The 458,136-nt window shown below is 62.0% G+C and carries 434 protein-coding genes, 6 tRNA genes, 1 other RNA gene and 5 pseudogenes (1 of these 446 only partly in view); 241 read left to right on the forward strand and 205 right to left on the reverse strand.

Annotated elements, in window-relative coordinates; all coding sequences use genetic code 11:
- Positions 1-505, forward strand: partial view of an enoyl-CoA hydratase-related protein gene (locus SPBM01_RS02080; protein WP_188065508.1) — the 3' portion only. It extends 272 nt beyond the left edge of the window; only the last 505 of its 777 coding nucleotides appear in the window; the start codon falls outside the window, past its left edge; it ends in the stop codon at positions 503-505.
- 229 nt (positions 506-734) lie between these two features.
- The gene (locus SPBM01_RS02085; protein WP_188063792.1) at positions 735-1,958 is read left to right on the forward strand and encodes a dipeptidase; all 1,224 of its coding nucleotides are present in this window, start codon (positions 735-737) and stop codon (positions 1,956-1,958) included.
- A gap of 55 nt (positions 1,959-2,013) precedes the next feature.
- On the opposite strand, the gene mmsB is transcribed toward SPBM01_RS02085, so the two are convergent.
- From mmsB to SPBM01_RS02100, 3 genes are all read right to left on the reverse strand, one after another.
- Positions 2,014-2,898: a 3-hydroxyisobutyrate dehydrogenase gene (mmsB, locus tag SPBM01_RS02090; RefSeq protein WP_188063793.1), complete on the reverse strand. Its 885-nt coding sequence runs from the start codon at positions 2,896-2,898 to the stop codon at positions 2,014-2,016.
- 90 nt (positions 2,899-2,988) lie between these two features.
- Positions 2,989-4,068 carry an enoyl-CoA hydratase/isomerase family protein gene (locus SPBM01_RS02095; RefSeq protein ID WP_188063794.1) on the reverse strand — a complete coding sequence of 360 codons (1,080 nt, stop codon included), beginning with the start codon at positions 4,066-4,068 and terminating at the stop codon, positions 2,989-2,991.
- Positions 4,069-4,175: 107 nt separating this feature from the next.
- Entirely contained in the window at positions 4,176-5,318 is a 1,143-nt protein-coding gene (locus SPBM01_RS02100; RefSeq protein WP_188063795.1) for an acyl-CoA dehydrogenase family protein, read from the reverse strand.
- Positions 5,319-5,446: 128 nt separating this feature from the next.
- Between SPBM01_RS02100 and SPBM01_RS02105 the strand changes: the two genes are divergently transcribed.
- The 4 genes from SPBM01_RS02105 to SPBM01_RS02120 are packed head-to-tail and all read left to right on the forward strand — an operon-like array spanning position 5,447 to position 8,776.
- Positions 5,447-6,349 (forward strand): LysR substrate-binding domain-containing protein, encoded by a 903-nt coding sequence (locus SPBM01_RS02105; RefSeq protein ID WP_188065509.1) that lies wholly within the window; start codon positions 5,447-5,449, stop codon positions 6,347-6,349.
- A gap of 38 nt (positions 6,350-6,387) precedes the next feature.
- The gene (locus tag SPBM01_RS02110) at positions 6,388-7,017 is read left to right on the forward strand and encodes a class I SAM-dependent methyltransferase (RefSeq protein WP_188063796.1); all 630 of its coding nucleotides are present in this window, start codon (positions 6,388-6,390) and stop codon (positions 7,015-7,017) included.
- Positions 7,018-7,076: 59 nt separating this feature from the next.
- Positions 7,077-8,009: an ABC transporter ATP-binding protein gene (locus SPBM01_RS02115; protein ID WP_188063797.1), complete on the forward strand. Its 933-nt coding sequence runs from the start codon at positions 7,077-7,079 to the stop codon at positions 8,007-8,009.
- Positions 8,006-8,776 (forward strand): ABC transporter permease, encoded by a 771-nt coding sequence (locus SPBM01_RS02120; protein WP_188063798.1) that lies wholly within the window; start codon positions 8,006-8,008, stop codon positions 8,774-8,776. Before SPBM01_RS02115 ends, SPBM01_RS02120 begins: the two co-directional genes overlap by 4 nt.
- Positions 8,777-8,812: 36 nt before the next feature.
- Here the strand turns inward: SPBM01_RS02120 and SPBM01_RS02125 are convergent, their stop codons facing one another.
- The 9 genes from SPBM01_RS02125 to rpsF all read right to left on the reverse strand — a co-directional run bounded on the left by SPBM01_RS02125 (position 8,813) and on the right by rpsF (position 15,115).
- Positions 8,813-9,133, reverse strand: a complete 321-nt coding sequence (locus tag SPBM01_RS02125; RefSeq protein WP_188063799.1) for a hypothetical protein — start codon at positions 9,131-9,133, stop codon at positions 8,813-8,815.
- 74 nt (positions 9,134-9,207) lie between these two features.
- The gene (locus tag SPBM01_RS02130; protein ID WP_188063800.1) at positions 9,208-10,596 is read right to left on the reverse strand and encodes an MATE family efflux transporter; all 1,389 of its coding nucleotides are present in this window, start codon (positions 10,594-10,596) and stop codon (positions 9,208-9,210) included.
- Between the two features lie 103 nt (positions 10,597-10,699).
- Positions 10,700-11,629, reverse strand: coding sequence for a DUF808 domain-containing protein (locus tag SPBM01_RS02135; protein WP_188063801.1), 930 nt, complete (start codon positions 11,627-11,629; stop codon positions 10,700-10,702).
- A 165-nt stretch (positions 11,630-11,794) separates the two neighbouring features.
- On the reverse strand, positions 11,795-12,028 hold the full coding sequence (locus SPBM01_RS02140; RefSeq protein WP_188063802.1) for a hypothetical protein: 234 nt from the start codon (positions 12,026-12,028) through the stop codon (positions 11,795-11,797).
- On the reverse strand, positions 12,025-12,372 hold the full coding sequence (locus tag SPBM01_RS02145) for a hypothetical protein (RefSeq protein ID WP_410483020.1): 348 nt from the start codon (positions 12,370-12,372) through the stop codon (positions 12,025-12,027). The genes SPBM01_RS02140 and SPBM01_RS02145 overlap by 4 nt, the downstream gene beginning before the upstream one ends.
- A gap of 25 nt (positions 12,373-12,397) precedes the next feature.
- A complete protein-coding gene (locus SPBM01_RS02150; protein ID WP_188063803.1) occupies positions 12,398-13,456 on the reverse strand; it encodes an alpha/beta hydrolase family esterase in 1,059 nt (352 codons plus the stop codon).
- Between the two features lie 359 nt (positions 13,457-13,815).
- On the reverse strand, positions 13,816-14,412 hold the full coding sequence (rplI, locus tag SPBM01_RS02155) for a 50S ribosomal protein L9 (protein WP_188063804.1): 597 nt from the start codon (positions 14,410-14,412) through the stop codon (positions 13,816-13,818).
- A 14-nt stretch (positions 14,413-14,426) separates the two neighbouring features.
- A complete protein-coding gene (gene rpsR / locus SPBM01_RS02160; protein WP_167303342.1) occupies positions 14,427-14,651 on the reverse strand; it encodes a 30S ribosomal protein S18 in 225 nt (74 codons plus the stop codon).
- 14 nt (positions 14,652-14,665) lie between these two features.
- Positions 14,666-15,115, reverse strand: a complete 450-nt coding sequence (gene rpsF / locus SPBM01_RS02165; protein ID WP_188063805.1) for a 30S ribosomal protein S6 — start codon at positions 15,113-15,115, stop codon at positions 14,666-14,668.
- Between the two features lie 296 nt (positions 15,116-15,411).
- Between rpsF and SPBM01_RS02170 the strand changes: the two genes are divergently transcribed.
- On the forward strand, positions 15,412-16,812 hold the full coding sequence (locus tag SPBM01_RS02170) for a GntP family permease (protein ID WP_188063806.1): 1,401 nt from the start codon (positions 15,412-15,414) through the stop codon (positions 16,810-16,812).
- Between the two features lie 7 nt (positions 16,813-16,819).
- Here the strand turns inward: SPBM01_RS02170 and SPBM01_RS02175 are convergent, their stop codons facing one another.
- The 7 genes from SPBM01_RS02175 to SPBM01_RS02205 all read right to left on the reverse strand — a co-directional run bounded on the left by SPBM01_RS02175 (position 16,820) and on the right by SPBM01_RS02205 (position 23,497).
- Positions 16,820-17,227, reverse strand: a complete 408-nt coding sequence (locus SPBM01_RS02175; protein WP_262504302.1) for a BLUF domain-containing protein — start codon at positions 17,225-17,227, stop codon at positions 16,820-16,822.
- Positions 17,228-17,378: 151 nt separating this feature from the next.
- Positions 17,379-17,765 carry an RcnB family protein gene (locus SPBM01_RS02180; RefSeq protein WP_188063807.1) on the reverse strand — a complete coding sequence of 129 codons (387 nt, stop codon included), beginning with the start codon at positions 17,763-17,765 and terminating at the stop codon, positions 17,379-17,381.
- A gap of 490 nt (positions 17,766-18,255) precedes the next feature.
- Positions 18,256-18,429 carry a hypothetical protein gene (locus SPBM01_RS02185; protein ID WP_188063808.1) on the reverse strand — a complete coding sequence of 58 codons (174 nt, stop codon included), beginning with the start codon at positions 18,427-18,429 and terminating at the stop codon, positions 18,256-18,258.
- Between the two features lie 128 nt (positions 18,430-18,557).
- Complete coding sequence (locus SPBM01_RS02190; protein ID WP_188063809.1) at positions 18,558-19,763, reverse strand: ABC transporter permease; 1,206 nt, start codon at positions 19,761-19,763, stop codon at positions 18,558-18,560.
- Positions 19,764-19,830: 67 nt separating this feature from the next.
- Entirely contained in the window at positions 19,831-20,532 is a 702-nt protein-coding gene (locus SPBM01_RS02195; RefSeq protein WP_188063810.1) for an ABC transporter ATP-binding protein, read from the reverse strand.
- A 5-nt stretch (positions 20,533-20,537) separates the two neighbouring features.
- Entirely contained in the window at positions 20,538-22,043 is a 1,506-nt protein-coding gene (locus SPBM01_RS02200; RefSeq protein WP_188063811.1) for an efflux RND transporter periplasmic adaptor subunit, read from the reverse strand.
- Complete coding sequence (locus tag SPBM01_RS02205; RefSeq protein ID WP_188063812.1) at positions 22,040-23,497, reverse strand: efflux transporter outer membrane subunit; 1,458 nt, start codon at positions 23,495-23,497, stop codon at positions 22,040-22,042. Before SPBM01_RS02205 ends, SPBM01_RS02200 begins: the two co-directional genes overlap by 4 nt.
- Positions 23,498-23,678: 181 nt before the next feature.
- Between SPBM01_RS02205 and fabD the strand changes: the two genes are divergently transcribed.
- Positions 23,679-24,614: an ACP S-malonyltransferase gene (fabD, locus tag SPBM01_RS02210; protein ID WP_188063813.1), complete on the forward strand. Its 936-nt coding sequence runs from the start codon at positions 23,679-23,681 to the stop codon at positions 24,612-24,614.
- Positions 24,615-24,656: 42 nt separating this feature from the next.
- Positions 24,657-25,397 carry a 3-oxoacyl-[acyl-carrier-protein] reductase gene (fabG, locus tag SPBM01_RS02215; RefSeq protein ID WP_188063814.1) on the forward strand — a complete coding sequence of 247 codons (741 nt, stop codon included), beginning with the start codon at positions 24,657-24,659 and terminating at the stop codon, positions 25,395-25,397.
- Between the two features lie 131 nt (positions 25,398-25,528).
- On the opposite strand, the gene SPBM01_RS02220 is transcribed toward fabG, so the two are convergent.
- Positions 25,529-26,758: a glycosyltransferase family 87 protein gene (locus tag SPBM01_RS02220; protein ID WP_188063815.1), complete on the reverse strand. Its 1,230-nt coding sequence runs from the start codon at positions 26,756-26,758 to the stop codon at positions 25,529-25,531.
- A 206-nt stretch (positions 26,759-26,964) separates the two neighbouring features.
- On the opposite strand from SPBM01_RS02220, the gene SPBM01_RS02225 reads away from it, so the two are divergent.
- The 3 genes from SPBM01_RS02225 to mltG all read left to right on the forward strand — a co-directional run bounded on the left by SPBM01_RS02225 (position 26,965) and on the right by mltG (position 29,874).
- Complete coding sequence (locus tag SPBM01_RS02225; protein WP_188063816.1) at positions 26,965-27,198, forward strand: acyl carrier protein; 234 nt, start codon at positions 26,965-26,967, stop codon at positions 27,196-27,198.
- 179 nt (positions 27,199-27,377) lie between these two features.
- The gene (gene fabF, locus SPBM01_RS02230; protein WP_188063817.1) at positions 27,378-28,637 is read left to right on the forward strand and encodes a beta-ketoacyl-ACP synthase II; all 1,260 of its coding nucleotides are present in this window, start codon (positions 27,378-27,380) and stop codon (positions 28,635-28,637) included.
- A 265-nt stretch (positions 28,638-28,902) separates the two neighbouring features.
- Positions 28,903-29,874, forward strand: a complete 972-nt coding sequence (gene mltG, locus SPBM01_RS02235) for an endolytic transglycosylase MltG (RefSeq protein WP_188063818.1) — start codon at positions 28,903-28,905, stop codon at positions 29,872-29,874.
- 4 nt (positions 29,875-29,878) lie between these two features.
- On the opposite strand, the gene SPBM01_RS02240 is transcribed toward mltG, so the two are convergent.
- Entirely contained in the window at positions 29,879-30,298 is a 420-nt protein-coding gene (locus SPBM01_RS02240) for a sugar transporter (protein ID WP_188063819.1), read from the reverse strand.
- Positions 30,299-30,305: 7 nt separating this feature from the next.
- The gene (locus SPBM01_RS02245) at positions 30,306-30,725 is read right to left on the reverse strand and encodes a sugar transporter (RefSeq protein WP_188063820.1); all 420 of its coding nucleotides are present in this window, start codon (positions 30,723-30,725) and stop codon (positions 30,306-30,308) included.
- 108 nt (positions 30,726-30,833) lie between these two features.
- Between SPBM01_RS02245 and SPBM01_RS02250 the strand changes: the two genes are divergently transcribed.
- Both SPBM01_RS02250 and SPBM01_RS02255 read left to right on the forward strand, forming a co-directional pair.
- Entirely contained in the window at positions 30,834-31,373 is a 540-nt protein-coding gene (locus SPBM01_RS02250; protein WP_188065512.1) for a peroxiredoxin, read from the forward strand.
- 49 nt (positions 31,374-31,422) lie between these two features.
- Positions 31,423-31,896, forward strand: a complete 474-nt coding sequence (locus SPBM01_RS02255) for a 2'-5' RNA ligase family protein (RefSeq protein ID WP_262504303.1) — start codon at positions 31,423-31,425, stop codon at positions 31,894-31,896.
- Positions 31,897-32,099: 203 nt separating this feature from the next.
- Here SPBM01_RS02255 and SPBM01_RS02260 read toward each other — a convergent pair whose 3' ends face one another.
- Positions 32,100-33,326 (reverse strand): NAD(P)/FAD-dependent oxidoreductase, encoded by a 1,227-nt coding sequence (locus SPBM01_RS02260; protein WP_188063822.1) that lies wholly within the window; start codon positions 33,324-33,326, stop codon positions 32,100-32,102.
- Positions 33,327-33,645: 319 nt separating this feature from the next.
- Between SPBM01_RS02260 and SPBM01_RS02265 the strand changes: the two genes are divergently transcribed.
- Positions 33,646-34,851, forward strand: a complete 1,206-nt coding sequence (locus SPBM01_RS02265) for a tyrosine-type recombinase/integrase (RefSeq protein WP_188063823.1) — start codon at positions 33,646-33,648, stop codon at positions 34,849-34,851.
- Here SPBM01_RS02265 and SPBM01_RS02270 read toward each other — a convergent pair.
- Both SPBM01_RS02270 and SPBM01_RS02275 read right to left on the reverse strand, forming a co-directional pair.
- The gene (locus tag SPBM01_RS02270) at positions 34,829-35,020 is read right to left on the reverse strand and encodes a helix-turn-helix domain-containing protein (protein WP_188063824.1); all 192 of its coding nucleotides are present in this window, start codon (positions 35,018-35,020) and stop codon (positions 34,829-34,831) included. The two genes, SPBM01_RS02265 and SPBM01_RS02270, sit on opposite strands and share 23 nt — an antisense overlap.
- A complete protein-coding gene (locus SPBM01_RS02275) occupies positions 35,017-35,232 on the reverse strand; it encodes a helix-turn-helix transcriptional regulator (protein WP_188063825.1) in 216 nt (71 codons plus the stop codon). The genes SPBM01_RS02270 and SPBM01_RS02275 overlap by 4 nt, the downstream gene beginning before the upstream one ends.
- A gap of 508 nt (positions 35,233-35,740) precedes the next feature.
- On the opposite strand from SPBM01_RS02275, the gene SPBM01_RS02280 reads away from it, so the two are divergent.
- Positions 35,741-36,076 (forward strand): type II toxin-antitoxin system RelE/ParE family toxin, encoded by a 336-nt coding sequence (locus SPBM01_RS02280; RefSeq protein WP_262504404.1) that lies wholly within the window; start codon positions 35,741-35,743, stop codon positions 36,074-36,076.
- The gene (locus SPBM01_RS02285; RefSeq protein ID WP_009820704.1) at positions 36,066-36,386 is read left to right on the forward strand and encodes a helix-turn-helix domain-containing protein; all 321 of its coding nucleotides are present in this window, start codon (positions 36,066-36,068) and stop codon (positions 36,384-36,386) included. Before SPBM01_RS02280 ends, SPBM01_RS02285 begins: the two co-directional genes overlap by 11 nt.
- A gap of 114 nt (positions 36,387-36,500) precedes the next feature.
- Here the strand turns inward: SPBM01_RS02285 and SPBM01_RS02290 are convergent, their stop codons facing one another.
- A complete protein-coding gene (locus SPBM01_RS02290; protein WP_188063826.1) occupies positions 36,501-36,785 on the reverse strand; it encodes a hypothetical protein in 285 nt (94 codons plus the stop codon).
- Between the two features lie 105 nt (positions 36,786-36,890).
- On the opposite strand from SPBM01_RS02290, the gene SPBM01_RS02295 reads away from it, so the two are divergent.
- Genes SPBM01_RS02295 through SPBM01_RS02305 form a run of 3 tightly spaced genes read left to right on the forward strand, consistent with a single transcriptional unit; the run spans position 36,891 to position 40,557 of the window.
- Entirely contained in the window at positions 36,891-38,267 is a 1,377-nt protein-coding gene (locus SPBM01_RS02295) for a transposase (protein ID WP_188063827.1), read from the forward strand.
- Positions 38,268-38,318: 51 nt separating this feature from the next.
- Positions 38,319-39,857, forward strand: coding sequence for an ATP-binding protein (locus tag SPBM01_RS02300; protein ID WP_188063828.1), 1,539 nt, complete (start codon positions 38,319-38,321; stop codon positions 39,855-39,857).
- A complete protein-coding gene (locus SPBM01_RS02305) occupies positions 39,850-40,557 on the forward strand; it encodes a response regulator transcription factor (RefSeq protein WP_188063829.1) in 708 nt (235 codons plus the stop codon). Before SPBM01_RS02300 ends, SPBM01_RS02305 begins: the two co-directional genes overlap by 8 nt.
- 57 nt (positions 40,558-40,614) lie before the next feature.
- Here SPBM01_RS02305 and SPBM01_RS22140 read toward each other — a convergent pair whose 3' ends face one another.
- Positions 40,615-41,202: a PilZ domain-containing protein gene (locus SPBM01_RS22140; RefSeq protein ID WP_188063830.1), complete on the reverse strand. Its 588-nt coding sequence runs from the start codon at positions 41,200-41,202 to the stop codon at positions 40,615-40,617.
- Between the two features lie 348 nt (positions 41,203-41,550).
- Between SPBM01_RS22140 and SPBM01_RS02315 the strand changes: the two genes are divergently transcribed.
- The 6 genes and pseudogenes from SPBM01_RS02315 (at position 41,551) to SPBM01_RS02345 (ending at position 47,343) form a co-directional block, all read left to right on the forward strand.
- Positions 41,551-43,350, forward strand: coding sequence for a putative bifunctional diguanylate cyclase/phosphodiesterase (locus tag SPBM01_RS02315; RefSeq protein WP_188063831.1), 1,800 nt, complete (start codon positions 41,551-41,553; stop codon positions 43,348-43,350).
- 14 nt (positions 43,351-43,364) lie between these two features.
- Positions 43,365-43,799, forward strand: coding sequence for a BLUF domain-containing protein (locus SPBM01_RS02320; RefSeq protein WP_188063832.1), 435 nt, complete (start codon positions 43,365-43,367; stop codon positions 43,797-43,799).
- A 108-nt stretch (positions 43,800-43,907) separates the two neighbouring features.
- Complete coding sequence (locus SPBM01_RS02325) at positions 43,908-44,303, forward strand: GAF domain-containing protein (RefSeq protein WP_188063833.1); 396 nt, start codon at positions 43,908-43,910, stop codon at positions 44,301-44,303.
- Positions 44,304-44,357: 54 nt separating this feature from the next.
- Positions 44,358-45,844 (forward strand): annotated as a pseudogene (locus SPBM01_RS02335) (IS3 family transposase).
- A gap of 62 nt (positions 45,845-45,906) precedes the next feature.
- Entirely contained in the window at positions 45,907-46,509 is a 603-nt protein-coding gene (locus tag SPBM01_RS02340; RefSeq protein WP_223177760.1) for a GGDEF domain-containing protein, read from the forward strand.
- 309 nt (positions 46,510-46,818) lie between these two features.
- Positions 46,819-47,343: a PilZ domain-containing protein gene (locus SPBM01_RS02345; RefSeq protein WP_188063837.1), complete on the forward strand. Its 525-nt coding sequence runs from the start codon at positions 46,819-46,821 to the stop codon at positions 47,341-47,343.
- A gap of 205 nt (positions 47,344-47,548) precedes the next feature.
- On the opposite strand, the gene SPBM01_RS21830 is transcribed toward SPBM01_RS02345, so the two are convergent.
- The 5 genes and pseudogenes from SPBM01_RS21830 to SPBM01_RS02370 form a co-directional block, all read right to left on the reverse strand.
- Positions 47,549-47,848, reverse strand: coding sequence for a response regulator (locus SPBM01_RS21830; RefSeq protein WP_410483040.1), 300 nt, complete (start codon positions 47,846-47,848; stop codon positions 47,549-47,551).
- Between the two features lie 255 nt (positions 47,849-48,103).
- Positions 48,104-48,484, reverse strand: a pseudogene (locus SPBM01_RS02355) (EAL domain-containing protein); the annotation flags it as partial.
- Positions 48,481-48,672: a hypothetical protein gene (locus SPBM01_RS02360; RefSeq protein ID WP_188063840.1), complete on the reverse strand. Its 192-nt coding sequence runs from the start codon at positions 48,670-48,672 to the stop codon at positions 48,481-48,483. The gene SPBM01_RS02360 and the pseudogene SPBM01_RS02355, both read right to left, overlap by 4 nt.
- 65 nt (positions 48,673-48,737) lie before the next feature.
- Positions 48,738-49,784: a sensor histidine kinase gene (locus tag SPBM01_RS02365; RefSeq protein WP_223177761.1), complete on the reverse strand. Its 1,047-nt coding sequence runs from the start codon at positions 49,782-49,784 to the stop codon at positions 48,738-48,740.
- 355 nt (positions 49,785-50,139) lie between these two features.
- A complete protein-coding gene (locus SPBM01_RS02370) occupies positions 50,140-50,424 on the reverse strand; it encodes a hypothetical protein (RefSeq protein ID WP_188063826.1) in 285 nt (94 codons plus the stop codon).
- A gap of 105 nt (positions 50,425-50,529) precedes the next feature.
- Between SPBM01_RS02370 and SPBM01_RS02375 the strand changes: the two genes are divergently transcribed.
- The gene (locus SPBM01_RS02375) at positions 50,530-51,906 is read left to right on the forward strand and encodes a transposase (RefSeq protein ID WP_188063827.1); all 1,377 of its coding nucleotides are present in this window, start codon (positions 50,530-50,532) and stop codon (positions 51,904-51,906) included.
- Positions 51,907-52,040: 134 nt separating this feature from the next.
- Here SPBM01_RS02375 and SPBM01_RS02380 read toward each other — a convergent pair whose 3' ends face one another.
- The 3 genes from SPBM01_RS02380 to SPBM01_RS02390 form a co-directional block, all read right to left on the reverse strand.
- Positions 52,041-53,687: an IS1634 family transposase gene (locus SPBM01_RS02380; protein ID WP_188063842.1), complete on the reverse strand. Its 1,647-nt coding sequence runs from the start codon at positions 53,685-53,687 to the stop codon at positions 52,041-52,043.
- A gap of 191 nt (positions 53,688-53,878) precedes the next feature.
- Positions 53,879-54,700: an IS5 family transposase gene (locus tag SPBM01_RS02385; RefSeq protein ID WP_188063843.1), complete on the reverse strand. Its 822-nt coding sequence runs from the start codon at positions 54,698-54,700 to the stop codon at positions 53,879-53,881.
- Between the two features lie 124 nt (positions 54,701-54,824).
- A complete protein-coding gene (locus SPBM01_RS02390) occupies positions 54,825-55,109 on the reverse strand; it encodes a hypothetical protein (RefSeq protein ID WP_188062313.1) in 285 nt (94 codons plus the stop codon).
- Between the two features lie 105 nt (positions 55,110-55,214).
- Between SPBM01_RS02390 and SPBM01_RS02395 the strand changes: the two genes are divergently transcribed.
- Complete coding sequence (locus SPBM01_RS02395; RefSeq protein WP_188062259.1) at positions 55,215-56,591, forward strand: transposase; 1,377 nt, start codon at positions 55,215-55,217, stop codon at positions 56,589-56,591.
- A gap of 158 nt (positions 56,592-56,749) precedes the next feature.
- On the opposite strand, the gene SPBM01_RS02400 is transcribed toward SPBM01_RS02395, so the two are convergent.
- The 3 genes from SPBM01_RS02400 to traA form a co-directional block, all read right to left on the reverse strand.
- On the reverse strand, positions 56,750-58,705 hold the full coding sequence (locus tag SPBM01_RS02400) for a hypothetical protein (RefSeq protein ID WP_188063844.1): 1,956 nt from the start codon (positions 58,703-58,705) through the stop codon (positions 56,750-56,752).
- 477 nt (positions 58,706-59,182) lie between these two features.
- Entirely contained in the window at positions 59,183-59,935 is a 753-nt protein-coding gene (locus SPBM01_RS02405; RefSeq protein WP_188063845.1) for a DUF6118 family protein, read from the reverse strand.
- Between the two features lie 18 nt (positions 59,936-59,953).
- Positions 59,954-62,947: a Ti-type conjugative transfer relaxase TraA gene (traA, locus tag SPBM01_RS02410; protein ID WP_188063846.1), complete on the reverse strand. Its 2,994-nt coding sequence runs from the start codon at positions 62,945-62,947 to the stop codon at positions 59,954-59,956.
- Between the two features lie 173 nt (positions 62,948-63,120).
- On the opposite strand from traA, the gene SPBM01_RS02415 reads away from it, so the two are divergent.
- Together SPBM01_RS02415 and SPBM01_RS02420 are read left to right on the forward strand one after the other, a co-directional pair.
- On the forward strand, positions 63,121-63,426 hold the full coding sequence (locus SPBM01_RS02415) for a conjugal transfer protein TraD (RefSeq protein WP_188063847.1): 306 nt from the start codon (positions 63,121-63,123) through the stop codon (positions 63,424-63,426).
- 22 nt (positions 63,427-63,448) lie between these two features.
- Positions 63,449-63,679 (forward strand): conjugal transfer protein TraD, encoded by a 231-nt coding sequence (locus SPBM01_RS02420; protein ID WP_188063848.1) that lies wholly within the window; start codon positions 63,449-63,451, stop codon positions 63,677-63,679.
- On the opposite strand, the gene SPBM01_RS02425 is transcribed toward SPBM01_RS02420, so the two are convergent.
- Both SPBM01_RS02425 and SPBM01_RS02430 read right to left on the reverse strand, forming a co-directional pair.
- Positions 63,676-65,190 carry a HEPN domain-containing protein gene (locus SPBM01_RS02425; protein ID WP_188063849.1) on the reverse strand — a complete coding sequence of 505 codons (1,515 nt, stop codon included), beginning with the start codon at positions 65,188-65,190 and terminating at the stop codon, positions 63,676-63,678. The two genes, SPBM01_RS02420 and SPBM01_RS02425, sit on opposite strands and share 4 nt — an antisense overlap.
- A complete protein-coding gene (locus SPBM01_RS02430; protein WP_188063850.1) occupies positions 65,187-65,831 on the reverse strand; it encodes a hypothetical protein in 645 nt (214 codons plus the stop codon). Before SPBM01_RS02430 ends, SPBM01_RS02425 begins: the two co-directional genes overlap by 4 nt.
- A 180-nt stretch (positions 65,832-66,011) precedes the next feature.
- On the opposite strand from SPBM01_RS02430, the gene SPBM01_RS02435 reads away from it, so the two are divergent.
- From SPBM01_RS02435 to SPBM01_RS02465, 7 genes are all read left to right on the forward strand, one after another.
- A complete protein-coding gene (locus SPBM01_RS02435) occupies positions 66,012-66,158 on the forward strand; it encodes a hypothetical protein (RefSeq protein ID WP_182913834.1) in 147 nt (48 codons plus the stop codon).
- A gap of 613 nt (positions 66,159-66,771) precedes the next feature.
- A complete protein-coding gene (locus tag SPBM01_RS02440) occupies positions 66,772-67,113 on the forward strand; it encodes an ArsR/SmtB family transcription factor (protein ID WP_188063851.1) in 342 nt (113 codons plus the stop codon).
- A gap of 4 nt (positions 67,114-67,117) precedes the next feature.
- Positions 67,118-68,050, forward strand: a complete 933-nt coding sequence (locus SPBM01_RS02445; RefSeq protein ID WP_188063852.1) for an MBL fold metallo-hydrolase — start codon at positions 67,118-67,120, stop codon at positions 68,048-68,050.
- Positions 68,051-68,060: 10 nt separating this feature from the next.
- A complete protein-coding gene (locus tag SPBM01_RS02450; protein WP_188063853.1) occupies positions 68,061-68,489 on the forward strand; it encodes a YeeE/YedE family protein in 429 nt (142 codons plus the stop codon).
- Between the two features lie 2 nt (positions 68,490-68,491).
- Complete coding sequence (locus SPBM01_RS02455) at positions 68,492-68,938, forward strand: YeeE/YedE family protein (protein WP_188063854.1); 447 nt, start codon at positions 68,492-68,494, stop codon at positions 68,936-68,938.
- Between the two features lie 7 nt (positions 68,939-68,945).
- Positions 68,946-69,287 (forward strand): TIGR01244 family sulfur transferase, encoded by a 342-nt coding sequence (locus SPBM01_RS02460; protein WP_188063855.1) that lies wholly within the window; start codon positions 68,946-68,948, stop codon positions 69,285-69,287.
- 6 nt (positions 69,288-69,293) lie between these two features.
- On the forward strand, positions 69,294-71,066 hold the full coding sequence (locus SPBM01_RS02465) for a SulP family inorganic anion transporter (RefSeq protein ID WP_188063856.1): 1,773 nt from the start codon (positions 69,294-69,296) through the stop codon (positions 71,064-71,066).
- A gap of 507 nt (positions 71,067-71,573) precedes the next feature.
- On the opposite strand, the gene SPBM01_RS02470 is transcribed toward SPBM01_RS02465, so the two are convergent.
- Positions 71,574-71,650, reverse strand: a tRNA-Met gene (locus SPBM01_RS02470).
- An 87-nt stretch (positions 71,651-71,737) separates the two neighbouring features.
- Positions 71,738-72,574 (reverse strand): alpha/beta hydrolase, encoded by an 837-nt coding sequence (locus SPBM01_RS02475; RefSeq protein WP_188063857.1) that lies wholly within the window; start codon positions 72,572-72,574, stop codon positions 71,738-71,740.
- Positions 72,575-72,750: 176 nt separating this feature from the next.
- Here SPBM01_RS02475 and SPBM01_RS02480 point away from each other — a divergent pair, with 176 nt between their 5' ends.
- The 5 genes from SPBM01_RS02480 to SPBM01_RS02500 all read left to right on the forward strand — a co-directional run bounded on the left by SPBM01_RS02480 (position 72,751) and on the right by SPBM01_RS02500 (position 78,156).
- Positions 72,751-74,160: a circularly permuted type 2 ATP-grasp protein gene (locus SPBM01_RS02480; protein WP_188063858.1), complete on the forward strand. Its 1,410-nt coding sequence runs from the start codon at positions 72,751-72,753 to the stop codon at positions 74,158-74,160.
- A gap of 139 nt (positions 74,161-74,299) precedes the next feature.
- Positions 74,300-75,232 carry an alpha-E domain-containing protein gene (locus SPBM01_RS02485; protein WP_188063859.1) on the forward strand — a complete coding sequence of 311 codons (933 nt, stop codon included), beginning with the start codon at positions 74,300-74,302 and terminating at the stop codon, positions 75,230-75,232.
- Positions 75,233-75,250: 18 nt separating this feature from the next.
- Entirely contained in the window at positions 75,251-76,123 is an 873-nt protein-coding gene (locus SPBM01_RS02490; RefSeq protein ID WP_188063860.1) for a transglutaminase domain-containing protein, read from the forward strand.
- Positions 76,124-76,151: 28 nt separating this feature from the next.
- Complete coding sequence (locus SPBM01_RS02495; protein WP_188063861.1) at positions 76,152-76,889, forward strand: peptidase; 738 nt, start codon at positions 76,152-76,154, stop codon at positions 76,887-76,889.
- Positions 76,890-77,160: 271 nt separating this feature from the next.
- Positions 77,161-78,156 carry a fatty acid desaturase family protein gene (locus SPBM01_RS02500; protein ID WP_188063862.1) on the forward strand — a complete coding sequence of 332 codons (996 nt, stop codon included), beginning with the start codon at positions 77,161-77,163 and terminating at the stop codon, positions 78,154-78,156.
- Positions 78,157-78,331: 175 nt separating this feature from the next.
- Here SPBM01_RS02500 and SPBM01_RS02505 read toward each other — a convergent pair whose 3' ends face one another.
- Positions 78,332-78,730, reverse strand: a complete 399-nt coding sequence (locus SPBM01_RS02505; protein ID WP_188063863.1) for a VOC family protein — start codon at positions 78,728-78,730, stop codon at positions 78,332-78,334.
- A 438-nt stretch (positions 78,731-79,168) separates the two neighbouring features.
- Here SPBM01_RS02505 and trxB point away from each other — a divergent pair, with 438 nt between their 5' ends.
- The gene (gene trxB, locus SPBM01_RS02510) at positions 79,169-80,131 is read left to right on the forward strand and encodes a thioredoxin-disulfide reductase (protein ID WP_188063864.1); all 963 of its coding nucleotides are present in this window, start codon (positions 79,169-79,171) and stop codon (positions 80,129-80,131) included.
- A gap of 81 nt (positions 80,132-80,212) precedes the next feature.
- Here the strand turns inward: trxB and SPBM01_RS02515 are convergent, their stop codons facing one another.
- Positions 80,213-80,503, reverse strand: a complete 291-nt coding sequence (locus tag SPBM01_RS02515) for an acyl carrier protein (RefSeq protein ID WP_188063865.1) — start codon at positions 80,501-80,503, stop codon at positions 80,213-80,215.
- A gap of 28 nt (positions 80,504-80,531) precedes the next feature.
- Positions 80,532-81,536 (reverse strand): GNAT family N-acetyltransferase, encoded by a 1,005-nt coding sequence (locus SPBM01_RS02520; RefSeq protein WP_188063866.1) that lies wholly within the window; start codon positions 81,534-81,536, stop codon positions 80,532-80,534.
- 50 nt (positions 81,537-81,586) lie between these two features.
- Between SPBM01_RS02520 and SPBM01_RS02525 the strand changes: the two genes are divergently transcribed.
- The 20 genes from SPBM01_RS02525 (at position 81,587) to SPBM01_RS02620 (ending at position 106,773) form a co-directional block, all read left to right on the forward strand.
- Positions 81,587-83,119 (forward strand): acyl-CoA ligase (AMP-forming), exosortase A system-associated, encoded by a 1,533-nt coding sequence (locus tag SPBM01_RS02525; protein ID WP_188063867.1) that lies wholly within the window; start codon positions 81,587-81,589, stop codon positions 83,117-83,119.
- Positions 83,116-84,348 carry a pyridoxal-dependent decarboxylase, exosortase A system-associated gene (locus SPBM01_RS02530; RefSeq protein ID WP_188063868.1) on the forward strand — a complete coding sequence of 411 codons (1,233 nt, stop codon included), beginning with the start codon at positions 83,116-83,118 and terminating at the stop codon, positions 84,346-84,348. Before SPBM01_RS02525 ends, SPBM01_RS02530 begins: the two co-directional genes overlap by 4 nt.
- 133 nt (positions 84,349-84,481) lie before the next feature.
- A complete protein-coding gene (locus tag SPBM01_RS02535) occupies positions 84,482-85,129 on the forward strand; it encodes an XrtA/PEP-CTERM system exopolysaccharide export protein (RefSeq protein ID WP_188063869.1) in 648 nt (215 codons plus the stop codon).
- 1 nt (position 85,130) lies between these two features.
- Positions 85,131-86,648: an XrtA system polysaccharide chain length determinant gene (locus SPBM01_RS02540; protein ID WP_188063870.1), complete on the forward strand. Its 1,518-nt coding sequence runs from the start codon at positions 85,131-85,133 to the stop codon at positions 86,646-86,648.
- Between the two features lie 14 nt (positions 86,649-86,662).
- Entirely contained in the window at positions 86,663-87,595 is a 933-nt protein-coding gene (locus tag SPBM01_RS02545; protein ID WP_188063871.1) for an AAA family ATPase, read from the forward strand.
- Positions 87,596-87,672: 77 nt separating this feature from the next.
- Positions 87,673-89,208, forward strand: coding sequence for a hypothetical protein (locus SPBM01_RS02550; RefSeq protein ID WP_262504405.1), 1,536 nt, complete (start codon positions 87,673-87,675; stop codon positions 89,206-89,208).
- A 24-nt stretch (positions 89,209-89,232) separates the two neighbouring features.
- Positions 89,233-90,678 carry an XrtA/PEP-CTERM system-associated ATPase gene (locus tag SPBM01_RS02555; RefSeq protein WP_188063872.1) on the forward strand — a complete coding sequence of 482 codons (1,446 nt, stop codon included), beginning with the start codon at positions 89,233-89,235 and terminating at the stop codon, positions 90,676-90,678.
- Positions 90,679-90,721: 43 nt separating this feature from the next.
- Positions 90,722-91,570, forward strand: coding sequence for an XrtA system polysaccharide deacetylase (locus SPBM01_RS02560; RefSeq protein WP_188063873.1), 849 nt, complete (start codon positions 90,722-90,724; stop codon positions 91,568-91,570).
- A complete protein-coding gene (locus SPBM01_RS02565; protein ID WP_188063874.1) occupies positions 91,567-92,637 on the forward strand; it encodes a FemAB family XrtA/PEP-CTERM system-associated protein in 1,071 nt (356 codons plus the stop codon). The genes SPBM01_RS02560 and SPBM01_RS02565 overlap by 4 nt, the downstream gene beginning before the upstream one ends.
- Positions 92,638-92,720: 83 nt before the next feature.
- The gene (locus SPBM01_RS02570) at positions 92,721-93,794 is read left to right on the forward strand and encodes a FemAB family XrtA/PEP-CTERM system-associated protein (RefSeq protein WP_188063875.1); all 1,074 of its coding nucleotides are present in this window, start codon (positions 92,721-92,723) and stop codon (positions 93,792-93,794) included.
- Positions 93,791-95,017, forward strand: coding sequence for a TIGR03087 family PEP-CTERM/XrtA system glycosyltransferase (locus SPBM01_RS02575; protein WP_188063876.1), 1,227 nt, complete (start codon positions 93,791-93,793; stop codon positions 95,015-95,017). Before SPBM01_RS02570 ends, SPBM01_RS02575 begins: the two co-directional genes overlap by 4 nt.
- Entirely contained in the window at positions 95,014-96,549 is a 1,536-nt protein-coding gene (gene xrtA / locus SPBM01_RS02580; RefSeq protein WP_188063877.1) for an exosortase A, read from the forward strand. The genes SPBM01_RS02575 and xrtA overlap by 4 nt, the downstream gene beginning before the upstream one ends.
- Before the next feature lie 10 nt (positions 96,550-96,559).
- Positions 96,560-98,455, forward strand: coding sequence for an XrtA/PEP-CTERM system amidotransferase (locus SPBM01_RS02585; RefSeq protein WP_188063878.1), 1,896 nt, complete (start codon positions 96,560-96,562; stop codon positions 98,453-98,455).
- Positions 98,456-98,557: 102 nt separating this feature from the next.
- Positions 98,558-99,889 carry an exopolysaccharide biosynthesis polyprenyl glycosylphosphotransferase gene (locus tag SPBM01_RS02590; RefSeq protein ID WP_188065515.1) on the forward strand — a complete coding sequence of 444 codons (1,332 nt, stop codon included), beginning with the start codon at positions 98,558-98,560 and terminating at the stop codon, positions 99,887-99,889.
- Positions 99,890-99,891: 2 nt separating this feature from the next.
- A complete protein-coding gene (locus SPBM01_RS02595; RefSeq protein ID WP_188063879.1) occupies positions 99,892-101,019 on the forward strand; it encodes a glycosyltransferase in 1,128 nt (375 codons plus the stop codon).
- Positions 101,020-101,083: 64 nt separating this feature from the next.
- The gene (locus tag SPBM01_RS02600) at positions 101,084-101,836 is read left to right on the forward strand and encodes a class I SAM-dependent methyltransferase (protein WP_262504305.1); all 753 of its coding nucleotides are present in this window, start codon (positions 101,084-101,086) and stop codon (positions 101,834-101,836) included.
- Between the two features lie 14 nt (positions 101,837-101,850).
- Positions 101,851-103,131, forward strand: coding sequence for a hypothetical protein (locus SPBM01_RS02605; RefSeq protein WP_188065517.1), 1,281 nt, complete (start codon positions 101,851-101,853; stop codon positions 103,129-103,131).
- Complete coding sequence (locus tag SPBM01_RS02610) at positions 103,128-104,273, forward strand: glycosyltransferase family 4 protein (RefSeq protein ID WP_188063880.1); 1,146 nt, start codon at positions 103,128-103,130, stop codon at positions 104,271-104,273. The genes SPBM01_RS02605 and SPBM01_RS02610 overlap by 4 nt, the downstream gene beginning before the upstream one ends.
- A complete protein-coding gene (locus SPBM01_RS02615) occupies positions 104,270-105,016 on the forward strand; it encodes an FkbM family methyltransferase (protein WP_188063881.1) in 747 nt (248 codons plus the stop codon). The genes SPBM01_RS02610 and SPBM01_RS02615 overlap by 4 nt, the downstream gene beginning before the upstream one ends.
- The gene (locus SPBM01_RS02620) at positions 105,013-106,773 is read left to right on the forward strand and encodes an MFS transporter (protein WP_188063882.1); all 1,761 of its coding nucleotides are present in this window, start codon (positions 105,013-105,015) and stop codon (positions 106,771-106,773) included. The genes SPBM01_RS02615 and SPBM01_RS02620 overlap by 4 nt, the downstream gene beginning before the upstream one ends.
- A 50-nt stretch (positions 106,774-106,823) precedes the next feature.
- Here SPBM01_RS02620 and SPBM01_RS02625 read toward each other — a convergent pair whose 3' ends face one another.
- Positions 106,824-108,521: an amidohydrolase gene (locus tag SPBM01_RS02625; protein WP_188063883.1), complete on the reverse strand. Its 1,698-nt coding sequence runs from the start codon at positions 108,519-108,521 to the stop codon at positions 106,824-106,826.
- On the reverse strand, positions 108,518-109,387 hold the full coding sequence (locus SPBM01_RS02630) for an NAD(P)-dependent oxidoreductase (protein WP_188063884.1): 870 nt from the start codon (positions 109,385-109,387) through the stop codon (positions 108,518-108,520). The genes SPBM01_RS02625 and SPBM01_RS02630 overlap by 4 nt, the downstream gene beginning before the upstream one ends.
- Before the next feature lie 96 nt (positions 109,388-109,483).
- On the opposite strand from SPBM01_RS02630, the gene SPBM01_RS02635 reads away from it, so the two are divergent.
- The 3 genes from SPBM01_RS02635 to SPBM01_RS02645 all read left to right on the forward strand — a co-directional run bounded on the left by SPBM01_RS02635 (position 109,484) and on the right by SPBM01_RS02645 (position 114,332).
- Positions 109,484-110,731, forward strand: a complete 1,248-nt coding sequence (locus tag SPBM01_RS02635; RefSeq protein WP_188063885.1) for a threonine ammonia-lyase — start codon at positions 109,484-109,486, stop codon at positions 110,729-110,731.
- 116 nt (positions 110,732-110,847) lie between these two features.
- Positions 110,848-111,666 carry an arginyltransferase gene (locus SPBM01_RS02640; protein ID WP_188063886.1) on the forward strand — a complete coding sequence of 273 codons (819 nt, stop codon included), beginning with the start codon at positions 110,848-110,850 and terminating at the stop codon, positions 111,664-111,666.
- A gap of 143 nt (positions 111,667-111,809) precedes the next feature.
- On the forward strand, positions 111,810-114,332 hold the full coding sequence (locus tag SPBM01_RS02645; protein WP_188063887.1) for a putative bifunctional diguanylate cyclase/phosphodiesterase: 2,523 nt from the start codon (positions 111,810-111,812) through the stop codon (positions 114,330-114,332).
- 55 nt (positions 114,333-114,387) lie between these two features.
- Here SPBM01_RS02645 and SPBM01_RS02650 read toward each other — a convergent pair whose 3' ends face one another.
- From SPBM01_RS02650 to SPBM01_RS02660, 3 genes are all read right to left on the reverse strand, one after another.
- Complete coding sequence (locus tag SPBM01_RS02650; RefSeq protein WP_188063888.1) at positions 114,388-115,536, reverse strand: RcnB family protein; 1,149 nt, start codon at positions 115,534-115,536, stop codon at positions 114,388-114,390.
- A gap of 164 nt (positions 115,537-115,700) precedes the next feature.
- On the reverse strand, positions 115,701-116,186 hold the full coding sequence (locus SPBM01_RS02655) for a GAF domain-containing protein (protein WP_188063889.1): 486 nt from the start codon (positions 116,184-116,186) through the stop codon (positions 115,701-115,703).
- 8 nt (positions 116,187-116,194) lie between these two features.
- Positions 116,195-117,877, reverse strand: coding sequence for a M28 family peptidase (locus tag SPBM01_RS02660; RefSeq protein ID WP_188063890.1), 1,683 nt, complete (start codon positions 117,875-117,877; stop codon positions 116,195-116,197).
- 149 nt (positions 117,878-118,026) lie between these two features.
- On the opposite strand from SPBM01_RS02660, the gene SPBM01_RS02665 reads away from it, so the two are divergent.
- On the forward strand, positions 118,027-120,021 hold the full coding sequence (locus SPBM01_RS02665; protein WP_262504306.1) for an alpha/beta hydrolase family protein: 1,995 nt from the start codon (positions 118,027-118,029) through the stop codon (positions 120,019-120,021).
- A gap of 133 nt (positions 120,022-120,154) precedes the next feature.
- On the opposite strand, the gene wrbA is transcribed toward SPBM01_RS02665, so the two are convergent.
- Complete coding sequence (gene wrbA, locus SPBM01_RS02670; protein WP_188063891.1) at positions 120,155-120,754, reverse strand: NAD(P)H:quinone oxidoreductase; 600 nt, start codon at positions 120,752-120,754, stop codon at positions 120,155-120,157.
- 116 nt (positions 120,755-120,870) lie between these two features.
- Complete coding sequence (locus SPBM01_RS02675) at positions 120,871-121,590, reverse strand: pirin family protein (RefSeq protein ID WP_188063892.1); 720 nt, start codon at positions 121,588-121,590, stop codon at positions 120,871-120,873.
- A gap of 107 nt (positions 121,591-121,697) precedes the next feature.
- Between SPBM01_RS02675 and SPBM01_RS02680 the strand changes: the two genes are divergently transcribed.
- The 3 genes from SPBM01_RS02680 (at position 121,698) to SPBM01_RS02690 (ending at position 124,315) form a co-directional block, all read left to right on the forward strand.
- A complete protein-coding gene (locus SPBM01_RS02680; protein WP_188063893.1) occupies positions 121,698-122,591 on the forward strand; it encodes a LysR family transcriptional regulator in 894 nt (297 codons plus the stop codon).
- A 208-nt stretch (positions 122,592-122,799) separates the two neighbouring features.
- On the forward strand, positions 122,800-123,507 hold the full coding sequence (ctrA, locus tag SPBM01_RS02685) for a response regulator transcription factor CtrA (protein WP_188063894.1): 708 nt from the start codon (positions 122,800-122,802) through the stop codon (positions 123,505-123,507).
- A gap of 112 nt (positions 123,508-123,619) precedes the next feature.
- The gene (locus tag SPBM01_RS02690) at positions 123,620-124,315 is read left to right on the forward strand and encodes a pentapeptide repeat-containing protein (protein ID WP_188063895.1); all 696 of its coding nucleotides are present in this window, start codon (positions 123,620-123,622) and stop codon (positions 124,313-124,315) included.
- Between the two features lie 113 nt (positions 124,316-124,428).
- Here the strand turns inward: SPBM01_RS02690 and SPBM01_RS02695 are convergent, their stop codons facing one another.
- A complete protein-coding gene (locus tag SPBM01_RS02695; protein ID WP_188063896.1) occupies positions 124,429-125,103 on the reverse strand; it encodes a hypothetical protein in 675 nt (224 codons plus the stop codon).
- Positions 125,104-125,196: 93 nt separating this feature from the next.
- Positions 125,197-126,474, reverse strand: coding sequence for a S8 family serine peptidase (locus tag SPBM01_RS02700; protein ID WP_188065519.1), 1,278 nt, complete (start codon positions 126,472-126,474; stop codon positions 125,197-125,199).
- 97 nt (positions 126,475-126,571) lie between these two features.
- Between SPBM01_RS02700 and SPBM01_RS02705 the strand changes: the two genes are divergently transcribed.
- Both SPBM01_RS02705 and SPBM01_RS02710 read left to right on the forward strand, forming a co-directional pair.
- Positions 126,572-127,060: an RNA polymerase sigma factor gene (locus tag SPBM01_RS02705; protein ID WP_188063897.1), complete on the forward strand. Its 489-nt coding sequence runs from the start codon at positions 126,572-126,574 to the stop codon at positions 127,058-127,060.
- Positions 127,057-127,755: an anti-sigma factor family protein gene (locus SPBM01_RS02710; protein ID WP_188063898.1), complete on the forward strand. Its 699-nt coding sequence runs from the start codon at positions 127,057-127,059 to the stop codon at positions 127,753-127,755. Before SPBM01_RS02705 ends, SPBM01_RS02710 begins: the two co-directional genes overlap by 4 nt.
- Here SPBM01_RS02710 and SPBM01_RS21835 read toward each other — a convergent pair.
- The 5 genes from SPBM01_RS21835 to SPBM01_RS02735 all read right to left on the reverse strand — a co-directional run bounded on the left by SPBM01_RS21835 (position 127,727) and on the right by SPBM01_RS02735 (position 130,433).
- Complete coding sequence (locus tag SPBM01_RS21835; RefSeq protein WP_262504308.1) at positions 127,727-128,152, reverse strand: STN domain-containing protein; 426 nt, start codon at positions 128,150-128,152, stop codon at positions 127,727-127,729. The genes SPBM01_RS02710 and SPBM01_RS21835 overlap by 29 nt on opposite strands.
- A 77-nt stretch (positions 128,153-128,229) precedes the next feature.
- A complete protein-coding gene (gene dcd, locus SPBM01_RS02720; protein WP_188063899.1) occupies positions 128,230-128,784 on the reverse strand; it encodes a dCTP deaminase in 555 nt (184 codons plus the stop codon).
- Positions 128,785-128,791: 7 nt separating this feature from the next.
- A complete protein-coding gene (locus tag SPBM01_RS02725) occupies positions 128,792-129,256 on the reverse strand; it encodes a cytidine deaminase (RefSeq protein ID WP_188063900.1) in 465 nt (154 codons plus the stop codon).
- Positions 129,253-129,882 (reverse strand): GH25 family lysozyme, encoded by a 630-nt coding sequence (locus SPBM01_RS02730; protein WP_410483041.1) that lies wholly within the window; start codon positions 129,880-129,882, stop codon positions 129,253-129,255. The genes SPBM01_RS02725 and SPBM01_RS02730 overlap by 4 nt, the downstream gene beginning before the upstream one ends.
- A gap of 68 nt (positions 129,883-129,950) precedes the next feature.
- Positions 129,951-130,433, reverse strand: coding sequence for a UPF0262 family protein (locus SPBM01_RS02735; RefSeq protein ID WP_188063902.1), 483 nt, complete (start codon positions 130,431-130,433; stop codon positions 129,951-129,953).
- A 115-nt stretch (positions 130,434-130,548) separates the two neighbouring features.
- Between SPBM01_RS02735 and SPBM01_RS02740 the strand changes: the two genes are divergently transcribed.
- Positions 130,549-132,033 (forward strand): replicative DNA helicase, encoded by a 1,485-nt coding sequence (locus tag SPBM01_RS02740; protein ID WP_188063903.1) that lies wholly within the window; start codon positions 130,549-130,551, stop codon positions 132,031-132,033.
- Positions 132,034-132,138: 105 nt separating this feature from the next.
- Here the strand turns inward: SPBM01_RS02740 and SPBM01_RS02745 are convergent, their stop codons facing one another.
- The 10 genes from SPBM01_RS02745 to SPBM01_RS02790 form a co-directional block, all read right to left on the reverse strand.
- Entirely contained in the window at positions 132,139-133,941 is a 1,803-nt protein-coding gene (locus SPBM01_RS02745; RefSeq protein ID WP_188063904.1) for a DUF885 domain-containing protein, read from the reverse strand.
- A 35-nt stretch (positions 133,942-133,976) separates the two neighbouring features.
- On the reverse strand, positions 133,977-134,888 hold the full coding sequence (locus SPBM01_RS02750; protein ID WP_188063905.1) for a beta-1,6-N-acetylglucosaminyltransferase: 912 nt from the start codon (positions 134,886-134,888) through the stop codon (positions 133,977-133,979).
- Between the two features lie 280 nt (positions 134,889-135,168).
- The gene (locus SPBM01_RS02755) at positions 135,169-135,954 is read right to left on the reverse strand and encodes a phosphoadenylyl-sulfate reductase (RefSeq protein ID WP_188063906.1); all 786 of its coding nucleotides are present in this window, start codon (positions 135,952-135,954) and stop codon (positions 135,169-135,171) included.
- Complete coding sequence (locus tag SPBM01_RS02760) at positions 135,947-136,387, reverse strand: DUF934 domain-containing protein (RefSeq protein ID WP_188063907.1); 441 nt, start codon at positions 136,385-136,387, stop codon at positions 135,947-135,949. The genes SPBM01_RS02755 and SPBM01_RS02760 overlap by 8 nt, the downstream gene beginning before the upstream one ends.
- A gap of 143 nt (positions 136,388-136,530) precedes the next feature.
- Positions 136,531-138,162 (reverse strand): nitrite/sulfite reductase, encoded by a 1,632-nt coding sequence (locus SPBM01_RS02765; RefSeq protein ID WP_188063908.1) that lies wholly within the window; start codon positions 138,160-138,162, stop codon positions 136,531-136,533.
- A 3-nt stretch (positions 138,163-138,165) separates the two neighbouring features.
- A complete protein-coding gene (locus SPBM01_RS02770) occupies positions 138,166-138,462 on the reverse strand; it encodes a DUF2849 domain-containing protein (RefSeq protein WP_188063909.1) in 297 nt (98 codons plus the stop codon).
- A complete protein-coding gene (cobA, locus tag SPBM01_RS02775; RefSeq protein ID WP_188063910.1) occupies positions 138,459-139,262 on the reverse strand; it encodes a uroporphyrinogen-III C-methyltransferase in 804 nt (267 codons plus the stop codon). Before cobA ends, SPBM01_RS02770 begins: the two co-directional genes overlap by 4 nt.
- Positions 139,263-139,346: 84 nt before the next feature.
- Positions 139,347-140,780 (reverse strand): succinylglutamate-semialdehyde dehydrogenase, encoded by a 1,434-nt coding sequence (astD, locus tag SPBM01_RS02780; RefSeq protein WP_188063911.1) that lies wholly within the window; start codon positions 140,778-140,780, stop codon positions 139,347-139,349.
- Positions 140,781-140,883: 103 nt separating this feature from the next.
- Complete coding sequence (locus SPBM01_RS02785; protein ID WP_223177762.1) at positions 140,884-141,294, reverse strand: hypothetical protein; 411 nt, start codon at positions 141,292-141,294, stop codon at positions 140,884-140,886.
- A gap of 249 nt (positions 141,295-141,543) precedes the next feature.
- Positions 141,544-142,941 carry a protein adenylyltransferase SelO family protein gene (locus tag SPBM01_RS02790; RefSeq protein WP_188063913.1) on the reverse strand — a complete coding sequence of 466 codons (1,398 nt, stop codon included), beginning with the start codon at positions 142,939-142,941 and terminating at the stop codon, positions 141,544-141,546.
- A 37-nt stretch (positions 142,942-142,978) separates the two neighbouring features.
- Between SPBM01_RS02790 and SPBM01_RS02795 the strand changes: the two genes are divergently transcribed.
- The 6 genes from SPBM01_RS02795 (at position 142,979) to SPBM01_RS02820 (ending at position 147,852) form a co-directional block, all read left to right on the forward strand.
- Entirely contained in the window at positions 142,979-143,851 is an 873-nt protein-coding gene (locus SPBM01_RS02795; protein ID WP_188063914.1) for an alpha/beta fold hydrolase, read from the forward strand.
- Positions 143,844-145,001, forward strand: a complete 1,158-nt coding sequence (locus SPBM01_RS02800; RefSeq protein WP_262504309.1) for a glycosyltransferase family 4 protein — start codon at positions 143,844-143,846, stop codon at positions 144,999-145,001. The genes SPBM01_RS02795 and SPBM01_RS02800 overlap by 8 nt, the downstream gene beginning before the upstream one ends.
- 92 nt (positions 145,002-145,093) lie before the next feature.
- Positions 145,094-146,497 (forward strand): NAD(P)H-dependent flavin oxidoreductase, encoded by a 1,404-nt coding sequence (locus SPBM01_RS02805; protein ID WP_188065520.1) that lies wholly within the window; start codon positions 145,094-145,096, stop codon positions 146,495-146,497.
- Positions 146,497-146,709 (forward strand): DUF2093 domain-containing protein, encoded by a 213-nt coding sequence (locus tag SPBM01_RS02810; RefSeq protein ID WP_188063916.1) that lies wholly within the window; start codon positions 146,497-146,499, stop codon positions 146,707-146,709. The genes SPBM01_RS02805 and SPBM01_RS02810 overlap by 1 nt, the downstream gene beginning before the upstream one ends.
- A gap of 414 nt (positions 146,710-147,123) precedes the next feature.
- Positions 147,124-147,504: a VOC family protein gene (locus tag SPBM01_RS02815; RefSeq protein ID WP_188065521.1), complete on the forward strand. Its 381-nt coding sequence runs from the start codon at positions 147,124-147,126 to the stop codon at positions 147,502-147,504.
- Positions 147,505-147,696: 192 nt separating this feature from the next.
- Entirely contained in the window at positions 147,697-147,852 is a 156-nt protein-coding gene (locus SPBM01_RS02820) for a hypothetical protein (RefSeq protein ID WP_188063917.1), read from the forward strand.
- Positions 147,853-147,868: 16 nt separating this feature from the next.
- On the opposite strand, the gene SPBM01_RS02825 is transcribed toward SPBM01_RS02820, so the two are convergent.
- Positions 147,869-148,885, reverse strand: coding sequence for a 2-oxoadipate dioxygenase/decarboxylase family protein (locus tag SPBM01_RS02825; protein ID WP_188063918.1), 1,017 nt, complete (start codon positions 148,883-148,885; stop codon positions 147,869-147,871).
- Between the two features lie 63 nt (positions 148,886-148,948).
- Positions 148,949-149,977, reverse strand: a complete 1,029-nt coding sequence (locus SPBM01_RS02830) for an SPOR domain-containing protein (protein ID WP_188063919.1) — start codon at positions 149,975-149,977, stop codon at positions 148,949-148,951.
- 198 nt (positions 149,978-150,175) lie between these two features.
- Here SPBM01_RS02830 and SPBM01_RS02835 point away from each other — a divergent pair, with 198 nt between their 5' ends.
- Genes SPBM01_RS02835 through SPBM01_RS02845 form a run of 3 tightly spaced genes read left to right on the forward strand, consistent with a single transcriptional unit; the run spans position 150,176 to position 152,758 of the window.
- Positions 150,176-150,898 carry a ParA family protein gene (locus SPBM01_RS02835; RefSeq protein WP_188063920.1) on the forward strand — a complete coding sequence of 241 codons (723 nt, stop codon included), beginning with the start codon at positions 150,176-150,178 and terminating at the stop codon, positions 150,896-150,898.
- Between the two features lie 13 nt (positions 150,899-150,911).
- A complete protein-coding gene (locus SPBM01_RS02840) occupies positions 150,912-151,445 on the forward strand; it encodes a hypothetical protein (protein ID WP_188063921.1) in 534 nt (177 codons plus the stop codon).
- Between the two features lie 14 nt (positions 151,446-151,459).
- Positions 151,460-152,758, forward strand: coding sequence for a tetratricopeptide repeat protein (locus SPBM01_RS02845; protein WP_188063922.1), 1,299 nt, complete (start codon positions 151,460-151,462; stop codon positions 152,756-152,758).
- Positions 152,759-152,818: 60 nt separating this feature from the next.
- Here the strand turns inward: SPBM01_RS02845 and pyrF are convergent, their stop codons facing one another.
- Genes pyrF through SPBM01_RS02880 form a run of 7 tightly spaced genes read right to left on the reverse strand, consistent with a single transcriptional unit; the run spans position 152,819 to position 158,957 of the window.
- Positions 152,819-153,505, reverse strand: a complete 687-nt coding sequence (gene pyrF / locus SPBM01_RS02850; RefSeq protein WP_188063923.1) for an orotidine-5'-phosphate decarboxylase — start codon at positions 153,503-153,505, stop codon at positions 152,819-152,821.
- Positions 153,502-153,840 carry a lipopolysaccharide assembly protein LapA domain-containing protein gene (locus SPBM01_RS02855; RefSeq protein ID WP_188063924.1) on the reverse strand — a complete coding sequence of 113 codons (339 nt, stop codon included), beginning with the start codon at positions 153,838-153,840 and terminating at the stop codon, positions 153,502-153,504. The genes pyrF and SPBM01_RS02855 overlap by 4 nt, the downstream gene beginning before the upstream one ends.
- 36 nt (positions 153,841-153,876) lie before the next feature.
- Entirely contained in the window at positions 153,877-154,761 is an 885-nt protein-coding gene (locus tag SPBM01_RS02860) for an aldose 1-epimerase (protein WP_262504311.1), read from the reverse strand.
- Positions 154,758-156,170 carry a sugar porter family MFS transporter gene (locus SPBM01_RS02865; protein ID WP_188063925.1) on the reverse strand — a complete coding sequence of 471 codons (1,413 nt, stop codon included), beginning with the start codon at positions 156,168-156,170 and terminating at the stop codon, positions 154,758-154,760. The genes SPBM01_RS02860 and SPBM01_RS02865 overlap by 4 nt, the downstream gene beginning before the upstream one ends.
- Positions 156,171-156,188: 18 nt before the next feature.
- Positions 156,189-157,061, reverse strand: a complete 873-nt coding sequence (locus SPBM01_RS02870) for an SMP-30/gluconolactonase/LRE family protein (protein ID WP_188063926.1) — start codon at positions 157,059-157,061, stop codon at positions 156,189-156,191.
- A 4-nt stretch (positions 157,062-157,065) separates the two neighbouring features.
- Positions 157,066-157,824 (reverse strand): SDR family NAD(P)-dependent oxidoreductase, encoded by a 759-nt coding sequence (locus SPBM01_RS02875; protein ID WP_188063927.1) that lies wholly within the window; start codon positions 157,822-157,824, stop codon positions 157,066-157,068.
- The gene (locus SPBM01_RS02880; RefSeq protein ID WP_188065523.1) at positions 157,821-158,957 is read right to left on the reverse strand and encodes a fumarylacetoacetate hydrolase family protein; all 1,137 of its coding nucleotides are present in this window, start codon (positions 158,955-158,957) and stop codon (positions 157,821-157,823) included. Before SPBM01_RS02880 ends, SPBM01_RS02875 begins: the two co-directional genes overlap by 4 nt.
- Positions 158,958-159,160: 203 nt before the next feature.
- Here SPBM01_RS02880 and SPBM01_RS02885 point away from each other — a divergent pair, with 203 nt between their 5' ends.
- Complete coding sequence (locus SPBM01_RS02885) at positions 159,161-159,352, forward strand: hypothetical protein (RefSeq protein WP_188063928.1); 192 nt, start codon at positions 159,161-159,163, stop codon at positions 159,350-159,352.
- A 162-nt stretch (positions 159,353-159,514) separates the two neighbouring features.
- Here SPBM01_RS02885 and SPBM01_RS02890 read toward each other — a convergent pair whose 3' ends face one another.
- Positions 159,515-159,946 (reverse strand): EF-hand domain-containing protein, encoded by a 432-nt coding sequence (locus SPBM01_RS02890; protein WP_188063929.1) that lies wholly within the window; start codon positions 159,944-159,946, stop codon positions 159,515-159,517.
- Positions 159,947-160,222: 276 nt separating this feature from the next.
- Between SPBM01_RS02890 and purB the strand changes: the two genes are divergently transcribed.
- Positions 160,223-161,539, forward strand: coding sequence for an adenylosuccinate lyase (gene purB, locus SPBM01_RS02895; RefSeq protein WP_188063930.1), 1,317 nt, complete (start codon positions 160,223-160,225; stop codon positions 161,537-161,539).
- Positions 161,540-161,617: 78 nt separating this feature from the next.
- On the opposite strand, the gene SPBM01_RS02900 is transcribed toward purB, so the two are convergent.
- Both SPBM01_RS02900 and SPBM01_RS02905 read right to left on the reverse strand, forming a co-directional pair.
- On the reverse strand, positions 161,618-162,688 hold the full coding sequence (locus SPBM01_RS02900; protein ID WP_188063931.1) for a LacI family DNA-binding transcriptional regulator: 1,071 nt from the start codon (positions 162,686-162,688) through the stop codon (positions 161,618-161,620).
- Positions 162,689-162,764: 76 nt separating this feature from the next.
- Positions 162,765-164,909 (reverse strand): alpha-glucuronidase family glycosyl hydrolase, encoded by a 2,145-nt coding sequence (locus SPBM01_RS02905; protein ID WP_188065524.1) that lies wholly within the window; start codon positions 164,907-164,909, stop codon positions 162,765-162,767.
- A gap of 128 nt (positions 164,910-165,037) precedes the next feature.
- On the opposite strand from SPBM01_RS02905, the gene SPBM01_RS02910 reads away from it, so the two are divergent.
- The 9 genes from SPBM01_RS02910 (at position 165,038) to SPBM01_RS02950 (ending at position 181,370) form a co-directional block, all read left to right on the forward strand.
- Positions 165,038-167,428 (forward strand): glycoside hydrolase family 3 N-terminal domain-containing protein, encoded by a 2,391-nt coding sequence (locus SPBM01_RS02910; RefSeq protein ID WP_410483042.1) that lies wholly within the window; start codon positions 165,038-165,040, stop codon positions 167,426-167,428.
- A complete protein-coding gene (locus SPBM01_RS02915) occupies positions 167,425-169,794 on the forward strand; it encodes a glycoside hydrolase family 3 N-terminal domain-containing protein (RefSeq protein WP_188063933.1) in 2,370 nt (789 codons plus the stop codon). Before SPBM01_RS02910 ends, SPBM01_RS02915 begins: the two co-directional genes overlap by 4 nt.
- A gap of 78 nt (positions 169,795-169,872) precedes the next feature.
- Complete coding sequence (gene manD / locus SPBM01_RS02920; protein WP_188063934.1) at positions 169,873-171,084, forward strand: D-mannonate dehydratase ManD; 1,212 nt, start codon at positions 169,873-169,875, stop codon at positions 171,082-171,084.
- Positions 171,085-171,218: 134 nt separating this feature from the next.
- Entirely contained in the window at positions 171,219-172,502 is a 1,284-nt protein-coding gene (locus SPBM01_RS02925; RefSeq protein WP_188063935.1) for an MFS transporter, read from the forward strand.
- Positions 172,499-173,914 carry a glucuronate isomerase gene (gene uxaC / locus SPBM01_RS02930; protein ID WP_188063936.1) on the forward strand — a complete coding sequence of 472 codons (1,416 nt, stop codon included), beginning with the start codon at positions 172,499-172,501 and terminating at the stop codon, positions 173,912-173,914. The genes SPBM01_RS02925 and uxaC overlap by 4 nt, the downstream gene beginning before the upstream one ends.
- Positions 173,911-175,380 carry a mannitol dehydrogenase family protein gene (locus SPBM01_RS02935; RefSeq protein ID WP_188063937.1) on the forward strand — a complete coding sequence of 490 codons (1,470 nt, stop codon included), beginning with the start codon at positions 173,911-173,913 and terminating at the stop codon, positions 175,378-175,380. Before uxaC ends, SPBM01_RS02935 begins: the two co-directional genes overlap by 4 nt.
- 3 nt (positions 175,381-175,383) lie before the next feature.
- A complete protein-coding gene (locus tag SPBM01_RS02940; protein WP_188063938.1) occupies positions 175,384-177,027 on the forward strand; it encodes a DUF5597 domain-containing protein in 1,644 nt (547 codons plus the stop codon).
- A gap of 116 nt (positions 177,028-177,143) precedes the next feature.
- On the forward strand, positions 177,144-180,041 hold the full coding sequence (locus SPBM01_RS02945; protein ID WP_410483021.1) for a TonB-dependent receptor: 2,898 nt from the start codon (positions 177,144-177,146) through the stop codon (positions 180,039-180,041).
- Between the two features lie 93 nt (positions 180,042-180,134).
- Positions 180,135-181,370, forward strand: a complete 1,236-nt coding sequence (locus tag SPBM01_RS02950) for an SGNH/GDSL hydrolase family protein (protein ID WP_188065526.1) — start codon at positions 180,135-180,137, stop codon at positions 181,368-181,370.
- Between the two features lies 1 nt (position 181,371).
- Here the strand turns inward: SPBM01_RS02950 and SPBM01_RS02955 are convergent, their stop codons facing one another.
- Positions 181,372-181,851, reverse strand: coding sequence for an Lrp/AsnC family transcriptional regulator (locus SPBM01_RS02955; RefSeq protein WP_188063939.1), 480 nt, complete (start codon positions 181,849-181,851; stop codon positions 181,372-181,374).
- A gap of 99 nt (positions 181,852-181,950) precedes the next feature.
- Here SPBM01_RS02955 and putA point away from each other — a divergent pair, with 99 nt between their 5' ends.
- Positions 181,951-185,556, forward strand: a complete 3,606-nt coding sequence (gene putA, locus SPBM01_RS02960) for a trifunctional transcriptional regulator/proline dehydrogenase/L-glutamate gamma-semialdehyde dehydrogenase (RefSeq protein WP_188063940.1) — start codon at positions 181,951-181,953, stop codon at positions 185,554-185,556.
- Between the two features lie 68 nt (positions 185,557-185,624).
- Here putA and SPBM01_RS02965 read toward each other — a convergent pair whose 3' ends face one another.
- The 7 genes from SPBM01_RS02965 to SPBM01_RS02995 all read right to left on the reverse strand — a co-directional run bounded on the left by SPBM01_RS02965 (position 185,625) and on the right by SPBM01_RS02995 (position 193,410).
- Positions 185,625-186,659, reverse strand: coding sequence for a hypothetical protein (locus SPBM01_RS02965; protein WP_188065527.1), 1,035 nt, complete (start codon positions 186,657-186,659; stop codon positions 185,625-185,627).
- A gap of 92 nt (positions 186,660-186,751) precedes the next feature.
- Positions 186,752-187,165, reverse strand: coding sequence for a GFA family protein (locus SPBM01_RS02970; RefSeq protein WP_188063941.1), 414 nt, complete (start codon positions 187,163-187,165; stop codon positions 186,752-186,754).
- 3 nt (positions 187,166-187,168) lie between these two features.
- Positions 187,169-188,014: an AAA family ATPase gene (locus SPBM01_RS02975; RefSeq protein ID WP_188063942.1), complete on the reverse strand. Its 846-nt coding sequence runs from the start codon at positions 188,012-188,014 to the stop codon at positions 187,169-187,171.
- Positions 188,015-188,091: 77 nt separating this feature from the next.
- The gene (locus SPBM01_RS02980) at positions 188,092-188,772 is read right to left on the reverse strand and encodes a DUF6975 family protein (protein WP_188063943.1); all 681 of its coding nucleotides are present in this window, start codon (positions 188,770-188,772) and stop codon (positions 188,092-188,094) included.
- Positions 188,773-188,916: 144 nt separating this feature from the next.
- Positions 188,917-190,977, reverse strand: a complete 2,061-nt coding sequence (gene rpoD / locus SPBM01_RS02985; protein WP_188063944.1) for an RNA polymerase sigma factor RpoD — start codon at positions 190,975-190,977, stop codon at positions 188,917-188,919.
- Positions 190,978-191,024: 47 nt separating this feature from the next.
- The gene (gene dnaG / locus SPBM01_RS02990; RefSeq protein WP_188063945.1) at positions 191,025-192,926 is read right to left on the reverse strand and encodes a DNA primase; all 1,902 of its coding nucleotides are present in this window, start codon (positions 192,924-192,926) and stop codon (positions 191,025-191,027) included.
- 31 nt (positions 192,927-192,957) lie between these two features.
- A complete protein-coding gene (locus tag SPBM01_RS02995; RefSeq protein ID WP_188063946.1) occupies positions 192,958-193,410 on the reverse strand; it encodes a GatB/YqeY domain-containing protein in 453 nt (150 codons plus the stop codon).
- A 155-nt stretch (positions 193,411-193,565) separates the two neighbouring features.
- Between SPBM01_RS02995 and carA the strand changes: the two genes are divergently transcribed.
- The 5 genes from carA (at position 193,566) to SPBM01_RS03020 (ending at position 199,824) form a co-directional block, all read left to right on the forward strand.
- Positions 193,566-194,831 (forward strand): glutamine-hydrolyzing carbamoyl-phosphate synthase small subunit, encoded by a 1,266-nt coding sequence (gene carA, locus SPBM01_RS03000; protein ID WP_188063947.1) that lies wholly within the window; start codon positions 193,566-193,568, stop codon positions 194,829-194,831.
- Complete coding sequence (locus tag SPBM01_RS03005; RefSeq protein ID WP_006963288.1) at positions 194,828-195,196, forward strand: ribonuclease E inhibitor RraB; 369 nt, start codon at positions 194,828-194,830, stop codon at positions 195,194-195,196. The genes carA and SPBM01_RS03005 overlap by 4 nt, the downstream gene beginning before the upstream one ends.
- Positions 195,197-195,254: 58 nt before the next feature.
- Positions 195,255-198,590, forward strand: coding sequence for a carbamoyl-phosphate synthase large subunit (gene carB, locus SPBM01_RS03010; RefSeq protein WP_188063948.1), 3,336 nt, complete (start codon positions 195,255-195,257; stop codon positions 198,588-198,590).
- Positions 198,591-198,670: 80 nt separating this feature from the next.
- The gene (gene greA, locus SPBM01_RS03015) at positions 198,671-199,147 is read left to right on the forward strand and encodes a transcription elongation factor GreA (protein ID WP_188063949.1); all 477 of its coding nucleotides are present in this window, start codon (positions 198,671-198,673) and stop codon (positions 199,145-199,147) included.
- A gap of 23 nt (positions 199,148-199,170) precedes the next feature.
- Positions 199,171-199,824, forward strand: coding sequence for a rhomboid family intramembrane serine protease (locus SPBM01_RS03020; RefSeq protein WP_188063950.1), 654 nt, complete (start codon positions 199,171-199,173; stop codon positions 199,822-199,824).
- A gap of 4 nt (positions 199,825-199,828) precedes the next feature.
- On the opposite strand, the gene SPBM01_RS03025 is transcribed toward SPBM01_RS03020, so the two are convergent.
- From SPBM01_RS03025 to SPBM01_RS03045, 5 genes are all read right to left on the reverse strand, one after another.
- A complete protein-coding gene (locus tag SPBM01_RS03025; RefSeq protein WP_188063951.1) occupies positions 199,829-200,050 on the reverse strand; it encodes a DUF4170 domain-containing protein in 222 nt (73 codons plus the stop codon).
- Between the two features lie 104 nt (positions 200,051-200,154).
- Complete coding sequence (locus SPBM01_RS03030) at positions 200,155-200,730, reverse strand: DUF883 family protein (protein WP_188065528.1); 576 nt, start codon at positions 200,728-200,730, stop codon at positions 200,155-200,157.
- Positions 200,723-201,046: a hypothetical protein gene (locus SPBM01_RS03035; protein WP_188063952.1), complete on the reverse strand. Its 324-nt coding sequence runs from the start codon at positions 201,044-201,046 to the stop codon at positions 200,723-200,725. Before SPBM01_RS03035 ends, SPBM01_RS03030 begins: the two co-directional genes overlap by 8 nt.
- The gene (locus SPBM01_RS03040) at positions 201,043-201,465 is read right to left on the reverse strand and encodes a phage holin family protein (RefSeq protein WP_262504312.1); all 423 of its coding nucleotides are present in this window, start codon (positions 201,463-201,465) and stop codon (positions 201,043-201,045) included. Before SPBM01_RS03040 ends, SPBM01_RS03035 begins: the two co-directional genes overlap by 4 nt.
- Before the next feature lie 54 nt (positions 201,466-201,519).
- The gene (locus tag SPBM01_RS03045; protein ID WP_188063953.1) at positions 201,520-202,140 is read right to left on the reverse strand and encodes a hypothetical protein; all 621 of its coding nucleotides are present in this window, start codon (positions 202,138-202,140) and stop codon (positions 201,520-201,522) included.
- Positions 202,141-202,382: 242 nt separating this feature from the next.
- Between SPBM01_RS03045 and eno the strand changes: the two genes are divergently transcribed.
- The 4 genes from eno (at position 202,383) to SPBM01_RS03065 (ending at position 206,705) form a co-directional block, all read left to right on the forward strand.
- Positions 202,383-203,657 carry a phosphopyruvate hydratase gene (eno, locus tag SPBM01_RS03050; protein WP_188063954.1) on the forward strand — a complete coding sequence of 425 codons (1,275 nt, stop codon included), beginning with the start codon at positions 202,383-202,385 and terminating at the stop codon, positions 203,655-203,657.
- 80 nt (positions 203,658-203,737) lie between these two features.
- Positions 203,738-204,049 (forward strand): FtsB family cell division protein, encoded by a 312-nt coding sequence (locus tag SPBM01_RS03055; protein ID WP_188063955.1) that lies wholly within the window; start codon positions 203,738-203,740, stop codon positions 204,047-204,049.
- 227 nt (positions 204,050-204,276) lie between these two features.
- Positions 204,277-205,350, forward strand: coding sequence for a pyruvate dehydrogenase (acetyl-transferring) E1 component subunit alpha (gene pdhA, locus SPBM01_RS03060; RefSeq protein WP_188063956.1), 1,074 nt, complete (start codon positions 204,277-204,279; stop codon positions 205,348-205,350).
- Positions 205,350-206,705 (forward strand): pyruvate dehydrogenase complex E1 component subunit beta, encoded by a 1,356-nt coding sequence (locus tag SPBM01_RS03065; protein WP_188063957.1) that lies wholly within the window; start codon positions 205,350-205,352, stop codon positions 206,703-206,705. The genes pdhA and SPBM01_RS03065 overlap by 1 nt, the downstream gene beginning before the upstream one ends.
- A gap of 40 nt (positions 206,706-206,745) precedes the next feature.
- On the opposite strand, the gene SPBM01_RS03070 is transcribed toward SPBM01_RS03065, so the two are convergent.
- Genes SPBM01_RS03070 through SPBM01_RS03080 form a run of 3 tightly spaced genes read right to left on the reverse strand, consistent with a single transcriptional unit; the run spans position 206,746 to position 209,992 of the window.
- Positions 206,746-207,414, reverse strand: a complete 669-nt coding sequence (locus SPBM01_RS03070; RefSeq protein WP_262504313.1) for a TadE/TadG family type IV pilus assembly protein — start codon at positions 207,412-207,414, stop codon at positions 206,746-206,748.
- On the reverse strand, positions 207,411-208,007 hold the full coding sequence (locus SPBM01_RS03075; protein ID WP_188063958.1) for a TadE/TadG family type IV pilus assembly protein: 597 nt from the start codon (positions 208,005-208,007) through the stop codon (positions 207,411-207,413). Before SPBM01_RS03075 ends, SPBM01_RS03070 begins: the two co-directional genes overlap by 4 nt.
- The gene (locus SPBM01_RS03080) at positions 208,004-209,992 is read right to left on the reverse strand and encodes a TadE/TadG family type IV pilus assembly protein (protein ID WP_188063959.1); all 1,989 of its coding nucleotides are present in this window, start codon (positions 209,990-209,992) and stop codon (positions 208,004-208,006) included. Before SPBM01_RS03080 ends, SPBM01_RS03075 begins: the two co-directional genes overlap by 4 nt.
- 146 nt (positions 209,993-210,138) lie before the next feature.
- Between SPBM01_RS03080 and SPBM01_RS03085 the strand changes: the two genes are divergently transcribed.
- The gene (locus SPBM01_RS03085; RefSeq protein ID WP_188063960.1) at positions 210,139-210,792 is read left to right on the forward strand and encodes a hypothetical protein; all 654 of its coding nucleotides are present in this window, start codon (positions 210,139-210,141) and stop codon (positions 210,790-210,792) included.
- 24 nt (positions 210,793-210,816) lie between these two features.
- Positions 210,817-211,281, forward strand: a complete 465-nt coding sequence (locus SPBM01_RS03090) for an EF-hand domain-containing protein (RefSeq protein ID WP_188063961.1) — start codon at positions 210,817-210,819, stop codon at positions 211,279-211,281.
- An 82-nt stretch (positions 211,282-211,363) separates the two neighbouring features.
- Here the strand turns inward: SPBM01_RS03090 and trmFO are convergent, their stop codons facing one another.
- From trmFO to SPBM01_RS03110, 4 genes are all read right to left on the reverse strand, one after another.
- Positions 211,364-212,707 (reverse strand): methylenetetrahydrofolate--tRNA-(uracil(54)-C(5))-methyltransferase (FADH(2)-oxidizing) TrmFO, encoded by a 1,344-nt coding sequence (trmFO, locus tag SPBM01_RS03095; RefSeq protein ID WP_188063962.1) that lies wholly within the window; start codon positions 212,705-212,707, stop codon positions 211,364-211,366.
- 758 nt (positions 212,708-213,465) lie between these two features.
- Positions 213,466-214,821 carry an IS66 family transposase gene (gene tnpC, locus SPBM01_RS03100; RefSeq protein ID WP_188062681.1) on the reverse strand — a complete coding sequence of 452 codons (1,356 nt, stop codon included), beginning with the start codon at positions 214,819-214,821 and terminating at the stop codon, positions 213,466-213,468.
- Between the two features lie 12 nt (positions 214,822-214,833).
- Positions 214,834-215,268 carry a zinc ribbon domain-containing protein gene (locus tag SPBM01_RS03105; RefSeq protein WP_223177763.1) on the reverse strand — a complete coding sequence of 145 codons (435 nt, stop codon included), beginning with the start codon at positions 215,266-215,268 and terminating at the stop codon, positions 214,834-214,836.
- Positions 215,269-215,458: 190 nt separating this feature from the next.
- Positions 215,459-216,763: a dicarboxylate/amino acid:cation symporter gene (locus tag SPBM01_RS03110; RefSeq protein ID WP_188063964.1), complete on the reverse strand. Its 1,305-nt coding sequence runs from the start codon at positions 216,761-216,763 to the stop codon at positions 215,459-215,461.
- 239 nt (positions 216,764-217,002) lie between these two features.
- On the opposite strand from SPBM01_RS03110, the gene SPBM01_RS03115 reads away from it, so the two are divergent.
- Positions 217,003-218,328 carry a M20/M25/M40 family metallo-hydrolase gene (locus SPBM01_RS03115; RefSeq protein ID WP_410483043.1) on the forward strand — a complete coding sequence of 442 codons (1,326 nt, stop codon included), beginning with the start codon at positions 217,003-217,005 and terminating at the stop codon, positions 218,326-218,328.
- Between the two features lie 100 nt (positions 218,329-218,428).
- Here SPBM01_RS03115 and leuA read toward each other — a convergent pair whose 3' ends face one another.
- From leuA to miaA, 7 genes are all read right to left on the reverse strand, one after another.
- On the reverse strand, positions 218,429-220,102 hold the full coding sequence (leuA, locus tag SPBM01_RS03120) for a 2-isopropylmalate synthase (protein ID WP_188063966.1): 1,674 nt from the start codon (positions 220,100-220,102) through the stop codon (positions 218,429-218,431).
- 252 nt (positions 220,103-220,354) lie between these two features.
- Positions 220,355-220,972, reverse strand: coding sequence for a YceI family protein (locus SPBM01_RS03125; protein WP_188063967.1), 618 nt, complete (start codon positions 220,970-220,972; stop codon positions 220,355-220,357).
- Positions 220,973-221,218: 246 nt separating this feature from the next.
- The gene (ilvC, locus tag SPBM01_RS03130; protein WP_188063968.1) at positions 221,219-222,238 is read right to left on the reverse strand and encodes a ketol-acid reductoisomerase; all 1,020 of its coding nucleotides are present in this window, start codon (positions 222,236-222,238) and stop codon (positions 221,219-221,221) included.
- Positions 222,239-222,425: 187 nt separating this feature from the next.
- Positions 222,426-222,941, reverse strand: coding sequence for an acetolactate synthase small subunit (gene ilvN / locus SPBM01_RS03135; protein WP_056682062.1), 516 nt, complete (start codon positions 222,939-222,941; stop codon positions 222,426-222,428).
- Positions 222,941-223,300 (reverse strand): hypothetical protein, encoded by a 360-nt coding sequence (locus tag SPBM01_RS03140; protein ID WP_188063969.1) that lies wholly within the window; start codon positions 223,298-223,300, stop codon positions 222,941-222,943. Before SPBM01_RS03140 ends, ilvN begins: the two co-directional genes overlap by 1 nt.
- A 24-nt stretch (positions 223,301-223,324) precedes the next feature.
- A complete protein-coding gene (locus SPBM01_RS03145; RefSeq protein WP_188063970.1) occupies positions 223,325-225,076 on the reverse strand; it encodes an acetolactate synthase 3 large subunit in 1,752 nt (583 codons plus the stop codon).
- Positions 225,077-225,178: 102 nt separating this feature from the next.
- On the reverse strand, positions 225,179-226,123 hold the full coding sequence (gene miaA / locus SPBM01_RS03150) for a tRNA (adenosine(37)-N6)-dimethylallyltransferase MiaA (RefSeq protein ID WP_188063971.1): 945 nt from the start codon (positions 226,121-226,123) through the stop codon (positions 225,179-225,181).
- On the opposite strand from miaA, the gene serB reads away from it, so the two are divergent.
- From serB to SPBM01_RS03165, 3 genes are all read left to right on the forward strand, one after another.
- Positions 226,122-227,000: a phosphoserine phosphatase SerB gene (serB, locus tag SPBM01_RS03155; RefSeq protein ID WP_188063972.1), complete on the forward strand. Its 879-nt coding sequence runs from the start codon at positions 226,122-226,124 to the stop codon at positions 226,998-227,000. The genes miaA and serB overlap by 2 nt on opposite strands.
- Before the next feature lie 163 nt (positions 227,001-227,163).
- A complete protein-coding gene (locus SPBM01_RS03160) occupies positions 227,164-227,415 on the forward strand; it encodes a hypothetical protein (RefSeq protein WP_188063973.1) in 252 nt (83 codons plus the stop codon).
- Between the two features lie 29 nt (positions 227,416-227,444).
- Positions 227,445-228,953, forward strand: coding sequence for a L,D-transpeptidase family protein (locus SPBM01_RS03165; protein ID WP_188063974.1), 1,509 nt, complete (start codon positions 227,445-227,447; stop codon positions 228,951-228,953).
- A gap of 121 nt (positions 228,954-229,074) precedes the next feature.
- On the opposite strand, the gene ruvX is transcribed toward SPBM01_RS03165, so the two are convergent.
- Both ruvX and SPBM01_RS03175 read right to left on the reverse strand, forming a co-directional pair.
- The gene (gene ruvX, locus SPBM01_RS03170; protein ID WP_188065531.1) at positions 229,075-229,545 is read right to left on the reverse strand and encodes a Holliday junction resolvase RuvX; all 471 of its coding nucleotides are present in this window, start codon (positions 229,543-229,545) and stop codon (positions 229,075-229,077) included.
- A gap of 27 nt (positions 229,546-229,572) precedes the next feature.
- Entirely contained in the window at positions 229,573-230,688 is a 1,116-nt protein-coding gene (locus SPBM01_RS03175; RefSeq protein ID WP_188065532.1) for a DUF3089 domain-containing protein, read from the reverse strand.
- Between the two features lie 133 nt (positions 230,689-230,821).
- On the opposite strand from SPBM01_RS03175, the gene gatC reads away from it, so the two are divergent.
- From gatC to gatB, 5 genes are all read left to right on the forward strand, one after another.
- Positions 230,822-231,109 carry an Asp-tRNA(Asn)/Glu-tRNA(Gln) amidotransferase subunit GatC gene (gene gatC, locus SPBM01_RS03180; protein ID WP_188063975.1) on the forward strand — a complete coding sequence of 96 codons (288 nt, stop codon included), beginning with the start codon at positions 230,822-230,824 and terminating at the stop codon, positions 231,107-231,109.
- A gap of 99 nt (positions 231,110-231,208) precedes the next feature.
- The gene (gene gatA / locus SPBM01_RS03185) at positions 231,209-232,690 is read left to right on the forward strand and encodes an Asp-tRNA(Asn)/Glu-tRNA(Gln) amidotransferase subunit GatA (RefSeq protein WP_188063976.1); all 1,482 of its coding nucleotides are present in this window, start codon (positions 231,209-231,211) and stop codon (positions 232,688-232,690) included.
- A 44-nt stretch (positions 232,691-232,734) separates the two neighbouring features.
- The gene (locus SPBM01_RS03190; protein WP_188063977.1) at positions 232,735-233,028 is read left to right on the forward strand and encodes an AbrB/MazE/SpoVT family DNA-binding domain-containing protein; all 294 of its coding nucleotides are present in this window, start codon (positions 232,735-232,737) and stop codon (positions 233,026-233,028) included.
- On the forward strand, positions 233,025-233,441 hold the full coding sequence (locus SPBM01_RS03195) for a type II toxin-antitoxin system VapC family toxin (protein WP_188063978.1): 417 nt from the start codon (positions 233,025-233,027) through the stop codon (positions 233,439-233,441). The genes SPBM01_RS03190 and SPBM01_RS03195 overlap by 4 nt, the downstream gene beginning before the upstream one ends.
- Positions 233,441-234,946, forward strand: a complete 1,506-nt coding sequence (gatB, locus tag SPBM01_RS03200; RefSeq protein WP_188063979.1) for an Asp-tRNA(Asn)/Glu-tRNA(Gln) amidotransferase subunit GatB — start codon at positions 233,441-233,443, stop codon at positions 234,944-234,946. The genes SPBM01_RS03195 and gatB overlap by 1 nt, the downstream gene beginning before the upstream one ends.
- A 333-nt stretch (positions 234,947-235,279) precedes the next feature.
- Here the strand turns inward: gatB and SPBM01_RS03205 are convergent, their stop codons facing one another.
- The 4 genes from SPBM01_RS03205 to SPBM01_RS03220 all read right to left on the reverse strand — a co-directional run bounded on the left by SPBM01_RS03205 (position 235,280) and on the right by SPBM01_RS03220 (position 242,509).
- Positions 235,280-238,483 (reverse strand): autotransporter domain-containing protein, encoded by a 3,204-nt coding sequence (locus SPBM01_RS03205; protein WP_188063980.1) that lies wholly within the window; start codon positions 238,481-238,483, stop codon positions 235,280-235,282.
- Between the two features lie 97 nt (positions 238,484-238,580).
- Positions 238,581-241,028: a TonB-dependent receptor domain-containing protein gene (locus SPBM01_RS03210; protein WP_188063981.1), complete on the reverse strand. Its 2,448-nt coding sequence runs from the start codon at positions 241,026-241,028 to the stop codon at positions 238,581-238,583.
- A complete protein-coding gene (locus SPBM01_RS03215) occupies positions 241,012-241,941 on the reverse strand; it encodes a FecR family protein (RefSeq protein WP_188065533.1) in 930 nt (309 codons plus the stop codon). Before SPBM01_RS03215 ends, SPBM01_RS03210 begins: the two co-directional genes overlap by 17 nt.
- Before the next feature lie 55 nt (positions 241,942-241,996).
- Complete coding sequence (locus SPBM01_RS03220; RefSeq protein WP_188063982.1) at positions 241,997-242,509, reverse strand: RNA polymerase sigma factor; 513 nt, start codon at positions 242,507-242,509, stop codon at positions 241,997-241,999.
- 140 nt (positions 242,510-242,649) lie between these two features.
- Between SPBM01_RS03220 and SPBM01_RS03225 the strand changes: the two genes are divergently transcribed.
- From SPBM01_RS03225 to glgX, 6 genes are all read left to right on the forward strand, one after another.
- Complete coding sequence (locus tag SPBM01_RS03225) at positions 242,650-243,876, forward strand: serine hydrolase domain-containing protein (protein ID WP_188063983.1); 1,227 nt, start codon at positions 242,650-242,652, stop codon at positions 243,874-243,876.
- Positions 243,877-243,977: 101 nt separating this feature from the next.
- On the forward strand, positions 243,978-246,440 hold the full coding sequence (locus tag SPBM01_RS03230; RefSeq protein ID WP_188063984.1) for a glycogen/starch/alpha-glucan phosphorylase: 2,463 nt from the start codon (positions 243,978-243,980) through the stop codon (positions 246,438-246,440).
- A gap of 28 nt (positions 246,441-246,468) precedes the next feature.
- Entirely contained in the window at positions 246,469-248,646 is a 2,178-nt protein-coding gene (gene glgB / locus SPBM01_RS03235; RefSeq protein WP_410483023.1) for a 1,4-alpha-glucan branching protein GlgB, read from the forward strand.
- A gap of 55 nt (positions 248,647-248,701) precedes the next feature.
- A complete protein-coding gene (gene glgC, locus SPBM01_RS03240) occupies positions 248,702-249,961 on the forward strand; it encodes a glucose-1-phosphate adenylyltransferase (RefSeq protein ID WP_188063985.1) in 1,260 nt (419 codons plus the stop codon).
- Between the two features lie 13 nt (positions 249,962-249,974).
- Complete coding sequence (glgA, locus tag SPBM01_RS03245) at positions 249,975-251,423, forward strand: glycogen synthase GlgA (RefSeq protein ID WP_188065535.1); 1,449 nt, start codon at positions 249,975-249,977, stop codon at positions 251,421-251,423.
- Positions 251,420-253,291: a glycogen debranching protein GlgX gene (gene glgX, locus SPBM01_RS03250; RefSeq protein ID WP_188063986.1), complete on the forward strand. Its 1,872-nt coding sequence runs from the start codon at positions 251,420-251,422 to the stop codon at positions 253,289-253,291. The genes glgA and glgX overlap by 4 nt, the downstream gene beginning before the upstream one ends.
- A gap of 5 nt (positions 253,292-253,296) precedes the next feature.
- Here glgX and SPBM01_RS03255 read toward each other — a convergent pair.
- Positions 253,297-253,372 (reverse strand) — tRNA-Lys (locus tag SPBM01_RS03255).
- 78 nt (positions 253,373-253,450) lie between these two features.
- A complete protein-coding gene (gene folK / locus SPBM01_RS03260) occupies positions 253,451-253,948 on the reverse strand; it encodes a 2-amino-4-hydroxy-6-hydroxymethyldihydropteridine diphosphokinase (protein WP_188065536.1) in 498 nt (165 codons plus the stop codon).
- 23 nt (positions 253,949-253,971) lie between these two features.
- Here folK and SPBM01_RS03265 point away from each other — a divergent pair, with 23 nt between their 5' ends.
- On the forward strand, positions 253,972-254,634 hold the full coding sequence (locus SPBM01_RS03265; protein ID WP_188065537.1) for a uracil-DNA glycosylase: 663 nt from the start codon (positions 253,972-253,974) through the stop codon (positions 254,632-254,634).
- A 66-nt stretch (positions 254,635-254,700) separates the two neighbouring features.
- Here SPBM01_RS03265 and rpsD read toward each other — a convergent pair whose 3' ends face one another.
- Positions 254,701-255,315 (reverse strand): 30S ribosomal protein S4, encoded by a 615-nt coding sequence (gene rpsD / locus SPBM01_RS03270; RefSeq protein ID WP_169573330.1) that lies wholly within the window; start codon positions 255,313-255,315, stop codon positions 254,701-254,703.
- 244 nt (positions 255,316-255,559) lie between these two features.
- Between rpsD and SPBM01_RS03275 the strand changes: the two genes are divergently transcribed.
- The gene (locus SPBM01_RS03275) at positions 255,560-255,856 is read left to right on the forward strand and encodes a chorismate mutase (protein ID WP_188063987.1); all 297 of its coding nucleotides are present in this window, start codon (positions 255,560-255,562) and stop codon (positions 255,854-255,856) included.
- Here the strand turns inward: SPBM01_RS03275 and SPBM01_RS03280 are convergent.
- The 4 genes and pseudogenes from SPBM01_RS03280 to rpiB all read right to left on the reverse strand — a co-directional run bounded on the left by SPBM01_RS03280 (position 255,853) and on the right by rpiB (position 259,210).
- Positions 255,853-256,909, reverse strand: a pseudogene (locus tag SPBM01_RS03280) (TrmJ/YjtD family RNA methyltransferase). The gene SPBM01_RS03275 and the pseudogene SPBM01_RS03280 overlap by 4 nt on opposite strands.
- An 82-nt stretch (positions 256,910-256,991) precedes the next feature.
- The gene (nrdR, locus tag SPBM01_RS03290) at positions 256,992-257,450 is read right to left on the reverse strand and encodes a transcriptional regulator NrdR (RefSeq protein ID WP_188063990.1); all 459 of its coding nucleotides are present in this window, start codon (positions 257,448-257,450) and stop codon (positions 256,992-256,994) included.
- Positions 257,451-257,453: 3 nt separating this feature from the next.
- Entirely contained in the window at positions 257,454-258,761 is a 1,308-nt protein-coding gene (gene glyA, locus SPBM01_RS03295) for a serine hydroxymethyltransferase (protein ID WP_188063991.1), read from the reverse strand.
- Positions 258,762-258,772: 11 nt separating this feature from the next.
- Positions 258,773-259,210 (reverse strand): ribose 5-phosphate isomerase B, encoded by a 438-nt coding sequence (gene rpiB / locus SPBM01_RS03300; RefSeq protein ID WP_188063992.1) that lies wholly within the window; start codon positions 259,208-259,210, stop codon positions 258,773-258,775.
- A 102-nt stretch (positions 259,211-259,312) separates the two neighbouring features.
- Here rpiB and SPBM01_RS03305 point away from each other — a divergent pair, with 102 nt between their 5' ends.
- Positions 259,313-259,519 (forward strand): LPXTG cell wall anchor domain-containing protein, encoded by a 207-nt coding sequence (locus SPBM01_RS03305; protein ID WP_188063993.1) that lies wholly within the window; start codon positions 259,313-259,315, stop codon positions 259,517-259,519.
- A 101-nt stretch (positions 259,520-259,620) separates the two neighbouring features.
- Here the strand turns inward: SPBM01_RS03305 and SPBM01_RS03310 are convergent, their stop codons facing one another.
- Positions 259,621-260,277 (reverse strand): alpha/beta hydrolase, encoded by a 657-nt coding sequence (locus SPBM01_RS03310; protein WP_188063994.1) that lies wholly within the window; start codon positions 260,275-260,277, stop codon positions 259,621-259,623.
- Between the two features lie 142 nt (positions 260,278-260,419).
- On the opposite strand from SPBM01_RS03310, the gene SPBM01_RS03315 reads away from it, so the two are divergent.
- The 7 genes from SPBM01_RS03315 (at position 260,420) to SPBM01_RS03345 (ending at position 266,318) form a co-directional block, all read left to right on the forward strand.
- On the forward strand, positions 260,420-261,559 hold the full coding sequence (locus SPBM01_RS03315; protein WP_188065538.1) for a cysteine desulfurase family protein: 1,140 nt from the start codon (positions 260,420-260,422) through the stop codon (positions 261,557-261,559).
- A complete protein-coding gene (locus SPBM01_RS03320; protein WP_188063995.1) occupies positions 261,556-262,644 on the forward strand; it encodes a cysteine desulfurase family protein in 1,089 nt (362 codons plus the stop codon). Before SPBM01_RS03315 ends, SPBM01_RS03320 begins: the two co-directional genes overlap by 4 nt.
- A gap of 18 nt (positions 262,645-262,662) precedes the next feature.
- Positions 262,663-262,998 (forward strand): 2Fe-2S iron-sulfur cluster-binding protein, encoded by a 336-nt coding sequence (locus SPBM01_RS03325; protein ID WP_188063996.1) that lies wholly within the window; start codon positions 262,663-262,665, stop codon positions 262,996-262,998.
- 7 nt (positions 262,999-263,005) lie between these two features.
- Positions 263,006-263,989, forward strand: a complete 984-nt coding sequence (blaSGM, locus tag SPBM01_RS03330; protein ID WP_188063997.1) for an SGM family class A beta-lactamase — start codon at positions 263,006-263,008, stop codon at positions 263,987-263,989.
- Between the two features lie 250 nt (positions 263,990-264,239).
- Positions 264,240-264,337, forward strand: an RNA gene (gene ffs, locus SPBM01_RS03335) — signal recognition particle sRNA small type.
- A 51-nt stretch (positions 264,338-264,388) separates the two neighbouring features.
- Positions 264,389-265,993, forward strand: a complete 1,605-nt coding sequence (locus SPBM01_RS03340; protein ID WP_188063998.1) for a DNA polymerase III subunit gamma/tau — start codon at positions 264,389-264,391, stop codon at positions 265,991-265,993.
- Position 265,994: 1 nt separating this feature from the next.
- Entirely contained in the window at positions 265,995-266,318 is a 324-nt protein-coding gene (locus SPBM01_RS03345; RefSeq protein ID WP_188063999.1) for a YbaB/EbfC family nucleoid-associated protein, read from the forward strand.
- A gap of 87 nt (positions 266,319-266,405) precedes the next feature.
- On the opposite strand, the gene SPBM01_RS03350 is transcribed toward SPBM01_RS03345, so the two are convergent.
- Positions 266,406-266,642, reverse strand: coding sequence for a hypothetical protein (locus SPBM01_RS03350; protein ID WP_188064000.1), 237 nt, complete (start codon positions 266,640-266,642; stop codon positions 266,406-266,408).
- Between the two features lie 105 nt (positions 266,643-266,747).
- Here SPBM01_RS03350 and lon point away from each other — a divergent pair, with 105 nt between their 5' ends.
- The 6 genes from lon (at position 266,748) to SPBM01_RS03380 (ending at position 271,726) form a co-directional block, all read left to right on the forward strand.
- On the forward strand, positions 266,748-269,144 hold the full coding sequence (lon, locus tag SPBM01_RS03355; protein ID WP_188064001.1) for an endopeptidase La: 2,397 nt from the start codon (positions 266,748-266,750) through the stop codon (positions 269,142-269,144).
- Positions 269,145-269,327: 183 nt separating this feature from the next.
- Positions 269,328-269,600 (forward strand): HU family DNA-binding protein, encoded by a 273-nt coding sequence (locus tag SPBM01_RS03360; RefSeq protein ID WP_188064002.1) that lies wholly within the window; start codon positions 269,328-269,330, stop codon positions 269,598-269,600.
- A gap of 425 nt (positions 269,601-270,025) precedes the next feature.
- A complete protein-coding gene (locus SPBM01_RS03365) occupies positions 270,026-270,583 on the forward strand; it encodes a septal ring lytic transglycosylase RlpA family protein (RefSeq protein WP_188064003.1) in 558 nt (185 codons plus the stop codon).
- An 85-nt stretch (positions 270,584-270,668) separates the two neighbouring features.
- A tRNA-His gene (locus tag SPBM01_RS03370) sits at positions 270,669-270,745 on the forward strand.
- 86 nt (positions 270,746-270,831) lie between these two features.
- On the forward strand, positions 270,832-271,209 hold the full coding sequence (hisI, locus tag SPBM01_RS03375) for a phosphoribosyl-AMP cyclohydrolase (RefSeq protein WP_188064004.1): 378 nt from the start codon (positions 270,832-270,834) through the stop codon (positions 271,207-271,209).
- Positions 271,196-271,726, forward strand: coding sequence for a hypothetical protein (locus tag SPBM01_RS03380; protein ID WP_188064005.1), 531 nt, complete (start codon positions 271,196-271,198; stop codon positions 271,724-271,726). The genes hisI and SPBM01_RS03380 overlap by 14 nt, the downstream gene beginning before the upstream one ends.
- Here SPBM01_RS03380 and SPBM01_RS03385 read toward each other — a convergent pair.
- From SPBM01_RS03385 to SPBM01_RS03415, 7 genes are all read right to left on the reverse strand, one after another.
- Positions 271,720-272,367, reverse strand: coding sequence for a YitT family protein (locus SPBM01_RS03385; RefSeq protein ID WP_262504315.1), 648 nt, complete (start codon positions 272,365-272,367; stop codon positions 271,720-271,722). The genes SPBM01_RS03380 and SPBM01_RS03385 overlap by 7 nt on opposite strands.
- A gap of 312 nt (positions 272,368-272,679) precedes the next feature.
- Positions 272,680-273,111, reverse strand: coding sequence for a hypothetical protein (locus SPBM01_RS03390; protein ID WP_188064007.1), 432 nt, complete (start codon positions 273,109-273,111; stop codon positions 272,680-272,682).
- Between the two features lie 251 nt (positions 273,112-273,362).
- Complete coding sequence (locus tag SPBM01_RS03395; RefSeq protein WP_188064008.1) at positions 273,363-274,502, reverse strand: aspartyl/asparaginyl beta-hydroxylase domain-containing protein; 1,140 nt, start codon at positions 274,500-274,502, stop codon at positions 273,363-273,365.
- Between the two features lie 40 nt (positions 274,503-274,542).
- Positions 274,543-275,745, reverse strand: coding sequence for an MFS transporter (locus SPBM01_RS03400; RefSeq protein ID WP_188064009.1), 1,203 nt, complete (start codon positions 275,743-275,745; stop codon positions 274,543-274,545).
- 277 nt (positions 275,746-276,022) lie between these two features.
- Positions 276,023-276,700 carry a L,D-transpeptidase family protein gene (locus SPBM01_RS03405; protein WP_188065539.1) on the reverse strand — a complete coding sequence of 226 codons (678 nt, stop codon included), beginning with the start codon at positions 276,698-276,700 and terminating at the stop codon, positions 276,023-276,025.
- Between the two features lie 45 nt (positions 276,701-276,745).
- Complete coding sequence (locus tag SPBM01_RS03410) at positions 276,746-279,019, reverse strand: NADP-dependent malic enzyme (RefSeq protein WP_188064010.1); 2,274 nt, start codon at positions 279,017-279,019, stop codon at positions 276,746-276,748.
- Between the two features lie 10 nt (positions 279,020-279,029).
- Positions 279,030-279,950: a LysR family transcriptional regulator gene (locus SPBM01_RS03415; protein WP_188064011.1), complete on the reverse strand. Its 921-nt coding sequence runs from the start codon at positions 279,948-279,950 to the stop codon at positions 279,030-279,032.
- 107 nt (positions 279,951-280,057) lie between these two features.
- Here SPBM01_RS03415 and SPBM01_RS03420 point away from each other — a divergent pair, with 107 nt between their 5' ends.
- The 24 genes from SPBM01_RS03420 to SPBM01_RS03535 all read left to right on the forward strand — a co-directional run bounded on the left by SPBM01_RS03420 (position 280,058) and on the right by SPBM01_RS03535 (position 304,304).
- Positions 280,058-282,172 (forward strand): malate synthase G, encoded by a 2,115-nt coding sequence (locus SPBM01_RS03420; protein WP_188064012.1) that lies wholly within the window; start codon positions 280,058-280,060, stop codon positions 282,170-282,172.
- Between the two features lie 68 nt (positions 282,173-282,240).
- Positions 282,241-283,323, forward strand: coding sequence for a L,D-transpeptidase (locus tag SPBM01_RS03425; protein WP_188064013.1), 1,083 nt, complete (start codon positions 282,241-282,243; stop codon positions 283,321-283,323).
- Positions 283,324-283,325: 2 nt separating this feature from the next.
- Complete coding sequence (locus tag SPBM01_RS03430; RefSeq protein WP_188065540.1) at positions 283,326-283,883, forward strand: M23 family metallopeptidase; 558 nt, start codon at positions 283,326-283,328, stop codon at positions 283,881-283,883.
- 102 nt (positions 283,884-283,985) lie between these two features.
- Entirely contained in the window at positions 283,986-284,549 is a 564-nt protein-coding gene (gene efp / locus SPBM01_RS03435) for an elongation factor P (RefSeq protein ID WP_188064014.1), read from the forward strand.
- A gap of 160 nt (positions 284,550-284,709) precedes the next feature.
- A complete protein-coding gene (locus tag SPBM01_RS03440) occupies positions 284,710-285,522 on the forward strand; it encodes an inositol monophosphatase family protein (protein ID WP_188064015.1) in 813 nt (270 codons plus the stop codon).
- Between the two features lie 129 nt (positions 285,523-285,651).
- Positions 285,652-286,026: an NADH-quinone oxidoreductase subunit A gene (locus SPBM01_RS03445; RefSeq protein ID WP_188064016.1), complete on the forward strand. Its 375-nt coding sequence runs from the start codon at positions 285,652-285,654 to the stop codon at positions 286,024-286,026.
- Complete coding sequence (locus SPBM01_RS03450; protein WP_188064017.1) at positions 286,017-286,571, forward strand: NuoB/complex I 20 kDa subunit family protein; 555 nt, start codon at positions 286,017-286,019, stop codon at positions 286,569-286,571. The genes SPBM01_RS03445 and SPBM01_RS03450 overlap by 10 nt, the downstream gene beginning before the upstream one ends.
- 5 nt (positions 286,572-286,576) lie before the next feature.
- The gene (locus tag SPBM01_RS03455) at positions 286,577-287,383 is read left to right on the forward strand and encodes an NADH-quinone oxidoreductase subunit C (RefSeq protein ID WP_188065541.1); all 807 of its coding nucleotides are present in this window, start codon (positions 286,577-286,579) and stop codon (positions 287,381-287,383) included.
- Positions 287,383-288,618, forward strand: a complete 1,236-nt coding sequence (locus SPBM01_RS03460; RefSeq protein WP_188064018.1) for an NADH-quinone oxidoreductase subunit D — start codon at positions 287,383-287,385, stop codon at positions 288,616-288,618. The genes SPBM01_RS03455 and SPBM01_RS03460 overlap by 1 nt, the downstream gene beginning before the upstream one ends.
- 106 nt (positions 288,619-288,724) lie before the next feature.
- Complete coding sequence (locus SPBM01_RS03465) at positions 288,725-289,408, forward strand: complex I 24 kDa subunit family protein (RefSeq protein WP_188064019.1); 684 nt, start codon at positions 288,725-288,727, stop codon at positions 289,406-289,408.
- Complete coding sequence (nuoF, locus tag SPBM01_RS03470) at positions 289,405-290,739, forward strand: NADH-quinone oxidoreductase subunit NuoF (protein ID WP_188064020.1); 1,335 nt, start codon at positions 289,405-289,407, stop codon at positions 290,737-290,739. Before SPBM01_RS03465 ends, nuoF begins: the two co-directional genes overlap by 4 nt.
- A gap of 2 nt (positions 290,740-290,741) precedes the next feature.
- A complete protein-coding gene (gene nuoG / locus SPBM01_RS03475) occupies positions 290,742-292,748 on the forward strand; it encodes an NADH-quinone oxidoreductase subunit NuoG (protein ID WP_188064021.1) in 2,007 nt (668 codons plus the stop codon).
- Positions 292,745-293,788 (forward strand): NADH-quinone oxidoreductase subunit NuoH, encoded by a 1,044-nt coding sequence (gene nuoH / locus SPBM01_RS03480; RefSeq protein ID WP_188064022.1) that lies wholly within the window; start codon positions 292,745-292,747, stop codon positions 293,786-293,788. The genes nuoG and nuoH overlap by 4 nt, the downstream gene beginning before the upstream one ends.
- Positions 293,785-294,279 (forward strand): hypothetical protein, encoded by a 495-nt coding sequence (locus SPBM01_RS03485; RefSeq protein WP_188064023.1) that lies wholly within the window; start codon positions 293,785-293,787, stop codon positions 294,277-294,279. The genes nuoH and SPBM01_RS03485 overlap by 4 nt, the downstream gene beginning before the upstream one ends.
- Entirely contained in the window at positions 294,276-294,761 is a 486-nt protein-coding gene (gene nuoI / locus SPBM01_RS03490; protein ID WP_188064024.1) for an NADH-quinone oxidoreductase subunit NuoI, read from the forward strand. The genes SPBM01_RS03485 and nuoI overlap by 4 nt, the downstream gene beginning before the upstream one ends.
- 141 nt (positions 294,762-294,902) lie before the next feature.
- Positions 294,903-295,514 carry an NADH-quinone oxidoreductase subunit J gene (locus SPBM01_RS03495; protein ID WP_188064025.1) on the forward strand — a complete coding sequence of 204 codons (612 nt, stop codon included), beginning with the start codon at positions 294,903-294,905 and terminating at the stop codon, positions 295,512-295,514.
- A 17-nt stretch (positions 295,515-295,531) separates the two neighbouring features.
- Positions 295,532-295,816, forward strand: coding sequence for an NADH-quinone oxidoreductase subunit NuoK (gene nuoK / locus SPBM01_RS03500; protein WP_019053664.1), 285 nt, complete (start codon positions 295,532-295,534; stop codon positions 295,814-295,816).
- 10 nt (positions 295,817-295,826) lie between these two features.
- Positions 295,827-297,884, forward strand: coding sequence for an NADH-quinone oxidoreductase subunit L (gene nuoL / locus SPBM01_RS03505; RefSeq protein WP_188064026.1), 2,058 nt, complete (start codon positions 295,827-295,829; stop codon positions 297,882-297,884).
- Positions 297,884-299,449, forward strand: coding sequence for an NADH-quinone oxidoreductase subunit M (locus SPBM01_RS03510; protein WP_188064027.1), 1,566 nt, complete (start codon positions 297,884-297,886; stop codon positions 299,447-299,449). The genes nuoL and SPBM01_RS03510 overlap by 1 nt, the downstream gene beginning before the upstream one ends.
- Positions 299,449-300,885, forward strand: coding sequence for an NADH-quinone oxidoreductase subunit NuoN (gene nuoN, locus SPBM01_RS03515; protein WP_188064028.1), 1,437 nt, complete (start codon positions 299,449-299,451; stop codon positions 300,883-300,885). The genes SPBM01_RS03510 and nuoN overlap by 1 nt, the downstream gene beginning before the upstream one ends.
- Before the next feature lie 44 nt (positions 300,886-300,929).
- Positions 300,930-301,589, forward strand: coding sequence for a biotin--[acetyl-CoA-carboxylase] ligase (locus SPBM01_RS03520; RefSeq protein WP_188064029.1), 660 nt, complete (start codon positions 300,930-300,932; stop codon positions 301,587-301,589).
- 19 nt (positions 301,590-301,608) lie between these two features.
- Positions 301,609-302,391 (forward strand): type III pantothenate kinase, encoded by a 783-nt coding sequence (locus SPBM01_RS03525; protein WP_188064030.1) that lies wholly within the window; start codon positions 301,609-301,611, stop codon positions 302,389-302,391.
- On the forward strand, positions 302,388-304,025 hold the full coding sequence (locus SPBM01_RS03530; RefSeq protein WP_188064031.1) for a ribonuclease J: 1,638 nt from the start codon (positions 302,388-302,390) through the stop codon (positions 304,023-304,025). Before SPBM01_RS03525 ends, SPBM01_RS03530 begins: the two co-directional genes overlap by 4 nt.
- Positions 304,026-304,034: 9 nt before the next feature.
- Positions 304,035-304,304: a DUF1467 family protein gene (locus tag SPBM01_RS03535; protein ID WP_188064032.1), complete on the forward strand. Its 270-nt coding sequence runs from the start codon at positions 304,035-304,037 to the stop codon at positions 304,302-304,304.
- A gap of 53 nt (positions 304,305-304,357) precedes the next feature.
- Here SPBM01_RS03535 and SPBM01_RS03540 read toward each other — a convergent pair whose 3' ends face one another.
- From SPBM01_RS03540 to SPBM01_RS03550, 3 genes are all read right to left on the reverse strand, one after another.
- Positions 304,358-306,034, reverse strand: a complete 1,677-nt coding sequence (locus SPBM01_RS03540) for a response regulator (RefSeq protein ID WP_223177766.1) — start codon at positions 306,032-306,034, stop codon at positions 304,358-304,360.
- A complete protein-coding gene (locus SPBM01_RS03545) occupies positions 306,031-307,539 on the reverse strand; it encodes an ATPase domain-containing protein (RefSeq protein ID WP_188064033.1) in 1,509 nt (502 codons plus the stop codon). The genes SPBM01_RS03540 and SPBM01_RS03545 overlap by 4 nt, the downstream gene beginning before the upstream one ends.
- 109 nt (positions 307,540-307,648) lie before the next feature.
- Positions 307,649-308,461 (reverse strand): DUF1206 domain-containing protein, encoded by an 813-nt coding sequence (locus SPBM01_RS03550; RefSeq protein ID WP_188064034.1) that lies wholly within the window; start codon positions 308,459-308,461, stop codon positions 307,649-307,651.
- Between the two features lie 169 nt (positions 308,462-308,630).
- On the opposite strand from SPBM01_RS03550, the gene yaaA reads away from it, so the two are divergent.
- The 6 genes from yaaA (at position 308,631) to SPBM01_RS03575 (ending at position 314,502) form a co-directional block, all read left to right on the forward strand.
- Positions 308,631-309,383 carry a peroxide stress protein YaaA gene (gene yaaA, locus SPBM01_RS03555; RefSeq protein WP_188064035.1) on the forward strand — a complete coding sequence of 251 codons (753 nt, stop codon included), beginning with the start codon at positions 308,631-308,633 and terminating at the stop codon, positions 309,381-309,383.
- Positions 309,384-309,687: 304 nt separating this feature from the next.
- Positions 309,688-310,356 (forward strand): Arm DNA-binding domain-containing protein, encoded by a 669-nt coding sequence (locus tag SPBM01_RS21715; protein WP_223177767.1) that lies wholly within the window; start codon positions 309,688-309,690, stop codon positions 310,354-310,356.
- A 24-nt stretch (positions 310,357-310,380) separates the two neighbouring features.
- Positions 310,381-311,001 carry a tyrosine-type recombinase/integrase gene (locus SPBM01_RS21720; RefSeq protein WP_223177769.1) on the forward strand — a complete coding sequence of 207 codons (621 nt, stop codon included), beginning with the start codon at positions 310,381-310,383 and terminating at the stop codon, positions 310,999-311,001.
- A gap of 483 nt (positions 311,002-311,484) precedes the next feature.
- Entirely contained in the window at positions 311,485-311,712 is a 228-nt protein-coding gene (locus SPBM01_RS03565; RefSeq protein ID WP_188064036.1) for a helix-turn-helix transcriptional regulator, read from the forward strand.
- 230 nt (positions 311,713-311,942) lie between these two features.
- Positions 311,943-313,403 (forward strand): YfjI family protein, encoded by a 1,461-nt coding sequence (locus SPBM01_RS03570; protein WP_188064037.1) that lies wholly within the window; start codon positions 311,943-311,945, stop codon positions 313,401-313,403.
- A 508-nt stretch (positions 313,404-313,911) separates the two neighbouring features.
- Positions 313,912-314,502 (forward strand): hypothetical protein, encoded by a 591-nt coding sequence (locus SPBM01_RS03575; RefSeq protein ID WP_188064038.1) that lies wholly within the window; start codon positions 313,912-313,914, stop codon positions 314,500-314,502.
- Between the two features lie 68 nt (positions 314,503-314,570).
- Here SPBM01_RS03575 and istB (SPBM01_RS03580) read toward each other — a convergent pair whose 3' ends face one another.
- Together istB (SPBM01_RS03580) and istA (SPBM01_RS03585) are read right to left on the reverse strand one after the other, a co-directional pair.
- Positions 314,571-315,299, reverse strand: coding sequence for an IS21-like element helper ATPase IstB (gene istB / locus SPBM01_RS03580; protein ID WP_188061983.1), 729 nt, complete (start codon positions 315,297-315,299; stop codon positions 314,571-314,573).
- The gene (istA, locus tag SPBM01_RS03585) at positions 315,286-316,800 is read right to left on the reverse strand and encodes an IS21 family transposase (protein ID WP_188061984.1); all 1,515 of its coding nucleotides are present in this window, start codon (positions 316,798-316,800) and stop codon (positions 315,286-315,288) included. The genes istB (SPBM01_RS03580) and istA (SPBM01_RS03585) overlap by 14 nt, the downstream gene beginning before the upstream one ends.
- 273 nt (positions 316,801-317,073) lie before the next feature.
- Between istA (SPBM01_RS03585) and SPBM01_RS03590 the strand changes: the two genes are divergently transcribed.
- Both SPBM01_RS03590 and SPBM01_RS03595 read left to right on the forward strand, forming a co-directional pair.
- Entirely contained in the window at positions 317,074-317,490 is a 417-nt protein-coding gene (locus tag SPBM01_RS03590; RefSeq protein WP_188064039.1) for a hypothetical protein, read from the forward strand.
- A 304-nt stretch (positions 317,491-317,794) separates the two neighbouring features.
- Positions 317,795-318,640, forward strand: a complete 846-nt coding sequence (locus tag SPBM01_RS03595; protein WP_188062258.1) for an IS5 family transposase — start codon at positions 317,795-317,797, stop codon at positions 318,638-318,640.
- Positions 318,641-318,668: 28 nt separating this feature from the next.
- Here SPBM01_RS03595 and SPBM01_RS03600 read toward each other — a convergent pair whose 3' ends face one another.
- The gene (locus SPBM01_RS03600) at positions 318,669-320,045 is read right to left on the reverse strand and encodes a transposase (protein WP_188062259.1); all 1,377 of its coding nucleotides are present in this window, start codon (positions 320,043-320,045) and stop codon (positions 318,669-318,671) included.
- Positions 320,046-320,150: 105 nt separating this feature from the next.
- Here SPBM01_RS03600 and SPBM01_RS03605 point away from each other — a divergent pair, with 105 nt between their 5' ends.
- Entirely contained in the window at positions 320,151-320,435 is a 285-nt protein-coding gene (locus SPBM01_RS03605; protein WP_188062313.1) for a hypothetical protein, read from the forward strand.
- Here the strand turns inward: SPBM01_RS03605 and SPBM01_RS03610 are convergent.
- The 7 genes from SPBM01_RS03610 to SPBM01_RS03640 all read right to left on the reverse strand — a co-directional run bounded on the left by SPBM01_RS03610 (position 320,384) and on the right by SPBM01_RS03640 (position 327,590).
- Positions 320,384-321,316, reverse strand: coding sequence for a DNA-methyltransferase (locus tag SPBM01_RS03610; protein WP_188064040.1), 933 nt, complete (start codon positions 321,314-321,316; stop codon positions 320,384-320,386). The two genes, SPBM01_RS03605 and SPBM01_RS03610, sit on opposite strands and share 52 nt — an antisense overlap.
- Positions 321,317-321,674: 358 nt before the next feature.
- Positions 321,675-321,750, reverse strand: a tRNA-Lys gene (locus SPBM01_RS03615).
- A gap of 123 nt (positions 321,751-321,873) precedes the next feature.
- The gene (gene rodA / locus SPBM01_RS03620) at positions 321,874-322,986 is read right to left on the reverse strand and encodes a rod shape-determining protein RodA (protein WP_188064041.1); all 1,113 of its coding nucleotides are present in this window, start codon (positions 322,984-322,986) and stop codon (positions 321,874-321,876) included.
- Complete coding sequence (mrdA, locus tag SPBM01_RS03625) at positions 322,983-325,070, reverse strand: penicillin-binding protein 2 (protein WP_223177770.1); 2,088 nt, start codon at positions 325,068-325,070, stop codon at positions 322,983-322,985. The genes rodA and mrdA overlap by 4 nt, the downstream gene beginning before the upstream one ends.
- On the reverse strand, positions 325,067-325,594 hold the full coding sequence (gene mreD / locus SPBM01_RS03630; RefSeq protein ID WP_188064043.1) for a rod shape-determining protein MreD: 528 nt from the start codon (positions 325,592-325,594) through the stop codon (positions 325,067-325,069). Before mreD ends, mrdA begins: the two co-directional genes overlap by 4 nt.
- Complete coding sequence (gene mreC / locus SPBM01_RS03635; protein ID WP_188064044.1) at positions 325,591-326,526, reverse strand: rod shape-determining protein MreC; 936 nt, start codon at positions 326,524-326,526, stop codon at positions 325,591-325,593. The genes mreD and mreC overlap by 4 nt, the downstream gene beginning before the upstream one ends.
- A 17-nt stretch (positions 326,527-326,543) precedes the next feature.
- The gene (locus tag SPBM01_RS03640) at positions 326,544-327,590 is read right to left on the reverse strand and encodes a rod shape-determining protein (RefSeq protein WP_188064045.1); all 1,047 of its coding nucleotides are present in this window, start codon (positions 327,588-327,590) and stop codon (positions 326,544-326,546) included.
- A gap of 160 nt (positions 327,591-327,750) precedes the next feature.
- Between SPBM01_RS03640 and mutL the strand changes: the two genes are divergently transcribed.
- Together mutL and SPBM01_RS03650 are read left to right on the forward strand one after the other, a co-directional pair.
- Positions 327,751-329,541, forward strand: coding sequence for a DNA mismatch repair endonuclease MutL (gene mutL / locus SPBM01_RS03645; protein ID WP_188064046.1), 1,791 nt, complete (start codon positions 327,751-327,753; stop codon positions 329,539-329,541).
- Between the two features lie 4 nt (positions 329,542-329,545).
- Positions 329,546-330,043: a hypothetical protein gene (locus SPBM01_RS03650; protein ID WP_188064047.1), complete on the forward strand. Its 498-nt coding sequence runs from the start codon at positions 329,546-329,548 to the stop codon at positions 330,041-330,043.
- Positions 330,044-330,137: 94 nt separating this feature from the next.
- On the opposite strand, the gene SPBM01_RS03655 is transcribed toward SPBM01_RS03650, so the two are convergent.
- The 4 genes from SPBM01_RS03655 to ychF all read right to left on the reverse strand — a co-directional run bounded on the left by SPBM01_RS03655 (position 330,138) and on the right by ychF (position 334,004).
- A complete protein-coding gene (locus SPBM01_RS03655; RefSeq protein WP_188064048.1) occupies positions 330,138-330,602 on the reverse strand; it encodes a MaoC family dehydratase in 465 nt (154 codons plus the stop codon).
- A 59-nt stretch (positions 330,603-330,661) separates the two neighbouring features.
- The gene (locus SPBM01_RS03660; RefSeq protein ID WP_188064049.1) at positions 330,662-332,212 is read right to left on the reverse strand and encodes an alkaline phosphatase D family protein; all 1,551 of its coding nucleotides are present in this window, start codon (positions 332,210-332,212) and stop codon (positions 330,662-330,664) included.
- Between the two features lie 89 nt (positions 332,213-332,301).
- A complete protein-coding gene (locus SPBM01_RS03665) occupies positions 332,302-332,820 on the reverse strand; it encodes a DNA-deoxyinosine glycosylase (RefSeq protein WP_262504316.1) in 519 nt (172 codons plus the stop codon).
- Between the two features lie 83 nt (positions 332,821-332,903).
- The gene (gene ychF, locus SPBM01_RS03670) at positions 332,904-334,004 is read right to left on the reverse strand and encodes a redox-regulated ATPase YchF (protein ID WP_188064050.1); all 1,101 of its coding nucleotides are present in this window, start codon (positions 334,002-334,004) and stop codon (positions 332,904-332,906) included.
- Between the two features lie 175 nt (positions 334,005-334,179).
- Here ychF and SPBM01_RS03675 point away from each other — a divergent pair, with 175 nt between their 5' ends.
- The gene (locus SPBM01_RS03675) at positions 334,180-334,641 is read left to right on the forward strand and encodes a DUF983 domain-containing protein (RefSeq protein WP_188064051.1); all 462 of its coding nucleotides are present in this window, start codon (positions 334,180-334,182) and stop codon (positions 334,639-334,641) included.
- On the opposite strand, the gene SPBM01_RS03680 is transcribed toward SPBM01_RS03675, so the two are convergent.
- The 7 genes from SPBM01_RS03680 to SPBM01_RS03710 form a co-directional block, all read right to left on the reverse strand.
- The gene (locus SPBM01_RS03680) at positions 334,601-335,275 is read right to left on the reverse strand and encodes a DUF2490 domain-containing protein (protein ID WP_188064052.1); all 675 of its coding nucleotides are present in this window, start codon (positions 335,273-335,275) and stop codon (positions 334,601-334,603) included. The two genes, SPBM01_RS03675 and SPBM01_RS03680, sit on opposite strands and share 41 nt — an antisense overlap.
- A 77-nt stretch (positions 335,276-335,352) precedes the next feature.
- Positions 335,353-336,984, reverse strand: coding sequence for an alpha-D-glucose phosphate-specific phosphoglucomutase (locus tag SPBM01_RS03685; RefSeq protein ID WP_188064053.1), 1,632 nt, complete (start codon positions 336,982-336,984; stop codon positions 335,353-335,355).
- A 72-nt stretch (positions 336,985-337,056) separates the two neighbouring features.
- Complete coding sequence (locus SPBM01_RS03690) at positions 337,057-338,313, reverse strand: HD-GYP domain-containing protein (RefSeq protein ID WP_188064054.1); 1,257 nt, start codon at positions 338,311-338,313, stop codon at positions 337,057-337,059.
- Between the two features lie 81 nt (positions 338,314-338,394).
- Positions 338,395-338,964, reverse strand: a complete 570-nt coding sequence (pth, locus tag SPBM01_RS03695; protein WP_188064055.1) for an aminoacyl-tRNA hydrolase — start codon at positions 338,962-338,964, stop codon at positions 338,395-338,397.
- Between the two features lie 83 nt (positions 338,965-339,047).
- Entirely contained in the window at positions 339,048-339,656 is a 609-nt protein-coding gene (locus SPBM01_RS03700; protein WP_188064056.1) for a 50S ribosomal protein L25/general stress protein Ctc, read from the reverse strand.
- A gap of 112 nt (positions 339,657-339,768) precedes the next feature.
- Positions 339,769-340,650, reverse strand: a complete 882-nt coding sequence (locus tag SPBM01_RS03705) for a TraB/GumN family protein (protein WP_188064057.1) — start codon at positions 340,648-340,650, stop codon at positions 339,769-339,771.
- Between the two features lie 5 nt (positions 340,651-340,655).
- On the reverse strand, positions 340,656-341,555 hold the full coding sequence (locus SPBM01_RS03710; protein ID WP_188064058.1) for a TraB/GumN family protein: 900 nt from the start codon (positions 341,553-341,555) through the stop codon (positions 340,656-340,658).
- 145 nt (positions 341,556-341,700) lie between these two features.
- On the opposite strand from SPBM01_RS03710, the gene SPBM01_RS03715 reads away from it, so the two are divergent.
- The 3 genes from SPBM01_RS03715 (at position 341,701) to ppdK (ending at position 347,829) form a co-directional block, all read left to right on the forward strand.
- Complete coding sequence (locus SPBM01_RS03715; RefSeq protein ID WP_188064059.1) at positions 341,701-342,600, forward strand: glycine--tRNA ligase subunit alpha; 900 nt, start codon at positions 341,701-341,703, stop codon at positions 342,598-342,600.
- Positions 342,600-344,981 (forward strand): glycine--tRNA ligase subunit beta, encoded by a 2,382-nt coding sequence (gene glyS, locus SPBM01_RS03720; RefSeq protein WP_188064060.1) that lies wholly within the window; start codon positions 342,600-342,602, stop codon positions 344,979-344,981. Before SPBM01_RS03715 ends, glyS begins: the two co-directional genes overlap by 1 nt.
- 145 nt (positions 344,982-345,126) lie before the next feature.
- Positions 345,127-347,829: a pyruvate, phosphate dikinase gene (gene ppdK, locus SPBM01_RS03725; protein WP_188064061.1), complete on the forward strand. Its 2,703-nt coding sequence runs from the start codon at positions 345,127-345,129 to the stop codon at positions 347,827-347,829.
- A gap of 52 nt (positions 347,830-347,881) precedes the next feature.
- Here the strand turns inward: ppdK and SPBM01_RS03730 are convergent, their stop codons facing one another.
- Complete coding sequence (locus SPBM01_RS03730) at positions 347,882-348,355, reverse strand: hypothetical protein (RefSeq protein WP_188064062.1); 474 nt, start codon at positions 348,353-348,355, stop codon at positions 347,882-347,884.
- A 142-nt stretch (positions 348,356-348,497) separates the two neighbouring features.
- Between SPBM01_RS03730 and SPBM01_RS03735 the strand changes: the two genes are divergently transcribed.
- Both SPBM01_RS03735 and SPBM01_RS03740 read left to right on the forward strand, forming a co-directional pair.
- A tRNA-Arg gene (locus SPBM01_RS03735) sits at positions 348,498-348,574 on the forward strand.
- 58 nt (positions 348,575-348,632) lie between these two features.
- Positions 348,633-348,709: transfer RNA gene (locus tag SPBM01_RS03740), tRNA-Arg, on the forward strand.
- Between the two features lie 158 nt (positions 348,710-348,867).
- Here the strand turns inward: SPBM01_RS03740 and SPBM01_RS03745 are convergent.
- The 10 genes from SPBM01_RS03745 to SPBM01_RS03790 all read right to left on the reverse strand — a co-directional run bounded on the left by SPBM01_RS03745 (position 348,868) and on the right by SPBM01_RS03790 (position 358,880).
- The gene (locus SPBM01_RS03745; RefSeq protein WP_188064063.1) at positions 348,868-350,316 is read right to left on the reverse strand and encodes a cobyric acid synthase; all 1,449 of its coding nucleotides are present in this window, start codon (positions 350,314-350,316) and stop codon (positions 348,868-348,870) included.
- A 42-nt stretch (positions 350,317-350,358) separates the two neighbouring features.
- Entirely contained in the window at positions 350,359-351,993 is a 1,635-nt protein-coding gene (locus tag SPBM01_RS03750; protein WP_188064064.1) for a pilus assembly protein TadG-related protein, read from the reverse strand.
- Entirely contained in the window at positions 351,990-352,427 is a 438-nt protein-coding gene (locus SPBM01_RS03755; RefSeq protein ID WP_188064065.1) for a TadE/TadG family type IV pilus assembly protein, read from the reverse strand. Before SPBM01_RS03755 ends, SPBM01_RS03750 begins: the two co-directional genes overlap by 4 nt.
- Before the next feature lie 178 nt (positions 352,428-352,605).
- Positions 352,606-353,502, reverse strand: a complete 897-nt coding sequence (locus tag SPBM01_RS03760; RefSeq protein ID WP_188064066.1) for a PAS domain-containing protein — start codon at positions 353,500-353,502, stop codon at positions 352,606-352,608.
- Between the two features lie 114 nt (positions 353,503-353,616).
- Positions 353,617-353,838, reverse strand: coding sequence for a hypothetical protein (locus SPBM01_RS03765; RefSeq protein ID WP_188064067.1), 222 nt, complete (start codon positions 353,836-353,838; stop codon positions 353,617-353,619).
- Positions 353,839-353,867: 29 nt separating this feature from the next.
- On the reverse strand, positions 353,868-355,127 hold the full coding sequence (locus tag SPBM01_RS03770; RefSeq protein ID WP_188064068.1) for an N-succinylarginine dihydrolase: 1,260 nt from the start codon (positions 355,125-355,127) through the stop codon (positions 353,868-353,870).
- Positions 355,124-356,143 (reverse strand): arginine N-succinyltransferase, encoded by a 1,020-nt coding sequence (locus tag SPBM01_RS03775; protein WP_188064069.1) that lies wholly within the window; start codon positions 356,141-356,143, stop codon positions 355,124-355,126. Before SPBM01_RS03775 ends, SPBM01_RS03770 begins: the two co-directional genes overlap by 4 nt.
- Positions 356,140-357,366 (reverse strand): hydrolase, encoded by a 1,227-nt coding sequence (locus SPBM01_RS03780; RefSeq protein ID WP_188064070.1) that lies wholly within the window; start codon positions 357,364-357,366, stop codon positions 356,140-356,142. Before SPBM01_RS03780 ends, SPBM01_RS03775 begins: the two co-directional genes overlap by 4 nt.
- A gap of 52 nt (positions 357,367-357,418) precedes the next feature.
- The gene (locus tag SPBM01_RS03785; RefSeq protein ID WP_188064071.1) at positions 357,419-358,318 is read right to left on the reverse strand and encodes a YdiY family protein; all 900 of its coding nucleotides are present in this window, start codon (positions 358,316-358,318) and stop codon (positions 357,419-357,421) included.
- 76 nt (positions 358,319-358,394) lie between these two features.
- Positions 358,395-358,880 carry an RNA pyrophosphohydrolase gene (locus SPBM01_RS03790; RefSeq protein WP_188064072.1) on the reverse strand — a complete coding sequence of 162 codons (486 nt, stop codon included), beginning with the start codon at positions 358,878-358,880 and terminating at the stop codon, positions 358,395-358,397.
- A gap of 208 nt (positions 358,881-359,088) precedes the next feature.
- Here SPBM01_RS03790 and SPBM01_RS03795 point away from each other — a divergent pair, with 208 nt between their 5' ends.
- Both SPBM01_RS03795 and SPBM01_RS03800 read left to right on the forward strand, forming a co-directional pair.
- A complete protein-coding gene (locus SPBM01_RS03795) occupies positions 359,089-360,465 on the forward strand; it encodes a cryptochrome/photolyase family protein (protein ID WP_188064073.1) in 1,377 nt (458 codons plus the stop codon).
- A gap of 36 nt (positions 360,466-360,501) precedes the next feature.
- Positions 360,502-361,767, forward strand: a complete 1,266-nt coding sequence (locus tag SPBM01_RS03800) for an SAM-dependent methyltransferase (RefSeq protein ID WP_188064074.1) — start codon at positions 360,502-360,504, stop codon at positions 361,765-361,767.
- 85 nt (positions 361,768-361,852) lie between these two features.
- Here SPBM01_RS03800 and SPBM01_RS03805 read toward each other — a convergent pair whose 3' ends face one another.
- The 3 genes from SPBM01_RS03805 to chrA form a co-directional block, all read right to left on the reverse strand.
- Positions 361,853-362,566 (reverse strand): SDR family NAD(P)-dependent oxidoreductase, encoded by a 714-nt coding sequence (locus tag SPBM01_RS03805; RefSeq protein ID WP_188064075.1) that lies wholly within the window; start codon positions 362,564-362,566, stop codon positions 361,853-361,855.
- Positions 362,567-362,643: 77 nt separating this feature from the next.
- Positions 362,644-364,104, reverse strand: coding sequence for an amidophosphoribosyltransferase (gene purF, locus SPBM01_RS03810; RefSeq protein ID WP_262504317.1), 1,461 nt, complete (start codon positions 364,102-364,104; stop codon positions 362,644-362,646).
- A gap of 169 nt (positions 364,105-364,273) precedes the next feature.
- The gene (chrA, locus tag SPBM01_RS03815; RefSeq protein ID WP_188064077.1) at positions 364,274-365,470 is read right to left on the reverse strand and encodes a chromate efflux transporter; all 1,197 of its coding nucleotides are present in this window, start codon (positions 365,468-365,470) and stop codon (positions 364,274-364,276) included.
- Positions 365,471-365,956: 486 nt separating this feature from the next.
- Between chrA and ccmC the strand changes: the two genes are divergently transcribed.
- From ccmC to SPBM01_RS03850, 8 genes are all read left to right on the forward strand, one after another.
- Complete coding sequence (gene ccmC, locus SPBM01_RS03820; RefSeq protein ID WP_188064078.1) at positions 365,957-366,682, forward strand: heme ABC transporter permease CcmC; 726 nt, start codon at positions 365,957-365,959, stop codon at positions 366,680-366,682.
- Between the two features lie 4 nt (positions 366,683-366,686).
- Positions 366,687-366,818: a hypothetical protein gene (locus tag SPBM01_RS21840; RefSeq protein ID WP_262504318.1), complete on the forward strand. Its 132-nt coding sequence runs from the start codon at positions 366,687-366,689 to the stop codon at positions 366,816-366,818.
- A 10-nt stretch (positions 366,819-366,828) separates the two neighbouring features.
- The gene (gene ccmE, locus SPBM01_RS03825; RefSeq protein ID WP_188064079.1) at positions 366,829-367,275 is read left to right on the forward strand and encodes a cytochrome c maturation protein CcmE; all 447 of its coding nucleotides are present in this window, start codon (positions 366,829-366,831) and stop codon (positions 367,273-367,275) included.
- A gap of 139 nt (positions 367,276-367,414) precedes the next feature.
- Entirely contained in the window at positions 367,415-369,340 is a 1,926-nt protein-coding gene (locus SPBM01_RS03830; RefSeq protein WP_188064080.1) for a heme lyase CcmF/NrfE family subunit, read from the forward strand.
- Positions 369,337-369,864, forward strand: a complete 528-nt coding sequence (locus SPBM01_RS03835; RefSeq protein ID WP_188064081.1) for a redoxin family protein — start codon at positions 369,337-369,339, stop codon at positions 369,862-369,864. Before SPBM01_RS03830 ends, SPBM01_RS03835 begins: the two co-directional genes overlap by 4 nt.
- Positions 369,861-370,271 carry a cytochrome c-type biogenesis protein CcmH gene (locus SPBM01_RS03840; protein ID WP_188064082.1) on the forward strand — a complete coding sequence of 137 codons (411 nt, stop codon included), beginning with the start codon at positions 369,861-369,863 and terminating at the stop codon, positions 370,269-370,271. The genes SPBM01_RS03835 and SPBM01_RS03840 overlap by 4 nt, the downstream gene beginning before the upstream one ends.
- Positions 370,268-370,909, forward strand: coding sequence for a tetratricopeptide repeat protein (locus SPBM01_RS03845; RefSeq protein ID WP_188064083.1), 642 nt, complete (start codon positions 370,268-370,270; stop codon positions 370,907-370,909). The genes SPBM01_RS03840 and SPBM01_RS03845 overlap by 4 nt, the downstream gene beginning before the upstream one ends.
- Positions 370,910-371,036: 127 nt before the next feature.
- Positions 371,037-372,965 (forward strand): potassium transporter Kup, encoded by a 1,929-nt coding sequence (locus SPBM01_RS03850; protein WP_188064084.1) that lies wholly within the window; start codon positions 371,037-371,039, stop codon positions 372,963-372,965.
- A gap of 46 nt (positions 372,966-373,011) precedes the next feature.
- On the opposite strand, the gene SPBM01_RS03855 is transcribed toward SPBM01_RS03850, so the two are convergent.
- The gene (locus SPBM01_RS03855) at positions 373,012-373,485 is read right to left on the reverse strand and encodes an Hsp20 family protein (RefSeq protein ID WP_188064085.1); all 474 of its coding nucleotides are present in this window, start codon (positions 373,483-373,485) and stop codon (positions 373,012-373,014) included.
- A 512-nt stretch (positions 373,486-373,997) separates the two neighbouring features.
- Here SPBM01_RS03855 and SPBM01_RS03860 point away from each other — a divergent pair.
- The 3 genes from SPBM01_RS03860 (at position 373,998) to dnaE (ending at position 379,534) form a co-directional block, all read left to right on the forward strand.
- Positions 373,998-375,248 carry a lipoprotein-releasing ABC transporter permease subunit gene (locus tag SPBM01_RS03860; protein ID WP_188064086.1) on the forward strand — a complete coding sequence of 417 codons (1,251 nt, stop codon included), beginning with the start codon at positions 373,998-374,000 and terminating at the stop codon, positions 375,246-375,248.
- A complete protein-coding gene (locus tag SPBM01_RS03865; RefSeq protein WP_188064087.1) occupies positions 375,241-375,912 on the forward strand; it encodes an ABC transporter ATP-binding protein in 672 nt (223 codons plus the stop codon). The genes SPBM01_RS03860 and SPBM01_RS03865 overlap by 8 nt, the downstream gene beginning before the upstream one ends.
- Positions 375,913-375,991: 79 nt before the next feature.
- Positions 375,992-379,534, forward strand: a complete 3,543-nt coding sequence (gene dnaE, locus SPBM01_RS03870; RefSeq protein WP_188064088.1) for a DNA polymerase III subunit alpha — start codon at positions 375,992-375,994, stop codon at positions 379,532-379,534.
- Between the two features lie 4 nt (positions 379,535-379,538).
- Here the strand turns inward: dnaE and SPBM01_RS03875 are convergent, their stop codons facing one another.
- From SPBM01_RS03875 to SPBM01_RS03890, 4 genes are all read right to left on the reverse strand, one after another.
- Entirely contained in the window at positions 379,539-380,606 is a 1,068-nt protein-coding gene (locus SPBM01_RS03875) for a PA0069 family radical SAM protein (RefSeq protein ID WP_188064089.1), read from the reverse strand.
- A 180-nt stretch (positions 380,607-380,786) separates the two neighbouring features.
- Positions 380,787-381,314, reverse strand: a complete 528-nt coding sequence (gene moaB / locus SPBM01_RS03880; RefSeq protein WP_188064090.1) for a molybdenum cofactor biosynthesis protein B — start codon at positions 381,312-381,314, stop codon at positions 380,787-380,789.
- Positions 381,314-383,107, reverse strand: a complete 1,794-nt coding sequence (locus tag SPBM01_RS03885) for a lytic transglycosylase domain-containing protein (RefSeq protein ID WP_188064091.1) — start codon at positions 383,105-383,107, stop codon at positions 381,314-381,316. Before SPBM01_RS03885 ends, moaB begins: the two co-directional genes overlap by 1 nt.
- Entirely contained in the window at positions 383,104-383,829 is a 726-nt protein-coding gene (locus tag SPBM01_RS03890) for a uracil-DNA glycosylase family protein (RefSeq protein WP_188064092.1), read from the reverse strand. The genes SPBM01_RS03885 and SPBM01_RS03890 overlap by 4 nt, the downstream gene beginning before the upstream one ends.
- Positions 383,830-383,960: 131 nt before the next feature.
- Here SPBM01_RS03890 and SPBM01_RS03895 point away from each other — a divergent pair, with 131 nt between their 5' ends.
- From SPBM01_RS03895 to SPBM01_RS03920, 6 genes are all read left to right on the forward strand, one after another.
- Complete coding sequence (locus SPBM01_RS03895) at positions 383,961-385,613, forward strand: electron transfer flavoprotein-ubiquinone oxidoreductase (protein ID WP_188064093.1); 1,653 nt, start codon at positions 383,961-383,963, stop codon at positions 385,611-385,613.
- Positions 385,614-385,632: 19 nt separating this feature from the next.
- Positions 385,633-387,255, forward strand: a complete 1,623-nt coding sequence (locus SPBM01_RS03900) for a tetratricopeptide repeat protein (RefSeq protein ID WP_188064094.1) — start codon at positions 385,633-385,635, stop codon at positions 387,253-387,255.
- Positions 387,242-388,123: a 4-(cytidine 5'-diphospho)-2-C-methyl-D-erythritol kinase gene (locus SPBM01_RS03905; RefSeq protein WP_188064095.1), complete on the forward strand. Its 882-nt coding sequence runs from the start codon at positions 387,242-387,244 to the stop codon at positions 388,121-388,123. The genes SPBM01_RS03900 and SPBM01_RS03905 overlap by 14 nt, the downstream gene beginning before the upstream one ends.
- A complete protein-coding gene (locus SPBM01_RS03910; protein WP_188064096.1) occupies positions 388,120-388,836 on the forward strand; it encodes an N-formylglutamate amidohydrolase in 717 nt (238 codons plus the stop codon). Before SPBM01_RS03905 ends, SPBM01_RS03910 begins: the two co-directional genes overlap by 4 nt.
- Positions 388,833-389,201 (forward strand): hypothetical protein, encoded by a 369-nt coding sequence (locus SPBM01_RS03915; protein ID WP_188064097.1) that lies wholly within the window; start codon positions 388,833-388,835, stop codon positions 389,199-389,201. Before SPBM01_RS03910 ends, SPBM01_RS03915 begins: the two co-directional genes overlap by 4 nt.
- Positions 389,202-389,280: 79 nt before the next feature.
- Positions 389,281-390,486 carry a class I SAM-dependent RNA methyltransferase gene (locus tag SPBM01_RS03920; RefSeq protein WP_188064098.1) on the forward strand — a complete coding sequence of 402 codons (1,206 nt, stop codon included), beginning with the start codon at positions 389,281-389,283 and terminating at the stop codon, positions 390,484-390,486.
- 71 nt (positions 390,487-390,557) lie between these two features.
- Here SPBM01_RS03920 and SPBM01_RS03925 read toward each other — a convergent pair whose 3' ends face one another.
- The 3 genes from SPBM01_RS03925 to SPBM01_RS03935 form a co-directional block, all read right to left on the reverse strand.
- The gene (locus tag SPBM01_RS03925; RefSeq protein WP_188064099.1) at positions 390,558-391,748 is read right to left on the reverse strand and encodes a type III PLP-dependent enzyme; all 1,191 of its coding nucleotides are present in this window, start codon (positions 391,746-391,748) and stop codon (positions 390,558-390,560) included.
- Between the two features lie 150 nt (positions 391,749-391,898).
- Positions 391,899-393,071, reverse strand: coding sequence for a carboxynorspermidine decarboxylase (locus SPBM01_RS03930; RefSeq protein ID WP_188064100.1), 1,173 nt, complete (start codon positions 393,069-393,071; stop codon positions 391,899-391,901).
- 104 nt (positions 393,072-393,175) lie between these two features.
- Entirely contained in the window at positions 393,176-394,381 is a 1,206-nt protein-coding gene (locus SPBM01_RS03935) for a saccharopine dehydrogenase family protein (protein ID WP_188064101.1), read from the reverse strand.
- Positions 394,382-394,582: 201 nt separating this feature from the next.
- Between SPBM01_RS03935 and SPBM01_RS03940 the strand changes: the two genes are divergently transcribed.
- Positions 394,583-395,146, forward strand: a complete 564-nt coding sequence (locus SPBM01_RS03940) for a fasciclin domain-containing protein (protein WP_262504319.1) — start codon at positions 394,583-394,585, stop codon at positions 395,144-395,146.
- A 73-nt stretch (positions 395,147-395,219) separates the two neighbouring features.
- On the opposite strand, the gene SPBM01_RS03945 is transcribed toward SPBM01_RS03940, so the two are convergent.
- From SPBM01_RS03945 to SPBM01_RS03970, 6 genes are all read right to left on the reverse strand, one after another.
- A complete protein-coding gene (locus tag SPBM01_RS03945) occupies positions 395,220-395,567 on the reverse strand; it encodes a GFA family protein (RefSeq protein WP_188064102.1) in 348 nt (115 codons plus the stop codon).
- Between the two features lie 12 nt (positions 395,568-395,579).
- Positions 395,580-395,867: a hypothetical protein gene (locus SPBM01_RS03950; protein ID WP_188064103.1), complete on the reverse strand. Its 288-nt coding sequence runs from the start codon at positions 395,865-395,867 to the stop codon at positions 395,580-395,582.
- Positions 395,868-396,020: 153 nt separating this feature from the next.
- A protein-coding gene (locus SPBM01_RS03955; protein ID WP_223177772.1) for an IS5 family transposase occupies positions 396,021-396,802 on the reverse strand; the annotation gives its coding sequence in 2 pieces (ribosomal slippage) (positions 396,021-396,478 and positions 396,478-396,802; 783 coding nt in all).
- An 84-nt stretch (positions 396,803-396,886) separates the two neighbouring features.
- A complete protein-coding gene (locus SPBM01_RS03960) occupies positions 396,887-397,057 on the reverse strand; it encodes a hypothetical protein (protein WP_172598856.1) in 171 nt (56 codons plus the stop codon).
- 64 nt (positions 397,058-397,121) lie between these two features.
- Complete coding sequence (locus SPBM01_RS03965) at positions 397,122-398,705, reverse strand: cisplatin damage response ATP-dependent DNA ligase (RefSeq protein WP_188064104.1); 1,584 nt, start codon at positions 398,703-398,705, stop codon at positions 397,122-397,124.
- 94 nt (positions 398,706-398,799) lie between these two features.
- A complete protein-coding gene (locus tag SPBM01_RS03970; protein WP_188064105.1) occupies positions 398,800-399,795 on the reverse strand; it encodes a ligase-associated DNA damage response exonuclease in 996 nt (331 codons plus the stop codon).
- A gap of 134 nt (positions 399,796-399,929) precedes the next feature.
- On the opposite strand from SPBM01_RS03970, the gene SPBM01_RS03975 reads away from it, so the two are divergent.
- Complete coding sequence (locus tag SPBM01_RS03975) at positions 399,930-401,159, forward strand: DUF3419 family protein (RefSeq protein ID WP_188064106.1); 1,230 nt, start codon at positions 399,930-399,932, stop codon at positions 401,157-401,159.
- Complete coding sequence (locus SPBM01_RS03980; RefSeq protein ID WP_188064107.1) at positions 401,159-401,803, forward strand: class I SAM-dependent methyltransferase; 645 nt, start codon at positions 401,159-401,161, stop codon at positions 401,801-401,803. Before SPBM01_RS03975 ends, SPBM01_RS03980 begins: the two co-directional genes overlap by 1 nt.
- 46 nt (positions 401,804-401,849) lie before the next feature.
- Here SPBM01_RS03980 and hemA read toward each other — a convergent pair whose 3' ends face one another.
- On the reverse strand, positions 401,850-403,076 hold the full coding sequence (hemA, locus tag SPBM01_RS03985; protein ID WP_188064108.1) for a 5-aminolevulinate synthase: 1,227 nt from the start codon (positions 403,074-403,076) through the stop codon (positions 401,850-401,852).
- A gap of 141 nt (positions 403,077-403,217) precedes the next feature.
- A complete protein-coding gene (gene murI, locus SPBM01_RS03990) occupies positions 403,218-404,033 on the reverse strand; it encodes a glutamate racemase (protein ID WP_188064109.1) in 816 nt (271 codons plus the stop codon).
- A gap of 100 nt (positions 404,034-404,133) precedes the next feature.
- Here murI and plsY point away from each other — a divergent pair, with 100 nt between their 5' ends.
- From plsY to SPBM01_RS04010, 4 genes and pseudogenes are all read left to right on the forward strand, one after another.
- Positions 404,134-404,733: a glycerol-3-phosphate 1-O-acyltransferase PlsY gene (gene plsY / locus SPBM01_RS03995; RefSeq protein ID WP_188064110.1), complete on the forward strand. Its 600-nt coding sequence runs from the start codon at positions 404,134-404,136 to the stop codon at positions 404,731-404,733.
- A pseudogene (gene dprA / locus SPBM01_RS04000) lies at positions 404,730-405,515 on the forward strand (DNA-processing protein DprA); the annotation flags it as partial. The gene plsY and the pseudogene dprA, both read left to right, overlap by 4 nt.
- Positions 405,516-405,567: 52 nt before the next feature.
- Positions 405,568-407,265, forward strand: a complete 1,698-nt coding sequence (locus SPBM01_RS04005) for a recombinase family protein (protein WP_188064111.1) — start codon at positions 405,568-405,570, stop codon at positions 407,263-407,265.
- A 64-nt stretch (positions 407,266-407,329) separates the two neighbouring features.
- Positions 407,330-407,692 carry a hypothetical protein gene (locus SPBM01_RS04010; protein ID WP_188064112.1) on the forward strand — a complete coding sequence of 121 codons (363 nt, stop codon included), beginning with the start codon at positions 407,330-407,332 and terminating at the stop codon, positions 407,690-407,692.
- Between the two features lie 90 nt (positions 407,693-407,782).
- Here the strand turns inward: SPBM01_RS04010 and SPBM01_RS04015 are convergent, their stop codons facing one another.
- Positions 407,783-408,172: a hypothetical protein gene (locus tag SPBM01_RS04015; RefSeq protein WP_188064113.1), complete on the reverse strand. Its 390-nt coding sequence runs from the start codon at positions 408,170-408,172 to the stop codon at positions 407,783-407,785.
- A gap of 47 nt (positions 408,173-408,219) precedes the next feature.
- Here SPBM01_RS04015 and SPBM01_RS04020 point away from each other — a divergent pair, with 47 nt between their 5' ends.
- The gene (locus tag SPBM01_RS04020; RefSeq protein ID WP_188064114.1) at positions 408,220-408,567 is read left to right on the forward strand and encodes a hypothetical protein; all 348 of its coding nucleotides are present in this window, start codon (positions 408,220-408,222) and stop codon (positions 408,565-408,567) included.
- A gap of 5 nt (positions 408,568-408,572) precedes the next feature.
- Here the strand turns inward: SPBM01_RS04020 and SPBM01_RS04025 are convergent, their stop codons facing one another.
- Positions 408,573-410,048, reverse strand: a complete 1,476-nt coding sequence (locus SPBM01_RS04025; RefSeq protein ID WP_188064115.1) for a P-loop NTPase fold protein — start codon at positions 410,046-410,048, stop codon at positions 408,573-408,575.
- A gap of 197 nt (positions 410,049-410,245) precedes the next feature.
- On the opposite strand from SPBM01_RS04025, the gene SPBM01_RS04030 reads away from it, so the two are divergent.
- Positions 410,246-410,797, forward strand: coding sequence for a hypothetical protein (locus tag SPBM01_RS04030; RefSeq protein WP_188064116.1), 552 nt, complete (start codon positions 410,246-410,248; stop codon positions 410,795-410,797).
- A gap of 542 nt (positions 410,798-411,339) precedes the next feature.
- Positions 411,340-411,882, forward strand: a complete 543-nt coding sequence (locus SPBM01_RS04035; RefSeq protein ID WP_188064117.1) for a recombinase family protein — start codon at positions 411,340-411,342, stop codon at positions 411,880-411,882.
- A 135-nt stretch (positions 411,883-412,017) separates the two neighbouring features.
- Here the strand turns inward: SPBM01_RS04035 and SPBM01_RS04040 are convergent, their stop codons facing one another.
- On the reverse strand, positions 412,018-412,515 hold the full coding sequence (locus SPBM01_RS04040; RefSeq protein WP_188064118.1) for a hypothetical protein: 498 nt from the start codon (positions 412,513-412,515) through the stop codon (positions 412,018-412,020).
- A complete protein-coding gene (locus tag SPBM01_RS04045) occupies positions 412,512-412,841 on the reverse strand; it encodes a hypothetical protein (RefSeq protein ID WP_188064119.1) in 330 nt (109 codons plus the stop codon). Before SPBM01_RS04045 ends, SPBM01_RS04040 begins: the two co-directional genes overlap by 4 nt.
- Positions 412,842-413,036: 195 nt before the next feature.
- Here SPBM01_RS04045 and SPBM01_RS04050 point away from each other — a divergent pair, with 195 nt between their 5' ends.
- Complete coding sequence (locus tag SPBM01_RS04050; RefSeq protein ID WP_188064120.1) at positions 413,037-413,768, forward strand: hypothetical protein; 732 nt, start codon at positions 413,037-413,039, stop codon at positions 413,766-413,768.
- A gap of 26 nt (positions 413,769-413,794) precedes the next feature.
- Here SPBM01_RS04050 and SPBM01_RS04055 read toward each other — a convergent pair whose 3' ends face one another.
- A complete protein-coding gene (locus tag SPBM01_RS04055; protein ID WP_188064121.1) occupies positions 413,795-413,986 on the reverse strand; it encodes a hypothetical protein in 192 nt (63 codons plus the stop codon).
- A 166-nt stretch (positions 413,987-414,152) separates the two neighbouring features.
- On the opposite strand from SPBM01_RS04055, the gene SPBM01_RS04060 reads away from it, so the two are divergent.
- A complete protein-coding gene (locus tag SPBM01_RS04060) occupies positions 414,153-414,413 on the forward strand; it encodes a hypothetical protein (RefSeq protein WP_188064122.1) in 261 nt (86 codons plus the stop codon).
- A 30-nt stretch (positions 414,414-414,443) separates the two neighbouring features.
- On the opposite strand, the gene SPBM01_RS04065 is transcribed toward SPBM01_RS04060, so the two are convergent.
- The 8 genes from SPBM01_RS04065 to SPBM01_RS04100 all read right to left on the reverse strand — a co-directional run bounded on the left by SPBM01_RS04065 (position 414,444) and on the right by SPBM01_RS04100 (position 419,313).
- On the reverse strand, positions 414,444-414,782 hold the full coding sequence (locus SPBM01_RS04065; RefSeq protein WP_188064123.1) for a hypothetical protein: 339 nt from the start codon (positions 414,780-414,782) through the stop codon (positions 414,444-414,446).
- Between the two features lie 320 nt (positions 414,783-415,102).
- Complete coding sequence (locus SPBM01_RS04070; RefSeq protein ID WP_188064124.1) at positions 415,103-415,342, reverse strand: hypothetical protein; 240 nt, start codon at positions 415,340-415,342, stop codon at positions 415,103-415,105.
- Between the two features lie 4 nt (positions 415,343-415,346).
- Entirely contained in the window at positions 415,347-416,906 is a 1,560-nt protein-coding gene (locus SPBM01_RS04075) for a VapE domain-containing protein (protein WP_188064125.1), read from the reverse strand.
- Between the two features lie 544 nt (positions 416,907-417,450).
- A complete protein-coding gene (locus SPBM01_RS04080; protein ID WP_188064126.1) occupies positions 417,451-417,666 on the reverse strand; it encodes a hypothetical protein in 216 nt (71 codons plus the stop codon).
- On the reverse strand, positions 417,663-417,851 hold the full coding sequence (locus tag SPBM01_RS04085) for a hypothetical protein (protein WP_188064127.1): 189 nt from the start codon (positions 417,849-417,851) through the stop codon (positions 417,663-417,665). The genes SPBM01_RS04080 and SPBM01_RS04085 overlap by 4 nt, the downstream gene beginning before the upstream one ends.
- Positions 417,848-418,129 carry a hypothetical protein gene (locus SPBM01_RS21725; RefSeq protein ID WP_223177773.1) on the reverse strand — a complete coding sequence of 94 codons (282 nt, stop codon included), beginning with the start codon at positions 418,127-418,129 and terminating at the stop codon, positions 417,848-417,850. Before SPBM01_RS21725 ends, SPBM01_RS04085 begins: the two co-directional genes overlap by 4 nt.
- Before the next feature lie 556 nt (positions 418,130-418,685).
- Positions 418,686-419,036, reverse strand: a complete 351-nt coding sequence (locus tag SPBM01_RS04095; protein ID WP_188064129.1) for a hypothetical protein — start codon at positions 419,034-419,036, stop codon at positions 418,686-418,688.
- An 85-nt stretch (positions 419,037-419,121) separates the two neighbouring features.
- Entirely contained in the window at positions 419,122-419,313 is a 192-nt protein-coding gene (locus SPBM01_RS04100) for a hypothetical protein (RefSeq protein ID WP_188064130.1), read from the reverse strand.
- A gap of 102 nt (positions 419,314-419,415) precedes the next feature.
- Between SPBM01_RS04100 and SPBM01_RS04105 the strand changes: the two genes are divergently transcribed.
- The 20 genes from SPBM01_RS04105 (at position 419,416) to SPBM01_RS04200 (ending at position 442,136) form a co-directional block, all read left to right on the forward strand.
- Entirely contained in the window at positions 419,416-420,798 is a 1,383-nt protein-coding gene (locus SPBM01_RS04105) for a phage terminase large subunit (RefSeq protein ID WP_188064131.1), read from the forward strand.
- 189 nt (positions 420,799-420,987) lie between these two features.
- On the forward strand, positions 420,988-421,221 hold the full coding sequence (locus SPBM01_RS22145; protein ID WP_188064132.1) for a DUF2958 domain-containing protein: 234 nt from the start codon (positions 420,988-420,990) through the stop codon (positions 421,219-421,221).
- Positions 421,222-421,366: 145 nt separating this feature from the next.
- Positions 421,367-422,785, forward strand: a complete 1,419-nt coding sequence (locus SPBM01_RS04115; protein WP_188064133.1) for a DUF4055 domain-containing protein — start codon at positions 421,367-421,369, stop codon at positions 422,783-422,785.
- The gene (locus SPBM01_RS04120) at positions 422,785-423,855 is read left to right on the forward strand and encodes a minor capsid protein (RefSeq protein WP_188064134.1); all 1,071 of its coding nucleotides are present in this window, start codon (positions 422,785-422,787) and stop codon (positions 423,853-423,855) included. The genes SPBM01_RS04115 and SPBM01_RS04120 overlap by 1 nt, the downstream gene beginning before the upstream one ends.
- An 86-nt stretch (positions 423,856-423,941) precedes the next feature.
- Positions 423,942-424,562 carry a hypothetical protein gene (locus tag SPBM01_RS04125; RefSeq protein ID WP_188064135.1) on the forward strand — a complete coding sequence of 207 codons (621 nt, stop codon included), beginning with the start codon at positions 423,942-423,944 and terminating at the stop codon, positions 424,560-424,562.
- Positions 424,563-424,678: 116 nt separating this feature from the next.
- The gene (locus SPBM01_RS04130; protein WP_188064136.1) at positions 424,679-425,635 is read left to right on the forward strand and encodes a hypothetical protein; all 957 of its coding nucleotides are present in this window, start codon (positions 424,679-424,681) and stop codon (positions 425,633-425,635) included.
- Positions 425,636-425,725: 90 nt separating this feature from the next.
- On the forward strand, positions 425,726-426,097 hold the full coding sequence (locus tag SPBM01_RS04135) for a hypothetical protein (RefSeq protein ID WP_188064137.1): 372 nt from the start codon (positions 425,726-425,728) through the stop codon (positions 426,095-426,097).
- Positions 426,094-426,450 carry a hypothetical protein gene (locus SPBM01_RS04140; protein WP_188064138.1) on the forward strand — a complete coding sequence of 119 codons (357 nt, stop codon included), beginning with the start codon at positions 426,094-426,096 and terminating at the stop codon, positions 426,448-426,450. Before SPBM01_RS04135 ends, SPBM01_RS04140 begins: the two co-directional genes overlap by 4 nt.
- Positions 426,447-426,755: an HK97 gp10 family phage protein gene (locus SPBM01_RS04145; protein WP_188064139.1), complete on the forward strand. Its 309-nt coding sequence runs from the start codon at positions 426,447-426,449 to the stop codon at positions 426,753-426,755. Before SPBM01_RS04140 ends, SPBM01_RS04145 begins: the two co-directional genes overlap by 4 nt.
- A complete protein-coding gene (locus SPBM01_RS04150) occupies positions 426,752-427,171 on the forward strand; it encodes a hypothetical protein (RefSeq protein ID WP_188064140.1) in 420 nt (139 codons plus the stop codon). Before SPBM01_RS04145 ends, SPBM01_RS04150 begins: the two co-directional genes overlap by 4 nt.
- A 91-nt stretch (positions 427,172-427,262) precedes the next feature.
- On the forward strand, positions 427,263-428,174 hold the full coding sequence (locus tag SPBM01_RS04155) for a phage tail tube protein (protein ID WP_188064141.1): 912 nt from the start codon (positions 427,263-427,265) through the stop codon (positions 428,172-428,174).
- 106 nt (positions 428,175-428,280) lie between these two features.
- Entirely contained in the window at positions 428,281-428,727 is a 447-nt protein-coding gene (locus SPBM01_RS04160; RefSeq protein WP_188064142.1) for a hypothetical protein, read from the forward strand.
- A gap of 83 nt (positions 428,728-428,810) precedes the next feature.
- Positions 428,811-429,077 carry a hypothetical protein gene (locus SPBM01_RS04165; protein WP_188064143.1) on the forward strand — a complete coding sequence of 89 codons (267 nt, stop codon included), beginning with the start codon at positions 428,811-428,813 and terminating at the stop codon, positions 429,075-429,077.
- A 136-nt stretch (positions 429,078-429,213) separates the two neighbouring features.
- On the forward strand, positions 429,214-432,912 hold the full coding sequence (locus SPBM01_RS04170; RefSeq protein ID WP_223177774.1) for a hypothetical protein: 3,699 nt from the start codon (positions 429,214-429,216) through the stop codon (positions 432,910-432,912).
- A gap of 26 nt (positions 432,913-432,938) precedes the next feature.
- Positions 432,939-433,295, forward strand: a complete 357-nt coding sequence (locus tag SPBM01_RS04175; RefSeq protein ID WP_188064145.1) for a hypothetical protein — start codon at positions 432,939-432,941, stop codon at positions 433,293-433,295.
- A complete protein-coding gene (locus tag SPBM01_RS04180) occupies positions 433,295-434,044 on the forward strand; it encodes a hypothetical protein (RefSeq protein WP_188064146.1) in 750 nt (249 codons plus the stop codon). Before SPBM01_RS04175 ends, SPBM01_RS04180 begins: the two co-directional genes overlap by 1 nt.
- Before the next feature lie 329 nt (positions 434,045-434,373).
- Positions 434,374-440,649 (forward strand): hypothetical protein, encoded by a 6,276-nt coding sequence (locus tag SPBM01_RS04185; RefSeq protein ID WP_223177776.1) that lies wholly within the window; start codon positions 434,374-434,376, stop codon positions 440,647-440,649.
- Complete coding sequence (locus SPBM01_RS04190; RefSeq protein ID WP_188064148.1) at positions 440,649-440,978, forward strand: hypothetical protein; 330 nt, start codon at positions 440,649-440,651, stop codon at positions 440,976-440,978. The genes SPBM01_RS04185 and SPBM01_RS04190 overlap by 1 nt, the downstream gene beginning before the upstream one ends.
- Positions 440,978-441,655, forward strand: a complete 678-nt coding sequence (locus tag SPBM01_RS04195) for a DUF6453 family protein (protein ID WP_188064149.1) — start codon at positions 440,978-440,980, stop codon at positions 441,653-441,655. The genes SPBM01_RS04190 and SPBM01_RS04195 overlap by 1 nt, the downstream gene beginning before the upstream one ends.
- Positions 441,656-441,674: 19 nt before the next feature.
- Positions 441,675-442,136, forward strand: coding sequence for a hypothetical protein (locus SPBM01_RS04200; protein WP_188064150.1), 462 nt, complete (start codon positions 441,675-441,677; stop codon positions 442,134-442,136).
- A gap of 80 nt (positions 442,137-442,216) precedes the next feature.
- On the opposite strand, the gene SPBM01_RS04205 is transcribed toward SPBM01_RS04200, so the two are convergent.
- Positions 442,217-442,888, reverse strand: coding sequence for a hypothetical protein (locus SPBM01_RS04205; protein ID WP_188064151.1), 672 nt, complete (start codon positions 442,886-442,888; stop codon positions 442,217-442,219).
- A gap of 36 nt (positions 442,889-442,924) precedes the next feature.
- Complete coding sequence (locus SPBM01_RS04210) at positions 442,925-443,203, reverse strand: hypothetical protein (protein ID WP_188064152.1); 279 nt, start codon at positions 443,201-443,203, stop codon at positions 442,925-442,927.
- A gap of 82 nt (positions 443,204-443,285) precedes the next feature.
- Here SPBM01_RS04210 and SPBM01_RS04215 point away from each other — a divergent pair, with 82 nt between their 5' ends.
- The 3 genes from SPBM01_RS04215 to SPBM01_RS04225 all read left to right on the forward strand — a co-directional run bounded on the left by SPBM01_RS04215 (position 443,286) and on the right by SPBM01_RS04225 (position 444,127).
- Positions 443,286-443,585 carry a hypothetical protein gene (locus SPBM01_RS04215; RefSeq protein WP_188064153.1) on the forward strand — a complete coding sequence of 100 codons (300 nt, stop codon included), beginning with the start codon at positions 443,286-443,288 and terminating at the stop codon, positions 443,583-443,585.
- 79 nt (positions 443,586-443,664) lie between these two features.
- A complete protein-coding gene (locus SPBM01_RS04220; protein ID WP_188064154.1) occupies positions 443,665-443,934 on the forward strand; it encodes a hypothetical protein in 270 nt (89 codons plus the stop codon).
- Entirely contained in the window at positions 443,927-444,127 is a 201-nt protein-coding gene (locus SPBM01_RS04225; protein WP_188064155.1) for a hypothetical protein, read from the forward strand. The genes SPBM01_RS04220 and SPBM01_RS04225 overlap by 8 nt, the downstream gene beginning before the upstream one ends.
- A gap of 254 nt (positions 444,128-444,381) precedes the next feature.
- On the opposite strand, the gene SPBM01_RS04230 is transcribed toward SPBM01_RS04225, so the two are convergent.
- Positions 444,382-444,852, reverse strand: coding sequence for a hypothetical protein (locus SPBM01_RS04230; RefSeq protein WP_188064156.1), 471 nt, complete (start codon positions 444,850-444,852; stop codon positions 444,382-444,384).
- Positions 444,853-444,982: 130 nt separating this feature from the next.
- Here SPBM01_RS04230 and SPBM01_RS04235 point away from each other — a divergent pair, with 130 nt between their 5' ends.
- The 9 genes and pseudogenes from SPBM01_RS04235 to SPBM01_RS04275 all read left to right on the forward strand — a co-directional run.
- Complete coding sequence (locus tag SPBM01_RS04235) at positions 444,983-445,729, forward strand: hypothetical protein (protein ID WP_188064157.1); 747 nt, start codon at positions 444,983-444,985, stop codon at positions 445,727-445,729.
- A 64-nt stretch (positions 445,730-445,793) separates the two neighbouring features.
- Positions 445,794-446,114, forward strand: coding sequence for a hypothetical protein (locus tag SPBM01_RS04240; protein WP_188064158.1), 321 nt, complete (start codon positions 445,794-445,796; stop codon positions 446,112-446,114).
- A gap of 204 nt (positions 446,115-446,318) precedes the next feature.
- Complete coding sequence (locus SPBM01_RS21730) at positions 446,319-446,546, forward strand: hypothetical protein (RefSeq protein ID WP_223177777.1); 228 nt, start codon at positions 446,319-446,321, stop codon at positions 446,544-446,546.
- Between the two features lie 204 nt (positions 446,547-446,750).
- Positions 446,751-448,214 (forward strand): IS21 family transposase, encoded by a 1,464-nt coding sequence (gene istA / locus SPBM01_RS04250; protein WP_164522016.1) that lies wholly within the window; start codon positions 446,751-446,753, stop codon positions 448,212-448,214.
- Positions 448,214-449,023: an IS21-like element helper ATPase IstB gene (gene istB / locus SPBM01_RS04255; protein WP_007686496.1), complete on the forward strand. Its 810-nt coding sequence runs from the start codon at positions 448,214-448,216 to the stop codon at positions 449,021-449,023. Before istA (SPBM01_RS04250) ends, istB (SPBM01_RS04255) begins: the two co-directional genes overlap by 1 nt.
- Positions 449,024-449,335: 312 nt before the next feature.
- Positions 449,336-450,343: a hypothetical protein gene (locus SPBM01_RS21845; protein ID WP_262504320.1), complete on the forward strand. Its 1,008-nt coding sequence runs from the start codon at positions 449,336-449,338 to the stop codon at positions 450,341-450,343.
- On the forward strand, positions 450,340-450,501 hold the full coding sequence (locus SPBM01_RS04265; RefSeq protein WP_188064160.1) for a hypothetical protein: 162 nt from the start codon (positions 450,340-450,342) through the stop codon (positions 450,499-450,501). The genes SPBM01_RS21845 and SPBM01_RS04265 overlap by 4 nt, the downstream gene beginning before the upstream one ends.
- Before the next feature lie 55 nt (positions 450,502-450,556).
- On the forward strand, positions 450,557-450,748 hold the full coding sequence (locus tag SPBM01_RS22085; protein ID WP_017182579.1) for a DUF6771 family protein: 192 nt from the start codon (positions 450,557-450,559) through the stop codon (positions 450,746-450,748).
- Between the two features lie 341 nt (positions 450,749-451,089).
- Positions 451,090-451,389, forward strand: a pseudogene (locus tag SPBM01_RS04275) (DNA-protecting protein DprA); the annotation flags it as partial.
- 50 nt (positions 451,390-451,439) lie between these two features.
- On the opposite strand, the gene SPBM01_RS04280 reads toward SPBM01_RS04275, so the two are convergent.
- A complete protein-coding gene (locus SPBM01_RS04280) occupies positions 451,440-451,892 on the reverse strand; it encodes a PA2169 family four-helix-bundle protein (RefSeq protein ID WP_188064161.1) in 453 nt (150 codons plus the stop codon).
- 284 nt (positions 451,893-452,176) lie between these two features.
- On the opposite strand from SPBM01_RS04280, the gene topA reads away from it, so the two are divergent.
- Positions 452,177-454,768: a type I DNA topoisomerase gene (gene topA, locus SPBM01_RS04285; RefSeq protein ID WP_188064162.1), complete on the forward strand. Its 2,592-nt coding sequence runs from the start codon at positions 452,177-452,179 to the stop codon at positions 454,766-454,768.
- Positions 454,769-454,771: 3 nt separating this feature from the next.
- On the opposite strand, the gene SPBM01_RS04290 is transcribed toward topA, so the two are convergent.
- The 4 genes from SPBM01_RS04290 to lepB form a co-directional block, all read right to left on the reverse strand.
- Complete coding sequence (locus SPBM01_RS04290) at positions 454,772-455,488, reverse strand: GGDEF domain-containing protein (protein ID WP_188064163.1); 717 nt, start codon at positions 455,486-455,488, stop codon at positions 454,772-454,774.
- 57 nt (positions 455,489-455,545) lie between these two features.
- Entirely contained in the window at positions 455,546-456,445 is a 900-nt protein-coding gene (gene era, locus SPBM01_RS04295) for a GTPase Era (protein ID WP_188064164.1), read from the reverse strand.
- Between the two features lie 170 nt (positions 456,446-456,615).
- Positions 456,616-457,341 carry a ribonuclease III gene (gene rnc, locus SPBM01_RS04300; RefSeq protein WP_188064165.1) on the reverse strand — a complete coding sequence of 242 codons (726 nt, stop codon included), beginning with the start codon at positions 457,339-457,341 and terminating at the stop codon, positions 456,616-456,618.
- Positions 457,296-458,135, reverse strand: a complete 840-nt coding sequence (lepB, locus tag SPBM01_RS04305) for a signal peptidase I (protein ID WP_188064166.1) — start codon at positions 458,133-458,135, stop codon at positions 457,296-457,298. The genes rnc and lepB overlap by 46 nt, the downstream gene beginning before the upstream one ends.
- Position 458,136: the final 1 nt, after the last annotated feature.

The raw sequence follows: 458,136 nt of genomic DNA on the forward strand, positions 1-458,136 counted from the left end.
TGTCGCCACGCGCAAGCCGTGGATCGCGGCGGTCGCGGGCTTTGCGCTGGGTGGCGGGTGCGAGTTGGCGATGATGGCCGACTTCATCATCGCGGCGGACACCGCGAAATTCGGCCAGCCTGAAATCAAGCTGGGCGTGGCGCCGGGCATGGGCGGATCGCAGCGACTGACCCGCGCGGTGGGCAAGGCCAAGGCCATGGAAATGTGCCTGACCGGGCGGATGATGGGCGCGGAAGAAGCCGAACGCGCCGGGCTGGTCAGCCGGATCGTGCCAGCCGCCGATTTGCTGGACGATGCGCTCAAGACCGCCGCCGCGATCGCCGCGATGCCGCCGATGGCCGCCATGGTGAACAAGGAAATGATCAACATCGCGTTCGAGACGGGTCTGGTCCAGGGGCTGCTGACCGAGCGGCGCATGTTCCAGATTTTGACGGCGACGCAGGACAAGAAGGAAGGCATGACCGCCTTCGTCGAAAAGCGTCCAGGCGTGTGGCAGGGGCGCTGAGCGTCTGACGGCCATGTGTTGCCGCCTGGGCGGGAACACATGGCTTTGCATCTATTCCCACGCGCTGCGCCAAGAAATTCATACCGATCCATGGAGGGGTTTTTCGCCGCTTTCGTTTCACAAGGAAACGGAAGAATGACCGGCGGACGCAGCCCTGTGTTCGCCGGTCCGTCCGTCACGGCACAGGGAGCTTCTGCATGGTCCAATCTTCGATAGTTGGCGAAATCTGATGCGGGTGTGTTTGATGATGGGGGCAGCGCTGGTCGCGCTGCTCCACGGGCCGGTGTCGGCGCAGGCGGTGCCGAAAAAGGTGCAGCAATTGCACCAGAAGATGCTGACGCTCGACAGTCATCTCGATACGCCTGCCTCGCTCGACTTGCCGGGCTGGTCGATCGACGAGGAACATGGGGTGCATAGCGACTATACCCAGGTCGATTTGCCGCGCATGAAGAAGGGCGGTCTGGATGGCGGCTTCTGGGCGATCTATACAGGCCAAGGGCCGCTGACGGTCGAAGGGTTCCGCAAGGCGCGCGATTTCGCGTTGCTGCGCGGCGTGTCGATCCGCGAGATGGTGGCGGCCGACCCGGCGAATTTCGCGCTGGCGACAGAGGCTAAGGATGCGGCACCGATCGCGGCGGCGGGCAAGCGGGTCGTCTATATGTCGATCGAGAATGCCTATCCGCTGGGCGAGGATGTGACGCTGCTCCAGACCTTTTACGACATGGGCGTGCGGGTCGCGGGCTTTGCCCATTTCGCGCATAACCAGTTTGCCGACAGTTCGACCGACCCGTCGAAAAAGCCGCGTTTTGGCGGGCTTAGTCCGCTGGGCAAGCTATTGCTCAAGGACATGAACCGGCTGGGCGTGGTGCCTGATGCGTCGCATAGCAGCGACCAGGTGCTGGACGATTTGCTGGCGCTGTCCACGACGCCGGTGTTGCTGACCCATTCGGGGTGCAAGGCCGTCTATGACCATCCGCGCAACATTAACGACGCGCATTTGCAGGCGCTGGCGGCCAAGGGCGGCGTCATTCAAATGAACGCCTATGGCGCATATCTTAAAGCCAGCAAGCCCAACCCGGAGCGGCAGAAGGCGATGGGCGCGCTGTTCGCGTCGATGCGGGAGGGGGCGAAACTGTCGGCGGAAACGCGGGCGCAATTGCTGGCCAAGCGGCAGGAAATCGACAGGCTCTATCCCGACACCGACCGGCCGACCTTCGACGATTTCATGGCGCATATGCTCCATGCGTTGAAGGTGGTGGGACCGGACCATGTGGGTATCGGCGCGGACTGGGACGGCGGCGGCGGCGTGGTGGGCATGGAGGATGTGCTGGACCTGCCCAAGATCACCGATGCGCTGCTCAAGGCCGGTTACAGCGAGGGTGATGTGCAGAAAATCTGGTCGGGCAATGTCCTGCGCGTGCTGGCGGCGGCGGAGGCGGGCAAGGCGAAGTGATGTAGCGCCTGCAAGGCCATCATCCCGGCGAAGGCCGGGATGATGGGGGCGGGGTTTACTTCCCCTCCAGCATCTCGATCATCAGGGAGAAGTCGCGGCCTGCCTCGCCCTGATTGGCGAGCAGTTGATAGAGCGATTCGGCTGCATTGCCCATCGGCACCGATGCGCCGACCAGGGCGGCGGCTTCGGTCGCGAGTTTCAGATCCTTGAGCATCAGGCCGACGGCAAAGCCGCCCTGATAGCCATTGTCGGATGGCGATTGCGGGCCGACGCCGGGGACGGGGCAATAGCTGGTCATCGACCAGCTCTGGCCCGACGACACGCTGGAGATGTCGTAGAAGGTCTGGGGATCTAGGCCCAGTTTCCTGGCCATGGCGAAACTTTCGCAGGTGGCGACCATGGTGGCGCCGAGCAGCATGTTGTTGCAGATTTTGGCACCCTGACCATTGCCCGCGCCGCCCGCATGAATGACTGCCTTGCCCATGGCGGACAGGATCGGTTTCGCCTTGGCAAAGGCGGCGTCGGTGCCGCCGACCATGAAGGTCAGCGTGCCGCCATTGGCCGCTGCAATGCCGCCGGAGACGGGCGCGTCGACCATGTCGAAGCCGCGATCCGTGGCGGCTTCGATCACCCGGCGCGCGGTGGCGACGTCGATGGTGGAGCAGTCGAGGAACAAGGCGCCGGGGTTCGCCGCGCCATAGACTTCGCCGGCATAGACGCTTTCGACATGCTTGCCCGCCGGCAGCATGGTGACGACCGCATCTGCCCCCGTCGCGGCATCGGCGGCGCTGGTAGCGCGGACGGCACCGTGCGATTCCGCCTTGGCCAGCGCATCGTCCGACAGGTCGAAGGCGCGAACGGCATAGCCGTTTTTCAGCAGATTGGCGGCCATACCGCCGCCCATATTGCCAAGGCCGATGAAGGCGATCGTCTGGGTCATGTCAGGCTCCTGTCTGCGAACATTTCTAACTTCGTCCATATCGGCTATGGAATTTCGATATTATTCAATAAATACAATAACTTATTTACATTATTCCACGCCGGGCAAAGGCTTCCACTGCCGGTCGGCGGGGAGCGGGGCGAAGATCGCGTCGATGATGGCGTCATCCACCTGTTCCAGCGTGGCCGGGGTCCAGCGTGGGGCATTATCCTTGTCGAAGATCACGGCGCGCACGCCCTCGACAAAATCGGGGCGGCGGATGATGGCGCAGGCGAGGCCATATTCCATCGTCATATTGGCGGCGAAATCCGGCTTGGCTGCGCCCTCGACCAGTTGGCGCAGCGCGACCTTGATCGTCTGGGGCGATTTGGTGGCCAGCGTCGCCCGTTGCGTGTCCGCCCATGCGCTGCCGTCGGCGGTGAGCGCGGCGACGATGTCCTCTGCCCGGTCCGACGCGAACAGGCGATCGATGTCGGCGCGGTTGTCGGCCAGTTTCGAGGGCGGGGGCGTTTGCGCTGCGCTGTCGAGGATGGCGGCGATGCTGGCGGGGTCAGCGATGATGCGCGCCTTGACGGCGTCGAGCGTATCCGACGGCATATAATGGGTGGCGATGCCGATGGTAGTGCAATCCGCCCCGTCGATCCGCGCGCCGGTGGTCGCCAACCATGCGCCGACCCGGCCGGGCAGGCGCGACAGGAACCAGCCGCCGCCCACGTCGGGGAACAGGCCGATGCCGGTTTCGGGCATGGCGAAGGTCGTGCGTTCGGTCGCGACGCGATAGCGGGCGGGGAGCGAGAGGCCCACGCCGCCGCCCATGACGATGCCGTCGATGAAGGCGACGATCGGTTTGTCATAGACGAACAGCAGGTGGTTCATCTGATATTCGAGATGGAAGAAGCGTTCCGCCTCCACGCAGTCGGCCTTCGCACTGTTGGCGATCAGCGCGATGTCGCCACCCGCGCAGAAGCCGCGCGAAAGTTTGGGGTCGCCGTCTGCCGCAGGGAGATGGTCGATCATGACCGCGAGGACCGCATCGTCGTTGCGCCATGCCAGCAGCGCCGCGTTGATCGCTTCGCACATGTCGGGGGTCAGGGCATGGATCGCCCTTGGCCGGTTCAGGCGGATGCGGCCGATAGCGTTTTCGATGAAGGTCAGGACTTGGTCGGTCATTCGATTCTCCAAGGGGCGCGTTGCGCGTTCCCCCTCTCCCAGCTGCGACTAGGCAGCGCGCTGCCAAGTCTTCGCAACCCTCTCCCCAAAGGGGCGAGGGGCGTTGTTCAATCCCGCAGCATATCGCGGGCTACGATCATGCGCATGACCTGGTTTGTGCCTTCCAGAATGGAATGGACGCGCAGGTCGCGCCAGAGGCGTTCGATGGGATAGTCCATCAGATAGCCATAGCCGCCATGCAGTTGCAGCGCGCGGTCGGCGATGGACGATCCGGTGTCGGTGGCGAAACGCTTGGCCATGGCGGCAAAGCGCGTCTTGTCGGGCGCGTTGTCGCTCACCTTGACGGCGGCGGCGTAGAGCAGCGTGCGGGCGGCCTCCAATTCGGTCGCCATGTCGGCGAGGGTGAATTGGGTGTTCTGAAATTCGGCGATAGCCTTGCCGAATTGCTGGCGATCCTTGGTGTAGCGCACCGCTTCGTCGAGGCAGCGCTGCGCCCCGCCCAGCGAACAGGCGCCGATGTTGAGGCGTCCCCCGTCGAGGCCAGCCATGGCGATGGCAAAGCCCTGTCCTTCCGCACCGACGCGATTGGCGACCGGCACGCGCACGCCGTCGAAATTGACCTGCGCGGTGGGTTGGCTGTGCCAGCCGAGCTTACGTTCCTGCGCGCCGAAGCTGACGCCCGGCATATCCTTGTCGATGACGAGGCAGGTGATGCCCTTCGGCCCGTCCTCGCCCGTGCGGACCATGACGACGTAAACTTCGTTTTCGCCGCCGCCGGAGATGAATTGTTTGGAGCCGGTGACGACATAATGGTCGCCGTCGCGCACTGCCCTGGTCTTGATTGCCGCCGCGTCCGACCCTGCGCCCGCTTCGGTCAGGCAGTAACTGGCCATGCGGGTCATGGGGATGAGGTCGGGGAGATAGGCGTCCTTGACGCTCTGATCGCCGAAACGGTCGATCATCCATGCGCCCATATTGTGGATGGAAATGAAGGCGCTGGTCGATGGGCAGCCATGCGCCATCGCTTCCATGATGAGCGCGGATTCGAGGCGGCCAAGGCCGATGCCGCCGGATTCTTCCGACACATAGATGCCGCCAAAGCCCAGTTCCGCCGCCGCGCGGATCGTGTCGCGCGGGAAGATATGATGTTCGTCCCATTGCGCCGCGTGCGGGGTGATCGCGTCGGCCGTGAAGCGGCGCGCCAGTTCCTGAATTTCGCGCTGGTCGTCTGTCAGGTCGAACTGGGTCATCGCTCTCCTCTCGCCCCGCTGGCCGGGTGTCGTGGAGCCTATTAGCGGGCTTGCGATATTGCAAGCAATGGGGGAGTAACGCATCACTATGCTGCAATAATGCAGGGGCGATGGGAGTGGTGCAGGGCATGTTCGATTGGGACGACCTGCGGGTATTTCTGGCGGTGGCGCGGGCGCGGCGGGTGGCCCCTGCGGCCCGTGCGCTGGGGATCGACGCGACGACGATTGCGCGGCGGCTGGTGCGGCTGGAAAAGGCGCTGGACGCTGAATTGTTCGAAATGGGGGCGGGGGAACGCAGCCTGACGGCGCGGGGGCAGGAGTTGCTGGTCCATGCCGAAACCGCCGAAAGCGCCGCGCTCGCCGCGCTGGAGGATATGGGCGGGCAGGGGCGTTCGCTGGCCGGGCAGGTGCGGCTGTCGGTGGCTGAAGGGTTCGGCACCTGGGTGCTGGCACCGGGCATGGCCGATTTCAACCGGCGGCATCCGGGCATCAGGCTGGACCTGATTACCGCGTCCGGCTTTCTCAATCCATCCAAGCGCGAAGCGGACATGGCGGTGATGCTGGCGCGGCCGCAGCGCGGGCGGCTGACGGTGCGGCGGCTGGGCGATTATCGGCTGCATCTTTATGCCGCGCCCGATTATCTGGCGCGGGCGGGGCGACCCGATGCGCCAGCGGACCTGCGCGGCCATACGCTGATCGGCTATGTGCCAGAGTTCATCTTTTCGCCCGAACTGGATTATCTGGACGAAGTGGAGACGGGGCTGGAAGCGACGCTGCGGTCGACCAGCATCATCATGCAGCAACGCATGATCGCGGAAGGGGCGGGGATCGGCGTGCTGCCCGATTTCATCGCGCGGCGTGATTCGCGGCTGGTGCCGTTGATGGCCGACCGGATCGAGATCATCCGCAGTTTCTGGCTGGTGATGCATGGCGACCTGCGCAAACTGGCGCGGATCGGGGCTGTAGCCGACTGGTTGCAGGAAAGGATCGACATATTAAAGGCAATCGACGCGGCCCCCGGAGCGCGTTAAGGGAGTAGGAATGGATAGAGAGCGGTCGCATTTCGCCCATGCAGCATAAGCATAAGCGCAGCAGGGCCATCGCTCTGCCGAACGGTGAATTTCGCGCCCGCGCCACCGAATATCTCGACTTTCTGGCCGCATGGGTCAAAAAGCCGCGCCAGACCGCGTCGGTCGTGCCGTCCAGCCGCTATCTGGCGCGATTGATGGTGGCGCAGGTCGATCCCGCCGATGGCCGTGTGCTGGAACTGGGCGGGGGAACGGGCGTGTTTACCCGCGCCATCCTGCAAACCGGGTTGCCGCCCGAAAAGCTGGAAGTGGTGGAAATCAACCCCGCCTTTGCGCGTGGGTTGCGGCGGCATTTCCCCCATGTGTCGGTGCTGGAAACCCCCGCGCAGATCGTGTCGACCGCGACCGCAGGCGAACCGGGCGAATATCAGACGGTGGTGAGCGGATTGCCGTTGCTGGCGATGGACCGGCATATGCACATGGACATATTGTCCGAATCCTTTCGCATGTTGCAACCGGGTGGCAGCTTCGTGCAGTTCACCTATTCGATGCGCCCGCCGGTCAGCCGCGAGGTGATCGACGCGCTGGACCTTGACGTCGTGCGCGCGGGCCAGACGGTGCGCAATTTCCCCCCGGCGACGGTGTTTCGGTTTTCGCGACGCGGGCAATAGGTTGCGTTTGGCAATCGGCCTCCTATCTTCGCAGGAACGATAAGGGGGCAGAGCCAGCCATGGCAGCTATCATCGAAATTACCGGCCTGACCAAACGCTATGCGTCAGGGTTCGAGGCGCTGAAGTGCGTCGACCTGACGATCAACGAGGGCGAGATTTTCGCGCTGCTGGGGCCGAACGGCGCGGGCAAGACGACGATGATTTCGATCATTTGCGGCATCGCGCGGGCGACCGGCGGCAGCGTGCAGGTGGCCGGGCATGACATATTGCGCGACTATCGCGGTGCGCGGTCGGCCATCGGGCTGGTGCCGCAGGAATTGTCCACCGACCAGTTCGAGCGGGTGATCGACACGGTGACGTTCAGCCGTGGCCTGTTCGGCAAACCGCGCAATGACGCGCATATCGAGCGGGTGCTGCGCGACCTGTCGCTGTGGGACAAGCGCAACGCCAAGATATTGGAGCTGTCGGGCGGCATGAAGCGCCGCGTGATGATCGCCAAGGCGTTGAGCCATGAACCGCGCGTGCTGTTTCTGGACGAGCCGACGGCGGGCGTGGACGTGGAGTTGCGCCGCGACATGTGGAAGCTGATCGGGCAATTGCGCGAAACCGGGGTCACCATCATCCTGACCACCCATTATATCGAGGAAGCCGAGGAAATGGCCGACCGTGTGGGGGTGATCAACCGGGGTGAGCTTGTTCTGGTCGAGGACAAGACGGCGTTGATGAAGAAGCTGGGCAAGAAAACGCTGACCATCGTGCTGGCCGACCCGATCGATACGGTGCCAGTGGAACTGGCCGAATGGGGCGTGACGCTGAAAAGCGAGGGCCATGAAATTGAGTATATTTTCGATACGCAGGCCGAACGGACCGGCGTGTCGTCGCTGCTGCGCAAGCTGGGCGACATGGGGATCGGTTACAAGGATCTGAACACGGCGCAGAGCAGCCTGGAGGATATTTTCGTGAGCCTGGTGCATGAGGAGAAGGCGGCATGAGCCTGCAAAATCTGCGCGCCATCGCGGCGATCTATAAGTTCGAACTGCACCGTTTCCGCCGCACCTGGCTGACCGGGTTGCTGGTGCCGGTCATTACCACGTCGCTCTATTTCGTCGTGTTCGGCGGGGCGATCGGGTCGCGGATGACGGAGGTGGACGGCATTGCCTATGCCGCGTTCATCGTGCCGGGCCTGATCATGATGGCGATGTTCACCGAAAGCATCTTCAACGCCAGTTTCGGCATTTATATGCCCAAATTCACTGGCACCATCTATGAACTGCTGTCTGCGCCAGTGTCCGCCACCGAAACGATCATTGCCTATGTCGGCGCGGCGGCGACCAAGTCGCTGATCGTGGGGAGCATCATATTCCTGACCGCGCATCTGTTCGTCGATGTGCCGATCGCCCATCCCTTTGCGATGTTCGGCTTCATGGTGCTGATCGCGATCAGTTTCTGCCTGTTCGGCTTCATCCTGGGGGTGTGGGCGCAAAGTTTCGAGCAGTTGCAGGTCATTCCGCTGCTGCTGATCATGCCGATGACGTTTTTGGGCGGGGCATTTTATTCGGTCAAGATGCTGGCCGAACCATGGCAGACGATCACCTTGTTCAATCCGATCGTCTACCTGATTTCCGGCTTCCGCTGGACCTTCTTTGGCCGGGGCGATGTGGGAATCGAGTTCAGCCTGATCTTCGTCGCGGCGATGATGGCCGTTTGCATCGCCATCATCGGGTGGATGTTCCGGACGGGCTATCGTTTGAAGAAGTGATGCCGGGCGGGGAGCGAGGGTCGCTCCCCCGAAGGATCAGGCAGCCGCGCTTTCGGGCGCGACGGCGAACAGAGTGACGCCCTTATATTTGTCGTCATTCTGGTCATACAGGCCATGCATCGCCTCGAACGGGTCGTCGGTCACGACCAGGTCGGACAGGCCCACCAGCTTGAACGTGCCGAGTTTCAATTCGCGCGGCGGGCGACCGTCGCGGTCCACGGTCACGGCGTCGATGAACATCTCGTCATGGCGCGTGTAGAGGATGTGGGGTGCCAGGGTGACGACCATTTTATTATAGGTCACCTTGAGGCACTTCTGGAGCGCGATCGCTTCAAAAATCTCGGTCGGGGCTTGCATAATGTCTGCTCCATGACCGATTTTGCTGATTCTTTCAATTGCTTTGTGCGCTGCACCATTTCCATTCCACGCAATCAGCGTGGGACGAGGCGCAATCGGTCACGCAGGCACCAGCGCGCGATGAGCAGCACGGCGACGACGCCAAGGCCGCTGGCAAGGCCCAGCCAGATGCCAAGGCCCGCCATGCCGAGCGGGAAGGCAAGCAGGGTGCCGACGCCGATGCCCACCACCCAATAGCCAATCATGGCGAAAATCATGGGGATGGTCGTGTCCTGCAACCCGCGCAGCACGCCTGCGCCGACGGCCTGCGCCGCATCGACCAGCTGGAACAGGGCAGCGATGGCGAGGAAGCTGACCGCCAGCGCGGCAGTGCGGGCGTTGGCAGGATCGTTCAGGTCAAGGAAGGCGGAGACAAGCGTGCGCGGCATCCCGATCAGCACGGCGGCCGCGCAGCAGGCAAAGCCAGTGCCGATGATGAGCGCCAGCCAGCCTGCCCGGCCGATCGCCGCGCGATCATGCCGGCCATAGGCGATGCCCACGCGGATCGTTGCGGCCTGCCCGATGCCCATCGGCACCATGAACACCAGCGCGGCGATCTGGATAGCCACGGCATGGGCGGCGAGGGAATCGCGGTCGATCAGGCCCATCAGCATGGCCGACGCATTGAACACGCTGGTTTCAAAGCCCAGCGTGATGGCGATCGGCAGGCCCAGCGTCCATACCTGACGCTGCCGTTCGCGGTCGCGGCTCCAGAAACGGCCCATCAGCCGATAGCGGCGGAACCCCCGGTCGATCAGGATGACGGCAAGCAGCCCGAAGAAAAGGAAGCAGGAGGAAAGCGTGCTGGCCAGCCCCGCCCCGAACAGGCCGAGCCGGGGGAAGCCGAGATGGCCGAAGATAAGCGCCCAGCCCAAAGCGATGTTGACCGGGATGGCGGCCAGCATCACCAGCAGCCCCCAGAAGGGGCGTTCCAGCGCGGCAATGAAATTGCGCAGGGTGGTGAAGCCAAGGAAGGGGAGGAGCGCCCATTGCAGGCCGCGCATCAACTGCCCGGCTTCGCGCGACAGGTCCGCATCCTGCCCCATGGCGAGCAGGATGGCTTCGCTTTGCCACAATATGGCCCATGCGGGCAGGACGAAGAATAGAGCAGCGCGCAGCGTTTGATGCACGGTGCGGCGAATGTCGCGCACCGAATGGCGGCGACGGCCCCGTTCGCTGGCGATCAGGGGGGATGCGGCAGTGACCAGCCCCATGCCGAACAGCAGCAGCGCGTGGAACAGGTTGATCGCCAGCGCGCCCGCCGCCACCGCTTCCGCACCCAGGCGACCGAGCAGCAGCAGGTCGGTTGCCGCGATGGCGGACCAGGCGATATTGCCCGCGATCATCGGCAGCGCGAGCGCGATGAGGGCGGAGGCTTCGATGCGCCAGGGGGAGGGGTGAGTCACGATCAACGGTCCAGCCATATGTTTCAGACGTCATTGCGAGCGAAGCGAAGCAATCCAGTGGCTCGACCATGGATTGCTTCGCTTCGCTCGCAATGACGAATGTTGAAGATGTCTAGACAGATCAGTGTTTCTTGAACAGATGCAGCGCGGCAACGATGATGCCGCCGATCACCAGCCCGACGATGCCCGCGCCAATCGCGTTGACCACCCAGTCGACCACCGGGGCGATGGCGGGCAGGGCGTGGGCGGCGCTTTCCGCCATGTGGTGAATGGTGCCGGGGATCAGGTCGAAATGAAATTCGTGCAGGCCATGGACGATTAGCCCGCCACCGACCCACAGCATCGCGGCGGTGCCGACGACGCTCAATATCTTCATCAGGATCGGCATGGCCTGCACCAGCCCGCGCCCGATGGCGCGCGTGGCGGAGGAGGCGCGCTTGGCAAGGTTCAGGCCGATGTCATCCATTTTCACGATCAGGCCGACGACGCCATAGACGCCCGCCGTGATGAGGATGGCGACGACCACCAGCACGATGGCCTGTTCCCAGATCGGCTTGTCGGCCACCGTGCCAAGCGAAATGGCCATGATTTCGCCCGACAGGATGAAGTCGGTGCGAATGGCGCTGGATACTTTCTGGTTTTCCAACTCCGCCGAACTATGGGTTTCGAGCGCTTCGGCGGCAACGTCATGGCCGCCCTGCATGGCCTCCAGCAGCTTTTCCGCAGCCTCGAAGCACAGGAACGCGCCGCCCAGCATCAACAGCGGTGGCAGCAGCCAGGGCGCTAGGGCGCTGATGAGCAGCGCGGCAGGCAGCAGGAACAGCAGCTTGTTGCGGATCGACCCCTTGGCGATTTTCCAGATGATCGGCAATTCGCGGTCGGGGGTCAGGCCCATGACATAATTGGGGGTGACGGCCGCATCGTCGATCACGACGCCAGCCGCCTTCGTCCCCGCCTTGCCCGCCGCAGCCGCGACATCGTCCAGCGAAGTTGCGGCCAGTTTGGCAATGCCCGCCACATCGTCCAGCAGCGCGATCAGACCCGAAGGCATAGACTATCATTCCCCAGTTGCGGGCAGCGGTGAACCGCCCTTCGCACCCGCGTCATAGAGGGACGGGGGCAGGGGGGCAATGGAGGCTGTGAAGCTGCGTCGCAGTGCTTATCCTCCCCCCGCAAGGGGAGAATTTGTTGGGCGGTTTTGACTCCAAGGCGCGCGTCAGTAATTTCCGGGCGGGTCGCTGGCGGGGAAGCTTTCGTCCGACTGTTCGTCGACCATGTCCCATTCGTTCGGCGCGATGCCCGGTTGCGGGCCAGCGTCGCGGACGATGCCCGACGATCCCACAGGGCCACGATCGTCGGTTGGCTGGTCGTCGCCCATCCATTCGCGCCAGCCCTTGAACGCGGCAAAGCCAAGGCCGCTGACAACGGCCAATTTTATCAATCCTTTCATCGCTTATCCTCCTGAACGGCGGGAACATGGACCCAGTCGGCATGATCGCTACCAATGGCGGCGGGGGATAGGCGGATTTCGCCTTCCTCGTCCGATCCGGGCGATGGTTCGGCGGCGGCGGACAGTTGAGCCACGGCGTAACGGGCGCGCAGCGCGGCGTCGATCATCGCGGCCCAAGCGTTCGGGTCGCCTGCTTCGCGCATCGCCGCGTCAGGTTCTTTCAGGATCGCCAGGATGCTGGCGGCGTCCTCCACCCGTGCGGGCCAGTCGTCCGGCTGCGCACCGGCAAGGTGGCGGGCGAGGCGTTCGATGACAGTGCGCTGTTCCATGCCGGTCGAACGCATGTCGATGCCGCCCGTTCCGCGCGGGCTATGCTGGCGCGCGCGCCACGGTCTTGCGGCGGCGGGCAAGGAAGAAGCGCAGCATTTCGCGGGAGGCGTCCGGCCCTGCGGGATCGGTGTAGGATCCGGCGCGCGCGCCGCCCGACCAGGCATGGCCGCTGCCGTGGATCGTCCAGTTTTCCAGCATCACCAGCCCCTGCCCATTGCGATGTTCGGTGCGGGTGAAGGCGCGTCCGCCCGCTGATATGCCCTCGCGCGACTGGACGGTGATCGGGCCGGGGGTGGCGCGTTCGAGCAGCGATCGGAACCCTTCCGCATTGGACGGGTGGACGACCTTGTCGCCGTCACCGTGAAAGACGATGGTGGGGCGGGGGCGTGGCGTGCGCCCGGTCGCTGCCGCGCCGCCGGGTCGTCCGCGCATGGCCGCGAGCGCGCCGCCCAGCGTGCGAATATCCCCGAACGCGACGCCTGAATGGATGCCGACCGCGACAAAGATTTCGGGATAGGCCTGCCCCATGATCGCGGCCGTCGCCCCGCCAGCGGAAATGCCCGCAATATAGACGCGCGCAGGATCGGCGCGGCACAGCGCAATGGCATGGCGAGTCAGCGCCGCGATCATCGCCGGTTCGCCGCGCCCGCGCGCCTGATCGCCGGGCCGGTGCCAGTTCCAGCAGCGCCCTATATTGGCCGAGGGGGATTGTTCGGGATAGAGAATGACGACGCCCAGTTCGTCCGCCAACTGGTTCATGCGCGTGCCGGTGGCGAAATCGGTCGCCGATTGCGAACAGCCGTGGAGCATGACGACCAGCGGCAGGCGGCGGCGCGGCGACCCGACCGGGGTGTAGAGGCGATAACGCAGCGTGCCATGCTTGCCCTCGAAACTGCCTTCGACGAAGCTGCCGGGGAGAGGCCGGGTAGGCAGCGTGCGCGGGGCGGCCTTTGCGCGGGGCTTGGCGGCTTTACGCGCGGGCGCCTTTTTCGCGGGCGGAGCGAGCAGCGCCTTCTGCATCACGAGCGCGGCTGACATGGCGCGGCCCTTGCTCATCAGATGGGCGGCCTTCATTGCGGACGCGAACGGGTTTTTCATGGCAGTGCCTTTGGTCGGAGAGGGGCGTGGCCAACCTCTCCGAAAGCCATGACAGGATAATGGATGGCGCGCGATAAGGGTCCGGGGTTTTTTCGGGCGATGCCTTCGTTCCCTTGGCAGGGCGATTGCGCATGAAGCACAACTCATTTTACTCCGTCATGCTGAACTCGTTTCAGCATCCATCGTACCCAACAAGCCGCCGTTTATGGCGAGAAATGGATGCTGAAACGAGTTCAGCATGACGTTGGGGGGATAAAGTAAGGTCATATGCGATTTCCCTGCCCCATGGGAGGATGTTTTGAACACAAAAAAGCCGCCCGTTGCGGGGCGGCTTCTTCGTTTTTCGATGATGAAAAGGCTCAGGCTTCTTCGGCCGGGGCTTCATCCATGAAAGCGGCGATGTCGCCGGGTTCCGCGTTCGGATCATAATCCTCGGTGAAACCGGCCTCGTCCTTTTCGAACATGTCGGCCATGACGTCGACGCCCTGGCTTTGCAGTTCGGCTTCTTCAGGCGAGCGCGCCACGTTCACCTTGATGGTGACGGACACTTCGGGGTGCAGCGCGACCTTGACGTCGAACACGCCGAGCGTCTTGATCGGGCGTTCCAGAACGACCATCGCCTTGGTGACGATGGTGACGCCCTGTGCGTGCAGTGCGTCGAGGATGTCGCGAACCGCGACCGAACCGTAGAGCGCACCAGCGTTGGACGACTGGCGGATCAGGACGATCTGCGTGCCGTTGACGCCATCGGCAGCCGCTTCGGCGTCGGTGCGGCGCGCCGCATTGTCAGCTTCGATGCGGGCGCGGTTGGACTCGAATACCTTTTTATTGGCATTGTTCGAGCGCAGCGCTTTCTTGTTCGGAAGTAGGAAGTTACGGGCGTAACCGTCCTTGACGGTCACGACGTCGCCAATGGCGCCGAGCTTCTCGATCCGTTCGAGCAGGATGATTTCCATGGGTGTCTACTCCCTTACTTTACGATGTAGGGCAGCAGGCCCAGATGGCGGGCGCGCTTGATGGCCTGGGCCAGTTCGCGCTGCTTCTTGGCCGAAACGGCCGTGATGCGGCTGGGGACGATCTTGCCGCGTTCGGACACGAAGCCCTGAAGCAGACGAACGTCCTTGAAATCAATCTTCGGCGCATCCTTGGCGGCGAAGGGGCAGCTCTTGCGGCGGCGGAAAAATGGGCGTGCCATGATCGTGTGTCTCCTTATTCGCCAGCGGTTTCTTCGCGGCGCGGGCCGCGATCGCCACGGTCGCCGCGATCTTCGCGGGGACCACGATCACCACGGTCGCCGCGATCACCACGGGGACCACGATCGCCACGGTCGGGACGATCCTGCTTGCGCATCATGACCGACGGACCAGCTTCCAGCTCATCGACCTTGACGGTCATGTAGCGGATGATGTCTTCGTTGATCTGGGTCTGACGCTCCAGTTCCGCGATCACGCCGCCGGGGGCGTCGATGTTCAGCATCACATAGTGCGCTTTGCGGTTCTTGGCGATCTTGTAGGCCAGGCTACGCAGACCCCAGGTCTCGACCTTGGTCACCTTGCCCTGATTTTCTTCGACGATCTTGGTGGCGGTTTCCGCCAGAGCGTCCACCTGCGCCTGTGCCAGATCCTGGCGCGCAAGGAACACATGCTCGTACAGAGCCATGGTTATGCCTTTTCTGTTGGCCGATCGCTGACGCCCACCCCATGTGGAACGCCCCTCCGGCTGTCTTCTTTCAATGCTTGCGCGCCGGGCCGAGTCACCTCAGTCCGATGCGAAGGCGGGCCTATGGCGCAAAGGCGGGGGAAAGGCAAGGGCGGGTTTTGGCGGAACGCTTTGCTGTCCCGTCCCGTTCGGGCTGAGCTTGTCGAAGTCCTTGCCTGAGCGGAGCGAAGGCGCTTCACTGCGTTCAGCGGAGCGCTTCGACTTCGCTCAGCGTGAACGGATTTGGAGGGTGGACCATGGCGGTCGGAATTGCAGCACTATCGTTGATCCTGCTGATGATCGCGGCCTATCGCGGGATGAGCGTCATCCTGATGGCGCCGTTGCTGGCCATGCTGGCGGTGTTGCTGACCGATTCGGCCGCCGTGCCAGCCGCCTTTTCCGGCCTGTTCATGGAAAAGGTCGCCAGCTTCCTGAAACTCTATTTTCCGCTGTTCCTGCTGGGCGCATTGTTCGGCAAGATGGTGGAGATTTCGGGCTTTTCCCGCGCCATCGTGACCGCCGTGATCGGGGTGGTGGGTGCGGGGCGGGCGATTCCGGCGATCATGGCGGTCACGGCGTTGCTCACCTATGGCGGTGTGTCGGTGTTCGTCGCGGTGTTCGCGGTCTATCCCTTCGCGGCCGAGATGTTTCGCCGGGCCGACATTCCCAAACGGCTGGTGCCAGCGACCATCGGGCTGGGCGCGATCACCTTCACCATGGATGCGCTGCCCGGCACGCCGCAGATCCAGAATATCATTCCCACCAGCTTTTTTGGCACGACCAGCTGGGCCGCGCCGATGCTGGGGCTGATCGGGTCGGTCTGTATCGCGGCGATGGGGCTGGCCTATCTGGGCTGGCGGCGGCGCAGTTTGATGGCGGCGGGCGAAGGCTATGGCGCGCCCGAAACTTTGGTCAACGAACCGGACGTGCAGGAGGAGGACGCGCGCATCCATCCGTTGATCGCGCTGCTGCCGTTGCTGGTGGTGGGCGTGGGCAATTTGTTGCTGACCATGGCGATCCCGCGCTGGTTCATGGGGGAGGATGCGCTGCTGGCGTTGCCCGGCATGGCGGAACCGGTAGCCGTCAAGGTGGCGCAGGTTTCGGCGATCTGGGCAGTCGAAGGGGCGCTGCTGGCAGGCATTGCCACGATCCTGCTGTTCGCATGGGGACCAGTGGCAAAACGCTTTGCCGAAGGGTCGAAGGCAGCGGTCGGCGGCGCGTTGCTGGCGGGGATGAACACGGCAGTCGAATATGGTTTCGGCGGTGTCATTGCCGCGCTGCCGGGCTTTCTGGTGGTCAAGGAGGCGTTGCGGGCCATTCCCAATCCGCTGATAAACGAGGCGATCACGGTCACGTCGCTGGCCGGGATCACCGGGTCGGCATCGGGCGGCCTGTCGATCGCGCTGGCGGCGATGGCGGAACAGTTTATCGCGGCGGGCGACGCAGCGGGCATACCGCGCGAAGTGCTGCACCGGGTCGCGTCGATGGCGAGCGGGGGGATGGACAGCCTGCCGCATAACGGCGCGGTCATCACCTTGCTGGCGGTGACCGGGCTGACTCACCGGCAGGCCTATAAGGACATATTCGCGCTGACGCTGATCAAGACGGTAACGGTGTTCATCGTCATTGCCGTCTATTATCTGACCGGGCTGGTTTAGGGCGCGTTCAGGCGGCGGGACGGTGCATTTCTGCCGATCCCATGAAATGGGCGCGGGTCGATGGCCCGGCACTGTCCAGCAACGCAGCCACCTTGTCCCGCAAATTGGCGGAGGGTGCAGCCGGATCGTCGAAAGCCATGGCCCATTCGCCAAATTCGCGCGCGTCGATTTGCCCCTCGCGCAATTTCACGACGGCGCGGTGGCGTGGGTCGTCATGGATGCGGGCAAAGATGCGATCGACTGCGTCTTTTGGCCCTTCCAGCACCTGAAGGAAGCGGCGGCTGTTGAAGAGAAGCAGGCCGGTCACGTCGTCGCGCCGATTGCTGGTCGCCGAACGCTGCGCGATGGCTGCGCAGTCCTGCGGCGTGACCGTGCCGACCATCGTGCTGATATACATGATCTGATTGAAAGACATGGACATTCCCGTTAGCGCCGCCCCCGGCCCGGCCATCTAGGGCAATATCCCTTAATATCGGGTATTTAACCTCGATCAGAATCGGCCAGACGCACAAATGCCGCAGGGGGAGAGAACCCTGCGGCATCATGCCGGGCCTTTCGGCGGATCGTTACCGGATGGCGCTGCCCACGACCGCGCCGATCAGGCCGCTGGTGATGGCGATCATCACGGCGTCATTGCCCGAACGCACCCACTGATAACCGCGCGGCGGGGCCGACAGGCGATAGTCGCGATAATTGTTCACGACGCGATAGTTGGTGGCATAGCGACGGTCGAAGCGCTGCCCCTTGGCCCAGCGGCGGGCCTGCGGCGTTGCCTTGCGCACGGTGGTCTTCTGCTTGATGACGGTGCGGCCATTGGGCTTTTCCTTGACCACGGTGCGGGTCACTTCCTGACGATGCTGGCCATTATAGTGCTGAGCCTGCGCCTGTGCGCTGACGATCGGGCTGGCGACCAGCGTCGTGGTGGCCAAGGCGATGAGAATTTTCTTGAACATGTCTTTGCTCCTTTGCCTTGATTTCGGGCGCCGTCTCTTTGGCGTCGAAGACTGGAATAGAACGCGCTTGTCGCGGGGATGTGTCATGGCAGGGCAAAGAATGTCGGAAAATGTAACAGATTGAAATTTAATCTGAATATTGGTTCAGGAAGCGGGGTGGGACGGCGCAAATAAAGCCGGTCCTCCCCTGGAAGGGGAGGGCTATCGCATATGAAAATACCCCGCGTTCAGTCGTCATGCTGAACTCGTTTCAGCATCCATTTCTCGTCACGAATAGCGGCTTTTCGGTCACGATGGATCCTGAAATAAATTCAGGATGACATTGTAGGGATGAACAAAAGTCATATGCGATAGCCCTCCCCTGCAAGGGGAGGATCGGCGTTGTTAGACATGGCAGTATAGGATTTGCAGGAAACCCGATCGCTCAAAAGAAAAGCCCCGGAAAGGGCGGTCCTTCCGGGGCTTTGCCATGACCAACATAGCGGGCGGTTCATTCGGGCAGCGGGGTCGCGGTCACGGTCATGCGCGTCAGCAGGATGGGGTTGTGCTGTCCTTCGACGATCTGCGCCTGATCGGGTGCCTGCGCATCGACGGTGGCGAAGGGGGCAAGGCCCAGCGTGAGGACGAACAGGCTGGCGGCCATGCTCAGCAGGAGAGATTTCATGAATTGCCCTTTCTGCGGCACCAAAAGCAGCGCCGTGAAAGGGCAATAGGGGGAGAGTGTCGCAGCCATGTCCCCGTGCCGGGGAAGTTTGTCGGAAAGTGTAACGACGCGCCCTATTCGTGCCGCCCCTATTCGTGCCGCAACGCATCGATCGGATTGAGCGCGGCGGCGCGGCGGGCCGGGAAATAGCCGAACACGACCCCGATCGCGGCGGAAAACAGGAAAGCGATGATGTTGACCTTCAGGTCGAAGATAAACGGCACCTGCATCAGCGGCGCGATGGCCAGCGTCGCGCCCAGCGCCAGCACCAGCCCGATGAGGCCGCCAAGGCAGGACAGCACGATCGCTTCGACCAGAAACTGCAACAATACTTCGCGCGCGACTGCGCCGATGGCCAGGCGGATGCCGATTTCGCGGGTCCGCTCCGTCACCGACACCAGCATGATGTTCATGATGCCGATGCCGCCGACCAGCAGCGATATCGCCGCCACCGCGCCGACGATCTGCGTCAATATGGTGGTGGTGCCGGTCAGTGTGTCGCTGATCTGCTTGGTGTCGAACACGTTGAAATTATCGTCGCCGCCCGCCTTGATCTTGCGCCGTTCACGCATCAGTTCCTCAAGGCTGGCCTGCACGGTGGATGTGTCATAGGCATCGTCCACCGCGACCATGATCTGGCTGATGTCGCGGTCGCCAGTGAAGCGGCGCTGCACGAATTTGATCGGCATGACGACGACATCGTCCTGATCGCCAAAGCCGCCTTGCCCGCGCGTGGATAGCACGCCGATGATCTGGCACGACACGCCCTTGATCCGCATCCGCTTGCCCACCGGCTCATTGCCCTGGAACAGGTTGGTGCGCACGGTATTGCCGATGATGCAGACGGCGCGCCCGGCTTCTTCCTCATCGGGCATGAATAGCCGACCGTCGGCGACGGCCCATTGCTGAACCTGCGAATAGGCCGATGTGGTGCCATAGACGGTGGTGGACCAGTTATTGCCTTCGTAAATGGCGGTACCGGTCGATTGCACCACGGGGGCGACGGCGCGGACGCCGGTCAGCTGATTTTCGATCGCGGTCAGGTCTGCGGGCTTGAAATCGGGCGGACGCGGCCCGCCGCCACCCCGGCCAAATCCCTGTCCGGGGCGCAATTGCAGGACGTTGGCACCCAGCGAGCTGATCTGCTGCCGTACCGCTGCGGTGGCGCCATTGCCCAGCGTCACCATGGTCACGACGGCGGCGACGCCGATGATGATGCCCAGCGTGGTCAGGAAACTGCGCAATTTGTGCCGGTTGATCGCACGGAAGGCGAGGGTGATGGTGGTGCCTAACATGGGACGCCCTCACGATAGTCCACATCGTCATCCTGAAACACGTTCAGGATGACGGCATTGCGCGCACTCACGCCACCACCCCAGTGTCGATCCGCTCGACGAGCCCGTCCTTGAAATGCACGATAGTCCGCGCAAATGCTGCCATGTCCGGTTCGTGCGTCACCATCAGCACGGTGATGCCGCTGTTGCGGTTGAGGTCGGTCAGCAATTGCATGATTTCAACCGATCGTTCCGAATCGAGGTTGCCGGTCGGTTCGTCGGCCAGCAGCACGTCCGGGCTGGTGACGATGGCCCGCGCGATGGCGACGCGCTGTTGCTGCCCGCCCGACAGTTCGGCAGGCGTATGGTCCCACCAGTCCTTCAGCCCCACCTTGTCCAGCGCGGCCATGCCCATGTCGTAGCGGGTTTTCTTGTCCTCCCCGCGATAGATGAGCGGCAATTCGACATTTTCCAGCGCGGTGGTGCGCGACAACAGGTTGAAGCCCTGAAACACGAAGCCAAGATAGCGGCGGCGCAGCAGCGCGCGCTGGTCACGGTCCAGCGTTTCGACATGATGCCCCTTGAACAGGAACTTGCCCCCGGTCGGCACGTCGAGGCAGCCAAGGATGTTCATCGTCGTGGATTTGCCGGAGCCTGACGGTCCCATGACTGCTACGAAATCACCCTGCGCAATGTCCAGGTCAATGCCCTTCAGCGCCTGAAAGGCTGTCGGGCCAGCGCCATAGACTTTGGTGACGCCGCGCAGGGAAATGATGGGGCTTGCGTCCATTGCTCTTATGTCCCGCTCGGACGACCGGTGCCGCGCGTGTCGGCGGGCGCGACCGGCGCGGTTTCGGGTGCCTTGTCGCCGGAATTGCCCAATGCGTCGATGCTGGCGGGCTTGCCGTCCGCCGCCGGATTGCGCTGGCGGTCGCGGGCCTTGTCGCCGCCGTTCGCATTGCCATTCTGGTCCTCGGCCGGGGCTTCCTGCCCGGCGGCCAGTTGCCCGGTGATGACGCGCATCCCGGCTTTCAGGTCGCCGCCGCTGATGACGGTGCGCGCGCCGTCGCTGGCGCCGATCTTGACCTGCACCGCTTTGGGATTGCCATCCTCACCCAATATATAGACGGTCTGGCTGCTGCCTGCGCCGAAATTGACCTGCCGCGCATTGCCGCCGCGCCGCATACGCCCCCGCCCTGGCAGGACGCTGGTGATGCCGCCGCCCTGTTTGGCGGCGCTGGGCTTGAAGCGCAGCGCGCTGTTGGGGACGAGCAGGACGTTGCGCAATTCCTGCGTCACGATGTCCGCCGTTGCGGTCATGCCGGGGCGCAGCGTTTCGTCACGGTTATCGACCGTCAGCACGGCAGTATAGGCGACCACGGTGCCGGCAGTGCTGGTCGTCGTCGTGCTGGACGATGACGTGCTGCTGGCGTTGGAGCCGACATTCACCCGGCTGACCGTGGCGGGGAAGGTGCGGCCGGGGAAGGCATCGACCGCGAAATTCGCGCTCTGGCCGTCCTTCACCTGACCCACATCGGCTTCATCGACCGACACTTCGACTTCCATCTGCGTCAGGTCTTCGGCCAGGGTGAACAGCACCGGCGCGTTGAGCGAGGCGGCGACCGTCTGCCCCGGTTCGATGTCGCGGGACAGGACGACGCCGTTTACCGGCGACACGATTTGCGCGATCGACAGGTTGGTCTGCGCCGACGAAAGTTGCGCGCGCGACACATCGACCTGCGCCTGTGCCGACCGCAGGGTGGCGACCGCGCCCTGATAGGTGGCGCGGGCGGAATCGATTTCGGTCTTGGCCGGCACCTTGCCGCCCGAAAGCTGGAACACGTTGAGTTGCCGGTCGAGCGTCGCCTTGGCCAGCGCGACCTGCGCCTGCGCCTGCGCGACGCTGGCTTGAGATGATGCGACCTGCGCCCGGTTCTGGTTCACGGTGTCGGTCAGGCGGCGGGTGTCCAGTTCGGCCAGCCGCTGCCCCTTGGTCACGCGGTCGTTCACATCGACATAGACGGCGATGATCTTGCCCGATTGCTCGGACCCCACATCCACCTGATTGACGGGTTTGAGGTTGCCGGTGGCGGATACTGAGACGGTCAGGTCGCCGGTGCGCACTTCGCGGGTCGCATAATTGGGCTTGTCGTCCCCGGCAAAGCAGCGCGACACCAGCAGGACGACGACCAGCAACAGGGCAAGCAATCCGCCCCGCACCGCCCATTTGCGCCATGGTTTGGCGGGCTTGGCCCCCAGAAATTCGTCCAGGGTCGGATCGGTGGTCATGTCATTGCTCATGATTTTTGTTCATCCGGGCGGGTATCCATGCTCTGCCAGCCGCCACCCAGCGCATTGTAAAGCTGGGCAATGGCCAGAACCTCGTCGGATTGCGCCGAAGCGAGGCTGTTGCGGGCGTTCAAAAGAGTGGTTTCGCTGTTCGACAGCGTCTGGAAATCGGTCAGCCCCGCCTGATACTGGCTGCGCGCCAGAATCGCGGCATTGTTCGACGCATCAAAAGCGATGGCGAACTGCGCCTTGCGGGTCCGCGCGGCGGCCAGCGCAGCCATCGCATTCTCGACATCCTCCAGCGCGGTCAGCACATTCTTCTTATAGGTGGCGAAGGCAGCGTCGGTGCCAGCCTTTTGCGACCGGACCTGAGAGGCGAGGCGGCCACCGTCGAATATGGTCTGCGCCACATTGGCGAATACGCCGCCAGTAATCAGGCTGAACAGATTCTTGAACGCATTTGACGTGGTGCCGATGTTGCCGCTGATGCCGAGCGAGGGATAAAGCTGCGCCTGCGCCACGCCGATCCGCGCAGTCGCGGCGGCCAGCCCGCGTTCGGCGCTGCGTATGTCGGGCCGCTGGCGCAGCGTGTCGGCGGGGATGCCGGTGGCGATCTGCGGCGCGGCGACGGGGATGGGGGCGGGTGTTTCGAGCGTGCGGGTCGCGTCGCCCGGTGCCTGCCCGGTCAGCACCGCGATGCGGTTCAAACTGCCGCGCAGGCCCGATTCCAGTTGGGGGATCGACGCGCTGGTCTGCGCCAGTTGGGCGCGCGCCTGCTGCTCGTCCAGTGAGGACACAAGGCCCGCCTGCAACCGCCAGCGGGCAATGTCATAATTATCCTGCTGCACGCCCACGCTTTGCCGGGCGATGCGCAACTGTTCCTGCGCCAGCCGCGCCTGCACATAGTTGGTGACGAGTTCGGATATGATCGTCATCCGCACGGTGGCAAGGTCGTAACCCGATGCGGCAAGGTCCGCCCGCGCGGCTTCCGCCCCGCGCGACAATTCGCCGAACAGGTCGACCTGCCAGCTTGCATTCGCATTGGCCGAATAGCTGCTCGACCAGTTGCTGGAGCCGAGCGCGATCACATTGCCGCTGCTGTCGGTGCGGGTGCCTCCAGCCTGGCTGCGGTAATTTTTGCCGCCGCTGCCCGATCCGCTGATCTGGGGCAGGAAGGATGCGTTCGCCTGGGCCAGGGATTCGCGTGCCTGCCGCAACCGGGCCTGCGCCGCCACGATGTCGAGGTTGTTGGCCACCGCCGCATCGACCAGCGCGCTGAGCGCGGGATCGTTGAGCCGCGTCCACCATTGCGCCAGCGCGGCGTCATCCTGCGCCACGCTATCGCCACCACTATAGGTCGCGGGGATGCCCAGAGCGGCGGCCTGTGGCGGGCGATAGTCCGGCCCCGCCGCGCAGGCGGACAGGGTCAGCGCCGTCCCGGCAATCCATGCAATGCGATATCGCACCTTTTCCTAACACTCCGTCATCGTTAAAGGGGCGGCCACGCTGCCCCCAAGGGAAGGGGGGCGGGAGACGTTCGCCCCTGCCTGCTACAGGGGCGTGTATGGCTCAACGCCATTTATGTCTCAAAGTGTAACATGTTTGAAATCGCGCGCTTTTTTCGCGCGGATGGTCAGGGGATGAACGATGCGGGCTTTTCTTTTTCCGGGGCAGGGCAGCCAGTCCGTGGGCATGGGCAAGGCTTTGGCCGACGCCAGCCCCGCCGCGCGCGAACTGTTTCAGGAAGTCGATGACGCGCTGGGCCAGAACCTGTTCCGCATCATGGTGGAAGGGCCGGACAGCGACCTGTTGCTGACCGAAAATGCGCAGCCCGCGATCATGGCCAATGCGCTCGCCACCTTGCGGGTGATGCAGAAGGAAGGCGGCTTTTCGCTCAGCGAGAAGGGCGATTATGTCGCGGGCCATAGCCTTGGCGAATATAGCGCGCTGTGCGCGGTCGAAGCGTTCGACATCGGCACCACCGCGCGTCTGCTCAAGCTGCGCGGGCGCGCGATGCAGGCCGCTGTGCCGGTCGGCGAAGGCGCGATGGCGGCGTTGCTGGGTGCGGACATCGAAAAGGCGCAGGCGCTGGCCGATGCCGCCGCGCAGGGCGAAGTCTGCACCGTCGCCAACGACAATGACCCCAGCCAGGTCGTGATTTCGGGCCATCGTGGCGCGATCGAACGGGCCATCGCTCTGGTCAAGGATCATGGCATCAAGCGCGGCGTTCTGCTGCCGGTATCGGCACCCTTCCATTGCCCGCTGATGCAGCCTGCTGCGGACGCGATGGCGGAGGCGCTGGCGAAAGTGACGATCCAGTCGCCGCTGCTGCCGGTCTATGCCAATGTGCTGGCCGCGCCGATCGCCGACCCGGACGATATTCGCGCGCGGCTGGTCGAACAAGTGACGGGCCGGGTGCGCTGGCGCGAATCCGTCGCCGCCATGTGGGACGCGGGCGTGACCGATTTCGTCGAACTGGGCGGCAAGGTGCTGGGACCGATGGTCAAGCGCATCGCTCCCGACGCGACTGTGCGCAGCATCATGACGATGGACGACATCGAAGCCGCACTAGGGGCGTTCTGAACATTTTGCGCCTCTGCGCGAACCGAACTGATGGAGTAAAATATGTTCGACCTTACAGGCATGACCGCGCTGGTGACTGGCGCTTCGGGGGGGATCGGCTCTGAAATCGCGCGGTCGCTGGCGGCGCAGGGGGCGACGCTGGCGCTGTCGGGCAGCAATGAGGACAAGCTCAAGGCGTTTGCGGCGGAACTGGGCGGGGATCATAAGACGCTCGTGTGCAACCTGTCCGACCCTGCATCAGTCGATGCGCTGGTGCCGCAGGCCGTGGAAGCGCTGGGCGGGCGGATCGACATTCTGGTCAACAATGCTGGCGTGACCCGCGACAACCTGATCCTGCGCATGAAGGATGAGGAATGGATGAGCGTCATCGCCATCAATCTGGAAGCTGCGTTCCGCCTGTGCCGCGCGGCGGCCAAGCCGATGATGAAGCAGCGTTTTGGCCGCATCATTTCCATCACGTCGGTCGTGGGCGTCACTGGTAATCCGGGCCAGTCCAACTATTGCGCGTCTAAGGCAGGCATCATCGGCATGTCCAAATCGCTGGGTCAGGAACTGGCCAGCCGGGGCATCACGGTGAATTGCGTCGCGCCCGGCTTCATCCGTTCGGCCATGACCGATGCGCTGAATGACGTGCAGAAGGGCGCGATCCTTCAGAAAATCCCGGTCGGCGATTTGGGCGATGGCGCGGACATCGGCGCGGCGGTCGTCTATCTGGCGAGCAAGGAAGCGGGTTATGTCAACGGTCAGACGCTGCATGTGAACGGCGGCATGGCCATGATATAAGGATAGGCCGATATTTCACCCAGGCTGGGCTGCAAATACCATCCTTCTGCGCTTCCGGTGCTCACGTGCTTTATGCACGCTGCGCGCCGGTTCTCGAAAGACGGCATTTTCGCCTCAGCCTGAGCGAAATCTCAACCTATCCTCACCTTGGAATATTTCAGTCCAAAACGCCCAAGCGCCGCATCCATCAGCACCGCGCGCCGGGTCGCCAGCGCCAGCACGGCGATGGCGGCGATCAGGTTCACTGGCACATGGGTCATTTCCGACACGGCCCTGCCGAACAGCGGCGCGATCCACGCATAGGCAAGCCAACTGGCTTCCCACCGGAGCGCGCCGCGTTTGGCCATGTCCGCCGCCATGAAGGCGATGGCGACGCCCAGCAGCACGAAGTCGTAATCCAGCACATAGGGGGTGCAGAGCAGCGCCGCGCTCAGTGCCGCCGCGCCACGCACTGCCATCGACCCGTGCCGGGCGACCAGTGCGGCCATCAGGATCGCGCCCGCCGTGACGATGGCCTGCACAGCATAGGCCAGCGGAATCGAACCGCCCCACTGGCGGATCGCGGCGAAGGGACTCTGGATCTTCTCCCACCCCGTCGCGCCCGCTTCGATGATGATATGCTGCGTCAATGGCAGCGAATCGAGGAACGCGCGCCACACTGGCCAGCCCCAGATCGCCAGCGTCAGCAGGCACAGCACGGTCACGGTCAGCCCAGCCGACGCGAACGCGCGCATGTTGCCGCGCGCCAGAAGCAGCACCGGGATCAGCACGGCAAATTGCGGTTTGTAGACCAGCGCGCCCAGCAGCATCCCCGCCACCCATGGCCGCCGGTCGAGCAGCAACATGCCCCCGCCCAGCAGGCTGGCGGTCAGGAACGCATTTTGCCCATGGCCCAGGCACACCAGCACCACCGGCGCGCCCAGCGCGACCAATAGGGCATCGCGATCATCGGGCAATATCCGCCGCACCAGCAACAGCGCCAGCGCCAGCGACAGCCCCTGCCAAAGCAGCAGTGCGACCACATAGGGAAATTGCGCCAGCAGCGTGGCGATGATCAGGAAGGGCGGGGGATAGTGCCAGCCATAGAAGGGAATCGCGCTGTCATGATGGACCTGTTTCTGGACTTCATGCTGCGTTGGCCAGTCCCATGCGGCGGGCGCGCGGCCATGATCGGCCATCCATCCCGCCGTCCACACGTTGGAAAAGTCCGTCCCCAGCGGACGTCCCAGCGAATCCACCGTGCCATGGGCCGTCGCAAACAGATAGACGAGGCCTATGATAGTCGCCGCAAACACCAGCCATGCGGTCAGCCGGACCCGTGCGCGCGTGACGAAACGATCTGGGGAAGCAACCATGGCCATGGCGTCGTCCATCGCACAAGCGGCTGAAATTCTGGTTAATGGGTGGCTGTCATGGCCCGCCCTTGTCGCTTTTGTTGCCTCATCATGGCCAGATATGATTGAAAGGGGCTTGGCTGCCTTGCCTCTTGCCTCTATCGGAGCTTGGCACTAGGGCTGCCTTAACGGTTGTTCAGACCACCAACGATACCAGTCAAGAAGGACCACTCATGAGTGAGACCGCGGATCGCGTAAAGAAAATCGTCGTCGAGCACCTGGGCGTTGAAGCCGAAAAGGTGACCGAGGATGCCAGCTTCATCGACGATCTGGGCGCAGACAGCCTGGACATCGTTGAACTGGTGATGGCGTTCGAAGAAGAATTCGGCGTCGAAATCCCCGACGATGCGGCTGAGAAGATTGCGACCGTCAAGGACGCGATCGACTATATCAACAGCAAGCAGTAAAGCGTTTCGTGGCCCGCGCCATGCGCTGCGGGCCGCTTTTCGCGCAAGGAAATGGCTCCTCCTGTCCGGTCAAGCCGGGATGTGGGGAGCTTTTTCGTATCTGGCGCGCCGTTCACAAACCCGTCGTAACGGGCTAGAGGGGAACGGTGCGGCCCAAATTGAGATTTCGGAGCTAGGATATGCGTCGTGTCGTCGTAACCGGCCTTGGCATGGTCAGCCCGCTGGGCGGGGATGTCGAAACCACCTGGAAGAACATCATCGCGTCGAAATCCGGCGCGGCGACGATCACGCGGTTCGACCCGACCGACTATAAATGTCGTATCGCCTGCGAAGTGAAGCCCAAAGACCATGAATATGGCTATGACGCCTCGCTGGACGTGGATCACAAGATCCAGCGGCAGGTCGACCTGTTCATCGTGTTCGGCATTTCCGCCGCCAGCCAGGCGCTGCGCGACGCGGGCCTCGACAATATGTCGGAGGAAGAACGGCTGCGCGCGGGCTGTTCGATCGGGTCGGGCATTGGTGGCCTGCCGGGCATCGAAAGCGAATCGCTGGTGCTGGCCAACAAGGGACCAAGCCGGGTTTCGCCGCACTTCGTCCATGGCCGCCTGATCAACCTGATTTCCGGTCAGGTCAGCATCAAATATGGCCTGATGGGTCCGAACCATGCCGTCGTCACGGCCTGCTCCACCGGCGCGCACTCGATTGGCGACGCTGCGCGGATGATCGCGATGGATGACGCTGACGTCATGCTGGCGGGCGGCGCGGAAAGCGCGATCTGCCCGATCGGCATTGCCGGTTTCGCGCAGGCGCGGGCGCTTTCCACCGGCTTCAACGACACGCCCGAAAAGGCATCGCGTCCCTATGACGTCAACCGTGACGGCTTCGTCATGGGCGAAGGCGCGGGCGTGGTCGTGCTGGAAGAATATGAACATGCCAAACGGCGTGGCGCGAAAATCTATGCCGAAGTGATCGGTTACGGCCTGTCGGGCGACGCCTATCACGTTACTGCGCCCCATCCCGAAGGGTCTGGCGGCTATCGCGCAATGGCGATGGCGCTCAAGAAATCGGGTCTGGCGCTGTCGGACATCGACTATGTCAACGCGCATGGCACGTCGACTCCGCTGGGCGACGAGCTGGAACTGGGCGCGGTCAAGCGGCTGTTCGGCGATAACCTCGGCACCATGTCGATGTCGTCCACCAAGTCGGCCATCGGCCATCTGCTGGGTGGCGCGGGCGCGGTGGAAAGCATTTTCTGCATCCTCGCCATGCGCGACGGCATCGTGCCACCAACGCTGAACCTGGATGAACCGAGCGACAGCTGCAAGGGCGTGGACCTGGTCCCGCACGTCGCCAAAGAACGCAAGGTCCGCGCGGTGCTGAACAACTCGTTCGGCTTTGGCGGCACCAACGCCTCGCTCATCATGAAGGCGATGTAAGACTGACTTGATCCTCCCCTGCAAGGGGAGGGCTATCGCATATGCGACCACGCCCGCCTTGTTTGTCACCCTGAACGTGTTTCAGGGTCCATTTTGCCGGATCAAGCAGTTGTTTGGGACGAGAAATGGATGCTGAAACAGGTTCAGCATGACTTTGAGGGGCGAAAGAAAGTCATATGCTATAGCCCCGCCTTTGGAGGGGAAGCACGCGCGTAATTTCTTTGGTCGGGCAGTTGTGACGATGGCAAGACGATCCTCCAATCCCATGCGTCGCTTCGGCTGCGTCATATTGCTGATCGGTCTGGCCGTCGCTGCGTTCGTCGGCTTCCGCTTCGTGGCGGGCTGGAAGGAACAAGGCCCAGCGGCGCAGGATGTCAGCATCACCGTGCCGGAAGGGGCGACTCTGTCCGATGCGGCGGTGCTGCTGAAACGCTCTGGCGCAGTTCGCTCCGCCGATGCGTTTCTGACGCGGGCAAAGGTCTTTGGCGGCGGCACGTCGATCAAGGCAGGCGAGTTCGTCATCCCGGCCAAGGCCAGCAACAGCGACATCCTTTCCATCCTGCAAGGCGGCAGGACGCTCACGCGCCTGATCACCATTCCTGAAGGTATGCCGTCCATTCTGGTGCATGAACGGTTGATGGCGAACGACCAGCTGACCGGCAGCATCCCGGTGCCGCAGGAAGGCAGCGTGCTGCCCGACAGCTATGCCTTCGACAAGGGGGAGCCGCGCGCCGCCGTGCTGAAACGGATGCAGGGCGCGATGGACAAGGTTCTGGCCGACCTGTGGGCCGCCCGCGCGCCCGACACTATTGCCAAAACGCCCAAAGAAGCGGTCATATTGGCCAGCATCGTGGAAAAGGAAACCGCCGTTGCCGCCGAACGGCCCACGGTCGCGGGCGTCTACAGCAACCGGCTGCGCACCAACATGATGTTGCAGGCGGACCCGACGATCATCTACCCGATCACGCGGGGCAAGCCGCTGGGTCGGCGCATCCGCAAGTCGGAAATCGCCGCCGTTAACGATTACAACACCTATGCCATGGTCGGCCTGCCCAAGGGACCGATCGCCAATCCGGGGCGGCTTTCCATCCTTGCCGTCCTGCACCCGGCGAAAACCAGGGCGCTCTATTTCGTCGCGGACGGGAAGGGCGGGCATATCTTTGCCGACACCTACCAGCAGCATAATGAAAATGTGCGCAAATGGTTCGAAATCCGCCGCGCGCGCGGGGAGCTTTGATCCGTTAGCGCAGCACGCCCTTGCCCCGCATCGCGCGGGCATAGGCCAGTTGCGTGACGCCAGCCGCGAAGATGAGCGCGGGAACGACCAGCGCGCCACCGCCCTCGACCGCCAGCATGTCGGTGCCGAAAAAATTCTGCGCGAACAGAATGACGATCGCCGCCAGCGACAGAGCATAGACCGGCACCGCCAGCGCCCGCCGCGCGATCAGCAGCAGCGCGCCCAGCGTGCCGGCGCCCACCGCGACCGCAAACACCGCCCACACCCATCGGGGCATCTGCGCATAGACCCGCGCCATGTCCGGCCGGGTCCGGGCAAGTTCGGCCATGTCCATGCGATATTGCATCAGGAAAGACAGGTCGCCGATCAGGTTCCACGCCAGCGCGGCGATGGCTATGGCCAGGAAATAGCGCGGCTTGTGCATGGCCCGTTCAGCGCAAAACGCCGCGCGCCACCAGACTGCGCGCGTAGAGCAGCTGGACGATCGCAACGATGATGATCAGCGCAGGGAAGGCGGCACTGGTCGCGCCCTTGATCGCCAGCAGGTCGGTGCCAAGGAACGTATAGCCAAACTGCACGATAACCGCGATCAGCGAGACTAGGAATAAAGTGGCGGCGACCGCCTTCTTCATCAGCAACAGCATAGCGCCCAGCGTGCCAGCACCGACTGCAACGCCATAGGCACCCCATACCCATCCGGGCATGGCGGCAAAAGCCTGCGCCGTGGTCGGATCGGTCCGGGCCAGCACGGTCAGGTCGGCGGTATATTGCATGACGAAGGCGGCAACGCCCATCAGGTTCCACAGCAGCAGCAGGATGCCGATGGTCACGAAAAATCTTGGGCTTTTCATGCGCCATTCCTCCTCATGTCGGGCGCTGTCCCGTTGCAGCGCCCTGCAAGAGTTTATACACCGCAAACGAGCCGTGCGAAAGCGGCGCAATGATCGAGGGACATGACCATGCTGGGACGATCCGTACCGAATGTGACGCTCAAGACGCGGGTGCGCGACGAAAGCGTCGAAGGGCCAAATCCCTTTCGCTGGCAGGACGTGGAAACAGGCGATCTGTTCGCGGGCAAGCGGGTTGTGGTTTTCTCGCTGCCGGGCGCCTTCACGCCGACCTGCTCGACCGAACAATGCCCCGCCTTCGAACGCTATTATGACGATTTCACTGCGCTGGGCGTCGATGACGTCTATTGCCTTTCGGTCAACGACGCCTTCGTCATGTTCCAGTGGGGCAAGCAACTGGGCGTCAAAAATGTGAAGCTGCTGCCCGACGGATCGGGCGACTTCACGCGCCGCATGGGCATGTTGATCAAGAAGGATCATCTGGGCTTCGGCGACCGCAGCTGGCGCTATGCGATGGTGGTGGACGACGGCCAGGTCGTCGCCTGGTTCGAGGAACCGGGCATCAACGACATCGGCTCGGACGAAGACCCCTATGGCGAAACCCGGCCCGAACCCGTGCTGGACTGGCTCAAGGCGCGCAAGTCTGCCTGACGCCCCGCTTCCTGGCCCCATCCCCGCCCCGATCATCGTCACCGCGCTGATGGGGGCGGCGGATTTCGCATGGGCCGACGGATTGCGCCGCGCCCATTTTCCGCCCGAACGCAATGTCCTGTCGGCCCATATCACCCTGTTCCACCATCTGCCGCCATCGGTGCTGCCCGAACTGGCCGATCGGTTGAAGCTGCTATGCCGTGGCCCCGCGCCCGCAGCGCGGCTGATAGAGGTCATGCTGCTGGGGCAGGGGGTCGCCTATCGCATCGACAGTCCCGCGCTCATGGCCATGCGCGACGATCTGGCCGAGGCGTTCACGGGCCTGCTGACCCCGCAGGATCAGGCCCGCCCGCGCCTGCATGTCACAGTGCAGAACAAGGTGCCGCCCGCGCAGGCCAAGGCGCTGGCGCAGCAATTGCGCGCCGATTTCCGCCCGCGCCCCTTCGCCATCGCAGGGCTGGCGGCATGGCATTATCGCGGCGGCCCATGGGAACCGACGATGAAGGCAATGTTCCGGGGGTAAATGCTCTCCTTGAAGGGCAGGGCTATCGCATATGAAGCACATCTCCTTTTACTTCGTCATGCTGAACGTGTTTCAGCATCCATCGCGCCCCAAAAGCCGCTGCTTGCGGCGAGAAATGGATCCTGAAATAAATTCAGGATGACGTTGTAGGGATCACAAAAGATCATATGCGTTAGCCCTCCCCCAATGGGGGGAGGAATATCTTATGCCAGCCCGACTTCCTTCAACGGCACGCTGGCGTCGGCCAGTTGCGCCGGGTCCAGCGCCGCGCCCGACAGGACATGCGCCCGGCCCTGGACATAATCCTTGACCATGTTGACGCAATCCAGCGCGATCACCTTGCCGCCTTTCAGATAGACGACCGAAAAGCTGCGCGTGGCCGGGTCGCCGCGCGTGATGCTCTGGTCGAAACCTGTCGACAGGCCGACCGTCTGGAGTTTCAGGTCATATTGGTTCGACCAGAACCATGGCACCGCGTCATAGGCGTCTTCCTTGCCCATGATGTGTGCGACCGCGACCTTGGCCTGATCATTGGCGTTCTGCACCGATTCGATCCGCATCTGCGCCCCACCGGCAAAGCGGTTGGCGTGCGACGCGCAATCGCCCACGGCATAGATGTCGGGCAGGCTGGTGCGGCAATATTCGTCCACGTCCACGCCATTGCCACCGACCGCGCCCGCCGCGATCAGCGGGCCGGTTTCGGGGATGATGCCGATGCCCACGATCACCATGTCGGTTTCGATCCGCTCGCCGTCCTGCATCAGCACGGCGGTCGCCATACCATCGCGCACCTCGATGCAGTCCATCCGCGCGCCGGTGCGCAAATCGACGCCATGGGCGCGATGTTCGGCTTCGTAAAAGCGCGACAGATCCTCGCCCGCGACCCGCGCCAGCACCCGGTCGAGCGCTTCGAGCAGCACGACCGTCTTGCCGAATTTGGACAGGACAGCGGCGGCTTCCAGCCCGATATAGCCGCCACCGATGATGGTGACATGGTTGATGCTGTCGATCTTGGCCATCATCGCGTCGACATCGTCGCGGCGGCGCACGCCATGGACATTGGCCGCGTCCGCGCCATTGCATGTCAGCATCCGGGGGCTGCCGCCGGTACACCAGATCAGCTTGCCATAACCGATTTCAGCATCGCCTGCGGTTACGAATTTGCCGACCGGATCGACGCTCTTGACCCGGCGGCCCAGCAGCATGTCGATCTTGCGCTCGCCCCAGAAGGTGGCGGGGCGAATGAGGATGCGGTCGAAACTCTTGTCGCCCGCGAAATATTCCTTCGACAGTGGCGGACGTTCATAGGGCGGGTCGTTTTCCTCGCCGATCATGGCGATCGACCCTTCGAAACCCGACTGACGCAACGAAATGCCGGCCTGCGCCCCCGCATGACCTGCACCCACGATCAGAACGTCATAATAGCTCATCGGCCACTTATCCTCTTTTTCCCGTCGCGCGCTGATTGGCGCGCTTTGACGGGAGAGGCAAGACCGTTATCTGTCGCATAAGGACAAAAATGGTAGCGGAGGAGTCGCTAAAAGTTCCGTGTCAGGCGGGTTCAGAGCGTCCGTAAGCACGTTGTAACGTTGGTAATTTTTCTTGTAGCCTGTTCGCGGTCGGTCGCCCTGATTTGCCTGAACCCGCATCGAAATGTGGGAACAAGAGTGGGATCATTTTTTGCTACGAAATGTGGGACCAGTTTGTGGGAACACGGGCAGAAAATTCCCTAACAGGGAACCAAACCGTATGCCGCTGACAACTTTGAAAGTGAAGAACGCGAAACCCGGTCGCCATACCGATAGTCGAGGTCTCTGTCTGCTCGTGAAGGACAGCGGAGCGCGGACGTGGGTTCTGCGAATGCAGAGACACGGACAACGCCGTGACTATGGGTTGGGATCAGCGTTGGACGTATCGCTAGCCGAGGCGCGCGAAGCAGCCGCTGCGTTACGTCGCCGAGTCCGCGAGGGCTTCGATCCAGTCGCCGAGCGGCGGAAGGCGCGAAAGATCGTGCCCAACTTCGAAGCCGCGACTCGGACTTGCCACGAGACTTTACGCGAAGGCTGGAATGGCGGACACCATGCGAAGTGGCTTGCTAGCTTCGAAAAGCATCTGTTCCCGAAGATCGGCAAGAAGCCGGTAGATCAGGTAGATAGCGCCTGCGTGGTCGAGGCGCTCGCGCCGATCTGGCTCGAAATTCCGGAAACTGCCCGTCGCATTTTGCAGCGCATAAGCGTTGTTTTGGATTTCGCGCATGTCAAAGGCTGGGTGCCGGGGGAAGTGTCGCTGCGTTCCGTTCGCAAAGGGCTTCCACGCCAGAACGACAAGCGCGGTCATATGGAGGCCATGCCCTATATCGATGTTCCGGCACTTATGCAGAAGCTGGCGGCGGCAACTCCGACAACGGGCCGGGACTCTTTGCGCTTTACCATCTACAATGCCGTCCGCTCCAACGAGACGCGCTTTGCCGTCTGGACAGAGTTCGACTTGGACAAGGGCATTTGGACCATTCCAGGCGAACGGATGAAGGCACGGGAAACCCATATCGTGCCATTGTCCGCGCCCGCTGTAGCGTTGCTACGCAAACGGTGGGACGAGCGCACCAGCGACACCGGCCTAGTGTTCTCGCTCAAAGGCGCAAAACCGATCAGCGACGTGACCATGACCAAGCTGTTACGAGATGACGGGATCGCTGGGATAACAGTCCACGGATTCCGCTCTTCGTTCACCGATTGGGTGGCAGAACGGACCCGTTTCCCCAAGGAGGTTGCCGATAAAGCCCTCGCGCACAAATTGCCGAACAAAGTCGAAGCCGCCTATAGGCGCACCGACTTTTTCGAGAAGCGCCGACATCTCATGGCGCGTTGGGCCGATTATCTGGACAAAGAGCCAGCAAAGAGAGACGGGGACGCGGCTGCCGAGTCCCCGCCGCCTACGCGCCGCGCTGCCGCCTGATCAGATCATGCAGGCTGGCGGTGGTGATGCGGGTAGCCTTGCCGAGCTTCACTGTTTCGACCTCACCGGCCGCGATCAGTTCATAGAGCTTGGTGCGGCCGACGCCGATCATGCTCGCCGCTTCGTTGACGCGGACGCAGATCGGTTCGGGTGGCAATCGCGCGTTCATTGGACATGGCTCCCGGCTTGACCCTCGCGATAGCCGACAGGATCGGCGATCCAGCGGTTCACCGAGGACTCGCGCCAGCCAGCGCCATGAACGCTGATCCGGATTTGAGCGGGAAATGTCCCGTCCGCGATCTTGCGATAAAGGGTGGAGCGGGAAAGCCCGGTGCGGGCCAGAACGGTTTTTAATCGAATAATGCGATCAACATTGTTCATGGGGCAATCTCTTCATCTCGTCGTTTGCACGCCCCCGACGATGAGCATTGGATGCCTTGCGGTCCCCGACAAGAGGCAGTCTAGGGCGGCTCGCAATCATCAGTCAGCTACCGGGAGACGCTGGCGGCGGACTGCGGACAGTGGCGAAAGAAGGCGGAAATTGGCGTAGGCGGACCACCGAACGCGATCGGTGAAATTTTGTCTCACCTTGTGCCAAGACTCCGCTCGCCAGCGCTTGCAGCCGCCCGTTCTGAGCGGTGACAATGGGCGTTAGGCCGAGTCGGTCATGAGGACATTCCTTTCTTAGGGGCCGTCCGCAGATGTGATGAAGCAACGAAATGCTCGATCGTATGAGGTTCGTTGTCAAGAAGGCCGTGCAGCATCGGCACATCCGAGCGCACATTGAAATATAATGCTATGTGTTATATAATGCGATTGGAGCAGGAGGTCGGCCATCGCGCGTATATTCAAAAACGGATGGTTCACTCGCTTTGCGCGGAAGGAGCGTATCTCCAACGCGGCGTTGCAGGATGCGGTGGACCGCGCGGAAAGCGGTCTGGTGGACGCCGATCTTGGCGGCGGCGTCATCAAGCAGCGCGTGGCCCGCGCTGGTCAGGGAAAATCGGGTGGGTATCGCACGCTGATCCTATTCCGGCAGGGCGACCGGGCCATATTCGCTTTCGGCTTCGCCAAGAGCTCACAAGCGAACATATCCAAGGCCGACTTGGCCCTGCTGCGCGAAGCGGCTGCTGAGGCGTTGGAATGGAGCGGCAAGGAACTGAACCGGCTGGTGGCGTCGGGAACATTAGTGGAGATCGAAGATGGGAACGACGATGAAGGATAAAGGCTATCGCAGCGAGATCGCGGGCGCGATCCACGAAATGATGAGCGATGCGCATGACGCGGGCGTGGTGTCACGCGCGACGCTACGCACTTTTGATGAAGCGTGCCTTGCCCCGGCCCCCGCGTTGGCAGGCGATGAAATCCGGGCGATCCGCGAGCGCGAACATGTCTCACAGCCGGTGTTTGCCGCCTATCTCAATGTCTCGCGCAATCTTGTGTCGGATTGGGAACGCGGCGTTAAGCGCCCTGGTGGGCCTGCACTACGCCTGCTGTCGATCATCCAACGTAAGGGATTGCAAGCGGTCGCGTAGCCTTGCCCGTCGCTTTTAACCGGCTTGATCTGTAAATTTGGCCGATTGCGGGATGACCGCTTTTGCGCGGCACGAATTACATTGCCGTCTTAGCTGGACTTTGTACGTTTTTTGTCAGGTCCAGGTCCAGAAGATGCTGTTGTTGGCGATGTGGTCCAGGGCCCGATCGAGGGGTAAGACGCATCCGCCCATATCGTCGATATCTTCCCATTGTCGCCGGTGTGACCAGTAACCGAGCCTGACTTCGTCGCGCGTGCCGACAGGCTTCAGGCGGGCGATCGGCGCCTCGGTTTCCAGCAGATAGAGATGGTAGGCGCCTTTGTCCTGGTACCAACCCACGCCGCCGCCGTTAGCGGCGTCGAACGTTTCGATGCGCAGAATAATTTCGTCGTCTTTCATGGTGCATCCATAGCTGCCGTCAGGTCACAGCGTATCCGATTCGTCTCGCCGCATGGCAACAGTCCAAGCGTTGCAACGTGCGGCAGTTAGGATTCGAAGCATGGAATGTTGGACCAGAACAGAGCCGTTGTCGGCGATCCCGTTCCCCAGATCCTGCGCCAATGGCTGCAGACGTGGCGTCCCTGCTTTACTGCACCCAGTTGGGAGCATGTGCTTGTTCTCGTGATGGGCGGCCTGCTGGCCACGGGCAAGCGGACTGTTACCTCTTGCCTGCGTGTGACTGGCAGGGCCCAGGCCGTCAACTTCGCATCCTACCACCAGATCCTCAACCGCGCCCGCTGGAGCTCGCGTGCCGTTGCCAGGCGACTGCTTGGTATCATCGTCGAACGGCTCGTGCCCGATGGCCCTGTTGTCATTGGCATGGACGACACCATCGAGCGGCGATGGGGGCGCCGGATCAACGCCCGTGGTATTTATCGCGACCCTGTCCGCTCCAGTCACGGCCATTTCGTCAAGGCCAGTGGGCTGCGGTGGCTCAGCTTCATGGTGCTCACCCCGGTGTCATGGACCAGCCTGATCAAGGCGCTGCCGATCCTGACGCTGCTTGCTCCTTCGGAACGATCCAACCTTCGACGCGGCTGTCGTCACAAGTTGCTGACGGACTGGGCCCGCCAGGGCGCACTGCAACTGTCTCGTTGGCTGCCAGGTCGTCGGATCATCTTCGTCGGCGATAGTAGCTTTGCCGTTCACCAATTGGCCCATGCCATTACGCCTCGGGCAACGCTCATCAGCCGGCTACGGCTGGATGCCAACCTGTTCGCACAGCCCCCGAAACGGACCTCATACACAGCAGGGCGGCCCGCACAAAAAGGGTCAGCGCTACCAAAACTCAAAACCCTACTCGCCAACCCGGCTACGCGCTGGGCAAGGATCCTCGTCTCCGCCTGGTACGGCCATGTCAACGGCAAGGCGCTCGAGATCACATCCGATACCGCCTTGTGGTACAGGCCCGGCACCCCGGTATTGCCGGTCCGATGGGTACTGGTCCGCGATCCCAACGGAAAGCGCGATCCGCAAGCCTTCTTCAGTACCGACATCACCCTCGAGCCCGCCGACATCATCGCCCTCTACGTCCGCCGATGGCAGATCGAAGTCACATTCGCCGAAACGCGCGCCCACCTGGGTGTCGAAACACAGCGCCAGTGGACCGACAATGCCATAGCCCGAACCACTCCGGCGCTGCTGGGACTCTACAGCCTCATATCGCTTTGGGCCTGCGATCTGCTTACCACTACCAGCATCCCCTACGCCGCCGCCTGGTATCGAAAAACCAATCTGACGTTCAGTGACGCTATCGCTGCCGTCCGGCTTCAACTCTGGGTCGGCGACATTAATTCACGCTCCCCGCCCCACCCAGAACCGCAATATATTCCGACAACCCGCCTCGTACGTATGGCTCAAGCGCTATGCTTCGCTACCTAATCGTACAAAGTCCAGCTAAGGTAGCCAATACGCCTATGAGGGATGCGTCAAATGGATAAGAGGAAGGGAACTCCGACGGAACAGGCCGCGGCTGAATTGCGGGTAGACTCCTTCCGTAAAGCGCTCGGCCCGTTTGTTGTTGCGGCTGAAACAACCCGGATGGCAATGATCTTTACAGATGCGCTAATCGAAGGGCATCCGATTGTATTTGCCAATGACAGCTTTCTTGCGCTTTCTGGATTTTATCGGACCACGCTTTTAGGAAAAGGCGTTGGATATATTCTGCAGCAGCTAGCTGATTATAATGCGCTTTCGTCGATCGAGCACGCGCTTAATTCTGGCACGGACGGAACCTGGGAAGCGAAGTGCCGCTGCGCAGATGGAAGCGAATATCTCGCGACTGTCTTCCTCAGTCCGGTTCGAGGTAACCATGGCGTTGTTCTTCAGCACGTTTGGTTTTTTGTGGAGGTAAGCCGACGCATTGATCGACTTCTTCGGCAGCGTGCTCAGTTCGACAAACTCTATGAGCAAGCGCCTGGGTTCATCGCGACGTCGGAAGGCAACGATCACCGGTTCACCTTTGCCAATGAATCATACAGACGTCTGGTCGGGCGCGATGACCTGGTCGGATGTACCGTCGCCGAGGCACTGCCTGAGGTTGCGGAACAGGGGCTAGTCAAGCTGTTGGACGAGGTGCTCGCGACAGGAGAGCCATTCATCGCCCGCAACAGGCCTATGCGCTTGGGGCGCAATAACATCGCGAAGGTTCATTACCTTAACTTCGTATATCAGCCGATACGCGACGAGGGCGGCGCGATTACCGGGGTATTTTGCGCAGGATATGACGTTACGGCAGAGCGTGAGGCTGCGGAAAAGCTATCGCTGCTGCAGGATGAGGTAGCTCATCTTTCTCGTATCAACGCCATGGGCATGATGGCTGCGACATTAGCGCATGAACTTAACCAACCACTGACCGCGATCTCTAGCTATGCCGCCGGCGGCGTCCGTCTAGTAAACCCGGCTTCCCGAAACTCCGAGGCGCTCATAGGCGCATTGGAAGCAACGCAAGAGGCAGCGCAGCGCGCCGCCGAGATAATTCGCAATGTCCGGGAACTAACCCGCCGAGGCGAAACGACCAAAATGTCGTTCGACTTAGGGGCCGCAATCGCGGAATGCGTGCGCCTGGTCGGTGCGGGCGGTTGCCCCGACGTGCCGATTGATGATCAAACCGCAGCGGGATTATCCCTCTTTGGTGATCGTATTCAAATTCAGCAGGTCATCATCAACCTGCTTCGCAACGGCTGCGAAGCGGCGGGTGCCTCGATCAAGCCCTGCGTCGTCATCAGCGCGTCATCGAAGGACGATCTGGTGGTCGTGAGCGTTACCGATACCGGCGAAGGACTTTCCCTGGAGGCGGCGCAGAACATCTTCACCTGGACTGACTCTTCCAAGGGTTCCGGGATGGGTCTTGGCCTATCGATCTCGCGAACCATCGTCGAAGCGCATAGCGGGCGCATCTGGCTGGAAAAGAGCGGTGCGTCGGGCACGCAGTTCTGCTTTTCGATACCGAATGGAGTATCTCATGGCTGAGGCAGTGATTGAAGACAAATCTGTCGCTGCGGGTACAGCATCAGCTATCCCCGCTCCTGCCACGGTAACACAGGCCCCAGAGGCGGTTCGACGGGTCTATATAGTGGACGACGATAGCATGGTTCGACGTTCATTATCCTTTACCTTGAACACAGCTGGATTTCTAACTCGCGCGTTCATGTCCGGGAGGGACTTCCTCGATGAGACCGACAGCCTTTCGACAGGCTGCGTGCTGCTGGACGTGCGGATGCCGGACATGGATGGCATTGCGGTTCTTGAGGAGCTCGGCCGAAAAAGCCTGTTATTTCCGGTGATAATCATGACAGGACATGGCGACGTAGAAACTGCCGTTAGAGCCATGAAGCAAGGCGCGGATGATTTCATCGAGAAGCCATTCACCGACGCGGCTCTTATGGAGATGCTCGAGGCGTTGTTCGCAAACCTGCCTGCACGGATGGAAGCGCAAGTCGAACGGATGAAGGCGCAAGCCAGTGTGACGAAGCTTACTGCGCGGGAGAGAGAACTCCTACAAGGCCTTGTCGCGGGTCTGTCCAACAAAGAAATAGCAACACGGCTGGACATCAGCGTACGCACGGTTGAGATGCACCGCTCCAACCTGATGAACCGTCTAGGTGTGGATACATTCGCTGAGCTCATCCGCACCGCAATACTGGCGCAAGTGAAGCCGCTTCAGCTATGATCTCCCAAGGCATGTCGGTATATGCCTCCGCCTCTTCTTTTACGGGCCGAGTTTTACTCAGTTTTCATGGCTAGTGAGGTGAATGCCAGCTCTCCCTCCCTTGGACCACCGCATCACACCCCGTCGCTCGAGTCCTTCGCCAAGGACGACCTTAACCGGCAGACCTTCTACAAAACCCGAGGTGTGGACCTGTTCGGCACGAGGAGAGGAACCTCCCATTTCGACCAGATTAATTTTGCCTTCCCTCTGGGCGGCATCCTCTGTCATCACCCCAACGGGCTGTATGCCACCACTGCAGCTTCCTTTGGCCCATTGAGCGAGCAGCCCCCCCTTGTCGATTGGCAAGGAGAGCCGCACACCGCAGGCATCCCTGCTTGTCCAGACTACAGTCCCCTCAACGCCATCAGCGTTGGTAATCTGCACCGTGATCACATCCCCAAAGCAGATTGGAAGGCTGTGGCGCAACATCATTCCTTCGTCAGAGATATTCTGTAGTCGGGCCGAACCCTCATAATGTTCGCATTGGACCTTGACCACGCGCAAAGACGCAGGCGTCCGATCAGACCTTCGCTGTTCTTCCCAGTACCAGGATCGTGGACCGCCGATTACTGCGGCCCATTTCAGAGCTAGTTTGCAATGGTTCATGATGTTTTAGCTCCTCTCGGGAGCAAAAGTGACGCTTGATCTTGCTGAGCGATAGATCGGATGATTACGGGAGCCGCCATTAACGATTCAGTAACGGAGACGCGGAGGTAGCTCCTTTGAAGAGGTTACGGCTTCCTGAACACGCCGCCCGTATTTACCACGGATTGCCATCACCTACGAGAATGACGATACACATATTCATAAGCATTGCAGGGCAAGACCTGCGACACAAGGAGCGAGCCATTTGCACCGGACCGAGGAATATAAGCCTTTTGTGGTGCCGGCTGCGAACTCGCCTGAGGGTAGAATTGGCCGGGTGCGGCCTATTCGCTCCGGGGGAGGAGACAAATGAAGCATGTGTCTTTCATGAATACCCGCGCAGTCCCGCTGTCTGCTCCTCACGGCCTTACAAGTCTTGCGAACTGTCTGCCTCTTTCGGCTCCGAGAGAAGGGGTTGCGGACGCTTTTATCCAACAGACCGCGGACCCTGTACTGCTCCTTAACGCAGAGGGCAGCGTGCTTTGGGCAAACGCAAGCGCACTGGCGCAAGTCGATGCCATGCACGTCGAGGGGATCGGAAGGCGCTGGGAGCAGGTCTGGGCAAATGATTACCGTGCGGACGCAATGGCAGCGTTCGATATGGCTTTGGCCCATGGGCGTGCAAGGTTTTCAGCTGCCAGCCAAGCTAGCGATGAAGTGACGCGGGAATGGGATGTCACTCTCACGCAGATAGGCGACATGACGCTCGGGAGCCTGAATATCATCGCCTTGGCGCGGGAAGTGAAGGGTCAGGATGCCGGCGCAAGCCATCTCCGCCGAGGAGATTTGCACGATGCCCTCACCGGCTTACCCAACAGAATGGGTGTCCAACAGGAACTCCATAGGAGGACTTCGCGACTTGTCGCCGACGGCGGCCGATTTGCACTGGCGATTTTGGATATAGACGGCTTCAAACAATTAAACAGCCGCCTCGGGCAGAAGGCCTGCGACGCCATACTTATTGAATTTGCAAACACCATGGCACAAGCAGCAAATGACCATCTGTTTGTTGCCAGAGTGGAAGGCGATCAGTTCGCCCTCCTTGTAGATGCTGTGCTAGACCCTGATAAGATTGTCACCCAGATTGAGCGTTTGATCCAACAATGCGCTGATCGGGTCCTGAACAGCACAGATATAGCCAGCTTCTCCGTAAGCGCGGGGGTAACGATATTCCCGAACGATGGTGAAACGGACCAGGAGCTACTTCAAAACGCGCGCACGGCGTTGGAACACGCCAGGAGAGCACGCCATGGCAAGACTGTCCTTTTCAACGGCAGCATGCGCCAGCAGCTCCAGCGCCACTCGTCGATGCTGGAAGTAGCCAAGGTGGCGATCGCCAGTGACTGGATAAAACCCTATTACCAGCCCAAGGTGGACTTGCAGTCTGGCCGCGTGATTGGCCTGGAAGCGCTGCTGCGGTGGCAGCGGCCTGGTGCGCCGGTCGAACTACCCGCCAGCATCCTTGCCGCCTTCGACGACCCCGAACTTGCCACATGCATCAGTGAGAGGATGCAGAATAAAGTTCTGACTGACATCGCGGCTTGGAAGCGGGCGGGGTCCGCCCTGCCCGTGGCCATAAACGCGTCGGCGGCTGACTTCCGCAATCCGGACTTCGCGGGCAAGTTTCTGAACCAACTCTATAAGGCCAATATTCCAACTCACCTCCTCGAGCTTGAAGTGACCGAGGGCGTGTTCCTCGGGATTGGCGCGGCGGATGTAGGAGTCGCCCTGCGGGAACTCAACGCGGCGGGCGTGCGTATATCTCTCGATGACTTTGGAACAGGCTATGCGTCGCTTTCCCATCTCAAAGAGCATCCGGTCGATATCCTCAAGATCGATCGAAGCTTTGTCAACAATTTGCCGGACAGTCCCGATGACCGCGCGATCGTGAGCGCGATGATAGGCCTTGGGCGCAACCTTGCGATTGAAGTGGTAGCCGAGGGTATAGAAACTATGGAACAGGCTACTCTATTGCGCGATATGGGCTGCCACACCGGCCAGGGCTTTTTATTCAGCCGGGCAATTCCCGGCGCGCTAGTGCCTCACCTTACTCGTCAACATCTGATGGCAGGCAGCGAGCCACAGACCCTGCCGCGACGCGCGTCATAGAAGGCGAAATGCACATGTTCAGCTTATTATATGCGAGCCGGAGCACCCTGCAGCCTAGCGAAGCCGATGCCGCGGTTAAAGCCCTTGTGAGCGCTGGTCGATCGCGTAACGAAAAGGCCGATGTAACTGGCTGCCTGGTTTTCGGCGCTGGAAGATTTGCTCAGATACTGGAAGGGGAGCAATCCGCTGTGGAGGACATCATGCGCAGCATCCTGCGCGACCCTCGCCATACTGAGGTCGCCATCCTTCAACAGGGCGAGGCGGCTACCCGCCGGTTCGCCGATTGGACGCTTGGCTATGCCGGGCCCTCCTTGTTCGTTCAGCGCACGATCGCCCGGCCCGTGTCGGAGGCTCTTCGCGGGTCAAAGCGAGGTATGGCAGACCTCATTCATGTCATGACTGAATTCCACGCGAAGCAGACGATTGCCTCGTCACTACCAAGTGCCTGATGAGTCAAACTATTATTGCTGGCGGAACTCCCGCGGGAATGAACTTTTCTTAAGGGACTTGTAGATATGCTCGGGACGGGGTCAACTACTGGAGCAGGAGCGAGGGCCTTGAATGATCGTCAACTCACCGACGAAGAAGGTAGACTTTCAGCCCTTGAGCGATATCAGATTCTCGACACCGCGCGCGAAGCGTCGTTCGACAAGATCACAGGCCTGGTCCGGGATATTCTCGATGTGCCGATCTGCGCCGTATCCCTGGTCGACCAGGAGCGCCAGTGGTTCAAGTCCATCCAGGGCCTGGACTCTGCCGAGACGCCCCGAAACGTCGCGTTCTGCGCTCACACCATATTGAAGCGCACGCCCATGGTCGTACCCGACGCAGTGCTCGACCCGCGGTTCGCCTCAAACCCCCTTGTGACAGGCGATCCAGGAATCAGAAGTGATGCCGGAATGCCGCTGCGAACACCAGACGGTTACAACCTTGGCCCTCCGTGCCAACGATGATGAGACAACGCGCCGCCGGTAATTTACCCTTGAGGGCGCGGATGAGATATCACCATGGTTATGCCGCGTATTCCAAACGACGAGATCCCCGCCGCCGCTGGCGCTGCCACCGAGGAAGGCCGCAGGCCAACGCTGGTGGCAGCGCCAGCGGCGGCATCGCCTGAGCTATCCGGCCGGCCGCATCGCCGGAACTTTACCGCCCAATATAAGCTGCGGATCTTGGATGAGATCGATCATGCAGCCGGCACTGTGGGGGCGATCGGTGCCATCTTGCGGCGCGAGGGGATTTATTCCTCCTCGATCACCGAGTGGCGGCGGCTTCGCGCTGCTGGGGCATTTGAGGCACTGAGCTCTGTGAAGCGTGGACCCAAGCCGGCAGCATCCAATTCGCTGTCGGCGGAGTTTGCTCAACTGCAGCGTGACAATAAGCGTCTTCAGCAACGGCTGGAGCGGGCTGAAGCTGTGATCGACATTCAACAAAAAGTCGCGCTTTTGATAGGCTTACCGATCGAGAGCGACGAGAAGCTGTGATGGACGCGCTGGCTACACTGGGCCCCAGCTCCGGCATTCTTGCAGCGGCGTGTGACGCACTGGGCGTGTCGCGTGCGACCTTCCATCGTCGCCGGGCTGCTTTGGCGCGACCTGTGGCTGCTCGTCGTCTGCGGCCAGCGCCGGCCCGTACGATCCTGGGGCCCGAGCGCCAGCACATTATCGATCTGCTGCGAGAGCCGCACTTTGCGGATCTCGCGCCCGCCGAGATCTACGCCACGCTGCTCGACCAAGGCATCTACCATTGTTCGATCCGCACAATGTACCGGATCCTCCACGAGCATCAGGAAGTTCGCGAGCGCCGCCAGCAACTTCGTCACCCCGTCTATCAGAAACCCGAGCTGCTGGCCCAAGGTCCCAATCAGGTCTGGTCCTGGGACATCACCAAGCTCATGGGGCCGAGTAAATGGACATACTTCTACCTCTATGTAATCATTGATATATTTAGTCGGCGCGTCGTTGGATGGCACATCGCCGACACTGAAAGCGCCGCTCTGTTCAAGCCGTTGTTCGAAGACTGCGTCGCCAAACATGGCGTCGCCCCTGGCCAGCTCACCCTCCACGCCGATCGTGGTCCATCGATGAAAGCCAAGGCCACCGCCCTCATGCTCGCCGATCTCGGCGTCACCAAATCGCACAGCCGGCCGTATACCTCGAACGACAATCCCTTCTCGGAAAGCCACTTCAAGACCATGAAGTATCAGCCCCAGTTCCCAAAACGCTTCGGCTGCAACCAAGACGCCAAGACCTTTTGCCGACACTTCTTCACTTGGTATAACCGAGACCACCATCATCTCGGGATCGGCCTGATGACGCCCGACCAGGTACATTACGGACAGGCAGATGCAGTCCATGCCGCCCGCCAGACGATCCTCGAAAAAGCCTTCCGCGCCAACCCCGAGCGCTTCGTCAACCAAGTTCCTCGACCGCCGCAAAAACCCACTGCCGTGTGGATCAATCCACCAGCAAGGGAGCCAGCTCCGGTCGCTTAAACTCTCGATCCGGCTGTCTCACAATCGTTGACACGTTCCGTGGCTCGCTTTGCGTTATCGATGTGCAGCCTCGGAACTTCAGCGAAGGACAGATCAGCATTCTTAATAAGTTTGCAGGGCTGATCATCGATGAACTAGAGCTTCGCACACTTGCTCATCGTGACTCTCTCACAGGCGCAGCCACTCGGCGTTCTTTTATCGAGGATGGTGAAAAAGCCATATCCCGGCTCGATCGCTATGGCCGACCGTGCGCCCTCATCCTCTTTGATCTAGATCACTTCAAGCAAATCAACGATGGTTTTGGCCACCCGGCGGGGGATGAGGTCCTCAAAGCTATCGCGGATTGCTGTCGAGCAACGCTCAGGCCCGCCGATATCCTCGGTCGGCTTGGAGGTGAAGAGTTTGGGGTCTTGCTCAATGAAACTAGCTTAAAGGACGCCATCGCCTTTGCCGAGCGCCTCCGCACCCAATTTCCACGTTTGGCGTTCGACTGGGCTCCTCATCTGAGAATTACCGCCAGCTTTGGCGTATCAGAGATCGGAGCGGGTCATTCGCTTGATCATTGCATCAGCGTAACGGATGCTGCTTTGTTCAAAGCCAAGCGCGGCGGACGCAACAGAACCATCAGCAGCAACAAGCTCGAGAGCTGCGCGGTCGCCGCTTGATGCGGCTGTGATGACAGCAATCGAGGAGCCGATGACGCTGACTGCGGGAAATACGGTACGGGGCGCTTACCGCGTTTTAAAACCATCAACGTAAACAGGCTCTGGCAAGTCGGCGTAACGTCCCCACCCGCCGAGTGCACTTCGATCAACCCGGCGCTCACCCCCGTGGGCGTCGGGAAATTCGGCAGGAACGCTGAAGATAGCGAACTTGCTGGTTGCGCGCGGAATCTCGCCGCGTCGGTATGATCGTGGAATGATCTTCTGATCCCCCGATCTACTACCCGTCTATCGTTTGAGGGGAGCAATTCAATGCTTAAGTCCCTACAGATCGGATACAAGCCGCGTGAGACGCGCTATCCTGTACTGATTCCAGCCCGAATGCGCGCGGCACCCTCATGGACAGACGTGGTGATCCATAACCTTTCGGCCCATGGCGCGCTTATCGCATGCGACAATCCGCCAGACCGCGGTGCCTATGTTGACATCCGGCGGGGCCAGCAAACAATCGTGGGACGAGTAGTTTGGAAAAAGGATAGGTTCTTCGGCATCCGGGCACAGGGAACGATCGACATAGCTGCGATTATGAACGAACCCCGCATGGCGCGCCGTCTGGAGATGGTGAAGAGCCCAGCCAGCATGTTCGACCGCCGCGCACAGAATCGAATAAAGCAAGATGCTGATATAGCGCGACAGTTGGAAAAAAGCCGTCTCTGGTCGTCGGCATTCCAGTCGAGCATTCTTATAGCCGCAGGGCTCTTTGCTGCCGGATGCGCTGCCGCCGAGGTATATGAAGCTCTGGCAACGCCTTTTCCCGCACTGGAAAATCATCTATAGCCACCTGCGTCCGACGGAAATGCGGCCGGATTACGCAGTTTCGGCGCTGCTCCGGCAGGTTCGACGTTATCGGACCTGACGCGAAGTTGTCGGAACGCATTTGGCACCGCGACGCATAATATAGTCTAAAAATTTCACCGAACAAATTGCTGCAGCTTCCAAACTTTAGGCCATCAAGTGTCGATCATCTCGCCGATCTTGTTTGCTAGTTCGCTAGTTCTGTCATCACGAAGGGCTTAGTGATGACCTCCATCCCCGGTTCGAGATGGCCGTTGCCCACTGCTGCATTTTCGGCAAATCCTTTGACAAAGAGTATCTTCAGATCGGGCCGTTGAACTCTCGAGGCATCGGCGACCTGACGGCCATTCATGCCGCCCGGCAGCCCAACGTCCGTTATCAAGAGGTCGATGCGCACGCCCCTTTGAAGGATTTTCAGGCCTGACGAACCGTCCTCTGCTTCCAGAGCCTTATACCCCGCTTCTTCCAGCACGTCGACGATGAGCATGCGCACAGTGGGCTCATCATCAATGACAAGGACGGTCACTCCGGAACCCACCTCCTCGATCGCAACGTCACCGTGGACTGGTTCATGGTCCAGAGACCCCGAATAGCGCGGCAAGTAGACGCACGTCTCATCACGCCACGAGACGCCTGTGTTGTCGGCAAGCAGGAACGGAATCTCGTTCGCTTCCACCGCGCAGCCGAAGTAGAAGCCTTGGCCAAGTACGCAGCCCTCCTTGAGCAGCAACCGTCGCTGGAGCTCAGTCTCAACGCCTTCTGCGACAACGTCGATTTTCAGGCTGCGCGCGAGCCCCAAGACAGCAGGCACAATGGCGCGAACCTACTGGTCAATGGTCATTTTTTCGACGAACGAACGGTCGATCTTGACGACGTCTACCGGATAATCCCGAAGGTGGGACAGCGAGTAATGCCCGGTGCCGAAATCATCCAGCGCGATCCGAACGCCTGTCTCGTGCAGTAACTTGAGAGCACGCCCGACGAAATCAGCCCCCCGGTCCAGGAATACGTGCTCGGTAATTTCAACCTCTATCAGCGAAGGCGGTAAGGAATAGTCGGTGATCCGCTGGATGAGCCGCTCGGCGAAGTCATCTCGAATGAACTCGGCCGGAGCAGCGTTCATCGCGACAAATTCGACTTGGAGGCCGCGGGACAAAATGCGGAGAAGCGCGAGGGGCAATCGGACAGGGCGGCGTCGATGCCATTTTGCACCGCCGCTTGGCCCGCCTTAGGCCACAAAGAGATCAATTTCTTGCCTTGAACGTCGGCCAGGGTCTCAATCTCCATAGCTCGCACGCCGGGGTCGTTCATAAACAGGAGCGTACCGTCCGCTTTCCGTGCGCCAATAATTCCCAATCGGACACGGCCCAGATATGCTATCCGGCGGCAAGCGGTAGCGTAAAGCGGAGCGAGGCGCCGTGCTGGGGAAGGTTCACGGCGTTGATGCGACCCCCATGGGCTTCGACGATGGTCCGGCAAATGGAAAGCCCGACACCTAACCCGTGAGCCTTTGTTGTGACGAAGGTGTCAAATACGCTCGGAAGCAACTCAATCGGAATGCCGGGCCCGGCGTCAGAAACGCATATCTCGAGATGTGTCTCCGTTTGCGATGTCGATATTTCGATCTGGCATGGCTTCTCAACTGCTGCCTCAACGGCGTTTTGCAGAAGGTTGATCAAGAGATGCTGGATCTGGATTCGATCCGCCTTGATGAGCGCCTCAGGCGCCAGACGGTAGGTTACCGTAGTTCCAGGGCGATCCGCGAGGACCAAGTCTGAAGCATCTTTCACTACCTGCTCCAGTTCGAACTCCGTTTTTTGGGGACGGCCGTGGGCGCTCATTTCGCGCACGCGGCGAATGATTGCCCCAGCCCTACCGGAAGCCTCCTGCGCGCCTTCGATGCATTGCGCCAGGTCCGGCGGCACCATCGTCTTTGTCGCGATACGGCGTGCCGCCGCCATATAATTTGAGATTGCTGTCAGAGGCTGATTCACTTCATGCGCAAGCGTGGAACTCATCGCGCTCATCGCGCTGACGCGGGAAACGTGGATCAGTTCAGTCTGGAGCGACTGCACTTTCTCGCGCGCAGCCCTTTCCGCCGAAATATCCTGTTTCGTCCCGAAAATGTGAACAGATTTTCCGTCCTCCTGTTCCACATCGACGGTGAGCCGTATCCATCGACTGTTGCCGAGCGTCGTGTGGATTAAAATATCGAGGACGAACCCGATCCCAGTCTCGATGGCTCGGCTGCGTAGCTGCTCCATTTCACGGCGAGACGTCGCCTCATAACATGCCAAAGTTTGCTCACGACTAACAGGCGTCCCCCTCGGGATGTCAAACAGGTCGTAAACGCCGTCAGTCCAAGTCAGTTCGCTGGTGGCAAGATCGCACTCCCACACGCCGATTTTCGCCAGCGCCGACACCCGCTCGTACATCTTGCGGAAGTGAGCAGCAGATGCGGCGTGCGCGCATGCCCCATCATTAAGGGTTGGGAAATCGTTGCTAATTGTTCTTTTACCCTACCTTGTCGAGCCGGCGCTAGCGCCGAGCTCCACCCCACGTCCGCTGCGCGATCTATACGCGCAAGTCGACCTGAACTTGCAACGGTTTCGTGCGGTCACCTGAGCTTTTCGGCTGGCAGCGCAGACCGACGATATGATCAAGAATACCGCCAAAAAATTCAAGTTGGCGGATTGCCCTAACAAAGCCAGCAGAGCCACTCACCCCGATTCCTGATTGATACCGATGTCTCCTTAGCTGGACTTTGTACGTTTTTTGTCAGGTCCAGGTCCAGAAGATGCTGTTGTTGGCGATGTGGTCCAGGGCCCGATCGAGGGGTAAGACGCATCCGCCCATATCGTCGATATCTTCCCATTGTCGCCGGTGTGACCAGTAACCGAGCCTGACTTCGTCGCGCGTGCCGACAGGCTTCAGGCGGGCGATCGGCGCCTCGGTTTCCAGCAGATAGAGATGGTAGGCGCCTTTGTCCTGGTACCAACCCACGCCGCCGCCGTTAGCGGCGTCGAACGTTTCGATGCGCAGAATAATTTCGTCGTCTTTCATGGTGCATCCATAGCTGCCGTCAGGTCACAGCGTATCCGATTCGTCTCGCCGCATGGCAACAGTCCAAGCGTTGCAACGTGCGGCAGTTAGGATTCGAAGCATGGAATGTTGGACCAGAACAGAGCCGTTGTCGGCGATCCCGTTCCCCAGATCCTGCGCCAATGGCTGCAGACGTGGCGTCCCTGCTTTACTGCACCCAGTTGGGAGCATGTGCTTGTTCTCGTGATGGGCGGCCTGCTGGCCACGGGCAAGCGGACTGTTACCTCTTGCCTGCGTGTGACTGGCAGGGCCCAGGCCGTCAACTTCGCATCCTACCACCAGATCCTCAACCGCGCCCGCTGGAGCTCGCGTGCCGTTGCCAGGCGACTGCTTGGTATCATCGTCGAACGGCTCGTGCCCGATGGCCCTGTTGTCATTGGCATGGACGACACCATCGAGCGGCGATGGGGGCGCCGGATCAACGCCCGTGGTATTTATCGCGACCCTGTCCGCTCCAGTCACGGCCATTTCGTCAAGGCCAGTGGGCTGCGGTGGCTCAGCTTCATGGTGCTCACCCCGGTGTCATGGACCAGCCTGATCAAGGCGCTGCCGATCCTGACGCTGCTTGCTCCTTCGGAACGATCCAACCTTCGACGCGGCTGTCGTCACAAGTTGCTGACGGACTGGGCCCGCCAGGGCGCACTGCAACTGTCTCGTTGGCTGCCAGGTCGTCGGATCATCTTCGTCGGCGATAGTAGCTTTGCCGTTCACCAATTGGCCCATGCCATTACGCCTCGGGCAACGCTCATCAGCCGGCTACGGCTGGATGCCAACCTGTTCGCACAGCCCCCGAAACGGACCTCATACACAGCAGGGCGGCCCGCACAAAAAGGGTCAGCGCTACCAAAACTCAAAACCCTACTCGCCAACCCGGCTACGCGCTGGGCAAGGATCCTCGTCTCCGCCTGGTACGGCCATGTCAACGGCAAGGCGCTCGAGATCACATCCGATACCGCCTTGTGGTACAGGCCCGGCACCCCGGTATTGCCGGTCCGATGGGTACTGGTCCGCGATCCCAACGGAAAGCGCGATCCGCAAGCCTTCTTCAGTACCGACATCACCCTCGAGCCCGCCGACATCATCGCCCTCTACGTCCGCCGATGGCAGATCGAAGTCACATTCGCCGAAACGCGCGCCCACCTGGGTGTCGAAACACAGCGCCAGTGGACCGACAATGCCATAGCCCGAACCACTCCGGCGCTGCTGGGACTCTACAGCCTCATATCGCTTTGGGCCTGCGATCTGCTTACCACTACCAGCATCCCCTACGCCGCCGCCTGGTATCGAAAAACCAATCTGACGTTCAGTGACGCTATCGCTGCCGTCCGGCTTCAACTCTGGGTCGGCGACATTAATTCACGCTCCCCGCCCCACCCAGAACCGCAATATATTCCGACAACCCGCCTCGTACGTATGGCTCAAGCGCTATGCTTCGCTACCTAATCGTACAAAGTCCAGCTTAGTGTCTGACCCAACTTGAACAGTGCTTTTGGAAAAGGCATTTTTGTTCAATGACATGCACGCACCGGCGCGAGTGTTACCACTACATTTTTGGGTTTGGTTGAGCTTGCAGAGGCTCAGGTTCGCGGCGGCAGTTCGCTGATATTGGCCGGCAGCGCGATGCCGGTTGCCTTGAAGACATTCCCCACCTGGCCCGAAACGTGGGTGCGGGTGGTAATGACCTTGCCGTCCTTTTCGATGGTGGCTTCCTGAAGGCGATCGAGATCGTTGAGGAGCGGCTGCCATTCGGGCTGCAAGCCCTTTTCCTGACACAAGCGGGTCAGTTCCTTGGCCAGCGTCAGGGCCAGGAACGAGACAAACACATGGCCGCGGATAGCGGCATCGGACTGATGGAAGATGGGACGGGTATCGAAGCTCGCCTTGGCAACCCGGAACAGGGCCTCGACCTGAAGCAGGTCACGGTAGCGGATGACGGCCTGCAGCGGGGTGATCCGGGCATTGGTGCGCAGCACGCTGATGCCGTCGTAGCGCGCCTCGTCGGCAAGCTTTCCCATGTCGATCTCGAAGGTCTTGCCGCTGGCCTTGAGATAGCGGCGATAGGCTGAGTTACCGACCAGGGCCTTGTCGCCCTTCTTCAGCTGGGTTTGGAGGCCATCGATGATCGCTTGCCGGTCGGCCTTGTCCTTCCTTGCCTCAGCTTCGTTGAGCGTGACGACGTAGCGCTGGGCATCTGCGCCTTTGCCAACGCGCACTTCCTTGACCCACAGCTGGGTGTCTCCTGCCTGTCGCTCGAGGACCAGGGGCACCATCGGAGCAGTGTCGGCAAGCACGACATCGCGGATGACGTTGCTGGTGCGCTCTCGCGCACCCAGGATGTATTCCATCCCCAGCTCTTCAAGGGCGGCGATCGTACCGGCACTGATCATGCCGCGGTCGGCCACGACGCACGAGCGGGTTATCCCAAAGCGGGTACGCAGGCGCGTGACGATGGGCATGAGCACCTTCACGTCGGCCGTGTTGCCCGGGACCATCTCGGTGCAGATCGGACGCCCCTCGGCGTCGATCACCACGGCCAGGATCATCTGGGCAAGCTCGGGCCGGTGGTCCTTGGAATGACCACGCCGACCCAGCGTGTCGCCGCCTGCACCGTAGAACGAGAGCGACGTCGTATCCATGAACACCAGGCTGAGATCAGTGAACAGGTCCCGCCGGCGATCGAACAGCTTCTCCTCGATCACGTCCTTCACACAGCGAGGTGCCAATGCGCCTTCTGTCTTCTCCTCGATCTCCTCGCCGAGCCAGGCCATGGCGCGATAGAAGTGATGAAGGGCAAGATCCTCGCTGCCGTCGATGGCGTAGCTCTCCATCCAGTCCAGGCAGGCTCGGTCCGAGCCGGAGACAAACAGGCGGTGCAGTGTGGCGACAAACACGGCGCGCTCCACGGCAAAGCCGAACTGGCGGCCTTCCAGCACCTCTTCCATTACAGCATCGATGCCAAGCCGCTGCCACAGGCGCCCGAACAGCAGCGGACCGCCTATCCGGCGGGCTGCGATCCGGCCTGCATCAATGTCAGACAGAATGACACTGCGTCCCGCGTGACGTGCGATCGAGGCGGCCAGCCTGTCGAGTTCGCCACTGGCGGCCAGCACATCCTTACGGCCCAGAGCCTTGATCGTGCGCTGGCGGACGGCTTTGCCCTCGCGCACGCTCTCGACCAGGTACAGATAGCGGTGCCCGCGCGCGACTCGTTCGACGACATACATAGGCAGGTTGTTACTGCCTGCTCCCGTAAAAATAAACCAAGCCGCCAGTCACAGGCAAAATGTTGTTAGCACACCCGGTTTTGCCACCAAATCCACGCCCAGCAATATCAGATACTTACTAGCTCACGTTCTCTGCGTGTTCCGCTGGCACTGTTCAACTTGGGTCTGATTCATAATTATTCGGTGTGATTTCATGACCTTGCGATGCGGCGGGTGAAAAGTTGAATGGATGCAATAAAGAGCCAGGCCGTTGCCGATGCGATGGTTTGCTCGAAGTCTTTGGCGAGGCGTCGGTTTCGATTGAGCCATGCCAGCGTGCGTTCAACAACCCATCGGCGTGGTAGCACCTCGAAGCCTGTGGCTGTATCTGACCGCTTGATGATTTCGACGGTCCATTTCCCCATTCGCCGCAGAGCCTCCCTGAGTTTGTCACCAGCATAGCCGCCATCGGCGAAGACGTGCCGCAGCCAGGGAAAGCGCCGGATGATTTCGCGCAGCACCATTGGCGCACCGTCGCGGTCCTGAATGTCAGCCGTATGGATCACGGCGTGCACCAGATTTCCTGCGGTGTCGGTCAAGATATGGCGCTTGCGGCCCTTGACCTTCTTGCCAGCGTCATAGCCACAAGGGCCGCCGCTTTCCGTGGTTTTGACGCTCTGGCTGTCGATCACGCCCGCCGATGGCGAGGCCTCGCGGCCAGTCATCTCGCGCGATGCCATAAGCAGAACGTGGTTCATCGTCAGCCACAAGCCGTTGTCACGCCAGAGGTAAAACCAGCGCCGCACCGTCGAGACCGGCGGAAAGCATGGGGGCAGCATCCGCCATGGCAAGCCACCACGCAGCAGGTACAGCATCGCTTCGACAATCCGGCGCATCGGCCATTTGCGGGGTCGCCCCACATGCGAGGCGGGCGGTAACAATGGCTCCAGCACCGACCACTCGGCATCCGTTAAATCACTTGGCAAAATCAGCCCGCGTCGCGCATGAAGCGCGCGAGTGGTATCGGTCCACATCGTTGATCCTTGGTAGTTTCGCAAACCCATGAATCAGCGACAGGCATAGCCGTCAAGATAACCTGCTGATACCACTCACCTTAATTTCGGATCAGACACTTAGCTCGGCTTTGTACGTTTTTGGTCAGGTCCAGGTCCAGAAGATGCTGTTTTCAGCGATGTGGTCGAGGGCTTGATCGAGGGGCAAGACGCATCCGCCCATATCGTCGATATCTTCCCATTTTCGCCGGTGTGACCAGTAGCCGAGCCTGATTTCGTCGCGCGTGCCGACAGGCTTGAGGCGGGCGATCGGTGCCTCGGTTTCCAGCAGATAGAGATGGTAAGCGCCCTTGTCCTCATACCATCCGACGCCGCCGCCGTTGGCCGCGTCGAACGTCTCGATGCGCAGAATGATTTCCTCGTCTTTCATGGTGCATCCATAGCTGCCGTCGGGTCACAGCATATTCGAGTCACCTCGCCGCATGGCAACAGCCTAAGCGTTGCAACGTGCTTCAGTCAGGATTCGAAGCATGGAATGCTGGACCAGAACAAGGCCGTTATCGGCGATCCCGTCCCCCAGATTCTGCGCCAATGGCTGCAGGCATGGCGTCCCTGCTTTACGGCTCCCAGTTGGGAGCATGTACTTGTTCTTGTGATGGGCGGCCTGCTGGCCACGGGCAAACGGACCGTTACGTCTTGCCTGCGTGTGACCGGCCGAGCCGATGCTGCCAACTTTGCAACCTATCACCAGATCCTCAACCGCGCCCGCTGGAGTTCGCGTGCCGTTGCCAGGCGTTTACTGGGCATTGTGGTCGAACGGCTCGTGCCCGATGGTCCTGTGGTCATCGGTATGGACGACACCATTGAACGGCGATGGGGGCGCCGGATCACCGCACGGGGTATCTACCGCGACCCGGTCCGCTCCAGTCACGGCCATTTCGTCAAAGCCAGCGGACTGCGCTGGCTCAGCTTCATGGTGCTCACCCCGGTGTCATGGACCCGCCTGATCAAGGCACTGCCAGTCTTGACGTTGCTCGCTCCTTCGGAACGATCGAACCGTCAACGCGGCTGTCGTCATAAATTGCTGACGGACTGGGCCCGGCAGGGCGCGCTGCAGCTGTCTCGCTGGCTGCCGGGTCGGCGGATCATCTTCATTGGCGACAGCAGCTTTGCTGTCCACGAACTGGCACATGCGATCGTCCGCCGGGCCACACTCATCAGCCGACTGCGGCTCGACGCCAACTTGTTTGCGCAGCCTGCGGGGCGAACGGCACGCACGATGGGGCGACCGGCGCAGAAAGGGCGAGCATTACCAAAACTCAAGACCCTGCTCGCCAACCCGGCGACACGCTGGACCAGCATTCTCGTCTCTGCCTGGTATGGCCATCTCAACGGCAAGATGCTCGAGATCACATCTGACATCGCCTTATGGTACAGGCCCGGCACTCCGGTCTTGCCGGTCCGATGGGTCCTGGTTCGCGATCCTGAAGGAAAGCGCGGCCCGCAGGCCTTCTTCAGTACCGACATCACCCTCGAGCCCGCCGAGATAATCGCCCTCTACGTCCGCCGATGGCAGATCGAGGTCACCTTTGCCGAAACCCGCGCGCACTTGGGTGTCGAGACACAGCGCCAGTGGACCGACAAAGCCATAGCGCGAACCACGCCGGCGCTGCTGGGTCTCTACAGCCTTATATCGCTATGGGCCTGCGATCTGTTGACCACTAAAAGCACCCCTTATTCCGCCGCGTGGTATCGAAAAACCAGCCTGACATTCAGTGACGCCATCGGAGCCGTCCGCCTCCAACTCTGGGTCGGAGACATTAATCAACACTCCCCGCCGCACCCAGAACCGCACTATATTCCCACAACCCGCCTAAAACGCATGGCTCAGGCACTATGCTTCGCTACCTGATCGTACAAAGTCGAGCTTAGCCCCAAGGGATGAGATGCCATACCTGATTGTATGCCGTTTCCAGGTTTTCCTCAGTTTCAGCGCTCTGAACCATTCACGGCATGCCAAAGTCTCTATTGAGAAATGTCGTCAGAGATATTGCGCGTGAGCAAATTGCATCATGGAGGAGTGAACTCAGTTTCTAAGTGCTCAAAAGCCTGTCGGATTAAAAGCATATCAGCATCCGAGACAGATTTTGAGTGCGCATCCGCTCTCGCCTTGTTTACCGTATCAAGCTTTCGAGTAATTTCGCTTCTTGTATCGCCGAGGTAAGGAAGGACGTGCTTATCTTTAATAAACATAAGTAGGTCAGAAAAATAAAGTGGACTCTCGTTTCTTGAAAATAGAACTGCCGGCTCGCTGCTGGACAAATCTGAGAGTCTTTTGACAGTCAGGCAATCTGAAAGGACTGCGTTCCAATCATCGCTGGAAATCGCCCTGGACCAAAAATACAATGCAGATCTAATATTCGGTTCCAGCGCATTTCGTCGCCGCGAGATTTCAGCCCAGCGATCCTCAAGAGACAGGGACTTAGATACCTTCTTCAAAGCAGGTTTTACTGCATCGAAACGAACGTCAAAATCGTCGCCGGACTGGGCTATCAAGCCATAGCCAATGAGGTGGTCAATCAGATCGGGCGCCGAAAGCCCATACTCAGTTGCCTCAGCTTTGTCGCCATTTACCACCGCTTCAAGTACCCGAAATTCGTCTGGATATGCCTCCTGAAGATTGCCGACGATATCCCGTAAATAGCTCTCCAACTGACCAGAAAATTGTACGTTGGCGCGATGCAATGCTGCCACAGAAACTTTGTGGGGCCTTTGTGTGGGGGCTTGCTGATGGATCGTACTACATACCTGCCTTGTAAAGAAAGGGTGCCCGCCGAATTCCTTTTGCAACTCGGCAATTGTCATAGGGTCAAATTCTAGACCCATAAAATATCCTAACCGAGTAACCATCTCTCTCGTTTCGTCGAACGTCAGGCTCGGGATGTATGTTTTGGGGGCATAAAGATAGATAGGGTTATCTATCCCGTTTATTTTCGAAGTTTCAAGAATGTGCGGGCTAGTGCCGACCAAGCAGATAGACATCTTTCCCCTGCTCTCAGCCTGGAGATACGATCGTAAAATCTGCCAAAAATAAACGGTGTCTTCTCCAGATCGCCAGTGCGGAGATGCAGCTGTTCCTGGAGAAATATTCTCTATTTCATCAAATATTATAAGTATAGTGCCTTTTACCTGCGAAAGAACATTGTTCATCGCGGCATAAAACTGGTCAGATGCCAACGCTATATCAGTGCTTATCTCTGATTGAATTCGCTTTATACCAACGGACTTTCTTACTTCAAAAACAATATATGCGAGCAAATCGTTGAATCTTCTGCCGTGAACGGATGTATTTTGGCAGTCAATCAGTGTAACGTTCGCGCCAAGACCTTTAGCTCTTCGCTGAATTGCATAAATTGCTGACGTTTTTCCGCTTTTACGCAAGCCGAACAAACTCGAGTTTTGTCCGGACTTTGCCATATCCAGGACGGCGTTGACGATAGAATGCCGACCAAAGAAAAAAGTTTCTTCGCGCAACGGATTTTGATATCCGAATAGATCTCTTAGAAGATAATTTCTCCTAACGGCATCTAATAACGGATTCAACTCGCGGCTTACGAGAAGATCAAAAGTTATTGGCACAATTATAGGATATTCTGGGTGTTGATCAAGGTAGTGCTTTATTGAGCTTTCGATATTATTATCGTTACTTACAAGAAAGCGAACACTACGATCAACACGCTGAGACTCGAGCAAATCGTAAAATTCTTCAAATGCTTCTAAGGTTCTAATTTCAAATGTTTCATATTGAGATAAGAGTATAACAACCTCTCTATCCGTATTTATGTAGATGGAAAATTCATCAGTCGGCCTAACAAGAATCGCCCAATAAACGCTATTACCTAATGTGATTGGTTTGAAAGCTCGCGTTACATAAAATCGGGTTGCAATCTTACGGATTGCGGGATGAAGCGCCTTTGGGTACTCACCCAGGGCAAAGTCCAAATGAAAACCGGGGTTTGTAGGCACGTTCTGTTATTCCTCGTCTTACCTTGAACAAAGCACGTGTGTTTTTGCACGCAACCTTCACACCTGCGTCCACGGTGCCTTATCTATTCAGATGGCGGTAGATCAGTTCCGGAGCAAGCCGTTTTTTTACACCGATTCGGAGATGGAAACCTTGTATGATCGAGTGCTCCGGAGGTTCGTGCGTAAAGCCTGAAAGATTTCAGATGGCTGAAATTCCAATATCGCGGCGGAATGTCCGATGTTGGGAAAGACAGCTGCATCTCACAGCGACTGGCCTTGGCGCATTCCGTCAGACGCAGGGCCCGTCAATTTCGCACGTTGCCCACGCTTTTTCCCGTAATCCCGTCGCGCGGCGCTCTGCGCGGTGGCCTTGTCCACCGACTGACGACAATCACTGTCGGAATCTAAAAGTACCCGACAACTGAAATCGAAAGGTTTTTCGTCACCGCCAGGTTCCGGCCGTCGCACCCAAGAGCCTCAACGCTTTCTGATGCTGATGGTGCAACGCACCGGCTTGCCTGCTTTGGCGGCCGCCTTCTCGCACGCGGCAATGGTATCGCGGTTCTCACGAGCCAGGTCGGTGGCGTCCACAATCGCCCGCCAGCCTTCGGGGTTACCGGCACGCATGAGACGGATACCGGCATCCCATAGAGACGCCTCGCCCAGCGTGCGACGCGCCACACGTTCCGGCCAGAGCCAGCTTTGCGGGCCAATGCTGGCCGCCCAGCCGGGATAGATCAGCCACAGAAGCGACATGGTCAGCGCCGCGCCGCCGCCGCAATAGGCCATGTGCCAGCGCTGTTCCTGTTTGGTCCGAATGGTCCCGACCGCGCGCATTTGATCCGCATGGACTTGATGATGCAATTCCTGTGACTGCTTGATGGTTGCCCTATCGGTCGCGCGGGCGGCCTGCGCGGCCTCGCCGATCCGCTCCGCCATGTTCTCCGGCGTCAACTGCATGGCGGGCGCATCCATGATTGTCTTCGTCTGCCCCGCCACCGTCGCGAGATAGCCGTTCATCTTCGCAAGCGTCGGCGCGTAGTCGGGGAACTCGAGGCTCTGCTTCTCGATGGCGATATGCTCAAGCGCGCGGGCCATCACCGCCATGCGCCCTTCAAGCCGTTCCTCCATAACAGCCACGCGCTCCGAGAGGTGCGCAAACGCCTCGGCGGCGGCATTGGGCCGGGGTTCCGGCTCGGGTTCATTCAAAAGGCTCTGTTCGTCGTCCATGTCATGGTCTCCTCAGGGTTAGCGGCTCATGCCGCGACTGATGTCGCGTCCGTGATCGAAGGGAATGGAGGATGCGAGGTCATGGGAGAGGCTGCGGCCCGCCTGCTGGCCGATCTCAAGCCCAAGCTCGCGGCTGCGCAGGCCCAGCACCGATTCAAGCTGGGCGTCGCGTTCGAGGCTTTTCGCCATGCCTGTCATCTGCTGCGCGGCGCTCTTCGCGCTCCGGAAATTGCCGTCGCGCACCAACTCGGCATGATGGCGCTGCAATTGCTGCCAGCCTTCCACGAACCGGTCGGCGCGCTGGAACGGGTCCATGCGGATTTCGGTTTCCAACTGCATCGCCCGCACGGCGGCCTGCCCGCGCCGCTCGGCGGCCTCGCGAACAAGCTCCGGGCTGCTGCGGAACGCGCTGTTCAGGTCCGACGAACCTTCGGGCCGGATCGCGTCCAGTGCATCCCGCGCCCTGTCGAACGCCTCGCGCTGGTGGGGCATGGCGTCGAGACCTTGCGCGCGAGTCTGCTGGATCGCGTCCAGCGCTTTGGCATAGCGCTCCACCGCACCGCGCACGCCGCCAGCGCGCATCGGCTGCGTATCATGTTCGGGCTGGTGCCGAACGGCCCGCTCCTGCGCGGGCGGCTCGGCCTTGGGCTGGAAGGCCGCGAAAATGTCGCGCTCCTGCTGCGGCGGCATGTTCGGCCGGAAATTGTCGAAGATCCCGCGCGCTTTCTCGACCATGGGCCTGACGATTTCCGCGACCCGCTCGCCGAAGCTAATGCCACGCAGCTCGGCATATTCCCTTGCCGGGTCGGCTTGTCTGTAATCGGTCGCCATATCCTTGCCGCGCTCGCGCGAAAGCGTGCGGACAAGCCGGGACTGATCGCGAAAATCGTCGCGGCCATAATGAAGCGCCATGCCGTCACGATGGCGGGACATGGCGACATAAGCCCCGTGGCGATCCATCCCCGGCGTCGCCAGCACATGCGCTCTGTATACGGTCATGCCCTGCGCCTTGTGGATGGTGGCAGCATAGCCGTGGTCCAGGTCGCGATAGTCCTTGGTGTCAAAAGCCACGACACGCCCGTCATCGGTGCGGACGGACATATGGCCTTCGTCCACCTTCTCGATCGTGCCCAGCGTCCCGTTCTTCACTTCCAGGCTGCGTTCGTTGCGCAGGAACATGATGCGGTCGCCAGACGCGAACAGGCGGTCGCCGCGCTCGGTCTTCACCTGGCGCTCATCGCCCAATTCGCCTGCATTGCGCATCGCTGCGCGCGCGGCATCGTTGAGGTCGCGCACCTCGGCATTGGTGTGGGTCAGGATGATGCGGCTCGCATCGGGGTTTGCTTGCCGTTCGCGATCCCAGCGCTCGACAAGATCGCGGCGAGCGTCCTCGCGCGTCTCGGCCTGATGCACCATGCCCTTGTCGGCATAGGCGGCAATCGCCTCGCCGGTTCTGCCGGTGGCAAGATGCCGGGTAGCATCCTGCTGCCATCCTTCATGCTGGCGGCGAACCTGCGTGATCTCGACGCCGCCATGGCGCTCATGAATCGCGCGGAACGCCGCGCCCGCCTCGATCGACTGCAACTGCTGCGGATCACCGATAAGGACGACCTTCGCGCCAACATCGGCGGCATGGGACAGCACGCGCTCCATCTGGCGTGTGCCCACCATGCCCGCCTCGTCAATCACCAGCACATCACGGGAGGTCAAAAGGTCGCGACCTTGCGCCCAGCCATGTTCCATGCTGGCAATGGTGCGCGATGCAATGCCGGAGCCGTTCTCCAGTCCCTCGGCGGCGATGCCAGCGAGCGCCGCGCCGCGAACATTCAGCCCCGCGCTTTCCCACACGTCGCGCGCTACGCCCAACATAGCGCTTTTGCCGGTCCCGGCATAACCCAGCACCAGTGACAATCCGCGCCCGCCCGTTATATGGCGCAACGCGGCTTCCTGCTCTGCTCCCAGGGCAAGGCCACCACTCTCGGCGGCGCGGCTGACGTAGGTCGTGGCCGCCGAGAGACCATCGCTCCGGTCCATCACAAGCCTGTCCGCCGCACGGCTCATCCGCTGCTCGGTCTCGATCATCTCGCGCGACGTGAACCGCTCGTCGCCGCGCCCGTCCTTGCCCAGGGCGATCAGTTCCGGCGAATTACGCACCGCGCGCATGGCGGCGTTGAACTGCTCCTGTCCATCACTATGCCGGTGAATGAACATCGCCATGTCGCGGTTGGTGAATGTGGCCTGTTGGTGGGTGATGGCGTTAAGGGCGATGCCGGGATCAGCGATGATGCGTTCGCCATTCTCCCGCGCAATCTCGCGGTGCAGTTCGGCGCGATCGGCTTCCAGCCCTTGCGCGTCCATCCGGTGTGCAGGTCCGCCGATCTTGCTTTGCGGTTCAAGGTCGATGCCCTGCTCGGCAAGGCTGCGGTGATCGATGCGCGCGTCAATGTCGAGTTCGGCAAGGCGCGTGTTGACATGGGTCTCCCAGCGTTCGCGCCAGCGTTCGACATTGCCATGCTCATTCCATTCGCGGACCTTTGCCCCGAAGCCAGCGGTGCCGTCCTCGCGCTGCACAACCTCCCGCATGGTGAGCATGACATGGGCGTGCGGCTTGGGCTGGCCGTCCGCGCCAATGTCCCAATGCACATTGAGGTCGGCGATCATGCCGCGATCCACGAACTGCGCTGACACGAAATCGCGGGCCAGTTCGATGCCCTGCGCCTTGGTCATTTCGCGCGGAATGGCGAACTCGACCTCGCGGGCAAGCTGGGCGTCCTTGCGCTTCTCGAAGGCCTCGACATCGTTCCAGAGGCGTTCGCGGTCGCGCCATTGTTCCGGCGCGCCTTCCGGCAACAGGATTTCGCTATGCTCGACACCGGAGCGGGCACGGAAATCATGGTCGCGATCAAGGCGCTCGTCGTGCAGACGCTCGCCCGCACGATAGGCGGCAGCGGAGACGGCGGAGCGGCCCGTCGCGCGAGAGATGACCTGAACGGAGAAATGGAAGATCGCCATGACGATCGTCCATCTACTACGCTCAAGCGCACGTCGGAACGACGTATAAGCGCGCCCTTCTCGAAAATTTCTCGGACGGGACTAGGCGATGTCAGGCTGTCCCGGCGACTCTACTGCGCGGCGGGCGGCATCATCTTATCATAGCGCCATCGTCACTCAATGGAGACTTTACGATGCGTAAACCGCGCGATTTTGATTCGGAACTCAAAGCCCTGGCCGACAAGGCCAAGGCACTCAGGGAACGGCGCGTGCGCCAGCTTGGCGAACTGGTGACGGCGACCGGGGCCGATACGCTCGACGCCGATGTGCTCGCCGGGGCGCTGCTCCATGCCGCCACGGTGAAAGACGCCACGACAAAGGAGGGCTGGCGGAAGGCGGGCGCAGGCTTCTTTCTCGGCAAAGGCGGCAAGCCTGCGGGCGGACCTTCTGGCCAGCAAAGCGGCACTCTCCCGTTCGACGGCGGCGGGACATCGGCTTGAGGCACGAAAGGCGCGAACCGACATGCGGGACTGGGCCATCGCACGCCGCGAACGCACGCGGCATCTGATCGAATTGGGCGGCCTCGTCATCAAAGCGGGGCTAGTCGATCTGACCGACGATGATCGCCCCACTCTTTACGGCGCGTTCCTCACCGTCGCGGAACGACTGCGCGGTGAGGAACGGGGCAACGCACTTGCCCTTTGGAAGCGCAAGGGCAAGCGAGCGTTCGAGGCGGAACGGGACGGCGGTTAGCGCGGAACCGACAAGCGCACACTGCCGTCCGGTTCTGTATGATACTCGACCATCGCTGCCATTGGTGGGCTGTTCTTGTCGCAATAGCGCACGGTTATGACGCTCTCCCGGATCGCGGGACACAGGCCGGAGCCATAGAGAATGTCCGCCAGCGCGTCGAAGGTCGTCGCCTTGGCGCGATAGGCTCCGGTCCACCGCACCGCCCAAATGTCATCGTTCGCGTTGACCCGGTAGCCCGCCCTTTGCGCAACGTCCATGACCGCGCCCAGCACCGTGTCGGCGCGCACGTCGAAGTCCAGCACGGCGGACAGGTCGGCGGGTTTGGAACGCACGGCTTGCGCGGACTTCACCCTCCATAGCATTGCCTCTGCGCCAGCCATGAAAAGGCATAGGCCGACTATCGCCAAGGGCAGATGGTCAACCCAGCCCATGAACCTGTCCGAGCGCCAATACTGGCGAACTGGCGTAAGGGGATTCCATGGGCCCTGTGACGAGTTGGCACGTCGCACGACCCGCCATGTCCGTTGCAGCATGTTTGCGGGGCGAACAGGCTGGGAAAGGGCTATCGCTGTCGTTGGCTCTGTGGGCGGCGGAAGCATGGGTGCTGGCAGACATGCTGCAAGCGAGGCTTGATGATCCGCGACCGCGCACGCCGCACGTTCCGCCAGTATCTCCACCCGCGCGAAGGCCCATGCCAGTTCCTCGCCCGAAATGCGGTAGGATCGCCCATAGCGCGCTTCGACATAGGCACGGCGGATGCAGCCGAACGCGCGGCGCTTGAACCGGCTGTCGCGCGGCCATGCAGAACACAGACTCGGGTTCAGCGCTTCCGCCGCCTCGCGCAGTTCATCGAGCGCATGGGTGCGCGGGGCGTGCAGGCTGATCGACCGCAGGACGCACAGATAGAAATGCTCGCACGCCTGATGCAGCATCAGCGCCGCCATCGGCGCATCGCCCCGGTCCCGATAGAAAGTCGCGCCAGCCAGAAATCCGGTTCCGCGATTATGCCACCGGATGAACTCCGCCACACCCCGGATAGCCCGTTCCCGCACTGCCAGGTGGCGCGACTCTGGCAGTCGCAAGCGCTCCATCTGGTAGAGCGCGATTCCCTGCTCGGCGATGGTAACGAAATAGGGATTGCCCTCGACAAGCGCGCCGTTGAGCCGCTCAAGGCTTTCCACGCTCAGCCGCACCGGGCGGGTAATTTCGCCATGCTCCCAAGCGCGGCGGAGCCGATCACGCACCAGTCGCCAGTCGCGTTCGCTGCGGACAAGGCGGGGATAGTTGACGATTGCCAGCAGGCGGAAGGCTTCCCCCGGCGCGATCTCTTCCCAGTCCTTCTCGGCGTGAGGCCCATGCAGGATCAGGGTGAGGATGCGGCCCGCCCGGAAATGTTCGGAACATCGGCCCTTGGTCGTTTCCTCGAACGCCTCGAACAGGATTGTCGTGACGCGGAGAAGCTCGTCCCGGATCGGCGCGGGCAGATGATCGGCATCGGTGCGCAGCATCATGACCGAGCTACCTGCGTACGACGCTGGCAACCCTTCGGGCGCGGGTGGCCGGTCACGTCATGCACGCGATCCACCAAGGCACGCACAATGGGCGTGATCGTAGCAGGAGTGAACCCGCCCGTGCGGGGTCGTTCTTCCTCCCAATCATCATAGTGATAGCCCCACTTCCAATAGGGTGAGAGAACCGCTGCCAGCCGCGCCATGTCGGGGCAGTCATGACCAAAGCCACAGGTATTGGCGTAGGCCAGCGCTTTGGCGATGTCCTGCTTGATGTGGCGGGCGTTCCACGCATCGGAAAAACCCATGTCGAGCAGATAGGCGCACAGGGCCTGCTGGGTCACGAAACCGGCCTGATGCAGAGTCTCCTTTGTATGTCGCGGGTCGGCGAGAAAATCCGAGCTCAGCGTGGTCATCCAGCGTTCCGCATTGTGATAGCGGAAGCGGCTCATACTTCGTCCCTCTCTCGTCCGCACAAGTCTTGCTGGTTCATCATCGTAGCGTTGGTGAAGCGCCGCCATTGCTCCATCCCAGGGGGAGGCAATTGCCGACGCGGCAACCGGCGCGATGGTCAATGCGCGCAGCAGGGCGCGGCGGGATGTGCTGATCTTCGAATCGCTCCAGAGAGAATCGGATAAAATCATGAGCCTGCCTTCCTCAGTTCACCGTTACGGGCGCATCAAGATGCGTTCGGAGCATTAAGCGGCACCGCTTATAGCACAAAAGGAAGGTAATGTTCAATAACCGGCACCGGTTATTCCGGTTCTGATTGAACGGGTGAAACGCGCGGTTACGACACAAGCATGGGAAGGCCACCGCTCAACGTGAAATCGACGAACATCCGATTGCCCGAAGGCCTCGGCGAGCGGATTGACAAGCTGGTGGGGCGGCAGCGCCGCGCAGCCTTCATTCGGGAAGTGCTGGAGCGCGAGGTCGAACGGCGCGAAAACGAGCAAGGTAAGGCTGGCTAACTGGGTCATTCGACCATGACCAAAACCCGAAACGGTCATTGCCGGACACCCAGCGATGGCGAAGCCCCGTCACAGAGATTGATTGGACCACCGCGAACGTGTGGGATTTATCGCCGAAATCTCTGACAGGCGACAATGCGCCAATCCAAGCCGCTCAATTGGAAAAGACTCGCGCCTACGAGCGGTCAGTCCGGTTATCGCCAAGGCTGGGACTTTGCTGCCGTTCCCAGAGGGCTATTCAAATGGCAGGTCAGGTCAGGAGCCGCCGTCGAGGATCTCCCTGACCGGCAAGGCGGAGACGACCAACATGGTCCGACAGCTGAAAGTCAGCTCTGAAACCTGATCTCGCCTTCCGGACGGTGCGCCTCAGCGGAACAGCTAACACCGTAACTGACATGATCGAGAGATGAGCCTACTCAGCATCACTCGCTGTCGCCCAGTGTTTGTCGCTTTCAAGACCCCACATGCCGCCCCCTCATTAGCTGGTTACCCTCGGTCATTAGCTAAGCCGTCGATTTCGCGAGAGCGAAACACTCCATGATCAAAGCTCAGCCCCGAGCCCTTGACTTTCTATTAGATATTGCTAAATTAGTGTTATCTAACGGAGAGCGCGGTGGCAGATCCAATCGGGCAGTTCGAGGAGCAGGCGGCGGAGGCAGTCAGCTTGCTCAAGGCATTGGCAAACGAGCCTCGTCTGCTGGTGCTGTGTCATCTAGCTGAAGGCAACGAGCTGTCGGTTGGCGATCTCGCGCATCGCGTCAGCCTGAGCCAATCGGCGCTATCTCAGCATCTGGCCAAGCTGCGTGAGCAGAAGCTGGTGACCACCCGCAAGGACGCGCAGAGCGTGTTCTACAGAGTGGGCGATCCAAAGGCGCTGCAACTGCTGTCTCTCCTTCATGACCTGTTTTGCCCTGATCTGGGCCATGCAGGTGCGACTGAACCGACCAGGAGCTGATCTGATGGAAACCAACACTCATCTCCAAGCTGCCATTGCCGGGGTCAAGGCCGTCGTCTCCGGCGCAAAGCCCGGGCCAATCGTCAAGGCGTTCTTCGACGAGGAGACCTTCACCGCGACTTACGTGGTCAGCGATCCGACTACCCGCAAGGCGGCGATCGTCGACAGCGTGCTCGACTTCGACCAAGCCTCGGGCTGCACCGGCTATGCCTCGGCAGACGCGGTGATCTCATACGTTCAGTCGGAAGGTCTGGCGGTCGAGTGGCTGCTGGAAACGCACGCTCACGCCGACCACCTGTCGGCGGCACCGTACCTGCAAGAGAAGCTCGGCGGCAAGCTCGCCATCGGGGCTGAGATCGTCACAGTACAGAAGGTGTTCGGCAAGATCTTCAACGAAGGCACCCGCTTCGAGCGCGACGGATCGCAGTTCGACGTCCTGTTGAACGACGGCAACACCTTGCAGATCGGTGAGCTCGAACTGATCGCACTGCACGTGCCCGGCCATACCCCAGCCGACATGGCATACGTAATCGGGGATGCGCTGTTTACCGGCGACACCATGTTCATGCCGGACTACGGCTCAGCACGAGCAGACTTCCCAGGGGGAGATGCGCGCGCGCTGTATCGTTCGGTGCGGCGACTGATGCAGCTGCCGGACGCCACCCGGGTGTTCCTGTGCCACGACTACAAGGCGCCCAATCGCGACCACTTCGTGTGGGAAACCACCATGCTGGCGGAGCGGACCAGCAACGTGCACCTGCACAAGGATGTCAGCGAGGACGAGTTCGTGGCCATGCGCACGCAGCGCGATGTCACGCTGGGCATGCCCAAGCTGATCCTGCCCGCGATCCAGGTCAACATGCGCGGAGGCCAATTGCCCGAGCCTGAGGACAACGGCGAAGTGTACCTCAAGCTGCCGCTCAACGTGCTGCGCTAGGAGCCTTGCCATGGAACCTCTCTCCCCCCTCGTGGCGATTGCCGGCGGTTTGCTGATTGGCGGGGCGGCGGCGCTGCTGCTGCTGCTGAACGGTCGTGTCGCTGGTGTGTCCGGAATGCTCGCCACCGCAACGCGGATCGGCGCAGGCGGGCCCCCGTGGCGCCAGGCGGCGGCGTTCGTGATCGGGCTGCCGCTCGGCGCGGCGTTGGTAGCAGCGTTCGTGCGGCGGCCGGAGCTCGTGATCGCCGCATCGCCCGCCGCGCTGATCGTTGCCGGACTGCTGGTCGGGTTCGGAACCCGGCTCGGTAACGGCTGCACCAGCGGACATGGCGTGTGCGGCATGGCGCGCCTGTCGCCGCGATCGATTGTGGCCACCCTGACCTTCATGGCCACCGCCGCGCTGACGGTCTTCGTCATGCGCCACGTGATGGGGATCTGACGATGCGCAGTGTCCTTACCGCCTTGCTTGTCGGCGCGGTGTTTGGCGCTGGACTGGTCCTGTCCGACATGGTCAATCCGGCGCGCGTTCAGGCGTTTCTTGATGTGACGGGGCAATGGGACCCGACGCTGATGTTCGTGATGGGCGCCGCGCTGCTCCCTTCCGCCCTCGCTTACCTGGTCCGGCGCAAGCTGACACGGCCGGTACTGGCAGACCGCTTCGTGGTGCCGGAAAACGCTGCGCCCGACCGGCGCCTGCTGACCGGCGCGGCGCTGTTCGGCATCGGCTGGGGCATCGCCGGATTCTGCCCGGGCCCCGCGCTGGCCGGGCTGGTGCTGGGCGCGTGGCAGGCTTGGCTGTTCGTGGCCGCTATGCTGGTGGGCATGATCGCGCATCGCTTGTTGCCCGCGCTCAGCGAAAGCCAGCCTGACCCCCGATCTGCCAACTAGGAGACCCATGATGACCGAGTACAAGCAGCTCTCCCCCAAACTAAGCGTGCGCCCGCAGGTCGAACCGGCCGAAGTCGGCGAGTTGGCCGCGCGCGGCATCAAGGGCATCGTCAATGCGCGTCCCGACGGCGAGGAGCCGGGCCAGCCTACGTCCGCTGAACTGGCCGCCGAAGCGTCGCGGCACGGCATCGTCTACACCCATATTCCCGTCGCACCGGGACAGGCCACCGCAGACGACGGCGAGCGCTTCGCCAAAGCCCTGCGCGAGTGCGACGGCAAGGTCGTTGGCTTCTGCCGCACCGGCGCGCGCGCCACGGGCCTGTGGGAACTCGCCGGGAAGCCTGAGTAAGCTGAGGTGTCGAAGCTCGCTCGCTATCTGCCCATCCTGGCATGGGGCCGCTTCTACGACCGGCAGACGCTGGTCAGCGACGGCGTAGCGGCGGGCATCGTCACGATCATGCTCATCCCGCAGAGCCTGGCCTACGCCATGCTGGCGGGTCTTCCGCCCGAAGTGGGCCTCTACGCCTCGATCCTCCCGATCCTCGCCTACGCCATCTTCGGCACCAGCCGCACGCTCGCGGTGGGGCCGGTAGCGGTCATCTCGCTTATGACACTGGCCGCCGCAGGCACTGTGGCGCCGCCGGGGACTCCTGAGTTCATCGCGGCGGCGTTGGTTCTGGCATTGCTGTCCGGCCTTATCCTGGTGCTGATGGGCGTGCTCAAACTGGGATTTTTGGCAAACCTGCTGTCGCATCCGGTGGTCTCGGGGTTCATCACCGCATCCGGCATCATCATCGCGACGGGGCAGGCGAAGTCGATCCTTGGCATCCAGGCGTCGGGCGAAGCCATGCCCGAGCTGCTGGCGACGCTGACCCGCAACATCGGTGCCACCAATCTGCCGACGCTGATCATCGGGCTCGCCTCGCTCGCGTTCCTGTTCTGGGTCCGCAAGGGTCTCAAGCCCACCTTGATGCGGCTCGGCATGGCGGCCCGCCCGGCGGACCTGACCGCCAAGGCCGGGCCGATTGCGGCGGTGGTGCTGTCGACCATGGCGGTGGCCGCCTTCGATCTCGAAGCCAAAGGTGTGAAAGTCGTCGGCGAAATCCCGCAGAGCCTGCCGCCCCTCACGGTTCCGCTGTTTGACCTAAGCCTGTGGCAGCAGTTGATTGTCCCAGCGCTGCTGCTGTCGGTGATCGGCTTCGTAGAGTCCGTCTCAGTCGCGCAGACCCTGGCGGCCAAGCGGCGCCAACGGATCGACCCGGACCAAGAACTGATCGGGCTGGGTGCGGCCAACATCGCCGCGTCGTTTTCCGGCGGCTATCCCGTCACGGGCGGGTTCGCGCGCAGCGTGGTGAATTTCGATGCGGGAGCGGAGACGCCTGCGGCGGGCGCCATCACTGCGGTTGGAATCGCCATCGCCGCATTATTCCTCACTCCGCTGCTGGCCTCGCTGCCGATAGCGACGTTGGCCGCTACAATTATCGTCGCCGTGCTCAGCCTGGTGGACTTCAAGACCGTGCGCACGGTCTGGCGCTATTCGCGCGCGGACTTCGCGGCAATGGCTGCGACGATACTTATCACGCTCGGTTTTGGGGTGGAGCCTGGCGTGATGGCGGGGGTCGCGCTGAGTCTGGCGCTGCTGTTGTGGCGAACCTCGCGGCCCCATGCAGCCATTGTGGGGCGCGTGCCGGGAACCGAGCATTTTCGTAATGTCGCTCGCCACCCTGTTGTCACCGATCCCGCGATCATCACGATCCGCGTCGACGAGAGCCTCACCTACCTCAACGCTCGCTGGCTAGAGGAGTATGTGCTCGAGGAAATCGCCGAGCAGCCACAGGTGCGCCATGTCATCTTGATGGGCTCGGCCATCAACGCGATTGACGCGTCCGCACTCGAGAGCCTTGAGGCGATCAATCACCGCCTCGCCGATGCCGGCATCAGGTTGCACCTGTCTGAAGTGAAAGGCCCCGTGATGGACCGGCTGGCCCGTTCACACTTGCTCGCCGATCTGACCGGCCAGGTGTTCCTGTCGCAGGACGACGCCTTTTCGACATTGCTGTCAGCGCCTGACGATGCAGGCGCCATGACCCCGCGCGAAGACTTGTGGCTTGCGCGCGGACTGATCTGAGTCGCATGGATTGGCTTGTCGACGTAAGAACCGCTGCAGGCGGCTATTAGCCGTTCCGCTGTCGCCGATCGATTGCCGCAACATGGTCAATCAAGGTAGCTCACGTCTCTTTTAGTTTTGGAAAGCACCAAAGCGAATGACCGGCATGGTCGCGCTGCTGCCGGACAGCTTTCCGCCGCTCCAGCGGCAGGTTTAAGCGCAAGCTGCCGTTCAACACGCCGCCCGCGAACGACTGAACCTGGTCGGCAGCCGCCCCGCGCGAGAGGCGGCTATCCCCGCTACCCGGCTCCGATCCGGACAGTCCGCAACCGGCCATGCACGGCAAAAAGATTATTTCCATTTACCGCAGTTTACACTTGAGAACTGCCAACTAGAAAGGCCCGGCTGCGTCCCTTTATGTTTCGAATCATGCCATAGTGGCTCAATCTAAACGTGGGAACAAAAGTGGTTTTTTCTTGAGGGGGTCCGGGGTTTATCGTGTAAAAACAACACGATAAACCCCTTGACTGGTAGCGGAGGAGGGACTTGAACCCCCGACATCAGGATTATGATTCCCGCGCTCTAACCAGCTGAGCTACTCCGCCCCAAGGGCTTCGCAAGGCCGTTCGACCCTGCGGTGAGGGCGCGCTATACGCAGCGATGGCGGGCGGGTCAACGGGGGTATGTGCAACTTATTTGCGCCGGACGCTCCATCCCTGCGGCAGCGCTGTGGGCCAGCTTGCCATCGTGCCGGAATCCACCGCCTCCACGGCTGCGCTGACCAGCGGGCCTAGCTGCGCCATGTCGGGATTATGCCCGGCGCCGGGCGCAGTCACCAGCGCGGCGGGACTGTGCGCGGCGGCAAACAGCGCGTCGCCCTGCGCCGCGTCCACCCGGTCGTCGGCGGTGCCGAGAATCATGGCGAGCGGCGCATGGATCTTCGTGGCTGCATCCAGATTGTTCCACTTGTCGGGCAACAGCGCGCCGACCCCGCCCGGCGCGGATTGTGCCAGCGTGTCGAACGTGGACAGGGTGACAACCCCCGTCACCGGCACGGTCGCGGCAACATGCAGCGCCACGGCACCGCCCAGCGAATGGCCGACCAGAAAGACATGCGCGTCCGCCCCGGCGATGGCGCGGGCGCGCGCGACGAAGGCGCGGCCATCGATCATCAATCCCGCCTGCGTCGGCGACCCCGGATTGCCGCCGAACCCGCGATAGGACACCACAATGACATGATCGCCCCGCCCGGTCAGATGTTCGGCATAACGCGCCGCCACCCCCTGATTCGATCCGCGCCCGTGGAAAAACAGAATGACGTCGCGGTCGCCGGGGTCGCCGGGCCAGTAATAGCCGGTCAGCGCCAGCCCGTCGGCGGTCTGCACCGGCAGGGTTTGTGGCGCGGTCCGCGTCCATTGCGCGATGCTGACCGGGGTCGGGTCCGCCTTATACACTTGTTCGCGTACTGCCGATGCGCAGCCGCTCAGCATCAGGGTGGCGGCGATCACGCCCGTCATTTTGCCGTTCATGCGCGCCATCTTGCCCTTCCGATTGCCGTTCCGGGCCTGATTAGCGCAACGAGCGGCTTTCCGTGTGATTTTTATGTTGCAATCCATTTTGCGCCGCGCCCTAATGTTGCAACGCACCACACGCCATCCGGCCACGGGCGCCAACCGGCCATGATGGCTGAGGGAGGAACGACAACTTGCCCTTCCACGAAATGTTTGAGCCTGATGGTTCGATACGCCCCTGCTATGACGAAGTGCAGAAGTGGGTGGAACGAACGGGTATATCCGGGCTTAATCGTCGCATGGATGAGGCGGAGGCGATCTTTCGCCGGATCGGCATCACCTTTGCGGTCTATGGCGAAGGGGGCGACCCGGAACGGCTGATCCCGTTCGACCTGCTGCCCCGCATCTTCACCGCGCAGGAATGGCGCGTGCTGGACAAGGGTATTCGCCAGCGGGCGCGGGCGCTCAACGCTTTCCTGCACGATGTCTATCATCGCGGTGAAATCGTGAAGGCCGGCATCATGCCCGCCGACATCATTTACAAGAATAGCGCCTATCTGGCCGAAATGGCCGATTTTTCCCCGCCGGGCAAAGTCTATAGCCATATCGTGGGCATCGACATCGTGCGCACCGGGCCGGGCAGTTTCGAAGTGCTGGAGGATAATTGCCGCACGCCCTCTGGTGTCTCCTACATGCTGGAGAACCGCGAAATCATGACGCGCATGTTCCCCGAACTGTTCGCGCAAGGGGTGGTCGCGCCGGTGGACGATTATCCCGCCGAATTGCTCAAAAGCCTGAAAGAAGTCGCGCCGCCTGCGTGCAAGGGCGATCCGGTCGTGGTCGTGCTGACGCCCGGTTCGCTCAATAGCGCTTATTATGAACATAGTTTCCTCGCCGACCTGATGGGCGTGGAACTGGTAGAGCCGGCCGACCTGTTCGTGGACGAAGGGCGGGTGTGGATGAAGACCACGCTCGGACCAAAGGCGGTCGACGTCATCTATCGCCGGATCGACGACGAATATCTCGACCCGCTGGTGTTCCGCGCCGACAGCCTGCTGGGCGTGCCGGGCATCTTCAACGTCTATCGCAATGGCGGCGTGACGCTGGCGTCCGCACCCGGATCGGGCATCGCGGACGACAAGGCCGTCTATATCTATGTGCCGGAAATGATCCGTTTCTATCTGGGTGAAACGCCGATCCTCGACAATATCCAGACATGGCAGTGCGGCAAGCCCGACGAACTGGCCTATGTGCTGGAACATCTGCACGAACTGGTGGCCAAGGAAGTCCATGGGTCGGGCGGATATGGCATGTTGATCGGTCCCAAATCGACCGCTGCCGAAGTGGAGGCCTATGCCGCGCGCATCCGCGCCAATCCCAGCGAATTTATCGCCCAGCCAACGCTCGACCTGTCCACCGTGCCGACGCTCGGCCCGGCGGCAGTGGTCGGCCGCCACGCCGATTTCCGCCCCTATTGCCTGGTCGGCAAGCAGATCCGGCTGGTGCCGGGTGGCCTGACCCGCGTCGCGCTGACCGAAGGATCGCTGGTGGTCAACTCCAGCCAGGGCGGCGGGGTGAAGGACACATGGGTCTTGCAGGATTGATGATGGGCAGCGAAACGCACCCACACCCGTTCGGGCTGAGCTTGTCGAAGCCTTCGCCTGAGCGTCAGCGAAGGCACCTCGCTTCGCTCGGTGCGGTCCTTCGACTTCGCTCAGGACGAACGGAATATGGGATAGTCACATGCTGAGCCGGACCGCTGAAAATCTCTTCTGGATGGCCCGCTATATGGAGCGGGCCGAAGCCACCGCACGACTGCTGACCATGGGCCAGCGTATGGCGATATTGCCGGGCGCGCATCACCGCGACGAATGGCGCTCCGTCGTCCGCGCCACCGGCTCTGGCCATCAATTTCCCGAAGGCGTGCAAGTCACCGAAAGCGACGTCGTATCCTTCCTGATGCTCGACCTCGACAATCCCAGTTCGATCCGCTCCTGCCTGCTCAAGGCCCGCGCCAACGCCAAATCCGCGCGCACCATGTTGACGCAGGATATGTGGGAAGCATTGAACGATGGCTGGCGCAAGCTGGACAGCTATGATGTCGGCGAAGCGCGGCAGCAGCTTCCCGCCCTGATCGACTGGGTCAAGACCCGCGTCATGACCTTTCGCGGCGCGACCCATTCGGGCCAGTTGCGTAATGAAGGGCATGACTTCTTGCGCTGCGGTTCCGCGCTGGAACGGGCGCAGATGACGTTGCGGCTGCTGGACGTCAAATATTATGTCTTGCTGCCCGAAACCGAAGTCATCGGCGGCAATCGCGACCATTATCAATGGACGTCCGTGTTGCACGCCTTGTCGGGCAGCCGCGCCTATCACCATGTCTATGGCGGCACCTACACCCCCTGGCAGATCACCGATTTCCTGATGCTCAACCGCATGTTCCCGCGCAGCGTCGCCTATTGCTACGACCAGCTTGCCTACCGGCTGCACCGTCTGGCGGGCTGGCACGACGCGCGCGATCCCTGCCATGACACGGTGCAGGAAATGGTGTCCGCGCTGGAGAAGCTGGACAGCGGCGAAATCTTCCGCTTCGGCCTGCACGAAACGGTGCAGCACGGCCTGTCGATGACCAACAAGCTGGGGGTGGAGATCGCCGAAGCCTATCATTTCGGCTGAGCCAGAAAGGGGGGCGTCATGAAATTGCTGGTCCGTCATCAGACCATCTACCGTTACGACGCATCGGCTGGCCGGGTGGCGATGCGCCTGAAACTCATGCCGGTCGATACGCCCGCGCAAACCGTGCTGGACTGGCAGGTCAGCGTCAACGACGTGCCGCTCACTGCCTTTCACGCCAACAGCTATGGCGAGAGGGAAGCGATCTGGGTGCGGCAGGACGGGCTGGACCATGCCACCATCGTCGCGCAGGGGCTGGTCGAAACGCGCGAGACGCATGGCGTGGTCGGCGGCCCCGCCAGCCGCGTCCACGCGCTCCATTATCTGCGCGACACCCCGCTGACGCAGGCGTCCGACGGCATCGCCGCCATGGCCCGCGCGCTGCCCGACCATGATGGCCCGCTCGCCCGGCTCCACGCGCTGTCCGCCGCCGTCACCACCGCGGTCAGCTATCGCGCGGGCGTCACCACGTCGGCCACCACAGCGGCGCAGGCGTTCGCGCTGGGCGCGGGCGTGTGCCAGGATCATGCGCAAATCTTCATCGCGGGCGCCCGCGCCATCGGCATCCCCGCCCGCTATGTGACGGGCTATCTGCTCAGCGGCGACGGCAGCGCCCTGCACGAAACCCATGGCTGGGCCGAAGCTTTGGTGCCTGAACTCGGCTGGATCGGCTTCGACCCGTCCAACGCGGTGTGCGTGACCGAACGCTATCTGCGCGTCGCCAGCGGGCTGGACGCCGATGACGCCGCGCCGATCCGTGGCACCATCACCGTGGCGGGCGCAATCAGCATCGACGCGGACGTTCAGATCGCGCAGGCGCAGGACGGGGTGGAGGAAAGGCAGTTGCAGCGGCAACAGCAGCAGGCTACCCCGCCAACAACCCCACGGGGCTGAACCAGATTTTTGCGGGAGCCTGCGGGCAATGACCTATTGTGTGGCAGTGCGCGTGGACCAGGGGCTGGTCATGCTGTCGGACACGCGCACCAATGCGGGCATGGACAATATCGCCCGCTTCCGAAAAAGCTTCACCTACGTCGTGCCGGGCGAACGGGCGATCACGTTGCTCTGTTCGGGCAACCTGTCGATCACGCAGGGGGTGAAGGCGCGGCTGAGCAAGGCGATCAAGGACGAAAAGTCCGACCCGCAAGTCGAAACCATCCTCAACTGCGACACGATGCACCGCGCCGCGCAGATCGTGGGCGACGCCATGCGCGCGATGCAGACCAAATATCGCGAAAGCATCGAAATGGGCGGATCGGGCGCCAGCGCGTCGATCATGATTGCGGGCCAGCGCAAGGGCGGCAAACCGCGCCTCTACCTCGTCTACAGCGCAGGCAATTTCATCGAAGCGACCGAGGACACGCCCTTCTTCCAGATTGGCGAGCATAAATATGGCAAGCCCATCCTTGACCGTATCATCAAGCGCGAAACCACGCTGGAGGATGCGACCAAGGCCGTGCTGGTGTCGATGGATTCGACGCTCCGCTCCAACCTTTCGGTCGGTATGCCGCTCGACCTCACCGTCATCCCCACCAACGCCTTCGACTTCCGCGTCCGCACCCGCATCGAAGCGGACAATGAGGAGTTTGCGATGATCTCCCAAAGCTGGAGCGCCGCCCTGCGCAAGGGCTTCGAGGACTTGCCCAACGTCTTGGATTGAAGGGGCAGGGGGCATTGCCTACCTTCGTCATCCTGAATTTATTTCAGGATCCATTCGGCCGGATCAAGCAGGTGTGGTGACGAGAAATGGATGCTGAACCAAGTTCAGCATGACGTTGACGCATAACGCAAAGTCCCATGCGATCACGCTGTTCTGAGTGACGGCGCAATCAGCACGCCACACCCTCTCGCACCCCCCCAAACTTGACGCTGCCCCACGCCACCCATAACGTCCCCCAACGGCCCGCGCGGCACAGGGAGGCAGCATTTCCATGGAAGAAATCACCAGGGAGCGCCCGCCCGGCTATCGCTACGCCCGCCGTGGCACGCTCCCGCTGATCCGGCAGTTGTCGGTCATCGACAATCGCCGCAACGCGCTGCTGCTGGCGTTCCAATGGGCGGTCATCGTCACCGCTATGATCGTCGCCATCCGCATCGACAGCATCCCGGTCTATCTGGTCGCAGGCGTCATCATCGGCACGCGCATCCAGTGCCTTGCCGTCATCATGCACGATGCCTGCCACAATGTCTTTTTCAGCAACCGCCGCGCCAACGACCTGATCGGCGACATTTTCGTCGCCTATCCGCTGATGCTCAGTCTCGACCTCTATCGCGCCAACCATATGCAGCATCACCGCTACACCAACACCGTCCACGATTATGACTATCGCATCCAGCGGCGCGACCCCGACCAGCATTTTCCCAAGTCGCCGCGCGGCATGGCCCGGCTGTTGCTGCGCAGCGTCACGGGTCTCAACTATTACCGCATCGCGCGGGCCGGGCGCATCTGGGCGCCCATCGCCAACTTCCACAATCCCAAACGCTTCGGCTTCGACTACCGCCTGTCCTTGCGGCTGCGCTATGTCGTCTGGGCGGTGCTGGTCTATGGCGCGATCCTGTGGTCGCCCTTCCGCTGGCAGATACTGGGCCTCATCCTCATCCCGCAATTTTTCTGGGTCAACGTCTTCAACCGCATCCGCGCCATGGCCGAACATAATGGTCTGCCCGACAGCCAGGAACTCAACGGCACCCGCACCGTCATCCCGACCCTGGTCGACCGCGTCCTCATCGGCCCGATGAACGTCAGCTATCATCTGGAACATCATCTGTTCCCCTCCGTCCCCTGGCACAATCTGCGCCGCCTGCACCGCCATCTGATGACCGACCCGGCCTATGCCGCCAACGCGCATGTGACGCCCGGCTATTGGGGGATGATCAAGGAATTGATGGTGAAGGGTGAGGGGAAGGGGAGCGCCACGCATCGTTGAAGAAGTCACGCCAATGCACGCCCCGCTTCCAAAACGGTCGTTTCGCATAAATCAGATAAGGCCAGCACTGGATTCTTCGACCGGCTCGTCGCTGCCTTGCTCTTTATCAGAATTGCATTTGCCCGCCCAAAGCAGGGGCGGGCAACTGGCGCAGTCTAGACGATGAAACGCATGGCTATTCAGGGAAATGGATGCCGCATAGCTTGTTTCCATCTGGATCGCGGAAATAAGCGAGTTCAATCTTGCCCATCGAGGCAGTCTCGCGAGGACCAGGCGCTGCCTCGATCGACGTCCCACCATTGGCGACCGCGACATCGTGAAACTGTTTCACCTGCTCTGGTGAATTGCATGAAAAAGCAACGGTGCTGCCGTTCGAGACGGTTGCCGGTTCGTCGTTGATCGGCTGGGTAACTATGAAATTGGCCCCGTTCCCACTATTGTAGATCAGGCGCTTGTGGCCACTGTCGGCCACGTTGACGGTCGCGTCCCCGACCCCAATTGTGCCTAATATCGTGTCGTAAAAGCGCTTTGCCCGTTCGATGTCGTTAGATCCGACCATCGTGTGAAAAAGCATGTGAATTCTCCTATCAGGGTAACGTCATGATTGAACACCGCCCCTGCTGCGGCAATAGCATAATCGGACGGTAGGTCACGCTCGGACCATCGTGGCGCACATCCCCCTTACCTTGCCATCCCATAGCCTGTCCTATCAACCTATCCTCTGATCCACCCTACCGAATGAACCCCGCGCACCCCTCCCGCCCAACCCCAACCCCAACCCCGCGCCGCACCCCGCCCGCCACGCTGTTACTTTACCGTAACTTCCCCGTTACTCACCCGTATCTTCCCCGTAGCAATTCCCCCCAAATCGCCCCACGACAGTGTGAACTTCGCCCCCACGGCGGGCCGTCCCACAGCCCAGCTTCACGCCCCCCAAGCAAAAGCATCCCTTGCTTGGTGGGCGTCACGGCCTATCTCTCCCACCAGTCCGAATCGCAGTTGAAGGCACGCCATGACCGCTACCCATTCCACCCGTATGCTCATTCTGGGGTCCGGCCCGGCCGGTTTGTCCGCCGCCATCTATGGCGCGCGCGCAGGTCTGGCGCCGATCGTGGTGCAGGGGATGCAGCCGGGCGGGCAGTTGACCATCACCACCGACGTGGAAAATTATCCGGGGTTCAAGGATGTGGTCCAGGGTCCATGGCTGATGGAGCAGATGCAGGCGCAGGCCGAGCATGTCGGTGCGCAGATGATGTATGACCAGATCGTCGATGTGGACTTGTCGCAGCGGCCCTTCCGCCTGCGCGGCGACGGCGGCGTGGTCTATGTCTGCGACACGTTGGTCATCTGCACCGGCGCGCAGGCCAAATGGCTGGGCGTCGAGGGGGAGGAGGCTCTGGCGGGCAAGGGCGTGTCGGCCTGCGCCACCTGCGACGGCTTCTTCTATCGCGGCAAGAAGGTGGTGGTGATCGGCGGCGGCAATACGGCGGTCGAAGAAGCGTTGTATCTGACCAACCACAGCCATGACGTGACTCTGATCCACCGCCGCGACACGCTGCGCGCCGAAAAGATATTGCAGGAAAGGCTCCACGCCCACCCGAACATCAAGGTGCTGTGGAACAAAGAAGTCGCCCGCTTCGTCGGCGGCGGCACCCCGGTCGGGCTGGTCGGCGTCGACCTCATTGACACAGTAACCGGCGAAGCCTCGCACGAACCCACCGATGGCGGTTTCGTCGCCATCGGCCATCATCCCGCGACCGAACTGTTCACTGGCAAACTGCCGATGGACGAAGGCTATCTGCTGGTGGAAAAGGGGACGAGCCGCACGTCGATCCCCGGCGTGTTCGCGGCGGGCGACGTCACCGACAAAATCTATCGGCAGGCCGTGACGGCGGCGGGCATGGGCTGCATGGCCGCGCTCGACGTGGAGAAGTTTCTCGCCGAAGCGGATTTCGAGGCGATGGCGGCGGAGTGAACCGGAACGGCGGGTGTCCTAAGCGATTTCTAATCAGTCGGAACCGACTGATGACTCGGAAATCGCGCCCAACTAAAAACGTCAGCCCGCCACCTTGGCTCGCGCAAAGGCGACCAGCGTGCCGAACGTCTCGAACGTGTCGCCATCCATATCGTCATCCTCAATCAGGATGTCGAAACGGTCCTCCATTTCGGTCAGCAATCCCGCGACCGCCATGGAATCCAGCTCCGGCAGCGCGCCGAACAGGGGCGTGTCGCCATCGAACCCGTCCACCTGGGTCTGCGTCAGGCCCAGCACGTCGCGCAGCAGCGACCGTGTCAGGGTTTCGATGTCGTCGGCCTGTCCGACCGGCTGAGGATTTTGCGCCCGCATAATGGGCGTCTTCCTAGTCATTCCCGCCTTATCCGACAAGCGCGGAAATGGCGGTGCGGGCGGCGGGCAGCCAGCTGGACGCAAAGCGCGGATTGAAAGCGTCGATGCGGTGGAGCGGCACCTTTTCCTCCATCCAGTCGGTTTTGTAAGGATTGTCGCCGGTGCCATAGTCGATCATGTCCACCCGGTCAGCGTCGAGCGCATGGGCAAACATGGCATGGCTCAACAACGTGCCGGGCGATCCGGCGTCATGAGCGCGATCATGGGATAATTTGTGGATCAGCGCGACGCCCCGTTCCACCGTCCAGAATTGGGTAGCAACCGCATGTCCATCCATCCGGGCAAAACCCAGCCGCAACCGTCCCGCATCGCTCTCCTGTTGCGCGAGCGCGCGCAGAAAAAGCAGGCCGGGTTCGGGCTGTTTCCAGCTGCGCCCATGCACGTCGCAATAATCTTGCCAGAGGTCGTCGGTCAGGGTGTCGGTGATCGACAAGATATAGGGACTATTGCGGGACTTGCGCCGCACCAGCGTGCGCAACGGGCCGGGACGCGCCGCCCAATATTCGGCAAAATCGCGTTCCCCCCGGCGCAACAGATAGCGCCCGCCCATCGGCCGCGACACAGCGAACCACCCGCTCCGCCGCAGGCTGGCGATCAGATCGGCGCACTGTTCCATCGGATAGAGATCGACCTGACGGGTAGAGCCAAGCAGATGCCGCGTCGCCGCGTCGAGCAGACGGTCGCGCTGCACCCTGTCATGCGCGCCCACGAACACAGGCGCCCAGTCGAAACTATACCAATTGGCCAATGCCGACACCCGCCGCGCGGCGGGCGACGTCAGGAACAGCCAGACCTGCGCCCCATTCTCCTGCGCCATCACTATGCGGACGGGCTGGTCGGGCAGGCAATGGCGGTGCAGCAAATCGAACCATGCGAAGCGTCCGAAAAGAGACGACGCAGCCCCGCCATCGACACCGCCATGCAGCGCATGTCCTATATCGGTCAGGCTGTGATATTCCCTTGTCGTCGGCAACCGACTATCTCCACGTCCACAACAGGGACGCTTAGGGGAAAAGTCTGGAAATGGAGTTAAGCGTGTCTCAAGTTCCGCCGCCGCCCGAAAGCCTGCCGATCGACCATCTGCTGTTGCGGGGCGACCCGGCGCGCGCGGCGCTGGACGGGCGGTCGGGCAGCTACAGTTTCGCCGAACTGGAAGAAACGCTGGGGCGGCTGGCTGGCTGGCTGGCCGGGTTCGGGCTGCAACCGGGCGCGCGCGTGGCAAGCTGGATCGCGAAGGGACCAGTCGCCGCGCTGATGCCGCTGGCCGCACCGCGTGCGGGGCTGGTGCATGTGCCTGTCAATCCGCTGCTCAAACATGCCCAGGTCGCCCATATATTGGCCGATAGCGGCGCGGAGTTGCTGATCGGCACGGCGGCGCGGCTGGCGACGCTGAAACCGGGCGATGTGCCGACCGGGTGCCAACAGCACCGTGAGGATGACGCCGCCTGCGCCATGAGCGGCGGCAATGGCATCGGCCCTTCCAACGCCGCGCCGGACGATCTGGCCGCGATCCTCTACACCAGCGGATCGACCGGGCGGCCCAAGGGGGTGATGCTCAGCCACGCCAATCTGTGGCTGGGCGCGGTCGCGGTCGCCGATTATCTGGGCATGACGCCGCAGGACCGCACCGCCTGCGTCCTGCCGTTCAGTTTCGACTATGGGCAGAACCAACTGCTCAGCACTTGGGTTTCGGGCGGCTGCGTCTATCCGCTCGACTATCTGACCCCGCGTGACGTCATGAAGCTCATTGATCGGCGCGACATCACCACGCTCGCCGGAGTGCCGCCGCTCTGGGTGCAACTGACCGAACTGGACTGGCCGCCGCAAGTCGCCGCGAAACTCAAGCGCCTGACCAACAGCGGCGGCGCGCTGACCCGGCCCTTGGTTGCGAAACTGCGCGCGCTGTTCCCGCAGGCTGATCTCTATCCCATGTATGGCCTGACCGAAGCCTTCCGCTCCACCTATCTGCCGCCCGCACTGGTGGACAGCCGCCCCGATTCGATGGGCCGCGCCATTCCCTTTGCAGAGATTTTGGTGGTGCGCCCCGATGGCAACATTACCGATGACGATGAAGCGGGGGAGTTGGTCCATTGCGGGCCGCTGGTGGCGCAGGGCTATTGGCGCGATACCGCCCGCACGGCCGAGCGGTTCAAGCCCGCACCTGCTGCCTCGCTCTATGGCGGCATGGCGGTATGGTCCGGCGACACGGTGCGGCGAGATGCGGCCGGATTGCTCTATTTCGTCGGACGCGACGACGCGATGATCAAGTCGGCGGGCAACCGCATCAGCCCGACCGAGATAGAGGAAGTCGCCGTCGCGGTGCCGGGCGTGGCCGAAGCCGTCGCGCTGGGGATAAAGGACGAAAGGCTGGGTCAGGCCGTCCGCCTGCTGGTCCGCGCCGCCGACCCGGACGTGGCGCAGGCAGTCGCCGCGCATCTCAAAAGCGAACTGCCCAATTTCATGCAGCCGCGCGACATCCTTGTGCTTCGCGCATTTCCCGGCAATCCCAACGGCAAGACCGACCGAGTCGCACTAGCCGGGGAATATGCGTCATGAAACCGATGGGACCGATCCCGCCCTGGTTTGCGGGGGAGGAAGGGATGCTGATCGTCGGCGGATGCGGCGCGGCCAGTCTGGTCGATGAAGCGGGCGACACGCCGCTATTTGCCTATGACATGGCAATTGTGGAGGCGCAGGTGCGCCGTTTCCGCGACGCGATGCCCGATGCGCTGCACCTCCATTATGCGATTAAGGCCAATCCCTATGCGCCGCTGCTGGCGCGGATGGTGGGGCAGGTCGATGGCTTCGACATTGCGTCGGGCGGCGAGTTGGAGATGGCGCTGGCGGCGGGGATGGACCCCGCCCGGATCAGTTTTGCCGGGCCGGGCAAGCGCAACGACGAACTGGAAGCGGCGATATTCGCCGGGGTGACGATCAACCTGGAGTCCGAAGGGGAGGGGCGGCGCGCGCTTCAAGCGGCGGACCGGGTGGGCAAGGTTCCGCGCCTGGCGGTGCGGGTGAACCCGGATTTCGACCTCAAAGGATCGGGGATGCGCATGGGCGGCGGGGCCAAGCCGTTCGGCGTCGATGCCGATCGGGCCGCCGCGCTGACGCGCGCGATGATCGACGGCGGGGCGGACTGGCGCGGCTGGCACATCTTTGCCGGGTCGCAAAATCTGGACCCGATGGCGATCATCGAAACGCAGGGCGCGACCATCGCACTGGCGGCACGCCTGTCCGACGCGGTGGGGGCCGTGCCGCCGCTGGTGAACCTTGGCGGCGGCTTTGGCTTGCCCTATTTCCCCGGTGACACGTCGCTGGATATTCGCCCGATCGGCGTCGCGCTCGACAGCGCACTGGCGACGCTGCCCGACATTTTGAAAAGCAGCGCCTTCGCCATCGAACTGGGACGCTGGCTGGTGGGCGAAGCGGGCATCTACCTGACCCGCGTGGTGGATGTGAAGGTCAGTCAGGGTGAGACGTTCGTGGTGGTCGATGGCGGATTGCACCATCAACTGGCGGCCAGCGGCAATTTCGGCACGGTCGTGCGCCGCAATTATCCGATTGCGGTCGCCAACCGTTTCGGCGCGACCCCGGCGGCCGATCCGGTAACGGTCGTGGGCTGTCTTTGCACGCCGATCGACCGTTTGGGCGACAAGGTGGCGTTGCCGCCGGTGCGCGAAGGCGACCTGATCGCCATATTCCTTGCCGGCGCCTATGGCGCGTCGGCCAGTCCTGCCGCTTTTCTTGGTCATCCAAGTCCTCGCGAACTTTTACTTGGATGAGTTGGGCGGGACTTAACTCCTAACGGTATTTTTACCCTTTGACGGCATGAAGAGGTCCGAAGCCATGTGCTGACGGGCCTGCCTTGCCTCTTTGGCGGCCGGTCGCGCGCGGCCGCACAAAGAGGGTGAGATTATGCGTTTCCTGTCGGTATCAAGGCTCCTGATCGGCGCGTCGCTGCCAGCTGTAGCCCTGTCTGGCTGCGCTTCGGGCGGTGGCGGCGGACCACAATTGCCCCCCGCATCCTTCGTATCGACACGCGAAGGGCCGGGTGAGGAATATATCATCGGCCCGCTGGACGACCTGACCATCTTCGTGTGGCGCAACCCGGAACTGGGGGCAAAGGTGCAGGTGCGCCCCGACGGGCGCATCACCACGCCGCTGATCACCGACATGCCGGCCGTGGGCAAAACGCCCAAGATGCTGGCCGATGACATCAAGCTGGCGCTGACCCAATATATCGAAAACCCGCTGGTGTCGGTCATCGTCAATAATTTCAGCGGCACGTTCAGCCAGCAGGTGCGGATCGTGGGGGCGACCGAAAAGCCCGCCTCCATCCCCTATCGCGCCAACATGACGCTGCTCGACGCGATGATCTCCGTCGGCGGCCTGTCCGAATTTGCGGCGGGCAACCGGGCGCGGCTGGTCCGGTTCAACAAGAATACGGGCAAGCAGACCGAATATCAGGTCCGCCTGAACGATCTTTTGAAGAAGGGCGACACCAAGGCGAACGTCATGCTCGCCCCTGGCGACGTCATCATCATCCCGGAAAGCATGTTCTGATATGGCCGGTCTTTACGACGAATTGCTGGTCCTGCTCCATGGCATATGGAGCCGCCGCTGGATCGCGCTGGGCGTTGCCTGGGGCGTGGCCATGCTCGGCTGGCTGGGCGTAGCGCTGATCCCCAACAGCTATCAGTCCAAGGCGCGGGTCTATGTCAGCACCCAGTCGCTGCTGGAGGACAAGATCGGCATTACGCAGGTCCAGTCGCAGCAGAATCTGGACCGGGTGCGCAGCACGCTGGCCAGCGCGGAAAATCTGGAAAAGGTGGTGCGCGACACCGACCTGTCGCAGACCGTGTCCGGCCCGCGCGACATCGCGGCAAAGATCACCAAGCTGCGCGAGAATATCACCGTGCTGGCGCAGGCCGACCCCAGCATGATCGACATCAGCGCGATTTCCGCCGATTCCAGCCTGTCGGACGGGGCCAATGCCCGCATTGCCCAGCAGGTGACGCAAAAGCTGATCGACATATTCCAGGAAGAGAATCTGTCGGGCGACCGCAATGAAACGCGCCAGAGCCTGGCGTTTCTGGACCAGCAGGTTGCCGCCCGCGCCAAGCAGATGGAGGCCGCCGACCAGCGCCGCGTCGAATTTGCGCAGCGCTATGTCGGGATGCTGCCCGGTGCCGGTTCCATCAGCCAGCGGATGGACGCCGCGCGGCTGGAAATCAACACGATCGATTCGCAACTGGTGCAGGCGCAAAGCGCGCTCAGCGCCATGAACGGACAGTTGGCTGGCACGCCACAGAGCCTGCCGGGCATGAGTGCGGGCGGTGGCGCATCGCCTCTGGGGCAGGCGCAGGCCAATTTGGCGTCGATGCGCGCGCGCGGTTGGACCGCCGCCCATCCCGACGTGATCGCCGCGCAACGTGAAGTCGATTCGCTGCGCCGTTCTGGCGGCGGCGGGGGCGGTAGCGGCAGCACGCCCAATCCCGCTTATCTGTCGATCAAGTCGATGCAGGCCGAACGTGCCGCCACAGTGCAGGCGCTCGGCACCCGCAAGGCGCAGTTGCAGGCGGACCTGAATGGCATGATGGCCAAGCAGGTCGATGAACCGGGCATCGCGTCGGAGCAGGAAAAGCTCGACCGCGATTATGAGGTTCTGAAAACCCAATATGACAAGCTGCTCGCCGACCGCGAGGAAATCCGCCTGCGCGGCGAGGTGAAGACCGAAACCGGATCCGTCCAGTTCCGCGTCATCAACCCGCCCAGCACGCCGACGGCACCTGCTGCGCCCAACCGGCCGCTGCTGTTGCTGGCGGTGCTGGTGCTGGCGATCGGCGCGGGCGTCGGCGTGGCATTCGCCATGGGGCAGCTGAAAGGCACGTTTCCCACCGCCGCACGGCTGGAAAAAGCCATTGGCCTGCCCGTCATGGGCGCAATCAGCCAGACGCTGAATGCGGGCCAGGCGGCAGTCGAAAAGCAACGGATGAAATGGTTTGCGGGCGCAACCGGCGGTCTTGCCGCTGTCTGCCTGCTGCTGATCGTCGTCGAATTCGTTCAGCGCGGTATGGCGTGAAGGATAGCAAATCCATGAACCAGCATAGTAGCATCAAGGGCGGATCGCTGATCGAGCGGGCGACGGAAATCTATGATTTCTCCGCCGCTTTGCGGGGGCGAGCAGCCCCTGCCGTCGATCTGTCGGACGACCTGCCACCTGCGCCGCCGCCGGTGGTTGCGCCTTTTGCTGCGCCAGCCCCTGCGCTGGTGGAAGCGCCAGCGTTTCGGGCGCTGCCCTGGACCGGGCCAGTGCAGCCGATCGACCGGATCAAGCTGGCCGAGGCCGGTTTCCTGCGCCCCGATGGCGCGGTGACGGCGATGAGCGAAGAATTTCGGATGCTCAAGCGTGATCTGCTGGCGCAGCTTGCGGGCAATGATCGCGGCAATCGCATCCTGCTCTGTTCGCCCCATAGCGGCGATGGCAAGACATTCTGCGCGATCAATCTGGCGCTGAGCCTGGCGGCGGAAAAGGATCGCGAAATCCTGCTGGTGGACGCCGATTTCGGCAAGCCGGGCATCCCGCAGGCGCTGGGGCTGGAATCCGGTCCCGGCCTGATGGATGCGCTGGCCGATCCGACGATCGCGATCGAGGAATGTATCATCCGCACCGATCTGCCTTCGCTGTCGGTTCTGCCTGCGGGGCAGCGCAGCAATGCCGACACCGAATATCTGTCGTCCGCGCGGACCGAACAATTGCTGCGCCGCCTGACCGACGGTCGCCCCGAACGCATCATCATCTTCGATTCGCCGCCCTTGCTGGCGGCATCGCCCGCCGCCGTGCTGGCCAGCCATGTCGCCATTGCGTTGCTGGTCGTGCGTGCTGACGACACGGCCGAAAGCGCGCTGCGCGAAGCGGCCGGGATGCTGAAAGGCGGGGCGCAGGTCCAGCTTCTGCTCAATGCCGTCCGGTTCAACGGCGGCGGCCGCCGGTTCGGCAGCTATTATGCCAAGGGAAACAGCCAGTGAAGACCCTCATCCTCAACGGTCGCCTTTGGGCCGCAGGCGCATCCATCGCCGCGATCATCGCCGCATCCGCGCCCGCCATGGCGCAGTCCTCGGGTAACCGCAAAGTCGATGTCACGCCCTATCTGGGCGTGGATCAGGTGGTGATGGTGCCGCTCAAAGGGGAAGGCGACGTCCTGACCTATACCAATGTCACCGCAGGCGTGACGGCGCAGGTCCAGACCCGCCGGGTCGAGGCAGTCGTGGACTTGCAATATAATCACAGCTTCGGCTGGGGCAGCCAAGCTGTCGATCAGGACGTGATCAGCGGCGTTGCAAGCGCGCAGTTCAAGGTCGCGCGTGGCCTGTCGCTTAACGCAGGCGGCGTGGCGACGCGGGTGCGGACCGATGGCCTGTCGGGCGCATCGACGCTGAACGACAGCTTCACCAGCAATGTCTATGCTGGCTATGTCGGCCCGTCCTACACGACGCAGATCGGCGACATCAACGTCACCGGCTCCTATCGCCTTGGTTATGCGCGGGTCGAGGATGATGTCGATTCCGACTTCCCTGGCGCATTGCCCAACATGGGTGCCTTCGCCGATAGCTGGTCGCATAATCTGTTCGCCTCGGTCGGCTTTGCACCCGGCACGTTGTTGCCCATCGGCCTGACCGCCAGCGCGGGCTATGATCGCGAAGACGCCAGCCAACTCGACCAGCGGTTCGAGGATAAATGGGGCCGGGTCGATGCGTCATTGCCGGTGTCGCGCACGGTCGCGCTGATTGGTGGGCTGGGCTATGAGCAGATCGAGATCAGCCAGCGTTCGCCGTTGCTCGACACAGCGGGCGCGCCCGTCATCCGCAACGGTCGCTATGTCACCGACGGCAATTCGCCGCGCGCGCTGGTCTATGAATTTGACGACATCATCTGGGACGCGGGCGTGTTGTGGCGGCCCAGCCGCCGCACATCGCTGGAAGCGCGGGTCGGCCAGCGCTATGGCGGGATGACCTACCAGGGCAGCTTCACCTGGCAGGGCCGCGACAGCAGCTTCGCGCTCGCCGTGTTTGATGGCATCGACAGTTTTGGTCGCCTCATCACCGCCAATGCCGCTGCGGTTTCGGGCAGCAGCCTGAACGTCGCGCGCAATCCGTTTACCGGCGACATTACCGGCTGCGCTTTCTCCACCACCGGCGGCGGGCAGTGTTTCAATGATGCGTTGTCGGGCATCACCGACGCCAATTTCCGCTATCGCGGCGTCAGCGCGCAATATGCGCTGCAACGCGGACCGTGGGGTTGGGGCGTGGGCGCAGGCTATTCGCAGCGCAAGTTCATCACGCCACGCGGCCAGAGCGTCCTGATCCGGGGATCGAAGGACCAGAACTGGTATGGCAACGGGTCGATGACCTACACCATCAGCGACAGCGACAGCATCGACACGGTGGTCTACGCCAATTATTTCGACGCCAGCGGCGGTCGGCCGGATGTCACCAACTATGGTGGTTTCACCAGCTATTACAAGAATTTGACCCGGAAGCTGTCGGCATCGGCATCCATCGGCGTCGATGGCGTGAAGTCCGACGATATCGACACGATCATCAGCGCCATGGGCCAGGTGGGCCTGCGCTACAGCTTCTGATCGAAGCGGCTTGGAGACGAGAATATGTACGATCAATTCTACGGATTGCAGGGTCGCCCGTTCCAGCTGACGCCGGACCCGCATTATTATTTCGAAAGCGCGACACACCGCAAGGCGCTGTCCTATCTGGGCTATGGCCTGGCGCAGGGCGAAGGCTTCATCGTTATCACCGGCGACATCGGTGCGGGCAAGACGACGCTGGTCGGCCATCTGATGCAGACGATCGACCCGGTGCGCCTGACGGCTGTAAAGATCGTATCGACGCAGGTAGAGGGCGACGACATGCTGCGCCTTGCCGCGCAGAGTTTCGGCCTGGTGACCGACGGTTTTACCAAGGCCGCGACGCTCAAGCAGATCGAAGGCTTCCTTCATGCGCAGGCGCGCGCCGGGCGGCGCACCCTGCTGATCGTGGACGAAGCGCAAAACCTTCCCGTTTCCGCGATTGAGGAATTGCGGATGCTGTCCAATTTTCAGTTGGGCGGGCAATCGCTCCTCCAGATATTCCTGCTGGGCCAGCCGGAGTTTCGCGATCTCGTCAAATCGCCGCAGTTGGAACAGTTGCGCCAGCGCGTGATTGCGACCCATCATCTGGAACCGATGATGGCGCATGAGGTCGAACCCTATATCATTCATCGCCTGACCGTGGCGGGCTGGGTCGGTAACCCGACCTTCACCGCTGCGGCCCATGCCGCGCTTTATGCCGCGACCGGGGGCGTGCCGCGTCGGCTTAACGCGCTGGTCAGTCGCGTGCTGCTGATGGGAGCGATCGACCAGCTGCGTGAGATCGACGCCGACGTCGTGCAGGCGGTGGTCGCCGATATGGGGCTGGACACCGACGTCGCGCCCGAACCTGTCGCGCCATCGATGCTGGACGCAGTTGAGGAGTCGGCAGAGGAGGCTCCCGCCGTGTCGATCGATGCCATCGAACCTGTCGAACCCGTCGAGCAGGATGATGCGGACTGGCTTGCGTTCAATGCGGCGTTGGGCGCACGCGATTTGCCTGCGTCTTTGATGGCGGAGGACGATGAAACGGACGCAGTCGACAACATTGCGCCTGAAATCGCCGAACCTGCCGAAACCGTCGCTGCGCCGGTCACCGCTTTCGACCCGCCAGCCGCCGCGACAGCGGATGAAGCCGTGCCGCCTGCTGCCGACGCGATGGCCGAACCTGCCGATGCTGTGGAAGTGTCAGCCCTGCGTGCCGACATGCTATCGGAAATTGAGGCGTTGCGCGCCGAAATCGCGTCGTTGCGCGCGGTCCAGGCCCATGTGCCGTTCACGCCTGCGCCAACGATCGACCCTCAGGCGCTCAAGGATTGCTTCACGCTGATCGAAGAACGGCTGGCATCGTTGGAGTTTCGCGCCGAGGAGCAGGAAACGGCGCTGCGCCGCGTGCTGACATTGCTGGTCGACTGGGTCGAGCGGGAAGAACGGATGGTCCTGCCACGGGACGAAGCCGCTGCGGCCTGACGGGCGTCTTGCCCGGCAGGGACAGTGAAGCCAAGGTGACGCCATGATGAAAAATGCCCTGTCGGTCGATGTCGAGGACTGGTTTCAGGTCGGCGCATTCGAGCGCACGATCCGCCGTGCCGACTGGGACAGCCTGGCGCATCGTGTGGAGGGCAACACCGACGCGGTGCTGGACCTGTTCGCGCAAGCGGGCGTCACTGGCACCTTCTTCACGCTGGGCTGGGTGGCGGAACGCTATCCCGCGCTGATGCGGCGCATTGCCGATGCGGGGCATGAAGTGGCAAGCCATGGCTATGACCATGCGCGAGTGTTCACTTTTACGCCGGAACAATGGCGTGCCGACCTGCGCAAGGCGCGCGCGATATTGGAGGATGCGAGCGGGCAGGCCGTCACCGGCTATCGCGCGCCCAGCTTCTCCATCGACCCCCGCACGCCATGGGCGCACCCGATATTGGCGGAGGAAGGCTATCGCTATTCCAGCAGCGTCGCGCCGATCCGGCACGACCATTATGGCTGGCCCGATTCGCCGCGTTTCGCGTGGAAACCCGTGCCGGGGTCCGATCTGGTGGAATTGCCGGTGACGACGGCAAAGCTGGGTAAACGGACACTGGCGGCCGGCGGCGGGGGCTTTTTCCGACTGCTGCCCTATCAATTTTCGCGCTGGGCAATCCGACAGGTCAACGCACAGGCGGGTCGGCCCGCGATCATTTATTTCCACCCATGGGAAATCGACCCGGATCAACCGCGCCGGACCGACGCGCCGCTGCGCTCGCGCCTGCGCCACTATAGCAACCTGTCGGTGATGGCGCCCAAGCTGCGTCGCCTGACCAGCGATTTTGCGTGGACGCGGGTGGATGCGATCGCCGATGCGGAGGCTGCGCGCGCGTCATGATGCTGGGCAACGCCGCTGGTATGGCCGTGACCATGATGGACCTGTCGGTTGCGGAACAGGCACGGGCGATCGACGATTTCGTGATGGACCATCGCGACGGCACGCCCTTTCACCGGCCCGCCTGGATGCAGGCGGTGGCGCGGGCGACGGGCAATCGGGCGCTGATGCTGGTGGCGGTCGGGCCGTCCGGGCGAATCGCGGGGCTGTTACCGTTGCACCATGTCAAAAGCCGGTTGTTCGGGCAGGCGATGGTATCGACGGCTTTTGCAGTGGATGGCGGCTTGCTGGTCGATGACGCCCGCGCCGCATCGGTGCTGGCCGCGGTGGCGCAGGGGCTGGCGCGCGATCGGGGCGGATTGCCGGTCGAATTGCGCGGTGGGCCTGCGCCGGGCGAAGGCTGGCAACGGCGCGAAGGCGAGCATGTCGGCTTTGTCCGCCCGATCGCTGTCGACGACGCGGCCGAACTGGCGGCGGTGCCACGCAAGCATCGTGCCGAATTGCGCAAGGCGCTGGCCAATCCGGCGCTGACATGGGACGTCGGCCGCAGCGCGCAGCATCTGCGCGACCATTATCATGTCTATGCGCAAAGCGTTCGCAACCTTGGCACGCCGGTATTCCCACGCGGCCTGTTCCGCGGCGTGCTGGATCACTTCGGCGCGGACGCTGACATCGGCATCGTGCGTGAAGGGGGCAGGGCGGTATCGGCGGTGCTGACCCTGTATCATAATGGTCGCGTGATGCCCTTTTGGGGTGGCGGCATCGCCGATGCGCGTCGCCTGCGGTCCAACGAACTCATGTATTACCGGCTGATGGGCCATGGCCGCGACCGGGCCATGACCCTGTTCGACTTTGGCCGGTCCAAGGTCGGCAGCGGGCAGGCGGCGTGGAAAAAAAGTTTCGGATTCGAACCACGATCGCTCGTCTATCATGGCTGGTCACCCGATGGCGCGGTGCGCGACATCGACCCGCACAGTGCTCGCTATCAACGCCGCATAGCCTTGTGGAAAAAACTGCCCCTGCCCATCGCCAACCTCATCGGGCCGATGATTGCTCGCGGCCTTGGATGACGAATTTCGGGATGAAACGGATACGAAATGTTCAGCCCTTGATGGTTAGTGCAGGACAGGGTTTGCAAGGGGATAAGGCGTCCATGAACATGATCAGCACGATGGCGATCCTCGTCGAGGAAGCGCGGCTGGCCGATCCGGCCTGCGTGGCCGAACTGGACGCATGGGTGCGGGCGCATCCGCAATCGACGCCCTTTCACCGCCCCGCATGGATCATGGGGGTGGAACGTGGCACGGGGCAGAAAGCGCGGATGCTGGTCGCGCGCGCGCCGGGCGAAGGCATCGTCGGTGTTCTGCCGCTGACCTATATTCGGTCAGCCTTGTTCGGGCGTGCGCTGGTCGGCAGCGGTTTTGCCGTCGATGGCGGAATATTGACCACGCATCGCAAGGCAGGCGCAGCGCTGGCCGATGCGGCATGGACGCTGGCGGAGCAACTGGGCTGCGCGACGCTGGAATTGCGCGGCGGCGAAGCTCCCGGCGACCTGGCGTGGCAGGAAAAGGCCGACGCCTATCTGGGCTTTTCGCGTCCCCTGGCGGTCGATGACGAAGCGGAGTTGAAGGCCGTGCCGAAACGGCATCGCGCCGAAATCCGTAAAGGTCTGGGCAACGACCTGATATTTGAATGTGGCCGGGACAAGCGCCTGCGCGACATCCATTATCGCCTTTACGCGCACAGCGTCCATAATCTTGGCACGCCTGTATTCCCCCGCGCGCTGTTCGACGCGGTGCTGGACGGCTTTGGTGCGGACGCCGACATCGCCATGGTGTCGAAAGATGGCAAGCCCCTGTCGGCTGTCATCAGCCTCTATCATTGCGGCGCATGTATGCCCTATTGGCATGGCGCGGCCGATGGCGCGCGGGCGATGCGCTCCAATGAAGTCCTCTATTTCCTGCTGATGCGCCAGTCGCGCGAACGTGGCCTTGCCACGTTCGACTTTGGCCGGTCGAAAGTTGGCACAGGGCCAGCGGCGTGGAAAAAAACCTGGGGCTTCGAAGGCGATCCGCTCGGCTATCATCTGCGTACCGCGCCGGGTAAAGAGACGCGCGACGTCAATCCGCTTTCGCCGCAATATCGGCGCAAGGTGGAACTGTGGAAGAAACTGCCCGAATCGATCGCCACCCTGATCGGCCCGCATATCGCCAAGGGGCTGGGATGACCGGCGACATTCTGTTCCTGTGCCACCGCATTCCCTTTCCGCCGGACCGGGGTGACAAGATCCGTTCTTTCCATCTGCTTGCACGTTTGATGGAAGTTGCGCCGGTCCATGTCGGCTGCTTTGCCGATGACGACCGCGACATGGGCTTTGCCACCGACATGGCGCAGGTGTCGGCCAGCCAGTGCGTGTTGCGGCGTGACCGCTCGAAAATCGTCGCCGGACTGAGCGGACTGGCCAGGCGGCAGTCGATGCTCGTGTCGCTTTTCGATCATCGCGGGCTGCACCAATGGGTCGCGGCGACACTGGCCCGGCACCCGATCCGTGCGGTGGTCGCCTATTCCGCGCAAATGGCGCATTTCGTACCCGTGCTGCCCGCCGACATACGCTTCCTGATGGATTTCGTAGATTTCGATTCGGCCAAATATGCAACTTATGGCGCGCAGGAGCGGGGACCGATGGGCTGGATCAACCGGCGCGAAGGGCGCGTCCTGCTGGATTTCGAGCGGCGAGTCGCCGCGCGCGCCGACGTCTGTTCCTTCGTCAGCGAAGCCGAAGCATCGCTGTTCCGTGATGCCTGCGACCTTGGCCCCGATCGGATCGTTCCACTCGAAAATGGCGTGGCGCTCGACTATTTTGATCCTGCTGCCGATTTTCCGGCAGTCGATCATGGGGCTGGTCCGCTGCTCGTGTTCACCGGCCAAATGGATTATCGCCCCAATATCGAAGCGGTCGAGAGTTTCGCGCGCCAGACATTGCCTGCTATTCAGACCGTCCATCCCGATGCGCGCTTTGCCATTGTCGGGCGCAATCCGGTAAAGGCCGTAACCGCGCTGGCCGACCTGCCCGGCATGATCGTGACCGGCGGTGTTCCCGATGTGCGCGGCTGGCTGGCGGCGGCCGATGTCGTCGTCGCGCCGCTGCGCATCGCGCGTGGCATCCAGAACAAGGTGCTGGAAGCAATGGCGATGGCCCAGCCGGTCGTTGCATCGCCGCAAGCGGCCGAAGGTATCGACGCGGCGGACGACCGCGAATTTCTGATCGCCGCGAATCCGGCTGAGGAAGCCGCCAAGATCATTGCCCTGCTGGCCGATCCGGCGCGCGGCGTTGCGATCGGCACGGCGGCGCGCGCGCGCATGGAGGCGCGCTATCGCTGGTCAGCGACACTGGCCGGATTGCCCGACCTGCTGCTGGGCGTGCCTGCTTCCGCCACACAGGCGGCATGATCGATCGCGCGGTCCCGCTGGCCCGGATGCCATTGGTCGATATGACTGGATGGCGCGGGCATTTGACCGCGCTGGGCGTCGTTACGCTCGCGATTCTGGCGCTGTTCCATGACGATGTATGGAGCATGGTGTCGATCTGGTGGACAGCGTCGACCTTTGGCCATTGCCTGTTCATTCCACCGATCATCGCCTGGCTGGTGCAACAACGCCTGGTCGGTCTGCGACAGTTGGAGCCGGTCGCCTGGACGCCGGGGCTGGTCTGGCTGGGGCTGGGGGCATTGGCCTGGCTGGTCGGGGCCGCCGCCGGTGTGGCGATGGTCCGCCATGGCGCACTCGTCATGATGCTACAGGGCGCGACGATCGCACTGCTCGGCCCGGCGGTGGCCCGTGCGCTGCTCTTTCCCCTATTCTACGCCTTCTTCATGGTGCCGTTTGGCGAGGAAATCGTGCCGCCGCTGCAATTGCTGACGGCGCGGCTGGCGATGTTCTTCCTAGATCTGTCGGGCGTGCCTGCGCATATGGAGGGTATCTTCATCACCACCCCGACCGGCTATTTCGAAGTGGCCGAAGCCTGTTCGGGCGCGAAATTCCTGATCGCCATGACCGCCTATGGCGTGCTGGTCTGCAATGTCTGTTTTCGCAGCTGGTCGCGCCGCGCGCTGTTTCTGGGCGGTGCGCTGACCCTGTCGATCCTCGCCAATGGAGTGCGCGCTTTTGCCACCATATTGGTCGCGCACCTGACCAGTGTGGATGCTGCCGTGGGCTTTGACCATGTCGTCTATGGCTGGGTGTTCTTTGCGATCATCATGGCAGTCGTGATGGCCGTGGCGTGGCCCTTTTTCGATCGCGGGCCGGGTGACCCATGGTTCGACCCCCGCCTGTTGCAGGGTGCCGTCCGGGGGCGGTTGGGCGCAGGAAGGATCGCGCTTGGCGCGTTGGCACTCATCGCCGCTGCGCCGCTCTGGCTCGCTGCAACCGCAGCCGCTGCCGATCCCCTGCCGCCAACGCTCGACCTGCCTGCCCTGCGCGGTTGGAACCGGGTTGCTGCGCCGATGGCTTATCCATGGAAAGCCCGGTTCGATGGCGCGGATCATTATGTTGCGGCCCGTTATCGCAACGCTGCCGGGCAGACCGTGGACCTGACGATCGCCACCTATGCGCGGCAGGATGAGGGCCGCAAGCTGGTCGGCTTCGGGCAGGGCGCCGCCGATCCCGACTCGCAATGGGTCTGGTCCTCGCCCGCTCCCGCGCCAGCCAACGGACGCGGCGAACAGATTACCGCGCCCGGCCCGGTCGTGCGCCATGCGGTCAGTTTCTATGTCGTGGGGCAGGGCGCACCGACCGGCAGCAAGCCCCGCGTCAAGATCGAAACGATGCAGGCGCGCCTGCTGGGCCGCGACCAGCGCGCCGTGGCGATCATCGTGTCGGCGGAGGAGGGGGATCGCCAGCCCGTCGATGCAGCAATCACTGCCTTCCTGACCGATCTGGGCGACATAAAGGTTTTGGCAGACCGAAGCGCGGGCATCCGCTAGGGATACGGGCATGTGCGGTATAGCAGGCATCTTCCACCTCGAAACGGCAAAGCCGGTCGACCCGGCGCGTGTGCGCGCGATGCTGGACGCGATGCCGCATCGCGGCCCGGACGGCAGCGGTATCTGGGCCGCGCCGGGTGTCGGCCTTGGCCATCTGCGCCTGTCGATCATCGACCTGGAGGCGGGCGCACAGCCGATGCTGACCGATGATGAGGCGCTGGCGGTCGTGTTCAACGGCGAAATCTATAATTTCGCCGAAGTCCGCGCGGAACTGGAGGCCAAAGGCCATGTGTTCCGCACCCATAGCGACACCGAAGTCATTCTCCACGGCTATCGCCAATGGGGCGAGGATTGCGTGCAGCGCTTCAACGGCATGTTCGTCTTCGCCCTGTTCGACGCACGGGCGCAATCGCTCTGGCTGGTGCGTGACCGGCTGGGCGTAAAGCCGCTTCACTACGCCCTGCTCTCGGACGGCAGCCTGATCTTCGGGTCGGAACTGAAAAGCCTGCTCGCCCATCCATTATTGCGCCGCGCGCCCGACCTTTCGGCGGTCGAGGATTATATGGCCTATGGCTATGTCCCCGACGACGCCTGCATGGTGGCAGGCGTGCGCAAACTGGGCGCGGGTGAAACGCTGCGGCTGGTGCGCGGGCGGCCCTTGCCGCAGCCGCAGCGCTATTGGGATGTCAGCTTCGCGGATCGGACGAAGGCGAAGCCACAAGAACTGGAAGAAGAACTGGTCGCGTTGATGCGGCAGGCGGTGCGATCGCGCATGGTCGCCGACGTACCGCTGGGCGCGTTCCTGTCCGGCGGCGTGGACAGCAGCAGCGTGGTCGCGCTGATGGCCGAAGCCTCGTCTCAGGCGGTCAAGACCTGCACCATCGGCTTCGACGTGGCGGCACTTGATGAAACGGCCTTTGCCGACCGCATCGCCCGCCGCTTCGCCACCGACCATCGCAGCCGGATCGTATCACCCGATGATTATGGATTGATCGACCGCCTGGCCTTTCATTTCGACGAGCCCTTTGCCGATGCGTCCGCGCTGCCCACTTTCCGGGTATGCGAACTGGCGCGGGAACAGGTAACGGTGGCGCTGTCGGGCGATGGCGCGGACGAAGCCTTTGCCGGTTATCGCCGCCACCGCTTCCAGATGCAGGGGGAGCGGGTGCGCGGCATGATCCCGTCGTCCATCCGCCAGTCTGTGTTCGGCACGCTGGGCCGTTACTATCCCAAGGCCGACTGGGCGCCGCGCGCGTTGCGGGCAAAATCGACTTTCCTTGAACTGGCGGGCGATGGCGGCGAAGCCTATGCCGCGTCGGTCGGCGTGACACCCCGCGCCCTGCGCCAGCGCCTGTTCACGCAGGACATACGCAGTCGTCTGGGCGGATACCGGGCCGAAGATCGCTATATCAGGGCGATGGCCGACGCCCCCGCGCGCGATCCGCTCGACCGGGCGCAATATGCCGACATCAAATATTGGCTGCCCGGCGACATATTGACCAAGACCGACCGGATGAGCATGGCCGTCAGCCTGGAAGCGCGCGAGCCTTTGCTCGACCACCGGCTGGTCGAATTTGCCACACGCCTGCCCGTTCACCAGCGGATCAGGGGCAATAGCGGCAAATATCTGATGAAGAAGGCGATGGAGCCGTTCCTGCCGCAGGACATTCTCTATCGCCAGAAAATGGGTTTCGTCACACCGATCAGCGTCTGGTTTCGCGGCGCGCTGGCAGGCGAGGCGACAGCGATCGCGGGTGGCTCCGCTCTTGCACGCACCGGCTGGTTCGACACCGCCATGCTGGCCAAGGTCGCGGCCGATCATAAATCGGGCATAGCCGATCATGGCCGGTTGCTATGGCAACTGCTGATGCTGGACAAGTCGCTAACGCGGCTTTTCGGGGTGTGACGCGATCGTTGGGCATAAGTCTCCCCCTTGCAACCCGCGCCCGCCGGTGCCAACGGGACGCATGGCGATAGGCAGGGCGCAGCGGTGACAGTCTCCAAGGAAATGGTCCGGCTGCGGCTCTACGCCCTGTGCCTTGCCGGTGACATGGCCGGGCTGTTCGGCGCTTTCCTTGCGGCCAATTATTTCGTGCTGGGCGCGCTGTGGGGGGAACCGGGCAAGCCGCACGGCCTCATCATGTTCGCGATGGTCGCGCCGCTCTATGCGCTGCTGGCGGTGCAGGGTGGCGCTTATGGCATCAACACCCTAGGCCGGCTGCGGCGGGGCATATTTCGCGCGCTGCTGGCCCTGGCACAGGCCGCCATGCTGATGCTGCTGATCGTTTATCTCGGCAAAATGGCGGAGCAATTGTCGCGGCTTACCTTTGTCGCGGGTCTGGTCGCTGGTGGCGTCATGCTGGCGCTGGTTCGGGTCGCCGTCGCGCGACTGGGCGACAGGTTGCTGGGCGACGTACCGCTGCTGACCGCCGTCATCATGGATGGCGTCACCATCGACACCGGGCCGCATATGGCGGTGCTGCACGCCGATGCCGCCGGTCTGCACCCGCATCGGCATGATGCCGACATGGCGGCGCGGCTGGCCGCAGCCGTCGGCATGGCGGAACGGGTGATCGTCGCCTGTCCGCTTGAACGTATGAGCGACTGGTCGGCGGCGCTGAAATCGCTGTCGGCGCGTGGTGAGATCGTCGTGCCTGAACTGCTGCGCTTTGCGCCCGCGCGGATTGACGAGTTTGACGGCCAGCCCACTATCATCGTGGCAGGCGGCCCGCTTCAGTTTCGCGACCGGCTGGTCAAACGCCTGTTCGACCTGATCGTCGCAGGGGTCGCGACCATTCTGCTGCTGCCCTTGCTGATGGCCGCTGCCCTTGCCGTGAAACTGACCAGCCCCGGCCCGATCATCTTTCGCCAGCCCCGCATCGGCAAGGATGCGCGCCCCTTCTCCATCTACAAATTCCGTTCCATGCGCAGCGAAGCGAGCGACAGCAAAGCCGCAAAGCTGACCACGCGCGATGATGACCGGGTGACGCGGGTCGGCGCTTTCCTGCGTCAGACCAGCATCGATGAACTGCCACAGATCTTCAACGTGCTGAAAGGCGACATGAGCATCGTCGGCCCACGCCCCCATGCCGCCGCTGCCAGAGCGGGTGACAGCCTCTATTGGGAAGTCGATGCGCGCTATTGGGAACGCCACTGCATCAAGCCGGGCATGACGGGCCTGGCGCAGGTGCGCGGCCATCGGGGGTCGACCGACGATCATCAGGATCTGATCGACCGGCTCCAGTCGGACCTGGAATATGTCAGCGACTGGTCGGTGTGGCGCGACCTGCGTATCATTTTTGCGACGCTGGGCGTGCTTGTCCATCACAAGGCCTATTGAGCATGACCGACCTGCTGCTTGGCGCATTGCTGCTCGTTTCGCTGGTGGCGGTGTTATGGCCGTTCCTGTTCTATCCCTTGATCCTGCGCGCATTGCCGACCCGGCCCGAAACGCCCGTTCCCGGCCCGCCGCCCAGCGCTTCCCTTCTGTTCTGCGCCTACAATGAAGCCGATGCGATGCCCGAAAAGCTCGCCAATCTCGCGATGCTCAAACGCCGCTATCCCACGCTCGAACTACTCGCCTTCGATGATGGATCGTCCGACGGTACTGGCGATCTGATCGCGGCACAGGATGGCCTCGTCACCCTCATCCGGGGTCCGGGGCGCAGCGGCAAGGCGCACGGCATGAAGCAACTGGCCGCCCGCGCGCGCGGTGACATACTGATCTTCACCGACGCCAATGTTCTGCTGGACGCCGACGCCATCGACCATCTGCTTGCCCGCTATGCCGACCCGGACGTGGGCGGCGTGCTGGGGTCGCTCCATTATATCGGCGCAGACGAAAGCGCGACTGCCTCGGTCGGTTCGCTCTATTGGCGGATCGAGGAGCGGTTGAAGGACGAAGAATCGCGCACCGGCAATGTGCTGGGCGCAGATGGATCGATCTTTTCGATCCGCCGGAGCCTCTATCCCGATTTCCCCGATAGCGTGCTGGACGACCTCACCGTCTCGATGGCGGTGATATTTGCAGGCAAGCGGCTGGTGAAGGCGAAGGACGTGATCGCACGCGAACGTTTGGTCACGGCCCGAAAAGACGAATATCGGCGCAAGGTGCGGATCGCCGCTCGTGCTTGGCATACGCATGGCCATCTGCTTCCGCAATTGCGGCAGATGGCAGCGGTGGACCGCTTCAAATATGCCTCGCGCAAGATCGTCCGCTGGTTCGGCGGTCTGTTCATCCTGACTGGCGCGGTGGCGGCGGGCGCGCTGGCTATGCGGTTCTCGCCCACGCTCTATATGGTGGGCGGACTGTCCGTCGCGCTTGTGATCTGGCTGGGTATTCGCATGAAAAGCGGGCCGTTCGCTGCGCTGGTCGACGTGCTGATCGCCTATGCCGCGACCCTGCAAGGGGTACTGCGCGCAATGAGCGGCCGCACCGTCACGACCTGGAATCCGGCCAAGTCACGCTGAGAGCCTCTCGCCAACGCGCTACGATATTGTATAGGCCAGTGCCTGTCCCCATGCGGAGAATGCCGTGATTACTGTCCAGCGGGTGGCCAAGGCTGTCGGCAAATATCTGACCAGAGCGTCGCTCAAGGCGCGCATGGCGCTGGGCGCGCAGCGGAACCGGTCCTGCCCGGCCTGCGGTGCCAGCGTGGTGGGCTTCTTCCGCTATGGCGACAATGCGGAATGGGGATGCCCGCAATGCGGGGCGTCGCCGCGCGAACGGCTGATGAACTGGCTGATCGCCCATGGTCGCCTGACGGTGCCGGTCGATGGCGCGATTTTGCATCTTGCCCCCAATGAAGCCAGCCTCGTCCGCCGCTTTTCGGTGGCAAAGGATTATATCCCGGCCGATCTCGACCCGGCGCGTTACAGCGTGCCGAACATCACGCGCATCGACCTGATGGAACTGGCCGATGCCGACCGTTACGACCTGTTCTACGCCAGTCATGTGATGGAACATGTGCCGGACGATATGGCCGTGCTGCGCAACATCCATCGCGCGCTCAAGCCCGGCGGCGAAGCCTGGCTGATCGTGCCATTATGGGACAAGCCGACCGAGGATGGCAGCTACGCCATGCCGCCGCGCGAACGCGAACGCCGCTTTGGCCAGTGGGACCATGTCCGTCAATATGGCCCTGATTTCGCCGACCGCATCCGTGCGGCGGGCTTTGACCTGGAGGAAATCGACGCGGCCGATCTGGACGCGGACCTGCGCCATTTCCATGCGCTCGACGACCGCTTGTTCCGCGCCCGCAAGGTGGATGGAGCCGCACCACGGTGAGCAGTCTTGCGCGGATGGAAGGGTCCGCCCGCATCCTCGCGCTGGTCAAGCTCGCCAATGTCGGGCTGGTCCTGATCTGGGGCTTTGCCGTCACTTTCGTGTTCGTGCGCGTCCTGCCACTGGCGGAGTTTCAGGCATTTCTGCTGCTCGTCGCGTTCGGCAACTTCACGGTATCGGCGGAATTTGGCCTCACCAGCATCATCTACGCCCGGCTGCGGCGGCACTGGCTGGGCAGCGGCGTGGGGGACGATGGCGCGTTCCGGCTGGAGGAAATGGGGGTGTTGTTCCTGTTCCTTGGCCTGCTTATACTGGGTGCCACGCTGATCCTGCTGTTCGCGCTGGCGGCGGGCGCGCTGTCGACCCGAACGCCGCTGCTGTTCCTGCTATTCTTCCTGTCGGCCTGCCTCAATTTGCCCGGATTGCTTGCCAAGCGGGCGCTGGCGGCGGTCGATGGCAATTTCCTGTGGGAAATGCTCGATTGCGGGCGGCGGGTGGTGACGATCGGCCTGTTGCTGGCGATTCTGTCCGGGCTTGACCCGCGCCTTTCGGTCGCGCTGCAACTGGCGGTCAGCATCGCCGTCATCGGCTGGGCCATCGCCCATGTCCATCGTCGGCTGGGCATGAGCGCGCGTCACTGGATGGCGTTTCGCGTCGGCGGCGGTCATGTCCGCACCCATTATCTGGGCGACATCGGTGCGTCCGCATTGTTCACGGTGTCGGACATCATTGCCTATAACGCGCCCTATTTCACTATCGCCATGGTGACGGGGGAAGCGCGGCCGATGCTGATCTTCGACTTTTTCTTCAAAATGTCGCGCGCCCTGTCGATGCTGGTCCGCGCCGTGGTGGAAGCGGCGTTGCCGCGCATCACTCGCGCCTATCATGCAGGCGAAAGCGTGCGGCTGCGTCAGTTGCTTGGCCGTGCGATGTTGGCGGCCTTTTTGTTCGCGGCTATATTGTCGGCGCTGTTGCTGGTCGTGGGCGACTGGTTGTTCATGATGCTGTTCAACGGGCAGGCCAGCATCGACCAGGCGGACATCATCCTGATCGTCGTCGCGCTCGCGGCGCTGACGCTGATCTGCGTGTCGGTCTATGTGCAATCGGCTCTGGGACGGTTCACCCATCTGCTCGCCCGTTCGCTGCCTTTTCTTGTCGGGTCTTTGCTCAGCGTGCCGCTGGCACTGGCGCTATGGCCGCAACGCTTCGATCTGGCATTTCTGGCGCTCTATGCGCTGACCATGATCGGCGTGGCGGCGCTGCACCTCTTTTCGCTCAATCGGTTGGCACGGGCATGAAAGTCGCAATGCTCGACCCGTCGCTTTTTACCGGGCGCTATGATGACAGCCTGTGCGCGGCGCTGGCCGGGCAGGGGGCAGATGTCACGCTGCTCGGTCGTCCGATGCGCGCGACCGACGCCATCGTGCCGCACGGTTACGCCTACACTCCGCATTTTTTCCGCCGCAGCGAAGCACTACGCGACGCTCTGGGCGAAGGCCGCGCCTTTCGCCTGGCCAAGGCGGCGGAATATGGCCTGTCCTGCGCGCTGGGCGACCTGAAGACCATGCGCGACGCTGATCTCGTCCATGTCCAGTGGCTGCCGCTCGCCCCCGCCGACGCCATGATGTTGCGCCGCCTGAAGGGCCGCACCGCGCTCGTCCACACCGTCCACAACGCGGACGCCTATCATGCCGATGCCGGGGTGCAGGGGCGCGGCTATCGCGCGCTGCTCGATCAGTTCGACGCGCTGGTCGTGCATGGCGACACGACCCGCGCCGCGCTGATCGGGCAGGGGGTGGACGCCGCCCGCATCCATATGACGCCGCACCCGCCGATGCGCCTCGCCCCCGCCAGCGCAGCGGACCTCACCGCAGTCCCCGATGCCACGCGGCCCCGCCTGCTCTTTTTCGGCACGATCCGTCCTTATAAGGGCGTGGATCTGCTCATCCATGCCTGCCTTTCGCTCTGGCAGGCGGGCCGTGATTTCGAACTGGTGCTGGCGGGCAAGCCCTTCATGGATGTCGCCCCCCTGTTGGCGCAGGTCGCGCAGGCAGGCTTTTCCGACCGGCTGCTGACCGACTTTGGCTTCCTTACCGAAGGCCGCCTCGACGCCCATATGGCAAAGGCCGACATGATCGCCTTCCCTTACCGCCATATCGATTCGAGCGGTGCCTTCCTGTCCGCGCTGCACCATGGCAAGGCTATGGTCACGTCGGATGCGGGCATGTTCGGCCAGTTGCCCGACGGCGTGGCGACTCGCGCTTCCGCAGGAAATGCGCCCGCATTGGCCGCCGCCCTCTTGCCGCTGGTGCAAAGCGCGGCCATCAGGCAGGAACAGGGTGCGCGGGCGCGGGCCTATGGCGATGCAATGGGGAACTGGAACGACATGGGCGTGGCGACGATCGGCATTTATCACACCGTCCTGGCCGCGCGCGCATGAACCGATACCTGCGCGAACTGTCCGACCGTAAGCTGGCGGTGCGTCTGGCGCTGGCCGGTCGTGTTCACCAATATCCCGAAATTCAGGCGCTGCGCCGTTTCCTGTCGGCCTTCGCCGTCGATTGCCTGTTCGACGTCGGCGCCAATCGCGGCCAATATGCCACCATGGCCCGCCGCGACGCAGGCTATAAAGGCATGATCCTGTCGTTCGAACCGAACCCTGCCGTTTTTGCCGAACTGCAAAAACGCGCCGCGCCCGACCGCCACTGGCATGTGTTCAACATGGCGCTGTCTGATTTCGACGGTCCCGCCAGTTTCAACATCATGGCCGCCGACCAGTTTTCGTCACTCAAGACCCCGTCAGGCGCGCAGGACGCGATCTTCGCCGACCGCAACAAAGTGATGCAGACGGTCGACATGCAATGTCGCCGTCTCGACACGCTGTTGCCCGAACTGGTGGCGCAACATGGTTTCAAGCGCCCTTTCCTCAAGATGGACACGCAGGGCCACGACATGGCCGTGTGCGAAGGCGCAGGGGATATTCTGGCGCAAATGTTGGGCGTGCAGACCGAACTGGGCGTGCGCCCCATCTATGAAGGCGGCACTGTCTATCGCGATATGATCGACTGGCTGGAGGCACGCGCTTTCCTGCCGTCCGCCTTCTTCGCCAATAATAAGGGGCATTTCCCCCTGCTGGTCGAAATGGACGGCATCTTCGTCAACCGGACGCTGGTCACGGCGTGAGCGTCGCCAGCGTCACCAGCACCGTCGCCAGCCATGTCAGCGCGCGCCGCCTGCTGCTGGCGGGTGCGATCGGCCTGACGCTGTGGCTGGGCGCTGCCTTTGTGTGGCATGTTACCTATCGGCAGGGGATCAGCCTGGCGGTCATCCTGTTCCTGTCGCAGGATTTTCCCGCCCTGTTCGGTTCGCTGCTGCTGCTTGCGCTCGCTGCGCCATGGGCGGAAGGGCGGGGGATCACCCTGCCGCCTCCCACCGCACGGATCGTCGTGCCGCTCATCGTCCTACTGGGGCTGGCGGCATGGGCGGGCCATTACGCCCTGTTTCAGGATTATGCGATTTCCCGCGATGAGGAAGTCGCCCGCTTCGCCGCCGCCTATATGCGCGAAGGCATGTTCGCCCGCCCGATCCCGATAGAATGGGAACCCTATCGCCGGGCGATCATGCCTGAATTCTTCTCCCCCTTTGGCGCGGCGGATTATTGGACGGCGGCCTATCTGCCGGTGAACAGCGCGATCCAGGCACTGTTCTGGCAATTGGGCGATCCCAATCTGGCCGGGCCGGTGTTGCTGATGGCCGGGCTGTTCGCGCTTTGGCGCGTCGCGTTGCATTTGATGCCGGACCGCCCCGATGCGGTGTGGGTCACGGTGCTGCTGGGTTTCTCCTCCAGCCAGCTGTGGATCACGGCGATGACGCCCTATGCCATGACCGGGCATTTCGCGCTCAACATGGTGTGGCTGGCGTTGGTGCTGCGCGGCGGGGTGGTTGGTCATGGCAGCGCGGGGCTGGTCGCGCTGGTCGCGGCGGGGCTGCACCAATGGCATTTCCCGCCCATTTTCATTGCGCCATTCATTCTGTGGATGCTGCTGGCGCGGCGCTGGACCGTCGCGGCTTTCCACGCGCTCACTCTGGTTGCAATCGTCATCCTCTGGGCAAAGCTATGGCCCGCTTTTCTGCTCGATGCACTGGGCGCACCCGCCGACGTGCGCCCGTCCGCTGGCGTCGCAGACAAGGTAGGCAGCCTGTTCGAACGGCTCGGCGACCGCTGGCAACCGCTGGTCAATCTCAGCCGCTTCGTCGCATGGAACAACATATTGATGGTCCCGCTCGCTGCGCTGGGCATCGCCGCGATGCGCTGGCGGTCAATGATCGTCGGGCGGGAAATCGCGCTGCCGCTCGCGCTTGGTTGTCTGGCAGGATGCGTGCTGGCGCTGGCGCAGGGCTATGGCTGGGGCTTCCGCTACGCCCATGGCTTTATCGGTCCCTTCTGCCTGCTGGCGGGGCTTGGCTGGGCGCGGTTTCGACCGGCAGGGGCGCTGCGCCCGCTGGTCATCGGCTTGGTCATCACAGGCCTTGCCAGCATCTTCTTCGTCTGGCGCATCCACGCCTTCGTCGCACCCTATGCGGCCAGTCACCGGCTGATCGATTCCAGCCAGGCCGATGTCGTTCTGGTCGATCCGCGCGGCGGGCTTTACGTCACCGATCTGGTGCGCGGGCGCGATGGTGTGCCGGGCAAGCCGATGGTCATGAACCTTGGCATGTTGACGCTCGATCAGGTCGATCAGCTGTGCGAAAATTATGTCTTGGAATTGTTCGACCGCGCCGAATTTCGCCCGCTCGGCGTGCCGCTGGCACGCTGGAATCTGGGCCGCATGGACGCCCTGCGCGCGCACATGAAGGAACAGGGCTGCGACCGCCCGGTACTGCCGCCGTTGCCCGACACATTCGAAGATGCCCTGAACGCCGCCGACAACGCAATGTAATTTCCCGTCATTGCTTCGCTACGCTCGCAATGACGAAGCTGTGAAGCCTCTTACTGCCCCTGCACGAACACCCGCTTGCCGCCGATCCATGTTTCCAGCACCTGCGTATCGCGAATATCTGCTGCCCGCGCCGTCGAGATATCCCGGTCGATCAGTACGAAATCCGCCCGCTGCCCCGGCACCAGACTGCCAAAGCGCTTTTCCGCAAAGCCTGCATAGGCCGCCTGCCGCGTAAAGCCGTCCAGCGCGCTTTCGAAACTCACGCGCTGCTGCGGCATCCACCCGCCTACCGGCTCGCCCTTTGCGTCCTCCCGGCTCATCGCCACGGCGATGCCGGGGAAGGGGTTGGGGCTTTCCACCGGCACGTCCGACCCAAAGGCCAAAGGCACGCGATTGTCCAGCATCGCCTTCCACGCATAAGCGCCGCCAAGGCGACCCTCGCCCATGCGCGCCGTCGCCATGCGCCAATCGGACGCTTCATGCACGGGCTGCATCGACGCGACGATGCCGAACTGGGCAAAGCGCGGCAGGTCGGCCGGGCTGACGATCTGCGCATGTTCGATGCGCCAGCGCCGGTCGCCCTTATAGGTTTCCGACAACTCCTGAATAGCGTCCATCACTTCGCTGTTGGCCGCGTCGCCGATCGCATGGGTGGCGATCTGGAAATTATCCATCGCCGCCCGGCTCATGATGTTGCGCAACTGCGTGGCCGGAATCATCGGCAATCCGCGCTGCCCCGGCGCATCGGCATAATCGGCCTTCAGCCATGCTCCGCGCGACCCCAGCGCCCCGTCCAGCACCAGCTTTACGCCCCCCAGCCGCAGCCGGTCGTCATACAGCCATGGCGTGGGTTCCGGCCCGGCGATCAGCGTCATGTTGGTCAGCCCCGCCGCATAGGCCATGATCCGCACGCGCAATGCGCCGCGATCGGCCGATCGGCGAAACGCCTGCCAATCCTCTATGCTCGTCCCCATGTCGGCTATGCCGGTAATGCCCGTGGCCAGCAAAGCCCGCTGCGCCTTTTCCAGCGCGATGTCATGATCCTTGGGCGCAGGCGGCGGCACGACCTTTTCGATCAGGTCCATCGCCTGGTCCACGAATACGCCCGCAGGCTTGCCCGCCACCATCTCTATCCTGCCGCCCGCAGGCGCCTTGGTCGCCCCCGTCACGCCTGCCGCGCGGATCGCGGCGCTGTTGGCCCAGCCCGCATGGCCATCGACTCGCATCAGCCATACCGGAATATCGCTAACTGCCGCATCCAGTTCCGCAGCGGTGGGAAAGCGACCCAGCCCCCATTTTTCCTGGTTCCAACCCGCCCCGATGATCCATTTGCGGCCATCGCTGGCCTGCGCATAGGCACGGATCTTCGCCTGCGCCTGCGCCAGCGACGTAGTATCCGAAAGGTCGATCGTGACCAGCGTCAGGCCCAGGCTCATGACATGGCCATGCGCGTCGATCAGGCCGGGGATCATCGTCTTGCCGCCCGCGTCCATCCTGAACGACAACCCCTTGGGTCGCTCCGGCCAGGGCTGGCCCTTTTTGGGCTTTTTCGGCTTATATTCGGGTTCCTGATAGCGACCGGGGATCAGCTTTTCGACCTTCCCCTCATCATCGATCAGCAGCGCGCCGAACCGCACGATCCGGCCATTGGGATCGACCGCAATACCGTTCACATTGTCGATCACGCCGGAAGCCAGAGCGGGCAGGGGTAAAGCGAGCGCCAGTCCCGCGATCAGCGCGCCCCTCACGCCCGCGTAATCCGCCGCACCAGCGCACTTGTATCCTGCCGATGCCCACCCAACGCCTGCACATCGGCATAATATTGATCGACCATCGCCGTCACCGGCAACGTCGCGCCATTGGCCCGCGCCTCATCCAGCGCCAGCCCCAGATCCTTGCGCATCCAATCGACTGCGAAACCGAAATCGAAACTGTCCTGCGCCATCGTTTTCCAGCGATTATCCATCTGCCAGCTTTGCGCCGCGCCGCCCGAAATCGCTTCGAACACGCTGTCCAGGTCCAGTTCGGACGCCTGCGCAAAGCGTAATGCTTCGGACAGTCCCTGCAACACGCCTGCGATGCAGATCTGGTTGACCATCTTGGTCGTCTGGCCCGCGCCTGCGCCGCCGACATGGACGATGCGCGCGGCATAGGCCTGCATCACGATCCTGGCGGCGGCGACCGCCGGTTCGCTGCCCCCGCACATGATCGACAGCTTGCCATTTTCCGCGCCCGCCTGACCGCCCGACACGGGCGCATCGACGCTGTGGATGCCCCGGCTTTCGCCTTCCACGAATAATTGCCGCGCGATCCGCGCCGAAACCGTCGTGTGGTCGATGAACAGGCTCCCCTGCTTCATTGTGCGAAATGCGCCTTCGCGGCCCAATGTCACCTGGCTCAGATCATCGTCGGTGCCGACGCAACTGATGACGATATCGGCTTCCTCGGCGGCTTTCGCCGGGCTGGTCGCGACGGTGCCGCCATAGGCTTCCGCCCAGCTTTTCGCCTTGCCGATGGAACGGTTATAGACGGTGACGTCATGCCCCGCCTTTGCCAGATGGCCAGCGATCGGGCCGCCCATGACGCCCAGGCCGATAAACGCGATGTTAGCCATATGCCTCGTAATATGTTGCCTGTGGTCCAGCCATAGGGCCAGTTTTGGCACAGTGCCAGTTTCTTCCACCGCATTTTTGCGTTACGGGGCGACCCCATGAACACGCTTGCCAAGATCGAGAGCGCCCTGCCGCTGCCCATCACCGTCGATGACGTCCTTGCCGCGCGCACCCGTATTGCAGGTGCCATCGTCAAGACGCCGACGTTGATCAGCCAGACGCTGTCGGACATGCTGGGGTGCAAAGTGTGGCTGAAATTCGAAAATCTGCAATTTACCGCCGCCTATAAAGAACGCGGCGCACTCAATCGCCTGCTGCAACTGGATGAAGCGTCCAAGGCCAAGGGCGTGATCGCCGCGTCAGCGGGCAATCATGCGCAGGGGCTGGCCTATCATGGCAAGCGGCTGGGCGTGCCGGTCACTATCGTCATGCCAATGACCACGCCGACCGTGAAGGTCACGCAGACCAAGGGTCATGGCGCGACCGTCGTGCAATATGGCGAGAAATTCGACGACGCCTATGCCCATGCCCGACTGCTGGAAGTCGAACAGGGGCTGACCTTCATTCATCCCTTTGACGATCCGCAGATCATGGCCGGGCAGGGGACGGTTGCGCTCGAAATGCTGGAAGATGCGCCGGAAATCGACACGCTGATCATCCCGATCGGTGGTGGCGGCCTGTTTTCCGGCATGGCCACGGCGGCCCGCGCGATGAAGCCCGACATCCGCCTGATCGGCGTGCAGGCGGAACTCTATCCGTCCATGTACGACTATATCAAGGGCGCGGACCTGCCGTGCGACGGCGATACGCTGGCGGAAGGGATCGCGGTCAAGCAACCGGGCGACAATACCCGTCTGGTGGTGGAACGGCTGGCCGACGACATGCTGCTGGTCACCGAACGGCGGCTGGAAGAAGCGCTCAGCCTGCTGCTCCAGATCGAAAAAACCGTGGTCGAAGGGGCGGGTGCCGCTGGCCTTGCCGCGCTGCTGACCTATCGCGAACAATTTGCCGGGCGCAATGTCGGGCTGATCCTGACCGGCGGCAATATCGACACCCGCCTGCTCGCCAACGTCCTGCTGCGCGACCTTGCCCGGTCGGGTCGCCTCGCGCGGCTGCGCATCATCTTGCAGGACCGGCCCGGCGCGCTGTTCCATGTCGCCAAAATCTTCGATCAGGAAGCAGTCAACATCCTGGAACTGGCGCATCAGCGTATCTTCACCAACCTGCCCGCCAAGGGGCTGAGCCTGGACGTGGAGTGCGAAACCCGCGATCGTGCGCACCTTCAGCGGCTTATCGCCGCGCTGGGCGAAGCGGGCTATGAAGTCGCGCCGATCGAAGTTGCCTGACGGCTGACAGGTTTCTGTTAACTTTTCGTGGTAAATGCTCTTTTCATACGCGCATGGGGTCGGCATAGTCGGCAAATGATCGACCCGCGCCGCCGACACGAAGGGGATATTGGAGCGTGACTGCACCCTTTCGTTTTCCTCGCTTCTTCGTGACGAACCCATCGCCTTGCCCCTATCTGCCGGGGCGGAGCGAGCGGAAGGTGTTCACCGAACTCAATGGCGACAATGCGGCCGAGCTTAACGATGCGCTGGGCCGCATCGGTTTTCGCCGCAGCCAGAATGTCGCCTATCGCCCCAGTTGTGCCGATTGTTCCGCCTGCGTTTCGGTGCGCGTCGTCGCCGGTGAATTTCGTCCCAACGCGACCCAGCGTAAACTGATCCGCCGCAACAGCGACCTGGTCGTGACGGCGTGCAAGCCCTGGTCGACCGAGGAGCAATATGCGCTGCTCCAGCGCTATCTGTCGGCGCGCCATCCCGGTGGCGGCATGACAGAAATGGACGAAATGGATTTCGCCGACATGGTCGAACAGACCCCGGTGGACAGTCATGTCGTGGAATATCGCGAACCCGGCGTTGACGGGCGCGTGGGTCGGCTGGTCGGTGCGTGCCTGACCGACCGGCAGGGCGACGGGCTGTCGATGATCTACAGCTTCTTCGATACCACGCTGGACCATCGTCAGGGGCTGGGCAACTTCATCATCATGGACCATATCCTGCGCGCGTCGCGGGCAGGGCTGGCCTATGTGTATCTGGGCTATTGGGTCGATGGGTCGCAGCGGATGGAATATAAGGTCCGCTATCGCCCACTTGAAAAGCTGAGCCGTACTGGCTGGGTCCGGTTCGACCCGGACGAACAGGAACAGGCCATTCGCGATGTAGCCCAACGGGACGAGCCACCCTTGCCGGTGGAACTGGCGAGCATGTTCCGCAAATAGCGGAACGTGCGGATATTCCATGCTTTTCTGTCCGCTACTGTAAATGCGACGGAAATGGTGTGATGATGGCCAAGTTGTTTAACTTTTTGCTCTAGTCATCATCTTCATGAACGGGATGAGGATGACAGGATCGGGGGCAGGCGATGGATCGCTTTGCTGATCGCCGATTTGACGACTTCCGGCTGGCGCTGGGACATAGCGTTCCTGCCGATAGTTTGTTTCGTTATCGCAACGAATTACTGTCGTCGCCTTTCTTCGACTCTATGTCTCCGTCGCTGTCGCGTTTGGTCGCTGACGGTCGGGGAAAATTGCTTGCGATGGAAGCGCAGGGCAGCGGCAAGCCCTTGCGTTTCGCGATCGATCCCATGGCGAACGGCTGGCGTGCAATGCTCGACCGGGCGGGGCGTCGTGCCGTGCTGGAAGCCGCGCGGCAGGATGCGCCCGATCCGCTGACCTTGCGCCTGACCTTTGCTGATGGCGAACGGCGTTGGTGTCTCATTCGCCTGTTGCGAGTGCAGGCGCCCGGCATCGCTACTCGTTATTATGGCACGGTGGAGGATGTTCACGACCGCCATGATGGGCAGGCCCGCGCGCTCGAAAAGGCGCTGGCCGAAAGCCGCGACCATTATCGCTGGTCGGTCGATCTCAGCCCGCAGGTTCCATGGACCGCATCGCCCGATGGCGGGATAGAGGAAGTGGGACCGCTCTGGCTGAACCTCACCGGCCTGACTCCGCAGCAGACGCTGGGTGCAGGATGGCTGACGGCGCTCCATGCCGATGACCTGGAACGGGTGATCGCGGTGTGGGCGCTGCATCTGGTCAGCGGCGCGCCGGTCGATGTCGATTATCGCATCCACTTGGCCCAGGGCGGCTATCGCTGGATGCGCGCCCGTGCCGCCGCGCGGCGCGACGCGCAAGGCGCGATCGTGCGCTGGTATGGCACGCTGGAGGATGTCCACGCGCAGAAGCTGGCGCAGCGCGCGCTGACCGACAGTGAGGAGCGCTTTCGCCTTGCGGTGCAATCGGCGCGGTTGGGCATATGGGATTTCGACGCCGTCACAGGCGCGCGCACATGGTCGCCCGAATTTCGCGCGATGCTGGGCATCGGTGCGGATCAGCCCGCGACGAACGGCCTGTCGCTGTCGCTGGTCCATGCCGACGACCGGGAAAAATTGCGGGTCATGCTGGACGCGGTGGCGACCGGCGCGGTGCCGCCCCATTTCGAAGCGACATTGCGCATCCACCGTGCCGATGACGGGGCATTGCGCTGGATCCGCAGCACGGGTTGGACCACCCGATCGGAATCGGGGCGGCCGCAGCGGATCATCGTCACTTTTCTGGACGTGACTGAGCAACGCGATGCGGAAGATCGCATCCGCTGGGCCGCGACTCATGACCCTATGACTCGGCTGCCCAACCGGGCGCTGTGGCAGGCGTCGCTGGAAGAACTGGCGACGCGATCCGGGCTGGCGGGCGAACGGTTCGGCTTGCTGCTGCTCGATATAGATGATCTCAAACGCACCAATGACTCGCTGGGCCATGATGCGGGTGACGCGCTGTTGTGCGCCTTTGCCCGGCGGCTGGCGGCGGCCGCACCGCCCGATGCCGTGCTGGGGCGTCTGGGCGGCGACGAATTCGGCCTGATCGCGCCATCGCTGACCGATCCGGCTGCGCTGGAAGCGTGCAGCGCCGCTCTTATCGAAAGCGTCCGTCTTCCCCATATCTATCAGGGCCGTTCGCTCGATTGCGGTGTCAGCATCGGCGGTGCCTTGTTCGGCACCCATGGCGAGCGGGCCGAGGATGTCCTCAAGGCCGCCGACCTTGCCCTTTATGCGTCAAAGGCCGCCGGGCGCGGTCGATTGACGCTGTTCCATTCCGATCTGCGGGCAGCGGCGCAGCAACGCAGTTCCATGCTGCACATGGCCCGGCAGGTCGTGGCCGATCATCTGGTGATGCCCTATTATCAGCCCAAGGTGGATCTGCGCACGGGCCGCGTGCTGGGGTATGAAGCGCTGCTGCGGTGGCAGCATCCCCGCCTTGGCGTGCAATTGCCCGGCACGATTGCCGCAGGCTTCGACCATGGCGAAATTGCGGTCGGCCTGACCCGGTGCATGGTGGACGCGGTGCTGGCCGATCTGCGCCGCTGGCTGCGCGCCGGGGTCGATCCGGGCCGAGTGGCGATCAACGCGAGCGCTGCCGATTTTGCCGATGGCGACTTTGCCGATCGCCTGCTGGCGCAATTGGCGCGCAGCGATATTCCGCCCGCGCATCTTGAAATCGAAGTGACAGAATCCGTGTTCCTCAGCCGTGGCGCTGGCCAGGTCGGCCGGGCGCTAGGCCATTTCGCGCAGGCCGGTGTCCGTGTCGCGCTCGACGATTTCGGCACCGGCTTTGCTTCGCTCACGCACCTCAAACAATATCCGGTGGATATATTGAAGATCGACCGCAGTTTCGTCAGCAATCTCGAACAGGATGCAGGCGACGCGGCGATCGTCGATGCCATCGTCAAGTTGGGCAGCAGCTTTGGCATGGACGTGGTGGCCGAAGGCGTGGAGACGGCGGCGCAGGCGGCGCTGCTGCTGGGGCATGGCTGCATTATCGGACAAGGTTTCCTGCTGGGCCGCCCGCAGCCCTTTGCCATGATCCGTCCACCCAAAGCCCTGTGATAGGAAAAGGGCCGCGCCGGTCGCCCGGCACGGCCCTTCCGTCATTCCATCAGTTTCATTTGCAGCGGCAGGCCTTGCGTGCCCGGCGCACCGGCTTGCGCGCGACCACCCGTTCGGTGACGTAGCTTGTCGTCGTCGTGGTCGTCATTGCAGGCTGCACCGTTATGGTGGTGACGATCGGCGCGGGGTAATAATAGCCCCCCGACACATATCCGCCGCCCTGCGTCACGACATGCGACGGCGCGCCATAACCCTGACCATAACCCTGACCATAGCCATGCCCCTGCGACCAGTGCGGCGCACCGGCATAGGGCGGCGCATCATAATCGACACCGCGTCCGCGCACTGCGCCGTTGAAACTGCCTTCGTAACTGCCGCTGGTCTGTCGGCCATCCGCCGTGGTCCAGGTGCCTTCCCAACGGCCCTCATAATCATTCTGCGTGGTGACGCCGTCATCGCCGACGCCATAGCCATAATCATAGCCTGCACCTGCGCGACGCGGCGGCGCAGCGCCCCGGCGCGGGGCATCCTCCGCCTTGTCGATCGCCATGCCAGCGATGGCACCTACCCCTGCGCCAATCAGCGTGCCGGCAGTTCGATTGCCGCGCCCGGCGATCCGGTTGCCGGCAACCCCGCCGACGACTGCGCCGATGGCTGCGCCGCCAAGGCCATTGTCGCGACGCGGCGCATCATAGCCGCCATCGGGTCCATAGCCGCCCTCATACCGGTCCCACGCCACATCGCTGCGGCTGTCATAGACCCGGCCATAACGGTCGGTCATGACCGCATCGTCATAATAGCGCGACCAGCCATAGCCGGAAGCCGGGACGGGCAGGCCATAGGTACCATAATTGCCGATATAATAGCTGGGGCTGACCCAGTAACGCGGCAGGACATAGCCATAGACCGGGCGCTGATAACCGTTCCAGCCGCCCGGCGCACGCCAGCCTGCATACCAGCGGCCATTCTGGCGCGGACCCCAGCGATTGCCGCCATTCCAACCCATGCCGGGACGGTTCGCGCCGTGGTGGGGCATTTGCATCCCCGGACGCACGCCGCCCATCCCCGGCTTCGGCCCGGACCAACCCTTGCCCATCGCGGGCATCGCCGCGCCGGTCCCGGCCAGCGCCGGGGCAGTCACTCCCGCCAACGCGATGCTGGCGCCCAGAAGGAGAAAGCCCGAAGTCCGCCCCAATATCCGCATGGTTAATGCTCCCTGTTTTCCGGCGCGCAAACAGGCGGGCGCGGATCAAAATGCTAACGCGCTGTTTAGCATGGCGATCCGCGCCTATCCACGCTTGCGGCAGTGGAATCCTGTCCCGAAACGGGTCGGAATATCGGGTAGGGCAGGGAAAGAGGGTTAACGCCTCAGCCGATCCGTGCGGCTATCGCTGCTACCAGCGCCTCCAGTCCGCGCGCATCGACCGAGTCGAAACGGGCAGGACGCGGGCTGTCGAGGTCCAGCACCGCGATCAGGCGGCCCTCGACCAGCACCGGCACCACGATTTCCGATGCGCTGGCCGCGTCGCAGGCGATGTGGCCGGGGAAAGCATGGACATCCTCCACCAGTTGCGTTTCCCGGCTTGCCGCCGCTGCACCGCATACGCCCCGGCCCATCGGGATGCGGATGCAGGCAGGCTTGCCCTGAAACGGACCCAGCACCAGCTCGTCGCCGACCAGCCTGTAAAATCCTGCCCAGTTAAGGTCGGGCAGATATTGCCAGATCAACGCCGAAAGGTTCGCCATATTGGCAACCGCATCGGGTTCGTCACGGGTCAGCGCCTCTGCGGCGGACAGCAGGTCGGCGTAGAGCGTCGCCTTGTCGGCGGCATCGGTGGGGGCAAAATCATACATGCTGTTACCTATTGCCCCGCCCGATCCCTGTCGCGGATGCCCCGAAACTCATCGCCCTCGACCCAGTTGGGCCAATCGGCGCTGGTCGCCAGATCGCGCCCGACCGCATAATAAAGTTTCAGGTCGGCCAGCACCCCGGTCCAGTCCCAATTGGGATCATATTCATCCTTGGGACCATGATAGCGGTTCTTGGTATAATCCTCCGCAGCCGCCATGCCTGCCGCCGTGCCGCCCTGCACCAGATCCTCGCCGCCCTCGAAATAGAGCATCGGCAGGCCGTGCTTGGCAAAGCTGAAATGGTCGGAGCGATAATAATAGCCCTTTTCCGGTGTCGGCTCCAGCGTGGCGACCCGGCCCTGCGCAGTCAGCGCCCGGCCCAGATAGGCGTCCAACTGCGACTTGCCCTTGCCGATCACCACGACATTCTTCGCCAGCCCCGCGACCGACAGCGCATCCATATTCACGCCGCCCACTGTTTTGGCGAACGGGAACACCGGATTATTGCCATAATAGGCCGATCCCAGCAGCCCCGATTCCTCCGCCGTCACGGCCAGAAACACCTGGCTGCGATCGGTCGGCCCGGCCTTCACATTGGCCTGCGCCAGCGCGATCAGCGCTGCCGTACCAGTGGCATTGTCGACCGCGCCGTTGCATATGTCGTCGCCATCGGGCGCAGCCTGACAGCGGCCCAGATGGTCCCAATGCGCGCTGTAGAGGACATATTCGTCAGGCCGCGTCTTGCCGGGCAGCAGCGCAACGACATTCTTCGACATATGTTTGCGCAGGTCGTTATCGAACGACACAGACGCCTTTACCCCGCTCAACGGCACTGCCTTGAAGCCCGCCTTCTTCGCCGCTGCCATCTGCGCGGTCAGGTCCAGACCCGCGCTGGCGAACAGAGCCGCCGCCTTGTCCTTCTGGATCCACCCGATTGCCTGGCTCTGCCCGGCATTGCCGTCCGCGCTGTCGGCGACATGCTGCGCCCCGGTCCAGCTCGACTGCACGACATTCCACCCATAGGCTGCAGGCACCGTGTCATGCACGATGATCGCAGCGGCAGCACCTTGCCGCGCCGCTTCCTCGAACTTATAGGTCCAGCGGCCATAATAGGTCATCGCGCGGCCATTGAACGGCCCGGTCAGCCCCTGCGTCTCATAATCGGGATCGTTGACCAGAATGACAACGGTCTTGCCCTTGACGTCGACGCCAGCATAATCATTCCACCCCTTCTCGGGCGCGTTGATGCCATAGCCCACGAACACTACCGGACTGTCTTTGATCGCGATTTTGGGCTGAGTGGTCCGATAGGTGCCGACCACCATTTCAGGACCATAGGCCGCCGCAACTGCGCCCTTGCCGCCGCTAAACGACAACGCCGACACATTCTTGGCGTTAATCTCTACCAGCGGCACGTCTTGGAACCAGCTGCCCTTGTTCCCCGGTTTCAGGCCCAGCTTGCCAAATTCGGCCGCCAGCAGCGCCATCGTCTTTTCCTCGCCGGGTGAACCGGGTGCGCGGCCTTCATAGGCGTCGGACGACAGCGTCTGCACCAACCGCTTCATCGTGTCGATGGACGGCTCGACCGCTGCGGGCGTCGATGCCGAAGCGGTGGCTGGCGGCGTATCCGCGCCGTCACTCGCACAGGCAGAAAGGGCAAGAGTGGCGGCGATCGCCAGAAGTGAACTGCGCATCAGGGCAACTCCCTCAAAATCATTGTTATACAATTGTGATGCTCCGTGATGCCACTGTGCGAGCGCAAGGGCAAGCAAGGGGATTGCGTGGCGCATTTGCTTGCCTTAGCTCGTTGAACCAACAGGCATATCAGGGGGAATGGCGCGGCATGATCCGTATCAAGAGGGCAATGATTTGCGCGGCTTTGGCGACCGGAACGGCACAGGGCGCTCTGGCGCAGCAGGCGGGAAGCTCATCTCAGCCCGATGCTCTCGCCAAAGCGTTCGGCGCGCGCGAGACGGTGATTTCCGCCAGTATATCGCCTGACGGATCGAAGATCGCGCTGATCGCAGCGGGCGCGGGACGCACGACTCGCGTCTATGTGCTGGATGCAAAAGAAGGGGCAGAACCGCTCAGCGTAGCGCTTACCAGCGGAAAGCCGGAATATCTCTATTCCTGCCACTGGGCAGCGACCGATCGCCTGGCCTGTCAGATCGGTGGCGAAGCGCGTTATGGAGATGAGGTCTACGGCTTCAGTTCGCTGCTCGCTGTCGATGCTGCGGGCGGCAATGTAAAGCAACTCAGTCAGCGGCGTGGCGAAAACGCGCTGGGCTTCGATTTTCGTGGTGGTGAAATCATCGACCTGTTGCCGGGAGAGGAGGGAGCGGTGTTGATGACGCGCTCCTACGTTCCTGAAGCCAAGATCGGCAGCCTCGTCGAAAAGCGGCTTAACGGACTGGGCGTCGACCGCATCGACACGCGCAGCGGCGCGCCCAAGCGGATCGAAACGCCCCGTCCCAACGCTTTTCACTATGTGTCCGATGGGCGCGGCAGCATCCGCGTTATGGGTAATTTCGAACGCGACCTGTCGGGCTATCAAAAAAGCCGCCTGATATTTTTGTATCGCCCGCTGGGCAAAGAAGGCTGGAGTCCTCTGTCCACCTATGACTCGGTGACTCAGGCAGGCTTCTATCCACTGGCGGTCGACCCGGAAAAGAATGTCGCTTACGGCTATGAGGAAATCGCCGGCCGCGATGCGCTCGTCTCTGTCGCGCTCGATCCGGGACTGGAGAAAAAGACACTATTTGCTCATCCGCGCGTCGATATCGGCGGACTGATCATGGTCGGCCGCAACCGGCGCGTCGTCGGTGTCAGCTATGTCGATGAACATCGCGAAGCTTATTATTTCGATCCCGCCGCCGCCGCCATGGTCACTTCTCTGGGCAAGGCTCTGGGCGGCAAGATAGTGCATATCGGCGACATGAGCGCCGATGGACTGAAGGCGCTGGTCTGGGCAGGTAGCGATACCGATCCGGGCCAATATTATCTGTTTGACAGGACCGCCAGGAAATTGTCGCCGGTCATGCCCGATCGCCCCGAACTGACCGGTCGCACGCTTGCGCCGATGAAACCAGTTCAGTATCGCGCGGGAGACGGGACGATGATTCCGGCCTACCTGACCCTGCCGGTGGACAAGGCAGACGCCAAGGGACTGCCCGCGATCGTCCTGCCCCATGGCGGCCCGGAATCGCGTGACGAATGGGGCTTCGACTGGATGGTGCAATATTATGCCGCGCGCGGATTCGCCGTCATCCAGCCGCAATTTCGCGGCTCCTATGGCTTTGGCGAATCCTGGGTTCTCAATAATGGCTTCAAATCCTGGCGCGTGGCGGTGGGCGACGTCGCTGATGCAGGCCGCTGGCTGGTGGCGCAGGGGATCGCCGATCCTGCCAGACTGACCATCGCGGGCTGGTCCTATGGTGGCTATGCCGCACTTCAGGCGCAGGCGCTCGACCCGGCGCTGTTCAAGGCGGTGGTCGCGATCGCCCCGGTCACCGATTTGGGCGACATGACCCGGCGGCAGCGGGTCTGGGCGAATTATTTCCTGCAACAGGATTATCTTGGCACTGGCAAAACGGCGGAGGATGCTTCCCCCTCCAGCCACGCCGCACAATTCCGCGCGCCTGTGTTGATGTTTCATGGCACCAACGACGGCAATGTCGATATCAGTCAGGCGCGCATCATGCAGGGAAAATTGCAAGGGGCGGGCAAGCGCAGTCGGCTGGTCGTCTATGACGGCCTTGCGCACAGCCTGAATGATAGCGATGCACGCGCCGATATGCTTCAGCAAAGCGCCGATTTCCTGCTTGCCGCGGGGAAATAGCGTCTGGCAAAAGGGGCCGACGCACAGTCCCGGTGCGTCGGCCCCTACAGCGTGCCATCATCTTTAGTGCGACCCGAAGGCTCGGCCAACTGCACCTTTCAGACGGCGCGGCCAGCGCGTAACCGTCAGGATTTTATCCGTGCAGCTTGATTGCAGTTTCGGCGATGCGGCGACCTTGGTAGCGCGCGCCATCCAGCTCCTCTTCCGACGGCTGGCGGCTGCCATCGCCATCGGCCAGCGTCGTCGCGCCATAGGGCGACCCGCCACGCACCTTGTCCACGCCCATCTGACCCTGGAAACCATAGTCCAGGCCCACGATCGTCATGCCGAAATGCAGCAGGTTAGTGATGATCGAAAATAGCGTGGTTTCCTGGCCGCCATGCTGGCTGGCGGTGGAAGTGAAAGCACCACCGACCTTGCCATTCAGCGCGCCGCGCGCCCACAGGCCACCGGCCTGATCCAGAAACGCTGCCATCTGGCTGGACATGCGGCCAAAGCGCGTGCCGGTGCCGACGATGATCGCGTCATAGTCGGCCAGTTCAGCGACGGTGGCGACCGGCGCATCCTGATCCAGCTTGAAATGGGCGTTCTTGGCGACCTCCAGCGGCGCGGTTTCCGGCACGCGCCTGATGTCCACCTGTGCGCCAGCGGCGTCAGCCCCTTCGGCGACGGCCTTAGCCATCGTTTCGATGTGGCCGTAGGATGAATAATAGAGAACCAGAACCTTAGCCATGATGTATCTCCTTACATTGAAAAGGGAAAAAATGTGCCGCCCGCGCGTGGGGAGGGGGGAGATGCGCGGGCGGCGGACCGATCCGTCCGGGGAGGGGGTGGACGGATCGGCTATAGTTATTCGCTGTCTACCAGGACGATTTCAGCGTCCTCGATCGCCGTGATGATGATCGGCTGGCCACCGATGATGGCCGCGCCATCGCGGGCTTCGAACGTCTGCCCGTCAATCTCGATCCGGCCCGTCGCCGGGACCAGATAGAGGTGCCGACCCTCGCCACTCTCATAGGTCACGCTCTCGCCCGCCCGGATCGTCCCGCCCAGCAGGCGAGCATCGGCGCGGATCCGCAGCGCTTCCTTGTCATCGTCATAGCCGCTGGCCAGCACGACCAGCTTGCCCGAACGATCGCCGCTGGGGAAAGGCTTGGCACCCCAGCTTGGCGAACCGCCCCGTGCGCGGGGAATGACCCAGATCTGGAACAGGGTGGTCGTTACGTCTTCCAGATTATATTCGGCGTGGCGGATGCCGGTGCCGGCCGACATGACCTGCACATCGCCTGCTTCCGTCCGGCCCTTGTTGCCCAGGCTGTCCTGATGCGTGATCGCGCCGGTGCGGACATAGGTGATGATTTCCATGTCGGCATGGGGGTGGGGCGGAAAGCCCGAACGCGGACCGATTTCGTCATCGTTCCACACCCGGATCGCACCCCAGTGCATCCGGTCATCGTCATGATAATCGGCGAAGGAAAAATGGTGGCGCGCGTTCAGCCAGCCATGGTTGGCATGGCCCAGCGATGCGAAGGGGCGGCGCTCGATGCGGCTCGCGGTTGTCATGTTCATCTGCTTTGCCTTTCGACTAATCGCCGGTGGTTTCCGGCTTGCTTTCCGCTAATCTAGTCATCAGGATCGTTTCCGAAACACGCAGCATTGAAACGGATTGTTTCCCTATGCGACTACCGGATTTTGAGGCCTGGGCGATGTTCGCCGCCGTGGTCGAACATCGCAGCTTCACAGATGCCGCCAAGGCGCTGAGCGTATCGAAAGCCACCGTGTCAAAGGCCGTAACCCGGCTGGAGGAGCATCTCGACACCAGCCTGTTCAACCGCACCAGCCGCCGTCTGGCCCTGACCGAAAGCGGCAAGCGACTGGCCGATCATGCCCATCGCATATTGGCAGAAGGGCAGGCGGCGGAGGAAGCGGCGCGCGATGAAACAGCCGACCTGTCGGGCGTCGTCCGGCTCGGCGCGCCGATGACCTTCGGCCTGCTGCGTGTCGCGCCGCTGGTCGCGGAATTTACCAAACTCAACCCGCTGGTCGATGTCGACCTGCATCTGTCGGACGCGCATATCGACATAGTCGACATGGGGCTGGACGCGACTATCCGCATTGCCGACATGCCCGACAGTTCGCTGCGCGCCCGACGGCTGGCGGATGTCACGATCCACACCGTCGCCTCGCCTGCCTATCTGGCGCAGCGCGGCAGGCCGCAGCACCCCTCCGACCTCGGCACGCATGATTGCATGTGCTATTCCAACGTCACTACGCCCGACATCTGGCGCTTTGCCGGACCGGGTCAGCAAAATGTCGTGGTGCAGGTCCGTTCCCGCCTGACCGTCAACAGCGGGGAAGCGATGCTCCCCGCGCTGCGGCAGGGCGTGGGAATTGCCCGTTTGCCCGATTTCATCGTGGGAGACGCGATCGCGGCGGGTGATCTGGAAGAAATATTGCTCGACTGGCGTCCGCCGCCGATGGGTCTGCATCTGGTCACCCCGCCATCGCGCCTGCGACCCGCGCGGGTCGAGGCTTTACTGGATTTTCTGACCCGCCACCACGGCTGCTAAGGCTTGTTTCGCAGGTGAATCTATCTTGACTCGCTAAGAATCGTTTCGGCCTCAACTCTTTGTAAATAGATTCGTTTTTCGACGACTCGTGGATTTCTGCGGGTTAGCGAAAAATTAACCTTTGTCCTTCAGAAGTTTTTTAGTTAATGAATTGGAGCAGTAGCCGTTCTGGTGGGGTGAACGGACCTGCGACGCAAAGGGGCTTCACATGCGCGTGCTGCTGATTGAGGATGAACCGACCACCGCCAAGGCGATTGAGCTTATGCTCACCACCGAAGGCTTCAACGTTTACACGACGGACCTTGGCGAAGAAGGCCTCGATCTGGGCAAGCTGTATGATTACGACATCATCTGCCTGGACCTGAACCTGCCCGACATGCACGGCTATGACGTGCTGAAGAAGCTGCGGGCGGCCAAGGTGCAGACCCCGGTGCTGATCCTGTCCGGCATTGCTGAAATGGATAGCAAGGTCCGCTCGTTCGGCTTTGGCGCCGACGATTATGTGACCAAGCCCTTCCATCGCGAAGAATTGATCGCGCGCATCCACGCCGTGGTCCGCCGGTCGAAAGGCCATTCGCAATCGGTCATCCGCACCGGCAAGCTGGCAGTCAACCTGGACGCCAAGACCGTGGAAGTGGATGGCAACCGCGTCCACCTGACCGGCAAGGAATATGCCATGCTGGAGCTGCTTTCGCTCCGCAAGGGTACGACGTTGACCAAGGAAATGTTCCTCAACCATCTTTATGGCGGGATGGACGAACCGGAACTCAAGATCATCGACGTGTTCATCTGCAAACTGCGCAAGAAACTGGCGCTGGCCTGCGGCGGGGACAATTATATCGAAACCGTCTGGGGCCGTGGCTATGTGCTGCGCGACCCGGAAGAAGCGCTGGAAGAACAGGCCAAAGTCGCCTGACGCTTTGCCTTACAGACGCTTGCCATTGGAAAAGGCCGATGATCCCCACGGATCGTCGGCCTTTTCCGTTACTGCCATGGAAAGCCACTCCAAACCCGGCTAGGCCCACGCCATGGACGATCTCTTTTCCGACCGCGCCATATTGCGGGACCGCACGCTTGCCCGTGCCGATGTCGAACGGTTGGCGGGGGCGGACAGCTTCGCGCATGTGATCGACTGCGACTTCAAGGATGCAGACCTGTCGGGCCTCGACATGTCACGCTGGATGTTTGATCGTTGTCAGATGCGCAGCGCCGACTTTACCGGGGCAAAGCTGGAGGCCACGCAGTGGCGCAGTTGTCGCGGTGGCTTCGCCAATTTCACCGCTGCCGACCTGTCCGAAGCGCAGATCGTTTCCTGCGATTTCAACAACAGCGCATGGCGTCGCGCGCGGCTGTCGGCGGCCCAGTTCGACCGTTGCAAGCTGACCGGCGCTGACCTGACGGATGCGGCCGCGATGGATCTGTGCTTTACCGAAACGCTGCTCATCAACGCGCGTCTGCCCGGCTTTTCCTTCCATAAGCAGATGTTGAGCGCGATTGATTTTGGGCAGGCGGACCTGCGCAAATGCGACTTTCGCGGCACGACTTTCGACGGGTGCAGCCTGCGCGATGCCAATGTCGCGGGGTGCCGCTTCGACGGGGCGGACCTGCGCGGGGCCGACCTTGGCGGCATTCGGCTGGTGGACGCAGGCCTGTTTCGCGGCGCAACCATCTCGCGCCAGCAGGCAGGGCAATTGCTGGGCGAACTGGGTTTGAACGTGCGCTGATGCCGGATATGAAAAGGCCGACGATCCTTGGTGGGGATCGCCAGCCTTTCCGTCAGGTGGCGGGACGCGCAATGGCGGGATGGAACTTGCCCGCCACGCATCGCCCCAACGGGTCAATCGTCCACCCGACCGGGGGCAGCGGACTCGCTCGAACCTTGGGCTGATCCACTCCCCGAAATCTGGCCGCTGGCGTCGATAGACGCTGCCCCGCGTGCCGTATCGCTGACCCGGCCTGCGGCATTGCCTGCTGCCGACCGAGCCTGATCTGCCGCCATCGCTGCCCGATCACGGGTGGAGGCGACGGCGCCTGCCGCCCGGTCGCGCGCTGCGCCTGCGGTCGCTGTGGCCCGATCCCGCGCTGCGCCTGCGGTGCTGCTGGCCGTGTCCCGTGCGCCGCCAACGGCGTTGCGAGCGTCGCTGGTGCCGATCGTATCGACGTTCAGCCCGCCGCCTGCCGATCCGCTGGCCGAACCCGATGCGTTGCCGCTGCGGGTGCGTCCGTTGCGCGTGGTGGAACCGCTGGCCGATCCATCGGCGCGACCATTGCCCGAACCGCTGGCACCAACCCGGCCATTGTCGAGATCGACGCTGCGATCGAGGCCAAGGCCACCGCTGCCCGATCCGCCCAGTGCGTTGTCAAGGCTTGCGCCGCCAAGGCTACCCCCGCCGCCGCCCAACGTGCCGCCCAACATCCCGCCACCACTGCCACCGCCCAGCAATTGGGCCGAAGCGGGAATGCTCACCATGGCGGTCATGCAGGCCGCTGCGATCATGAAACTGGTCTTCATCGCTCATCTCCTTGTCGATGCTATGCAGGGACAACGGGAGCGGCGCGGGCTTTAATCCCGGCAAACCCGGAAAAATTCCTAAATAATTGAAAATCAATCCATATTTCTGCACGTCGCACAGATGACTCCGCCGCCAAAGCCGCGTCCCTTGCCTGCCGCCGCCTCTGTCCGCAGCCCGTCGACTGACCCGCGCAGCAACAGTCGCCCAGCCACCAGCGGCGCTGCAAAGCTGGTCCCGCGCACTGCGCCCTTGCCGCCATTGCCCTGCGCTGCGTTCATGTCCGCACCCGGCGCGGCAAAATCGACATGCGCCGCGCGCCCCGCTTCCGGCAGCAACCGCCCACGCCCGTCGATCCCGGTCACGGCGACCACCCCGGTATAGGAGGCAGGGTAGGCGGGCGGCGCGGCCGGGCCGTCATTGCCGACCGCCGCCACCACCATCACGCCCTTGTCGCGGGCAAGCCGGATAGCCCCCGCCAGCAACGGATTGTCCGGCCCGACCAGGCTGACCGTCACCACCCGAACCCCGCGCGCCGCCATCCACCCCAGCGCGCGCACAATGGCAAATGCCCCGCCGCCCGCCGGATCGTCGCCATAGACATCGGCCACCAGCAACGGCGCGCCCGGTGCCGCGCCCCTCACATTCCCGTTTCCACTGATGAGGGAGGCGACCGCCGTGCCATGGGCGCTGGCCCGTGGCGCACCGCGCGCAAAGCCACGCTGTTCTATCGGGCCGGACAGCGCCGGATGCCGCGCCACGCCGCCGTCGATCAGTCCCGCTATCCGTCCGCTGACCGCGCCGCCGCCCGCCAACGCGCTTCCCGCCATCGCCGGAGCTGCGCCACCGGGGAAATAGAGATTGTCCGCACTTGCCTGCGCACCCGGCGCGATCCGCCGCACATCCCTCAACGCGCGCGGCAGGCTGCGCCCCTGCGGCACGCGCAATCGCGCGACCGACAGCTCCAGCCCTTCCACTGCCTCGCTCTCCACGCCAAACCCGGCCGCACGCAACGCATCCAGCGCCCCGGCATCCGCTCCGGTCAACAGGATGACGCCCCGCCGCGCAGGCTCCCGCCGCTCATCCAGTTCGATGGTATCGCGATTGCCGCGCAGCAACGCTACGATCCGCTCGGTTCGCGCCGCCGCCAGTCGCTGCCCTAGCCGCGCGGGCGACAGCCGGTCCAGCCCGACACCGTCCACCCTACCGTCCACCCGGTCCAACAGGCCTGGCACCACCTGACCGATCGGCCCGCCGCCGCCGATCAGTTGCGCCGATGCGTGCGGCGTGACCAGCAGCAGCCCTGCCGTCATCCATGCTGCTGTCCATTTCATCTCGATTGCTCCGCTTCCTGTCGCATCATAAGGGGCCATGACGGAAAAAATATCCTCCTGCATGGATGAAACGACGATGCCCCGGCGTTTCATTCCCATAGCGAGAAATTGGGGAACCGGGATTTTTGGAGGCGCAATGTCGTTCGAGCATGACTTGCTGGCGATTCTGCCACGGCTGCGGCGCTTCGCCGCCAGCCTGTCGCGGAATCGCGTCGATGGCGACGACCTGTGCCAGGCGGCGCTCGAACGTGCGCTCAAATCGCGCGACCAGTGGCAGCCCGGCACCCGCCTCGACAGCTGGATATATCGGATCATGCGCAATCTTTGGATAGATCAGGCCCGCGCCCGCCAACGCGCCGCGCGCACCTTCGCGTCGGAGGAAGCGGGTATGAATATCGGCCATGCGGGCGACCGCGACGTGGAAAGTCATGTCATGCTGTCGGACGTGGAGCGCGCGATGCAGGCACTTCCCCCCGAACAGCGCGAAGCTATCGCCCTCGTCGCGGTGGAGGGGCTTTCCTACAAGGATGCCGCCGCCGTGCTGGGGGTGCCGATCGGCACGCTGACATCGCGGCTGGTGCGCGGGCGCGGGGCGCTGATCGAATTGATGGGGGAAGCGGCATGACCGATATCGACGAAGCGATGCTGATCGCGCTGGTCGACGGCGAACTGGATGAAGTGACGCGCCGCCGAGTGGAACGCGCCGTGGCGGATGATCCCGCGCTGGCCGCGCGCCTCACCGCCCATCGGCAATTGCGCGAACGCTTGTCTGGCCATTACGCCCCGATCGCACAGGAACCCGTGCCGTCCGCCATGCGCATGTTGCTGGATGAAGGCGCGGTGGTCACGCCCATCGCTCGCCCGGCGGCGCGCTGGCGCGGTTGGGCGATGGGCGGGGCGATTGCCGCCAGCCTCGCTCTGGGCCTCAGCCTTGGCCGCCTGACAGGCGAGCAAACCGGCCCTATCGCCCTCAACGATGGCGTCATGGTGGCGCAGGGCGCGTTGGCGCAAGCCCTCGAAACCCAACTCGCTTCTGCGCCCGGCGATGCCGCCGTGCGCATCGGCCTGACCTTCCGGCGCAAAGGTGGCGGTTGGTGTCGCAGCTTCGACGGCGCGGTGGCAGGCGTCGCCTGCCGCGAACGGCAGGGCTGGCAGGTGCAGCAGGCGCTGCCCGGCGCAGGGCAGGGGCAGGGCGGGGCGACGTACCGTCAGGCATCCTCGTCCGACGCGCGCGTCATGGCGACCATAGACGCGCTGGCCGACGGCGCGCCCGTGGACGCGGCGGGCGAAATTAGGGCAAGGCAATCGGACTGGCGTTGACCCCGCCGGGCAGGTCCACTCGCGCAATGTCCCGCGACGGCATGTCCTGCTGCGATACGCCCCGGCTCGCAGAACTGGCGAGCGCGATCACGCCGACGCCTGCCTGCGTGATTTTCAGGTTCGTTCCCGCCAGCAACCGCTGCAAGGCATCCTGCGTCGATAACCAGCCGAGAATCCGTCGGCTGCGGATCGGCGCGACTTCATCGAAGGGGAACAGGATACGCACCCCCGATTGCGCCGACAATTTACGCAACGCGCTGCTGAGCGACTGGACGTGAATGTCGAACTTGTGCCGTTGGGTCAGGGCGATGTCCTGCCGCTCCGCCGCCATCGCGGGCAGGGCAGGCATCAGGCAGGCTGCCAGGCAAAGGGCGATCAGGGTCGGGACCGCACGCATGAAACATTCCTTCGGATGGCGGCATTATGTACCGCTTCACCCACCGAAACGAAGCAGGAACGCTAATCCGCCAGTCGTTACAGGCGGGGCAACGTGACCCCTTGTTGCCCCATATATTTGCCCGCCCGGTCGGCATAGCTGACCTCGCACGGTTCATTGCCTTGCAGGAACAGGAACTGGCACGCGCCCTCATTGGCGTAGATTTTGGCGGGCAGCGGCGTGGTGTTGGAAAATTCCAGCGTCACATGCCCTTCCCAACCCGGCTCCAGCGGCGTGACGTTCACGATGATGCCGCACCGCGCATAAGTGGATTTGCCAAGGCAGATGACCAGCACGTCGCGCGGCACCCGGAAATATTCCACCGTGCGGGCGAGTGCGAAGCTGTTGGGCGGGATGATGCAGCAGTCGGTCTTGCGGTCGACGAAGCTGTTGGTGTCGAAATTCTTGGGATCGACGATGGTGCTGTCGATATTGGTGAAAATCTTGAACTCGTCCGCCACCCGTGCGTCATAGCCATAGGAGGACAGGCCATAACTGATGCACCCGTCGCGCCGTTGGCTCTCCACGAACGGCTCGATCATGCCGTTGGTCAGCGCCTGTTCGCGAATCCATTTGTCCGATTGTATCGCCATGGCTGGTTCAGCTATTCCTGATGGGGGTGATGCCCAGGTCTGCGGGACCGAAGGCATGGGGCAAAAGATCGGCGACCCGATATTGTGTGATGCGGCTGCCCGAAGGTGTCGCGCAATAGATGGCCAGCACGCGCCCCGCCATCTGCTCGGCCTCGTTCATGACCTGACGGCACCGCCCGCATGGCGTCACCAGCGCTTCATCGCTTGCGTCCATCGCGCCGCCCACGACAGCGACAGAGACAATGTCGGCAAAGCGTCCCTGCGCGTTGACGGTCGCCAGCGCCACCGTTTCCGCGCATAGCGACAGGCCGTAACTGGCATTTTCGAAATTGCACCCGGTCACGATGCTGCCGTCGGTCAGGCGCACCGCCGCCCCTACGGCAAAGCGGCTATAGGGCGCATGGGCGTTGGCCATCGCCCCGCGCGCGGATGCGATCAATATGTCCACGTCGCTGTCGCGTTCGTTCGTCATGGCGCCACCACATCCCATCTCACCGGCCCGTCGACCCCGTCGATATGCCGCATGTCGCTGGCTGTCCACATCACCCACGGCCTGGTCGCATAATCGGGGGGAAAGAAATTGCCGTCCAGCCACAATGTCCGGTTGATCCCCGATCCGACATCATATTGTGCGTCGAAATCGGGCGTGACGTTCAGCAGCACCGTCTTGCCCGCATGGCTTTCGATCAGGTTGATCAGCGTGTTGAGTTCCGACAGCATCTGGTCGCGCCCCGGTCGCACGACGCATGTCCCATCGAACGCCAGCCGGATGACCGGGGGCAGCGCAGCATTGTCGCGCGGCACCGTGGTCATGAACCGGGTCGCCTGTTCGGTCGCGCGGCGGCACGGGTTGAACTCCAGCATCGCGCCATAACGCATCCCTGCGGCCCGCACCCCGCGCCAGTTGGCGGCAAAGGCACGGTCACGCAATTCCGCGCCCCGCGCCGCGCGAATATAGGCAAAGTCGGCCCCCTGCGCCGCCAGCGTTCCCCAATCGATCGCGCCATCGTCCGCGCTGATCGTCACCCCCTGCACCGGATATTGGTCGCGCGCAGGCGCCCAGTTGCGCGCATAGACCAACGCCGCCACGCCCAGCATCGCCAGCACGGCCACCACCAGCCCGGCGCGGACGATCAGTCCGCCAAAGGTCAGCCGCGACATTATTCCTACCCCTTGATATGCAAAACGCAGATCAGCGTGAACAGCCGGCGCGCCGTGTCGAAATCGACGGCGATCTTGCCCTCCAGCCGCTCGATCAGCATGTCGGCGGCATCATTGTGGATACCGCGCCGCGCCATGTCGACCGTTTCGATCTGCGCCGGGGATGCATTGCTGATCGCCTGATAATAGCTGTCGCAAATGGCGAAATATTCGCGGATCGGTCGCCGGAAACGGCCCAGACCCAGGATGATCGCTTCCAGTGGCGCATCATCTTCCCGGTTGATGGCAATGACCAGCCGCCCGTCCTCGACCCGCAGCACGACCTTGTAGGGACCGGCATAGCCATCGGCATGGACCCGCTGCGGCGCGAAGTGATTATCTTCCAGCAGGTCGAATATGGCGATGCGCCGTTCCTGCTCCACATCGGCGTTGCGCCACAGGATCGTGCGCTGGTCCAACTGGATATCTATGATGCGCGGATCGGCCATGGTGCAAGCCAACAGTCAGTGCGGCGGCGCGCGCATAAATGCAAGCGGGACTTATCCACAGATGCTTTGCGCGTCCGCCCTTGCGCTGTGCGCGCGGCAGGTGGAATAGGGGGCCATGGTCGAACTGCTGAAAATCAATACCGCCGAAACGGGCGGCACCGAATTGCCGCGCAATGTGGAGGCGGAGGCTGCGCTGCTGGGCGCACTGATGATCGACAACCGCATTGCCGAAGACGTGCAGTTGCGGATCAAGTCGGAACATTTTTTCGAGCCGCTCCATGGCCGCATCTACGACGCGATCATGCGCCTGCTGGACAAGGACATGGTCGCCAATCCGGTGACGCTCAAACCCATGCTGGAGCAGGATCCGGCGCTGAAAGAACTGGGCGGCCCGGCCTATCTGGCGCAACTGACCGGCAATGGCGCGGCGCTGATCGGCGCGCGGGACTTCGCGATCCAGATTTACGACCTCGCGCTGCTGCGCCAGCTTGTCAGTGTCGGGCGCGAACTGGTTGAAAACGCAATGGACACCAGCGAGGAAGTCAATCCGCGCGAACAGATAGAGGCGGCCGAAGTCGCCCTCTACAAAGTGTCCGAAGGGGAGGGCGAAAGTGGTTCGGTCAAGAGCTTCCTGACCGCCTCCACGCTGGCGGTGCAGGTCGCCGAACGCGCGCTGAACAGCGGCGGCCATGTGTCGGGCATTACCACGGGCATCAACAGCCTGAACGCGAAGATCGGTGGTCTGCACAATTCGGACTTGATGATTTTGGCGGGTCGTCCGGGTATGGGCAAGACGTCGCTGGCCACCAACATCGCCTATAATGCTGCGTCACGATGGCTGCGCGACAATGCAGACGGCATCCCGCCGGAAAAGAATATGGGGGCCAAAACCGCCTTCTTTTCGCTCGAAATGTCCGCCGATCAGCTTGCGACCCGCGTGCTGGCGGAACAGTCCGGCATCAGCGGCGAAGCGCTGCGCATGGGCAAGATCAGCCGTGCCGATTTTCAGAACCTGTCGCGTGCCGCCCGCGAATTGCAGGAACTGCCGCTCTATATCGACGATACGCCCGGCCTGACGATCGCTGCGCTACGCACCCGTGCCCGCCGGTTGAAACGGCGCCATGATGTCGGTTTCATCGTGGTCGATTATCTCCAGTTGCTGCAAGGCACCGGGCGCGGCAACGAAAATCGCGTGAACGAAATCTCGGAAATTTCGCGCGGGTTGAAGACGCTGGCCAAGGAACTGCACGTCCCCGTGCTGGCCCTGTCGCAGCTGAGCCGTGCGGTCGAACAGCGTGAGGACAAGCGGCCCCAGCTATCCGATCTGCGTGAATCCGGATCGATCGAGCAGGACGCGGACATGGTCTGGTTCGTGTTTCGTGAGGATTATTACGAAGCGGCCAAGGAACCCAAGCCCGACGACGAATCCGCCTATGCGATCTGGAAAGAGAATATGGAGCGAATCTATGGCCTGGCCGAAGTCATCATCGCCAAGCAGCGGCACGGTTCGACTGGCCGCATCCGTATGAAGTTCGACGCGAAAATCACGCGCTTCTCGGACGTTGCCGACGATAGCTATCAGGACATGGATATCGAGTGAGTAAATCCTCCCCTGACAGGGGAGGGGCGTCACCCTCTCAATAAGGCGACACCCCTCCGTCAGCACGTCGTGCTGCCACCTCCCCTGTCAGCGGAGGATTTGAAACTAAGCCATCTTGGCCCGCGCGGCGACGCGCTTCTCCAGCATCGACAACGGCATCGCGCCTTCTTCAAGAATGGCGTGGAACTGCTTGAGATCGAAGCGATTCCCCATCGCGGCCTGCGCGTCGTTTCGCGCCTTGGTCCAGACGCCATGGCCGACCTTGTAACTGGTCGCCTGACCCGGCTGGGTGCAATAACGCTCAACCTCACGCTGGCAGCGGGCAGGGGTGAAGCCCGTCTTTTCGACCATATAGGCCGTGGCCTTCTCCCGGCTCCACTGCTTGGCGTGGATGCCGGTGTCGACCACGAGCCGCGCCGCGCGGAACAGGAAGGATTGCAGATAGCCCGCCCGATCCAGCGGCGTCGCATAGCCTTTCAACTCGTCCGACAATTGTTCGGCATAGAGCGCCCAGCCTTCGCTATAGGCGCTCATGAAGGCGGTCTTGCGCAGCATCGGCACGTCGCCCGCCGTCTGCGCAGTCGAAATCTGCAAGTGATGCCCCGGCACCCCTTCATGATAGTTGAGCGCAGGCAGCGTATATTTGGGCCAGTCGCCAATTTCCTTCAGGTTGATGAAGAAAATCGCCGGGCGCGTGCCGTCCAATGCGGCGCGGTTATAATAGCCGTTCGATGCACCATCCTGAATCTCCACCGGCACCGCCCGAATTTCCAGCGGCGTGTCGGGAATGGTCGCGAACGCCAGCGGCAGTTTCGCCTGCATCAGCTTGGCTTCGGCATTGAGCGCCGCGATCAGGTCCGTGCGGCCCTGCGCCGTATCGGGATAGACCTGCGACGGGTCGGCGTTCAGCGCCGCCAGCCGCTCGCCGATCGTCCCCTTGGTATAGCCTGCTGCTTGCAGGATGGTGTTGAGCTGCGCGCTGATGTCGGCGACCTGTTCCACACCCATGGCATGAATCGCCCCGGCCGACAGGTCGGTCGTGGTCGCGCTCTTGAGCGCCGCAGCATAAATTTCGTCTCCGCGCGGGGTGCGCCACACGCCATCGCCTGCCGCTGTCTTGGGAGCCAGTGCTTCGATCATCGCAATCTGCGCGTCGAGCGCAGGATAAATGCTCTTGTCCACGATGGCGCTCGCCTGACCCTGCCAATCGCCCGCTATCCCTTTCGCGGCCGCGCGCTTGACCAGTGACTGGACCAGACTGCTGGTCGCAGCAGGCTGCCCACGCAATTTCTTCATCTGCACCAATGTCAGGTCCAGCGACCAGCCGGGCGCGAGATAGCCGCGCGCCGCCTCATCGCGTTGCAGCGCCGTTTCGGTGCGCAGGTTGCGGGCAAATGCCTCCATCCGCGCCAGATAGGCGTCGCCATCGGCCGCTGCGTTGATCGTATGCGCGGTGTTCAGGAAATCGGGCGTGGAAAAATAGCTGCCCCCTTGCTGGAAGATGCGATAGGGGCGCACTGCGCTGTTCAGCCCGAATTTGGCCGGAGCGATCGTCTGCTGGTCCAGCGCATAGATGATCACTTCCAGGTTCAGCCGCTGCGCGTCGGACAGGCTGGCCGATTTGAAGCCCTCCAGTTCCTTGATCGCTGCCTGCGTATTGGCCAACCGCTTCATCATCGCTGACTTGCTATTGTCGTCCAGCTGGCTCTTGGCCCCGGCCCGCGCGCCCTTGTCCAGTCCCAGGCTGGTGACGAAGGTCGGCGACAGGTCCAGTTGCCGCTCGAAAATGGTCGCGAACGCCGCCGACAGCCGCGCATCGTCCGCCCCGGCACCTTGGGCAAAGGCACGCGGAGCAGCGGTAGCGACGGCAATCGCGCCGGTGGAAAGCAGGAAATGACGACGGTCCATGGAATGTTTCCCTTATATTTGCATAAGTGAAACTTCTAAACCGTCGATGCGATCCGTCCAGTGCTTTGTAACATTGTTGCGTGGCTGTCCGCATCGCTTGAACGGGCCATGGCGGCTGGCGTGCGCAGATGCGCCTCCAGCAGGTCCAGAATCACGCTGTCCTCCTCCGCATCGAATTTGCGCGCGAACAGGTCCGGGCTGAGCGTCAGGCGCAGCGCGTCGGCGGTCAGGAAGGTGCGCGGGCGCAGTTTGATGTCGCCATCTGGCACCCAGTCGATCGTGCGTAAATCGTCATTGGCCAATTTTGGCGCGGGAAAGCCATTCATCATCACCGTCTGGAAAAATCCTTCGTCGGCAATCAATGTCCGGCGATAGAAACGCTTGAACGGATTGGCGCGCGGATCGCGCGTCACGAATGCGCAGAAATCGCGCGTGACCGCTTTCCACTGGGTGCCGATATAGGGGGTGATACCACGCATAGCGCGGCGCGGGATGCCGGTGCGGACGATGCGGTTGAACGCTTCCAGGAAATAATGGCTCAATCGGTTCATCGTGTCGGGGCGCACCGCCTGTTGCGGCACGGCGCGAATGAATTGGGCGCCGTCCTGCTGGCCCAGATAATCGGCGATATAGGCCTGCGATTTCAGCGGGAAATCCTGCCCGCTCAGGTTGATATAATATTTCCAGTCCGCGCCCATCTGCAACAGTTTTTCCATACCGCGCAATTCGGCATCGACCAGGCTGTACCCGCCCCACAACATCTTGCGCGACGGCAGCATGGCAGTGTTGGCATAGGGTTTGAGGAAAGCGGCAATGTCGGCCGTCATCGCCGGCCCGGATCGCTGATCGACATGGATCAGATAATGATTGCCCGATGCGTGGATCGCCCGGAACATGCGTTTGAACTGTTCGGGGAAACGGTGAACCAGAATGAGATAAGCGATCATGCAAGGCGTACTCCATCGGACGCACACCGGCCCAACGGTCGATGCGGTGCAGGTGTTTCCAGCCTTTTGGAAAGGGATCGAGCCAAGGGGACCGACCGGCATAAGGGGTTCAGGGCGAAGCGAGGCCGCTTCGGGACATATGCCGAAACCTCCATATAGGGACGACATGCGGGGATTCTTAGAGGGCGACGAAAATCAGCGCCCCAGATGCAAAAGCCAGATGCAAAAGAGCGCCGCCTTTGCCCGGCGGCGCTCCCTGCATGTTCCCACTAACGGTCGATCAGAATACCGGCATATTGGCCGGATCGTCCGCATCCACTGCCGGGATCGGCGTCACCGGCGAATGGATGCCGCACTCCACCTTGTCCCACCCGCGCCAGCGGCCTGCGCGCGGGTCTTCGCCCGGCATCACCTTGGACGTGCAGGGTTCGCAACCGATCGACAGATAGCCTTGCGCTTCCAGCGGATGGCGCGGCAGATCATGTTCGGCGAACCAGGCTTGCAGATCATCCTTGGTCCAGTCGCCCAGCGGGTTGATCTTGAGCAGCCCGTCCTCGACCTCGAACCGGGGCAGGTTCTGCCGCGTCACGGACTGGAACGCCTTGCGCCCGGAAATCCAGGCGTCCAGCCCATCCTTGGCGCGCTTCATCGGCTCGACCTTGCGAATTTCGCAGCAGCCATCGGGATCATAGGACCAGCGCAGCCCCGTTTCATCCTTCGCCGCCAGCACGTCCAGCTTGGGCGTCACCGTCCGGCTGTCGGTAAAGCCGAACGCAGCCACCAGTGTGTCGCGATAGGCCAGGGTTTCGGCAAACATCTTCATCGTATCGACGAAGATGACCGGCACCGTCGGGTCCGCCTTCGCCACCAGATCGAGCAACACTGCGCTTTCCGTGCCAAAGGAGGAGACGACGGCCACATTGCCCGCCAATCCTTCGGCAAACACGCTTTTGAGCATGTCCAGCGTCCCCACGCCCGCAAAGCGCGCATTGAGCGCGTCGGCGTCGGCCTGAGTAAAGGCTGGGCGTGTGTCGATAATGTCGATCTGGCGGGCGGCATCAGCCATTTTGTGTCTCCGGGTGCCGCTTGGCCCACACAGGGACGCGGCCGTCGATCGTCTTCTGATAGACGTCATCATAGCGATTGAGGGCGCGCTCCACGGCGGCATCGTCCAGCGCCTTGGCCGGATGGAAGCTGTCGAAGCCGCAGCGGCGCATCGCCACGATCTGGTCGACCAGAACATCGCCGACCGCGCGCAATTCGCCCTGATAGCCTGCCTCGCGCAATATCCGCGCCGCCGAATAGCCGCGCCCGTCGCCGAAGCCGGGGAAATTCACTTCGATCAGCGAGATGCGATCAAGGTGCGGCAGCAGCTCGCGCGCATCCTCGCCCGGTTCGATGCGGACGGCCGTGGCGTTGGACTGTCCCGTGAAGGATTCGACCGTCACGGCCGGTTCCTGAGCTGCTTCGCCATCACGGAAGGACAGAAATTCAACCATGGATATCATTCCCATCCGTTCCACACACATTGTCATTCCCGCGAAAGCGGGAATCCATCTCCCGCGCTATCGGCAGGCGCCAGTTTGGAAGATGGGTTTCCGCCCGCGCGGAAACGACATAGATTTTGTTGCGACGCGACAACTCAACCATAGATCGCCTCCTTGAACGGCTTCATGCCGATGCGGCGATAGGTATCGAGGAAGCGTTCCCCGCTTTCCCGCTCCGCCAGATAGATGTCGGTGACCTTCTCGATCGCATCGACAACGCCATCTTCGGAAAAGCCCGGCCCGGTAATCTGGCCGAGCGAGGCATCTTCCGCGCCCGATCCGCCCAGCAGCAGCTGGAAATTCTCCACGCCCCTGCGGTCCACGCCCAATATGCCGATATGCCCGGCATGATGATGGCCGCAGGCATTGATGCAGCCGGAAATCTTCAGCTTCAATTCGCCGATGTCCGCCTGCCGCTCCGCATCGGCAAAACGCGCCGCGATCTTCTGCGCCAGGGGAATCGAGCGTGCATTGGCCAGCGCGCAATAGTCCAGGCCGGGGCAGGCGATGATGTCGGTGATCAGGTCCAGATTGGCTTCGGCCAAACCGGCGCCGACCAGCTTCTGCCAGATCGCGTAAAGATCGCTCTTCTTCACATGCGGCAGGACCAGATTCTGCGCATGGGTGACGCGCAGTTCGTCCAGCGAATAGGTTTCGGCCAGATCTGCCGCCAGGGCGATCTGCTCCGCCGACGCATCGCCGGGAATACCGTCGATCGGTTTCAGGCTGATATTGACGATCGCATAGCCGGGTGCCTTGTGCGCCGCGACCTGCCGGTCGATCCACAAGGCAAAGGCCGGGTTGCTACGGTCGATCTCATCGCTCAGACCAGCTTCATAGGCAGGCGCGGCGAAGAAAGCGCGGATGCGCTCCAGTTCTGCGACCGGCGGGTTCAGGCCCAGCGCACGCATCTGCGCATATTCTTCCGCGACCTGCGCCTTATAGGCTTCCACGCCGATTTCATGGACCAGTATCTTGATCCGCGCCTTATATTTGTTGTCGCGCCGACCGTAGCGATTATAGACGCGCAGACAGGCTTCCAGATAAGAAATAATCTCATCTTCCGGCACGAAGTCATTGATAAGCGGGGCAACCATCGGCGTGCGTCCCATGCCGCCACCGGCATAGACTTCCGCACCGATCACACCGTCGCGCTCGACCAGTTTCAGCCCGATGTCATGCAGTCGCATTGCGGCGCGATCGTCATCGGTGGCGATCACGCAAATCTTGAACTTGCGCGGCAGATAAGTGAACTCAGGATGGAAACTCGACCATTGGCGCAGCAATTCGGCCCAGGGGCGGGGGTCCGCCACCTCGTCCGCGCTGACGCCTGCATATTGGTCGGACGAGATATTGCGGATGCAATTGCCCGACGTCTGGATGGCGTGCATTTCGACCGTGGCCAATTCGGCCAAAATGTCGGGCGCGTCGGCCAGCTTGATCCAGTTATATTGCAGGTTCTGGCGCGTGGTGAAGTGGCCATAGCCCTTGTCATATTTCGCTGCGATCTCGCCCAGCTTGCGCATCTGCTTGCCCGACAGCGTGCCATAGGGAATGGCGACGCGCAGCATATAGGCGTGGAGTTGCAGATAGAGGCCGTTCATCAGCCGCAAAGGCTTGAACTGGTCCTCGGTCAGCGCGCCGGTCAGGCGACGCTCGGTCTGGTCGCGAAACTCCTCGACGCGGGCGTCGACGATGGCTTGGTCGTAACTGTCATAACGATACATGGCTTAAATCACCCACTTGCCGATGTCGGCTTCGGCGGTTTGAGGGATAAGGTCGGGGCGCACGGTCGGTCCCAATGCGCGGATGCGGTCCTTGATATGGGCGGGGCGAACGCCGTCGTCGGTGATGGTCGCGTCGATCACATAGGCACCGACCACGCGCAGCGCCGCTTCCTCCGTCCGGGCCAGATCATCGCCCTTGTCGCCCACATCGGCCGCTTCGCGCACCTGCCGCGACCAGCCATCGCCCGCCCACCAGATCACGTCACCGGACGACAGATCATTACCCGTCAAAATCTTCACGAACGCATCTCCGCCCCATTATCCTGTCTTTGCGCCCACCCGGCCAGCACATCGCGCGCCAGCGCATAGGTCGCCACTTCGCCTACAACGATCAACGCCGGGCTGACCACCGCTTCGCGCGCCACCATATCGCCCAGATCGGCCAGCAGGGTGCGCAGCGTGCGCATATCCGCGCGCGTGCCATTTTCCAGCACGGCGACCGGAATCGCGGGCGATACACCATCGGCAATCAGCTTGTCGGCAATATCGCTGGCAGTCGCCACGCCCATATAGATGACGAGCGTGCGGTCCTTGCCCGCCAGCCCCGACCAGTCCTGATCCGTCAGCCCCTTGCACTGGCCCGCCACGAAGGTCACGGCGCTGGCCGCATCCCGGTGCGTCAGCGGCAGTTGCGCCATCGCCGCGCTGCCCATCGCGGCGCTTACGCCCGGCACGATCTCCACTGGCACGCCTGCTGCGCGACACGCTTCCATTTCTTCGCCGCCGCGCCCGAAAATGAACGGATCGCCGCCCTTCAGCCGCACGACGCTTTCCCCCGCCAGCGCGAACCGCACCAGCAGCGCGTTGATCGCCTCCTGCGGCAGGGAATGGCGACTGCGCTGCTTGGCGACCGAGATAAGCTCCGCGTCCGGCGACGCCAGCGCCAATATGTCGTCGGACACCAACCCGTCATGCACGATCACGCGCGCATCGCGGATCAGGCGCACCGCCTTGATCGTCAGCAATTCCGGGTCGCCCGGACCCGCGCCGACCAGATGGACGGTGGCGGGGTTGGCGGTAGCAGATGCAGTGTCAGCCATGATCGCCATGTGGCGAAAAGGGCGGCCCAATTCAATTCAGAATGGGTATGCGGGGGATTAGGAAATGTTTTCCCCGTCTTTCCCTCAATCGCCCATCGCGCTGATGTCGATGTCCTTCAATCCCACGCCGATTGTCGCGCGCGGCGTCTCGATCTCCGCCGACGCTACCGGATAGGCGCAATAATCCGCTGCATAATAGGCGCTTGGCCGGTGATTGCCCGAAATCCCTACCCCGCCGAACGGCGCTGCGGACGATGCCCCATTGGTCGGCCGGTTCCAGTTGATGATGCCCGCCCGCACATTGGCCCAGAACTGATTATACTGGTCGGGCGACCCGCCGATCAGCGCGGCCGACAGGCCATAGCGGCTGTTGTTCGCCTCCGCGATCGCCTGCTCGAATGTTTCCACGCGGATCACCTGGAGCAGCGGGCCGAACAGCTCGACATCGGGGCGTTCCGTTATGGCGGTCACGTCGATGATGGACGGGCTGATGAAGGGCAGGCCTTTTTTGGGCCGGACCATATGCTTGATCGGCCGTCCGCCATTGCTCATCAGCCACAGGAAACTTTCGGTGAGGCCATCGGCGGTCGGATTGTCGATCACTGGACCCATATAGGGGGTCGGATCGGCATGGGGATGATCGACGATCAGCCGGTCGGCCAGCTTCTTGATTTCGGCAATCAACGTATCGGCCAGGCTTTCCTTGACGATCAACCGGCTCGCCGCCGTGCAACGCTGCCCGGCGGACAGGAAAGCGGACTGCACCACCAGCACGGCGGCGGCGTTGATTTCGGGCGTGTCCCACACCACGACCGGATTATTGCCACCCATCTCCAGCGCCAGTATCTTGCCCGGCTGCGCGGCGAACTGGCGATTGATCGCAAGGCCGGTCTGCGCCGATCCGGTAAATAATATGCCGCCCACCTGCGGATGCGCGGCCAGCGCCTTGCCATGGTCTGCCCCGCCCAGCAGCAGCCGCACAGCATCCATCGGCACCCCTGCCTCATGGTAGAGCTTCACCAGCATCTCGCCCACCGCCGGGGTCTTTTCCGACGGCTTGAACACTATGGCATTCCCCGCCAGTAGAGCCGGGACGATATGCCCGTTGGGCAGGTGCGCGGGGAAATTATACGGACCCAGCACTGCCATTACGCCATGGGGCTTGTGCCGCACCGACTGGCGCGCACCCATCGCCGCGTCCAGCCTTTTTTGCCCGGTGCGCTCGGAATAGGCGGCGATGGACACGTCCACCTTGCCCATCACGGCGGCCACTTCGCCGCGCGCATCCCATAATGGCTTACCGGTTTCGCGCGCGATCAGGTCGACCAGCGCATCCTCATGTTTTCGCACGACGTTGACGAAGCGGCGCAGCGTTTCGATACGATAAGCAATCGGCTGCGCGGCCCAGCGTGGCCACGCTGCCTGCGCCCGCTCAACCTCCGCATCGACGTCGCCCGCCTCACCCTGCCACAACAGGGTGCCGGTGGCGGGTTCATGCGATGTCAGGGGTGCAACCATAATCTAGCGATATGGCGGAAAAAATGAGCGGAAGGAAGGGGGCAGCAAAACAGGCTGCAAGGGCGCAGGAACGACATATGGCAACGCGGCATCCACTCGCCCGTCAGTCCAGCTTGTCGATATGAATATGGGGATAGGCGCGCTGAAACCGCTCTGCCCAGCGATCATAGGGCCAGGGGACCAGTTCCTCGTCGAAATAGGCCAGCCGCTCGCCATCCTTGCCATAGAGGCTCAAGCTATCATTCTCGCCGCGCAGGTCGACCCGGATGCTCGCGATCCGGGAAGGGTGCATACGCCCCGTGTCGCCCCGGCTACGCGCGGTGCGGTTCTTCCACCAGACAAGGTCGCCGCTGGTTGCCTCGACTGTATATCCACGGCTGGGATTGGCCAGCAGCAGGCCCAGCGCCATCGCGGTCGCGCCCCATCCGATAATTCCGGCCACTGGAACCAGCCATGGCGCACAATCGCCGGATTCGTCGCAATTTTTGAGCGGATCGACGGTGTAGGCTGCCATGACGAATATCATGCCGACCAACAGCATGGCCCAGGCCGTCAAACCCCTGCGGGCGGAACGTTCGAAGGTCGGCAATAGGTCTGCGGTGGCTCTCATCGATGCTCGATCCGATCCGTGCGGAACGCCCCGGCTGGATGCCAGGCGCGGTCTGCAAAGCAAGGCACTATCCGGCGGCGTATGCGCCGTAATATACCTGCCGATCGTTAAAAATCTCTGTGCGCCCGTCGGTGGCGGGCAGGAAGGCGGCTTTCACACCACCCCCGGTCCCGCCCCCAACGCATCCCCCATCCGCCGGATCGCCGCAACCTTGGCATGGAGCGGACGCCAATCATCGTCCGCGTCGATCGCGCGCCAGATCGCCTCGACTTCCTCGATATGCATGGAACAGGGCGCATCATCGGCCCAATGGTCATGCGCCCGTGCGCCCGGCATGGCGTCGAACTCGCGCAACAAATCCGCAAACGCGCGCCATTCCGCGCCGCCATAGTCCGCGCCATCCCGCACCACCCCGCCGCGCCAGTCATGGAAGAAGCGGTCGATTTCGGTGCCAGTGGTTACCATGCCCCGCACGGCCGCTTCGATCATCGCGTTCGCGCCATCGCCCGGCACCACGCCCAACCGCCAGCAGAACCGCCGCGCCATCGCATCCCCATAAAGCGCCGGAAACCGTTCCAGTTGCGCGATCAGCGGCGGCGCATCGGTCAGCGGGCGCAATGACACCGCCAGTTGCGCCACGTCCCAATGGATCGCTTCGGCCTGCCGCCCGAACGCATAAAGCCCCTGATGATCGAAATAGGCGGCCGTGAACCCCGCGTCCCACAGCGGCGTAAAGCGCCACGGCCCATAGTCGAAACTCTCGCCCGTCACGTTGATATTGTCGCTGTTCAGCACCCCATGCACGAAGCCCGCAACCATATAGCTGGCCGCAAGGTCCGCCGTTCGCTCGACCACGCGGCCCAGCAGTTGCGCTGCCGGATTATCGCCCGGCACTTCGTCATAAAGCTGCGTCAGCACATAATCGGTCAGCCGTGCCAGCAGCGGTGCGTCATCATGAAAGGCCGCGCGCTGGAACGTGCCGATGCGCATATGCGAATGGGACAGGCGCACCATCGCCGCGCCGCGCGTCGGCGATGGCTCGTCATTGCGCTCCAGCGCTTCGCCCGTCTCGATGATAGAGAAGGTGCGCGATGTATTGACGCCCAGCGCCTCCAGCATCTCGGTCGCCAGTATTTCGCGCACGCCGCCCTTCAGCGTCAGCCGACCGTCGCCCGCCCGGCTATAGGGCGTCGGCCCGGTCCCCTTGGTGCCAAGGTCCAGCAAGCGCCCGGCACCATCACGTAATTGCGCGAACAGGAACCCGCGCCCGTCGCCAATGTCGGGATTATAATGGCGAAACTGATGGCCATGGTAGCGCAACGCCAATGGCTGCGCCAGCGTGTCGGGCAGGGGGGTAAATCGCCCGAAATGCGCGATCCACTGGTCATCGCTCAACCCGTCCAGCCCCACGCTGGCGGCGGCCCGATCGTTGCGGAACCGCAACAGGGTTTGCGGAAAGTCCGCTGCCACGACGGGCGTGGCTATGTCGGGCATCAGCGCGTCGATTTGAATCGCGGGGCTGTAAATGGCGGCTTGCGGCGTCTTGCTCATACGGCGATATGGGGTCGGGAGGGCGGAAGGATCAAGCGTGAGCGGCTATAGCGACGGATATTGGTGGTCCCCCGATGGCCTGCGGCTCCATTATCGGGACTATGGCGGCGGTGCCGACGGTCGCCCGCCGCTGCTGTGCCTGCCCGGCCTGACTCGCAACGCGCGCGATTTCGAGCCGTTGGCGGCGCGGCTGGCGGGCGACTGGCGACTGATCTGCCCGGACATGCGCGGTCGCGCCGAAAGCGCGCAGGCCAAAGACCCGATGACCTATGTCCCGCTCACTTATTTGCAGGATATCAGCCGCTTGCTGGCGGACCTTGCCATCACCCGCTTCGTTGCCGTCGGCACGTCGCTGGGCGGCATCATCACCATGCTGATCGCCGCGACCCACCGTGAATGGCTGGCAGGTGCGCTGCTCAACGATGTTGGCCCGACGCTGGACGAGGCAGGCTTGGCCCGCATCCGTTCCTATGTCGGGGTCAGCCAGTCGCACGCCAGTTGGGTCCATGCCGCCCGCGCGCTGGCGGAGGGGAATGGCGACGTCTATCCCGCCTATGATCTGGAACAATGGCTGGTCATGGCCAAACGGCTTTACCGCCTCAACAGCGCCGGGCGCATCGTGCTGGATTACGATATGCGCGTTGCCGAACCGATCCGCGCGATGGGCGCTGCCGAAGCGGGCGTGGACATGTGGCCGGTCATGGCGGCCTTTCGCGACATACCCACGCTGATATTGCGTGGCGAACGGTCCGACCTGCTGAACGACGCTACGGCGCGGCGCATGGCGGCGGATATTGGCGAAAGCGCGGAACTGGCGACGATCGGCGGCGTCGGCCATGCCCCTGCGCTGGACGAAACGGACGCGATCGTGGCCATCGACCGGCTGCTGGAGCGGGTTCTTCGTGGTTGAAGTGGTGTGGCCTGAATCGTCAGGCGCGCCGCCCCATATCCTGCACGTCCATGGCAGCTTCACGCTGGGCGGCAAGGAAGCTCGCGCGATCCGCCTGATGAACCTGTGGGGGGATAAGGCACGGCACAGCATCGTCAGCGCCGCACCCGACGCAATGGGCGCGCGCACGGCGATTGACCCGGCGGTGCATGTCGATTTCCCCGCGTCACCGCCCTTTGCCGGAAAGCCGGGGGTGGGGCGCTTTCGAGATATAGCTAAGTTCTTGAAAAAATTCGATTTAATACTGACTTACAATTGGGGTGCCATGGATGCTGTCATGGCGCACAGACTGTCCATCTCGGTGTCGCAATTGCCGCCGCTTATCCATCATGAAGACGGCTTCAACGCGGATGAAACGGCGGGCCTGAAACCCCAGCGCAACCTCTATCGCCGCCTCGCTCTGGCCCGTGCCGACGCGCTGGTCGTCCCCTCGGTCCGGCTCGAATCCATCGCCCGAACCGTCTGGAAACAGCCTGAATCCAGAGTGCATCTGATTCGCAACGGGATCGACGTTGCCCGCTATGCCGATGCGCCATTGCCGGACGCTATCCCCGGCCTGCGCCGCACGCCGGGCAAGCTGCTGGTCGGCACGCTGGCGGGTCTGCGCGCGGTCAAGAATATTCCCCGCCTCGTCCGCGCTGTCGCGGCCAATCGCGACCTGCTGCAACTGGTGGTGGTGGGGGAGGGGCCGGAACGCGACGCCATCCTGGCCGAAGCCGCTGCCTATGGCCTTGACGATTTGTGCATGGCCGGGTTCATGGACCGGCCCTGGCGCTTTGTCGGCCTGTTCGACATCTTCGCCTTGTCGTCCGACAGCGAACAATTCCCGATCTCTCTGGTGGAGGCAATGGCGGCAGGCTTGCCCGTCGCGTCGATGGATGTGGGCGACGTTGCCAACATGGTGTCGCTTCGCAACCGCCCCTTCGTCGTGGGCGATGAAGCGGGCCTTGCTGGCGCGCTGCGCGCCCTTGCCGCCGACCCGGACCTGCGCGCTGCGCTGGGCGCGGCGAACCGGGACCGGGCCGTGCGCGACTATGCCGAAACCACCATGGTCGACGCCTATGCTGCCTTATATGGGCAAGCACTGGCCAGCCCCCTGATTTTACGCTAGGGGCCGCGAAATTCGTTAAGCCTTGCAAATGCTGCTATAGAGCCGCCTTTGTCCGGCGAGGGTCCGGTGTCGCTGTTTTGCGGGAGATGTCGTTGTTCAAGGGGTTGAAACCTATCGTCTATGGCGGCCGTGAGGTCTGGCCGTTGGTCGAAGGTGGCAAGGGCGTTGCTGTGTCCAACCATGCCAGTTCGGGCGCCTGGGCGGCGGCCGGTGGCATTGGCACCGTGTCGGCGGTCAACGCTGACAGCTATGACAGTTTCGGCAATGTCATCCCGCAAATCTACCATGGCCGCACCCGCCGCGACCGGCATGAAGAATTGGTCGCCTACGCCATCGACGGTGCCGTCGAACAGGTGAAGCGCGCCTATGAGATTGCCGGGGGCAAGGGCGCGATCAACATCAACGTGCTGTGGGAAATGGGCGGCGCACAGCGTATTCTGCACGGCGTGCTGGAAAAGACGAAGGGTATGGTTGCAGGCGTCACCTGCGGCGCGGGTATGCCCTACAAGCTGTCGGAAATCGCCGCCTCCTACAATGTCAGCTACCTGCCGATCGTTTCTTCCGGTCGCGCCTTCCGTGCGCTGTGGAAGCGCGCCTATTCCAAGGCTTCGGAATGGCTGGCGGCGGTGGTCTATGAAGATCCCTGGCTGGCCGGTGGCCATAACGGCCTGTCCAATGCTGAAGACCCGCGCGCCCCGCAGGATCCCTATCCCCGCGTGCGCGACCTGCGCGCAACCATGCGCGAAGGGGGCATTTCCGACGATGTGCCGATCATCATGGCTGGCGGCGTCTGGGCGCTCAAGGACTGGAACGACTGGATCGACAATCCTGAACTGGGCAGCATCGCCTTCCAGTTCGGCACGCGCCCGCTGCTGACGCAGGAAAGCCCGATCCCGCAGGAATGGAAGGACCGGCTGACGCAGATCAATCCCGGCGACATTCTGCTCCATAAATTCTCGCCCACCGGCTTCTACAGCTCGGCCGTCCGCAACCCTTTCCTGCGCCAGCTTGAAGCACGCTCCGAACGGCAGATCCCTTTCAGCACCGAACAGGCAGGCGACCATACGCACCAACTGGACGTGGGCGTGAAGGGCAAGAATTTCTGGGTCACGCTGGGCGATCTGACCCGCGCGCGCGAATGGTTCGGACAGGGCTTCACCTCGGCGCTCAAGACGCCGGACAATACGCTGGTATTCGTCGGCGAAACTGAAAAGGGCGTCATCCGCAAGGATCAGACCGACTGCATGGGCTGCCTGAGCCAATGTTCCTTTTCCAGCTGGATGGACAGCGAAACCAACTCCACCGGCCGCCTCGCCGATCCGCGCAGCTTCTGCATCCAAAAGGCGTTGCAGGAAGCGGTCCATGGCGGCAATTTAGACGAAAACCTGCTGTTCGCGGGCCATGGCGCCTATAAGTTCAAACAGGATCCCTTTTACTCCAACGGGTTCGTGCCGACCGTCAAGCAGTTGGTCGACCGCATCCTGACCGGCGACTGATGGCGGAGATTCAAGGGCTGGCGGTGCTGCATTATGACACGCCGCATTTCGATGTCGTGGAACCGGGCCAGTTCGTTCTGTGCGCGGTTTCCGGCGCGCGGATCGACCTGGAAGACCTGAAATATTGGAGCGCCGAATTTCAGGAGGCCTATCGCGGACCCGAAGAAGCGACTCGTTCCTTCCTGACGCATCGCGGCCCGTCATTTCGCTAATTGGGCGCATTAGTCCGTCTTTCCTAGGCCTATGACGGCAATAATCGCTTTCAAGAGGCAGTGAACGTCGGTTCATCGCTCGCATAAAGCGATTCGCCGCAATTTTGCTGTTTTGTTGCGGTTAAAAATGATCTAATCTTTCCTCAGAGGCGACAAAGATCGCCCATGAATGGAAGGATGTTTTTTGATGTCTCGTATCGACGTCTTTGGTGATCGTATCTGCATTGTTTCCAGCCTCCTGATCGTTGGCTGGTTCCTGTACAGCACGATTTTCTGAGAGCGCTTGTTGCGCGTCTCTGTCGCAGGATCTGCTAACCAGATCCCTGCGCTTGTCACTTGCGTGATCCTTTGTGAAATTGCGCGCGCCGGAACAGCGCTTTGCCGATGCTGGTGTAACGACGGGAAGATATGTCGATGTTCAGTCATGTGATGGTCGGTGCCAATGACATGGCCACATCCAAGGCATTTTACGATGCGCTGTTTCACGCCATCGGCGCAAAGCCCGGCATGGTGGACGAGCGTGGCCGTGCAATCTATATGCATAATGGCGCATTGTTCATGGTGACACAGCCGATCGATGGCCAGCCTGCCTGTCACGCCAATGGCGGGACGATAGGCTTCACCATGGCGTCCCCCGATCAGGCTGACGCCTGGCACGCGGCGGGTATTGCGGCAGGCGGCAACAGTTGCGAAGATCCGCCCGGCTGGCGCGAAAGCCCGTTCGGCAAACTATATCTGGGTTATATCCGCGATCCGGCAGGCAATAAACTCTGTGCCTTGCATCGCCCGACCTGACGATAGCCCGCATCGCATTGCACCCAAGTAAAGCTATTTCGACATTCCCAACCAGATCGCTAGATAAAATCGCAAGCATCATGCTTCGCGGCTTTTGAAGGATCAGCTTGCTCCGCGTCACCAACGGCTAAAGCGCACGGTGCCGAAGCGACCACGCCAGGTTTCGTGTTCCCTTGATGTAAGGAGAAGACGATGACCCCAAAGTCCGTTCACGCCCGCCGTCCGCGTCGCCAGGGCGCATCGCCACGCGAGACGATCCTCCATTCCTCCTGGTCGCGGATCGAACCGTTGCGCAGCGGCAGCGCCGTCATCGCGCCCGACGATTTCTGGGCGCGCCTCGGTCTTTGACCGCGGACCGATCCTGTCAGGCCGACGCGCTGGTCATGGCAAAGATGCCGGTCGCATTGCCGGTATCGAACGCCAGGTCCAGCGTGCCGGTGGCAGGGTCGACGTCGCGGCTGATGAACTCATAGAAAGAACCCGGCACCGTCCGCACTTCGCCATCGGCAAACAGCCGTTCGGCGCTGTCGGCGCGCAGTGCTGTCTGGCGGACGCGGCCGGTGGCCGATATTTCCAGCCTGTCCTTGATCGGGCTGCCCTGCGCCTTCAACCGCTCGGCCAGCGCAGCGACATCGGCGACCCGGTCGGTCGCATGATTGAAAGCATTGCCCTCCGTCGCGATCCACGCCGCTTCGCTCGATCGCGACAACAGCAGTTGATAATCGGCAAAGTCAGGCATTGCATGATGCCGGTCGAACGCTGCGACGATAGCAGGTAGCGCCGCTATCGCTGCGTCGATCGCCACGGCCTCTCCCGCGCCATAGCGTTTCAGCACATCATTGGCCGCGTCGGTCAATGGGTCGCGCGACGTGCCGAATATCCGCGCCGCTGCTGCGCCAAACTCTGCGTCGAACCGGTCGACATGCAGTTCCGACAGGAAAAATTGCGGGATGGTTTCGGGCCAATCGCTATGCACATAGGCGCGGCCCGTCATCCGTAGCCGGTCGAGCGGATATACCGCCGCCATCCGATAGCCCAGCGGCACCAATATGCGGGTGAAAGCATCTTCGCCACCGGGCAGCGCGCCGGTCGGTCCATCTGGAAAGCAGATCGTCCGCAGCGCGCCATGGTCGAACGTCACGCGCTCGCCCCGGTCCAGCCGGTCGTTGACATAGGCTGCGCCACTGGGGACGCGCGCCAACAGATCGTGAAACAGCGCGACGTTGAGCGCCATGGCGAACGCGCCGCGCGACACGGTGTCGCCGCGCTCCGCCAGCAGCGCCGGGTCTATCGCCAGCGTCGCCAATATGCTGCGCCCCGCATCGGCCCCCAATGTCGCGATCGTCAGGGCGGACAGGATATTTTCACTCTCGTTCGACATGCGCGGCTCCTGAATGATGGAGCCATTATCCCAGCATCTAGGCGATAGTGCAAATCGACTGGCCTACATTTTCTTGGGAATACAATCCGATCCGGCTGCCTTGATCTTGGCGCACAGCCGATTGGCTGCGTCGCTGCTGGCGACTGGCCCGGCCTGTAAGCGGGTGACGGCCCCGGCCTTGACGAGATAGGGTTGATAGGCGGACAGGCCGCCGACCCTGGCGGTCAGGCTGCTCCACAGGCCGCGTGCGCGGCCATCTTCGCCAAATGCGCCCAGCTGTACGCGCCATCCGCCAGATGCGGGGGCGGGCAGGGCGGCGGCAGGACGCGGCGCGGGTTTTGCCACGGCGACCTGAGGCGCGGGCTTGGCAGGCACAGGCTTGGCCACGGTCTTGGGCAAAGGCGCGACAGGGACGGGCGCAGGCTGGCCGATGGTCGATGGTGGCAACTCCGCCGAACGCACCGGCCCCGACACGGCGCGAGAGGGTGCGACAGGCGCGGAACCGGCCGCCGCCAGCGTCACGCTTTTCTCCGACTGCTCAAGGCTCGCCGCCATGGCCAGCCCCTGCTTGCGCTGCGCTTCGGGGATATATTTGTCCATCTGCTCCAGGCTGGTGGATGCCTGCGCCAGCCCGGACGACGACGCGCGGGTCATCAACGCATAGGCGCGCACCCAATCCTTGCCGATCATGTCGCCGTTGAACAGCGCAGTGCCGACGATATATTGCGCGCGCGGTTCGCCGCGCTGGGACGCGCGCTGAAGAAAGGGCATCGCCCCCGCCCGGTCGCCCTGCTGGAACAACAGCAGGCCCAGATTATCTTCCGCGCGGAAATGCCCCTGCGCCGCGGCCTTGCGATACCAATCGGTCGCGGTAGTCGCGTCGGGCTGCACGCCACGGCCCAGCTTATAGGCTTGGCCCATGTTGAATTGCGCATCCGGGTCACCATTTTGCGCCAGCGGACGCCATTCGCCGATCGCCCTGGCATAGTCGCCCTGTTGCCAGGCATCGACGCCGGCCTTCACATCGGCCTGCACCGGCGCGGCCATGCCCAGCATCGCGCCGATCACCACCGGCCCCCAGATATGCTTCATAATGTCATGCTCCTGCACGAATGATTTGCGGTTGCTATGATGAAACAAGGTTAATGCCTGCTTAGCATAAGCAACAGATGCTTGATCCGTTCTTAACCGCGTTGACGATTCGTCAAGGAAACTTCCGGGCAAGTTAACCAATTTTTAGGCGTACCTGTGTCATTCCCGGTCGGAACTGGATTTCCTGGGGGGATTTGCGTGCGGATTTTGGCTTTGGCGTCGCAAAAGGGCGGATCGGGCAAGACAACCTTGTCGGGCCATCTCGCCGTGCAGGCGCAGATCGCTGGCGCTGGTCCCGTCGTGCTGATCGACATCGATCCGCAGGGGTCGCTGTCCGATTGGTGGAATGAGCGGGAGGCGGAATTTCCCGCCTTTGCCCAGACCACCGTGGCGCGGCTCGCCGCCGACCTTGAAATCCTGCGGCAGCAGGGGTTCAAGCTTGCGGTCATCGACACGCCGCCCGCCATCACCATGGCGATCCAGAGCGTCATTTCCGTGGCCGAACTGATCATCGTGCCTACCCGGCCCAGCCCGCATGACCTGCGCGCTGTGGGGGCGACCGTCGATCTGTGCGAACGGGCGGGCAAGCCGCTGATCTTCGTCGTCAACGCGGCTACGCCCAAGGCGCGGATCACGTCCGAAGCCGCCGTAGCCCTGTCGCAACATGGCACGGTCGCACCAGTGACGTTGCACCACCGCACCGATTTCGCCGCGTCGATGATAGATGGCCGCACCGTGATGGAGGTCGACCCCAAAGGGCGATCGGCAGGGGAAGTCGAACAACTGTGGACTTATGTGTCCGACCGGCTCGAAAAGAATTTCCGCCGCACGGTCTTTTCCGTGCCGCATGGCAGCGTCGGCACGGCTGGCGCGGCGCGTCCGGCAGGCGGGGGCTTTGGCCGCCGCGTGATCAGCCAGTAAGGGAGCGCAGACGATGGCCGAACCCAAACCGCTCGCATCGCTTACTTCCGGCTTGCTTGCCCGCAAGGGCGCGGCCCAGCCCGCAATGCGCCGCCCGATGCCAGGCTTTGGCTTTGGCGCGACCGCTGCCGTGCAACAGGATGACCTTGGCTGGAACGACATGGGTTTCGATGTGGAGCCTGTGCCTTTGCCGATGGACGAAGCCCCGGTTGCCACCGGCCTGACCCCGATGCCCATTTCGGCATCGGTGGCCCAGCCAGAAACCGCGGCTGTTTCTTCGCTTGTGCCACCTGTGGTCATCGAACGGCAGGAACTGGCCGAACGGATCGCGGCACCGCGCAAGGTGGCACCCGCCACGCCGCGCAAGGCCGCGTTCACACTGCGTCTGGACGCGGACCGTCATCTCAAACTGCGCCTTGCCTGCGCCATCACTGGCCGCTCCGCGCAGCAGACGGTGACGCAGGCACTCGACATATTTCTCAACGGCCTGCCGGAATTGGACCGGCTGACACAACAATTGCCGCGTCGCGCGGCGACCAGTGAATGAAGGGTGGTAATCGCATGAAACGCACGACATTCGGAAAGGCGGCGGTTGCATCGCTGCTCGTCGCCACGACGATGGTTGGCTGCACCGGCGCGGCCTTTCGGCCAGCCGCTTCGGCTGTCCCGCAAAAGGGCGACCCGGCCAAGCTGGGCATCGCGGCTGAAAAGGCATTGGCCGACCGGGATGGCGCACGCGCCATTCAGGCGGCGGAAGCAGCCGTTCAACTGGCACCCGACAATGGTGCCTATCGCCAGATACTGGGCCGGGCCTATGTGATGGCGGGGCGCTTCGCTTCGGCTGAAAGCGCGCTGTCGGATGCCGTGGCGTTGGGCAATAATGACGCGCGCACCATCGTCACGCTGGCGCTGGTGCAGGCGGGGCAGGGACGTGCCGATGCGGCGCGCAGCCTGCTGCTCGCCCATGCCGACACGGTGCCTGCCGGTGACTATGGCCTGGCCATGGCGATGGCGGGGGATCCGTCCGAAGGCGTGCGCATCCTGTCGCAGGCGATCCATGATCCGTCGGCTACCGTCCGCACCCGCCAGAATCTGGCCTATGCCTATGCGCTGGCCGGGCGCTGGAAGGATGCGCGGATGATCGTGGGCATGGACATGGATGCATTGGCCGCCAACAAGCGGATTTCCGACTGGGCGCAGATTGCCGAACCTTCGCTCGCGCCGCAGCGGGTCGCAGCGTTGATGGGCGTGACCATCGACGCAGGGGATGCAGGATTGCCGGTCGCGCTGGCGCTCGCGCCCGTTGCTGCGCCGGTGGAAATGGCGCAGGTCGAAAGCGCACCTGCCTCGGTTGCCGAAACCGCACCCGCAGCGATCATGCCGCCAACGCCTGTGCAGGTCGCCATTGCTGCGCCCGCATCGCCCCCGCCCCCGGTTGCAAAGGCCGAGCCTGTCCGCGTTGCGACCCAGGTTCGTGCCAAGGTCCAGCCCGTTGCTGCGCCGGTCGCCCGGATGCAGCAGGTTGCCTTTATCAAGCCGGTTGGCACGGGGGCCAGCAACTGGGTGGTTCAGCTTGGTGCCTATGACACGGCGGCGATCGCCAAGGAAAAATGGATGAACATGGCGGGGCGCAGCAGCACGCTGGCCGCGTTCCCGGTCCTCACCAGTCAGGCGACCGTCCGGGGCAAGCCCTATCATCGCCTGGCCATCAGCGGCTTTGCCAGCCGGGCCGATGCGCTGGTGGCGTGCCGGACGATCCAGTCGCAGCATGGCCAATGTTTCGTGCGGGAAACTGCGCCAGGTGCCACGCCGCAACGCTGGGCGATTGCGTCCAGGGGACGTCAGTTCGCGTCGCGCTAAAAAAGTCTCTCCCCGCCTGACGGGCGCGTGCGATCCTTTGGGCCGCACGCGCCCTTTTTGTCAGAGGGTTGCTTCGATTTCCCGCGCAGCAAAATCAGGGTTTTCCGCCTGGCTGATCGGTCGCCCGACGACCAGAATCGACGCGCCCCGATCCAGCGCCTGACGTGGCGTGACCGCGCGCTTCTGATCGCCCAGTGCGCCGCCCGCAGGCCGCACGCCCGGCACGACGAAGAAGCCGTCATGCCAGTCTTTCTTCACGATACCCACTTCCTCGCCGGAACAGACGATGCCGTCCAGTCCCGCGCTTTGCGCCAGGTCGGCTAGCCTGCGAACCTGATCTTCCGCCCGAGAAGCGCTGGGGCCGCCCACGCCGATGTCGAGCAGGTCGGCATCGTCCAGACTGGTCAGCACGGTTACGGCCACCACCCTGGTATTCACGCCTGCCGCCGCCTTGGCATCCTCCAGCATGGCGCGCCCGCCCGCGGCATGGACGGTCAGGATCGCCGGTTCCAGCAGGTGCAGCGCCTGCACCGCCTTGGCCACCGTATTGGGGATGTCGTGGAGTTTGAGGTCGAGGAAGATCGGCAGGTTAAACTTCATCATTTCATGCACGCCATGATGGCCATGGGCGCAGAAAAATTCGAGGCCCAGTTTCAGACCGCCGACATGGTGCCGCACCTGTCCCGCCAGATTTTGCGCCTTTACAAGGTCCGGCGTGTCGATGGCGACGTAGATGGGGCTGCTCATGCTGGTCCTGCGGGGGAAAGAGGGAAGGGGGTTTCGATGACCGGTTCGGGCGTCATGACGGGTGCGGTCGCCGGGACAGGGGCAGGCGCGCTGACGGCGGCCAGTGCGCGTTCGGTGCTGTCCAGCCGACGCTTCAATCGCCAGCGGGTGGCCCGCGCCATGATCCAGAAGGGCAGCGCGCCCAGCAGGAACGCCCCGATCAGCAACACCGGCAATTTGGTTTCCATCACCATGTCGCCCCACAGGCGCACGGTCACGGGGACGTAGTTCGCCATGCAGAAAAAGGCGAGGGCGAGCGCGATGACGACCCAGAAGGCGGTGCGCAAAAATTGCATCGGCTAAAACCTTCATAGCTGCTGTTGCGATGCAGCTTAGGCGATCCCGGCGGATTTCGGAAGTGTCCTGTCGATTTCGATCGCCATCGACAGTTGCATCGTTTCGCCCGGCGCCAATATGGCCATGCCGCCCGGCCGGTTGATCGCGTCGGGCATATGGCTGACCGGCTCCAGGCAGAAGTCCGTGCCGTCGGGTGGACGAAAGACATGGAGCCAGTCCGCGCCGGTAGCGCATAGCGTCAGGCGCAGGCCATCGCCGCGCAGGACGGTCGCGCTGCCGCCCCAGCCGCCATAGACATTGTCGATCAGGCCGTCGCCCAGCACCGGGGCAGGGTGCGACCAGTCGCCGAGACTGTCGGCGGAAACTTCGCGGTCGGGCAGCATGTCGGGGGTGGAGAGCCAGAGGCTTTTGGCGTCGAACTGGAGGTGGGTTGCGGCATCGGCGAGGAGGTAGGGATGGAAGCCCAGACCCGCTGGCATAGGGGTGTCGCCGACATTGGTTAGCGACAGCGACATGGACATATGTGACGATTTTAGCGTGACGCATTGCTCGGCCCGGAAGGGCCACAGCCAATCGTCATTAACATCATGAATTTGAACGAGTTTTACGGAATCTGCGTATGTCTCTTTCGCTGTCCATTTCGTCTGCCAGCCGACGCCGTGGATGCTGTGCGGATGGTCGCCGAAATTGCGCCGAAGCTGACAGTTTTTGCCGTCAAACGGGAAGCGCCCGTGCGCGATCCGGTTGGCATAGGGGACCAGCGGGAAGCTGGCCATCGCCAGCGGATCGGCGCTGCCGTCGGGCGCACGGCGTAGCAGATCGACGCCGTCATAGGACAGCCAGCGCAGCGATCCGCCCGCAGCGGGCGAGAGCGCCGCTTCCAGCGCGCCCGCCCGCAGGATGATCGGCTGGTCGTTCAACCAACCATATCCTCAAGCTCGCGCCCCTTTGTTTCATGGACCATCTTGCGCACGAAGAAGAAGGAGATTGCTGCGAACAGCGCATATCCGGTGTAGGTCACAACCAGCCCCGGCGAGACAGCGAGTGCGGGGAAGCTGACCGAAATCGCCGCATTGGCGATCCATTGGGCAAAGCCCGCGACGGCAAGGCCCGATCCGCGAATCTGGTTCGGGAACATTTCACCCAGCATCACCCACATGATCGGACCCCAGCTGAGGTTGAAGAAGATCACATAGAGGTTCGCGGCGATCAGCGCCATCAGGCCATTATGGCCCGGCAGCGACACGCCACCATCCGCGCCGGTGACGGCGGTTGAGAAGGCATAGGCGACGACAGCCAGCGTGACGGCCATGCCCGCCGACCCGATCAGCAGCAATGGCTTGCGCCCGATCCGGTCCACCAGCAATATCGTGCCAAGGCACGCGCCGATCGACAGCACGCCGGACAAAATATTGATCTGCAACGCATTATCTTCGGAAAAGCCGACTGCTTCCCACAGGGTTGCGCCATAGTAAAAGACGACATTGATGCCGACCAGTTGCTGGAACACCGCAAGGCCAATGCCGGTCCACACGATCGGGCGGATCTTGCCACTGGCCTTGTCGATCAGGTCCGACATTTTGGGGCGGTGATTGTCGGTGGCGAGGCTGGCGCGGATTTCGGCGACCTTGCGCGCCGCTTCCTGCGGGCCGAACAGCCGGGTCAATACGGCCAGTGCATCGGCATCGCGACCACGCGCGACGAGGTAGCGGGGGCTTTCGGGAATGAACAGCAGGGCGACCAGATAGATGGCCGCCGGGATCGCCTGCAACCAGAACATCCAGCGCCAGGCGGGATAATCCAGCCACAGCGGCGCGGTGGAACCACCGGCGTAGCGGGCCAGAATGAAATTGGCGACGAACGCGCCAGTGAGGCCCGAAATGATCATCACCTGCTGAATGCTGGACAGTCGTCCGCGCACCGCAGCGGGCGTGACTTCGGAAATATAGACTGGCGATATGACGCTGGCCGCGCCGACGCCCAGCCCGCCGATGATGCGGGCGATGATGAACAGGACGGAGGAACTGGCCGCGCCTGCCACCAGCGCGCTGACCAGAAACAGCACCGCCGCCAGCATCATGACGCCGCGCCGCCCGATCAGGTCGGCCATGCGCCCGGCCAGAAACGCGCCGATGGAGGAGCCGACGAGAATCGCGCCGACATTGATGCCGATGCCCAGCTTGCCCAGGTCGAAGGCGGCTTCCAGCCCCTTTTGCGTGCCGTTGATGACGCCCGAATCATAGCCGAACATGAAACCGCCGATGGTCGCCACCGCGACGATCGCTGCAATGAAGGCCATATTGACCTTCTCCGCGCTCCCCTCATTCATCCGTCATTCTCCCATGTCTTATGTTGTAGCGATATGGCCCGGCAGCCCGGCGACGCCGGGGTCGAAGGCGAACAGATCACCTGCTAGCGGTTGCTGTGTCAACGCTGTCAGGTCCAGCCCTTTTCGTGCAGTCGTGGCGTAGGCGACCGTCAGGTCATTGCCGCCGAACGCGATCTTGGTGATGTTGGCGACCGGAAAGCGGATTTCGCGCATCAGCCTGCCCGCCGGATCGTAACGGCGCACGGCCCAACCGCCGAACAGCCCGGTCCAAAGGCAACCTTCGGCATCGATCGTCGGCCCGTCGGGATAGCCTGCATCGTCCTCGATCCTGGTGAACAGGCGAGTGTTCGCCACGCTGCCATCGCCTGTCACGTCGGTGCGCCAGATGCGCTTGCCCAACGTGTCGGTGTGATACAGGATCGTGCCGTCGGGGGAGAGGGCCGGGCCGTTGGTGATCGACACCGGGGGCAGGCCCGTTTCGGTGCAGATGCCGCGATGCAGGCGGTGGAAATGGCCGCTGCTCGCTTCCTCCGCATCGTCCATCGACCCGAACCAGATGGCACCGTCGGGGGCGACGGTGGCGTCGTTCAGCCGGTTGCCGGGCAAATGGGCTTCGGGCGCGTGCAGCAAGGTGAAGGAGGCATCGGCCGGGTCGAAGCGATGCACCCCCGATTGCAGGCCGACTGCGAACACGCCGTCATCGCTCGGCAATATCCAGCCGACCTGCCCCGGCGCGGTCCAGCTTTGCGCGATGTTCAGCGCCGGATCGAAGCGGTGGATGCGTGGACCCTTTATGTCCACGAACCACAAAGCCGCGTCGCGCGCGACCCAGACTGGCCCTTCGCCCAGCGTCGCGCCGACGCTCAGCACGCTATGGGGTCCGCCGCTCATGTGGTCAGCGCCAGCCGGCATCGATGAAATAATCATGCCCGGTGCAATAGCGCGCATCGTCCGACGCCAGGAACAGCGCCAGCGCCGCGACATCGACCGGCATGATCCGCCCGTCCAGACATTGCGCCGCGACAATTTCCGCTTCGCCTTCGGGGGTGTACCATTTTTCCTGGCGCGGGGTTTTGACATTGCCCGGAATGATGGTGTTGACGCGGATATTGTCGCGCCCCAGATCGCGCGCCAGGCTGCGTGTCAGCCCTTCGATCGCGGCCTTGGCTGTTTGATACAGCACCAGTTCGGGCAAGGCGAGATGCCAGCTGATCGACCCGAAATTCAGGATCACGCCGCCGCCCGCGCGCTTCATTGCCGGAACCGCCGCCTGCGCCGCGAAGAAGAGATGGCGCAGGTTCACGGCCATCCGCTCATCCCAGTAAGCCGGTGTCACATCGTCAATGCCATGGCGGTCGTCATTGGCGGCATTGTTGATCAATATGTCGATCCCGCCAAGGTCGGCATCGACCGTTGCGATCATCGCCAGCACCCTATCAATGTCGCGCAGGTCGCAGGGGTAGAAGGTGGGCGGGACGGCGGCATCGCCAAGCTGATCGACCAGCGCCCGGCTTTCGGCTTCGGCAATGTCGCAAAAGGCGACATGCGCGCCCTGCGCCACGAAACCTTCGACCAGTCCCGCGCCGATACCGCTGCCGCCGCCGGAAATGAATACCCGCTTGCCCGACAGGCTGGGGTAGGTCGCGCTGGTCATGCGGGGACTTTCTGTTGCAACAGGCCGCGCTGGGCCAGATTGGTCATCAGGGCAATGACGCCAAAGGTCCAGGGGGCGGCATCCTTCGACGTGACGACCCGGTTGGTCAGCTTGCCAAGACGCGGGGTGGAAATGGTGACGATGTCGCCGACTTTATGGGTGAAGCCACGGCCCGGATCGTCCCGGTCCTGCACTGGCGCGAACAAGGTGCCAAGGAACAGGGCAAAGCCGTCGGGATATTGATGTTCGCTCAACGTCTGGCGCACCAGTTCGAGCGGATCGCGGCTGATCTGGTCCATGGAACTGACGCCTTCGAGGCGGTAGCCTTCGGGTCCATCAATGGTCAGGGCGACTTCGGCGGCGCGCACATCGTCTATCGTGAAATTACCGTCGAACAGGCGGATGAGCGGGCCGAGCGCACAGGACGCATTATTATCCTTTGCCTTGCCCAGCAGCAGGGCGGAGCGCCCCTCAAAATCGCGCAGGTTGACGTCATTGCCCAGCGTAGCGCCGATAGCGCTCCCAGCGGCATCGGCGATCAGCACGATTTCAGGTTCGGGATTGTTCCAGGTGGAATCGGAACGGATGCCGATTTCTGCGCCAGCGCCGATGGTCGACAGGATCGGCGCCTTGGTGAACACTTCGGCATCCGGGCCAATCGCGACTTCCAGATATTGCGACCAGAGGCCATCCTCGATCAGGGCCGCTTTCAGTGCGGCCGCTTCGGGCGATCCGGGGACGACGGCGCGGATGGAACCGCCGACGCGCTCCTCCAGCCGACCGCGAATATCGGCCGCGGCGCTGGCGTCGCCCCGCGCGCGTTCCTCGATCACGCGCTCGATCGCCGACAGGGCGAAGGTGACGCCGCACGCCTTGACGCATTGCAGGTCCACCGGGCTGAGCAGCGGCAGGGCCAGCATGTCGAGGGGGCCGAGCGCTGCGCCGTCGCTGGCGGACAAGGGCAATAGTTCGACCAGTTGCGCGACGGTCGGCGCAACGCGGCTCATGTCATAGGCCATGCCGTTTTCGACCAGGATCGGGCTGGGGCCGGCGGCGGTCAGCACGCGGCCAAGAAAACGACCTTCGCGCCAGTCGGCGGGCAGGGCGTCGGCTAAGGAGAAGTCCCCCGGCATCATCAACTCCTAATGGAATGGTTGTTTATTGATAGCGCTACCAACATGGAACATGGCCGGAAGTCAAGAGGGGTGTTGCGGATTGGGGGAAGGATGCCTGTCCTTCTGGTGGCGCGCTAAACCGGGGTCTACCGATCGGCTGATCCGATTTTGCGTCTTTCGTCTTTTCCATACGGTCGCTTTGCGGCATAGCTGGCAGGACCATGAGCAAGAATGAGAAAAGCGCGCCGGTCACCGGCGCAGAAGCCGCCGCTCCCGCCTCCACGCAGGACAAGACTGATCTGGCCACTGCCGCCCGCAAATCAGCGGGGAAATCGGTGTGGACCGGGGCAGCGGTGGGTATCGGATCAGCCGCCATCGTCGCGGCGCTGCTCTATACCCGCAAACGATCCTGATCTGAGTCTCTAGTCAGCGAAGCGCACGAAAAAGGGCGACATGGCCTTCGCACCATGCCGCCCATTCGTGCGACCCGTTGTAGTTTCTTTTATTCCGTCCTACGTGACACTGTCTTTCATGACCCAATCCTTCGTGACAGGGTCAAGGGGTGATCGCGTGGTTCAGGCCGCCCCGCCGCTCAGATAAGTGACCAGTTCAGGCTTGCTGATGCTGGTGCTTTTGTCGGCATCGGCCGTCGTAAAGGCGCCATTGGCCCAAGCGGTAACCTGCTCTGCGGGCAGGCTCTTGCCCGTCGCCTTCATTTCCTGATCCTTCAGCGCGACCATCCATTTGGAAAATTCGGACTGGTCGAGGCTGCCGTCGCTATTTGCGTCATAGGCCGGAAATTCGGTATCCACGATCGATGCGACCGCGTTGGTGGGGTTCGCAGGCGTTGCGGCTTGCGGCGTGGCCGCCTGCGGTTCGGCGGGGGTTGCCGGAGTCGCTGCCTGCGGGGTAGCGGGCGTTGCAGCCTGATCAGGCATCGCGGCCTGTTGTGCCATGGCGGGGGCGGCGATGGCCATTGCGGTGGTGAACAAAATCGTGCGGATCATGAGATTTCTCCTGATTTGCGACCAATGTTTGAAAACGAAAATATGTTCGTCTTCGTGAATAGTGTGGAAAGAATAGTCTAACCGGGGCAAATGTTCCTGAACGTCCATTCATGTTCATCGGTTCGTCTTGGGAATTGCATCAACTCGACTGTTTAGGTCGGTGCAATTGCGACGAACCGATTCATTTTTCCGCGGGGGAAGCGCCGATTTGCCCCGCGCGGATGACGCTGCTACGCGGCGCGGCATCATCTTTGTGTCAAAAGTCAGGATTCGCCCATGGTCCCCCGCTATTCCCGCCCCGCCATGACTGCCCTTTGGGAGCCGGAAGCGCGTTTCCGCATCTGGTTCGAGATCGAGGCGCACGCCACCGAAAAGCTGGGCGAACTGGGCGTGGTGCCGCCATCGGCCGCCAAGGCGTTGTGGGACTGGTGGGCGACCAGCCCGGTGATCGACGTTGCCGCGATCGACGCGATCGAGGCCGTCACCAAGCATGACGTCATTGCGTTCCTGACATGGGTGGCCGAACAGGTGGGCGACGAAGCCCGCTTCATGCATCAGGGGATGACGTCGAGCGACGTGCTGGACACCTGCCTGGCGGTGCAGATGGCGCGTGCTTCGGACATTTTGATCGAGGATATCGACCAGCTGCTGGCGGTCATCAAACGCCGTGCGTTCGAGCATAAGCTGACGCCAACCATTGGCCGCAGCCATGGCATCCATGCCGAGCCAGTGACGTTCGGCCTGAAAATGGCGGAAGCCTATGCCGAGTTCAGCCGGTGCAAGGCGCGCCTGATCGCGGCGCGTGCGGAAGTCGCGACCTGCGCGATTTCGGGCGCAGTCGGCACCTTTGCCAATATCGACCCGCAGGTCGAGGAGCATGTCGCGGACAAGCTGGGCCTGGCCATCGAGCCGGTATCGACGCAGGTCATTCCGCGTGATCGCCATGCGATGTTCTTTGCCACGCTGGGCGTCATTGCGTCGTCGATCGAGCGTCTGGCCGTCGAAGTGCGCCATTTGCAGCGCACCGAAGTGCTGGAGGCGGAGGAATATTTCTCGCCCGGCCAAAAGGGGTCGTCGGCGATGCCGCACAAGCGCAACCCGGTGCTGACCGAGAATCTGACCGGCCTTGCCCGCGTCGTGCGCGCCGCCGTGGTCCCGGCGCTGGAGAATGTCGCGCTGTGGCATGAGCGCGACATCAGCCATTCGTCGGTCGAGCGTTTCTTCGGTCCAGATGCGACGATCACGCTGGACTTCGCACTGGCGCGCCTGACCGGGGTGATCGACAAGCTGCTGGTCTATCCTGAGCGGATGATGAAGAATCTCGACAAGATGGGCGGGCTTGTTCATTCGCAGCGCGTGCTGCTGGCGCTGACGCAGGCAGGGGTGAGCCGCGAGGACAGCTATCGTTATGTTCAGCGCAACGCGATGAAGGTGTGGGAATCGGACGGGCAATTGTCGCTGCTGGAGTTGCTCAAGGCCGATGCGGACGTGATCGCCGCGCTGCCCGCGCAGGACATCGAGGACAAGTTCAACCTGGATTATCATTTCAAGCAGGTCGACACGATCTTCCGCCGGGTGTTTGGCGAAGCCTGACCTCGTTACGATTGCAGGCTGCGTGTTCCCGCGAAGGCGGGAACACGCAGCCTGTTTCAGTGCGGATCTATGGTGCGGTTAGCGCCCGCCCAATTTCGGTCGCATCCGGGGCGCTGAATCCGATTGGCGGCGGATCAGCTTGTGGTCCAGCACCAGATGCTCGGCCTTGGCTGCCTCGCCCCGGCGGCCCTTGAGCAGGCGCACAAGCACCTCCACCGCCGCGCGGGCCATGTCGCTGATCGGCTGGCGAATCGTGGTCAGTTCGGGCCAGATCGTGGTGGCAAGCGACGTATCGTCGAAGCCGCAGACGGTCAGGTCGCCCGGCACGTCCAGCCCGTTGCGATGGGCGATGGCGACCGTCGCCGCCGCCATATCGTCATTGCTGGCGAAGATCGCGGTCGGCGGGTCGAGCAGCGCCAATATCTGTTCGGCGGCGTCCAGCCCGGATCGATAGGTGAAATAGCCCTGTGCGATCAGTTCGTCCTGCACCTTTAACCCGGCCTCTACCAGCGCAGTGACATAGCCTTCGAACCGGCGCGTGCTGGTGGTCTGGTTGGGATTGCCCTTGATGAAGCCGATGCGGTCATGGCCCAGCGCGATCAGGTGGCGCGTCATTTCATAGGCGGCCTGCCGGTCGTTGATGCTGACGGCGGCGAGATCGCCGGGGTGACGGCCGGTCGCTACAGCAACGGCGGGCAAATCGGCGGCGGCCAGTGCCTGCACCATTTCTTCCAGATCGCAGAGCGGCGGCGGCAGGATGACCCCGTCGATCCGCCCGCGCAGAAGATGGTCGACCACGGATTTGACCGAAGTCTCCTCGTCCCATTTTTCGACCACCAGATGCACGCCGCTGCGGCTGGCCTGATCCAGGCTGCCGACCAGAAATTTGCTGAGATAGGAATCGGACGGGTTGCTGTAGAGCAGGCCGATGCGGATTTCATCGCCACCGGCCAGGCTGCGCGCGGCGGCACTAGGGGCGTAGTTCAATTCTGCGATCGCCGCGTCGACTTTTGCCTTGGTGGCTGCGCGCACCACCTTTTCCCCGTTGATGACGCGCGACACCGTCATCGGTGACACCCCGGCATGGCGCGCGACATCGTTGATGGTCGGCGCGCCACGCTGGCGTCGGGAAGATCGGCTGTCGGTCAAGGGCGGGACTTTCCGGGGCAGGTGATGTCGTTACCGAAATGGTAGCGGCATCACCCTGTCATGATATAGTAAAAAATCACGGATTGCCCGGCGCATAGGGAAAAGACTGCGCCTTATACCAGTCGAGCGGGTGAGCGGGTGCAGCCGCCCCGGCGGGCAGGGGGCGCTTTGTGATCGATTGGAAATAGGCGATGCTGGCGTCCCGCCACCAGACGGCCTCACGCTGCTGGATCGTGAGGAACGTCTGCGTCTGGGCAAAGCGTTCCGGGTCGATCAGCGGGCGCAGGCTGTCCCATGTCGCGCGCATCGTGCCGACGGTGGCGACGCCCCGGTCATAGCGATGGACGAGGCCATCCCACACCGTCTCCCCCGACGCCAGCCGATCATCCCAGCCAATATGGTGGAACCACAGCAAGTCGCGTTCCGGCGTGGTGCCGGGCTTGGCCAGTCTTTTCGCGATCGGCGGGGCATATTGGGCGATGGCGTTGCTACCGCTTTTCGTCCGGTCAAAGCCGATGCCGCTGGCGTCCGCTTTATGATAATAGACCGGGTTCCATTCGGGGCGTCCCAGTTCGGACACCCATGGCGCGGGGCCATAATGATGGCCGGTCCCCATGACATGGGCCAGGCCGAGCGGGGTCATATAATCCACCGCCGCCTCGCGCGATCCCATCATCATCGTGACGACCGGATCGACCACTGCCTTGTCGGGGGAGAAGGTCAGCGCCGCCCACTCGCGCGCCACTGCGTCGGCCGTCAGATCCGGGTTCCAGGCCATGCGCCCGAACGCATACCAGTCGGCCTGATTGAAGATCGACCCGCTCCAGTCGCGATCCGCGCCGATATTGGCGACGCCCGCAATGCCGGTCAGCCTATGGCCGTCGAGCGATCCGTCGATGACCCTGGCCACCGTCGATCCCTTGCCGTGCGCGAAGGTGTCGCTCTGCAACGTTTCTTCGAATAGCGGGCCAAGATAGGTCAGGTGCGTCGATTGGCCCAGATATTCCTTGGTGATCTGAAACTCCATCATCAGCGGCGTTTTGGGCATTGCCCCGAACAAGGGATGGAAGGGCTCGCGCGGCTGGAAGTCGATCGCGCCATTCTTGACCTGCACGATGACATTGTCGGCGAACTGGCCGTCCAGCGGTTTGAAATCCGTATAGGCCTGCTTCGCGCGATCGTCGGGATTGTCATGGGCGTAGACGAAGGCGCGCCACATCACGATGCCGCCATGGGGTTTCAGCGCGGCGGCCAGCATGTTCGCGCCATCGGCATGGGTGCGCTTATAATCCTGCGGTCCCGGCTGGCCCTCGCTGTTCGCCTTGACCAGAAAGCCGCCGAAATCAGGGATCGCCCGGTAAATTTCGTCGGCCTTTGCCTTCCACCATGCGGCGACCGCCGGGTCGAGCGGGTCTGCGCTTTTCAGGCCATCCAGTTCCATCGGCGCGGTCCATTTGACCGACAGATAGACTTTGATGCCATAGGGACGGAATATGTCGGCCAGCGCGGCGGCCTTGACGATATAGGGCGCGGTCAGGCTGGTCGCCTTGGCGTTCACATTGTTGAGGACGGTGCCGTTGATGCCGATCGACGCATTGGCTCTGGCATAGTCTGCATAGCGCGACCCCTTATAATCGGGCAGCCGCCACCAGTCCCAGATGGATTGCCCGGCATAGCCGCGTTCCACCATGCCATCCAGATTGTCCCAATGGTTGAGCAGGCGCAGGCCGATGCGCGGCGTGCTGCGGATGTCGAGCCGGTCCAACGCCGCGCCCGATTGCGCCAGCCGCAGCCAGTGAAACACGCCATGCAGCACGCCGGTATCGCTGTTGCCCGCGATCAACGTGACGGCTTTGCCATCAAGCATGAGAGTGCGAATCGCATAGCCTTCGCGGCCCAGCCCCTCCAGCTTGACGGGCAGGGCAGGGGAAGCGGCGGGCGTCGCCAGCCATAGCGCATCTTGCTGGATCATGTCCGACAGGGCAGGCGTCGTGCCGGTCATGCCGCCAATGCCACGCTGTAATTCGGCGGTTGCGATCTGGATGGTCGCGCTATTGCCGGGGGCCGTAATGGTGCGCGCATGGGCGGAAATCTGCTGCGCGGCCGTCGGTTGGGCCGGGGCATAGCGCAGCCACAGATCATAGCCATCCTCGGCCATGGCAGGGGGCATCGCCACTATGCCGATCATGGCAATCATCCGGCAAAAAAGGCGGGCTAACATCATATCCTCTCCCTTGCGATCCTGTTGTCCAATGCCGCCTATGGGGCATTGACAAGCCGCTCTTGTCTGAGCAATGGTAACGCTATCAGTTAGGGCGCGGCAAGCAAAATGCGCGCCGCGTGATAAAAATGGAGAGGGGTAAGGTGGTTCGTTCCTGCAAAATCCTGTGCGCTGCATCGGCGATCGCGCTGAGCATTGCCCTGCCGCTGGCCCCTGTCCAGTCCGCGCCATCGACTGCCGCGTCGAAGGCGATTTACAAGGATGCCAGCGCCCCGATCGAAGCGCGCGTGGACGACCTGCTGTCCCGCATGACACTGGATGAAAAGATCGCCCAGATTACGACGGTTTGGGACGGCAAGGTTGCCATCTATGATGAGCGGCTCCAACTGGACATGGCCAAGCTGCGCGGCAAATTTCCCAATGGTCTTGGCCATTTCGCGCGCCCATCCGACGCGAAGGGGGCCGTCAGCCCGCGCGTGGCAAAAGGTCGCGACCCGCGCCAGACCGTCGCGCTGGTCAATGCGCTGCAAAAATGGGCGATTACGGAAACGCGGTTAGGCATCCCGATCCTGTTCCATGAGGAAGGACTGCATGGCTATGCCGCGATCGGCGCGACGAGCTTTCCCCAGTCGATCGCCATGGCATCCTCCTTCGACACGGATATGCTGCGCGAGGTGAACGCGGTCATCGCGCGGGAAATCCGTTCGCGTGGCGTCAGCCTAGTCCTCTCGCCCGTGGTCGATATCGCCCGTGACCCGCGCTGGGGACGGATCGAGGAGACGTTCGGCGAGGATCCCTATCTTGTCGGCGAAATGGGGGTCGCGGCGGTCGAGGGGCTGCAAGGCGCTGGGCGCGCGCGCATCCTGCCGCCCGGCAAAGTGTTCGCTACGCTCAAGCATCTGACGGGCCATGGCCAGCCCGAAAGCGGCACCAATGTCGGCCCCGCGCCCTATTCCGAACGGGAATTGCGGGAGAATTTCTTCCCGCCCTTCGAACAGGTCGTGACTCGCACCGGCATCGAAGCGGTAATGGCGTCCTACAATGAAATCGACGGAGTGCCGTCCCACGCCAACCGCTGGCTGCTGGACGACGTGCTGCGCCGCGAATGGGGGTTTCAGGGGGCGGTCGTCTCCGACTATTCGGCGGTCGACCAGTTGATGAGCATCCACCATATCGCCGGGTCGCTGGAGGAAGCGGCGATCCGTGCGCTCGACGCGGGCGTGGACGCGGACCTGCCCGACGGCATTTCCTACGTCCTGCTGGGTAAGCTGGTGCGGGAAGGCAAAGTCAGTCAGGCCAAGGTCGATCTGGCGACGCGCAGGATGCTGGAGCTGAAATTCCGCGCCGGTCTGTTTGAAAATCCCTATGCCGATGCGGCGGCGTCTGAAAAGATTACCAATAATGCGCAGGCGCGTGCGCTGGCGCTGACGGCGGCGCAGCGGTCGATCACCTTGCTCAAGAATGACGGCATGTTGCCGTTGAAGCCCGAAGGCACGATTGCCGTTATCGGGCCGAGCGCGGCGGTCGCGCGGTTGGGCGGCTATTATGGCCAGCCGCCGCATACCGTTTCCATCCTCGACGGGATCAAGGCCAAAGTCGGCACGCGTGCCAATATCGTCTTTGCCCAAGGCGTGAAGATTACCGAAGATGACGATTGGTGGGCCGACAGCGTCACCAAATCCGACCCAACCGAAAACCGCAAGCTGATCGCGCAGGCAGTGGAAGCCGCGCGCAATGTCGATCGCATCGTCCTGACGCTGGGCGACACCGAACAGTCGAGCCGCGAAGGCTGGGCCAACAACCATCTGGGCGATCGCCCTAGCCTGGACCTGGTCGGGGAACAGCAGGAACTGTTCGATGCGCTGAAAGCATTGGGCAAGCCGATTACGGTCGTTCTCATCAACGGGCGGCCTGCTTCGACGGTCAAGGTGTCCGAACAGGCCAACGCCATAATCGAAGGCTGGTATCTGGGCGAGCAGGGCGGCAATGCCGTGGCGGATGTGTTGTTCGGGGATGTGAACCCCGGCGGCAAGCTGCCCGTCACGGTGCCGCGTTCGGTCGGGCAATTGCCGATGTTCTACAATGCCAAGCCCAGCGCGCGGCGCGGCTATCTGTTCGATACCACTGACCCGCTTTATCCGTTCGGCTTTGGTTTGAGCTACACGACATTCGCCCTGTCGCCGCCGCGCCTTTCGGCGGCCAGCATCGGCACGGGTGGGACGACGACTGTCTCGGTCGATGTCCGCAACAGCGGTGCACGGGCAGGGGACGAAGTGGTTCAGCTTTATATCCGCGACAAGGTGAGTTCGGTCACGCGCCCGATCAAGGAATTGAAGGGCTTTGAGCGGGTGACGCTGAAACCGGGCGAAGTCCGCACCGTGACCTTCACGATCCGCCCGGAATCGCTGTGGATGTGGAACGACAAGATGGAGCGCGTGGTCGAGCCGGGCGATTTCGAGGTGATGACCGGCAACAGTTCGGTTGCGCTGCAATCCGCGACGCTGACGGTGACGCCATGACGGTCGCACGCCGCCAGGCGCTGGGCCTGCTCGCTTCCACCTCGCTTCTCGCGGCGGCACCAGCGATGGCCGCGAAGAAGGGCGGCCCGCTTTACAAGGATGCGTCCGCGCCCATCGACCTGCGCGTCCGCGACCTGCTGGGCCGTATGACGCTGGAGGAAAAGGTCGGCCAGATCATCGCGCTCTGGGCGACCAAAGCGGACATCATGGAAGATCTGATATTTTCCCCGGCCAAAGCCAGCAAAGCCTATCCCGACAGTTTCGGCCAGATCACCCGCCCTTCGGACCGGCGTGGCGCGGCGCAGGACAGCAATCAGGCGGGTGGCGTCGGTGCGCGCTGGCGCACGCCGGCGGACACCGTGGCGTTCATTACCGCCGTCCAGAAATGGGCGCTCAATGAAACCCGACTGGGTATCCCGGTCCTGTTTCATGAAGAATCGCTGCACGGCTATATGGCGACCGACGCCACCATGTTTCCGATGGCAATCGGCATGGCGGGCAGTTTCGATCGGGAATTGATGAGGGAAGTCCAGTCCGTCATCGCCCGCGAAGTCCGGGCGCGCGGCGTCCATCTGGCGCTCTCGCCGGTGGTGGACATTGCCCGCGATCCCCGCTGGGGCCGGATCGAGGAGACGTTCGGCGAAGATCCTTATCTGTGCGGCGAAATGGGCGTCGCGGCGGTGCTGGGCCTGCAAGGCGAAAGCCGCCAGATCGGCCCGGACAAGGTCATGGCGACGCTCAAACATATGACCGGCCATGGCCAGCCGGAAAGCGGCGAAAATATCGCGCCTGCGCCGATCAGCGAACGCGAATTGCGCGAGAATTTCTTCCCGCCCTTCCGCGAAGTGGTCAAGCGCACCGGCATCGCGGCCGTCATGCCGTCCTATAATGAAATAGACGGGGTGCCGTCGCATCAGAATAAGTGGCTGCTGGGCGACATATTGCGCGGCGAATGGCATTTCGACGGCGCGGTGGTCAGCGATTATGGCGCGGTCCACGAACTTGATACTATCCACCATGTCCAGCCCGACCCGGAGGCGTCGGCCCGTGCCGCCCTGCGCGCCGGGGTGGATTGCGAGTTGCCCGACGGGATGACCTATCGGACGCTCGTGGAACAGGTCCGCAGCGGAAAGGTGCCGCTTGAAGCGATCGACATCGCCTGCACGCGCATGTTGACGCTCAAATTCCGCGCGGGCCTGTTCGAAAATCCCTGGCCGCGTAAGGATTATGACGCGCTGACCGGCAATGCAGAGGCGCGTGCGCTGGCCTTGAAGGCCGCGCATAAATCCGTCGCGCTGCTCAAGAATGATGGCACGCTGCCGCTGACGCCGGGCGCGCACAAGCGAGTTGCGGTGATCGGTCCCAACGCAGCCATTGCGCGGCTGGGCGGTTATAGCAGCATCCCGCGTCAGGATATTTCGTTGCTGGACGGCGTGAAGGCGAAACTGAAGGGCAAGGCGGACGTGGTCCATGCGCAGGGCGTGTTCATCACGCAAAGCGAGGACCGATCGGTGGACGAGGTGCTGCTGGCCGACCCGGCGAAGAATCGCGACCTGATCGCACAGGCGGTGGAGGTGGCGAAAACTGCCGACATCATCCTGCTGGCGATTGGCGATACCGAACAGACCAGCCGCGAAGGCTTTGCGAAAAACCATCTGGGCGACCGCACCAGTCTGGACCTGATCGGCGAGCAGAACGCCCTGTTCGCCGCGATGCAGGCAACAGGCAAGCCTGTCGTGGTCCTGGCCATCAATGGGCGTCCACCCAGCTATCCGGCTGTGGTCGATGGCTGCAACGCGCTTTTGGAATGCTGGTATCCGGGGCAGGAGGGTGGCACGGCCATGGCCGATGCGCTGTTTGGGGACATCAATCCCGGCGCGAAGCTGCCTGTCACTGTTGCGCGCGATGCGGGACAGATCCCGATCTTCTACAACCGCAAGCCATCGTCCCGGCGGGGCTATGTGTTCGAGGATATTTCACCGCTGTTCCCCTTCGGTTTCGGCCTTAGCTACACGACGTTTTCTTTCGGGAAGCCACGGCTTTCCGCGTCGCGCATCGGCACCGGCGGAACGGTCATGGTGGAAGTCGATGTGCGCAATACAGGCGACAGGGCGGGGGACGAAGTCGTCCAGCTTTACGTCCATGACCAGACCGCCAGCGTCACCCGACCCATCAAGGAACTCAAGGGCTTCGAGCGCATCACCCTGTCCCCCGGCGAGAGCAGGACCGTGCGCCTGACGCTGGGACCGGACGCATTTGCGCTCTGGAACATCGACATGGACGAAGTGGTCGAACCGGGCCTGTTCGACATCATGGTCGGCCCGGACAGCGAAAATTTGCAATCGGTCAGGCTGGAAATCATCTGATCGCGATAATTGGTCAGGCCACTATTGACGTTAAGCCTGATTACGGAAATATTGGTTTTACCAATTCACGGAGATCCTATGCCCATCATCACAGGCGCCAAGGTGATCGTCACATCGCCCGGCCGTAATTTCGTGACGCTGAAAATCGAAACCGACGAAGGCGTCTATGGTCTGGGCGACGCGACGCTCAATGGCCGGGAACTGTCAGTAGCCAGCTATTTGCAGGACCATGTCGTTCCCTGCCTGATCGGGCGCGACGCCCACCGGATCGAGGATATATGGCAGTATCTGTATAAGGGTGCCTATTGGCGGCGCGGCCCGGTCACCATGTCGGCGATCGCAGCGGTCGATACTGCGCTGTGGGACATCAAGGGCAAGGTTGCTGGCCTGCCGGTCTACCAATTGCTGGGCGGCGCGAGCCGTGAGAGCGTGATGGTCTATGGCCATGCCAATGGCACCACCATCGAAGATACGATCAAGGTCGCGCTCGATTATCAGCGGCAGGGTTATAAGGCGATCCGCATCCAGTGCGGTGTGCCGGGCATGGCGTCGACCTATGGCGTGTCGAAGGACAAATATTTCTACGAACCCGCCGATGCCGACCTGCCGACCGAAAATGTCTGGAACACCAGCAAATATATGCGGGTCGTCCCCGAACTGTTCAAAGCGGCGCGTGAAGCGTTGGGCTGGGACGTGCATTTGTTGCACGATATCCATCACCGCCTAACCCCGATTGAGGCCGGTCGCCTGGGCAAGGATCTGGAGGAATATCGCCCCTTCTGGCTGGAGGATGCGACGCCGGCGGAAAATCAGGAAGCGTTCAGACTGATCCGCCAGCACACCACCACGCCGCTGGCGGTGGGCGAGATTTTCAATTCGATCCATGATTGCCGCGAACTGATCGAAAATCAGCTGATCGACTATATCCGCGCCACTGTGGTCCATGCCGGTGGCATCAGCCATTTGCGCAAGATCGCCAATCTGGCCGACCTCTATCAGGTTCGCACCGGCTGCCACGGCGCGACAGACCTGTCGCCGGTCTGCATGGCCGCCGCGCTGCATTTCGACCTGTCGGTCCCCAATTTCGGGGTGCAGGAATATATGCGCCACACGCCCGAAACCGATGCAGTATTCCCCCATGCCTATACGTTCGCGGACGGGGCGATGCATCCTAGCGATGCGCCGGGACTGGGCGTGGACATCGACGAGGAACTGGCCGCAAAATATGAATATAATCGCGCCTTCCTGCCGGTGAACCGGCTGGAGGATGGCACCATGTTCAATTGGTGATCTTGTGAGCCGCCTCATCCTGTCATCGTCATTCCCGCGAAGGCGGGAATCCATCTTCGGACTTCGCGTCCGGGGATGGCTTGGGAGATGGATCCCCGCCTTCGCGGGAATGACGGATAAAAATAGGACAGGTCATGCGTGAAGACATCCCCAAACCCTCCGGCAAAATCCGCTGGATCGTCTGCGCGCTGCTGTTCGGCGCGGTCGTGCTGTCCTATGTGGATCGCCTCGTCCTGCCCACGCTCAAGCCCGATCTTCAGGTCCGCTATGGCTGGAGCGAGAGTGGCTATGCGGATTTGGCCATCTGGTTTCAGGCGGGTTATGGCATTTCCTATGTCTTTTTCGGTCGGCTGATCGACCGGATCGGCGCGCGGGCGGGCTATACATTGGCGGTCACGCTGTGGACGATCGGCCATATCGCGCATATCTTCTTCACCTCGACCGCCGGGATGTTGATCGCCCGTATTCCGCTCGCCATCGGGGAGGCGGGGACGTTCCCCGCCGCCATTGCCGCGACCAATGAATGGTTCCCTAAGAAGGAACGCGCGCTCGCCATTGGTATCTTCAATGCCGGGTCCAATGTCGGCGCGATCCTGACGCCGCTGGTCGTGCCGATCATTGCAGTGACGCTGGGCTGGCGCTGGGCCTTCATTCTCACCGGGCTGCTGACCGTGGTGTGGCTGGCGGCGTGGCTGGGCTTTTATCGCCGCCCACGCGATAAAAAGAGCCTGACGCGCGAGGAACTGGCGTGGATCGAAACCGATCCTGTGGAGGAAAAGCGCCCGGTTACATGGGCCACATTGTTCCGCCTGCGCCAGACCTGGGCCTATATGCTGGGCCGTTTCCTGATCGACCCGGTGTGGTGGACATTTCTGTTCTGGCTGCCCGATTTCTTCAACAAGCAATATGGCGTCAAGATGCTGGATTTTGGTCCGCCGCTGATTGCCGTCTATCTGCTGGCCGATGTCGGGTCGGTGGCGGGAGGCTGGGCCTCCTCGCGCTTCATGGGCCGGGGCTGGAGCGTCAATCGCGCGCGCAAGACGGCGATGCTGCTCGCGGCGTTGTGCGCCGTGCCGATCGCCTTTGCTGCCCACGCGCCCAACATGTGGGTCGCGGTCGGCCTTATCGGCCTCGCCTGCGCCGGGCATCAGGGCTTTTCCGCCAATCTCTATGCGTTGCCGGGCGATGTGTTTCCGCGCTGGATGGCGGGGTCGGTCGTGGGGCTTGGCGGGCTGGCGGGCGCGATCGGCGGCATGATGATGGCAAAGTTTGCCGGGACCATATTGGAAACCGTCGGCAGCTACGGCCCGATCTTTGCCGTCGCATCCTGCGCCTATCTAGTCGCACTTTGCACTATTCACCTCATCATACCGCGCTATCAGGTCGTTGACACCGGTATCAGTGGAGTCTCGTCATGACCAAGCCCCTTCGCCTGCACCCCGACCGCCTTTTCCCGTCCGAACCGCGCACCCGCGACATTGCCCGCGCATTATATGCCAGCGTCAAGGATCTGCCGATCGTATCGCCCCACGGCCATACCGACCCGCGCTGGTTCGCCTATGACGAAGCCTTTGCCAATCCCGCCGAACTGCTGATCGTGCCGGACCATTATGTGTTCCGCATGTTGTTCAGCCAGGGCATCCGTCTGGAGGAACTGGGCGTGCCAACCGTGGATGGCAGCCCGACCGCCAGCAACCCGCGCGCCATCTGGCATATTTTCGCCGCCAACTATCATCTGTTTCGTGGCACGCCGTCGCGCATGTGGCTCGACTGGGTCTTTGCCGAAGCGTTCGGCATCGACGTGCGGCTGGAGGCGGAGACGGCCGACCATTATTACGACATCATCGACGCGGCGCTGAAAACCCCGGCATTCCGCCCGCGCGCTTTGTTCGAGCGTTATAATATCGAAGTCATCGCCACCACCGAAGGCCCGCTCGACCCGCTCGACCATCACCGCGCAATCCGTGGCAGCGGCTGGAATGGCAAGGTCGTCACCGCCTACCGCCCCGACCCGGTGCTGGACCCGGACGATCCCCGTTTCATCGACAATGTGCAGCGTTTCTGCGCCATGGCGGGCGAGGATGCAGGCAGCTTTGCCGGATATCTGCGCGCCCATGAAAAGCGCCGCGCCGACTTTCGCGAAGCAGGCGCAACCTCGACCGACCATGGCCACCCGTCCGCCTTCACCGCCAACCTGCCGCGCGGTGAGATCGAGGCGCTTTATGCCAAGGTCACCAGCGGCCCGGTCAGCGCGCAGGAGGCCGAACTGTTTCGCGGTCATATGCTCGTCGAAATGGCGCGCATGTCGATTGCCGATGGCATGGTGATGCAGCTGCATCCGGGCGTCCACCGCAACCATAATGCCGCCGTGCTGGCGCGTTTCGGTAAGGACAAGGGGGCCGACATTCCCACCACCGGGGAATTTGTGAAAGCGCTCAAGCCCTTGCTCGACCTTTATGGCACCGACCCGCGCCTGACGCTGATCCTTTTCACGCTGGACGAGGATGTCTATTCGCGCGAACTGGCACCACTGGCGGGCCATTATCCCGCGCTCAAGCTGGGTCCGCCCTGGTGGTTCCATGACAGCCCGGAAGGGATGCGCCGTTTCCGCGAGCGCGCCACCGAAACCGGCGGCTTTTACAACACGGTTGGCTTCAACGACGACACCCGCGCTTTCCTGTCGATCCCCGCGCGCCACGACGTCGCCCGGCGGATGGACTGCGGCTGGCTCGCCCAACTGGTCGTGGAACATCGGATGGAGGAGGATGAAGCGTTCGAAGTGGCCCGCGCGCTCGCCTATGACCTCGTCAAGCAGGCTTACAAGCTGTGAGCCGTCTGTCTACACAGTCGCTTGCCGATCTGCCCGCCGATGTCGTGCGCCCCGGTTACGACCGGGCGCAGGTCAAGGCCGGGGTCGTCCATCTGGGCATCGGTGCGTTCCACCGCGCGCATCAGGCGGTGGTGTTCGACGATGCGTTGAACGCTGGCGACCTGCGCTGGGGCATCGTCGCCGCGTCGCTGCGATCGCCATCGGTGCGCGACCAGATGGTGCCGCAGGACGGCCTCTACACCATGCTGGTGCGGGATGGCAGCGCCGAGCAGGCGCGCATCATCGGCGCGGTGCAGGACGTCATCGTCGCACCCCAGGATCCGCAGGCGCTGATCGCCGCGCTGGCCGCACCCGACACCCATATCGTCACGCTGACCATCACGGAAAAGGGCTATAAGCTGGACCCGGCGACCGGCGCGCTTATCGAGGATGATCCGCAACTGGCCGCCGACCTTGTGTCGCTGGACAGTCCGCAGACTGCGCCGGGCTATCTGGTCGCGGCGCTGGCGCGGCGCATGGCGACGGGACTAGCGCCCTTTACTGCTATCAGTTGCGACAATCTGCCGCATAACGGCACTCGCCTGCGCAATGCGGTGCTGGCACTGGCGCGGCGGCATGACGTCAATCTGGCCGACTGGATCGCGGCGGAGGGGGCTTTCCCCGAAACCATGGTCGACCGCATCGTCCCGGCCACGACGCCCGATGACATCGCCACTCTGACGGCGCGCCTGGGTGTCGAGGATCAGGCGATGGTCAAGACCGAACCCTTCATCCAGTGGGTGATCGAGGACAGGTTCTGCGGCCCGCGCCCTGATTTCGGCGCAGGTGTGCAACTGACCGCCGCCGTCGCCCCATGGGAAGAAGCCAAGCTGCGGCTGCTCAATGGCGCACATAGTGGCATTGCCTATCTTGGCGGGCTGGCCGCGATCGACCATGTCCATGAAGTCCTCGCTCTGCCCGAAGCGCGGTTCTTCGTCGAAGCGTTGTGGGACGAGGCGGAAACGACCCTGTCGCCGCCGCCCGAACTGGACGTTGCGGCCTATCGCACGCAATTGATGGCACGGTTCGACAATCCCACGCTGCGCCACCGCACGCGCCAGATCGCGATGGACGGATCGCAGAAACTGCCCCAGCGCCTGCTCGCCACTATCGCCGCGCGGATCGACGCGGGGCAGGGGATAGACGCGCTCACGCTGGCGGTTGCGGCCTGGGTGCGCTGGCAGGCGGGGCAGGATGATCTGGGCGAGGCCCATGTCGTGGATGATCCGCTTGCGGCTCCGATCGCTGCTGCGCTCGACGCGGCAACGACCACGGCAGAACGGGTCGCCGCCATTCTTGCCTTCGACGCTGTCGTCCCGCCTGCGCTGGGCGCGAACGCACAGTTTCGCGACACGCTCACCCGCTGGCTCGCCATTCTCGAAACACAGGGCGCGCGCGTCGCGCTCGTCACTTTCCACGGAGATTGATCCATGCGCCTTTCGGCAACTCTTGGCGGCACGATCGCTTCCTCTCTTGCGCTGATAGCGGGCGTGGCGCAGGCCGCGCCGCCGCAGCTGGTCAGGCAAGGGACGGCGACGCAACTGCATGTCCAGGGCAAGCCGATGCTGCTGATCGCGGGCGAACTGGGCAACAGCAGCGCGTCGAGCGCCACCTATATGGCCCCGCACTGGAAGCGGTTGAAGGACATGCACCTCAACACCGTGCTGGCCCCGGTGGCGTGGGAACTGATCGAGCCGGTCGAGGGAAAATATGACTTCTCCTCGGTCGATGCGCTGATCCGCGATGCGCGCGCCCATGATCTGAAACTGGTCATCCTGTGGTTCGGCGCGTGGAAGAACAGCATGTCCACCTATGTCCCGGCATGGGTGAAGCGCGATCAGGCCCGCTTTCCCCGTGCGGCCTTGCCCAACGGGCAGGGAGTGGAAATATTGTCCGCCATGGCCCCCGCCACGCTGGAGGCCGACCAGAAAGCCTATGCCGCGTTGATGGCGCATATCAAGGCGGTGGACGATAAGCAGAACACTGTCGTCATGATGCAGGTGGAAAATGAGATCGGAATGTTGCCGGTCGTGCGCGACTATGGCCCGTTGGCAGATGCGGCGTTTCGCGGGTCGGTTCCGCCTGAACTCATGGCCTATCTGACGCAGCATCACGACACCCTCGTCCCGCAGATGAAGCAGCTTTGGGAAGAACAGGGTGCCAAGACCAGCGGCACATGGGCCGACGTCTTCGGCCCCGGCCACGCGGGCGAAGAAGTCTTTACCGCCTGGCATTATGCCCGCTTTGCCGACGGCCTGACCCGCGCGGGCAAGGCTGCCTATGATATGCCGATGTATGTCAATGTGGCGCTTAACCGCCCCGGTCGCCTGCCCGGCGAATATCCCAGCGGCGGGCCGCTGCCCCATCTGATCGACGTTTGGAAAGCAGGCGCACCCGCGATCGACTTCATCGCGCCCGACATTTATTTCCCCAATTTCGTGGACATCGTGAACGGCTATAAACGGCCCGACAATCCGCTGTTCATTCCCGAAGCGAACAATGCCGATCATCCGCAGGTGCCGGGCAATGCCTTTTACGCCATCGGCAAGCTGGACGCGATCGGCTTTGGTCCCTTCTCGATCGAGTCGGTCGATGAAAAGCCGGGCCAACTGGGCGAGGCTTATGCGATCCTCGATCAGCTCCAGCCGCATATTCTGGCCGCGCAGGGACTGGGCCGTATGTCGGCCTTTCGGCCAAAGGCGCTTTATGACGAAACCATCGTCTATGAGCCGGTTACGGAAAAGATCGGCAATTACCGCTTCACTGTTTCCTACGCTGATATTCAGCGCCCGGTGCTGACACCCGAAACGGGCAATGCAGGCGGCATCATCATCCAGACCGGGCCGGAGGAATATCTGATCGCGGGGCAGGGGATTACCGTCACTTTCGCGCCGGTCGGGCCGGGGCCATCGCTCGCCGGGATCGACAGCGCCTATGAAGGGCATTTCGATGCGCAGGGGCGTTGGGTGGCGGGGCGGCTGCTGAATGGCGATCAGACCCATCAGGGCCGCCATATCCGCCTGTTTCCGGGCCAGTGGGGCATCCAGAAAGTTCGCCTTTACCGTTACCAATAAGCCACAGCGACATGTCTTGACAAACAAGACATGTCGCTGCATTACTATTTGTGATAGCGCTACCACTTTACGCCCACCGGAAAGTCCGGGGGCTGCGCTCAGGAGAGGGGATTATCATGTCTTCACACACCAGAATGTTTCGCTCTGCGCTGTTCGCAGCATCGGCCCTCGGCTCAATCGGCCTGTCGCAGGCTGCCTTTGCGCAGGACGCCGCACCCCAGACCGTCGCGACGCCCCAGGATGGCGATGTCGCCGACATCGTCGTAACCGGCATCCGTGCCTCGCTGGCGAGCGCTACCAATGCCAAGAAGGATGCCGTTGCTTTCGGTGACTCCATCTTTGCCGAAGACATTGGCAAGCTGCCCGCCACGAACCTCGCCGAAACGCTGAACCGGATGCCGGGTGTGCGCCTGAACCGCGACATTAACGGCGAAGGCACCCAGGTCGCGATCCGTGGCCTTGGCCCCAGCTTCACGCGCGTCCTGCTCAACGGTTCGCAGCTTCAGGTCGCGTCCGACGGCGGCACGAACGGGGGCAGCGCCAACCGCGAAGTCGATCTGGACTTCTTCCCGTCCGAACTGTTTACCCGGCTTGATCTGGCCAAAAGCCCTACGCCTTCCACGCTGGAAGGCGGCATCGCCGGCACCGTCAACCTGCGCAATGCACGTCCCTTCGACAAGCCCGGCACGCATGTCACTCTCGTCGCGCAGGGCCAATATACCGACAGCAACGACAAGTTCAGCCCGCGCGGCGCGCTCGTCGCCAGCCACACGACCGACACGTTCGGCATCTTGCTGGGCGTTGCCGGCGTCAAGACAAAGACTCGCGTCGATGGCTTTGAGTCGCTGGGCTGGACCGACGGTAATCTGGGCGCTGGCGATCCGGGCGGCAATAATTTCTCCTACGCTTCGGTCGTCCCGCGCAACGCAGGGCATGGGCTGGTTGCGGGGCAGCCCGTCGATGTCGTCGCCACGTCGGGCCTGACCCGTTCGCAACTCAGCACTGCGTTGATCCCGCGTCTGGGCCGTCAGGCGCTGACCGAAGGCGATCGTTCGCGCATTTCCGCGCTGGCCGCGATCGAATGGCGTCCCAGCGACGAACTGCATTTCGCGCTCGACGGCCTGTGGGCCAGGTCGAAGCGCAACTATGATCGCCTGATCATGAACTGGCAGGTGCGCAATTCCGGCCCCGGCACCAGTGCGCAATCGACTGGCGGCATGATCCCCATCGGTCTGACCGTCGATGACAATGGCGTCGTCACCAGCGGCACCTTCGCCAATTCCTCGCTGTTTCTGGAAGCCAGCCAGTTCAAACAGACGACGAAGTTCTGGAACGTCAACCCCAGCGTCATGTGGAAACCGGCAGAAGACCTGACCGTCAACCTGTCGGCCAACTGGTCCAAGAGCAGCTTCTTCCGCGAACAGCCGACCTGGGCTTTTCAGACCCGTCCGCAATCGGGCGTGGACGTCTATTTCGACAATACAGGGCAGGGCGATTATCCCGCCATCACCACCAATGTCGATCTGAACAATCCCAACAACGGTCTGTGGGAATGGTATCGTCAAAATGTCGCGCTGGTCCGCCGCACGACCGAGACGAAGGGCGCGCATTTCGACGTCACCTATGGCGATGAGATGTTCAATGTGAAGGTCGGGGCCGCCTATGACCGCGCACAGCGCACCATCCGCGCCTATGACAACAGCCCGGCCTATCAGTTGTCGGTCTGCGGCGCAGGTTGCACCGGCGCGACCGGCACCATCCCGACCAGCGCGGTTCCGCAATATCTGATGCCGTCAAGCACCAGCAATTTCGGCCACCTGGCGAGCGGAAACATCGGTTTCACTTCTTATATCCGCCCGGATTTCGAGGCGATCAAGCAGGCGACCAACTATGCCAGCTTCCGAGACGGCGCGCCTGAAACGCGCGGTGCAGTCACTGGCGGCGCGACTGGAGACATGGACGAAACCGTCATGGGCGCCTATTTCGAGCTGAACGGCCTCACTACGCTGGCAGGTCGCGACCTGCGCATCAATGCCGGTATGCGCTATGCCCATACCAAGCAGGAAGTCGTCGGACCCAGCCAGGTCGGCACCGCCATCATCGACATTACGTCGCGGTCGAAATATGAAAATTTCCTGCCGTCGATCAACTTGACCTATGACATTGCCGACAATGTAAAGCTGCGCGCGTCGGCCTCGCGCACGATGACCCGCCCGGATGCGGGGCAGATCCTTCCCGGCATCACTTTCTCCGACCCGTCGGCTCTGCTGGCCAGTGCGGGCAATCCTGAACTGAAACCCTATACGTCCGACAATTACGATATCGGCGGTGAAATCTACACCGGCGGCATCGGCTATATCGGTGTGTCGCTGTTCATGAAGAATATTCAGGGCTTCACCGTTACGCAATCGCAGCAGGTAAGCTTCGGGTCGCTGAACATTCCGTTCGACAGCCTCATTTCGACCCAGCAAAATGCGCTGCGCGACCGTTCGCTTCAGACCGGCATCGCCATCGATGCGCTGCCGATCACGGTGAACCGGCCGATCAACCTGTCCGACCTGAAGATCAAGGGTCTGGAAGCGACCTGGGTCCAGCCGCTCGATTTCCTGTTCAAAGGATTGGGCTTCTCTGCCAACGGCACCTATCTCGACCAGTCTTCCTCGTCCGGGCTGGTGGCGACCGGCGTATCTAAATATTCCTACAATCTTCAGGGCTTCTATGAGAATGACGGCCTGTCGGTCAGCCTGAACTATGTGTGGAATGACGACGCGATTGCGCTGAACGGTCCGCAAAACGGCATCAGCAACGCCAATCTGCGTTCGGAAGCGCGCGGCCAGTTCGATATGTCGGCAGGCTATCAACTGCCCTTCTTCAACAAGGCGCTGCGCCTGACGGTCGATGTCCTCAACATCACCAACGAACCGATCCGCACCAACTTCGAATATGATAATGCGCCCTATTCGGTCTATTATCCCGGTCGCACGGTGCTGGCCGGTATCCGGGCCAACTTCTGATCCTCCCCCAGGGAAAACTTACAGGGTCGGCGGCAACGCCGGCCCTTTTTCTTGGGTTGCGCCCAAATAATATGTCAGGATTTGGTGATCATGATGATGCGTTCTTTCCTCGCGCCTGTTCTTGCGGTTGCCGCCCTTACCGCTGGTCCGGCGCAGGCGCGCACCTGCACCCCGACATGGGTAGCGGGCTGGGCGTCCGCGCAATTCCTGCCGACCGGCGACGCCGCGCTGCCTGCCGGAACGCTGGCCGACAGCACGCTGCGCCAGAATATACGCGCGTCGATCGGCGGGGATCGGGTGCGGGTGCGCCTCTCCAATCTTGAAGGGACCAAGGCGCTTGCCCTGTCGGGCGTCAGCATCGCCCGCGCCATCAGCCCTGCGTCTGCGGCTATCGACCCGGCCACACGCCAGATGCTGCGTTTCGATGGCAAGGCGGACGTGACCGTTCCGGCAGGTGCGGACTATCTGTCCGATCCGGTCACGCTGCCGGTCAAGGCGCTCGACACGCTGGCTATATCGATCCGTTATGCGGGCGAACCGTCGGCGCAGACGGCGCACCCCGGCGCGCGTGCGACATCCTATATCCTGCCCGGCGATCATCTGGCTGATGCGCAGATGACCGGGGCCGCAACCTTCGACCATTGGTTCAACCTTACGGCGATAGAAATCGAGCGGTGCCAGCCGGTAAAGCTGATCGTGGCGCTGGGGGATTCCATCACCGACGGGCGCGGCTCCACGACCAACGGTAACGACCGCTGGACCGACCGTCTGGTCGAGCGGCTACAGGCCGACCCGAAGCGTCGCCATGTCGCGCTGGTCAATCAGGGGATTGGCGGCAACCGCCTGCTGGACGACGGGCTTGGTCCCAACGCATTGGCGCGGCTTGACCGTGACGTGCTGGCCCAGCCGGGCGTGACGCAAATCATCCTGCTGGAAGGGATCAACGACCTTGGCACGCTGACCCGCGACGCGCCGGTTAGTCCGGCGGCGCATCAGGCCCATGTCGCCCGCATCATCGGTGCCTATCGGCAGGTCATCGCCCGCGCCCATGCCAGGGGGATCAAGGTCATTGGCGCGACTATCCTGCCCTTTGTCGGCAATGCATATTATCACCCGGATGCCCGCAATGAAGCAGACCGGCAGGCGGTGAACGATTGGATCAGGACGCCGGGACATTTCGATGGCCTGATCGATTTCGACCGCGCAACCCGCGACCCCGCGCACCCCGACCGGCTGCTTCCCGCCTATGATGTCGGCGACGCGCTGCATCCTTCGCCAGCGGGATACAGGGCGATGGGCGACGCGATCCCGCTGACCCTGTTCGACTAAGCTATTTCCGCCGCCCGCCTGCGTCCAGCACCGTTTCCATCGCTACGAAGGTCGATGTGCTGGCGACATGGGGCAGGGCGGAAATTTTTTCGCCCAGCACAGTGCGATAGCGGCGAATATCCGCCGTCCGCACTTTGAGCAGATAGTCGAAGCTGCTGGCGATCATGTGGCATTCCTCGACTTCGGCGATCCGCCGCACGGCCGCGTTGAATTCGCCCAGAGCGGCCTCGCGCGTGTCGGACAGTTTGACTTCGGCGAAAGCGACATGGTCCAGCCCCAGCTTCGCCGGATCGACGATCGCGCGAAACCCCTTGATCACGCCTGCCTCGACCAATCGTTTCAGTCGGACCTGTGCGGGTGTCTTGGACAATCCGACCTGCACGGCCAGATCGGTGACGGTCATGCGGCCATCCTCCACCAGCGCAGCGACGATTTTGCGGTCGAATTCGTCCAGTTCGACTGTTTGGAGTGTCTTATCCATGGAAATTGCCTAGCATAAGCCATTTAATAAGTCATATCCTCCACGAAAGCCCGCTTCAAAAGACGGAAGTGCGTGTCAGAATCCGATAAACTGCGCGGCATGACCTTATCGCCTCCATTCGCCGCCTTCGCCCCTGCCATCCGCGCACCTTCGCCGCTGCGCCGGGCGATCACTGCCGCCTGCCGTCGCGAGGAGGCCGATGCCCTCGCGCCGCTGATCGATGCGGCCACGCTGCCCGCCGCCACCCGCGCCGCGATTGCAGAGACTGCCCGCGCCCTCGTCACGACGCTGCGCGCCAATCACAAGGGGACCGGCGTCGAAGGGCTGGTGCAGGAATATGCCCTGTCCAGTCAGGAAGGGGTGGCGCTGATGTGCCTAGCCGAGGCGCTGCTGCGCATCCCCGACGCGGCGACCTGCGACGCGCTGATCCGTGACAAGATCGCCGATGGCGACTGGGGTTCGCATCTGGGCGGTGACAAGTCGCTGTTCGTCAATGCCGCGACCTGGGGGCTGGTCGTCACCGGCAAGCTGGTCGGCAGCGTCGATGATCGCGGCCTTGGCGCGGCGCTTGCCCGCCTTGTTGCCCGCGCGGGGGAGCCAGTGATCCGGCGCGGCGTCGACCTGGCCATGCGCATGATGGGCGAACAGTTCGTCACTGGCGAAACTATCGGCCAAGCGCTCAAGCGCGCCAAGGTGATGGAAGCCAGGGGCTTCGGTTACAGCTATGACATGCTGGGCGAAGCGGCCACCACCGCCGCGGACGCCAGGCGCTATTATGCCGATTATGAGGCAGCGATCCACGCCATCGGCAAAGCCTCCGCCGGACGCGGCATCTATGCTGGTCCCGGCATATCGATCAAATTGTCCGCCCTTCACCCGCGTTACACCCGCGCGCAGGCCGGCCGTGTCATGGCGGAATTGCTCCCGCGTGTGCAGCAACTCGCCGCGCTGGCCAAAAGCTATGACATCGGGTTCAACATCGACGCGGAGGAAGCCGATCGGCTCGAACTCTCGCTCGACCTGCTCGAAAGCCTTGCCTTCCATAGCTCGCTTGGCGGCTGGAATGGCCTTGGCTTCGTGGTGCAGGGCTATGGCAAGCGCTGTCCGTTCGTCATCGACTGGATAGTGGATATGGCCCGCCGCGCCGATCGCCGCATCATGGTCCGGCTGGTCAAGGGCGCCTATTGGGACGCGGAAATCAAGCGGGCGCAAGTGGATGGCATTGTCCACTTCCCTGTCTACACGCGCAAGCTCCACACCGACATCGCCTATATCGCCTGCGCCCGAAAGCTGCTGGCCGCGCCCGACGCGGTGTTCCCGCAATTCGCCACCCATAATGCCCAGACGCTGGCGACCATCTACCAGATGGCCGGTCCCGATTTCTCCCATGGCAGCTACGAATTTCAGTGCCTGCACGGCATGGGCGAGCCGCTGTACGAACAGGTGGTGGGCGCGGGTAAGCTGGACCGGCCCTGCCGTATCTATGCGCCGGTCGGGACACATGAAACCTTGCTGGCCTATCTAGTCCGCCGCCTGCTGGAAAATGGCGCGAACAGCAGTTTCGTCAACCGCATCGCCGACCCCGCCGTGTCGGTCGAGGCGATGATCGCCGATCCGGTCGATACGCTTCGCCAGATGCCGCACCCCGGCGCCAGACATGACCAGATCGCGCTGCCCGCCGACCTCTATCCCGACCGCCGCAATTCCGACGGCATCGACCTGAGCAGCGAAAGCGCACTGGCCAGCCTGAGCGAGGCGCTACGCCACAGCGCGACGATCGACTGGACCGCCGCAGCCGAAGGGGGGGAGGGCGCGCGTCGCCCGGTGCATAACCCCGCCGATCATCGCGACATTGTCGGCATCGTCACGGAAGCGTCGCCGGACCAAGCCCGCGCTGCTGCCATCCGCGCCGCAGCTTCGCGCTGGGGCGACATTCCTGTGGCCGCCCGCGCGGCCACATTGGATCGCGCCGCCGACGCCATGCAGGCGCATATGCCCGTGCTGATCGGCCTGATCGTGCGCGAAGCAGGCAAGTCCGTCCCCAACGCGATCGGCGAAGTGCGTGAGGCGATCGACTTTTTGCGCTATTATGCGCAACAGGCCCGCGCCAGCTTCGGCCCGGCGCAGGCTCCGCTGGGCGTCGTCACCTGCATCAGCCCGTGGAACTTCCCGCTGGCGATCTTCACCGGGCAAATTGCCGCCGCGCTGGTGGCGGGCAATGCGGTGCTGGCCAAGCCAGCCGAAGAAACACCGCTGATCGCGGCTGAGGCCGTTCGCCTGCTCCACGAAGCGGGCGTTCCGACCGACGCTCTCCAACTCCTGCCCGGCGATGGCGCGATCGGTGCGGCTCTCGTCGCCGCGCCGCAGACCGCTGCGGTGATGTTCACCGGCTCGACGCAAGTTGCGCGTCTGATCCAGCGTCAATTGGCGACTCGCCCGTCGCCAGCGGGAAAACCCATCCCTTTGATCGCCGAAACAGGCGGCCAGAACGCGATGATCGTGGACAGCAGCGCGCTGGCCGAACAGGTGGTTGCCGACGTCATTGCCTCTGCCTTCGACAGTGCGGGTCAGCGCTGTTCGGCGTTGCGTGTCCTGTGCCTGCAAGAGGATATTGCCGATCGCACGCTCACCATGTTGAAGGGTGCGCTGGCCGAATTGCGGATCGGTCGCACCGATGCGCTGAACATCGACATCGGCCCTGTCATCACGGCTGAGGCGCGCGATGGCATCAGCGCCCATGTCGATGCGATGCGCGCACGCGGATGCAGGGTCGAGCAACTGCCGCTGCCGCCGCAAGCTGCCCATGGCACGTTCGTCGCGCCGACGATCATCGAAATCGACAGCATTGCCGACATCGGACGCGAGGTGTTCGGCCCGGTCCTCTATGTCCTGCGCTTTCGTCGCGATCGGCTCGACGCGCTGGTCGATGCGATCAACGCGACGGGCTATGGCCTGACATTCGGCCTGCACACCCGGCTGGACGAGACAGTCGCGCGCGTCACGTCGCGGGTGAAGGTCGGCAATATCTATGTGAACCGCAACGTCATCGGCGCCATCGTGGGGGTTCAGCCCTTTGGTGGCTGTGGCCTGTCCGGCACCGGACCCAAGGCGGGCGGGCCACTCTATCTGGGGCGGCTGGTGACCACGCCGCCTGCGGTTCTGGCTGCGCGTGTCGGTTCGCTGCAATCGCCGCTCCATGCCTTTGCCGACTGGCTCGACGGGCAGGGGGAAGCGGACGCTGCGTTTCAGGCGCGCCGTGTCGGTGATGCGTCTGCGCTGGGCATCGAACTGACATTGCCCGGCCCGGTCGGGGAAGCGAACATCTACGCCCTTCACCCGCGTGGCATGATCGCGCTATATCCCGCGACCCGTGTGGGGTTGTTCGGGCAAATGGCAGCGGTTCTGGCGACCGGCAATCGCGGTCAGGTGCAGGGGATGGCGCTACCTGCTGACTTGCCTGATAGCCTCGCGGCGCATTTCATCAGCGATACGCAAGCGCCGATCGCCGCCGCTCTGGTGGAGGGGGACGCTGACCGGGTTTCGACCATCGTTCAGACGGTTGCGGCCATGCCGGGGCGTATCGTTTCGGTTCATGCCGAACTGCCAGGCGGCGGCTATTGCCTCAGCTGGCTGCTGGAGGAAGTCTCCACTTCCATCAACACGACGGCAGCGGGCGGTAATGCCAGCCTGATGATGATTGGCTGACACGAAAAAGGGCAGCGACCCCAGTGATCGCCGCCCTTTTGCAAGCCTTTGACGAGATAGTCGCCGCGTTAGCGAGTGATACCCGCCCGCACCATCGTCACTTCGCCACTGGCCGCATAGGCGGCAGTGGCGTGCGCCTGCGCAGTCTGAGGGTCTTTGCCATCGACGATCGCGGCGATCTGCTGCGCGCTGGGTACCCGATCATACACCCCATACAGGTCGGTCTGGCCGACCATATGGATCGACAGCTTGTAGCCCGCGCCCTGCTTTGTCGGGTCGAACGACAGCACAGTGCCGCTGTCATCGACCGGCACGATGATCGCGCCGTCGCTACGCCCGGTCTGCTGGAGCATGTCGTAGCTGCCGTCGGCGGTCGCAACGGTTCCCCGGATGCACAAAGTATCGCGCCCTTCGCGTGGGATGCGGACATCCTGCGGCGCAGCAGCGTCGGTGGAGCGAACCGCGCTCAGGCGCGCCTGTCCCTGTTCGGCGGTCGGGCAAGCCCCAAAGCTGGCAGGCGTCGTGGCGTGCAGGCTGGCGGCATCATCCACGTTCAGATTGGCTAGCATCCCGTCCAGGCCCGCCAGCACTTCGGCGCGCCGTTCGGTCGGGCCAGTAACGCGGATCTTGACGATCCAGCGCCCGGCATGGACGAACCCGGCCGCCGTGGTCAGCGCGCCATCGGCGGCATCGTCATAGACAGCGCGGATCGCGGTACCTGGTTGGCCTGCGACGGCCGTGCTGGCATAGGCGCTGCGGTGCGTCCGGGTGCCGAACCGGGACATGATCGCCTTGTCGGTCATGTAAGCCGCCAGCGATGCGTCGGCATAGGTCGGCAGATAGACGTAGAGCGTCGCCTGCACCGCGCCATCTTCCGACAGATATTGCGCATAATTGTCCACCGCGCGTCCGCCATTGGACGCCTCACCGCTTTTGGCGAGCGATAGCGTGGCTACGCTCTGCGGCAGGCTGATGCCCGCCGCATTGGCGCGGATGGCTGTCTGTGTCGGTGTCCATGCTTCGGCATCGTCCGCCGCCCGCGCAATCGACGGCGCGGTCAGGCAGAGGGCCAAAGATAAGAGAAACCGGGCGCGCTTGGGCATTGGCATCCTTCTCCTGATCCAAACCGTCTTGGCGCGGCCTTGAATAGTTACAGGAAGGCTACAGACTATGCGCGCCCGCGCAAGTCCCTTCTTCAGGATGCAGGGGGGATTTGCGCCGGATATTGGGGCAGGGCGGGGTCATGATGCGCCCAGCCGGGGGCCGCGTCGGTCCAGATTTCGGCCTGCGGTCCGATCAGCCCCGTATCGTCCAGTGCGCCGGCGCGAATGATCGTCTGGTGCGGGCGCGATTCGGCCAGGCTGAATATCGGCGTGCCGCATTGCGGGCAAAAGCCGCGCCGCATCGCATTACCGCTGTCGGCGATGCCGGCGTGCCAGTGGACTTCCCCGGTGGTCGTAACCTTGTCCGTCGGAAAGACGATGTTCACCGTGCCTGATCCGCCGCCCAAATATTGGCACAGCCGGCACCAGCATTGCCGCGCCGCGATCGGCTCTGCGTCGATGCTGATGCGCACTGCGCCGCACAGGCATCCGGCTTGATGAGCCATGACTTATCGCCCCTGCCGCCGGGCCATGAAAGCCAGACGCTCGAACATCATGACATCCTGCTCATTTTTGAGCAGCGCGCCGTGCAACGGCGGGATCGCCTTGGTCGGATCGCTGTTTTGCAGCACGTCGAGCGGCATATCCTCGTTCAGCAGCAGTTTGAGCCAGTCGATCAGCTCGCTGGTGCTGGGCTTTTTCTTCAGGCCCGGCACGTCGCGGATTTCATAGAAAATATCCATCGCCCGGCTCACCAATATCTTCTGGATGTCGGGGAAATGCACGTCGACAATCGCCTGCATCGTGTCCCGATCGGGGAATTTGATATAGTGGAAGAAGCAGCGACGCAGAAAAGCGTCGGGCAATTCCTTTTCGTTATTCGACGTGATGATGACCACGGGACGTTCCTTGGCCGCGATCGTTTCGCCCGTTTCATAGACGTGGAACGCCATGCGATCGAGTTCCTGCAACAGGTCGTTGGGAAATTCGATGTCGGCCTTGTCGATTTCGTCGATCAGCAGCACGGGCAAAGTGGGGCTGGTAAAGGCTTCCCACATCTTGCCCTTGCGAATGTAATTGCCAATGTCGTGAACGCGCGGGTCGCCCAATTGCCCATCGCGCAGGCGCGCGACGGCATCATATTCGTACAAGCCCTGATGCGCCTTGGTCGTCGATTTGACGTTCCATTCGATCAGCGGCGCGCCGAGCGCCGTCGCGATCTCCTGCGCCAGCACAGTCTTGCCGGTGCCTGGCTCACCCTTCACCAGCAACGGTCGCCGCAGCAGGATGGCGGCATTGACCGCGACTTTCAGATCGTCGGTAGCGACATAATCGGGCGTGCCTTCAAAGCGCATGTCTGTCCGTCCATTTGCCTGTCAATATAGCGGGACTAGGCAAAGGGCCGCGCGGAAGCAAGCCGCGCGGGCGCTATTCAGATCTGGCGCGCGCGCACGTCGGCGCGGGCGGCCAGCAAATCCCACAGGCCACGATGCTGGTTCAGCAACTGGCGCGCGCCGAACTGGATCGCCCGGTCGGTCGCATCGTCCCCGCCGATCGCACGGGCAATATCCAGCGTGACGGCGCGTTCGGGGAGAGTGCAGCGCTGTGGCTCCAGCCCCGCGCGGATCGCCGCCATGTCCAGAACATGGCGCACCGCGCGCCAATCCAGCACCAGCGCAATCGCCGCGCCCATGGCACAACCGCGCCGGTCGGACTGGGCCAGCATGTCGAGTGCATGGCGCTGCTGCCCAACGGTAGTTTCGCAATCGGCCTGACCCGCCGTGCTGGGGACCGGGCCAGCCGCAACTGTTACCTGGGTCAGATAAGCGCGCTCCACCGAAAAGGCGTCCGCCGTTTCGATCAGCCAGGCGCGAGCGGCATTGTCGGCCGAACGGTTGGCTGCATGATCGATGACGCCGGGATGGCGTCCATGCAGCAGGCAGAGATAATAGGCGGCGTCGGCAAGATCGCCCAGCGAGAGCAGTGCATCGCGCGACACGCTGCTGCTGGCGCGATTGGCATAGGGGTGTGCCGCCGTGCCATCGGCCGCCACCAGCGCCTCCAATATCCGCGATATGTCGCCAAACTGATAGCGTGGTGCCGCTTCGCTCATAATATGAAAATCCCTGTAAACCCCGGACCGCCAGCGGGGATTTGACGGGCAAGCTAGGCAATCGGGGTAAAGGAGCAGTTTACGGCCCAACAAAAAAGGGCGGCCCGTGCAGGCCGCCCTTCGAAAATATGCGGAAACCGCTATTTACTGGTCGAGGAAACTGCGCATCTTGCGGCTGCGCGACGGGTGCTTGAGCTTGCGCAGCGCCTTCGCCTCGATCTGACGGATGCGTTCGCGAGTCACGCTGAACTGCTGGCCCACTTCCTCCAGCGTATGATCGGTGTTCATGCCGATGCCAAAGCGCATCCGCAGCACGCGCTCCTCACGCGGCGTCAGCGACGCCAGAACGCGGGTGACCGTTTCCTTCAGGTTCGCCTGAATCGCGGCATCCACGGGGATGATCGCATTCTTGTCCTCGATGAAATCGCCCAGATGCGAATCCTCCTCATCGCCGATCGGCGTTTCGAGGGAGATCGGCTCCTTGGCGATCTTCATCACCTTGCGGACCTTTTCCAGCGGCATGGACAGACGCTCTGCCATTTCCTCCGGGGTCGGTTCGCGGCCCTGTTCGTGCAGGAACTGGCGGCTGGTGCGGACCAGCTTGTTGATCGTTTCGATCATATGGACCGGAATACGGATGGTCCGCGCCTGATCCGCGATCGAACGGGTGATCGCCTGACGGATCCACCAGGTCGCATAAGTGCTAAACTTGTAGCCGCGCCGATATTCGAACTTATCGACCGCTTTCATCAGGCCAATGTTACCTTCTTGAATAAGATCAAGGAATTGCAGGCCACGGTTCGTATATTTTTTAGCGATGGAGATGACGAGACGCAGGTTCGCTTCGACCATTTCCTTCTTGGCGATGCGTGCCTCACGCTCGCCCTTCTGCACCATGTTGACGATGCGGCGAAACTCGCTGAGCGACATGCCGGTCGCCTGCGCGATTTCGCCAACCTCGTTGCGGATGCGATCGACCGCGCGCCCTTCGGCAGCGACGAAGGCGGACCATTTCTTGTCCAGGCCCGAAACCTTGTCCAGCCAGCCATCGTCCAGCTCATGGTTCACATAGCGATCGAGGAAATCCTTGCGCGGCACCTTGTGCCGTTCGGCCAGACGTAGCATCTGCCCGCCCAGCGCGGTCAGGCGCCGGTTATAAGCGTAAAGCTGATCGACCAGATATTCGATCTTCTGCTGGTGGAACTGGACGCTTTCGACCTGCGCGGTCAGGCTTTCGCGCAATTCCTGATATTCGTCTTCCGACTTCTGGCTCAGCGCGTCGCCATTGGCCAGCGCGACCATGCGCTTGGCCTGCACATTGGAGAATGCACGGAAGATTTCGGTGATGGTCGCAAACTTCTCCAGCGCCATCGGCTTGAGCGTTTCTTCCATCTGCGCGAGCGAAAGAGTATTGTCTTCCTCTTCTTCTTCCTCGGCTGCCCGGCGCGTGCGCCGTTCGGTCAGGCCATCCTCATCCTCATCGGCGTCGGCGGATTCTTCTTCGGGTTCTTCTTCTTCCTTGAAGCTGGGACCAGCGGTCTTTTCGCTGATCTCGCCATCATCGTCTTCGGCACCCTCTTCCAGATTCTCCGGTGCAGGATCCTTGGAAAGCATCGCATCGAGATCGAGAATCTCGCGCAGCTGCATTTCGCCATTGTTGAGCGCCGTCGACCATTCGATGATTGCATTGAAAGTCGTCGGGCTTTCGCACAGGCCCAGAATCATGGTGTCGCGACCGGCCTCGATCCGCTTGGCGATGGCGATTTCGCCCTCACGGCTCAGCAATTCCACCGCGCCCATTTCGCGCAGATACATGCGCACCGGGTCGTCGGTCCGGTCGACTGTTTCCTTCTTCTTTTCGGTGATCAGCTTGGGACCGCCGTCGTCATCGGCGCTGTCGTCGTTCGAATCATCGTCGCTGTCGTCGCGCTGCGGCTCCTCGCCGTCCTCGCTCGCTTCTTCATTTTCGACGATGTTGACGCCCATGTCGTTGAGCGCGGACATGACGTCCTCGATCTGCTCGGACGACATCTGGTCCTGCGGCAGCGCTTCGTTCAGCTCGTCATAGGTGATGTAGCCGCGCTTTTTGGCGCGGGAAATCAGCTTTTTGACCGATGCCTCGTTAAGGTCGAGCAGGGGGGCGTCGCCACCTTCATCCCCGCCTTCGCCTGCACCTGTACTTTTGCTGTTCGCCTTGGTCGCCATCTATTCGCCTTAACTCCGCCGCCCCTTTTGACGGGACGGTCCTGAAATCAATCAATGTCTTGCGGCTGGGCGAGTTCCGCCAGCCGCTGGTCATGTTCCGCCTTCAGCGCGCGGATGCGCTGCTGCTGTGCGAAATTGGCTTCGCTGAAATCACTTTCAAACCGCCGTGTCGATTCTGCCAGTGCTGCTTCCAGCTCCGGTCCTTGCGCCATCACCCCGATGGCCTCCTCCAGATCACGCGAAAGGCGGCTGGCGTCGGGGATCATCCTGTTGGGGGTGAATGTGAACGTGTCGGCCCGAAGCATCCCCTTCGCCATATTATACACTTCACCTTGCCCCAATATGGTAAGGAGGGTGTCGGTTACAACTGTTTCTTTGCGCATCGACGCAGCAATCATTGCGGCGAGCAATTCGGCAAGGACCGGATCGGCCACATGCAGGCTCGACAATGTCTCGCGGTGACGCGGAATCTGCTCCGGGTGCCGTAGCAGGCTGGCCAGCACAGCGCGCAGCAGACGCTGCTCCATGCCCGTTGCGCCGATCGCCCGTGCCTCTGCGCCCGCAGGGGCCAAGGGGGCTTTCCAATTGCCCTTCCGGTCGCGCTGCCACCGACCCGCCGCGCCCCCGCCTTGCCCACGCGGGGCGGCATTGAACGCCGGGCGCGCAAAGAACAGCGCATCATAGCGTTCACGAAAGGCATGGGCATAATGGGCGCGCACGTCGGAATGCTGGATCGCCTCGGTAATCGCGCCCAGCCGCTGTTTGAGCGCGGCCTTCTGCTCCGGCGTATCGAGCGGGGCTACGCTTTGTTCGTGATTCCACAGCCGGTCGACCAGCGGCTGTGCGTTGGTCAGAACGGCGTTCATTGCCGCTGGCCCTTCGGCCCGGATCAGATCGTCGGGATCCTTCCCCACGGGCAGCGTCGCAAAGGCCAGGCTGTGGCCCGGACGCAACAGGGGGAGGGCGCGCATTGCCGCACGAATCGCTGCTTTTTGTCCGGCGCTATCGCCATCGAAGCAAAGGATCGGCACTTCGACCATCTTCCACAATCGCTCGATCTGATGCTCGGTCAGTGCGGTTCCCAGCGGCGCGACAGCATCGCCAAAGCCCGCCTGCGCCAGCGCGATTACGTCCATATAGCCTTCGACCACGATGACCCGGCCCGTATTACGGCTGGCAGGCGAAGCGCGATCGATATTGTAAAGCGTGCGCCCCTTGTCGAACAAAGGCGTGTCGGGGGAATTGAGATATTTGGGTTCGCCCGCGCCCAATATCCGCCCGCCAAAGGCAATCACGCGCCCGCGAATGTCGCGGATCGGCAGCATCAGGCGACCCCGGAAGCGGTCATAGCTGTCGCGCTTGGTCGCCCGCTTCGCGTCAGCCTCCAGCGCATCGGGGTCGATCAGCAGGCCCGCTTCGACCAGCATCGGGTCGCCAAATTCCTTGAGCGCGCTTTTCAACCGCCCGCGCGAATCCGGCGAATAGCCAAAGCCGAACGCCCGCCGCGTCGCATCGCTGATGCCACGCTTGGCCAGATAGGCGCGCGCCTCCGCCCCGTCGATCCCGCCCAATTGTTCTTCGAAGAAACTCTGCGCTGCGGCCATTGCGTCATGCAGCCCCTTGGCCGCCTCCGCCCGCTTGGCTGCGCGCGGATCGGGCGCAGGCACGTCCATGCTGGCCGCCTGCGCCAGTTCCTTGACCGCCTCCATGAAGGGCAGGCCGCGTTGGTCGGTCATCCACCGGATCGCGTCGCCATGCGCCCCGCACCCGAAGCAGTGGTAGAAGCCCTTTTCATCGTTGATCGTGAAGCTGGGCGTCTTTTCGTTATGGAACGGGCAGCACGCCTTATATTCACGCCCGGCCTTCGTCACCTTGATCGTGCGACCGATCAGGGTGGACAGCGACGTGCGCATCCGCAGTTCGTCAAGGAAGGCAGGGGTCAGGGACATAGGTTAAACTATATCGCCCCCAACAGGATTTTTACGCAAGAGCCGCCTTCACCAGCCCACTCGCCTTGCTCATGTCGATGACGCTGCCGTGGCGCTCCTTCAGCACCGCCATCACCTTGCCCATATCCTTCACGCTGGCCGCGCCGACTTCCGCCTTGATGCCTTCGATCGCGGCCTTGGTATCGGCTTCGCTCATCTGCGCGGGCAGGAAGCTTTCGATCACGTCCAGTTCGGCCTGTTCCTTGGCCGCCAGCTCATCGCGTCCGCCGGTGGTGAACATCTCGATCGATTCGCGGCGCTGCTTCACCATCTTCTGAAGCACGTCGACAACCACCACATCATCGTCCGGCACGCTCGACGCGGTGCGCAGTTCGATGTCGCGGTCCTTCAATTTGGCCAGGATCAGGCGCACGGCGGCCAGCTTTTCCTTGTCGCCAGCCTTCATGGCGGTGATCTGGGCGCTCTTGATGGTATCGCGAATCATCGACGAATGAATCCTGTTTCTTGCGGAAAGGAGCAGATATAACGGCAAAAGAGATTTTTAACAGACGTTGACCGAGAGGCTCAGCGGGCATAGGTGACCGGCCGTTTAACCCGCATCAGACGGGTTCCCGCAAAAGCATGAAGGACGCTTAGACCATGGCTGACGCCAAGACCCTCATTGTGCCCAAAGGAGCGACAGGGGTCGTGGTATTTGCCGATGGCAGCGCGGTATTCGGGCGCGGCTTTGGCGCAATTGGCGAAGCGGTCGGCGAACTCTGCTTCAACACGTCGATCACCGGCTATCAGGAGATCATGACCGATCCTTCCTACGCCGGGCAGATCATCAATTTCACTTTCCCCCATATCGGCAATGTCGGCACCAATCTGGACGATGTAGAGGCGGACAGCCCCTATGCGCTGGGCTGCATCGTGCGGCAGGATGTGACCGCGCCCAGCAATTTCCGCAACGTCGAACCCTTCGACCAGTGGATGGCGCAAAAGGGCCGCATTGGCCTTGCCGGGGTCGATACCCGCGCGCTCACTCGCCTGATCCGCGTCAAGGGCGCGCCCAATGTCGTCATCGCCCACGATCCCGAAGGCGCGTTCGACATCGCGGCACTCGCGGCCAAGGCGGCTTCCTGGCCGGGCCTTGAAGGCATGGACCTGGCCATCGCAGTCACGGGGCAGGAAACGCGGCTATGGAAAGATGGCGGCTGGACGCTTGCCACCGGCTATGATGTCGACGCCACCGACCGGATCGAAACCGTTGCGGCAGGCTATCCCGCCGTCGGCGAAGATGGTGAGGCTTTGCTGTTCACCGAAGATCAGGCACCCACCGCCACGCCGCGCCCGCATGTCGTCGCGCTCGATTATGGCGCGAAGAATAATATCTTCCGCAATCTGGTGCAGGCCGGCGCGCGCGTCACCGTGCTGCCCGCCACCGCGACGTTCGAACAGATTATGGACCTGTCGCCCGACGGCGTGTTCCTGTCCAACGGTCCGGGTGATCCCGCCGCGACCGGCACCTATGCCGTCCCGGTCATCGCCGCGCTGCTGACCGAAAATGTGCCGATCTTCGGTATCTGCCTTGGCCATCAGTTGCTGGGGCTGGCCGTGGGCGCAAAGACGATCAAGATGCATCAGGGCCATCGCGGCGCGAACCATCCGGTCAAGCGACTGGACGACGGCCTCGTCGAAATCACCAGCATGAACCATGGTTTCGCGGTGGACGCCGCCACGCTGCCCGCCAACGCGCGCACGACTCATATCTCGCTATTCGACGGCAGCAATTGCGGCATCGAACTGACCGACCGCAACGCCTTCTCGGTCCAGTATCACCCCGAAGCCTCACCCGGCCCGCAGGACAGTTTCTACCTGTTCAAACGCTTCGTGGATGGCCTGAAAAAGCCGGTGGCGGCATGAGCATCAAGCTGCCCCCCGTCGATGAAGCGCGCCTGGCCGCCGAGTGGGAAGCGGACCGCGAAGTCCTCGCCAACCTCGCCGCCAATGGCGACAAGGCAATGATCCCGCGCGCCGTGGACGTCAGCTTCAAGGGCAATGACAAGGATTTCGACCGCGTCCTGGAAATCGCCAGCCAGTTCGGCATGGTCGAACTGGATCGCGAAGAAGATGAGGATGGCGACCTGTTCCTGTTCCTCGAATGTGAGCAAGCCGTGGACGAAGCCTCCATCCGCGCCCTGACCAAGAAATGCCTCCAGATCGAAATCCTCTGCGGCGTCGAATATGACGGCTGGGGGTGCGAGGCACGGACGGGGGCGGTGCATTGAGCGCCACGACACATATTCTGCGCAACAGCGCCTATACTCATAAATCAGAGGCCAAATAATGCCCAAACGCAACGACATCTCCTCCATCCTCATCATCGGCGCTGGCCCGATCATCATCGGTCAGGCGTGCGAGTTCGATTATTCGGGCACGCAGGCGGTGAAGGCGCTCAAGGAAGAGGGCTATCGCATCATCCTGGTCAATTCCAACCCGGCCACGATCATGACCGACCCGGAATTTGCCGATGCGACCTATATCGAGCCGATCACGCCCGAAATCGTGGCGAAGATCATCGAGAAGGAGCGGCCCGACGCGGTGTTGCCGACGATGGGCGGGCAGACCGCGCTCAACACCGCGCTGGCCCTGTTCAACGACGGCACGCTGGAGAAATATGGCGTCCAGATGATCGGCGCGGACGCCGAAGCGATCGACAAGGCGGAGGACCGGATCAAGTTCCGCGACGCGATGGACAAGATCGGGCTGGAATCCGCCCGTTCGCGCGTCGCGCACACGATGGACGAAGCGTTGGCCGCGCTGGAATTTACCGGTCTGCCATCCATCATCCGCCCCAGCTTCACCATGGGCGGCACCGGCGGCGGCATCGCCTATAATCGCGACGAGTTCATGAACATCGTGCGCGGCGGGCTTGACGCATCGCCCACCACCGAAGTCCTGATCGAGGAATCGCTGCTCGGCTGGAAAGAATATGAGATGGAAGTCGTGCGGGACCGCAACGACAATTGCATCATCATCTGCTCGATCGAAAATGTCGATCCGATGGGCGTCCATACCGGCGATTCCATCACCGTCGCCCCGGCGCTGACGCTGACCGACAAGGAATATCAGATCATGCGCAACGCATCCATTGCGGTGCTGCGCGAAATCGGTGTCGAAACAGGCGGTTCCAACGTGCAGTTCGCGGTCAATCCGAAGGATGGCCGCCTGATCGTGATCGAAATGAACCCGCGCGTGTCGCGCTCGTCCGCGCTCGCGTCCAAAGCCACCGGCTTCCCGATCGCCAAGGTCGCGGCCAAGCTGGCTGTGGGATACACGCTGGACGAAATCACCAACGACATCACCGGCGCGACGCCTGCGTCGTTTGAGCCGACGATCGACTATGTCGTGACCAAAATCCCGCGTTTCGCTTTTGAGAAGTTCAAGGGTGCGGAGCCTTTGCTTGGCACCGCGATGAAGTCGGTCGGCGAAGTCATGGCGATTGGCCGCAACATCCATGAATCGATGCAGAAGGCGCTGCGCGGTCTGGAAACCGGGCTGTCGGGCTTTAATCAGGTCGATCATCTGGTCGGCGCGCCCAAGGACGACATCATCGCCGCACTCGCCACCCCCACGCCCGACCGGTTGCTGGTCGCGGCGCAGGCATTGCGCGAAGGGCTGAGCGTCGCGGAAATCCACGCTATCGCCAAATTCGACCCCTGGTTCCTCGACCGGATCAAGGAAATCGTCGATGCCGAGGGCGAGGTGCTGGAAAATGGCTTGCCGCAGGATGCCGACGCCATGCGCCGCCTTAAATCCATGGGCTTTTCCGACAAGCGCCTCGCCTGGCTGGCGCTCAAGTCCGCCAATCTGCGCGGCATGGAACGTGGCATCGCGCGCGGTTCGGGCCTGATCCACGAAGCGGTCAAGGCCATGACCGGCGGCGTGACCGAGGAAGAAGTGCGCACGCTGCGCCACAAGCTGGGCGTGCGCCCGGTGTTCAAGCGCATCGACACCTGCGCCGCCGAGTTCGAGGCGAAAACGCCTTATATGTATTCGACCTACGAAGCGCCGATTTTTGGCGAGGCGGAGAATGAATCCGCGCCGACCGACCGTGAAAAGATCGTCATTCTGGGCGGCGGGCCGAACCGGATCGGGCAGGGAATCGAGTTCGACTATTGCTGCGTCCATGCCTGTTTCGCGCTGAGCGAAGCGGGGTATGAAACCATCATGGTCAACTGCAACCCAGAAACCGTGTCGACCGATTATGACACGTCCGACCGCCTCTATTTCGAGCCGCTGACGGCAGAGGATGTGCTGGAAATCCTCGACATCGAAAAGTCGAACGGCACATTGAAGGGCGTGATCGTCCAGTTTGGCGGCCAGACCCCGCTCAAGCTGGCGCAGGCGCTGGAGGATGCGGGCATCCCCATCCTTGGCACCTCGCCCGACGCCATCGATCTGGCCGAGGATCGCGAGCGGTTCGCCGCGCTGATCGACAAGCTCAAGCTGCTCCAGCCCGCCAACGGCATCGCCCGTTCGCGTGAGGAAGCCATCGCCGTCGCCAACCGTATCGGCTACCCGGTCCTCATGCGTCCGTCCTATGTCCTTGGTGGCCGCGCGATGGAGATTGTCGACGGTCAGGCGCAACTGGAAGAATATATCACGACGGCCGTGAAAGTGTCGGGCGACTCGCCGGTGCTGATCGACCAATATCTGCGCGACGCGATCGAAGTGGACGTCGATGCGCTGTGCGATGGCGTCGATGTGGTCGTCGCAGGCGTGCTCCAGCATATCGAGGAAGCGGGCGTCCATTCCGGCGACAGCGCCTGCTCGCTGCCGCCCTACAGCCTGAGCGACGAAATCATCGCGGAAATCGAGCGCCAGACCAAGGTGCTGGCCCACGCCCTGTCGGTCCACGGCCTGATGAACATCCAGTTCGCGGTTAAGGACGGCACGGTCTATTTGATCGAGGTGAACCCGCGCGCCAGCCGCACCGTTCCCTTTGTCGCCAAGGCAATCGGCACCCCCATCGCCAAGATCGCTTCGCGCGTGATGGCGGGCGAAATGTTGAAAGATTTGCCGACGATCGACCGTAACGCGATCAATCATGTCGCGGTCAAGGAAGCGGTATTCCCGTTCGGTCGCTTCCCCGGTGTCGATCCCGTCCTCTCGCCGGAAATGAAAAGCACCGGCGAAGTCATGGGAATCGATAGCGATTTTGCCACCGCCTTTGCCAAGGCGCAGATCGGGGCAGGCACCATCTTGCCCACTGGCGGCACCGTATTCATTTCGCTCAAGGACAGTGACAAGCCCGTCATCCTGCCCGCTGCGCGCAAGCTGGTGGACATGGGTTTCCGCATCATCGCGACGACCGGCACCGCCGCCTTCCTTGCCGAAAGCGGTATCGCGGTGGAAATCGTGAACAAGGTGGCACAGGGTCGTCCGCACATTGTGGACCGGATCACAGACGGCGATGTGGCGCTGATCTTCAACACGACCGAAGGCTGGCAATCGCTCAAGGACAGCAAGGCGATCCGCATCGGCGCCCTGCGCGCCCGCATCGCCAGCTTCACTACGGCCGCTGCCAGCGTCGCTGCGGCGGACGCGATCGAGGCTTTACGGGGTCATGCCCTTGAAGTGCGGTCGCTCCAGTCCTATTATCCCCTGTCGCAAGCCTGATCCCCTGCACCAGGAACCACGCTGCGGGCGGCTCGATGTTCGGGCCGCCAAAGGGAAGTTTTGACGAAGGATTTGCAAGAATGGCGACCGTCGAGAAGATGCCGATGCTGCAAATGGGCTATGACAAGCTCATAGCGCATCTGCGTGAACTGAAGGCCGAACGCCCGTTGATCGTGGACGCCATCGAGGAAGCGCGCGCCCATGGCGACCTGTCCGAAAATGCCGAATATCATGCGGCCAAGGAACGGCAGGGCCAGGTCGAAGCGACGATTTCCGACCTGGAAGACAAATTGTCGCGCGCGCAGATTATCGATCCCAAGAGCCTGTCGGGTAACAAGATCGTGTTCGGTGCGACCGTCAAGCTGCTGGACGAAGACGACAAGCCTGTCACTTACCAGATCGTTGGCCAGGCCGAAGCGGATGCCAAGCAGGGCATGATTTCGTACAACAGCCCGCTGGGTCGCGCGCTGATCGGCCGTCAGGTCGGGGAAGATGTCGAAGTGTCCGTTCCGGCGGGCGACAAATCCTATCTGGTCGAAAAAATCGAATTTATCTGATCGTGAAATTGCCCGCAGGCAGGATGACAAATGGCATCGCGGCGATCACCTTCGTCGCGTTCGTCATTCTGTATCTGTCGGGCAGGATTGACGATGCCGCCATCATTGGCGGCTTCATTCCGGCACGGATCGGCGATCCGGCCTTGCTGGATGGCATGGCCGCGATTCCCGTCTGGCTGACGCCGCTCACCTGCGCCTTCATCCATGCCGGGTGGATGCATGTTGCCTTCAACCTGCTGATGCTGGTCTTTTGCGGGCGGCAGGTGGAACATGTGTTGGACAAGGGGGCAACGCTCCTGCTGTACGTCGCGGGTGCCTATGGCGCGTGCGCGGTGCAGTGGGCGATCGACCCGGCCTCGCTCAATCCCATGGTCGGTGCCAGCGGCGCTATTTCCGCGATCATCGCCACCTACGCGCTTCTCTACAGCCAGCAGAAAGTGCGCGCGGTTGGCCCGCTTTCCGCCAATATCGTGCGTCTGCTCTGGCTGGCGGGTGCCTGGATCGCAATCCAGTTGATGATCGGCGTCGCTACGACAGCCGGGCAGGGCGGGGGCGGATTGAGCGATCTGGGCCGGATCGCGGTTGCCGCGCATATCGGCGGCTTCCTTGTGGGGCTGGCGCTGACGCGACCGTTGCTGCGGTGGCGCTTTCGAAAGCGGCCCCAGCCCCTCAACTAAGGCTTTATGCTGCGGGCAATTCCGGCTCCAGCAAACGATGCAGATGCACGATCACATAGCGCATTTCGGCATCGTCGACCGTGCGCTGTGCCGCGCTGCGCCATGCCTTTTCGGCGGACGCATAGTCGGGAAATACCCCGACCAGATCGACCTTGCTCAGATCCTGAAATTCCAATGTCTGTGGATCGGTGACGCGACCGCCCATCACCAGGTGCATTTTGCTCATGGCGTTATATTATCTCCCTTGGATGAACCGCCACACTAGCAGTGCAGCACGACCCATCCAAGGGGGACGAAAGGCGCAACGGCGTGCTTTTGACGCCGATGCGATTAGTTTTTCGGCAATCGTGCCTTGATGGCTTCGCCCAGCGCGTCGATCCGTTGCGTCACCAGCGCTGCGACATCGTCCGCCAGCTTGGAAGCCTTGGCCGGAATCTCGGCGCTGCTCACGCTTTCGCGTGCATTGGCGGCTACATCGCCGGCACTATGCAAGGCATGGGCCGCGCCCTGCTTGACGCTTTCCGCACCTTCCGCCGCAGCCGCTCGCGCGGCCACAGCGGCTTCGACGATACGCGATCCGGCGGTCATGGCGAAGCCGGGCAAGGCTTTCATCGCCGCGCGGCTCTTGGGGAACATCCATGCGACGACGGCACCGACCACGACTGCGCCAGCCACCGCCGCAACGGGATGTTCCTGCACGATCTCATTGGCACGGGTAGCGGCCCGTTGTGTCCGGTCGCGCGCGTCGCCATAAACGGTGCTGGCCTTGTCACGGCCGGTCTGGATCAGTTCGCCCGCACCTTCGCGGGCTTTTTCCGTGCCGTCCTTGATCCGGTCGGTAGCATGGGTGGCGGCATCGTTCGCCGCTTCGCGAACGCGAGCCAGTTGAGCGCGGACATCAGCCATCATCAGTCTCCGAATTTTCAGTTTTGGGGTTCCCAAGACGAACGTATAGCCGTCCGAAAAGTGCCGTCACGGGGCGGCGGAACAGGAACAGGCCAAAAGCGCCAAGGGCAGCGCCAACCGCTACCGGGCGCTGCTGCGCCTTGGCCGCGCCGACGGCAATGCCTTCCAGCACGGTGCCGGTGACCTTGTCGACCACATCCTGTTTCAGCCGGGCAGGGGAAATGCGCGCTTTTGCGTCACTTGCGCTGGTCAGCAACTGCACCCGCGCATCGTCCGCGCGGGCAGCGGCCGCGCGATAGGCCCGTTCGCGGCTCATGGCGCAATTGCCTTCTTCATGCGAGTGATGGACGATTTTGCGAGCAGCAGCAGCAGCAGCGCCACGACCATGCTGGCACCCAGGACCGCAAAGGTCGCCCAAAGCGGGCCAAGCCGTGGCGCCAGCGCGATGATCAACCCGATCAGGAAAGCGACGATGCTGGCAAACACCAGCATCAACGCCACGGTGACGAAAATCGCCGCGTTGCGCACCGCGCCGCCGACGATCCCGATGCGCAGCTTCTGCTTTTCCGCTTCCGCCGACGCATAGGCGCGACCGTCCGTATAAAGCCGGGCCATGACTTCGCGTACCGTTTCGTCGGGTGCGCGATCGTCAGGACCATGGGCTTCGTCAGGGCGAGAGACACCCTGTCCTTCGGTCGGCGGCATGACCGCCGCGTCCGCTGGCTGCTCTGTCAAACTATCCTCCGTCCTGTTTGCCGGAACCTGCGTTCCGGCGTCAGGCAGGCCAAATTACGCCTTGTCGTCCGAACCCTTGGCCAGGCGCATCAGAACGAAACCGACCACCGCCGCAGCGCCAATTGCCACGGCCGGGCTTTTGCGGACGAAATCCTTGGCTTCGGCCAGCAACTGGTCGACATCCTTGCCGTCCAGCGTGTCCGCTGCGCCTGCCACGGATTCGGCGGCCTGCCGGGCATAATCGCCATATTGCGGACCCAGCTTCGCGTCGACCGTTCCTGCGGTTTCGGTGATCAATTTGGCCAGGCTTTGCATCGCCGATCCGGTCTTGACCTTGGCCGTACCAGCCGCCGATTTGGCGGTCTTGCCAGCCTGTTCCTTGATCGGGTCGATATGCGCTTTCCAATCTACGGCGCTCAGCGTTTCGGTGGCGCTCTTCACGGCCTTTTCCGCCTTCGCCTTGACCGGCGCGATCTGGGCGCTCCATCCGCTCGCCACTGCGCCATTGCCCGTCTTTTTGGCTGCGGGCTTGCGCGTCACTGCCTTCTTGACCGGAACGGTTTTCACGGCCGTCGTCTTGGGGCTGGGCGCGCTTAGCGGTTTCGCCTTGGCGGGTTTGGCGACAGGCGTTTTGCGCGCGCGCTTGACCGGCGGGGTTTCCGGGGTGTCGGCCATGGTCCTCATTCTCCCTCAACGTCGAAATATAGGCACCCTGCATTGCGGGGGCGTCACTCTGTCCAAATGCTTTGCAGTCGAACACAGTTCCGTTGCCGTTACATTTTCGACCATCGGCATTTTTTCGGTCCATGCAAGCCCCGCGATGCCCAATGCGGATTGCCAAGCCACAGGGGGCTGGTTAAGCGGAGCGCGAAACAGGCCTTTGCCTGCCGTTACGACGCTAAGTGCAGGGAGCGATCATGACTGCCATTCTCGACATTCACGCCCGTCAGATTCTCGACAGCCGGGGCAACCCCACGGTCGAAGTCGACGTCATGCTGGAAGACGGCAGCTTCGGCCGCGCCGCCGTGCCATCGGGTGCGTCCACCGGCGCCTACGAAGCTGTGGAAAAGCGCGACGGCGACAAGAGCAAATATCTGGGCAAGGGCGTGCTTCAGGCCGTTGCCGCCGTCAACGATGCGATCGCGGGCGAACTGATCGGCCTGGAGGCCGAGGATCAGGGTGAAGTCGACGCTGCGATGATCGCGCTGGACGGCACCGACAATAAGTCGAACCTGGGCGCCAACGCCATTCTGGGCGTCAGCCTGGCGGTGGCGAAGGCTGCGGCCGATGCGCGTGGCCTGCCGCTCTATCGCTATGTCGGCGGCGTGTCCGCGCATGTGTTGCCGGTGCCGATGATGAACATCATCAACGGCGGCGAACATGCCGACAATCCGATCGATTTTCAGGAATTCATGATCATGCCGGTCGGTGCGGAAAGCATTGCCGACGCTGTGCGGATCGGTTCGGAAATTTTCCACACCCTCAAAAAGGGTCTGCATGACAAGGGGCTGGCCACCTCGGTCGGCGACGAAGGCGGTTTTGCCCCCAACATCGCCTCGACCCGCGACGCGCTCGACTTCATCATGCTGTCGATCGAAAAGGCCGGATACAAGCCGGGCGACGATGTCGTCCTCGCGCTCGATTGTGCCGCGACCGAATTTTTCAAAAACGGCAAATATGAGATTTCGGGCGAAGGCCTGTCCCTCAGCCCGGTCGAAATGGCCGATTATCTTGCCGCACTGGCCGCCGATTATCCGATCAAGTCGATCGAGGACGGCATGAGCGAGGATGATTTCGAAGGCTGGAAGGCGTTGACCGACAAGATCGGCAATAGTGTCCAGCTGGTCGGCGACGATCTGTTCGTGACCAATCCCAAGCGTCTGGCGATGGGCATCGACATGGGGCTGGCCAATTCGCTGCTGGTCAAGGTGAACCAGATCGGCACGCTCAGCGAAACGCTGGCAGCGGTCAATATGGCGCATCGCGCGCGCTACACCGCTGTCATGTCGCACCGTTCGGGTGAGACGGAAGATTATACGATCGCCGACCTCGCCGTCGCGACCAACTGCGGCCAGATCAAGACCGGATCGCTGGCGCGGTCCGACCGGCTTGCCAAATATAACCAGCTCATCCGTATCGAGGAAGAACTGGGCGATATCGCAGTCTATGCCGGGCGCTCGATTTTCCGCTAAAACAGCTTCAAGGATTCGGTTGGCCGCAAGTTAACTATTTTTCGCTTGCGGCCGACCCCTTCCTGTGATTCTTCTGACGCATGGCGCATATCGCTAAACTTCGTCTCCTGCTTCTGTCGGCCCTTGGCCCTGCGATTGCGCTGCTTCTGCTGCTGTTCTTCGCGGGCTATGTCGTGTTGGGGTCGAACGGCGTGCTGGCATGGGGCGATTATTCGCGCCAACTGCGCACGGCGCAGGCTGAACTGGCCCGCACCCAGGCGATTGGCGCGGAATTGCGCAATCGCGTCGATCTGCTCAACCCGCGCCGCGTCGACCCTGACCTGTCGGACGAACTGATCCGTCGCCAGCTTGGCGTCATCCATCATGATGAAGTGATCGTTCCGCTCAACTGAGCTTCGTGCGCAAAAAGGGGGCGGTTTTCCACCTGGAACGATGCGACACTCTAAACTTTGATCATCGGATTTGCGTCAGATTTAACGCAGCGCGCGCCGAGCCATCAGTTTTATGCTGATGCTATTGCTTATGCCCGGATTCCGTGGGGTCCGCCGTTGCATTGCGGGTGGTTCTGGCTCTATATCGGGCTTCCTTCCATCCGACCCCACGCAAAAGGATAAGAGCCTTGGCGAAACCAACGACGCCGCGTCCTACACGCGCAAAGGCAGAGGCAAAAAGCCCCGCCGGCGCGGATCACAACCGGCCTCGCCCCGAAACACCCACCGATTACAAGGCCAGCAAGGAAGAACTGCTGGAATTCTACCGGCAGATGGTTCTCATTCGTCGCTTCGAGGAGAAAGCGGGCCAGCTTTACGGCCTGGGCCTCATCGGCGGCTTCTGTCACCTCTATATCGGCCAGGAAGCCGTAGCGGTCGGCATCCAGTCGGCGCTCGTCCCCGGCAAGGACAGCGTGATCACCGGCTATCGCGACCATGGTCACATGCTCGCTTATGGCATTGATCCCAACCTGATCATGGCCGAACTGACGGGCCGTGAAGCCGGCATTTCGCGCGGCAAGGGCGGTTCGATGCACATGTTCAGCGTCGAACATAAATTCTTCGGCGGTCATGGCATCGTCGGCGCGCAGGTGTCGCTGGGCGCGGGCCTTGGCTTTGCCCATAAATATAATGGCGACGGTGGCGTGTGCGTGGCCTATTTTGGCGACGGCGCGGCCAACCAGGGCCAGGTATATGAATCCTTTAACATGGCCGAACTTTGGAAACTTCCGATCATCTTCGTGATCGAAAACAACCAATATGCCATGGGAACCAGCGTCAATCGCGCTTCGGCCGAAGACCAACTCTACCGTCGCGGTGAAAGTTTCCGTATCCCCGGCCTTCAGGTCGACGGCATGGACGTGCTGGCCGTGCGCGGCGCGACCGAAGAAGCGCTCAAATGGGTGCAGGGCGGCAACGGTCCGATTCTGCTTGAAATGAAGACCTACCGCTATCGCGGCCATTCCATGTCCGACCCGGCCAAATATCGCTCGCGTGAAGAAGTGCAGGCGATGCGCGACAAGTCCGACCCGATCGAGGGCGTAAAGGCCTATCTGACCGCGCAGGGCGTGGGTGAGGACGAACTCAAGAAGATCGACCAGGACATTCGCAAGATCGTGAGCGAAGCGGCTGATTTTGCCGAAAGCTCGCCTGAGCCGGACATGGCCGAACTCTATACAGACGTGCTGGTGGAGCAATATTGATGGGTATCGAAATCAAGATGCCGGCGCTCTCGCCGACGATGGAAGAAGGCACGCTGGCCAAGTGGCTGGTCAAGGAAGGCGATGACGTCCGTTCGGGCGACATTCTGGCCGAGATCGAAACCGACAAGGCGACAATGGAATTTGAGGCCGTGGACGAAGGCAAGATTGGCCAGATCCTGATCGCCGAAGGTTCCGAAGGCGTCAAAGTCGGCACTGTCATCGCCACGATGGCGGGCGAAAATGGCGAAGAAGCGGCTCCCGCGCCCAAGGCGGCAGCACCGATCAAGGCTGAAGCTGCACCTGCCGAAGCGCCCAAGAAGCCGGTCGCCGCCAAAGCGAGCGTTGCCGATCCCAGCCTGCCCGAAGGCACCGAGTTTGTAAAAACCACGGTCCGCGAAGCGCTGCGTGATGCGATGGCCGAAGAAATGCGCGCCGACGAGCGCGTATTCGTCATCGGTGAGGAAGTCGCTGAATATCAGGGTGCCTATAAGGTCACTCAAGGCCTGCTCGACGAATTTGGGGCAAAGCGCGTCATCGACACGCCGATCACCGAATATGGCTTCGCTGGCATCGGCACCGGCGCGGCCATGGGCGGCCTGCGTCCGGTGGTTGAATTCATGACGTTCAATTTCGCCATGCAGGCGATCGACCACATCATCAATTCGGCGGCCAAGACCAATTACATGTCGGGCGGCCAGATGCGCTGCCCCATCGTGTTCCGTGGTCCCAATGGCGCGGCCAGCCGCGTCGGCGCGCAGCATAGCCAGAATTACGGTCCCTGGTATGCGGCGGTCCCTGGCCTCATCGTCATCGCGCCTTATGACGCGGCCGATGCCAAGGGTCTGCTGAAAGCGGCGATCCGCAGCCAGGACCCGGTCGTGTTCCTCGAAAACGAACTGCTCTACGGTCGCAGCTTCGACGTGCCGAAGGTGGACGACTATGTCCTGCCGATCGGCAAGGCGCGGATCATGCGGGCGGGCAGCGACGTGACGCTGGTCAGCTATTCGATCGGCGTGGGGCTTGCGCTCGAAGCCGCCGAAGCGCTGGCGGCCGAAGGTATCGACGCCGAAGTCATCGACCTGCGCACCCTGCGTCCGCTCGATACGGCCACTGTGCTGGAAAGCCTGAAAAAGACCAACCGCCTGGTGGTGGTGGAAGAAGGCTGGCCGACCTGCTCGATCGCGTCGGAAATCGCGGCCGTGGTCATGGAACAGGGCTTCGACGACCTCGACGCCCCGGTGCTGCGCGTAACAAACGAGGACGTGCCGTTGCCCTATGCCGCAAATCTGGAAAAGGCAGCGTTGATCGACGTCCCGCGCATCGTCGCGGCAGCCAAGAAGGTCTGCTACAAATAAAGGGGAAGGGGCGACCTGTCCGGGTCGCCCCTTTTTCATGTCAGGTGCAGGATGCCGTGGCCGATGCGCCCAGATTGCCTGCATTTTTGATTGCCTGATCGGTGCGCTCACGCACTGTAAAGGCGCTGGTATATCGAATGATCTTCGCCCCGAAGAGGGTGTTGGATACCAGTGGCTGATAATTATACGCCACTTCCACGAACATCACTGCGCTGCTGCTGGCTGCCTGGATCTTGGTCGCGGCCGTCGTCCCTGGTCCCATGCCATTTGCCATGGTGGCGTTGGTCTTGCCATTATTCTCCACGCCATAGCTCGACGTGAAACTGCCCTGACCCCAGCATCGCTGCCAGCGTATATATTGTCCGGTATTGGGGGAACTTAACCCGTTGGGTTCCAGATCGGACAGGAAGATGCGGCCATTCGCCTTGAGTTTGAGCGATGCCGATGACAGGTCTGCGCCGGTCATGATTTCGTTGATGTCCGCTTCGTCTATGGATGTGCGGATGCGGGCGGCATTGTCCGCCACCATCATCGCAACCTGGCTGACCCGCATATGGGCCAGCGCCAGATTGGCCGTTTCCAGCCCCGCCATGGACAGCACGACCAGTACCGGCAGCGAAAAAGCGAATTCGACCAGCGCGACACCGCGCTCATTGCGGCGGATGGATGTCATGCGCGCGCGCAGGCGCTGATAGGTCCGGCCGTTCATGAGCATCGCACCGTTGGCGTTCCCTGGTTCGCCCAAGGCTGGTTTCGCACCATGGTCATGGCGCTGGCGGACTGCGTTTCGCTCCACCCCAGCATTTTGGCGAGCGGGAACATGCGCGGCATCGACACCGTGACTTCATAATAGACGATATCGTCCGCGCCGCCCAGACCGCTGGCACCAGCCGCGGCGTCATAGGTGCTGTTCCCATTGGCGTCCTCGTAACAATCGCCGCTATTATAGCTGCCCAACGGCGCAGTATCGGTTGTGATCTTTTCGGGTTTTCCCACGCGCGAGAAATTATAATAGCTTTTCTTGACGACTGACGTGGTTCCGTTCTTGGCATTGATGGTCGACATCTGATTTTCGATATAGGCGTCGATCTGCGTCGCGTTGAGCGTGCCGACCGACGAAGACCGTGCCGCCCGTTCCAGCACGCCGCGCGTCACCGAACGCAGGTAGGATTGATAGGCCAGGTCGCCAATGCCCATGATCGTGAGGAACAGGGGCGCTGCGATCAGCCCGAATTCGACCAGCGTGACACCACGCGCATCGTCGCGCAGCCGGTTCAGCAATCGTGCGGTCGCCCCGATCATTGCGACAGCCTCAGGCCGCCGATATTCTTGGCGATGTCCTTGAACTTTTCGGTAAGAGAGGCGGCGGTGTAAGCCATCATCCAGTGATTGCTGCTCGACGCGCAGCCCTGCAACTGGGACGTTATGTCGCCTTCCGACTGATTGCGGAAGCCGATGACCCATACGGTAATGCCCTTGCCCTTGACTGCGTTGCACAGCATTTCCAGGCGCCGGTTGTGGACAGCGGTCAGCCCTGTGTCATCAGTGCTGGTTGCTGCCACGCGCCCATCCTGTTTTTGATACCCATAGGCACCATAGACTCTGTCGTAGGCGCTCATGTCGCCATCCGTCATGAACACGATGTGGCGCGATATGTTGAAGCCATTGGGCGCGTTTCCATTGTCGGCTGAAAAGATACCTGTTGGCGACAGGAAGCGCGCGCCCCAGATCATGCCGATGTCATGATAGGTGCCACCGACTGCGATCAGCCCATTGACATAGGTGTTGAAGCTGCTGCTCTGTCCGGTCGGCGTGCTGGTGCGGTCGGCATAGCTGGTCAGCTTGCGCGACTGACTTGGGCAGGCGTTCCAGCCGCCGCTGGATGCACGATACCAGTCACCGCCATTATCCTCTCTGTTGTCATGTAGCCACCGACCAGAGGAATTGAACATGACTTGTGGCCAATGCGGTCGCCACTTCGTGTCCGCGTTGGTCGGCAAAGTGTCGATTTGCAGGTCGTAGGCAGTATCCGGGATCGATGCGGTGGACGTCGATGCCGTTATCGTGCTGTCGGTCGACCGTTCCTCGATACAGCCGAGCCAAGTCGACGTCGAAGCTACAGCTGTGTTGTTCGCATCATTGGGCGAGCTGGCGTTATAAGTCGGATTGGAGACCGAATTACCCGAAATAAAGCCTGAAACATCGACTGCGAACTGGCCATATTCCCAATAATAAAATGTCGTGCCTAGCCCTGCCGTATATGTCGTAGCATAGGTTGTTGCAACTATATCTTCTCGTCTTACACACTTGCGGTCGTTCCAACCGGATGGGGTGTTGGTTGAACCATTGAAACTGTGATAGCTATAGGTTGTAGTAGTAGTATTAGAAGGTGCATTGCCATTTTTTGAAGGGTTTGTTCCTGAATTATTGCCATAGGCTGTGCATTGTGAAGCGGACAATGTTGATGAGGTTGAGGCATTATTCGCCGCAGTGGCTGTCGAATAGCAATTGTTCAATCCATAGCGTCGATAGCAGGTCGAAGGTGTCGAAGAAGTTTCATAATAATATAGCGCGCGCCGCGTCCGATAGGGCGCGGTTTCGCCTGCCGTACCGCCCAGCATGGCGCTCGACGGCAATTGATAGCCGACATTGACGGTCGAACTATAGGGCATGAAGCCATAGCGGATACGCCCGGTGTTGTTTGATCCCGCGCCCAGCGTGTCGTAAAAATCCTTCACCGCCTGCTGCAATGCGGCCATGCGCGTCGTGGTGCCGCCGGCGCCGTCGCTGATCGACTGGGCCATCGACCCGGTGGTATCCAGCACCAGCATCACGTCGGTATTGCCGATGTCGAAGCGGGATTCGCAGGTCACTTCCAGCGGCATTTCGGTATATTTGAAAATCCGCATCACGGTGGTCGGCATTTTGGTGACGGCTGAAACCTGTACCGTGGTCGTTTCGCTGGGCTTGCTCTGGATCGTCGGGACGAAGCTTTCGGTCTGGAACGTGTTTTGCGGGAAGTTGAAGTCGAAAAACTTCTTGGCTTCGGCTTTGTTGGCGTCCGTCATGGAGGATGTCGTCATGGCGCGTCGTCCCGCCAGCGCGGCGGCGTCGCACGCTTGCTGCAAACGGGCGCGGACCATATAGGCGCGGCTCATGTCCAGACCGCCGCCGATCAGCGCGGCCAGCGGAATGATCGCCGCTGCCACGATCGCCATGACATTGCCCGACTGGCTGCGTAATAGCCGGTTCAGAAATCCCTGAGGATGCTTGATCTGCTTGCCCATTTGTCCGCCATCACCCATGTCGTTGCCCTGTCGCCCCCCACATCAGGGCAAGGCAGCCTTTTCGCCTATGCAGGCCCAGTGGTTAGAATGTGTATGAGGAACATGGTTAAAGGACCGCTAACCACCACAGGCCGCAAGGTGCGCCGATGAGCGATGGGGAACTGCCTCCGCTCGTCATGCTGCTCAGCGCCCATGCCGGGGCGCAGGCGGACCGGCACCGGGCGATATGGGCGTTTGACGGTCGGCTGGCCACCATCGCCCGCACCACCAGCGAAGCGATGATCGGGCAGATGCGGCTGGCCTGGTGGAATGACGTCATCGACGATCCCCATGGCGTCAAGGGGCAGGGCGAGCCGGTGATCGAACAGATGCGGGCGGCCGGGGTGATGGCGGCACCGGGCCTGACCGCGATGATCGACGGTTGGGAAGTGTTGGTGGTGGAGCCGGAGATCGACGGTCAGGGGCTGCGCGATTATGCGGCCGGGCGCGGCGGGGGCTTGTTCCGGGCGCTGGCCGATGCGCCCGACGCCCCGGACTGGCTGGATGAGGCCGGGCAGGTGTGGGCGTTGTGGGATTTGTCGGGGCATGTCGGTGACGATGCGCTGGCCGACGCGGCATTGGGGCAGGCGCGCGCGGTGTTGGAGACGATGCCGCTCATCCGCTGGCCCGGTGCATGGAAGCCATTGCGCCTTGCCTATGGGTTGGCGCGGCAGGACGTGCTGGCGGGGCGTCGTGCGCCGGTCGGGGTATCGCGGGGCATGGCTTTGCGGCTGTTGCGGCTGGCCCTGTTCGGGCGTTAGACTGGTCCGGCAAAGGGAGATTCCATGGGACGATTGCTGGCAGGCGGGATGGCGGCGTTGCTGCTGGTGGCGGGCGGTCTGTTCTGGTGGCAGGGGCGCGCCAGCAACCAGCCGGTGCCGCAACTCGCGCTTGCCCCGCCACCGCCGCCCGAAATCGAGGGCTTGCCGGAGGGCGATGCCGATGCGGTGGGGGAAGCACCGCCCATGCCTTCCCAAGCCAGTCCGCAGAACCGGGAGCAGAAGCGTTTCGCCCGTTATGACCGCAACCGTGATGGCATCATCACCCGCATCGAAATGCTGGGCAGCCGGACCAAAGCGTTCAAGGCGCTGGACAAGGATGGCGACAATCTCCTGTCTTTCGAGGAATGGGCCGCCGCCACGTCCGACCGCTTTGGCGCGGCGGATGCGGACAAGGACGGCAAGCTGACCCCGACCGAGTTCGCCGCGACTGCACCCAAGCGCGCAGCGAAGGCGAAGTGCCGCTGTTGACGGGATGCGTGTTCCCGCGAAGGCGGGAACCCAGTCCTGCCGTCAGAACTGGACTCCCGCTTTCGCGGGAGAACGTCGGTCTTCACGCTGCTGTCATTTCCCCCAGCCATTCCCCCAGCGACGCCCGCGCCCGCGCGGTATAGGCTTCCTTGCGTTGCTTCTTCTTCACATCGTCCAGTGTAGGAAAGAGGCCGAAATTGACGTTCATCGGCTGATAGTCCGCCGTCGCGACATTGCCCGTCACATGGCCGAGCAGCGCGCCGAGTGCCGTGTCGGCGGGCGGCGCGCTCATGGTGCGGCCCGTCAGTTCCGCCACGGCAAAGCGCCCGGCGAGCAGGCCGATCGCGGCGCTTTCCACATAGCCTTCACACCCGGTCATCTGCCCGGCGAAGCGGATATGCGGGGCGCTCCGCAACCGCAGCGTCCCGTCCAGCAATTTGGGCGACTGGATGAAAGTGTTGCGGTGCAGCCCGCCCAGCCGCGCAAATTCCGCGTTCTGGAGGCCGGGGATGGTGCGGAACAGTTCCATCTGCGCGCCATGTTTCAGCTTGGTCTGGAAACCGACCATGTTCCACAATGTGCCGCTGGCATTGTCCTGCCGCAACTGCACCACCGCATAGGGCCAGCGCCCGGTGCGCGGATTGTCGAGGCCCATCGGCTTCATCGGCCCGTGCCGCAATGTTTCCGGCCCGCGCGACGCCATCACCTCGATCGGCATACAGCCCTCGAAATAAGGAGTGTTCGTCTCCCATTCCTTGAAAACGGTCTTTTCGCCGTCGATCAACCCCTGAACAAAGGCCTGATACTGGTCCTTGTCCATCGGGCAGTTGATATAATCCTTGCCCTCGCCACCGCCGGGGCCAATTTTGTCCCAGCGATTGGCCATCCAGCACTGGTCCATGTCGATACTGTCATGATGCACGACCGGCGCGATCGCGTCGAAGAAAGCGAGATGCTCCATCCCCGCCGCCTGACCGATGCTGGCAGCCAGCGCAGGCGCGGTCAGCGGGCCAGTGGCCACGATGGTCATGCCCTGCGTCGGCAGCGTATCGATCCGTTCGCGCACGACCTCCACATTGGGATGTTCGGTCAGCGCGCGGGTGACGGCGCCCGAAAAGACGTGGCGATCCACCGCCAGCGCGGAGCCGGCCGGCACCTTGGCCGGTTCGGCGCTCGCCATGATGAGCGAGTCCAGCCGCCGCATTTCCTGATGCAGCAGCCCCACGGCATTCTTGTCCGCATCATCGGAACGGAAGCTGTTGGAGCAGACCAGTTCGGCGAGGCCGTCGGTCTGATGCGCAGGCGACATATCGCCCGCTCCGCGCATTTCCGACAGGCGCACCTTGAAACCCGCCTGCGCCAGTTGCCACGCCGCTTCCGATCCGGCGAGGCCGCCGCCAATGATATGCACCTGATAGTCTGACATGGCCTGATATTCTGACATTTTTCGTGTGACTTTACATCTGTTCCGCCGGTTCGGCGCTATCGGGTCGCCAGTGGGACATATCGCCGATCTAGGCAAGACACATAGCCGGGTTGGGGCCAGTAGGACAGGGTGGGGTTGTGGAGACTGTGAAGTTCACACCGTTGCAGAGTGCGCATTTGTGCCGGAAAGGGGGCGTGCGGATGACTTTGCAATAGGAGGGTTTTTGCGAAGTAAAGGATCTGTTCCGACTTTTACTCATTAATCTCATTAATAAAGCGTAATGTAGATGTTGAATATAGATCTGATTTTCTATCGTTGCGAAATCATAACGCGCATTTACATTACGCCTTGACTGCATTTGTGATTGAACATCGAGAAGTTGCAACCTGGCTGTGTATAAAGCCCATGTTGACTTCTCTTACTCGCCGCGATCCGCCGGCTGGAACAAGCTCATATACAATCCGGCTATTATTATCCATGTCAGTCCCAGAAGAGCCTTGGTGATTGCATTCCAGCGTAAAGTCCTTAATCGCAAATGGGGCAGAATTCTTGACAGTAAATCGCACTAGTTGGATGCTTCCGAATCCACCTTTCTCCCAAGTGAACTTGGTGAGTTCGAGAGCTTCTTCTGGATGTTCCTCAAGGCGAGCCAATTTTGTAAGCATGGCCTGATATTGATCGCGTTTGAAGCTAAACTCGTTATTCGCCGGCGCTAGGCGAAGTGTAATTGCTCACGGGGTCGGCAATTGGTGGGCTGATCAGGCGACCACGAATCTGCCGTCGACGAGTTCGCGGATGGCTACGAGGGCCGATTTTCCGCTGAGACGAGCGGTTCCGGTGACGGATCGATATCCAGCGTGGATCTGGGCGCCCCAGTCGGAGCGGAAGCCGTTGGTGACCTTGCGGAACACGACCGAGGGGCGGATCTCGCGCTCTGATATATTGTTGGTCGCAGGGACGTCGCGGTTGGTGAGGAAGACGAAGAACTTGCCCCGCCAGGCCTTGATTTGTTTGAGCAGAACGCGTCCCGCCGGGTGCGCGACAGGCATCTGTACCAGGCGGGTCAGCAGATTGTCGGCCTTCGCGGCGTAGGCGGCCAGCGTCGTGTCCTTCAGGCTGCTTCGTCGCTTGCCGATCCGGATCGCCCAGCGCAGGTGGTCGCGGACTTTGGGAGCGAAGGCGGTATCCCCGCAGTCGATGGCATACTGAACATCGCGCAGGACATGCGCGAGGCAGACCTGATGCTCCTTGCCCAGTTCCTGCTGTCCAGCGTAGCGATCGGAGACCCACACATCAGGTTGGTGGCCGCCCAACACCTCCTCAGCAACACTGCGCGCCCGGCGCGGGGCGATCTTGTGCAGAACCGCGTCTTTCGAGAGGAAGACCCATTGCCAATGGGCAATGCCGTTGGTGCGCGTGGACGTCTCATCGGACGCGATAATCTTTGCCGTGAGCAACTTGTCGGTGATCGCCTTCGTGGCTGCTGTCATTCCGGCCTCCATACGCCTGAACGCGTTGGCGATCGCCCCTTGGGAGATCGTGAGGCCAAACAGCTCCGCAGCAATGCGCGAAAGTCGCTCGAAGCTGACATGGTGGCTGTGATGCAGATAGGCCAGCAGCGAGCGGATGCCGGGGCCAAACGGCGTGCCCGGCTCCATGCCCGCCGGTGCTGCGGCACGGTAGCGACGGCCACATCCCCCGCAGCGCGCACCAAACAATTCGATGCGGGTCACAATCGGACGGATCGGCGGCAGGTCGATATGATCGTAGCGGTGGCGGCAATGCTGGGCCTGCGAGGATATATCGGTCCCGCAATGGCAGCAGCTTGCCGCCATGATGCGTTCGGTTTTGTCCGGCGTCTCGGTCAATGGGCGGTGCTTGCCTTCGCGCGGCGGGCGCTTGCCAGCCTTGGGCTTACCGCCTTTGCCACCGCGCTTGCCAAAGTCGTCCTTCGATGGCGGAATATGCGAATTCCTGGATGTCTTGCGCGGCGTGCCGACCAGGGATTCCAACTCAGAAATCCGCGCTACCAGTCGCTCGATCATCTCGTGCTGCGCGAGCAGCAACTCGTTCTTCTCGGCTTCGGTCAGCACATGAAGCGGCGGCGGTGACATCCGTAGGGTGAATCAGCCAATCGACCTCCGCGCAATACTTTTCTGCCAACCACGTGAGCAATTACGGCGAAGTAACTCTTCGTATGCACGGGCATTTCCTTCAATATCAGAAGCAGGTAAATTCTTAGCCGCTTTCAGTTTAATCGCAATCTCATTTTTGTTGCGCTCTTCAATCGCTTTTGCCTCGGTTGGAGACATAGCTACGGCAGTTGCAACATTACCTTCTGTAGTCTGTTCATCATTCTTTGAGGAGCACATTCCTATAAGGAGGAGAACTCCAAAAATGCCAGCGCATCCTAGAGCGCCGTTTTTTTTGTTTTGAGCATCTACAGCTTTATCAGCGGCGATCTGTGCCTCAGAATACTCAAAACTGCAATGCTTGCAGACGTACGCGTCCTTTTTGATAATTTCTGCACATCGCGGGCATTTCTTCTCATTAGATTTCATATTTCCCCCGAAGCCGAAATTTCGCATCTCACCGCCTTGATTGCTGCGAACATATACAATTTCAAGGCCTAACAGGATTGGATAATTTTATTCTCCAAGTTTTGGCGGAGAGAATTAGGTCACGGCATAATAACGACGAGCCGAAGATATAAAGAGCAATATCCAAGTGTAAAAGTGCTGGTATCGCCCTTCAAACCGCCACCAACGCCCCATCCCCATAATAAGCGCTCTCGTCCAAAATCCCCTCGCGCTTGGCGACGATCACGCCGACCAGCACCTGGCCCGCGACGTTTACTGCCGTGCGGCCCATGTCCAATATCGGGTCGATCGCCAGCAGCAGGCCGACGCCTTCCAGCGGCAGGCCCAGCGTCGATAGCGTCAGCGTCAGCATCACGATCGCGCCAGTCAGTCCGGCGGTCGCGGCGGAGCCGATGACGGAGACGAAGGCGATCAGGGCATAGTCCATGGCGTGCAGCGGGACGTTGTAGAAGCCTGCGACGAAGATCGCCGCCAGCGCGGGGTAGATCGATGCGCAGCCGTCCATCTTGGTGGTCGATGCCAGCGGAATGGCGAAGGCGGCATAGCCCTTGTCCACGCCCAGCCGCTGCGTCACGGCTTCGGTCACGGGCAGGGTGCCGACCGAGGATCGCGAGACGAAGCCCAGCTGGATCGCGGGCCATGCCTTGGCGAAGAAGGGCAGGGGTTTCAAACCATTGGCCGCCAGCAGAGTCGGATAGACGACCAGCAGAACGATACCGAGGCCAAGATAGATCGCGCCGGTGAAAACGCCCAGTTGCGCCAGCGCACTCCAGCCATAGGTGGCGACGGCGGTGCCGATCAGCGCCGCCGACCCGATCGGCGTCAGGCGGATGACCCAGCCCAAAATCGCGCGCACGACCGCCAGCAGCGAGCGGATGAAGGCGAGAAAGGGTTCGGCCTTGTCCCCGACCTTCAAAGTCGCCAGACCGACTGCAATCGAAATAACCAGCAATTGCAGGATGTTGAAGGAGATGCCGGTGGTCGCCGCGCCATCTTCGCCGATTTGGGTGCTGCCCGACAGCGCAAGGCTGTTGCCCGGCACCAGCCCTTTGAGAAAATCGAGCCAGCCGCCCACGGACTCCGGCTGCTTGGTCGCCAGCGCGCCCGCGCCGATGCCTACACCCGGCTGAATGATGAGGCCCAGCGTGATGCCGATGACCACGGCGATCAAGGCCGTGATCGCAAACCACAGCAAGGTCTGCCCCGCGAGCCGCGCTGCATTGTCCAGCGCGCGCAGATTGGCGATCGACGCGACGATGGCGGCGAATACCAGAGGCGGCACGATGGCTTTGAGCAGCGAGACGAAGATCGATCCCACCGTCTTGAGCGCGGTCGCCAGCCAGTTGAGGTCGCCATCCGGCCCCGCGCCGATAGTGCGCGCGACAAGGCCCAGCGCCAGTCCCACGACCATGCCGACCAGCACCTGAAATCCGAAACTGCGATAATGTAGGGCCATGCGCGAACATCCTTTGGGCGACCAACGCACAATATGGGGCGGGGCCGCCCGAATGCGCGCAAGCAATTCTTTATGGGGGTACAACGCGGATAAGGTGGCCCTCTTTCCCGCTGCTGCTGGTTCAAACGCATTGGCCGACACGATCCGCTATGTCAGGATGTACGCCAAGGTCCATCAAGGAGTATCACTATATGAGTTGGCAGCGCTTTGGTGTGATGATGACGGGCGCGATGCTGGCCATGCCCCACGGCGCGCTGGCGGCGGCGGATGAAGGCGTGGCCAAGGCGATATTGATGCGGTCGGTCGCGTTCCGCACTGTCGAGGGAGCGGGGGAAGTCCCTAAACTGGCGGCCTATTATGCGGGCGTGCTGAAAGCGGCGGGCTTTGCCGAGGGCGATATCGTCATCACCCCGATCGGTGAAACGGCGACATTCGCCGCGACCATCAAGGGCAGCAATGCGGCGCTCAGACCCCTGTTGTTGCTGGGCCATATGGATGTGGTGGCGGCGGACCGGGCGGACTGGACCCGCGATCCCTTCGTGCCGGTGGAGGAGGGCGGCTATATTTTTGGCCGGGGGGCGGAGGATAATAAATATGACGTGGCGATGATGGTCGCGACGATGGCGCAATTGCGCAAGGAAGGGTGGAAACCGCGCCGCACCGTGACCCTGCTTTTGTCGGGGGATGAAGAAACAGCGATGCTGACCACCAAGGCACTGGCCGCGCAATATAAGGACGCCGAACTGGTGTTGAACGGCGATGGCGGGGGCGGGTTGCTGAACGAGGATGGCAAACCGGTGCTGTATCAGTTGCAGGCGGGCGAAAAGACCTATGCCGATTTCGAGATCGGCTTTACCGACCCCGGCGGCCATTCAAGTGCGCCGACGCCGGGCAACCCCCTCTATCGGCTGGCCAGGGCGATAGACGCGATCGCGGCCTATCGCTTTGCGCCGATGCGCAATGAACTGACCAAGGCGTCGCTGGCGCTGTCGGCCGACCGGATCGGCGGCGAAGTTGGTGCGGCGATGAAGCTTTATGCGGCAACGGGGGATGCGGCGGCGGCGGAAATGCTGTCGGCGCGCCCGGAATTTATCGGGCAGGTGCGCACCACCTGCGTCGCGACCATGGCGCAGGCGGGCCATGCGCTCAACGCGCTGCCGCAAAGCGCGAAGGTGCAGGTCAATTGTCGCATCTTCCCCGGCGTAGCGATCGACGCGGTGAAGGCGGAACTGGTCAAGGTGGTGGCGGATGGCAGCGCGACCGTCACGACGCTGGGCGATCCGCTGGCCAGCGATGCGTCGCCGTTGCGTGGCGATGTGATGCAGGCGGTGAAGCACGCGGTGCTGGCCCGCGCGCCGGGCATCGCCATCATGCCGGGCATGTCGGCAGGCGCGACCGATAGCCTGTATTTCCGGGCGCAGGGCGTGCCGAGCTATGGCGCGTCCAGCCTGTTCATGAAGGCGCAGGACGGCTTTGCCCATGGATTGAACGAGCGGGTGCCGGTGGCGGGCATCCGCGAATCGCTGGGGCAGTGGGACGCGGTGGTGCGGGCGTTGGCGAAGTAGGGGAAACTGTGCTCCTGCGCAGGCAGGAGCCTAGTTCCGACCTTGGACATCATCGCAACCGCTGGACTGGGTTCCCGCCTTCGCGGGAACACGCAATCTCTTACCCCCGCGCGACCATGCCGTTCGCCGCCGACAGCACGGCCTTGACCGATGCGGTCGCCACGTCGCTGTCGGTGCCGATGCCGAAAACCGTCCGCCCGTCGGGCGTGCGGCATTCGACATAGGCTGCGGCGTTCACGTCCGTCCCCGCGCCGATCGCATGTTCGCTATAGTCGGCAATGTCCAGATCGACGCCCAGTTCATCGCGCAGCGCGGCCAGCACGGACGACAACAGGCCGTTGCCGCGCCCGGAAATGGAACGCTCGCCGCCCTGATAGGCGATCTTGCCGGTAAAGATGCGGTCGCCCGCAACGCCGCTCTCATGATAGTCGATCAGGCTGTAGGCCTGTTCACCGCCGATGCGGTAATGGTCCTGAAATGCGGTCCAGATGTCGGCTGCGCCCAGTTCGCGGCTGCTGCTGTCGGCCAGTGCCTGCACCACGCGGCTGAAATCGGCCTGCATCCGCTTGGGCAGTTTCAGCCCCTTGTCCTGCTGCAACACCCATGCGACGCCGCCCTTGCCCGATTGCGAATTGACGCGGATCACCGCTTCATAATCGCGGCCCAGATCCTTGGGGTCGATCGGCAGATAGGGGACGTCCCAGATCAGGTCGTTGCGCGCTTCCTGTGCGGCAAAGCCTTTCTTGATCGCGTCCTGATGGCTGCCGGAGAAAGCCGTGAACACCAGTTCGCCGGCATAGGGGTGGCGCGGGTGGACCGGCAACTGGTTGCAATATTCGACCGTCTGGATGACATCGTCAATGTCGCTGAAGTCCAGCGCCGGGTTGATCCCCTGCGTGTACATGTTCAGCGCCACGGTGACGATGTCGCAATTGCCGGTGCGTTCGCCATTGCCGAACAGGCAGCCTTCGACTCGGTCCGCGCCCGCCATCAGGCCCAGTTCGGCGGCGGCGACGCCGGTGCCGCGATCATTATGCGGATGCAGCGATATGACCACGCTGTCGCGCTTGCTGATGTGGCGGCACATCCATTCGATCTGGTCGGCATAGATGTTGGGCGTGGCACACTCGACCGTCGCGGGCAGGTTCAGGATCAGCGGCTTGTCCGGCGTGGGCATCAAAATGTCCATCACCGCCTCGCAGCACTCCAGACTGAAATCCAGTTCGGCGGTGGAGAAGGTTTCAGGCGAATATTCGAAATGCCAGTCGGTGTCGGGCTGGGCGGCCGCATTGTCGCGCAGCAGCTTGGCGGCGTGGACCGCGATTTCCTTGATCTGGGGCCGTTCCATGCCGAACACGATCCGCCGCCATGCGGGCGAGACGGCGTTATAGACATGGACGATAGCCTTCTTCGCGCCGCGCAGGCTTTCGAAGGTGGTGGCGATCAGGTCTTCGCGCGCCTGCGTCAGCACCTGCACCATCACATCGTCGGGGATGCGCCCGTCCTTCACCAGCCCGCTGATGAAATCGAACTCGGTCGCGCCTGCCGACGGAAAACCGACCTCGATTTCCTTGACGCCGACTTTGAGCAACAGGTCGAAGAAGCGGCTCTTCTTTTCCGCATTCATCGGGTCGATCAGCGCCTGATTGCCGTCGCGCAGATCGGTCGACAGCCAGCGCGGCGGCGCGGTGATGACCTGGCTTGGCCATTGGCGGTTGGGCAGGTCGATCTGCGGAAAGGCGCGATATTTCTGGGACGGATCGGTCAGCATCATGGGTCAGCTACTTCTTTTGCAGAACGGGCGCGCCAAAAACGGCCCGGTTAACGACTATCAGCGAAAAGGAAGCCCTTAGGCGTATCGACGCTGCCCATAATCGAAAGGCAGCGGAAAAACCACGCCTAAGGGCGTGTAAGTCGTAGCAGGGTAAGAAGGGCGACGCGCTGCATGATGGAAAGCGCTGTAACGCGAAACGGGGCCGACATGCAAGTCGGCCCCGTTCATTGTGTTCGATTATGTCGAAGCGGCTTATTTCTGGAACGCGGCGATGATCTTCAATTCCACCGTGTCGCCCACGACAGGCACGGCCATGCTCATGCCAAAATCGCTGCGCTTGATGGTGCCGGTGGCGACGAAGCCGATATTTTCCTTCTTGTTCATCGGGTTCGCGCCCGCGCCGTAAAATTCGGCGTCCAGCGTGACGGGCTTGGTGATGCCCTTGATCGTCAGATTGCCGGTGATGTCCGCGCCGGTCGCGCCGTCAGGCTTTACCGACGTGGACACGAAAGTCGCGGTCGCAAATTTGGCGGAATCGAAAAATTCCGGCTTCATCAAATGGGTGTCGAGCGCGGGAATGCCAGTCTTGAGGTTGGCGACCGGAATGTCGATCGACACTTTCGAGGCTGCCGGGTTGGCCTTGTCCAGCGTCAGCGTGCCGGTGGGCTGTGCGATCACGCCCATATTGTTGGTAAAGCCCATATGGTCATAGGCAAAGACGATCTGGGTATGGGTCGGTTCGACCGCATAGGTGCCGCCGGTGACTTTCGCCACATCCTTGGTGCCGGGGGTCGCAGCACCCTGCGCAATGACGACGGTGCCGCCGGCAATGGCGATCAGGGCGGCGGCAGGGATAAGATAGTGACGCATGGGACAGACTCTCCAGAAGCAATCAAGGGACGCAACCACAATAGGTCGCGTCCCTCCATTGTTCCAGAGCCGTAACCGGAAACGGATCGTTCCCGCCTTTAAGCCGCTCTCTCGCAAGGAGGGCAGTCGCATAAGGCTTTTCGGTATCCCTGCAACGTCATGCTGAATCAAGTTCAGGATGACGAGAAAGGAGGCGTCAGTGCCATATGCGATAGCCCCGCCTTGCGAGGGAGGGGGGAAGAAGGCTTAGTTCTTTTCCTTGTTCACCAGCGCGTTGGCACCGATCCAGGGCATCATGGCGCGCAGCTTGGCGCCGGTTTCCTCGATCGGGTGGCGCTGGGCGGCGATGCGGCTGGCCTTGAGTTCGGGCTGGCCGGCGCGGTTGTCGAGGACGAAGTCCTTGACGAAGCGGCCCGACTGGATGTCGGCCAATACGCGCTTCATTTCCTTCTTGGTTTCTTCGGTGATGATGCGCGGGCCGGTCTTGATGTCGCCATATTCGGCGGTGTTCGAGATGGAGTAGCGCATGTTGGCGATGCCGCCTTCATACATCAGGTCGACGATCAGCTTGAGTTCGTGCAGACATTCGAAATAGGCCATTTCCGGTGCGTAACCGGCTTCGACCAGCGTTTCGAAACCGGCCTGGACCAGCGCGGTCGCGCCGCCGCAGAGAACAGCCTGCTCGCCGAACAGGTCGGTTTCGCATTCCTCGCGGAAGTTGGTTTCGATGATGCCGCTGCGACCGCCGCCGACGCCGCTGGCGTAGGAGAGGGCAATGTCATGGGCGTTGCCGGTCGCGTCCTGATGGACCGCGATCAGGCAGGGGACGCCGCCGCCGCGCTGATATTCGGAGCGGACGGTGTGGCCCGGACCCTTGGGCGCGATCATGATTACGTCCACGTCAGTGCGCGGTTCGATCAGGCCGAAATGGACGTTCAGGCCATGGGCAAAGGCCAGCGCTGCGCCGGGGCGCAGGTTGGCGTGAATGTCGTCGGCATAAATGGCGGCCTGATGCTCGTCGGGGGCCAGGATCATCAGCACGTCGGCCCATGCGGCGGCCTCGGCGTTCGGCATGACCTTGAAGCCTGCGCCTTCGGCCTTCTTCGCGCTGCCCGAACCGGCGCGCAGGGCAATGGCGACTTCGGCCACGCCGCTGTCGCGCAGATTCTGCGCATGGGCATGACCCTGCGAACCATAGCCCAAAATGGCGACCTTCTTGCCCTTGATCAGGCCGATGTCCGCGTCGTGATCGTAATAAACCTTCATGGATGTTTCCCTCGAACAGATTTCCTCGCCCCGCCGGGGAGAGGATATGAAATCTTGGCTCGGCGAAGCCGGACCTAGATGAAGTTGGAGAGGGGGCATCGCCGTGCCAGCCCCCTCTCCAGCTGCGACTAGGCAGCAAGCTGCCAAGTCTCGCTTCCTCTCCCCCAAAGGGGCGAGGATATTTCCGTTAATTCGCTTCCTTGCCCCGGATCAGGCCGACGACGCCGGTGCGGCCGACCTCTACAAGGCCGATCTGGCGCATCAGGCCGACGAAATTGTCGATCTTGTCGGTGGTGCCGGTGATTTCGAAGATGAAGCTTTCGATCGTGGTGTCGACCACCTTGGCCCGGAACACGTCGGCCAGGCGCAGCGCCTCTATCCGGTCCTCACCCACGCCCGCGACCTTCACCAGCGCCAGCTCGCGCTCCACGAAGGGACCGGCTTCGGTCAGGTCGGTGACCTTATGCACCGGCACCAGCCGGTCGAGCTGGGCAATGATCTGGTCGATCACCTTGGGCGGGCCGTTGGTGACGATGGTGATGCGGCTGACCCCATGATCCTGCGTGATGTCCGCCACGGTCAGGCTGTCGATATTATAGCCGCGCGCGGTGAACAGGCCCGCGATGCGCGCCAATATCCCCGCCTCGTTGGAAACGGTCAGCGACAGGACGTGCCGCTGGCTGAGTTCTTCCTGGATATGCATCACTTGGCTGTCCCGTTATCCGTGTCGTGGCCCGCGTCCGTGTGGACGTGCCGCTCTGAAATCATGGCTGCCAGCGCATAGTGCCAGCCGCCGTCCTGCCGGTGGGCGAGGCGGACGGGGAACCCCGCCACCGCGTCGAACATCCGGCCGATATGTTCCCCCACATAGCGGGGGCTGGCCAACAGGGTGCCGATGTGCCGATCGTGCAGGTCGAACCCTTCGTCCAGATGCACTTCCCATTCCGCATTGTCCCGGTCGGCATGGTCAATGGTCCAGCCGGTCAGTTCCGCCCGGCCCACCATCCGTTCGAAATCCCACGGTTCGCTGACATGGATGCGCAGGTGCAAATGCGTGGTCACACCATTATCCTCATAGCGGCGACCTCACACCAGCGCCTTTGCCTCGTCCGTCATGCTGCCCTTCACCTGGCTGGGGTCGAGCAGCATTTCGGTATGCGCCGCGCCCGACGGGATCATCGGGAAGCAGTTGGACAATTTGGCCACGCGGCAATCGACGATCACCGGGCCGGGCGTGTCGATCATGCGGGCGATTCCGGCTTCCAATTCGTCGCGGCTATCGATGCGGATGCCGGTCCAGCCATAGGCTTCGGCCAGCTTCACAAAGTCCGGCAGGCTGTCGGAATAGCTGTTGGAATAGCGGCTTTGATAGGTCAGTTCCTGCCACTGGCGGACCATGCCCATATATTCATTGTTCAGGATGAAGATCTTGACCGGCAGGCGATACTGGCTGGCGGTCCCCATTTCCTGAATGTTCATCTGGATCGACGCATCGCCCGCGACGCAGATGACCAGACTGTCGGGATTGCCCATTTGCGCGCCGATGGCGGCGGGAAAGCCATAGCCCATCGTGCCAAGGCCACCCGACGTCAGCCATTTGTTGGGCGCGTCGAAACCGAAATGCTGCGCCGCCCACATCTGATGCTGGCCGACTTCGGTGGTGATGATGACGTCCTTGCCGGTCGCTTTCGTCGCGGTGTACAGGTCCGCGATCGCGCGCTGGGGCATGATTTCGGTGCCGCTTTCGGCATAGTCGAGCGACTTTTTCGCGCGCCAGCCTTCGATCTTGTTCCACCAGCCCGACAGATCGGCTTTCTCATGCCCGCGCGCGGTCCACAGCGCCAGCATGTCGGCCAGCGCACTGGCGACATCGGCGACGATGGCGACATCGACATCGACGATCTTGTTGATGCTGCTGCGGTCGATGTCGATATGGACCTTGCGGCTATTGGGCGCAAAAGCGTCCAGACGGCCGGTGACCCGATCATCGAAGCGCGCGCCGATGCAGACGATCAGGTCCGCTTCGTTCATCGCGAAATTGGCTTCGTAAGTACCGTGCATCCCCAACATGCCCAGCCATTGCGGGCCGGACGCAGGGTAGGCACCCAGGCCCATCAGCGTGGAGGTGACCGGCGCGCCGGTCAGCGCGGCGAGTTCACGCAGCAGCGTGGAGGCTTGCGGACCACTGTTGATGACGCCGCCGCCGGTGTAGAAAACCGGCCGCTCCGCCGCCGCCAGCATATCGACCGCTGCGGCTATGCCTGCTGCGTCGGCCTTGACCTGCGGATGGTAGCTGGCGTGGTTGACGGGTTCGGGCCGCTTGTAGGGCGCGGTCGCGATCTGGACATTTTTTGGAATGTCTACGACGACCGGGCCGGGGCGTCCGGTGGTGGCGATATGGAACGCCTCATGAATGACGCCCGCCAGCTTTGCGGGGTCTTTCACCAGATAATTATGCTTGGTGCAGTGGCGCGTGATGCCGATCGTGTCGGCTTCCTGAAAGGCGTCGGTGCCGATCAGTTGCGTGGGAACCTGCCCCGTGATGACGACCATGGGGATCGAATCCATCAGCGCGTCGGTGATGCCAGTGACGGCATTGGTCGCGCCGGGACCGGAGGTGACCAGGACGACGCCGGGCTTGCCGGTCGAGCGGGCATAGCCTTCCGCCATATGAGTCGCGCCCTGTTCGTGGCGGACCAGCACATGCTTGATCGTGGGATGGTTATAGAGCGCATCATAGATGGGCAGCACGGCCCCGCCCGGATAGCCGAACACGACTTCGACGCCCAGATCCAGCAGGCATTCGACCAAAATGTCGGCGCCGCTCTTTTCGGCCACGATGCAATCCCTTCGCTTCATTTCACGTTCCGCCCTTTGCGTCAGGGGACGCGCCTTGGCAAGGTGGACGCCACTAATGGACATAAAATGACGGGTCAAGAGTTATTGTTGTAATTTAATTGCTAATTCAGCGATTAATTTGTCATCAATTTCTCCCTCCTCGCGCAGCCAGTGGGCGGGGGGCTGGTTGGTGAACCAGGTATATTGCCGTTTGGCATATTGGCGCGTGGCCAGCGTGCCGCGTGCGATGGCATTGTCCATGTCGCTGTCGCCAATGATGGCATCGCGTATCTCCGGCACGCCGATGGCGCGCATCACGGGCAGGTCGGGGTTCAGGGCGCGGGCGAGCAGCGCCTCCACCTCCGCCACCGCGCCATCGGCGATCATCCGGGCAAAGCGCCGGTCGCACCGTTCCATCAGCCAGTCGCGCGGCGGGCGCAGGATCATGGGGGCAAGCGTTATGGTATCGCCGATCCCGCCGCTCTTATGCTGCTGCCACGCCTTGAGCGGTTTGCCGGTCGATCGCACGACTTCGAGCGCGCGGGCGACGCGCGTGGTGTCGGCGGGGGCCAGTCGGGCGGCGGCTTCGGGGTCTTCGCGGGTCAGCGCGGCATGGCCGTCCGCCACCGGCAAAGCGCGCACGGTGGCGCGGATTTCCTGGTCGATCTCCGGCACCGGGGCGATCCCGTCCAGCAGCGTGCGGATATAAAGTCCGGTGCCACCGACCAGCACCGGCAGCTTGCCCGCTTCGTGCGCGGCGGCAATTTCCGCCTTAGCCTCAGCGGCCCAGCGTGGCGCGGTGCAGGCCAGCGCCCCGTCGATATGGCCGAACAGGCGATGCGGCACGTCGCCCATTTCCTGCGCCGACGGGCGGGCGGACAGGATGGCCAGATCGGCATAGACCTGGCTGGCGTCGGCATTGATGACGATGCCATCGGTCGCTTGTGCCAGCGCAATGGCGAGCGCGCTCTTGCCGCTGGCGGTGGGTCCGGCAATAAGCGCGACCCGTGGGCGGGATTCGCCGGGATGTGGTTTGGAGTTTGGCATGTTCGTCGCGACCTTAGTGGCAAGTGGCTCAATGGGGCAGGGGGATATTGCAGCGGCGACCGATCGGCTGCGTGAGGCGGGATGCCAACCGAGCGATAGTGCGTGGCTGGACGCGGACAAGGCCGCCGACATCTTCTTTGCCGCAGACCCGGTCGCTGCCCGCGCCGCCCTGATGGATATAGGGCAGGGGATCGATATCATCGTGCAGCCGGTCGCGACCCGCGAAAAGACGCTGATCATCGCCGACATGGATTCGACCATGATCACGGTCGAGTGCATCGACGAACTGGCCGACTATGCCGGGATCAAGCCGCAGATCGCCGAGATCACCGAACGGGCGATGCGCGGCGAACTGGATTTCGAAGGCGCGCTGGACGAACGGGTCGCGCTGCTCAAGGGGCTGGACGACAGCGCCATCGACCGTTGCCGCGCCGAACGAGTGGTCATCATGCCCGGTGCCAAGGCATTGGTCCGCACGATGAAGGCACGCGGCGGGCGCGCTTTGCTGGTGTCGGGCGGCTTCACTCGCTTCACTGGTCCGGTCGCGGAGGAGATTGGTTTCGACGCGGCAGTCGCCAATGTGCTGGATATTGCCGATGGGGCGCTGCTCGGCACGGTCGCCCGCCCGATCGTGGACGCGGCGCGCAAACGCGCCGAACTGGAAGCGGCGATCGCCGGTGGCATCGACCGCGCGCTGACGCTGGCCGTGGGTGACGGCGCGAACGACATTCCGATGATCGAGGGGGCGGGGCTGGGCGTCGCCTATCATGCCAAGCCTAAAACCCGCGCGGCGGCCGCCGCCGAAATCGTCCATGGCGACCTGTCGGCGCTGCTCTATGCGCAGGGCATAGCGTCGGCCGATTGGGTGGCGGAATGATCGGCCACACGGACTATCGTGGTTAAGGCTCTTTTCGTCGTCATTCCGGCAAAGTAATGGAATGGAATGCGCGGCTGGGTCGTTAGCGTCGTGCCGCGCAATTTAGTGGCATGAAGGCGAAACGGCGTGCGGCACTATCGCCAACGCGCCTGAGGGAGATGACATGAAGATCAACCATATGGCTCTGGCCGCTGCGGGCCTGTTCGCGCTGAGCGCCTGCGCGAAGAACGAAGCCCCCGTCACCTATGCGCCGCCCGTCGGCCCCGGTGCGATTGCCGGAACGGTCGCGGCCGACCGCGATGGCGACGGTTATGTCGATGGCTATTATACCGCCGATGGCGTCTATCATGCCGTGCAGGGTCCGCCCTGCCCGATGCCGCCCCCGCCGCCGCCCCGTCGCGGAGAACGCGGCTGATCACTCGGCCAAACGGGGCGCGCGTCCTTATGCGCGCCCTGCCTTTCCTGTGCGGCCTGATGCTGGCCGCCCCCGTGCAGGCCGCGCAATCTGACGCGGTGAGCGCCCCTGTTGCGTCCGGCATAGCGACGGAAATCCGCGCCAATGTCAGCGGCAAGCTGCGCGACTTTTACAGTGCGCGCGGTTTCTGGCCGCTCTGGGTCGACAAGGACCGGATCGGGCCACAGGCCGACGCGCTGCTCGCGCTCATCGCCCAAAGCGGCATGGATGGCCTGCGCCCGCGCGACTATGATGCGCGCGGCCTGACACAGGCGATCGAGGAAGCCGACACGACGGGCGACGCGAAGGCGATCGCCCGCGCCGACCTGGCCCTGTCGCGCGCATTGGCGGGTATCATTGCCGACATGCGCCGTCCTGCACGCGGGCTGGCGATGCGCTACCTCGACCCCGAAGTCACCCCGCGCGATGCCGATCCGTCCGACATATTGCGCGCCGCCGCATTGGTGCCGTCGCTGGCCGATTATATCCAGACCGCAGGCTGGATGAGTCCCTTCTATATGCAGTTGCGCAGCGCCCGCGCCGATTATGCCGAACGTTGGGCCGACTTGCCGGCCATTGCCGTGCCGCAGGGCGTGCGCTTTCGTCCCGGCATCCTGACGCCTGAAACCGCGCTGCTGCGCCATCGGCTTGGGCTGTCGGACGGCACGGCCTATGACAAGGCGCTGGCCGCCAGAGTGCGCGCCTTTCAGGCCGACCATGGGCTGAAGGCCGATGGCGTTGCAGGCGCGCAGACTATTGCGGCGCTCAATCGCGGGCCGGGCGACAATTTGCGGCTGCTGGCACTCAATCTGGAACGGGCGCGGTTGCTGCCCGGTCCCTGGACTCGCCATGTCGTGGTGGACGCAGCATCGGCGCGGCTATGGTATTATGACAAGGGCGCGCTGGACGGCATGATGAAGGTCGTGGCCGGAACGGCGGAGACGCAAACGCCCATGATGGCGGGCATGATCCGCTACGCGACGCTCAACCCCTATTGGAACATTCCGCCCGATCTGGTGCAAAGCCGGGTCGCGCCGAAGATATTGAGCGGCGCGTCGCTGAACGGGCTGGGCTATGAAGCGCTGGCCGACTGGAGCGCCACCCCCGCGCCATTGGCGCAGAGCGCGATCGACTGGCGCGCGGTCGCTGCCGGGCGGGACGAAGTGCGCGTGCGCCAGTTGCCGGGTGGCAGCAATGCGATGGGCCGGGTCAAATTCATGTTCCCCAACGACCTTGGCATCTACCTGCACGACACGCCGCAGCGCGACCTTTTCAGCAAGACCGACCGCCATTTCAGCAATGGCTGCGTCCGGCTGGAGGATGCGCAGCGCCTGTCGCGCTGGTTCTTCGGCACGGCCCCGGCGGCGGAGGGCAGTGCGCCCGAACAGCACAGGCCGCTGCCCCAGCCGGTGCCGGTTTATCTCACCTATTTCACCGCCATCCCGACCGCGCAGGGAGTGCAGTTCCTGCCCGACGTCTATGGCCGGGACGGGGATTAAGGGGCGGCAATTTTGGATTGATACAGCTTCTTCATTGCGAGCGCAGCGAAGCAACCCAATCGCGCGAGATGGATTGCTTCGCTGCGCTCGCAATGAAGATTTAACCCTGGATCATCCCGTTCTAAATCCCGGCGACCAGCCCGTCGATCGCGCCTTGCAGGATGTAGCTTGCCGCCAGTTTATCGACCAGCACGTCGCGGCGCGCGCGGCTGGCGTCTGCTTCCAGCAGGGTGCGGGTGACGGCCTGCGTCGACCAGCGTTCGTCCCATAGCAGGATGGGATAGCCAAGGTCCGCCAGATTTTGCGCAAAGGCGCGCGACGACTGGCTGCGCGGGCTGCCGGTGCCGTCCAGATTGAGCGGCAGGCCAACGACGATGCCCTTCACCTGCTGCTGCGTGATGAAGGTCGCCAGTGCGATCTTGTCCTTGGTGAACTTGCCGCGCGTGATGGTGTGGGCGGGGCTGGCGATCGACCATTGCGCGTCGCACAGCGCCAGCCCGATCGTCTTGGTGCCAACGTCCATGCCGATCAGCCGCCCGCCCTGTGGCAAGACGTCCCGAAAAGCGACGCGATCTGTGGTGACGAGTTTGATGGGGTCCATGGCGTCAGGCCCATGGCATCATTTGACGAACGCGGCCAGCCTTTGCCGTGCATCCTCGCGCACATTGCCCCAGAACAGGCTGTAGTCGTAGACGTGATAATTATTGCCGGGCAGAGTGAACGGACCCATATCCACCGGCTCGCCGATCATCAGCACGCCGCTGGTGTCGCATCGCGCCGGGACCACTCCGGCCAGCAGGCGTGGCGGCTTGCTCTCTTCGCGCGCGTCCAGCGTTCCCTTGTTGGCGCTGGCCGGGGCCGCGCCGTTGAACGCGCCGGTAATGGGATTGGTGCAGAGCATGTGCGTGCCTTTGCGCGGCTTGCCGGTATAGCCGGTCTTGCGCTCGAAACTTTCGACCACGGCGGACGGATCGGCCGGTTCGGCATAGCTTTGCCAGCTGACGATACAGTGCGCCTGATCGCGCCGGGCGCAGGCGGGCAGGCCCAGCGCGGGCAAATCCGCCTCCACCGACACTGGCCAGCCCACGGCATAGACGGCTGCGACACGATCCGCCACGGGCTTGCCGGCCACCTGTTCGCGCACCAGTTGCAACAAATGGCGCGAACCCTGGCTATGCCCCGCCAATATCAGCGGGCCGGTAGGATTGGCTTTGAGGAATGCGGCGAATGCCTGCGTCACGTCGCGATAGGCGGCAGCGAGCGCCTTGTCCCCTTCGGCTCCCTGCGTCAGAAATGCGCCATAATTGGCCTGACGATAGCGCGGCGCCCAGATATTGCCCGCTGCGTTGAAGGCGCTGGCTTGTCCCGCGACGAAGCGGCGTGCGGTCGCATCGGCTTCCTTGTCGCCGATACGCGCGTTCCAGTGCGCATTGCCGAATGTCGTGATGTAACTGGTGGGATGGATGAAGAACACCGCCGCTTTTTGCGGGGACGGGGTGTCGGTAAAGCCTGCGGGCGTCCACAGCGCCGGATTGTCCTGCACCTTGTCGGGCCGCGCCAGCCACATATCGGCCTTGTCATAGGCATTGGCTGGCAGCGGCTGGAGGTCGGTAAAGGCCTCTCGCGGGACCATGACCGCGCGGATCATCTGCATCCCCCAGATGCGATAGGCAAGCAGCGCTGCGATCACCAGCACGACCAGCGCCGCGATGACATACAGGAATTTGCGGGCCACCTGAAACTCTCCGATATGCAGAGGCGGTTCCGCCCCCCTTTTGCGCGCACCTGTCTGGCGCAACGGACAGGAGCGCGCAAGAGGCGCGAAACCGGCTTGAAGCGCAGCGGCGCGGGTGGTAGCGGCTTGGCCCATGTCGATAGACCTTCAGACCGTAAAAAAGATCGCCAGCCTCTCACGCATTTCGGTAACGGATGCGGAAGCAGAGGCCATGGTGCCGGAATTCAACAACATCCTTGGCTGGGTGGAGCAATTGGGTGAGGTGGACGTGACCGGCATAGAGCCGATGACGGCCGTGATCCCCAATCATCTGCGCCTGCGCGAGGATGCCGTCACCGACGGCAATGTCCGTGACAAGGTGCTGGCCAATGCGCCGCAAGCCGAACATGGCTTCTTCGCGGTGCCTAAGGTGATTGAGTAACCATTTTCCCGCCGTTCGGGCTGAGCTTGTCGAAGCCCGGTCCTTTCTTGAAAAAAAGTACAGCCCTTCGACAGGCTCAGGGCGAACGGAAGTTTTTGCATGACTGATCTCACCGATCTTACCGTTGCTGAAATTCGCGACGGTTTCCGCGCAGGCGATTTTTCCGCGCGCGAAGTGGCGACCGGCTTCAACGCCAATGTCGCGGCCGCCCGTGCGCTCAACGCCTTCATCGTCGAAACGCCTGAAAAAGCGCTGGAAGCCGCCGACGCTGCCGATGCTGCCCGCGCGTCCGGCGACCTCAAGCCCCTGTCGGGCGTGCCGATCGGCATGAAGGATCTGTTCTGCACGCAGGGCGTCCAGACTACCGCCGCCAGCCACATGCTGGAAGGCTTTACGCCGACCTATGAATCGACCGTGTCCGCCAAATTGTGGGACGCGGGCGCAGGGATGCTGGGCAAGCTGAACCTGGATCAGTTCGCCATGGGATCGTCCAACGAAACCAGCTATTTCGGCAATGTCATTTCGCCCTGGCGGCGGAACGATGGCGATAAGGCGGCTTTGGCCCCCGGTGGATCGTCGGGTGGTTCATCCGCCGCTATTGCTGCGCGGCTCTGCCCGGCGGCGACCGGCACCGATACGGGCGGCTCCATTCGCCAGCCTGCGGCCTTTACCGGCATCAGCGGGATCAAGCCGACCTATGGCCGCTGCTCGCGCTGGGGCGTGGTCGCTTTTGCGTCCTCGCTTGACCAGCCGGGTCCGATGGCGCGCACCGTGCGCGACAACGCCATCCTGCTGGACGTGATGGCCGGTTTCGATCCCAGGGACGCAACTTCGCTGAATGTTGCCGTGCCGCAGTGGGAAGCAGGCCTGTCCAGCGATCTGCGCGGCAAGACGGTCGGCATTCCGAAGGAATATCGCCCCGATGGTCTGAACGCGGAAATCGCGGCTTTGTGGGATCGCGGCATCGCCTGGTTGCAGGATGCGGGTGCCAATGTGGTCGAAGTGTCGCTGCCGCACACCAAATATGCGCTGCCCACTTATTATATCATTGCGCCTGCCGAGGCATCGTCCAACCTCGCGCGCTATGATGGCGTGCGTTATGGCCTGCGCGACCTGCCCGATGGCGCAGGTTTGCAGGACATGTATGCCGCCACCCGCGCCGCAGGGTTCGGGCCGGAGGTCAAGCGCCGCATCATGATCGGCACTTATGTACTGAGCGCCGGTTTCTACGACGCTTATTATACGCAGGCGCAGAAGGTCCGGGCGCTGATCGCCCGTGATTTCGAACGGGCGTTCGAGATATGCGACCTGCTGCTGACCCCCACCGCACCCAGCGCTGCCTTTGCACTAGGGGAAAAGCAGGCCGATCCGCTGGCCATGTATCTCAACGACGTGTTCACCGTGCCTGCCTCGCTCGCGGGCCTGCCCGCCATGGCGGTGCCGGGTGGTCTGGACGCGCAGGGTCTGCCGCTGGGGTTGCAGATCATCGGCAAGGCGCTGGACGAACAGACCGTGCTGAACGCTGGGTTGGCGATCGAGGAACGCGCAGGCTTCACGGCGCGCGCGGACAAGTGGTGGTAATGGTTTGACCTAAGTGTTACTTTGGTAACACTGGAGATTGGGCAATGAACGCGCAGAGCAAGATCGACACCGGAACCATGACGAGCAAGGGTCAGATACTGATCCCCAAAGCCATGCGCGACGCCGCCGGTCTGGTGCCGGGACAGCCTTATAAGGTCATGGTCAATGAAGCGGGACAGGTGGTTGTTGCCCCGTTGGGATTTGGACCGGAAGATGCTGCCGAGAGGGGGCGTCGCATTCGTGCGGGGCTGTTGGCGATTGCCGGTAAATATCCCAACCCGGACGGGATGAGTACGGACGAATATATGCGGGAGTTGCGGGGCGATTACGAACCGTGATCCTGATCGATTCGAACGTCATCATCGACATTGTCGATCGCGATCCAGTCTGGTTCGACTGGTCATTTGAGAATATTGATCGGGCGGGACAAAGCACGGTGATTGCGATCAATCCTGTGGTCGTAGGCGAGGTGGCAGCGCGTTTCACGACGCTGGATCAGTTCAGGGCGATCATGAGTGGGTTGCTGATCCAGATCCATGACCTGGGCGCCGAGGCGGCATTTATCGCGGGCTTGGCCTTTCAGGCGCATCGTCAGCGTCGCAAAACTGGTGACGTGAAATCCATCCTCGCCGACTTCCTGATCGGCGGTCATGCGCAGGCTGCTGGCGCGACTATCCTGACGCGCGACCCGCGTTTTTATCGAAGCTATTTTCCCGGCGTGCCGTTGATCACGCCTTCAAAGGACGACTGATGACTGAATCAACCTATCGCATCCAGGGCGCAACCGGCGAGTGGGAGGTCGTGATCGGCCTGGAGGTCCATGCGCAGGTCACGTCCAACGCCAAGCTGTTTTCCGGCGCGGCGACCGCTTTCGGGGCGGAGCCGAATACGCAGGTGTCGCTGGTCGATGCGGCGATGCCCGGCATGTTGCCTGTCCCCAACCGTGAGTGCATCCGTCAGGCCGTGCGCACCGGCATGGCGATCGACGCGCAGATCAACCGTTGGTCGCGGTTCGACCGCAAAAATTACTTCTATGCCGATTTGCCGCAGGGCTATCAGATCAGCCAGCTTTATCACCCGATCGTGGGTGAAGGGCAGATCGAGATCGTACTGGACGAAAAGAACCCCGACACCAGCACCAAGATCATCGGTGTCGAGCGCATCCATGTGGAGCAGGATGCGGGCAAGCTGATGCATGATCAGCATCCCACCAGCTCCTATGTCGACCTGAACCGTTCCGGCGTGGCGCTGATGGAAATCGTGTCGCGGCCCGACATGCGTTCTCCCGCAGAAGCAGGGGCTTATCTGGCGAAGCTGCGGACGATCCTGCGCTATGTCGGGTCGTGCGACGGCAATATGGATCAGGGTTCGATGCGCGCCGACGTCAATGTTTCGGTGCGCAAGCCGGGCGGCGAATTGGGCACCCGCACCGAAACGAAGAATGTCAATTCGGTCCGCTTCGTCATGGCGGTGGTCGAACATGAAGCCAGCCGTCAGGTCGATGTGCTGGAAGCGGGCGGCAAGATCGTGCAGGAAACGCGCCTGTACGACGCCGACCGCAACGAAACCCGGTCGATGCGGTCGAAGGAAGATGCGCATGACTATCGCTACTTCCCCGATCCCGACCTGCTGCCGGTGGAACTGGACGATGCGTTTCTGGCGGAATGTCGTGCCTCGCTCCCCGAACTGCCGGACGCCAAGCGCAAGCGGTATGAGCAGGCGCTGGGCCTGTCGGCCTATAATGCCGCGACCCTGACCGCTGACGCGGACACGGCGCGCTGGTTCGAAACGCTGGTAGAGCAGAGCGCCGCCGCGCAGGGCAAGAGCGAGAGCGATGTTGCCAAGGCGGCGGCCAATTGGCTGTTGTCGGACCTGTATGGTGCGCTCAACCGGCTTGGCAAAAGCCTGGAGGAAAGCCCGGTAAGCCCGTCGAAAGCCGCTGAATTGCTGGCGCTGGTGGCCGATGGCACGCTGTCGGGTTCGCTGGCCAAGCAGGTGTTCGAAATCATGCTGGAAACCGGCGACGGCGCGGGCCAGATCGTGGAGGATCGCGGCATGAAGCAGACGTCCGATACGGGCGCAATCGAAGCGGTGGTCGCCACCGTGCTGGCCAATAATGCCGACAAGGTCGAACAGTATCGCGGCGGCAAGGAAGCGCTGTTCGGCTTCTTCGTGGGACAGACGATGAAGGCGATGCAGGGCAAGGCCAACCCGCAGGTCGTCAACGAACTGGTGAAGAAAGCGCTGGCGGGGTAGCTGCGAAATCGTTCCCGCCGGGGGGCTATCGTATATGGAAATGCGCTCTGCTTTATCGTCACCCTGAACTTGATTCAGGGTCCATTTTGCCAGATCAGGCAGTTGTTTGTGACGAGAAATGGATGCTGAAATAAATTCAGCATGACGTCGGGGGATTCCAGACTGCCACTCTCGGAAATCCATTCCCCACAACGCATAAGGGGCGCCGCCGGGGGAAACCAGCGACGCCCCTCTTTCATGCCCGGCGCCCTTTGGGGAGGGACGATATGCCGGGGCGAAATGGACGGACCGGGAGGGTCTGTGGGGTTGGCCCGTCCATTCACAGTTAGGACGTCACAGGACGAAGTTAACCGTCGCCCTAAATGATATGGCGACGTGATTTTGTTGTTCCTCCGCGCCAAATTCGCCGCCGATCCGAAACGTGTCGGTCCCGCCATAGAGGCGCGCGCGGCCGGTCCAGCCATTGGTGCGTTCATCCGCGACCAGGGTGAACTGTTCGCCATCCTTGAAGTTGGCGACGGTATTGCCCAGCGAACCGCCGATAATCTGGCGACGCCCGCCTTCCAGCTCGACCCGGACCCAGCCATCTTCGCGTTTCAGCGCGCCGAAATCATAGCCCGCCGTCAGCGTGCCATTGGCCGTCGTTTCGTCGCTGCTGCGGTCCAGCACGGTCAGGTTGAACGCATCGCCGCCGCCCGTTTCGCTATAGCCGTCCTCCTTCAGGCGATAATAGTCGATGCCGATGGCGGGGCGCAGGCTGAACCGGCCCACCTGCATTTGGTAGGACGCGCCCGCCGTCGCGGAATAGAGCGTGCCGTCCCAATCGCCATTGGCGGTGCGGGTTACGTCGCCATTTTCGAAATGGCGGCTGCCAGTGAAGCCGATCGTCGCGGCGGACAGGCGGGCGAACGCCTGTAACGGACCCCATTGCCCACGCCAGTGGGCGGCCAACTCATATTGGTCGGAATCCACCGCGTTGTTGGACCCGCCGCTCGAATCGCTGCCGTGAATATAGGCGATCGACCCGCCGAACGCGCCATAATCGCTCAGATATTCGAGGCCACCGCCCGCGCCCCAGCCAGTGATGTCATAGGATGCGGTATTGCCCACGCTTTTGGACCCGCCAAAACCGACCTGCTGCAACCAGAAGCCAAGGCGGCCGTCCTTCGTGCGATAAATGCCATTGGGGTCCGACAGGATGCGCGCGGTCGCGCGCGACCCCGCCGTCACGGCTTCGAACGTCCCGCCCGCATGGTCGGGCAGCATCTGGCGCAGATTGGCGTTGAGCGCCGTGCCGTCGCCGATGGCCAGATAGGCCGCCGCGACCGACGCATCATTGTCCAGCGCGTTGAAGATCGCCGAATAGGCCCGCGCGACCGATCCGGTCAGGCCCAGGTCCGCCACGCTTTTGGCCGCGACCGACAGGGTGACTGTGCCTGCCGCGCTGTCGCTGCTGACCGATCCCTTGAACATATAGGGCAATTGGGTAGCGGTGGTCAGGGTCGGCGTGCCGCTCAGCGCACCGGCCCGCACGATGACATAGTCGCCTTCGGATCCGCTCACCTGCGCCAGATTGACCTTCATCTGCGAACCGCTGGCAAAGCTGGCGGCACCGGCCACGTCATAGACGGTGCTGCTATCATTGGCCGCGTCGATGGTGACGCCGATGGTCGATGTGCCATTGGCCGACAGCGATGCCAGCGCGATGCTGCCGCTGTTGGTCGCGTTGAGCGTGCCGCCGTTCAGCACCACGGCCATGCCGCCGCTATTGCCGATCGCGCCGGTCAGGCTGGACGTGCCGCCCAGTGTCAGCGTGCCGCTGCCCCCGCCGAAATCGACCGCGCCGGTCAGGGCAGCGGTATCGGCCAGCGTCAGGCTGGCGGTGCCGCTGCCGAACGACAGGTCGCCGGTCAGGCTGGACGAACCCGACAGCGCCATGCTGTCATTGCCCGCGCCCAGACTGACATTGCCGGTAATCTTGCCCGCCGAAACGGTCAGCACGTCGTTGCCCGAACCCAGCCGGACATCGCCGGTTATTGACGGTGCGCTGGCGGTGGAGGAAGCCAGCGCCTGCGTCAGCGTGATGCCGCTGCTGTTGGCGGACAGGTCTATCGCCATGTTGGTCAGGCCGCCTGAAGCGCTGATGATGCCCGTGTTGGACAGGCTGGAAACGCTGCCCGAAGAATCCAGGATGGCAATGGCGGTTCCATCGGTCGTGTCGAGCGCCGACGCGGCGACTGTGCCACTGACGGTGATGGCGTTCACCGTTGCCCCCGCATCGATGACGATGCCACGCGCTGCCGCGCCGGTCTTGGACGATCCGGTCGCAGCGACCGTGCCGCTGACGTCGATGGTTCCGGTGCTGGCACCCGATCCCAGCCGCAATGCCGTGGCGCTGCTGTCATAGGATACAGCGACGATACTGCCGCCAATGCCCACGCCCTTGGTAATAGTCACGTTGCCGCCGAGGCCGCCAATGGTGACGCCATTGGCGTCGATCCCGTCATAGACGCCATAGCCCGCCACCACGCCCTTGATGATCAGGCCATAGCCTGAACTTTCCGCTGCCACGGCACCGATGCTGGTGTCGGTGGTGGCTGATCCGATCTTCACGGCGGCGGCCGATCCATAGGTGACGACCGAAGCCGTACCCTCACTGGCGTCGAGCAGCCCGTCCTTGTCCACATCGGTATCAGTGGTGCTGGTCGTCGGCTGCACGTCCAATATCACCCCGCCGGCTACATTGCCCGCGATCACCAGCGCCGATCCGCCCTGCAACAGGTCGTCGGCGTCCAATATCGTGGTGGTGGCCGGGCGCGTGGTAGAGCGATAGCCGGTCGATACGATGCTGCCCTGAATTTTTAGCGCGCCGCTGATGTCGCCCAGCAAGGCCGCGCCGATGCTGTTGCCGCCAACGACGGATGTCGCGCCGCGCACCGTCACATTGCCGGTGACGGCGTTGGCGACGATGCCATGGCTGTTGTCGCCGATGACGGAAATCGAGCCGCTGGTCGACAGATTGCCCGTCAGAGCGGCGTCCAGCCGGATGCCCGCCGAAACATTCCCCTCGATCGAAATGGTGCCGCTCTGGTCGATCGCGCCGACATGCGCCGCGCCCGACTGGAGCCAGATGCCGTTGCGATTTGTCCCCTTGGCAAATGCGCCGTCTGTGTCTCCGTCGCTGTCGCTGTCCGTCGCGGTATAATCTTCGGTCAGGGTGATCGTGCCGCTGCTGGTGATGTCGCCGCTGGTGCCGGGGGCGATCGCGATGCCAGTGGCATTGTCCGCATCGTTGATGGTGATGGCGCCGACATGTGTGAGCTTGTTGTTGCTGTCCATCGTTACGGCGGTGCCGCTGGTCAGGGTGATCGACCCGGCGGACGCGATGTTGATGTCATCGGCCGATCCGGCAGCGACGGTGGAGGATCGGACGGCGGTGGTGGTGGACGTGCTGATCGTCGTTTCCGCCGCAGCGTCGGCCAGGGTCAGGGCCGCCAGCACCGGGGCGATGGCCGAACAGGCCAGTAGATGTCGCATAATATCTCCCTTTGCGATCCACGCTTCTTTGCGCGCGCATTGGGGGAGGGACGGTGCGGGAACGGCTTTTCCGTGGGCCGTTGCGATGAACGGTGGTTCAGAAAGCGAAGTCGATGCCGACCCTGACCGTGCGGGGGCGCAGCGGCGTGTAATAATCGGTGCGCAGGTCGAACGGCGTGCCGAGCGAGAAGCGATTGCCGTCACTGTCGAGCAGGTTGGTCAGGGACAGGGAATATTGCACCGGACCCTGCGTCACGCTGGCGGACAGGGCGGTATCGACATAATTGCCCTGCGTTCCGCCCAGGATCGGCCCGACGCCCAGCCGCGATTTGCCGATATAGCGGGCCGACCCGGACAGGTGCAACTGCATCGCATCTCCCAGCGGCGCGCGATAATCGAACGCGACGCGCCCGCCCAGATTGGCGACATTGGGCAGCGTTAGTGATCGCCCGTCATAGGACAGTGCTTTTACGAACAGCGCAGGCTGGGTCAGGCGGCTGTCATTATAGATGATGCTGCCATCCAGCGTCAGCCGCTGCGTCGGCCGCGCGACGATGCGCCCCTCCACCGTATAGATACGTCCGTCGCCGATATTGGCGGTGGTGGGTAGGCCGATGCGGTCGGTCACGTCCGCCTGAATATCGCGCCAGTCGGTATAGGCGATATTGGCGCTGACGGCGATCGCGTCCCGCCCCGGCACGCCTTTGCGAAAGCCAGCCTCGACGGTGGAAACGCGGTCATTCTGGAAACGGCGCACGCGCTGGTCATCGACCGCCAGCCCGCCGGGACGAAAGCCCTGCTGGAACCGGGCATAAAGCGTGACGCCGGGAATAGCGTCGGTCAGCAGCGAAGCGGACGGCAGGAAAATCGTCTCGCTCCGGTCCGCCTGCGCCTCCGCCCGTGCCAGCTCTGCGGTGGAAAGCGCCGCCACGGGATTGAGCGCTTCGCCTGACAGTCGGCTGTTGGTCAATCGCCCCCCGATCGTCGCGATCAGGCCTTTGACCGGCTCGAACGATGCTTCGCCAAACAGCGTGGCTTCCTTCACGCTGTTGCGCACGCCCGTCGCGGTGGCGGGCATTCCACGGCCATAGCTTGGCACTCCGGGGATGATTTCCGGCTGGATCGGCGCGGTGCCATAGGATGTCAGCGACCGGCGGATATTCGACGTGCTTTGCAGGTAGGACGCGCCCAAAATCCAGCCCAGCCCATTGTCCAGGTCGCGCACCAGCCGGTTTTCGGTGGAGAAAATATCCACCTTGTTGATCTGGCGGAACAGCGATGGCGGGCCATTTTGCTGAGTCGCGTCATAGCTTTCGGCCAGGTCGTGGCGGACATAGCCGGTGGACGAGACGAAGCGCAGATTGTCCCACTGCCGCTCGATCCGCACATTGCCCAGCAGATAGTCGGAACGGAAAGGTTGGGCGACGCTGGAGGCACGCTGGAGGCTGCCCAGCGATCCGGTCGCATATTGCGCGTCGCGCCCGTTGATGTGCTGGATCACGCCATTGAGGTCGATGGTCCAGTTTTCGTCCGGCGCGATGCGCAACGCCGCGCGCCCGCCCCAAATGCGGGTGCGGTTCACATCGTCCAGCCCGCGATTGACGTCGTCGATATAGCCGCCATCCTGCACGCCATAGCCTACCACGCGCAACGCGACCTTTTCCGCCACGATGGGGATGTTGAGCGTGGCGGACAGGTCGCCGCCGGGGTCGCCATGCTGGGTGGCGGACGCGCCGACCGACATTTGACCGCCAAATTCGGCCAGATTGGGGGCATTGGGCATGATGCGGATGATGCCGCCCAGCGACCCCGCGCCATAGAGCGTCCCCTGTGGTCCCTCCAGCACTTCGACCCGCCCGACATCATAGAGTTTCAGGTCAGGGTCAGGCGCAGCATAGTTCAGCCGCATGTCACCCAGATATTGTCCCGTGGTCGCCTGCGTCGGCCCGGCGACCCCGGAGTCGGCAATGGCCCGGATGAACAGCTTGTTGCGGCCTGCGCCTGCATGAGTGGAACTCAGGCTGGCGATGCGGGCGATCAGCGTGGCGGTGCCGCCCGATGCTTCGCCGCTGGAAAAGGCGCGATTGTCCAGCGCCTCGACCATCCCGGCATAGCGCAGCAGCGGCGTGTCGCGCTTGGATGCTGTAACGACGATTTCCGTCGGGGGCAGGTCGGGCAAGGGCGCAGCGACAATGGGCGCGGGTGCGGATGTTGCCGGCGCGCGGGCCGGGCGCGCGCGCACGATGCGCCATGTCGTGGCGTCGATCCGCCGCGCGGTTGCGCCGCTACCCTTCAGCAAGCGTTTGAGCGCTACTTCCACCGACAGGCGACCCGTCACGGCAGGCGTGGCGATCCCGGCCAGCGACTGGTCCGACATGCCGATGCTGACGCCGGTTTGACGGCCAAGCGCCACCACGGCATCGCCCAGCCGTGCGGGGGCGATGCTGATGGACTGCCTGTCGGCCCCTCGCTGCACTGCCATCGCGGGCGTTGCGATGGCCAAAGTCAGGGCGGCGACGAAAAGAAGGTCAGCTTTGCGGGCCATTCCCTTCCTTCAGCAGCCAGTCCTTGCCCTGGCGCACGGCAGTCAGTCCCATCAGCGGCGCGGCCCCGGCAAAGAAGCGTGCGGCATCCTTGTCCAGCCGGATCGTGCCGGTAAAGCGGGTCGTGGCGGCCTGTGGCGTGAAATGCACGGTGATGCCCAGCGACCGGGCGATATCCTCGCTCACCTGTGTCACCGGGGCGTTGGCATAGACCAGCCGCCCGGTCCGCCAGCTGGCGACCGCGACGGGCGCTACGTCCATCACGCGCAGACCCTGCGCATCGTCGGCCAGGCCGCGTCCGGCGGGCAGGCTAATTGCTTCGGCCTGCGGGTTGTAGATGACCTTGCCCTCCGACACGCCGATGCGCGTTGCGCCGGTGCCATGGACGATGTTGAACACTGTCCCGGCATCCTCGAACACAGCATCGCCCACGGTCACGCGGAACGGGTTGGCGGCGTCATGGCGCACCGTAAACGCCGCTTCGCCTGCATCCAGCGCGGCAAAGCGCGTGTCGTTGCGGTCGAGCCGGATCGTCGTGCCGCCATTGACGTCGATCTGCGTGCCATCGTCCAGCGCGATGCTGCGCGTTTCGCCGGGGCGGGTGGTGACGGTGTAGATGTCGGCCCGGTTCAGCATCCCGACGGACACTGCCGCGACCAGCGCAGCGGCAATCGCGCCGCCACCGATCCAGCGCCAAGCGGCGCGCCGGGGTTCGCCCGCATCATTGGCGGCGATGGGCATGGCAACAGGTTCAGCCGGGATGATGGCGTCCATATCCGCGTCCGCCGCCATCAGCATGTCATAGGCGGCTGCGTTTGCGGCATCGCGTTCCAGCCAGGCGGTAAAGCCTTCCCAATCGGCAAAGGCCGGGTCGCGCGTGTGGATGACCCACGCCAGCGCCTCCTCGTTCATCATGTCTCCAGCCCCGTTCATTTTTTGCCCCTTATGGAGGCTGACGCCGCCGACCTGCTCATTCCGTATCCATTTTCTGCTTGAGCGTCAGCATGGCGCGATAGGCCTTTTGCAGGTCTTTCTCCACCGTGGTCAGGCTGACCCCCAGTTCGTCGGCGATCACCCGTTGCCCGACCCCTTCGATACGGAAGCGGCGGAACACCATTTCCACGCGCGGGCCAAGCGCGCGCAGCACGCCGCGCGCCTCGTCCAGTTTCTGGTTCAGGATCATCCGTTCGTCGACCGGCAGGTCGTCGGTCGGGTCGGCCATCACGCCGCCTGCGCCTTCGGCCCAATCCTGCTCGCGCCGCCCGCGCCGGGTGGCGGAACGGTATCGGTCCAGCATCAGATTGTTGGCCATGCGGTAAAGATAGGGAACAGGATCGGCGACCGGGCCAAGATCCTTGGCCTCCAGCTTCATCCAAATGTCCTGCAACAGATCCTCGGCATCCTCCCCCGCGCCACGCGCGCGCAGGAAGCGCAGCAATGCCGCGCGGTTGGCCATGAAGATTGCGGATAGCCCGGTGGCCATGCCTGTATATCGTCCAGTTCGGGGCAAGTCTTGGCGCGTTGCCATAGAGGGGTGGGCGGGGTCTTGGCAATCGGCAAGCTGTTTACGCGACGCTTTGCCTGCTTTAGCGCTTTGCACGCGACATGGGAATCGGAGCGATAATGGACGATAGCGGCGTGACGGACAGGGCAGCGGCGCAGGCGGCGGGGATGAACCCGGACCGGCTGGACGCGCTGGTCGCCGCGATCGACAGCAGCTATGTCGCCACCGGCAAATTGCCCCATATGCAGTTGCTGGTGGCGCGCGATGCAGTGCCGCTGTTGTCGGTCGTGCGTGGCACGGCGCGCGACAGTGGAGAGGCGTTGGCACAGGATGCGCTCTACCGCATCGCGTCGATGACCAAACCAGTGACCTCGGTCGCCTTCATGATGCTGGTGGAGGCGGGGAAGGTTGCGCTCGATACGCCGGTCTTGGACGTAATTCCCGAATTTGCCGACCTGCGCGTAGGCGGCGTTGGCGGCCCGCCGGTCAACCGCCCGATGCTGATGATCGACCTGCTGCGCCATACGTCGGGCCTGACCTACGGGTTGCAGCGCCAGACGGCGATCGACGCCCGTTACCGGGAATTGGGGCTGGACGAGTTTCAGCAGAAGCGCACGTCGGACGAGTTTATCGCTGATCTGGCGACTTTGCCGCTGGAATTTTCGCCGGGCGAACGCTGGAATTATTCGGTGTCCACCGATGTGCTGGGCGTGGTGGTTGAGCGCCTGTCGGGCATGGACCTGGAAAGCTTTTTTCGCACCCGCATTTTCGACCCGCTGGGGATGGTCGATAGCGGATTTGTCGTGCGTGACGACCAGGTCGACCGGCTGACCGACGCCTGGCGGCTGGACGAGGGTAGCCGCGTGATCGCCGATCATGGTGCGCGCAGCGGCTGGCGGCGAACCGAACGCTTCCTGTCGGGCGGGGGCGGGCTGGTGTCCAGCGTGGCGGACTATCACCGCTTTGCGTCCATGCTGTTGCGGGGCGGCGAACTGGACGGCGCGCGGCTGTTGCGCGCCGACACCGTGGCGCAGATGCACGCCAACCATCTGCCGGGCGGCGGCGACCTGGCCAGCCTGTCCAGTGCGATGTTCAGTGAAGCGGATTATCAGGGCATCGGCTTTGGCCTGGGCTTCGCGATGGAATTGAAGAATGGGAACCTGGAACAGGGCGAATATTATTGGGGCGGGGTGTTTTCGACCTATTTCTGGATCGATCCGGTCGAACGGCTGATCGGCATCTTCATGACGCAGCTATTGCCGTCGAGCGCCTATCCGGTGCGCGCGGCGTTGCGGGCGGGCGTGGCCGACGCCATCGTCCGGCGATATGAGCAAGCGCAGCCCTGAAATCGCCCGAAAAAATTGTTGCTGCACTGCAAAAATAGCGATGGCGCGGGGCGGGGGTGCTGTGCCATCATCCCTGTGATTGAACAGGGGGACCGCTCATCATGAACCTCAAGGGCCAGACCATACTTCCCAAACCCGCGCCGCGCCGGTTTGACCCCGAAGTCCTGGCGCATGAGATTGTCGAGCGGCTGACCTATCGCATCGGCAAGAATGCCGCTGCTGCCAAACCGCATGACTGGTTGCACGCGGTCATTCTTTCCATCCGCGATCGCGTGATCGACGCCTGGATCACTTCCACCCAGAAAACCTATGAGGAAGAAGGGCGGCGCGTCTATTATCTGAGCCTTGAGTTTCTGATCGGTCGCCTGATGCGCGACGCTGCGTCGAACATGGAAATGCTCGACGATATGCAGGTGGCGCTGGCGTCGCTGGGCGTGGATATCGACATCATCGCCGCGCTGGAACCGGACGCGGCGCTGGGCAATGGCGGGCTGGGGCGGCTGGCTGCCTGCTTCATGGAAAGCATGGCGACGGTGGACGTGCCGGCCTATGGCTATGGCATCCGTTATGTGAACGGCATGTTCCGGCAGGAAATTTCCGACGGCTGGCAGGTGGAATTGCCCGAAACCTGGCTGACCCATGGCAATCCGTGGGAGTTCGAGCGGCGCGAGGCCAGCTATGAAGTGGGCTTTGGCGGCCTGGTCGATCCCGCCGATGGTGCGGACGCAGGCCCGCACCAGATGCACTGGAAACCGTTCGAGCGCGTCATCGCCACCCCCTATGACACGCCGATCGCAGGCTGGCGCGGCAAGCGGATCAACACGCTGCGCCTATGGGAAGCGCAGCCGATCGACCCGATCCTGCTCGACAAGTTCAACGCGGGCGATCATGTCGGCGCGCTGTCCGAAAGCAACCGCGCGGAATCGCTGACCCGCGTTCTCTATCCCGCCGATTCCTCGCCAGCGGGGCAGGAATTGCGGCTGCGGCAGGAATATTTCTTCTCCTCCGCATCGTTGCAGGACATCGTCCGCCGCCACATCCAATATTTCGGCAATGTCCGCACCCTGCCGGAAAAGGCCGCGATCCAGCTGAACGATACCCATCCGGCGGTCGCGGTCGCGGAATTGATGCGCATATTGCTGGACGATCATGGCGTCGATTTCGACGAAGCATGGGACATCACCCGCCGCACTTTCAGCTACACCAACCACACCCTTCTGCCCGAAGCGCTGGAAAGCTGGCCGGTGCCGTTGTTCGAGCGGCTGCTGCCCCGGCACATGCAGATCGTCTATGCCGTCAACAGCCGCCTGCTGGCCGAGGCGCGCCGGTCTGGTCAGTTCGAGGACGGGGCGATCGGCGCGATTTCGCTGATCGACGAAGGCGGCGAACGGCGCGTGCGCATGGGCAATCTGGCCTTCACCGGATCGCACAGCGTCAATGGCGTGTCGGCGCTGCACACCGACCTGATGAAGGTCACGGTCTTTGCCGACCTGCACAAACTCTATCCCACGCGCATCAACAACAAGACCAACGGGGTTACCTATCGCCGATGGTTGATGCAGTGCAATCCGGGGCTGACCGGCCTGATCCGCGAAGCCATCGGCGACGGGTTCATGGACGATGCGGACAAGCTCCGCGATCTTGATCCCTTTGCCGACGATGCCGCATTTCAGGAGAAATTCCTGGCCATAAAGCACGCGAACAAAGTCGCCCTGTCCGACATATTGCGCCAGCGGATCAACGCCCGCATCGACCCGGCGGCGATGTTCGACATCCAGATCAAGCGCATCCACGAATATAAGCGGCAATTGCTCAATATCGTGGAGGCTGTGTCGCTGTACGACCAGATCCGTTCCCATCCTGAAAAACATTGGGTGCCGCGCGTCAAGCTGTTCGGGGGTAAGGCTGCGCCCAGCTATCATAATGCCAAGCTGATCATCAAACTGGCCGGCGATGTCGCCCGTGCGGTCAATCACGACCCGGCGGTGCAGGGGCTGCTCAAGATCCAGTTCGTTCCCAATTATAATGTGTCGATGGCCGAAGTGATGATCCCCGCCGCTGACCTGTCCGAACAGATTTCGACCGCGGGCATGGAAGCGTCCGGAACCGGCAACATGAAGTTCGCGGTCAACGGCGCGCTGACCATCGGCACGCTGGACGGCGCGAATGTCGAAATGCGCGACCATCTGGGCGACGAGAATATCTTCATTTTCGGCCTGACCGCGCAGGAAGTGAACGAACGGCGCGCCAATGGCTACACCCCCGGCGACGTCATCGGCCAGAGCCGCGAATTGTCGCAGGCATTGAACGCCATCGCCAGCGGCGTATTCTCGCCCGACGATCCCGATCGTTACAAGGGGTTGATCCAGGGTATTTACGACCATGACTGGTTCATGCTGGCCGCCGATTTCGACAGCTATTCCGCCGCGCAGCGCCGCGTCGATACGCTGTGGAGCGATCAGGCCTTGTGGGCGAAGAAAGCTATCCATAATGTGGCGCGCATGGGGTGGTTTTCATCGGACCGCACCATCCGCGAATATGCGGCCGACATCTGGAAAATCTGAAAGCCTATGACCAGAGGACAGGGGTAGAGTGGGGCCAACGCCGGAGCAGATCGACCGGCTGATGCAGGGTCGTGAGGACGACCCCTTCGCTACGCTTGGCGTGCATCCCGCTGGCACTTCTTCGGGGCAGGGGGGCTTTACGGCCTGTGCTTTCTTGCCCGATGCGGTGAGCGTTACGGCGCACACGCTGGATGGCAAGCTGGTCGGCGAACTGGCGCAGATCCATCAAGGCGGCCTATTCCTTGGCAAGGTGACGATCCGCAAGCGTCAGCCGCTGCGCTACCGCGCCCGCTATGCCGATGGCAGCGAACATGATGCGATCGACCCCTATGGCTTTGGTCCCGTGCTGGGTCCGATGGACGACCATTATCTGGCCGAAGGGTCGCATGGCCGCCTGTTCGACAAGCTGGGCGCGCATATCATGCGCCATGAAGGCACGGACGGCACCCATTTCGCGGTGTGGGCGCCCAATGCGCTGCGTGTGTCGGTGGTGGGCGACTTCAACCAATGGGATGGCCGCCGCGCGCCCATGCGTCACCGGGCCGATGCGGGCGTGTGGGAAATTTTCCTGCCCGGCGTCGTAGCGGGGGCGGCCTATAAATATGAGATTATGGGCGCGGACGGCGTGGTGCTTGCGCTCAAGGCTGATCCCTTCGCCTTTCAATCGCAACTGCGCCCGTCGACGGCATCCATCGTCGCGCCGCCGCTCGACCACAAATGGGGCGACGCCCGGCACAAGGCGCATTGGGAAAAGGCGGATGCCCGGCGCGAACCTGTGTCCATCTACGAAGTCCATGCCGGGTCGTGGCAGCGCGACGACAGGGATGATTTCCTGTCATGGGACGAACTGGCCAACCGGCTGATCCCCTATGTCGTGGGCATGGGCTTTACCCATATCGAATTTCTGCCGATCAGCGAATATCCCTATGACCCAAGCTGGGGCTATCAGACGCTGGGGCTTTACGCGCCGACCGCGCGCTTTGGCGATCCGGCCGGGTTTGCGCGCTTCGTCGATGGCGCGCATCGTGCCGGCATTGGCGTCATCCTCGACTGGGTGCCGGCCCATTTCCCGACCGATGCCCATGGGCTGGCCTATTTCGATGGCACGGCGCTGTATGAACATGCCGATCCGCGCAAGGGATTCCATCCCGACTGGAACACCGCCATCTATAATTTCGGGCGGCGCGAAGTGGCGCAATTCCTGGTCAACAATGCGCTGTTCTGGGCCGAACGCTACCATGTCGACGGGTTGCGGGTCGATGCGGTCGCATCGATGCTCTACCTCGATTATTCACGCAATCCGGGGGAATGGATACCCAACGACCATGGCGGGCGCGAAAATGTGGAAGCGGTCGGCTTCCTTCAGCAACTCAACACATTGCTATACGGCACCCATGCAGGGGTGATGACCATCGCGGAGGAATCGACCAGCTGGCCCGGCGTGTCGAAACCGGTGGACGCTGGTGGCCTGGGCTTCGGGTTCAAATGGAATATGGGCTTCATGCACGATACGCTGCGCTATCTGGCGCGCGATCCGGTGCATCGCGTCCACCATCATGACGACATCACCTTCGGCCTGATGTATGCCTTCACCGAAAATTTCGTGCTGGCGTTGAGCCATGACGAAGTGGTGCATGGCAAGGCGTCGCTGCTGCACAAGATGCCGGGCGACGACTGGCAGAAATTCGCGACGCTGCGGGCCTATTATGGCCTGATGTGGGGCTATCCGGGCAAGAAACTGCTGTTCATGGGGCAGGAATTTGCCCAGCGCGGCGAATGGAGCGAGGAACGGGCGCTCGACTGGCACCTGCTCGATCATGCGCCCCATAGCGGCGTGCAGCAACTGGTCGGCGACCTCAACCGCCTCTATGCCGCGCGCCCGGCGCTCCACGCCCGCGATTGCGAGCCGGAGGGGTTCGAATGGGTGCTGGTCGATGCCGCCGCCGATTCCCTTTTCGCCTGGCAACGGCGCGCGCCCGGTGCGCGGCCGATCGTCGTCATCAGCCATTTCACGCCGATCCTGCGCCATGGCTACCGGATGCGATTGCCATCGGGCGGGCGCTGGCGCGAGATATTGAACAGCGATGCGGCCGATTATGGCGGCAGCGGCGCGGGCAATATGGGCTTTGTGGAGGCAGATGAAGAAGGATGGGCCAATATAACTATCCCGCCCTTTGCAACGTTAATGCTGGAACTGGATTATTGAATAGCCGATGGGCGCGTGCAGGCGATCACGGGCGGACATTGAGGAGAGGCCCAGAATGCAACCAAGGAATCAGCCGATCGCACGCGACGCCATGGCCTATGTGCTGGCCGGAGGGCGTGGCAGCCGGCTTGCCGAACTGACCGACAAGCGCGCCAAGCCTGCCGTCCATTTCGGCGGCAAGGCGCGGATCATCGACTTTGCCCTGTCCAATGCGCTCAACAGCGGCATCCGGCGGATCGGCGTGGCGACGCAATATAAGGCGCACTCGCTGATCCGGCATCTGCAACGCGGCTGGAATTTCCTGCGCCCCGAACGCAACGAAAGTTTCGACATCCTGCCCGCCAGCCAGCGGGTGTCGGAAAGCCAGTGGTATGAAGGGACGGCGGACGCCGTGTTCCAGAATATCGACATCATCGAAAGCTATGCGCCGGAATATATGGTGCTGCTGGCGGGCGATCATGTCTATAAAATGGACTATGAACTCATGCTCCAGCAGCATGTCGATAGCGGCGCGGACGTCACGGTCGGCTGTCTGGAAGTGCCGCGCAAGGAAGCGTCGGGTTTCGGCGTGATGCATGTCGATGAAAAGGACATCATCACCGCGTTCATCGAAAAGCCCAAAAACCCGCCTGCCATCCCCGGACAGCCCGACATGGCGCTGGCGTCGATGGGCATTTATGTGTTCCGCACCAAATTCCTGATCGAACAGTTGCAGCGCGATGCCGCCGACCCCGCCAGCAAGCGCGATTTCGGCGGCGATATCATCCCCTATATCGTCAAACATGGCAAAGCGGTCGCGCATCGCTTTTCCAGCAGCTGCGTGCGCGCCGAAAGCGAACTGGAGCCTTATTGGCGCGACGTTGGCACGATCGACGCCTATTGGCAGGCGAGCATCGACCTGACCGATGTCGTCCCCTCGCTCGACCTTTACGACCGCAGCTGGCCACTCTGGACCTATTCCGAAGTCACGCCGCCTGCCAAATTCGTGCATAATGAAGAGGGGCGGCGTGGTTCGGCGACATCGTCGCTGGTCGCGGGCGGCTGCATCGTGTCGGGTTCCTCGCTCCATCGCAGCCTGCTTTTTTCCGGGGTCAAGACGCACAGCTTCTCGTCCGTCACCGACAGCGTCATCATGCCCGATTGCGAAATCGGGCGGGGCGCGCGCCTGCATAAATGCGTGCTGGATTCAGGGATCATCATCCCCCCCGGCCTGATCATCGGCGAAAACCCCGAACAGGACGCCCGCCGGTTCCGCCGCACCGACAGCGGCATATGCCTGGTGACGCAGCCCATGATCGAACGATTGGCGATTTGACGCATCCATGGCCATCCCGATGAAACTTCTGTCGGTCGCATCCGAACTTTATCCGCTGGTTAAGACCGGCGGATTGGCCGACGTCACGGGCGCGCTACCCGGCGCTCTGGCGGCACATGGTGTCGCGACGCGCACATTTGTGCCGGGCTATCCCGCCGTCCTGTCCCAACTGGGCAAGGCGAAGGTGGTGCGCCGTTACGACACGCTGTTCGGCGCAGCGGCTACTTTACTGTCGGCCAAGGTCGGCGACCTGGATCTGCTGGTGCTGGATGCGCCGGATTTCTTCGCGCGGGAAGGCGGTCCTTATGGCGATGCGGCGGGCCGGGAATGGATCGACAACTGGCGGCGCTTCGCGGCGCTGTCGCAGGTAGGGGCGGACATTGCGGCCGACGGAGTGAAGGGCTGGCGGCCGGACATCGTCCATGTCCATGACTGGCAGGCGGCGCTGACTGCGGCCTATATGCGCTTTGGTCCCGCTCATGCCGTGCCTAGAGTCGTGACCATCCACAATCTCGCGTTTCAGGGGCGCTATGGGGCGGAAATATTCGGAGCGCTGGGCCTGCCGCCCGAAGCCTGGGGCGTCGATGGCGTCGAATATTATCAGGGCGTCGGCTATCTCAAGGCAGGACTTGTATCGGCGCAGGCGATCACGACCGTCAGCCCCAGCTATGCGCAGGAAATCCGCTCGCCGGTCCACGGCATGGGTCTGGACGGCCTGATCAACGGGCGGATCGACCGGCTGCATGGCATATTGAATGGCGTCGATACCGATGTGTGGAACCCCGCCGACGACCCGCTGATCGCCCGGCGTTACAGCGGGCGGGCGCTGGCCGGACGCGGTGCCAACCGGCGCGCGCTGGAAAGCCGCTTTGGACTGGACCATGACGGCGCGCCTTTGTTCATCATCGTCAGCCGCCTGACCTGGCAAAAGGGTATGGACCTGATGATCGACACGATCGAGCATCTGGTCGGGCTGGGCGGCAAGCTGGCGGTGCTGGGATCGGGCGACCATCCACTGGAAGGCGCGTTTCTGGGCGCGGCGGACCGCCATCGCGGGCGGATCGGCGTGCAGATCGGCTATGACGAACCGCTATCTCACCTGATGCAGGCGGGTGGCGACGCGATCCTGATCCCGTCGCGCTTCGAACCATGCGGCCTGACCCAACTTTATGCGCTGCGCTATGGCTGCGTGCCGGTCGTGGCGCGGGTCGGCGGGCTGGCCGATACAGTGATCGACGCCAATGAAGCGGCGCTGGGCGCAGGCGCGGCGACGGGCATCATCTTTGCCCCGTCCGACACGCTGGCGCTGCACGGAGCGATCGGGCGGGCGGTGCAATTGCATGGCGACAAGGCGCAATGGCAGGCGATCCAGCGTGCCGGGATGCGCGCCGACGTATCATGGGACCACAGCGCCGCCCGCTATGCCGCGCTCTACCGCACGCTGCTGGCGGAGGCGGCGTGAGCCGCGGCGGTGCCGCGCCGGTCCTGACGCAGGCGGGTGCGCATTTTTCCATATGGTCGCCCGATGCCGATCAATTGTGGCTGTGCCTGTTCGATGTGGCGGACCGTGAAACGCGCCTGCCGATGTTGCGCGATACGACGGGCAACTGGCATGTCGAAGCGACCGGCGTTGGCGCAGGCGCGCGTTATGGCGTGCGGGCCGATGGGCCTTATGATCCGGCGGCGGGCCTGTGGTTCGATCCCGACAAGCTGCTGCTCGATCCCTATGCGCAGGCGATCGACCGGGCGTTCGTCTACGACCCGGCTCTTGCCGCGCCGCGTGGGGCAGGGGGCGACACCGCGCGGCTGATGCCCAAGGGAGTGGTGACGGCGCCGCTCGCGACGCCATCCCCGACAGCGCCCTGTTTCACCCCCGGCGGCCTGATATACGAACTCCATGTGCGCGGCTTTACCATGGCGCATCCCGACGTGCCGCCGCAGCAGCGCGGCACCATCGCCGCGCTGGCCCATCCCGCCGTGATCGCGCACCTCAAGCGGTTGCATGTGTCCGCCATCGAACTGATGCCAATCAACGCCTGGATCGACGAGCGGCATCTGGGACCGTTGGGGCTGACCAACTATTGGGGCTATAATCCAGTCAACTGGTTCGCGCTGGACCCGCGCCTTGCCCCCGGCGGCATGGCGGAATTGCGCGATACGGTGGCGGCGCTGCATGATGCGGGGATCGGCGTCATGCTCGACATGGTCTATAATCATGATGGCGAAAGCGACGTGCTTGGCCCCACGCTGTCGCTGCGCGGTCTGGATGCGCGGGGTTATTTTCGCCATGCGCCCGACGGGCGACTGATCAACGATACTGGCACGGGCAACAGCATCGCCTGCAATGCGCCGGTGGTGCGCCGCATGATCCTGCAATCGCTGCGCCACTTCGTGGAGGTCGCGGGGATAGACGGGTTTCGTTTCGACCTTGGCCCGGCGCTGGGGCGGATGGACGATGGCTATGATCCGAACGCGCCATTGTTGCAGGAGATGCGAGCCGACCCCGTGCTGGCCGATCGGGTGATGATCGCCGAGCCGTGGGACATCGGGCCGGGGGGCTATCAACTGGGGCGCTTCCCCGGCTGGCTGGAATGGAACGACCGCTATCGCGACGACATGCGGCGCTTCTGGCGGGGGGATGCCGGGATGCTGGGGGCGTTTGCGACGCGGCTGACCGGATCGGCGGACCTGTTCGACGGCATCGCGACCCGCAGCATCAATTTCCTGGCGGCGCATGACGGTTTCACGCTGGCGGACCTGACCGCCTACGAACAGCGGCACAATATCGCCAATGGGGAACAGGGGCGCGATGGCCATGGCGAAAATCTGAGCTGGAATAACGGTACCGAGGGGCCGACCGACGACCCGGCCATCGGCGCAGCGCGCCGCCATGACGTCAAGGCATTGCTGTCGACATTATTCTGCTCACGCGACACGATCATGCTGTGCGCGGGCGACGAATTTGGCCGCAGCCAGCAGGGTAACAACAATGCCTATGCGCAGGATAATGCGATCAGCTGGGTCGATTGGGATGGGCGCGACGGGGAAGTGGAGGCCCATGCCTTTGCTTTGGCGCAACTGCGCGCGCGCCATGCCTGTCTGCGCGATACGCGGTTCCTGACGGACATGGATGTCGCGTGGCTGGATGAAGCCGGCGCGCCGCTGACGGTCGGGCAATGGGAAGACCCGTCCCGCCGCCGTCTGGCGCTGCATTTCCCCGGCAGCGGGTTGACGCTGTGCCTGAACGGCGCGGACGAGGCGTGCGACTTTCACTTGCCCGACGGCAGCATGGTCGCGGTCGCGGCACGATCATTATTGCCTGTGGGATAAGGAAGTGGTGGGCTCGCCGGGATTCGAACCCGGGACCTACAGATTAAAAGTCCGTTGCTCTACCGACTGAGCTACGAGCCCCTACCCATTCCATCTATCGCGATCTAGGTCATGCCCCGATCTGCGGTCGGCACCCACTAGAGGCGGCAGGCGCGCCGGTCAACCTTTTGAAGCAGCTTTTCCAAGACGAAAGGCAAGGTGGCGGATGGCAAGGCCGGTGCGCGGGTCGCGCCAGCCCGGCGCAATGGCCCGCAACGGCGTCAGCACGAAGGCACGCCTGCGAAATTCGACATGGGGGATGGTCAGCGTCCGGCTGGAAAAGCAGCCGCCCGACCATAGGATGATGTCGATATCGACGCTGCGCGCGCCCCAGCGCCGGAAGCGTTTGCGCCCAAGATCGCGTTCGATCGCCTGAAGCGCGGTCAGCATGGCGCGCGGCGCCAGCGCGCTTTCGACCAGCAGCGCGCCATTGGCGAAGCGGCGCCGCGACGGGCCGATCGGCGCAGTTTCGATGGTCGGGGAGACACGCATTATCGTTGCGACTTTCCCGATGCGGACGACGGCTTCGTCCAGCAAGCGTGCCGGGGAGCGTTGCGCCGACAGGGGGCGGTTCGACCCAAGGGCAAGCGCATAGATATGGGTTCTTGTGTCGGGCATCATCGCTCGCCTATCTGCTGCGCGTGATCCTGCAAAGCCCCATCCCACAAACAGAGCCGCCGCATGACTGCCCGCTCTGTCCCCGCCTCGTTTCGTTGCGACAGGAATGTCGCGCCGAACATCCCGACTGGTGGAATGCGCCGGTCCCGGCCTTTGGCGATCCACAGGCGCGCATCGCCATCATCGGGCTGGCACCGGGCAAGGCAGGCGCGAACCGCACCGGGCGGCCCTTTACCGGGGACCAGTCGGGGGCGTTGCTATTTGCAACGCTGGCCAGATTCGGGCTGGTCGAGGGGGATTATACCGGCAGCGTCGATGATGGCGTGATGTTGAAGGATGTCGTCATCCTGAACGCGGTGCGGTGCCTGCCGCCGCAGAACAAGCCTGTTCCGGCGGAAGTCCATGCGTGTCGCCCATTCCTGGCGCAGGGCGCGGCGGCATTGCCCCGTGCGCGCACCTTCATTGCACTGGGCGAAGTCGCGCATCAGTCGGCGGTCAAGATATTGGGCGGCAGGCTGCCCAAGGCGCGCTTTGCCCATCTGGCCGAACATCGGGTGCCGGACGGGCGGATGCTGGTCGATAGCTATCACCCGTCGCGCTATAACCAGAATGTCGGGCGGCTGACGGACGAGATGTTCGACGCGGTGTTCGCGCGCGCGCTGGAACTGCGCGACCGGGTGGAGTGATTCCCATATGAAAAAGGGCGGCTCCTTGCGGGGCCGCCCTTTTTCGAAACTTTCGGTGGAAAGCAATTAGCGCGAATAGAATTCGACGACCAGATTGGGTTCCATCTTCACCGGGTAAGGCACTTCGTCCAGCGTGGGAACGCGGACATAGGTAACCTTGGTCGCGCCATCGGGTGCGACATAATCGGGGATGTCACGCTCGGCCAAAGCCTGTGCTTCCATCACCAGCGCCATTTCCTGCGCCTTCTTGCCCAAGGTGATTTCGTCGCCCGGCTTTACCAGACGCGAGGCAATGTTGCACTTCACGCCGTTCACATAGATGTGGCCGTGCGAAACGATCTGGCGCGACGAGAAGATGGTCGGCGCGAACTTGGCGCGATAGACGACGGCGTCCAGGCGGCGTTCGAGCAGGCCGATCAGGTTCTGGCCGGTATCGCCCTTCATGCGGCTGGCTTCGAAATAGTTCTTCTTGAACTGCTTTTCGGTGATGTCGCCGTAATAGCCCTTCAGCTTCTGCTTGGCGCGCAGCTGGATGCCGTAATCTGAAACCTTGCCCTTGCGGCGCTGGCCGTGTTGCCCCGGACCATATTCGCGCTTGTTGACAGGCGATTTGGGACGGCCCCAGATATTCTCGCCCATACGACGGTCGAGCTTATACTTGGCGCTGGTGCGCTTCGTCATGGTATTTCCTTACAATAGCTAACAACGTTTGTTCACCCCCCTGATCCGAAAACCGGTTCCCACTTTTCGGGGAGGGTGAATGTTATTCCCGGTATCGCCTACGTCCATATTGCGCCTTGGCACTCAGGGGCAGGGCCACCGCTTCACCGGGATGCGGGACCAATTGCGAAGGCGCGCCTATGAACAGAAGGGGGCGGCGAGTCAAGTCTCGACAGGCGCGCTGCGGCGGCTTAGTCCACAGCGCATGAATCCCGAAAGCTATTCCACCATGACGCAGGTGCGCGCCGGTGTCGATAATCTCGACCGGCAGATCGTTGCCCTGCTGGCCCAGCGCTTTGCCCATATGCGCGCCGCCGCCCGGATTAAGCCGGACCGCAGCGCCGTGCGTGACGAAGCCCGCAAGGCGCAAGTCATCGCCAATGCCTGCGCGGAAGCCGAAGCGCTGGGCGTGCCGTGCGATCTGATCGCGGGTATGTGGGAAGAGCTGGTCGAAGCGTCGATCGCTTATGAAATGGCGGAGTTCGACCGGACGCGGGATTAGCGTTCGCGCGGGCGGTTGATGTGCGATAGCACGCCGCGCAGGGTGCGCACTTCCAGATGGTTCCAGCCCGGCTTGGTCAGCAGGTTGCGCAGCGTCAGCCGGGTCGCGACCGCACGGTCGGGCGGGAAGAAATAGCCGACCTTTTCCAGCAGGTCGGAAAACTGGACGATCATCCCCTCCAACTCCTCCTGCGGCGCGGGTTCGCCAAGGTCGGTCAGGGTCGGTTGCGACAGGTTTGCTTGCTTGGACCATTCATAGGCGCACAGGATGACCGCCTGCGCCAGATTGAGCGAGCCGAATTCCGGGTTGATCGGCACGGTCAAAATCTTGCGCGCGACCGAGACATCTTCGGTTTCCAGCCCCGCCCGTTCCGGCCCGAACACATAGGCGCAGCGCCCTTGGGCAGCATGGATTTCGCGCGCCGCTTCCTCCGGCGTTACCACCGGCTTGGTCACGCCACGTTTGCGGACGGTGGTGGCGTAGACATGGGCGCAGTCGGCTACGGCTTCGGCCAGGGTTTCGTAGACCTGCGCCTGATCCAGAATGAAGTCCGCGCCAGCTGCGGATGGGCCTGCGTCGGGATTGGGCCAGCCGTCGCGCGGGGAGACGAGCCGCATTTCGGTCAGCCCGAAATTGAGCATGGCGCGCGCGGCCTTGCCGATATTCTCGCCCAGTTGGGGGCGGACGAGGACGATGACGGGGGGAGGGGTGGGGGTGTTCATTTTATCACTTTTTTGAAAGGCATCTTCTTCCGTTCGCCCTGAGCGAAGGCGAAGTGTGGGAAATGGCAGCATCTTTAAGCTTTTGCCAGTTCCCGGCAATCAGCGCTTCCTTCTTCTTGCGCGACCAGCCCTTGATCTGAAATTCGCTTTCCATTGCCTCGGCGCGCGTTCCGAACTCCGCCGACCACATCAGCTCTAAAGGTCGGCGCTCAGAGGTGTAACCCTTGATTATGCCCGACTGATGTGCCGCAAAGCGGGCTTCGAGGTCATCTGTATGGCCTGTGTAGTAAGAGCCGTCTGCGCATCTGAGGATATAGCTGTAGAAGGCCATCTTGCGTCATTACCTCGCTACGCTCGGTCCGGGCCTTCGACTTCGCTCAGGCTGAACGGATGGGGGCTTATATATTCAGAACTTACCCGCCCACTTCCTTCACAGTACTCGCGAATTCCTCGAAATCCTTTGCGTCCGTGAAGTCCTTATAGACGCTGGCGAAGCGGATATAGGCGACGCTGTCGAGGCGTTTGAGGCCTTCCATCACCAGTTCGCCGATGGCGCGGGCGGGGACTTCGGTGTCGCCGCTGGTTTCCAGCTGGCGCTGGATGCCCGAAATCAGCTTTTCGATGCGGCTGGGATCGATCGGCCGCTTGCTGCACGCGATGCCGATGGAGCGGGCCAGCTTGTCGCGTTCGAACGCTTCCTTGCGCCCCTCGCTCTTGACCACCCAGATGTCGCGTAGCTGGATGCGTTCGAAGGTCGTGAAGCGCGCGGCGCACGCTTCGCACTGGCGGCGACGGCGGATGGCGGCACCATCCTCCGTCGGCCGACTGTCTTTTACCTGACTGTCCTCATGGGCGCAGAAGGGACAGCGCAACTTTTATCCCTCGTAGATCGGGAAGCGGGCGGTCAGGGCCAGCACCTTGTCGCGCACATGCGCTTCGACCTGGCCGTCGCCGTCGGGACCGTTGCGCTTGAGGCCTTCGACCACTTGCGCGATCAGCGTGCCGATTTCGCGGAACTCCGCTTCACCGAAACCGCGCGTGGTGCCTGCGGGCGTGCCGAGGCGGATGCCGGACGTGACGAAGGGGCTGGCCGTGTCAAACGGCACATTATTCTTGTTGCAGGTGATATAGGCACGATCGAGCGCCTTTTCGGCGGCCTTGCCCGTCGTGTCCTTGGCGCGCAGGTCGACCAGCATCAGATGATTGTCGGTGCCACCCGACACGATCGACAGCCCAGCATCGGCCAGCGTGGCGCTCAAGGCGCGGGCGTTGGCGACGATCTGATGCGCGTAGGCCTTGAATTCCGGGGTCAGCGCTTCCTTGAACGCCACTGCCTTGGCCGCGATGATGTGCATCAGCGGGCCACCCTGAAGGCCGGGGAAGATCGCGCTGTTCAGCTTCTTGGCCAGCGCTTCGTCGTTGGTCAGGATGATGCCCGAACGCGGGCCACGCAGCGACTTGTGAGTCGTGGTGGTGGTGACATGGGCGTAAGGGACGGGCGAGGGATGCGCGCCGCCCGCGACCAGACCGGAGAAATGCGACATGTCGGCGAGCAGGTAAGCGCCCACTTCGTCGGCGATTTCACGGAAGCGGGGGAAATCCCACACGCGCGAATAGGCGGTGCCGCCGCAGATGATGAGCTTTGGCTTACATTCACGCGCGATGCGGGCGACTTCGTCCATGTCGATCAGATGATCGTCGGCGCGCACGCCGTAAGGGACCGGGTTGAACCACTTGCCCGACATGTTGACCGGCGAGCCGTGGGTCAGGTGGCCGCCCGACGAGAGGTCGAGGCCCATGAAGGTGTCGCCGGGTGCAAGCAGCGCCAGGAACACGGCCTGATTCATCTGGCTGCCGCTGTTGGGCTGAACATTGGCGAAGGCTGCGCCGAACAATGCCTTGGCCCGTTCGATGGCCAGGGTTTCGACGACGTCGGCATATTCGCAGCCGCCATAATAGCGCTTGCCCGGATAGCCTTCGGCATATTTGTTGGTGAAGATCGAGCCGGCCGCTTCCAGCACCGCTTTCGACACGATATTTTCGGACGCGATCAGTTCGATCTTGTCCTGCTGGCGCTTGAGTTCGTTACCGATCGCGCCGAAGATTTCCGGGTCCGCGCGGCTGAGGTTTTCGCTGAAGAAGCCGTCCTGACGGATGGCGGGGGACAGGGTGTCGATGCTCATCTGTTGTCCTTTCAGAGCGCGGGCTGGGAGAGTTTTTCGACGCGGCCGGTGTGGCGGCCGCCGCCGAAATCGGTGGTGAGGAAGGCCGTGACGCAGGCCTTGGCCATGTCGATGCCGGTCAGGCGCGCGCCCATGGCAAGGACGTTGGCGTCATTATGTTCGCGCGACAGGGCGGCGGACAGCGGTTCGCCGACCAAAGCGGCGCGGCAGGCCGGGTTGCGGTTCACCGCGATGGAGATGCCGATGCCGGAGCCGCACAGCGCGATGCCGCGTTCCGCCGCGCCGGATGCCACCGCTGTCGCCAGCTTGTAACCATAATCGGGATAATCGACCCGGTCGGCGGTGTCGGGACCAAGGTCTGTCACCTCATGCCCTTCGTCGCGCAGCCATTGGGCCAGTTCGGCCTTCAGGTCGATGGCGGCATGATCGGATGCGATGGCGATTTTCATTTGGCTGCGTCCCTTCACCGGCAGGGGTGATTCGTTCCCGCGCCTCATAGGGGCAGAAGCGGTGGATTGCCACTATCGACCGCCGCCCTTATGGGAAGGGCCATGACAGGGACGGTGCAATCCATATTGATGCTGGCGGGGCTGCTGCTGACGGGCGGGGGCTTTTATGTGCTGGTGAAGCTGCGCGACAGGAAGCGCGGCGCGCTGATGCTGGTCGCCGGGCTGGTGATGTTTGGGAATGTCGCGATCATGGCGGTGCCGGTGGCGGATTTGCCGGTGCCTGACATGGCTGCGTCGAAGCAGCGCTGAGCGATCTAGCGCGGCTTCGACTTCGCTCAGCCAAGCCCTTCGACAGGCTCAGGGCGAACGGGGAGGGGTGAGGCCGCCTGAACAGGCAGCCCCGATTTTCCTTAGCGGATGGGCGAATCCGGGGACAGGCGCATGTCGAGATAATTGTCGATCGACTTCATCAGTTGATCGAGTTCATGTTCGAAGAAATGGTTCGCGCCACGGATTTCGTCGTGGTGGATGGTGATGCCCTTTTGCGTGCGCAGCTTGTCGACCAGTTTCTGCACCGCGCTGGCGGTGACGACTTCATCGCCGGTTCCCTGCACGATGATGCCCGACGAGGGGCAGGGCGCGAGGAAGGAGAAGTCGTACATGTTGGCGGGCGGCGCGACCGAGATGAAGCCACGGATTTCCGGGCGGCGCATCAGAAGCTGCATCCCGATCCACGCGCCGAAGGAGAAGCCCGCGATCCAGGTGGTCTGCGCTTCGGGATGGAAGCTCTGCACCCAGTCGAGCGCCGCTGCGGCGTCGGACAATTCGCCAATGCCATTGTCGAACGTCCCCTGGCTGCGGCCGACGCCCCGGAAGTTGAAGCGCAGCACGGCAAAGCCACGTCGCACGAACGTCTTGTAGAGCGCCTGGGTGATGCGGTCGTTCATCGTACCGCCGCCCTGTGGGTGCGGGTGCAGGATCATGGCGACCGGCGCACGCGGGCGGGGCGGGGGGCTGAAGCGGCCTTCGAGGCGACCTTCGGGTCCGGGGAAAATGACGTCGGGCATGGCACCTGTTATCGTTCTGGGCCGCCCGGCCGGAAACGGCGGGAGGCGAATGGATGGCGCGCCATGGGATGTGCTGGCGCCGCGCGGCAGACCGCCTATATAGAAGCCGCCGCCATTTCCGCAATCAATGAGTAACATCCCCTTGGCCGCTGAACGCCTTTATCTCGATCATGCTGCGACGACGCCGATGCTGCCGCAGGCGCAGGCGGCGATGGTGGGTGCCATGGCCAGTTGGGCCAACCCGTCCAGCCCCCACGCCGACGGGCGCGGGGCGCGCGCCGCGCTGGAGCAGGCGCGGGCGCGGATCGGCGCGGCGCTGGGGTGGGACGGGCCTGCCATCTTCACGTCAGGGGCGAGCGAGGCGATTGCCATCGGCCTCACGCGCGCCAAGGCGGGGCGGGTCGTCACGTCGGCGGTGGAGCATGATGCTGTGCTGCGGGTCGTGGGGGATGCGGAACAGTTGGGTGTGGATGGGGATGGCATGATCCTCTCCCTCCGTCATCCCAGCGCAGGCTGGGATCCCGCTTCTTCTGTTGCGCTGGACGAAAAGGGAGAACCCAGCCTGCGCTGGGATGACGGGACAAAGGGCTGGGATGACGGAGATAGGGGCGGGGCGACCATCTTCGCCATCCAGCATGTGAATAACGAAACCGGGGTGATCCAGTCGCTCGATACGCTCGACCGGCGGGGGGCATTGCTGTTTGCCGATTGTGCGCAGAGTGCGGGGAAGCTGGCGTTGCCGGATGCGGACATGATTGCGATCAGCGCGCACAAGTTCGGTGGGCCGCCGGGGATCGGGGTGTTGCTGGTGCGCGATCTGGCATTGATCCATGCCAGTGGCGGGCAGGAGCAGGGCTATCGCGCGGGGACCGAGAATCTGCCCGCGATACTGGCGATGGCGGCGGCTTTGGAGGCGCGGGCAGACTGGTTGCCGGAGGCGGCCGATCTGCGCGCGCGGCTGGACGCGGGGATCGAGGCGGCGGGCGGGGTGATCGTGGCGCGGGATGCGGCGCGCATCGCGGCCATCGCCAGTTACCAGATGCCGGGCCTGTCGGCGCGGGCGCAGTTGATCCAGTTCGATCTGGCCGGGATTTCGGTGTCGGCGGGCAGCGCCTGTTCGTCCGGGTCGCTCAAGACCAGCCATGTGCTGCACGCGATGGGATGGGACGAGGCAGCGGCGAGCGAAGTGGTGCGGGTGAGTTTCGGGCCGCAGACGGGGGAAGGCGATATCGATCGCTTTCTGGCCGCCTGGACAGCGATGGCGCAGCGGGCGCGGCGATGATCTATCTGGATTATCAGGCGACGACGCCGCTGGCCCCGGAGGTTTTCGAGGCGATGGTGCCGTTGTTGCGCGACCAGTTCGCCAACCCGCACAGCGCGCATCGGATGGGGCGAATGGCGGCGGCGCAGGTCGAGGTGGCGCGGGACGAGATCGGCAAGCTGCTGCCCGCTGGGGGGCGGACAGTCTTTACGTCCGGGGCGACCGAGGCGCTGAACATCGCGATTCAGGGGGTGCCGCCGGGGGACATCGTGACGATCGCGACCGAACATGCCGCCGTGCTGGATACGGTCGAGGCATTGCGGCGGGCAGGGCGGGGCGTGACGGTCCTGCCGGTCGGGGCGGATGGCATCGTGAATATGGCGGCGGCGGCGCGGGCGATCCGGCCCGGCGTCGCTCTGGTTGCGGCGATGCTGGTGAATAATGAGATTGGCGTGATCCAGCCTGTCGCGGCGCTGGCCGATATGGCGCGGCGGGCCGGGGCGCTGATGCTGTGCGACGCGGTGCAGGGTTATGGCCGGGTGGCGATCCCCAATGGCTGTGACATGGTGGCGATCAGCGCGCACAAGATCCATGGTCCCAAGGGCGTGGGCGCTTTGTGGGTGCGGAACGGGGTTAAGCCAGCGCCGCTGATCCATGGCGGGGGGCAGGAAGGCGGGCTGCGGTCGGGGACGCTCTCGCCCGCTTTGTGCGCCGGGTTCGGCGTGGCGGCGCGGCTGATGCGGGAGCGGGCGGAGGCTGATGCGGCGCATGTTGCAATGCTGGCGCGGCTGGCGCTGGCGCTGTTGCCGGAGTGGGGGCTGAACGGCAGCGCAGAGGCGCGTTATCCCGGCAATCTCAACCTGCGGCGCGAGGGATTGGATGGGGCGCGGTTGTTGTCATATTGCCGCAATATTGCTTTTTCGCTCGGTAGCGCTTGCGCAAGCGGGTCCGGGCGGCCTAGCCATGTGCTGCGCGCGATTGGCCTGACCGAGGGTCAGGCGCGCGGATCGGTTCGGATCGGCTTTGGCCGATATACGACACCGGCTGAACTGGAGAGTGCTGCACAGGCTTTGAACGAGGCGGCAGCCGCACAAGCGGCGCCGTAAAAGGGAGCGTCGCATATCATGACCAGGGTCACCTTCATCAGCGCCGACGGGCAGCGACGGCAGGAAGTTGACGCCCCGGCGGGATCGGTGCTGCTGGAGATTGCGCAGGCCGCTGGGCAGCCGCTGGAAGGGACGTGCGAGGGGCAGATGGCCTGTTCGACATGCCATGTCATCATAGAATCCGCCGATTTCCCGCAGTTGAAGCGGGCGAGCGAGGATGAGGAGGATATGCTGGATCTGGCCGCTTCGGCGACGCGGACCAGCCGCCTGTCATGCCAGATATTGCTGGACGGGACGATGGAACGGCTGACCGTTCGCATCCCGGCCGAAGCTTATAATATGCAGGGGATGTGAGGGGCGCATGATCCGGTCGCTATCCTTTGCCGCGCTGGCCGTGATGCTGGTGCCAATGCTGATATCGGCTGGGCCTGCCACTGGGGCTGCCGACAAGAAGAAGGCCAAGGAGCCGGTGCCGACCGGGCGGCTCGATTCGCTTTTGCCGCCAGCGCCCCGCTATCTGGTGCCGCAATCGGCGCTGACAGATGTGCGCAATCCCCGGACCATCGAGGAAGAGACGGGCGGGCGGCTGGGCATTGCGCTGGTCGACAGCAAGGGGGCGCTGCTGCTGGGGTTCAACCGGGACGAGCGGTTTGCGCTGTGTTCGACGTTCAAGGCGCCACTGGCCGCTGCCGTGCTGATGGGCGCGGATGCAGGCAAGTTCGGGCTGGACGGGCAGATATCGTTCGGGAAGGACGACATCCTCGATCACGCCCCGGTGGTGAAGCAGAACCGCAAGCGGGGGCGCATGACCATGAGTGAGTTGGCGCAGGCGGCGGTCGAGGTGAGCGACAATAGCGCGGCCAACCTGTTGCTGCCGATGCTGGGCGGGCCGGAGGGGCTGACGGCCTTTGCCCGCGCCCATGGCGACACCGTGACGCGGCTGGACCGGAACGAGCCGACGCTCAATGAAAATGCGGAGGGCGATCCGCGCGACACGACCAGTCCGGCGGCGATCGCGGGGCTGATGGGGCGGTTGATATTCCGCGACATGCAGGCGCAGAGCGCGGACATGCTGCGCGGCTGGATGAACGCCAGTCCGACCGGCGACAAGCGGATAAAGGCGGGCCTACCCGAAGGATGGACGTCGGGCAGCAAGACCGGGACGTGCGGCACCGCCTATAATGACGTGGCGCTGGTCAAGTCGCCGGGCGGGGATGAATATATATTGGCGGTCTATCTGGACCGGCCCACGGTCGACGCGAAGAAGGCGGAGGCCGCGATTGCCGATGCGGCGCGGGCGGCGCTGGATTTTGTGGGGCGGGCGCAGAAAAGCGGGCTGGATTGACGCCATTAAGTAGACAGCGAGATGGACATAGAGTGCGCGAAAATGCGATTGTAACAGGTGTTACAGTTTTCATAATTTTCGTGTAAATATGTTTATATTTCAAATGGTTATGAAATAAACCTGCCGCGAGTTTCGTGGACGGCGATGACGCGGATTTTGCCGCTTTTGCGCGTGGATGCGCCATCGCCGCCATTGCCAGCAGGCGCGAAACCGCCCCTTGCCATCCCCCGCCTTCTTCGCCATATGCCGCGCCGGGAGTCGGGCGGACGCAGTCGTCGCCAACCTGGTCAGGTCCTGACGGAAGCAGCCACAGTGATTTTGCTGCGGGTCGTTCCGGCTCCTACTTTTCCGCTATTATCCCGCTTCGACAATGGCTGCCCAAGCGGCTAGGACACAGATATGTCCGATTCCCCCCAGCCCTATCGCGTCCTGGCGCGCAAATATCGACCGCGCAGTTTCAAGGAACTGATCGGGCAGGATGCGATGGTGCAGACGCTGGGCAATGCGATCCGCCGGGGGCGGCTGGCCCATGCCTTTTTGATGACCGGGGTGCGCGGGGTCGGCAAGACGTCGACCGCGCGGCTGATCGCCAAGGCGCTGAACTGCGTCGGGCCGGACGGGCAGGGCGGACCGACGATCGACCCGTGCGGGATATGCGAACCGTGCGTCGCGATTGCCGAGGGGCGGCATATCGACGTGGTGGAAATGGATGCGGCCAGCCATACCGGCGTGGACGATGTGCGCGAGATCATCGAGGCGGTGCGCTATGCCGCCGTGTCGGCGCGCTATAAAATCTACATCATCGACGAAGTGCATATGCTGTCCAAAAACGCTTTCAACGCGCTGTTGAAAACGCTGGAGGAGCCGCCTGCCCATGTGAAATTCCTGTTTGCCACGACCGAAGTGAACAAGGTGCCGGTGACGGTATTGTCGCGGTGCCAGCGGTTCGATTTGCGACGGATTTCGGCGGAATTGCTGGCGGCGCATTTCGCCCATGTGGTGGAAGCCGAGAGCGTTGCGGCGGAGCCGGATGCGCTGACTTTGATCGCGCAGGCAGCCGAAGGGTCGGCGCGCGATGGGCTGTCGATACTGGATCAGGCGATTGCGCACGCAGAGATGGGCGAGGGCGCGCCGACCGTTACGGCGGATCAGGTGCGCGACATGCTGGGCCTGTCCGATCGCGGATCGGTGCGGCGGTTGCTGGGGCTGTTGCTGGCGGGGGATAGCGGCGCGCTGCTGGGCGCGGTGCGCGACCAATATGCGCTGGGCGTCGAGCCGCTGGCGCTGATGCGCGGGCTGATGGAACTGGTCCATGCAGTGACGCTGGTGAAGGCCGGGCGCGACATTGCCAGCCCCGGCCAGTCGGCCGAGGAGCGCGAGGCGCTGGCGGAATGGGCTTCGCAGCTTGGCTTTGCGCCGTTGCATCGGCTGTGGCAGCTGGTGTTGAAGGGGCATGACGAGGTGGCGGGCGCGGTGCTGCCGATCGAAAGTTGCGAAATGGCGCTGTTGCGGGTGATGCACGCCGCGACCATGCCCGATCCGGGCGAGATTGCGCGGATGTTGCGGGATGGTGTTGCGGCAGGTGGTCAGGCAGGTGCGGGGGCAGCGCCGGGCGGATCGTCCGGCCCGGCTTCGAACCTGCCCGCAACCATCGAAGCGGTGATCGAATTGCTGTGGGAGCGCAAGAAGGGGCAGATGGCCGACCATCTGCATGATTGCGTGGGACTGGTCAGCTTTGCCCCGCCCATTGTCGAGTTGCGGTTGACGCGGCCATGGGCGATGGGTGATTTTTGTCGGCAGCTGGCCGATGAATTGAAGGCAGCGACCGGCGCAAGCTGGCGCATCAGCCAGAGCGACGGGCCGGCGCAGCCGACGATATTGGAACAGGATCAACAGCGGCAGGCCAGCGAGCGGGCCGCTATATTGGAAACCCCCGTGGTGAAGGCGGCCATGACCGCCTTTCCAGACGCCGACCTGGATCGCGTCGAACAATGGAGTGCATGAGATGAAAGACCTGAATGAAATCCTGGGCATGGCGACCCGTGTTCAGGAAGAGTTGCAACGTGCGCAGGACAATCTGGACAAGCTGGAAGTCGAAGGCGCGGCGGGCGGCGGGCTGGTGCGAGTCAAGGCTTCGGCCAAGGGACGCATCATTGGCGTGTCGATCGACGAGACGCTGCTGGCGCCGTCGGAAAAGCAGATTTTGGAAGATCTGGTGACGGCCGCGTTCAACGATGCGCGCAAGAAGGCGGACGAGGTCAGCAATGCCGAAATGGGCAAGATGACCGCCGGCATGTCACTGCCCCCCGGTTTCAAGCTGCCTTTTTGAGGGTGATTTTGGCGATTGCAGACCTGTAACTAAATCCTCTCATTCAAGGCAGGGGAATCGCATATGACTTTTCGCCATCCCACAGCGTCATCCTGAATTTATTTCAGGATCCATCGTGCCCAAAAGCCACCGTTGGTTACGAAAAATGGATGCTGAAACGAGTTCAGCATGACGATCGAGGGAGACGGCATTGTCATATGCGATAGCCCCGCCTGCACGAGGAGAATGGGTGTTGCTCGCCGGGTCTGCAAAATAGACGATCGCCGCTTTGGTGGGGTGGAGGGCCGTTCTTAGCCCACCAAAAACCAATAAGCCCTTGTTCATCGTTGCGGCATTATGACACCGACCGATTGATTGATGCGACGGGTATCCCCATAATGGCGGTGAACCGTATGGCAGGGCCGCTCACTACATGGCCCCGGAGACTGAATGACTGTGCAATACCCCCTGCTGCCGCTGCGTGACATTGTCGTTTTTCCGCAGATGATCGTCCCCCTCTTTGTGGGTCGCGACAAGAGCGTCGCCGCGCTGGAAGCGGCGATGGAAAATGACAAGGAAATCTTCCTGGTGTCGCAACTCGACCCGGCGGAGGATGATCCGGGTCGCGACGCGCTGTATGACACGGGCGTCGTGGCAGTGGTGCTGCAATTGCTCAAGCTGCCCGACGGCACGGTGCGCGTGCTGGTGGAAGGCAAGCATCGTGCGCAGTTGCAGACGATGTCGGAGAATGACACCTATCTGGTCGCCGATGTCGAGCCGGTCGAGGATATTGCCGCCGAAGGGCCGGAAGCGTCCGCGCTGATGCGCTCAGTGGCCGAGCAGTTTGAAAATTACGCCAAGCTCAACAAGAAGCTGCCCGCCGAAACGCCGGTGCAGTTGCGCGAGATCGAGGATGCCGGGCGGCTGGCCGATGCGGTGTCGGCCAATATCAACGTCAAGGTTTCCGACAAGCAATCGCTGCTGGTCGAGGCCGATCCGGTCAAGCGGCTGGAAATGGTGTTCGCCTTCATGGAAGGCGAACTGGGTGTGTTGCAGGTCGAGAAGAAGATCCGTGGTCGCGTGAAGCGGCAGATGGAAAAAACCCAGCGCGAATATTATCTCAACGAGCAGTTGAAGGCGATCCAGCGCGAGCTGGGCAATGGCGAGGGCGAGGAAGGCGACGAGCTGGCCGAGCTGGCCGAGAAGATCGCCAAGACCAAGCTGAGCAAGGAAGCCCGCGCGAAGGCGACGGCGGAGTTGAAGAAGCTGAAAGCCATGCAGCCGATGTCGGCCGAGGCGACGGTGGTGCGCAACTATCTGGACGTGCTGCTGGGATTGCCATGGGGCAAGAAGGGCAAGGTCAAGACCGACCTGAAAAAAGCGCAGGACATTCTGGACGAGGATCATTTCGCGCTGGAGAAGGTCAAGGACCGGATCATCGAATATCTGGCGGTGCAGGCGCGCACCAACAAGTTGAAGGGGCCGATCCTGTGCCTCGTCGGCCCGCCGGGCGTGGGCAAGACGTCGCTGGGTCGTTCCATCGCCAAGGCGACGGGGCGCGAATTCGTGCGCCAGTCGCTGGGCGGGGTGCGGGACGAGGCGGAAATTCGCGGACATCGGCGCACTTATATCGGGTCGCTGCCGGGCAAGGTCGTGTCGAATTTGAAGAAGGCGGGGACGATGAACCCGCTGTTCCTGCTGGACGAGATCGACAAGCTGGGCCAGGATTTCCGGGGTGATCCCGCGTCCGCGCTGCTCGAAGTGCTGGACCCCGAACAGAATAGCAAGTTTCAGGACCATTATCTGGAAATCGACGTCGACCTTTCAGACGTGATGTTTGTGACGACGGCTAACTCGTTGAATTTGCCGCAACCTTTGCTCGACCGGATGGAGATTATCCGGCTGGAAGGCTATACCGAGGATGAGAAGGTCGAGATTGCGCAGCGGCATCTGGTCGCCAAGCAGGTCGACGCGCATGGCCTGAAAGAAGGCGAGTTTGTGGTGACGGAAGAGGCCGTGCGCGACCTCATTCGTTATTACACGCGCGAAGCCGGTGTCCGCACGCTGGAGCGTGAGATTGCGCGGCTGGCGCGCAAGGCGCTGCGCAAGATATTGGAAGGCGTCTATGCCACGGTCGTCATCACGCCTGACAATCTGGCCGATTATGCGGGCGTGCGGAAATTCCGCCATGGCGTGGGCGAGGACGAGCATCAGATCGGCGCGGTGACGGGGCTGGCATGGACCGAAGTGGGCGGCGAATTGCTGACCATCGAGGCGGTGACGGTGCCGGGCAAGGGCATGATCAAGACGACCGGCAAGCTGGGCGACGTGATGACCGAGTCGATTCAGGCGGCTTTCTCTTATGTGAAGGCGCGCTCGCCCGGCTATGGCATCAAGCCGAGCATCTTCAACCGCAAGGACATCCATATCCATTTGCCCGAAGGGGCGGTGCCGAAAGATGGCCCGTCGGCGGGCATCGGCATGGTGACGTGCATCGTGTCCACGCTGACCGGGATTCCGGTGCATAAGGATGTGGCGATGACCGGCGAAGTCACGCTGCGCGGGCGGGTGCTGCCGATCGGCGGCCTTAAGGAAAAGCTGCTCGCGGCGTTGCGCGGCGGCATCAAGACGGTGTTGATCCCGCAGGAAAACGAGAAAGACCTAGCGGAAATTCCGGCCAATATTCGCGAGGGGCTGGAAATCATTCCGGTCGCCCATGTCGACGAAGTGCTGGCGCGGGCTTTGGTGTCCTTGCCCGAAGCGATTGCGTGGACCGAGGAAGACGATCTGGCCGCGCAGCCGGGCCAGGGTGCGGGCCGGGACGGGGATGCTGCGCTGCGGCATTGATGCAGGTTGAAAAGCGACGGAGAATCGCGGGTTTTGCGGGATTTTGGCCCTTGGGGCGCAAATTCTTGATGGGACCGGGGTCTTCGTCGCTTTCCCTTTGACAGGCGCGAAAAGCTGCGCCTTATTGCGCCGCCTACGCCGCGATTCCTAAACAACCAAACAGCATCAGGGGGTTCCCAAGGCATGAACAAGCAGGATCTAATCAGCACTGTCGCGGACAGCAGCGGCCTTACCAAAAGCGACGCGACCAAGGCAGTCGAAAGCGTGTTCGACGCGATCACCGGCGCGCTCAAGAAGGGCGACGAAGTGCGCCTGGTCGGTTTTGGCACTTTTTCCGTTTCGCAGCGCAAGGCTTCGACTGGCCGCAACCCGCGCACGGGCGAAACCATGACGATCAAGGCATCGTCGCAGCCCAAGTTCAAGGCCGGCAAGGGTCTGAAGGATTCGGTCAACTGACGCTCTGGGCGCTGGCCCGATGGCTGGCGCCCGCGTCGGACGACCTTTGGCTTCGCGGCCGGAAAGTTTCAGGAGAGTGGTGCGCCATAGGGGATGACCCCAGGCGCACATGTATGTCGGGGCAAAGGGGTGAAGGCGATTGCGCTTTCGCCCCTTTTCTTTGTTTGGGCACGGGGACGGATTAGCGATCCTTCACCGCAAGGAGGGCTATCGCGTATGAAACGCGCCTCATTTTACTTCGTCATGCTGAACTCGTTTCAGCATCCATCATACCCCAAAAGCGGCTGCTCGTGACGAGAAATGGATCCTGAAACAAGTTCAGGATGACGATGATGAGGACGATGGTTTCGTGTGTAATAGCCCTGCCGTTGGAAAAGGCGATTGTGAACTCGACGGCACTTCGGCATGGCGTTAGGACCGGTGGCATGAGGATGCGATCCCTTGCTGGCGCGCTGTGCTGCGCGCTGTTGTCGGCCTGTGCCGGGGGCGATTATCGGGCGGTGCGCGATGTGCCGGTGAAGATCGGGCCGCCTTATATGGTGCGCGGGACGACCTATGTGCCGGCGGCCGATCCGGGTTACGACATGCTGGGCTATGCCAGTTGGTATGGGTCGGAATCGGGCAATCGCACCGCCAATGGCGAACGGTTTCGGGTGAAGGGGATCAGCGGCGCGCATGTCAGCCTGCCGCTGCCCAGCTATGTCGAGGTGACGGCGCTGGACACGGGACGGACGATCTTCGTGCGGGTCAATGATCGCGGGCCGTTTTCGGGCAGGGGCCGGGTGATCGACCTGTCGCGCGGGGCCGCCGAGCAGTTGGGGATGCGTAGCCAAGGCCATGTCGCGGTGCGGGTGCGGCTGGTCGATCCGCCGGAAAAGGACAAGGCGAAACTGCGCAAGGGCAAGGCCGCGCCGGAGCGGGCGCGGGTGCCGGAACGCACGCTGGCCAAACTGCGGGGCCAGATGCGGGCGGCGGGACTGTAAAGATGGCTTGCGCGCAATTGCCCGCTTGACGCCCGGTTATCCGCCGCATATGTGCGCACTTCTCGCGGGGCCAAGCGCCCCCGTGGCGGTCGTAGCTCAGTTGGTTAGAGCGCCGGTTTGTGGTACCGGAGGTCGCGGGTTCGGATCCCGTCGATCGCCCCATTTTTTCTGGTTGATGCCGGAAAATCCCCTTCTTTCCCACGCGGAAGGGACTTCGCAGCACGGTGATTGCGCTCTATAGCGCGGCCATGACCGATGCACGCGACCGGGGGCTGACCCTCAATCCCAAATATGACGACCATGGCCTGATTACGGCGGTGGTGACCGATGTGGCGAGCGGCGACGTGTTGATGGTGGCGCATATGAACCGCGAGGCGCTGGACCTGACGGTGCAGACGGGGCTGGCGCATTTCTGGTCGCGCAGCCGCAAGGCGTTGTGGAAGAAGGGCGAGACGTCCGGCCATATGCTGGAAGTGCGCGACATCCGCATCGATTGCGATCAGGACGCGGTGTGGGTGAAGGCGGTGCCAGCGGGGCCGACTTGCCATACCGGGGCGCGATCCTGCTTTTTTCGCCGGGTGGGCGCGGACGGGCTGAGCGCCGTTGAGCCGGATGCGGCAGCTTAGGCTGCTCCCCCTGTTGATGCTGGCGGGATGCCAGCAGGGTCCGGCGGCGAGCGGGGCGGGCAGCGATGCGTCGGGTGCGCCGCTGTCGGGACTTGAGCGGGCGGCGATCGAGAGCGGGGTGATTGCGGATGCGACCAAGCTGTCGCCGGTCGGCCTGTTCCAGCGCAGCCATGAGGCCGGGCGTGACGCGCTGTGCGTCATGCCGGGCAAGGCGGGGGCGTTCCGCTTTGGGCTGGAGGCCAATTTCGGCGAGGAACTGCGCTGCCGGGGCAAGGGCAGCGCGAAGCGGGCCGGGGACAAGCTGATCCTGAATTTCGGCGGCGGCGACCGCTGCATCGTGGTGGCGCAATATGATGGCGATCAGGTGGCGTTGCCCGGCGTGGTCGACATGGCGTGCGCGGACCTGTGCGACGGGCGGGCGACGCTGGAGGGGGTGAGCTTTCCCCGGATCGCGGGCGATGCGGCTAGTGCGCTGCGCGTGCGCGACAGTGGCGGTGATCCGCTGTGTAATCAGTAGCCTATGTAACGGCCGGGCCGGTGGTTGACGATCAGCACGGCGTTGATCGCGGCTGCGGACAGGATCGACATGCCGAAACGGTCGAGGCTGAGCAGAGGGAAGGAGGCGAGCAGGATGAGCGCGTCGCCCGCCATCTGGGTCCGGCCCGCATTCCAGCCGCGCTGCTTTTGCAGGATGAGGGCGATGACGCCCAGCCCGCCGACCCCCGCGCCATGGCGGGCGATGGCGAGGATGCCGAAACCGATGATGGAGCCGCCGAACAGGGCGGCGAATAACGGGCTGATGCGGGCCAGTTGCAGCGCGGCGGGCATCATCAGGCCCATGCCCATGATCACGACATTGGCGAACAGCGTCTTGAGGCCGAACGCCAGCCCCATGGCGCGTCCGGCAAACAGGAAGAAGGGAATGTTGATGAGCAGGAACAGCGTCGCGGGCGACCAAGGGACGAGATAGGAAAGCAGCAGCGCAATGCCCGCCATGCCGCCCGTCACCAGATTGGCCGCCTTCAGCAGCAACAGCCCCATGGCGATGAACGCGCAGCCGATGGCGATCGCATAGCCATCCTCCGCCAGATTATGCGGGCTGGGGGCGGCGAGGGGGGCGGCGGGGTGTGGGGGGACCGGCGTCGGGGCAGAAGGCATGGGCATGTCCGGGTGAGGGTTATGCCTGCGGGTCATCCTCTGCCTGTTTTGGGTGCTGATAGCTGTTTGGCGGGGCGATACAAGGGGGGCGGGGGGTGAGGGTGGATTGCGAAATGTTGGTTTACGAGATGCGTCTCTCGTAAAGGGAACCCTGAAAATTGCTCGTCATGCCAGCGAAGGCTGGCATCCCTCTTCCGTCTTATATTGAACAGAAAAGAGGGATCCCAGCCTTCGCTGGGATGACGGAGAGGGGTGGGGAGCGGACAGTCAGATATTACACTATTAGCTACAATAGCTGTCATAGAGAATAAATTAAGCTGGACCGAATATCGGCATACCGTTTCGACAATGATTTTTCACGTCGTCGAGAGCATCAATCACATCTTTAGTATGTGAAGTGTCGTGGATCACCAATGATACCGACGCATTTGTCGAGCGCGTGATCTCAATGATACCTGCCTCGACGTTCCTAACCGCACTATCCTTCGACAAGTCGAGCGCCACTCCTTTGAGAGTTCCAGATTCGAGACTTGTCTCAAAAAAAACCAGACAATCCGCTACCATTACGTCTTGTACACGGACATCCCTTTGTCGGTGAACGCCCTTTGCTAACGAAATATTCCCTGCTCTTGCTTCAGTTTCGAGAGTCTCGACGGATGATGCTGACACATAGTTTTCATTCACATTTTGCGATGCGGGTTGGAGCATGAATACCGCGAACACCAACCCAGACAACATGTTCACGACGCCACCTCGTTGATATATCTCACGCCGCTATAGCAGCCCCAATAGTAGCAGTTCCAACGGCTGCGTTTGAAGGCAGCACAACCATAAAAGCATGACAATTTTTGGTCGTCGCTCGCTATCCCCCCTTTCGTCATGCCGGGCTTGACCCGGCATCCCGCTTGCTTGTCCCCCTTCGCAAGAGAAGCGTCACCCCGGATCAAGTCCGGGGTGAGGAAGTTGGAGCAGGATTGATGGCTTGCCCCTGCCCCCTATCCCCCCGTATCCACCCCGCCGGGACCGAACAGGTCGATGGCCTGGAACAGGCGGGTGAGGGCTTCGCGTTCGTGGGGGTCTATTTCGGGGCGCCAGACTTCAAAGAGGAGGACGACTCGGGTTTCGGTGCCTTTGTTCCAGGCTTCATGTTCGATGCTGTCGTCGAAGATCAGCATTTCGCCACGCTGCCACGGCCGCGTTTGCGCGCCGACGCGCAGGGCGCAGCCTTCCGGTGCGAGTAGTGGGAGGTGGCAGATGAGGCGCGTGTTGAGCAGGCCGTGATGCGGCTGGATATGGGTGCCGGGGCGCAGCAGCGACCAGAGCGCCATGGGCGAGCGACCAGCGATGACGGGCATCGGCGCGTGGGCGAGGGCGGCCATGACCGCCGGACAGCGGGCGGCATGATCGGCCACCGGGGCGCCGCCCTGCCAGAAATAATAGGCGCCCCAACTTGGGTCGTCGCGCAGGGGATTGTTGGGGGCCGGGCGGTCCTGCGACGTCTGGACATAGGGGGCGAAGTCGGGATCGTCGGCGCGGACGGTGGCCAGTTCGGTGACGATCGCTTCGGTCATCGCTTCGATGGGGGCGACCCAGTCGAAATCGGTCCGTTCGTAGAAAGCGCGCTGGGGCAGGCCGGGGAAGTAGAACATGCTGGGTTGCTGGAGGAACAGCGCGCTCTTGCCGAGCAGCAGGTCCGTGGCCTGGGTAATGCGGGGGAGGGCGGGCAGGTCGCGGATGGCGGCGGCCATATGATCTTCGAACCGGGCGCTGGCCTGTGCGACGATGGATTGGGCCTGTTGCAGCATCGGCGCAAGCGGGGGCGGAGCGCCGGTGAGGGTTGCCTGTGCGAGCGCGGTGCGGCACCAGGTGGAGGCGGCGCGCTCGTCACCCCGGCGCAGGGCGTTCTGGCCCATGGCGAGCAGGGCGGGCAGATCGCGCGGGGCTTCGTTGAGGATGCGGCGCAGGGCGGCGGCTTCACCGTCAAGGTCGCCGGTGCGGTTGCACGCCTGCGCCAGCAACATCGCGGGCGGATCGGCCATTTCGTTGAGGGTGGCGCGGGCGACCGCTGCGTCGCCGCGCCGCAGGGCGGCGATGGCAGCGTCGCGCAATATTACTTCTCTTGGCCCATCGGTCATGATCCAGCCTTAGCGAGGGGTCGTCCCCCGCGAAAGGCGCTTATTCGCAGGGGACGGCGAGCGGGACGCGCCGGGCGATCCGTCGGTCCAGCGCGATCGAGCAGAGGAAGATGGCGAGGCCGCCCAGCGCCAAAGCTGCGCCGATCCAGCCAGTGGAGGTGAGGCCATAGCCCGCCGCGATCGCCAGCCCGCCCAGCCATGGGCCAATGGCGTTGGCGACGTTGAAGGCGCTGTGGTGGAGCGCGGCGGCGAGGGTTTGCGCTTCGCCCGCGACGTCCATCAGCCGGGCCTGCAAGGGCGTGCCGAGGCCGCCGCCTATGCCGACGAGGAAGATGTTGAGGCCAAGCGTCCAGATATTGCCGGCCATCAGGGGGAAGAGGGCGAGCGCCGCCGCGCTCCACAGCAGCACGCCGATGACGGTGCGGTTAAGCGCGCGGTCGGCGGCCCATGCGGCGGCGAGATTGCCCAGCGTCATGCCGACGCCGAAGATGGCGAGGATGAGCGGCACCCAGCTTTCGGAGACATGGGTGACTTCGATCATGGTCGAAGCGACGAAGGTATAGACCGCGAACAGGCCGCCAAAGCCGATCGCGCCGGTCAGCAGGGTGAGCCAGACCTGCGGTTTGCCAAGGGCGGTCAGTTCGCGCATCGGGCTGGCGTGCGGGTCGCCCGCGTCGCGCGGAGCATAGAGGGCGACGAGCGTGACGGTGGCGATGGCGAGCGCGGCGACGACGAAGAAGCCGGAGCGCCAGCCGAGCGTCTGACCCATCCAGTTGGCGACCGGCACGCCAATGACGGTGGCGATGGTCAGGCCCGACATGACGCGGGCAATGGCCTGGGTGCGCTTTTCGATCGGCACCAGGCTGGCCGCGACAAGGGCGGCGACGCCGAAATAAGCGCCGTGGGGCAGGCCGCTGAGGAACCGGAACAGCAGCATCCAGCCATAGCTGGGCGAGAAAGCAGACAGGATGTTGCCGATGGCGAACATCGCCATCAGGCCGATCAGCAGCGTGCGGCGGGGCAGGCGCGCGCCGAAGGCGGCGATGACCGGCGCGCCCGCGACGACGCCGAGCGCATAGGCGCTGATCGCGTGACTGGCGGTGGGGGTATCGACACCCAGGTCGCGGGCGAAGAAGGGCAGCAGGCTCATGGCCGCAAATTCGGTGGTGCCGATCGCGAACGCGCCGACCGAAAGGGCGAGCAGGACGAGGGCAGGATGCGTGTTGTGCGGACGAGCGGCCATCGCCAGTCTCCCATGCTGCGGTGCGGAATGAGTGGAAGTCCGCGAAATGGGGCTTGTGACAGCGCAGGTCAAGGGTGGGGGTGGATGCTATTGTTGCAAGTGCGGTGGCGTAGCGTGCAAGTTGGGGTGGGATGGGAAAGGGCGTGCATTCCTCCCCTTTAAGGGGAGGTGTCAGCGCGCAGCGATGACGGAGGGGTGTTGCCCTGTCGAGAGGACGACACCCCTCCGTCTGGCCTTTGGCCAGCCACCTCCCCTGCAAGGGGAGGATGTTCTCGGATCATGCGCTCACTTGCGCCTTGCTGACGTCGAGGCGCTTGCCGTTGGTGATGACGACGACGTCGCCGAGTTTCGTGACGCCGAAGAGTTTTTGCGCGAAGGGGACTGGCACGCCGATGCAGCCATGGGTGGCGTTGCCCCATTTGACGTCGCTGCCATGGATGGCCACGCCGTCGCTGGTCAGGCGCAGCATATAGGGCATGGGCGCGTCATAGAGGTTGGAGACGTGATCAGCGTCCTTCTGGGTGATCGGGAAGGCACCTAAGGGGCTGGGCTTGTCGGTCGCGCCGTAGAGGATGACGGCGGCGCCGATTTCGTAGCCGGCGCGGAACACCGACAGCGTTTGGGCGCGCAGATCGACGGTGATGATGATCGGGCCGGTGGCGGGTGCGCCATCCTCGTTCCAGACGTAATCGCCGTGGCGGAACGGGCCGTCGATCTGGAGTACGCGCTTGACGGTGAGGGCGCGGGGGTCGAGCGCCATCGGCTGATCACTGCGGCGTTCGGTGATTTTGGCGGCGGGTTTAGGGGCGGGTTTTGCTACTGGCGCGGGCGCAGCGTCGCGGGCGGCGGGGCGGTCGATCCAGCCGCTCGCCAGCGCACCGACACCCGCCAGCCCGACGCCGATCGCCAGCTTGGGTCCGGCGCTTTTCAGCAACCCCTTGAGCAGTCCCGCCATGTCCGTCCTCATATCCGTAATCGGTCGGAACATAGCGGCAAAAGGTTAAGCGCTGCCTTCGCGCGAGACTTCCGCTGCGGCGATGGCGGTGAGGTTGAGGATGCCGCGTGAGGTGACGCCGGGCGTCAGCACATGGATGGGTTGCGACAGGCCCATCAGCATCGGGCCGACCGTGGGCGAGCTGGACGAGGCGGAGAGCGCGGTCAGCGTGATGTTGGCGGCGTCCAGGTTCGGCATGACGAGCAGGTTGGCTGGCCCTTCGAAACGCGAATCGGGGATCAGCCGTTCGCGCAGCGCCTGGCTGAGTGCCGCGTCGGCGTGCATTTCGCCGTCGACGGCGAGGTCCGGCGCACATTCGCGCACCAGCTTGACCGCCCGGCGCATCTTGCGCGCGCTGTCGCTGTGCGATGCGCCGAAATTGGAGTGGGAGAGCAGGGCGACGCGCGGCGAGAGGCCGAAATGGCGCAGTTCGGTCGCAGCCAGAAGCGCCATTTCGGCAATCTGTTCGGGCGTGGGGTCCGGCACCATATGGGTGTCGGTGATGAACAGTGCGCCGGCGTCGAGGATGAGGCCCGACAGCGCATAGACGCGGCTTTGCCCCGGCACCCGGTCGATGATGCGCAGGACATGTTCGACCTGCCCCCAATATTCCGAATTGCCGCCGACCAGCGCGGCATCGACCCGGCCCGTACGCAGCAGCATGGCCGCCGTGATGGTGGGACGGCGATAGACATGGCGCAGGATTTCGGCGGCTGGCACGCCCCGGCGGGACGCGACGGTGCGGTATGCCTCCACCAGATCGGCCATCAGTTCATGGTCGGTTTCGGGGTCCACGATTTCGACATCGCGGTCCAGTTCGAAACGCAGGCCGAGGTCGGGCAGTTTCTGGTTCAGGATGCGGCGGCGCGCGACGATGACGGGGCGGACGATCCCTTCGTCAAGCGCGTCCTGAATGGCGCGCAGCACGCGCTCATCCTCACCCTCGCCATAGACGATGCGGCGTTGGGTGCCGCGTGCGGCTTCGAACACGGGCATCATCAGCTGGCCCGAACGGGCGTTCTGGCGGGTAAGGGTGCGGCGATAATCGTCCAGGTCGAGCGGGCGGCGGGCGACGCCGCTGTCCATCGCGGCGCGGGCGACGGCGACGGCGATTTCGGCGATCAGGCGCGGGTCGAACGGCGTGGGGATGATATAGTCCGGCCCGAACACCAGTTTACGCCCGCCATAAGCCTGCGCCACGCTGTCATGTGCGGGCAGGCGGGCGAGGCCGGCAATGGCTTCGGCGGCGGCGGCCTTCATCGCTTCGTTGATCTGGGTCGCGCCGCAATCGAGCGCGCCACGGAAGATATAGGGGAAGCACAGGACGTTGTTGACCTGATTGGGATAGTCGGAGCGGCCCGTCGCGATGATCGCGTCCGGGCGGACTTCGCGGGCGGCCTCCGGGCGGATTTCGGGTTCGGGGTTGGCGAGCGCGAAGATGAGCGGATTGGGGGCCATCAGCGGCAACCATTCCGGCTTCAATACGCCGGGTGCGGAGAGGCCGAGGAACAGGTTTGCGCCGGGCAGCACGTCGGGCAGGGTGCGCGCGTTGGTGGTGCGGGCGTAGCGGGCCATGTTGGGCAACATGCCTTCGCGGCCGGAATGGATGACGCCATCCTTGTCGGTCATGGTGACGTTGTCGACCGGCAGGCCCATCGATACGAGCAGGTCGACGCAGGCGAGCGCGGCGGCCCCCGCGCCCGATGTCACCAGCTTTGCATCGGCCAGCGTCTTGCCCTGAATCACCAGCGCGTTGCGCACGGCGGCGGCGACGACGATGGCGGTGCCATGCTGGTCGTCGTGAAAGACCGGAATGTTCATCCGTTCCTTCAGCCGTGCCTCGATCGCGAAACATTCCGGTGCCTTGATATCCTCAAGGTTGATGCCGCCGAACGTCGGCTCCATCAGGGCGACGGCTTCGACGAATTTGTCCGGGTCGGTGGTGTCGAGTTCGATGTCGAACACGTCGATGTCGGCGAATTTCTTGAAGAGGACGGCCTTGCCCTCCATCACCGGCTTGGACGCCAGAGCGCCGATCGCGCCGAGGCCAAGGACGGCAGTGCCGTTGGAGATGACGGCGACCAGATTGCCGCGCGCGGTATAATCGAGCGCCTTGTCCGGGTCTGCCGCGATTTCCATGCAGGGCGCAGCGACGCCGGGGGAATAGGCCAGCGCAAGGTCGCGCTGGTTCACCATACGCTTGGTCGGCTCGATACGGAGCTTACCCGGCGTAGGATAGCGGTGATAGTCCAGGGCGGCGCGGCGTGTATTATCGTCCATGCGATGCGCCTTAGTAGGTGCGTTCCGCAAGGGCAATGGTTGAACGCTCCCATGGCGGGACGGGGGCGAATAGTCCGACAAGAAATTCGATGAAGGCGGTGATCGCGGCGGGCGGGTTTGGCTGGGCCAGATGGACGGCGAACAGGCCGACTTGCGCGGAGCCTTCATAGGCGGGGAGGATTTGCCGGACATGGCCGTTGGCCAGCGCGTCGCTGATATCCCAGAGCGAGCGCAGGGCGATGCCCGCGCCCGCCAGCGCCAGTTCGCGCACGACTTCGCTGCTGTTGGTGCGGACATGGCTGCGCCCTTCGACGCTGACTGGTCCTTTGGGACCGACCAGCCGCCAGGGCATTTGCCGTTCGGCGGCGAGCAATTGATGCTGTTTGAGGGCGGCGAGCGTGGCGGGGGTGCCGAAGCGGTCGAGATAGGCGGGGGCCGCGCACAGGATGCGGCGGTTGGTGGCCAGGCGATGGGCGATCAGGCCCGGACCCGGATCGGCCGTGATGCGGATGGCCAGGTCCGCGCGGGTGGCGATGAGGTCGGCAAATTCGTCGGTCAGGTCGATGGACAGATCGACGCGGGGATGAGAGTCCAGAAACTGGCGCAGATAGGGAGCGACGTGCATTCGCCCGAAGGATGTGGGCGCGGTGATGCGTAATGGCCCCGCGACGGTGGCGGAGACGCCGGACACGCGCTGTTCCGCCTCCTCCAGCGCGGCCAATATGGTGCGCAGGTCGGTGTGGAGCCGCTCACCCGCAGGCGTCAGTGCCAGCCGCCGGGTGGTGCGGTGAATGAGCCGCGCGCCCAGCCGTTCCTCCAGCCGGGCGAGGCGCTTTGTCACCATCGCGGGGGATATGTGCAGGCGACGACCGGCGGCCGCCATGCCGCCTTCATCGACGATTGCCACGAACAGGGCGTGATCGGGGTCCATAATTATTTCACCAGAAGAAAGACTGTTTTTGGATAATAGTGCCTACACGGCATAATGGGAATAGGGTATCTGTCGCTTCAATTGATGTGATTTTGGGAGTTGATGCCATGACGATACGCATGATCGACAAGGCCGGGCTGACGGTCGCGGCGGAGCTGGCGGAATTTATCGAGCGCGAGGCGTTGCCGGGGACGGGGATTGCGCCGGACGCTTTCTGGGCGGGGACGGCGGATATTTTCGCGCGGTTCGCGCCGGATAATGTCGCCCTGTTGCGCAAGCGGGACACGATGCAGGCGCAGATCGACAGTTGGCATGAGCAGCGCAAAGGGCAGCCGCATGACGGCGCGGCCTATCAGGCGTTTTTGCGCGAGATTGGTTATCTGGTCCCTGAGCCTGCGCCGTTTGCGATTGGCAGCGAGAATGTCGACGATGAGGTTGCGCGGCTGGCGGGGCCGCAACTGGTCGTGCCGATCCTGAACGCGCGCTTCCTGCTGAACGCGGCCAATGCGCGCTGGGGCAGCCTGTATGATGCGCTATATGGCACGGATGCGATTCCCGGCGCGGCAGTTGGCAAAGGCTATGATGCGGCGCGCGGGGCGCAGGTCATTGCATGGGCCAAGGCGTTTCTGGACGATGCGGTTCCGCTGGCGTCGGGGCGCTGGGACGAACTGACGAGCGGCGACATCGCGCTGTCCGACCCGGCGCAATATCTGGGCAAGAGCGCCAAGGGGATGCTGTTCCGGCATAATGGGTTGCATATCGAAGTTGTTTTCGATGCCACCCATCCGATCGGCGCGAGCGATCCGGCGGGGATTTCCGACGTCATATTGGAATCGGCGCTGACGGCGATCTGCGATCTGGAGGATTCCATCGCGGCGGTCGATGCGCAGGACAAGGTTGCCGCCTATGCCAACTGGCTGGGGCTGATGAAGGGCGACCTGACCGAGACGTTCGAGAAGGGCGGCGCGATGATGACGCGGGCGCTGAACGCGGACCGGGCCTATAGCGCGCCTGATGGCAGCGGCTTCACTCTGCCGGGGCGCAGCCTGTTGTTCGTGCGCAATGTCGGGCATCTGATGACGACGCCTGCGATCTTGCTGGCCGATGGCAGCGAAGCGCCCGAAGGCATATTGGACGGGATCGTCACCAGCCTGATCGCTATGCACGATCTGCAACGCGAAGGCGGCAACAGCCGGGCGGGCAGCGTCTATATCGTCAAGCCCAAGATGCACGGGCCGGACGAGGCGGCGTTCACCAACCGCCTGTTCGACGGAATCGAGGACATGCTGGGGTTGACGCGGCACACGATCAAGGTCGGCGTCATGGACGAGGAACGGCGCACGTCGGCTAATCTGGCCGCGTGCATCCATGCGGTGCGCGATCGGATCGTCTTTATCAACACCGGCTTTCTGGATCGCACCGGGGACGAAATGCACACGGCGATGCAGGCTGGGCCGATGATCCGCAAGGGCGAGATGAAGGCGAGCGACTGGATCGCGGCCTATGAGGATCGCAATGTCCAGATCGGGCTGGCGTGCGGATTGTCGGGCCGGGCGCAGATCGGCAAGGGGATGTGGGCCGCGCCGGACCGGATGGCCGACATGCTGGAGCAGAAGGTCGGGCATCCGATGAGCGGGGCGAATACGGCATGGGTGCCTTCGCCAACGGCCGCGACGTTGCACGCGACCCATTATCACCGGATCGACGTGTTCGCGCGGCAGGCGGAACGGCGGGCGGAAGGGATCGCTTCGCTCGACCGGCTGCTGGCGTTGCCGGTTGCGGTCGGACGCAACTGGTCGGAGGAAGAGATTGCCCAGGAACTGGACAATAATGCGCAGGGGATTTTGGGCTATGTCGTCCGCTGGATCGACCAGGGGGTCGGTTGTTCCAAGGTTCCCGATATTCACGACATCGGGTTGATGGAGGATCGGGCGACGTTGCGGATTTCTTCGCAGCATATGGCCAACTGGCTGTTGCACGGGGTTTGCACGGCGGAACAGGTCGATGCGGCACTGGCGCGGATGGCGGCGAAGGTCGATGGGCAAAATGCGGGCGATCCGCTCTATCAGCCGATGAGCGGGCGGGAGGCGGAGAGCCTCGCGTTTCAGGCGGCGCGGGCTTTGGTGTTCGAGGGAGTCGGGCAGCCCAATGGCTATACCGAGCCATTGCTGCACGCCTGGCGGGCGCGGGCCAAGGCGCAAGCGGCGCTCGAACTCGCGTAAACCGTTACGGGCGCGCAGCCTTTCGGGGAGTCGGGGCGTTACGCTTTTCATATTATGGAGAGCGTGCCTTGAAACAATCCGTGCTGCTGATCGCCCTATTCTGTTCCGCCTGCAACGTGTCGGTGACCGACGCGAATGAAAGCCAGCCTGTGGGGCAGGGGCAGAATGTCGCTGCGCCGCAGGTGGCGGCCGACCCTTATGGCTTTGCGATTCAGCCTGAGCCGGCAGGTGCGCCCGCGCGGGTCGATTCGCTGTTGCAGGCGCAGGTGGCGCTGGACCGGGCGGGCTTTTCGCCCGGCGTGCTGGACGGGAAGGAAGGCATGTCCTTCACCGCCGCGATAAAGGGGTTTCAGCAGGCACGCGGGTTGGGCGAGAGCGGCGTTTATGATGAAGCGACGGCCAAGGCTTTGCTGGGCGATGCGCCGCCGCCCGCGACATGGCTGGTGAAGATACCCGATGATTTTGCGCGCGGGCCGTTTTTCGATCTGCCCAAGGGGCTGAACGCGCAGGCCAGCCTGCCTGCGCTGACATACCGCAATCTGCTGGAAAAACTGGCCGAGCGGTTTCATACCACGCCGCAGGTTCTGGTGGCGCTGAACCCGCCGGGGACGAAGGCGGGGGCGGGCGCGGTGATCCGGGTGCCGGCGATTGCCAACCAGCCGCTTGCCAAAATCGAGGGCGACGAACGGGGATGGGCGGCGACGCTGGCCAGCCTGGCGGTGGCGAAGGAGCAGCCGCAGGCCGACCATATCGTGGTCGACAAGTCCGAAGGGCTGCTCAAAGCCTATGACAAGGATAATCGCCTGATCGCGCAATTCCCCGCCACCATGGGATCGCAATATGATCCGTTGCCGCTGGGCGAATGGACGATCAAGGGGGTGAGCCGCAATCCCGATTTCCATTATAACCCGGACCTGTTCTGGGATGCTTCGGCCAAGGATGAGAAGGCGGTGTTGAAACCCGGTCCCAACGGGCCGGTCGGCGTCGTGTGGATCGACCTGTCCAAGGATCATTATGGCATCCATGGCACGCCGGAACCGCAGACGATTGGCCGGACGGAAAGCCATGGCTGCATCCGCCTGACCAATTGGGATGCCGCGCGACTGGCGCAGATGGTCAAGAGCGGGGTGAAGGCCAAGTTTCAGGCATGAGGATGGGCGCGCGCGGCTGGGGCGGGGTGGCGATCGCTGCGCTGTTGTGCGTCGCGTTTGCGCATTTTTGCGTGCGGATCGTGCCGGGGGAGGAAGCTGTTTCGCCGCCGGTGCCGGTCGATGATGGCGCGTTGCTGATCCCGGTGGAGGGGGTGCCGGTGTCCGCATTGGTCGATACGTTCGCGCAGGGGCGGGCAGCAGGCGCGAGGCGGCATGACGCGATCGACATCATGGCGGCGCGGGGCCGGGCGGTGCTGGCCGTAGCGGATGGGCGGATCAACAAGATTTTCTGGAGCCATGACGGCGGGCGGACGCTCTATCTGCGGTCGCGGGACGGGCGGACGGTCTATTATTACGCGCATCTGGATCGCTATGCGGATGGTTTGCGCGAGGGGCAGGGGGTGCGGCGCGGGCAGCGGCTGGCGAGCGTGGGCAGCACCGGCAATGCCGATCCTGCCGCGCCGCACCTGCATTTTGCCGTCCATGCGATGCAGCCGGGCGAGTCATGGCATGGCGGGCGGGCGGTCAATCCCTATCCCTTGTTGCGCGCGGCCAACTGAGCGGCCCCTTGCCCTTCCTGCCTTCCCGCTGTAAGGGGCGCGCCAGCCTTTTGCATAAAAGGCGCGGCTCTTTTCACCACAGACATACAGGCAGGCCTTCCCATGAAGATCAGCGGCGTGGACATTCGTCCCGGCAACAATATCGAATATGAAGGTGGCCTGTGGCGCGCCGTCAAGATTCAGCACACCCAGCCCGGCAAGGGCGGCGCCTATATGCAGGTGGAGCTGAAGAACCTGATCGACGGTCGCAAGAACAACGTCCGTTTCCGCTCCGCCGAAAGCGTCGAGCGTATCCGTTTGGACACCAAGGATTTTCAATATCTCTATGCCGAAGGCGACATGCTCGTTTTCATGGACAATGAGACTTACGAGCAGATCAACCTGGCGACCGAGTTGCTGGGCGAAGCGGCCGATTTCTTGCAGGACGGCATGGCCGTGACGCTGGAAATGTATGACGAACGGCCGATTTCGGTGCAGTTGCCCGACACAATCGAAGCGACCGTGGTGGAAGCCGACGCCGTGGTGAAGGGGCAGACCGCCTCTGCCAGCTACAAGCCCGCGATTCTGGACAATGGCGTGCGCGTCATGGTGCCGCCGCACATCGTCAGCGGCACGCGCATCGTCGTCGATGTCTATGCCCGCGAATATGTGAAGCGCGCGGATTAAAGCCGACCCACTATAAGCCCCTCCCTTTTTCAGGGAGGAGGAAGGGGTGGGTGCGAGCGAAGCGAGCCGGCACCCCATCCCGATGCGTTGCAGGCGATTGCTGCGCAATCGCACCCACCCCCGGCCCCTCCCTGAAAAAGGGAGGGGGGAGATTTTGAACATGGCATCCCATTCTGGCCTTCTTACCGTCATGGAACGCGCCGCGCGCAAGGCGGGTGGCAAATTGCGGCGGGACTTTGGCGAAGTCGAACATTTGCAGGTTTCGCGCAAGGGACCGGCGGATTTCGTGTCCAAGGCCGATCATCAGGCAGAAAAGACGCTGGTCGAGGAATTGCAGAAGGCGCGGCCCGACTGGGGCTTTCTGCTGGAAGAAGGCGGCGTGATCGAGGGCGATCCGTCCAAGCCGCGCTGGATCATCGATCCGCTCGACGGCACCACCAACTTCCTGCACGGCATTCCGCATTTCGCCATCTCGATCGCGGTGGAAGAACCGCTGTTCGGCGGCAAGCGCGAAGTGACGACGGGCCTGATTTATCAGCCGTTCACCGACGAAAGCTATTGGGCGGAAAAGAATCGCGGTGCGTGGCGGCATGACCAGCGGTTGCGCGTGTCGGCGCGGCGCGACCTGGCCGATTGCGTGATTGCGACCGGCATTCCGTTCATGGGCCATGGCGATTTTGCGCAATGGACGCGCATCTTCGGCGCGGTGGCACCGTCGATCGCGGGAATTCGCCGCTTTGGGGCCGCCTCGCTCGACCTCGCCCATGTGGCGTCGGGGCGTTATGACGGCTTCTGGGAAAGCGGTTTGCAGCCCTGGGACGTGGCGGCGGGCCTGTTGATGGTGCGCGAAGCGGGCGGTTTCGTCAGCGATTTCCGGGGCGGCGACCTGATGATCGACCGCAAGGAAGTGATTGCCGGGAATGACGCAATCCACAGCAAATTGCACAAACTCGTCGCGGGCGCCCTGCGCTAAGGTGCATCTTGGCCAAGCGCTTCAAGCGCTTGGCCTTTTTGCGATTCATTCTCAGCGGCTTGGCCCCTTGCTTCGCATATGCAGCAGGCCTAAAGCGCCCCCAACAACCTTTTCGCCCAGGGGATACCATTGGTCGATCTTGCCCAATATTTGCCGATCCTGATCTTTTTGGGGATCGCCTTGCTGCTGTCGGCAACCTTTGTGTTCCTGCCGATGCTGGTCGGCCGCCTGACCGGCGCGCACAAGCCCGACCCGGCCAAGCTGTCCGAATATGAGTGCGGTTTCCCCGCATTCGAGGAACCGCGCAGCCAGTTCGACGTGCGATTCTATCTGGTCGCGATCCTGTTCATCATTTTCGATCTGGAAGCGGCGTTCCTGTTTCCCTGGGCCGTGAGCCTGGACCAGATCGGTTGGGCCGGTTGGGCGACGATGATGATTTTCATAGCGGAGCTGGTACTCGGCCTCGTCTATGCGTGGAAGAAGGGAGCGCTCGATTGGGAGTAGAACTTACCAGCCCGGCGCCCGGCACCTTGCCGCCCGTTGGCACCCAGCCCGACCAGGATTTCTTCAACGCGCTGAACAGCGAAGTCAGCGACAAGGGCTTCCTTGTCACCTCGACCGAGGATCTGTTCACATGGGCGCGGACGGGTTCGTTGTGGTGGATGACGTTCGGCCTGGCGTGCTGCGCGGTCGAGATGATCCACGTCAACATGCCGCGTTACGACATGGAGCGTTTCGGCGCTGCGCCGCGCGCGTCCCCGCGCCAGAGCGACGTGATGATCGTGGCCGGCACGCTGTGCAACAAGATGGCCCCGGCACTGCGCAAGGTTTACGACCAGATGTCGGAACCCAAATATGTGATTTCCATGGGGTCGTGCGCGAATGGCGGGGGCTATTATCATTATAGCTATTCCGTGGTGCGCGGTTGTGACCGGATCGTGCCGGTCGATATTTATGTTCCGGGTTGCCCGCCGACTGCCGAAGCGCTGCTTTATGGCGTGATGCAGTTGCAGCGGAAAATCCGCCGGATCGGGACGATTGAACGGTGAGCGTCGTGGTCAACTCTGCGCCCAAGATCGTGACGCCGGATTCGGTTGCGGATAGGCTGACGGCATTGCTGGGCGATAGCCTGATCGCGCTGACTTTCGCGAACGAGGAAGTGGCGCTGCATGTCCGCCGCGACGCGCTGGCCCAGGTTATGGAGCAGCTGCGCGGGCAGGAGTATCAGCAGTTGATGGAAATCGCGGGGGTCGATTATCCTGATCGCCCCGAACGGTTCGAAGTCGTCTATTGCCTGTTGTCCGTCACGAAGAACCATCGCCTGCGCGTGCATGTGTCCACCGACGAGGATATGCCGGTGCCAAGCGTCACGCACATCTGGCCCGTCGCGGGCTGGCTGGAGCGCGAAGTGTTCGACATGTATGGCGTGGTGTTCGAGGGTAATAGCGACCTGCGCCGCATCTTGACCGATTATGGCTTCAAGGGGCATCCGCAGCGCAAGGACTTCCCGCTGACCGGCTATGTCGAGTTGCGCTATTCCGAAGATGACAAGCGCGTGGTGTATGAGCCGGTGAAGCTGGCTCAGGATTTCCGCAGCTTCGATTTCATGTCGCCATGGGAAGGCGCGGAATATATCTTGCCGGGTGACGAGAAGGCCAAGGGCGAAGCGCCCGGTGCGCCGACGCCCGCGCCCGCTGCCCCGGCAGCGTCCACGCCCAAGACGACCGAGAAGAAGGCCGACACGGGCGCTGGCGAAGCGGCGAACAAGGCGGCGGAGGTCAAGTCCGCCGATGCGCCGGCCAAGCCTGCGTCGGCGACCGACGAGGGTGAGGGCGTAGCCAAGCCGGAGGACAAGGCGTAATGGCCGATTATCTCGCAGAACTGGACCACCGCACCGACGCCGCCGATCCGACCTATGGCGACACGGAAATCCAGAATTACACGATCAACTTCGGCCCGCAGCATCCTGCCGCGCATGGCGTATTGCGTCTGGTCATGGAACTGGACGGCGAAATCGTCGAACGGTGCGACCCGCATGTGGGGCTGCTGCATCGCGGCACCGAAAAGCTGATTGAATATAAGACCTATTTGCAGGCATTGCCCTATTTCGACCGGCTCGATTATTGCTCGCCGCTGGGCATGGAGCATAGCTATGTGCTGGGCATCGAGAAACTGCTGAACCTGGAAGTGCCGCTGCGCGCGCAATATCTGCGCGTGTTCTTCGCGGAACTGACGCGCATCTGCAACCATATGCTCAACCTGGGCTCGCACGTCATGGACGTGGGCGCGATGACGCCCAACCTGTGGCTGTTCGAGATTCGCGAGGATTGCCTCAACTTTTTCGAGCGCGCGTCGGGCGCGCGGATGCACAGCGCTTACTTCCGTCCCGGTGGCGTGCATCAGGACGTGCCGCTCAAGCTGCTGACCGACATTGCCGACTGGCTGGACGGGCGTTTGCCGCGCCTGTTCGAGGACGCGATTTCGCTGGTTGCGGACAACCGCATCTTCAAGCAGCGCAATGTCGATATTGCGATCGTGAGCAAAGAGGATGCGCTGAAATGGGGCTTTTCCGGCCCGATGCTGCGCGGCTCCGGCATTGCGTGGGACATTCGCAAGGCGCAGCCTTATGATGTCTATGACCGGATGGACTTCGACGTTCCGGTCGGCACGCAATATGACTGCTATGATCGCTTCATGGTGCGCGTGGAGGAGGTCCGCCAGTCGGTGCGGATCATGAAACAGTGCCTGAACGAGATGCCCGAAGGGGCGATCGCCAGCTTCGACCGCAAAGTGTCGCCGCCCAAGCGTGGCGAGATGAAGCGGTCGATGGAAGCGCTGATCCATCACTTCAAACTCTATACCGAGGGCTTCCACGTTCCGGCGGGCGAAGTCTATGTCGCGACCGAAAGCCCCAAGGGCGAGTTCGGCGTCTATCTGGTCGCGGACGGGACGAACAAGCCCTATCGCTGCAAGATTCGGCCCACGGCATTCTCGCACCTTCAGGCGATGGACTTCATGATGAAGGGTCATATGCTGGCCGACGTCACGGCGGTGCTTGGCTCGATGGACATCGTGTTCGGGGAGTGTGACCGTTGAGCCATTCTACTCTTGTCATCCCAGCGCAGGCTGGGATCCCTGTTTTCTTTGATGCTGCTCCACAAGGCAGCGAGATCCCAGCTTTTGCTGGGATGACGGTGAATTAATGGCTGACGCAGTGCATATCCCCGATGAAGCCGAAACCCGCGCGCGCTGGGGCGCTTTTACGTGGACGGCGGACAATGCCGAACAGGTGAAGACCATCATCGCCCGCTACCCCGCCGGTCGCCAGCAGTCGGCGGTCATGCCGCTGCTCGACCTGGCCCAGCGGCAGGTGGGGGCGGAGACGCAGACGCAAGGCTGGCTGCCCGTGCCGGTGATGGAATATATCGGCGACCAGCTCGATATGCCGTACATGCGGGTGTATGAGGTCGCGACCTTCTACACCATGTATAACCTCGCGCCGGTCGGCCGTTACCATGTGCAGGTGTGCGGCACGACGCCGTGCATGTTGCGCGGGTCGGACGATGTGTTCGCGGCGTGCAAGAACAAGGGTCTGGTGAAGGGCGCGACGACGCCCGACGGCCTGTTCACGCTGACCGAAGTCGAATGTCTGGGCGCGTGCGCCAATGCGCCGATGGTGCAGATCAACGACGATAATTTCGAAGACCTGACCTATGACAGCATGAGCGCCGTCCTTGAGACGCTCGCTGCCGGTGGCCAGCCCAAGATCGGACCGCAGATCGAGCGCCAGACGAGCGCACCGGAAGGTGGGCCGACGACGCTGAAAGAGATGGTCAGCGAAAATCACGATTACCGGGGCCAATGGAATGAAGGAGCGCGGGCATGACCGACGCACCCGTAACTGCACCGGCCCCGTTCGTCGGGCCGTTGTCCGACAAGGACCGCATCTTCACCAACGTCCATGGCTTTCAGGACTGGGGCATCGACGCGGCGATGAAGCGCGGCGACTGGGACAATACCAAGGCGCTGCTGGCGCTGGGCCAGGACGCGATCATCGACATCATCAAGGCGTCGAACCTGCGCGGCCGTGGCGGCGCGGGCTTCCCGACTGGCTTGAAGTGGAGCTTCATGCCCAAGGAAAGCAAGGATGGTCGTCCCAGCTTCCTGGTCATCAACGCCGACGAATCCGAACCGGGCAGTTGCAAGGATCGTGAGATCGTGCGGCATGATCCGCACAAGCTGATCGAAGGCGCGCTGGTCGCGGGCTTTGCGATGCGGGCGCGCGCCGCGTACATCTATATTCGCGGCGAGTTCATATTCGAAGCCAAGATATTGTCGGCGGCGGTCGAGCAGGCCTATGCCAAGGGCTTTATCGGCAAGAATGCCTGCGGGTCGGGCTATGATTTCGATGTGTTCGTGCATCGCGGCGCGGGCGCCTATATCTGCGGCGAGGAAACCGCGCAGATCGAAAGCATCGAGGGCAAGAAGGGCCAGCCCCGGTTGAAGCCGCCTTTCCCGGCAGGCGCGGGCCTTTATGGTTGCCCGACCACGGTGAACAATGTGGAATCGATCGCGGTCAGCCCGACGATCCTGCGGCGCGGCGCAGCCTGGTTCAACAGCTTCGGGCGCGAAGGCAATCGCGGCACCAAGCTGTTCCAGATCAGCGGCCATGTGAACAAGCCGTGCGTGGTCGAGGAGTCGATGTCGATCCCGTTCCGCGAACTGATCGACCGCCATTGCGGCGGCATTCGTGGTGGGTGGGACAATCTGCTGGCGGTGATCCCCGGCGGCTCGTCGGTGCCTTTGGTTCCCGCGCGCGAAATCATGGACGCGCCGATGGATTTCGACGGGTTGAAGGCGCTGGGTTCGGGCCTTGGCACTGCTGCTGTCATCGTGATGGACAAGTCCACCGACATCGTCCGCGCCATTTCGCGGCTGTCCTATTTCTACAAGCATGAAAGCTGCGGCCAATGCACGCCGTGCCGCGAAGGCACTGGTTGGATGTGGCGGGTGATGGAACGGTTGCGCACCGGCGAGGCCGAAATCGGCGAAATCGACATGCTGCATCAGGTGACCAAGCAGGTCGAAGGCCACACCATCTGCGCGCTGGGCGACGCGGCGGCATGGCCGATCCAGGGGCTGATCAAGCATTTCCGCCCGGAAATCGAACGCCGCATCAACGAGCGCGGCGCGCCTGTGATGGAGGCGGCGGAGTAATCATGCCTAAAGTCAAAGTAGATGGCGTAGAACTGGAAGTCCCTGCGGGCGCGACGGTTCTGCAAGCGTGCGAGATGGCGGGGAAGGAAATTCCGCGTTTCTGCTATCACGAACGGCTGTCCATTGCGGGCAATTGCCGCATGTGCTTGGTCGAAGTGAAGCCTGGACCGCCCAAGCCGCAGGCGTCGTGCGCGCTGCCCGCTGCCGAGGGGCAGGACATTCGCACCGACAGCGAAATGGTCAAGAAGGCGCGCGAAGGGGTGATGGAGTTCCTCCTCATCAACCATCCGCTCGATTGCCCGATTTGCGACCAGGGTGGCGAATGCGATTTGCAGGACCAGTCGGTCGCCTATGGCCGGGGATCGTCGCGCTATGACGAGAATAAGCGCGCGGTCACCGAGAAGAATATGGGTCCGATCGTCAAGACGGTCATGACCCGCTGCATTCAATGCACCCGTTGCGTGCGCTTTGCCGAGGAAGTGGCGGGCGTGCCGGAAATCGGGGCGATCGGTCGCGGCGAAAATATGCAGATCACCACCTATCTCGAACATGCCGCCAAGAGCGAATTGTCGGGCAATGTGGTGGACCTTTGCCCGGTCGGCGCGCTGACGGCCAAGCCCTATGCTTTCGAGGCGCGTCCGTGGGAGTTGAAAAAGACCCATGCGATCGACGTGATGGATGCGCTTGGCACCAACATCCGGCTCGACAGCCGGGGGCGTCAGGTGCTGCGCGCGGTGCCGCGCATCAATGATGATGTGAACGAGGAATGGGCGTCGGACAAGACCCGGCACAATGTCGATGGTCTGGTGCGCAAGCGGCTCGACAAGCCCTATGTCCGCAAGGACGGCAAGCTGGTTCCTGCGACTTGGGCGGAGGCTTTTGCGGCGATCGCGGCGGTGCCGCATGGCGGCAGCGTGGCGGCGATTGCCGGTGACCTGCTCGATTGCGAGACGATGTTTGCGGGTAAGGCACTGGTCGAGGCGCTGGGCGGCACGATGCTCGAAGGGCGTCAGACGGGCCTTGCCTATGACGTGTCGAGCCTGTCCTCGGTCGTGTTCAACACGCCGCTGGCGGAAATCGAAAACGCGGACGTCATCCTGCTGGTCGGGACCAATTTGCGCTGGGAAGCGCCGCTGGTAAACACGCGGATCCGCAAGGCGATCAAGAAGGGCGCGAAGGTCTTTGGCATCGGGCCTGAGTTCGACCTGACCTACAAGGTCGAGTGGCTGGGCAATGATGCGGCGCTGCTGGCCAAGCTGCCGCAAGCGGTGGTCGAGGCATTCGGCAAGGCTGCGCGGCCCGCGATGATCGTGGGTGGCGGCGTGCTGGCCAAGGATGGCGCGCATGGCGATACGCTGGCGCTGGTCGAGACGCTGGGCCTGATCAAGGACCAGTGGAACGGCTATAATGTGCTGCATTTCGCGGCGGCGCGGATGGGCGGGCTGATGCTCGGCTATGCGACGGCGGGCGGGATCAAGGCGATTGCGGCGGCCAAGCCCAAGCTGCTGTTCGCGCTGGGCGCGGACGAGGTGGATTATGCCTCGTTCGCCGACAGCTTCAAAGTCTATGTCGGCCATCATGGCGACAAGGGTGCGCACAGCGCCGACGTGATCCTGCCGGGCGCAAGCTATGCCGAAAAGGCTGGCACTTACGTCAATCTGGAAGGCCGGGTGCAGTTTGGTGAAAAGGCTGTGTTCGCGCCGGGCGATGCCCGCGAGGACTGGTCGATCCTGCGTGCCTTGTCCGAAGTGATGGGCGCGAAGTTGGCGTTCGACAGTTTTGATGCGCTGCGTGCCGCGATGGTGGCGACGGTGCCGGCGCTGGGCGTCGAGGGGATTGCCGATTATGGCTGGTCCGTCCCGTCCCTGCCCACCGGCGCGAGCGGCGAACTGGGGTCGCCGATCAAGGATTTCTACCTGACCAACGCCATTTGCCGCGCCAGCCCGACGATGCAGCAATGTTCGGCGGAACTGGTCCACGGGGTTGAATTTGCGGAGGCCGCAGAGTGACCGCTTTCTTCCAGAATTTCGGAATGCCGTTCGAAGGCGCGTGGCTGTTGTCCACAGTCATCGGCATATTGCTGATCGCGCTGCCGGTGATGCTGGCCGTCGCGATGATCATCTATGCCGATCGCAAGATATGGGCGGCGATGGCGCTGCGCCGTGGTCCCAACGTGGTCGGCCCGTTCGGCCTGCTTCAGTCCTTTGCGGACGGCCTCAAGGTGTTCCTTCAGGAAACCATCGTCCCGTCGGCGTCGAACAAGGCGCTGTTCCTGATCGCGCCGATCATCACCTTCACGGTCGCTTTGATGGCATGGGCGGTGATCCCGTTCCAGATCGGCGTGGTGCTGGCGGACATCAATGTCGGCTTGCTCTACATTCTCGCAATTTCTTCGCTGGGTGTGTATGGCATCGTGCTGGCGGGCTGGGCCTCCAACTCCAAATATCCTTTCTATTCCGCGATCCGCGCCAGCGCGCAGATGATCAGTTATGAAGTCTCGATCGGCTTCATTTTGATCTGCGTGGTTTTGTGGGCGGGCAGTTTCAACCTGACCGCGATCGTGGAAAGCCAGAAGGGCTATTATGGCTTCCTGAACGGCAATGGCTTCAACCCGTTGCTGTTCCCGATGGCGATCATGTTCCTGATTTCCGCCATGGCCGAAACCGCGCGTGCGCCGTTCGACCTGACTGAAGCGGAAAGCGAGCTGGTCGCGGGTTATCAGACCGAATATTCGTCGATGGCCTTCGCGCTCTACTGGCTCGGCGAATATGCCAACGTCATCCTGATGTGCGCATTGAACGCGATCCTGTTCTGGGGTGGCTATCTGCCCCCGGTCGACTGGGCGCCGCTTTATTATGTGCCGGGCATATTGTGGCTGTTCGCCAAGATCCTGTTCTTCTTCTTCGTCTTTTCCTGGGTAAAGGCGACGGTGCCTCGTTACCGTTATGACCAGTTGATGCGGCTGGGCTGGAAAATCTTCCTGCCGACCTCGCTCTTCTTCGTCTTTCTGGTGTCGGGCTTCCTCATGCTGACGAGGTATGGGGGATGATGGCGACTGCTCTACTTCTTCAGGCTGCCGTTCCTGTGGCTGCGCCTGCACCGCCGCTTTCGGCCAAACAACTGACGATGCCGATCGTGGAAGCGACCTGCAAGATCGCCGATCCAGATGGGCGCGCTCATGACCTTAGGATCCGCCAGACTGGCGGGCGCGGTTATGATGTTCCTCGAAATGGATCAACTCACCGGGCGCGTACGGATGTAAAGCATACCATATTGCGTGATACGGCTGGCGTTTTCGATGGCTTCGAGTTTCAGATCGGTCCCCGTGAAACTTGGCCTGGCGACGTGAAGGCGTTCAAGCGGCCCGGCCAGACGGTGCAAATGCAGACATTCGGCACTGGCCGCGATGATAAATATGCGATCTTGTTACGCCGGAAATGGTCGAACCCGGATGTCGATCTTCTCGGTTTTTGCGATGTGAAGAAAACGCCCCAGACCCCGCTCGATGCGGCGGAGACGGAAGAGGCTACAAGACAATGAGTGTCGGTTACTATATCAAGTCGTTCACCCTCTGGGAGTTTGTGAAGGCGCACTGGTTGACCTTGAAATATTTTTTCAAGCCTAAGGCGACGATCAATTACCCCTATGAGAAGAACCCGATCTCGCCCCGTTTCCGCGGCGAACATGCGCTGCGTCGCTACCCCAATGGGGAAGAACGCTGCATCGCGTGCAAGCTGTGCGAGGCGGTGTGCCCGGCGCAGGCGATCACCATCGAGGCGCAGCCGCGCGAGGATGGCAGCCGCCGCACCACGCGCTACGACATCGACATGACCAAGTGCATCTATTGCGGTTTCTGTCAGGAAGCCTGCCCGGTGGACGCCGTTGTGGAAGGGCCGAATTTCGAGTTCGCGACCGAAACCCGTGAGGAGCTGATCTATGACAAGGCCAAGCTCCTTGAAAATGGCGACAAGTGGGAACGCGCGATTGCCGCGAACCTTGCCGCCGATGCGCCTTATCGGTAATGCGCGCGCATTCGACATCAAACCCGGCTTCGTTCGTTTCGAGCGCAGTCGAGAAACCGGAACCATGCGCAGCGTTTCTCGACTGCGCTCGAAACGAACGGGACAGGTTCGTGAGACACGCACAGAGGTTGGTTTTCTGAGATGATCCACGTCTTAGCCTTTTACCTGTTCGCCATATTGGTGGTGTGTAGCGGCGCGCTCACCATCTTGTCGCGCAATCCCGTTCATTCTGTGCTGTGGCTGATCCTCGCCTTCTTCAACGCGGCGGGCCTGATGGTCCTGCTTGGGGCAGAGTTTATCGCGATGCTGCTCGTCATCGTTTATGTGGGGGCAGTCGCGGTGCTGTTCCTGTTCGTGGTCATGATGCTGGACATCGACTTTGCCGAATTGCGCGCCGGTTTCGTCAGCTATCTGCCGTTCGGGCTGCTGATCGCGCTGGTGCTGCTGGCCGAAATCGTGCTGGGCATCGGTTTGTGGAGTGCAGGGCCGATCGAACTGGCGCAGCGCGCGGCACCGAACGCGCCCGATGTTTCCAACATCAAGGCGATCGGGACTTTGCTCTACACCCGCTACATATTCCTGTTCGAAGCGGCGGGCATTGTCCTGCTGGTTGCGATGATCGGGGCGATCGTCCTGACCCACCGCACCCGTGGCGGCACCAAGGGACAGAATGTGGCGAAGCAGAATCGCCGCCGTCCGCAGGATGCCGTGCGCAATATCAATCAGCCCACAGGGCAGGGGGTGGAGCTGTGATCGGCCTTCAACATTATATGGTGGTCAGCGCCATCCTGTTCGTGATGGGGGTGCTGGGCATCTTCATCAATCGCAAGAATGTGATCATCATCCTGATGGCGATCGAACTGATCCTGCTCAGTGTGAACATCAACCTTGTCGCCTTCAGCGCCTTTCTGGGCGATCTGGTGGGCCAGGTATTTTCGATGTTCGTGCTGACCGTCGCGGCGGGTGAGGCGGCCATCGGGCTTGCCATCCTCGTCATTTACTTCCGTGGTCGCGGCACCATCGCCGTCGACGATGTCAACCGGATGAAGGGCTGAGCCTGAACTCATGATCCAGCTTATCGTTCTTCTTCCGCTGCTTACAGCCGCCATAGCTGGCCTTGGCAACAAGGCGCTGGGCAAGCTGCCGGCAAAGATCATCACCACTGGCGCGCTGTTCATTTCCTGCGCGCTGAGCTGGCCGATCTTCATCAGCTTTCTGACGGGCAGCGCGGAAGCGCATGTCACGCCGCTGTTCACCTGGATCCAGTCGGGCAGTTTCGACGCGCAATGGGCGCTGCGGGTGGACACGATGACGGCGGTCATGCTGGTGGTCATCACCAGCGTGTCGAGCCTGGTTCACCTCTATAGCTGGGGCTATATGGACGAGGAGCCGGATCAGCCGCGCTTCTTTGCCTATCTGTCGCTGTTTACTTTCGCGATGCTGATGCTCGTGACCGCGAACAATCTGCTCCAGATGTTCTTCGGTTGGGAAGGGGTGGGGCTGGCCTCTTACCTGCTCATCGGTTTCTGGTTCCGCAAACCCTCTGCCAATGCCGCTGCGATCAAGGCGTTCGTCATCAATCGCGTGGGCGACCTTGGCTTCATGATGGGGATTTTCGGCACCTATCTGGTGTTCAACACCATCTCCATTCCCGAAATTCTTGAGGCCGCGCCGTCAATGGCCGGTTCCACCATCGGGTTCCTGGGCCATCGGTTCGACACGATGACGGTGCTGTGCCTGCTGCTGTTTGTCGGCGCGATGGGCAAGTCGGCGCAGTTGGGCCTGCACACATGGTTGCCGGACGCGATGGAAGGACCGACGCCTGTGTCGGCGCTGATCCACGCGGCGACCATGGTGACGGCGGGCGTATTCATGGTGTGCCGTCTGTCGCCGATGTTTGAAACGTCGCAAACGGCGCTGACAGTCGTGACCTATGTCGGCGCGGCGACCTGTCTGTTCGCGGCGACCGTTGGCACGGTGCAGACCGACATCAAGCGGGTTATTGCCTATTCGACCTGTTCGCAGCTGGGCTATATGTTCTTTGCAGCGGGCGTCGGCGCCTATGGCGCGGCGATGTTCCACCTGTTCACCCACGCTTTCTTCAAGGCGCTGCTGTTCCTGGGGGCCGGTTCGGTCATCCATGCGATGCACCATGAACAGGATATGCGTTACTATGGCGGGTTGCGTAAGAGCATCCCCATCACCTTCTGGACGATGACGCTTGGCACGCTGGCGATTACGGGCGTTGGCCTGCCGCTGGCGGGGATCGGTTTTGCCGGTTTCTATTCCAAGGACGGTATCCTGGAGGCGGCCTATGCCGCTGGCGGGGCCGGGACCGGGGCGTTCATCGTCGGCGTGTTCGCGGCGTTGCTGACCAGCTTCTATAGCTGGCGTCTGGTGTTCCTGACCTTCTTCGGCAAGCCGCGCTGGACCCAGTCGGAGCATATTCAGCACGCGATCCATGATGCCCATGGGCATGACGATCACGCGGCCCCTGCGCACGCTCATGACGCGCATGGCCATGACGATCATCACGCGCACGACAGCGCCGACGGCACGGGTGGCTATCATCCGCATGAAAGCCCATGGGTAATGCTGGTGCCGCTGGTGGTGCTGAGCCTGGGCGCGGTGTTTGCCGGCTTCCTGTTCCATGACCAGTTCATTGGGCCAGAGGGCGGGATCGCGTTCTGGAAGGGTGCCTTGTCGTTTGACAGCCATCTGATGCACGCCGCGCATGAAGTGCCGACATGGGTCAAGTTCGCGCCGTTCACGGTGATGCTGACCGGGCTGCTGATCGCTTATCTGAGCTACATCAAGAACACCGACTGGCCGCAACGTTTCGTTGCTACATTCGGCGCGCTCTACACCTTCCTGCTCAACAAATGGTTTTTCGACGAATTGTACAATGTGCTGTTCGTCAAGCCAGCCTTCGCGATCGGCCGCTTCTTCTGGAAGTTCGGGGACGTGGGGCTGATCGACCGGTTCGGACCCAATGGTCTGGCTGCGCTGGTCGTGCAGGGCAATAAAGTGACCCGTCGGCTCCAGTCCGGCTACCTCTACACCTACGCGCTGGTGATGCTGATTGGCCTCGCCGCTGCCGCAACCTGGGCGATGACACGATAATGGACGGCTTCCCCATCCTTTCCCTGATGATGGCAGTGCCGATGGCGGGTGCCATCGCCTGTCTGTTTGCGGGCGCCAACAATGCGCGCTGGATCGCGCTGATCGCCACGCTGGTCGATTTTGTCCTGGGCATCGCCTTGTGGATGAATTTCGACCAGTCGGGCAGCGGCGCGCAGTGGCAGTTTCAGGAATATGCGCCAGTGTTCGGGCGCTTCGCCTGGGCGCTGGGCATCGATGGCATCGCGCTGATGCTGATCGCGCTGACCGTGTTCCTGATGCCGATCTGCATCGGCGCAAGCTGGAACGCGATCGAAAAGCGGGTCGGCGAATATATGGCGGCCTTCCTGTTCATGGAAGTGCTGATGATCGGCGTCTTTACCGCGCAGGATCTCTATCTTTTCTACATCATGTTCGAAGCCGGCCTGATTCCGATGTATCTGATCATCGGCATCTGGGGCGGCGCGGACCGGATCTACGCCAGCTATAAATTCTTCCTCTACACATTGTTCGGATCGGTGTTGATGCTGATCGCGATGATGTGGATGGTGCATGAAGCCGGCACGACCGATATTCCCACGCTGATGGCCTATAATTTTCCGGTCCATGCGCAAACCTGGCTGTTCCTGGCCTTCTTCGCCAGCTTTGCGGTGAAGATGCCGATGTGGCCGGTCCACACCTGGTTGCCCGACGCGCATGTTCAGGCACCGACGGCGGGTTCGGTCATCCTTGCGGGCGTGCTGCTGAAAATGGGTGGCTATGGCTTCATCCGTTTCTCGCTGCCGATGTTCCCCGAAGCCTCAGCGCAGCTTGCGCCGCTGGTCTGGGGGCTGTCGATGGTCGCGGTGGTCTATACCTCGCTGGTCGCGCTGGTGCAGTCGGACATGAAGAAGCTGATCGCTTATTCGTCGGTCGCGCATATGGCGATCGTGACGATCGGCCTGTTCGCCTTCAACCAGGCGGGCATCGAAGGCGCGATGATGGTCATGCTGGGCCACGGCCTGGTCGCAGGCGCTTTGTTCCTGTGCGTGGGCGTGGTGTATGACCGGCTGCACACGCGCGAAATTGCGCGCTATGGTGGCCTGTCCATCAACATGCCCAAATATGCGGTGCTGTTCCTGTTCTTCACCATGGCGGCGGTCGGCTTGCCCGGCACGTCCAACTTCGTGGGTGAATTTCTGGCGCTGATGGGCGTGTATCAGGCGTCTAGCTGGGTCGCTTTGGTCTGCACCACCGGGATCATCCTGGGCGCGGCCTATATGCTCTACCTCTATCGCCGCATTTGCTACGGCCCGCAGGTCCATGCCGATGCCGCCGCGATGCCGGACCTGTCGTTGCGCGAATTCTGGCTGATGGCGCCGATTGCTGCTGTCGTGCTGTGGATGGGCGTTTATCCCGAAAGTTTCCTGGCACCGATGCGGTCCGACATTCGTGCGCTTGAAGCGCGCCTCGCGCCTGCCGCTCCGGCGGGGGATTCCAAGATCAAGATGGGTGCGCCCAAGCCTGCGGGTGAAGCGCATGAAGAAGCCCATCACGAAGAAGTTGCCGCGCACGGGGAGGCGCACTGATGATCGACTCCGCTTCCCTTCTGGCAGTATTGCCCGAACTCATCCTGACGGCAGGCGGCCTTGCGCTGATGCTGGTCGCGGCCTTTGGCGGCGATGGCTCGGCGCGCGTCGTCAACTGGCTGTCGGTGCTGACGCTGGCGGTGGCGGGCATTGCCCTGTCCTGCTCGCTGGCCCATGGTCCCGATGCGTTTGACGGGCTGGTCCGCGCCGATGCTTTCTCGGTCTTTGCCAAGGCGCTGATCTATACGGCGGCGGCGGCGGCGATTTTGCTGGCCCCGCGCTTCTTTTCGACCGATGGCGCGCCGCGTCCCGAATATCCGGTTCTGATCTTGTTCGCGGCAATCGGCATGGGCATGATGGTTTCGGCGGGCGACATGCTGACGCTCTATATCGGGCTGGAAATGAACAGCCTGGCCTCCTACGTCCTGGCCAGCTTCATGCGGCAGGATGAGCGCTCGTCCGAAGCGGGCCTGAAATATTTCGTGCTGGGTTCGCTGGCCAGCGGCATCCTGCTCTACGGCATTTCGCTGCTCTATGGCTTTACCGGCAGCACGGCGTTCGATGGCATTGCCGTTGCGCTGGGCGATGGCGTGGGCAAGGGCGAATTGTTCGGTCTGGTGTTCGTGCTGGCAGGGCTGGCGTTCAAGATCAGCGCCGTGCCGTTCCATATGTGGACGCCCGACGTATATGAAGGCGCGCCGACGCCCGTCACGACCTTCTTCGCCAGCGCGCCCAAGGTGGCGGCCATCGGCCTGACCGTGCGCGTTGCCATCGAGGCGCTGGGTCCGGCGGGTCTGGACTGGCAGCAGATCGTGATCTTCGTCGCGCTCGCGTCCATCCTGTTCGGTGCGGTCGCGGCGATCGGCCAGACCAACATCAAGCGGCTGATGGCCTATTCGTCGATCAACAATGTCGGCTTTGCGCTGATCGGCCTTGCCGCTGGGACGCCTGCCGGGGCGGCAGCGACGATGAGCTATATGGCGATCTATGTCGTCATGACCATCGGCGCGTTCGCCTGCATCCTCCAGATGCGCGACGTGGACGGCAAGCCGATCGAAACGATCGCCAGCCTGGCGGGCCTGTCGCAGTCGCGTAAGGGACTGGCGGCGGCACTGGCCATCTTCATGTTCTCGATGGCTGGTATTCCGCCGCTGTTCGGTTTCTGGGCGAAGTTCCTGGTGTTCGATGCGGCGGTGGCTTCGGGGCTGACCGCGCTGGCAGCGTTCGGCATCGCGGCTTCGGTGATCGGCGCTTTCTATTATCTCAAGGTCATCAAGACGATCTATTTCGACGAGCCGGTCGTCGCCTATGAAGCGAAGGGTGGCGCGGTCGAGAATGTCGTGCTGACGGCCTGCGCCGTCGTCATCGTGCTGGGCTATCTGCTCAACCCTGTGCTGGATCAGGCGAGCGCTGCGGCTGCGGCGTCGCTGTTCTGACCGAGATACGCTTCGTTGCGGAAACCGGATCGACCAATGCCGACATGCTGGCACTGGTCGATCAGGGGGTAGCGGAAGGCGCATGGTTGCGGGCAGGGCGGCAGACCGGGGGCAGGGGCCGGATGGGCCGTGCCTGGGAAAGCCCGGAAGGCAATCTCTATTGCTCCACACTGGTGCGATTGCGGCCTGCCGATCCGCTGGCGCATACGCTGGCGCTGGTCGCGGCCAATGCCGTCTATGCACTGGTCGCGCCGCTATGTAGCGGGCAGGCACGGATCAAATGGCCCAACGACATATTGGTCGATGGCGCGAAAATCGCGGGCATATTGCTCGAACGGGCGGGCGACGCGATCGTCATCGGTATCGGCATCAATGTGACGGGGCATCCGGTGGGGCTAGATCGTCCCGTGACGAGCCTAATAGCGCAGGGTGCGGCGGGCGCGGACGCACAGGCACTGCTTGAGCGACTGGCGACGTTGTTCGCGCATTGGTTTGCGATCTGGCGGGCGCAGGGGCTGGACCCGGTGCGCACGCACTGGCTGCTCAACGCCCATCCCACCGGCACGCCGATGCGCGTCGTCCAGCCTGACGGTAGCACGGTAGAAGGCGCATTCGATACGATCGACCGACAGGGCATGTTGATCCTGCGCTTGGCGAATGGGGATAGTCGTGCCATTCACGCGGGCGACATCCTGCTTATCTAACCTTTCGAGGGATCGGCCAATGCTTCTCGCGATCGACGCGGGCAATACCAATGTGGTTTTCGCGCTGCTCGACGGCCGGGACATCCGTGCGCGCTGGCGCATCGCGACCGATCCGCGCCGCACGGCGGACGAATATGCCGTCTGGCTGAACCAGTTGCTGATGCTGGAAGGCTTTAAGCTCGCCGATGTCGACGCAGTCATCATCGCGACGGTGGTGCCGCGCGCGCTGCATAATTTGCAGGTGCTGGCGGAAAAATATTTCAAGACGAGCGCGCTGGTCGCCGGGCAGGCGCCAGTCGAATGGGGCATCGAACTGGACGTGGCGGAGCCGGGGTCGGTCGGGGCCGACCGGGTTGTAAATGTCATCGCTGCGCACCATCTTTATGCAGGCGACCTGATCGTCATCGATTTTGGCACCGCGACGACATTTGACGTGGTCGATTATAGCGGCGCTTATAAGGGCGGCATAATCGCGCCGGGGATCAACCTTTCGCTCGATGCGCTGGTCGCGGCGGCGGCAAAGCTGCCCAAGATCGCCATCGCCCCGCCAGAAAATCGGTCCGTTATTGGCCGCACCACCGAAGCACAGATGCACATCGGCGTCTTTTGGGGCTATGTAGCGATGATGGAAGGGCTGGTCGCCCGTATGCGCGCGCAGATCGGTCGACCGACCAGAGTGATTTCAACGGGGGGCTTAGCCGTCATCTTCAACGACAACAGCGATATTTTCGATGCGATCGCGCCGGACCTGACGGTTCAGGGCCTCGCGCTGATGCACGAACGGAGTTTTAGAACAGAATGACACCCAAAGATGAGCTGCTCTTTCTGGCCCTTGGCGGGTCGGGCGAGATTGGCATGAATGTGAACCTGTACGGTTGCCAGGGTAAATGGGTCATGGTCGATCTCGGCATGACCTTTGGCGATCCCAGCTATCCGGGCATCGAACTGGTGCTGCCGGACCTGAGCTTTATCGAGGAACGGCGTGACGACCTGCTCGGCATCGTGCTGACGCATGGGCATGAAGATCATATCGGCGCGATTCCCTATCTGGCCGCCGACCTTGGCGTGCCGCTTTATGCCACGCCGTTCACGGCGGGCCTGATCCGGTTGAAGCTGGAGGAAGAAGGCCTGTCGAAGGACGTGAAATTGCACGTCATTCCCAATGAAGGCAGCTTCAACCTCGGCCCGTTCGGTTTCCGCTATGTGCCGCTGGCCCATTCGATCCCCGAAGGCAATGCGGTGCTGATCGACACGCCCTATGGCCGGATTTTCCACACCGGCGACTGGAAGCTGGACGACAAGCCGCTGCTGGGCCAGCCATCGACCCCGGCGGAACTGACTGCGATCGGCGATGAGGGCATTTTGGCGCTGGTGTGCGACAGCACCAATGTGTTCAACGACAAGGCCAGCGGTTCCGAAGGCGATGTGCGCGAAGGGTTGATGCAGACCGTGGCGAGCGCCAAGGGCCGGGTGCTGGTCACCACCTTTGCTTCCAACGCGGCGCGGGTGCAGACGCTGGGCGAAGTGGCCGCTGCTTGTGGGCGCAAGGTATGCGTGGCCGGGCGTTCGCTCGACCGGATCATTTCGACCGCCAAGGCGGCAGGCTATCTCAAGGATTTCCCGCCCACGGTCGATTGGGACGATGTCATGTCGCTGCCCCGTGACGAAGTGATGATCATCGCCACCGGCGGGCAGGGCGAAGCGCGCGCGGCGCTGGCCCGCATCGCGTTCGACAGCCATCCGATCAAGCTGAGCGAAGGCGACATGGTCGTATTTTCGTCCAAGCAGATTCCGGGCAATGAAATGGCGATCGGCCGTATTCAAAATGCGCTGGCGATGAAGAATATCCTGATGGTCACGGATCGTCAGGCCGAAGTCCATGTGTCGGGCCACCCCGGTCGCCCCGAATTGGAAGCCATGTATGGCTGGATCCGCCCGCAAATCCTGCTGCCCGTCCATGGCGAGCGGCGGCATATGGCGGAACAGGCGCGGTTGGGCATTGCCAGCGGCGTGCCGCACGCCGTGGTCCAGTCCAATGGCGACCTGTTGCGACTGGCGCCGGGCGCACCCCGGATGCTGGGCAAGCAGGATGTCGGCCGTCTGGTGCTGGACGGCGACGTCATCCTGCCCGCTGATGGTGCGACCATCAACGAACGGCGCAAGCTGGGCCTGCATGGCCAGATCAGCATTGCCGTGGCGATCGACCGCAAGGGCAAGCTGGTCGGCAGCCCCGTGTTGCGCACGCAGGGGGTGCCGGTCGAGGAGGACAAGGAGGCATTCCTGACCGAAGCGGCGCAGGAAGCGGCAGCCGTGGTTCCCAAGGGCAATCAGGAGGAGGACGCCGTGCGCGAACGCATCCGCCTGGCCGTGCGGCGCACCGCGACACGCTGGACCGGCAAGAAGCCGGTAGTGGACGTGTTGCTCATTCGGGCGTAGTCCGGGGTCATGAACACCTACGCCATATTTGCCATCTACCTGCTGTTCTGGGTGATCAGCGCCTTCATCATGCTGCCCTTGGGCATCCGCACGCCGGATGAAACGGGGGAAATCATGGTGAAGGGGCAGGCGGACAGCGCGCCGAGCAATTTCCGGCCGGGTGTCGTCGCGTTGCGCGCGACGATTCTCGCGACACTGTTGTTCGGCCTCTATTATGCCAATTATGTGCAGGGTTGGGTCACGGTGGATATGCTGCCGGGCTATGGCGGATCGCGCTGAATTTTTCGGCTTTGCGTCGCCTGCCGCATCATGGGTGATGGGGCAGGCGACGTTCAGGCCGCATCCGCCGTGATCTGGCCAAGGGTGGCGATAAGGTCGTCCATCTTGAACGGCTTGCGCAGGATATGGCGGACCAGGCTGGTGTCGGCCGATACTCCTTCCTCCGCATATCCCGTCACCATGACGATGGGCAGTTGCGGTGCCATTGCCTGTGCGGCTTCTGCGACTTCGATACCGCTCATGCCGGGCATGGCGAAATCCACGATCATCATGTCGGGGATATGCGCGTCGATTTGCGCCATGGCATCCTTGCCGGACGCTGCCTGCATCACCTGATATCCGAACATTTCCAGACCTTCGACCACGAAGCGGCGCACGCCTTCGTCATCATCGACCACCAGAACGCATAATTTCTTGTCGCTATAGCTGGAGCGCGACACGGGATCGGCATGGGTAGCATCGACGGCAGGCGCATGAGTAAGCGGCAGCCAGATGCTGACCGTCGTTCCATTGCCCTCCACGCTTTCGATCTGGGCGACACCGCCCGATTGCCGCGCGATGCCGAATACCTGGCTAAGGCCAAGTCCGGTGCCTTTGCCCAGCGCTTTGGTCGTATAGAAGGGATCGAACACTTTGGTCAGGAGATGGCGGGGGATGCCGGTGCCATTGTCGCGCACCCGCACGACGCCATAATCGCCCGCTGCAAGGCCGTCGGGGGTGTGATGCCCCACGTCCGTCTCGATCGTCAATATGCCGCCGTCGGGCATGGCGTCGCGGGCGTTGATGGCGAGGTTCAGCACCGCCAGTTCAAGCTGATGGGCGTCCGCCATGACCCAGGGCTGGGTCGATGCCAGCGACCGTCGCTGGTCGATGCGTGGCCCGATGGTCCGTGCCAGAAGATCGGCCATGCCATCGACCAGCGCGTTCATGCTGAGCGGGGCGAGCGCCAGTTGCTGCGTTCGGGAAAAGGCGAGCAATTGATGCGTCAGTTTCGCGGCCCGGTCCGTCGCTTGCGATGCGAAGCGGGCGTGCCGCAATATCCGGTCGTCGTCGGACCGGCGCTCGATCATTTCCAGATTGCCGGACACCACCGTCAGCAGATTGTTGAAGTCATGCGCGATGCCGCCGGTCAACTGGCCGACCGCTTCCATCTTTTGCGACTGGACCAGTGCCGTTTGCGCCCGTTCGCGTTCGGCCACTTCCTCCATCAGCATGTTGTTGGTGCGTGACAATTCGCTCGTCCGGTCAGCAATCCGCGCTTCCAGATTGCCGTTGAGCTGGGTCAGCCGTTCCTCGGCGGACTGAAGCGCGGCCAGCCGCTCACGCGCTTCATATTGGCGGCGGCGCACGCGCATGGCGGAGCGGACGGCGCTGCCCAGGGTTTCGCTGTGGATCGGCCGTTCCAGCACGATGACATTGCCCAGCCGTTCCAGCACCAGCATGGCTTCGCGCGAACGATGCCCCGCGCGCCGGGTGGCAAGCAGGATGAACGGAAAGTCCGACCATGGCGGTTGCTGCTGCACCCAGATGTCCAGATCCCCACGATCCGCGCCCGCCAGCGATTCCTCGGTAATGATGGCAGTTGCCGCCCCGATGATCAGTTCGCTGCTGAGGGCATCCGCGCTGGCGCAAATCGTGCTGGCATAATGCTGCTTCGACAGCAGCGCTTCTATGACGGGAGCGTCGCGCCCCCGCAGGGCAAGCAACAGGATACGGTTTTCCACGATCATGTATCGCTGGCCGCCGGTTCCGCCGCCAGCAGCGGGGTGCCGCCGTTGTAGGTAGGCAATCCCGTCAGCACGCCTTCGAAATCGCGCAACGGTTCGCCGATCGTGATGCCGGTGCGTCCCAGCCGATATTCACGGATGCTCGCTTCGTGCGGGGTCGTGCGGCTTTTGGCCACGGACACGGCTTTCAACATTTCGCCGCGCGCCTCGAAATAGCGGAACAGGACGATGGTGTCGGACAGGTAGCTGAGGTCCACGTCAGACCGGACATCGCCGATGATGCCATGCTGGCCCAGTATCAGGACGGTGATGACCCCCTGCTGGTTCAGGTAGCTGAGCATTTCGTGCATTTGCAGGACCAGGAATTTTTCACCCGGCATCGCCTGCAAAAAGGCGTTCAGGCTGTCGATCACGACGAACCGGACGCCATCTTCTTCCACCGCCTTGCGCACCCAGCTGGCAAATTCGCCGGGCGACAGTTCCGCCGGGTCGATTTGCGTGACGGTCAACGCGCCACTATCCAGATGGGGTTGCAAATTCATGCCCATCGCCCGCGCGCGGGTCAGCATGGTGGCGCGCCCTTCATCGAACAGGAAATAGGCCGCCTTTTCACCGCGTGCGATTGCGCTGAGGCCGCATTGCACCGCCGTGCTGGTCTTGCCGACGCCCGAAGGCCCGTTGAACAGCAGGTTGGTGCCGACCGAAATGCCGCCGCCCAGCATCTGGTCGAGCCGATCCAGACCCGTCGACACCAGTTGTTCGACATAGTCGGTATGATGTTCGGACGCGACCAGGCGCGGGAACACCGCGACGCCGCCGGTTTCGATCACGAAGTCATGATAGCCGCCGCGATATTTGACGCCGCGCATCTTGACCACGCGCAGGCGCCGCCGTTCCGTGCCATATTCCTGCGCAGCCTGTTCCAGCGTGATGACGCCATGGGCGATGCTGTGCAGTTGCAGGTCGTTGGGGTCCGAACTGCGGTCGTCCAGCATCAGCACGGTGCATTTGCGCAGCGAGAAATATTGCTTCAACGCCAGGATCTGACGGCGATAGCGCAGCGAATTTTGTGCGAGCAGGCGCATTTCGGACAGGCTGTCGAACACGACGCGCACGGGCATGATGCGATCGACACATTCCATGACACCCTGAATCGTCTCGCCCAACTCGACTTCTGAAGGCTCCAGAATCGATTGCTCGGCCTCGGGGTCAAGGCCATCACCGCTGACCAGTTCGAACAATTCGATGTCGTCCAGGCTCCAGTTATGGCTGCGGGCCACTTCGCGCAGTTCGGCCGATGTTTCGGACAGGGTGATATACAGGCCACGTTCGCCGATCCGCGCGCCTTCCAGCAGGAATTGCAGCGCGATGGTCGTCTTGCCGCTGCCGGGGGTTCCTTCCAGCAGATAGGCGCGATTGGCGGTCAGGCCGCCGCCCAAGATATTGTCCAGATCGGCAATTCCGACCGAAACGGTGGACTTGCCTTCACTTGCGACGAATTCACTCATGTCGTCCTCAAACTGTTGCGCTCGAAAGAGCGGGTTGTTTCAGAAACGATTTGAATGGCAATTCGGTCCATGAACCGATGTTCATGCGCAACAGCGCCGTGAATATGGGTCATTGCAGGAAGTCGGGTTTCTTCACCCTGATCCGGCGATAACGCGCCTCTATCAGGCTGAATATGCCAAACAGGCAGAGGCCAAGGGCGACCGCGCTTAAAATCGCCGGTCCTTCCGATTGCGCGCGCAATTGCTTGAGCGCTTCGCCCAGTCCCCCGGCCCGGTCGGCGTCCTGATTGAGCGCGGCGGAAATGATGAACCAGCCGATGATCGCGAAGATCAGTGCGCGAGCGGCATAGCCCAGCCGCCCGATCCAGCGGACATAATGGGGGGCGGGGACATCGCCATCCAGTTCGGTAAAGCGCGCCTTATAAGCCTTGACCGCTTGCGCCCCGGCGACTGCGAACAGTGCGATGCCAGCGAGTACGAGCAGCACGACGCCACCGGGCTGTGTCAGCAGCCAGGCCGACCAGCTTTCCGCGCTGGCATCGCCTGGGCTGCCATGCTGCGCCCTTGTCTGTTTGAGCGCGAGGCGCGCGGCGGCGGTGGCCAGCCCGACATGGGTCAGCCCGCTAAAAGCATAGCCTGCCCGTTCGAACTTGCCCTTGATAGTGCGGCTGCGGTTTTCCGGGTCGGTGATCGCTTCGGTCAGGCGCCATATCGCGTAACCGGCAAAGCCGATTGCGCAAATGGCCAGCAAGGCATGACCCAGCGGCGCATTGGCCAAGGTGCCGAGCGCACCCTGATTATCGGTCGTTTCCCCGCCATTTGCCGCAACATCCAGCGCCAGCCAGCCGACCATGATGTAGACGAGGCCGCGCGCAGCAAAACCGATCCGCGCCATCAGCGTCATTTTCTCGTTATAGGTCATGGCACCCTCCTGTCGGGTGGCCAATGCGCGGCGATGCTGCACGTTCCCTGACTATATTTACACTGGGCAGGGAACGAAATGTCGTGACGTGCCATAGGCGGATCGGCCTGCATCAAAGGGCATGGGCAAGGGTTTTGACGCGCGTGTCCGACACCGCTACGGAACCGGGATGATTGCCCTGCTTTCCCCCGCCAAGACGCTCGATTTCGATTGTGCGCTGCCGCCGCTGTCCCCCACGACCCCGCATTTCGCGCAGGAAGCGCTGGGTCTGGCCAAGTCGGCTGCCAATCTTTCGCAAAAGCGGCTTGCGGAATTGATGCATATCTCGCCGCGCCTTGCCAAGCTCAATGCGGACCGGTTCGCCGATTTTGCCGAACTGCCGGAACGCGCGGCGCTGTTCGCCTTTGCCGGCGACGTCTATACCGGGTTCGAGGCCCATTCGCTGGACGAAGCGGGGATCGCTTTCGCGCAGGATCATGTGCGGATGCTGTCGGGCCTATATGGCTTGCTCCGGCCGCTGGACGCAATCCGGCCTTACCGACTGGAAATGGGAACGAAATGGGCGCCACGCCACAAGCGGCTGACCGACTGGTGGGGTGACCGCATCGCAGCCCTGCTGATGACGCAGGTTGCGCAGGAAGGGTCCGGCACTGTGCTTAACTTGGCCAGCCAGGAATATTATACAGCCGTGGCGGACAAGCTGCCCGGCGTTCGGGTGATCGAGGTGGAGTTTCGCGAACCCGGACCGAACGGCCCGCGCTTCGTCAGCTTCAACGCCAAACGCGCGCGCGGCATGATGGCGCGCTGGCTGTGCGAACATCATGTCACTGATGTGGACGCCATGCGCGGTTTCGACAGCGATGGCTATCGCTGGGACGCGGAGGAAAGCGACGCTGATCGCTGGCGCTTCATGCGGGAGTGAAGGCTGACCGGGAGAGTGGCCACGCTCCGGGCAAGCGTCTGATTGCAGGTCCGCAATCATGCAATGCCGTCAGGTGAGGGAGGCAGAGCGTTAGTATCTGTCTGAAAAATGGTGGACGCACTTGGGCTCGAACCAAGGACCCGCTGATTAAGAGTTTGGCCCCAACGGCGTTAGCACAAATTAGCGCAGGTCGGCATAAGTGCATAAACCATTGGAAATTAGCCGTTTGTTGATGTTGGGCTGTTAGTGTAAGCTAGTGTAAGTTTGCTGCGCACTCTTACAAAGGTCTTACACGAGGAATTCCATGCCTAAGCTCAAGCTCACCAAGACCAGCATTGACCGGGTGCGTAAGCCCGGCACCGGCACGGTCATCTACTTCGACACGGAGACCAAGGGATTCGGCCTGCGCGTCACCGCGTCCGGCGCTGCGAGCTTCATCGTGCAGGGCACGGTATCGGGGCAGAGCAAGGAAGCCCGCCTTACCATTGGCAGCTACGGGGCGTGGACGGTCGATGACGCTCGCCGCCGTGCGGAGGAATACAAGCACCAGTTCGAGGACGGGATTGACCCTCGCGACGTGAAAAAGGCGGACGAAGCTGCGAAGGTCACGCTTATGGACGTTTGCACCACCTACACCTCGCGGCCCGGTAAACTGAAAGCCAGCACAGCGGCGGAATACAAGCGACACGTCGAGAAGGTCTTTGCCAAGTGGAAGGATAAGCCCATTGCCAGCATCACGCGCGAGATGGTGCAGGAGCGCCACCGCGAAATTGTTGATAATGGGCTGGAAGGCAAAAGGGCAGCGCCAGCCAGCGCCAACGCGGCGTTCGTGACGCTGCGCATCCTCATCAACTTTGCGATGGACGAATACCGCCGCGCTGACGGTGAGCCGCTAATCGCCCGCAACCCCGTTGCTGCGCTCAAGCATCACTGGGCACCGACCGGGGATCGCACCGAACGCTATATCGAGTAGGCGAAGGTGGGCGAGGTTTGGAACATGCTAACCGAGGCGCGCGCGGACCCGCGCAGCCGGGACGCGCTTGCCGGTATCGACCTGACAATCTTCCTTCTGTTGACCGGCGCTCGTCGTGATGAAGCCGCTGCCCTGACATGGGATCGCGTGCATATTGATGACCACAACCCGTCCGACTGCCGCTGGCATCTGACCGAGCGCAAGCGTGGCACGCCCATCTGGCTGCCCTTGTCGTCGCAGGCCGTGGCGCTGCTCAAGCTGCGACTGCCGAAGCCCAAGGTGAACGAGGACGACCCGGAGCCAAGCCCGTTTGTGTTTCCGTCGTGGAGCAAGGCTGGTCGGATTATGGACGCCCGCGCCGCTATGGAAGCGGTGAGCAAGGTCGCTGGCAAGCACCTGTCGCTGCACGACCTGCGCCGCACGTTCAGCAACATCGCCATGCGTGAATGCCGCGTAGGCAAATTCGAGACCGACATGCTGACCGGCCACAAGCCCAGCAAGGAGGACGTGACCGCAACCAACTATCTCGACCTGACGACACTGACCTGGCTCCACAAGGAAGCGCAGCAGATCGGCGATTGGATCGAGCAGCAGGGGTTGGTCGCCGCCGCTGGCAACGTGGTCGCGCTGCCCCAGCGAGCGTGATGCACGGCGGTCCCCACACAGCCGAGCGCACAGGGGCGGCACCGGCGCGCCGCAGGGTTAGGGGCGGCAGTGCGGCGATCGCGCCCCACGCCGCCTTACAGCGAAGGTCGGCCCAGCCAGCCCAAATTGCGCATTTCAGGCAAAATCGGTCGAAGCCGGCCCCGCCAAATCACCCCCTGATCGGTTTACGAAACAAAAATCTGCCGACCTGATCTTTGCCGATTACCCGCTCCCGGTTCGGGACAGCGGACGCAGCATTTTATCCAACATTTGCCAGTTACCTTATGCTAACAGTGTTGTTGCAGTGCCGGGGACGGGGCACTCAAATCTACTGTCCCCGCAACGCAGCCGGTATGCGGGAGGCTTGCCCTCTTAGTCCCCGGACATTCTGCCAGAGGGTGTTCCTTTGGTGCTGATGACCACAGCGAATTAGCCTGCCTGACGCTCTAGGAGCGCGCGCATGGCTTCGCCGGAGTCAGTTGAATGTCCTTCAAAGTTCTCAACAACAATGAAGCCGCTGCGCTGATTGGCGTCACGCCCGGAACGCTCAAGTTCTGGCGCTGTAAGGGCAAAGGCCCTCGTTATATCAAGCTGGGCAATTCCCCGCGAGCTGGTGTCGCTTATGACCCGGCAGACGTCGATGCGTGGAAGGCCGCGCGCAAGTTCGACAGCACCAGCGCTGCAACCGTGAGCCACCCCGGCGATGCGTAAGGCAGCGGTCGCGAAAAGCGGCCGGATGCCCAGCAACACCCGACCGCCCCATCCGAAAGTCCCCAATCCTCGTCGAAAGACCAGCGACATGCGTAATTTACAGGGCCGCGCCGTAGGTCCGCAACCCCCGAGCGCTTTCGCACAATTTCCAACGCCGCGTAAAAATTCGCCCGATGCAGATGGCGTTGGGCAGAAATCCCCCTCTAGCCCGACCCGGCAGGAGGTGCGTCATGGCTGACATGTCCGATGCCGCGCACGCGGAAGCCATGCGCAATGCGGGCTGGGACCCGAAGCCGCTCCGTCAGGATAGCCATTCTCAGGATTACCCTGTTGAGCGGCTGCCCAGTATCATCAAGCAGGCCGTGCAGGAGGTTGCTGACCACAGCCAGGCGCCGGTGGCACTGGTCGCTGCCTCTGCTCTGTCAGCCGTGTCCGCAGTCGTCCAAACCCAATTCAGCGTCAGCCGCAATGGGCGCTTGCACGGCCCTGCGTCACTGTTCTTCCTAACGGTGGCGGAAAGTGGTGAACGAAAAACGGCGGTCGATAGCGAGTTTATGAGGCCCATTCGTGATTGGGAAGCTCGGCAACGGCAAGAGAAGAAGCGACTGGACGCCGAATATCAGCAGGAATGGGAAGCATGGGATAGGCAAGAGGGCGAACGGGGTGACCCGCCGCAGAAGCCGGGGGCGACACCGAGAATGCTTCGCGGGGACGATACGTCCGAAGCGTTGCTAAAGCACCTAAGCGATTATCCCATCGCTGCTGTCATCAGTTCTGAAGCCGGTGTTGTCTTCGGTTCTCATGCCATGAAGCCCGAGCAGGTGACGCGCAGCATGGCGCAGACGAATAGCTTGTGGGACGGTGGACCCATCGTGGAAGGACGCATTGGGCGTGGCGAAATCAACCTTGAAAGTGTCCGCGTTACAATGGGTTTGATGCTCCAGCCCAACCTGATGCAGAAATTCATCAGCCAGAATGACGGGCTGGCGCGCGGCATCGGGTTTCTCGCGCGCTTTTTGTTCAGCCACCCCGAAACGACAATGGGGACGCGCTTCTATAAGGAGCCAGGACCGATGCTGGGTCTGGCTGATTTTCATCAGCGCGCAATGCTGCTCTTGCAAGCTCCTGCCGCGACGGATGAGTTGGGCAGACTGATTACCAATCACATCAGGTTTGACGAGAATGCTCAATCCGTTTGGATCAACTTCCTCAATCAGGTTGAGGAATATCTGGGCGGGGATGGCATTTATTCGGGCATTCGGGATGTAGCGAGCAAAGCGGCTGAGAATGCTGCGCGCATCGCGTGCTGTCTGCACGTCTTCGCTAAGCCTAACCACAACCTCATCGACCGGAAGACAATGGCGGACGCTTGTGCGCTGATGCGTTGGTATCTGAACGAGGCGGTGCGCTTTGGACGGCAGGCGGAGGCTACCCAGGAGGTGCGCAACGCTGAATTGTTGGAGGGCTGGCTCATCCAGAAATACAAGGAGGCGGGCTGGGAGAAGCGGGCATGGGAAATGACGGTGAACACTGCCCGCCGCATGGGGCCGGGCGCGCTAAGGGGAGGCAAGCGGATTGATGATGCCTTTGAGCTTCTTCACGATCTTGGGCGCGTCCGCCTCATGCAATATCCGGGAACCAAGAAACGGTATGTCGTCATCGCTCCGCAAGTGATTGCGCAATATAGCTGACCACATGCAGGGCCGGAATCGTAGCAGATCGTAGCAGCGGAATTTCGGGGGTTTGCTACAATCGTAGCAGCCCCAAACCCGCGAAATGCTGGGGTTTGCCGGAATCGTAGCAATCGTAGCCGTAGCAGGGGGGGGGTGCGGGGCCGGGGTAGCAATCGTAGCGTAGCGACAAAGGAGTAATTTCAGTATTATTCTTTATCTTACTGAACCGGAACTACCCTTTTCCCCGCAAACGCGCTGCGGGCTGCTACTTTGCTACGATTCCCCGGCCTAGCCCCGTAACCCCGCACAAATGCGCGCTTTTTGTGGTCAGCAATCGTAGCAAAGCGGCTGCTACGGCACTGCTACGGTTGCTACGTTCCCGCGGCCATCTAACCAGCAATAAGACGGTCGATGGTGCATGTAAAAGCGGAACTATTTGTTTTTATTGCGACCATATTGCGGAACTACTGCACGAATAGCTACCGTGTAAGGGCAGTGTATCTTTCATCCGAAAGTGAAGGTCCAAATGTCCGATAATATTGATACTCGCGTCACCCCGTCTTTTCATCCTGATACTGTGCAGGCGATTGACGCATACGACGATGATACCGCCAGCGTTCTTGCCGGGACCGAAGCCGCGTTCAACGAAGCCTATATTGCGGTCGGGCGGGTCCACGATGCGCGCGAGGCGGGCAAAACGAACCCGGCATGGACGGAAGCCGCCGCCCTCATTGAGACGCAGAACTTCGCGGACAAGCTGAGCGGCAACCTCGCCAAGCGGTTCGACAGCGCCACCAGCAACCTGACGCGCGTGGTCGAGGGGCTTGAGCGCGACCTGTCCCAGCCGCTTGAGGGCAGGGGCGTTGGCGCAATGGCTGGCGAAATTCGGTCGTATGTCCATTCGCTGCCGGAAGGTCAGCGGATGGGGTTCATCCAGAAGGCGATTGAGGCAGGCGACGAACGGACTGCCGGGGCCGTTCTCGGCGGGGTTCCCTACCTGTCCGGCTGTCAATCGGCGTCCAAACGGGACCCACTATCGGCGTGCAAAAGGGAACCACCTTGCGGCGTTGCGCTGGGGTTGATGCCGGGCGCGGATTTCGCGCTGGCGCTGGCGTAGGGAGGGCGTAGCCCGACCGGAGGCAGCGCCAGCGCGAAGCAATTTTTATGGGGGCTTTTGAGGCTGGGTCAGTTGCGGTGTTTGAAGCGCCAGCTGTCGTTGCCGGTCTCGATGATATCGCAATGGTGGGTGGTGCGATCGAGCAACGCGGTGGTCATTTTGGGATCGCCGAACACCGTGGGCCATTCGCCGAATGCCAGGTTGGTGGTGATGATCACTGAGGTCTTTTCGTAGAGTTTGCTCATCAGGTGGAACAGCAACTGGCCGCCGGAGCGAGCAAACGGCAGATAACCCAGTTCATCAAGCACGACGAGTTCGATGCGGCTGAGTTGGGCAGCGAGTGCGCCGGCCTTGCCGATGCGCGCCTCATCCTCGAGCCGGGTGACCAGATCAACGGTGTTAAAGTAGCGGCCACGGGCGCCTGCGCGCACGACGCTGGCGGCAATGGCGATTGCCAAGTGAGTCTTGCCGGTTCCGGTGCCGCCAACCAGTACGATATTGCGCCTGCCGGGCAGGAATGATCCGGCGTGCAGCGCGCGGACCAGTTCCTCGTTGATAGGCGTACCGTCGAACACGAACGCATCAAGATCCTTGATCACCGGCAGTTTGGCCGCACTCATGCGGTAGCGGATCGAGGCGGCGTGACGGTGGGCGGCTTCGGCGCGCAGCAGATCGGTCAGGATCTCGGGCGTGGTGCGCTGGCGTTGCACGCCAGTGGTTACCGCCTCATCGAACGCGCTGGCCATTCCCTTGAGGCCCAGCGCGCGCATGGCGTCGATCATCTCATGCCGCTGCATTGTGGCCTCGCACCGTATCATAGATCGCGCAATCGGCGCGGGGCGGATGCTTGAGCTTGAGGTCGACCACCACGCTCATTGGCTGATCTGCTGGCGGTTCGCGGCGGCGCGCCAGAATATTGAGGATCACCTCGTCGCTGGCAGCGCCGGTATCGAACGCTTCGCCGATGGCGGCCTCGACAGCCTCCAGCCCATCGGTGGATATGGCAGCAAGCACGCGGACAAAACGGCGATCGGCTTCGTCCCCACTGCCCAGCTTGCGCCGCAACCGGGCCAGCGCTGGTGGCAGCGCCCAGTCAAGGAATGGTGCGCCGTTGCGCAGGGCGCCGGGTTTGTGCACCAGCACCGGCAGATAGTGCCATGGATCGTAAATCGTGCGGTCGCGCCCAAAGCAGCGCGGGTGTTCGGCGACGATCTCGTCCCCCAAGCGGACTATGATCCGGTCGGCATAGGCGCGCACCTGAACCGCACGGCGCACCGTCCGCGCCGCCACAGAATAGCGGTTGCGGTCAAAGCTGATCAGGCATGTGCCGGTGACCGCGTGGCTCGTCTCGTGAAAGCCGTCGAACGGCGACAGCATCGGTTGCAGTACGGGCCGTTCGGCCTCCAGCGCCTGCGCGACAGTCATGTCCTTTTGCTCGGGATGCGCGTGCATCGCGGCCCAGCGCAGACATTCTGCCTCAAGCCACCCGTTCAGTTCCTCGATGCTGGCGAACTTCAGCCGAGGCTGGAAAAAGCGGCCGCGGATCGTCTGGACCTGGTTCTCGACCTGCCCCTTCTCCCAGCCTGCCGCTGGCGAACAGGCGGTCGGCTCGACCATATAATGATCGGCCATGACCAAAAACCGGCGGTTGAACACGCGCTCCTTGCCAACAAAGACCGTCGTCACCGCGGTCTTCATGTTGTCGTAGATGCCGCGCAACGGCACCCCGCCGAAGAACGCAAAGCCGCGGGCATGGGCGTCGAACACCATCTCTTGCGTCTCACGCGGATAGGCTCGCACATACACGGCCCGCGACGCGCATAGCCGCATGTGCGCTACCTTCACGCGCATCGGCTTGCCTGCGATCTCTACATCCTCGTGGCTCCAGTCGAACTGGTATGCCTCGCCCGGCTTGAACAGCAGCGGAATGAACGCGGGCACGTCGCCGCCGGGATCCTTGCGTCGGCCATCCGCCCAGCGCCGGGCGTAGCGCCGCACTGCATCATACGAACCCTCGAACCCTTCTCGCAGCAGCAGATCGTAGATCCGCGTCATCCGCAGCCGGTCACGCCGATGCCGCGCTTCGTTCTCGCTCAGCAGCGTATCGAGCTGCTCCTGAAAGGGTCCGATCCGAGGCAGCGGCTGAACCGTGCGATGATAGTCAAACGCACCTTCCAGAGCATTGATCGCCTTGCGCACCACCTTGCGTGACAGCCGCAGATCCCGCGCGATCTCCCTGATCGCCTTGCCACCTGCGTGCTCGCGCCTGATCCGTACAACTGTCTCCACCACCAACATCCCGATCTCGCCACCTGAAAAACCAGGCTGCTGTCTAAACCATCGGAATGGTGGTTCCCTTTTGGACGCCGATCACCCCGCTAACCGGGTCCTTTTTGCACGCCGATCCACAAGCAAGCCATCACTGCGTACCTTCGCAGACCTCTTCCCGCCAACGTAGCGATCTACGACGGTATCGCGCGACCCTATGCGCCCGACAAGGGAAAGTGGCTTCTTTTGGGATGGGTCCTCCGCGATGCGCCAGAACAGCGCCTTCGTCCAATGGTCTCTTCCATGACCGGGAACACCGTAATCGCAAAGCGTGCGGCAATTTTGAACGTGGTCAGAGCGTATGTTGGCGAGATATTTCCGCAGCCGGCGAAATGGGATTGGAACGCAATATCTGAAGTCGTAATCGATCGGCTCGAAGGTAGTCGGCGGGCTATTAAGGGCACGCTCTTTGAAGCCATTGTCCGGCGAAGTCTGAACAGCATTTTTGCCGCTGCTGGCGCGAAGCTAACTGTTAGTGAAGTAGAAATTCGGCTCGAAGGTGAGACGTTCGACGTGAGCGTCGTTGGCACTTCCGGACAAATACTAATCCCGGTGAAAACCCGTGAAACAATGGGTGGAGGCCATGCGCTCCTTTTCACCCGCGACATACACAAGTCGATCGCTGCTGCTCAGTCAGCGGGTTTTGATTGTTACCAATAATAATCGCCGAAAGCTGGACCGGAGACCTGACTGGACTGGCCTGTGCTGACAACATTTACATCAACAAAAACCCAAATCAGATTTTGGAGGTGGAGCCGCTGCTTGTCGCGGAACTTCAACAAAGGCTGCCGATATTCGCTGCGCTCACGTAATCAAGCGGCGTTGTGCCATCTCGCAATATTCGGCATTAACTTCAACACCGATGAACCTGCGCCCGCGATTGAGAGGCTGACCGAAAAAGAAGTTGGGTGATATCAGCGAGATGTGATTCAGTCGGAGTTGCGAAACGACGACGGAGTGACACATGTGGACCGACACCACCCGGCGGCAGTATGCCAGAGCCGAACTGCTTTTGCCAAGTGATCTGACTGACGCGGAATGGGCGATTTTGGAACCGCTGCTCCCACCGCGTTCGAAGCTCGGTCGTCCGCCAGTTTGGGATTACCGGCAGATTGTCGAGGCGATCCTTTATCTGCTTCGGGGCGGCCTGCCGTGGCGGATGCTGCCGCCAGGGCTATTTCCGCCCATGACCACTGTACAGCATTATTTCTACCGATGGAGCGCAATGGGTGTGTGGAAATCGATCAACCACGCCCTGCTGCTAATGGCACGTGAAGCGATGGGTCGGGAAGCTTCTCCCAGCGCGGGTGTCATCGATAGCCAAAGTGTGAAAACGACAGAAAGTGGCGGCCCACGGGGCTTTGACGCGGGCAAGAAGATCAAGGGTCGCAAACGGCACATCGTCACAGACACGCAGGGCCTGCTGGTCGGTGCCATCGTTCACACCGCCGATATCCAGGATCGCGACGGTGCGCCTGACGTCCTTGCCAGCATCCGCCAAACCTTCCCGTGGTTGCGTCACGTCTTCGCCGATGGGGGATATGCCGGGGACAAACTGCGCACCGCGCTCACCAAAATCGGCACATGGACCTTGGACATAATTAAGCGCTCCGACGCCGCCAAGGGCTTCAAGCTTCTGCCACGCCGCTGGGTAGTCGAGCGGACAATCGCATGGCTGAACCGCAACCGCCGCCTCGCCAAGGACTTCGAGCGAACCATCGAAAGCGCCACCACCTGGCTTTTCATCGCATCCGTCAACCAAATCACCCGCAGAATCGCACGCGACTGTAATCAAAACGCTTCTTTATGAGTCAGCCTCTGAGCTCGACTTTGTACGATCAGGTAGCGAAGCATAGTGCCTGAGCCATGCGTTTTAGGCGGGTTGTGGGAATATAGTGCGGTTCTGGGTGCGGCGGGGAGTGTTGATTAATGTCTCCGACCCAGAGTTGGAGGCGGACGGCTCCGATGGCGTCACTGAATGTCAGGCTGGTTTTTCGATACCACGCGGCGGAATAAGGGGTGCTTTTAGTGGTCAACAGATCGCAGGCCCATAGCGATATAAGGCTGTAGAGACCCAGCAGCGCCGGCGTGGTTCGCGCTATGGCTTTGTCGGTCCACTGGCGCTGTGTCTCGACACCCAAGTGCGCGCGGGTTTCGGCAAAGGTGACCTCGATCTGCCATCGGCGGACGTAGAGGGCGATTATCTCGGCGGGCTCGAGGGTGATGTCGGTACTGAAGAAGGCCTGCGGGCCGCGCTTTCCTTCAGGATCGCGAACCAGGACCCATCGGACCGGCAAGACCGGAGTGCCGGGCCTGTACCATAAGGCGATGTCAGATGTGATCTCGAGCATCTTGCCGTTGAGATGGCCATACCAGGCAGAGACGAGAATGCTGGTCCAGCGTGTCGCCGGGTTGGCGAGCAGGGTCTTGAGTTTTGGTAATGCTCGCCCTTTCTGCGCCGGTCGCCCCATCGTGCGTGCCGTTCGCCCCGCAGGCTGCGCAAACAAGTTGGCGTCGAGCCGCAGTCGGCTGATGAGTGTGGCCCGGCGGACGATCGCATGTGCCAGTTCGTGGACAGCAAAGCTGCTGTCGCCAATGAAGATGATCCGCCGACCCGGCAGCCAGCGAGACAGCTGCAGCGCGCCCTGCCGGGCCCAGTCCGTCAGCAATTTATGACGACAGCCGCGTTGACGGTTCGATCGTTCCGAAGGAGCGAGCAACGTCAAGACTGGCAGTGCCTTGATCAGGCGGGTCCATGACACCGGGGTGAGCACCATGAAGCTGAGCCAGCGCAGTCCGCTGGCTTTGACGAAATGGCCGTGACTGGAGCGGACCGGGTCGCGGTAGATACCCCGTGCGGTGATCCGGCGCCCCCATCGCCGTTCAATGGTGTCGTCCATACCGATGACCACAGGACCATCGGGCACGAGCCGTTCGACCACAATGCCCAGTAAACGCCTGGCAACGGCACGCGAACTCCAGCGGGCGCGGTTGAGGATCTGGTGATAGGTTGCAAAGTTGGCAGCATCGGCTCGGCCGGTCACACGCAGGCAAGACGTAACGGTCCGTTTGCCCGTGGCCAGCAGGCCGCCCATCACAAGAACAAGTACATGCTCCCAACTGGGAGCCGTAAAGCAGGGACGCCATGCCTGCAGCCATTGGCGCAGAATCTGGGGGACGGGATCGCCGATAACGGCCTTGTTCTGGTCCAGCATTCCATGCTTCGAATCCTGACTGAAGCACGTTGCAACGCTTAGGCTGTTGCCATGCGGCGAGGTGACTCGAATATGCTGTGACCCGACGGCAGCTATGGATGCACCATGAAAGACGAGGAAATCATTCTGCGCATCGAGACGTTCGACGCGGCCAACGGCGGCGGCGTCGGATGGTATGAGGACAAGGGCGCTTACCATCTCTATCTGCTGGAAACCGAGGCACCGATCGCCCGCCTCAAGCCTGTCGGCACGCGCGACGAAATCAGGCTCGGCTACTGGTCACACCGGCGAAAATGGGAAGATATCGACGATATGGGCGGATGCGTCTTGCCCCTCGATCAAGCCCTCGACCACATCGCTGAAAACAGCATCTTCTGGACCTGGACCTGACCAAAAACGTACAAAGCCGAGCTGAGAGCGACCATGCCGGTGGTCCCCGAGCCGAAAAACGGGTCGATGACAATGTCGCTGGCGGCACTACCAGCGAGAAGGCATGGCTCAACTAGAGTTGGTGGAAACACCGCAAAGTGAGCCTCACGAAACTTTCCGAGCGGGATTGACCACACAGTTCTCTTGTTTCTGCCCAAAGGGTGAAATGCTTGATCCCACCGACCGTCATGAAGATTTACGTTGCCGTTATTTTTCCCCTCCTCGGGCGTGCCACCTCTTTTTCCGAAATGCCCTCTACCGCCCTTCATTTTGCTATCTTCGCTAAACGTCTTGTGCGGCTCACGGATCGCGTCTGCATCGTAATGATAAGTCGCGGCTTTGCTGAACATGAACAGGTATTCGTGATCGTGCGTCGGCCGCGTCTTAACCGAGTGCGGCATGGCGTTTGGTTTGTGCCAAATCACGTCAGAGCGAAGTATCCAGCCGTCTGCTATCATCGCGAGCGCCACACGCCACGGCATTCCTAGAAGCGCACCCTCACGATATTTGTCACCGAGATTAAGCCAGAGCGTTCCATCAGCACGAAGGACCCGCTTGAGATCGCTCATCACCGCAACGAGGTCTTCGATATATTCCTCGGGAGTGTTCTCCGAGCCAATTTGCCGATCTGATGAGTAGTCGCGCTGGCCAAAATATGGCGGACTGGTGACCGCCACTTGCGCGATTTCCGAGGGCATGGCCCGCAGCACGGTTCGAGCGTCGCCGTTGACAATGAAATTTGCCACGTCCCAAGGCGCTTTGTGAAGGTCGGCCTCAGCGAAAATAGGCGTCGCATTCTGTCCACCGAACAGTCCATTTTGATCGGTTAACGCTGTTGCCATAACGCCTGAAACTCCTGGGCCAATTTTTGCATTGTCGGAACCATAGGATGACCACTGCCCTATGTCAGCCGCTAACCCCGGAGCCATCGCACTTTTGGCGAAGCCGGCTCCGTAAAGAGCTGATAGTCATCGGGTGAACCAATTTTGAATTTGTACGTGCTCGCAAATTTTTGAGCGGCCATCGGGGCCGACGGTCGCGAAATCCCTACATACCCCCACCGGCACGCCCTTAGTCAGTGCATAGGGCGGGGGTAGGACGCTTGAAGCGCACTCTTACACTGCTCTTACGCGACCCTCACGGACAGCGTGTAAGACCCGTCGCCGGGTGTGGTAAGTTGCTGTATTTTATATGGAAAAATGGTGGACGCACTTGGGCTCGAACCAAGGACCCGCTGATTAAGAGTCAGCTGCTCTACCAACTGAGCTATGCGTCCACACCGGCATCGGGCAGTCTGAACTGGTCAGTACCCGTTGGCGTGGGCGGGCAATTAGCAGCGTCGGGCGGATTCGCAAACCCTAAATTGCGTTGCGGCGCAAAAAACTTTGCTTCCCGTCGTTTAGCCCCAGTTTCCCGCCCTTGTGCCACGCTTGTTGGAGCGGTCGATGGCCATGATGATGCCTACGCACAGCATCACTGTCAGCATCGACGACCCGCCATAGGACATGAAGGGCAGGGGGATGCCCACCACGGGCGCCAGGCCCATCACCATCATCAGGTTGATCGCGACGTAGAAGAAGATCGTCGTCGTCAGCCCGGCCGCGACCAGCCGCGCATATTTGTCGGTCGTGCGCATCGCCACGCGAATACCCCAGCGGAACAGCAGCATGAACGCCCCGATCAGCAGCACGCCGCCCGCCAGCCCCCATTCTTCCGCCATGGTGGCGAACACGAAGTCGGTATGGCCTTCGGGCAGATAGTCCAGATGGCTCTGCGTTCCTTGCAGGAAGCCCTTGCCCCAGATGCCGCCCGATCCGATCGCGATCTTCGACTGGCTGATATGATAGCCCGCGCCCAGCGGATCGCTTTCGGGATCGAGGAAGATGAGGACGCGGTTCTTCTGATAATCATGCAGGAAGCTGAAGGCGATCGGCACGGCCGCCGCCACCGTCAGGCCCGACCCGATGAATAGGCGTAGCGGCAGGCCGGCCAGAAACATTACCGTGATGCCGCCCGCCGCGATCATCGTGGCGGTGCCAAGGTCAGGCTGTACCAGCACCAGCGCCCATGGCACGCCGATCAGCCCCAGTGCGGGCCATATGGCGTTCCAGCGGCGGATTTCGCTCACTGGCAATATGGCGTAGAAGCGCGCGACCGCCAGAACGATGATCGGCTTCATGAATTCGGAGGGTTGCAACTGCATGAAGCCCAGATTGATCCAGCGCTGGCTGCCGCCCGCGACGCCGCCGATCAATTCGACCAGAATGAGCGCAGCCAGCACCGCGCCATAGGCCGGAAGCGCAAAGCGGGAGAATATCTCCATCGGGATGCGGCTTAGCACCAGTGCCATGACCGAAAAGACGCAGAAACGCACCGCCTGATTGACGGCCCAGGGAAAGATGCTGCCATTGGCGGAGCTATAAAGAACCAATGTTCCAAAACCTGCAATGGCCAGAAGCAGGGCCATGATACGCCAGGGGAATTGGGTGAGCGGATGAGGGACTATGCTCATGGCGTGCCTGCCGGATCGCTGCCGGGCGGCGGCGGTGCGTCATCGACTTCATTGGATGGGGCAGGCGTCGGTGCAGGTTGCGCCGCCGCTTCATTCATTGCGTTGGCAGCGTTCGCGGCATCATTATCCGCCTGTGGCGGCGGCACTTCGCCCTTTTCGATTGCCTTGGCCAGCCGGAATGCGCCCATCTGCCGGGCCTGCCGCTCGGTCGGAGTGCCGCCCCAGCCCTTTTCCAGCGTCTCCAGCTTCTCCATCGCCTTCTTGGGATCGAACAGATAGGACAACGTATCGCTGGCGATCATCGGCGCGTCCTCGTTGCGGATCATATGGCCGCCATGTTCTATGATGCAGGCGACGGCGTAGCGCGGATTGTCAAACGGGGCGAATCCCTGGAACAGGGCATGGTCGCGCAGCTTGAAGGCAAGCGAGCTGTTGCCGCGCACGCCGCCCGCGCGTTCGGCCATGGTGATGCGCCGCACTTGCGCCGTGCCGGTCTTGCCAGCGATCAGCACGTCGGGGATCGACATGCGTGCCGCGCCGCCGGTGCCGCCGCCATTGACGACGGCGCTCATCGCGTCGCGAATTATGGTCAGATGCTCGTTCGTAGCCCCCACGGATGCAGGCGCTGGTCGCTGCGCACCATGGATGAAATTGGGCATCAACTGCTTGCCGGTCGCCAGCCGCGCGGCCATCACCGCCATCTGGAGCGGGTTGATGAGCATATAGCCCTGACCGATGGTGGCGTTGACGGTGTCGTACACCTGCCATTTCTGGTCGTATTTCTTCATCTTCCACGCCGGGTCCGGCACGGTGCCATAACTTTGGCTGGGGAAGGGCAGGTCGAATTTCTGGCCCATGCCCACGCGCCGGGCCATGGACGCGATCCGATCGATGCCGACGCGCTGCGCCATCTGGTAGAAATAGATGTCGCAGCTCTGGGCAATGGCCGTACGCATGTTCACGGCGCCATGGCCGCGCCTTTTGTGGCAATGGAACAGCGTATTGCCGACCCGGATCGCGCCGGAACATCCTACTGTTTCCTGCGGCCCGATGCCCGCTTCGAGCAGAGCGAGCGCCACCATCGGCTTGACCGTCGATCCGGGGGGATACAGCCCCTGCAACGTCTTGTTGCGCAGCGGGACATGGTCGTCCTTCGACAACATCTCCCATTCCAGCTGGCTGATGCCGTCGGAAAAGCTGTTCGGATCGAAACTGGGCATAGACGCCATCGCCAGCACGTCGCCATTGGCGCAATCCAGCACGACGACCGAGCCGCTCTGTGTCGCCAGCCGCCGCCCGGCATATTCCTGCAACCCCGCGTCGATCGTCAGCTTGATCGCGCGGCCCGGCGTGTCGGGCCGGGTGGTGAGTTCCCGCACGATCTTGCCGCGTGCGGTGACTTCCACGCGCTTGGCGCCGGGTTTTCCGGTCAAATGGCGGTCGAACGCCTTTTCCAGCCCGTCCTTGCCGACCTTGAACCCCGGCGTGATGAGCAGCGGGTCGCGCCGTTCCTTATAATCTTCCGCCGTCGCTGCGCCGACATAGCCAAGCAGATGGCCAACCGTCGATCCGGCAGGATAATAGCGCGAAAAGCCCTGGCTGGGCGTGACGCCGGGCAGGTCGGGCAGGCGCACGCTGACGGCGGCATATTGGTCGTAGGTCAGCTTGTCGGCGACCTGCACCGGGCGGAAACCGGCGGACTTTTCCAGTTCCATGCGGATGCGATCGACTTCGTCGGACGGGAGGCTCAGCAATTGCGCCAAGTGGCGGACGGTCGCATCGGCATCGACCACGCGCTGCGGGATCAAATCGACGCGGAAGTCCGTGCGGTTATTGGCCAGCGGTCGCCCGTTGCGATCGACGATCCAGCCCCGGCGCGGCGGTATGAGCGTCAGATTGACCCGGTTGCTTTCGGACAAGAGGCTATATTTCTGATTTTCCGCGACGCTGATCCACGCCATCCGCCCGGCCAGCACTGCGCCGATCGTCCCCTGTATCCCGCCCAAAACCATGGCCCTGCGCGTGAAGGTGAAGGTCTGGGCCGCTTCGGTGATGATCTTGCGCTTGGACGTCAGGAATTTCATGCCATCACGCGCCAGCGGTCGATCCGGGCGCATTGCCGGACGACGAAGGGAAACAGCAATATCGTCCAGAGCATTTGTGGCGCGACCAACAGCAAGCTCACATCGCCTCCGCCCGTAATCTGGGCCAGCAACAGGCCACCTGTAATACAGAAGATAATCGCGACGGCGGCAATTAGCCAGTCCTGCCGATAGCTGCGCCAGATCATGCGCTGTTCGATCGTATCGACACCGATGAGCATGACGGTCCACAGGAACATGCCCGACCCGATCGGTTGTCCGCTCATCATATCATCGAACAGGCCCAGCGGCAGGCCGATCCATGCACGCCACAATTCCGGTCGCAAGAGCCGCCACGACAGCAGCAGCAGCAGGCCGAACGGGGGCATGACCGGCGTCTGCGCGATCAGTGGCAACGCAGTCACCATCGACCCTATCAGCACCGTGACAACAGGGATGCCCGCCAGCCGGAAGCGGGAAGGGTGGCGGCCAAGGCGCGGCACATGATTGAGGTGCCGGTCGATCATGGCGCGGTTGCGTTTGCCGCCGGTGCCATGGGTTGCGCCGTTTCCGGTCCGCCCGATGGGGTTGCCATCGCCGGGTCGGGCCGGGTCACCATCTCCTCGAACGGTTTTTCCACCACGACGGCATCAACACGCGAAGGGTTGGCAAGCGGTACGCCCCAGGCGATTTCGCCCTGAACCCGCACCACGACCGCGACCGGGATGTTGGGCTGATAAATGCCGCCAATGCCCGACGTGACCAGCAGGTCGCCCAGCTTGAATGGATTGCGTTCGGCCGACAATGCGCGGATTTCCAGCGACCCGTCGCCTGCGCCCGTCGAAATGGCAGGCACGCTGTCATTGGCGCGGCGCACCGGCACGATATTGCCGGTATCGGTCAGCAACAGCACTTCGGCGGTGTTGGGCGTGGTCGTATGCACGCGCCCGATCAGCCCTTCGGCCGCGCGCACCGGCATCCCCGGCCGCACGCCCTGCCACCGGCCCGCGCTCAGCCGCGCCAGACGGCGCACGCTGGAGGAGGAGGAGGCGATCAGCCGCGCGCTCAACAGTGCATTGCCATCCTCATCCACCAGCCGCAGCAAGCGTTTGAGGCGCGCATTTTCCTGTGCGATCGCCTTTGCTTCGATGATGCGGTTGCGGTCGGATTCCACCTGTCGGCGCAGGGCGACATTCTGCGTGCCGGCCCGCCAATAAGCAGACAGGACTTCATCGACGGATCCGACGCCGCTCACCATATTCTTGAGGCCCATGGACAATGGCCGGGTCGCTTCCGCCGTGACCGTGCGTATGCCCGCAAAGCCAGTGGGATCGAAGATCGCAACGACGACCAGCAGCAAGCCGATGGCAGCACCCGTGACCGCCACGACATAGCTGGCGAACAGGCTATATTGCGCCTTCCGGTTCAGTCCGGGGCGTCGGCTGGGTGGCCGCGCCATCTACGCTTCCCTTTCGATCAGGCGGTCTGCAACACGCCCCGGAACATCGGGTCTTCCATGGCGCGTCCGGTGCCGATCGCCACGCAGGTCAGCGGGTCTTCGGCAATGGTCACGGGCAGGCCGGTTTCGTCGCGCAGTTCGTCGTCCAAACCTTTCAGCAGAGCGCCGCCGCCGGTCAGGACGATGCCCTGGTCCACGATGTCCGCCGCCAGTTCAGGCGCGGTGTTTTCCAGCGCGATGCGCACACCTTCGACGATCGTGCTGATCGGTTCGGCCAGCGCGTCTGCAATCTGCCCCTGATTGATGCTGATTTCCTTGGGAACGCCGTTCACAAGGTCGCGACCCTTGATATGGATCGTTTCGCCAACGCCGTCTTCGGGCGGCTGCGCCACGCCATATTGCTTCTTGATCCGTTCCGCCGTCGCTTCGCCGATCAGCAGATTGTGGTGACGCCGCACGAACGACACGATGGCTTCGTCCATCTTGTCGCCGCCGACCCGAACCGACGTGGTGTAGGCCAGACCACGCAGCGACAATACGGCAACTTCGGTCGTGCCGCCGCCAATGTCGACCACCATCGAACCGATCGGTTCGGTCACGGGCATGTCGGCGCCGATTGCCGCGGCCATCGGTTCCTCGATCAGGAACACCTGGCGCGCGCCGGCATTGCTGGCCGCGTCGCGGATGGCGCGGCGCTCCACGCTGGTGGAACCCGACGGTACGCAGATCACGATTTCGGGCGCGCGCCAGGGGCTGTGCTTGCCGCCATGCACCTTGGTGATGAAATGCTTGATCATCTGTTCGGCGACGTCGATGTCGGCGATCACGCCGTCGCGCAAGGGACGGATGGCCTCGATCGAATCCGGGGTCTTGCCCATCATCAGCTTGGCGTCGACGCCGACGGCCTTCACCCGCTTCACGCCGTTCAGCGTCTCGACCGCCACCACCGACGGTTCGTTCAGCACGATGCCGCGACCGCGCACATAGACCACCGTGTTGGCGGTGCCCAGGTCGATGGCCATATCTTGCGAGGAGAATTTGAAGAGACGCGAAAAGATCGACATGCCTTATCCTGTATCGTCCGTCGTCCCCGCGACGCGATATGGGGACTGGCCGGAAGCTGTTCTGCTTGTACCGCAACCCGCTTGTTCCTTGCGCCTTGCAGTGCAAAAAAATCAGGATCGCGGCTCGCGGAAAGCGCTCGATTGGGCTAGTCCCTAATCAATGTCAATACGCCGTCTGCCCGAACATCTGGTCAATCGTATCGCTGCCGGTGAAGTGGTCGAAAGACCCGCCAGCGCGCTCAAGGAAATCGTCGAAAACGCTTTGGACGCTGGGGCGACTCGGCTTGCCATTCGCCTGTCCAACGGCGGATTGGACCGGATCGAAGTGAGCGACGATGGTTGTGGCATGGATTCGGCGGACATGGCGCTGGCGCTGGAACGCCATGCCACGTCCAAGCTGCCCGATGATGCCATTGAAAATGTGGCGACTTTGGGCTTTCGCGGCGAAGCGCTCCCCTCCATCGCCAGCGTCGCCCGCCTCTCCATCGACAGCCGCGTTACGGGCAGCGACGGGTGGAACCGCACCGTCGATAATGGCCAATTCGTGGCGGAGGGACCAGCCGCACTCCCGCCCGGCACCCGCGTCACCGTAGAGCAGCTTTTCGCCAAAGTGCCTGCCCGCCGCAAATTCCTGCGCTCGGCCAAGGCGGAATATGCCGCCTGCCTCGACATCGTCCGCCGTCTCGCCATGGCACATCCCGCCGTCGCTTTTTCGCTCGAACATGATGGTCGCCGGGTGCTGGGCGTGCAGGCAGGCGACGCACGGGAAGAAAGGGTGGCCGCGCTGACCGACCGGGCGCTGGCCGACAATCATGTCATCGTCAGCCTGGAACGCGAAGGCGTGCGCCTGTCGGGCGTCGCGTCGATCCCGACCTACAATCGGGGCGTGGGCGATCATCAATATCTGTTCGTCAACGGGCGTCCGGTCAAGGACCGGCTGCTGATCGGCGCGTTGCGCGGTGCCTATGCCGACATGTTGGCGCGGGACCGGCATCCCGTGGTCGCCCTGTTCCTCGACGTGCCGCCGCTCGACGTCGATGTGAACGTCCATCCCGCCAAGACCGAAGTGCGCTTTCGCGATCCCACGATGATCCGGGGGATGATCGTGTCCGGCCTGCGCCGCGCATTGGATGCCGAAGGCTTTCGTGCGGTGCAACATGCAGACGCCGCTGCGCTGTCGGCATGGCGGGCCGAACCCGTATCGCCCACGCCCATCGGTGCGATGCCGATCTTCGACGCGGCGGCCGTGGCCTATAACCCGCTGGCATCCAGCTTCGGGGATCGCCGCTCCACTTTCCTCACCCCGCCGCCCCAAGCCCGCGCCGAACCCGCCGCCGCGCCCGCGCCGGAGGGGCAGAGCTTCCCGCTGGGCGTCGCGCGCGGGCAAGTCGCGCGCACCTATATCGTCGCCGAAGCCGAGGACGGCCTCGTCATCGTGGACCAGCACGCGGCGCATGAAAGGTTGACGCTGGAACGGATGCGCCGCGCGATGGAGGGCCAGGAAAATGGCAATCGCGTGGCGTCGCAGGCACTGCTGCTCCCCGAAGTGGTCGAACTGGAAGAAACGGCCTGCGACCGGCTGGAAGCGCGCGCCGCCGAACTGCATGATTTCGGGCTGGACCTCGAACGCTTCGGCCCGTCCGCCATGCTGGTCCGCGCGGTCCCGGCGATGCTGGGGCAATCGGACGTGCAGGGACTGGTGACGGATCTGGCCGATGATCTTGCCGCCTATGACAGCGCCTTGTCGCTCAAGGAACGGCTCGATCTGGTCGCTGCGACGATGGCCTGCCACGGATCGGTCCGCGCGGGCCGGGTGCTGAGTGTCGCGGAAATGAACGCGCTGCTGCGTGAAATGGAAGTGACCCCGCGTTCGGGCCAGTGCAACCACGGCCGCCCGACCTGGGTAAAGCTGGGCCATGGCGACATAGAAAAATTATTCGGAAGGAAATGACCTGATGTCGATGATTTTGGCCCTGCTGCTCGCCGCCGCGCCCGCTGCCGATCCGCTGTGCGCCACCCCTGCGCCGCTGGCCGAACCCTGGACCAGTTGGACCCAGAGCGGGCAGGGCAAGGCGGGAACGCAGGCGCAGGGCGCGCCCGCGCTGATCCTGGGCAAGCCGGTCGTCGCCACGCTGACGCCCGCCGTCCATGTGCAATTCGCCGTGCCGCCGGGCAAGGGTGCGACGGAGGGCTTTGGCGGCCTGCTTGCGCTTTCGCTCAAGCAATCGGCGCGGATCGGCATTGGCCTGTCCGGCCCGGCCTGGGTCGATGTCGTCAGCGGCACCACGCCCGTCGCATCGGTCGACCATGGCCATGGCCCGGACTGTTCGGGCCTGCGCAAAATCGTCTGGTTCGACCTGCCCGCCGGACGCCATCTGGTGCAGATCGCCGGATCGAAAACGCCGGACATACGAGTGATGGCGGCGGACGCGAAGGCGAACCAGCCGCGTTAACTAACACTGCGTATTCCCGCGCAGGCGGGAATCCAGTCCCTACGCCCGGACTGGGTTCCCGCCTGCGCGGGAACACGCCGCTACTGCAACAAACTCACACCGGCCGCGTGCGCCACATGGCGATCGGTATCATGGTCAGCACCGGCTGGTCGTCCTGATTGAAGATCGTCACCTTGCTGCGCACGATCCCCATTTCGGGGCGGCTCTGGGACGCCTTCTTGTCGATCAGTTCGCTTGTCCCGCGCAGCGTGTCGCCGGGCCGCACCGGACGTAGCCAGCGCAATTCGTCCACCCCCATTGCGCCCAGACTGGCGGCCTGCCGCCCCGGATTGCGCTGCATTTCCGCGACGAACATCTTCATGAACAGCGCCGTCGTATGCCATCCACTGGCCGACAACGTACCAAAATGGGTGGTCGCCGCCGCTTCGTCCGACAAGTGAAAGGGCTGCGCATCGAATTCGGCGGCGAACGCGATCGTCTCATCACGGCTGATGGTCAGCGGCCCGAAATCGAAACTGTCGCCGACGTTCAGATCCTCGAAATAGATGATGTCGTCCATTGCGCGTCGCTCCTGCCGGTGAAACCCTCGTGTAGGACTGGCTTACGTTTACGTCAATGTCAGCTGATCTGAAGCGAGGGCTGGCCGCGCGGCACAGTCATCGTCGCGCGCGTGCTGATCGCGCCGCCCGGCGTCGAAACCTGATCCATCACGCGCGCCCTGGTCGTCCAGGCGTCGGGCGTGACTTCGCAGACCAGATAGCCGCGCTGGTCGTTGATGAATTTCAACTCGCTATTATTCTTCAGCATCACGTCGCTGCCGGTGCGCCGGTCCGACCCGTCGCCACCCGAAGAGATCGACGTTGACACAAATTCTACTGCCACCGTCTTGTCGCCATTATCGAGCAGCCCGGCAAAATTCTGATGCTCGTCCCCGGTCAGCACGACGACATTGTCCAGCCCGCGCATCTTGCCCAGCAGGCGATTGCGCTGCGCGGTATAGGCGGCCCAACTGTCGATATTATAGATTTTCGCCTTCTCGTCCGCGTAACGCCGCCGGTCGAGCGACATCATCATCACCTGCTGCGCCACGCAATTCCATTTGGCCTGCCCGCGCTTCATATTGCCGACCAGCCAATTTTCTTCCTGCGCGGAAATGACCTGCGCCTTGCTGTCGTCGATGCCGGGGCAATAGGGTTTGAACCCGTCATCGCAGGGCTGTTGCGTGCGGAAGGACCGGGTGTCGAGAAAGTCCATCGACAGCAGGTCGCCAAAGCGCGCTTCCCGATACATGTCCGTGATGATGCCGTTGCGCGGCAGCAAAGCGGCGCGCACCGGCATATATTCGTACCACACCTGCAGACCGGCCTGACGGCGCAGGCGGAATATATCCTGCGGCACATCCTTCCAATTATGATCGCCGACCCAGTTATTCTCCACCTCATGATCGTCGAAGGTCGAAAACCATGTGTGTTTGGCGCGCGCCGCCTGCAAATCATAATCGCTCAGATATTGGGCGTAACGCAGGCGATAGTCGGCCACGTCGAAACAATCCTGGCCGACATGCTGGCGCACCTGCGCCTCAGGCAGTCCGTCCTTGTCATATTCCGGTCCGCGCTGCTTATATTCGTAGATGAAGTCGCCATAATGATAGACGAAGGCCAGGTCATCTTCCCGCGCCAGATGGCGGAATGCAGTGAAATAGCCGTCCTCGTAATTCTGGCATCCCGCCACGCCGAATTTCATCGCGGCCGGGCTGGCCGAAGCCAGCGGCAAGGTGCGCGCACGGCCCCGCGACGACTGGTCGCTGCCCAGCGCAAAACGATACCAATAGGGCCGGTCGGGTTGCAGGCCCGTCACTTCGACATGGACGCTATGGCCCAGTTCCGGTCGCGCTGTCGCTTCGCCGGTCGCAACGATGGTCTTGAACCGATCGTCGCTCGATACCTCCCACTTCACCGGCAACGGCACCATCGGCATCCCGCCATGCGGTTCGAACGGCTTGGGAGCCAGCTTGGTCCAGATGACGAAGCCGTCCGCCGCCGGATCGCCCGATGTCACGCCCAGCGCGAACGGATAGCCCGCAAACCAGCTTTGCGCCCGCAAAATGGCAGGCGCGCCAATGGCAGGCGCGATAGTGGCGGCGGTCAGGAGTTGGCGGCGCGTGAACATGGGGGCGGGCGACCTTGAACTGTTATACAATTGCTTCATTAGCCGCCTGCCATGGCGACGCAATATGACATTGGCGTGTATCGGCTGCGTCAGGCGACCCAGTCGCGCAAGCCGCCCCATATTTCCGTCTTCTGTGCGCGGGCCATGCTGGCATAGGCACCACTGGAGGAGGGCAGGTCGATCAGCGCCAGATCGGGTCGATGTCCCAGTCGCCGCCGCCCGTGCAGCGCCGCCATCTTGCCGTTGAACGCCACGGCACGCAGCGCAGGCAGGTGGCCTGCGAACTGGCCAAGGTCGCGCAGCGCAGCGTCGCGAATGGCCCCGTCCAGGCTGCCCTGCCGCTGCGCGCTTTCCATCACGTCCCACAGGCCGACCCCGCGTGCGCGCAGGCGCTGCAACCGCATGGCATAGGGTATCGCGCGCAGATCCTCACCCGTCGCCTCGCCGATCAGCGACCAGAATCCATTGCCGGGATGCGCATAATATTCGCCCTGCCGGATCGACGCATCGCCCGGCAGGCTGCCCAGCACCAGCAGCCGCGTGTCCGTATCAACGCTGGGCGGAAAGGCGAATTTGAGCGTCATGCCACCCCCGACCGTCGCCCCCATGCGCGTCACCCCAGCGCAGGCTGGGGTCTCAGGCGTCAGTGTGCTGCCTCACAAGACCCCAGCCTGCGCTGGGGTGACGGGAATTAAACGTTAAACCGGAACAGCATGATGTCGCCATCCTGCGTGACATATTCCTTGCCTTCGGACCGCCATTTGCCAGCATCCTTGGCACCGGCTTCGCCATTATACTGGACGAAATCGGCGTAAGCCATGGTTTCGGCGCGGATGAAGCCTTTTTCGAAATCGGTATGGATTGCGCCAGCGGCCTGCGGTGCCTTGCTGCCCTTGAACACGGTCCATGCCCGCGCTTCCTTTGGTCCCACGGTGAAAAAGGTGATGAGGCCCAGCAATTCATAGCCCGCCCGGATGATCCGCGCGAGACCCGCTTCGGCAAGGCCCAGCGCGTCGAGATATTCGGCGCGTTCCTCGACCGGCATGGTCACCAGTTCCGCCTCGATCGCGGCGGACACGATAACGGCCTTCGCATTTTCGGCGGCGGCCTTTTCGAACACGCGGGCCGAATGGGCGTTGCCGCTGGACGCGCTGTCCTCCTCGACATTGCAGACATAGAGGACCGGCTTGGCTGTCAGCAACTGCGCCTGCGCAAACAACCGTTCTTCTTCCTCGTCGCGCGGCTTGGTCAACCGCGCAGGCTTACCGTCGCGCAACAGGTCCAGCGCCTGGCCCAGCACGGCCGCCGCTGCCTTGGATTCCTTGTCGCCCTGCGCCGCTTTCTTGGCCAGCGCAGGCACCCGCTTTTCCAGACTCTCCAGATCGGCCAGCATCAATTCGGTTTCCACCGTTTCCGCGTCGGCAATCGGATCGACCTTGTTTTCGACATGGGTGATGTCGTCATCCTCGAAACAGCGCAGGACGTGGACGATCGCGTCGGTTTCGCGGATGTTGGCGAGGAACTGGTTGCCCAGCCCTTCGCCCTTCGACGCGCCGCGCACCAGTCCTGCAATGTCCACGAACGCCAGCTGCGTTTCGATGATCTTGGCCGACCCGCCAATCTTCGCGATCGTTTCCAGCCGATCGTCCGGCACGGCCACGCGGCCCTCATTGGGTTCGATCGTGCAGAAGGGGTAATTGGCCGCCTGCGCCGCCTGCGTTTCGGTCAGCGCGTTGAACAGGGTGGACTTGCCCACATTGGGAAGGCCGACGATACCGCAACGAAAACCCATTTGACTGCCTTTGAAGATCGGAACAATTGTCGCGCCGATAGCGGTTTGCACGGGTGATGGCCAGTCCTGTGATAACCAGTCCTGTGATGGAACTCCTGTGGCGGCAGGGGGTGGGACAAAAGGCGCAATTGCCCTTGCCCCTTGCCCGGCGTCATAAGCGCGCATGGAACAGGAAATGCCCCAAGCCGCCCTTTGGACCGATGAGTCGGGCCGCCAATGGCCCCGTCGCCCCGCCCATGAAACCGGCGTCATGGGCCGATGCCCGCGCTGCGGCGAAGGGCATATTTTCGACGGCTTCCTGACCGTGCGCGACCATTGCGAGGTGTGCGCCCTCGACTATAGCTTTGCCGATCCGGCCGATGGCCCGGCGGTGTTCGTGCAACTTTTCGCCTGCGTGCCGGGCGTCATCTTCATCGTCATGCTGGAAATATTGGCCCGGCCCGGCCTGTGGGTCCATCTGGCCGTCGGCGTCCCGGTGCTGATCCTGACCACCGTGCTGCCGATCCGCCCAATCAAGGGCTGGCTGATCGCCGCGCAATTCACAAACCGGGCGCAGGAAGCCGGCACGGCGCAGCTTTGGGCGAAGCTGAATGACGCTAGTGCCGGAAAAACAGTGTCACTGACGCTACATGATTGATGCGGCTATCGCCGCCCCGCTGGTTGATCGCCTGATTGAGATAGCCCAGTTCCAGCGTCGATGCGCCGGGCAACCCCACTTCGACCCCCGCGAAACTGCGTAACTGGTCAAACCCGCTCCTGGCGCCCCAATCCGTGCTGTTGAGCGCCAGGAACCCCTCGGCATAAACCAGTGCATTCACTGCATCGCTTCCCTCGCGCAGCGGCTTTTCAAACCGCAGCATTTCGCGCAGCCGCCATCCCATGTCGTTCCCGTCCGACCGCCAGCGTTGCTCAAGTCGCGTGCGCGATGACAGGTCGCCGCCCCACGGGCGTCCCAGCGACCAGTTGAGTTGCTGGAAACTGCGCTCCTCATTCACATCGCGTCCGCCCGCGATGGGAACGGCGACATGGGCATAGCCCTGATAGAGCGTAACCCGGTCCGACAGCTTCACGCCCACCGCGCCACGCAGCAGCGCCTGGTCCAGACGCGACACCCCGTCGCCGACGCGCGGCTGGATTTCAGCGAAATAGACGATGTCGCCGCTGACCGGACCCATCGCGGTCAGGTTGACCCATAGCTGTTCATCCTGACTGGTCCGTGCGGCGGCAGGGGTGCAGAGCAAAGCTGTCAGGAACAGGGCGAAGCGACGCATGGCGTTTCCGGTATTGGGGACTGATGGGATCAGCCCCTAATGGCCGGACGTTGCTCCTCTGTTTCCCCTGCGTTAGCTTAGGTAATGACGCTGGGCGCTTCCATGCCGGTGAAGCCCGCAATATCGGCCACTTCCTGCGCGGCGGCGATCAGCGGGGCGAGCGCGTCGCCGGTTTCCATCCCCAGATCGCCCCCGACCGGGACATAGCGTTCGATATAGACCCGCAACGTTGCTCCTTCGGTGCCGGTGCCGGAAAGGCGGAACACGACGCGCGATCCGTCCGTGAACAATATGCGCACGCCCTGATTGCGGCTGACCGATCCATCGGTGGGGTCGGTATAGGCAAAATCGTCCGCCGCTGCGATCGTGCCGCCGCTGTTGGTCGTGCCGGGCAGGCTGTCCAGCTTGCTGCGCAGCGCGGCCATCAGCGCATCGGCCTTGTCCTTGGCAATCGATTCATAATCATGTCGGGCATAATAGTTGCGGCCATAGGTCGCCCAATGATCGGCCATGATCGCCGCGACGCTTTGCTTGCGGACCGCCAATATGTTGAGCCACAGCAGCACCGCCCAGATGCCGTCCTTCTCACGCACATGGTCGGAACCCGTGCCTGCGCTTTCCTCGCCGCAGATGGTCGCCATGCCCGCGTCCAGCAGATTGCCGAAGAATTTCCACCCCGTCGGCGTTTCATAGAGCGGCACGCCCAGCTTTTGCGCCACCCGGTCCGCCGCGCCGCTGGTCGGCATCGAACGTGCAATGCCCTTCAGGCCCGCCACATAGCCGGGCGCGAGATGCGCGTTGGCCGCCAGCACCGCCAGCGAATCCGAAGGCGTCACATAGCTATGCCGCCCGATGATGAGGTTGCGGTCGCCATCGCCATCCGACGCCGCGCCGAAATCGGGCGCATCATCGGCCATCAGCCGATTGTACAGCTCTTTGGCATGGACCAGATTGGGGTCGGGATGGTGATGGCCGAAATCGGGCAGGGGGGTGCCGTTCATCACCGTGCCTGCCGGTGCGCCCAGCCGTCGCTCGATAATTTCGATCGCATAGGGACCAGTCACGGCGCTCATCGAATCGAAAGCGAGCGTGAAGCCGCCCGCGATCATCGCCCGGATCGCCGCGAAATCGAACAGGCTTTCCATGAGGTCAGCATAGAGCGCGACCGGGTCGACCACTTCGACAGCCATGTCGCCCATCTTCGCGGTGCCGACGCTGTCTATGTCCACGTCGCTGTCGTCCGATATGCGATACTGGTCGATGGTCAGCGTGCGCGCGTGAATAGCGTCGGTCACTTTCTCCGGCGCGGGGCCGCCATTGCCGACATTATATTTGATCCCGAAATCCTCGTCCGGCCCGCCCGGATTATGGCTGGCCGACAGCACCAGCCCGCCAAAGGCACCCGATGCGCGGATCAAATGCGAGGCGGCGGGCGTCGACAATATGCCGCCCTGACCCACGATGACCCGGCCAAAGCCGTTGGCCGCCGCCATTTTCAGGACGATCTGGATGACATCGCGATTGAGATAGCGCCCGTCGCCGCCGACCACCAATGTCTGTCCGGCAAAGCCTTCCAGACTGTCGAACACCGATTGAACGAAATTTTCCGCATAACCGGGCTGCTGGAAAACCCGCACCTTCTTGCGCAGGCCCGACGTGCCTGGTTTCTGGTCATCATAGGGCGTGGTGGCGATGGTCTGGACTGGCACGCATATCTCCGAAAACGACGATGCACCTATTATGCGTGGTGCATCGCGCTTGTGCAATCATGTCGCGGGGGGCTATCCGGCCCGGCGCTTCGCCGCGTCCTGCATCTTATATTGTCCTGCCATCAACTCTGCGTGCATGTGCGCCCAGTTGGGGAATGGCCAGTGCGACGGTTCTTCCCGGCTGACCACATGGTCGCCATTCAGCCCGCCTGCGATCATAACATCCTCGACAGGGAGTGCTTCCTTGGCGCGGGCGTCGAAAAAGGTCCGTGCCATTGCGCGGGAGCCGCGCATCCCGTTGGGCAGGATGACGGCCAGCCGGTTCGACCGCAGCCGCACCAGCAGGCCGGGCGGGAAAATCGCGACACTCTGCGCGAAGGTGAACAACAGGTCCGGGTCCAGATGCCCCGTCCACGATGTCATCTTGGTAATCGCTTCCGATGGCGTCCACGCCGCCTTGTAACAACGGTTGGATGTCAGCGCGTCATAGATGTCGCAAATTGCGCCCATGCGCGCGGCCAGGCTGATCTGTGTCCCTTCCAGGCCAAAGGGATAGCCCGAACCGTCGACCTTTTCATGATGATGCAATGCCACGTCCAGCGCGACGGCGGGAATGTTGCCGCTGCCCAGCAACAATTCATTGCCCGAAACCGGGTGCCGCTTGATCTGCTCGAACTCATCATGGGTCAGGCGGCCGGATTTGTTCAGAATTTCCGCAGGCATCGCCATCTTGCCGACATCGTGCAGCAATCCTGCGACGCCCATTTCGTGGACCTGCGCTTCGGGCATTTGCAATTGCCGCGCAAAGTTGATCATCAGCGCACACACCGCAACGGAATGAAGATAGGTATATTCGTCCTTGGTCTTGAGCCGCGCCATGTTGATCAGCGTCGCCTGATTGCGTTCGACAGACAGGGCAATGTCATTCACCAGAGCCGCGACATCGCCGGTCACGTTCAACCTGCCCATGCGGGCATCTTCGAACAGGCCCGTGACGAGCTTCTTGCCATGGCGCAAAACGGATCGCGCACGCTCAATCTCAGGGTCGCCGATGGCCGTGCGCTGTGTCGGCCTGGGCAATGCGATGATCTGTGCGTCCTCGCCAGGAGAGCAAGGCGCATCGCTATCACTGGCAACGATGGGAAGGCTCACTCCCTTTTCATCGTCGATGATGACGGCGTCCACGGTGCTGGAACGGATTTTCTCCAGCGTCACGTCATCCTGAATCAGAAACCGTGCGCGCCAGAAAGGATGATGCAGCCATGCGCCCTTAAAGCCGCATATATACATGCCGATCGTTGCTTGTGATGGAACGATATAGTGCTGCACGCCGTCTCCTGTGCAGTCAGGAGTAATCATTATGTAGTTTACAAACTATTTCTAACGAACCGAAGAAAGAAATAATTAGCTTTAACTGGCCAGCCGCAACGCTACTTCATTCATGAACCGCGCGTCGTCGCTCTTGGCCAGCCATTCCGCCTCCGCGCCGATCGCGCCCAGCATGTCGGCCAGCGCGTCACCTTCGCTCTTGTGATAATTGCCCAGCACATAGCCATGCACCCGGTCCTTATGCCCCGGATGACCAATGCCTATCCGCACCCGGCGGAAATCATTGCCGATATGCGCGTCGGTTGAACGCAGGCCGTTATGCCCGGCATTGCCGCCGCCGCGCTTCACCTTCACTCGCATCGGCACCAGGTCGAGTTCGTCGTGAAAGACCGTCACGTCCTGCGGCGTCAATTTGTAGAAACGCATCGCATCCCCCACCGACCGGCCGCTTTCGTTCATGAAGGTCGCGGGCTTGATCAGGATGATCTTCTCCGTGCCGATCCGCCCTTCCTGCACCCATCCCTGAAACTGCTTCTTCGCCGGAGAAAAGCGATACATATCCGCGATCAGGTCGACCACCATGAAGCCGACATTATGCCGGTGCAGCGCATATTGCGCACCCGGATTGCCCAGCCCCACCCAGATTTGCATTGCACATCATTCCCTAAAAAGAAAATCCCGCCCGCCGGGTAGGCGGACGGGATCCAAATTTCCAGCCGGTAAGGCGTAAAGGCTTATTCGCCTTCGCCCTCAGCCTCGCCTTCGGCGCTCTTGAGAGCCGAGGGTGCAACGATCGTCGCGATGGTGAAGTCGCGATCGTCGATCGCGGCCTTCGCGCCCTTGGGCAGCTTCACCGCGCTGATGTGGATCGAATCGCCGACTTCGAAGCCGGTCAGGTCGACCACGACATCGTCGGGGATTTCAGCCGCATCGACGACCAGTTCCACGTCATGACGCACCACGTTCAGCACGCCGCCCTTTTTCAGGCCCGGCGAAGCGTCTTCGTTTTCGAAGCGCACGGGGACCGCGACGGTCACGGTGGCATGTTCCGAAACGCGCAGGAAATCAGCGTGCAGCGGACGGTCGGTGACGGGGTGGAAAGCCACGTCCTTGGCGAGCGTGCGGACGGACTTGCCGCCGACTTCGACCATGATGACCGAATTGAAGAAGTGGCCGGTGCCGAGCTGCTTGTTGAGCAACTTTTCCTCAACGTGGATCGACAGGGGTTCTTCGTTCATTCCATAGATGACGGCGGGTACGCGGCCCTCACGGCGGAGGGCGCGGGAGGCTCCCTTGCCTGCCCGATCGCGTGCCTCGGCCGACAGCGTAAGCTGCTCGCTCATTGCGTGTCTCCAAAAGCTCTGTTGATACAATTTCCCACCACGCCTCCAGGGATGACCATAGCGGGAGGCGGCCCTTTAGCAGGAATCGGCTATAAATCAAGCTACCCTGCGTCTATTGCACCCGCGTGACGGTAAATCCCCGCGCCTTGAGCAGTTCGATCAGATTGTCGCGGCCCGTCAGATGCCCCGCGCCCACCGCAATGAAGGGCGCGCCCTTCATCGGTTCGATCGCCTTCGCCCAATCGCGGTTGCGTGCGGTCAGTATCGCTTCCTCGACCACCGGGTCGGGCTGTTCGCCATGCTCATCCTCTTTGGCGATGGCATCCATATCGCCTTTCAGCCAGGCGGTCAGAATACGATCATACAGCGCTTTCATATCCTTCGTCTCATGCGCGGTCTGGACCAGCAGCCGCGCTTGCGCCGCTTGCGGCAGCGTATCGAACGCGCCGAATTGCCGCTCCACCGTTTCCAGCCCGCCGATCGGTTTGCGCGCGTCCTTGAACGTGGCGATCAGTGCGGGTTCCACGCCATCGTCCTGACTGACCTTCAACGCCTGCTGACTGGCCGCCGACAGCAGCATCGCGGCGGCCCAGCTTTCGTAAGCGGACAGCAATTGCGTGCTGGTGCCGCCATCGCTGACCGCTTTTTCCAGCGCAGCCTTTTCCGCCGCTGGCACCCGCTGTTCCAGTGGCGGCAGGTCGGGGCTGCGGCCCATGGATTCAAACAGGGCCAGCGTTTTCTGCTCGTCCTGCAAATCCGCCGCTTCCAGCACGAGCCGGTCGGCAGCGGCCATCGCGTCCCTTATCGGCTGGGTTTCCCACGCCACCCCCTTGGGCAGAACATGGATCGTGCCGAACAGCCAGCCTTTCATCGCCCCACGCTGCACCGTCCACAATGCCGGGCCACCCTGAACCGGCGGTGGCGGCGCATCGCGACCACAGGCTGCGACCAGCACCAGCGCGCACAGCGCGATCCATTGCAGGAAATGCCGCATGAAGCTCACTTCTTCACCCGGCGGGATTGGATGCCCAGCGCCTTCAACTGATCCTGCACGCTGCCCTTGCCCGCCAGATGGCCCGCACCTACCGCGACAAAGACCGTGCCGGGCTGGCCCATTCGCGCCTTGATCCACTGCGCCCAGTTCGCGTTGCGCCCGATCAGCAGCACCTGCGCCAGCTCCGGCGTCGCTTCCAGCGATTCGTTCATGGATTTGGCCAGCCTGTCCGGCTCACCCGCCTGCCAATGATGCAGCAGTCCGGCAAACTCACTCTCCATTTCCGGCAGGCCATCGACGGTCGCATTCAGAAACTGCACTTGCTGCTCCATCGGCAGGGTCGCGAAAAAGTCGATCTGCTGCTCCACCGTTTCCAGCGCATCGACTCGCTTGCCCGCTTTCTCCGCCGCCGTCCGCAACGCCTTTTCCGCGCCAAGGTCCGCGCGATAGCCCAGTTTCGCCAGCGGCGCGACGGACAGGGCCATGCCCGCCATCCACGGATTGGTCCGGTCGAAATTGCGCCACGGCAGGCCGTTTTCCTCCATCGCCGCATGATATTTGCCGCGCGCGTCCGGGGCCAGCCGGTCGGACAGGGCCGTCCCGTCGGTCGCCATCGCCCTGGTCATCATGATCGCACCCATCACATTGGGATCGTCCGGCTCTATGATTTCCAGCACCAGTTCGTCCGATCGGTCGAACGCGGCCTTCATGCCGCCGCGAAACCAGTCGATGCCGGGTTTCAGCACATGGACCGTCCCGAACAGATAGATGGTCGTGTCGGCGTCCTTCACCTGCCACATCGCCGGATTGGCAATGGTGGTGGCGGGCGCGCGCGCCTGCACGGGCGCTGCGGTAATGATCAGGGCGATTGCCGCCCATGCGGCGGAAAGGCGTGTCAGTCTCATATCCCCAACCATGCGGGGCCGCGCGGGTCAGGGCAAGCGGGTTAACCTTGCCACGCGATCCGACGCCTTTTTCTTGACCGTTCCGGCACCATGCGCCAATGCGCGAGCCAGAAAATCAGCATATCGCTTAATATGAGGACTGTCGGTGGCAGAAGGCAAAATGCTTTCCTTTCAGGACCTGATCCTGACCCTCCATGCCTATTGGGGGAAACAGGGCTGCGTCATTCTCCAGCCCTATGACATGGAAGTGGGGGCAGGCACGTTCCACCCCGCAACCACGCTGCGCGCGCTCGGCCCACAGCCGTGGAACGCCGCCTATGTCCAGCCAAGCCGCCGCCCGACCGACGGCCGCTATGGCGAAAACCCCAACCGGCTCCAGCATTATTACCAGTATCAGGTGATCATGAAGCCATCGCCCGCCAACCTTCAGGAACTTTATCTGGGTTCGCTCAGGGAAATCGGCATCGACCCGCTGGTCCACGACATCCGCTTTGTCGAGGATGACTGGGAAAGCCCGACGCTGGGTGCCTGGGGTCTGGGCTGGGAAGTGTGGTGCGACGGCATGGAAGTCACGCAATTCACTTATTTCCAGCAAATGGGCGGTTACGACTGCAAGCCGGTCGCGGGCGAACTGACCTACGGCCTCGAACGGCTCGCCATGTATATTCAGGGCGTCGACAGCGTATACGACCTGAAATTCAACGACGCCGGGGTCACCTATGGCGACGTGTTCCTGGCCAATGAACAGCAAATGTCGAAATGGAATTTCGAGGTCGCCGACACCGAAAAGCTGTTCCGTTGGTTCAAGGATTGCCAGTCGGAATATGCCCAATGCATCGAAGCGAACGTGCCGCTGGCTGCCTATGATCAGGCGATCAAGGCGTCCCACGTTTTCAACCTGCTCCAGGCACGTGGCGTCATTTCCGTGCAGGAACGCGCCAGCTATATGGGCCAGGTGCGTGACATGGCCAAAGGCAGTTGCGAGGCGTGGATCGCCAGCAACACCGACGCATGGACCGCACAATATCCGGGGTGGACCGCGTGATGACTGACTTCCTCCTCGAACTGCGCTGCGAAGAAATTCCCGCGCGTATGCAGGTCAAGGCCAGCGACGATCTCGCCCGCCTGTTCAGCGAAGAACTGGCCAAGGCGGGCCTGAAGCCCGGCGCGATCGACAGCTTCGTCACGCCCCGCCGCCTCGCCCTCATCGCGCGCGACCTGCCGCTGGAAACCGCTGCCATCAGCGAGGAATCCAAAGGCCCGCGCACGTCCGCACCGCCCCAGGCGCTCGAAGGCTTCCTGCGCAAGACCGGCCTTCGCCAGGACCAGTTGCAGGACCGCGACGGCGTGTGGTTCGCTGTCGTCGACAAGCCCGGCCGCGCCACCGCTGCGGTTCTGGCCGAAGCGATCCCCGCCGTCATCCGCGCCTTCCCCTGGCCCAAATCCATGCGCTGGGGCGTCGCCAGCCAGACGACGGAAAGCCTGCGCTGGGTCCGCCCGTTGCAGGGCATCGTCGCGATCCTGGGCGAAGATCTGGTCGATATCGAAGTCGATGGCATCCGGTCAGGCTACGCCACGCTCGGCCATCGCTTCCATCATCCCGACGCCATCACCATCGGCGGCGCGAACGACTATGTCGAAAAACTGCGCGCCTGCCATGTCATCGCCAGCCACACAGAACGGCAAGCGATCATCGCGGCAAAGGCAGCCGAAGCCGCCGCCGCTCATGGCTACAGCGTGATCGAGGACAAGGGACTGGTCGCGGAAAATGCGGGCCTGACCGAATGGCCGGTGCCGCTGCTGGGCGATTTCGACCCCGCTTTCCTGGAAGTGCCACCCGAAGTCATCCAGCTGACCCTGCGCATCAACCAGAAATATTTCGTTCTGCGCGATGGCGACGGCAAACTCGCCCCCGCCTTCATCTGCACCGCCAATATCGAGGCAAAGGACGGCGGCGAAGCCATCATCGCGGGCAACCGCAAGGTGCTGGCCGCCCGCCTGAGCGATGCGCGTTTCTTCTGGGAACAGGACCGCAAGACGACGCTGGCGGACCACGCGAAAAAGCTGGAACGCATCACCTTCCACGAAAAGCTGGGGACAGTCGCCGACAAGGTCGAGCGGGTAGCGAAACTCGCCCGCTGGCTGGTGGAGGAAGGTATCGTCACTTCTTCTCCCCTCCCCTTCAGGGGAGGGGCCGGGGGTGGGGGTGCGCCAGATGGCGCAGCGCCTGCGGCCATCCCCCACCCCAACCCCTCCCCTGAAGGGGAAGGGCTAGGCAAGGCGCACTTGGCCGACATGGCCGAACAGGCCGCCCGCCTGTGCAAGGCCGACCTCGTCACCGAAATGGTCGGCGAATTTCCCGAACTGCAAGGCATCATGGGCGGCTACTATGCCCGCGCCGAAGGGCTGCCCGACGCCGTAGCCGACGCCATCCGCGACCATTACAAGCCGGTCGGGCAGGGGGATGATGTCCCCACCGCGCCGGTCACGGTGGTGGTGAGTTTGGCGGACAAGCTGGATACGCTGGTGTCCTTTTTTGCTATCGACGAAAAGCCCACGGGATCTAAAGATCCGTTTGCCTTACGGCGATATGGGCTGGCAATTCTGTCGCTGTGTGTAAGTAGCAAACTAAGACTGCCCCTCTCTGCATCGATTATGTTCTCTGCTCGCATGGTGGGTTTCCAACAAGGGATGGCGGAAGCAACCGCTGATGCGCTCGCGCTCTTTGAAGCTTTTTCTTCGATTTATGAGGGAGACCCTAGAATGGGCGGCCAAGCGACAGCAGACGCATTGGAAGCGCGACTTGCTGCCGAAAATAGCAAGCACGATACGAAGACGGCATTGGGAGATATAATTCCGTTTCTAGCCGACCGCCTCAAAGTCCAGCAACGCGAAGCCGGTGTCCGCCACGACCTGATCGACGCCGTGTTCGCGCTGGGCGGCGAGGATGATCTCGTCCGCCTGCTCGCCCGCGTCCATGCGCTCCAGTCCTTCGTGGCGACCGACGACGGGGTGAACCTGCTGGCAGGCTACAAGCGCGCGGCCAATATCCTCAAGAAGGAAGCACCCACCCCCGTCACCCCAGCGAAGGCTGGGGTCTCCCTTTCTTCTGGCGCGGAAGAAGGAACAGAGATGCCAGCCTCCGCTGGCATGACGGTGGGGGAATATGAGAAAGAACCCGCCGAAGCATCCCTCCTCGCCGCGCTCGACGCCGCCGAACCGCGCGCGGCACAGGCCATCGCCGACGAACGGTTCGAGGATGCCATGGCCGCGCTCGCCACCCTGCGCGCGCCGATCGACGCTTTCTTCGAAACCGTCACCGTCAACGATGCCGACCCCGCCAAGCGCACTGCCCGCCTTGCGCTGCTCGACCGGGTGCGTGCAGCCGTTCATGGCGTGGCAGACTTTTCCAAAATTGCAGGCTAGGCAAAAACCCCGACATATCCGGCAATAAAAATGACGATATGGCGACAAAATCATCATTAAGGCGGGTGCAATTTCCGTCGGGCTTTTGTAAAGACTATTGCAGCGCACAATTTATCGGCAATCAGTGCAGGGAGAGCCGGATCACATGCTTACGACACAAGAGGCCATCATGAACAGCACCGCGACGCGCTATGTCTATCGTTTCGGCGGCGGTGTCGATGATGGCGGGCAGGGCGACCGCAATCTTCTGGGCGGCAAGGGCGCGAACCTGGACGGCATGGCCGCGATCGGCCTGCCGGTGCCGCCGGGCTTCACCATCACGACGGCCATGTGTACCCGCTATTATGACGATGGCGGCGTCTATCCTGACAGTGTGAAGGGCGAAGTCGCCACTGGCCTCACCCATATTGAGGGGATCACCGGCAAAAAGTTCGGCGACGCGGCCGATCCGCTGCTCGTGTCGGTCCGTTCGGGCGCGCGCGCGTCGATGCCGGGCATGATGGACACAGTCCTCAACCTTGGCCTCAACGACGAAACCGTCATTGGCCTGGCCAACACGTCGGGCGACGAACGCTTCGCCTGGGACAGCTATCGCCGCTTCATCCAGATGTATTCGGACGTTGTGCTGGAACTGGACCATGGCGCATTCGAAGAAGCACTGGAAATCGCCAAGGAAGATCAAGGCTACAGCCTCGACACCGAAATGACGGCGGACGACTGGAAGGCGCTGGTCGCCGAATATAAGGCACTGGTGCAAAAATTGTGGGACAAGCCGTTCCCGCAGGATGTGCATGACCAGTTGTGGGGCGCGATCAGCGCCGTGTTCGGATCATGGCAGTCGGAACGGGCCAAGGTTTATCGCCGCCTCAACAACATCCCCGGCGAATGGGGAACCGCCGTCAATGTGCAGGCGATGGTGTTCGGCAATATGGGCGAAACGTCCGCGACGGGCGTGGCCTTCACGCGCGATCCGTCGACCGGCGAAAATGTCTATTATGGCGAATTCCTGATCAACGCGCAGGGCGAAGATGTCGTTGCGGGCATCCGCACGCCGCAATATCTGACGCTGGCGGCACGCGAACGGGCAGGGGCCAAGCCGCTGTCGATGGAAGAAGCGATGCCCGAAACCTATGCCGAACTGGCGGGCGTTTTCGCGATCCTCGAAACCCATTATCGCGACATGCAGGACATCGAATTCACCGTCCAGCAGGGCAAGCTGTGGATGCTGCAAACCCGGTCGGGCAAGCGCACTGCCAAGGCTGCGCTGAAAATGGCCGTGGACATGGCGCATGAAGGCCTCATCACCGAAGAAGAAGCCGTCGCCCGTGTCGATCCCGCTGCGCTCGACCAACTGCTCCACCCCACGCTCGATCCCAACGCGCCGCGCGAAGTGCTGACCAAGGGACTGCCCGCATCGCCGGGCGCAGCTTCGGGCGCGATCGTGTTCGACGCCGACACTGCCGAACGCCGTAACGAAATGGGCGATGCCGTCATTTTGGTGCGCGTTGAAACCAGCCCGGAAGATATTCACGGGATGCACGCGGCCAAGGGCATCCTGACCGCCCGTGGCGGCATGACCAGCCACGCCGCCGTCGTGGCGCGCGGCATGGGCCGCCCCTGCGTATCCGGCGCGGGCAGCCTGTCGATCGACAATGCCGCCAAAACGCTGCGCATCGGCGACCGCATCCTGAAAGAAGGCGACATCCTGACCATCGACGGTTCGACCGGCGAAGTGATGGTCGGCGAAGTGCCGACGGTGCAACCCGAACTGGCCGGTGACTTCGGCGTGCTGATGGTATGGGCCGACAAGGTCCGCCGCCTGAAAATCCGCGCCAACGCCGAAACGCCGCAGGACTGCAAGGTCGCACGCGAATTTGGTGCCGAGGGCGTCGGCCTGTGCCGCACCGAACATATGTTTTTCGACGCCGCGCGCATTACCGCCGTGCGCGAAATGATCCTGGCCGACAGCGAAAAGGGCCGCCGCGTCGCGCTCGAAAAGCTGTTGCCCGAACAGCGCGACGATTTCGCGCAGATATTCATGGTGATGGCGGGCCTGCCCGTCACCATCCGCCTGCTCGATCCGCCGCTGCACGAATTCCTGCCCCATGGTGAAGCGGAGTTCGAGGAAGTGGCGAACGCTGCGGGTGTCAGCGTCGATACGCTCAAGCGTCGCGCGAACGAACTGCATGAATTCAACCCGATGCTCGGCCATCGCGGTTGCCGCCTGGGCGTCACCTACCCGGAAATCTACGAAATGCAGGCCCGCGCGATCTTCGAAGCGGCGCTGATCGTCAAGGCGCGCGGCGGCGAAGCGCCGATCCCCGAAGTCATGATCCCGCTGGTTGCGACCCGCAAGGAGCTGGAACTGATGAAGGCGATCGTCGATCGAGTCGCCGCCGAAGTGTTCAAGGAACAGGGAACAAGCGTCGAATATCTGGTCGGCACCATGATCGAATTGCCGCGCGCCGCTTTGAAGGCAGGCGAAATCGCCGAAGTCGGCGAATTCTTCTCCTTCGGCACCAACGACCTGACCCAGACCACGATCGGCATCAGCCGCGACGATGCTGGCCGCTTCCTGACGCAATATGTGGACAAGGGCATCTTCGCCCGCGATCCCTTCGTCAGCATCGACGTGGAGGGCGTAGGCGAACTGATCCAGCTTGCCGCCGAACGCGGTCGCAAGACGCGCCCCGGCATTAAGCTGGGCATTTGCGGCGAACATGGCGGCGATCCGGCCTCGATCGCCTTCTGTGAACAAACCGGCCTCGATTATGTCTCGGCATCGCCATACCGCGTGCCGATCGCCCGCCTTGCCGCGGCGCAGGCCGCGCTGGCAAACCGGGGCTAAGCAAAAAGGGCGGGGCGCAAACCCCGCCCTTTTATTTTCAGCCGCTGCCTGCTCAGACCGGCGTAGCGGTGCGACCTGCACCGCCTCGATAGCCTTCCTTGTCCAGCATCGCGGCCTGCTCGCGCCACCGTTCCTGCGTGATGGTGCCTGCTTTCAGGCCCAGTTGCTGTTCCAGCTTCGCTTCGTCCCCGGCGCCCATCGCGGCGATCTGGCCATAGCTGTGATAGCCTGCCGCGCGCAGCTGCGTCTCCTGCGCCTGACTGATCCCGCCGATGCGGCTCAGGTCGTCCGGGCCGCCAGCCGCAATTGCGTTGTTTGCCACAGGCTGCTGCCGCTCCAGTTCGGTCACGCGGGCGTCGGCCGCGACGATCCGCGCATCTCTGTCTTTGATCGTCTGGCGGTGGGCCGCCTTCTCGTCCTGCCACAGGCGACGATATTTGCCGCGCCCGCTCATCATCATGCCCAGCACCAGACCGGCCAGCAACACGACCATCAGCAACGCGATGTCATTCAGGGTGAAACTCATATCGGCATCCTTTCGATGTCTGACGAACGGATATGCCGGGGCAAAAGTTGCGCCTGCGTGCAATGGCGCGACACCCTGTCACGAAAAGTGCAAAAAAGGGGCTTGCCCAATCGGCCAAGCGCTTCTATTTGCGCGTCTCCACGCACCCATAGCTCAGCTGGATAGAGCATCAGACTACGAATCTGAGGGTCGGGCGTTCGAATCGCTCTGGGTGCACCATTTTTTCTGAAGGGCTTTTCGGGCCTGGCTTTCAGCCATGGTTCCCGGTCCTTCCCATGCACCCATAGCTCAGCTGGATAGAGCATCAGACTACGAATCTGAGGGTCGGGCGTTCGAATCGCTCTGGGTGCACCATTTTTTCTAGCTTCAGGCGCCGGCGCGGGCCTCCGCCCGCTTGGCTATCCTCGCATAAGCTCGGGCGGCCGTTCGGCCTTGCGAACCCTGACGGGTTCGGAATGGTTCTTTCCGGCGGCATATATAGAGGCGGCATCGGGCCGCCTTTTTTGCGTCCGTTATGCCATCGCCAAAGCGACCATCGCGTCGATATCCGCATGGCTTTCCAGCAACATGGCAATCTCGTCCAGCGCATCCTCGACCGATTGCCCATGGTCCTGCCCTGCCGACGCGCCACCCAGCCGCCGCAACAGCGCATCGCGCAAGGACGTGCTGGCCAGCATCCCATGGACGTAGCTGCCCATTACAAGCCCGTCCCGGCGCACCGCGCCATCGGGCCGGTCGCCCAGCATGGCGAAGGGGCGGGCGCAATCCGGCCCGCTCGTGCGCCCCATATGCATCTCATAACCCGCAAAATCGGCCCCCAGCGCCCGTCCGCCCACTGCCGCCAGCGTCTTGACCCCACCCAGCACCGTTTCCACGTCCAGCAGCCCCAGGCCCGCTACCACGCCCGGCGGTCCCTCCACCCCATCCGGGTCGGCAATCGTCCGCCCCAGCATCTGGTATCCGCCACAAATGCCCAGCACCGCGCCCCCGCGCCGGTGATGGGCGCGAATGTCGATGTCCCACCCCTGCGCCACCATCGCCCGCATATCCGCCACGGTCGCCTTCGACCCCGGCAGGATGACCAGCGCCGCCCCGGCCGGAATGGGCTTCCCCGGCCCGATCATGCGCAACTCGACGCTCGGTTCCAGCTTCAACGGGTCCGGATCGTCGAAATTGGAAATGCGCGGCAATACCGGGCAGGCGATCAGCAACGGCGCGTCGCCCGGTTGCACCACCCGTTCCAGCGCCACGCCATCCTCGCTCGGCAACCGCGCCACCGCGTCCAGCCACGGCACCACGCCCATGCCGCGCCAGCCCGATAATTGGGCGATCGACGCATAGCCATCCTCGAACAAAGCCGGATCGCCGCGAAACTTGTTGATCAGGAAGCCCCGGATCATCGCCGCATCGTCCGGGTCGATGACCGCGCGTGTTCCCACTACGGCGGCAATCACGCCGCCCCGGTCGATATCGCCCACCAATATCACCGGCACGCCCGCCGCCCGTGCAAAGCCCATATTGGCAATGTCCCCGGCACGCAGGTTGATTTCGGCGGGCGACCCGGCACCCTCCACCACCACAATGTCGCACTGCGCACGCAGCCGGTCATAACTTTCCAGCACCGCGCCCAGCAATTCCCCGCGCGCGGCCCGGAAATTGCCCGACCCCAAAGTCCCGCGCACCTGACCATGGACGATCAGTTGCGACGTGCGGTCGGCCTGCGGCTTCAACAATACCGGGTTCATATCGGTATGGGGCGGCACCCCGCACGCAATCGCCTGCAACGCCTGCGCCCGGCCAATTTCGCCGCCATCGCTGGTGACGGCGGCATTGTTGGACATATTCTGCGGCTTGAACGGCCGCACTCTATATCCGCGTCGCACCAGCGCGCGGCACAAGCCCGCGACCAGCACCGATTTGCCGACGTCAGATCCGGTTCCCTGAAGCATGATCGCACCCATGGCCGACGGTCCTGACTGGCCCGGCCGCGATGCGCAAGCCCCTCACGCGACTATCGCCGCCATCCCGCATCGCAGGTCATGCACCCGTACATCCGCCGTGCCTAACCGCACCCCCAATGTCGCAGTCACGCCGTTCAATATCCCGTCCAGCAACGGCGCAGTGGCGGTCAGCACTGCGCCGATCGCCGAAGTCAAAGGACTGCTGCCCAGCGTGATGCCCAACACAGACACCTGTATCTGCGTCTGCCCGGCGATACTGGCGGCCAGTCCCTGCGTCAGATCCTGCGTACTGACATGTTTGGCCTGACCATTTGTGATGTCGGCAGGGGTGAAATGCACCGCCTGCGGCTGCACCCCGCCCAGTGCGACATTGGCATAGCCAGTGACTCGCGTTCCCAGCACCTGCGCCAGCACCGCCGGGCGTGGATTGGCAGGTGCGTTGAACTGAGTTAGCGCGTGCATGTCCACATCGGCCAGCGCCACCGTGCCGATCGATGGCGTGACCGACAGGCGCACCCCTTCCTGCGCCGATCCGTGCGTGCAATTAATGTCGGACAGTCGCGCCTCTGCGGCGGCCAACTCGACGTAGAGCGGGATCCGCACCGACGCGATGCCGGGCAGGATCGTGGCAATGCTGCTTTCCAGGTAGATGCGCGTTTGCGCCGTGCGCAACACCACGTCCGTCTTGCTCGTCATCGTCAACAGCGGCGATCGCGTCTGCCCTTCGCCGGTGACGATCATCAATCGGGTGCTGGTCAATCCCGGCACGGTGACGCGCAGGTCCATCGGCACCGCAGTCCCCGATGGCGGGCTGAGGATCATGCGCAGCATCGAAAAGGCGTCGAGCAGGATATGGGGCTGTCCATCCCCGCTGGCCGCGCCGCGCATCGGGCCAAGGTCGACGATGTCGCTCAGCCGCACCGACTTGCCCGGTATCAGCCCAGCCAGCCGCAGCAATGTCGACGCACTCTGGCTCCCGCCAGCGCTGTCCGCCATCGCGCCGATAATGTCCGACACCGGCAATTCCCGGTCGAATAGCGCGCCATAGGCTTCGCCATCGCGCCCGGTCCGCACCCGCAACGCATCGGCGACATGCAACAGGTCCAGGTTCAGGCTGGCCAGCCCCTGACTGTCCATCACCGACAGGTTCAATTCCGTCCCGGCCAGGCTGGACAGCAGCATGTTGGGAACCCCGCCACTGATCGAAGCCAGCCCCGTGCCGAGCGAAAAGGCCGCAACGTCCTTCCGCGCCGCCACTGCCCGCGCGCGCAGGTCGATGCCGTCACGCCCCACCAGCAGCCGCCCGAAAAACAGCGGCGTGCGCCGCGCCACTTCCACTCGCGTCGCTGCGCCTGCGGCATCGCCCGCCACGAAACGCTGCGCCACCGGAACGGCGGGGTCGGCGGCATAGCTGCCATGTTCGAACAGGTGGATCGACACGCCGCCCACGCCGCTCTGGTTCAGCAATTCCTCCGCCGCCGGGCGACCGCCCCCGGCTGCTGCCAGCGCGGCGGCATCGGCAATTCCCTGCAACTGACGCTTGGCAAGGTAGATGGAACCCAGATCCACCGCCACCGTCGCGGCCCCCGCCAGCATGAACAGCGACCCGGCCAGGATCACGCTGATCCCGCCCCGCTGATCGCGCTGCCAAAAGCGCCAGGGGCGGGGCCGGGTCATTGCGTGCCGATCCGCACCACGGCGCTGCGCCGCAGGGTGGACGCGGGCATCGGTATCGGCGTTGCGGCAAAGACCGGCGCATTGGCTAGGTCGTAACTCAGCGTTACTGTGTAATATCCGCCGCTCTCGTCCGTGCCGATCGCGATGGTTTGCGCAGCGGGCGCGGGGAAGGCGGCCCGGCTGGCGGCAATGCTTTGGTCCACCAGCGCGCGCCGCTCCGCCGCATCCAGACCCGCGACGGACGCCCGCGCCGCATCATTGGCCGCCTGTTGCAGGCTGTGCGCAGTCATGAACCAACTGCCATAGATGACGATGCCGATCAGCAGCAGGATCAGCACCGGCAGGGCAAAGGCAGCCTCCATCAACGCGCTGCCACGCTCATGGCGCGGCAGGGCAGCGATCGGGCGGAAGCGGGTATGGGAATGATGGCGCATAAGGGGATGGTAGGGCGGCGCGATCAAGAAGCCGTTCGTGGCAGGCAAGGCCATGCTTGCATGATTTACGCATTTTTTCGCACCGATCCGGTCGGGATAGGAAGGGGTGGGGAAGGGTGTTTGCGCGCTGATGGCGATTTCCCTCCATTCCGGCACATGTTTCTGCGTAAAATCCGTCCTAGCCAGCCCCCGCCTGTTCCCGGTTGCCCGTCATCACGATGACTGCGCCCTCCGTGCCATAGGTGCCGTGCAACTGCGCGATGGCGGCCTCCACCGGCAACAGCGCGCCTTCATTGGTCAGCAGCCGCGTCGCCACCCGCTTGTCCCCTTCGCCGCGCAGCACCCGCTCCAACTGTTCGCGAAATTGCGGACGCGCCGACAATTCGACCAGATCGGGCAGGCACACGCTCGACAGCCTGTCTTCGGGCAGGCCGACCATCATGCAGAATGTATCGTCCGCAATCTCGATAAAGCCGCGCGTCGACACCCGGACATAGCCGACCCCGCCATGCACGCTCATGGCCTTCAATATCGCCGATTTGACGTCGGCCAGCCTGTGCCGCCGCATGTCGGCGGTAATGTCGCGCAGCAACAGGGCAATGCCCTCGCCGAACGGGAATGTCTCGAAATGCAGCCAGCTGTCGCTGCGGAAGGGGGATGGGATGTCGGCGGTGCTGGCCTCACCCGATGTCAGGCTGTGGCGGATATGGGCTTCGGTCAGCGTTCCGGCAAATTCGGGCAGCGCTTCCCATAGCGATTTTCCTTCCAGATGCCGGTCCCATCGCTTGGTCATGGCCAGCGCCACGCTGTTTACATAATCGACCGTCAGGTCGCTGTTGCACAGGATCAGCCCCTGATGAATCCGGTTCGCCAGTTCGCGCATCCGGTCCGGCGCGGGCGGGGCGGCTTCGTTCGCCGCCATGGTGCGAAAATCATCCACTCCCATGAAGATATGGGTTTCGAGGCCATGATGGGTAATCATCACTGGTTCACGGGATCCTACCTCCCGCCAATGGGCGAAATTGCGCACCAGTTCGGCGGCGGCTACGCTGCGCCCGCGACGATCGTCCAGCATGATGTCATGGCTCCGTTTCGTGATGGAGTCATGGTAAACGATGGGTTGATAAGGTCAGTGTCGAGTTGGGTCCGTTATGGATCAACGCGCTTGGGTTTTACGCAAATATCCGGCTCAGCCACCGTAACTACGCTGATATTCCAGCGCGTCCAGCATCTTGCCCCCGGCCATGAATACAGCGCCGGTGCAACACAGCGCCAGCAATTGTCCGCCGAACCCCGGATATTGCTGCATATAGACAATGCCCCGTTCCGACGCACCCAGCGCCAGCGCGTAAACGACCAGAAACACCTCGAACTTGGTCTTTATGGTAAATAGGCGTTTGATCCGTTCCATTTCGACCCCATCCGGCAATCCCTCCGCCGCTAGGGCATTAAGTCGCCCGAAAGCTGCAAATGGTCAACAAGGGTTAACCATGATTGTTCGATCCGGGCGATCAACCGTGTGTCGGACAGGTCATCGGGCGCAATCTCCTCCGGCCAGTAATCGCCCACGATTCCAGCGATGGCGTCCAGCTTGGCGTCGTCCACCAGAAATCGCGGGTCGATCGTCGCCGGGTCGGCCACCACGCGCAACCTCAGGCACGCCGGGCCGCCACCATTGGCCATGGACTGGCGCACATCGACGGGGACCAGCCGCCGGATCGGGCCATTGCCCGCCACCATCTGCTCCAGCCATTGCCACACCGCCGGAATGGCCCGCGCCTCGGTCGGCAATATCAGCGCCATCGCGCCATCGGGCAACGTCACCAATTGCGCATTGAACAGATAGGATGCGATCGCGTCGGACAGGCTGATCGCGCTGGCCGGCACCTCGACAATCTCGACTTCTGGCATGGCGGCGCGCAACTGTGCGTAAAATACATGGCTGTCGGCAAAGGCCTGCTCATGCGCGAACAGCACGCGCTCGTTCGCCACCGCCACTACGTCGTTATGAAACGCCCCCGCCGCAATCGCTTCTTCGGATTGGGCGACGAACAGGGTTCGGGCCGGGTCCAGCCCATGCCGCCGCGCGACCGCCTTGCTTGCCTCGACATGCTGGCGCGCGGGGAAGGGGCCACCGCTCCTGCCATAGACGAATATCTCCACCCCCGGCGCATCATGTCGCGCCGCCAGCCGCATATGGTTGGCCGCGCCTTCATCGCCGAATGGGGCGGGGACGGGCGCATGGATCGCAAAGGCGCGCGGATCGGAAAAAACCGTGCGCAACTGCGTCAACGTCTGCGGCCATTCATGGCTGCGATGGGGCATCGTCACCAGATTAGCGACGGTCATATGCGTCCGCCCGTCCGCCGTATCGGTGGCGGGCGACACGGTGGCCGCATTGGCCGCCCACATCGACGAAGCCGACAGCGCCGCCGCGCGGATCGCCGGTTCAGCGTCGCTGATGTCCGTCCCCAAACTGGCCAGCCACGCGCCATCGGGCCGCCATTGCGGCAGGAAAATCCCTTGTATCAGGCCCAGCGCGATGTTGCCGCGCATCTTCTCGATCCCCTGCAACGCCGCCGCGCGCGGGTGCGATACGGCACCCGCATTGCGCGCCGACGCCAGATTGCCCAGGCTCAACCCCGCATAATTATGGCTCGGCCCGATCAGCCCGTCGAAATTAATCTCTATGACGCTCATGCCCGCCCCGCCATGGTGATGGTCTGCCCCGGCGCGATGCCCAGCCGCGCCGCGCTGCCTGCGTCGATCGACACGGCCCCGTCCGCGCTTTCCTGCACAAAGCCATAGGTGCATCGATAATCGGCCAGCCTGCCCGTCGCCAACAGCATCTTGTCGCCACCCTTATCATGCACGCCTGCCACCATGACGTCACGCGCCTGCGCGATGGTTTTCAACTGGTCGATCTGGCCCACCATCGTCGGCCCGCCGTCGAAAATGTCGACATAGCCTGCATTGTCGAACCCTTCGGTTTCCAGCATCCGCATCGCCGCCCGGCCATTGGGGTGGGGCAGGCCAATGACGGCGCGCGCGCTGTCGGTCAGCATCGCGGTATAGATGGGCGTCTTGGGCATCAGGTCGGCGATGAACTGATTGCCGTTGACCGCATTAAACTCGTCCGCCTCCTGAAAATTCATCCCGAAAAAGCGCCCGGCCAGTCCGTCCCAGAATGGCGACCCGCCTGCCTCGTCAATGACACCGCGCAACTCGGCAATCACCTTGTCGCCAAAGCGCGCCCTATGCGCCCGGATATACAAGTAACGGCTGCGCGCCAGCAGCAGACCCAGCCCCTCGGCCCGTTCGCGCGGATGCAGGAACAGCCCGCCAACCTCGACCGATCCTTCCAGATCGGTGGTCAGCGACAGCATCTGCGCCCGGAACGTCCGCCCCAACTCGCGGCTATGCTGGGTCAGCATCCCCAGCCGATAGGAATAAAAGGGCCAGCTTTGCCCGACCGTGCTGAAAATCTGGCATGTGCCGCGCACCTGACCCGTCTCGACATTCTCCAGCACCATGACGATCAACTCGTCGGTCACGCCGTCCTCCGCCCGGCCCAGCGCCGCTTCCGTCCGCTCCAGCTTCGCGCCCAGCGCCGTGCGATCGGGCGGCAGGTTGGTGAAGCCCCCGCCGGTCAGCTTGGCCATCTCATACAGCGTCTGCAAATCGTCCGCGCGCGCGGTGCGCATGATGAAGCTCAAGCGGTCATCCCCTCTCTTTTATATTGCCCCTGCGCGATCCGCAGCAGCGCCAGCGCGGACAGTTGCGCCCGCTCGGCCAGGCTGTCAGTCAGCAGAAATTCCGCATCGCTATGGATGTTGCCGCCGCGCACGCCCATCGTATCGACCACCGGCACGCCGCACGCCGCGATATTATTGCCGTCGCACACTCCGCCGGTATCGCGCCAGCCGATGTCCAGTCCCAACGCTGCGCCGCAGTCGCGCACCAGCCCGAATAGCCGTTCCGCCTTGGCATCCATGGGCTTTGGCGGTCGCCCGAACCCGCCATGCACATGCACGCCGACGTCATGCTCGCGCGCCACCGCCGCCACCGTCGCGTCGATCAGCGCGCGCACCGCTGCCTCGTCCACCGGGCTGCGCGGGCGGAAATTCACTCGCAACACCGCATGATCCGGCACCACATTATTCGGCCCGCCACCGTCGATCTTCGCCGGATTGCATGAAAATCCACCTCCGCTCGCTGCCTTCAACCGCAGGCCCAGATCCGCCGCCGCCAGCAAAGCATTGCGCCCGTCATCGGGGTTGCGCCCCGCATGGGCGCTGCGCCCGGTAAAGATGAACGAGAAATTGCCGCTCCCTGCCCGCGCGCCTGCCAGCGTCCCGTCGGGCAGGGCAGGTTCATATGTAAACGCCGCCAGCTTCCCCGCCGCCATCTCCCGCAACAACGCAGCGGAAGAGGGACTACCCACTTCCTCATCGCTGTTGATGATGACGTCATAGCCCAACGTCACTATCGCGTCCGACCGCTCGATCGCGTCCAGCGCCGCCAGCATCACCGCGATCCCGCCCTTCATGTCGGCAACCCCCGGCCCGTTCAGCACCCCCGGCTCGACCCAGCGCTGCCCCTGAAACCCATGATCGGCGGCAAACACCGTATCCATATGCCCCGTCAGCAGCAGTCGGATCGGCGCATGTGGCCGCACCGACAGGTGCAGATGCCGGCCATGCGCGATAGTCCGGATGCGCCCGTCCGCTGCCACCGTCTCGACCGGCACAGCCTCGACCAGCCGCAATTCGCCCGGCAAGATCGCAAAGCCATCCGCCAGCCGCCCGGCCATCACCGCCAGCCCGTCCAGATTGCGCGACCCGCTGTTGATCGCGGCCCAATCCTGCACCCGCGCCAGCATGGGCGCACTTGCCGCGCGCTCCATGATGCGCAGATCAGCCGGGGATAAAGCGTTCATCCACAGGGTCTATCAGAGCGCAGCCCGCGCCTCCACCCCCGGCGCACCCCCCTTAAAAATCGTAGGACAGCGTCAACCGGCTAAGCGTGTTGAAATCGCGCGTCGACAGCAATGTCTCCGATTCATACTGCACCAGGTAGGATAAGGCCGCCGACCATCGCGTCGCCACTTTCGTTTCCACCCCGGTCAGTGCGTTGAGCGTATAGACTCCGCTTTCGGCATAGCCCGATGCGCTCTGCTTGACCGTCAGAGTCGGCGTCGCGCGCCATACGGCGGCCATCGACCCGCGAACCCCCGCCTTGGTTTCGCTGATCCCGATCAGATATTTGGCGTGACGCACCGAAGGACCGATATCGACGGACAGGTCCACCGGCTTGCTGACGATCAGCTTGTAACCCACGCCCACCGACGCGGTATAACGCTGGTCGTAACCGATCGACGTGTCCCGCTCGAACTGGGCCAGTCCATAAGCGAATCCGCGCGGATCAAATTCATATTTCGGCTCATAGCCTGCAAAATAGCGTTCCCGCGACGTGACCCCGTTGGCGCGGCGATAATCCGCGCTGGCGGTCAGCTTGTGCGACCATTGCAGCCCGGCGCGGGTCGCGGTGGCATTCACGCTGATGCCCAGCTCGCTGGTGGACCCGGTCGACCGGAATCCGCCAGCCTCGACCCGGCCCGTCCATAATTCGTTGAAGCGCGCCTCGCGAATCACGGTGTCACGGGTCGCCTTGGTCCGTTCTTTCCAGCTCTGAACCAATCGCTGGATTTCGTCGGCGGACGCCGGGTTGGTCTGCTTGGCAATTTTGGCGACGGTGGCAATTTCCGTTTCGCTGCCATTGGCGATCGCCGCTTCCATCATTTCGCGCACGGACGGCGGCAACAACGCCGGGTCGGCGGCCATGGCCGGGGCGGACAGGAACAGGCAAATCGGGATCAGAGAAGCACGCATGGCCCCGTCATACCCATCCGACCGGGGAATTTAAGCCCCATGCGGCGAATGGTTCGCAAAAAATCTCTTCGCCGGTTCAGATAAGCGCGCGAAATTCTTGCAATATGTCGCGATATAATTTGCGTTTGAACGGCACGATCATCTCCGGCAACGTGTCCGGCACGGCCCATTTCCATTCCCGAAATTCAGGATGCTTGGTCGCGATGTCGATATCCTCGTCCTGCCCCAGAAAGCGGGCCAGAAACCAATATTGCCGCTGGCCGCGATATTTGCCGCCCCACAGCTTGCCGATCAGTTCGGGCGGCAGGTCGTAAAAATGCTCGTCCCGCGCCGTGGCGATGATGTTGACATGCGCCGGGTCGATCCCGGTTTCCTCATTGAGTTCGCGCAGCGCCGCATCCCTGGCGTCCTCGCCCTCGTCGATCCCGCCCTGCGGCATCTGCCATGCCTCGACCTTGTTATCCAGACGCTGGCCCACGAACACCTTGCCGTCCACATTGACCAGCATGATGCCGACGCACGGCCGGTATCCCAGTTCCTGTCCATTCGGCATCGACGCCATAAATCCCCTGATTCGTTCTTTGGCGATGGGACTGCCCCGCTATCCCCTTCGCACATCGCTGCTGCGACTATCGGTCATCAGAATAGGCAAAGCCGACCCGCGCGTCCATTGATCGAATCACGCTTTGTCCGATTTGCGATGGGTCGTGTCTGGCAATATGGCCCAAGGGTCGCTTGGAACCTGTCGCACCGGCGCGCATTGCACGGGAATGTCCAATCCCGTCCTGCTCTGGTTTCGCCAGGATCTTCGCCTGTCCGATCAGGCTGCGCTCATCGCCGCCGCGCAGGAAGGGGCCGTCATCCCGGTCTATATCCTCGATGATGAAGCGCCGCGCCAATGGGCGATGGGCGGCGCGTCGCGCTGGTGGCTGCACCACGGCCTGACCCGGCTGGACGCGGCGCTGCGCGAAAAAGGATCGCGCCTTATCCTGCGACGCGGCAAATCGGCGCAGATTTTGGCGGAACTGGCGCAGGAAACGGGCGCACATCGTGTCCACGCGCTCCACCATTATGAACCCTGGTGGCGCAATGTGGAAAAGGGCGTGGCCAAGGCACTGGACCTTGTCCTGCATGACGGCGCGCTGTTGCTGCCGCCCGGCGCGGTGCGGACCGGGGCAGGGGGTGCCTATCGCATCTACACGCCCTTTTCCCGCGCCGTGCTGGAACATATGCCGCCCCCGGCACCCCGATCCGCGCCCGCGCATATCGCCGCGCCCGCCAACTGGCCTGCCAGCGATGTGCTGGACCAATGGAAATTGTTGCCTACCAAACCGGACTGGGCGACGGGCTTCGCCACCGACTGGACGCCCGGCGAAGCAGGCGCGCACGCCAATCTCGATGCGTTCGTGGACGAAACCGGCGACTATCCCGTCGCCCGCAACTTGCCCTCGGTCGAGGGAACCTCGCGCCTCTCGCCCCATCTCCACTTTGGCGAAATATCGCCCGCGACCGTCTGGCATAGTGTCGCTGCTTCAGGACATGATGCAACGATCTTTCTTAAAGAATTGATCTGGCGCGATTATGCCCATCTCCAGATTTGCCAGATGCCCACCTATGGCTCCGCCAACGCCCGCGACCAATTCGACGCGCTGCCCTGGCGCGACCTGCGCGAAGCGGGAAGCGATTTTGCCGCATGGAAGGCGGGCCGCACCGGCTACCCCATCGTCGACGCAGGAATGCGGCAGCTTTGGACGACCGGCTGGATGCATAACCGTGTGCGCATGATTGCGGCCAGCTTCCTCATCAAGCATCTGCTGGTCGACTGGCGGCATGGTGCGACATGGTTCTGGGACACGCTGGTCGATGCCAGCTACGCCAATAACAGCGTCAACTGGCAATGGGTCGCGGGCAGCGGCGTGGACGCGAACATGTTCGTGCGGATCATGGCCCCGCTCAGCCAGTCGGAAAAATTCGATGCCGCTGCCTATATCCGCACATGGGTGCCGGAACTGGCCAGACTGCCCGATCATGCGATTCACGATCCCGAAACCCATGGCCTGCGCCCGCGCGATTATCCCGCCAGGATCATCGGCCATCGCGAAGGGCGCGAACGCGCGCTGGAAGCGTATAAACGCATCAAGCAATGATTGCAGCGCGCGGCGCGCTCGTGCAGGATTGACGTCATGAACGCGATTGATCCCCGGCGCGGCCGTCGCGCCCTGTCCGTCCGCCGCCCGCCGACATCGGGCGCTGCCAGCCGGGCGAGTCGCTATGCCGCACCGATTTTCCATCACATGCTCGACCGCATCGACCGGGGACTGGAACAGGGGTCGCTCGACGCCATCCTGCCCGACGGCACCCGTCGCTTGCTGGGCGGTCGCCATCCCGGCCCGCATTGCGAAGTCCATCTCCACCGCTGGCGCGCGCTCGTGCGCCTTGCCACGGGCGGGTCGGCGGGCTGGTTCCGCGCCTGGGCGGCGGGCGAATGGTCCAGTCCCGATCCGGTGCCGCTCTTTGCCCTGTTCATGGCCAATGCCGTGGCGCTGGGCCGGATCGCGCGACCCAATGGTCCTGGCCGCTGGCTGGGCCGCCTGACCCATTTCGCGCGCCGCAACAGCCGCACCGGATCACGCCATAACATTGCCTATCATTATGATCTGGGCAATGATTTCTACCAGCTTTGGCTGGACGAAAATATGCATTATTCCAGTGGCTTGTTCGCCGATCCTGACAGCGCAACCGAAAGCCATGAACGCGCCCAACGGCGCAAGGTCGATGCCATACTCGACCGGCTGGACCTGACCGATGGCGCGTCGCTGCTGGAAATCGGTTGTGGCTGGGGCGGCCTTGCCGAACAGGCGATGGAACGCTGCACCCTGTCCTATACCGGCCTGACGCTCTCGACCGAGCAGGCCGATTATGCCCGCGACCGGCTGGGTTCGGGCGCGCAGGTCTTGCTGACCGATTATCGCGACGCACAGGGCCAATATGACGCCATCGCCAGCGTCGAAATGGTGGAGGCGGTGGGCCAGCGCTACTGGCCCGCCTATCTCGCTGCCGTCTACCGCCTGCTCAAGCCCGGTGGCCGCGCCGCGATCCAATATATATTGATCGACGACGCGATCTTCGAATCCTACGCACGCGGCGCGGACTTCATCCAGACCTATATCTTCCCCGGCGGGATGCTGATGTCGGAAAGCCGCTTTCGCGCGCTGGCGGAAAGGCAGGGGCTGGAATGGCACAGCGTCCACCGCTTCGGCCTGCACTATGCGCAAACGCTGCGCCGCTGGCGCGAAAATTTCGACCGCGCGATTGACGAAGGCCGACTGCCCGCCAGTTTCGACCAGCATTTCGTGGCCTTATGGCGCTATTATCTGATGTATTGCGAAGGCGGCTTTCGCGGCGGCGGCATCGACGTGGCGCAAGTGACGCTGGTCAAACCCCGATAAGGCACCCCATGTTCCCGCGCAGGCGGTAACTCAGTCCAGCCGTCGATCTGGGTTCCCGCCTGCGCGGGAACTCGCAACTGCCAACTCAGCCCTCGACCCGCGCCTTATGCCCGGTCGGCGTATCCGCCGTGACCAGCCCTACGATGGCATCCGCCACCACTTCCGGCCCTTTCAGCGTCGCGGGATCTTCGCCCGGAAAGGCGCGTGCGCGCATTGCCGTGCGGGTCGCGCCCGGATCGACGATATGCGTGCGAATGGCGGAAATATTCTTCATCTCCTCGCCATAGGCGCCCACCAAAGTCTCCAGCGCCGCCTTCGACGCGCCATAGGCACCCCAGTAAGCGCGCGGGGTCGCGACCGATGACGTCACCGCCACCACGCGCGCGTCGCCGCTCTTGCGCAACATGCCGTCGAACGCGGCGATCAGCGCCTGTGGCGCCGCAATGTTCAATGTCAGCAACCGCCCGAATTCCTTGGCGTCGATTGCCGGCACAGCCGCCAGCGCGCCCAGCGTCGCCGCGTTCAGCACAAGAATGTCGAGCGCGTCCCACCGCCCGCCGATCGCCTGCGCCAGCCGCCCGATGCTTTCCCCGTCGATCAGGTCCAGCGGCGCGATGGTCGCGCTGCCGCCGCTTGCATGGATGCGTTCCTCGACCTCTTCCAGCCCGCCGGTGGTGCGGCCGGTCAGCACGACATGCGCGCCCGCCGCTGCCAGCGCTTCCGCCGTCGCCGCGCCAATGCCCCGGCTCGCGCCAGTGACCAGCGCCAATTTGCCGGATAAAGGAAGCGTATCAGTCATATATCCCCGTCATTCCAGCGCAGGCTGGAATCCTTCTTACTTGCGGCAATGGATGTCGGCGTCACGCAGCAGGCGGTTCAGGCCACCCGCTCGGCCAGCAATTCCAGCTGGTTGGTCACCACCACATCATCCTGATCGGTCAATATGGTGGGATAGTCGCCAGTGAAGCAGGCGTCGCAATATTGCGGCCGCGTGTCGGACCGCTTGGCTTCGCCCAGCGCTTTATAAAGCCCGTCGATCGAAATGAAGGACAGGCTGTCGGCATGGATGAAATCCTGCATCCCGCCCACGTCCAGCTTGTGCGCCAGCAATTTGGTGCGTTCGGGCGTATCCACGCCATAAAAGCAGCTATGCCGGGTCGGCGGCGACGCGATCCGCATATGCACTTCCGCCGCGCCCGCGTCGCGCATCATCTGCACGATTTTCAGGGACGTGGTGCCACGCACGATCGAATCGTCGATCAGCACGATCCGCTTGCCCTGGATCAGCGCGCGGTTGGCATTATGCTTCAACTTCACGCCCAGATGGCGCACCTTGTCGCCCGGCTGGATGAAAGTGCGGCCAATATAGTGCGACCGGATGATGCCCAGTTCGAACGGGATGCCCGATTGCTGCGCATAGCCGATCGCGCCCGGCACGCCGCTGTCGGGAACGGGGATGACATAGTCCGCCTCGACCGGATTTTCGATCGCCAGTTGCGCGCCGATCGCCTTGCGCACCGAATAGACGCTCGACCCGTCCACGATCGAATCGGGACGGCTGAAATAGACATGCTCGAAAATGCAGGGGCGCGGATGGGTGTCGCCAAAGGGGCGGTGCGACCGGATTTCCCCTTCATTGGTGACGATCACCAGTTCGCCCGGCTCGATCGTGCGGACATAATCGGCCCCGACCACGTCCAGCGCCACGGTTTCCGACGCGAATATGGTCGAATCGCCCAGCTTGCCCATCACCAGCGGCCGGATGCCCAGCGGGTCGCGGCACGCAATCATGCCTTCGGGCGTCATCACGATCAGCGAATAGGCACCCTCGACCTGCTTCAACGCATCGATGAACTTGTCGAGCAGCGTGCGATAGCTGGACGTGGCGACCAGATGGATGATGACTTCGGTGTCCGACGTCGACTGGAATATCGACCCGCGCCGGATCAGCTCGCGCCGCACCTTCATCGCGTTGGAAATATTGCCATTATGGGCAATGGCAAAGCCGCCGCTGTTCAGCTCGGCATAGAGCGGCTGGACGTTGCGCAGCGATGTCTCGCCCGTCGTGGAATAACGCACATGGCCGCAGGCAGTGTCGCCGGGTAAAGCGCGAATCACTTCGTCGCGGTCGAAATTCCCGGCCACATGTCCCATTGCCCGGTGGGTATGGAAATCATGCCCGTCCCAACTGGTGATACCGGCGGCTTCCTGCCCCCGATGCTGGAGCGCGTGCAGCCCCAGCGCCACCATGGCAGAAGCGGTGTCGGCACCAGAAACGCCGAAAATGCCGCATTCCTCGCGCAACTTGTCGTCGTCGAAGGGATTGGTAGTCATCATGGGTGCGATCGGTTCCATAGCCGGTCAGTGACGACCCCGTGGAGCGACCCAGGGGGGCGTTGATGTGCGCGCATATAGTCACTTGCGCGCCCTTTGTCGCCCTCCTGTAACAAAAAAGCGTGCCAGGGCGTTTCGCCCATGGCCTCAACCGACCCAAAACCCCCGAAAATCAGGGCGAAACCAGCCATCCGATGATCGCCCCGCCGCCCAATATGGCAGGCGTAACCCACGCGCCCTTCACCCGCCACGCCACCGTCAGCGCAACGACGAACAGCGCGCCCGCCACCACCGGATTCGTCACGCGCCCGCCCGTCGCCAGCGCCAGTTGCGCGAAGGTCGCCCCGATGATGCCCACCACCGCCGCCGCCACGCCGGTCAGCATCCGGTGCAGCGCGGGATTTTCCACTACCGCCTCCAGCCGCTCGAAAAAGATCAGCGAAAAGGCAAAAGCGGGCAGGAACATCCCCGCCGTCACCGCCAGCGCGCCCAGCGGCCCGCCCGCGACATAGCCCACGAACGTAGCAAAGATCACCAGCGGCGCAGGCAGCACCCCCGCCAGCGCGATCCCGTCCAGAAACGCCGAATCGCTGATCCACCCGCGGCCAACCGTATCCGCCCGGACATAGGGTATCGCGGTATAGGCGCCGCCAAATGTCAGCAGCCCGCCTTTCAGCCCCGCCACGAACAGCATCATCAGCGTCGCAGGCGCATGAGTGACGATCGCCCCGACTCCGCCCGTCGCCCCGGCAAAATGGCCGATCACCACCGCACCGATCACCGGCACCAGCAGCACCAGTGCCGCCACCACCGGCCGCTGCGCCACGGCATAGGCCGCGCCGCCCGCGATCAGCATGATCCAGAACGGCACGCCCACCAGCGTCGCGCCCAGCCCCACCAGCGCGATTGCCCCCAGCAACCGATCCTCGATAATATGCTGGCCGATCCGCACCACCGCCCGCGCAATCACCGCCAGCACCACGATCTGCACGCCCAGCAGCACACCGGCCAGGCCGACATGCCCCGCGATCCACCCGACATAGAGCCAGCCTGCAACCATCATCAGCGCCAGCCCCGGCAACATGAAGCCAAGGCCCGCCAGCAACCCGCCGATCCGCCCGCGCGCCATCATGCCCAGATGCACGCACAGTTCATGCGCTTCGGGTCCGGGCAACACCTGCAATACCGCCAGCAGCCGGTTGAATCGCGCGGGCGCGATCCAGCGCTCCTGCTCGACCAAAGCCTGCCGCACCATGGCGATCTGCGCCACCGGCCCGCCAAAGGCGAGCGCCCCGAACGCCAGGAATTTCAGGAAAAGGGCAGTCAGCCCCAATGCGGGCGGTCGTATCGCGTCAATCGGATCAGTCATGCAAACGCTCCTATACGCCGCAGGCGCGACGGATGGAGCGGACTTGGACGGACCCCGTCTGATCGGGCGTCCGCTGCTGGCCCGATGCACACGCTATCGGCGACACAGCTACGCGCTGTCAATATCGGCGGACATTCCTCCCTCGCCGGGGGATCGTTACAATATTCACTATCCACAGATTTTTACGTCATCCCCGCGCAGGCGGGGATCCATCTCCTGACCTACGATCAAGGCGATAAGGTGGGAGATGGGTTCCCGCCTGCGCGGGAATGACGAAGATTCGTTAGGCCATCTGAATTTCGCAACGATCCCACGGGGGGGGGGGGTGCGCAGCAAATGATGGAGGGGTGTCATACTATCGGTGATACGCACCCCCTTCAATCTGGCACATGGCCATCCATCGCCACCCCCAAACCCCAATCCCCGTCCATCGGCCAAATGCCCTACTGGCGTTGCTCTCCATGCCCGGCTAAAGACGCAGCCCTGATGCATCGTTTCGCCAATCCCGCCCGCTTCCTCCAGATCGCCCGTCCGTTGACGGGCTGGCTGTTCTGGCCGGGCCTTCTCCTGTTGCTTGCGGGCGCGGGATGCGGCCTGTTCCTGACGCCTGCCGATTATCTTCAGGGGCAGACGGTGCGCATCCTCTATATCCACGTTCCCGCCGCATGGCTGGGCATGGGCGGCTGGACCGGCATCGCCATCGCCGCGCTGATGCAACTGGTGTGGCGGCACCCGCTGGCCGCCGTCGCGGGCCGCGCCATCGCCGCGCCCGGCGCGCTGTTCACGGCCATCTGCCTTGCCACCGGCTCCATCTGGGGCCGCCCGACCTGGGGAACATGGTGGGAATGGGACGGGCGGATGACCTCCATGCTCGTCCTGCTGTTCCTCTATCTTGGCTATATCGCGCTGGCCAACGCCAGCGCGCGCGAAGGGCAGCAGGGCGGCGTCAGCAATGTCACGGCCATTTTCGGCCTGGTCGGCGCGATCAACATTCCCATCATCAACCGTTCGGTCGTGTGGTGGAACAGCCTGCATCAGGGACCGTCGATCACCATGCGCGGGTCCAGCATCGACATGGCGCTGCTCTGGCCGCTTGGCCTCACTTTGCTTGGCTTCACGCTCTGGTTCGGCGCGATCGTGCTGATGCGGATGCGGGCCATATTGGCGCAGAACAAGGTGGAGGCGCGGCTCCAGCGTCTCGCCAGAGGATAGAGCCATGAACCAGTGGACCTTCGTTATCGCGGCCTATGGCGTGACCCTGATCGGCACGGCACTGGTCAGCTGGCTGAGCTGGCGGGCGATGCGCAACGCCGAAACACAGGCCGAAAAGCTGACCAACCGCCCATGAAAGCCCTGTCATGAAGGCCAAGCATCAACGCCTCATCCTCGTCCTCGCCGCGCTGGTCGCGGTGATCGGCGCGGGCCTGCTCGCGGCGTCCGCGCTGAAAGATGAAGCGGCCTATTTCTACGCGCCCGGCGATGTAAAGACCAAGGGGGTAGAACCCGGCAAGGCCATTCGCCTGGGCGGCATGGTGGTCAGGAACAGCCTCAAACGCGCGCCCGACGGCGTGACCATCCGCTTCGACGTCACCGATGGCAAGGCGACTGTTCCCGCCACCTTCAGCGGCATCGCGCCGGACCTGTTCAAGGAGGGCAGCGGCGTCGTGGCCGAAGGATCGTTCGACACGCACGGCACCTTCATCGCCACCAACCTGCTCGCCAAGCATGACGAACGCTACATGCCCCGCGAACTGGAAGGCATGACCTACAACGAAACCACCCGGCAAATGCAGGTGGAGCCGTGAGCGTCAACATCTGCCCCCACCATTCCCATCACTACCGTCATCCCAGCGAAGGCTGGGATCTCCCTTTCTTTCTGCGACGCCAGAAAAGAGAGATGCCAGCCTGCGCTGGCATGACGGTAATGCCAAAGGGCCAGCCCGCATGATCGCTGAAACCGGCCTCGCCGCGCTCTGGCTCGCCGCCGCGCTTGCGCTGCTGCAACTCGTCCTCGCCTTTGCGGGCCTCAAAGGCGACAAGCCCGACCTGCTCGCTGCCGTCCGTCCCGCCGCCGTGGCGCAGGGGGTGCTGACCGCCGTCGCCTTCATCGCGCTCATCACCCTGTTCATGCGCTCGGACATGTCGGTGCTGCTGGTCGCCTCAAACAGCCATTCGGCCAAGCCCTGGCTCTACAAATTCGCCGGAACCTGGGGCAATCATGAAGGCTCCATGCTGCTGTGGGTTACGGTCATGGGCGTGGCCGGGGCCGCCGTCGCCCTGTTCGAGCGCGCCTTGCGCCGCGACACCCATATGGCGACGCTGGGCGGACAGGCGGCCATATCGCTGGGCTTCTACGCCTTCCTGCTTTTCTCCTCCAATCCCTTCGCCCGCATCACGCCTGCGCCAGCGGACGGGCAGGGGCTGAACCCCCTGCTGCAAGACCCCGGCCTCGCCTTCCATCCGCCCACGCTTTATCTCGGCTATGTCGGGCTGTCGGTGGCCTTCTCCTTCGCCATCGGCGCGCTGCTGACGCGGCAGGTGGACGCTGCCTTCGCCCGCGCCATGCGGCCATGGGTGCTGGGCGCATGGGTGCTGCTGACTTTGGGCATCACGGCGGGCAGCTATTGGGCCTATTATGAACTGGGCTGGGGCGGCTGGTGGTTCTGGGATCCGGTGGAGAACGCCTCGCTCATGCCATGGCTCGCCGCGACGGCCTTGCTCCACAGCGTCACTGTGCTGGCCACCCGCGACGCGCTGCGCGCCTGGACGGTGATGCTGGCCGTGGTCGCTTTCTCCATGTCGATGGTCGGCACTTTCCTCGTCCGTTCCGGCATCCTGACCAGCGTTCACGCCTTCGCCGTCGATCCGACACGGGGCAGCTTCATTCTCGGTCTGCTCGCTCTCTATATCGGCGGCGCGCTCGCCTTGTTCGGCTGGCGCATCGGCGCAGTCCGCGAAGGCGCGCCGTTCGAACTGGTCAGCCGCGAAACCATGTTGGTCATCAACAACCTGCTGCTCACCGTCATATTGGGCCTCGTCCTCATCGGCACGCTTTATCCGCTGATGACCGAAGCGTTCGGGCATAAGGTGTCGGTCGGCGCGCCCTATTTCGACCGGATCGCCGGGCCGATCGCGCTGGCGCTGATGATCGCCATGGCCGTCGGCCCGCTCGTCCGCTGGCGCAGGGACAGGCCGATACAAGTTACCAAACGTTTGTTCGGTTTTTTCGCCATATTGATCACTATGTCCATCTTGCTGTCTATTTTGGCATGGGACCGCATCGGCATCCTGCCCTTCCTTGGCCTCGTCATCGCAGTGGCGGTGGGGGTCGCCAGCCTCGCGCCGCTGTGGAAACGCAACCTGCGCCGCACCCCCTTGTTCACCTATGGCATGGTCATCGCCCATCTGGGCTGCGCCGTCAGCTTAGGCGGCATGGCCAGCGACTCCGCCTTCACCGTGGAAAAGCTGGTCGCCGCTCGCCCCGGCGACACGATCCAGACCGCCGACTGGACCCTGCGCTTCGTCCAGATCGCGCCGATCGCGGGCGACAACTGGACCGCGCTGCAAGCCGATATGGAAGTCCGCCGGGGCGGCGCGCCAGTGATGATCCACCCGCAGTCGCGCTTCTTCACTTCACCCCCCACCACGACCAGCGAAGCGGCCCTGCTCACCCGCTGGAACGGCCAGCTTTACGTCGTGCTGGGCGAAGAGGTCGAAGGCGGCCGGTGGCAGGTCCGCATCTGGTGGAAGCCGTTCGTCACCTTCATCTGGCTGGGCGGTGTCATGATCGCGCTGGGTGGCGCACTGGCGCTGCTGGGCCGCGAACGGCGCGGCTGGCTGATGAAATTCCGGGCGAGGCAGGCGGCATGAGGACGCTGCTGATCTGGCTGCCGCTGGCGCTTTTCCTGGCCTTCATCGCCCTGTTCGCCAGCGGGCTTTTCCAGCCCGACGACCGGGTCATCCACTCGCGCCTGGTGGGTCAGCCACTTCCCGCCTTCACGCTCCCCGCCGCCGCCAGCGATCGCCCGTCGCTCGCCAGCGCGCAACTCGCCACTGGCCAGCCGCGCCTGCTCAACATCTTCGCCAGCTGGTGCGTCCCCTGCGCCGCCGAAGCGCCCCAGCTCGAAGCCCTCAAGGCCGCAGGCGCCCGGATCGACGCCATCGCCATCCGCGACGCCCGGCCCGATGTCGACGCTTTCCTCAGGCGCAACGGCAATCCCTACGCCCGTATCGGCCTCGACGCGCGCAGTGCGGTCCAGATCGCGCTCGGCTCGTCCGGCGTCCCCGAAACCTTCGTCATCGATGGGCAGGGCCGCATCGCCTACCAGCATATCGGCGACATCCGCGCCGACGATGTGCCGATGCTGCTGGACCGTCTAAGGGCCGCGCAATGAAGCTGATCTTCGCGCTCCTCCTCGCGCTGCTGGCCACCCCGCTCGCCGCCCAGACAGCTTTGCCGCCCGCCCCCTGGGCCGATCGCCAGATCGCCGATCCGGCGCTGGAACGTAAAGCCAAGACGCTGATGGAAACCATCCGCTGCCTCACCTGCCAGAGCCAGTCGATCGCCGACAGCAATGCCAGCATGGCCGGCGACATGCGCTCGCAAATTCGTGAACGGATCATGGCGGGCGAACAACCCGAAGCGATCCGCGCCTGGTTGATCGCCCGCTATGGTGATTGGGTCAGCTACGAACCGACCACCGCGCCGATCCTCTGGCCGCTTTGGGCCGCCCCGCTGATCCTGCTGGGCCTTGGCCTGATGCTGCTGCGCGGCCGGATCAAACGAAAGGCACGCCCATGACCGGCTGGTTGATCGCCCTTGGCCTTGTCGCACTGACCTTCCTCGCGCTGCTGCTCATTGGCCGCATCCCCCGCGCGGCCCGCGAAATCACCGCCGCTGCCCTGCTGCTCGGCCTCGCCGGTTACGCTTGGCAGGGCAATCCCGGCCTCGCAGGCGCACCGCGATCGGTCACGCACACAGAAGGCCAGTTCGACGAACAACTGGCCCAGCAAAGACGCGGCCTGGCCGAACGCTATGGTCCCGCCGCCCAATGGCTGGTCATGTCCGACGGCCTTGGGCGTCAGGGTAAGACGAAGGACGCTGCCAATATCCTGCTGTCGGGCCTTCGCCAGACGCCCGGCGACGCCAATCTGTGGCTGGGCCTTGGCAATGCGCTGGTCGCCCATGCCGATGGCGTCGTGTCCCCCGGCGCGGACTTCGCCTATCGCCGCGCCCTGGCACTCGACCCGGACGGGCCAGCGCCCCGCTATTTCTACGGCCTCGCCCTTGCCCGCAACGGCCAGTTACAGGCCGCCCGCGACCTGTGGGCGCCGCTCGCCGCCAGCGCGCCGCAGGGCAGTCAGGTAAAGGCGGAACTGGACGCCAACATAGCCCGCATCGACGCCATGCTGGCTGGCCGCGCCCCTGCTGCCCCCTGACCCCAAAGGCCCGCATTGCGCGCCCCCGGTGGGCATGTTAGGGCGCGGCGGTTTGCGGGGTGCCGGGATTGTCCCGCATCGTCTCTCATCGGATGTCGATACAGCATGACCATTCGGCTTTTCCTGCATGGCTGACCTATTGCCCAATACCGCGCCAGCCTCCGGTGACGACGATCATGGCGACCATGGCCACGCCCGGCAAAAGGCGACGCTCAAACTCGTCGTCGGTGCCATCGGCATCGTTTTCGGCGACATCGGCACCAGCCCGCTCTACGCTTTCCGCGAAACCTTCGCGGGCCATCATGTCCTGACGCTCGACCCCGACCATATATTGGGTGTCATCAGCCTGATGTTCTGGTCGATGATGCTGGTGGTGACGCTGAAATATGTCAGCATCATCATGCGCGCCGATAACAAGGGCGAGGGCGGCAGCCTCGCCCTGCTGGCCCTCATCAACGGCCAGACAAAGACGCAGCGCTGGTCGCGCGGCATCGTGCTGCTGGGCGTGTTCGCCACGGCGCTATTCTACGGCGACTCGATGATCACGCCTGCCGTGTCGGTGCTGTCGGCGGTGGAGGGACTTGCGGTCTACAACCCCGCGCTTGCCCCCGCGATCATCCCGGTGGTCATCGTCATTCTGCTGGGCCTGTTCTGGATTCAGGGTTTGGGGACCAACAAGGTCGCGACTCTCTTCGGTCCGATCATGCTGCTCTATTTTCTGGTCATCGCCACGCTCGGCGTGCTGTCGATCGTCAAGACGCCGGGCATCCTGTTCGCCTTCAACCCCTATTGGGCGGTGATGTTCTTCGCGACTGATCCCTTGCCCGCCTTTCTGGCGCTGGGTTCGGTCGTGCTGGCGGTGACAGGCGCCGAAGCGCTCTATGCCGACATGGGCCATTTCGGCCGCAACCCGATCCGCGTGTCCTGGCTGTTCTTCGTGCTGCCCGCGCTGATCCTCAATTATATGGGGCAGGGCGCTTTGCTGTTCCGCGAAGGGGCAGAGGCACTGTCCAGCCCCTTCTACAATCTGGCTCCGCAATGGGCGCAATTGCCGCTGATCCTGCTGGCCACCATGGCCGCGATCATCGCGTCGCAAGCCGTCATATCCGGCGCTTTCTCGGTCACGCAGCAGGCGATCCAGCTCGGCTTCATGCCCCGCCTGCGCATCGCCCACACCAGCGCATCGACCGCTGGTCAGATCTACATTCCCCTCATCAACTGGGGTCTGATGGTCATGGTGATCCTGCTGGTGCTGACCTTCCGCACATCGTCCAACCTGACCGCCGCTTACGGGATCGCCGTGACCGGCGCGATGTTCATCGACAATGTGCTGCTGACGGTGGTGATCTACCGGCTGTGGAACTGGAAATGGTATTATGCCGCCCCGGTGCTGGCGGTCTTCTACATCGTCGATGGCGCCTATCTGGCGGCCAACCTGACCAAGGTGCCGGATGGCGGCTGGTTCCCGTTGCTGATCGGTTTCGTCATCTTCACGCTGCTGACCACCTGGTCGCGTGGCCGTCGTCTGGTGCAGGATCGTCTGCGCGAAGCGGCAATGCCTATCCCGGTATTCGTCGCGTCCGCCGCCAACAGTGCGGTGCGCGTCCCCGGCACGGCAGTCTTCATGACATCCACGCCCGATGGCGTTCCCCACGCGCTGCTCCACAACCTCAAGCACAACAAGGTGCTGCATGAGCGCGTCATCCTGCTGACCGTTAAGATCAGGGACGTGCCAGTGGTCGAAGATGATGGTCGCTGCAAGCTGGAGGATCTGGGGCGCGGTTTCTTCCGCATGGTGCTGCAATATGGCTTCATGCAGGAACCCGACGTTCCCGCCGCCCTCAAGAATGTGTCAGGCTGCGGTCAGGCGTTCAAGATGATGGACACCAGCTTCTTCCTGGCACGCCAGACGCTGCTGCCCTCCGCCAAACCCGGTATGCCGTTGTGGCGCGAAAAAATCTTCGCCTGGATGCTGCGCAACGCGGAAAGCGCGATGGAATTTTTCCGCCTGCCCACCAACCGCGTCGTCGAACTGGGCAGCCAGGTCGAGATATAGAAAAGGGCGCGACCCTGGATGGATCGCGCCCGATTCAACGCGCCGGTCAGGCGGCGTCGCGGTCCTTGGCGGTGATTTCCACAAGCTGACCGCCGTTGATGGCGATCTTCTTGGGCTTCATCGCTTCGGGCACTTCGCGCAGCAGGTCGATGACAAGCAGACCATCGGCCAGATCGGCCTTTTCCACCCGCACGAAATCGGCCAGTTCGAACCGCCGCTCGAAACTGCGGTTGGCAATGCCGACATGCAGATATTTGGCGCGGTCGGCCGGCAATCCTTCATCCTTGCGCCCGATCACCTGGAGCAAATTCTGCTGCGCGGTGATGTCGATCTCATCGGGCCGAAAGCCGGCAACGGCCAGCGTCACGCGATAGCGATCCTCCGACAGGCGCTCGATATTGAAGGGCGGGTAATTGTCCCCCTGGCTCAGCCGCGCATTATTTTCGATCAGGTCGAACAGGCGATCAAAGCCAACGGTCGAACGGCGATAGGGTGTCAGGTCAAAAGCACGCATTGTCATAATCTCCCAAAGAGCAAAATGAACAAACCGGACCCGAAATCGGCATCCGGCGATACAGCGTCCGACCCCATGTGGCGGCCGGACGATTTTGATATGGTTTGGACTTTGGGGGTTTCAAGGGGCGCGAAAGGATGCGCTTTCGGGAAGCGGGGGTGGACCATTTGTCCCATCGCCAGGCGGATCGAAACCGGGTAACAAAAAAGCACCCGGATCGTGTTTTCACGATCCGGGTGCTTCATGGACGATTGCTCGTCTCCCCCTTGGTCTGCCTCAACCGCTTCTCAGCCCCCTAAGCTCGAAGCGGGATGCAGTATCCCTGAACCACGGCCTTTTACCTGTGCTTCGAGTGTCTTGCTATGACCGTGGCGGGGCTGAGTCACGGGCAAAATCGGGGGCTAGTGATTTTGCGCCGATGCCTGTGGCCGTGATGCAACAATCTGGCAATGCTTGCCGTTATCCCACGCTATGCCTAGACGATCAGCCTATCCCTTCACAAAGGCCATCCGCGCCACATGATTCTATCCCGCTACGAACGCATGATCGCCAAGCGTTACCTGCTGCCTGGTAAGGGGGAGGGGTTCATCTTCCTCGTCGCCGGCATCAGCCTGGCCGCCGTCATGCTGGGTGTCGCCGCGCTCATCATCGTCATGAGCGTGATGAACGGCTTCCGCGCCGAACTGTTCGACAAGATCGTCGGGCTGAACGGTCATGCCGTGGTGCAGGGCTATGGCGGTCGCCTGCCCGACTGGAAAGCGGTGCTGGCGGAGGCAAAGGCGACGCCGGGCGTCACCAGCGCGACCCCGATGATCGAACAACCGCTGCTGGCGACGTTCAACGGCCGGGTGGAAGCCGTGCTGGTGCGCGGTATGACTTTGCCCGACATCCGCAGCAACAAGACGTTGAAGGGCAAGGTGCTGGCAGGCACGCTCGATAATCTGACGGCAAATGGCGGCAGGATCGGCGTCGGGTCGCGGCTGGCGGAAAATCTGGGTATTCAACTGGGCGATAGCCTGACGATCATCAACCCGGCAGGCCGCTCCACGCCGTTCGGCACGGTCCCGCGTCAAGTCGCCTATCAGGTCGCCGCGATATTCGAGGTCGGCATTTATGATTATGACAAGGCCATGGTGGTCATGCCGATGGAGGACGCGCAAACCTTGCTGCTGCTGGGCGATGTCGTCGGCATGATCGAAGTCGAGACGGTCGATGCCGACAAGGTCGGCCAGATACTCGAACCACTGGCAGGTAAAGTCGCGGGCCGCGCAGTCGTCACTGACTGGCGACAGATGAACGCTTCCCTGTTCGAGGCACTGGCTGTCGAGCGGGTGGCGATGTTCGTCGTGCTGTCGATCATCGTGCTGGTCGCGGTGTTCAATATCCTCTCCTCGCTCATCATGCTGGTCCGCGCCAAGACGCGCGACATTGCGATTTTGCGGACGATGGGCGCCAGCCGTTCGGGGCTGGTCAAGATTTTCATGACCGTGGGCGTCACGATAGGCACGCTGGGCATGGTGGCGGGCATGGTGCTGGGCTTCACTTTCCTGTTCTTCCGGCAGGGTATCGTGAACGTCATCCAGTTCCTGACAGGCCAGAATTTGTGGGATCCGTCCATCCGCTTCCTGACCGAATTGCCTTCACAGCCCGATCCGGTCGAGATTGCGACCATCTGTATCATGGCACTGGTGTTCAGCTTCCTCGCCACGCTCTATCCCGCTTTCAAGGCGGCCAATACCGACCCGGTTCAGGTGCTGCGCTATGAATGATATTTTGACCGTCAAAGGCCTGACCCGCAGTTTCACTCAGGGCGGTGAAACGATCGAGGTGCTGCGCGGCATCGACCTGTCGGTGGGGCAGGGGGAAATCGTCGCGCTGCTCGGCCAGTCGGGTTCGGGCAAATCCACGCTGCTTCAGGCCGTCGGCTTGCTCGAGGGCGGGTTCGACGGGTCGATCCGCATTTCCGGCGAGGAAGCGGCCAAACTCGACAATGACGGCCGCACCCGGCTGCGCCGTGATGCGCTGGGTTTCGTCTATCAATTCCACCATCTGCTGCCCGATTTCAACGCGACCGAAAATGTCATTCTGCCGCAAGTGATCCGCGACGTGGAAATGGACGCCGCCCGCATCCGCGCGCAGTCGCTGCTGACCTCGCTTGGCCTTGGCCACCGGCTCGATCACCGGCCCAGCCAGTTGTCGGGTGGCGAGCAACAGCGCGTCGCGGTCGCCCGCGCCCTGGCCAATTGCCCCGCGCTGGTGCTGGCGGACGAACCGACTGGCAATCTGGACGAACGCACCGCCGACATCGTGCTGGGCGAATTTCTGCGGCTGGTGCGGGAAGAAGGATCGGCTGCCTTGATCGCAACCCATAATGAGCGGCTGGCGCAAAAAATGGACCGCGTCGTCCGGCTGCATGAAGGGCGGCTGGAATAAACGCCCGTCCGGCGCGTTACCCACAGCTTTTCCCCGGCAGGGACTAGCCCCGAATCGCTTGCGGTGAGTAGAGTAGCGGATGCCTCATGCTCCCTTCGTCCCGCTTCGTGTCTTTTCGTCCTACACCATGCTGGAAGGGGCGATCGACCCCAAGAAAATCGCCAAACAATCGCGCACGCTGGGCTTTCCGGCGGCGGCCATCACTGACCGTAACGGCCTGTACGGGTCGATGGCCTTTTCCGACGCCTGCAAGAGCGAGGGCGTGCAGCCGATCATCGGTGCGATGCTGGGCGTGCTGCGCCCCGGTCGCCCGGCCAATGCCGCGCCGGTGCATGACTGGATCGCGCTCTATGCGCAGGATGCGGCGGGTTATGACAATCTGTGCGCGCTCGTGTCGATGGCGCATCTCGACCGTCCGTTGGAGGATGTGCCGCATGTGTCGCTCGGCGCGCTGGAAGGGCGGACCGATGGCCTGATCGCGCTGACGGCGGGCGGCGAAGGCGCGCTGGCCCGGCTGTTTGGCGAAGATCAGCCCGACGCGGCGCTGGCCTATGTACAGCAACTGGAGGCATTGTTTCCCGACCGGCTCTATATCGAAATCTGCCGCCGCCTCGACCCGGTGGAAGGCAAGGCGGAGCCATATCTGATCGACCTGGCGCATGATCGCAATCTGCCGCTGGTCGCGACCAACCCGACCTGTTTTGCCGAACCGCATTTCCACGAAGCGCATGACGTGATGCTGTGCATTGCCGACAGCGCCTATGTCGATATGCCCGACCGCCGCACCAGTTCCCCCGACGCCTGGATGAAACCGGCGGGCGAAATGAAGCGCCTGTTCGAGGATTTGCCCGAAGCGCTGGCCAACACGCTGCTCGTCGCCCAGCGCTGCGCCGTGGCCGCGCCCAAGCGCAAGCCGATCCTGCCGAGCCTGGCCGGTGACATCGAGGGCGAAGCGCGGATGCTGCGCGATCTGGCCAGCGCTGGCCTCGACGTGCGGTTGGCCAAGCTTGGCATCATCGACGACGTAGCGCGCCAGCCTTATCTCGACCGGCTCAAGTTCGAGACGGACATCATCATCCAGATGGGCTTTCCGGGCTATTTCCTGATCGTCGCGGACTTCATCAAATGGGCCAAGGACCATGATATTCCGGTGGGACCGGGCCGTGGCTCCGGCGCGGGGTCGGTCGTTGCCTGGGCGCTGCTCATCACCGATCTCGACCCGTTGCAACTGGGGCTGCTGTTCGAACGCTTCCTGAACCCGGAACGTGTGTCGATGCCCGACTTCGACATCGATTTTTGCGAAACGCGGCGCGGTGAAGTCATCCGTTACGTCCAGCAGAAATATGGCGTCGATCATGTCGCGCAGATCATCACCTTCGGTAAGCTGAAAGCCCGCGCGGTATTGAAAGATACCGGGCGTGTTCTCCAGATGAGCTATGGTCAGGTCGATCGCCTCGCCAAGCTGGTGCCGAACCATCCGACCGATCCTTGGACGTTGGAACGCTCGCTCAATGGCGTGGCGGAATTTCGCGCCGAATATGACAATGACAATCAGGTCCGCCGCCTGATCGACTACGCCATGAAGCTGGAGGGTTTCCCGCGCCACAGTTCCACCCATGCGGCGGGCGTGGTGATCGGCGACCGGCCGTTGCAACAACTGGTGCCGCTGTATCGCGATCCGCGATCGGACATGCCGGTGACGCAGTTCGACATGAAATATGTCGAGGGCGCCGGGTTGGTGAAGTTCGACTTTCTCGGCCTCAAGACGCTGTCGGTGTTGCAAAAGACCGTCCAGTTGCTGGCGGCGCGCGGTGTCACGGTCGATCTGGAAACGCTCGTCTGGGACGATGAGGCAGTTTATGAACTGCTCCAGCGGGGCGATACCGTCGGCGTGTTCCAGCTGGAATCCGAAGGGATGCGCAAGACGCTGGCGGCGGTGCGCCCGACCAATTTCGGCGATATCATTGCGCTCGTGTCGCTCTATCGACCGGGGCCGATGGACAATATCCCGATGTTCGGGCGGCGTAAGAACGGGCAGGAGGATATTGAATATCCGCACATTCTGCTCAAACCGATCCTCGAAGAAACCTATGGCATCTTCGTCTATCAGGAACAGGTGATGCAGGCCGCGCAGATATTGGCGGGCTACAGCCTGGGCGATGCCGACCTGTTGCGCCGGGCGATGGGCAAGAAGGTCAAGGCGGAGATGGATGCGCAGCGCTCGCGCTTTGTCGAAGGGTGCGCCGCCAGCGACATCAAGCCTGCCAAGGCGAATGAGCTGTTCGATTTGATCGACAAGTTCGCAGGCTATGGCTTCAACAAGAGCCACGCTGCGGCCTACGCTTTGCTTGCCTATCAGACGGCGTGGTTGAAGGCGCATTATCCGGCGGAATTCTATGCCGGTTCGATGGCGTTCGATATTCACCTGACCGACAAGCTGACCATATTCGTCGACGATATGCGGCGCATGGGGCTGACCTGCCTGGCACCGGACATCAACCGTAGCGAGGCGGATTTCTCGGTCGAGCCAGTGGCTTGCGAGGGTGACGATCCCCGCCTTGGCTTTGCCGTGCGCTATGCGTTGGGCGGGCTGAAAGGCGTGGGCGAGAAGGCGATGGAACAGCTTGTCGCGGAGCGGGATGCGGGCGGGGCTTTCAAGAATCTGGACGATTTTGCCGACCGGATCGAGCCGCGTTTGCTGAACCGGCGACAGCTGGAGAGCCTGGCGGCTGCGGGCGCGTTCGACGGCATCCATGCCGACCGGGCAGGGGTTCATGCAGCGGCAGAGACGATCCTGGCGGTGGGGGCCAGCGCGGCGCAGGCGCGTGAAAGCGGGCAGGGCGGGCTGTTCGGCGATGTCGAAACACCCCATGCCGATGTCCGCATTCCTCCGCATCAGGCCTGGTCTGTGTCCGACCGGATGCAGCAGGAAAAGGAAGCGTTCGGCTTCTATTTCTCGGCCCATCCCGTCGATCGCTATCGCCATCTGGCCGATGCGCGGGGCGCGCGCAGCTATGCCACCATTTGTCAGGCACCTGTCGGCACGGCCAACGCCGAAGGGCGCGTGATGGCGACGATGGCAGCGATGGTCGAGGATGTCCGCTGGCGCGATACCAAGCGTGGGGCGCGCTATGCCAATGCGACCTTTTCCGACAATAGCGGGCAATTTCAGGCTAGTTGCTTCGAGGATGACGCCTGCAAGGCCATCGAGGAACTGGCGCGGGACGGGGATTGTGCGTTGCTCCATGTCGAACTGGATCGGTTGCCGGGGGAGGAGACGCCGCGCGTGACGGTCCGCCGGGTCGAGCCGTTCCGGCAACTGGCCAATGCGTCGCGGATGGAACTGGTCGTCGACGTTACCGATCCGGCGGCGGCGATTGCGCTGGGCAAATTGATGGAAGGCAGCCGGGGCGGGCGCAGCGAATTATTCCTGCGTGCGCCAGTGGGCAAGGGGCAGGCGGCCCGGATTTTCCTGGGCGATGATTTCGTCATGGGGGCCGATGAAGTCGACGCCATTGCGCTGATCCCCAACCTGTCGATCCACCATTTCGAGCGGATGGAGCCGACACAGGACGGATACCGCGCGCGGACGCGCCGGTCGGGGATGCGGCTGGTCGGCTGATCCTTCATAGCAGCCGGATCTGTGCGCCTTGTGGCGGACAGAACAGGTCGGTGCGCAGGGTCAGCCGGTCGTCGCCGAACCCGGCCTGGCGTCGGGCGCGGCGGAAGCGGGTGCGGATGAGGTCGGCCCACACGCCCTGCCCGCGCATCCGGCTGCCGAACGCTGGATCATTGTCGCGGCCGCCGCGCATGTCGTTGATGATTGCCATCACCTTGGCCGCGCGGTCGGGATGATGGGCGTCCAGCCAGGCGCGGAACAGCGGCGCGACTTCATGCGGCAGGCGGACGAGGATATAGTTGCAGTCCCGCGCCCCCGCCATCGCGACACGGGCGACGATGCGTTCTATTTCATGATCGTTGATCGCCGGGATGATCGGCGACATGTTGGCGGTAACCGGGATACCCGCTTCGGCCAGTTGGGCAATCGCCTCCAGCCGTTTTTGCGGGTGCGGCGCGCGTGGTTCGAGCGTGCGGGCGACCTGCGGATCGAGCGAGGTGACGGAGATCATTACCGCGACCAGATTGTCCCGCGCCAGATCGCTGAGCAGGTCGATGTCGCGCAGGATGCGGTCGGACTTGGTGGTGATGAAGGTCGGGTGGCGAGTTTCTACCAGCACCTCCAATATCTGCCGGGTGATCCCCCAGTCCTTTTCGATGGGCTGGTAGGGATCGGTATTGGTCCCCATCGCGATCGGCGCGACGGTGTAATTGCGCTTGCCCAGTTCCGTGCGCAGGAGGGCGGCGGCGTCTGGCTTGGCAAACAGCCTGGTTTCGAAGTCCAGCCCCGGCGACAGGTCGTGATAGGCGTGGGAGGGGCGGGCGAAGCAGTAGATGCAGCCATGTTCGCAGCCGCGATAGGCGTTGATCGAACGGTCGAAGCCGATGTCGGGGGAGGCGTTGCGGGTGATGATGGTGCGGGGATGTTCGATCGTGACTTCGGTGCGGCGGCGGGGAAGGGGACCGTCGATGCTTTCCAGAGCGTCGAGCCAGTCGCCGTCGGCTTCATGGGCGGGCAGGTTGAAGCGGGCGCTTTCGTGGTTGTGCGTTGCGCCCCGTCCTTTTTCCAAACCCATGATCGGGATTAGAACATAAGAAGAACGAAAGGTCAATATGGCGCGGAAAACGGCGGGTTTTGGTTTGAACTTTTCTAACTTCGTCCAGACGGGGCATGACAAGTCTGGTCGCGCCGCTAAACGAACGCAATATGTAATTGATATTAAAGGATTTTATTGAAATTCGCGGACCATTTGCGATCAGCGTTCCATCAGACGTGGCATGAGTTCCACGAAATTGCACGGGCGAAAGCGGCTGTCCAGCTGGCTGAGGAGGATGCCGTCCCATGCGTCTTTTACCGCGCCGGTGGAGCCGGGCAGCGCGAAGATATAGGTGCCGCGCGCGACGCAGGCGGTGGCGCGGGACTGGATGGTGGAGGTGCCGATCGTCTGGAAACTGAGCCAGCGGAAAAGTTCGCCAAAGCCCGGAATTTCCTTGTCCTGTACCTGGGCCAGAGCTTCGGGCGTAACGTCGCGCCCGGTAACGCCGGTGCCGCCGGTGGTGAGGATCACGTCGATCTGGCCGTCGTCGATCCAGGCGTGAAGGCGCGCGACGATGGCGAGTTTGTCGTCCCTTTCTATGCTGCGCGCGGCAAGAATATGTCCCGCCTTTTCAAGCCGTTCTATCAATGTGTCGCCGGATCGATCTTCCGCCAGCCCGCGCGTGTCGGATATGGTGAGGACGGCGATACGGACGGGAATGAAGGCGCGGCTTTCGTCGATCGGCATCAGTGCGAACCGCCACCCATCGACGCGGCGGGCGTGGCGCGGCCATCGGCCTGACTGAGGCGAACGAGTTTTACGCCCTTGGCATTAGGGAAGGTCGGCCACATGCCCTGCGCCATGCCGGTCAGGCAATCGGCCTCGCCCTTCGCCTGAATCTGATACATCCAGTAATTGCGCATGACGATGTTCACATAGGCGCGGGTTTCATAATAAGGTAGCGATTCCATGAACAAAAGCGGATCGCCCTTGTCCTTGACCTGGGCATTCCACCGTTCGACCGGCACCGGCCCGGCATTATAGGCAGCCATCACCTTGGGCAGCAGGCCGCCCGTGGCGCTCATGTCGCGCAATGCTTCGAGATAGCGCTGGCCATATTCCATGTTGGTCGATGGCACGAACAGTTGTGCGGCGGATGTTAGTCCCATGTCGCCGCCAGTGCCGGGGCGCACCTGCATCAGGCCGCGCGCGCCCGCGCTGCTTACCACGTCGGAGCGGAAGCCGGATTCCTGCAAGGTGTGGGCGTAGATCAGCGAAGGATCGACCCGCCAGCCGCCATCGGGGCGCCAGTCGGGCGCGGGGAAGCGGGCGAAACTGTCGGGCTGCTTGCCAGCCGGCCCGTTATGGGCGAGCCATAATTGCGTCGCGGGCAGGCTGAGCGCGCTGGCGAGGCGCAGCAGGGCGTCATATTGCGCGGTGCCGCCGATCTTTGCCTGATAACGCAATATTTCGTCGGCGCGGGCATTGTCGCCAATGGCCGAAAGGGCGATGGCGGCGCGGGCATTGGGGCTGTCCTTCAGCGCATTCCATTCGATCGCGCCGAAACGGCTGCCGACCGGCGCGGTGCCAAGCGGGATGCCCAGCGATTCGCGGGCGAGCAGGCCGTAGAAGGTTTCGTCCGACTTGGCGGCGATTTTCAGGAAGGCGGCAACCTTGCCCGCTTCGCCGCAGACCATGTGGGCGCGCGACGCCCAATAGGCTCCGGCGGCGCGCATGTCGGCATTGGCGGCCAGCGCCGCGACATTGGCGAAAGCGGGGGCGGCGGCGCGGCAGTCATTCTGACGCCATGCGGCCAGGCCAGCGGTCCAGTGCGCCTGCACCGTCCAGTCGCCGCCAGCACGCGCTTCGAGCGCACGGGCGGCCATGCGGCGGGCATTGGCGTCGTCATTTTCGATATAATAGGCCCATGCGACTCGCTGCCGCACTTCGGTCAGCCCTTCGGGCGTCAGATTGGCTTCGCCAGTGGTCAGCAGCGCTTCGGCACCGACCGGATCGTCATTCTTGACGAAAGTCTGGATCTGCGCGCCCAGCGCTTGCGCCGCCATGTCGGTCTTTGTCCCGCCGACATATTCGCGGCGGGGGGCAGCACCCAGCCACACCATTTTCTGCACCTGTGGCAGGGTGGGCAATATCGTCGCGCCGCGCTTTTGCGCGAGGCGGGAAATCTGGTCGGCCTTGGGCAACCAAGCGGCCTTGTTCACCAGATCGAGCAGGTCGAACAGTTCGACCTTTGGCGATCCTTTGGCCAGATAGAGTTCGGACAGGGCGAGCGGGCGCATGGCGTCCTGCGCGTCGAGCATGGCGATAAGGGATCTCGCCTGATCCCATTGCTGGGTGCCAAGGGCGGTAAAGATCGCGCGGTAGCTGGCCTTTGCGCCGTCGGTCAGTTGCAGGGGAGAGGCAGGCGTTGCCGGCAGAGCGGGCAGCAGTGGCGCGGTGTCGGCACGGGCGGGCAGCGTTGCGGCAAGGCCGATGGATAACAGGGCGATAGTCGACAGGCTTTTCGCGGCTCGAATCACGGACGGGCTTCCTCGATCAGGCTTTGCAGGGCGCGCCAACATTCCGCTTTCGCCGCAGGCTGAGTCAGCAGCAGGCGCGGATGGAATGTGGCGACGGCAGGCACAATGCCGCCATCATGGTTAAAGTCGCGTAAACCTTCGGGCGGCGCTGCGCCATCCGTCGGAAGCAGCGCACGGATCGTCCGATCGCCCAGTAGCAGCAGGCGGCGCGGGCGGGCGAGCGCGACATGGGTGCGCATCCGGTCGGCAACGGTGGCAAGGTCGGCAGCGTCGACCATGCCGCCGGGCGGGCGGGCAGTGAACAGCGAGGCAAGGTGAATGACGCTGCGGTCCAGACCGATGGCGCGCAGCATGGCGTCGAACAAGGCGCCCGCACGGTCGGCAAGCAATTGGCCCGCCTCCATATCCGCCGCGTCGGGCAGGTCCGTGACGACCATCAGGGTCGCCTGCTCGCCGCCCACCGGCAGGATCGGCGCGCCGGGCCAGCGCCGTTCGGGCTGGGCGGGATCGCTGGCGAGGAAGGTGAGGAACGATTCGAGGGTTCGGGGTTTATCCGCAATGACCGGCGCGGTGGCAGGCGGTGCGCCCGATACTGGTTTCGTCGGCGCAGGCCGCAGCCAGTCGGTCGGCGATTCGCCGATGGCGCAATCCACGCCAGCGAGCGTCCACCACGCCATATAGGCGTCGGCCAGCGCCGCTTCATCCTGCAATAGTCCCCGCATCACGATCATCTAGGGCCAGAGGTTGACGAGGGGGTCAAGATTCTTCATCGCCTTAGATGGTAAAGTGTTGGAGGAATAAGGCGACCGGATGCACGGGGTGCAGCCCGCCGGCGGCTTAAACGGAGGGATGAATGAGCGAACGGGAATCGATGCCTTATGACATCGTCATCGTGGGCGGTGGCCCGGCGGGACTGTCTGCGGCGATCAGGGCCAAGCAACTGGCCAATGATGCGGGCCAGGAACTGGCCGTATGCGTGCTGGAAAAAGGCTCCGAGATCGGGGCGCATATCCTTTCGGGCGCAGTGATCGACCCCAGGGCGCTGGACGAATTGCTGCCGGAATGGCGCGACATGGGCTGTTCGCTGGCCGATGTGCCGGTGACCGACAATCAGCACTGGTTCCTGACCAAGAGCGGCAAAATGGCGATGCCGCACATCATGACGCCGGGATGGATGCACAATAAAGGCACCTATACCGGGTCGCTGGGCAATTTGTGCCGTTGGCTGGCGGAGCAGGCTGAAGGGCTGGGCGTCGAGATTTTCCCCGGATTCGCAGCAGCGGAAATCCTCTATCATGAGGATGGCAGCGTGAAGGGCGTGGCCACCGGCGACATGGGCGTCGACCGGGAAGGGGCGCACAAGGGCGATTATCAGCCCGGCCTGGAGCTGCACGCGAAATATACTTTCTTTGCCGAAGGCGCGCGCGGTCACCTGACCAAGATATTGAAGCGCCAGTTCGCGCTGGACGCAGAATGCGAGCCGCAGGTCTATGGCCTCGGCATGAAGGAATTGTGGGACATCGACCCGGAATTGCATCAGCCGGGGCTGGTAATCCATTCGCAGGGTTGGCCGCTGACCGATGCCTATGGTGGCGGGTTCCTTTATCATCAGGCCAATGGGCAGGTGGCGTTGGGCTTCGTCGTCGGGCTAGGGTATCGCAACCCGCATCTCTACCCGTTCGAGGAATTTCAGCGGTGGAAGCAGCACCCGGAAATCCGCAAGTTTCTGGAAGGCGGGCGCCGCGTATCCTATGGCGCGCGGGCGATCAACGAAGGCGGCTGGCAGTCTGTGCCGAAACTGGTGTTCCCCGGCGGCGCGCTGATCGGCTGTTCGGCCGGGTTCGTGAACGTGCCGCGCATCAAAGGCACGCATACGGCGATGAAGTCGGGGATGCTGGCGGCGGAGGCTGCTTTCGCGGCGGTGCAGGCGCAGCGCGGCAGCGACGTTCTGGGCGAATATGACGATGCCGTGCGGTCCAGCTGGATCGCCGACGAACTCAAGCTGGTGAAGAATGCCGAGCCGTTGCTGTCCAAGTTTGGCGGGACGATCGGCACGGCGCTGGCGGGCATCGACATGTGGATGCGCACGCTGAAAATCGGCCTGCCCTTCACGATGAAGCACAAGGCGGACAACGAAAAAATCTGGCCCAAGGATGCTTGCGCGAAGATCGATTATCCCAAGCCCGACGGCAAGTTCAGCTTCGACCGGCTGTCGTCGGTGTTCATGAGCAACACCAATCATGAGGAGGACCAGCCGGTCCATTTGCAGCTTAAGGATCCCGCGATCCCGATCAGCTACAACCTGCCCCTTTATGACGAACCGGCGCAACGCTATTGTCCCGCAGGCGTCTATGAAGTGGTGGGACAGGAAGAGGGCAATCCCCGCTTCCAGATCAACGCGCAAAATTGCGTCCATTGCAAGACATGCGACATCAAGGATCCCACGCAGAATATCAACTGGGTGGTGCCTGAAGGCGGTGGAGGACCGAATTATCCCAATATGTAAGCGCCTGACCCTTGTCCTGATGCTGATGACCCCGGTGGCGGCCGGGGCGTCGGTGGACCCCGACAGCGCGCTGCACGCCTATGCGCGGGCGCGGCTGGCGGATGGTGATGGCGCGCTTGCGACGGCGGTGGACAGCTATCGCGCGGCGTTGACGATGGATCCGGCGCGAATCGAGATTGCCCGGCGTTCTTATGCGCAGGCGCTGGAAGGCGGCGACCGGGCGCTGGCGCTGCGGTCCGCCGCGTTGCTGGACGAAGCGGGGGCTTTGCCACGCGACGGCACACTGTTGCGCATCGGCGACGGATTGGCGCGCAAGGATTGGGCCGGGGCGCGGACATTGACGGCGCGGATGGTGGAGGAGGGAAATTTCGCTTTCCTCGCGCCGATCATTACGAGCTGGATTGCGCTGGGCGAGGGCCAATATGCGCCGCCGGTGGTGGATGTGAAGGACCGTTTCGCCGCGCTGGCGCTGCGTTATGTCGATGAGCATGTGGCGTTGCAGGCGCTGGGGCGGGGTGACCTGACGGTGGCGGTTCCGGCGTTGCGCCGGGCGATCGCTGCGCGGCCTGCCGATGGGGCGATGCTGCGGCTCGCCTTTGCCGCGCAACTGGCGCGGCAGGGCGCGAAGGCGGAGGCGCTGATGCTGTTGCCGGTGGGCGACGCGACATTCGGCCGGGCGCGCGCGGGAATCGAGCGGGGCAAGGGCGTAAAAGCGCTGGGCGCGGCGGTGACGCCGGCGCAGGGCTTTGCGCGGCTGCTGTCGCGGCTGGCGGTGGATATTGCCGCCGACCGCGAAGGGCGCGCCATGGGCGTGCGGCTGGCAAGGATTGCTGGCTTTACCGACCCGGCAAGCGCAGACGGGCAGATTGTCGCTGCACGTTTGTTGACGCTGACCGGCAATGGCCCGGCGGCGGCGAATGTCGTGCGGGCGGTGCCGGTGGAAGGCTGGTATGGCGCGCTGGCGCAGGCGGAAATGGTCGATGCGCTGGCGGCGGCGGGGCAGGATGAGGCGGCACTGGCGCTGGCCCGCGCACTGGCGGCGGAACCGGGTGCGGATGCGGAGCGGCAGGTGCGGCTGGGCCGGTTGCTGGCGGAGCGGCGCGATTATGATGGCGCAGCGGCGGCTTTCCGGGCGGCGCAGGCGGGCTTTGCCGAGGGGCAGGTGCCATGGGCGCTGCTGTTGTTTGAGGGCAGCGCGCTGGAACAGGGCAAACGGTGGGACGAGGCGCGGGCCGTGCTGGAACGGGCGCTGAAGATTGCGCCCAACGAGCCGGTGATCCTCAACTATCTGGGCTATGCGCAGGTCGAGCGGCGGCAGAATATTCCCGCCGCGCTGGACCTGATCAAGCGGGCAAGCGCGTTGAAGCCGCAGGATGCGTCGATCGCCGATTCGCTGGGCTGGGCGCAATATGTGACCGGCGATGTGGCCGCAGCGGTGCCGGTGCTGGAACGCGCGGCGGCAGGTGCGCCCGACGATGCGACGATCAACGAACATCTGGGCGACGCGCTGTGGAGCGCGGGGCGGCGGTATGAAGCGCGCTATGCGTGGGAAGCGGCGTCCATCAACGCGCAGGGCGCGGTCGCGGCGCGGCTGGACGCCAAGACCAAAGAGGGATTGAAGCCAGAATATGCCGCACCCTGACGCGGGAACGCAGAGCGAAACGGTGGTCGAGACGGCCCATGCCAAGGTCAATGTCGCGCTGCATGTGCGGGGACGGCGGGACGATGGCTATCATGCGCTGGAAAGCCTGTTCGTCTTTGCCGAGCATGGCGACCGATTGACCGGGGTGGCGACCGATGACGGCGCGATCGACCTGATGATCGACGGGCCGTTCGGTGCAGCGCTGGACGCGGGGCCGGGTAATCTGGTCGTCAAGGCGGCGCGGGCGTTGCAGGCCTATCTGGGGCAGCAGCGCGGCGCGGCGATCCGACTGACCAAGATATTGCCGGTGGCGTCGGGGATTGGCGGCGGGTCGGCGGATGCGGCCGCTACGTTGCGCCTGCTGGTGCGATTATGGGATGTGCGGATTGACGAAGCGGAACTGGCGGCCATCGCGCTGGACCTGGGTTCCGACGTGCCGGCCTGTATCTCCAGCGTGACGCAGATGGTGGGCGGGCGTGGCGAGCGGCTGGCGCGGCATCATGTCGACGGGCTGGAGGGAATGGCGATGCTGCTGGTCAATCCTGGGGTTGGCGTGTCCACGGCGCGCGTCTTTGCCGGATGGGACGGGCAGGATCGCGGGGCGCTGGACGCGACGCGGATTGATGCGCTGGTGGCGCGGGGGCATAATGATCTGGAAGCGGCGGCAATGGCGATTGCGCCGGTGATCGGTGACGTGCTGGCGGTGTTGCGGGCGCAGAATGGGGTCGTGCTGGCGCGCATGTCGGGGTCAGGCGCGACCTGCTTTGCCTTGTTCGACGATGACGCGGCGATGGCGGATGCGGCGATGGCGATGCGAGCGGCGCATCGGGACTGGTGGATGATGGAAACGCGGATCAGGATAGCATGAGCGAGGCTTTTACCCGGATCGACCAGGGCGATCTCGATATTCTGATCATTGCCGATCATGCCTCGGCGCATGTACCGGACGACATCGACCTGGGCATCGAACCGGATTTGCTGGGCAATCATATTGCCATCGACATTGGCGTGGCGGCGGTCAGCGCTTTGCTGGCGAAGCAACTGGGCTGCACCGCGATATTGGGCGGAGTGTCGCGGCTGGTCATCGACCTCAACCGGGAAGCGGACGCGCCGGGATTGTTGCCGGTGATGAGCGATGGCCATGCGATTCCCGGCAATCGGGACGCGGATCTGAATGACCGGATGATGCGCTTTTACCATCCCTATCATCATGAAGTGGCGCGATTGCTGGACGCCATGACCGCGCCGTTCATTCTGTCGGTGCATAGTTTTACCCCGCGTCTGGCAAGCGATCCGGGGCAGCAGCGGCCATGGGACATCGGCATATTATATGGGGAAGATGATCGCGCCGCGCGGATCGCCATTCCCATGCTGCGTGACGCCGGGCTGCATGTGGGCGACCAGTTGCCCTATTCAGGCAAGCTGTTGAATGCGACGATGAACCGTCATGCCGAAGCCAGTGGCATCCCCTATCTGGGTATAGAGATGCGACAGGATCTGGTCGGCGATGCGGCGGGGCAGCGGCGCTTTGCCGATATATTGGGTCCGGTGGTGCTGGCGTGCCGGGGCGCATTGGCATGAGGGCGGCCCTGGCCGGATTGCTCTTGCTGGCGGCGTGTGGCGGCGAACCGGGCAAGCCGGGCAATGAGGCCGTCTCGGTTCAGGCGCAAGCGCCGGTCGATGACGGCATGGCCGATTGCGCGATCGGCGCGGATGCGGCGTGGGGCCGGGATTGCTCGGTGGAGCGGTCGGGCGGGATGCTGGTGCTGCGCCATGGTGACGGCGGGTTTCGCCGGTTCAGGGTCCTGGCCGACGGGCGCGGGCTGGAGGCAGCGGATGGTGCCGAAGCGGCGCAGTTGCAGATCGTCGAAGGCGACCGGATCGAAATACGGATCGGCGGGGATCGCTATCGCCTGCCGGTCAAGGTCGCCGGGCAGCAGCCATGAGCGACGGCGCGGCAGGTGGGCGCGGGATTGATTGCGGACGATTTGCCTGATGCGTTGCCAGCGGCTATCGCGCGCGATTGTGACAGACACCGATAACGACATCATCATCCGCGTCGCCGCCAAGGGCGATGGCATCACCGCCGATGGCCGCCATGCGCCACTGACCGCACCGGGGGACCGGCTGTTGCCGGACGGCACCGTGGCGCGGGGACCGCATCATGTCGCGCCGCCTTGCGTCCACTTCCCCGCATGTGGCGGGTGCGAATTGCAGCATCTGGATGAGGCAAGCCTGGCCGATTTCGTGACCGGGCGCGTGGTTGGCGCGCTGGCGGGGCAAGGGGTGGTGGCGCAAAGCGTGCTGCCGCCGCACCTGTCGCCGCCGATGACGCGGCGGCGCGCGTCGTTGCGGGCCGCGCGGTCGGGACGGAAAATCACTATCGGTTTTGCCGAGGCGGGCAGTCATACGCTGATCGACCTGTCGATGTGCGCGGTGCTGGACCCGCGCCTGTTTGCCTTGCTGGAGCCGTTGCGCGCATTGCTGCTGCTGATCCTGCCGGACAAGCGGGCGGCGCATGTGCGGATGTCGCTGGTGGACCAAGGGGTCGACCTGTTGCTGGAGGGTGTGAAGGTCGAGGGTCTGGCAGCGGATGAGGGGCTGGGCGATTTCGCGCGGGCGCATGGCCTGGCGCGGCTGACGATCGACGAGGGCGACGGGCCGCGGACGCGGTGGGCGCCCGACGCGGCGACCATGACGTTCGGCGGCGTCGCGGTCGGATTTCCGTCCTATAGTTTCCTTCAGGCGACGCCCGATGGCGAAGCGGTGCTGGTGCGCGCGGTGCGCGACGCGATGCCGGAGACGGGAGCGATTGCCGACCTGTTTTGCGGACTTGGCACATTCGCGCTGGCGCTGGGGGTGGGGCGGCCGGTCTATGCGGCGGAGGGCGCGCGGGATGTCGTCCTGTCGCTCAAAGCCGCAGGGCAAATCGCGCAGCGGCGGATGATGGCGGATCACCGCGACCTGTTCCGTCGCCCGCTGGTGCCGGAGGAACTGAACCGCTTTGCCGCCGTGGTTATCGACCCGCCGCGCGCCGGTGCGCGCGAACAGGTGATGCAACTGGCCGCGTCGAGCGTGCCGGTGATTGCCTATGTATCGTGCAACCCGGCGAGCTTCGCGCGTGACGCAGTGCATCTGGTGGCTGGCGGTTACAGGCTGGAAAGCGTGCGCCCGGTGGGGCAGTTCCGCTGGTCCACTCATGTCGAGATGGTCGGGATTTTCCGCCGATAAAAAAGTCCCTCGCCGCAGGGGGGCGCGGCGAGGGACTGGCATCCTCTCCAACGGGGAAACCGTCGGACTATCTAGCCCAGCTTGATGACATTCGCGCGACGGCGGGCCGGGGCGGCTTCGGCGTAGAGGCTGGCCATCGGCGCATCCTCCACTTCGATCGTCGCTTCCGACGTGAAGCCGTTGAAGCCGGTGCGCATGGCCGCGCCATAGGCACCCAGCATCCCGATTTCGATATAGTCGCCCACACCCACATCGGCAGGCAGCATGAACGGGCCGACCATATGGTCCATGTCGTCGCAGGTCGGACCGTAGAAGGAGAAGCCGGTCAGGTCCGCCTCGCTCTCATCTTCGCGCAGCAGGGCGACGGGGAAGCGCCAGCCGATATGCGCCGCATCGAACAACGCGCCATAGGCACCGTCGTTGATGTAGAGTTCGGTGCCGCGACGGCGCTCCACACGGACGATGATGGAGCTATATTCAGCGGACAAGGCCCGGCCGGGTTCACACCACAATTCCGACGAGTAGCTGACGGGCAGGCTTTCGAAACCACGGTGGATCGCGTCGAAATAATTTTCGAGCGCAACTGGCTCCATGCCCGGATAGATGGACGGGAAGCCGCCGCCGACATCGATGATGTCGACCGTTACGGCCGCATCGACGATGGCGGCGCGGACACGTTCGATCGCGTCGCTATAGGCCTGGGGGCTCATTGCCTGGCTGCCGACATGGAAGCAGATGCCCAGCGCATCGGCGGCCTGGCGAGTGGCCATCAGCAATTCGCGGGTTTCGCCCAGTTCCGCGCCGAATTTCGACGCGAGGGACAGTTCGCTATGTTCCGACGACACGCGCAAACGGACACACAGTTCCAGATCGGTCGCGTCATTGGTGGCGCGCATGATCTTTTCCAGCTCATCGATCGTGTCGAGCGAGAAGGTGCGCACGCCATGGACGGCATAGGCTTCGGCAATGGCTTCTTCAGCCTTGACCGGGTGCATGAAGCACAGCTTGGCGTCCGGCAGGGTTTCCGCGACGAGGCGCACTTCCGCGATGGAAGCGACGTCATAGTGCGAGATACCGCTGTCCCACAACGTCCGAAGCAGATCGGGCGAGGGGTTGGCCTTTACGGCATAGAGCGAGCGCCCCGGAAACTTCTCAACGAAGAATCGGGCGGCACGCGCCGCAGCCTGCGGGCGAATCAGCGTTACCGGTGCTGCCGGTGTGAGGGTGGTCGCTACCCCCAGCGCGCTAGGATGCTTGTGCAATTCAAGGGACCTCCAGTGTCGTTCATGGGCATAAGAAGCTGCCTTGCGGTGGAAGTCCCATGGGGCAGCGGAGGGTCGCTATATGCGGCGTGACCCCCCCTGTAAAGCGCATGTGTAAATTTTGTTGCGTGGGGGGCCGCGAGCCGTGCCTCAGGAGAGGCGAGCCTTGAAATCGCTGTAGGAAAAGGCCCGGATTTCGCGCAGTTCGTCCGTATCCGAGTGCCAGAGCCAGATGGCGGGCAGGGGAACGCCGTTGAATGTGTTCGTCTTGACCATCGAATAATGGGCCTGATCGAGGAAGGCGATGCGCGCGCCCGGTTCCGCGCCGCCGGGGATATGATAGTCGCCGATGATGTCACCGGCCAGGCAGGATGGGCCGCCCAAGCGGGTGACGGGGCCATCGTGCGGTTCATGCAGCATGGCGGGGCGATAGGGGGCTTCGATCACGTCGGGCATGTGGCAGGTGGCAGAAATATCGGTGATGGCCACAGCCATGCCATTGTCGATCACGTCGAGGATTTCGCCGATGAGAATGCCCGCGTCCAGCGCCATCGCTTCGCCCGGTTCGAGATAGAGGGTCAGGCCAGTCTGCGCCTTGATCCGTTGCAGAAAGGCGATGAGGTCGTCGCGCTGATAATCGGCGCGGGTGATGTGGTGGCCGCCGCCAAAGTTCAGCCATTTGAGGCTATCGACGTGCGGCATGATGTGCGGTTCGACCGCTGCCCAGGTGCGTTCGAGCGGGGCCAGATCCTGTTCGCACAGATTATGGAAATGGATGCCGTCCACGCCGATCAGATGATCGGGCGTCAACTGGCTTACCGGGAAGCCGAGGCGGCTGTGCGGTTGGGAGGGGTCATATTTGGCGACCTCCCCCTCCGGGTTTTGCGGGTTGATGCGCAGGCCGATGTCGAAACTATGTCCGGCTGCGCGAGCGGCGTCGATCTGGGGCTTGAATCGCGTGATCTGGCCGGGGCTGTTGAAGATGACATGGTCGGAGATTGTGAGGATTTCGGCCAGATCATCAGGCTTGTAGGCGGCGCAATAGGTCGCGACTTCGCCCCTATACTCCTCCCGGCCCAAACGCGCTTCGTAAAGGCCCGATGCGCAAACGCCGTCCAGATATTCGCCGACGACGCTGCCCAGCGACCACATGGAAAACGCCTTGAGCGCGCCCAGCACCTTGATGCCCGCACGGTCGCGCACGTCCGCGAGGATAGCAAGGTTACGCCGGATCGCGGCCTCATCCACCACGAAGGCAGGGGACGGCACGCGATACAGGTCGAAATGCACGAAGGCGGCGGGATCGCCGGCTTTGGTTTCCATGAAGCATCCTCCGCCACATCGTCACCCCAGCGAAGGCTGGGGTCTCAATTCCTTGTGGCGCAACAGAAAAGGGAGATCCCAGCCTTCGCTGGGAAGACGGGGTGTCAGAACCCCAGTGGCGCGTCCAGTTCCTTTACCTGCCAGGGAAGCCCGTGTTTGTTGAGCATGTCCATGAACGGGTCGGGGTCCATCTGTTCGATGTTGAACACGCCTTCCCCCTTCCACGCGCCGGTCAGCATCATGGCCGCGCCGATCATCGCGGGGACGCCGGTGGTGTAGCTGACGGCCTGATTGCCCGTCTCTGCATAGGCATCCTCATGATCGCAGATGTTGAGGACATAGACGGTTTTCTGGACGCCATCCTTGGTGCCGGTCGCGATGTCGCCGATGTTGGTCTTGCCCTTGGTCGTGGCGCCAAGGCTGGACGGTTCGGGCAATACGGCCTTGAGGAACTGGAGCGGGATGATTTCCTTGCCCTCATAGATCACCGGGTCGATGCGGGTCATCCCGACATTCTGAAGCACTTCGAGATGCTTGAGATAGGCGTCGCCGAAGGTCATCCAGAAGCGGATGCGCTGAATTTCCGGGTAGAATTTGGCGAGGCTTTCCAACTCCTCATGATACATGAGATACATGTTCTTCGGCCCGACCTTATCAAAGTCGAACGTCTGCTTGTGGCTCAATGCCGGGCCTTCGACCCACTGGCCGCCTTCCCAATGGCGCGACGGCGCGGTGACTTCGCGGATGTTGATTTCCGGGTTGAAGTTGGTGGCGAAATGCTGGCCATGGTCGCCGCCATTGCAATCGAGAATGTCGAGCGTGTCGATAGTGTCGAGCAGATGCTTCTTGATATAGCTGGCAAAGACGCTGGTGACGCCGGGGTCGAAGCCCGAACCCAGCAGCGCCATGATGCCTGCTTCCTTGAAGCGTTCCTGATAGGCCCATTGCCAGCCATATTCGAATTTGGGCGTGTCGCGCGGTTCGTAATTGGCGGTGTCGAGATAGTCGGTCTTGGTCGCCAGACAGGCGTCCATGATATTGAGATCCTGATAAGGCAGGGCCAGGTTCACCACCAGTTTGGGCTGAACCTTCTCAATGAGCGCGATGGTCGCGGCTACATCATCTGCATCGACCTGCGCCACGTCGATGGTGACGCCAGTGCGGGCCAGCACCGATTCGGCGACCTTTTCGCAGCTGACGATGCGACGGCTGGCAAGCGTGATGTGGCTGAAGATGTCGCTGTTCATCGCCATCTTGTGCACCGCGACCGACCCGACGCCGCCCGCGCCGATGACCAGAACCTTGCTCAAATTCATCTCCATATCCTGTGCGCGGCACTTCCGCGAAAGCGCCCATATAGGGGCTTGGCATGACAGCGCAAAGACGCAGTGTAATTGGGTGGCGCGAGCGTCTGCCCTTTAGGTCATGCTTGCACCCATATGGCGCGGTCAGGCGTATCTGTGCTGCATCCCGACATTGGTGGGGTGCCAAAGATCTGGAAGGATGCCCCTATGAAGTTCACCCCCATGACGATCGCCCTCGCCGGCGTGCTGTTGACCGCGAGCGGCGGCGGGATTGCCTATGCGCAGATGGCCAAGAATCCGATGGTCGGCGGCGCGGCGATGTATCCGACGAAGGACATCATCGATAATGCCGTCAATTCCAAAGACCACACCACGCTGGTCGCTGCAGTCAAGGCAGCCGGTCTGGTCGATACGTTGAAAGGTGCAGGGCCGTTTACGGTATTCGCGCCGACCAACGCCGCCTTTGCCAAGCTGCCCGCAGGCACGGTGGACACGCTGTTGAAGCCGGAGAATAAGGCGACGCTGACCGGCGTGCTGACCTATCATGTCGTGCCGGGCAAGATGAACGCCAAGGACATTGCCGCCAAGGCGAAGGCCAACAAGGGCAAGGCCGTACTGACCACCGCGCAGGGCGAGACGCTGACCGTGTGGCAGAAGGGCAAGGATTGGTATGTCACTGACGCAAAGGGTGGATCGGCCAAGATCACCATTGCCGACGTCAACCAGTCCAACGGCGTCATTCACGTCATCGATACGGTATTGATGCCCTGATCCGTGCGATATTGACGTGAAGGCCGATGGGCCGATGGCTGCACCCCTTGCCATCGGCCCGTTTGTTTGTGGGTCAGAAACGCGCGCCGTCGACCTTTGTGATGGTCAATGTGTCGAGGTCGATGGATGGTGCGCAGCGCAGGTTGATGGCGCGCATCGGGGCGGTGGCGGACTGGCCGAGCGCGAAAGGCTGGGTGCCGCAAGTGCGGCAGAATTGATGTGTGATCGCGTGCTTGTAGAAATGATAGTCGGTGATCTGGTCTTCGCCGCTGTCCAGCGTGAATTGGTCGGTGGAAACGAAGGTGAGGACCAGCCCCTTGGCATGACAATGGGAGCAGTTGCAGGTCATTGCTTCGGTGGGGACGTCGGCGGCGACGGTGAAGGTGACAGCGCCGCAGTGGCAGCTTCCGGTGTAGGGCATGGGGTGGTTTCCTTATTCGCGTAGCAACATCACCGCTTGCCTAGCAAATGCCGCAGCATCCGCCCCGCGTAAAAATCCGGCTACAGCGCCCATGCTGGGCCAAAGTGGGCCGAAAAGGAAATCCAATCCACTTGTGGATCGGATGTTTTCTGGATGGGTGGCCTGCCAGATGCTGATGTAGATAATCATTGCAATGGGGACGGACAGCAGCCCGATGCAGCCAGATTTATGACGCGAAATGGCGACGCCGAATAGAAGACCGGCGAACGCGCCGTAGAGTAGCAGCATTTGGATCGTCATGGCGGGAGCGCATCTGAGTCCGGCTTAGAAGAGAATGCCGATTGCGAAAATACTATCCGTTCGCCCTGAGCCTGTCGAAGGGCCGTTCTTTTCTCGTTGCGGTGCAAAGAAAGGACGAGGCTTCGACAGGCTCAGCCCGAACGGTGTGGGGGGCTAGGCGGCGTGGACAAATTTGAGCCAGTATCTGGCGGCGGCTATATGGACCATTCCGAGGAAGCTGTTGGCCAGTTGATCGTAGCGGGTGGCGATGGCGCGGTTGATCTTGAGCTGCCCGAACATGCGCTCAATGCGATTGCGCTGCTTGTAGAGCGCCCGATCATGCTCGATTTTCACGCGGCGGTTTGATCTGCCAGGGATGACGGCTTCGATATTCCGTTCGGCAAGGTCGGCACGGATCGTGTCAGCGTCGTAGCCTTTGTCGGCGAGAAAAGCCTTAGGTGGACGCTCGGGCAGGCCGATCAGGGCGTCATAGGCTTTGCAATCTGCGGCCTCGCCGATCGTCAGATGGAAGGCGAGCGGTCGGCCGAGGGCATCTGCCAGGCAGTGAAGCTTACTGGTGAACCCGCCCCGCGAGCGGCCAAGAGCGCGTCGATGAGTCCCCCTTTTCCGCCCGCTGCCGAAACATGGGCGCGGACTGTGGTGCTGTCGATGCTGTAGTGGCGGCTGTCCGCCATGACCTCGGCGAGCGTCACTGCCACGGTCTCCCAAACCCCTGCTTCGCTCCAGCGCCGGAACCGCCGATAGATGGTGTTCCAACTGCCATATTTTGGTGGCACGTCGCGCCATGGAGCGCCGCAGCGGAGCCGCCAGAGAATGCCGTTGATGATCGAACGATTCTGCTCGGGAGGTCTACCTCGGCCGCGGTTGTCAGGGTCAATGGGCAGCAGACCCTTGAGAACACGCCATTCTGCTTCGGTGAGATCGCCCCTGCTCAAACCTGCCTCCAAAAGCAGCCTTGAATCAATCCTCTTGGGCTACGTCAATCGCATCGACGTCCAAAATGCCATAAGGCGCATATACTATTCCTCCAAGGTGATGGACAGTTCGAGAGGGCTGTCGCTATCCGCAAAAAATCGGCTGCCATCCTCAAATTCGATCACCACCTCTCCATCGCGGTGGCGCATGACACGGCGGACAACCTTGCCAATCAGCATCGACGTAGCTCGTTCGCTCTCTTCTTCCAGCGTCATTCCCAATGGTAACAACCAGATCGCAGGAAAGCGATCCTGCTAACATCGAATTTGTCCACGCCGCCTAGCGCACCAGTTTCCGCAACCCTTCCACAGTATCCGCTTCCGCCGCTGGCTTGTCCCGCCTGATCCGGGCGATCCTTGGGAAGCGCATGGCGAGGCCGGATTTGTGGCGCTTGCTGTCGTGGATGCTATCGAAGGCGACTTCCAGCACCAGCGTCTTTTCCACTTCGCGCACCGGGCCGAAGCGAGCGACCGTGTTCTGGCGGACGAAGCGGTCGAGCCATTTGAGTTCCTCGTCGGTGAAGCCGCTATAGGCTTTGCCTACCGGGTGCAGGTCGCCGTCCGCAGTCCAGCAGCCGAAAGTGTAATCGGAATAGAAGGAGGAGCGTTTGCCGTGGCCGCGCTGGGCGTACATCATCACGCAATCGGCGGTTAGCGGATCGCGTTTCCATTTATACCATAGTGCAGCCTTGCGCCCGGCGACATAGGGGCTGTCGCGGCGTTTGAGCATGACGCCTTCGATCGCGGCGTCGCGCGCACCGGCGCGGATGTCGGCCAGCGCGTCGAAATCGACGGCGTCTATGACGGCGGACAGGTCGAAGCGAGTGGCTTCGAGGTGCGGCATGAAGGCTTCGAGCCGGGCGCGGCGTTGCTCCCACGGCAGGGCGCGCAAATCCTCGTCGCCTTCGAGCAGCAGGTCGTAGAGGCGGACGAAGGCGGGGTAATCGGCCTGCATCTTTGCGCTGACGACCTTTCGGCCGAGGCGCTGTTGCAGGGCGTTGAAACTGGCCGCCTCCCCACCCTGAAATTCGCCGCGCACCAGCAATTCGCCGTCCAGCACGGCATGGCCGGTGAAAGCAGATGCGATTTCGGGGAAGCTGGCGGAAATATCATCGCCCGCGCGGCTGTAGAGGCGGGTTTGTGTCCCTGTGCCGACGATCTGGATGCGGATGCCGTCCCATTTCCATTCGGCGGCATAATCGGTCAGGTCCACGCTGTCGGCTTCGAGCGGGTGAGCGAGCATGAAGGGGCGAAAGAAGGGCGTGCCTGCCGGATCGGGACGGGTGGCGCGCCCTTCGGCCCAGTCGAACAGGGCGGCGTAGGGGGGCGAGAGGGCGTGCCAGACCTGCTCGACATCATCGACGTCGAGGCCGAATGCCTGCGCAAAGCCGGTCTTGGCGAGCCGGGCGGAAATGCCGACGCGCAATCCCCCGGTGGCGAGTTTGAGCAGGGCGAAGCGGCCCGATGCGTCGAGATGGTCCATCATCTGTGCGAGTAAATCGGGCGCTGCGGCGCGGCTGGTGGCGTGGAGGCGATCGACCACGGTAGCGAGCGTCAGGGTGCCATCGTCTAGGTCGGGCGGTTCGTTGGGCGGTGGCGGCCAGAGGAGGGCGACGGTTTCGGCGAGGTCGCCGACATAATCGCGGCTCATTTCATAGAGGACGGGATCGACGCGAGCGCGAATCATATCGCCGATGGCGGATGATTTGACGGCCTTGAGGTCGAGGCTGCCGGTCAGCGCGGCGAGCGCCCAGCCGCGATCCGGGTCCGGCGCGGCGCGGAGGTAAGCGGCGATCAGGGCGAGTTTGCCGTTGCGCGATCGGGTATAGACGAGCGCGTCGAGGAGTTGGGAGAAGGCTCTCATGCGCCAACATCCGTTCGGTTCGAGCTTGTCGAGAACGCGCGCGAGACAGTTCTCGACAAGCTCGAACCGAACGGGTGGGGGGATGTCCGGGCCGTCACCCTTCCTCCTCCTCGTCGTCGCGGCCGACCAGGGCGAGCGCGCGGGCGCGAATCTGGTGAGTCATGCACCAGTGGAGCAGCGCTTCCTCGCGCCCGTGGGTGATCCAGGTTTCGGTGGGGGCAACCTCGCGGATCGTGTCGGTCAATTCGTCCCAGTCGGCATGGTCGGACAGGATCAGTGGCAGTTCGACATTTTTCTGCCGCGCGCGCTGGCGCACGCGCATCCAGCCGGACGCCATGGCGGTGATGGGGTCGGGCAAGCGGCGGCTCCAGCGGTCGTTGAGGGCGGAGGGCGGGGCGACTACGATGGAACCGCGCATATCCTTCGCCGCAACGCCGGTGGCGGGGCGCAGGTCGCCCATTTCGACGCCGAGTTCGGCATAGAGCGCGCACATCCGCTCCATTGCGCCGTGCAGATAGATGGGGTCATGATGGCCGCGTGCGCGCAGTTCGCAGATGACCCGTTGCGCCTTGCCCAGTGCATAAGCACCGACCAGCACCGAGCGATCGGGATTGGCGTGGAGCGCGGCGAGCAGCCGGTCGATTTCGCTGCCAGTGTCGGGGTGGCGGAATACGGGCAGGCCAAATGTCGCTTCGGTCACGAAGATGTCGCAAGGGACCGGCTCGAACGGGGGGCAGGTGGGGTCGGGGCGGCGTTTATAGTCGCCGGTGACGACGACCCGTTCGCCCGCATGGGTCAGGACGATCTGCGCCGATCCCAGCACATGGCCAGCGGGAACGTAGCGGATGGTGACGCCGCCCAGCCGGATTTCCTCGCCATAGCCGACCGGCGTGCCGGACGCCGTGCCATAGCGCAGCGCCATGATCGCCAGCGTTTCGCGCGTGGCCCAGACATGGCCATGGCCGCCGCGCGCATGATCGGCATGGCCATGCGTCACCAGCGCCCGTTCGCGCGGGATCGACGGGTCGATCCACGCATCGGCGGGGCGGACGTAGATGCCGGTGGGGTGGGGTTCTATCCAGTGCGCCATGCAGGGTAAAAGATGGGAGCGGGCGTCAATGTTCCGCAACCTGTTTCATCGTGCAGTCATCCCTTTGTCATGCCTGTGCCACGCGCCTGCCCTATGCGCCGCGCCACGACCCGACGGCGAGGAGGCTTTACGACATGGCGGTACCGGCACATCAGAACGTCACGCGCGCAGTGCATCGGCATCGGCATCTGTCGAAACAGGGGTTGCTGGAGCGGGCCTTCACCTTTGCGTTTCGCGGCCTCGTCTATGCCCAGATATGGGAAGACCCGGTAGTGGATATGGAGGCGCTGGCCATCACGCCCGATTGCCATGTCGTGACGATCGCGTCGGGGGGCTGCAACGTCCTGTCCTACTTGACTGACGATCCGGCGAAGATTACGGCCGTCGACCTAAATACCGCACATATTGCGCTCAACCGGCTCAAGCTGATGGCGGCGCGGACCTTGCCCGACCATGCGGCGTTTCACCGCTTCTTCGCGCAGGCGGACAGCCGGGAGAATGTGGCGGCCTATCGCGATGTCGTGGCCCCGCATCTGGACGAAGCGACGCGGCGTTATTGGGAAGGGCGCGACCTGATCGGGCGGCGGCGGATCGGTGGCTTCGCGCGGGGCATCTACAAGCATGGCCTGCTGGGGCGGTTCATTGGCGCGGCGCATCTGCTGGCGCGGCTGCATGGCGTCAATCCCAAGCGGATGCTGGACGCGAAAACGATGGAGGAGCAGCGGGCCATTTTCGATGCGGAGCTGGCGCCGTTCTTCGAAAAAGGCTTTGTGCGCTGGCTGACCAGCCAGCCTGCATCGCTGTTCGGGCTGGGCATCCCGCCCGCGCAGTTCGAGGCGCTGGCCGGGGACGACCGGATGGACACGGTGTTGAAGGCGCGGCTCAAAAAGCTGGCGTGCGATTTCGACCTGAAGGATAATTATTTCGCGGTGCAGGCGTTCGGGCGGGGCTATGCGGCCAATGACCCTGCAAGCGAGGGGCCGTTGCCGCCCTATTTGCAGGCGGTGAACCATGACGCCGTGCGGGCGCGGGCCGACCGCGTCGATGTGCGTCACGTCAACTTCACCGATTTTCTCCGCGATCAGCCTGCCGGATCGGCGGATCGCTACATATTGCTGGATGCGCAGGACTGGATGGATGACGACCAGTTGAACGCGCTGTGGGCGCAGATCACGCGGACGGCAAAGCCGGGCGCGCGGGTGCTGTTCCGTACCGCAGGAGAGCCGAGCATATTGCCGGGGCGGGTCATGGACAGCGTGCTGGACCAGTGGGACTATCGTGCGGAAGCATCGCGCGATTATACCGCGCGCGACCGTTCGGCCATTTATGGCGGCGTGCATCTCTATGTGCTGAAAGGCGCGTGATGAGCGCGCATGGGCAATTGATGGACGGAGTCTATCGCTGGCAACGGCATATCTATGACCTGACCCGCAAATATTATCTGCTGGGGCGGGACGGGCTGATCGCCGACCTTGATCCCCCTGCTGGTGCAAGCGTGCTGGAAATCGGCTGTGGCACCGGGCGCAATTTGATCGCGGTGGGTAAGGCATGGCCGCAGGCGCAGCTTTATGGTGTCGATATATCGGACGCGATGCTGGACACCGCGCGGGGCGCTGTCGCGAAGGCAGGCATGGGCGCGCGGGTGACGCTGGCGCGGGGCGATGCGTGTGGGTTCGACGCGGATGCGCTGCTGGGGCGGGCGACGTTCGACCGGGTGTTCGTCAGCTATGCGCTGTCGATGATCCCCGACTGGGAAGCGGCGCTGCATCAGGCGGCGGCCTGCGTTGCACCGGGCGGGCGGCTGGAGATCGTGGATTTCGGGCAGCAGGAGCGGTTGCCGGGCGTGTGGAAGCGCCTGCTGTCGGGATGGCTGGCGCAGTTTCATGTAACCCCGCGCCGCGAGCTGGGCCACGCGATCGAAGCTGTCGCGCGCAACATGGGCGGCGTCGCGCATGTCCGCGCGCTATATCGTGGTTATGCGTTGCGGGGCGGGATGATGCGGGTTTGAACCAACCTTTTTCCTGCCATTCCAGCATGTGCTGGGATGACAGGTTTCAGGCCGCCTGCTGCGCGGCCTTTTCAAGGTCGAGCCGGTCCCAGATTTCCACCAGTGCGTTCACCAGATCGCGCATCATTTCCTCGGTATGCGCGGGGCCGGGGGTGAAGCGCAGCCGTTCGGTGCCGCGCGGAACGGTGGGGTAATTGATCGGCTGCACATAGGCGCCATATTCGGCCAGCAATATGTCGCTGATCCGCTTGGCCTTCACAGGATCGCCCACCATCAGCGGGACGATATGGGTGACGGATGGCATGACCGGCAGGCCAGCCTCTGCCATCAACGCCTTGAGCATCGCGGCCGACTTCTGCTGCCCTTCGCGTTCGTCGCTGGAGCCTTTGAGGTGGCGGACGCTGGCCAGCACGCCAGCGACTAGCACGGGCGACAGCGATGTGGTGAAGATGAAACCCGGCGCATAGCTGCGGATCACGTCGACGATCATCTGGTCGGCGGCGATATAGCCGCCCATGACGCCGAACGCCTTGCCCAGCGTGCCTTCGATGATGGTCAGTCGGTCGGCCACTTCGTCGCGTTCGGAAATGCCGCCGCCGCGCGCGCCATACATGCCGACCGCATGGACTTCGTCCAGATAGGTCAGCGCGTTAAACTCGTCCGCCAGGTCGCAGATCGCCGCGATCGGCGCGACGTCGCCGTCCATCGAATAGACGCTTTCGAACGCGATCAGCTTGGGCGCTTCGGGGTCTTCGGCGGCCAGCAATTCGCGCAGATGGTCGAGGTCGTTATGACGGAACACGCGCTTTTCGCAGCCCGAATTGCGGATGCCTGCAATCATGCTGGCATGGTTCAGTTCGTCGGAAAAGACGATGCAATTGGGCAGCAGCTTGGCCAAGGTCGCCAGCGTCGCTTCGTTCGAGACATAGCCCGACGTGAACAGCAAAGCCGCTTCCTTGCCATGCAGATCGGCCAGTTCGCTTTCCAGATCGACATGATAATGGGTGTTGCCGCCGATATTGCGCGTGCCGCCGGAACCCGCGCCGACATCGTGCAGCGCTTCTTCCATCGCGGCGATCACCTTGGGATGTTGTCCCATAGCCAGATAGTCGTTGGAACACCATACCGCGATCGGCTTTGGCCCGTTATGGCCATGAAAACAGCGGGCATTGGGGTAGGAGCCGCGATTGCGCAGGATGTCGATAAACACCCGGTAGCGGCCTTCTTCATGGAGACGGTCGATCGCCTGCGCAAAGATATGCTTGTAGTTCACGCTCGCCCTATCCCTTGATGGCCCGCATCCTCTGGTTGCGGCATTTACCGACAGATGGCGCCTATTACCAGCGCTAACCGTTCGCAGGCATAGGGGGAAATACCGATCAGAGACATCGGACCTTTTGTCCAATGCGCTGGATCATAGCTGGTCGATGCGGCCAAGCCCATACTCCGCCAGCGCGGGGGCCAGTGCGCGGACCTTGTCATCGACACGAGTGAACACGGCGATGCCGGGGGACGGGGCGGCGGGCCAGGCCTGCCCCTGGGTCAGAAAAGCGATGCGCCGGGCGATGCCTTCGCCGCCATGGACGAAGGTGAGCGGGCGGCCGATATTCTGGAGCGCGGCGGCGGCCAGTTCGTCCTGAACCAGCGGGAAATGGGTGCAGGCCAGCGCCACCACGTCCATCGCGTCGCCGCCAGGCTGATCGGTCAGTCCGGCAAGCGCTGCGCGCGCGATGGCGGGATCGAGCAGTTCGCCGCGCAGCTTCGCTTCGGCCAGTTCGACCAGCGCGGCGCAGCCATGGCGCAGCACGATGCAGTCCGCGCCATGTTCCGCCGCCAGCCGATCGACATAGGGTTGTCGCACCGTGGCGTCGGTTCCCAGCACGCCGAACACCCGGCTTTTGGACGCCAGCGCAGCCGGTTTTATCGCCGGGACGGTGCCGACCACGGGAATGTCGAGCGCGGCGCGCACATGGCTGAGCGCGATGGTCGACGCCGTGTTGCACGCAATGACGGCCAGACGCGGGCGATAGCGTTCCACCAGTCGCCCCAGTAACGCTGGCACCCGCGCGGCAATTTCCGCCTCGCTCTTTGTGCCATAGGGGAAGCCTGCACTGTCGGCGGCATAGACGATGGACGCGGTGGGCAGCATCGCGCGGGCAGGGGCGAGGATGGACAGGCCGCCGACGCCGGAATCGAAGAAAAGGATCGGGGCAGAGGGGGCGACGGTCATGACAAAGAGCATGTCGCGGCATCGGGCGGGGGTGTCAACACGCCCATTGCCCGCAACGCCCGTCACGCTATGGTCGCGCTTTCTTTCTATCGGCGAGACTATGACCCCTCCCTGGCTCCTTCCACTGTTCGTTCTGGTCCTTGGCTATCTGCTCGGCTCCATTCCCTTTGGCCTGTTGCTCACGCGCTTCACCGGCGCGGGGGATTTGCGGCAGATCGGGTCGGGCAATATCGGCGCGACCAATGTGTTGCGCACGGGTCGCAAGGGGTTGGCGGCGGCGACCCTGCTGCTTGACCTGTTGAAAGGGGCCGTGGCGGTGCTGATCGGCGCGGCGCTGGTCGATGGTGGCGGGGCGATGGCAGGCGCAATGGCGTTTATTGGCCATTGCTATCCGGTCTGGCTGCGCTTTGCAGGCGGCAAGGGGGTGGCGACGATGATGGGCGTGGTCACCGCGCTGCATTGGCCAGCAGGGTGCATTTTTGCGGCGGTCTGGCTGGGCGCTTTGTTCGGGACGAAATGGTCGTCGGTGGGCGGCATGGCAGCGGCGGTGAGCGCGCCGGTGGCCCTGTGGTTCATGGGGCGGCTCGAACTGGTGCCGGTGGCGCTGGCAATGGCGCTGATCCTGCTGTGGCGGCATCGGGCGAATATCGCGCGGCTGGTGCAGGGGACGGAACCCAAAATCGGCACTGACAAGGGGTGAGCGAGCGGGAGCGGTTCGACCGGCTGCGCCTCATCCGGTCACCCCGGATCGGTCCGGTCAGCTATCGGCAATTGATGGCCCGGTTCGGCACGGCGGGCGACGCGCTGCGCGCCATTCCCGATCTGGCGGCGCGGGGCGGCGGCAAGGCGAGCGTCGCGGACGCTGGCGCAATCGAGCGGGAGATTGCCGCGTCGCGCGCATTGGGCGCACGCTATCTGCTGATGGGGGACGCCGATTATCCTGCCTTGCTCGACCAGATGGAGGGCGCACCGCCTGCGCTCATCATACGCGGCAATGCTGCGATGGCGCAGGGGCAGTGCATCGCCATGGTCGGCGCGCGGAACGCATCGGCGGCGGCTGTGCGCTTTGCCCGCACGCTGGCGCAGGATCTGGGCCAGCGCGGCGCGATCGTCGTGTCGGGTCTGGCGCGCGGCATCGACACGGCGGCGCATCAGGGTTCGGTAGGCAGCGGGACGATCGGCGTCATTGCCTGCGGGCTGGACGTCGTGTTTCCGCCGGAAAATCGGGATTTGCAGGAACAGGTCGCCCATGACGGACTGCTGGTGAGCGAACATCCGCCGGGCGTTCAGCCACTGGCGCGGCATTTCCCTGCGCGCAACCGCATCATCGCGGGGCTGGCCATTGGCACCGTTGTGGTGGAGGCCGCACCCAAATCGGGATCGCTCATCACTGCACGGCTGGCAGGAGAGGCCGGGCGCGAAGTGATGGCCGTGCCGGGCTCCCCGCTCGATCCGCGCGCGCAGGGGTGCAACCAGTTGATCAGTTCATAAACGGTTGCACTCCCCGTTAACGCTTTGCCGTTACGGAGAAAATATGACCCAGCCTGCTTGGATTTACGCGCGCTTTTCGAGTAACGAACAGTCGAAGGGTGATAGCGTCCGACGCCAGCTTGTAGAAGGACGCGCATTTGTCGAACGCATGGGTTGGATACACGACCCAGCGTTGGAAATTGTCGAAGAGGGCAAGTCTGCATACCACGGAGACAACCGCTCCGAAGGGTCGCTGCTCGGCGGATTTGAGCAGAGGGCCAGAGATGGGCATTTCAGTAATGGCGCTGTCCTGTGCTGCGAGAATTTAGACCGTCTTACACGAGCTGGTTACGAACAAGCGGTCGAATTGCTCCGGTCGCTGACGATGAGCGGCGTCACCGTGGCGACGTGGAACGACAACCAGATTTACGAGGCGAATACGCGCATCGACATGATGAAGGTCATGTCGATTATCCTCAAATCGGAACTAGCCCGCGAGGAGAGCGAAAAGAAAAGCATCCGCATCAAAGCCAGTTGGCAAAATAAGATCGAAGCAGCGATCAATGGTGACCGCCGCGCACTGACAAAAATCCTTCCAGCTTGGTTGCAACGCGACGACACCACTATGCACATGACGGTAAACCCATATCGGGCATCGGTCGTAAACGAGATTTACGATTGGTATATTGAGGGACGCGGTTTGCCCTCGATTGTGCAGCGCCTAAACGAACGTCGGGAAGCGTCCTGGGCATACGGGATTAAGGATCGAGGTCAGGGCTGGAACACTGCCTACCTACACAAAATCCTGACCAATCGGGCCGTGCTTGGCGAGTTCGAGCCTATGAGCAGGCCACGCTCAGCGATGCACGAAATTACCAAAGGCATCGTCGTGCAGGACTTTTATCCGCACATCGTCACTGCACAGAAATTCAACCGAGTCCAGCAGCTACGGTCGCAGCGCGCGAAGTGGGGCGGTCAGGCGACAAAAACCATGAACAACCTGCTGTCAGGTATCGCTAAGTGCAGCACTTGCGGCGGTGCCATGTATTTTGAGAGCCAACAGAAAGTCGGTCGTCGCACCGGACATAAGCTGCTGAACGGGACTCCCTCAACGTATGTGGCAAAAACTGACCGCAGCTATTACCGCTGCAACAGCGCCCGGCGCGGACATACCTGCACCAACAAAACCCGCATCCGCTATGAGACACTGGAACGGGCTGTGTTGGACTGCATGTTCGATCTTGCGATGAAGGACAGCACGTTCAAGCCAAGCGATGCCGTTGCCCGACTGTCCATAGCCTATGCAGAACTGGAACGGTCCATATCGACCAAGCGGGTGCAGATGCAGCGGGGATCGGACAACCTGCTTGAGGTGTTTAGCAAGTCCCTTGCCCAGCGCGTTGCCCAGCTTGAAGCGGAAGTTGAGGCAGATGAGGCGCGGCTTGCTGGTATCAAGCGCGACCTTGAGATCGAGCGCGGTGCATTGCGTCCAGAAGAGGATGCTAGCCTACTGCTCGCTGCCCGCGCTGCCCTTAACAGCGATGACGCCGACGCTCGATATATTGCGCGGGTCCAGACACACCAGTCCCTTACCCGACTGATTGACCAAATGTTCTGTGACACACGGGGCGAAACGCACGTCACACTGAACAACAGCGACGTTTATGTGCATATCGCACCTGACGGTCGGACCTCCGCTATGATCCATGAGGGACCGGACGGACAGATGGACTGGCACCCGGATCATTGTGCTTCCGAATGAAGGCGTATTAAACCCAAATCAACATGTTTGAGGCCTAGATGCTGACTTGCAATGGGAGGCTACTGTGTCGGACGTGAATAAAACGAACACACCAATGCCGCCGATGGTAGGCTGGCTGTTGGGTAGTCTAGCTGTCGGCACGTTGATAATCTGGAACTATGCAGGCACGACTAGAACCGTCTGGTGGCTCGTTTTGCTTATCGCTCCGATAATGGTCTTTTTTCTGCTAAGCGGTTTGAAATATGTCGTTTACAAAAGTAAGACGCTCATCGGGATTATCGGCATTTTTATGGTATGCTGTTTGATCGTGTCAGGGCTGACGCTGCTGTTCGGGTGTGCAGTTGTCGTTAAAGTCGTAGCTAGTCCATTCTTAGGATCATCGCATTCTTACGTGGATGAAGAACTGCCGCAAAACTGGCGCAGATAGCTTGTGCAGCGTCACCTATGCAGGAGCCGCACCCACCAAAGTCGGTACGGCTCCATCTATCTCAAACGCCGATCTGCGCTCCCCAACCATTCAACCCTTGGTGCGACGAGCCGACATACGAGCGCTGATCTCATCCAACTGCCCGTCGAACTTACCTGCCGCAACAGCCTCGCGAATGTCCGCAAGAAACTGTGACAATGCCTCGATGGACATTTCCAGATAGGTAGCATCACCGGACAGCTTCAATGGCGTGTTACCATAACGAACCTGACACTTCACAACATCGCCATCAGGATGCGGCTTGAACCATGCCTTCTTGCCCACATCCTTTTTGTCCAGATAGCCGATCTGAGTATCCACTGCCTCCAACAGCTTGTCCCGTGGTGACTTGCCGGGAGCCTTGGCACGGACAGACTTCTTCGTCGTCCAACCGATCTTGCCCGATACAGTGGCATATTTTTCCCAAGGCATCTTCGCCATCACTGATCTCCTAAATTGTCTACTGACACGTCTTGTAAATATCGTATATGAAGAACCCACTAAACCTACCAGCAATGCATGACAACCCTCTACCCGTCATGATCCTGATGATGTGTCAGCCATGGACTGATCGCTTCCCCGACATCACGCCCAATGCAGCGAAATATGCGATCAGCGAGGATGGTGATGAACGGCTGAACGATGTGCTGAAAATCCTAAGACGATACCCCAACGACTACAGCTATAAGTTCTTCACTGAACGAGAGGATGACGCAGAGACGATTGCGGTCCTGAAAACGTTCTATGGAGACATAGCGTTCTATCAACACGCGGTGGTCGCTTGGGTAAAGAGTGATAGGTTGGCCAGTGTGTTGAATGAAGCACTAGATAAATGACGCCATCATTCCTCTAAGGCAGGGCGCTGAATTCGGCTGACCATAGAGACCAAATCTGGATATCGTTGCATACCATCAAGAGACGGATTTCCATTCGGCCCGTAGCCTTGGATTGCTGCACTTTGAAATGCGTTCCGATCGTCGATTTGACATAGCAATTCGTACGTCATCTCGGAAGCGGCTTTGAGTTGCCCTGCCGCAACCTCTAAACGACAGTCGATGCTTGAACTACGCCTATGAAAAACTCGAAACTCCCAACGGGCAACGCGGACTGCGGTTGGTAATGACCCCTTCGGTAATCCTTTCATTGTCCCAATTGCGAGCGGTATGAGAAGCGGCGCAACCAAATTCTTATTCTTCGATAGGCTGGCGCAGGTAGCAAGTATATCAATCAGCTCTATCGCATCTCGTGCCGACAGATCATACATATACAGATATTCAGAAACTAGTTGTGCAAGAGTAGGCTTGTACGGATTGGATGCGTAGACAGCCATTTGATAGAATGAAAAATCATCCTCTGTTATAGCAGTTTGCTGCAATAGAGATTGCACATATGCCACATGCTCTGCGTCTTTCAACGTGTACCGCCGTTTTATAAACCTCTTGAGATATGATGGGCCATCGAAGTTAGCGCCATAGGCAGCATTGACGGAGTGGGCCAACTGCTGCCCGTGCATTCCGAAAATGAATACTAGACCTGCGACGTCGAACAGGTGCTTGATTTCCTCCAGTAGCTTTATCGCATATGTGGGTCGGCAACGATCCAGCTCGTCAATGACGATGACGACAGGCGGAGAGCTTCCCGCCTCTGTAACATTTTCTACCATGGCTTCTAAACAGGTCTTGAGGTCTGCGATGGCCTTGCGTCCCTCGCGATACGACGTGACCCGATCAGCCATCAATTTGTCTGGGGCAACCTGCTTTAGGGTTTGCTCCGTGCTTTCAACAGCGTCCTTGCCAAGTTCCTCCAAGCTATTTTTGATTGCGTCTCCAACGTCCTCATCCACATTGGTTAGAACGTCTGACAATGCCTCTACGGAACCCCCAGTTATAGCTAGGCCAAGCAGCCGCTTGAAGACCCCTACACCCGCTATCTTCGCTACTTTACCTGACTTGTCGAGAATGCCGCGCCAACTCTTTTCGAGTTCTGCCGACTGCCGGAAGTACGGCGCCAGCGCCTCTGTCAGTGTCGCAACCAACGCAGTCAGCGGATCGTCTGCTATGTCATCAGACCAAGCGTCAATGTAGGCCACAGGATGGGTTATTCTAAGCTGTTCGGCAAGGTGCTTGAGGAAGAATGTTTTCCCCTGACCATAACCACCATCAATGGCCAACGTGAGAGCGCCTTGATCCACTCGGATTAGAGCAACGTCCGCAAAGCCTTCCACATATGAACAAATCAGATTTGCCTCTTCGCGACGATCCAACATGTCATCATGCCAGATAGCGATACAGGCCTGCTCATACTCATCTGCTGTCATGTCGCCCCCTAAGTAAAAATATGCATCGTGACAGGCGGGCTAACAGACAAGATCATGCGCCTTCCGCACCAAATTGATGCTATATCGCGTGTCCGGCCGCTGACCAGATTGAAGTGATGAATGCTGCCCTGAGCCACTGAACCCCCAATGTTTCTGTAAATAGCTTTGAAGTCTGTTCACAGCAACGGGAGAAATGCGTGGCAAAAGTGGCAAAACCAAATGGTGCGGTAGCGTTGAGTAAGAATGCGGGGGAAGCGTCAGGGGCGATGGTGAAGGCGTCGAAACGCACTCGGAAGCAGCCCTATCGTCGTACTGAGAAGCTAGAGAATGCGATTTTATCAAGGCTTGCCTGCGGCGAGAGCCTAATCGCAATCTGCCAAGACCCAAAGATGCCAGCGCGCCAGACCGTGATGACATGGATGACACTCGACCCTGAGTTTGAAGCCATGATGGACGATGCCTACAAGTGGAAGGCCCGCTATTTCGGAGAGGCCATCCTTGATGTCGCGGAGGGCGGCACTCTCAGCACTGGCGACATTCGCCGGGATGAGTTGAAGATCAAAGCCTTGATGTGGCTCGCGGGCAAATACAACCGTCGACTATTCGGTGACGCTGTTGAGGTCGCGCACAAGCATGAGGGTCTCCAGATCAACATGCCCGCCGAATGGATGGCTGGTGAGATTATCCCAACCTGTCAGCCTCAAGTCATTGATGTTGATATCAAGTCCTCCGGTGGGACCGTCGAGTAGTAGAACTGCCAGTCAAGTAAATCGTTCACGGTCGCATTTCAGTTCATCGCAGCTTTCGTTCAGATTATCGCAGTTGCGAAATATCTCATGGACGGGCCGTGTAAAAATGGCATCATTCAAGCCGCGTTGGGGGAGCCTTTCAGGAGGTCAACAATGGAACTATGCTTTGATCGCGCATACTATGAAGCTCGTCTTGCTAGAGCGTTGGAATTGGCCAACTCTGCCACGATACCGTCTATACGCAAGATCCATCTGATCCATGCCAGCCATTACGAGGCTGCATTAAATCGATCTATCAAGAGAAGCGCACCAGCTCGCAGAACCCTTGTGAGCGCCTGACACCAATCACGCTACCCAACATGCACCCAAGGACGTCTTGACCCTCCGTGACCCGTCTACGGGCATCGTTCCCGCATACATTCTGTAACAGCAGGACTACCGTTGCACTGTGTAACAGACTGGCACCCAGACTGTCACATCTCCGCTTGCTCTTCAAGTCATGTGACAACACTGCTCACGGGTCTTAAACGTGGAGTGACAACATGATAGTGGGATACGCAAGGGTTAGCACTGCTGGGCAATGCCTTGATGTGCAGTTAGATGAACTGAACGCCAAAGGATGCGAACGCATCTTCTCCGACAAAGCCACCGGCACCAACATGGATCGCTCCGGGCTGGCCCAGATGATGACGTTCGTGCGTGATGGCGATACAATCGTGGTCAGTCGCTTGGACCGGTTTGCCCGGTCACTGAAAGACCTGTTCACGCTGCTCGATCAACTGACCGTAAAGGGTGTGGCATTCCAATGTCTGCATCAACCTATCGACACGGCTTCCTCGACCGGAAAGCTGACGCTGGCTGTCCTTGGTGCCGTTGCTGAATTCGAGAATGATCTGCGCCGGGAACGGCAGCGTGAAGGCATAGCCAAGGCGAAAGCTGCGGGGGTCTATAAGCGCGGGCCGGTGATCGACGCTGCTGAGGTGCTGCGGCGCAAAGATAGTGGTGAGAACCCCTCTGTGATCGCGAGAGCTATGGGTATCAGCCGCATGTCAGTCTATCGAACGTTGAGCGCCAGCGTGGGGTGAAAGGTGGAGGCAGGTTGGAAGGGGTATACCCCAATCCTCTGGTTGGGCCGGGTGTAGCCACAGAAGTCTATTTTCAAACCACAGAAACCGACCGTACCGCTCATATTTTTTAGAACGTTTTCAAAAACCGACCTATCAACCCCTGCTAGGCACCGCTCCGAAATGGCCTGCCAATTTAGCATATTGCACGGCATCATCTTGATTGAATTTGACGATGGCAACCGAAGTCAGTCCGTCATAGAGTTCTGTGTCATAGGTGTAGCCTTGGTTGTCGGACCACTGTTTCAACGCCGAATGTTCCATTACCAGTGCGGACCACAAACGAACCAACTCATGTGTTGCTAATTGCATTTGGTTGCGGCTTACCTTTGCGCCGAACTCAGCATGTCGGTCTGCTACATCACAAAGCCTCTGCCAAATGTCGAGGAACATGGTGCGGCCTTCGTCCGGCAACTGAACATTGAATTTGTAGAAGTCTCCCGCAATTGGGATCAATTCAACATCAAGTGCGCCGTCAGTCGCGACGTTCGCTGCCGCCCATTCCGTTGCCGGTTGAAACGCCTCCCCTATTGCAGCCCTTGCCGCCTTCGTGAGACGGAAGCGCCGTAAAATGTCGTCATAGGGTGGGGTCATGCTGCTTCCCGCCATTCATGCTGGAATAACGACGCCAATTTGTGATCTTCGAAAGTAAGGCTGATTTTCGTGTCGCCTTCACGCGGATGAAATGCAATGACTACGTTGTCCCGATGACCCGCGATCCATTTCCCTAGATCGCTCGCCTCCCAAGCCTTCTTTACAATATGGGTCGTCGTCGTCTTTAATAGTCCCCGCGTGGGATTTGGAACGTTGGTAAGCTCTGCCGCCTTCGCCATCATTTTCGTGCGGCTTTGCTCAGTCAGCCGGAGGGCAGCTACGAAGCGCAAGGGATTAGCGGGATCGGGAAGAACGTAGAAAAGCACGGGCGTCTCCTGTTGTCGGAATTCGATTAGCCGTGCGTTCGTTAAAGGAGCGTTATGGAGATATCTGACGAGGAAAGTGTTTTCATTTCATTGCCAAAATGATTTGGCCGGATATGATCCTAGCATTCCTGAGAAAGGCTACTTATGGCTGGTGTTGACTATGTTGGGCCGACGCCCGTTCCATCCATTGAGGGTATGGACGAGGACGAAGCCGTAGAAACCATGGTTGGATGGTTCCACGAGAATTATGAAGATCCCGCGCAGGAGACACCGTACGAATCTGCTGAGGGCGGCTACCAGTATATTTGGGGCGGCCCTTATGACGCCGAAGAAGAGATATCGGGAGCCTTTCCTGACGCGCCCGAGGATCTAATTAGCCGCGCAATTGAGGAGGTTCAAAGTGATGGCCTCTATGACTGGGCACCGAACGGTCGTCGCATTCAAGAGGTCGAGCCAGACGAAGAGGAGGAGGAAGAACCGGACGTTGACCTTTCAGAACGGCTGAACGCACTTGGCGCGCAGTTGGATCGGATCGAGCAGCACATCGCATATTGGCGCGACCGGCCTGCGGGCATGGGCCATAATGCACCGCCAACAGAGTTTCAGATCACTCCTGAAGATAGCGATCTGGTAGAGGCGGCAGAAAGTGTAGCCGAAGTTCGTGCAGAGTTGGCAAAGCAGGATCGGGAAACGCAAGCCGATCTGGAGGTTGTGCAGCGCGCCGAGAGCCGGTTTAAGAAGTTAGCGGATCGTATCCGCTCATTCTTCAAATGGTCCGCCGTTACCGTAGGAGCATTTGCCGCCGAGTATGTGGCGACGAAAGCAATCGACTATGCCGCCGAAAATCCCGAAGCGTTTTATGCAGCTTTGCAAGGGGCAGGGAAAACGCTGGCGCACTGGAGCCTGAGCCTAATCGGAATGTTTTAGATATTCGGATGCCTCAGATCTGATAATCAATGCCTGGGCAATTCGACGACATCGTCTTCATGGCCGAGTTCAATGCGGTAATGGGTGACATAACGTTCGCAGTAGCAGCGCACACCTTGGAAGTGGAAAGAGAATTCGTCTTCCTCGTAGTCAGGCGACGTTTCGATATCCTCAAACATGAAATCTGCGAGCTTGTTAAGGTCGATCTGACTCTGCACTGGCTGTCTCCATTGTCTGCCTGTGCATGATCTAAAAGACATCGCCTGACTGCCGCGTCACCTGTTTTCTGAACTGATTTGGAGAAAGGTGACTGTAGGCGTCATTGTTCGGATGACTGCCTGATCGATTGGCAGCACAGTGTCTGGGCAACTAAGGAGAACTGTTATGTCCAAGCCCAGCTATCTAACGCTTCATGTACTCAACGCGCTTAACTGCATCTCAACCGAAATCTACGTCCGTACTGCCCTGCGTAACAGTTCGCCCTATGTCGTATCTGTAGCGCGCAGCATTGCGCTCGACGTTCGCCAACTGCGCTTATCGCTGCGCCACACCGATCCCTACAATGCTAAAATCCACCATGCTAATCACAACATGTTCACGCTCAAAAGCGCTGTTGCGTTCGTCAAGTCCCTGTCCCAAAAGTGACCAACATCACCAAGCGCGCAACGCCCGGCTTCACTGCCGATTTTTAGGACGCCGACCTTTTCGACTGATGCGTGGTTCAAAGCCCAGTGTTTCTCCTACCGTCCATCCTGCTTTGAGCCGACCGCCAATGACGTGGTTCGGGATGCCAGTGCGTGCTGCCCAGCCCAGTTGATTGTCGGTGATGCCATTGTAAGTGATCACCATGCCCATCAATCGACGGTCGCCCACTTTGTGTTTGATCGTCGGTTTGCTGGGGAAGCTGTTGAGGGAGACAAAACGTTTTTCATCTGGATCATAGACCCAAGTCTCTGCGTCGGGATTGGTAGCGTATGTTCGGAGTTCATTGCAGATTTCGTTGCGTGTCTTCATGTCGCATTATACTGGCTGCACCCCCGCCTAGTCATTATCTTCCGCCCAATATGGGCGGCTATGGGCAAGGGCAAACATGACAGCGGCGCTGCGACCGATAACCTCAATTGTTATAGTCACACAGCGCCCGCAGGGCGTCATAGTCGCCCGTTTCGGTGCGCGGTAACGTATGCCCGTCTCGTGAAACCATTGCCCTAGCCGACGCTCTATGAAGCCCTGCCAGCCGTCACGCTCCACTTCCCGCTCCAGGTCGAACCCGCCGGGATTGAATAGTGTCACGGTTGTCGGAAAAAATACACGGCGGCGACCCATAGGCTTTGTCATGACGCACTTCCATCATCGCTGTAGTGGTCTCGATACGGGACGATGAACCGCTTGCCATGATAGTATCCCCCATTAATGCGGGGCATACTGTCCTCCCATTCGGCGAGCTTTGCCCTGAGCCGATTTACCTCATCGCCACGATACATCTCCTGCATCTGACGCTTCTGGATTTCGATGGTTTTGCGCAGTAGAATGTTCTCGTCCGTGAGCGCAGTGATATGCTCTTGATCAGTCATTTCGTTACCCCCCATACCTGAACTCTAAGCCGCGCTTCGTCTTCTTCTTCTCAAACGGGAAATCAGCAACGGAGGTAACGAGGTCTGAAAGCTGACGACCAAAACTCGTCTGGTTCGTATCGTAACGCGAAAAGGCATCCTTCTCCCACTCACGGAACCCTAGATGCATATCTTTGGCGAGGGTCCAGTTCTTGATGGTGTGGCCGAATTCAAGCGCCCATACTTCGACTGGGCTTTGGTTGCGATTTTCTTCCTGCTGCTCGACAAGCGTTTCCATCATGCCCGCCGCGATCAACGGGTCTTTCGCGGTTTCATCAACGCTCTGCCATAGTAGCGGCCAGTCGACCGCGTTCAATGCATCCCAATCAGGATCATTGCGCCAGACAAGCTCTGCAAACCGACGCCCGCCCGTTTCGTCTCGGATTAGCTGTCCGAGGCTTTTGTTGGTGCAGCCGATGAACGTCGAGTGATTACGGATTGGCGCGCTGCTGTTCTGCCGCATCGTACGGATCGAGCGCACGTCAGCGGTCAGAACATTTTTCACAACGTCCACGTCCTGCTTCTTAAAGAAGCCCATTTCATCGATGAACAGGATAAGGCTGGACCAGATGTCGGCGGTCTTACCGTCTGTGATGATATTGAAATCCACCTCGCGTTTGAAATGTTCAAGGGGCTTCGTCATAGTCTGGACGAAATGCGTCTTACCTTTGCCCTGTGCGCCCGACAGAACCGGCATCAGGTGGTTCGTGACCGTCATGCCGCGAGCCTTACGCTTTACCTGCCACATGAACTTTTTAATGACGGCGGTTGGAAACCCGATGACTGTTGCGCTGATATCGAAACAGGCCAGTTCCATGTCGGCCCACATTTTTTGACCGATTGGACCAGTTGCCTTGCCCTTTTCATAGCGCACCGAGAACAACGTCTCGACCTTCGTTTGGCGGACCACATCCTCCCGCCAAGTATCGAGAGCATCGCCGATGACGGTATCGCGGTAATTCAGTTCGAACTTCGCGCATAGAAGCCGCAATTCGCGGCCAAAGCTATCGAGGTTGGCGCCCTCCGCGTTCGCTACATCATAGACGAGCTGCGTCACGGCGCTGGTATCGCAATTGCTCGCGTTCACCTCGTCGCCGCCGTCTAGGCGGAAGGCTTTGCTGCGCTTCAACAGGCCGCTGGGTGTCAGCGTAACCTTCTGCGCCTCGGCGTAACGGCGCACCAAATCCTCCGCATCCTTGGGAACAAAGCCCAGCGCGGCTTCTATACGTGCATCACGGGCAATGCGCTTGATGGCCTTGTCGAAGTCGGGCTTCTTCATGACATTGCTGGTGGCGAGCCATTCCCGCAGCGTGCTGTTATCCTCGTTGATGTCTAGCAGGCGCAGCGTGGCCATCTTGTCGATGGGAACGCCGCTCAGCTTGTCGCCGGTCAATTTAGTAATAATTTGGGCGATCATGGCATCGTATGTCGGCGCTGCCACCTGCACCGGCGCTACCGCCGCTACCGTCGTGTCCGGTAATATCGTTAGGTGTGGCTTGGCATCATCTATACAAGTATCGGTCATCTATATCTCCTAATGACAAAGAACCCGCTGTCCGGGTTCGCAATCGGACAGCGGGTCAAAGTTCTTCGTCTTAGGTTAGACGAGGTCCGCTGCCGAAGACGGCAGCTTTGCGAACCTGCGTCTTCATTATTATTTATACAGGATGGAGTTTTTTGGCGTCATTATTGGAATGGTGGGTGCTGGAAGGATTTCCTTGCAGCACCCCAGCACCCTTGCAGCACCCGTTCCAGCACCCAGTTTTTCGCAGTTTCTCTAGTAGAAAATGGGATGGGTGCTGGAAGAATACTATATTTCTATTATTGATAGAAAAATATGACTCTTTTTTTTCTACGATACTACTAAGGAGAAACACCCATTTTTGCAGCACCCGCAGCACCCGCAGCACCCGCAGCACCCAGAGCCAAATAAAGCCCGTGGTTTCTGCGGGGCCAATAAAGATCAGGGCATCCGAACCATGATCCGCATCGCGGTGGTTCCGTTATGCTCGACAATCAGCCCTTCGGCTTCCATGGGGACCGCCGACCGAAGCCGGCGATCCGATAGTCTACCGTTTCGCCAGCATTGAGCGGGCAGCGGTCTTGAGCACCTTCAACTGCTCTCGATATTTCGGCGGGAAATAAATCGCGTCTTTCACGATGCGCAGACTGCGCTTCCGCTCGAGCTTGTGCTTCTTGACCTCATCGTCCCGCCGCTTCAGCTTTTCAGCAGTATCGTTCACCGGCGGCAGGTCGAACAATTCATATTGATGATCCTTGCTCATGCTGCTTCTCCATCATCGAGCGCGGGATCTCGGACCTGCGCGGCTTCCCAACCTGGCGGAGTCAGATTGTCGAAGAGGACATCCACATAATGCATACCCTTCCGTTTGGCGTCGGCACGGGGATATTTGTCCCAGTTGATCGGTCGGGGCTTAGATTTCTCGCCGGGATTTTTGCGACGTGTCATGACCGCACCTCGTCACAGATCGCATAGACCTCCTTGAAGATGTTCGTTCCAGCACGGAGCAAGCGGGCATGAACGGCATCGAGCGCCTCCCAGTCATCGGGGTAACTCGTATACACGTTGAGCCACGGATCAGGGAACAGGGTCTTTTCAATGCTGAAAAGCGTTGCTGCCTTCGCCCCGTAAAAAACCCACGTCATCACACCATAGACGAACGCAGACGCTTCTTGCGAAGGCACCCCAGCGCTGAAATGGACAACGCCGCCGTCATCGCCCCACATCAAGGTTCTACACGGGACAATCGGATACGGGATTGACCAAACCGGGTCACCCGCCATCGGAAGATCGCCTGTCACCGGGTGCGCTCGCCCGACTGTCTGACCCTGAACCAATTGCCCATGAACTTGATAAGGCGGCTTCCCGCCGACCGAATGAGAATGCAGGTCTATCGGTGCGCACAAAAGTGAAGGATTTTTATAAGGCATGAAACCACCAAAACGATAACGCCCTCACGGCCTGCGGACAGGTCGCGGAATACAACATGGGCATTTAAGTCGTATCGGTGGAAGGCCGGGGATCGAGACCCGTGAAGCGCCACTCGCGCCATCCATAAGTCAGACGCCGTAGCGGCTGATGAGACCCCGTCTAAACGAGGTCGCTAGAGATGTCCAGCCATTTTTTCACAAAATATAACGAAAGCAACATCTTACGATAATATAGACTCCCGCTCGCCTACGCGCGCGCGCGAGGCGTGGTCCCTAGCAAGGTGTCTTGCGGGTTTATGGCAGAACGGCGGGACACATGGCCCCGCCGTTGGAATTTACCGCCATATGGGGCTTATTTGCCCTTTTTCCGACGCCCAGCATAGTTGGCGGCTATTTTTCCAAGCACCTCGTCAAACGCGCCCTTCTCAACATCGGCCACGATAGCTTCGATCACTGCCATGAAGTCCTTTGTCGGGATCGCAACTGCGCGCTTTCCGGGCAGCAACTCAACTGCCATATTCCCCATGCGCGCCGTGAATATGGTCTGATCACCCTCCGCTACGAAATGGCGCTTCCCTGCCAGTGTAGGCTTTTGGAAGAGCGCAAGCTGCGACCGGAGATTTGCGACAAAGCGCTCACGTGGAGTAGCTTTGTTACCGGCCTTTGCATCGGCGGGCTTCACGATTTTCTGCCAATCGATCATCTAACTGTTCCTTCTGCATCTACAGCATCGTTGCTGCCCGCTCTCTAACGACGTCATGTGATGCAGAAGTCATCCACTTTTTGGCTCACACTGTCAGATATCTGACTGGCTCAACCGGCGGCGCTGTCATCGCGTCTAACCTATCGAGCACGTCTAAGAAGCTATTCACAGCCTCATCATCTCTCACGTCCAGCGTATAAGCTATCTCAAGTAGCCGACGAGCCATCACCTGTTTGGTGGGGAACGTGATGATTTTCGCTGTCTCATTATTGTTCATGTCTCTACCTCTCACAGTGCAATGTCACTGCTTACGTTCTTACGATGCAACTGCCTAATGGTTATGTCGAGAATTACCGTATAGCGCCCAGATAAGTATGTGATGGCTCCTAAAAGCATTCACATCACGCCCCAGTTGACATTAAACTGCGATCAACTTGCGCTGCTTCGTAAGATCAATACGCCCGCTTATGACTATGTACTTGGCTATGGCGGTGGTGGTTCCGGCAAGTCTCTCGTAATCCAACTGGCGATCATCAACCGCGCTATGAACGCCGCAGGCTCGCGCCATGGCATCTATCGAGATACACGGAACAACTGCCAGCAAACCCTATTCGACAAAACGTTGAAAGAGGTTCTTGATCTCGCTTATCCCGGCTTGGAAGCCAAGCTGAAGATCAACGCGAGCGAGCTAACTGTCACGTTCCCCAATGGCTCCGTCATGCTCTACAACGGACTAGATGACGACAGACTGTTGAAGGTCAGAGGACAGGAATTCCAAACTGTATGGTTCAACGAGTGTAACGCCTTCAATTACACTCAGGTTTCTGCATTGATGAGCCGACTCCGTAGCCCGAAAAAATACGACAATGGCGCTATGATGCACAATTTGTTCGTCGCTGACTGTAACCCAAGATCGAAGCAGGACTGGGAATACAAAGCGTTCATTCTCGGTATGAACCCAACTGACGGGAACGCTTTAGAGGATCATCACCGCTGGTCAGCGATGAAGCTATTCCCGCAGAATAATCTCGACGTATTGGGTGAGGATTATTTGAGACGACAGGCGGCGAGTATGACCGCTGCCGATAGGAAGAGCCTCATTGACGGCGACTGGGCTGATGACAACCCTGACGCGATCTTTACCGCTGCGATGATCGACGCTGAGCGTATCACCAAACCCAGCAGTTACACGATCAAGCAAACTCTCGCACTACCTGAACTGGCAGGCATCCGCCGCATAATCGTAGCAGTCGATCCCGCTGTCACCAATCACAAGAATAGCGATCTTAGCGGCATCATTGTTGCAGCCCTGCTGGACAATGGAAAAGTCGCGATCCTAGCCGATCACACGATGAAGGGTACGCCGGATGCAGTAAGCCAGAAGGTCGTTGATCTGATGGCCGACTGGGGTGCTACCCGCGTGGTCATTGAAAAGAACCAAGGCGGTAATTGGCTTGAGGCGAACATCAGGAAGTTCTTTCCTAACATCGACATCAAGCCCGTGGATGCGACTAGCAGGACCGGAGGTAAGGCCTCTCGTGCTGAACCTGTCTCGGCACAGTATGAGCGGGGAATGATCAGGCATGTGGGCGCGCTTCCTGAGCTTGAAGAGCAGATGTGCGAATTCGGTATGAAGGGCGTCACCAAGTCCCCTGACCGTTTAGATGCGATGGTATGGGCCGTTTGGCATTTGATGGACCTCGCAAATGCTGTCCGTCCGTCGGGAATGTCCATCGTGCCTGTGACTGGCCATTGGCGCTAAACCTTTTCTTGCTCTTCTTACCATGTGACGCTTGATGCCGTTGTGCCCTCAAAAATGGAGAATGGCACATGGAATGGACAGCGCTAATCCGACCTACACAGCTTCAACAGCTCATAATAAATCATGAGCATCAGCAGCCCCTCAAAGGCACCGATCGAGAGCAAGACTTCATGCCAGTAGTCAAGCTGCATGTCCCCCCACACATACTGTCTCTGGCTGCTCAGTGAGTGCGACAATGAGGGTATGGCGTTTGGGCTATGTCAGATACATTGCGCGGAGATCGGATCAGTATGGCTTCCCGAAGTTGCCGACCTAGATATTCAAGGTGTCACAGTTATTGAAGACACGAGGTTTTTAGCCAAGCACACCTTGTCCGAATACGCCGCACTTGCGCGACGAAATGGCGGTCTGTTGCTGCCATAGCCTAGTCATAAAAATGGACAGTGGACTACTATCATAGCCCACTGTCCACCACCGATTGCAATTGCGGCTAAAGGAGTAAGGGCCGCACACATATTTAGCCGTCCAGCCACAGGTAAATATCGCTGTTAATAACAGCAGGTGGCCCATGGCAGATAATCAGAACACACAAAGTCCAGAACTGTCAAAGTGGGCAGAACGAATGCAGATGAACCGGGATTTCATCGCCGGTCAAGATGCAGTGAAAAGCCGCGCACGGGCTATCCACTACATGCCGCTACCAGCGGCGGGCATGACAGATGCCGATTATACTTCCTACCTCAAGCGCGTAGCATTTTTCCCGGCAGCAAGCCGCGTCCATGACGGTTGTGTCAGCCTCATATTCCGCAAAGACCCGATCCTAGAAAGTCCCACGCTACAGGCGGTCAAGGACATCATTACGCAGAACGGTGACAGTCTTGAAACATTCTCAGACGAGGTTGTGAGCGAAACACTGACAACCGACTATTTCGCCATCCTTGTAGATCATCCCGCCGACATGCCAACAGGCTTGAACGCTGCCAATGCTATTGCTTTGAACTGGCGTCCATTCCTCGCTGGCTACCCCTTTGAGAGCATCCTTGATTTTAAGCAGGGCTTGGTCAACGGCTTAAAAGGCTACACCTACGTCAAGCTACGCGATACCGCCCATCAGTATCGTGAACTGAGATTGGTGGACGGCATTTATACCGTCACGATCCATCGCGAAGGCGAAGGTGGCGAGTATGAGCAGGCAAGCAGCCATACACCACGCCGTTTGGGCAAGCCCCTCGACTTCATTCCCTTTGAAATCATCAAGCGGCATAATGGCCCTCTGCCAAAGAAAGCGCTGCTCGAAGATGTCGTGAACATCAACGCCAGCCATTATATTCAGGAAGGCGATCTATCGCAGGCGCTCTATAATTGCTCTGGCCCGCAAAAGGTCGTCATCAACGCTGCGCGGCAGAAAAACCCGGATGGTACGGATAAGGAGCGGAATGAATATCCGGCTGGTTCGCATGTCGTTTGGGAATTGTCGGGTGAAAATGTCAATGTCGATTTCCTCGAATTCACCGGTGCTGGCGTGCTTTCGATCCGCGAGCAACAGAAGGAATTGAAGAGCCAAATGTCGGCGGTCGGTTCGCGTATTCTCGCGGATGAAAAGGCCGTGGCAGAAGCAGCCGAAACGCTCGAAATCCGCCGCACTTCGGAAAATGCGACATTGGCAGGCGTCACCCGCACCATCATGCGTAAAATGGAAAAGGTGCTGCGCTGGATGGCTTGGTGGATGGGCGCGGAAAGCAAGGAAGACCCGGAAACGCGCTTTACGCTGAACTTGGATTTCACCCCGGCGAAGACGACCCCATTGGAACTAGCGGCTTATACAGCAGCGATCCAAGCAGGCATCATGACCAAGGAACAGGTATTCTACCTAATCCGCGATGGCGGGTTGCTCGCTGATACCATCACCTTTGACGCCTATTCGAGCGGCCTCGCCGCCGAACGCATTGACGAGCCGACCGCGCTGACGACTAGCCGAGAACTATAATGTCGATCAACGAGACGCTGCGCGACATCGCAGTGCGACACTCGGTCGAATTGCAACGTTTTGGCAATGGGCTGGCGCGCGACATTGTGGGCTTGCTCAACGACGCCGATCAGGCCTTGCTGGAAAAACTGGCTGCACGGCTTATCGCCATTGAAGAACGGGGATTCGACCTAGGACCAGCCAGCACCAAACGCCTCAAAGCCTTGTTGGAAGACCTGCGCGTCATCAACGCGGAAGTCTATGCCAAGGTCGCGGCCAGGTTGGAAACCGAGTTGGCCGATCTTGCATTGGTGGAAGCCGATTTTCAGGCTGCATCGCTCAACAAGGTCATGCCGGTTCAGGTCGCCACAACGGTCCCGGCCCCTGCCGTGCTGCGCGCTCTTGTCACCACAACGCCAATGGAAGGCGCGCTCCTTCGCCGTTGGACGGACGGTATGGAAACCGGGCGCATGGATCGGCTCAACCGGGCAATCCGCAATGGCATCGTGAACGGCGAGACGACCGATCAGATTGTGCGAACGATCAGGGGAACGAAAGCCGGTGCATATGCTGACGGCGTTTTGCAGATATCCCGCCGATCAGCGCAAGCCATTGTCCGCACCGCCACCGGCCATGTTTCAACGGTCGCGGCTCAGTCCACATGGAAGGGCAGCAACGCGGTCAAGGGTTGGGCGTTTTTGGCGACGCTTGATAGCCGCACGTCGATCACATGCGCGGGCTTGTCTGGTCAGATATTCCCCATCGGCTCCGGCCCTATCCCACCTCGGCACTTAAATTGTCGCAGCGCGTCCATCCCGGTCACGAAGTCCTATCGCGAACTGGGATTGGATAAGGACGAGCTGACACCAGCAATGCGCGCCAGCATGGATGGAGCCATACCGGGCGACATAACGTTTTCAGATTGGCTCACCAAAAAAGGTACGTCCATGCAGGACGACATACTTGGGCCGACCAGAGCAGGCTTGTTCCGATCCGGCAAGCTGACCCTCCAAGACCTGATAAAGGGCGACGGCACTGTGCTGTCACTTGATGAACTGCGCCGCAGGCACAAAGGCATACTCTCCCAATAAATAGGTGCGCAGACCCGTGCAGTCCACTGGTCGGCAGCAGCGGCAGTCCCGCACCTGATGTCCGCAGTCCGGGCATGGAGAGAAAAATGTCTACTGAGAACGAAAATACAGAGGCCAACTCTGAACTGACCACCCTTCGCAAGCATAATGCGGACCTCACCAAAGACCTGAAAGCGCTCCGCGCATCCATCCAGCAGCTTGAAGCGGATAAGGAAACTGCAAAGGAAGAGGCTGAAAATGCTTCTGCTGATGAAGTGACACGCCTCAAGAACCAGCTTGCTAAATCTGCAAAGGATTTAGAAGCGGCGACCAAGCGCGCTGATGATGCCTCCAAGTCGCTCATCACCTACAAATCTGAAACCGAACTCAACAAGATCATGATCGCTAACAAGGTGCAGTCAGAAGATGCACCGATGGTGATGGCATATCTCAAAAGCATCATGTCTGTCGATACAGATGGCACTGTGAGCCTAGACGAACAGCCAGTCGAAATGTTTGCAAAGAGCTACTTTGCAGGTGCGGGAAAGCGATATGTTGCTGCACCAGACAATAGTGGCGGCGGCGCAGCGGGTAATGATGGCACCAAGCCAAGCAAGATCACTCAGCCACCAGTCAGCCCCTCTGACTGGAACACCTTTGATGGCCTTCCAGATGCAGAACGCAATGCATTGGCTGAGAATTGGGGTCGTCCTGATCTACGTGTCTGAACCACGCTCAGAGACGAGGCAGTAAACAGCAAAACTAAATAACCGTGAGGGCCAAAAACGCCCTCACGGCTCTTCGTAACGGGCCGTGACACAGTCCGTAATGGAGAGAAAATAACATGGCAATTACCAACACCACTATTGCTGGATTGGCCGGTTCAGAGCGCAAGATGGATGTGCGCGTAACCGCTATCGCGCAGGAAACCAACGAACTTGTGCAGTCGGGTCTAACCGCTTCCAGCGCAGAAGTCTCCGCACTTGCAAATGGCGGACCACGCAAAGTCTCGCTCGACTATCTCAAGCCACTGTCCGGTGAAGCGTTTAACGTCAGCAACGACGATATCAACGATGAAGGCGACGTAGGCTCGATCGAGGGCGGCACCTATGATGCAATGCGTCTCGACCTCAACTATGCGCTTGCGACCACAGACCTGACCCAGATTATCACTCAATATGGTAAGCAGGGCGATCTAGCCACTGCATTGGCTGGTCATCGCAATGCCATTACCAAGTCGCTGTTCTTCTCAACCCTAGTTGGCGTTCGTGCTGCACTGGCTGCTAATGCGGCTATCACCCATGAAGTTGCAACTGACTGGGATATGGCTGCCATCTATGACGCTATCGCTACTGCTGAAGAGTGGTCGCCGCTGTTCAACGTACTGATGGTCAGCCACGGTCGATATGCGAAGCTACAGGCGCAGAATGATGGCTTTGTTGCTCCTTCCGATGTTAACACTCGCTTTGCTACCTATCAGGGATTTACGCTTCTCAAGACCAACAAGTTGACCAACGATGAAGCAATCATCGGTCGCACTGGTTCGATTGGCTACGGCGAAGGCACTGCTCAGCAGGCTTTTGAAGTAGAGCGCAAGGCGAATGGCGGTAACGGCGGTGGTGCAGACATTCTGCACTCGCGCTTCTCCCGCGCAATCATTCCACTGGGCATGGACTATAACGGTACGATCCCTACCACTTCGGCAGCGGTCAAGACCGTTCTCGAAGCCAGTGCTAGCTGGGCAAAGGTCGCACCGGACACACAGTTCGGCCTACGCTTCCTGAAATTCAACGACGTCTAATAGCGTGTGAACAAGACGTTCCCCGGCTGGTAACAGCCGGGGATCGCCACGACAGAACGGTAAATACCTGCGCAACAGCGAGGGAACCCAATGTCCATAACTCTTCTACAGATCAACGACGCTTTAGCAGCGCGAGGCAAGGATGCCGTGGAGGCATCGCAGCTTCAAGAGGCACTGGATTATGCGCTCGGCGTCTATGCCATTCCATATCCGATCCTGAACGCCCACGAGCCTGACGAACGTTTAATTGTCGGCATTGCGTTGTTGGCCGAACAGGCTCCATTCGCCGCCGTCCAGACCGCCGCTCTCAAAAGCCAGGAGATTGCGGGCGACGCGGGAAGCATCAAGAAAACATGGGCCGACGCACCGACTGACCCCTACCCGGTCATTACCGGCCTGCTTGCCCCATATTCGGGCCGTACAGCGTCATGCGGGATCTCATTTGGAGTTAGCACCCGATGAGCGTTTACACGGATTTACGGGCGGCTCTGGGGGCGGGCAGCGAACTTGAGGCGACCTTTGGTGTCTCAGCTACCCTGACACGGACAATCCCCGGCGTGCGTAACCGCGCAACTGGCAAGGTGGCCAGCGCGGACGAAGTTGTTCTGCCCTGCATGGCTGCGCGTGCGACGATCAAGATCAAAGCCGAAGATGGCACGGTATCTAAGGTGGCGGGTTATACGCTCTGGACCGAACCCAAGGCCGGTGACACGCTCACCTTTGCCGGTCAGTCCTACCGCATTACCGACATTGTAGAATTCAACCCAGATGGCACGGCCATTTGTTGGAATGTAGTTGCGGGGTCAGGATCATGAGGTTCGACACGTCAGACTTAATCCGCAATCTCGAAAAGGATATCCAGCTTACCGAAAAGCAGCTTCTCGAATTGACGGAGAAGACCACGCTCGACGCCCAACGCGACCTCATGCTGGCCACTCCGGTAGATGAAGGCACTGCGCGTCGTGGTTGGCAGGCAACGTTACCGACCAAGGCATATGAAGCAGGCGTGATAGAAAATGCCGTGCCGTATCTGGGCGCTCTAAATGATGGGCATAGCCGTCAGGCTCCGGCCAATTTCGTCGAAGGCATCGTGCAACGTTATAATGATGGAGGCGCATGATGCTGGCCAAAGATATTGAAGACCTGAACCAACATGCAATCGACGGCTTTTCGGTGTCTGCGCCGAACCTCGCTGTCTACATTGGTGATGAAGATGGGGAACCCGATGAAAGCCGTATTTGGGCGCGCTTTGTCATCAACCCATCGGACAACAGCCTAGCCACAATCGGGAACGGAAAGGTCTATAATCAGCTTGGAATTGCGACACTGCAAATCATGCAGCCAAAGAACCTGCCGGTAGCTGAGACTGACCTAGGTGCATGGGACATCGCCGACATTGCGATGCATATCTTCCGTGATTTTAGAGGCTCTGAACAACAGATTGAAATCTATCGCTGTACGCCGCAGCGCATCCCCAACGGCAGCTACCTCCAAATCAATCTGCTCATTTACTACCGCAGCAAGCATCGCACATAAGACGCGCTCAAACCGCTCATTCTGCATCCCTTCAATAAATATCGGTGAGGCCATTGCAGCCTCCTGAAACTATTATTTGGAGAGATGCAGAATGGCATTTATTAGTTCTACCGATGTAAAAGTCACGCTAATTCCCGAAACCGTCTTCGGTGCGCTGCCAACCACTGGAAACCGCTACGAACTGCCACGCAAAGCCGGTGACAGTCTGCTGGTAAAGGATGGTGGAGAAGTCGTTTCTGACACTATCAAGCCGGGTCGCAATGCCAATGGTTCGCGCAGGGGCAACCAGTCAGTCAGCGGTTCGATTGAACTCAACGCTATCACTGCTGGCGTGACCGACATGCTCATGGAAAGCGCAGTAAGCGGCAAATATGTGGCCAACGTGCTGAAAGCCGGAACCACCGATAGCAGCTTTACCTATATCGCGGAACTCGCAACTGACCTGTTCAAGGTCAACACTGGCTGCATGGCGACCAACTTCGTTCTTTCGGCAGAAGCTGCTGGTGCAGTAACCTATTCCTTTGACATCATGGGTGCCAAGCAGGACGAGGCCGCAGCAATCGCTGGCACATTCACGACCACCAATGTTCCTGATACCGCTTATGAGTATATTGGTTCAGAGGTACTGAACGTCACTGTCGCGGGTGCAACCAACCTCAATTTCACCAGTCTGAGCCTGAACGTCGAACAGGCCCGCAATGCGCGTAATACATTGAGTGCGGATTATGCAAAGGGACTAGCAGCGTCTGGCGTTCGAAACGCAACGCTAGAACTGACCTTCTACCGTGAAACGGGTGTGGATTATAACGCACTGCTGAACGGCACCAAGCAGACCGTTTCATTCGATGTTGGTACTGCTGGCTATGGCCGCAAGTTCACGATCTATGGTCAGGCGTCCACCCCGTCCGATGTCACAGAAGATGACATGATGATCACGGTCACGATCACTGGCGCATATAACAGCACAGAAGGCATTGCTCTAAAAATCGAGAAGCTGCCATAAACTAGCTCTGTTCTCCGTCATCAACGTCATCACTGAGCGGACCCCAAAAAGGTCCGCTCAGTGATGAATAAATAGTCGCGATGATGATTTCCAAGGAGACAACATAATGACTAAATTCGTTACCCCAACTCGTTACGATCAGGCTCTGGCTGATCAGGGCATCTCGATTGCTGTTGACGAGAACGGCACATATTACGGCACCTTTGATGTCAAGTGCTACGATCCCTACAGCCCATTCTTCAAGGTCGCCAAGGAACGCTATAATCGTAACCAGAAAGCAGAAATCAAGCTGCTAAAGGACGAACAGGAAAAGGCTATCCATCAGTTCGTTCATATCGCGATGACGGGTTGGAAGGACATCAAGAGCGAAGATGGTGACGTGCCGTTCACGAAGGACGATGCTTTCCAGTTCCTCACACAGACCGATATCGGCCTATTCGTATTCGGCGAACTGTTCGCACAGGCCACTGACACGAAGAACTTCAAGGCTGTGGATGATGAGGATGGCGAAGTCGATCCAGTGGTTGACGCGCAGAGCACCAAAAAAAACTAAGTGAATATCTCAAATGGTATCTAAGGGGCGGTTCGCAATTGCTAGTCGATTGCGCCGCCCAACCTACCAATGCAGCTCTTCAAATGCATCTGGCGGCTGCACCTGAGATGCCCAGTTCGTTCTATTGGGATGCCTATTGCGAACTGGAAACCGAACGTTGCGTCGGCATGGGCAAGGGACCGATCCCAGTCAGCAAAATCCGAGAATATGCGCGCAATCCCGAATTGCGCCTCACACTTCGCGAACAGCAAGCCTTCATAATTGTCATCCGCGAAATGGATATCACGGGGCTTAACGTTGAAGCCGACAAAGCAGCATCGCGGATGAAGGGAACGCAGAAGTCTCGGTAAATAATAGATGTCCGAGACTGCTAGAACCATCCGCGTAACCATTGACAGTTCTGGCGCACAGGCCGGAGCAAAGCGCGTCAATGCGTCCCTTCAATCCATAGGTAATCAGGCATCAGCCTCTAGCAAACAGGCTCGCATGATGTCCGACGCTACGAACGGCGTCGGGTCTGCGGCCTCTGCTGCTGCGAGTAAGGGCAAGAGCTTTACGACATTTCTGGAAGGTGTGTCGGTCAAGGGCAAGGGTCTCAAAGGCATATTGGAAGAGACTAGCGGCTCAATGGGCCGACTGGGCGCTGCTGCGAATGATGGGGCAGGTAAACTCGGCATATTCGCCCGCGCTGGTCAGGCCATCATGTCGATGGGCCTCCCCGGCATACTTGCAGGAATTACGTTAGGCTTCCTCGCGCTCGGCGCGGCTGGCATCAGCGCGGCTGCTCAGGTCGAAAAGAGCAAGGCGAACCTGCTTACCATGGTCAAAAGCACCACGGCGATGAACGCCGCTTGGGCTGGCCTAGTCGAATTCGCCAACAAGACGCCATTCTCCCTCGATCAATCGGTTGAAGGCTTCACCAAGCTGCGCGCTCTGGGTCTGGCCACGTCCGCCGATATTATGATGTCCTATGGCAATACGGCGGCGGCGATGGGCAAAAACATGTCCCAGATGATCGAAGCCGTTGCGGATGCGACCACGGGCGAGTTTGAACGCCTCAAAGAATTTGGCATCAAGGCGAGCCAGCAGGGCGATAAGGTCAGCTTTACATTCCAAGGCGTGACCAAGACGGTCGGTAAAAACAGCAAGGAAATTCAGGATTACCTCGTCGGGATCGGCAAGGTCAATTTCGGTGGTGCCATGGCACGCCAAATGGACACGCTGAACGGCGCGTTCGCAAATCTGGAAGACAAGTTCTTCCTGTTCATGGCCAGCATGGGCGACGGCATGTTCGGCGCAACCGTCAAGGATATGGTCAATACGCTGGCCGAAGGCATTGGTGCGATGACGCCAATGTTCTCCGGTCTTATGGATATTTTCGGCGGCCTGCTTCAGGGCGTATGGGAAATAATCAAGGGCGTGGGCAATCTGTTCACTGTCCAGTTCGGCGGCGCGGCTGGCGCAACGGCGATGATGTCCAACCTAGCCGTTGCTGCCTCCTATGTCGGCACCGTGTTTTCCGTAATTGGCAAAATCATCGGCGCGGTGTTCAGCTTCATCGGTCAGGCCGCTGGAATGGTCGTCAATGGCATCCAGTGGGCATTCGCTTCCCTGTTCGATTGGCTCACCCCATCATTTGGTGACACCGGGCAGTCGGCTGGCGAGAGTTTGGTCGGCATCCTGCGCGCTGCTGAATTCGTAGCGAACCAGCTTCCAAACATTTTCAAAGTCGCCCTGGCGGAAATAAAGGCCGCTTTCATGCAAACGGGCGCGGCGCTCGCGAAGGCACTGATCGGCGACTTCTCCGGGTTCGGTAAGATCGACCTCTCCTTTAGCCGTACCAAGAAGGTCGGCGGCGCTGTCTGGGAAGGCGCAAAAAAGACCTACGGCGACAAGAAGGCGAACCGCGCATGGATTGATCAGGCCGCTGGCGTCGGCACCAAGGGTGATATCTCGTTCGACGCGCTTGGTGACGGGAAAAAGACCGCTGGTAAGGACAAGGCCGGTGCAGCCGACAAGTCCGCCGCCAACAAGGCCAAGCAGCAGGAGGATTTCTGGAAGGGTCTAGAGCAGGAACTGGCCCTTTCGAAGCTGAACACTCAGGAACGTGAAAAGCAGGCGAAGGTCTTTGAATATCAGAAGATCGTCGGACGTGACATTACGGCAGATGAAGCCACACGGCTCGCAACCCTCATGGAGCAGACCCGCGTTGCGAAGTTCGCCACTGAGGCGCTTGAAGCGCATAACAAGAAGCAAATCGATTTCGCAAATCAGGAGGCTCTTCTTAAAATGCGTCAGAGCGGCGCATCGAGTGACCAGCTTGAAATCGAGAAGTCCGTATTGGACGCTCGTGCAGACGCACTGACAAAGGGTCTTACTCAGGCCGATCTACAGGGCGATATCTTCCGACAGGCAGAAGCAACGCTCCGTAGCGATCTTGCTCGCGAACAGGCCATCAAGAACCAGAACAAAGCGCTGGACGATCAAGCAGCGAAAACCAAGGCGATCATGGAAGCCGGTTCCACGTTCGGTAAGGCCGCACTGGCCACGCATGGCACGATTGGCCAACGTCGCGGTCTAGCTCAAACGGCATATGATGAGAGAGTGTCCGGCCTGAATGCGGCGCTCAATAGTAAAGACAAGGACGTAAAGATCAGCGCGGCTGAGTTTGCGGCTGGCGTGAAAAAGGCCGGTGAAGAATTCCACGAGACCATGGCTGAGATTGGCGATGAGTTCTCCGCCAAGATGCGTGATGTGGGCGACCTTCTTAGCGATATTGGATCGCGGGTCGGTGGCAAACTGGGCAGCTTTATCGACAGCATTGGCAGCGCGGCCAACAGCATCAGCAATTTCAAGACAGCCCAGACAGATATTGGGAGCAAGTTCGACAAGGTATTCGGGACCACGAACAGTCCGTTCCTAAAGGGAATGGGTAAAGCAGTCGGTGGCGCGGTCGCTGGCGCTGAAATGGGCAAAGCAATCAATTCCGCGTTGGCACCAATCGGTAAAGCGCTGGGCTTCAAGACAAGCAAAACTGGCGCGCAGATCGGCGGCGCACTCGGTAGCTTTGGCGGTCCCATTGGTTCTGCGGTCGGCTCTATTGTGGGGAGCATCGCTGGCGGTTTGTTGAAGAAAACCAGATATGGCACGGCGGCTATCGGTCAAATGGCGGGCGGTGAACTTGGTGTGAGCAGCCTGACGGGCAACAGCACGTCAAGGAAGGACGGCAGCAACAGTGCAGCAGGGTCGGTCATCAGCGGCCTACAGAGCATCGCAGCAGAACTGGGCGCTACGCTCACGGGTTCCCCTTCGGTGTCAATCGGCATGTATAAGAAGGACTGGCGCGTATCCGACACAGGACGCACAGGGAAGCTCAAGGGCAAGTATTCGGATGTCACAGACTTTGGCGACGACGCCGAAGCTGCGGTCGCATACGCAATTCAGGTTGCTCTGAAAGACGGCATCTTAACCGGCATCAGTGAATTCTCAAAGCGCGTAATCAGTGCCAACGGTGACGAGCAGGCGCTAACATTGGCTAAGAATTATGAGAACATCCTCAAGAGCCTTTCCAACTTCCATAATCCGATCAAAGGTGCAGTTGAGGAAGCCACTAAAGACCTAAACACCCTCGCGGAGCAGATGAAAAAAGCCGGTGCGACATCGGCTGAACTGGGCAGTCTGGAAGAGTATCGCAGCTTAAAGCTCAAGGAAATTCTTGATGACCAGTTGTCCGGTCTCACCGAGACTATGAAGCAGTTGAATGGTAGCGCGAGTGGTAAGACCCCATTTGCGTTGCTACAGGAAGACCTCAAGGGACTGGATAAATTCAGAGCGACAATTGCAAGCGGCGGCACCGTCAACAGCGACGAGTTTAACAGCCTTGTCCAGACAGTGATGGGCGAACTGGGCGATGTCTATGGCACAAACACCAAGCAGTATCAGGATGCCTTTACAGATTTGAAGGCGTTGACAGAAGCTGCGATGGGTAATGCCACCAGCGAGTTTAACAAGGCATCCGGCGCGGAAGCGACCACTGCCGCTGTCGAGACGCAGACGGAGCAAGTTACGACCGCAATTAACACGTCGAATGACCTTCTGACCATCATCGCTAACGCGGTGACTAATGGGAAGATGATCGGCGCAGCCATTACCGGACAAAACGGCGTCCTGCTTAACGCGAACTGACGTAAATAACATATAAGCAGGAGAGCATGATGCCAGTCACCAACACCGATCGAGCGTTGTTCGTTCTACATGAATATCGAAGAGCAATTGCAACTAACCCCGGCGTCCTTGCGCTCAATGATGGTGCGGGTCAGATCACCATTGATACTTCACTCAATGAGGCAGCAGCCGAAGCGCTTGCGGATAAGATACTAGCAGAGAATGAGCATCCTCGACTCTTTCAACATCATATTGAGGGTTTGCTCTGGCTGGACTTCTTCACAGGTGGTCCACCCCAATGGCAGGTAGTTGCAGAGCATGATACAGTGAATGAACCCATGAAAGGCATCAGCACGTCCATCGACTTCAATGAAGGTATCTCGACCATTGAGGTGAGAGGATAATGATCGACAAAGGCACAGTTTTCGTCCTGCCAAAGAGCGTGTCTATCACGCCCAGCAGCACCGCCGCCGCTACGAGCGCGTCTAACATGCTGCACGATGAGAAAGCCCTTGTATGGCGCTCCACGGGGCTGACAGGCACATATCTTATGCTGGCACAAACCGGCGCGTGGGACACGATAGCGCTGGTGGGAACGAACTTGCGCGCAACCGATACAATCCGCATTCGCACTGCCAATGACACCACGACGGTCACGACCGCACCTGCAATCGATCAGACTATTCCGGCCTATTCAGGTGTAGCGAAGGCAACTGGCGGTATGGTGGTGTTTCGACTGGCCAATCCAGTTACCCACACAATTATCCACATTGAAATAACATCACCGGGCAACCCAGCGGGCTATGTTCAGATCAGCAATCTAGTGCTTGGCACGGCAGTCGAATGGGATGGCATCGACGTAGGTGCCGAAGTCTCATATGAAAATCAGGGTAGCAGCTACCTGCGCAAATTCTCCACGAAGCCGACTTGGAAAATCAATCTGTCTGGCATGGATACCACGTCATATTATGATGTCTGGGAGGACTTCTGCCTAGCTGCCAGTGATCGGCGCGGCTTCCTCTTCATCCCGATCTACAATGATCCACACATGCAGAAGCGCAGCGCGTTCGTGTCAATGGTCGGCACGTCTAAAATGACATTCATCACTGGTGACATCTACACCTTAGAACTGACCGTCACGACAATCCAGTGACAATCAACGCGATCATTATCACCAAAAGGATCGTTGGCCACAGATAACGATCTGCTAGGGTCTCTTTGTTCCGCAAAACTGCCGCGATCATAACTGGTATAGCCCATACGATAATTGCATTTACAATCATCGCTTCTGGGCCACTCGACACAAACACTACACAAAGAATGGCCACTAGAAAGCTACTGATAGCAAATGTAGCGAAATTCACGAGCCGACCTCCCTGATATTAGCTCGGTGCCTATCACGGTAAATATGGGATGGGAAATCGAAATTATCTAATCGAAGTCACCCCGGTAAGACCGGACGGCCAACTTGCAACGATCCACATGTCGCGGCGGGGTGTCAGCAATGCTGGCGTCAATCTCGACAATAAGCAGTGGTTGCCCCTGCTGGAAACTCTGCCCACATTCAGCTTTAACCTGATGTCCAGTGGCCAGCTTCAAATCCCAACCATCAGCTATGGCGACCTAGAGTTCATCTGCTCCGATGCATATGGAAATGAGGAATGGTCGTCCTATGACTGGTCCAACGCATTGGCCTCTTGCTGGTATGGCGAAGATGGCGCTCCCTTCACAGAATATACTCAGGTCTTTTCCGGTCGGGTATCGGGTTTCAATCGGCAAGAAATCTACGCGAGTGTCGCATTGTTGGGCAGCGAAGCCGATTTACAGCGCCCAGCACTCTATGAGGAATATGCAGGCACCGGCGGCCTTGAAGGCGGCGCTGGCATCAAGGGCATTCTCAAGCCACGCGCACATGGCTTCTGCCAGAACATTGAGCCAGTTCAGATCGACACGGTTTACATGGTCTATCAGGTCCATGGCTATGGGCCGATTGCTGGAATCCCGACCGTCTATGAATATGCGCAAGAGCTTGCTGCTTCATCGGCCAACGTCACAACATATAATGAGCTAATCGCACTCGACTTGCAGCCGGGTCAATGGGCCACTTGCAATGCGCAGGGCTTGTTTCGTCTCGGTGGTCAGCCAAGTCAAAAGCTAACCTGTGATGTGCAGGGCGCGCTGCACTATGGCGTTTACACGAACACCGTCAAGACGATCACCCAGCAGCTTATTCGTGAAATCCAGCCAACCGCTATCTTCGGTACGTTCGGCGCGTTCGCAGATGCTGAATGGTTTTTCTATGCGAAGGAAGCAACGAATGTCGCAGATATCGTCTATCGCGCTGTCTATGAAGCTGGTGGCTATCTGTTCCCGGATGGCGCGGGTCGCTGGCAGGTCGGTGACTTCTATGCCCCTATAAGTCGTGGCCAGCTTCGCAGCGATCGTTCCACTCTTCCTCTCGTCATCGACCTCACGGAAAAGACCAGTACAGGCCCGGTTTGGAAAGTCTCGGTCGGTCATAGCCGTTGCTGGTCGGTCCACACCACGAGCGAAATCAGCCCGGCTATCTACGATGCAGAGGGTTATGTCACCGATGAAGCATTCCAAGCTGCACTGGACGAATTCCAGCAGACGCAAGCCGATGTCGCGATCCAGCTATCGCGCCTTGATGCGATGGTCGCAGATGGCGTTTTGGATAGGGCGGAAAAGAAATACTGGGTGCAACAGCACGCGGTAGAAACAGCCGATTATAACAAGCTGCTCAGCGATGCTGCTGGTTGGGACGTAGCCGCGTTCGCTGCGACCTACACGCTGCGGTTCAATGACCTGAATGGATATTTGAACGGCCTATCCCCGGCTTGGGACAATGGCAGTCACGACACGCCAATTGATCGTGTTGCGTTCCGTGGCGCTTGGGAAGCTGTCTATTCGGCGAAGATCGCGCTCACGCAGGAAATTGCCAGCGCAGCCCAGTGGGACAAGATCAGCGGCACGGGCAAGCCGGAAGATAATGCGACTGTAGGCGCACCAGTAGGTACAAATGTTGCGGGCAAACCGGCAGAAGCGGTCATTGACGCGATCACAGACGCTATCGGTGGTTTGATATCCAGCGAGCAATTGAAAGCCGATATTGAAGCCGCCGAACAGATCGCTGCCGATCTACAGGCCACATATGGCAGCACCGCAAGCGCAGCGGCATCAGCCAACGCCGCAGCCCAACACGAAACCAACGCCCAAACGGCATCTAATAATGCCGCTCAGGCCAAGACCGACGCACAGGCGGCCCAATCCGCTGCCAACGCGGCGAAAGATCTAGCCGTCTCCGCTAAAGACGGAGCAGCAGGATTTGCCGGAAACAGCGAGGCGTCCCGTGCTGCCTCCGACGCGGCGAAAACTGCCAGCGAAACAGCGCGCGATCAAGCCCAGCAGCAGGCGTCCAACGCGAATGGTTCTGCTCAGGCAGCGGCGGGCAGCGCATCGACGGCGACCAGCAAAGCCTCAGAGGCCAGTCAGTCGGCCAGCGCAGCCATGGCATCACAGGTCAGCGCATCGACTACCGCGCAGGCGCTCATGCCGTCCACATTCGGCGACATCAAGAATTGGACGTGGAATTGGGGCGAAGGCAACGGCGATCTATCAACCGACAACAGGCACTGGGCCTATGACCACGGTACGCTTGGGCGCATCCTTGATGTCTATAACGTCCCGCATTTTAGCCCACATATCGTTCCCAAGGGCCGCATCGCGCTCGTGCGCGACAAAGTATATCGCATCACCGTCAAATGGGCGCTGACCGGCGGGCAGCTTGGCTCTCCCGTCAATGCGTGGCTCTTCGCCATTGGTATCAGGCCCGATAGTGCGACGACTGGTGATTACTGGAACAGCATCAACACCCCGCTCCAGATATCTGAGGGTCAGACTGGTTGGGGTAATTTCTGGGCTACTCACACACTTGAAGTTCACACCAACTCTTTGATCGACAACGGCTGTCAGTGGACCCGCCCTCTTTTCCGCATTGATAGTCAGGGCAACTATGCTGTCCAGTCCATCGAAATACGCGACATCACTGGCGAGTATCATTCGTCCGGTTCTGCCAATGCGGCAGCGCAGAGCGCATCAAGCGCAGCCATTTCCAAGACAGGCGCAGAACAGAGCGCAAGCGCGGCCAGCGGCAGCGCGACCAATGCCGCATCCAGCGCCACTAATGCCGAGCAGCAGAAAGAAGCAGCATATCAGCAGGCCGTAAATGCCCTTCAATTCCGCAGTGAAGCAGAGACGTTCCGCAATCAGGCCAGCCAGTCTGCCACCAATGCCAGCGGATCGGCATCGAGCGCATCTGAACAAGCCGGTCTAGCTGCGAATAGCGCAGGGCAGGCATCGGGGTCTGCTGGCGCAGCAGCGGGTTCCGCATCAACCGCATCCAGCAAATCGACCGAAGCAGGCCAGCACGCCAGTTCTGCATCTGCCAGTGCGAATACCGCATCCACGAAAGCCGGAGAAGCAGCGGGGTCGGCCAGCGCAGCGGCGGGAAGCGCATCGGGCGCGTCGTCCAGCGCGTCACAGGCGGGACAATCGGCCAGCGCAGCACAGAGCGCAGAAGTATCGGCCACGACCGCCGCACAGGCTCTTATGCCTGCCACATTCCAGAGCCTCAAGAATTGGACTTGGGATTTTGGCGGCGGCACGAACACTCTCGAAAGTGATGGTCGATACAGCGCCTATGACCACGGCACCTACGGTCGTATTCTCCAAGTCCAGAACAACCCGACCTTTTCGCCGCATATTTCGACCAAGGGGCGTCTCCCACTCGTCCGCGATCATGTTCTTCGCATTACCGTTAAGTGGTTGCTGGCCGCGCAACATGAAAACGACACACAGCGAAATGCCGCCATCTACGCCATCGGTATCAAGCCTGATGGCAGTCAGTGGAACAACGTCAACACCGGCGTTGCGATCTTGCAAGGTCAGTTAGGCTGGGGCAGCGCTTGGGCGACACATACGCTTGATGTTCATGCCAACACTTTATTGGATCAGGGCGTCCAGTGGGTAAGGCCGCTGTTCAGATTGGATAGTCAGGGCGTCTTCGTCGTCCAGTCTGTCGAAATCCGCGACATCACTGGTGAGTATAATGCCTATGGTTCGGCGCAAGCCGCAGCGGGTTCAGCATCGACTGCCGCGATCAAGGCCAGTGAAGCGGGTAATTCCGCAAGCGCAGCGAACACCAGTCAGACGAACGCCGCAACCAACGAAAGCAATTCTTGGCTGAACCGTCAGGCCGCTGGCGCGCATGAAGGTGCTGCATGGGATCATCGTGTCGCGGCAGCAGGCCATGAAAGCAATGCCTACACCTATCGCAACGAAGCCAGCCAGTCTGCGTCCAATGCCAGTGGATCGGCATCGACAGCTTCACAGCAGGCCGGTCTAGCGAGCAATAGCGCGAATTCTGCCGGTCAGTCCGCTGGTGCTGCCGCTGGATCGGCATCAACGGCCAGTAGCAAGGCCAGCGAGGCCAGCCAATCAGCGAATGCGGCGTCGAGTAGTCAGGTTAGTGCGTCGAACGCTCAGGCTGGCGCGCAAGCACAATTCGCAAAGACCTTCCCTAACTTCGTCGGTCCAATCGGCAAGGACGCCTACGCATATTCGGGCGACAACGGGAACGGCTTTAGTTTTGAGAACGGCCCAGATGCTGGCTGGCCGCAGCCTTACATCACTGCGCAGGGTCCGGGTCAGGGCGGCACCTATAACCGCATTATGTTCAAGGAGAGCGTCCCAAAGACTATTGGACGCCGCTACCGTGTTACGGGTTGGTTCTACAGCCACGGCACCAACTGTGCCACGGTCAAAATCTGGCTGCTTCGTACCAATAATAATATCTGGGACGGAAACGCAGATGGGCATGGCGGCGATGCCGTAGCCATCAACTGCGAGAACGACATCGCGGTCAATAGTCCCGGTTTCCGAAAGATCGGCGTAGAGTTCACCGTCGATAGTAACTGGAAAAGCCTCTGGAAGCCGATCTTCGAATATCAGACAACTGGTGGTGCGCCGAACGGCCTCTGGCACATGACTGGCATAACCATCGAGGACATCACGTCCGAGAAGGCCGCAGCCGATAGCGCATCAGCGGCATCTTCCAGTTACAGCAATGCCCTTTATGAAGCCAATCAGGCTGGCATCCGCGCTTCGTCGGCGTCGGGTAGTGCCAACACTGCCAGCATCAAGGCCGGTGAAGCATCGAGCAGCGCGAGTGCGGCGGCAGGCAGTGCGTCATGGGCCAATGACAGAGCAGCGGCGGCATCGAGCAGCGCCAATCTGGCCGCTACATTCTCGACTGGTGGCGGTAATCTCATCCCTGAGACATCCTTCATCACCAGCACGGTTGGATGGAACTTCTATAGCCCATTCAACAATAACGGGTTCGCATTTGGACGCGATCAGTCAGGCGACGATTGGCGTCCGACTAACGAGCACAATATCGGCATCAATCAGCCCAATGGCGATACCAGCCAGTGGTCGCAGTTTCACTCCGATCAAATCTCAGTCGAAGGCGGCAAATGGTATGAGGTCAGCGCATACACCGCCGCGCATCGCTGTAATGCCTATGTCAGGGTTGATTGGGTCGATGCCAATGGCAATGGCATTAGTTCCAACTACACCGATACGAACACGGCATCGAAGCCCGGTGGTCGAGACATCAACGCTTGGATGCGTTGCTGGGGCAAAGCCCAGTCGCCCTCGAATGCTGCTCGCGCGCATATCGTGTTCGTCAAAGACCCGACTTATGGAGGTCAAGGCGACAGCTATGCGTGGATGTGTCGCCCCATGCTGCGTCAGACCTATGAACAGGCCAGCGGCCCAAGCCCTTATAGTCCCGGCTATGGCGCGCTAACGGCATCCGCGCAGCAGGCGTCAATCTCAACGAACCAGACTGCGATTGCTACAGCGAACAGCACGGTCGCAAATCTGACGACCATCGTTCAGTCGGGTAGCCCCAACCTGCTCCGAAACGGAGGCTTCCAGTTGGGGATGAACTATTGGGCTGGTACTCATGGGGGTTGGTCGCCGCATACATCAAGCGGCTGGGGTCGAGTGACCGGCAACGGCACGAATTTCGAGGGTTACAATTATATCGAGAGTGAGCGCGTCCCGATCTTTGGTGGCACGCATTACACCTTCAGCGCCGATAGCGCGTATTTCCTCCACAGCGGCGGCACCGGCCACGTCTATCTGGAAATGATCTGGTATGACGGCGGGGGCAATTACATCACCCAGCATGGCGGGCCTAGTCGCGCTGCTAATCATGATTTCAGCAATGATGGCGCTAGCCGCAATGCCTTGAAGATGACGGTTCAGTCGCCGGGCAATGCCACGCACATCATGGCGCGTCTGGTTGCTTACAAGACTGGTGGCGGCGTCAACACAATTAGCTGGCGTCAGGTCAAGTTGGAACAGGGTCAGAATATGACCGCCTATTCCAACGAAGCGTCGGTGACGACGATCAACGAAACCGTCACTAGCGTCGATGGGAAGGCCAACACCGCTCTTGCTCGTGCGGCAGTTCGCCTAGACGTGAATGGCTATGTGACTGGCTGGGAAGCCAACAACAATGGCTCAACCGGCAATATGGTCATCAATGCGGATAATTTCGCAATCCAGAAACCGGGTGGTGGCGCGAGAACCGAATATGCCAACGGCTGCTGGAAGGTCTTTGACGAGAATGGCGTCGTGCGCGCGAGATTTGGAAATCTGAGCGCCTAATGGCTTACGGACTAAACCTCCACAACGCGCAAGGCGGTGTCATTCTCGACACTACTCAACGCACTGGCCAGTTGACCGGCGTTCATTCGCATTTCGGCAACACACCCAACGCGAGCGTTAATCTCTATGGATCAATGACCGGCGATTATCAGTCGTTCACTGTTCCATATGGCCCGGCAAATAGTGCGCTCTGGTATGTGATCGTGACTGCGGGGACAGGTGATTACGAGAACGGCTCAGGCTACAGCCAGATATATAATGACGGGGAGACCATCTTCTTCCGCGTCAAAAGCAATGACTGGACCTACATCTATTACGGATACAAATAATGGCCTATGGAGCATCCTTTCTCAACGACGCGCAAGCGGTCCAGCTAGACGAGACAACCCCTTGTATGTCGTTGATCGCCCGTGGGCAGATCAACCCATCTAACGAGAGCAATGGCAGTGTTTGGGTGCCAGCAGTCTCGAATGGCCAGTATCCACTCATGGCCATCAGACCCACGAACATTAGCGCGGCAGTGGTTGGTGTTGAAAAGAACGGTCAGAATTTCCAGTGGCAGATTACCAGTCAGAACTCACCGCGCAATAATGGCAGCAACTGGGCTATCGACTGGTATATTTTCGACAAGCCTAATCCCACACCATCGACTTCTGGTTGGGGTCTGGAACTCTGTAACAGCGCTGGTCAGGTTACATATTCGTCCAAGCAAGGACCGATGTGTATCGCTGGAACAGGACATGGCACATACGCTGGCGGTCGCACCTATGCCTTCCATCAGAACCGGATGGCCATCGAGCGCGGTGCTGAGATTTACGATTTAGTAGAAATCGACGACAGCTATGGCAACGGTACTGGCCAATATGAAGTCAAGCTGGTTGGATATGAAAAGATCAACAGCGGTTGGGAAGTCGTGGGTAATCAGGTGGCCCAAGTCCATCAGAATGGCGGCGACTACTGGATTTACCCATCCGTATTGTTGATCCTCGATGTCACAAATCTCTGACATATTTTTGATTGGCAGCATGGCCGCAAAGCTGGGCGGCTTCCTGCCAGCATGGCGTAATGGCCATGTCGATGATGTCGATCTTGTCACTACAGAACATCAGGCCAGGTTGATCGCTCAGATTTATGGCCAGCCATTTTCACCCCATGCACCCGGCAGCGTGATGATTATGGGCAATGCGAAATTCGATATATCATATGCCGACATGGCTGAACGCTGGGCATTGCTCGACCAGCTTTGTCCAGCAGCGCAGCCCATTCTTGTTGCAGGACATACCCTGTCCCTACGGGTCGCACCAGCTGAGGTTGTATGGGCGATCCGCGCTTACACGGTCGGGCTAAGTCCAAACACCTACGAGAAGGGCGTCAGAGACGCTCTATGGTATGACGCGCTGCCCAAGTGCCTGACCGACGATCATATCCGGCTGGCCAATTTGTATCGAGGTTTCGGGCTACAAGCAGCAGTTTCACGGAAACAATGATATGAACGGCCAACATGGGTGGATGGCGGACAGTCCGGTTACGACGATCATTGGCGATAGCTGACGCTTGGCTGTATGGATTAGTCGGAATGCTGCCGTGCCTCTGCGAGACGGTTGCGATACTCGAACAAAGCACCCCGCCCAGTGATTTCAAACATGGATACCCATGGGACTGATGCGACAGCGTGGCTTTCACCAGTAGTGAGTACCCAGGTTGGGATCTCACCATCCTCTGCTTGATCAACACACGCAGCAGTGGCCTCAACTTTGCCGTTGATCAGTAGGGTGAGGTTCGCGTCTTTCGGCGAACTGAACTCCCAATCGATCTCGAACTTATCGAGAAACTCCCATTCGAGGTGCCCCCCGTTTTCGTCCTGCCGCATCGAATAGCGCTTCGCGGCGGTGTCGAAGAATGGGTAGAGGCTGTGTTTCCGACACGTTAATGTGCGCAGTTCATGCCAGACGAGCACGAGCGAGATTAGCAGCGGCGGGTTGCCCTCGACCTTTTCGACCTTTTCCCAACTAACTGAGCGTACGCGCCGGCCATTGATCATGTGATATCGGACTTTCTGGCGATAGTCTGCCTTCGGATCGTCCAGCTTCACCCATTGAGAATGAATATGCCGCGCACCAGGCTCTCGGTAACTCACGGTGTGTTGCCGATACCCTGCGCAGTGGCGCAGTGCGAGATAGCCAAGGTACAGGAGTAGAGGTAACACCCCTAACAATTCTGCCAGTCCCTTTCCGTCCATAGCTCCCCCTACCGATTGAGAGCCTTGTCTAGCTCCTTATCTTCTAGGTTGAAATAGTTGATGATGAACGGCTCTTCCCGAAGCCGAACGTGACGCCGAAGCGGGTCTGGATCCCATGATCCCGGCATCGGGTTGCTGTCCGTCCAATTCCTCCGCCGACATTCCAATATCGCGCTGGATCGTGTTGCGCGGCTTCCAGTCCTGAGCATCAGTCGATGCATCTGCGATTGGCAAGGTGGTTGTGTCTCGTAGGGTGAAACCACCGACAAGACCGGCAACGAGTGCCCCGACAAGAATGATGGGAGATTTGGACATGATCGCCCTCATATCAGGCAAGCGCAAATGAACCGCAAATTGGGGAGGTAAATACCTACGTTAACAATGACGAGGATTTCCTATGACCCAATACAGCAACCCCGATCTCACTCAGCGCGAGATTATCGAAAGCAGCATCCTAGCCATCGAAACGATGATGGAAAAGGCAGACGAAGCGGCGGCGGAAGCCGAAGCACATCGCGCTCAACCTGTGGACTTTATGACCAGCCAAATTATCAGCCAGCACGTCTCGATGCAGAATGGCACCAAGTTCCAGCTACAGAGCGAACTGACCCGCTTGAAGAACATTATCGCTGTTTGGGACGGTGAAGAGCCAACCGCTACCGGCACCCCAACGATGCCGACTGCGCCCCTGAACTGATAACCCTCCCCCGGAGAAGTGAGCGTTCTCTGTACGGTTAAATAATCGCACAGAAACAATCACCTCCGGGGGTCGCATCATGGCAAAAAAGAAGCCTACAGAAACATTCCAAACCGTTCACGCCGACACGCTCTATGCAGCGTTCAAATCTCCCAAAATGGCCGAACTGTTCGGTGTCACCATTGAAGACTTCGGCATTGTGACCATCACAAGCGCTGGGTTCATGACGGTCGAATTTGAAAATGCAACAGCGGAAAATCTGTCAGTCGATCTCTTCGAGTTAGCGCCGGTCAATAGCGTGGCTGAGCCTGAACTTCCGTTTGCGCAGGAGGGCAGCGATCATGAGTGATAGTGAAACCCCTGAGAAAAAGTCCTTCCTCAAAACCGTCCTCGTCGGCACCGGTCGCTTCATCAAAATCGCTTGGACCATTCCGGCGGTCAAAAGCCTTCTCATGACCAACCTCATTCGACTGGGTGTGTCGGGTACGGTAATCGCGGTAGCAGTGGCTCTGGGTGATGCGTACAGCACGGGCGGGCTTTAATGAGAGAACATGCTGTAGAAGCTGTAACCGCAGCCGGTGACATCGTTTCAGTCAGCGTCGTTATCGCAACGCTAGCTCAGATACTCCCCTCCATCGCGGCACTGTTTACAGTTATCTGGACAGCCATTCGAATTTACGAAACAGCCACGGTACAAGGCTGGCTAGGTAAAAAGCCCGATTGATAGAAAACCCGGAGAACAATACGTTCTCCGGGTAGGCACCGCTTGAGCAGCTCTGTTAAAGCGCAGCACCCATCAGTATTTAAGTGGCGGGTTCACCCAACGTTCGGCTTGTTCGGCTCGCTTCAACATCCATGACATGCGCGGCTTTCCCTTTGGTCCGTTGAACGACCATAGAGAGCCATCAACAGGAACGTTCCAGTTATCGACAGCGACCGGATAGCGGAAATTGGCACGGCTCAGGCAGCGGCGCAGCATGGATGATTTGAAAGCACCCAACCCAATGTCCCGACATAGCTCTACGATTATATCGAAACGAAACTGGGCAATGTCGGCCTTGATCATTTTACGAACGGCCTTTTCATAGGCATCCTTTGGTTCGGCCTCATCCAAAGCCTCAAGGCGCTTCCACTGCTTTTGTGGAATGAGAAGTGCAGACCCAGCATATCCCTCGCGCAGACGCTCATCAATGAACGACCCTCTGACGCCGGATTGCTTTTGCCACTGCTCTTTAGACTGGGTGACACCATTGATCGTTATATCCATGCAGGTATTTACACCCTTGAAACAGTGACATTCTCCAAATCAGCAGTTTTAGACCCGTTTGACCCCTGTTTTGATGCTTCTGGGATCAATACGAGTGCAGCCAGTGAGGTTGCACTTAAAGGAGAATATCATGCAGAAGATCACCCTTTCCCGTTTCGATAAAAATCGCAATTATGGCCTTCGTGACAGCTACATCGCGTGCGTCGATAGTTCAGCAAATTGCTATGGCATAATGGCCTACATGGAGAATAGTAGAGACCGCCTCATGCAGTTTAATGATGAACCGCGCGCATGGTCATTCGCGTCATGGAAGAAGGGCGAGAACACCAAAGCCAATCTGATCGAAGCATCAGCGATCATACTCGAATATCCGCTGTCCGCGTGGGAACGTCTCGCATCAAAAATGTTGGAAACTGGCTATACCCATTTCTGGGTATCGACAGAGACAAAAACAGCCAACACGATCAGCCTCATCATCCCGCTCGCTTCAAGCGTTGGCACTGCGCACTATGAAAGGCTTGCGGCTGTATTCGTGCAGAAGCTGGATGAATATGAATTGGTTGATGGATGCCTCGCCGCCACCCACTTGATCCACGTCTACGCTACCAGTGTCATTGATAAGGTCGAGGGCTACCGGGGATGCTTGGACCCTTTGCTTTATGTGAAGATGACCGCGAGGCAGTACCAGCGCGATGCAAAGGTGTTTTATGGCAAGATGCCAAAAGCCGCAGCGGTGCATTTGTCTCCACCAGTCGTGACATCAGCGGATTATATCACGGATGATAACAACTTGTTCCTGTTCCCATTGACCGAAAAGGAGCGTCAACAGCGTGCCACTGACGCGCTACTTGATAGCATGGGTATCAAGGAAAGATAATTCGTCAGAGGCCCGACAGCTATGGTTGTCGGGCTTCGCCATATCTGCGTGAAATGGTAAGTAGATGATGGCGAAAATCACATCATCTCTCATCGAACTCGACCGCGCAGCAGACACTCTATTGCCCCTCACATTCAGGGACAAAGTGACCAAGCAACCGATCGACATCTCTGGCGCGGACATCAAGTTCGTCGTCAAGAGCGGCTTCACTCTCATCCCCGAAATCGATCCCAGCAATCCACTGGGTCGGCTGCTTCATTTCACAGAAGCTCATGCTGCCCAGCTTAGCAGCAAAGCCAAACCGTTCATGGTCACGCGCACGGTCGATGGCATGGATCAGGTGCTATGGCGTGGTGAAATTGTCGCGGTTGGCTTCACGCAATGATCGAAGTTCAACTGGCGCAGTTCAGCGTAGAAATCCTAGTCGGCGATGTGCCGGAAATTGTCGTAGAGGCCACAGCAGCTACTGAACTGGTAATCGAGGCCAGCAATATCCCCGGTCCACGTGGGCCAGCCGGTGAAACAGGGCCACAAGGCATCGCGGGTCCACAAGGGCCAGCCGGTGAGACAGGACCGCAAGGCATCCCCGGTGACAGTATCACAGGACCAATGGGACCAGCAGGAGCAACTGGACCACAGGGACCAATCGGACCAGCCGGAGAAAGCATCACTGGACCACAGGGACCTCAGGGGCCGCAAGGCATCGCAGGGCCGCAAGGACCACAAGGCGAACCCGGAACAACGGGAGCCACTGGACCACAAGGTGCGCGGCGACAACTACGATGGCCGGTTGAGCGGCGACTATGATGGCCGGTAGGATCGGTTGTCTGGTCTGATCGTAGGGAGGGGCGCAGCCCCGACCGGAGAGCGGACCAGACAACCGGTGGCGATCTTTTTCCCCTTCTTTCGGGGGGCAGATCGGGGCTGTGGCGGGCGGTGGTATCGGAACACTCATCGAACAACGAGCGATGGGTTTGCGATGCCGGGCCACCACATTTCCGATCAGCAGGTATTTCTCTTCATGACCCATCGTCGCCAACACACCCAGGCCGTCGCGGCTGCCAAGGCCGGTATCAGCGAACGCAGCGCACGCCGGATCGAGAACGATCCGCAGCTTCCGTCCCAGAAGAAGAAGGAGCGCCACTGGCGCACCCGCGCCGATCCGCTCGAGCCATTCTGGCCACGTATAGAGGAGTTGCTCCAGATCGACGGTATCATTGCCGTCACGGTCTTCGAGACGCTCCAGGACGAGTTCGGCGAGGATGCTGTTCCCGATGCGATACGACGAACACTGGAACGCCGGATCGCCCGCTGGCGGGCACTGCACGGCGGCGAGAAGGAGATCTTCTTCCCGCAGCATCATGAGCCCGGTCGGCAGGGCCTGTCGGATTTCACGGTATGCGACAGTCTCAAGGTCACTGTTGCCGGCGAGACCCTGGCCTATCGCCTCTACCACTTCCGCTTGGCGGCGAGTGGCTGGGAGCATGCGGCTGTCGTGCTGGGCGGGGAGAGCTTTGCCGCCCTTTCGGAGCACCTGCAGGATGCGTTGTGGAAGCTGGGCGGTGCGCCGGCCGAACACCGCAGCGATTCCCTGTCAGCCGCCTACAAAAACCTCGACGCCGATGCGCAGCGGGATTTCACCCGAAGCTATGACGAGCTGTGTCGTCATTACCGCATGCTTGCTACCCGCAACAACCGCGGCGAGGCGCACGAGAACGGATCGATCGAAGGTCCCCATGCCCATCTCAAGCGACGGCTCGATCAGGCCTTACGCCGGCGGGGCAGCCGCGATTTCGTCAGCATCGAGGCCTGGCGCGAGTTCGTTGAGGCGCAGGTCGCCAGACAGAACCGGCGGCATGCTGCGCGCATCGATGCAGAACGCAGGGTACTCAAGGCGCTGCCCGCAAGGCGAACCACCGATTTCGCCATGGTCACCGTCGATGTCACCCGCAACGGCACCGTCGCCATCGATCGGGTTACCTATTCGGTGCCTTCCCGCCTCGTCGGACGGCGCCTCAACGCGCATCTCTTTGACGATCGCATCGAGCTCTTCCTCGGCCCGGACAGGGTAATGTCCACGCCGCGTGTGCGGATCAGTCATCCCCACCGGGGGCATAGCATCGATTTCCGGCACATGATCGGTAACCTGCGCCGCAAGCCCGGTGCACTGCGCAACCTCGTCTACCGCGAAGCCCTCTTCCCCGATCACGCCTACCGGCGGGCCTGGCAAGCCTTCGATGCCCAACTCGATGGACGGCAGGCCTGCCGCGATGCCGTCGCGCTGCTCGATATCGCCGCCAGGGGCGACTGTGTCGACGTGCTGGCCCGGCGGATCGATGAGGCTCTCGACAGCGGGCGCTTGCCCGATGTCGAGAGCCTCAGGGACGAGTTCCTGCCAACCGCAAGATCGCAGCGCGATGTCGCTATCCCGCCACCCGATCTGCACAGCTACAACAGCCTGATCGCCAGCGGGGAGGTGCACTGATGACCCGCACCAAGGATCAGGCCGCCGCCGTACTGCCTACCCTGCTGAAGGCCTTGCGCCTGCCGAGCATCAACCGCAACTGGAAGCGCCTCACCGACACCGCCGATCGCGATGGCTGGCCGGCCGCCAACCTGCTGGCCTCGCTTCTCGAGATCGAGATGGCTGATCGCTCCTCCCGGCGCATCCAGCGCCATCGCGACCAGTCCGGCTTGCCCGCAGGCAAGACCTTCGCCACCTTCGATTTCGACGCCGCCCCCGGCATCCGCAAACCGCACCTCTTGTCCCTCGCCGCCGGTGACGACTGGATCGAGAACGGCGGCAACCTGCTGCTGTTCGGCCAGAGTGGGACCGGCAAGACGCACGCAGTTGCCGCCATTGGCCATGCCCTCATCGACACGGGGCGGCGCGTCCTGTTCTGCTCCACCACCGACATGGTCCAGAAGCTCCAGTCCGCGCGCCGCGACCTCAGCCTGCCCGCCATGCTCGACAAGCTCGACAAGTTCGATCTCATCGTGCTCGACGATCTGTCCTACGTCCGCAAGGACCAGGTCGAGACCAGCGCCTTGTTCGAGCTCATCGCCCACCGCTACGAACGCCACTCGCTCGCCATTACCGCCAACCAGCCATTTTCGGCATGGGACAACGTCTTCCCTGATCCCGCCATGACTGTCGCCGCGATCGACCGCCTCGTGCACCACTCGACCATCATCGAGATGAACGGCGAAAGCTACCGCAAGCGTTCCGCCGTCGCCCGCATCAACGCCGGCGATTACGACCCGCCCAATGGCGCCCCGGACCGGCCATCATAATTGTCGCTGGCTTCGCGCTCGGGAGCACCCTTGCTGAGGCAACGGGTAATTGTCGCCAGCGGCAATTACATGCCAACCATCCCATGCGCTTCAAACCCTCGCTTCCGGCCAGCGCCAGCGACAATTACCCAGCGTCGTAATTGTCGCTCGACGGTTGCTCCTCGCAACAGCAAATGGTAGCCAGAATTCACCAACCGGCGCGGCCACCTATCGGCCATCAAAATTGACGCCGACCGGACACCGTAATCGTCGCGCTACACACAAGGCGAACCCGGAACACCGGCACCAGTGGGCTTACCAACACTCGATGCGTTGGCCATTTACGGCGATGGCAGCGATGGCGATGTTACAATCGCGAGTTTGGTCAACCTGACCCGTGACATGTATTATAACAATCTGACCATCACTAGCACGGGCATACTCAACACCACGATGTTCCATGTCTATGTGGCTGGCACTCTCGATCTATCAGATGCAACAGCCAACAGCATCCGACCAAACGTCACCGGCAACGGACAATCGAGCGGCAGCGCAAGTGGCGGCACATCAGGCGCAGTAACGGGTTCCTCGGCATCAACCAGCGTAGGCGCTTCTGGCGTTGCTGGTGGCGCAAGCACGGCCACGACAGGAAACAACGGCTCATCAGCGGGCAGCGTCGCAATCCTTGGTGGTGGTCATGGTGGCATGAGCGGTGCAGGCGGCGATGGCGTGAATACCGCAGGCTCAAGTCGTGCAGTGAACGCTTCGGTGCCTTTCGCAGTCCGTCGATATGTCGCAAGCCTTGTTCGTGGCATCGTGTTCGTAGCTGGTGGTCAAGGTGGCAGTGGCGGCAGCGGTGGTGGCGGTAACGGCACAAATACCGGCGGTGGCGGTGGCGGCGGTGGAGCCGGTGGTGCGAACGTTTATCTAGCAGCCCGACATATCATCCCCGGCAGCACCACAGGCGTAATCACCAGCCGTGGTGGCAATGGTGGCAACGGAAGAACCGCAAGCACCTCAGGAACAGGTGGCGGTGGTGGTGGAGCCGGTGGCGGCGGTGGAATGATCTATCTGGTCTACCACACCACATCAGCCGATCACCCAACGCTCATTACGAGCGAAGGCGGCACCGGTGGCAGCAGCGGCGGCGGAGCATCAGATGCGAAAGCTGGACGCGGTGGCGGCGGTGGTGGATCGGGACTGATAGTCGTCATCAACACCACGACAGCGACCCTCGTGGAAACTGCTCGTTTGGTCGGCACAACGCCGCCAACAAATAGCACCAACATCAGCGCACCGGGTCTTGCTGGTGAAATCGGAACAGGCGGGGTTTGGCTATGACGATTTATGATCGCTTCGGCAGGACGATAACCGAGATCGAACCAGATGTTTGGGAGAGCGAAGGCATCCGCTTAAAGGCACCGGGCAAAAGCCATGCTGTGATCATCGCGATCTTTGAAGGCATGTTGACCCCTTTGGAGCAACCCGACGAGGAATAACGATCCATCGCAATCCATATTGCCATGTTCCTGGTTTGTTCCCTATCATGTTGCCATGACCCACCCCGACTCACTTTGGCTCGCTCAGAGCCTTCTCCACGCGCCAGCATGGGCCAGAGTTGCCCTCACGGCACCCAACGAACGCCTTCGCGAACAGGCAGCAGTCGAACTCGCGCAAAGCATCATGATAGCCATAGAGCATCCCCCGACGATCTGGGATCACAGGCAGATGATGCTGCCGCTGTGATATGGGCGCGAATGTCACGCTTAGAAATCTAGGCGATTACGCTCGTCGGAAAGCAAATCTCTTCATCATCTGCAAATGTGGCCACTCAGGAGTTGTCGATGTCGAAAAGCTCAACCGCTGGTTCCTTGCCCACGGCTGGAACACCGCGATGGAAACCGTCGGAGCGCATTTACGATGCTCGCGCTGTCGGAGCCATCCTGAACGTTTTGCTCCATCGCCTCGACGCCCAGATCGGCCAGAATGGATGAGCAGCGAGGATGATTGGAAAAGACTTGTGAGGCGTCTCAGGAATTAATCAGTTAAATCAGTGCATTGTGTGGCGTGCAACTGTTGACGCTTGCATCCGCGAGGGCGCTATATTGGTGCAGAACGCGGCCGATGTGCTGGAAGCCGTCGGCCATATCGACCCGCGCATGGTGCGGCAGGGCAATTTCGATTTCGTTAGCGAGCCGGTGTCGAGTGACGTTCTGGCCAGCGAACGGGACGCTGTGGTCGCGCTGCTGGGTCATGCGCCGGTGCCGGTGGACGAGTTGATACGGCTGTCGAACCTGTCGCCTGCGGTAGTGCAGACGGTGCTGCTGGAACTGGAACTGGCGCAGCGGCTGGACCGGCTGGCGGGTGCGCGCGTGAGTTTGCGATAGTGGCAGCGGGCGGGCGCATGATTGCGCCCGCCCGCTGCCTGCTTGTCAGATCAATGCTGCATCGAATGTTTGATGTCGCGCATTTCGTCATGGCCTTCCTTGACCGAAACATAGCTTTGTTCGATCACTGCGCGGGTCGCAGGCGACAGGTCGCGATCGGCGATGGCGTCTTCGAACTTGGCCTTGATATGATCTTCGCCCGCTTCGACTTCGTTGATGATCGCCTTGTCATCCTTGCCCGTCAGTGCGGCTTTGAGGTTCAGGAAAACGCGGTGCGCCCCGGCCAGGATCGTGCCGTCATCTTCCGGGTTGCCGCCCAGCGTGCGGACTTCCTGTTGCAGGCGCGTGACGACCTGACGCCGTTCGCTGGCGCGGCTGGTGAACAGCGCGGTGAAGCGGGCATTTTCGCTGTCCTTGGCCGCTTCGGTATAGCCATCGACGCTGTCGAGCGTGGTGGCGATCAGGCCGTTGAGCGTGGAAATATCGTGGCTGGAATCGGACATGGTTTTTCCTGTCTTGATAAAGGGTTTCGCCATGGGTTCGGACAAACCGGACGATGCCCATACAACCCGGCATCCTGAAAAAAGTCGCAGGCCCATCGGCACGACTTGATCTCGATCAGGTAGATTTTCCCCTGTCCGGGCCGACCCGTGCGCTTAGCGCGCCGTTTCGACAAGAAGCTGGCGCTGGGTCACTATCTCCCCTAATCACTCGCACCGCTTGACGTCCGCCGTCATCGCCTTCCAAACTCGCGCATACGTGTGAGGCAGTTAATTTCGGGGCCATAATGCAGCTTGTCATCGTTGAATCGCCGGCCAAGGCGAAAACCATCGAGAAATATCTGGGCGGGGATTTCCATGTCCTGGCCAGCTATGGCCATATCCGCGATCTGCCGGCCAAGGACGGGTCGGTCGACCCGGACGATGGCTTTGCCATGTCGTGGGAGAATTACGGCGACAAGGGCAAGCAGCTAAAAGCCATATCGGACGCCGCCAAGAAGGCGACGCGATTGATCCTGGCGACTGACCCTGACCGCGAAGGGGAAGCGATAAGCTGGCATGTGCAGGAAGTGCTGCGCGCCAAGAAGGCGTTGCCCGCCGTCGTGGACCGGGTGACGTTCAACGCGATTACCAAGGCCGCCGTGCTGGACGCGATGGCCAAGCCGCGCGCGCTGGACGAGGATCTGATCGATGCCTATCGCGCGCGCCGGGCGCTGGACTATCTGGTCGGTTTCACCCTGTCGCCGGTGCTGTGGCGCAAGCTGCCCGGTGCCAAGTCGGCAGGCCGGGTGCAATCGGTCGCGCTGCGGCTGGTGGTGGAGCGCGAGCGGGAGATCGAATCCTTCAAGCCCCAAGAATATTGGTCGGTTGCTGCCGAAATGGAGCAGGACGGCACCGCCTTTACCGCGCGCCTCGTCCGCTGGAAGGGCGAGAAGATCGAGCGGCTGACGATCGGCCGTGAGGGCGACGCGATGGCGGCCAAGGCCGATGTCGAGGCCGGGCGCTTTACGGTCGAGAGGGTCGAGACGAAGCCGCTCACCCGCAATCCACCGCCGCCCTTTACGACATCGACCATCCAGCAGGAAGCGGCGCGCAAGCTGGGCTTTTCCGCCAGCCATACGATGCGAATCGCGCAGCAGCTTTATGAAGATGGCGCGATCACCTATATGCGGACCGACGGCGTGCAGATGGACCATAGCGCCATTTCCGCCGCGCGCGCCGCGATCGCGCAGCGTTATGATGGCGGTTATGTGCCGGACAAGCCGCGCATCTACCAGACCAAGGCGAAGAATGCGCAGGAAGCGCATGAGGCGATCCGCCCGACCGATTTTTCGCGCGACAAGGTGGGCGGCGGCGATCATGCGCGGCTCTATGACCTGGTGTTCAAGCGGGCGCTGGCCAGCCAGATGGCGTCGGCGCGGCTGGAACGCACCACCATCGACATGAACGACGCCACCGGCACGCATACGCTGCGCGCGACGGGGCAGGTCGTGATCTTCCCCGGCTTCCTGGCGCTGTACGAGGAAGGGCGCGACGACAGCGACGATGAGGATGGCAAGCTGCTGCCGCGTATGAGCGAAGGCGACGCCCCGGCCAAGAAGAAGGTGACGGCGGACCAGCATTTCACCCAGCCGCCACCGCGCTATTCCGAAGCATCGCTGGTCAAGCGGCTGGAGGAATTGGGGATCGGGCGGCCGTCCACCTATGCGTCCACGTTGCAGGTGCTGAAGGACCGCGACTATGTGCGGATCGAGAAGAACCGCTTCTTCGCCGAGGAAAGCGGACGTCTGGTGACGGCGTTTCTTGAGCGCTTTTTCGAGCGCTATGTGTCCTATGACTTCACGGCGGGGCTTGAGGACGAGCTGGACGATATTTCCGGCGGCCGCGCGCAATGGCAGGCAGTGCTGGAAGCCTTCTGGCGCGATTTCAAGCCCAAGACGGCTGAGATCATGGAGCAGAAGCCGTCGGACATCACGGCGGAACTGGACAAGTTTCTGGAACCGATGCTGTTCCCGCCCAAGGCGGACGGCAGCAATCCGCGTGCCTGCCCGCTATGCGCGGATGGGCAATTGTCGCTGCGTGGCGGGCGGTTCGGCGCGTTCATCGCCTGCTCCAATTATCCCGAATGTAAGTTCACGCGGAAATTCGGCCAGCCCGGTGGCAAGGATGGCGAAGATAGCGGGCCGGAGATTCTGGGCCAGCATCCCGACACCGGACAGGACATCGTCAGGAAATCCGGCCGCTTTGGTCCCTATATCGAAATGGGTGAGGGCAAGGAGGCCAAGCGTGGCTCGATCCCCAAGGATCTGCCCGATGGCGAATTGACGCTGGAATGGGGCATCAAGCTGCTCAGCCTGCCGCGCGAAGTGGGCCTGCACCCTGAAACGGGGCTGCCGATCGTGGCGAATATCGGGCGCTTTGGACCCTATCTGCTGCATGACGGCAAATATGGGCGGCTGTCCAACACGGCGGAGATTTTCGAAGTCGGCATGAACAGCGCGGTCGTCAAGCTGGCGGAGGCGGCAACACGCGGGCCGCGCAGCGCCGGGCGGGAGCCATTGAAGGTGCTGGGCGCGCATCCGCGCACGGAACTGGAAATCAAGCTGATGGAAGGGCGCTATGGCGCTTATGTCACCGATGGCACGACCAATGCGACGTTGCCCAAGACGGTCGACAAGGACGCACTGACGCTGGAGGAAGCCGCACAACTGATCGACGCGCGCGCAGCAGCGGCACCGGCCAAGAAGGGCGCGAAGAAGAAAGCGGCACCCAAAAAGGCAGCTGCCAAGAAAGATGCGCCCGCGAAGAAGGACGGCGCGGCGAAGAAGCCTGCGGCGAAGAAGGCTCCGGCCAAGAAGAAAGCAGCAGCAGCGGAATAGCGTTCAGGCGGCGTGCCGCACCTGGTTGCGGCCGCCGGTCTTGGCCGCATACATGGCGATGTCGGCGCGGTGCAGGCTGGCCTCGATCGGCAGCATCGGGTCGGCAGGGCTGATGCCGATGCTGGCGGTGGCGCGCACGATGCGGCCTGTGGGCGCACGCACGCGTAGCGCCTGAATGGAGGCGCGGATATGTTCGGCGCGCCGGGTTGCCTCCCTCTCATCGCAATCGGCGATGCACAGGACAAATTCCTCGCCCCCCAGCCTGCCACCCAGATCCACCGGGCGCAGCGCGTCGCGGATGGCCGCGCCGACCGCGTGCAGCACGGCGTCGCCGGTCTGGTGGCCATGATCGTCGTTGAATCGCTTGAAATGGTCGATGTCGATCAGCAGGTGCCAGTTGCCCGGACGATGATGGCCCTGACCCGCGCGCTCGAAAAAGGTTGCGCGGGTCAGCAGGCCGGTCAGGCCGTCGATATCGGCCAGCCGCCGCAGGTCCGCCAGCCGCTGTTCCAGCTCGCGGCGCAAACGGCGATTTTCCTCATTCTGCCGAACCAGCAGGAAACAGACTGGGGTGGAAATGCTGCCTGCGCACAATATCCCCACGCCAAAGAAGCGCCAGGGTATGAACATGCCGGGAATGGCCGATATGATCGCCATGATGATGAGCGTCCCCACGATGGAGATGCTGACAAAGCAGGCGATCTTGCGTTTCGGTCCCATGCGACGGGTCCGTAACGACAGAAGGTAAACAAGCGATTTCCGGCTGTTCCCCGGCGGCTATTCTACCCAGTCCAGACCGATGTCGCGATAGATGTTGCGATCATCCTCCCAGCCTTCCTTGACCTTGACGTGGAGGTAGAGGTGGACCTTTACGCCCAGCAGGGCGGCGAGTTCTTCCCGCGCTTTCGACCCGATTTCCTTGAGGCGCTGACCGCCCTTGCCCAGCACGATGGCGCGCTGGGTCGGGCGACCGACCAGTATCTGCTGGTGGATTTCGACCGATCCGTCCTGCCGTTCCTTATATTGTTCGGTATCGACGGCGGTGGCGTAGGGCAGTTCGGCGTGCAATTGGTGATAAAGCTGTTCGCGGGTGATTTCCGCCGCCAGCATCCGGTCGGTGGCGTCCGACACCTGATCTTCGGGGAAATGCCATGGCCCTTCCGGCATGGCGGCGGCAAAGGCAGCCTTGAGTTCAGGCAGGCCGTCGCCCGTCGCGGCGGACACGAAGAAGATTTCATCGAAGCCCAGCGTGTCGTTCAACACCTGCGTATGGGTCAACAGCTTTTCCTTGATGGCGATGTCCACCTTGTTGAGGATCAGCCACTTGCGTTCCTTGCGGTGTTTCAGCGATTCGATGATCGGTTCCAGCTTGGGACCACGCCCCGCCTTGCCATCGACCACCATCGCGATCAGGTCCGCACCCTGCGCGCCGCCCCATGCCGCCTGCACCATCGCCCGGTCCAGCCGCCGTTTGGGCGCGAAGATGCCGGGGGTGTCGACCAGAACGATCTGCGCAGTCCCCTCAATCGCCACGCCCATGACGCGGGTGCGGGTGGTCTGCGCCTTGGGGCTGGTAATCGCGACCTTTTGCCCCACCAGCGCGTTGACCAGCGTGGATTTGCCCGCGTTGGGCGCACCCACGACGGCAATGACGCCGCAGCGCTGCGTTTCATTCATGCTTGTCAAAACTACTCCGTTCGTCCTGAGCCACATTGGCGCAGTCAAAATATGTTGTCGTCATGCCAGCGATGGCTGGCATCCCACCGGATCTTTTAAGAAAGCGGGATCCCGGCTTTCGCCGGAATGACGGAAAGGGGGATAATAGCCTGTTATGGCGCGCGAGGAAACTACCCCGCCAGCTTCTCCATGAGCGCCGCAGCCGCCGCTGTTTCGGCCTCCTGCTTCGACGCGCCGGTGGCGCTGGCCTCGCCTGCGCCCTTGATCGTCACCGACACGGTAAAGCGCAGGGCGTGGTGGGGACCGGCGCGGTCTTTCAGCTCATATTCGGGGGGCTTGCGCTTGTTGGCGGCGGCCCATTCCTGCAACGCGGACTTGGGGTGGCGCGGAGCGGCGGTCTGGGTATCGACGCGCCCGGCCCACAGGCGGCGGACGAGGGTGCGCGCTTCGTCCAGCCCGGCTTCCAGATAGAGCGCGCCGATGAGCGCTTCCATCACGTCGCCCAACACATTGTCGCTGTCGGCGGCGCCATCGTCGCGCGCCTGCTTGCCCAGCACCAGATGGGTCGGCACGCCTGCTTCCCGTGCGACGGAAGCGCAGGTTTCGCCCGATACCAGCGCGTTGAAACGGCGCGACAGCTTGCCTTCGGGTTCGCCGGCAAAGCGGTCATAGACCCATTCGGCCACCAGCAACCCCAGCACCCGGTCGCCCAGAAATTCCAGCCGTTCGTAATTGACCGGCTTGGCGCTGCCATGGGTCAGTGCCTGTTCGAAGCGTTCGGGCAGGTGCGGCGCGCGACAGATCAGCGCGTTCAGCCATCCGGCGGTGTCCGGCTTATGCAGGTCGCCCTTCAAAAGCCTTCCCCGATGCGGTTCCACCGCGCAGCCGACACCCATGTCCAGGGCAGCAGCCAGTTGGCGCTGCCATCGGTGGAAAAGACCGAGATCATCGCCTTGCCCACCAGATTTTCCATGGGGACGAGGCCGATGCCGCCGCCTTCGACCGCCGGGAAGCGGCTGTCGGCGCTGCGATCGCGATTGTCGCCCATCATGAACAGATGCCCTTCCGGCACCAGCACAGTGTCGCGGTCGTCCGCCGCGCCGTCCGGCACAAGGTCGAGGACGTTATAGCTTTTGGCCGGAACATCTTTGGTCGCGGGCAGGGTTTCGCGGAACTGCGGGTAACGACACTGGCGGCCGCCGCCGGGCGCGGCTTCCTCGAAATCCGGGCGGTAGCAGGGCGTTTCCGCGCCTTCCTTGGCCGCCGCATCGACCATGTTCGGCGTCACCGGAATGACGAGGTCGGCGACCTTCTGGCGCGGGATGGCCGCGCCGTTCAGATAGACGACGCCGCCGCGCACCGCGATCATGTCCCCCGGCAGGCCGATGACGCGCTTGATATAATCGTTCTTCTGGGACGGCGGTGCCTTGAAAACCGCCACGTCGCCGCGATCGGGCGTGGACGCCAGGATGCGACCGGGGATCAGCGGGATGCTGAACGGTAGCGAGTAGCGCGAATAGCCATAGGGCCATTTGGCAACCAGCAGATAGTCGCCGATCAACAGGCGCGGCTGCATCGATTCCGAGGGGATATTGAACGGCGAGATGATGAAGCTGCGCAGGACAAAGACGAACAGGCCCAGCCTGGCGAGGAACCAGAGGAAGTCCCGCGTTTCCGATTTTGCAGTCATG

Source organism: Sphingobium sp. KCTC 72723 (assembly GCF_014280435.1).
In the GTDB taxonomy this organism is placed as follows: domain Bacteria; phylum Pseudomonadota; class Alphaproteobacteria; order Sphingomonadales; family Sphingomonadaceae; genus Sphingobium.

Coding starts and splice junctions, on each gene's coding strand:
- SPBM01_RS02085 (WP_188063792.1), top strand. CDS start 735: ATGCGGGTGTGTTTGATGATGGGGGCAGCGCTGGTCGCGCTGCTCCAC.
- mmsB (WP_188063793.1), bottom strand. CDS start 2,898: ATGACCCAGACGATCGCCTTCATCGGCCTTGGCAATATGGGCGGCGGT.
- SPBM01_RS02095 (WP_188063794.1), bottom strand. CDS start 4,068: ATGACCGACCAAGTCCTGACCTTCATCGAAAACGCTATCGGCCGCATC.
- SPBM01_RS02100 (WP_188063795.1), bottom strand. CDS start 5,318: ATGACCCAGTTCGACCTGACAGACGACCAGCGCGAAATTCAGGAACTG.
- SPBM01_RS02105 (WP_188065509.1), top strand. CDS start 5,447: ATGTTCGATTGGGACGACCTGCGGGTATTTCTGGCGGTGGCGCGGGCG.
- SPBM01_RS02110 (WP_188063796.1), top strand. CDS start 6,388: ATGCAGCATAAGCATAAGCGCAGCAGGGCCATCGCTCTGCCGAACGGT.
- SPBM01_RS02115 (WP_188063797.1), top strand. CDS start 7,077: ATGGCAGCTATCATCGAAATTACCGGCCTGACCAAACGCTATGCGTCA.
- SPBM01_RS02120 (WP_188063798.1), top strand. CDS start 8,006: ATGAGCCTGCAAAATCTGCGCGCCATCGCGGCGATCTATAAGTTCGAA.
- SPBM01_RS02125 (WP_188063799.1), bottom strand. CDS start 9,133: ATGCAAGCCCCGACCGAGATTTTTGAAGCGATCGCGCTCCAGAAGTGC.
- SPBM01_RS02130 (WP_188063800.1), bottom strand. CDS start 10,596: ATGGCTGGACCGTTGATCGTGACTCACCCCTCCCCCTGGCGCATCGAA.
- SPBM01_RS02135 (WP_188063801.1), bottom strand. CDS start 11,629: ATGCCTTCGGGTCTGATCGCGCTGCTGGACGATGTGGCGGGCATTGCC.
- SPBM01_RS02140 (WP_188063802.1), bottom strand. CDS start 12,028: ATGAAAGGATTGATAAAATTGGCCGTTGTCAGCGGCCTTGGCTTTGCC.
- SPBM01_RS02145 (WP_410483020.1), bottom strand. CDS start 12,372: ATGCGTTCGACCGGCATGGAACAGCGCACTGTCATCGAACGCCTCGCC.
- SPBM01_RS02150 (WP_188063803.1), bottom strand. CDS start 13,456: ATGAAAAACCCGTTCGCGTCCGCAATGAAGGCCGCCCATCTGATGAGC.
- rplI (WP_188063804.1), bottom strand. CDS start 14,412: ATGGAAATCATCCTGCTCGAACGGATCGAGAAGCTCGGCGCCATTGGC.
- rpsR (WP_167303342.1), bottom strand. CDS start 14,651: ATGGCACGCCCATTTTTCCGCCGCCGCAAGAGCTGCCCCTTCGCCGCC.
- rpsF (WP_188063805.1), bottom strand. CDS start 15,115: ATGGCTCTGTACGAGCATGTGTTCCTTGCGCGCCAGGATCTGGCACAG.
- SPBM01_RS02170 (WP_188063806.1), top strand. CDS start 15,412: ATGGCGGTCGGAATTGCAGCACTATCGTTGATCCTGCTGATGATCGCG.
- SPBM01_RS02175 (WP_262504302.1), bottom strand. CDS start 17,227: ATGTCTTTCAATCAGATCATGTATATCAGCACGATGGTCGGCACGGTC.
- SPBM01_RS02180 (WP_188063807.1), bottom strand. CDS start 17,765: ATGTTCAAGAAAATTCTCATCGCCTTGGCCACCACGACGCTGGTCGCC.
- SPBM01_RS02185 (WP_188063808.1), bottom strand. CDS start 18,429: ATGAAATCTCTCCTGCTGAGCATGGCCGCCAGCCTGTTCGTCCTCACG.
- SPBM01_RS02190 (WP_188063809.1), bottom strand. CDS start 19,763: ATGTTAGGCACCACCATCACCCTCGCCTTCCGTGCGATCAACCGGCAC.
- SPBM01_RS02195 (WP_188063810.1), bottom strand. CDS start 20,532: ATGGACGCAAGCCCCATCATTTCCCTGCGCGGCGTCACCAAAGTCTAT.
- SPBM01_RS02200 (WP_188063811.1), bottom strand. CDS start 22,043: ATGAGCAATGACATGACCACCGATCCGACCCTGGACGAATTTCTGGGG.
- fabD (WP_188063813.1), top strand. CDS start 23,679: ATGCGGGCTTTTCTTTTTCCGGGGCAGGGCAGCCAGTCCGTGGGCATG.
- fabG (WP_188063814.1), top strand. CDS start 24,657: ATGTTCGACCTTACAGGCATGACCGCGCTGGTGACTGGCGCTTCGGGG.
- SPBM01_RS02220 (WP_188063815.1), bottom strand. CDS start 26,758: ATGGCCATGGTTGCTTCCCCAGATCGTTTCGTCACGCGCGCACGGGTC.
- SPBM01_RS02225 (WP_188063816.1), top strand. CDS start 26,965: ATGAGTGAGACCGCGGATCGCGTAAAGAAAATCGTCGTCGAGCACCTG.
- fabF (WP_188063817.1), top strand. CDS start 27,378: ATGCGTCGTGTCGTCGTAACCGGCCTTGGCATGGTCAGCCCGCTGGGC.
- mltG (WP_188063818.1), top strand. CDS start 28,903: ATGCGTCGCTTCGGCTGCGTCATATTGCTGATCGGTCTGGCCGTCGCT.
- SPBM01_RS02240 (WP_188063819.1), bottom strand. CDS start 30,298: ATGCACAAGCCGCGCTATTTCCTGGCCATAGCCATCGCCGCGCTGGCG.
- SPBM01_RS02245 (WP_188063820.1), bottom strand. CDS start 30,725: ATGAAAAGCCCAAGATTTTTCGTGACCATCGGCATCCTGCTGCTGCTG.
- SPBM01_RS02250 (WP_188065512.1), top strand. CDS start 30,834: ATGCTGGGACGATCCGTACCGAATGTGACGCTCAAGACGCGGGTGCGC.
- SPBM01_RS02255 (WP_262504303.1), top strand. CDS start 31,423: ATGGGGGCGGCGGATTTCGCATGGGCCGACGGATTGCGCCGCGCCCAT.
- SPBM01_RS02260 (WP_188063822.1), bottom strand. CDS start 33,326: ATGAGCTATTATGACGTTCTGATCGTGGGTGCAGGTCATGCGGGGGCG.
- SPBM01_RS02265 (WP_188063823.1), top strand. CDS start 33,646: ATGCCGCTGACAACTTTGAAAGTGAAGAACGCGAAACCCGGTCGCCAT.
- SPBM01_RS02270 (WP_188063824.1), bottom strand. CDS start 35,020: ATGAACGCGCGATTGCCACCCGAACCGATCTGCGTCCGCGTCAACGAA.
- SPBM01_RS02275 (WP_188063825.1), bottom strand. CDS start 35,232: ATGAACAATGTTGATCGCATTATTCGATTAAAAACCGTTCTGGCCCGC.
- SPBM01_RS02285 (WP_009820704.1), top strand. CDS start 36,066: ATGAAGGATAAAGGCTATCGCAGCGAGATCGCGGGCGCGATCCACGAA.
- SPBM01_RS02290 (WP_188063826.1), bottom strand. CDS start 36,785: ATGAAAGACGACGAAATTATTCTGCGCATCGAAACGTTCGACGCCGCT.
- SPBM01_RS02295 (WP_188063827.1), top strand. CDS start 36,891: ATGTTGGACCAGAACAGAGCCGTTGTCGGCGATCCCGTTCCCCAGATC.
- SPBM01_RS02300 (WP_188063828.1), top strand. CDS start 38,319: ATGGATAAGAGGAAGGGAACTCCGACGGAACAGGCCGCGGCTGAATTG.
- SPBM01_RS02305 (WP_188063829.1), top strand. CDS start 39,850: ATGGCTGAGGCAGTGATTGAAGACAAATCTGTCGCTGCGGGTACAGCA.
- SPBM01_RS22140 (WP_188063830.1), bottom strand. CDS start 41,202: ATGAACCATTGCAAACTAGCTCTGAAATGGGCCGCAGTAATCGGCGGT.
- SPBM01_RS02315 (WP_188063831.1), top strand. CDS start 41,551: ATGAAGCATGTGTCTTTCATGAATACCCGCGCAGTCCCGCTGTCTGCT.
- SPBM01_RS02320 (WP_188063832.1), top strand. CDS start 43,365: ATGTTCAGCTTATTATATGCGAGCCGGAGCACCCTGCAGCCTAGCGAA.
- SPBM01_RS02345 (WP_188063837.1), top strand. CDS start 46,819: ATGCTTAAGTCCCTACAGATCGGATACAAGCCGCGTGAGACGCGCTAT.
- SPBM01_RS21830 (WP_410483040.1), bottom strand. CDS start 47,848: ATGCTCATCGTCGACGTGCTGGAAGAAGCGGGGTATAAGGCTCTGGAA.
- SPBM01_RS02360 (WP_188063840.1), bottom strand. CDS start 48,672: ATGAACGACCCCGGCGTGCGAGCTATGGAGATTGAGACCCTGGCCGAC.
- SPBM01_RS02370 (WP_188063826.1), bottom strand. CDS start 50,424: ATGAAAGACGACGAAATTATTCTGCGCATCGAAACGTTCGACGCCGCT.
- SPBM01_RS02375 (WP_188063827.1), top strand. CDS start 50,530: ATGTTGGACCAGAACAGAGCCGTTGTCGGCGATCCCGTTCCCCAGATC.
- SPBM01_RS02380 (WP_188063842.1), bottom strand. CDS start 53,687: ATGTATGTCGTCGAACGAGTCGCGCGCGGGCACCGCTATCTGTACCTG.
- SPBM01_RS02385 (WP_188063843.1), bottom strand. CDS start 54,700: ATGTGGACCGATACCACTCGCGCGCTTCATGCGCGACGCGGGCTGATT.
- SPBM01_RS02390 (WP_188062313.1), bottom strand. CDS start 55,109: ATGAAAGACGAGGAAATCATTCTGCGCATCGAGACGTTCGACGCGGCC.
- SPBM01_RS02395 (WP_188062259.1), top strand. CDS start 55,215: ATGCTGGACCAGAACAAGGCCGTTATCGGCGATCCCGTCCCCCAGATT.
- SPBM01_RS02405 (WP_188063845.1), bottom strand. CDS start 59,935: ATGGACGACGAACAGAGCCTTTTGAATGAACCCGAGCCGGAACCCCGG.
- traA (WP_188063846.1), bottom strand. CDS start 62,947: ATGGCGATCTTCCATTTCTCCGTTCAGGTCATCTCTCGCGCGACGGGC.
- SPBM01_RS02415 (WP_188063847.1), top strand. CDS start 63,121: ATGCGTAAACCGCGCGATTTTGATTCGGAACTCAAAGCCCTGGCCGAC.
- SPBM01_RS02420 (WP_188063848.1), top strand. CDS start 63,449: ATGCGGGACTGGGCCATCGCACGCCGCGAACGCACGCGGCATCTGATC.
- SPBM01_RS02425 (WP_188063849.1), bottom strand. CDS start 65,190: ATGATGCTGCGCACCGATGCCGATCATCTGCCCGCGCCGATCCGGGAC.
- SPBM01_RS02430 (WP_188063850.1), bottom strand. CDS start 65,831: ATGATTTTATCCGATTCTCTCTGGAGCGATTCGAAGATCAGCACATCC.
- SPBM01_RS02445 (WP_188063852.1), top strand. CDS start 67,118: ATGGAAACCAACACTCATCTCCAAGCTGCCATTGCCGGGGTCAAGGCC.
- SPBM01_RS02450 (WP_188063853.1), top strand. CDS start 68,061: ATGGAACCTCTCTCCCCCCTCGTGGCGATTGCCGGCGGTTTGCTGATT.
- SPBM01_RS02455 (WP_188063854.1), top strand. CDS start 68,492: ATGCGCAGTGTCCTTACCGCCTTGCTTGTCGGCGCGGTGTTTGGCGCT.
- SPBM01_RS02460 (WP_188063855.1), top strand. CDS start 68,946: ATGATGACCGAGTACAAGCAGCTCTCCCCCAAACTAAGCGTGCGCCCG.
- SPBM01_RS02475 (WP_188063857.1), bottom strand. CDS start 72,574: ATGAACGGCAAAATGACGGGCGTGATCGCCGCCACCCTGATGCTGAGC.
- SPBM01_RS02485 (WP_188063859.1), top strand. CDS start 74,300: ATGCTGAGCCGGACCGCTGAAAATCTCTTCTGGATGGCCCGCTATATG.
- SPBM01_RS02490 (WP_188063860.1), top strand. CDS start 75,251: ATGAAATTGCTGGTCCGTCATCAGACCATCTACCGTTACGACGCATCG.
- SPBM01_RS02495 (WP_188063861.1), top strand. CDS start 76,152: ATGACCTATTGTGTGGCAGTGCGCGTGGACCAGGGGCTGGTCATGCTG.
- SPBM01_RS02500 (WP_188063862.1), top strand. CDS start 77,161: ATGGAAGAAATCACCAGGGAGCGCCCGCCCGGCTATCGCTACGCCCGC.
- SPBM01_RS02505 (WP_188063863.1), bottom strand. CDS start 78,730: ATGCTTTTTCACACGATGGTCGGATCTAACGACATCGAACGGGCAAAG.
- trxB (WP_188063864.1), top strand. CDS start 79,169: ATGACCGCTACCCATTCCACCCGTATGCTCATTCTGGGGTCCGGCCCG.
- SPBM01_RS02515 (WP_188063865.1), bottom strand. CDS start 80,503: ATGCGGGCGCAAAATCCTCAGCCGGTCGGACAGGCCGACGACATCGAA.
- SPBM01_RS02525 (WP_188063867.1), top strand. CDS start 81,587: ATGGAGTTAAGCGTGTCTCAAGTTCCGCCGCCGCCCGAAAGCCTGCCG.
- SPBM01_RS02530 (WP_188063868.1), top strand. CDS start 83,116: ATGAAACCGATGGGACCGATCCCGCCCTGGTTTGCGGGGGAGGAAGGG.
- SPBM01_RS02535 (WP_188063869.1), top strand. CDS start 84,482: ATGCGTTTCCTGTCGGTATCAAGGCTCCTGATCGGCGCGTCGCTGCCA.
- SPBM01_RS02540 (WP_188063870.1), top strand. CDS start 85,131: ATGGCCGGTCTTTACGACGAATTGCTGGTCCTGCTCCATGGCATATGG.
- SPBM01_RS02545 (WP_188063871.1), top strand. CDS start 86,663: ATGAACCAGCATAGTAGCATCAAGGGCGGATCGCTGATCGAGCGGGCG.
- SPBM01_RS02550 (WP_262504405.1), top strand. CDS start 87,673: ATGGCGCAGTCCTCGGGTAACCGCAAAGTCGATGTCACGCCCTATCTG.
- SPBM01_RS02555 (WP_188063872.1), top strand. CDS start 89,233: ATGTACGATCAATTCTACGGATTGCAGGGTCGCCCGTTCCAGCTGACG.
- SPBM01_RS02560 (WP_188063873.1), top strand. CDS start 90,722: ATGATGAAAAATGCCCTGTCGGTCGATGTCGAGGACTGGTTTCAGGTC.
- SPBM01_RS02565 (WP_188063874.1), top strand. CDS start 91,567: ATGATGCTGGGCAACGCCGCTGGTATGGCCGTGACCATGATGGACCTG.
- SPBM01_RS02570 (WP_188063875.1), top strand. CDS start 92,721: ATGAACATGATCAGCACGATGGCGATCCTCGTCGAGGAAGCGCGGCTG.
- SPBM01_RS02575 (WP_188063876.1), top strand. CDS start 93,791: ATGACCGGCGACATTCTGTTCCTGTGCCACCGCATTCCCTTTCCGCCG.
- xrtA (WP_188063877.1), top strand. CDS start 95,014: ATGATCGATCGCGCGGTCCCGCTGGCCCGGATGCCATTGGTCGATATG.
- SPBM01_RS02585 (WP_188063878.1), top strand. CDS start 96,560: ATGTGCGGTATAGCAGGCATCTTCCACCTCGAAACGGCAAAGCCGGTC.
- SPBM01_RS02590 (WP_188065515.1), top strand. CDS start 98,558: ATGGTCCGGCTGCGGCTCTACGCCCTGTGCCTTGCCGGTGACATGGCC.
- SPBM01_RS02595 (WP_188063879.1), top strand. CDS start 99,892: ATGACCGACCTGCTGCTTGGCGCATTGCTGCTCGTTTCGCTGGTGGCG.
- SPBM01_RS02605 (WP_188065517.1), top strand. CDS start 101,851: ATGGAAGGGTCCGCCCGCATCCTCGCGCTGGTCAAGCTCGCCAATGTC.
- SPBM01_RS02610 (WP_188063880.1), top strand. CDS start 103,128: ATGAAAGTCGCAATGCTCGACCCGTCGCTTTTTACCGGGCGCTATGAT.
- SPBM01_RS02615 (WP_188063881.1), top strand. CDS start 104,270: ATGAACCGATACCTGCGCGAACTGTCCGACCGTAAGCTGGCGGTGCGT.
- SPBM01_RS02630 (WP_188063884.1), bottom strand. CDS start 109,387: ATGGCTAACATCGCGTTTATCGGCCTGGGCGTCATGGGCGGCCCGATC.
- SPBM01_RS02635 (WP_188063885.1), top strand. CDS start 109,484: ATGAACACGCTTGCCAAGATCGAGAGCGCCCTGCCGCTGCCCATCACC.
- SPBM01_RS02645 (WP_188063887.1), top strand. CDS start 111,810: ATGGATCGCTTTGCTGATCGCCGATTTGACGACTTCCGGCTGGCGCTG.
- SPBM01_RS02650 (WP_188063888.1), bottom strand. CDS start 115,536: ATGCGGATATTGGGGCGGACTTCGGGCTTTCTCCTTCTGGGCGCCAGC.
- SPBM01_RS02655 (WP_188063889.1), bottom strand. CDS start 116,186: ATGTATGATTTTGCCCCCACCGATGCCGCCGACAAGGCGACGCTCTAC.
- SPBM01_RS02660 (WP_188063890.1), bottom strand. CDS start 117,877: ATGCGCAGTTCACTTCTGGCGATCGCCGCCACTCTTGCCCTTTCTGCC.
- SPBM01_RS02665 (WP_262504306.1), top strand. CDS start 118,027: ATGATCCGTATCAAGAGGGCAATGATTTGCGCGGCTTTGGCGACCGGA.
- wrbA (WP_188063891.1), bottom strand. CDS start 120,754: ATGGCTAAGGTTCTGGTTCTCTATTATTCATCCTACGGCCACATCGAA.
- SPBM01_RS02675 (WP_188063892.1), bottom strand. CDS start 121,590: ATGAACATGACAACCGCGAGCCGCATCGAGCGCCGCCCCTTCGCATCG.
- SPBM01_RS02680 (WP_188063893.1), top strand. CDS start 121,698: ATGCGACTACCGGATTTTGAGGCCTGGGCGATGTTCGCCGCCGTGGTC.
- ctrA (WP_188063894.1), top strand. CDS start 122,800: ATGCGCGTGCTGCTGATTGAGGATGAACCGACCACCGCCAAGGCGATT.
- SPBM01_RS02690 (WP_188063895.1), top strand. CDS start 123,620: ATGGACGATCTCTTTTCCGACCGCGCCATATTGCGGGACCGCACGCTT.
- SPBM01_RS02695 (WP_188063896.1), bottom strand. CDS start 125,103: ATGAAGACCAGTTTCATGATCGCAGCGGCCTGCATGACCGCCATGGTG.
- SPBM01_RS02700 (WP_188065519.1), bottom strand. CDS start 126,474: ATGGCCCCTTATGATGCGACAGGAAGCGGAGCAATCGAGATGAAATGG.
- SPBM01_RS02705 (WP_188063897.1), top strand. CDS start 126,572: ATGTCGTTCGAGCATGACTTGCTGGCGATTCTGCCACGGCTGCGGCGC.
- SPBM01_RS02710 (WP_188063898.1), top strand. CDS start 127,057: ATGACCGATATCGACGAAGCGATGCTGATCGCGCTGGTCGACGGCGAA.
- SPBM01_RS21835 (WP_262504308.1), bottom strand. CDS start 128,152: ATGCGTGCGGTCCCGACCCTGATCGCCCTTTGCCTGGCAGCCTGCCTG.
- dcd (WP_188063899.1), bottom strand. CDS start 128,784: ATGGCGATACAATCGGACAAATGGATTCGCGAACAGGCGCTGACCAAC.
- SPBM01_RS02725 (WP_188063900.1), bottom strand. CDS start 129,256: ATGACGAACGAACGCGACAGCGACGTGGACATATTGATCGCATCCGCG.
- SPBM01_RS02730 (WP_410483041.1), bottom strand. CDS start 129,882: ATGCTGGGCGTGGCGGCGTTGGTCTATGCGCGCAACTGGGCGCCTGCG.
- SPBM01_RS02735 (WP_188063902.1), bottom strand. CDS start 130,433: ATGGCCGATCCGCGCATCATAGATATCCAGTTGGACCAGCGCACGATC.
- SPBM01_RS02740 (WP_188063903.1), top strand. CDS start 130,549: ATGGTCGAACTGCTGAAAATCAATACCGCCGAAACGGGCGGCACCGAA.
- SPBM01_RS02745 (WP_188063904.1), bottom strand. CDS start 133,941: ATGGACCGTCGTCATTTCCTGCTTTCCACCGGCGCGATTGCCGTCGCT.
- SPBM01_RS02750 (WP_188063905.1), bottom strand. CDS start 134,888: ATGATCGCTTATCTCATTCTGGTTCACCGTTTCCCCGAACAGTTCAAA.
- SPBM01_RS02755 (WP_188063906.1), bottom strand. CDS start 135,954: ATGGCTGATGCCGCCCGCCAGATCGACATTATCGACACACGCCCAGCC.
- SPBM01_RS02760 (WP_188063907.1), bottom strand. CDS start 136,387: ATGGTTGAATTTCTGTCCTTCCGTGATGGCGAAGCAGCTCAGGAACCG.
- SPBM01_RS02765 (WP_188063908.1), bottom strand. CDS start 138,162: ATGTATCGTTATGACAGTTACGACCAAGCCATCGTCGACGCCCGCGTC.
- cobA (WP_188063910.1), bottom strand. CDS start 139,262: ATGGCTGACACTGCATCTGCTACCGCCAACCCCGCCACCGTCCATCTG.
- astD (WP_188063911.1), bottom strand. CDS start 140,780: ATGGTTGCACCCCTGACATCGCATGAACCCGCCACCGGCACCCTGTTG.
- SPBM01_RS02785 (WP_223177762.1), bottom strand. CDS start 141,294: ATGGCAGCCTACACCGTCGATCCGCTCAAAAATTGCGACGAATCCGGC.
- SPBM01_RS02790 (WP_188063913.1), bottom strand. CDS start 142,941: ATGAGCAAGACGCCGCAAGCCGCCATTTACAGCCCCGCGATTCAAATC.
- SPBM01_RS02810 (WP_188063916.1), top strand. CDS start 146,497: ATGGCGGAGATTCAAGGGCTGGCGGTGCTGCATTATGACACGCCGCAT.
- SPBM01_RS02815 (WP_188065521.1), top strand. CDS start 147,124: ATGTTCAGTCATGTGATGGTCGGTGCCAATGACATGGCCACATCCAAG.
- SPBM01_RS02820 (WP_188063917.1), top strand. CDS start 147,697: ATGACCCCAAAGTCCGTTCACGCCCGCCGTCCGCGTCGCCAGGGCGCA.
- SPBM01_RS02825 (WP_188063918.1), bottom strand. CDS start 148,885: ATGTCGAACGAGAGTGAAAATATCCTGTCCGCCCTGACGATCGCGACA.
- SPBM01_RS02830 (WP_188063919.1), bottom strand. CDS start 149,977: ATGAAGCATATCTGGGGGCCGGTGGTGATCGGCGCGATGCTGGGCATG.
- SPBM01_RS02840 (WP_188063921.1), top strand. CDS start 150,912: ATGGCCGAACCCAAACCGCTCGCATCGCTTACTTCCGGCTTGCTTGCC.
- SPBM01_RS02845 (WP_188063922.1), top strand. CDS start 151,460: ATGAAACGCACGACATTCGGAAAGGCGGCGGTTGCATCGCTGCTCGTC.
- pyrF (WP_188063923.1), bottom strand. CDS start 153,505: ATGAGCAGCCCCATCTACGTCGCCATCGACACGCCGGACCTTGTAAAG.
- SPBM01_RS02855 (WP_188063924.1), bottom strand. CDS start 153,840: ATGCAATTTTTGCGCACCGCCTTCTGGGTCGTCATCGCGCTCGCCCTC.
- SPBM01_RS02865 (WP_188063925.1), bottom strand. CDS start 156,170: ATGAATGAGGGGAGCGCGGAGAAGGTCAATATGGCCTTCATTGCAGCG.
- SPBM01_RS02870 (WP_188063926.1), bottom strand. CDS start 157,061: ATGAGCGGCGGACCCCATAGCGTGCTGAGCGTCGGCGCGACGCTGGGC.
- SPBM01_RS02875 (WP_188063927.1), bottom strand. CDS start 157,824: ATGACCAGCGCGACCTACCCCAGCCTGTCGGGCAAGCGGGTATTCATT.
- SPBM01_RS02880 (WP_188065523.1), bottom strand. CDS start 158,957: ATGCCGGGGGACTTCTCCTTAGCCGACGCCCTGCCCGCCGACTGGCGC.
- SPBM01_RS02885 (WP_188063928.1), top strand. CDS start 159,161: ATGAGCAAGAATGAGAAAAGCGCGCCGGTCACCGGCGCAGAAGCCGCC.
- SPBM01_RS02890 (WP_188063929.1), bottom strand. CDS start 159,946: ATGATCCGCACGATTTTGTTCACCACCGCAATGGCCATCGCCGCCCCC.
- purB (WP_188063930.1), top strand. CDS start 160,223: ATGGTCCCCCGCTATTCCCGCCCCGCCATGACTGCCCTTTGGGAGCCG.
- SPBM01_RS02905 (WP_188065524.1), bottom strand. CDS start 164,909: ATGTTAGCCCGCCTTTTTTGCCGGATGATTGCCATGATCGGCATAGTG.
- SPBM01_RS02910 (WP_410483042.1), top strand. CDS start 165,038: ATGGAGAGGGGTAAGGTGGTTCGTTCCTGCAAAATCCTGTGCGCTGCA.
- SPBM01_RS02915 (WP_188063933.1), top strand. CDS start 167,425: ATGACGGTCGCACGCCGCCAGGCGCTGGGCCTGCTCGCTTCCACCTCG.
- manD (WP_188063934.1), top strand. CDS start 169,873: ATGCCCATCATCACAGGCGCCAAGGTGATCGTCACATCGCCCGGCCGT.
- SPBM01_RS02925 (WP_188063935.1), top strand. CDS start 171,219: ATGCGTGAAGACATCCCCAAACCCTCCGGCAAAATCCGCTGGATCGTC.
- uxaC (WP_188063936.1), top strand. CDS start 172,499: ATGACCAAGCCCCTTCGCCTGCACCCCGACCGCCTTTTCCCGTCCGAA.
- SPBM01_RS02940 (WP_188063938.1), top strand. CDS start 175,384: ATGCGCCTTTCGGCAACTCTTGGCGGCACGATCGCTTCCTCTCTTGCG.
- SPBM01_RS02945 (WP_410483021.1), top strand. CDS start 177,144: ATGTCTTCACACACCAGAATGTTTCGCTCTGCGCTGTTCGCAGCATCG.
- SPBM01_RS02950 (WP_188065526.1), top strand. CDS start 180,135: ATGATGCGTTCTTTCCTCGCGCCTGTTCTTGCGGTTGCCGCCCTTACC.
- SPBM01_RS02955 (WP_188063939.1), bottom strand. CDS start 181,851: ATGGATAAGACACTCCAAACAGTCGAACTGGACGAATTCGACCGCAAA.
- putA (WP_188063940.1), top strand. CDS start 181,951: ATGACCTTATCGCCTCCATTCGCCGCCTTCGCCCCTGCCATCCGCGCA.
- SPBM01_RS02965 (WP_188065527.1), bottom strand. CDS start 186,659: ATGCCCAAGCGCGCCCGGTTTCTCTTATCTTTGGCCCTCTGCCTGACC.
- SPBM01_RS02970 (WP_188063941.1), bottom strand. CDS start 187,165: ATGGCTCATCAAGCCGGATGCCTGTGCGGCGCAGTGCGCATCAGCATC.
- SPBM01_RS02975 (WP_188063942.1), bottom strand. CDS start 188,014: ATGCGCTTTGAAGGCACGCCCGATTATGTCGCTACCGACGATCTGAAA.
- SPBM01_RS02980 (WP_188063943.1), bottom strand. CDS start 188,772: ATGAGCGAAGCGGCACCACGCTATCAGTTTGGCGACATATCGCGGATA.
- rpoD (WP_188063944.1), bottom strand. CDS start 190,977: ATGGCGACCAAGGCGAACAGCAAAAGTACAGGTGCAGGCGAAGGCGGG.
- dnaG (WP_188063945.1), bottom strand. CDS start 192,926: ATGTCCCTGACCCCTGCCTTCCTTGACGAACTGCGGATGCGCACGTCG.
- SPBM01_RS02995 (WP_188063946.1), bottom strand. CDS start 193,410: ATGATTCGCGATACCATCAAGAGCGCCCAGATCACCGCCATGAAGGCT.
- carA (WP_188063947.1), top strand. CDS start 193,566: ATGGCTGACGCCAAGACCCTCATTGTGCCCAAAGGAGCGACAGGGGTC.
- SPBM01_RS03005 (WP_006963288.1), top strand. CDS start 194,828: ATGAGCATCAAGCTGCCCCCCGTCGATGAAGCGCGCCTGGCCGCCGAG.
- carB (WP_188063948.1), top strand. CDS start 195,255: ATGCCCAAACGCAACGACATCTCCTCCATCCTCATCATCGGCGCTGGC.
- greA (WP_188063949.1), top strand. CDS start 198,671: ATGGCGACCGTCGAGAAGATGCCGATGCTGCAAATGGGCTATGACAAG.
- SPBM01_RS03020 (WP_188063950.1), top strand. CDS start 199,171: ATGACAAATGGCATCGCGGCGATCACCTTCGTCGCGTTCGTCATTCTG.
- SPBM01_RS03025 (WP_188063951.1), bottom strand. CDS start 200,050: ATGAGCAAAATGCACCTGGTGATGGGCGGTCGCGTCACCGATCCACAG.
- SPBM01_RS03030 (WP_188065528.1), bottom strand. CDS start 200,730: ATGGCTGATGTCCGCGCTCAACTGGCTCGCGTTCGCGAAGCGGCGAAC.
- SPBM01_RS03035 (WP_188063952.1), bottom strand. CDS start 201,046: ATGAGCCGCGAACGGGCCTATCGCGCGGCCGCTGCCCGCGCGGACGAT.
- SPBM01_RS03045 (WP_188063953.1), bottom strand. CDS start 202,140: ATGGCCGACACCCCGGAAACCCCGCCGGTCAAGCGCGCGCGCAAAACG.
- eno (WP_188063954.1), top strand. CDS start 202,383: ATGACTGCCATTCTCGACATTCACGCCCGTCAGATTCTCGACAGCCGG.
- SPBM01_RS03055 (WP_188063955.1), top strand. CDS start 203,738: ATGGCGCATATCGCTAAACTTCGTCTCCTGCTTCTGTCGGCCCTTGGC.
- SPBM01_RS03065 (WP_188063957.1), top strand. CDS start 205,350: ATGGGTATCGAAATCAAGATGCCGGCGCTCTCGCCGACGATGGAAGAA.
- SPBM01_RS03070 (WP_262504313.1), bottom strand. CDS start 207,414: ATGAACGGCCGGACCTATCAGCGCCTGCGCGCGCGCATGACATCCATC.
- SPBM01_RS03075 (WP_188063958.1), bottom strand. CDS start 208,007: ATGATCGGGGCGACCGCACGATTGCTGAACCGGCTGCGCGACGATGCG.
- SPBM01_RS03080 (WP_188063959.1), bottom strand. CDS start 209,992: ATGGGCAAGCAGATCAAGCATCCTCAGGGATTTCTGAACCGGCTATTA.
- SPBM01_RS03085 (WP_188063960.1), top strand. CDS start 210,139: ATGAGCGATGGGGAACTGCCTCCGCTCGTCATGCTGCTCAGCGCCCAT.
- SPBM01_RS03090 (WP_188063961.1), top strand. CDS start 210,817: ATGGGACGATTGCTGGCAGGCGGGATGGCGGCGTTGCTGCTGGTGGCG.
- trmFO (WP_188063962.1), bottom strand. CDS start 212,707: ATGTCAGACTATCAGGTGCATATCATTGGCGGCGGCCTCGCCGGATCG.
- tnpC (WP_188062681.1), bottom strand. CDS start 214,821: ATGTCACCGCCGCCGCTTCATGTGCTGACCGAAGCCGAGAAGAACGAG.
- SPBM01_RS03105 (WP_223177763.1), bottom strand. CDS start 215,268: ATGAAATCTAATGAGAAGAAATGCCCGCGATGTGCAGAAATTATCAAA.
- SPBM01_RS03110 (WP_188063964.1), bottom strand. CDS start 216,763: ATGGCCCTACATTATCGCAGTTTCGGATTTCAGGTGCTGGTCGGCATG.
- SPBM01_RS03115 (WP_410483043.1), top strand. CDS start 217,003: ATGCCCCACGGCGCGCTGGCGGCGGCGGATGAAGGCGTGGCCAAGGCG.
- leuA (WP_188063966.1), bottom strand. CDS start 220,102: ATGATGCTGACCGATCCGTCCCAGAAATATCGCGCCTTTCCGCAGATC.
- SPBM01_RS03125 (WP_188063967.1), bottom strand. CDS start 220,972: ATGCGTCACTATCTTATCCCTGCCGCCGCCCTGATCGCCATTGCCGGC.
- ilvC (WP_188063968.1), bottom strand. CDS start 222,238: ATGAAGGTTTATTACGATCACGACGCGGACATCGGCCTGATCAAGGGC.
- ilvN (WP_056682062.1), bottom strand. CDS start 222,941: ATGCATATCCAGGAAGAACTCAGCCAGCGGCACGTCCTGTCGCTGACC.
- serB (WP_188063972.1), top strand. CDS start 226,122: ATGTTCGTCGCGACCTTAGTGGCAAGTGGCTCAATGGGGCAGGGGGAT.
- miaA (WP_188063971.1), bottom strand. CDS start 226,123: ATGCCAAACTCCAAACCACATCCCGGCGAATCCCGCCCACGGGTCGCG.
- SPBM01_RS03160 (WP_188063973.1), top strand. CDS start 227,164: ATGAAGATCAACCATATGGCTCTGGCCGCTGCGGGCCTGTTCGCGCTG.
- SPBM01_RS03165 (WP_188063974.1), top strand. CDS start 227,445: ATGCGCGCCCTGCCTTTCCTGTGCGGCCTGATGCTGGCCGCCCCCGTG.
- gatC (WP_188063975.1), top strand. CDS start 230,822: ATGTCGATAGACCTTCAGACCGTAAAAAAGATCGCCAGCCTCTCACGC.
- gatA (WP_188063976.1), top strand. CDS start 231,209: ATGACTGATCTCACCGATCTTACCGTTGCTGAAATTCGCGACGGTTTC.
- SPBM01_RS03190 (WP_188063977.1), top strand. CDS start 232,735: ATGAACGCGCAGAGCAAGATCGACACCGGAACCATGACGAGCAAGGGT.
- gatB (WP_188063979.1), top strand. CDS start 233,441: ATGACTGAATCAACCTATCGCATCCAGGGCGCAACCGGCGAGTGGGAG.
- SPBM01_RS03205 (WP_188063980.1), bottom strand. CDS start 238,483: ATGCGACATCTACTGGCCTGTTCGGCCATCGCCCCGGTGCTGGCGGCC.
- SPBM01_RS03210 (WP_188063981.1), bottom strand. CDS start 241,028: ATGGCCCGCAAAGCTGACCTTCTTTTCGTCGCCGCCCTGACTTTGGCC.
- SPBM01_RS03215 (WP_188065533.1), bottom strand. CDS start 241,941: ATGATGAACGAGGAGGCGCTGGCGTGGGTCATCCACACGCGCGACCCG.
- SPBM01_RS03220 (WP_188063982.1), bottom strand. CDS start 242,509: ATGGCCACCGGGCTATCCGCAATCTTCATGGCCAACCGCGCGGCATTG.
- SPBM01_RS03225 (WP_188063983.1), top strand. CDS start 242,650: ATGGACGATAGCGGCGTGACGGACAGGGCAGCGGCGCAGGCGGCGGGG.
- SPBM01_RS03230 (WP_188063984.1), top strand. CDS start 243,978: ATGAACCTCAAGGGCCAGACCATACTTCCCAAACCCGCGCCGCGCCGG.
- glgC (WP_188063985.1), top strand. CDS start 248,702: ATGCAACCAAGGAATCAGCCGATCGCACGCGACGCCATGGCCTATGTG.
- folK (WP_188065536.1), bottom strand. CDS start 253,948: ATGCCCGACACAAGAACCCATATCTATGCGCTTGCCCTTGGGTCGAAC.
- rpsD (WP_169573330.1), bottom strand. CDS start 255,315: ATGACGAAGCGCACCAGCGCCAAGTATAAGCTCGACCGTCGTATGGGC.
- SPBM01_RS03275 (WP_188063987.1), top strand. CDS start 255,560: ATGAATCCCGAAAGCTATTCCACCATGACGCAGGTGCGCGCCGGTGTC.
- glyA (WP_188063991.1), bottom strand. CDS start 258,761: ATGAGCATCGACACCCTGTCCCCCGCCATCCGTCAGGACGGCTTCTTC.
- rpiB (WP_188063992.1), bottom strand. CDS start 259,210: ATGAAAATCGCCATCGCATCCGATCATGCCGCCATCGACCTGAAGGCC.
- SPBM01_RS03305 (WP_188063993.1), top strand. CDS start 259,313: ATGACAGGGACGGTGCAATCCATATTGATGCTGGCGGGGCTGCTGCTG.
- SPBM01_RS03310 (WP_188063994.1), bottom strand. CDS start 260,277: ATGCCCGACGTCATTTTCCCCGGACCCGAAGGTCGCCTCGAAGGCCGC.
- SPBM01_RS03320 (WP_188063995.1), top strand. CDS start 261,556: ATGATCTATCTGGATTATCAGGCGACGACGCCGCTGGCCCCGGAGGTT.
- SPBM01_RS03325 (WP_188063996.1), top strand. CDS start 262,663: ATGACCAGGGTCACCTTCATCAGCGCCGACGGGCAGCGACGGCAGGAA.
- blaSGM (WP_188063997.1), top strand. CDS start 263,006: ATGATCCGGTCGCTATCCTTTGCCGCGCTGGCCGTGATGCTGGTGCCA.
- SPBM01_RS03340 (WP_188063998.1), top strand. CDS start 264,389: ATGTCCGATTCCCCCCAGCCCTATCGCGTCCTGGCGCGCAAATATCGA.
- SPBM01_RS03345 (WP_188063999.1), top strand. CDS start 265,995: ATGAAAGACCTGAATGAAATCCTGGGCATGGCGACCCGTGTTCAGGAA.
- SPBM01_RS03350 (WP_188064000.1), bottom strand. CDS start 266,642: ATGAACAAGGGCTTATTGGTTTTTGGTGGGCTAAGAACGGCCCTCCAC.
- lon (WP_188064001.1), top strand. CDS start 266,748: ATGACTGTGCAATACCCCCTGCTGCCGCTGCGTGACATTGTCGTTTTT.
- SPBM01_RS03360 (WP_188064002.1), top strand. CDS start 269,328: ATGAACAAGCAGGATCTAATCAGCACTGTCGCGGACAGCAGCGGCCTT.
- SPBM01_RS03365 (WP_188064003.1), top strand. CDS start 270,026: ATGAGGATGCGATCCCTTGCTGGCGCGCTGTGCTGCGCGCTGTTGTCG.
- hisI (WP_188064004.1), top strand. CDS start 270,832: ATGACCGATGCACGCGACCGGGGGCTGACCCTCAATCCCAAATATGAC.
- SPBM01_RS03380 (WP_188064005.1), top strand. CDS start 271,196: ATGCGGCAGCTTAGGCTGCTCCCCCTGTTGATGCTGGCGGGATGCCAG.
- SPBM01_RS03385 (WP_262504315.1), bottom strand. CDS start 272,367: ATGCCTTCTGCCCCGACGCCGGTCCCCCCACACCCCGCCGCCCCCCTC.
- SPBM01_RS03395 (WP_188064008.1), bottom strand. CDS start 274,502: ATGACCGATGGGCCAAGAGAAGTAATATTGCGCGACGCTGCCATCGCC.
- SPBM01_RS03400 (WP_188064009.1), bottom strand. CDS start 275,745: ATGGCCGCTCGTCCGCACAACACGCATCCTGCCCTCGTCCTGCTCGCC.
- SPBM01_RS03405 (WP_188065539.1), bottom strand. CDS start 276,700: ATGGCGGGACTGCTCAAGGGGTTGCTGAAAAGCGCCGGACCCAAGCTG.
- SPBM01_RS03410 (WP_188064010.1), bottom strand. CDS start 279,019: ATGGACGATAATACACGCCGCGCCGCCCTGGACTATCACCGCTATCCT.
- SPBM01_RS03415 (WP_188064011.1), bottom strand. CDS start 279,950: ATGGACCCCGATCACGCCCTGTTCGTGGCAATCGTCGATGAAGGCGGC.
- SPBM01_RS03420 (WP_188064012.1), top strand. CDS start 280,058: ATGACGATACGCATGATCGACAAGGCCGGGCTGACGGTCGCGGCGGAG.
- SPBM01_RS03430 (WP_188065540.1), top strand. CDS start 283,326: ATGGGCGCGCGCGGCTGGGGCGGGGTGGCGATCGCTGCGCTGTTGTGC.
- efp (WP_188064014.1), top strand. CDS start 283,986: ATGAAGATCAGCGGCGTGGACATTCGTCCCGGCAACAATATCGAATAT.
- SPBM01_RS03440 (WP_188064015.1), top strand. CDS start 284,710: ATGGCATCCCATTCTGGCCTTCTTACCGTCATGGAACGCGCCGCGCGC.
- SPBM01_RS03460 (WP_188064018.1), top strand. CDS start 287,383: ATGGCCGATTATCTCGCAGAACTGGACCACCGCACCGACGCCGCCGAT.
- SPBM01_RS03465 (WP_188064019.1), top strand. CDS start 288,725: ATGGCTGACGCAGTGCATATCCCCGATGAAGCCGAAACCCGCGCGCGC.
- nuoF (WP_188064020.1), top strand. CDS start 289,405: ATGACCGACGCACCCGTAACTGCACCGGCCCCGTTCGTCGGGCCGTTG.
- nuoG (WP_188064021.1), top strand. CDS start 290,742: ATGCCTAAAGTCAAAGTAGATGGCGTAGAACTGGAAGTCCCTGCGGGC.
- SPBM01_RS03485 (WP_188064023.1), top strand. CDS start 293,785: ATGATGGCGACTGCTCTACTTCTTCAGGCTGCCGTTCCTGTGGCTGCG.
- nuoI (WP_188064024.1), top strand. CDS start 294,276: ATGAGTGTCGGTTACTATATCAAGTCGTTCACCCTCTGGGAGTTTGTG.
- SPBM01_RS03495 (WP_188064025.1), top strand. CDS start 294,903: ATGATCCACGTCTTAGCCTTTTACCTGTTCGCCATATTGGTGGTGTGT.
- nuoK (WP_019053664.1), top strand. CDS start 295,532: ATGGTGGTCAGCGCCATCCTGTTCGTGATGGGGGTGCTGGGCATCTTC.
- nuoL (WP_188064026.1), top strand. CDS start 295,827: ATGATCCAGCTTATCGTTCTTCTTCCGCTGCTTACAGCCGCCATAGCT.
- SPBM01_RS03510 (WP_188064027.1), top strand. CDS start 297,884: ATGGACGGCTTCCCCATCCTTTCCCTGATGATGGCAGTGCCGATGGCG.
- nuoN (WP_188064028.1), top strand. CDS start 299,449: ATGATCGACTCCGCTTCCCTTCTGGCAGTATTGCCCGAACTCATCCTG.
- SPBM01_RS03520 (WP_188064029.1), top strand. CDS start 300,930: ATGCTGGCACTGGTCGATCAGGGGGTAGCGGAAGGCGCATGGTTGCGG.
- SPBM01_RS03525 (WP_188064030.1), top strand. CDS start 301,609: ATGCTTCTCGCGATCGACGCGGGCAATACCAATGTGGTTTTCGCGCTG.
- SPBM01_RS03530 (WP_188064031.1), top strand. CDS start 302,388: ATGACACCCAAAGATGAGCTGCTCTTTCTGGCCCTTGGCGGGTCGGGC.
- SPBM01_RS03535 (WP_188064032.1), top strand. CDS start 304,035: ATGAACACCTACGCCATATTTGCCATCTACCTGCTGTTCTGGGTGATC.
- SPBM01_RS03540 (WP_223177766.1), bottom strand. CDS start 306,034: ATGATCGTGGAAAACCGTATCCTGTTGCTTGCCCTGCGGGGGCGCGAC.
- SPBM01_RS03545 (WP_188064033.1), bottom strand. CDS start 307,539: ATGAGTGAATTCGTCGCAAGTGAAGGCAAGTCCACCGTTTCGGTCGGA.
- SPBM01_RS03550 (WP_188064034.1), bottom strand. CDS start 308,461: ATGACCTATAACGAGAAAATGACGCTGATGGCGCGGATCGGTTTTGCT.
- yaaA (WP_188064035.1), top strand. CDS start 308,631: ATGATTGCCCTGCTTTCCCCCGCCAAGACGCTCGATTTCGATTGTGCG.
- SPBM01_RS21715 (WP_223177767.1), top strand. CDS start 309,688: ATGCCTAAGCTCAAGCTCACCAAGACCAGCATTGACCGGGTGCGTAAG.
- SPBM01_RS21720 (WP_223177769.1), top strand. CDS start 310,381: ATGCTAACCGAGGCGCGCGCGGACCCGCGCAGCCGGGACGCGCTTGCC.
- SPBM01_RS03565 (WP_188064036.1), top strand. CDS start 311,485: ATGTCCTTCAAAGTTCTCAACAACAATGAAGCCGCTGCGCTGATTGGC.
- SPBM01_RS03570 (WP_188064037.1), top strand. CDS start 311,943: ATGGCTGACATGTCCGATGCCGCGCACGCGGAAGCCATGCGCAATGCG.
- SPBM01_RS03575 (WP_188064038.1), top strand. CDS start 313,912: ATGTCCGATAATATTGATACTCGCGTCACCCCGTCTTTTCATCCTGAT.
- istB (WP_188061983.1), bottom strand. CDS start 315,299: ATGCAGCGGCATGAGATGATCGACGCCATGCGCGCGCTGGGCCTCAAG.
- istA (WP_188061984.1), bottom strand. CDS start 316,800: ATGTTGGTGGTGGAGACAGTTGTACGGATCAGGCGCGAGCACGCAGGT.
- SPBM01_RS03590 (WP_188064039.1), top strand. CDS start 317,074: ATGACCGGGAACACCGTAATCGCAAAGCGTGCGGCAATTTTGAACGTG.
- SPBM01_RS03595 (WP_188062258.1), top strand. CDS start 317,795: ATGTGGACCGACACCACCCGGCGGCAGTATGCCAGAGCCGAACTGCTT.
- SPBM01_RS03600 (WP_188062259.1), bottom strand. CDS start 320,045: ATGCTGGACCAGAACAAGGCCGTTATCGGCGATCCCGTCCCCCAGATT.
- SPBM01_RS03605 (WP_188062313.1), top strand. CDS start 320,151: ATGAAAGACGAGGAAATCATTCTGCGCATCGAGACGTTCGACGCGGCC.
- SPBM01_RS03610 (WP_188064040.1), bottom strand. CDS start 321,316: ATGGCAACAGCGTTAACCGATCAAAATGGACTGTTCGGTGGACAGAAT.
- rodA (WP_188064041.1), bottom strand. CDS start 322,986: ATGAGCATAGTCCCTCATCCGCTCACCCAATTCCCCTGGCGTATCATG.
- mrdA (WP_223177770.1), bottom strand. CDS start 325,070: ATGAAATTCCTGACGTCCAAGCGCAAGATCATCACCGAAGCGGCCCAG.
- mreD (WP_188064043.1), bottom strand. CDS start 325,594: ATGATCGACCGGCACCTCAATCATGTGCCGCGCCTTGGCCGCCACCCT.
- mreC (WP_188064044.1), bottom strand. CDS start 326,526: ATGGCGCGGCCACCCAGCCGACGCCCCGGACTGAACCGGAAGGCGCAA.
- SPBM01_RS03640 (WP_188064045.1), bottom strand. CDS start 327,590: ATGTCGATCTTTTCGCGTCTCTTCAAATTCTCCTCGCAAGATATGGCC.
- mutL (WP_188064046.1), top strand. CDS start 327,751: ATGTCAATACGCCGTCTGCCCGAACATCTGGTCAATCGTATCGCTGCC.
- SPBM01_RS03650 (WP_188064047.1), top strand. CDS start 329,546: ATGTCGATGATTTTGGCCCTGCTGCTCGCCGCCGCGCCCGCTGCCGAT.
- SPBM01_RS03655 (WP_188064048.1), bottom strand. CDS start 330,602: ATGGACGACATCATCTATTTCGAGGATCTGAACGTCGGCGACAGTTTC.
- SPBM01_RS03660 (WP_188064049.1), bottom strand. CDS start 332,212: ATGTTCACGCGCCGCCAACTCCTGACCGCCGCCACTATCGCGCCTGCC.
- SPBM01_RS03665 (WP_262504316.1), bottom strand. CDS start 332,820: ATGGGGGCGACGGTCGGGGGTGGCATGACGCTCAAATTCGCCTTTCCG.
- ychF (WP_188064050.1), bottom strand. CDS start 334,004: ATGGGTTTTCGTTGCGGTATCGTCGGCCTTCCCAATGTGGGCAAGTCC.
- SPBM01_RS03675 (WP_188064051.1), top strand. CDS start 334,180: ATGCCCCAAGCCGCCCTTTGGACCGATGAGTCGGGCCGCCAATGGCCC.
- SPBM01_RS03680 (WP_188064052.1), bottom strand. CDS start 335,275: ATGCGTCGCTTCGCCCTGTTCCTGACAGCTTTGCTCTGCACCCCTGCC.
- pth (WP_188064055.1), bottom strand. CDS start 338,964: ATGCAAATCTGGGTGGGGCTGGGCAATCCGGGTGCGCAATATGCGCTG.
- SPBM01_RS03700 (WP_188064056.1), bottom strand. CDS start 339,656: ATGAGCGAGCAGCTTACGCTGTCGGCCGAGGCACGCGATCGGGCAGGC.
- SPBM01_RS03705 (WP_188064057.1), bottom strand. CDS start 340,650: ATGCGGCATTTCCTGCAATGGATCGCGCTGTGCGCGCTGGTGCTGGTC.
- SPBM01_RS03710 (WP_188064058.1), bottom strand. CDS start 341,555: ATGAGACTGACACGCCTTTCCGCCGCATGGGCGGCAATCGCCCTGATC.
- glyS (WP_188064060.1), top strand. CDS start 342,600: ATGACTGACTTCCTCCTCGAACTGCGCTGCGAAGAAATTCCCGCGCGT.
- ppdK (WP_188064061.1), top strand. CDS start 345,127: ATGCTTACGACACAAGAGGCCATCATGAACAGCACCGCGACGCGCTAT.
- SPBM01_RS03730 (WP_188064062.1), bottom strand. CDS start 348,355: ATGAGTTTCACCCTGAATGACATCGCGTTGCTGATGGTCGTGTTGCTG.
- SPBM01_RS03745 (WP_188064063.1), bottom strand. CDS start 350,316: ATGGGTGCGATCATGCTTCAGGGAACCGGATCTGACGTCGGCAAATCG.
- SPBM01_RS03750 (WP_188064064.1), bottom strand. CDS start 351,993: ATGACCCGGCCCCGCCCCTGGCGCTTTTGGCAGCGCGATCAGCGGGGC.
- SPBM01_RS03755 (WP_188064065.1), bottom strand. CDS start 352,427: ATGCGCCATCATTCCCATACCCGCTTCCGCCCGATCGCTGCCCTGCCG.
- SPBM01_RS03760 (WP_188064066.1), bottom strand. CDS start 353,502: ATGCTGGACGATCGTCGCGGGCGCAGCGTAGCCGCCGCCGAACTGGTG.
- SPBM01_RS03765 (WP_188064067.1), bottom strand. CDS start 353,838: ATGGAACGGATCAAACGCCTATTTACCATAAAGACCAAGTTCGAGGTG.
- SPBM01_RS03770 (WP_188064068.1), bottom strand. CDS start 355,127: ATGAGCGTCATAGAGATTAATTTCGACGGGCTGATCGGGCCGAGCCAT.
- SPBM01_RS03780 (WP_188064070.1), bottom strand. CDS start 357,366: ATGAACGCTTTATCCCCGGCTGATCTGCGCATCATGGAGCGCGCGGCA.
- SPBM01_RS03785 (WP_188064071.1), bottom strand. CDS start 358,318: ATGCGTGCTTCTCTGATCCCGATTTGCCTGTTCCTGTCCGCCCCGGCC.
- SPBM01_RS03790 (WP_188064072.1), bottom strand. CDS start 358,880: ATGGCGTCGATGCCGAATGGACAGGAACTGGGATACCGGCCGTGCGTC.
- SPBM01_RS03795 (WP_188064073.1), top strand. CDS start 359,089: ATGTCCAATCCCGTCCTGCTCTGGTTTCGCCAGGATCTTCGCCTGTCC.
- SPBM01_RS03800 (WP_188064074.1), top strand. CDS start 360,502: ATGAACGCGATTGATCCCCGGCGCGGCCGTCGCGCCCTGTCCGTCCGC.
- SPBM01_RS03805 (WP_188064075.1), bottom strand. CDS start 362,566: ATGACTGATACGCTTCCTTTATCCGGCAAATTGGCGCTGGTCACTGGC.
- purF (WP_262504317.1), bottom strand. CDS start 364,104: ATGATGACTACCAATCCCTTCGACGACGACAAGTTGCGCGAGGAATGC.
- chrA (WP_188064077.1), bottom strand. CDS start 365,470: ATGACTGATCCGATTGACGCGATACGACCGCCCGCATTGGGGCTGACT.
- ccmC (WP_188064078.1), top strand. CDS start 365,957: ATGCATCGTTTCGCCAATCCCGCCCGCTTCCTCCAGATCGCCCGTCCG.
- SPBM01_RS21840 (WP_262504318.1), top strand. CDS start 366,687: ATGAACCAGTGGACCTTCGTTATCGCGGCCTATGGCGTGACCCTGATC.
- ccmE (WP_188064079.1), top strand. CDS start 366,829: ATGAAGGCCAAGCATCAACGCCTCATCCTCGTCCTCGCCGCGCTGGTC.
- SPBM01_RS03830 (WP_188064080.1), top strand. CDS start 367,415: ATGATCGCTGAAACCGGCCTCGCCGCGCTCTGGCTCGCCGCCGCGCTT.
- SPBM01_RS03835 (WP_188064081.1), top strand. CDS start 369,337: ATGAGGACGCTGCTGATCTGGCTGCCGCTGGCGCTTTTCCTGGCCTTC.
- SPBM01_RS03840 (WP_188064082.1), top strand. CDS start 369,861: ATGAAGCTGATCTTCGCGCTCCTCCTCGCGCTGCTGGCCACCCCGCTC.
- SPBM01_RS03845 (WP_188064083.1), top strand. CDS start 370,268: ATGACCGGCTGGTTGATCGCCCTTGGCCTTGTCGCACTGACCTTCCTC.
- SPBM01_RS03850 (WP_188064084.1), top strand. CDS start 371,037: ATGGCTGACCTATTGCCCAATACCGCGCCAGCCTCCGGTGACGACGAT.
- SPBM01_RS03855 (WP_188064085.1), bottom strand. CDS start 373,485: ATGACAATGCGTGCTTTTGACCTGACACCCTATCGCCGTTCGACCGTT.
- SPBM01_RS03860 (WP_188064086.1), top strand. CDS start 373,998: ATGATTCTATCCCGCTACGAACGCATGATCGCCAAGCGTTACCTGCTG.
- SPBM01_RS03865 (WP_188064087.1), top strand. CDS start 375,241: ATGAATGATATTTTGACCGTCAAAGGCCTGACCCGCAGTTTCACTCAG.
- dnaE (WP_188064088.1), top strand. CDS start 375,992: ATGCCTCATGCTCCCTTCGTCCCGCTTCGTGTCTTTTCGTCCTACACC.
- SPBM01_RS03875 (WP_188064089.1), bottom strand. CDS start 380,606: ATGGGTTTGGAAAAAGGACGGGGCGCAACGCACAACCACGAAAGCGCC.
- moaB (WP_188064090.1), bottom strand. CDS start 381,314: ATGCCGATCGACGAAAGCCGCGCCTTCATTCCCGTCCGTATCGCCGTC.
- SPBM01_RS03890 (WP_188064092.1), bottom strand. CDS start 383,829: ATGCGGGGACTATTGCAGGATGAAGCGGCGCTGGCCGACGCCTATATG.
- SPBM01_RS03895 (WP_188064093.1), top strand. CDS start 383,961: ATGAGCGAACGGGAATCGATGCCTTATGACATCGTCATCGTGGGCGGT.
- SPBM01_RS03900 (WP_188064094.1), top strand. CDS start 385,633: ATGCTGATGACCCCGGTGGCGGCCGGGGCGTCGGTGGACCCCGACAGC.
- SPBM01_RS03905 (WP_188064095.1), top strand. CDS start 387,242: ATGCCGCACCCTGACGCGGGAACGCAGAGCGAAACGGTGGTCGAGACG.
- SPBM01_RS03910 (WP_188064096.1), top strand. CDS start 388,120: ATGAGCGAGGCTTTTACCCGGATCGACCAGGGCGATCTCGATATTCTG.
- SPBM01_RS03915 (WP_188064097.1), top strand. CDS start 388,833: ATGAGGGCGGCCCTGGCCGGATTGCTCTTGCTGGCGGCGTGTGGCGGC.
- SPBM01_RS03930 (WP_188064100.1), bottom strand. CDS start 393,071: ATGGAAACCAAAGCCGGCGATCCCGCCGCCTTCGTGCATTTCGACCTG.
- SPBM01_RS03940 (WP_262504319.1), top strand. CDS start 394,583: ATGAAGTTCACCCCCATGACGATCGCCCTCGCCGGCGTGCTGTTGACC.
- SPBM01_RS03945 (WP_188064102.1), bottom strand. CDS start 395,567: ATGCCCTACACCGGAAGCTGCCACTGCGGCGCTGTCACCTTCACCGTC.
- SPBM01_RS03950 (WP_188064103.1), bottom strand. CDS start 395,867: ATGACGATCCAAATGCTGCTACTCTACGGCGCGTTCGCCGGTCTTCTA.
- SPBM01_RS03960 (WP_172598856.1), bottom strand. CDS start 397,057: ATGACGCTGGAAGAAGAGAGCGAACGAGCTACGTCGATGCTGATTGGC.
- SPBM01_RS03965 (WP_188064104.1), bottom strand. CDS start 398,705: ATGAGAGCCTTCTCCCAACTCCTCGACGCGCTCGTCTATACCCGATCG.
- SPBM01_RS03970 (WP_188064105.1), bottom strand. CDS start 399,795: ATGGCGCACTGGATAGAACCCCACCCCACCGGCATCTACGTCCGCCCC.
- SPBM01_RS03975 (WP_188064106.1), top strand. CDS start 399,930: ATGGCGGTACCGGCACATCAGAACGTCACGCGCGCAGTGCATCGGCAT.
- SPBM01_RS03980 (WP_188064107.1), top strand. CDS start 401,159: ATGAGCGCGCATGGGCAATTGATGGACGGAGTCTATCGCTGGCAACGG.
- murI (WP_188064109.1), bottom strand. CDS start 404,033: ATGACCGTCGCCCCCTCTGCCCCGATCCTTTTCTTCGATTCCGGCGTC.
- plsY (WP_188064110.1), top strand. CDS start 404,134: ATGACCCCTCCCTGGCTCCTTCCACTGTTCGTTCTGGTCCTTGGCTAT.
- SPBM01_RS04005 (WP_188064111.1), top strand. CDS start 405,568: ATGACCCAGCCTGCTTGGATTTACGCGCGCTTTTCGAGTAACGAACAG.
- SPBM01_RS04015 (WP_188064113.1), bottom strand. CDS start 408,172: ATGGCGAAGATGCCTTGGGAAAAATATGCCACTGTATCGGGCAAGATC.
- SPBM01_RS04020 (WP_188064114.1), top strand. CDS start 408,220: ATGAAGAACCCACTAAACCTACCAGCAATGCATGACAACCCTCTACCC.
- SPBM01_RS04025 (WP_188064115.1), bottom strand. CDS start 410,048: ATGACAGCAGATGAGTATGAGCAGGCCTGTATCGCTATCTGGCATGAT.
- SPBM01_RS04035 (WP_188064117.1), top strand. CDS start 411,340: ATGATAGTGGGATACGCAAGGGTTAGCACTGCTGGGCAATGCCTTGAT.
- SPBM01_RS04040 (WP_188064118.1), bottom strand. CDS start 412,515: ATGACCCCACCCTATGACGACATTTTACGGCGCTTCCGTCTCACGAAG.
- SPBM01_RS04050 (WP_188064120.1), top strand. CDS start 413,037: ATGGACGAGGACGAAGCCGTAGAAACCATGGTTGGATGGTTCCACGAG.
- SPBM01_RS04060 (WP_188064122.1), top strand. CDS start 414,153: ATGTCCAAGCCCAGCTATCTAACGCTTCATGTACTCAACGCGCTTAAC.
- SPBM01_RS04065 (WP_188064123.1), bottom strand. CDS start 414,782: ATGAAGACACGCAACGAAATCTGCAATGAACTCCGAACATACGCTACC.
- SPBM01_RS04070 (WP_188064124.1), bottom strand. CDS start 415,342: ATGACTGATCAAGAGCATATCACTGCGCTCACGGACGAGAACATTCTA.
- SPBM01_RS04075 (WP_188064125.1), bottom strand. CDS start 416,906: ATGACCGATACTTGTATAGATGATGCCAAGCCACACCTAACGATATTA.
- SPBM01_RS04080 (WP_188064126.1), bottom strand. CDS start 417,666: ATGAGCAAGGATCATCAATATGAATTGTTCGACCTGCCGCCGGTGAAC.
- SPBM01_RS04085 (WP_188064127.1), bottom strand. CDS start 417,851: ATGACACGTCGCAAAAATCCCGGCGAGAAATCTAAGCCCCGACCGATC.
- SPBM01_RS21725 (WP_223177773.1), bottom strand. CDS start 418,129: ATGTGGGGCGATGACGGCGGCGTTGTCCATTTCAGCGCTGGGGTGCCT.
- SPBM01_RS04095 (WP_188064129.1), bottom strand. CDS start 419,036: ATGATCGATTGGCAGAAAATCGTGAAGCCCGCCGATGCAAAGGCCGGT.
- SPBM01_RS04100 (WP_188064130.1), bottom strand. CDS start 419,313: ATGAACAATAATGAGACAGCGAAAATCATCACGTTCCCCACCAAACAG.
- SPBM01_RS04105 (WP_188064131.1), top strand. CDS start 419,416: ATGGCTCCTAAAAGCATTCACATCACGCCCCAGTTGACATTAAACTGC.
- SPBM01_RS22145 (WP_188064132.1), top strand. CDS start 420,988: ATGTCCCCCCACACATACTGTCTCTGGCTGCTCAGTGAGTGCGACAAT.
- SPBM01_RS04115 (WP_188064133.1), top strand. CDS start 421,367: ATGGCAGATAATCAGAACACACAAAGTCCAGAACTGTCAAAGTGGGCA.
- SPBM01_RS04120 (WP_188064134.1), top strand. CDS start 422,785: ATGTCGATCAACGAGACGCTGCGCGACATCGCAGTGCGACACTCGGTC.
- SPBM01_RS04125 (WP_188064135.1), top strand. CDS start 423,942: ATGTCTACTGAGAACGAAAATACAGAGGCCAACTCTGAACTGACCACC.
- SPBM01_RS04130 (WP_188064136.1), top strand. CDS start 424,679: ATGGCAATTACCAACACCACTATTGCTGGATTGGCCGGTTCAGAGCGC.
- SPBM01_RS04135 (WP_188064137.1), top strand. CDS start 425,726: ATGTCCATAACTCTTCTACAGATCAACGACGCTTTAGCAGCGCGAGGC.
- SPBM01_RS04140 (WP_188064138.1), top strand. CDS start 426,094: ATGAGCGTTTACACGGATTTACGGGCGGCTCTGGGGGCGGGCAGCGAA.
- SPBM01_RS04145 (WP_188064139.1), top strand. CDS start 426,447: ATGAGGTTCGACACGTCAGACTTAATCCGCAATCTCGAAAAGGATATC.
- SPBM01_RS04150 (WP_188064140.1), top strand. CDS start 426,752: ATGATGCTGGCCAAAGATATTGAAGACCTGAACCAACATGCAATCGAC.
- SPBM01_RS04155 (WP_188064141.1), top strand. CDS start 427,263: ATGGCATTTATTAGTTCTACCGATGTAAAAGTCACGCTAATTCCCGAA.
- SPBM01_RS04160 (WP_188064142.1), top strand. CDS start 428,281: ATGACTAAATTCGTTACCCCAACTCGTTACGATCAGGCTCTGGCTGAT.
- SPBM01_RS04165 (WP_188064143.1), top strand. CDS start 428,811: ATGCATCTGGCGGCTGCACCTGAGATGCCCAGTTCGTTCTATTGGGAT.
- SPBM01_RS04170 (WP_223177774.1), top strand. CDS start 429,214: ATGATGTCCGACGCTACGAACGGCGTCGGGTCTGCGGCCTCTGCTGCT.
- SPBM01_RS04175 (WP_188064145.1), top strand. CDS start 432,939: ATGATGCCAGTCACCAACACCGATCGAGCGTTGTTCGTTCTACATGAA.
- SPBM01_RS04180 (WP_188064146.1), top strand. CDS start 433,295: ATGATCGACAAAGGCACAGTTTTCGTCCTGCCAAAGAGCGTGTCTATC.
- SPBM01_RS04185 (WP_223177776.1), top strand. CDS start 434,374: ATGTCGCGGCGGGGTGTCAGCAATGCTGGCGTCAATCTCGACAATAAG.
- SPBM01_RS04190 (WP_188064148.1), top strand. CDS start 440,649: ATGGCTTACGGACTAAACCTCCACAACGCGCAAGGCGGTGTCATTCTC.
- SPBM01_RS04195 (WP_188064149.1), top strand. CDS start 440,978: ATGGCCTATGGAGCATCCTTTCTCAACGACGCGCAAGCGGTCCAGCTA.
- SPBM01_RS04200 (WP_188064150.1), top strand. CDS start 441,675: ATGGCCGCAAAGCTGGGCGGCTTCCTGCCAGCATGGCGTAATGGCCAT.
- SPBM01_RS04205 (WP_188064151.1), bottom strand. CDS start 442,888: ATGGACGGAAAGGGACTGGCAGAATTGTTAGGGGTGTTACCTCTACTC.
- SPBM01_RS04210 (WP_188064152.1), bottom strand. CDS start 443,203: ATGTCCAAATCTCCCATCATTCTTGTCGGGGCACTCGTTGCCGGTCTT.
- SPBM01_RS04215 (WP_188064153.1), top strand. CDS start 443,286: ATGACCCAATACAGCAACCCCGATCTCACTCAGCGCGAGATTATCGAA.
- SPBM01_RS04220 (WP_188064154.1), top strand. CDS start 443,665: ATGGCAAAAAAGAAGCCTACAGAAACATTCCAAACCGTTCACGCCGAC.
- SPBM01_RS04225 (WP_188064155.1), top strand. CDS start 443,927: ATGAGTGATAGTGAAACCCCTGAGAAAAAGTCCTTCCTCAAAACCGTC.
- SPBM01_RS04230 (WP_188064156.1), bottom strand. CDS start 444,852: ATGGATATAACGATCAATGGTGTCACCCAGTCTAAAGAGCAGTGGCAA.
- SPBM01_RS04235 (WP_188064157.1), top strand. CDS start 444,983: ATGCAGAAGATCACCCTTTCCCGTTTCGATAAAAATCGCAATTATGGC.
- SPBM01_RS04240 (WP_188064158.1), top strand. CDS start 445,794: ATGATGGCGAAAATCACATCATCTCTCATCGAACTCGACCGCGCAGCA.
- istA (WP_164522016.1), top strand. CDS start 446,751: ATGACCCATCGTCGCCAACACACCCAGGCCGTCGCGGCTGCCAAGGCC.
- istB (WP_007686496.1), top strand. CDS start 448,214: ATGACCCGCACCAAGGATCAGGCCGCCGCCGTACTGCCTACCCTGCTG.
- SPBM01_RS04265 (WP_188064160.1), top strand. CDS start 450,340: ATGACGATTTATGATCGCTTCGGCAGGACGATAACCGAGATCGAACCA.
- SPBM01_RS22085 (WP_017182579.1), top strand. CDS start 450,557: ATGACCCACCCCGACTCACTTTGGCTCGCTCAGAGCCTTCTCCACGCG.
- SPBM01_RS04280 (WP_188064161.1), bottom strand. CDS start 451,892: ATGTCCGATTCCAGCCACGATATTTCCACGCTCAACGGCCTGATCGCC.
- topA (WP_188064162.1), top strand. CDS start 452,177: ATGCAGCTTGTCATCGTTGAATCGCCGGCCAAGGCGAAAACCATCGAG.
- SPBM01_RS04290 (WP_188064163.1), bottom strand. CDS start 455,488: ATGGGACCGAAACGCAAGATCGCCTGCTTTGTCAGCATCTCCATCGTG.
- era (WP_188064164.1), bottom strand. CDS start 456,445: ATGAATGAAACGCAGCGCTGCGGCGTCATTGCCGTCGTGGGTGCGCCC.
- rnc (WP_188064165.1), bottom strand. CDS start 457,341: ATGGGTGTCGGCTGCGCGGTGGAACCGCATCGGGGAAGGCTTTTGAAG.
- lepB (WP_188064166.1), bottom strand. CDS start 458,135: ATGACTGCAAAATCGGAAACGCGGGACTTCCTCTGGTTCCTCGCCAGG.